Origin of the sequence: Streptomyces sp. NPDC091682 (genome assembly GCF_044756625.1) — a bacterium.
Taxonomy (GTDB): Bacteria; Actinomycetota; Actinomycetes; order Streptomycetales; family Streptomycetaceae; genus Streptomyces.
Genome location: NZ_JBIVTH010000008.1, coordinates 1 through 389055, shown reverse-complemented (window position 1 = coordinate 389055; position 389055 = coordinate 1). Strand labels below are relative to the sequence as shown.

The following is a 389055-nucleotide window of genomic DNA, read 5'->3' as shown; positions in this document are numbered from 1 at the left end:
ACCCCCCAGGTCATTCGTCCGACAGAGGGGACACAGTCATACCGGGCCCGGAGGCCAGCGGCCCCATTGCAGGACCGCGAAAAACATAACGGGGGGGACAGGGCGGTGCCGGCGGCTGAGCCGGCGGAGGAAAATCTACGGGCCCGCCGTCACCGCCCGCGCCCATCCAGGGGATGAGGCCGGAGTACCACTCAGGTAGGTGGCGCCGTACAACCTGATCGGTACGCAGGGGGTTGATGTGCGCGTGGGCGTACGTGGGTGTACGCGGGTACACGTCCGGCGCCGGCCCGGATCCGTGCAGGCTTCCGGTGCTCGGCGAGATCGTGTGGCGCGGCGGCTTCCCCGGTGAGGAGACACGCCCGGGCGCCCGCCCGAACCCGCCCCCGCGCCCGGCTCGCGCCCGGCTCGCGCCCCGCTCGCGCGGCCCGGGGTGCGGGCGGTGGCGGCCCGGGCGACAGTGGGTGCCATGGGTATCGATGACTACGGCGGCGGCGCCGGCGCGCACGAGACGGGCGTCCTCGTCGTGACGACCAACGACGTCCCCGGCTACCGGGTCGAGCGCGTCATCGGCGAGGTCTTCGGCCTCACCGTCCGCTCCCGCCACCTGGGCAGCCAGATCGGCGCGGGCCTGAAGTCGATGATCGGCGGTGAACTGAAGGGCCTCACCAAGACCCTGGTGGAGACCCGGAACCAGGCCATGGACCGGCTCATCGAACAGGCGAAGGCACGCGGCGGCAACGCCGTGCTGATGATGCGCTTCGACGTCACCGACGCCCAGGACGTCGGGACCGAGGTGTGTGCGTACGGAACGGCCGTGGTGCTCGTCCCCGCCTCGACCTGACTCCTCCCGCCCCGGCCGCCCCTCCCGCCCCGGCCGCCCGGGCCGCGCCCCGGGATGCGATGCTGCCTGCATGACCGAACCACACGAGGTCGTCGTCCTCCGCCGGCCGGGGCGCGCCCTCTCCGCCCGGGACGGGCTGGCCGAACTGCTGGCCGCCTACCACCTGCGCACGCAGGAGGAGAAGGGCGAGTCCGTAGCCGGCGTGGAGGGGCTGCCCGACCGCTACCGCACGGAGATCACGGATCCGCAGGTGGCCTTCGCCGGCGACGCCGTGTTCCTAGCCTCGGTCCGGGACGCCGCGGTGGGCTGCCTGGTGATGGCGGCCTCCGTGGACGGCCGGTCCGAGGTCAAGCGGCTCTGGACGGACCCGGAGTTCCGCGGGCTGGGCATCGCCCGCCGTCTCGTCGGCGCTGCGCTGGCCCATGCCGAGGAGAGCGGCCTCAGCGCGGTGCGGCTCTCGGTGTGGCAGTGGCGGGCCGGTGCGATCGCCCTGTACGAACGACTCGGATTCACCGTCACCGGGTCCTGGGACGAACGGGACCGGCTGGTCTGCATGGAACGTTCCGTGTGAAGTGTGAAGGAGCGCCGCTGTCGGTGAGCTGGTCCGGCCCGTCGTGCTCACGCCGAGCCCGCGGTCGCGCCTACCGCTTCCAGAGGGTCACTTCGGTGAGGTACGTCGGGACCTTGTAGACCCTGTCCGTCGAGGGCTCGACACTGACGATCTTGACCATGGCGAGATTGCCCTTCGTGGTGACGGTGCACAGCAGGTCGCCCTGGACGATGGCGCTGTCCGCGCCGCCGAGGTCCGACTGCGGCAGCCTTTCCGGAATCGGATCGGTGGCGGCCCCGGTCTCGCACTGCTCGGGGGTCGCGCCCTTGCTCTTGCCGAACGGGGTTCCGCTCTGGACGTCGTCGTAGCCCATGGCCAGCTCCCGGTCGTTGTAGCCGATGTCGGCGAACGGAGCCACCTTGGGGAAGTCGAGGTCGACCACGTTGATCTTGCCGAATTCCCTGGGCGCCAGGAACTTGACGGGCTTGTCCTTGAACACCACGGTGTAGGTGCGGCCGGACGCCTGGGGTGTGGGGGTGGCGCCGCCGCCCTGCGCCGCCGGGGCCACGTCCTTCGGCGCCTCCGCCGTCTTCTCCTTGCTCCCGCCCGCGGTCTGCCGGTCGTCGCCCTTGCCGTCCTCGCGCGTGACGTACCAGGTACCGCCCGCGGCGAGAGCGACCGCCAGGACGCCCGCGCCGACGGCCAGGGGCACGCGGCTCCGGCGCGCGGGGGAGGGCGCGGCGGGCGCGGCCGCCGCGGCGTAGGCGGGGGCCGGGGCGGGGGCGGCGGGCGCGCCGTACCCCGGGTGGCCGCCCACCGGTCCCTGGGTCGGCGCGTACGCCATGGCAACCGGCCCGGGCGCCTGCGCGGGCGCGTACGCGGGCGGGGTGGGCCCCGGAGCCACGGTCGGTGTGTAGGCCGGCGGGGGCGGGGCCTGCGCAGGCGCCCGGGAGGGAGTCGGAACCTGGGCCTGGGCTTGGGCCTCGGCCGACCGCTCGCGCCGCGCGATCTCCTCGGTCAGCGGCTCGGGAAGCCAGCCGTCGAAGTCGCGCAGTGCCCGGCCCGCGACGCGGCCGCACCACTCGGCGAGCTCGGCCGGGCCGGGTCGCTGCGCGGCATCGGAGTGCAGGCAGCGCTCCAGCAGTTGGCGCAGGGGCTCCGGGTAGCCGCTCAGGTCCGGGGCCTGCTGCGGGGTGTTGGCTATCGCGGCGGCGATCGAGAGGCCCGCGCCGTCGCCGTACGGGTGGCGGCCGGTGGCCACGACCGCCGCGATCAGACCCAGTGCGAAGACGTCGGTCGCCGGCGTGACCGTCCGGCCGAGCGCGTGCTCGGGGGACATGTACTGCGGGGTCCCGACGAACCCGCCGTTGCGCGTCAGCTGGGTGGTGTCGGTGGCCCGCGCGATACCGAAGTCGATCACCCACGGGCCGTTCGAACCGAGCAGGATGTTGCTCGGCTTGAGGTCGCGGTGCACCACCGAGGCGGCGTGGACGGAGTGCAGGGCCTGCGCCGTGCAGCCGATCAGCTGGAACACCGCGGGCAGCGGCAGCGGGCCGTGCGCGGCGAGAGCGTCGTCGAGCGCCAGGCCCGGCACGAACGCGGTCGCCAGCCAAGGCTGTTCACCACTGGTGTCGTGGTCGAGCACCGGCACGATGTGGTAGCCCTGCACGCGGCGGGCGGCCTGCACCTCGCGTTCGAAGCGGACCCGGAAGTCCTGTTCCTGGGCGAACTCGCGGCGGATGACCTTCAGGGCGACCGGCTGGTTCCCCCGGGTCCGCGAGAGGTAGACGGAACCCATACCGCCTTCGCCGATCTTCGCGAGCAGCCGGTACCCGGAAATCTCCTGCGGATCCTCCGGACCGAGCGGTCTCAGCACGGCGTCGTCGGTGTTGGACATGGGGCTCCCTTGATGATCACTGGCCTCAGATCCTAACGGGGGACGTCGCCCGTCACGGCACCGCGCCAGTACGGTGGTGCTCCGAAGACGAAGGGGCGGCCCGATGAGTCAACGCAAGTCGGCGGCAGAGGTGTTCGACGCGCTGGGGGAGCGCTACGAGGAGGTGTTCGGGCGGGTTCCCGGCCAACTGGCGGCCCTTGACTGGCTCACCGGCCGACTGCCTTCCGGGGCACGGGTGTTGGACGTCGGAAGCGGTACGGGACGGCCCACCGCCGAGGCGCTGGTGCGGGCCGGCTGCGCCGTCACCGGCATCGACGTCTCGTCGGCCATGGTCGAACTGGCCCGCGCCCGAGTCCCGCAGGCCCGCTTCGAGCAGGCCGACGTACGGACCTACACGCCCGAGCGGGCCGGCTTCGACGCGGTCTGCTCCTTCTTCCCGCTGCTGGTGATGGACCAGCCGGAGGTCGCGGGGGCACTGGACCGCATGGCGTCCTGGGTCGCGCCCGGCGGGTACTTCGTGATGGCCACGGTGCCGGGGGACATCCGGGGCCTGGACATCGAGTGGATGGGCCACGAGGTCACCGTTAGCAGCCTCTCCACGGCGGACCACCTGGCCCGGCTCGCCGACCTGGGCCTGGAGGTGCTGCACCACCACACCGCGCACTTCCAGCCCGCCGACGCCCGGGCGGTCCCGGAGGAGCACCTCTTCTGTTACGCGCGCCGGAGCGTGGGTTCATGACGGAGCCGGCCCCCGCGTGGGACGTGCGCATCCGGCACGCGTCGCGGACCGACAGCCATTGCCGGTCCATCAACTCCTGGGTTCCTCCGGTCGTGGAACTGCTGTGGCGCACGGCCCGGGCCAGTACGCTCGCGCGCTTCTTCCCCTTCTCCAGCCACAACTCCCTGCGCCTGCGGACGAGCTCCGATTTCGAGACCGCCGAAACCCTGGGCCCTTGCATCGTGTACTGCTACGACGACTTCAAGGCCCCGGACCGGAGGCCGGAGTAGTGGGTTTGGGACGTCTGGCCGCAGGACCCGTCACGCGAGCCCGTCCTGCGGACCTACGACGTCGAAGCCGCGGTGCGCGAGCTGGAGCTGCTGACCGCGGACTTCACGCCGGCGGCGTAGGTCGTCCCTGCCGGATCCCGTCGGGAGTCGCGGGCCCGGCACGATCCGAAGGAGGCGGCCCGGGCGCGGCCGGGCCGCCGGCGGACGGGCCTGCACCGCAGGGTCGTGCTCAGGGCCTGCCGGAGCGGTCCCGGCTGCGCCGCGGTGCCCGTGCGCCCGACTGCGGGGCGCGGTCGGGCCGCAGGCCCGCGGCCAGCCCCACGATCACCACCAGCAGGCCGAGCCACACGGCCGGGCCCGGGACCCCGCTGCCCGTGAGGACCCCCGCGCCGGCCGCGGCCAGGGGTGCGATCCCGGCCAACAGGCCGGCGCGGCCGGCGCCGACGGCGGCCACCGTGCGGTACCAGAGCAGGAAGGCCACCGCCGTCACCATGACGGCGAGGTAGCCGACGGCCGCCCACTGGGCCCGCCCCAGCGAGAACGGCCCGGCCGGGCCATGGAAGACGACCGCGAGCCCCGCCAGCATCAGCGCGCCCAACCACACCGCGTGCACGGACACCCCCCACGCCCTGTGCCGGCGCAGCACCGGCACCGCGAGCAGGGTGAAGGCGGCCTCGCAGCCCAGCGCGAGGGTCGCCCAGGCCACTCCCGCGGCGTCCGTCCGCCCCGTTCCCTCGACCAGGACGGCTCCGGCCACCACCACCGGAGCCGCCAGCAGCACCCGACGGCTGGGCCGCCGCCCTTCCAGGACGGGTCCGAGCAGACCCAACAGGATCGGTACGGAGGCCACCGCGACGGCGATGACGGCCGGTTCGGCGTGCGCGACCCCGCGGACCACGGCCACGTTGAACAGCACCAGCCCGGTCGCCGCGATCCCCGCCAGCCACAGCCACTCCCGTCCCCGCGGCCGGTGGATCGGCACGCGGGCGACCCGGGCCAGACCGAACAGCAGCAGCGCGGCGGCCGCGTACCGGACGGCCTGGGTGGCGAACAGCGGGGCGTCGACGAGCGCCCGCGAGACCGTGACGCTACTACCGACCAGTGCCATCCCGACGATTCCCGGAACCAGGTCACGGAACCCGGTGGATCCGGCGGGAGGGGCAGAGGCGGTGGTCGAGGCGGAGGCCGTGGTCGAAGCGGGCGAAGGGGCGGCGTTGGAAGCGGGCCGTGTCTGCATGAGATCCAGCGTGACCCCACAATGGCCCCATGAGCAGGTCCAATGAAGGCGATACCCAGGGGTCCAAAAGCCCGAGCGGCTCGGACTTCCTCCAGCTCGACGTCGGCCAGGCCCCGCCGGGCGGCCGCACCGAATGGCTGGCGGGCCGGCTCCGCGCAGCCATCGCCGACGGCACCCTTCCGATCGGCAGCCGGCTCCCGGCCAGCCGGGTCCTCGCCGCCGAACTGCGCGTCTCCCGGGGGCTCGTCACCGAGGCCTACCAGCGGCTCGCCGAGACCGGCCAGGTCAGCGGCCGGGGCCGCGGCGGCACCGTGGTCGTCGCCGCCCCACTACCGGTGGCCACTGCCTCCCGCCCACCGGAGCGCGGCGGGCTCGTCGACGCCCTGCGCGCCGTGTCGTGCCGGATCGACCTGTCACCCGGGGTCCCCGACCTCACCGCCTTCCCGCGCACGGCTTGGCTACAGGCAGAGCGCCGGGTCCTCGCCTCGCTCACCCCGGCCGACTTCGGATACGGGAACCCCCAGGGCGCGTCCGCACTGCGCGGGGCGGTCGTCGGCTGGCTGGCCCGGAACCGGGGGATCCGGGCCGACCCCGACGAGGTGGTCGTCGTCGCGGGCGTCGCCCAGGCGCTGGCGCTGCTGGCACACGTCCTGCGGGAGGAAGGCGTCCACCGGATCGCGGTGGAGGACCCGGGCTCGCTCGGTGCCCGGCAGCAACTGGAGTACGGGCGAATGGAAACGGTTCCCGTACCGGTGGACGAGGCCGGGCTGGACGTGGCCGCACTGCGGGCGAGCGGGGCGGGGGCCGTCCTGCTCACCCCGGCGCACCAGTTCCCGACCGGGGTCGTCCTCGACGGCGAACGCCGCCGCGACCTGCTCGGCTGGGCGGCCGCCGGGGGACTGGTCATCGAGGACGACTACGACGCCGAGCACCGCTACGACCGGGCCCCCGTCCCCGCGCTGCGCGCCCTGCTGCCCGAGGCGGTCTGCTACGCCGGCAGCGTGTCCAAGCTGCTCGCCCCCGCCCTGCGCCTGGGCTGGCTGCTGGTCCCGCCGCGCCTGCGCGACGCCGTGACCGCCGCCAAGCGCTACGCCGACCTCGGCAATCCGGTCCTCGCCCAGTTGGTCCTCGCCCGACTGATGGACTCGGGCGAACTGGAACGGCACCTGCGCTTCGTCCGGCGCCGCCACCGTCGCCGCCGCGACGCCATGCTCCGGGCCATCGCCGAGCTGTTGCCCGGCGCCCGGGTGCACGGCGCAGCGGCCGGTCTGCACCTGATGGTCACCTTCGACGGCGCCGGCTTCGACGACACGGCCCTGGCCTCGGCGGCCCTGGCCCTGGGGGTCAAGACCCACCCGCTGTCCTGGCACCGGGTCCGGCCCGGCCCGCCGGGCCTGATCCTCGGCTACGCGGCGGGCTCGGCCGGAGAGATCGAAGAGGGCATCGCCACCCTGGCCACGGCCCTGAATGGGGTCCCGGACGGGCCGCCGGAAACCGGTCGGAAAGTTTTTCCGGAACGGCGGCAACCTCCCGGGGGGTCGCGCGTCGTGCGGGGGTGAAGGGCGCAGAACCGCGTCCTCGACCCGACCGTGGAGAACCACCGTGAAGAACCCCAAGCGCGTCTCCCCGGCCTTCCGTCGGACGGCCGTCACCACTGCCGCCGCCGTGCTGGCCGTCGCCCTCGCCGGTCCCGCCTTCGCCGCGAGCGGCGGCTCGGCCGCGCCCTCCCCGTCGGTCAGCGTGCCGGCCAGTGCGTCGCCCACCGCGGGCGGTCCCAAGCCCTCCCCCTCGGTGAGCACCCCGCCGAGCGCGGGCTCGGACGCGCCGAGCGCGTCCCCGAGCGCCGCGCCCAGCGCCCGTCCGTCGGCTCCCTCGGACGCCCGGCCCAGCGCTTCCCCCTCCGAGCCCGGCGCCGCACCTGCCGCACCGGCCGCACCCGGCGCGGCGGAGCTCGCGCATACTGGCTCCTCGGCGACGACCATCGCCATGGGGGCGGGGGCCACGGTTCTGGTCCTCGCCGGCGCGGGAGCCCTGTACGCCGTGCGGCGCCGCGCGAACAGCTGAGGAACCCCGTGCTCCAACTCGCTCCACCCGTCGGCCCCCTCACGCCCGGCTTCGGCCGGGCGTGGCGGGGCCTTTGGTCGTTGCTGCGCCGGGAACGTTCCGCCCCGCCGGCCTCCCCGCGGTCGTACGACTCCTCGTACGGGTCCCCGTACGGCTCCTCGTCGCCCTGGCCCCATGACCGCACGGGCCACGGCGACCAGCGGCCGCCCACCGTCAGCGAGCTCTACCACGCGCACCGTTTGCGGATGGTCCGGCTCGCGGTGCTGCTCGTCGACGACCTGGCCACCGCCGAGGACGTGGTCCAGGACGCCTTCACCGCCCTCTACCGGCGGCACGGGGAGCAGATCACCGAGGTCGACAACGCGTTGGGCTACCTGCGCACCGCGGTGGTCAACACCTCGCGCTCGGTGCTGCGCCGTCGGCGCACCGTCCGGGCCTGGACCCCGCCCGCGGCTGCCGACATACCGTCCGCAGAGGACCACGTGGTCCTGGACGAGGCGTACCGCGAGGTGCTCGCGGCCCTCGGCCGGCTCACGCCGCGCCGCCGTCAGGTGCTGGTGCTGCGGTATTGGGCCGATCTCAGCGAAGCGGAGATCGCGGCCACCCTCGGGATCAGCCGGGGAGCGGTGAAGTCCAACGCGAGCCGCGGCCTGGACGCCCTGGAACGGATTCTGGAGGGACGGATATGACGCGTGACGGCGAACGGCTCGCCGAGCGCCCCGTCGAGCGCCGGCTGCGGCAGGCCCTCGACGCGCGCGCGGACAGCATCGACGTCCGCAGCCTGCGGCCCGCGGAGCCGCCGGGGACGCACCCGGGACGGCTGCCGATGGCCGGGCTGCGGCGGTTCGCGCTGCCGCTGGCGGGCCTGGCGGCGGCAGCGGCCGCCGGGATCGGGTACCTCCTGCTCGCCCCGGATCCGCCGCCCGGGCCGGGGCTGCCGGCCACCCCGCCGCGGATCACGGCCCCGGGCCCGTCCCCGCAGGACCCGACGTCACCCGCCCCGCAGCCCTCCGCATCCGGGCGGCGGACCCCGTCCGTGTCCTCGCCCCCCACCGGGTCGGTCAGCCCGTCCCCGTCGGTCCCGGCCTCGCCCCGGGCATCTGGGTCGGAGCCCCCGTCGGCGAGCCCGTCCGCCGCGCGGGGAGGCATCGTCACCTCCTCGCCCCCGCCGAGCCCCACCCCGCGCTGAGCCGTCCGGCGGGGCCGCCGGTCAGCCCCGGAGGTTCTCCACCGCCGTGACCAGCGGGGCGAGTTCAGGGATGTGCGAGGCCTCGTCCAGGGCCTCGCGCAGGGCGCTGTCGTTGGTGGGGCGGGCCGCGGCCAGCAGGGTCAGGCCCGCCTCACTGACATCGGTGTAGATGCCCCGCCGGTCGGTGGCGCAGATGTAGCGGTTCAGCAGGCCGCGGTCCTCCAACCTGCTCACCAGCCGGGTTGTCGCGCTCTGGCTGAGCACCACCGAGTCGGCGACCTGGTGCATCCGCAGGTGACCGCCCGGGCCGTTGTGCTGGCGGCTGAGGACGTCGAGCAGCGAGTACTCGCGCACGCTCAGGCCGTGGCCGGCCTGCAGGGCCCGTTCGATGTGCGCCTCGATCCGCCCGTGCAGGAGGGAGAGGGCGCACCAGCCCTGGGAAAGGGCAGTGAGCGCGCTGTCCGTGGCCGTCATGGCTCCTCCGTCGAAGCGTCCGGGGCTGGGTGTGGGACCACCAGGATAGTCCACGTGCGCAATAGCCCGCGCTTGCAAATATCCCGCGTCTGCAATTAACGTTGGACGCACGAAAGCGGCGACTGCATCAATCGCCCCCGATCGCGATCAAGCCGTCGTACTGCCGCACCCGGCACCACCTCCTCCCCTGAAAGACACCTCTCCCATGCCCCTCGCACTCCTCGCCCTCGCCGTCGGGGCCTTCGGGATCGGCACCACCGAATTCGTGATCATGGGCCTGCTCCCCGAGGTCGCCGGCACGTACGGGGTCTCGATCCCCACCGCGGGCTTCCTGGTCACCGGCTACGCCCTCGGCGTCGTCCTCGGCGCGCCCCTCATGACCGTGCTCGGCACCCGCATTCCCCGCAAGCGCATGCTGATGCTGCTCATGGGCCTCTTCATCGCGGGCAACGTGCTCTCCGCCCTCGCCCCCGTCTTCGGCGTCATGCTCGCCGGCCGCGTCGTCGCCTCACTCGCCCACGGCGCCTTCTTCGGCATCGGCGCCGTCGTCGCCGCCGAACTCGTCGCCCCCGAGAAGAAGGCCGGCGCGATCGCCATGATGTTCACCGGACTGACGGTCGCCAACGTCGTCGGCGTCCCCCTCGGTACGTTCGTCGGCCAGACCCTCGGCTGGCGCGTCACCTTCCTGATCGTCGCCGCGCTCGGCGTCGTCGGTCTGCTCGGCATCGCCCGGCTGGTACCCGAGCTGCCCCGACCCGAGGGCGGGGTGCGGATCCGCCGCGAGCTCGCAGCCTTCCGCAACGTCCAGGTGCTGCTCGCGATGGCGATGACCGTCCTCGGCTTCGGCGGCGTCTTCGCCGCGATCACCTACATCACCCCGATGATGACCGACGTCGCCGGCTTCGCCGATACCTCCGTCACCTGGCTCCTCGTCCTCTTCGGTCTGGGCATGGTCGCCGGCAACCTCATCGGCGGCCGGTACGCCGACCGCGCGCTGATGCCGATGCTGTACGTGGCCCTGGGCGCCCTGGCCGTCACGCTCGCCGTCTTCACCCTCACCGCCCACACCAAGGCCGGCGCGGCGCTCACCCTCGTACTGATCGGCGCCCTCGGCTTCGCCACCGTCCCGCCGCTCCAAAAGCGCGTCCTGGACCAGGCCGCCGGGGCGCCCACCCTGGCCTCGGCCGTCAACATCGGCGCCTTCAACCTCGGCAACGCCCTCGCCGCCTGGCTCGGCGGGCTGGTGATCGCCGCCGGCCTCGGCTGGACCGCCCCCAACTGGGTCGGCGCGGCGCTGGCCGCCTCCGCGCTGGTGCTCGCCCTCGCCTCCGGCGCGCTGGAGCGCCGTACGGCACGGCGCGCGACCCACGGCGACCGGGGCACGGTCGTGGCGGCCGGCGCACCCGAGGCGACCACGGCCGTCCCCGCCCACCACTGATCCGCCCCCTGCCCCGTGCGCAGGCACCCGTCCGAGAGCGCCGGGTCCGGCCTTGGGCCGTCGGGTCGCGCGTCCGTGTCCTCCGTGCCACGTTGGTACGGGGGACACGGGCACATGATGAGCACACCGAGACGGCATGAGAGGTTCCGCACCATCGCGACGGCAACGGTCGCCGCGCTGGTCACCCTTGCCCTCCCGGGCTGTACGGCGGCCTCCGACGAGGCGCGCGCCCCCAGTGCCCCGGGTTCCTCCACCGGCCCCGCCACGACGGCGGCGGTCCCGGCCGAGGCCGCCCCCACCCCCGCTCCGACCCCGTCCCACCCCCTGTCCACGGCCCCGCGCACCATCCCGGCGGTACGGGAGCACGAGCCCGCCCGCGGGCCCGGCTGGAAGCCCACCCCCGATGCCCGCGTGGTCGTCGCCCCGGACGACACCGCAGCGCTCTCCGACGAGGCCGAGCTGCTCGCCGGTGAACTGCGCATCGGGTACGGGGCGTCGGCGGCGCCGCGCGCCGGTGACGTGGAACTGTCCCTGGACGCGGGGGCCCCGGGTGGACCCGAGTCGTACACCATGGTCGTCAAGGACGGCCGCGTCCGGATCAACGGCCCCGACCAGGCCGGGGTCTTCTACGGCACCCGCACCCTCAAGCAGGCGGTGAAGGGCGCCGGTTCGGCTCCCGAGGGCACCGTGCGCGACGCCCCCGCCAAACCGCAGCGCGGCCTCAACCTCGACATAGCCCGCAAGCACTTCAGCCCGGACTGGATCGAGGACCGACTGCGCGAAATGGCCGACCTCAAGCTCAACCAGCTCGGCCTGCACTTCTCCGACGACCAGGCCTTCCGCATCCAGTCCGACACGCACCCCGAGATCGTCTCCACCCCGCACCTGACCAAGGCCCAGGTCCGCGAGATCAACGCGCTCGCCGCCCGGCTGCACATCACGGTGGTTCCCGAGATCGATTCGCCCGGTCACCTCGGCGCGGTCCTGCGCGCCCACCCCGACCTGCAGCTGCGCGACACGCAGGGGCGGGCGGTCAAGGGCGCCGTGGACATATCCAACCCGGCCTCCGCCAAGCTGGTCGACGACCTGCTGCGCGAGTACCTTCCGCTCTTCCCCGGCGGGGCCTGGCACCTGGGCGCCGACGAGTACCAGGCGCTGGTCTACCGGGACCCGCAGGCCTCCTTCCCCCAGCTCGCCCGCGCCGCCCAGCAGCGGTACGGGCCCTCGGCGCGGGTCCAGGACCTGGCGACGGGCTGGCTGAACGACCGCGCCGCCGTGGTCCGGCCGTCGGGGAAGGCGCTCAAGGCCTGGAACGACGGGTTCTTCGCGGGCGGGGTGACGAGCGCCGCCAAGGACATCCAAGTCGAGTACTGGACCGGCAAGGAGAACGGCGCCCGGCCGCCGCTGGAGTACCTGCGCGAGGGCCGCAAGCTCGTCAACCTCAACGACGAGTACCTCTACTACGTGCTGGGGGAGCCCAACCAGTTCACGTACCCCACGGGGAAGCGGATCTACGAGCAGTGGACCCCGCTCGTACTGCGCGGCACGACTCCCGTCCCGGCCTCGTACGGGCCGCAGATCCTGGGCGGTCGCCTCGCCGTCTGGAGCGACCTGGCGGGCGCCCAGACCCAGGCCCAGGTGGCCGCGGGCATCCAGGCTCCGCTGGCCGCGCTCTCCCAGAAGGTGTGGGACGCGCGGACGCCCCAGCTGCCCTGGTCCGACTTCAAGGCCCTCGCCGACCGGCTCTGACCGGTCCTACGGCCGCCCCGTGCGGTCGACGCGCGCACGTCGGCGCCGGAGCCACTGACCGACCAGCGGCAGCGCCAGGATCACCGCAGACGTCCAGACGGCGGCGAAGACCCAGATCAAAAGCCGGGAGACGGTGACCGAGGCCGCCACGAACAGCACCGCCGCCGCCGCACCGAGCAGCCAGGCGGCCACGGTGCGGTGACGCCGGTGGGACGTGGCGGACCGCAGGATCCGGTCGAGGGAACGGTCACCCTTGAGTTCGGCCTCGATCGCGGAGAGGGCGCGCTGCTCGCGATCGGAGAGTCCGGCTCCGTCCATCACGGCGTACCTCCGCCGGCTGCTGCCGTCGGGCGCGGGTCGCAGCCTCTGGCCAGGGGAATACCCTGCCTGACGCGGCCCAACCCCGGAGGACGCCGTGACTGCGGGCCCCGGTCACCAGATGGAGTTGACCCACTCCGGGTGGTCGATGAACGGGTTGCGGTTGTGCTGGTACCGGTCGAATATGACCTGGTTGCGGCGCTGCTCGAAGGCGTCCGGCGGGTCCATCTGGTTCCACTGCTTCAGCAGGCTGATCCGGCCCATCGCGGGAGCGGAACCGTTGTTGACCTTGTCGTTCAGCTCCAGGTTCGCGAAGCCGTCACCACCGTCGTAGCGGACGGCCATGTACAGCAGCATCCGCGCCACGTCGCCCTTGACCGCGTCGCGCGGCTCGAAGGAGTTGGCGTCGGTCAGGCTGCCGGGCGCCTCGCCGACCGGGCTGCCGCCCTTGTCGAAGTCCTTGTTGCCCCGGGTGCTGTTGACGGTGACGTCCTCCGGGCGCAGGTGGTGCAGGTCGGTGCCCGGGCCGGTGGCGGTGCCGAAGTCGCCGTGGCTCTTGGCCCAGACGTGCTCGCGGTTCCAGTCGTTGACCCCGCCGCCGTTCGTCGCCTTGGACTGGGAGCGGCCGGAGTAGACCAGGATGACGTTGTTGGGGTTCGCCGGGTCCTCGTCGGTGACCTTCAGGGCGTTCCACACGCCCTCGTAGGTCACCTTGGACTGGGTCTTGATGATGTCGTGCAGGGCGGTCTTCAGCGCGGGCCCGGTCTTGCCCTGGGCGCCGGCGTAGTAGTCCGCGTACGGGTCCGCCGCGGCGACCGTCGGGTTCTGCGGGGTGGCCGGGCGCTGCTGGCCGGCGGACGCGGCCGCCGGTACGGCGACCAGGGCGACGGCGGCGAGGCCGGCAGCCCAGGGGGTCAGGCGCGAGATTCTCATCGGGTGGGGGGTACCTCTCCATACGCACCGTCCCCGCCCGGGGAATTGGCGGAGTGTCAGTGGCAGTGCGAGGGTCACATTGTCATGTGCCGAACAGATGAAGACCATGTGTCGGGACTGGGTGATCTTCGTGTGTGCCGGCCGCGCGCCGCGGGCAGGGTAGCGGTGGCCCCCGGCGGGGCCGCAGCGACCGTGACCAGCCCCATCTGGAGCAGCCCATGGCAGTGAAGATCCTCATCGTGACCGGCGACGCGGCCGAATCGCTGGAGGTCCTGTATCCGTACCAGCGCCTGCGCGAGGAGGGGTACGAGGTCCACATCGCGGCGCCGCAGGTGAAGAAGTTGCGGTTCGTGGTCCACGACTTCGAGGAGGGCTTCGACACCTACACCGAGAAGCCCGGCTACACCTGGCCCGCCGACCTGGCCTTCGCCGACGTCGTCACCGACGACTACGCGGCCCTGGTCGTCCCGGGCGGCCGGGCGCCGGAGTACCTGCGCAACGACCCCGAAGTGCGCCGGATCCTGGCCGCCTTCGCGGAGTCCGACAGGCCGATCGCCCAGATCTGCCACGGCCCGCTCATCACGGCCGCGGCCGGGGGCCTGGCCGGCCGCCGGGTGACCGCGTACCCGGCGCTGGAACTGGACATGAAGGCGGCCGGGGCCGAGTTCGAGGACTCCGAGACCGTTGTCGACGGCACCCTGGTCTCGGCCCGGGCCTGGCCCGACCACTCCCGTTGGATGCGGGAGTTCCTGACGGTGCTGCGCGGCAAGGCCCCGGTGGCCTGAGCCGGATCACGGATCACACGGGCGGCCGTGACCCCCTACGAGGGGTCACGGCCGTCGGGTCGTGTCGGCGGGCGTCAGCTCACGGGGATGATCGCCGGAGCCGGCTCGTACCGGTAGTTCTCGCCGAAGTTTTTCTTCACGGCCGCCTCCCAGGAGCCGTCGGCGACCATCTTCTTCAGCGCGTCGTTGATCTTGCCCTGGAGCTCCTTGTTGCCCTTCTTGACGCCGATGCCGTAGTTCTCGTTGCTCAGGCTCTGGCCGAGGAGCTTGAACTTGTTCTCGTTGCCCTTCCGGGCGGCGTACCCGGCCAGGATGGAGTTGTCGGTGGTCATGGCGTCCACGCGGCTCTCCTGGAGCGCGACGACGCAGTCCGAGTAGCCGCCCATTTCCAGCAGGCCCGCCTTGGGGGCGAGGTTCTTGCGGAGGTTCTCGGCCGAGGTGGAGCCGGAGACCGAGCACAGGCTCTTCGTATTGAGGTCCTCGGCCTTGGTGATCGAAGCGTCGCCGGCGCGCGTCATCAGGTCCTGGTGCGCGACGAAGTACGGGCCTGCGAAGTCGACCTTCTCCTTGCGCTTCTCGTTGATCGAATAGCTCGCGACGACGAACTTGACCTCGTTGTACTGGAGCAGCAGTTCGCGGTCGTTGCTGTAGACCTGCTTGAATTCGATCTTGTCCGACTTGTAGCCGAGCTCCTTGGCCACATAGGTGGCGACGTCGACGTCGAATCCGGAGTAGGTGCCGTCGGTCTCCCGCAGGCCTATGCCGGGCTGGTCGAACTTGATGCCGATGGCGAGGGTCCCGTCCCCCTGGTCCCCATCGTCGAAGACGCCGCACCCGGAGGCGGTCAGGGCGATCGCGATCACTGCGGCGACCGCACCGGCCTGGGGAACCTTCATGCTGCACTCTTTCCTGGGGAACGCGGGACGCGTCACGGGATTGCCGATGGCGCCTGGAACCGCGCGAACGTGGGGGACGTCTGGACGCGTGTACGAGGAAGCTAGGAAGCAGAACGGCTTATCGTCACTAGATTTGAGCAAAACTTGAGGATAACGATCCGGACAGTCGTCGATCGTGCGGTTGGTGCAGGTCGCAACGGGGGAAAGGGGCGGCGCGAAAACGGGTCCGGAGTGACGGGACGGCAATGCGTCGCTATGGGGCGAAAGGGTGCAAATCCCTTTTGTCCGTACCGTGTGGGCTGTCCGAATCCGGTATGCACGCGCTTCCGTCCGACCGGGGGAATCTCCCTTTCGGCGCGAGGGTGGGCGACGGCGGCCGGACCGGATCGCCGAACCGGCCGAAATGGCCGGAAGCGTGCGGTTGTTCGGGCCGGGCCGGAGGGGTCGTGGGATCATGGACGGGCAATGCCCGTGAACGAAGGGGGAGTTCGGTGACCGGTGTACGCAAGGGCCTGGCCAAGGTGGAGTTCGCCCTGCGGTGGGACCCGAGCCCGACGGGCACGCCCGCGAACGACCTCGACATAGTCGCCGCGGTCTACGGCGCCGGTGACCTCCACGGGACGCCCGTCCAGCTCGTGCACTTCGGCAGCCGGTCGCCGGACGGGACCATCACCTTGAACCGGGACAGCCACACCGGCCAGGGCTTCGGCTTCGACGAGGTGATGACCATCGAGCTGCACCGGATTGCGCCGGGGTCGAGCCGAGTGGTGGTCGGCGTGGTCATCCAGAACGCCGAAGCCGGCGGCGCGGGCCCCGTGAAGACCTTCGCCGACATCGGCGGCGCCGGGTTCCGGATCCGGGAGGGCCACACCGATCTCGCCCAGGGCGACTTCGCGGCCGTGACCGCCGCCACCGCGGCCACCGTCGCCGAATTCACCCGAGACGCCTCGGGGCCCTGGTCCTTCGACCTGCGACTGCACGGCTTCGAAGCCGACCCGGAGGCGTTCGCCCGGACCATGGGCGCGCCCCGCTGAAGTCGGCCGTCCGGGCCGGTGCGGAGCCGCACGGATCGGACGGCGGCCACTCCTGGGGTGAGTGGCCGCCGCCCGGTCCGGGTGGCGCGCTGCCGCCGTCCCCACGAGGCAGCGCGGGCAGGTCGCCGTCAGGTCATCAGGACGGCGGCCCGCCGGTTCAGGGGGTCCGCTCGGCCGGGGGGCCGGTGCGGCGGGACGGTGCGAGGCCCAGGGACGGGAGCATCACGGCGTCCACGAACCGGACCAGGTAGTCGGCGTCCGCGTACCGCCCTTCCAGTACCGGCCGGATCCGCAGGACGCCCATCAGCTGGGCGGGCAGGAACTCCACGGCCGGATGGTCCGCGGCGATCTCACCGCGCGCCACGGCCCGTCCGACCATCTCGGCGAACGCGGCCAGCTCCGGCTCGACCAGTGCCTCGCGCAGCGCGGCCTGGAGTTCCTCGTCGCTGAGCACGGCGTGCCCGAGGGCCTGTGTCAGTCGGGTGTCCCTGCCGGAGGTGCCGGCCGCGATCCGGGCCGCCTCGCGCAGGTCGCCGGCCAGTGACCCGGTGTCCACGGCGACGAGGGTGCCGCGGCGGCCCGCGCGCAGGGCGGCGGCGACGAGCTGGGGCTTGGTCTTCCACTGCCGGTAGAGCGTCGACTTGCCGCAGCTGGCCCGGGCGGCAACGCCCTCCATGGTCAGGGCCTCGTAGCCGTACTCGCGCAGCTGCTCCAGGACGGCGTCGTAGAACTCCTGCTCACGCTCCGGGGTGATCTTGGAGCGGCGGGCGGGGGGCGGCGTCGACGTCATGGATGCGGCTCTCCTCGGGGCGCCTCGGCTGCGGGTTCCACTACGGAAGTGTACGGGAACGCGACCGTATCGGTACACCAGCGTATCGATACGCCAATGTATCGATACACTGGCGTGTCGCTGTGCGCGTAAACAGGAAGAGAGACCGGGGGATGAGCTCCCACACCACACCTGCCGGGCCGGCAGCCGGACCGAGAGCCGCGCGCCGCCGCCTCATACGCGAGCTGCTGCTCGTCGTGGGCTTCTTCGCCGTCTACAAGGCGGGCCGGTTGCTCTCGACCGACCGCACGGACGAGGCCTTCCGCAACGCGGCGCGCACCTGGGACGCCGAGCGCTTCCTGCACCTGCCCGGCGAGGGCGCGGTACAGCGGTTGCTGCTGCACGGGGACGCCCTCGTCACCACCGCGAACACCTACTACGCGGTCGTCCACTTCCCCGCGACCGCGCTCTTCCTGATCTGGCTCTACGTCCGGCGCCCCGCCCACTACCTGTGGACGCGCCGCGTACTCGCCGGACTCACCGGTGCCGCCCTCGTCCTGCACCTGGCCTTCCCGCTCGCGCCCCCGCGACTCCTCGACGCCGCGGGGCTCATCGACACCGCCCAGGTCTACGGGCCCACCGTCTACAAGGCCGCACCGGCCGAGGACACCCTGGCGAACCAGTTCGCCGCCATGCCCTCACTGCACTTCGGCTGGGCGCTGATGCTGGCGCTCGGCGTGATCGCCGCCACCTCCTCGCGGTGGCGCTTCCTGTGGCTGCTGCACCCGCTGCTGACCCTGCTCGTGATAGTCGGCACCGCCAACCACTACTGGCTCGACGCCGTCGTGGCCGCCCTCCTGCTGTGGGCGGCCCTGCTGCTCGTCCCCAAGCCGCGCACGAGCGATCCCGATCCGGACCGGGGCCGGGGCCCGGACGCGCGAACGGGTCCGGAGCCCGACCAGGACGTCCCCGTACGAGGCCTGCCGCGCCCGCGGAGCGCGGACTCGGCCGTAGGAGCCCGACGATGAACGACACCACCCTCGCCGTCGGGCTCTGCCTGGCTTCGGCCGTGGCCTACGCAGCCGCCGCCGTCGCCCAGGAACGGCTCGCCCGGGCCGCCGTCGCGCGCACCGCCAAGGCCCTGCTGGGCTCCGGGGCTTGGTGGTGGTCGGCGGGGCTGAACGCCGCCGCCGCGCTGCTGCACGCGGCGGCCCTGCGCTACGGCCCCCTCACCCTCGTGCAGCCGCTCGGCGCGCTCACCCTGGTGGCCGCCGTCCCGCTGGGGGCGCGGCGGTCCGGCCGCCGGGTGGCGGCCACCGAATGGCGGGGCACCCTGGCCACCGTCGCCGGTCTCGGCCTGCTGCTGCTCCCGGCCTCCGGACCGGCCCCCGACGACACCCTCACGCTGATCGAGGCGCTGGCCGTCTCCGGCGCGACCCTCGCCGTGATCATGATGCTGACCGCGGACAAGGACCCGCGCTCGGGGCTGCGCCACGCGACCGCCTCCGGGCTGGCCTCCGCGGCGGCCTCCGCCCTGACCCAGACGGTGGCCGTGGCGGCCGGTCGCGGCGGAGCCCTGCTCAGCGTCCGGGTCGTCTCCGTGGCCCTGCTCGTCATGGTGTTCGCCGTCGGCGGGATGCTCCTGTCACAACGGGCCTACCGCGGCGGTCTCGGCGCCCCGCTGGCCGTGGTGAACCTCGCCAACCCGCTGGCCGCGGCCGCCATCGGCATGGTCCTGCTCGGCGAACGACTGCAGGGCGGAGTGCCGGGACTGCTGCTGGCCGGCGCCGGAGCCTTCCTGGCGGCGCGCGGGGTGGTCCTGCTCACCCGGACGCCCTCCGCCGGCGCGGGTCCGGGCACCGGCCCCGTCACGGGCGCCGAGCTCCCCGTAGCGGCTGGCCGCGTGGCGGTCTGAGCGGCGGTGAACCGATCCGCCGGCGGGCGCGTCCTCCCAGGAGAACACCCGAACGACCGAAGCGGAGTGACTGGACATGGGGATCGTCAGCTGGATCATCCTGGGACTGCTGGCCGGGGGCATCGCCAAGGTCCTGCTGCCCGGCCGTGACCCCGGTGGCCTGATCGGGACCACCCTCATCGGCGTCGCCGGCGCCTTCATCGGCGGCTGGCTGTCGGCGAAGGTCCTGGACAAGCCTATTCAGACCGAGTTCTTCGACCTCGCCACCTGGGGCTCCGCCATCGCGGGCTCACTGGTCCTGCTGATCGGCTACCGCATCCTCTTCGGCAACTCCCGGAACTGACCCGGCCGCACGCGGTCCGGTCCGGTCCCCACCACCGCCCGGAGCCGCCCGCCAGCCCGGCACGTTCCAGCCGATTCGGGCCGCCCGCACCGCAGGTGCGAGACGCCCCGCCGCGCCGGACCACCGGCGGATTACGCTGGCCGCACCACCGCGACGTACGCGCACGAGCAGCGAGGAAACCGGTAGCCAGATGAGCGTCACCCCCGTCCCCACAGCCGACTTGTACGACGAGTACGGCGAGTCCCTGGCCATCTGCGCCACCGGGTTCCGCCAGTTCGGCGGCCGCAGGCTGTTCGCCGGTCCCGTACGGACCGTGCGCTGCCACGAGGACAACGCGCTGCTGCGCACCCTCCTCCACACGCCGGGGGAGGGCGCTGTCCTCGTCGTGGACGGCGGCGGTTCGCCCCGCACCGCCCTCGTCGGCGACCTCATCGCGGGCGCGGCCGAGGCCAACGGCTGGGCCGGCCTGATCGTCAATGGCTCGGTCCGCGACAGCGTCGCCCTCGGCGGGCTCGACCTCGGCATCAAGGCGCTCGGCACGGTTCCCCGCAAGAGCGGCAAGACCGGTGACGGCGCGGTCGACGAGCCCGTGACCATCGGCGACGTCACTTTCCGCGCCGGGGACACCGTCCACGCGGACGACGACGGCGTGGTCGTCCTGCCCCGCTGACGTCCTGACCGGAGCCGGCGAATCCGGCGGGGCCCGGTGCGGTCCAGAACCGGCCAGGGGCGGAGCACCGGCCCTGGCCCGGCCCCGGCGGGCCGGGTTTCACTGCGGGCCCATGAGACGACACAGGATCACCGGCCTGCTCGGCGCGATCGCGCTGACCGCCGCCACCCTGGCCGCCGCGGGACCCGCGTACGCCGCCGGGACCCCGGCCGCGGACCCGCCGCCCGCCGAGTTCGGCACCGACTGGCACGACCCCCTCACGGCCGCCCCACCCGTCGCCCGGCCCGCGACCCGGTCCTGCCGGGTGACCCTCGCGGAGGCACAGTTCCGCGACTTCACGCCCTACCGGGGCAGTTACGCACCGCCCGCCGCCTGCGGCGCGACCGGCTGGGCCAAGGTGGTCCTGCGCCTCGACGGCAAGGTCAAGGGCCGCCAGTACGACCGGCTCGGTCACCTCTCCCTCGGCGGGGTCGAGATCCTGCGCACGTCCACCCCGCAGCCCTCGCCCGACGGCATCACCTGGTCCGTCGAGAAGGACGTCACCCGCTACCGCGATACCCTCGCCCGCCCGCAGCCCGTCGAGATGCTCATCGGCAACGTCGTGAACGACACGTACACCGGCGTCATCGACGTCAAGGTGACCCTGACCTTCTACGCCGCCGACGGCCGCAACCCGGCCCCGGACACCCCCGACCGCGTCCTGCCCCTCACCTCCCCGTCGGTCACCACGCCGCGCAACACGGAGCGCCTCCTCGCCGAGGTGTACGCCACCGGCTCGGGCGGCGGCTGCGAGGAGTACTGGTACATGACCACCCCCGACGCGGCCCCGTACTCCTGCAAGGCAGCCGACGGCCCGTACCGCGAGGTGCAGATCTCCGTCGACGGACGGCTCGCCGGCATCGCCGCGCCGTTCCCCACCGTCTGGACCGGCGGCTGGTCCAACCCCTTCCTCTGGTACGTCACCCCCGGCCCGCGCGCCTTCGACGTCCAGCCGATCCGCTACGACCTCACCCCCTACGCCGCCCTCCTCAACGACGGCCGGCCGCACCGCATCGAGGTCTCCGTAGTCGGGGTCCCCGCCGGACAGAGCGGTTGGAGCACCCCCACCAACCTCCTGCTCTGGCAGGACGAGGCCCGGGAGGTTGTCACCGGCGCCCTGACCCGGTACGAGCCGGGCGATCCGACCGGCCGCTCCCGCTGGACGCCCGCGGCCCCCGGCGCGCAGCACCGCCTGGACACCGAGGGCGGACACCGGCTCACGGTCGCCGGACACCTGAACACCTCCCACGGTCGCGTGGCCACCACCGTCACCCGCGTCGTCCGGGGCACTTCCGTGCACCGCTGGACCGACGGCGAGAACCAGGACGCGCTCACCGCCACCTGGACCGACGAGGAGAGCGTGACGCGGGGGCCGACCACCACGCGGACCGACCGCACCTACACGATGGACGGCGAGACCACCCTCGGCGCCGGCGACCGGCTGCGCACCGTCCTCTCGCTCGGCGACCGCGCCGACACCGTCACCCTGCGGGGCGGCAAGCCCGTCGACGGCTCCCGGCTCGACGACCGGTACACGGGCGACGCCACCTACACCGCTAACGTCCCGCGCGACCAGCGGCACGCCGTCGCCACCACGTCCGCCCGCTACCGGTTGTACGGTTCCGCAGCCCCGGGCGGGTGTTACGACCGGACGGTGGCCACCGCCCAGGGCGCGCTCACGGTGGACCGCCGACACTGCTGATCCGGCCGCCCCCTACGATGAGCGGCCATGGATACGAGTGAGGCCGGCAGACAGCTGATCGACGGCCGTTTCGAGCTGGTCGCCCCCCTGGGCAGCGGGGGCATGGGTACGGTGTGGCGCGCCCGCGACATCGCCCTCCATCGTGAGGTCGCGCTCAAGGAGGTGCGCCCGCCGGACCCGGCGACCGCCGCCGCACAGCCCGGCCTCGCGGACCAGATGCGCGAACGCGCCGTCCGCGAGGCCCGCGCCCTCGCCCGTCTCGCCCACCCCCACGTGGTGACGATCCACCACATCGTCGAGCCCGCGGAGGGCACGGACGGGCACCCGTGGATCGTCATGGAGATGGTCCGCGGCGGTTCCCTCTACGACCGCCTCGAGTCCGGCCCCATGCCGCCCGCCGAGGTGGTGCGGCTCGGTCTCGACGTGCTGTCCGCGCTGCGTGCCGCCCACGCCGAGGGGATCCTCCACCGCGACGTGAAGCCCGCCAACGTGTTGCTCCGCCCCGACGGGTCGGCCGTGCTGACCGACTTCGGCATCGCCGCGCTCCACGACTCCACCGGACTCACCGCGACCGGTGTGCTGATCGGCTCCCCGGAGTACATCGCACCCGAGCGGGTCCGCGGGGAGGAGGGGTTGGCCGCCTCCGACCTGTGGTCGCTCGGCATGCTCCTCTACGTGGCCGCCGAGGGGACCAACCCGCTGCGCCGGGCCACCAGCCTGGCCACGGTCGTCGCCGTGCTCGACGAGCCCATTCCGGCGCCCGTGCGCTCCGGCCCGCTGGGGCCCGTACTGGAACGGCTGCTCGTACGGGACCCGGCCGCCCGGCCCGACGGGGCTCAGCTGGAACAACTGCTCCGGGCCGCGAGCGCCGCTCTCGGATCCGGCTACGCGGCGCCGGTGGCCGCTGCGCCGGTCGCCGCCGCGCCGGTGGTCTCCGTGCCTCCCGTTTCCGCGCCGGCCGCGCCCGGTGTCCCGGGTCAGTACGGCCCGTACGGCGGCCCGTACGGATCGCCCACCCCGCCGCCGTACGGCCAGGGGGCCTCCCCCTACGCGGCCTCCACCACGCCCGTCGCGCTGACGCCCGCGGCGCGCAGGCGCCCGGCCCTGATCGGCGCCGCGCTGACCGTGGTGCTGGCGGCCGCGGTCGTCGGGATCGTGCAGTTGATGCCCGACGGGAACTCCGGGGACGACGACGCGGCCGACTCCCGCGCCACCCGGCCCGCCGTCGCCACTCCGGGCGGTACCGCGGCCGCCACCCCCGGTGCGAAGGCGAGCACCTCGAAGACCGACACGGCCCGCGGCAACATGCTCACCCCGCAGAACATCCGGATCGCCCTGGACGCGCTCAAGGAGAAGACCGGCACCACCACCTTCGTGGACCTCAAGGTCTACGAGGGCTACGTCCTCGCCTCGATCCCCACCGCCCCCGGCGCCGATACCGTCGACGCCTGGCAGTACCGCGACGGCGCCGCCAAGCGCACGGGCCCGGACGGCACCGTCGAGGAGGGCGAGCCGCTCATCGACATGGCCGCCGTCAACTGGGACGCGCTGCCCGGCCTGCTGGAGCAGTCCAAGAAGGACCTGGGTGTCGAGAAGCCGACCTCGATCTACGTGATCGTCGAACCCTGGATGATGGACCAGGTCCCCTGCATGCGGCCCTACATCAGTGACGAGTACGGTCGCGGCGGCTACGTGCTCGCCGGAATCGACGGCAAGGTCAAGAAGGTCACCAAGCTCTGACATCGTCTACCCGTACGCACGTACGGTCCGACGCGTTCAGGAGTACGACCATGCCCAGTTGGCGCACCACCCTCACGGGGGCCGGCATATCCGGCCCCCGGCTGCGCGACGACTACACCCGCGCCGCGCGCCGGGTGCTCCGCCGCGAGCCCGCCCCGTACCTGGCGCTGCGGCTGCTCGCCGCGCCGCAGCTGGTGCCCGCCCTCGCCGCGGGTCTCGCCTTCATGAACCTGGTCGACGACACCGCCGAGACCGGTACCCCGCAGCAGCGGGCCGCCGGACTCGCAGCGCTGTCCGGGCGGGTGGAGGCGGCCCTGGAGTCCGGGGACAGCCCCGATCCCCTCCTGCGGGCCTATGCGCACGCGGTGGACTCCCGCGGCTTGCCGCCGCACTGGGTCTCCCGCTTCCTCCGGGGCGCCGCCACGGCCGAGGCCGGCTTCGACGGCTTCGCCGCGGAGGAGGACTTCCAGGCCTACCTCGACGCCTACGCGTGGCCCGGGGTGCTGGTCTTCACCGGACTGCAGTACCAGGGCGGCCCCGACCCGGAACAGGCCGCGGGCTGGCGGCGGTTCGTCGACGCCGCCCAGCGCGTGGACTTCCTCGCCGACCTCTGCGGGGACCTCGCGGACGGCCGGCTCTGCATCCCGCGCAGCCGGCTCGACGAGCACTCCGTCACCCGCGCCGACCTGGAACGGGCCCGCGACACCCCGGCCGTGCGCGCCCTCCTGGCCGCCGAGTGCCGGCGGGCCCGCACGGCCCTGGACGCCGCCCACGGCATCGGCGACCTCGCCGAACCCGGGCTGCGTCCGGTCATCGCGACCATGACGGAGCTGATGGCGCACCAGCTGACCGCCGTGGAGCGGGCGGGGGTCGCCGCCCTGCGCCGGGACATCGGCTACGGCCTGGCGGCGCCCCTGCGGATCCTCGTCCGCGCCGCCCGGCGTCGCCCGGTGTGAACCGGCGCGGGGGTTTCCCGGCTTCTAGTAGGCCCCGTTGACGTTGTCGATCGAGCCGTAGCGCGCGGCCGCGTAGTTGCAGGCGGCGGTGATGTTCGCGACCGGGTCGTAGGAGTTCGTCGAGGTGCCGGGCACGTGGTAGGCGCGGAAGGTCGGATCGATGACCTGGAGCAGCCCCTTGGACGGGATGCCGTTGCGGGCATTGATGTCCCAGTTGTTGATCGCCAGCGGATTGCCCGAGGACTCCCGCATCACATTGCGGTGGATTCCGTTGTAGGAGCCGGGAATTCCGTGCTCGGCCATGACGGCGAGGGACTCGCGGATCCACCCGTCGAGATTGTTCGGGTAGGCGGTGGCGGGCTTGGCGGCGGCGGCCGCGGGCTTGGCAGCGGGCGTGAGGGTGGTCCGGGCAGCGGACCTGCTCGCGCGGTCGGTCCCCGCCTGGGTGCCGAGCTTCAACTTGATGCCGGGCCGGATGATCGACGGGTTGTCACCGACGACGCTCCGGTTCGCTGCGTAGAGCTGCTGCCAGCCGCCGCTCACGGAATGCGTCGCTGCGATCTCCGAAAGGGTGTCGCCCGCGACCACGGAATACGTCGTGGGAGCGGCGGCCGTCTCCGCGGCCCCGGCGGTGGTCGCACCGATCAGCGGGAGAGTGAGGGCCGCGCCACCCGTACCGGCGAGCGCCAGCTTGCGGGTGATCCGGTAGTGCTTCGGCCGACGGTGCTTACCCTTTGCAGGCATGGCGGAATTCCTCACGTGGGGGGACGGGAGATCCCGGGTGGCGGCCCTACTAGGCAGCTGACCACCAGGAACGAGGTGACCGTAGGCGAGCTCGCCGCGCGGGAACAAGACCCGAATTCCACCGATAGATCGACATCTCGCTATCGATCGGGTAAATGACCTTGAAGGGGTATCGGTGTAATAGCCGATTCCCTTTCCGGGAAAAGGGAATCGGCTGTCTGTCGGAAATGATGTTGACGTTTTCGGTGTGGCTCACATCACGGGTCGTCGACCGGACGGCCAATACGGGCAAGTCCGCTCTCTAAGTGCCTCATTCGGGCGACCCGCCCATAGGTGCTAAATCGCCCATTCAGGACTCTTTCGGGCAGGTTTTCGGCCGGTGTGAGCCCTGGGTCACGCCAGCCGCTCCAGGGCGGCCGTCACAGCCGTCACCGCCCCCCGCGAGGCCGGCAATAGGGGCAGCCGGACGTCGGGGGTCGGGATCCGCCCCTGGGCGTGCAGGACGCCCTTGAGGACCGCCGGATTGGGCTCGGCGAAGGCCGCCGCCGACATCCGGGCCAGCGCGTGCCCCAGCGGCCGCGCCCGGGCCACGTCACCCGCCCGCCAGGCCGCGTCGAGCTCCGCGAAGCGGTCCGTCGCCAGATGTGCCGAGGCCAGGATCCCGCCCACCGCTCCCAGCGCCAGCAGCGGGGACAGGTAGGCGTCGTCGCCGGCCAGCACCTCGAACCCGGCCGGCAGGTCCCCGAGCAGCGCCACCGCGTCCTCGCCGATGCCGCCGCCCGCGTACTTCACGCCGGCGACCCCCGGCAGCGCTCCGAGCGCCCGCAGTGCGGCCGCGTCCAGGGGCTGCCCGGTCCGGTACGGGATGTGATAGACGATCAGCGGTACGGGGCTCACCTCGGCCAGTCGCGCGAAGTGCGCCAGCACCCCGGCGGCCGAGGGGCGGACGAACGGCGGCACCGTCACCAGCGCCGCCCGCACCTCGGGCCACCGGGTCAGTCGGGCCAGCGAGGCCTCGGCGGCCCGGGTGCCGCCGGCCCCCGCACCGACGGCCAGTGGTGCGCCCCGCTCCCCGCAGACCCGGGCGCACACCGTGGTGACGAGGTCGCGCTCCGCCCCGTCGAGGCCGGCCGCCTCCGCGGTGGTGCCGAGCGCGACGATGCCGCGGGCGCCCGCGTCGAGCACCTCGTGGGCGAGCGCCTCCAGCGCCTCGGCCGCGACGTCCCCGGTGCGGGTGAAGGGGGTGATCAGCGGTACGTGGATCCCGTGCAACGGGAGGTTCCTTGCGATGTCCTGTGCCATGCCCCAGAGCCTTGCCCGTCCGAAGCATCAATTCCAGTTCGCTTTCCTTACTCAACCCGTAAGCTGAGCCGATGCTCGATGTACGACGCCTGCGCCTGCTGCGCGAACTCGCCCGCCGCGGCACCATCGCCGCCGTCGCCGAGGCCCTGAGCTTCAGCCCTTCGGCGGTCTCCCAACAGCTCGGCGTCCTCGAACGGGAGGCCGGACTGCCCCTGCTGGAGCGCACCGGCCGCGGGGTCCGCCTCACCCCGGCCGGCCAGAACCTGGTCGGACACGCCGAGGCGGTCCTGGAACGGCTGGAACGGGCCGACGCCGACCTCGCCGAAGCGCGCGGGGGCCTGGCCGGAGCCCTGCGGATCGGCGCCTTCCCCACCGCCACCCGGGCCATCGTCCCGGCCGCGCTGACCGCCCTCGCCCGGCGCCACCCGGCGCTGGAGCCGATGGTCTCGGAGACGGACCCGGCGGCGGTGGCACACGCCCTGCGGGCCGGGGACCTGGACGTGGCCCTGGTGCACGCGTACGACTTCGTACCCGCCGAGCCCGAACCGGGACTGGCCACCGAACCGCTCTACGTCGAGGCGATGTATCTGGCCGCTCCCGCCGCCGGCGTACCCGCTCCCGGGGCCCCCGCCCCGCCCCCGGGAGCCGCCGAGTCCGGCGGCCCCGACCAGGGCGCGGTCCTGCGCGCGCACGCCGGGGCGCCCTGGATCACCGCCACCCCCGGCACCCTGTGCCACGTCATGACCGTCCGGGCCTGCCAGGCCGCCGGTTTCACCCCGCGCGTCCGCCACCAGGTCGACGAGTTCGCCACCGTGCTCGCCCTCGTCGCGGCGGGCCAAGGCGTGGCCGTCGTACCGCAGCTCGGCGTCACCGGCCCGGCCGATCCGGCCGTACGCCTGACCCGCCTGCTCATGGAGCGCCGCACCAACCTCGCCTTCCGCAGCGGAGCCGGGGCGCACCCGGCCGTGGCGGCCTTCGGCACGGCACTTCGGGCCGCCGTACCGCCGGATCTGGCCGGGTAGCGCGCCGAAACGTGACACAACTCCCTTACCGCGTGCCGTCCGTGTACGTTCGTTGATCCAGACGGATTCGATCAGAGCGGGGTACGACGTGACACATCGCGTACGAGGAGTCATCGCCCGGAGCAAGGGCGCACCGGTGGAGACGACGACGATCCTCGTGCCCGACCCGGGACCCGGCGAGGCCCTCGTCCGGGTGCAGGCCTGCGGGGTCTGCCACACCGACCTGCACTACCGCGAGGGCGGCATCAACGACGAATTCCCCTTCCTGCTCGGCCACGAGGCCGCCGGAATCGTGGAGTCCGTCGGCCCCGACGTCACCTCCGTGGCCCCCGGCGACTTCGTGGTCCTCAACTGGCGTGCGGTGTGCGGAACCTGTCGGGCCTGCAAGCGCGGACGCCCCTGGTACTGCTTCGCCACGCACAACGCCACCCAGCCCATGACCCTGGAGGACGGCACCCCGCTCTCCCCGGCCCTCGGCATCGGCTCCTTCGCCGAGAAGACCCTGGTCGCGGCCGGCCAGTGCACCAAGGTGGACCCGGCCGCCGCGCCGGCCGCCGCCGGACTCCTCGGCTGCGGGGTGATGGCCGGCCTCGGCGCCGCCCTGAACACCGGCAACGTCGGGCGGGGCGACTCCGTCGCCGTCATCGGCTGCGGGGGAGTGGGCAACGCGGCCGTGGCCGGAGCCCGCCTCGCGGGCGCCTCCAAGATCATCGCGGTGGACCTGGACGACCGGAAACTGGAGTGGGCCCGGGGCCTGGGCGCCACCCACACCGTCAACGGGCGCACGGAGGACGTGGTCAAGGCCGTCCAGGCCCTGACCGGCGGAAACGGCGCGGACGTGGTCATCGACGCCGTGGGCCGCCCCGAGACCTACCAGCAGGCCTTCTACGCGCGGGACCTGGCCGGGACGGTGGTCCTGGTAGGCGTACCGACCCCGGAGATGAAGCTCGAACTCCCGCTCCTCGACGTCTTCGGCCGCGGCGGGGCCCTGAAGTCCTCCTGGTACGGGGACTGCCTGCCCGAGCGCGACTTCCCGCTGCTCATCGACCTCTACCTGCAGGGCCGGCTCGACCTGGACGCCTTCGTCTCCGAGACTATCCCGCTCGACGGCGTCGAGGACGCCTTCGCCCGGATGGAACGCGGCGAAGTCCTCCGCTCGGTCGTCGAGTTCTGACACCACGGCCCGGCCCTGCCCGTCACGCCGGGCCGGGCCGGGCCGTCCGGTCGGGTCCGGCCCTGCCTAGACTCGGACCGCCACACCCCCGCGCCCCGCCGCCACCCGGTCGGGGCGCGGTCCTTCATCTCCTCGTACCCCTGGGGGCCGTACGTGACCACCGCACACAGCTACCGCCAGCCCGGCACGGTCCTCACCGACCACCGGTTCTCCGTCCCCCTGGACCACGCGCGCCCGGACGGGGAGCGGATCGAGCTGTACGCCCGGGAGGTCGTGGCCGCCGGCAGGGACCCCGAGGCGCTGCCCTGGCTGCTCTACCTGGAGGGCGGTCCGGGCTTCGGCGCCCGCCGTTTCATCGGCCGCCAGGCCTGGCTGGAGCGCGCGCTGACCGAATACCAGGTGCTGCTCCTCGACCAGCGCGGGACCGGCCGCTCCACCCCGGTGAACCGGCAGACCCTGCCCCTGCGCGGCATCCCCGCCCGGCAGGCGGAGTACCTCGCCCACTTCCGCGCCGACTCCATCGTGCGCGATGCCGAGGCCATCCGCCCGGGCCTGACCGGCGGCGCGCCCTGGACCGTGCTCGGCCAGAGCTTCGGCGGCTTCTGCACGACCCACTACCTCTCCACCGCGCCCGAAGGCCTCACCGCCGCCCTGATCACGGGTGGCCTCCCCTCCCTGACCGCCACCGCCGACGAGGTGTACGAGGCCGCGTACGCCCGCATCGAGCGCAAGAACCTGGCCCACTACGCCCGGTACCCGATGGACGTCGAGCGCGCCCGCCGGATCGCCGCCCACCTCGCGGAGCACCCGGCCGAACTCCCCGGCGGCCACCGCCTCACCGTCGAGGGCTTCCAGTCGCTCGGCATCCTCCTCGGCCGGGGCGACGGCAGCCACCAGCTCCACTACCTGCTGGAGGACGCCTTCGTACCGACCCCTGCGGGACCCGCCCTCTCCGACGCCTTCCTGGAGCACGTCCGCGCCCAGCTCTCCTTCGCCGGGCACCCGCTCTACGCGCTGGTCCACGAGGCGATCTACGCCCAGGACCCCGCCGCGCCCACCGCCTGGGCCGCCGAACGGGTGCGTGCCGGCCACCCCCGCTTCGACGCCGACAAGACGCTCGCGGGCGACGAGTGGCTGCTCTTCACCGGCGAGACCATCCACCCCTGGCACTTCACCACCGACCCGTCCCTCGCCCCGCTGCGCGAGACCGCGGACCTGCTGGCCGCCCGCACCGGCTGGCAGCCGCTCTACGACCCGTCCCGCCTGGCCGCCAACGAGGTGCCCGTGGCGGCCGCCGTCTACCACGACGACATGTACGTGGACACCGCGCACTCGCTGGAGACGGCCCGGTCCATCCGCGGCCTGCGGACCTGGGTGACGGACGAGTTCGAGCACGACGGCCTCGGCGCCGGTGGTACCCGTGTCCTGGACCGCCTGCTGTCCCTGGTCCGCGACGAGGCCTGAGCCGGCCGGGGCCCGAGTCAGCCGGGTTCCACGAAGGCGCGGGTCAGGTGCGCCGTGGCCAGCAGGGCGCCGCGCCGTCGGGCCCGCGCCAGCAGGTCCTCGCGCGAGGCCCGAGCGGCCTCCCGGTCGCGCTCGTGGGAGTAGGGGACCGTCGGGTCGGCCAGCTGCACCGCGTGCACCAGTACGTCCCCGGTGACCACCACGTCCCGGGCCCCGGCGCCCTGGTCCACCAGGACCGACTGGTGCCCCGGGGTGTGCCCGGGCGTCGGCAGCAAGGTGATGCCGGGGGCCAGCCGGTGGGCCCCGTCGACCTCGTGCAGCTGCCCGCTCGCCCGCAACGGCGCCACCGTCCAGCCCCACACCGGGTCCGCCCGGTCCAGCGAGGCCACCTCCGCGCGCTGCACCACGTACCGGGCCGCCGGGAACAACGGCTTCCCGTCGGCCCCCGACGACCAGCCCGAGTGGTCCTCATGAAGGTGGGTCAGGACCACCGCCTCCACGTCGGCCGGAGCGATGCCGGCCGCCGCGAGCGCGTCCGGCAGCCGCCCCGGTACCGGCGCCCAGGCGGCGGCGGGCGACTGCGCCGGCCCGACGCCGGCGTCCACCAGCACCCAGCGGCCGCCGGGCCGGGCGATCGCGAAGCACCGGAAATCGAGCGCCCAGCTCCCGTCCGGCCCGATCGCGCCCGGATCCAGCTGCCCGGCCCGCTCCCACGCGGCCCCGCTCGCCCCCGGGAAGGCGGTACGGGCCGGCTCGAAGAAGATGCCCGTGGCGTCGAGCAGCGCCACCACCCGCCCCTGTCGATCCATTCGCCTATGGTGCGATACATGACCGAACAACTTGACCAGCAGCCCGCCTTGCAGCCCATGCCCACCGACTGGACGCGCGCCCTCGCGGTGGTCGCCCACCCCGACGACCTGGAATACGGGTGCGCCGCGGCCATCGCGCACTGGACGGACGGGGGCCGGGAGTTCGTCTACCTCCTCGCCACGCGCGGCGAGGCGGGCATCGACAGCCTCGCCCCCGCCGACTGCGGCCCCCTGCGCGAGGCGGAGCAGCGGGCGAGCGCCGCGGTCGTCGGCGTGTCCGAGGTGGAGTTCCTGGACTACCGCGACGGCGTCGTCGAGTACGGCCTCGACCTGCGCCGCGACATCGCCGCCGCCATCCGGCGGCACCGCCCCGAGCTGATCGTCACCCTCAACCACCGCGACACGTGGGGCGGCGCACAGGGCGGCGGCTACTGGAACACCCCCGACCACAAGGCCGTCGGGCGGGCCGTGCTCGACGCGGCCGGTGACGCCGGGAACCGCTGGATCTTCCCCGAGCTGATCGAACAGGGCCTGGAGCCGTGGAACGGCGTGCGCTGGGTCGCGGTGGCCGGATCCGCCACCCCGACGCACGCGGTCGACGCCGGCCCCGGGTTGGAGCGTTCGATCAAGTCCCTCCTGGAGCACAAGGCGTACATCGAGGTGCTCACGGACCAGGACCCCGAGGAGTACGTCCGCACCTTCCTCACCGGGAACGCCCAGCAGGCGGCGGCCCGGTTCGACGGGCGTCCGGCCGTGGCGTTCGAGGTCTTCCCCCGCTGACCGGCTACCCCTAGTCTGACGATCCGTCAAATTAGCGGGTCGTCAGCCATCGGGCCGGGGGTGCGGGACACGATGATCGACACCATCTCCACGGAGATCGCGGAGGGTGAGGAGCGCATCAGGCTGGAGGTCGCGGACGGCCTCGCGGTCCTCACCCTGTGCCGGCCGGACCGGCTCAACGGCTGGAGCTGGGAGTCCACCCGCCAGCTCGGCCTGCTCGCGGACCGGATCCGCTTCGACGCGTCCGTACGGGCGGTGCTGCTGCGGGCCGAGGGCCGGGCCTTCTGCGCGGGCATCGACGTGACCGCCCCGGGCGGTGCCGTCACCGGCGACTCCCCAGCCGAGCGCACCCGCAACTACTACGAGGGCATCCGTTGGGTGCACGAGCGGTTCGCGGTCCTCGCCCGCCTTCCCCAGCCGGTGGTGGCCGCCGTCCAGGGCTACTGCCTCGGCTTCGGTTTCGAACTGGCGCTGATGGCCGATGTCCGGGTGGCGGCCGAGGACGCCGTCTTCGCGCTCCCGGAAGCCGGGCTGGGCGTGGCGGTGGACGCGGGCGGCGACCTGCGCATCGCCCGCGAGGCGGGTGCGGGCTGGGCGAAGTACCTGGCCCTGACGGGCCGGCGGGTCGACGCCGCGACGGCGCAGCGGCTCCATCTCGTCCAGCTGGTCGTCCCCGGCGAGGAGCTGGAGGACGCCGCCCGAGCCGTGGCGCGGGAGATCGCCGACAACGCGCCGCTCGCGGTCCAGGGCATCAAGCGCGCGATCGACGGCTACGCCGACGCCGCCCTTCCCGCGGCCCTCGACCGGGTGGCGATGACCGCGGCCCTCACCCTCACCTCGGAGGACTGTCGTGAGGGCTACACCGCCAAGGCGGCCCGCAGGCCCCCGCGCTTCAGCGGAGGCTGAGCACCGGTCGGGTCGAGAACTCCTCGTACATGCCCTCGCCGTCCGGGCCGTACGTGAACTCGGCCGCGTACGGGTTGCGGTTGGCCGTGGCCAGCGGCAGCCAGCCGAGCAGATCGCCGTACCCGCCGCAGACGGCCTCCCCGCCGTCGCCGCCGTGCACCCGGGTCGGGTCCGTGCTCAGCTCCGTGCCGTAGCTGTCGTAGGCGATGTGCAGGCCGAAGGCGTTCGGCTCGTGGCGCACGCGGCCGTTCCCGTACGACGGCTCGTCCAGGGGGCACTCGTTCCCCCACCGGAACAGGGTGCCGGCCCCGGCTCCGCAGGCGTGCTCCCACTCGTCGGCGCCGGGCATCCGCAGCCCGTGCGCCGCGAGCGCGCCCGGCATGTCGGCGGCCGACCCGGTCAGGGCCTCGTCCTCGACGGCCATGAGCACGGTGGCCAGCGTGGCGGTGCGCGGCGGGCTGAGCACGTCGGCGAGATAGGCCTTGAGGTCCTCGTGCCCGTACCCGTACCCCTCCTCCACGCTCGCGGCGTAGTCGGCGCTCTGCGCGGGCGTCGGCTCCCAGGCGTCCAGGTCGAACCCCAGCCGCACCGTCCCGCCGGGTACGAGGGCGAACTCCCGCCCCTCGCGCTCGATGCGTACGCGGTGCAGCGGCCCGCCCAGGTGTCCGACCGCGTCGAGCAGCACCACCCGGCCGCCCACCTGCACGGCGGCCTCGTGCGCCAGGCGTGCGGCGGCGGCCGGGTCGAGCGAGCGCCAGCGGTCAAGGGTCAGATCGGCGAGAGACATGGTCCGATCCTCGCACCGCCCACTGACAACCGGAGCTCAGGGGGAGGCGGTGAAGGGGCCGCGGCCCAGTTGGGTGCGGACCGGGACCACCTCGGGGTTGACCACCGACCGGCGCTGCCAGTTCGCGCCGTCCACCACGAGCGTGTGCCCGGTGATGAACCGCGCGTACGGCGAGGCCAGGAAGGTGGCGGCCCAGCCCAGTTCGCGCGGCGCGCCGACCCGCAGGGCGGGTTGCCGGGCGTCCTTCGCGCCGGGCGCGGCGCGCTCCAGGCCGCCCCGAATGTCCTCGGCCATGTCGGCGTGCGGGAACAGCCCGGGGACGAGCCCGTTGATCTGGATGCCGTACGGACCCCACTCGACGGCGAGCGTCTCCACCAGGCTCTTCACCCCGGCCTTGGCCGCGGCGCTGTGGGCGAAGCCCGGCCCGCCCGTCCAGGCGTACGAGGCGCCGATGTTCACGATCGAGCCACCCGTGCCCGCGCCGAGGTGGCGGCGGCCGAACTCACGGGTCATCAGCCAGGTGCCCGTCAGCGTGATGTCGACGACCGCCCGCCAGGCGTTCGGCGAGAGGTCCTCCGCAGGAGAGGGGAAGTTCGCGGCCGCGTTGTTGACCAACACGTCCGGCAGGCCGAAGGCCGCCTGCGCGGCGTCGAAGACCTCGGCGACCCGCTCGGGGTCCCTGATGTCGCAGACGGCGGCCGTCACCCGGCCCGCGCCGGGAACGGCCGCCAACTCCTCGCGCGCCGCCTTGAGCTGCTCGGCGCGCCGGCTCGCGATCACCAGATCGGCGCCGAGCCGGGCGAACTCGGCGGCGATGGCCTTGCCCAGCCCGGTGCCGCCGCCGGTCACGAGGACCACCTGGCCCTCGAAGGTCCCGGAGGGCAGGGCGGCGGCGCCGAGCGCCGGTGGCGCGGGCAGCCCGCGCCGGATCTCGTCCGTCATGGGGCATCGATAGCGCGCGGGCGTCGAGATGACCATCCCCCGGACAGGACCGGCTCGGGAACAGGGGCTCGGGACCAGGGGACCGCGGCCCCCGACGGTCAGCCCTTCTGGGCGTACGCCTGCTTGCTCGCGCAGCTCCAGACCACGGCCTTGCTCTCCCGCGTCTCCCGGTCGATGATCATGCCGGCGACGCGGTCGTCGTCGGTGGCCGCGAAGGCCCGGCTCAGCGGCACGCCCGGGGTCCCGGCGGGGAAGGGCAGCACCAGCGGCTCCCCCGTGCCGGGCCAGTAGACGGCCTGGAAGAAGCTGGGCCAGCTCTCCTCGAAGTTGGTGGCCGTGCCGACGGCCACGTTCGTGGTCGGGCTGCTGCCGGAGAGCTCCAGGTCGTGGTAGCCCTTGGCCAGGCCCGGGTCGGTGGGCAGGGCGTCGTACGGCTTCTTCCAGACGGCCGGGGTCTTCCTCGGGTCGTTGCGGTAGTAGTAGTCCTCCAGGCCCACCACCCGGCCGCGGTCGTCGATGTCCCGGCCGACCGTCGTGAACGAGGAGTGGTAGCCGTTCCACACCTGGAGGCTGTAGGGCGGGTAACCGCCGGCCGGCCAGACCACCGGGAAGTTCTTGGTGACCATGATGTCGTTCTCGGCGTCGAAGTAGGAGCCGGAGACCATGCCGACGATGTCACCGCGCTTGTTGATGCCGTTCAGCGAGACGACCTCGCTGCCGGCGATCGCGTCGGCCGGGACCGGGAGTTCGCGCACGACCTTCCCGTTCACCCACTCCTTGGCTACGCCCTTCTCGGCGTAGACGACCTGCCCCGACTCGTTGACGTCGACGTCGAAGACGCGTCCCTCCCTGCCCGGAGAGCCGAGCGGCTCGGAGGTCGTGGAGCCCCGCTGGTGGGTGAAGGCGACCATGGACTGGTCGGAGGCGCGGGTGGCCGTGCCCACCATCAGGCCCTTGGCGCTGACCGCCTTGACGCTGCCCCGGTCGAAGCCGGCGGGCAGCGGGACGGCGTGGACCGTGTGCTCCGCGCCGGTCCAGTAGACGGGCAGGCCCGCACTGTCGCCGACCACGATCCCGCCGGTGCCGAAGCCCACCGCCGTGGAACCGGTCGACCCCGCCAGCGCCGGGAGGACCTCGATCCCCGGGGCGCAGGAGGCCGTCGTGCCCGCCGCCGAGGCCGGGCCGGCCGCGGTGATCAGGCCCGCCAGAACGATGGCGGCTCCGGCCGCGGACATGCTTCTTCTCATGTGGTGGTCCCCCCTGGACAGGTGCTGTTCCCCGTTGAGTCATGACACGTGCACGCCACATGTTGCCTGATCTTGAGACGGATGTGGCCGGAATGACGCGTGTTGATTCGGTCCGGAGGGTCCTCCACCCCGACCGATGGTTCCCAGAGAGGCAAGCGACTGCTTAGTATGCCCGCGGAGCGTGTGGTTCATCGACGGCGGCTGGAGGCCCCGGATGCAGGCATGGCGAGTACATACCCCCGGCGAACCCCGAGAGGCACTCCGCCTCGAAGAGATTCCCGAACCGGTACCCGGCGAGGGCGAGGTGCGGCTCCAGGTCCTCGCGGCGAACCTCAACTTCCCCGACGCGCTGCTCGTCCGCGGCCAGTACCAGATCCGCCCGCCGCTGCCCTTCACCCCCGGCGTCGAGATCTGCGGCCTCACCGACGACGGCCGCCGCGTCATCGCCACCCCGAGCCTGCCCCACGGCGGCTTCGCCGAGTACGTCATCGCGTCCGAGCGGGCCCTGCTCCCGGCCCCCGAGGCCCTGAGCGACGCCGAGGCCGCGGCCCTGCACATCGGCTACCAGACGGGCTGGTTCGGCCTGCACCGCCGGGCGCGCCTCCAGCCGGGCGAGACCCTGCTCGTGCACGCCGCCGCCGGCGGGGTCGGCAGCGCCGCCGTCCAACTCGGCAAGGCCGCAGGCGCCAGCGTCATCGGGGTCGTCGGAGGCAAGGCGAAGGCGCGCACCGCCGAGGAACTCGGCTGCGACCTGGTGATCGACCGTACGGCCGAGGACGTCGTCTCCCGCGTGAAGGAGTTCACCGGCGGGCGCGGCGCCGACGTGGTCTACGACCCCGTCGGCGGCGCCTCGTACACCGCCTCCACCAAGTGCGTGGCCTTCGAGGGTCGCATCGTCGTCGTCGGCTTCGCGAGCGGAGACATCCCCGCCCCCGCCCTCAACCACGCCCTCGTCAAGAACTACTCGATCCTCGGCCTCCACTGGGGCCTGTACGCCGCCAAGGACCCGGCCGCGATCCTCTCCTGCCACACCGAACTCACCCGCCTCGCCGCCGACGGCACCATCAAACCCCTGATCAGCGAACTCGTCGCACTCCCCGGCGTCGCCGACGCCGTACAGCGCCTCGCCGACGGGACCACCACCGGCCGGATCGTCCTGGCCATGCCCCGGCAGCCGGGTGTGTCCCGATGACCACGACCACCGCCGACCACCTGCTCGCACGCGTCCGTGACCTGCTCGCCGCGCACCCGCCCGCCGGCACCGACCGCACCGCGTTCCTGCGCGCCCGCTTCGACGCCGGACTCGCCTGGGTCCACTACCCCGAGGGCCTCGGCGGACTCGGCGCGCCCCGCTCCCTCCAGGCCGTCGTCGACGCCGAACTGGAGGCCGCCGGCGCACCCGACAACGACCCGCGCCGGATCGGCATCGGCCTCGGCATGGCCGCGCCCACGATCCTCGCGTACGGCACCGACGAGCAGAAGCGGCGCTTCCTGAGGCCCCTGTGGGTCGGCGAGGAGGTCTGGTGCCAGCTCTTCAGCGAGCCCGGCGCCGGCTCCGACCTCGCCGCGCTCGGCACCCGCGCGGTCCGCGAGAGCGGCTCCGGCGACTGGATCGTGGACGGCCAGAAGGTGTGGACCTCCAGCGCCCACACCGCCCGCTGGGCCATCCTGATCGCCCGCACCGACCCCGGGCTCCCCAAGCACCGGGGCATCACCTACTTCCTGTGCGACATGCACGCCCCGGGCGTCGAGGTCCGCCCGCTGCGCCAGATCACCGGCGAGGCCGAGTTCAACGAGGTCTTCCTCACCGGCGTCCGCATCCCCGACTCCCATCGCCTCGGCGCCGTCGGCGAGGGCTGGGCGGTCGCCCGCACCACCCTGATGAACGAGCGGGTCTCCATCGGCGGCATGCGCATCCCGCGCGAAGGCGGCATGATCGCCCCCGTCGCCGCCGCCTGGCGCGACCGCCCCGAGCTGCGCACCCACGCCCTCCACCAGCGACTGCTGGAACTGTGGGTCGAGGCCGAGGTCGCCCGCCTCACCGGGGAACGGCTGCGCCAGCAGCTCGTCGCCGGACAGCCCGGCCCCGAGGGATCGGGAATGAAGCTCACCTTCGCCCGGCTCAACCAGGAGATCAGCGGACTGGAGGTCGAACTCCTCGCGGAGGAGGGCCTCCTGTACGACGACTGGACCATGCGCCGGCCCGACGGCGTCGACTTCACCGGCCGCGAGGCCGGCTACCGCTACCTGCGCGCCAAGGGCAACAGCATCGAGGGCGGCACCAGCGAAATCCTCCTCAACATCGTCGCCGAACGCGTCCTCGGCCTGCCCCCCGAGCCGCGCGACGACAAGGACCTCGCCTGGAAGGACCTGAGCCGATGACCACTGCGGCGGCACCGACCGACCTGCTCTACTCCCAGGCCGAGGAGGAGCTCCGCTCCGCCGTACGCGCACTCCTCGCCGACCGCTGCGACGCGAAGGGCGTCCTCGACCGGGCCGAGACGGGCCGGCCGCACGACCCGGCGCTCTGGCACACCCTCGCCGCCCGGATCGGTGCGGCCGGTCTCCTCGTCCCCGAGAAGCTCGGCGGGCAGGGCGCGAGCCACCGGGAGGCGGCCGTGGTCCTGGAGGAGCTGGGCCGGGCCGTGGCGCCCGTCCCGTACCTGACGAGCTCCGTGCTTGCCACGGAGATCCTGCTCGGCTGCGACACCGCGGAAGCCGCCCCGCTGCTGCGGGAACTGGCCTCCGGCAGCACGGTGTGCGTCCCGGCCGTGCCGCTGACGCTCGCCCCGGGCGCGCCCCTCCCGGCCCCCGTCCAGGACTTCGGGGGCGGGGTCCTGACCGGCACGGTCACCTCCGTGGCGGACGCGGTGGCCGCCGACGTCCTGCTGGTCCTGGCCGACACCGGGCTGTACGCCGTCCCGGCCACCGCGGTCCGGCTGACCCCGCGGATTCCGCTGGACCTGACCCGCCCGCTCGCCACCATCACCCTCGAGGCCGCGGCCGGCACCCGTCTCGCCGACGCCGGAACGGCCCGGGCCGCCATTGCCGGAGCCCTGCTCTCCGGGGCCGGACTGCTCGCCTCCGAGCAGCTCGGGCTGGCCGAGTGGTGCCTGACGGAGACGGTCGGCCACGTCCGGGGCCGCCACCAGTTCAACCGCCCCGTCGGTTCCTTCCAGGCCCTCAAGCACCGCCTCGCCCGGCTCTGGCTCGACGTGGCCTCCGCGCGCGCGGCGGCGAGGGCCGCGGCCGATGCCCTGGCCGCTGAGGCCCCCGACGCCCCGTTGACGGTCGCCGTGGCCCAGGCCTACTGCTCGGGCGTGGCCGTCCGCGCCGCCGAGGAGTGCGTACAACTGCACGGCGGCATCGGCATGACCTGGGAACACCCGGCCCACCTGTACCTCAAGCGGGCCAAGGCCGATTCCCTGGCGCTCGGCACGGCGGGCCACCACCGCGGCCTGGTCGCGGACTTCGCGGAACTCCCGGCCCCGTAGGACGCGTCGTCCCGGCCGGCCCGCCGCCGGGCCGGCCGGGCAGTGCGGCCGAACGGCCGCGGGCACGCCGCGCGGCGCGGGCTGCGGCCTGCCCGACGGGTGCCGGCACGACCCGTCCGCCCCGGGGGCGCGTCATCCGTCCGTCACCCGTCGGCGAGGTCCTCGGACTCCCAGCGCAGCAGGTCGCCCGGCTGGCATTCGAGCACCTCGCAGAGTGCGGCGAGCGTCGCGAAGCGCACTGCCTTGGCGCGGCCGTTCTTCAGTACCGCAAGGTTGGCGGGGGTGATCCCCACCCGATCCGCGAGCTCGCCCACGGACATCTTCCGCCTGGCCAGCATCACGTCGATGTCGACGGCGATCGGCATCAGATCACCTCGTCCAGCTCGGCCTGCAGCTGCGCCGCTTCGACGTCGCGCGCGACGGCCTGGGCGAGCAGTATGCGCAGTACGAGCACGATGAGGGCGACCCCGAGGATCGCCAGGCCGACACCGCCCATGATGACGGTGACGCCCGGGTCCTCCCGCTGGCCCGGGGCATTGACGGCCGTGACCGCGAACCACAACAGGGCAGCCGCCACGATCGCGCCGATCACGCCGTCCACGTACCGGAAGGCGGCGTGGGAGAACACGGTTCCCCGCCGCACCATCGTGACCAGCCGCCATACGCAGACCAGGGCGACCTGGGCCGACACCATGCCCAGGATCGTGATCACGCGCATCGGGGTCAGGGGGAGCGTGCCGTCCTCCGGGTCGGTGGCCAACGCCCACACCATCAACACCTGTACCAACGTGGTGCCGACGAGCACCACCGCGAGCACGGCGCGCAACGCACCCACCGTCAGTTTCCCCATGACCCATCCCTCCATCGACTTACGATGGGAATCTATCGATTTTCGATAGGTGAGGCAGGGGGTGAGGAGCTGTCCGGGAAGGTCGGCCCGACCGACGCGCCCGATCGCTTGATCCGTATGCTCGCCCCATGACGGCCACCATCACCGCCCTCTCCGCCGCGGACCTGCGCGCCCACCGCGACGAACTCGCAACGCTGCTGCTCGCCGTGGTTGACGGCGGATCGTCCCTCGGCTTCCTCGCCGGGCTGGACCGACGGGGCGCCGCAGCCTGGTGGGACTCCCTGCTGCCCGCCGTCGAGGACGGCTCGCTCGCGCTGTGGGTCTCCCGCACCGGCGGCGACGGCCGGATCGACGGCACCGTCAGCTGGTACCGGGAGACCAAGGCGAACGGCCGCCACCGCGCCGAGCTGCGCAAGCTCATGGTCCACCCGGCCGCCCGCGGCCGGGGCACCGCCCGCGCCCTGCTCGCCGAGGCCGAGTCGGCCGCCGCCCGGGCCGGGGTCGTGCTGCTCTTCCTGGACACCGAGACCGGCAGCGGAGCCGAGGGGGTCTACCGCCGCGCCGGCTGGACGGAGGCCGGCACCATCCCCGACTACGCCACCGACCCGGCGGGCCGGCTCCGCCCCACGACCCTCTACTACAAGCAGCTCCGCGGCGCCCACGGGTGACCTCGCCCGCCGCGCGGCGTTAGACCCGTAGCCGCCGGCCACCGAGCGAGGGAGACCGTATGTCCGCAGCATCGCCCGCCGCACCACTGACCCGCCGCGCGGTTCTCCGTACGGCCTTCACCGCGGCCGTGCTCGCCGGTACGGCCGCGGCCCTGGCCCCCGTACTGCGCGCCCGGCGTCCCCGGCAGACCCTCACCCCGGCGCCGCTCGCCGAGGAGGAGACCTACCGCGGCCGGCACATCGCCGTCGACATCGCCGGGGTCCGGATCGACGGCCGCCCGCTGCACGTCATGCGCCGGGCCGACGGCAGCTACCTCAGCGGGATCAACCACTTCCAGTCCTATGCCACGCCGCTGGAACTGGCCCGGGCCGCCGTCGACGAGCTGGGCACCGCCCAGCTCGCCTTCGTGGCCCCGCACCACCGCTGACCGACCCACGGGAACGGGAGGAACCCCGCATTGCACACCCGGCAGAACCAGAAGAACCTCACCCGCGCCCAGAAGAAGCGCTTCACGGCGGCGGTCCTGGAACTCAAGCGCAGCGGCGCCTACGACGCCCTCGTGCGCACCCACGACAAGTACTTCGTGCCCGACCGCGACCGCAAGCTGCGCGTCGGGCACATGTCCCCGTCCTTCTTCCCCTGGCACCGGCGCTATCTGCTGGAGTTCGAAAGGAAGTTGCAGGAGATCGACCCCGGCGTGAGCGTCCCGTACTGGGACTGGACCGCCGACTCCAGCCCGGTCTCCTCCCTCTGGGCCGACGACTTCCTCGGCGGCACCGGCCGGGCGAGCGACCGCAAGGTGATGACCGGTCCGTTCGCCTACGACACGGGCAACTGGACGGTTACCGTGGGCATCACCGAGTCCGCGTTCCTCACCCGCAACCTCGGCCGGCCGCAGAACCCGATCGCCTTGCCCACCGCGACCGAACTCCAGTGGGCGATCGACGACCCGACCTACGACGTACCGCCCTGGGACTCCACGGCCACCGCGGGCGGATTCCGCAACAAGCTGGAGGGCTGGTCGGCGCCCAGGAGCGAGCGTTGGCGCAACCACAACAAGGTCCACCAGTGGATCGGCGGCCACATGACCGGCGGTACGGCGCCCAACGACCCGGCGTTCTGGCTGCACCACGCCTTCGTCGACCTGATCTGGGACCGCTGGCAGCAGAGGCACCCCGGCTCCGGCTACCTGCCCGCCGCCCCGCTCGCCATCGGTGACCTCCAGCGCGGCCGGGTGATCGCCCTCGACGAGCCGATGCCGCCGTGGAACATCACCCCGCGCGAGATGTCCGGTCACCAGGGCTTGTACCGCTACGAATGACGCGCGCGGCCCCGTGCGTACCCGCGGATGTGGGGACGTGTGGACGTGGGGGCGCGGGACACAGGGGGAAGGGCCCCCGCCGGGTGGCGGGGGCCCTTCCGCTCGTCAGCCGATCAGCCGATCAGTGACCGTAGTCGCCGCCCTGGGTGTGGTGGTCGGCGCCACCGCCGGAGGCGTTGACGCAGGTGTTGCCGAACGCCGGGTTCAGCAGGGCGATCACGTTCACGGTGTTGCCGCAGACGTTGACCGGGACGTGCACCGGGACCTGGAGCAGGTTGCCCGACAGGACACCGGGGGAGCCGACCGCCGCACCGTGCGCTCCGGCATCGGCGGCAGCCAGACCCGCACCGGCGACCACGGCGCTGCCGGTGACAGCGGTGATGGCCAATGCCTTCGCGATACGCGACATCAAGATCTCCTCATGAGATGTGTGGGGCGCCACAGGACCTGTGGCATTTGACATGGCATACAACGCGGGAGAGGCCAAGGGGTCACGGCCCGTGCGCCTACCCGGTGACGGAAAACCGGACGGAGGCGAAGTACGGCCGCACCTGGCCGACCTCCCCGGGCCGCAGGATCCGCAGGGCCCGGCCCGAACACCGGGGGCCCTCGAAGAGGGTCGCCGAGCTCCCGGTTCCGTTGGTCACCGCCCGGGCGCCGCCGCCCTCCGCTTCCACGCACCCCCTCGGCGCGGTGAGGCCGTGGACCCGATCGTCCTGGCCGACGTACTGGAAGTCCGGACCGGTGGCCGCGTGCGCCGCACCGGGCAGGAGCGTGGCGCCCGTCAGGAGCAGGACGGGCACGGCATGGTGGATACGCAGGAATCGCATGCCCGTCCAACCGGGCCGGGCGTGGGCCCGGTCACGCCTTGTCACCCGTTGGACGGCTGTGCGACGGTGCGACGGTGTGACCGGCACCGTCATCGCAGGAGGACGAGATGAGCGCAGAGGGTGCCGCCGACGACCGCCGACGGCCGCGGGTCAGGACGGCGGCCGGAGTCGTCGAGGGTCGGTGCGGGCCCGGGGGGACCGCCGTCTTCAAGGGCGTCCCGTACGCGGCCCCGCCCGTCGGAGCCCTGCGCTTCGCGGCGCCCGCGCCCCCAACCGCCTGGGACGGCGTACGAGATGCCGCCGCCTACGGGCCGACCGCGCCCAAGGTGCCCTACCCGGACACCTTCGCCGCCCTGCTCCCCGACCCGGTGATCCTCGGGGACGACTGCCTGAACGTGAACGTGTGGACCCCCGACCCGGCCCCCGGAGCCCGGCTGCCCGTCATGGTCTGGATCCACGGCGGGGCCCACACCCGCGGCTCCGCGGCCGTTCCCGTGTACGACGGCTCCGCCTTCGCCCGCGACGGGGTCGTGCTCGTCTCCTTCAACTTCCGCCTCGGCGTCCTCGGTTACGGACTCTTCCCCGATGCCCCCGCCAACCGCGGCCTGCTGGACCAGATCGCTGCCCTCAGCTGGGTCCGCGACAACATCGGGGCCTTCGGCGGGGACCCCGACCGGGTCACCGTCTTCGGCGAATCCGCCGGGGCCATCAGCGTCGGCGCCCTCCTGGCCGCCCCGCGCGCGGTCGGCCTCTTCCACCGGGCGGTCCTGCAGAGCGGGGCTCCCGAGGCCCTACCGCGCCCCCGGGTGCGCGCCATGGTCCGGCGGATGGCGTCGCTGCTGAAGGTGGAGGCCACCGCCGCGGCTTTCACCGCGGTCTCCCTGTCCGACCTGATGGCCGCCCAGGCGGCCGTCCTGCGCAGATCGGGTCCCCTCCTCGGTGGACCCGCCTTCGGCCTGGTCACCGACCCGGACACGGTCCCGGCCGACCCCCTCGACACCCTGTGCGCCACGACCGCCTCCGGCGAGGTGCCGCTGCTCCTCGGCTGGACCCGGGACGAGTACCGGCTGTGGCTCGCCCCCACCGGAGGAATGCGGCTGTTGGACCGGCTCGGCCCGCTCGCCGTGGCGCTGGCCCGCGCCCGCTCCGGCAAGGACCGGGCGGCCGTACGGGCGCTGCGCGCCGCGCTGCCCGCGGCGAGCCCCGCCGAGGTGGCCGGACAGCTGCTCACCGACGGGCTGCTGCGCGACCCGCTGCGCCGGCTCGCCGGGGCGCGGCGGGTGGCGCCGAGCTTCCTGTACGAGTTCGGCTGGCCCTCCGGCGTTCCGGGCCTGGGGTCCTGCCACGCCCTGGAGTTGGGCTTCGTGTTCGACACGCTCGCCGTGCCGGAGGCCGCCTGGTTGGCCGGGCCGGACACCCCGCAGGAACTGGCGGACGAGATGCACGCGGCCTGGGTGCGGTTCGCGGTGACGGGCCGTCCGGGATGGGCGGCCTGGAACGGCGACGGCCCGCCGAAGGTGTTCGGCGGGCCGGAGCTCGATGGTGCGGGGGAGCCGGTGGTTACTCGACGGGCCCTTCCATGACCTTGCTGATGTACTGGACCGGTCCTTCGCCCATGTTCGGCACATAGGTCTTGGCGTTGTGCTGGCCGCCCTTGATGACCTTCAACTCGGCGTGGATGGGGCCCTTGTTGCCGTAGGTGGCGACGAACTTCTGCACGTCGGGCAGGGTCTTCTTGTTGTTCTCGCTGTCGCCGACCTGGAAGGCGAGGTAGACCTCGGGACCCTTGGTGTCGATGAGCTGCTTCGCCAGCAGCTCCGGGTTGTTCTCGGCCTTCTCCTTGTCGTGGCCCTTCCACAGGGAGGAGTCCGGGACGACGTCCGGGCCGGAGGCGATCACGGCCTTGAACTTGTCCGGGTGCTTCAGCACGGCCTTCAGACCCGCGAAACCACCGGTCGAGGAGCCCATGAAGGCCCAGCCGTCACGGGACTTGACGGTGCGGAAGTTCGCCTTCATCAGGTCCGGGACGTCCTCGGTCAGCCAGGTGCCCATCTTGGGCTGGCCGGGGATGTCGGAGCCGTCCCAGTAGATGCCCTTGTCGTCCGGCGCGGGGTTGAGGACCGGCATCGCCAGGATGAAGGGCTTGCTCTTGCCCTCCGCGTACCACTTGCTGATGCTGGTCTGGAGGCCGAGGTCGGTGCCCATCCAGTAGTTGCTGGGGTAACCGGCGCCGCCCGGCAGCGCGATCATGACCGGGAAGCCGCTCTTGGCGAACTTCGGGTCGTTGTACTCCTTGGGGGCCCAGACCCAGACCTTGCCCTTGAAGCCGGACTTCTTGCCGTCCAGGGTGGTGACGGCCACGTGCGTGCCGTCGGGGAGGGTCATCGTGTTCTTGAACTCGGCCGCCGGCCCGGTCGGCATGAGCATCTTGGAATTCGGCGGCGGAGCGTCGTTCTTCTTGCCGCCCCCCGCGGGCGCCTGCCCGAAGGAGACCGAGGAACCCTTGTCGGTGAACGGGGGTATCTCGTAGTGGTTCAGCACGAGCGCGGCTATGCCGGCGAGGGCGAGCACGGAGGCCCCCGCTATCAGCCAGCGGCGCCCCCGCGACCTGCGGCGCGGCGGCTCGGGCTCCTCGTAGTGGCCCTGCTGCCCGTACTGCGGCTGTTGGCCGTACTGCTCCTGAGGTGCGTACTGCGCCTGCTGTCCGTACGGCTGCTGGGGACGGCCGGGCTGCGGCTGCTGTCCGTACGGCTGGCCGTACTGGTCGCCGTGGGGCGGCTGCGGGATCTGTCCTTCCGGCCGGTACGGCTGGTACTGCTGCCCGTCGGGTGCGTACGACATGTGCGGTGGCTCTCCGGCTGGTGCTGCCCCAGGGGGGCGGGGTGGTCTGACTGCTGGGTCCTTCCGTTCGAAGGATGAACGAAAGCATGTCAGGGTTCCGCACTTTCCCTACTTTTGGGGTCCCCGGGGGGAGGCCATTGCCCGGGGCCCGTGCGCCCGGTGGAGTGCACCGAGTCGCCCCCGTCCGTACCCGGCTCGTGTGCAGGTCGCTGCCCCGCACACGGACCCGGCCCCCGCCCCGGCCCTCCTCGGCTGAGGAGGCCGCGGCGAGGGCCGGGGCTGGAGCGCGTGCCGTCCTTCCGTCCGGCCGGGCGCGGTTACGCGGGGATCAGGGTCTTGCGGCGCCGCTTGCGCTGCGCACCCGCCGACAGCCTCAGTTCGATGATCGACCGCACGGCCGGCCACTCCTCGTCGAGGATCGAGTAGAAGGCCGTACTGCGGACGGCGCCGTCGAGCCCCCGCGAATGGGCCCGGCGGACCCCCTCGCAGGTGAAGCCCAGACGTTCCATGGCGGCCCGCGACCGACCGTTGCGCGCATCAGCGCGCAACGAGATGCGCCGTACCCCCCAGGTCTCGAAGGCATGGCGGAGCATGAGCAGCTTCGCCTCGGTGTTGATGCCGGTTCCCTGGGCGCCCGGGGACAGCCAGGTATTGCCGATCTCGGCGGCATCGGGGATCGCCGTCGCCGGATCGCCGAACGGGACTCCGGGCACGGCGGGCCAGACCAGAGGCCCCTGCCAGTAGTCGAGTTCCAGGAACCGGGTCGAACCGACGACCCGCCCGTCGGTGGCTCTGACCACCGCGAACGGGAGCGATCGACCCGCTGCCTGATCGGCGAGGGCACGTTCGATGTACTCGTGTGACGCCTGCACCCCGTGGGGCACGGGAGTGAAGGCGTAAGTCGTACGATCCTCGGCCCCGGCCACGGCCAGAGCCTCGGTGTGGTGGGGGGCGAGGGGCTCGAGCCGCACGGTGCGGCCCGCGAGGTGTACGGGTACGGGCACGGAGCCTTCGGTCCTTCTGGGCGGTGGGGTGGTTGCACAGTCTGCGTCCATGACGTCGCCCCCCGTGCAAAACACGAGTGAAAGGCAACCGGCTGTCAGGTGAACGCGAGTGGCTCAATGTAGCTCCTTAAAGTCCTCTCTTGAACCCCCAATTTGGCAATGGCGTGACACTGATTTCCGGGGACTTGGGTCTGTGCCCCGGAGGGCCCGTAATCATGATCGACGGACATCCCTCCCACCGCACGGCGTGGGCCCCCCAGACGGCCGTCCCGGCGGCCGCCGATTGCCGTTCAATCATGTCTGACCTGCGGTGATGCAGAGAGAGTCGACCGGCCCCGGGCAGGGCTCCGCTCGGGGCTCCCGCGGACCGGGTCGTCGTTCCGCCGACCCGCCCGGCCATCGAACGCATGGTCGTCGGTGGTGTGTCCATGAGCGGTCGGATCACGGGGGAGGCACCACTGCGCCACCCGGGTCCGGTACGGCCCCCGCGGAGCCGCCGTAGAGTCGGATCGGGGTGCTTCATCCGTCGAGGAGGGCGTTCATGCTGCGAGGGTTTGCGACGATCAACTTCTGGGCCGACGACCTGGAGGCCGCGAAGGCCTGGTACACCGAGATCCTCGGGACCGCCCCGTACTTCGAGCGGCCCGGATACGCCGAGTTCCGCATCGGCGACTACCAGCACGAGCTGGGCATCGTCGACCGCCGCTACGCCCCGCCGGGCGCGGCGAAGGACCCGGGCGGCGCGGTGGCGTACTGGGTCGTCGACGATCTTCCCGCGGTCCGCGGGCGGCTCATGGACCTGGGAGCGACGGAGTACCAGCCGGTAACCGCGCACGGCGACGCCGGCTTCGTCACGGCGGCCGTCACCGACCCCTTCGGCAACGTGCTCGGCATCATGCGCAACCCGCACTACCTGGAGGTCCTCGAAGGAGCGACCCCGGACCCGGCCTGACCCCGGTCCCGCCCCGCTGAGATCATTTCGGGTATGGACGACGTACTGCGGCGACTGGCCGCCGTAGGACCCTTCTTCACGATCCCCTCCGGGAAGGAACCGCCCGGCCCCGGCTTCCGGCCGCTCACGGCGCTGTACGGGGAGCAGCTCGGGCCGTACGTGGCCGAGGTCGGCCGGCGGATCGGCACCGGACCGGGCCGGGTGGCCGCCTCGACCGCACAGTTCGGGATCGTCTCCCGGCTCTGGTCACTGGGGCTCGGCTGCGCGGCACTGGCGGGCCGGGTGCCGGACCTGGCAGCCGACCGGGTGTGGTGGCGGCTGCCGGACGCGGGATCGCTCCAGCTGTGGCTGCCCGAGCCCGGCCCCGGCCTGCCGGCCGAGGCGCTCGGGGAGAACGTCCTGGGGAACCTGGCCGTGCTCGACGAGGGACTGCGCGAGTGCTTCGGGGTCTCGCCGAAGGTCCTGCGGGGGAACGCGGCGTCCGGGCTCGTCGGGGCGCTGCGCGTGCTGATCGACCGGGTGCCGGGCGGTGCGGCCGTGGAGCTGGCGGGCGCCCTGCTGGCCGATGGCGGAGCACTGGCGGGCACCGGCACCTTCATCCACGAGGAGGGGCTCGGGGTGGCGTTCGTACGGCGCAGCTGCTGCCTCTACTACCAGGTCCCCGGAGGCGGGCTCTGCGGCGACTGCGTGCTGCGGGCCGGGCGGCGCACGGCCTGACGGCCCCGGTCGACGCGCGCGGCCGTTCGGAGCAAGGGAGGGCGCGCCGCGCCCGGGCCCGCCACGGGCCCGGCGTACGGTCCGCTGCATGACCGCTCGTACGCCGTACCAGCCCTCCGCACTCACCCGCCGCGCGGCTCTGACCGGGCTCGCCGCGGGCGCCGGGGCGCTCGCCGTCGGGGGCGGGGCCCGCACCGCGGCCGCCGCGCCCGAGCCGACCGCCCGGGCCGTGGATCCCACACCCGGAGCGATGAAGCTCTTCGACGATCCCGGCTTCAACTTCGCGGGCCTGCTGGCACTCGGCGCCGCCGGCATGCGCGCCTCCGAGGTGGGCGAAGTGCTGACCGCGGTCAATGCCATCAACGCGGCGGGCCTGTCCGAGCAGACGTTCAGCGACACCTTCCGCGCCTGGGGGGACCGGCTCGCCGCGCCCCCGGCCGCCGGCCGGCACGGCCACGGCGCCCCCTCGCAGACCCGCCGCTTCCGGTCCCTGCGCGCCGCCCAGTACTACGCCCAGGCACTGTTCTACGTGCTCGGCACCGATCACCCCGGTGACGAGGAGGCGGTCTACCTGGCCGGGCGGGGAGCCTGGGACACCTTCGCGGGGCTCTGCTCACCGGCCGCCGTCCGCGCGAAGGTCCCGTACGGCAAGACCCACCTGCCGGTCTGGTTCTTCCGTCCGGACGGTCCCGCCGAGCCGCGCCCCACCGTGATCCTCACCAACGGCAGCGACGGCCAGAACCTGGACATGTGGACCTACGGCGTGGCCGCCGCCCTCGGCCGGGGCTGGAACGCCCTCGTCTACGACGGACCGGGCCAGGGGCAGCTGCTGTTCGTGGAGGAGATCCCCTTCACCACCCGCTGGGAGAAGGTGGTCGGCCCGCTCATCGACTGGTTGGAGCGCCGCAAGGACGTGGACAGCGGCCGGATCGCGCTCACCGGCCTCAGCATGGGCGGCAACCTGGTCGCCCGCGCCGCCGCCTTCGAGCGCCGGCTCGCCGCCGTCGCCTGTCAGCCCGGCTGCGTCAGCCCCTGGCTGGGATTCGACGCGGAGCTGCGCGCCATCGTCACCCCCGACAAGGAGGAGACCAACCGGGTCTGGAACGAGGAGGTCGTTCCGCAGCTGACGCCGGAGCTCGCCTTCACCGTCAAGAAGCGCTTCGAGATCTTCGACCGGCAGGCCCTGCGCCAGGCCCGCGAGGGCATCGTGCTCACGGACGTCTGGACCCCGGCGCAGGTGGCCATGGGCCTCGACGTCACCAAGGTGGTCGGGAGGATCAAGGCCCCGACGCTCGTCCTGGACTACGACTTCGAGCTGTTCTACCCCGGCCAGCCGCAGCAGATGTACGACCTGCTCCGCACGCGCCGCGAGTACGTGAAACTGACGGAGGCCACCGGGGCGCAGTTGCACTGCTCCCCGATGGCCCCGCAGCAACACTGCGACGTCGTCTTCGACTGGCTCGCCGACGTGCTCCAGCGCTAGCAGAACGTCCGGAGGACCTCCTAGAAGGTCAGGTTCCAGGAGTCGACCTTGCCGGTGTCGCCGCCGGCGTTGTCGTTGACCCGCAGCTTCCAGGTGCCGTTCGCGACCTCGGAGGAGGCGTTCACGGTGAAGACCTGGTTGATGTTGTCGGTGCTGCCGCCCGCGCGGTTGTGCACGGTGTAGACGGTGCCGTCCGGCGCGACCAGGTCGACCTTGAGGTCACCGATGTAGGTGTGCACGATGTTCACGCCCACCTTGAGGGTGGCCGGGGCGTTGCCGGTGACACCGCTGACGGTGATCGGGCTCTCCACCGTGGTGTTGTCGCCGATGGCGACGTCACCGGTGTTCTCGAAGTACTTGCCGGGCGGCGGGGTGCTGCCGACGGCCTTCAGCGCGTCGACCTGGCCCTCGCCGAAGAAGCCGTTCTTCGCCGTGGTGCCCTTGCAGCGGCTGTCCGACGGGCAGGCGACATCGCCCGCCTGGGTGGCCAGCTTGTCGCGCAGCTGCGCCGGGGTGATGCCCGGGTTGGTGCTGGCCAGCAGGGCCGCCACACCGGCGACGTGCGGGGACGCCATCGACGTACCGCTCATGGTGCCGTACTTGCCGCCCGGCTGGGTGCTGTAGATGCCGACGGTGTCGCCGCCGGGGGCCGTCACGTCGACGACGTTCAGGCCGTAGTTGGAGTACGAGGCCTTCGCGGTGGTGCCCATCGCCGAGACCGTGACCACGCCCGGGAGCTCGGTCGGGATGTCCAGGCAGGCGTTGGTGATGGTGCGGGTGACCGGCGTCGAGTCGTTCGGGCTCTCGGTGTCGGTCGTCTTGTTGGCCAGGTCGATGTTGGAGTTGCCGGCCGCGGCGACCTGGAGCGAGCCCTTGCCCTCGGCGTACTCCTGGGCGCGCTTGACGCCCTCGATGATCGCGGCCTGGTCGGCGTTGTCCGGGCAGTTGAACTGCCACGGGTCCGTGTAGTAGCTGTTGTTGGTGACCTTGAAGCCGTGGTCACCGGCCCACATGAAGCCGCAGACGGTGTTCTCGGCGAAGAAGAGCGAGGAGCCCGGCTCGGCGATGCGCACCGAGGAGATCTTCACGCCCGGAGCCACGCCGATGACGCCCTTGCCGTTCTTGGCGGCCGCGACCGTACCGGCCACGTGCGTGCCGTGGGTGCCGACGTCCCGCCAGGCGCCCGTACGGGTGTCCGGCTTGCCGTAGGCGCAGGACGCGGAGTCCGCCGCGTTGAAGTTCGGGGCCAGGTCCTGGTGCTGGTCGTCCACACCGGTGTCCAGGATGCCGACCTTGACGGAGGCGGAACCGGTGGTCACGGCCCAGGCCTGGTCGGCCTTGATCTGGGTCATGTCCGCGCGGACCGGCTCGCCCGAAGGCGTCGTGGCCTGCGTCGGGTTGGCGGGCAGCGCCGGGTTGTAGGCGTCCGCCGGTACGTCCGAGGTGCGGGTGGCGCCGACCTGCTGGACGCCGCTCACACCGCGCATGGCGGTGGCGAAGGAGCCGGACGCGGAGTGGGCGACGATCACGCCGATCGCGTCGTAGTACTGGAACACCGTGCCGCTGTTCGCGGTGACGGCGCTCCGCACCGCCGTGGTGTCACCGGGGGCGGTGATCACGAGGTAGGCGCGGGTACCGGCAACCCAGGTCGCACTCTGGGAAGTCGGGGCCGCAGCCTTGGGGGCCGCCGCGGGGGCGGGGGCCGAGGAGCCGCCGGGCGAGACCGGGGCGGTGCCGGCGAGCGCGGCGGGAGCCCCGAAAGCCAGTGCCGCGCCGAGCGTGGCGGCCAGCACGAGGGTACGTCGAGGTCGGCTGGATATGTGGGGTATCAATGCGTCCTCCGAAGACCCGGTGGTCAGGCCGGGTCGAACGAAACGAGTGGTGGACGCAAGATGTCATGCACACAGCCTGTTACGGAAGTACCTTTTACAGCCTGGGGGTTCGGTTATCGGTGGCCGAATGCCGACTATGGGTGCACGTGCGGAGAATGCGGCGGGCCGACCGGGCTGGGCACCGTGGGGGCGAGCCCTGCCCGGTCGGCCCGTGGGGGCGCGCCGGCTAGACCGGCACCCCGTCCTTGGGAGTGGCCGAGGGCTGCGGTACGGAATTCGGGGTTCCGTCGGAGCCGTCGGAGCCGTCGGCCGCGGCGGACGGTGCAGGCGCGTCCTGCTGCGGTGCCCCGTGCCCGTCGTCCACCAGCGTGCTCTCGTCGAACGGCAGCCTTCCTGCGAGGACTTCGCGAGCGCGCGCGTGGTCGAGCTCCTTCGTCCACGTTCCGATGAGCACCGTTGCGACGGCGTTGCCCGCGAAGTTCGTCAGGGCCCGGGCCTCGCTCATGAACCGGTCGATGCCCACGATCAGGCCGACGCCGTCCACCAGTTCCGGCCGGTGCGACTGCAGTCCGCCGGCGAGGGTGGCCAGGCCCGCGCCGGTGACCCCGGCCGCGCCCTTCGAGGCGATGATCATGAACAGCAGGAGCGAGATCTGCTCGCCCAGCGCCAACGGCTTGCCCATCGCCTCGGCGACGAACAGCGAGGACATCGTCAGATAGATGGCCGTGCCGTCCAGGTTGAAGGAGTATCCGGTCGGCACGGTGATCCCGGTGACCGGCCGGGAGACCCCCAGGTGCTCCATCTTCGCGATCAGCCTGGGCAGCGCCGACTCCGAGGAGGAGGTCGAGAGGATCAGCAGGAACTCCCGGCCCAGGTAGCGCAGCAGGGCGAAGACGCTGACCCCGGTGCACACCCGGAGCAGCGTGCCGAGGACCACGAACACGAAGAGCAGGCAGGTCGTGTAGAAGCCGATCATGATGACGGCGAGGGACTTCAGCGCGTCGATGCCGGTGGCCCCGACCACCGCCGCGATCGCCCCGAAGGCGCCCACCGGCGCTGCCCACATGATCATCGCGAGTACCCGGAAGACCATCTTCTGGACGTGCCCGATGCCCCGCAACACCGGCTCGCCCGCCGCGCCCATGGCCTGCAGCGCGAATCCGCAGAGCAGCGCCACCAGCAGCGTCTGCAGCACCTCGCCCCCGGTGAAGGCGGACACCAGCGTGGTCGGAATGATCCCGAGCAGGAACTCCGGTGTGCTCTCGGCGCCGCCCGCCTTGGCCTGCGCCGCGCCCGCACTGCGCGCCGCGTCGGTCAGGTGCAGCCCGCTGCCGGGGTCTAGGAGGTTGCCGACCAGCAGGCCGATGGCCAGCGCCACCGTGGACATGACCATGAAGTAGCCGAGGGCGAGCCCGCCCACGGCACCCACCTTGGCGGCCTTGCGCACGGATCCGATGCCCAGCACGATCGTGCAGAAGATCACGGGCGAGATCATCATCTTGATGAGGTTGACGAAGCCTGTGCCCAGCGGTTTGAGCTCCACGGCCACGCCGGGGGCGGCGAAGCCGACGGCGATGCCGAGCAGCACCGCGCCGATCACCGCGATGTAGAGATAGTGCGTTCTGTCGCGCCTGGCGGCCACGATGCCTCCTGGTGGTGAAGTCGTCCGGGGAGACCATCGCCCAGGGCTGTGACCCCGGTCACCCTTGCGTTCATTGAGTTCACGACCCGGTGCACACTGAGCGCCATGTTCCGCTTCCCCCGCCCCCCGCGCAGCCTCGCCGGCCAGCTCTTCGCCATGCAGGTGCTGCTGGTCGCCGTGGTCGTCGCGGGCTGCGCCGTCTTTGCGTACGCCACGGCCCGCGGTCAGGCCGAGGAGGCCGCCCGGCGCCAGGCCGGGGCCGTGGCCCGCGCGGTGGCCGACTCCCCGTCCGTACGCGAGGCCGTACGGGGGGCGGTGCACGGAAGCGACCCGTCCACCCTGCTCCAGCCCTACGCGGAGCAGGTCCGCGCGGACTCCGGGGTGGCCTTCGTGACGATCATGGCCCCCGACGGGCGGCGCTGGACCCACCCGGATCCGCGCCGGATCGGCGAGCCCTTCATGGGCAACACCGCCCCCGCGCTGCGCGGCGAGACCTTCAGCGAGACGTACACCGGCACCCTGGGCCCCTCCATCCGCGTGGTCACCCCGCTCCAAGACGGGGACCGGATCATCGGCTTGGTCAGCGCGGGGATCACCGTCCGCGCCATCAGCGACCGGCTCGCCGCGCAGCTCTCCGCCCTCGTCTGGGTCGCGGGCGGCGCGCTCGCCCTCGGCGGCGTGGGCACGTACGTCGTCAATGCGAGGCTGCGCTGTCACACTCATGGCATGAACGCGGCAGAGCTCAGCCGGATGTACGACTACCACCAGGCGGCCCTGCACGGGGTCCGCGAGGGGCTGCTGATGCTCGACGGGCAGCGCCGGATCACCTTGATCAACGACGCCGGACGTGAACTGCTGGGTCTGCCGGGAGAGGTCACCGGCACCGGGGTCGCCGACCTCGGTCTGCCGGCCCCGCTCACCGGGGCCCTGCTCGCGGACCGGCCCCGGGTGGACGAGGTGCACCTGACCGCGGAGCGGGTGCTGGTGGTCAACAGCTCGCCGGTCGCGGGCGGCGGCCGCCGGGGCACCGTGGTCACCTTGCGCGACCACACGGAACTGCAGGCGCTGACCGGCGAACTCGACCACGAGCGGGGCTTCACCCAGGCGTTGCGCTCCCAGGCCCACGAGGCGGCCAACCGGCTGCACACCGTGGTCTCGCTCATCGAACTCGGCCGTGCGGACGAGGCGGTCGACTTCGCCACCGCCGAGCTGGAACTCGCCCAGGCCCTCACCGACGAGGTGGTCACCGCGGTGGGGGAGCCGGTGCTGGTGGCGCTGCTGCTGGGCAAGGCCGCCCAGGCGCACGAGCGGGGCGTCGAACTCGTCGTCACCGCCGACAGCCGCAGTCTCGCCGAAGGGGGCGGGCTGCCGCCGGCCCGGGACCTGGTCACCGTGCTCGGCAACCTCATCGACAACGCGGTCGACGCACTCACCGCCGTACCGGGGGCCCGGATCGCGGTGACGCTGCGGCCCGAGCCGGACGAGCTGCTGCTGCGGGTCGCGGACAACGGACCCGGACTGCCCCAGGGGGTGGACGTGTTCCGCCGGGGCTGGTCCGGCAAGGGCGAGGGCCGCGGCCTCGGCCTCGCGCTGGTCCGGCAGGTGGCGGAGCGCTACGGCGGCGCGGTGGTCGCCGCGCAGGGCCCGGGCGGTGGCGCGGAGTTCACGGTCCGCCTGCCGATCGCGCCCGCACCCGTTGCGGACCCGGGAGGCCCGCGATGAGCGGGGGCGGGGTGCGCGTACTGATCGTCGAGGACGACCCGGTGGCCGCCGACGCGCACGCGCTCTACATCGGCCGGGTGCCCGGCTTCACCGCCGTCGGCGCCGTCCACTCGCTCGCCGAGGCCACCCGGTTCCTGGAGCGGACCCGCGTCGACCTGCTGCTCCTGGACCTCGGCCTGCCCGACGGACACGGCCTGCGCTTCGCGCGCGGGCTGCGCGCCGCCGGACATCCCGTCGACGTGATCGTGGTGACCTCCGCGCGGGACCTGGCAGTGGTCCGCGAGAGCGTGTCCCTCGGCGTCGTCCAGTACGTCCTGAAGCCGTTCGCGTTCCCCACCCTGCGCGAACGGCTCCTGCGGTACGCCGAGTTCCGCCAGACGGCGGGCGAGGCGGCCGGCCAGGACGACGTCGACCGGGCGATGGCCGCGCTGCGCGCACCCCGCCCGGCCGAGCTCCCCAAGGGGCTGAGCGCGCCGACCCTGGACCGGGTCGCCGCACTGTTGCGGTCAGCGCCCGAGGGGCTGACCGCGGCGGGGGCGGCCGAGGCGGCCGGGATCTCCCGGATCACCGCCCGCCGCTACCTGGAGCACCTGGTGGACACCGGCCGCGCGGACCGCACTCCCCGGTACGGTCAGGTCGGCCGCCCCGAACTGCACTACCGCTGGCTGGCGGCGGGTGCGGCCGCCGGTTCGGTGTCGAAGGTGTAGAACTTCCGGTGGTCCAGCATGTCCGCCGGGGTCACGTTGTTCCAGGGCCGCATGGTGTCGTTCAGGTCGACGACGTTCTGCGTGCCCGCACCCGGCAGGTACGTGGACTGGGGGTGCTTGGCCTGCCAGTCGGCCCACAGCTTGTCGATGAAGGCGTGGTGCATCCAGAACACCGGGTCGTTGGGGGAGACCCCGGTGGACATCTGCCCGCCGACCCACACGTGCACCCGGTTGTGCAGGTTGGCTCCGCGCCAGCCCTCCAGGTTGTTGCGGAAGCCGTTGGAAGAGCTGTTCCAGGGCGCCATGTCGTAGACCGGCATGGCGAGTACGGCGTCCACCTCGGCCTTCGTCGGCAGCTGGGCGACGGCCGCGCCGAGGTCGCGGCGCAGGTAGGCGCGCCCGTCCACCCGCACGTTTATGTTCCACCTGCCCGTCGCGTACGCGAACGGTCCGTCCATGACCTGCCCGTCGCGGGCCCGCCCGGTGCCGCCGAGGAAGTCGGCGGCGAACAGGGAGGCGCGAGAGGTCCGGTCCACGGTCCAGTCCCAGTACGGGAGCGCCACGCTGGCGTCCACTTTCTGGAGCGCCTCCTCGAACTCCAGGAGGAAGCGCCGGTGCCACGGCAGGAAGGAGGGGGAGCGGTGGCCGACGCGGTTGCCCGAGTCGGTGTCGCTCATGATGAAGCCGTTGTGGGTGGTGACGAAGCGGTCGTAGCTGCCGTTGCGCTTGAGCTCCAGCAGTGCCGAGGTGAAGGCGCGCTTCTCCTCGGGGGTCAGCGCGGCCTGGTTCTTGCGGACGGTCATGCCGCACCTCCGAACGGAACGAGGGCGGCGCCCTGGAGATCGCGGACGGCCGCGCGCGCGAGCAGCTTCGGGTCGGCGAAGGTCTCGTAGTGGTTGATGACGCTGATCCAGGTGCCATCGGCGTTGCGCATGACGTGCAGTTCCTTACCGTCTATTCGGACGGTGGGCTGGCCGGGAGAGTGGTGGCCGCCGTGGTGGCCGCCACCGCCGGCGGTGATCTGGATGCGACGGCCCTGGTAGACCTCGTCGACCGTGCCCGGGGTGGTGGGCTCGGAGGGGGTCGCGGCGGCGTTCGTGGCGCCCGCGGCAGCGGCGGTCAGGCCGAGGACGGTGAGGGCACCGGCAGTCGTCCCCAAGGCCTGACGGCGAGTGATCTTCTTCATGGTCCGAAGAGGTATCAGGGCCCGGGAAGGGGTTGGCCTGTATCCGGACATGCAGCGATAAGTTGCCGATAGAACAAGTTGGATGATCTTCCGGTTCGGAGCGACTTTAGGGGTCTGTACGGGAAGATCTACGGGGCGAAGCCTACTGGACGGTAATTTCTCCTGAGCAAGGGGGGCGCTATGTGCGGGGTCACACTGCAGAGTCGGCTGGAAGCAGAGCGTCAGGCCCGACCCGGGCGCGTGCCGGGTGACTTCGGGGTGAATGCGGTCGGGACCTCCGGTGGACCCTCGATGTCGGGACCCCTGTCGAACTCCTCGCCGACCGGCGGACCCTCCGCACGGGACGCGCGCCTCCAGGCCCGCGACTGACCGCCATGACCGGGTGGAGAACGGCCGGGCTGCGCCGGCGACTGCGGCGCGGGCCCCGTTCCGGCCCGCGCCCCGTCCGTCCTGCCCGATAAAGATCTCTTCTGCGCCTATAGTCCCGATATGGCTCTTCACGAGACGAAGGACGCACGCGCCCAGGACGCCGACACGGACGTGTTCGCGTCCACGCTGAGCGGCCAGATCCTCCCCAAGTACAAGATTCCCGAGGGCCACTCACCCACCGAGGTCGTCTACGAACTGCTCCGAAACGAGCTGCTCCTGGACGGCAACGCGGCCCAGAACCTGGCCACCTTCTGCACCACCTGGTCGGACGAGGGCGTGCACCGCCTGATGAACGTCTGCCTCGACAAGAACATGATCGACAAGGACGAGTACCCGCAGACCGCCGAGATCGAGTCCCGCTGCGTCAACATCCTGGCCGACCTGTGGAACGCCCCCGCCGGCACCACCGCGGCCGGCTGTTCCACCACCGGTTCCAGCGAGGCCGCCATGCTCGGCGGCCTCGCCCTCAAATGGCGGTGGCGCGAGCGCCGCCGCGCCGCGGGCCTGCCCACCGACCGCCCCAACCTGGTGTGCGGCCCGGTCCAGATCTGCTGGGAGAAGTTCGCCCGCTACTTCGACGTCGAACTGCGACAGGTCCCGATCGAGGCCGGCGCCACCGGCCTGCAGGCCCATCAGCTTGCCGAGTACGTCGACGAGAACACCATCGGCGTCGTCGCCATCCTCGGCGTCACCTACACCTGCGACTACGAGCCGGTCGCCGAGATCGCCGCCGAACTCGACCGGATCCAAGCCGAGCACGGCTGGGACGTTCCCGTCCACGTGGACGGTGCGAGCGGCGGGTTCGTGGCGCCCTTCCTCCACCCCGACGTGGTGTGGGACTTCCGGCTGGAGCGCGTCGCCTCCGTCAACACTTCCGGTCACAAGTACGGTCTCGCGCCGCTGGGGGTCGGCTGGATCGTCTGGCGCACCGCGGACCTGCTCCCCGCCGACCTCGTCTTCAACGTCGACTACCTCGGCGGCGACATGCCGACCTTCGCCCTCAACTTCTCCCGCCCGGGCGGCGAGATCATCGCGCAGTACTACCTGTTCCTGCGCCTGGGCCGGGCCGGCTACCGGCGGGTCCAGGAGGCCTGCGCCGACACCGCCCAGTACCTCGCCCGGCAGATCGCCGACATGGGCCCCTTCACCCTCCTCTACGACGGCCAGGGCGCCCTGCCCGCCGTCTCCTACAAACTCGCCGACCCGGACACCACCCCCTTCAACCTCTACGACCTCTCCGACCGCCTGCGCATGCGCGGCTGGCAGGTGCCCTCGTACCCGCTGCCCGCCGACCGCGACGACACGGTCATCCAACGCGTCCTCGTCCGGCACGGCGTGACCCGCGATCAGATGGCCCTGCTCGTCACCGACCTGCGCGCGGCCGTGGAACACCTGACGGCCTCGCCCCCGCCCGAACCGGCGGCCGCCCCGCGGTCCGGCTTCCACCACTGACCCGCGCCGGGGTGTGACGCGGGTCGCACCCCGGAGGCGTCACGTTCGCCGGGGGCATCCGGTCCTCCGGGTATGAACGAGACCAAGAACGTACTGCTGGCCGGGGCGAGCGGAGTCCTGGGACGCCACATCACCGGAGCGCTCACCCGCGCCGGCCACACCGTGATCGGCCTCGGCCGCGGAGCCGGGGCCGGGGTACGGGCCGACCTGATGGACCGCGACGGTCTGCTGCGGGCGGTCAAGGGCATCGAGGTCGACACGGTCGTGCACGCGGCCACCGCCCTGCGCACCGCACCGATGCGGCACAAGGACATGTTCGCCACCGACGACCTGCGGGTGACCGGCACCAGGAACCTCATGGAGGCCGCCCGTGCGCTCGGCGCCCGCCGCGTCATCGCCGAGTCGATGGTCTTCGGCTACGGCTACGGCTACCGCGACTTCGGCGACCACGTGATCACCGAGGACACCGACCCGTTCGCCCCGACCGGCGACCGCGCGGTGGAACGCCACCTCGAAGGCATGCGGGTCAAGGAGGAGCTGATGCTGGGCTCCGACGGGATCGAGGGCATCGCCCTGCGCTTCGGCCTCTTCTACGGCGCCGGAGCCACCGAGTCGCTCGCGCGGATGCTGCGCCGGCGCAAGGTACCGGCGGTCACCGACCACGGACGCGTACTGCCCTGGGTCGACCTGGCGGACGCCGGCCGTGCCGTGGCCCTCGCCGTCGAGGGCGGTCGCCCCGGGCGGGCGTACAACATCGTCGACGACACCCCGACGGGATTCGGCGCGCACGTCCGCGAGGTCGCCGAGGCGTTCGGCACCCCGAAGCCGATGAGCGCGCCCACCTGGCTGATGCGCCCCTTCCCCTACGCCCACCGGATGGTCACGACCAGCATGCGCGTGTCCAACGCCCGGGCCCGGGCCGAGCTGGGCTGGGCGCCGGACCACGCGGACTGCGCCGAAGGGCTGCGCGCCCTCGCCGGAAGCTGACCGGGCCGACCTCCCTCGATCAGCCGGTCCCGGAGAAGCTGCGGGGCCCGCGGCCCTGAAGGGCGGGCCCGGCCCCACCGGGCCGGGCGACCGCTCCGTACCGCTTCCTACCGCGCGCCGAAGTTCTGGGTCCACCAGGGGCCGCCCGAGCCCTGGTGGATGCCCACGCCGATGTCCTTGAAGGAGCAGTTCAGGATGTTCGCCTTGTGGCCCGGGCTCTTCATCCAGGAGTCCATGACCGACTGGGCCGTCTGCTGGCCCCGCGCGATGTTCTCCCCGTACGTCGACCAGCGGTAGCCGGCCGCGGTCGTCCGGTCGCCCGGGTCCTTGCCGTCGGGGCTGGTGTGGTCGAAGAAGTCCCGGGCCGCCATGTCGTCGGAGTGCCCCTGAGCCGCCGCCCGCAGCTGCGGGTCCTCCTTGAGGGGGCCGCAGCCGGCCGCCGCCCGCTCGCTGTTGACCAGGGCCACGACCTGGCCGGCCACGCCCGACGGCGGGGCGGGCGCCGGCTTGGCCGCCGAAGCCTTCGGGCTGGGGGACTTGCTCTTGGACTGCGTCGGGCTCGGGCTCGCGGACGGGCTCGGCGAGGCGGAGGCCGACGCGGACGGCGACGGGGACGCGGAGGGGGAGGCCGACTCCGAGGGCGGAGCGGTGGATTCGGTCGCAGCGAGCGCCGCCAGCGGGGTCGCGGGCGCGGCCGCGCCCTCCTTCGTGTCACCGGAACCCGGCAGCCCCCCGAGGTACACGAGCCCGCCGCCCGCGACGCAGGCGGCGAGCACCGCGCCGCCGACCACCCGGCGGCGGCTCTGCCGGCGCTTGCGCAGCGCGCCGCGGCCGGCGCCGCCCACGTCGGCTATCGGGGTGAGCTGGGTCGCCGCGTCGTCGAAGCCGCTGCTGACGCCCCCGTCGTAACCCTCGGCGAAAGCCACGCTCACGGGGGCGAAGCCGGTCGCCCCCGCCGCCTTCACCCCGGCGAGCAGGGCCGCCGAGACCGGTACCAGGGCCAGACCGGCCAGCAGGCCCTCCGCCGGGACCAGTCCGCTCCACAGTCCGGAACAACGTACGCATTCACGGGCGTGCCGGGCTATTCGCTTGCGCCACAGCGCCGAGGGCTGCCCGTCCCAGCCCGCCATGACGGTCCGCAGTTCCTCGCACGCCGGATGGGTGTCCAGCGCGCGCTCCACCACGCGGGCCGACTCCAGCTGCGCCTTCATCCGCTGCACCCGGACCGCCGTGTGCTGCGGGGTCAGCTCCAGCGCGCCCGCCACCTCCGCCCGGGTCAGTTCCCCTGCGCACTCCAGCCACCACAGCGACAGCAGCGCCCGGTCCTCCGGCTCCAGCCAGCGGGTGGCGCGGGCCGTCTCGCGCCGCTGTCCGGCGAGCTGGAGGCGGGTGACGGTCAGGTCGACGAAGTCGGCACCCGGGTCGGCGACGTCGCTCGCGGCCTCCAGGGTGCTCTCGCCGAAACCACTCTGCCGGGCCTGCCAGTGCGCCCGCACGCGGTTCATCGCGATCGCCACCAGCCAGGACCGGAAGCTCTCGTCCACGCGCAGGCCGGCCAGCCCGTCGAGCGCCCGCAGCATCGTGTCCTGCACCACATCGTCCACGTCGCAGGACCCGTTGAGGGCCCGCCCGACGATGTTGTAGACGAGCGGGAGATGGGTGCTGACGAGCTCGTCCTGCGCGCGGGGGTCGCCCGCGCGAGCCGCTGCCACGAGCGCTGCGGTGTGCTGAGTAGTCATGTGATGTTCCCTGTCCGTACCGGCGGTCGATGATGCCCGACACATGGGAGACCGTCGACGGGGGCGTCGATAACAGTTATCCGAAAGAATTTTCCCGAAGGGTTTCCACGGCCTTCCACCGGGGCCCTCCCTCGGGGTTCACAGCAGTGGAGCCAGGGCCTCCGCGGCCGCGCGCAGAGCCGGTGCGTACGCCTCGAGCTCCTCGCGGGAGACCAGGAACGTGACGGTGGTGACGCTGACCCCGCCGACCGGCCGGCCCGCCGGACCGGGGATCGCCGCGCCGATGCAGCGGATGGTGGGCTCGTTCTCCTCGTCGTCGACGGCGAAGCCCCGGGCGCGGACCGTCGCCAGTTGGGCGTGCAGGGCTCGTGCGGTCGTGAGCGTGTGCGGCGTCCGGCGCGGCAATCCGGTCGTGCCGATCAGTTCCCGTACCTCCTCGGCGGGCAGCAGGGCCAGGATGCTCTTGCCGATCGCGGTCGTGTGCAGCGGCATGCGCATGCCGACGCGGGAGGCCGTCCGGAAGGGCTGGTCCTCGCTCTCCAGCTTGCGGACGTAGGTGACGGTCCGCCCGCTGTGCAGGGCCAGATGGACCGTTTGGCCGGTGGCCCGCCGGAGTTCGCCGAGGACGCGGCCGATGCTGGCCGGTTCCCCGGCGTCGACCAGGGCGGACAATCCGCGCAGCCGCGGCCCCACCCCGTACCTGCTGTCGGCCTCCTGGCGTACGAAGCCCTGGTCGATCAGCGACGCCAGGATGCGGAAGGTGCTCGACTTGGGCACCGCGGCCGCCGCCGTCACATCGACGAGTCGGTGCGGGCCGCCCGGCGCGGCCACCGCTTCCAGGACGCGCAGGGACTTCTCCAGGGCGGAACCGGCCGCGGAGGTCCGCCCCGCGCGACCGCCCGCTGCTGCTTCATCCATTGACACGAGCGCTCCCCGCATGGGTAGGGTCTAGACCACATGGTTCCGCGATACAGTACGCCGTTCCACTACGTGGAACAAGCGGGGGAGTGAAGGGGAGGGTCCGTTGCCCGACAACCCGTCAGGCCACCCGTCAGGCCGCATGCCTGGCCATCCGTCAGACCACCTGTCCGGCCGACCGTCGGACGATCCGTCCGGCGACCCGTCGGGGCACCTCTACGCGGTGCTGGCGGCCCAGCGCGTGCTGCCCGTGCTGCGCAATGCCGATGCCGACGAGGCCGTCCGCCACACCACCGACCTGCTCGCCACCGGCTGCCGCGCGGTCGAGCTCACCACCTCCACCCCCGGCTGGGCGGCCGCCGTGACCCGCACCGCCGCGCTGAACGACGTCCACGGCCGTCCGGCGCTGATCGGCGTAGGCACGGTCACCACCACCGCACAGGCGGAGGCGGCCCTTGACGCGGGCGCCGCCTTCCTGATCTCCCCCTACCCCGCCCCCGCGGTCCGCGCGGTGGCCGTGCGCCGCGAAGCCGTCTTCATCGAGGGCGGGTTCACCCCCGGCGAGATCGCCGCCGCCGTCCGGGCCGCCGGAGCCGCCAAGGTGTTCCCGGCGCACGTCGGCGGCCCCGGGTTCGTGCGCTCCCTCCGGGCCGTCCTGCCCGGGGCGGTGATCGTTGCGACCGGCGGCATCCGGCCCGCAGAGGTACCGGACTGGCTCGCCGCCGGCGCGACGGCCGTCGGGATCGGCGACGGCCTGCCGTCCGACCCGGACGAACTCGCCGCCGTGTTCGCCGGCGCGGCCACGCCGTGCTGCGGATCCTGCGACACCGCTGCGGGGCACTGACCGTGGCCGCAGGAGCCGACCTGCACTACGACGTCCTCGTACTCGGCGAGGTCCTGGTCGAGATCCATGCGGGCACCGCCCTGCGCGGGGCCACCGACGGCACCCCGGCCCGCATCTCCTACTCCGGGGACGCCCTCAACGCGGCGGCCGCCGCGGCCGCGGCCGGCGCCCGTACCGCCCTGCTCGCCGTGGTCGGCGACGACGAGCTCAGCGTCCCGCTGCTGGACCGGGCCGCCGCACTCGGCGTGGACGTCTCCCACGTCCGCCGCGCCCCGCACCCCAACGGCGCCTACCTGCTCTCCGCCGACCCCGACGGCGACCGCGAGTTCGTCTACTGGCGCACCCACAGCGCCGGATCCACCCTGGGACCCGGGCACGTCGCATCCTGGCGGGACCTGCTGACCGGCTGCGGAGCGCTCGTCACCAGCGGCATCACCGGCGCCCTGTCGCCGAGCAGCCGCGCCGCCGTCCTGGCCGCGGCACGGTGGGTGCACGGGGCGGGCGGGCACGTGACGTACGACCCCAACTTCCGGTCCCGGCTGACCGGACCGGCCGAGGCCCGGCAGCTGCTGGCCGAGATCGCACCGCTGACCGGGCTGCTCAAGCTCTCGTGCCCCGCCGATGCGCGGGCCCTGGTGGGTACCGCCGACCCGTGCGCCGCCGCCGTCCGCTGCCGCGCGCTGGGTGCCCGCACGGTCGCGGTGACCGCGGGCGCCGACCGGCTGTTGCTGGACGACGGCACCCGGGCGGCGTACCTCCCCGTGCCGGTCGATCCCGAGCCGGTGGACGCGACCGGTGCGGGGGACTGCTTCACCGGCACCACCACCGCCCGGCTCGTCCTCGGGGACGCCCTCGCGGACGCCGTGGCGCACGGCGCGGCCGCCGCCTCCCTCTCGGTGTCGGGCCGCGGCGGCACCGGGCGCGTCCCCGCCTTCGGCGAGACGGCGGCGCTGGCCGTCGCCCACCGCCGGTCCGGCCGGGCGGCGGCGGGCTAGAAGTCGTCGGCGTCGGGCTCGGGCACATAGGCGTCGGGTTCGGCGACCCAGCCGGCCGCCAGCACCAGCCGCGAGGTCCGGTGGACTGCCAGGAACCCGAACGGCCTGTCGAAGTGCACCTCGGCCCGGCGGGCCCGGTACCTGGGTCGCGCCGGCGCCGCGCAGCCCACCAGGCCGAAGGCGGTGACGGCGGCGGCCTCGAAGCCTTCGGCATCGAACCGGGCCAGCGCGGTCTGCCGGGCCGAATCGACGGCCAGCGGCCGGGAGCTGACGCCGGGGAAGTGGCCGCGGTCCGTGTCGGTGGCGGTCTCCAGCCCGAACAGTCGGGCGTGGTCGAGGAGGTCGTGCTCCGACCGCACTTCGAAGGCCACCGTCTGGATGTCCAGCCGGGGTTCGGGGGAGTCGGCGGCCACCGTGCCGACCGCCAGTCCCGGACCGGGGCGCCCGTCGGGGAGCAGGCTCACCGCCGTGGCGGGGAGGGCCCTGGTGATGGCGGCGATCCCGGTGGTGAGCGTGCCGCCGGCCGGCTCCCCGGGCTCGCCCAGCACGAGGTGGACGTCCACGCCCGCCGCCCCGACGACCTCCAGCAGGGTGACCGCACCGGTGGGGCCGTGCGCCACCCGGACCCGGTCGAGCAGCGAGGTGCTGCGGTACAGCATGCGCACGCGGCGCCCGGCCCACGGGCCGGTGTGCGGCTCCCCGCCCCACTCGTCGAACGGCTGGATCCACCGCAGCCGCAGCGCGAGCGCGGAGGCCAGGACCATCAGGGTGTCCTCGTCCAAGGCCACCGGCATGCGCTCGATCAGCCCGTCCGTCCGGTCCGACGCCCATGCGTCGAGCGCCTCGGCGTCGGCGTCCGGGTCCCCGGTCAGCGTCCCCCGGGCGTCGGCCGGGAGCTTCGCCGACCAGTCCCCCTCCAGTGGGAGCCCGGCATCGGTCCACAGGCCGGTCGCCGTCCGAAGGCCCCGTACGCCGGCCAGGGCGGCCAGCAGCTCGCGGGCGGCCCGGCCCGCGGCATCGGCGGGTATGCCCAGGGCCTGCTCCAGTTCGGCGCGGGCCGGGCCGCCCGAGCCGTCCGCGAGCAGGGCGAGCAGCGGCCATAGCCCGGCCGCGGTGAACACGGTGCCCGTGTTCCCGTCCGGGACCTGCGCGGCCGCGGCCCAGCGCGTCGTGAGCCGATTGACCGCCCGTACCGTCGAGTTCCTCATGCGGGGGAGCGTACGTGGAGGGGCGCCGCCGGGCCGGATGGTTTTCCGCGGCCCGGCGGCGCCGGTCAGGGGCGGCCCGGATCAGCGGCCGCGCAGGCCCCGGTCGACGGCCGTCATCAGCTCGCCGTCCGCGGTGTCGGCGTCGAGGGACCAGAACATGGCACCGCCGAGGCCGTGTTCGCGGATGTAGCCGGTCTTGGCGCGCAGCACCTGGGGGTCGTCGTACGTCCACAGGGTGGTGCCGTCGAAGAGCCAGGCGTGGCCGTCGCGCCGGTCCCGGTGGATCGTGTAGGTGCCGGAGTCGGCCAGCTTCTTCAGCGCCTTGTAGTCCTCGTACCCGGCCGACCAGGTGGCCGGTGCCGGGCCCGTGGCGGGCTGCCCCATGCCGTCCCCGCCACCGCTGACGCCGGTCCAGCCCTGGCCGTAGAACGGCATGCCCATCACCAGCTTGTCCGCGGGCGCGCCGCGCCGGAGCCAGGCGTTCACGGTCCCGTCGACGCTGAAGTCGCCCCGGGCGCGCAGCGCGGACTGCTGGGCGGTCCTCGGCTCGCCGGAGACGTGGAAGTCGTAGCCCTGCAGGGTCACGAAGTCGAGGTCGCGCATGATCAGGCGGACGTCGAAGCCCGCGTCGATCTTGGCGGGGGCGGTCGGGACGAAAGCGGTCAGCTCGTACCCGGTCTTCCTCTTCTGGCTCCGCGCGTACGCGTCGAGCTGTGTCCGGAACTCCCTGACGAGCGCGGTGAAGTTCTGCTTGTCCTCGGGCCGGTACTTCGTGTCGGTGTCACCCGCGGAACCGGGCCACTCCCAGTCGAGGTCGATCCCGTCGAACACGCCGGCGGCCGCTCCGGCTCCGCCGCGGGCGCCGTCCTGGGGCAGGTTTCCCTTGATGTAGAGGTCGATGCAGGACTCGACGAAGGCCTTGCGGGAAGCCGGGGTGAGCGCGGCGTCCGAGAAGTGCGTGGACCAGCTCCAGCCGCCCAGCGAGATCAGCACCTTGAGGCCGGGGTGCCTGGCCTTGAGCTCGCGCAGCTGGTTGAAGTTGCCGGCCAGCGGCTGTTCCGCGGTGTCGGCCACCCCGTCGACGGAGTTCGCCGCGTCGAGCGGGCGCACGTAGTCGGCCCAGGCGTCGGCCTCGCCGGGCACGTTCCCGGTGAAGCACCTGCCCTGCGCACTGACGTTGCCGAACGCGTAGTTGATGTGGGTGAGCTTGCCGGCGGAGCCGTTCGCCTCCAGGTCCTGGACCTGGAAGTCCCGTCCGTAGACACCCCATTGGGTGAAGTAGCCGACCTTCTTGTACGGACGGTCGTGGCCGCCGTCGGCCTGCGCGGCGGCAGCGGGCGCGAAGGCGGTCAGCAGGGAGAGGGAGCAGGCGGCGACGGCGAGCCTGCCGAGCATGCTGCGGCGCATGGGCTTCCTTTGCGGATGCGGGGAGCGGGGTGTGTGCGCGTGCGCTGTGCATGCCGGAAACTATTGGTCTGGACCAGAGTGGTCAAGAGGGCGGCCGAAACCAGCCCGCTACGGGAGCGGCAGGCTCCACTGGCCGACGTCGTCGGCGAGGCCGGTGTTCAGGGCGAACTGAACCGCGGCCGGGTCGGCGTCCGCCGGGATCCGGAAGGTGATGAAGCCCTCCGCCGTGCCGCCCGGATCGAGGTCGACGGTCTCGGGGAAGGCCGGCCCGGCGGTGGTGGGGACGTCGTCGCCGGTGTATCGCCGCCCGGCGGAGTCCAGCAGGTGCGCGGCCGGCGCGGGGGAGTCCTGGTAGCCGGCGGTCCCGGTGTTCTCCAGGCGGAAGCGGGTCGCGACGAGCCGGTCGCTCCCGGCGGGCTCCGGCCCGGCGGGGGGCGCCGGGTCCACCACCTGCGTCAAGGTGACGTCGAGCCGCTGGCCGGGCCCTTTCCCGGAGAGGGAGATCGTTTCGCCCGAGCCGCCCGGGGCCGTGCCCAGCAGGACGGGTGCGAGGAGCGCGAGCGCGAGGAGCGAGCCCCGCACCCGCCCCGGGCGACGACTTCGGGGCATGACGGAACCTCCCGCTCCACGGGTCCCCTCACCACGATCCTCCCGACCCCGCGGTCCCGCCACCCACGCCGTCGGTGTCGTCGGTGTCGTCGGAAGGGAGGAGACGAAGGCGCGCCGCCGCCAGGCGCTCCGCGTAGTCCGCCGCGAAGATTTCGGGGAGGGCCGTATCCAGCGTTCCGGCGGTCCGGTGGATGGGACCCACACCGCCTCGTCCGCCACGGGGCGGCTGAGGTGCGTCATCTGCACCGTGCGTCATCTGCACCCCTCCAGCCGGTCCGACAGGACCAGGGCCTCGTCCCGGGTGAGTTCGATGGTGATCGGCGCGTGGTCCACCGTCAGAAAACACTCCGGGGAAGGACTCGCACCCGGTCGAGCGGGGAATTGATTGGATCTCCGGGCTCGTTCGTGTCATGGTTGGTCCCATCGAAGGGGTGTAGCTCAGCTGGTCAGAGCGCCGGTCTCCAAAACCGAAGGCCGCAGGTTCGAATCCTGCCGCCCCTGCAACACCGACGGCACGCCCGTCGAGAACGCCCGGCCGGGAGCACCGCTCCCGGCCGGGCGTCGCCGTTTCCCCGAACCGGCCGAGGGTTACTCGGCGTCCGGCTCCTGGTAGCCGTACGGACGCGTGATGATCTCCATCCCGTGGCCGCTCGGATCCGTGAAGTAGACCCCGCGGCCGCCGTCGTTGTGGTTGATCTCGCCGGGGTGCCGGCCGTGCGGGTCGGCGAAGTACGGGACCCCCGCCGACTTGATCTTCTCGAAGGCCGCGTCGAACTCCACCTCCGAGAGGAGGAAGGCGTAGTGCTGCACGGTGATCGACTCGGCCGGGATGGTCGCGAAGTCCAGGGTGACGCCGTTCGCGGTGTCCACGGGGATGAAGGGTCCCCACTCGGTCCCGACCTCCAGGCCGAGAACGTGGCCCAGGAAGGTGGCGGACTCCCGATTGTCACGGGAATGGATGATCGTGTGGTTCAGATGGACGGACATGAGTGAATGCCTCCGACGGGCACGTCACGGCGCCTCCATGCCTCACCCAGTCGGTGACCGACACGCGATGCCGTGATCACGATCCTAAACACCCCGCTCGGGCGAAGTCCACCCTCGTCGACCCGGCCCCCACCCGCTGCCCGGCCGCGCCCCTCGGATCGCTAACTCCCGTACACCGCCTTGACGTTGTCCTGTGCCGGGTGGGCCCGGCCGGCCGGGCCCACCGCGAACACCCGCAGGAGGTTCTCCGTCACCCGGGTGGTCAGCGCTCCCGAGCGCGCGTCCAGGCCGTGGTTGCGTCCGCTGCGGCCGTCGCCGGTCGCGTCCAGGGCCTCCACCCACCGCATCGTGCCGGTCGCGAACACCCCCGCCCCGCTCGCCACCGTGTAGTAGGCCGTGTCCTGGTGGCTGGGCCGCCCCTCGCACACCACGGGGGAGTGGGCCAGGATCTCGATCGGCCGGGGCGTCGGGAACCCGGTGTCGACCTTGTCGTACTCGACCCCCACCAGGTGCTCGAAGCGGTCGCCCGCCCGCGCCCCGGTGCCCTCGAAGAGCCAGTGTCCGGGATTGGTCACCACGTACGGGGCGTCCACCGGATAGCCGTCGTAGATCACGCCGAGCAGCGAGCTCTCCGGGTCCGCGCCGGGCGCGGAGCGGAAGTCCACCGTTGCGGGCTGGCCGCGCTTGAACCCCGGGTCCTGCTCGTAGGACGACTTGTAACAGACCAGCGTGCGGTCCGGCCCCAGGTCGGAGGGCTCCAGCCGGATCCGGCGGTAGCAGCAGTTCGCACCCAGGACCGCGATGTTGGTACCGGCGTCGCGGGCGGCCGTGACGTGGGCCCGCTGCTCCGGCGACCAGTACTCGTCGTGCCCGAGCGAGAGCACCGCCGCCGCCCCCTCCAGGAGCCGCTTCTCCCGGGCCACGTCGGTGGTGGTCGTGTAGGCGAGGGGTATGCCGAGCCGCTCGGCCAGCGCGATCAGCGGGGCCTCGTAGACCAGGAACAGGCCCGCGCCGTCGTCGTACTCGTACGGCCGGTCGAAGCTCACGGCGAGCGAGCGGGAGGCGAAGCCACCGCTGGGGCCGTCGTAGCTGCCGTAGCCGCCCCACCGGTTGTACGCCTGCCAGGTGGCCACCGCGTTGACCACGACCGTGCGGCCCGCGGTCACCGCGGACCGCACGGTGAGGGGCACGAACCGCCGGCCCTCGCCGCCCTGCGCGTCCAGCCGCAGCAGATAGCTGCCCTCCGGCCAGTCCTTCGTCTCGACCGTGGCGGTACGGGTCCACCGGGTGCGGACCATCCTGGTCCCGGCGTCCACCGTGTGCTCCGGCTGCCGGACCCCGGGCAGGGCCTCGGAGCGCCACACCAGCCGCGCCCGGGCCCCGCCGTACCAGCCCATCCGGTAGGCGGAGACGGTGAACCGGGGTGCGGTCGTCGACACGTGCAGCCCGAAGGACTCGCCGGGCAGGACGCTGACCTTGTCCGTGAACCCCTCGATGGCCCGCGCCGGGCCGGCCTTCTCCACCGGCCAGTCGGCATGGCCCGGGCGGGCGTTCTCGGCCTTGACGTCGAGACCCCGCGCCGCGGCGACCGACGGCCTCTTGCCCGGTTCGGCGGACTCCGACGCCGCCCCGGACTTCGGCCCCGACCCGGATCCGCCGGCACTGTCTCCGCTGTCGTTCGCGCAACCGGCCAGGGCGCCGAACCCCGCAGCCGTGGCCGCCCCCGTCGCGATCGCGAGGAACCGCCGCCTGCCTGCGTCTTCGCCGTCCGAGCCGGGCCCGGCCGAGTACATCTGGTGCATGGAGGGCACGTTATGTGATGCTCTGGCCTCCGCTTCCATCGGCCTGCTCGAGGGGCACCCCGGGGCTGACCTGCCCCCCCCGAGACGTACGCCACCGGGCACGGTCGGATGGCTGTGCCAGCTGCTCGAACCGGTCCACGCCGATCGCCGTGCACGGGCGCCCGATCCGTTCTGCGCTCCGCCCCCGGACAGTCCGGGCCCCCATGGCCGAATCGGCGTTCTGACAGAGAGGGGCCGGACTGTGTTCAGCTGCTTGCCGGCACCTGGCGGGCGTCGCCGGCCTGGTGCCGCATCGCCGGTATGCCCCCGAGTACTTGGGAGAGAACATGCCTCGTACCACCCGATCGGCGGCGGTCGTCGCAGCCACCACCGTCGCTCTCGCCGCCGCTCTGACCGGGCTCCGTGAGCAGGGGTGGCGCCACCCGTCAGGGTCCGGAGGTTGACGGAGCAGGAGGGGCGGGAGTTCACGGCCACCACCCGACCCACCGCGCCGGTACGGCCGGTGGCTACGGCTACGGCTACGGCGACGGCTGGGCGTCTTCGGCGGACGGCGCGACGGCGGCGAGCCAGAGCTGGATCTCCATGTCCCCGTCGCCGACCAGGCAGTACGACTGCAGGACCAGTTGCTGCGTGCCGACCCGCCACACCGTGGACGACTCGCCGTCGCCGGAGCGCAGGCACAGCTCGACTCCCGGGAGCGGGTCGCCGAAGCGGGCGGTGAGCCGGCCGATGACGTCGTGCTCGATCTCACCGAAGCGTTCGGACGTCCAGTCCTGGAGGAAGGAGAAGTCGTGTTGGTGCTCGGCGTAGAGGAAGGTCCGGGCGACCACGCTCATCGCGCCGAACGAGGTGCCGTCGGCGTCCGGGTCGTCCTCGGGCTCGGCGGGCTCGTACGGGTCCTCCCTGTCGTCGAAGATCAGCGAGCAGGGTTCGAAGGGGCGGGGCTCGGCAGCGAGCAGCTCGCCCGCGAGGTCGGCGACGTCCCGTTCCGGGGCACCGGGGTACACCAGGTACGAGTGCGCCTCTTGGCAGTGGGCGGGCTCCACGGACGCGAACGTGCCCTCGGCCGCGGTGGATTCCCAGAGGATCGTCCCGGCCCGGTTCACCAGGCGTAGGGCGCCGCCGTCAGCGGTGGCCTCGACCCGGCAGACGTCCGTGCCGTCGCGGTCCACGTGGGCGACCCCGCCGCCGCGGGTGACGAACGCGGCGAGTCCGGTCCCGAAGCCGAATCCGAGGACCCAGCCCTCTTCGTCGGTGAGGGGCTCTAGATGGTGGACCGGGACGAACCGTCCGTCTGAGCGAAGGACCCCCCACGCCCGCCCGCAGGGGCGGTCGGCGGCACGATCTTCGTCGGGGGCGCCCTCGGGGGCGTCCTCGGGGGCGTCATCGTCCATGGGTTCGAGGTAATGGGCCACTGCGGCTCCGGCGGCGTCGAAGTCCTCGGCCCACTCGTACTCCCGCTCGATGACCTCCTCACCGGCGGCGTCGAGGTAGCCGTGCGCGTAGCCGTTGTCGATTCGCACCAGTCCGCACCGGAAGTCCTCGGACATCCGGTCGTTCGCCTTGATCACCACCTCGCCGCGGCCGTTCAGGAAGCCGCGGAAGTGGTTGCCGACGGTACCGCCCAGGACGTGGGCGAGGCCGTTTGCGTGGAAGGCGTTGAGCATCCGGAAGGACGGTTCGACGATCCACTCCCCCTTCTCGTCGATCAGGCCCCACAGGCCGCCCACCCGCACGGGCGCCGCGCCGTCGGGGCCGAAGGGCCTCGCCCCGTCGAACCGCGGCTCGACGACCGTACGGCCCGCGCGGTCGATGTAGCCGCAGCGCCCGCTGTCGGCCATCCGCACGCCGGCGAGCCCGTTCGGCGCGAACCACCCCGCCGCGGCGTACTGCGGGCGGATCACGAAGCGGCCCGTGGTGTCGATGTAGCCCGTCCCGTCCTCGGTGCGGGCGGCGGCCAGGCCGTGGCGGAACACGTGGGCCTCCGTCAGCGTCGCCGGTATGACCGGCGTTCCGTCCGTCCCGGCGTAGCCCCAGCGGCCGTCCTCCGCCCGGAACCGGGAGAGCCCGTCGGCCTCGAACGTTTCGGTGTAGGGAAGCGCCGGTTCGGCCAGCCACGCACCGTCGTGGTCGAGGTAGCCGCACCGGCCCTCCAGGTCGGCGGCGGGGGCGACGAACCCGCCCCGGCCGTCCGGGTGGAACGCCCCGACCGCGCTCAACTCCGGCGCCCGAACCAGCCGCCCGTCGGCGCCGACGAGGGCGTACCGCGCCCCTGAACCTGCCGATTCCGCGCAGGGGACGACGTACGGCGGCCGGGGGGCGGTGCTGGACGGCATGGTGCGGCTCCTCGCGCGGGGCCGAGGCAGCGTCACCGACTGCGCGGCCCGGGGATGATCAGGAGCGGCCCATGCTAGAGCGCCCCTCCGACAACGCGTCCCGCGCCGAGTAGGGCCGCGTACCACCCGACAGCAGGGCCGGGAGCGTCGGCGGGGATGACGGGCGCCGAGGCTGGCGCCGCGGCTCAGCCCACCGCGTCCCAGGCCCTCATGGGACCGTCCAGCCAGGCGGGTGGCAGCTCGGCGGCCTCCCACTCCTCCCGCAGGGCGGCCGCGGGCGTGGCGAGCCGCTCCAGCACGGCGATGCTGGTGGCGGAGTGCAGGAGGGAGTAGCGGCCGTGGATGGCGGTGGCACTGCCGGGCCCGTACTCCACGTACAACCGCTCCAGACGGGCCCGGTGCGCTGCGGCGAATTCCGCAAGCCGGCCCGCGTACCGGGCCCTCTGTCGGGGGGTCATCGTGGCGAGGACGGCACGGAGCACCTCCTCGGTGACCTCGGGGTCGAGGTCGGAGACGGCGGTGAAGGTGAGGTAGAGGGGGGTGACGGCCGCCTTCGCCTGTTCCACCTCCATGCGCCCGACCGGTGGCCGGGCGGCCGCGGCGGTGCTCGGTCCGTCGCGGTCGACGGTTCGCCGCAGTGCCCGTTCGGCGATCCCCCCGAGCTCCTCGGCGACGGCACGGGCACCGTCCAGCCAGCCCGACTCGTACGGCTCGCCCTTGTCCCCGGGGACGGACCCCCCGAGTGCGCCGACCTCCTCGCACGCGCCGGCCAGGGCGCCCGCCTCGACCAGGGCGATCAGGCCCTGCGCATCGTCGGCGGAGACCCCCGCCCGACCGAGCAGCTGGAGCAGCGTCCTCTTCGCGTTCAGAACGCTGACCGAGTCCAGCACCTGCCGGTTCTCCTCGGCGGCATGCATCGGATCCTCCTCGTACCAGGGGCCAGCGGTGCGGAGCGCACCTCTTGACGGTTCAACGTGAAATGGGGCCACTGTGATCCCTGAGGATGCCCGGCTGCTCCACGACTGCATCCGTTCAGCGGAACGAGCACCTCGACCGCCTTGAGCGCCCTCAGCACCCCGTGACCAGGGCCGGCCCGGTCCCCTTTGCTGCGGGGGCGGGTCAGCTCAGGACGAGCGGGGACCTCACCGCCACCTCGCGCAGTTCGGTCCGCCGTGCGTCGGTGGGCGCGCTGCGACCGGTGCCGACCAGGAGCGCGTTCCGGTCGGTGAACGACGGGGGGAACGCCGCCCCGGCGATCCGCTCCAGCAGGGCGTCGGAGCGGGCCGGGCTCTCGTTCGGCGGCCGGGTCCGCGCGTCCGGGAGGTGGGCGATCAGGTCGAGGTGGTGCAGCGTCCGCTCCAGGACGTACGCGCCGAGGCAGTCGCCCACGGCGATCTCGGCGACCGTCGTGCGCAACGCCGTCCAGGAACGGGTGAAGAGGTCCACACCGGCACCGTAGTGCGGGTCCGCCGCGGCGGACAAGCGCGGTCTCCCGGTCCTGCCGGCCGTGTCCCCGTCACCCGGTGCCACCAGCGCCGAGCCCTTCGGGGACCGGTGCCGAATCCAGGCCGTTCCGGCCCGCACCGCTTGATGCGGATCCAGGCCGTTCCGGCCCGCACCGCTTGATGCGGATCCGGGCCGCCGCGGCCCCGAACGGCGTGCACGCATTGACGTTCCCGCCGGTGACCGCGGACGCGAGGGGCCGGCCGCGGGCGTCGCGACCGTCGCGGACGGGGCGACCACCGACCTGCGGTGCGGACGCGCCCTCGAGCGGACCGTCAGGTGCGGGAGCAACCCCGCCGGGTGCCGGGGGCCGGTCTCCGGGCCCGGGCCCGCAGCACGCGCCCCACGGCCCCACGCCCCCAGACCCCCGTGGCACGACCCGGCGGACGGGAACGAGATCATCGTTCTCGAACTGGAGCGCCCCGGCACCGTCCTGCCGTTGCGCGACCAGCCCGACCCCGGCCGCACCACGGTCGTCACCCCGTAGTGAGAGAGTTCCTTCCGTGAAGCGCACGAGCACCCGCCTCGCCGACGGCCGCGAGATCCTCTATTACGACACCGGCGACGGCGCCGCACGCGCCGTCCCCGACACGCGTCCGCTCGACGCGTCCGCCACCGCGAGCAGCTCCGAGGTACGGCGCGATCCGCTGCTCGGCGACCGGGTCGTCATCGCCTCCCACCGGCAGGGCCGCACCTACCACCCGCCCGCCGACGCCTGCCCGCTGTGCCCCTCCACCGAGGGCCGCGCGAGCGAGATCCCGGCGCCCGACTACGAGGTGGCCGTGTTCGAGAACCGCTTCCCCTCCCTCGCCGGCGACACCGGTCGCTGCGAGGTCATCTGCTTCACCCCCGACCACCTGACCTCCTTCGCCGACCTCGACGAGGAACGCGCCGCGCTCGTCCTCGCCGCCTGGAGCGACCGCACCGCCGAACTCTCCGTCCGCGAGGGCGTCCGGCAGGTCTACTGCTTCGAGAACCGCGGCACCGAGATCGGCGTCACCCTCGGGCATCCGCACGGCCAGATCTACGCCTTCCCCTTCGTCACCCCGCGCACCACCCGGATGCTCGCCACCGTCGCCGCCCACCGCGAACGCACCGGCGGCAACCTCTTCGAGGAGGTCCTGGCCGCCGAGCGCGCCGAAGGCACCCGCGTCGTCCTCGAAACGGAGCACTGGACCGCCTTCGTGCCCTACGCGGCGCGCTGGCCGTACGAGGTCCACCTCTACCCGCGCCACCGCGTCCCCGACCTGCCCGCCCTCGGCGACGGGGCCCGCGCCGAGTTCCCCGGGGTCTACCTGGAGCTCCTGCGCCGCTTCGACCGGCTCTTCGACCGGCCCGAGCCGACCCCGTACATCTCCGCCTGGCACCAGGCGCCGGCCGGCGAGGGCCGGGCCGACTTCGCGCTCCACCTGGAGCTCTTCACGATCCGTCGGACGGCGGACAAACTGAAGTACCTGGCCGGGACCGAATCCGGCATGGAGGCCTACATGAACGACGTCCGGCCCGAGGACGCGGCCGCGCGGCTGCGGGAGGTGGCGAGCGCGTGACCCGGTCGACACAGGACGGTTTCCAACAGCTGTACGGGTACCCGCCCGAGGGGGTCTGGGCGGCCCCGGGCCGGGTCAACCTGATCGGCGAACACACCGACTACAACGACGGCTTCGTCCTGCCCTTCGCCCTCCCGCAGCGCACCGAGGTGGCCGCGGCCCGGCGCACCGACCGGATCCTGCGGGTCCATTCCACCGAGGTCCCCTCCGGCACGGTTAGCCTCGATCTCGCAGATCTCGACCCGGCGCGCCCGCCGCAGGGCGCCGCGAGCTGGGCCGCCTACCCCGCCGGGGTCGCCTGGGCCCTGTGGGACGCCGGACTTCCGGTCGGCGGCGCCGATCTGCACGTACGGTCCGACGTACCGACCGGCGCCGGCCTGTCCTCCTCCGCCGCCCTGGAAGTGGCCACCGCGCTGGCCCTCACCGACCTGTACGGGATCCCGCTCACCCGCCCCGAACTGGCCGCACTCGCCCGGCGCGCCGAGAACGCGTACGTCGGTGTCCCCTGCGGGATCATGGACCAGACGGCCTCGGCCTGCGCCACCGGGGGGCACGCCCTCCACCTGGACACCCGCAGCCTCGACCAGCGCCACATCCCCTTCGATTGCGCGGCGGCCGGCCTGCGCCTCCTCGTCATCGACACCCGGGTCAAGCACGCACTCTCCGACGGGGCCTACACCGAGCGCCGGGCCTCCTGCCACCGCGCGGCCGCGGCCCTGGGCCTGCCCGCCCTGCGCGACCTCCCGCACGAGGAGCTGGAGCAGGCCCTGGCCCGCCTGGAGGACCCGGTCGGGCGCAGGCGCGTCCGGCACGTCGTGACCGAGAACCAGCGGGTCCTGCGCGTCGAGGAACTGCTGCGCGCGGGCCGACTGCGCGAGACGGGACCCCTACTGACGGAAGGCCATCGCTCGCTGCGCGACGACTACGAGGTGTCCTGCCCGGAGCTGGACCTGGCGGTTTCCACGGCGGACGCGGCGGGTGCCTACGGCTCCCGGATGACGGGCGGCGGCTTCGGTGGCTCGGCACTGTCCCTGATCGACGCGGACGCCGAGCGGTCGGTGACCCGGGCCGTGACGGACGCCTTCCGCCGCGCGGGCTTCACCCCGCCCCGCATCACGACGGCAGCACCGTCCCCGGGCGCCACCCGCCTCGTCTAGAGCCCGTTGTGAAAGGTGGCTGGAGATGCGGTCGTCGCGGGGTGTCGTTCAGAGGCTGCGGATGGCCCCGGCCAGGTCGGATCCGTAGGAGGCCCAGCAGATCACTGAGCCGTCAGCGTCGAGCTGACCCATGAACCACTCACCGCCGTCCCGCACGAGGCACAGTTCGTGGAACGCAAGAATCACATCGGGTTGGAGCAGCTCGTGGTCGTCCCGACCGGCGACCTCGACGGCAACGAGCCGATCCGAGGAGAGCGGGGCAGCGCTCGGGTCTCCGGAAAGAGCGCGTACGTGTTCGATCGTCCATCCGGCGGGGAGTCCTGAGTTCACCGGCGCATGGTCTCAACAGGGTGCCCGTCACGGCCACTCGTTGAGGATGGCGACCGGCCCGGTTGATCCCCCCGTGGCAGCAGCGGCCCCAACCGGGCCCACTGGCCGTTCGCCAGGTCTCCGCCCCCCCCGCAACCGCGCCGGGCCGGATCCCACTTCGCTGCGGCGTCGGCGTCAGACGTTGCCGAACGGCTCCGGGTAGACGAATTCACCTTGTACGGACGGATCGTAGGCGGACAGGGTGCGGATCTGGAACAGGTGCTCCCAGGCCAGTTCCTCGCCGACGATTCCGAAGTCAGTGCTCGGTCGGAAGCCGAACCGCCCAAAGAAGTCGGGGTCACCGAGGACAACGACCATCGGGGCGTCGAGGGCGTCCGCCGCAGCGAGAGCGGCGTGGACCAGGGCCGTTCCGCAACCGCGCCGGCGATGCTCGCCGTGAACACCGAGCAGGCTGAGATTGGGTACTCGGACGGTACCGATTCGGCCCCGGGTGCACAGAGCATGGCCGATGATCGCGCCGTCCACGTCCTCGGCCACCAGGGAGAGCGCCGGGATCCAGTCCTCACCCTGCTGCAATGCGTCCCGCAGCATCACCTCCACCGGCTCCTCCTCGTACGGCTCGTAGGAGGAAGCGATCGTCACCGCACGGACAGCGGCCAGGTCGGCGGGGGATTCTCGTCTGATCAACATCTGGGCAGTGTGCCCGCCTGCCGGCCCGGCGTGCTTCGGGTCGGGCTGACTCCCGCCCCGGTCGGGACGGGGAACTCCGGTCGGAACGCGGCCGCGACCGGTGCGGCGACGCCGTGATCCGTGCGGCCGAATGACCGGGGGCGGGCCGGACGGCCGGCGGGGGACGGGGCCCGCACGTGTCACACGGCGTTCACGGCCCGCTGCCGGGATTCCGGTCCGGCGCGCCGGCCGGACGCCTAGACTGGACGCCCAGTTGATCATGTACTCGTCGAGTCGGAGGAACGAAACGCATGCGCTATCTCCCCCTGGGCAGTTCCGGACTCCAGGTCTCCGCCGTCGGTCTCGGCTGCAACAACTTCGGTGGCCGACTGGACGCCCAGGCCACCCGCGCCGTCGTCGACGCCGCCCTGGACGCGGGCATCACCCTGCTGGACACCGCCGACATCTACGGCGGTGCCGGCGGCTCCGAGGTCCACCTCGGGCAGGCCCTCAAGGGCCGTCGCGACCAGGTCGTCCTCGCCACCAAGTTCGGCTACGACGGCGTGGACATGAAGTACGGACCCGCCGCCGGCTCCCGAGGCGGCCGCGCCTACATCCGGCGTGCCGTCGAGGAGTCCCTGCGCCGCCTCGACACCGACCACATCGACCTCTTCCAGCTGCACAGCCCCGACCCGGCCACCCCGATCGCCGAGACCCTGGCCGCGCTCACCGAGCTCGTCGCCGAAGGCAAGGTCCGGTACATCGGCCACTCCAACCTCACCGGCTGGCAGCTCGCCGAAGCCGCCCACGTCGCCCGCGAGACCGGCGCGGTCCCCTTCGTATCGGCGCAGAACGAGTGGTCGCTGCTGGAGCGGTCGGTCGAGCGGGAGCTGGTCCCGGCCGCCCTCCACTACGGCGTCGGAGTGCTCCCGTACTTCCCGCTCGCCAACGGCCTGCTGACCGGCAAGATCCGCAGGGGTGCGCCCGTACCAGCCGGCTCCCGGCTCGAAGGCCGCGACTCGTACCTCACCGAGGAGCGCCTCGACGTCGTCGAAGCGCTGGCCGCGCTCGCCGAGAAGCACGACCGGACCGTCCTCGAACTCGCCATCGGCTGGCTCTCCGCCCGGCCCGGCTGTGCCTCCGTCATCGCGGGAGCCACCTCCGCCGAGCAGGTACGCGCCAATGCGGCCGTCGCCGACCGCCCGCTGGACGCCGAACTGCTGGCCGCGATCGCTGCGATCCCGGGGGCGCGGGGGCCCGAGTGACCGCCCGGACGGGTGCCCCCGTCAGGACGTCCACCTCGCCGGTGTCCGGCGAGTAGGAGGCGCCGACGACGGCCAAGGCGCCCTTCTCCACGGAGGGCGCCCGCTCACCCGGCGCGCGTTGCCCCCCATCGGGCGGGCGAACGCGGCCGCATCGCCACGGACGGCCCACGGCCCACGGCCCGGAAGTCCCCGGGCTGCGGGCCGTGGGCCGTGGGCCGTCCGTGGCGCATCAGGACACGATGTCCTTGCGGGAGAACCCGCGGAAGGCGAGTGCGAACAGCACCAGCGCGTACGACGCCGACACCACCGCTCCCTTGACCATCCCGCCCCACTCGAGCTGGGGCTGCAGCGCGTCCGCCCACGCGAACTGCCAGTGCGCCGGCAGGAACTCCCGCCACGACCCGAGGGCCGTCACGGCGTCCAGCACATTGCCGACGATCGTCAGCCCGACCGCCCCGCCCACCGCGCCCAGCGGGGCGTCCGTCCGCGTCGACAGCCAGAACGCCAGCCCCGCCGTCACCAGCTGCGAGACGAAGACGAAGGCCACGGCCAGCGCGAGCCGCGGCACGGTGTCCCCGGCCGCCAGCGCCCCGCCCGCCGGGAGCTTCAGCGGCCCCCACCCGTACGCGGCCGTGCCCGCCGCCAGCGCCACCACCGGCAGCAGCACCATCGCCGCCAGGCTGAAGCCCAGCGCCACCACCAACTTGCTCCACAGCAGCCGGGCCCGGGGTACCGGCGAGGCCAGCAGGTAGCGGAGCGAGGACCAGCTCGCCTCCGAGGCCACGGTGTCCCCGCAGAACAGCGCCACCGGCACCACCAGCAGGAAGCCGGCCGAGACGAACAGGCAGGTCGCGGCGAAGTTCGCGCCCGAGGCCGTGGCCGTGTCGATCAGGGTGATGCGGCCGTTCCCGCCGCCCCGGCTGCCCGGCCCGCCGCCCACCGCGAACGCGATCATCAAGATGACGGGCAGCGCGGCCAGCACCCCGCCCATCACCAGCGTCCGCCGCCGGCGCCACTGCCGCAGCGCCTCCACGCGCAGCGGCAGCGTACGGCTCGCCCGGTAGCCGGGAGCCACCTCCCGCGCCGTCGTCGCCGTACTCACGCCGCACCTCCGATCAGGGTGAGGAACGCGTCCTCCAGTCGCCGGTGCGGTCCCACTCCGCTCACCGGTACCTCCAGCCGTACGAGTTCGGCGATCAGCCCCGCGGCCGTCGCGCCTTCGAGCCGTACGAGCAGCCCGTCATCGGCGGCCACCACGGAACCCACTCCCTCCAGCGCCGCCACCTTCTCGACGCTCACCTCGTCCACCGGCTCCGCCAGCGTCACCAGGAGCGTGTCCCCGCCGCCGGTGATCTCGGAGACCTCGCCCGCCGCGACCCGCTGCCCGCGGTCCATGACCACCAGGTGGGTACAGGACTGTTCCACCTCCGACAGGAGGTGGCTGGAGACGATGACCGTCCGCCCGCCCGCGGCGTAGCGGATCATCACGTCGCGCATCTCCCGGATCTGCGGCGGGTCCAAACCGTTCGTCGGCTCGTCGAGGATCAGCAGGTCCGGCATGCCGAGCATGGCCTGCGCGATCGCCAGGCGCTGGCGCATGCCCTGCGAGTACGTGCGCACCGCGCGCTCCAGCGCGTCGCCGAGCCCGGCGATCTCCAGGGCCTCCGCCATGTGCGAGTCCTCGGCCGGGCGGCCGGTGGCCCGCCAGTACAGCTCCAGATTGGCGCGGCCCGTCAGGTGCGGGAGGAATCCGGCGCCCTCCACGAAGGCCCCGACCCGGGACAGCACGGGCGCCCCGGCCCGTACCGCGTGCCCGAACACCCGGATCTCCCCGGCGTCCGGCGAGATCAGCCCCATCAGCATCCGCAGGGTGGTGGTCTTCCCGGCGCCGTTGGGCCCGAGCAGTCCCAGCACCTGCCCCTTCTCGACGCGGAAGGACAGGTCCCGCACCGCGTACCGGTCCTGCGCCTTCGCGTAGCGCTTCGTCAGCCCGGTGATCTCCAGGGGTACGTCGGCCAGTGCAGGGTCCGGCTGCGAGGCGCCCGGCCCCGACCCGCCGGCGCCCCGGCCGGTCCGTCGGATCCCGAGCAGCGCCGCGGCCAGGGCCACCGCGCCCAGTGGCAGCCACCAGATCCAGGCGGGCAGCCCGGCCGCGGCCGTCCGCACATCCGCGGCGACGGGCACGGTAAGCGGGCCCTGCACGGCGACGGTGTAGGTGGCCGGGGCAGCCGGGGTCGCGTAGCCGAGGTCGGTCGCGGCGATCACCAGCCGCAGCCGGTGTCCGGCCTCGACGGAGTGGTCGATCGCGGGCAGCCGCAGCCGCACGGTGGCGCCCTCCTGCGCGTTCTCCACCCGCACGGGGGCGACCAGCTGGCTCGGCAGCACCTGCTGACGGCCGTCGGGCCCCACGTCGTACACCTTGCCGAACAGCACGGCCGAGCCGTCCGCGGCACTCGACCTCACCTTGAGGGTGAGGGTCGGTGCACCAGTGATCGTCACGTCCTCGGCCAGCGGCGCCGACTCGAACCGGGCGTTCTGCCCGGGGAAGTCCAGCGAGAGCCCGGCCCCGAAGGCGGCGAGCTGCCCGCCGATGCCCGGGAGCGAGGACAGGGCGGGGGGCGCGCCGCCCGCCGGATTGGCGAAGGTCTGCTCCGGGCCCGTCAGGACGAACTCCCGAGGGCCGGATTCCAGCCCGGGATACCGGTCGCCGGTCGCGCCGCGCAGGGTGACCGTGCCGTCGGTGGAGTCGATGCCCCCGGAGCGCGTGACCCGGAACGCCGGGCCGGTGTCGGCGGCCCCGTCCCCCTTGAGGTGGCGGTCGAACCAGGCCGCCACCCGGGCCTCGACCCGGTCGGCCTCGCGCATCCCGGCGTCGTGCCCGCCCGCGGCCCAGTCCACGGAGACGGGCGCGCCGTTCGCCGCGATGGCCTCGGCCATGGCATCGGCCTGGTCCAGCGGGAAGAGGGAGTCGTCCTGGCCCTGCACGATCAGGGTCGGCACCTTGATCCGGTCGCCGACGGCCGACGGACTGCGTTGCTCCAGCAGGGTGCGGGCCTCGGCATCGGGCTTGCCCGCCACCGCGACGCGTTCGTACATCGCGCAGACCTCGGGCTGGAACCGTCCGCAGCCGGGCGCCGCCGAGGGGTCCGGCCGCGGACCGGGCACGGCGCGCTGCAGCCCGTCGGTCGACCCGCTGGTGAAGAAGATGCCGGACCAGAGCTTCTTGAACACGCCGTTCGGGAAGAGGGCGTCGGCGAGGTTCCAGTAGGTGATCTGCGGGGCGATCGCGTCGACCCGCGGGTCGTGACCGGCCGCCAGCAGCGAGACCGCGCCGCCGTAGGAGGCCCCGGAGACGCCGACGCGCGGATCGCCGGCCGCGTCGAGCTTCACCTCGGGCCGGGCCGCGAGCCAGTCGATGAGCCGGGAGACGTCCTTGACCTCGTACGCGGGGTCGTTCAAGCCGATCCGGCCCTCGGAGCGGCCGAAGCCGCGCGCCGACCAGGTCAGGACGGCGTACCCGTCCCGGGCGAGGCGCTCGGCCTGCTCGCGGACATCGTCCTTGCTGCCGCCGAAACCGTGCCCGAGCAGGACGGCGGGACGTCTTTCCGCACCGCCGCCCGCCGTGAAGTAGGAGGTGTCGATCCCGGCGCCGGGCATGTTCACGACCTGGTCCTGGCGGTGCACGGCGGGTTCGTCACCGGTCGCGGACGCGGCCGTCCACGTACCGGCCCCCGCCACGACCGCGAGCGCGGCGGCGCCCGCGAGCAGACGGTCTCGGCGGCGCCGGGGCATTCGGAGCTTCATATGGGCACCCTAAGGGCCCTTTCCCCGGGCTCCGAGCACCCACAGGCGGAACCGTCCACCTTCTCGAGGAGTAGGTCGGGCCCCGCGCGTACCGCAATTGCGGTACGCGCCCCCGGCCTGCTGCCGACTGGGTACCGACCTGCGCGGTGCGTCCGCGGGCGGGAGGATGGCCGCATGCTGCTGGCCGACGTCGCGCGCGTGTCCCGGGAGGTCGCCGACGCCTCCGCCCGGTCCCGCAAGAGCGCACTGCTCGCCGAACTCTTCGCCGCCGCGCCCCCCGAGGAGGCCGGCCTGGTCATCTCCTACCTCTCCGGGCGCCTCCCGCAGGGCCGCCCCGGCATCGGCTGGCGGACGCTCGGCCAGGACGTCGCACCGGCGGCGGAACCCGTCCTGACCGTCCGTGACGTCGACACCGCGGTCGGCGAACTGGCCGCGGTGTCGGGCACCGGGTCCGTGCAGCGGCGCGGCCGGATTTTTGGCGACCTGCTGGGCCGGGCCACCGGGGCCGAGCAGGCGTTCCTGCGCGCCCTGCTGTCCGGCGAGGTGCGCCAGGGCGCGCTCGACGCGGTGGCCCTGGAAGGGGTGGCCGCGGCCTCCGGCGTACCGGCCGCCGCGCTACGCCGGGCGGTGATGCTGGACGGCTCGCTGCCCCGGGTGGCGGCAGCCGTACTGGCCGAAGGCGCGCAGGCACTGCGCACGGTCACGCTGCGCGTGGGACAGCCCGTCCAGCCGATGCTGGCCGGCACGGCGAAGTCGGTCGCCGAGGCACTGGAGGTGCTCGGGCCGTGCGCGGTGGAGGAGAAGCTGGACGGGATCCGGGTCCAGGTCCACCGCGACGGCGACGACGTACGGATCTACACGCGCTCCCTGGACGAGATCACGGGACGGCTGCCCGAGGTGGCGGAACTGGCCCGGTCGCTGCCGGGGGAGCGGTTCATCCTCGACGGGGAGGTCATCGGACGGGCGGCGGACGGCCGCCCCGTCCCCTTCCAGGAGATCGCGAGCCGGGTCGGCTCCCGGGTCGACGTGGACGCCGCCCGGCGCACGCTCCCGGTCGCCCCCTACTTCTTCGACGTCCTGGCCGTGGGCGAGGACGTCCTGCTCGACCTGCCGGTGCGCGAGCGGTACGCGGCCCTGACCGCGCTCGTTCCCGAGGGCGCCAGGGTCCGCCGCCTCGCCGTCGAGGACCCGGGGGAGCAGGGCGCCCGGGCCGAGGAGTTCTGGGCCGAGACCTTGCGCCGGGGCCACGAGGGGGTCGTCGTCAAGTCACTGGACTCGTCCTACGCCGCCGGCCGGCGCGGCAAACACTGGCTCAAGGTGAAACCGGTGCACACCCTCGACCTGGTGGTCCTCGCCGCGGAATGGGGCCACGGGCGGCGCACCGGCCTGCTCTCCAACCTGCACCTGGGGGCGCCCACCGGCGACGGGTCGTACGCCATGCTCGGCAAGACCTTCAAGGGGCTCACCGACGAGATGCTGCGCTGGCAGACGCAGCGGCTGCGCGAGTTGGCGGTCGAGGACGACGGCTTCACCGTCCGGGTCCGCCCGGAACTGGTCGTGGAGATCGCCTACGACGGCCTCCAGCGCTCCTCCCGCTACCCGGCCGGAGTGACCCTCCGCTTCGCCCGCGTCCTGCGCCACCGCCCGGACAAGCCGGCGGCCGAGGCGGACACGGTGGCTACGGTCCTGGCGGCGCACTCCCGCTAGTGCTGTGGCCGGAAAGGTTCACCGGCTCACGACGCCCGGTACGGCACCTCGCCGCGTTGTCGGACCGCGCAAGTACGTCCAGTACGAGCCGCGGCCTTCCGCCTTGCGATGCACCGCACCGAACGCCGCGAACCGGCAAACCTTTCCGGCCACAGCACTAGTACAGGTGGATCGGTAGCGACCCGTGGGGACGCGAGGTCATCGGGCCCGGGCAGCGGTGCTGAAGTCGGCCCGGCCGCCCCGCGGACGGGTGGGACCCCGGCCCGCCCGTCCGGCACTCGCCACCGAATGAGCACCACGGTCGTGCACCGGCGCCGGAAACGGCGCCCCGGTACGGCTACTCGTCGTCGGGATCGCTGTCGTCCTCGCGCAGCATCCGCCACAGGCGGGTGCGGTGGAGGACGTAGAGGGCCACGAGCAGGAAGACCACCTGGAGGCCCACGGCGAGCAGCCAGAAGACGGCTCCGCTCTCCAGCTCGTCGGTCAGGTAGGCGAAGTTCATGCCGAAGAACCCTGTCAGGAAGGTCAGCGGCAGGAAGATCGTCGACACCACCGCCAGGCGGTTGATCACGCCGTTCTGGTCGCCGGACACCAGGGAGGAGTAGCTGCCGAAGGCCCGGCGGGCGGTCTCCTGGAGGGACTCGATGTCCGCGAGCACCAGGTTCGCGGTGCGCCGGTACTCGCGGACGAGCTGCTGGCGTTCCTGGTGGAAGCCGCGGTTCATCACCCGGCGCGTGACGCTCTCCTCCGCCACCCGGTGGTAGGGGAGGAGGGTGTGGTGCAGCAGGGCCGCGGTGCGCCGCAGTCGGGACAGGCGGTAGAGCTGTTCGGGCCCGCGCCGCCGGAACATGGCGTCCTCCAGGTCCTCCACCTCCAGCAGGGCCTGGACGGCGGCCCGGCGGTAGGTCTCCATGGCCTCGTCCAGCAGCAGGAACAGCATGGCCACGGAGTCCGGCGGGCTCTCGAGCGGGAATCGGGCGGTGACGTTCCCGATCAGGGGAGCCGACCCCCGGTGCACGGTGACGAGGTACCGCTCGGTCACCAGGGCGTGGACATGGATGACCCGGTCCACGTCGACCGCGGGCACGACGAACGCGCCGCTCTCCCCGAAGATCTCCGCCCGGGCGGATTCCCCCTTCCGCCCGAGCCACGCCAGGTCCTCGGCCTCCAGACCGAGCAGGCGGGCGAGCGGGGGTTCGTCGGGTGCGCCGTCCTCGGGCAGTTCCACGTCCACGAACAGGAAGCGGGACGTGGCGAGACGCGCGCGGGCCTCCGACACGTGCCCGCAGGTCAGGGTGCCCTCCGGCATGGACAGCATCGATACGATCATCGTCCCTCGCCGTAGGTCATCCGGTGCCGTGGCTCCCAGCCTGTACGGCGCGGGACCCCGCGCAACCGTGGTGACGCATTCGCCCGGCAGCGGGCCCTCGAACAGGTGAGGTCGGGCCGCGCGACAGCAGCGCCTTGCCTCAGAGGCAAGATGGTTTGCCAGACAGGCAAGACTCTGGCTCAATCGGTGTATGACACCCGGATCCGACACCGGCCCCGAAGGCGCGGCCGGTCCCGACGAACCGGCGGACGAGCTGCCCGCCGTCGCCCCGCAGCTACGGGACCTGCGCCGTCGTGCCGGGCTCACCCTGGAGGCCGCCGCCGCACGGGCCCGACTCTCGCCCGCCCACCTGTCCCGCCTGGAGACCGGCCGGCGCCAGCCCTCGTTGCCGCTCCTGCTCGGACTTGCCCGCACCTACGGTACGACCGTCTCCGAGTTGCTCGGCGAGACCCCTGCGGTAGCCGATCCCATCGTACGGGCCGGCGGTCCGGGCGCCCGCGAGGCCGACGGCTGGACGTACTGGCAGGCTGGCGGCTCCGGTCGGGGGATGCAGGCCCTGCGCGTGCACGTGCCCCACGGTCGCAGCCAGGGCGAGCTGGTCCGCGTACATCCCGGCGAGGAGTGGCTGTACGTCCTGGAAGGGCGGCTGCGGCTGCACCTGGGCGAGGCCGAGCACCTGCTGGAGCCCGGGGACAGCGCGCACTTCGACTCGCTCACTCCGCACCGGATCGGCGCGGCCTCCGCGGGTGGGGCCGACCTGCTCTTCGTCCACACGCTGCTGCAGAGCAGCCTGGCCGGACTCTGCCTCGGCGGCGCCACCAAGACCGCGCCCACGAACCCGATCGCGAACCCGCCCGCGACCCCGCCCACGCGCGCCACGCCCCCGACCACGCACCACCGATAGCCGAGGAGCCGTACCCATGTCCCAAGCCGAGAAGCCCGCGCCCGCGACCCTACGGGCCCGCTTCGAGTCCAAGTTCCCGCGCGGCCTGATCATCCGGCTGATCGCCTACTTGTTCGTCGGTCACCTCTTCGCCTTCTTCGTCTACCTCCTCTTCGTCCTGGGAGGCCAGAACCAGTAGCCGCAGAAGGCGGACGAGTTCGGGCCGCGCGACTCTGGCAACGTACGGGACCTGTGGCTACCCTCCGCGCATGATTTCCACGGTTGTCTGGGGTACCGGCAACGTGGGCCGTCTGGCGATCCGTGCCGTCGAGGCCCATCCCGCGCTCCAACTCTGCGCAGTCATCGTCCACGATCCGGCCAAGGTCGGCCGCGACGCGGGAGAACTCGGCGGGCTCGACCACCCGTTGGGGGTCGAGGCCACCGACGACGTCGAGGCCGTACTCGCCGCCCGCCCCCGGGCCGTGGTGTACGCCGCGTCCGGAGACGTCCGGCCCGACGGGGCGCTCGCCGACATCACCCGCGCCGTCCGCTCCGGCGCGGTCGTCGTCAGCCCGGCCCTCTACCCGCTCTACGACCACCGGAACGCCCCGCCCGAGTTCCGCGACCCGGTGCTCGCCGCCGTCGCGGAGGGCGGCGGCTCGCTCTTCGCCTCCGGCGTCGACCCCGGATGGGGCAACGACGTGCTCCCGCTCCTGCTCAGCGGGCTCGGCACCACCATCGACGTCATCCGGTGCCAGGAGATATTCGACTACTCCACCTACGACCAGCCGGACTCCGTCCGTCACCTCGTGGGCATGGGGCAGCCCATGGACCACGAGCCGATGATGCTCATGCCCTCGATCCCCACCATGGTGTGGGGCGGGCAGATACGGATGATGGCCCGGGCGCTCGGGGTCGAACTCGACGAGATCCGCGAGACGTCGGACCGCCGTGCGCTCGAGGCCACGGTGACCACCCGGACCATGGGCGAGTTCGAGGCCGGCACCCAGGGCGCGATCCGCTTCGAGGTGCAGGGCATCGTCGAGGGCGAGCCCCGCATCGTCATCGAGCACGTCACCCGCATCCACCCCTCGTGCGCACCTGACTGGCCCGTGCCGCCCGCCGGCGGCGACGGCGCCCACCGGGTCGTCATCGAGGGCCGCCCGCGCATCGAGGTCACCGTCGAGGCCACGGACGAGGGCGAGAACCGCTCGGCGGGCGGCAACGCCACCGCCGTCGGCCGCCTCGTCGGTGCCATCGACTGGCTCGTAGGGGCCGAACCCGGCCTTTACGACGCCCTCGACGTCCCGCTGCGCCCCGCCATCGGCAGACTCGGAAGGAAACAGTCATGAGGATCGACGTCCCTGAAGGCCAGCACCCGATCGAGTACGTGTGGGGCGACCTGGTGCCCGGCATCGGCATGGCCGCCGCGAACTTCTCCCTGTCGGTGTACGCCCACACCACCCTGGGCCTGCGCGAGTTCGAGGCGGCCCGGCTGCGCGTCGCGCAGATCAACGGGTGCGTCTTCTGTCTGGACTGGCGCACCGAGCGGGACGGGGAGAAGGTCGAGGAGGAGTTCTCCGAGGCGGTCACCGCGTGGCGCACGACCGACGCGTTCGACGAGCGCACCCGGCTGGCGGCGGAGTACGCCGAGCGGTACACCCTCGACCACCACGGGCTCGACGAGGAGTTCTGGGAGCGGATGACCGCGCACTACAGCCAGCTGGAGATCGTGGAGCTGACGATGAGCATCGGGTCATGGCTGGCCTTCGGCCGGCTCAACCACGTGCTGGGCCTGGACAGCGTGTGCATGTTGCCGGGTCAGCCGACTCCCCGGCCCTGAGAGGGCGTCCGCCCCGCCGTCCACCCCGCCGTCCGGGTCACCTTGCGCGATGAAGGCAGTGCCCGGACGGCCTGCTGCCCGGCCGGATGCCGCGGCCCGCTCAATCTGCCGCTCCGCGGCCCGCCGTTGCCTCCGCCCGGGGCGGGGTCCCGAGCATGGCGATCAGGTGGTCGATCGCCGCCTCCGCGGCAGGTGTGCCGGGCAGCGTTTCGGGGGCTATGGCCGGTGCGGTGCGGCGCAGGTCGAGCCAGCCCAAGTAGGCGGCGTACGCGGCCAGCGCGCGGTGCCGGGCGTCCACCGGAGCGAAGCCGAGGTCGGCGAAGACCCTGCCGAGGTACGCGATCCGGGTGCGGGTCACCCGGTCGACGACGTCGGCCACGGCCGGGTGGGTGTCGCGGGCGGAGCCCAGCGCGGGCTCCAGACCCGCGATCTCCTCGTCGCCGAGCGCGGCGAGCAGCAGGGAGCGGGCGCGCGTCCAGGGGTCCTCGTGGGCATCCGTGGCGGTGATGACCTCGGTGGTGGCGTGCAGCTCCCAGGTCTCCAGCGCCGCGACGAGCAGCGCGTCCCGGTTCTCGAAGTGCCAGTAGAAGCTGCCGCGGGAGACCCCTAGCTCACGGGCGAGGACGTCCACGGCGACGGCCGAGACGCCGCCCCGGGAGAACGCCCGCAGCGCCGCCATCGTCCAGTCCTCTTTGCTCACTCGTCCCTTCGCCATGATCCGTACAGTAGTGTACGGATCATCCATACAGCACTGTATGGAAACCGGCGGGATCGTGGGGAAGGGGTGCCGATGGACGCGGAAACCGGAACGGCCCGGGGGGCGGGTACGGATGCGGGTACGGAGAACCGGAACGGGGGCGGTGCGGGTGCGACGGCCCCGGTCCGGGCGGCGGCGGTCGTGGCGGCGGGCGGTCTGGCCGCGGCCGCGGCCCTGCACGCGGTCTGGATCCGCTCGCCCTGGCCGCTGAGCTCCCCGGCGGAACTGGCCGAGGTCGTGGTGGGGACGGGAGACGACGCCCTGCCTTCCGCGGCTGCGACGGCCGCGGTCGCCGGCCTGCTGACGGCGGCCGCCGGTCTGGTGCTGGTCGGCGCCCGGCCGGACTCCGCGCTGGGGCGCGCCCGGCTCGTCCGGGCCGGGCTGTGGACGGTCTCCGCCGTGCTCGCGGCGCGCGGGCTGGGCGGGCTGGTCGTGTCGGGCCTGGACCTCCAGCAGGCTCCCGCCCGGTACACGGCGATGGACCTCCGGTTGTACTCGCCGCTGTGCCTCGGCCTGTCCGGCCTGACCGGCTACGTCGCGGCACGCACCCGTGGGAGCCGGCGGTCGCCGAAGGTCCTTCGCCGGGTGGCGACCGGGCAGGGGATCGAAGGACGCCGGAACGAAGGGAAGTAGGCCTTTGCTTCCGGGCCGGGCCGGGCCATGCCGGGCCGGGCCATGCCGGGCCGGGCCATGCCGGGCCGGGCCATGCCGGGCCGGGCCGGGCCGCGCGGGGCCCGGCCCGGGCGGGCGTACGGCTACAGGTCCGTAGCGATGATCTTTTCGATGTTGCGTTCGGCGAGCGCCGTGATGGTGACGAAGGGATTCACGCTCGCGTTGCCGGGGATGAGCGCGCCGTCGATCACGTACAGCCCGGTGTAGCCGTGCAGGCGCCCGTAGTTGTCGGTGGCCCTGTTCAGGACCGCGCCGCCGAGCGGGTGGTAGGTGAGGGTGTCGTTCCAGATCTTGTTGCCGCCGAACAGGTCGGTGCGGTAGATCGTGCCCTCCTTCGAATTGATCTTGTCGAAGATCGTCTTGGCCATGGAGATGGACGGCTGTTTCCAGGCGGTCTGCCAGCTCAGGTCGGCCGTGCCGGTCGCCGCGTTCCAGGTGAACTCGGCGCGGTTCGGGTTCTTGGTGATCGACAGGTAGAACGAGGCGTACGTCTCGATCCCGGTGGGGAGCGGTGCGACCTCGGCGAACGCGCCGCCCGCGTCCCAGTTGTCGATGCCGGAGCAGGGGATGGTCGACTGGAGCTTGCCGGTCGGGTCCCACATGTGGTTGGCGCGGCCGCACATGACGTTGCCGTTCTCGCCCCAACCCTTGCCGACCTCGCCGTTGAGGTTCGGCAGGGCTCCGGTGGCCTTCAGTTTGACCAGGAGCTTGCTGGTGCCGACGCTGCCGGCCGCGAAGAAGACCCGGTCCGCGGTCACCGTCTTGGTGGCCACGGTGTCGCCGGTGGTGTTGATCTGGTCGATGGCGACCGTGTAGCCGCCGCCCGCGGCCGGGGAGACCGAAGTGACCTTGTGCAGTGCGGAGATGGCGACCCTGCCGGTGGCCTTCGCCTGCGCGAGGTAGGTCTGGACGAGCGACTTCTTGCCGGCGTTGTTGCCGTAGAGGATCTCGCCGGCCAGGGCCGACTTGGTGACGGTGCCGGCGGCCTCCTTCTTCATGTAGTCCCAGTCGTACACGTCGGGTACGAAGGTCCAGGCGAAGCCGGAGCGCTGGGCGTGCTTGCGCCCCACCCGGGAGAACTGGTAGCAGTCGGCGGTGTCGAACCAGGCCGGGTCGATCATGCCGACCCCGAGGCCGGCGTTGGCCCTCGGGTAGTAGGTGGCGTACATCTCGTCGGGGTCCACGGAGGGGAGGACGGCGGCGAAGTTCGCGCGCTTGGGCGTGACCGCCATGCCGCCGTTGACCAGTGAACCGCCGCCGACACCGCGGCCCTGGTAGACCGTGATGCCGGCGAAGTCCTCGGCGTCCAGGATCCCGGTGTACTTGGGGACGTCCTTGTCGATGGGGAAGCCGAGGAAGTTGCTGAGCGGCGCCTTGGTCCGGGTGCGCAGCCAGAAGGACCGGTAGTCGGGGCTGGTCACCTTGGGGAAGAGCTTGCCGTCCGGGCCCGGCGCGTCCCAGGACATGCCCATCTCGATCATCTGCACGTCCACGCCGGCCTGCGCCAGTCGCAGGGCGGCCACGGACCCGCCGTAGCCGGTGCCGATGATCAGGGCCGGAACGCGGGCGCCGTCGGCGATCGTGGCGGATGGGGAGGCCGCCTGTGCCGGGGTGAGGTGACCCGCCAGGGCCACGGCGCCAACTATAGAACCAGTTCTACCAAGGAATCCGCGACGGGATATTCCGTTCGAGCCATTTCTGGGCAGCGTGTTATCGCTCATGTGACGTTCCTCATCCGTGGGGGAATGGGAACGAGTTCTACTGCTGGCCGCGTGTGAAGTCACTACATACGTCTAGGTAACTTCCGGTCGATCACGAGGTGGCGGAAGCTGCTTCCGGCCGCCGGACCCAGCCCCAGACCAGCAGTTAAGCGACCGCCGCGAAGGCACACCACGTGGAGGCGAATTCCAGCCGCCACAGCGCTGAGCAGGTCAGCGCCCCCACCGCCAGCACCATGCCGAGGGTCCCGAGCCGCCGGTCGCCCCCGAGCAGGAGCGGGCCCAGCGTGGCGAACAGGTAGCCCGCCAGCACCAGCGGCATCCACGGAACATTCACGCCGTAGCCGATGGTGTGGCTCCGGATCTCGGCGGTCACCGGCCGGGAGGCGAGGCAGTACGCGAGCACCGCGGCCGTGGCGAGCCCTGCGGCCAGGGGCCCCACAACCGGCGCCGGACCTCGGGCGCGGCCGCCAGCAGGACGCCGGCCGGCATCCAGAGCGCCAGCAGTGGCAGGGCGATCACCGCCCAGGCCGTTGCGGCCGGGGAGCAGCCGCCGCCCGTGCCCCACACCGCGGCCTCCACCAGTTGGTGCGCGCCCAGCAACAGCGGCAGCGCGGCGACGGGCAGGTCGCGGGCCCGCCGCACCCGAGCCAGGCACGCGATCCCGACGGCGCAGATCGCCGTCCCCGCCACCAGATCGGCCGTCGCGCTCCAGCACACGGGATCAGCCGTGCTCCTCACGGGGTTCGAGCGGCGGGGCCGACACCGCGCAGTACGTGTGGCACTGGGGGTGGCACGCCTCGGGCACGGGGGAGCGTACGGTCGCCCAGGCCAGGGCGGCGCCGGCCACGAAGGCTCCGGTGCACCAGAGCATCGCCCGCCCGAAAGCGGCGTCGAACTGGGTCGCCGAGCGGTACGACTCCGGCCCCATTCCGGACAGCAGCGGCAGCGCCGCCACCGCGAGCAGCCCGGCCACGCGCGCCGCCGCGTTGTTGATCCCGCTGGCCAGGCCCGCCCGGCCGGGATCCACCGAGGCGAGCACGGTCGACGTCAGCGGGGCCACCAGGGCCACGAGGCCCATGCCCATGACGACCATCGCGGGCAGCACGTCCCGTACGTACGAGGCCGACGGTCCCACCCGTAGCATCAGCAGCGTTCCCGCCGCACACAGCAGCGGCCCCACCGTGAGCGGGACGCGCGGTCCGATCCGCTCCCCGAGCTCACCCGAGCGCGCCGACAGGAGGAGCATGAGGAGGGTCGTCGGCAGCATCGCGGCCCCGGCGGCCAGCGCCGAGTAGCCGGACACCACCTGGAGCTGGAGCACGACGAGGAAGAAGAACCCGCCGATCGCCGCGTACACGCACAGGGTGACGAGGTTGACGGCGGTGAACAGCCGGGACGCGAAGATGTCTGGCGGCACCATCGGATCGGGCCGTCGCCGCTCCACGTAGACGAAGGCGACGCCCAGCAGGACCCCGAGCACCACGGCGACGATCACCGCCGGCGCGCCCGACCGGGCCTCGATCAGCGCGTAGGTGACCAGCCCCAGGGCGCTCGCACCGAGTGCCGCCCCGGCCACGTCGAACCGCCCGTGCGCCTGCGGGTCCCGCGATTCCGGTACGTGCCGCAGGGCGACCGGCACGCACACCGCGGCCAGCGGCACGTTCAGCAGGAACACCCACCGCCAGCCCGGCCCGTCCACCAGCCAGCCGCCGAGGAACGGTCCCACGGCCGCGCCCACCCCGCCGAGCCCCGACCACAGTCCGATCGCCCGCCCCCGGTCGTCGGCGCGGATCGACGCCTGGATCAGGGCCAGGGAGCCGGGCGCCAGCAACGCCCCGCCGATGCCCTGCAGGGCGCGGGCCGCGATCAGCACCCCGGCGTTCGGCGCGATGCCGCACAGCAGCGAGCCGAGCGCGAACCACACCACGCCGAGCACGAAGATCCGGCGCCGCCCGAAGCGGTCGCTCAGTGATCCGCCGACCAGGATCAGCCCGGCCAGGGTCAGCAGATAGGCGTTCACCGTCCACTGGAGCACGGCCAGATCGGCGTCGAGGTCCTCCCCGATGCGCGGCAGTGCCACGTTCACCACGGTCCCGTCCAGCATGGCCATGGTCGATCCGAGCACGGTGGTCAGCAGGATCCACCGGCCCCGTGCGGACGCGATCGGGACACCGGCTCCGGACGGCTCGGCGGGCGAAGTCATGTCTTCAGGCTGGCGCGCGCGGCCCGAGCGGGCCACCGGGGCGGTCGGGGGAAGGCCGAAAAGCCACCCTTGTAATGAGCATGACGCCTCGTTCACCATGGCCCGCGCACGTCACGCGCACCCTTCCCGCACATCCCGCACACGGCGTACGAGGAGACAACACGTGGCCCAACGCGACAACCGGACCCCACGAGCCTTGCGGCCCACCGGGCCGGCAAGGCCCGCACGGTCCTTACGCACGGCGCTCGCCGCCCTCACTTCGGTCCTGCTCCTGCCGATCGGCGCGGGCGTCGCCGCGGCCGCGCCGGACCCCGGACCTGCCGCACCGACGGCGGCCGAGCGCAAGATCGAACCCAAGCTCCGCACCCAGCTCGACGAGTCCGCCAAGGCGGCCTTCTGGGTCTACCTCGACAGCGCCGCCGACCTCACCGCCGCGGGGAAGCAGCAGACCCGCGCCGCCAAGGCCGAAACGGTTCTGCGGATCAAGAAGGACCACGCCGCGCGCAGCCAGGCCGACGTCGTCAAGGCCCTGCAGGGCGCCGGAGCCGAGTACACCTCGTACTGGATCGTGAACGCCGTGCGCGTCGTCGGCAGCCAGAAGCTCGCCGGAACCCTCGCCCAGCGCCCCGAGGTCGCCCGGATCGACGCCGACGACAAGGTCGACCTCCCCAAGCCCACCGAAGGCAAGCGGGAGAAGGCCGTCGCCGACGCCATCGAGTGGAACATCGACCGGATCAAGGCCCCGCAGGTCTGGGACCAGGTCGGCGTGCGCGGCGAGGGCATCGTCGTCGCCAACATCGACAGCGGCGTGGACTACACCCACCCGGCCGTGAACAACCAGTACCGCGGCAAGAAGGCGGACGGCACGTACGACCACGCCTACAACTGGTTCGACCCGGCGGGCGTGTGCACCACCGCTGCCCCCTGCGACAACAACGACCACGGCACCCACACCATGGGCACGATGGTCGGCGACGACGGCGGCGCCAACAAGATCGGCGTGGCCCCCGGTGCCAAGTGGATCGCGGCCAAGGGCTGCGAGTCGAACTCCTGCTCCGAGGCCTCCCTCCTCGCCTCGGGCCAGTGGATCGTCGCCCCGACCGACCTCAACGGGCAGAACCCGCGCCCCGACCTCGCCCCGCACATCGTCAACAACTCCTGGGGCGGGAGCGGCGGCGACACCTGGTACCAGCAGATCGTCGACACCTGGCGGGCCGCCGGCATCTTCCCGGCCTTCTCCAACGGGAACGCCGGCCCGGGCTGCAACACCGCCGGCTCGCCCGGCGACTACGCCAGCTCCTACAGCTCCGGCGCCTTCGACATCAACAACGCGATCGCGTCCTTCTCCTCGCGCGGCGCGGGCCCCGGCGGCATCGTCAAGCCGAACATCGCCGCCCCCGGCGTGAACGTCCGCTCCTCCGTCCCCGGCGGCGCGTACGAGGCCTTCTCCGGCACGTCGATGGCCTCACCGCACACCGCGGCCGCCGTCGCCCTGCTGTGGTCCGCCGCGCCCGCCCTGGAAGGCGACATCGCGCAGACCGAGGCGCTCCTGGACGGCACCGCCCTGGACACCGACAGCAGCCAGTGCGGCGGAAACGCCGCCGACAACAACGTCTTTGGTGAGGGCCGGCTCGACGTCCTTGCCGCCGTGACCGCCGCCCCGCGCGGCGCCATCGGCTCGCTCGGCGGCACCGTGCGCTCCGGCGACCAGCCCGTCGCGGGCGTGAAGATCACCGCCGACGGCCCGATCGACCGTACGACCACCACCGCGGCCGACGGCACCTACCGCTTCACCTCCCTCTCGGTCGGCGACTACGCCCTGACCGCCGCCAAGTTCGGCTACGGCCAGCAGACCGGAACGGCCACGGTCACCGAGAACGCCACCGCCACCGGCGACTTCACCCTCGCCCAGGCGCCCTCCGGCAAGCTCACCGGCACCGTTTCCTCGGCCGCCGGACCGGCCGCCGGCGCCTCCGTCACCATCGCGGACACCCCGGTGACCGCGACCGCCGACGCCCAGGGCCGCTTCGAGGTCACCCTGCCGCACGGCACGTACGACGTGAACGCCACCCACGCCTCCCGCTGCGTCACCGGCGGCACGGCGAAGGTCACGGTTGCCGGCGACGCCACCGTCGCGGTCAACCTGCCCGAACGCACCGACGGATACGGCTACGCCTGCGCCGCCGCCGGCAACCGCCCGTACGTCGAGGGCACCCGCCAGCTCGCGCTCACCGGAGACAACACCACCGAGCGCGTCGACCTGCCCTTCCCGCTGCCCCTGTACGGCAAGACGTACGGCCAGGCCTGGATCGGCACCAACGGCACGGTCAGCTTCGGCGGCAACAACACCAGTGACATCAACGGCGACCTGCCGAGCACGGCCACGCCCAACGCGGCCCTGTACCCGTTCTGGGACGACCTGGTCGTCGGCGCCGTGGGCAGCGGATCCGGCGTCTTCACCGCCGTGACCGGCACCGCTCCGCACCGGAGCTACGTGATCGAGTGGCGCCAGGTGTCCCACTGGTCGGCGCAGGCCGACAAGTTCTCCTTCACGGCCGCGATCGGCGAGGACGGCACCGTCTCCTACTCCTACAAGGGGACCGGCGGGACCGGCATCAAGGGGGGCTCCTCGGCCACGGTCGGCGTGGAGAACGCGGCCGGCACCGACGCCTTCAAGTACTCCTACAACACCGCCGCCATCACGGACGGCCTGTCCGTCGCCTTCCGGACCACCAAGAGCGGCGTGGTGGCGGGCCGGGTGCTCGACGCCAACGACGGCAACGGCGTCGCGGGCGCCACGGTGACCGTCGGCACCGGTGACACGGCGGTGTCGGCGACCACGGCCGCGGACGGCGGGTACGTCGTCCAGAGCCCGTCGGGCGCGCGGGCCGTCTCGCTGGCCGCGCCGCAGTACGAGTCCGCCACGGCGACGGTGGACGTCAAGGCGGCCGACGTCACGGCGGTGACGCAGTCCCTGCGCACCGGAAGGGTGACGGCGTCCAAGCCGTCCCTGGAGGTCGTCCTCCCGGCAAACCAGCAGCGGACCCGGACCCTGGAGCTGACCAACCCGGGCCTCGGCACGGAGTTCACGGTGTCCGAGGACGCGACCTGGCTGAGCGCCACCCCGGCGACCGGCACCCTCGCGACCGGCGGGAAGGTCCCGGTCACCCTTTCGGTGGACACCACCGGACTGACCCCGGGCGCGGTCCTCACCGCCGACCTGAAGATCACCTCGGCGAGCGGCCGGACCCCGGTCCTTTCCGTCCCGGTCAAGGTCGTCGTCCCGCGCTACCAGGTCGGCCTGGACGCGGGATCCGGCTACACCACCACGGACGGCCTGGGTGACGCCTGGTCCCCGGACCGCAAGTACACGCCCGGTTCTTACGGCTACCAGGGCAACAGCACCGTGGAGTCCACCGGCCGCACCATCGCCGGCACGGACGAGCAGCGGCTGTTCCGCAACGCCCGCGAGGGCATGTACGAGTACCGCTTCGACAACGTGCCGAACGGTACCTACACGGTGGAGCTCGGCTTCGCGGAGCTCTCCTCCACCAAGCCCAACAAGCGCGTCTTCGACGTCCTGGCCGAGGGCACGCAGGTCCTGCCCTCCCTGGACATCTCCCTGGAGGCGGGCACCTACAAGGCCCTGACCCGTACGTACACGGTCACGGTCACGGACGGGGTGCTCAACGTCCGCTTCGTCACGCACAGCGGATTCGGCAAGCCCCTGCTGAACACCCTGCGGGTGACCGACCGCCCGGACAAGAGCTAGCCCGGCCGGTAGGACACGGGGGCGGGGTGCCGGCGGGCGCCCCGCCCCTTCCTGCTCGCCGCTGCTCTGCGCGGGCATTCGGGTGGCCGGAGCGCGGACTCCGCGGCGGCCTGCCGGGAGGCGGCCACCCGGCTCGTTAACGTGGGCGGGCATGACCCCCCTGTGCGACCAGGCCACCGCCGTCCGGGCCCTCGTGGAGTCCGCCGACCCCGGGGCGGTGTGGGCCGTCGGCGGACCCGTGGGCCTCCAGGCCGGTTCGGACGGCGGGCACCCCGCCGACGCCGCCTTCGACGTGGACGGCCTCAGCGGCGTCCTCGCGCTCTGGCCGGTCATCGGCAGCCTCGTCGACGAGGGCGAGCTGCGGCTGCACACACCGCTCACCGCCTACGGGGGTGCGGCCGCCGAGGGCGTACCGGCCGGGACCACCGCCCACCTCCTCCTCACGCACCCGGGCGGGACCGCCGCCCTCACCCACCTCACCCGTCTCGCCGAGCAGCTCTCCGGCAGCCCGCTCGCCGACCTCGCGGCCACCCGGGTCTGGCACCCGCTGGGCATGACCGGCACCCGCTTCACCGACGGCACCCTCCGCGCGCCCCTCGCCGACCTCGTCCGCTTCCTGCGCCACCTCCTGGACCCGGTGGACCGGATGGATGGGGCGGCCCCGGCACACCCGGCGGCCCCGGCGGGCATCAGCCGCGCCTGGACCACCGAGTCGCTCCGGATCCGCACCGGCGAACTCACCCCAGCCCGCGGCCTGCTGTGGGACCCCGCCCCGCACGGGGTCTGGACCCACCACGCCCCGCAGGACGGCGGTCCGGCCCTGTGGGTCTCCCCCCGACACCACCGCTGGGCGGTCCTCCTTCCGACCACTGGGCGAGGTATGCCGCGCACCGCCTTCCGTGAAGCGGCCTTCGCGTCAACTACCGCTGAATGACGGCCTGTTGTGTGAGATCCTGGAGGCCGTCCCCAGGAGGTCGCGACCGTATGAAGAAGACCCGCCGGCGCGACCGGGGCGTACCCGGGCCGTCTTCCCCGTGGGACGAGGTCGCACCGGGCCTGTGGATGGGCGGCCACTACTGGACCGACCCGGTCGGTGAGCTGCGGCCCGTCGTCGTGGGGGACGAGTTCGACCTCGTCATCAGCCTCTTCACCCGGACCGGCCACGGCCCGGGACCACGCGCCGAGCACGTCGTGGGGGAGATGCCGGACGCCGAGCTCACCGCCGACCAGCTCCACACCGTCCAGCGCCTCGCCCGCACCGCGGGACTGGCCCTCGATTCGGGCCTCACCACACTGGTCCGCTGCCACTCGGGCTACAACAGGTCGGGCCTCGTTGTCGCCCAGTGCCTCGTCGACCGGGGACTGACACCCGCCGAGGCCATCGCCCGTGTGCGCCGCGGCCGTTCGCCGTGGGCCCTGAACAACGAGGCCTTCACCTCCTACCTCACGGCCGGACTGGACATCGCGGCGCTGCTGGTCGGGTTGGACCCCTGAGGCGGCCCTCGGGGCGCGGAGCGCGCAGGTGGGACGTACGGTGATGCCGTTGTCGCCGAGTGTTGTCGCTCCCGCCGCGGAGGTACACGGATGCGTACGGTCCAAGGGGCCGCCCTCGACGGGCTCCGAGCCCGGGTACGGGCCCTCGCCGCCCGGCGCCGCCCCGAGCGGGCCGGTCGCTCCCCCCGCGGCGCGGCACCGCTCGTGGACCGCGGGCCCGCCGTGCCGGGACTGGGTGCGGAAGCCCCCGGCCGGCGGACGTCCGCGAAGCGATCGTTGCGGTACGCGGCTCCCGCCCCGGCCCCGGAAACAGCCGCCCGGGGGGCCCTAGCCGGCCTCGGCGTCCTGCTGCGCGCCCTGGCCCGCCGCCCCGGCGAGGTGCGCACCTCCGCAGCCGCGCTGCGGGCCCTGCGCGCTCGGTGCGGGGACGCGCCCGCCCTGGTCCGCACCCGCTCCGGGCGGACCGTCCTCGTCCTGCTCGACCCGCAGGACCTGCGCCGCTTCTACGCCGAACCCGTCAGCGTCCTCGCGGCGGCCCCGCCGGACAAGTGCCGGGGTCTGAACCCCGGGGAACCCGCCGACTCCGGCTGCTCCCGCGGCGAGCCCGGTGCGGAGCGACGCGAGGTCAGCGCCGAGGTGCTGGCCACGGGCCGGCCCGTGCACCCCTCCTGCGGGTCCTTCCTCAGGGCCCTCGCCGAGGAGGCCCGGCACCTCACCGGTTCCGCACCCGCGACGGATCCCTTCACCGCCGTCCCCATCAGCACCGGTACCAGCGCCGGCACCGGCCCCGTCACCCTCGACCTGGCCCGCGCCCGGTACGCCGTTCACCGCGCCGCCCGGCGGATCGTGCTCGGCGACGCGGCAGCCGCGGACGAGCAGCTGAGCGGATGGCTCACCCAGCTGCGCGCCGAGGGCAGGGGCTCGCGCAGCGGCCGGGTGCGCGCCGCCCGCTCCGTGCACGACAAGGCCCGCGCCCGCATCGAGGAGTACGCCGCCCGGGCCGACGACGACACCCTCGTCGGTCGGGCCGCCCGCTACGTCGACCCGACCGGAACCCTGGACCCCGTGGGCGAGGCCCAGCACTGGCTGCTGGCGATGGACGTCGTCCCGGACACGCTGCTGCGCACCCTGCTCCTGCTCGGGGTGCACCCCGCGGAGCAGGACCTGGCCGTGGCCGAGGCGGCCGCCGAAGTCGCCGCCGGTGCGGAGCGGGGTGAACTGCCACGGCTGCGGGCCTGCGTCCGGGAGTCCCTGAGGCTGTACCCGGTCGTGCCCGACCTGATCCGCGTCACCCGCGCCGAGACCGAATGGCGGGGCGTGCGCTACCCGGTCGGCACCTCGGTGCTGGTGCCCGCCGCGTTCCACCAGCGCGACCCCGAACGGGTACCGGCCGCGCACGTGTTCGTGCCCGGCCGGTGGAAGAACCCGGGTGCGGATCAGGACCTCCGGATGGCGCCCTTCAGCCACGGCGGCGGCCGCTGCCCGGGTGACCAGCTCGGCCTGATGGCCACCGCCGCGCTCTGCGCCGAGGTGTTGCGCGGCCATCGGGTCACGGGTACCCGGCCGGTGCTGGACCCGGTGGGGCCGCTGCCCGCGACGCTCGACCCGCAGGGCATCCGGCTCACGCTCACCCGCCGCTGAGGGCGCCGCGGCGCTCGACCGGGTTCCCGTTCGCACGCGACGGGTCTCGTCCGGCCTTGTCCGACCTCGTCCGACCTTGATGTGGATTTTGCTCGACCCGTCGGTGCCCGTCCGACCCCGTCCGTCCGTGAGCCCCTGCCGAACCCCACGAGGATCACATGCCCGACGCCGCGACCTCCGCGTCCACCGCCCCGGACATCGACCTGCTCGACGCCCCGTGCCGCACCCTCGCCGAGGCCGCCGATGCGGTCGGCGAGGCCGCCCGCTACGCCTCCGGCCTGGCCTTCGGCGTCCGGCTGCCCGCGGTCGCCCTCGCCCGGGGCGGTCGTACCCGGCTCGGCTGGCGCACCCTGCTGCGTACGCTCACCGACCCGTCGGGCCTCGGCTGGGCCCCGCGCGGCCGGGGCGTGGCCCGGGCCGGGCGGCTCGCCGGAATCCTGGCGGGCCGGGAGAGCCTCGCGATCAGCATCGCCGTCTGCGGGTTGAAGGCCCGGATCCGGGCCGCGAGCGCGGGCCACCCCGAACTGTTCGACGATCCCGGCGCGGCCGCGGTCCTGGGTGCCGTCCGAGCGGGCCGCCAGGGCGAGGCAGTCCGGCTGTTCCGCGTCATCCTGCGCGAGCGCGGCGCCGAACACGCCTTCGCGCTGCTCGCCCCGTCCTTCGCCGACATCCTCGCCTGGCACGCACTGACCGACGCGAACCCCTTCAACGACCACGCCGGCTGGCAGGTCGCCACCGGCCGGGCCGAGACCGCCGAACCGGCCCTCGGGCTCGGCGCCGCCTTCTGGGCCTTCTGCGACCGGGGAACGGGTCTGCCCGAAGGGCCGGCCATGACGGGGGCCGTGTCCCCCCGCGGCCCGGCCCGCCGCCGGGTTACGAACCGGCCGCCCCGTCCGGCGCCGCTGCCGCCGGACGGCGGCCTGGGCGGTCACGCCGCCGCGCTGCGCACGCACGCGGTCCGACTGCGGGTCGCGGCGATGGCGCCGGGCTGGCACGGCCGGGAGACCGAGGCCCTGCGGGCCGAGGTCACCAGGCTCGCGGCGCGCTGCGCCACGGCGGCGGGCGGGCTCGCGCTGGCCGGCGCCCAGCTACAGGACCAGTGACAGCAGCAGTACGAGGCCCAGGCCGACCACCGAGATGATGGTCTCCATCACCGACCAGGTCTTCAGGGTCTGACCGACGGTCATCCCGAAGTACTCCTTGACCAGCCAGAAGCCGGCGTCGTTGACATGGCTGAAGAACAGCGAGCCGGCCCCGATGGCCAGGACCAGCAGTGCGGTACCGGTCGTGGACATGTCCGCCGCGAGCGGGGCCACCAGCCCGGCCGCCGAAATGGTGGCCACCGTCGCCGAGCCGGTGGCCAGGCGGATGGCCACGGCGATCAGCCAGGCCAGCAACAGGGTCGGTACGGCCCAGTCCTTGGACACGTCCAGGATCATCTGACCCACGCCCACGTCGATCAGCGTCTGCTTGAAGCCGCCGCCGGCGCCCACGATCAGCAGGATGCCCGCGATCGGGGCCAGGGACTTCTCCACCGTGGCCGAGATCCGCGCCCGGGTGAAGCCGGCCGCCCGGCCGAGCGTGAACATGCCCACCAGGACGGCCGCGAGCAGCGCGATCATCGGGGAGCCCGCGACATCGGTCACGCGTTGCACCGGGCTGGCGGGGTCGTCGACCACGATGTCGACGAGGGCCTTGACGAGCATCAGCGCCACCGGGAGCAGCACGGTGAACACCGTGGCGCCGAACCGGGGGCGGTGCTCCAACTCGGCCGAGGGGCGCGCCGCGACCATGTGCTCCGGCGCCGGGATGTCCACCCACCGGGCCGCGTAACGGGAGAACAGCGGCCCGGCGATGATCACGGTCGGGATGGCCACGAGCACCCCGAGCCCGAGGGTGACCCCGAGGTTCGCGTGGAGCGCGTCGATGGCGACGAGGGGGCCGGGGTGCGGCGGGACCAGTCCGTGCATCACCGACAGGCCGGCCAGCGTCGGGATGCCGATCCGCATCAGCGAGTAGTTCCCCCGCTTGGCGACCAGCAGCACCACCGGGATCAGCAGGACGATGCCGACCTCGAAGAAGAGCGGCAACCCGATCACCGAAGCGATCAGCACCATCGCCCACGGCATGGCCCGGCCCTTGGCCCGGGCGAGGATCGTGTCCACGATCTCGTCCGCGCCGCCCGAGTCGGCGAGCAGCTTGCCGAGGATCGCGCCGAGCGCGATCAGTACGCCGACGCCCGCGACCGTGGCGCCGAGCCCGGCGGTGAAGCTGGCGATCGTCTTGGCGGGCGGTGCGCCGGCGAAGACTCCGAGGGCCAGCGAACCGACCGTCAGGGCCAGGAAGGCGTGCAGTTTGAAGCGCGTGATGAGCAGGACGATGACGGCTATGCCCGCCAGGACGGCTATCCCCAGCTGGGTGTTCCCGGCCGAGGTGATCGGTCCGGTGGCGGCCGCTGCCAGAGTCTCGACGTGGAGACCGGTCACGGTGGGGATTCCTCAGTTCTCTTGTGCGGGCAGGCTGCGCAGAGCGGCCAGAGCCCGCTCGGTGATGTCTTCAGGGGACCCGGACACCTCGACGACGACGCCGAGTTCGTCGTCCTGGAGCGGCTCCAGCGCGGCGAACTGCGAGTCCAGCAGCGTGGTGGGCATGAAATGGCCCTTGCGCTCCGCCATGCGCTTCTCGATCAGCGGGCGCTCACCGGAGAGGTGGACGAAGACGGCCCCGGGGGCCGCGGCGCGCAGCCGGTCACGGTAGGCGCGCTTGAGGCTGGAGGCCGCGATCACGCCGCCGCGCAGGCCGGCGCGGTTGCGGATCCACTCGCCGATGGCGTCGAGCCACGGCCACCGGTCCGCGTCGTCCAGCGGGATCCCGGCCGACATCTTGGCGACGTTGGCCGCCGGGTGGAAGGCGTCGCCCTCCGCGTACGGAATGCCGAGGGCCTCGGCGAGCAGTTGCCCCACGGTCGTCTTGCCCGTGCCGGCGACGCCCATCACCACAATGACGCGCTGGGTGCTCACGCCTACCTCGCTGTCCTCGTTGACATCGGTTCGTGTGGCACCACTGAAGCGCATTAAGTACTACGTACTCAAGCCTCTGGTTGAAAACATCACATCTTTTGTTGGTGGAAGCGTCACCGTACGCTTACGCCATGACCACCGAAGGCAGTCCCGGCCAGGGGCACGGGCTCCACACCCACGTGCTGGACACCCTCGGCCTCGCGATCACGGCGGGGGAGCACCTTCCGGGCAGCGTCCTGCGCACCGACGAGATCGCCGAACGCTTCGACGCCTCCCGCACCGTCGTGCGGGAGGTGGTCCGCGTCCTGGAGTCGATGCACCTGGTCGAGTCCCGCCGCCGGGTCGGCGTCACCGTGCGCCCCACCGACGAATGGAACGTCTACGACCCGCGCGTGATCCGCTGGCGCCTGGCCGGCACCGACCGGCCCCGGCAGCTGCGGTCCCTCACCGTGCTGCGCTCCGCGATCGAGCCGGTCGCGGCCGGGTTGGCCGCGGCACTGGCCACACCGCAGCAGTGCGCCGAACTCACCGAGGCGGCCCTCGGCATGGTCCGCACCTCGCGCGGTCACCAGCTCGAGGGCTACCTGCGGCACGACATCGCCTTCCACCGCGTCGTGCTGAACGCCTCCGGCAACGAGATGTTCGCCCGCCTCGGGGACGTCGTCGCCGAGGTCCTGACCGGCCGCACCGAGCACGCGGTGATGTTCCACGATCCCGACCCCGCCGCCGTCACCCTGCACGTCCAGGTCGCCGAGGCGGTCCGCGAGGGCGACGCGGCGCGCGCGGAGGCGCTGACCCGCCGGATCGCGATGGGCGCCCTCGAGGAACTGGACGTGCTCGCGCCCTGAACGAGGGGCCCCGGCCGCTACCGAGCAGCACGCCGAGCCGAGGACGACGGCGCCCGTACGTGAGCGCCGTGCCGCGGCCCAGAAGGGCGGCTGCGGCACGGAATCGCTTCGGTCGCTTCCGGGCGCCGGACCGCCCGCCCTCAAACGTCGAGCGCGGCGAGTTCGAGCGCGCCGAGACGCTCCGGTTCCGCCACGACGTCGATCTCGGTGATCAGGCCGTCCTCGATCGTGAAACCGAGCACCAGGAACAGGCGTCCCAGCGGGGCCATCGCGAGGCCGACCACTCCGTCGATCAGGACCGGGGCCGTGGACCGTGCCCGCTGCATGGCGGCCATCGCGCCCGTGGCGACGGTGACGGCGCCGCGGACGAGGATCGGGGCGGGGGTGGGGCCGACGGCCCGGTCGGCCCGGAGCACCACGTCGGGGTGGAGCAGGGTGACGAGCGCGTCGAAGTTTCCGCAGCGGGTGGCGGCGAGGAAGGCCTCCACGACGCGGCGCTGGCGGGTCAGATCGGCCTCGGGCGCCAACGGGGCCCCCTTGACCCGGCGACGGGCGCGGCTGGCGAGCTGGCGGGTCGCCGTCGGAGACTTCTCGATCATCGGGGCGATCTCGTCGAAGGGCACGGCGAACAGGTCGTGCAGCACGAACGCGAGCCGTTCGGCCGGTGCCAACTGGTCGAGCACGACCAGCAGCGCCAGTCCGACCGAGTCGGCCAGCAGGGCTTCCTGCTCGGGGTCGACGGGGTCGACGGTGCCGAGGGTGTCGGCGCGGCTGACGGCAGGGTCGGAGGGACGCGCCTCCATGGAGTCCTCGCGCCGGGACTCGCGCGAGCGCAGCAGGTTCAGGCAGACCCGCGACACGACCGTCGTCAGCCAGCCGCCGAGGTTCTCGACATCGCTGACATCGGAGCGGTTGAGGCGCAGCCAGGCCTCCTGGACGGCGTCATCGGCCTCGGCGAGCGAGCCGAGCATGCGGTAGGACACCGCTCTCAGATGAGAGCGGTGCTCTTCGAACCGTTCCGTCAGCCACGAATTCTCGTCCACCGGTTCCCCGTATCGATCGCGCACACCAGATCATCAACATAGATCACGCGGAAGAGGCCCTGGTGGGAGGGGAGTTGATACCGGGCCGGCCAGGGCCGGTCGGGTCCGGTCGGGTCCGGTCGGACCGGCCGACTACTGGATAATGGTTCCTGAACAGCACCAGCGAGCGGAACGCCGGGTACACCCTGTGGTCCGGCAGGAGAAGGAGTCCCGATGGACGTGCAGCACTTCGAGCGGATCACCGCATTCATCGAGGCGCGGCTCACCCCGCTGTTCGACGAGGGAACGGGCAGCGAACACGGTTTCGCCATGGACGACACCTCCCGCGCCCTGCGCGCCCTGCGCAACTCCGTCCTGGAGGCCTCCGCCATCAAGGGCCTGATCGAGAAGCGGGAATCCGCCGAGCCGGCCATGCGCCGCGTCATCGACCAGTCCGTGGAGCACAACTGGGACGTGCTGCGCGGCATCGCCCGCCAGTGGGAGGACCACGCCGACTTCCGCCACGAGTTCAAGCACCACGCGTGGGAGCTCGACCACCACCCTGCCGGCGCCGAGGCCTGAGCTCACCGCGGCGGTTCGAGGACTCCGCGCGCGGTGACGGCCGCGCGCAGGAGCCCGGCCGTGGCGGCCTGCTCCGCGGGCGACGGCGACAGCACGCCGTTCTCGGTCATCAGGGAGTGGAACTGCTGGCGCTCGTACGGAACCCCGGGCGGCAGCGCCGCGACGTGCCAGTGCAGGTGGGAGTTGCCCTGTCGGCTCCCCAACGAGTACAGGTAGGTCCGCTCGCTGTCGAAGACGTCCTCGACGGCGAGCGCGACCTCCCGTACGACGAGCATCAGCCGGGTGTAGGACGTGGGGTCCAGATCGCGCACGGCGTGCTCGATGTGCGCCTTGGGAGCCACGAGGACCTTTCCGGGGAGCGTGGGCCAGCGGTCGAGGAAGGCCACGTGGTGCTCGTCCTCGAAGACGCTCTCGTGCGCGTAGTCGGGATGCCCGGCGAGGAAGGCGCAGACGAAGCACGGTCCGCCGCGCGTCCGTTCGACATAGGCTTCGAGGTCCATCGGTTCACGGTCCATCGGCATCCGCATCGGTGTCGGCACGGGTGCATCCTCCCACCGACTCCCCCGTCCGTCACGGGGCGGACTCGTCGTCCCCGGGGGCGGCGGTCACCACCGGGCTGCCGTCCGGGAGGCGCCGTGCGAGGGCGCCGGTGCGGAAGTAGCCGTCGGGGGTGAAGGAGCGACCACCCCGTTCCGGGCGGTGCGAGCCGCGGCTCGATCACCACCCGTCCAGGACCCTCGAGGACCCTCAGGGGGTGCCCTGCGTCTTGCGGGGCGTGGTCTGCTGGACCGCCCAGCCGTTGCCGTCGGGGTCGGAGAAGTAGACGAAGGAGCCCCACGGCAGGTCCTGGATCTCCGTCACCTCCACGCCCCGGCCGCGCAGGTCCTCGTACGCCTCCTCGATGTCGGTGACGACGACCTGCATGTTGTCCAACGACCCCGGGGTCATCCGGGTCAACCCCTTGCCGATCGCGATGGAGCACGCCGAGCCCGGCGGGGTCAGCTGGACGAAGCGGATGTCCCCGCTGACGGTGACGTCGTGGTCGGCGTTGAAGCCGAGCTTCTCGTAGAAGTCCTTGGCCCGGTCCACGTCGGTGACGGGGACGGCGACGAGTTCCAATTTGATGTCCATCACAGGATCATGCGCCCGGCGCCGGTGCCCCGCTGCCCGACACGGCGAACTGGGTGCGGTACAGCTCCTCGTACCGCCCGCCCGCCGCCAGCAGTGCGGTGTGCGTGCCCCGTTCCACGATCCGGCCGTCCTCGACCACCAGGATCAGGTCCGCCGCCTGTACGGTCGACAGTCGGTGCGCGATCACCACCGCCGTCCGGCCCGCCAAGGCCTCGCCCAGGGCCTCCTGCACCGCTGCCTCCGAGGTGGAGTCCAGGTGCGCGGTGGCCTCGTCGAGGATCACCACCCGCTGCCGGGCCAGCAGCAGCCGCGCGATGGTCAGTCGCTGCCGTTCCCCGCCCGAGAGCCGGTAGCCGCGCTCCCCGACCACCGTGTCCAGTCCGTCCGGCAGCGAGGCGACGAGGCCGTCCAGCCGCGCGCGCCGCAGGGCCTCCCAGACCTCCTCCTCGGAGGCCTCCGGGCGGGCCAGCAGCAGGTTGGCGCGCACCGATTCGTGGAAGAGGTGCCCGTCCTGGGTGACCATGCCGAGCGTCTCGCGGATCGAGTCGGCCGTGAGGTGACGTACGTCGATCCCGCCGAGCCGGACCGCGCCCGCGTCGGCGTCGTACAGCCGCGGCAGCAGCTGAGCGATGGTCGACTTGCCGGCGCCGGACGAGCCGACCAGGGCGATCATCTGGCCCGGTTCGGCGCGGAAGGACACCTCGTGCAGCACCTGCGTACCGCCCCGGGCATCCAGGGTGGCGACCTCCTCCAGGGAGGCCAGCGAGACCTTGTCGGCGGCCGGATAGCCGAAGGAGACCCGGTCGAACTCCACCGCCACCGGCCCCCGGGGCACCCGGCGGGCGTCCGGATCCTGTGCGATGAGCGGCTTCAGGTCGAGGATCTCGAAGACCCGCTCGAAGCTCACCATCGCGCTCATCACCTCGACGCGGGCGCCGGCGAGTGCGGTGAGCGGGGCGTAGAGCCGGGTCAGGAGGAGGGCGAGGGCGACGACGGAACCGGCGTCCAGGGAGCCGCGCAGGGCGTAGAACCCGCCGAGCCCGTAGACGAGCGCCAGGGCCAGCGCCGAGACCAGGGTGAGGGCCGTGATGAAGGCCGACTGGGCCATGGCCGTGCGGATCCCGATGTCGCGCACCCGCGCCGCCCGGGCCGCGAACTCCGCGGACTCGTCGGCGGGCCGCCCGAAGAGCTTGACCAGCGTCGCGCCGGGGGCGGAGAACCGTTCGGTCATCTGGGTGCCCATCGCGGCGTTCAGCGCGGACGCCTCGCGCTGCATCGCCGCCATCCGCGCCCCCATCCGGCGGGCCGGCAGCACGAACACCGGCAGCAGCACCAGTGCCAGCAGGGTGATCTGCCAGGAGATGCCGAGCATCACGGTGAGGGTCAGTACCAGGGTGACGGTGTTGGCGACGACCCCCGACAGGGTGTTGCTGAAGGCGCGCTGGGCACCGATCACATCGTTGTTGAGGCGGCTGACCAGGGCCCCCGTCCGGGTCCGGGTGAAGAAGGCGACCGGCATCCGCTGCACGTGGTCGAAGACCGCCGTCCGCAGATCCAGGATCAGCCCCTCGCCGAGGGTTGCGGAGAGTCTGCGGGTCAGCAGTCCGAGTCCGGCCTCCGCGACCGCGATCAGCGCGATGAGCAGGGCGAGGCGGGTGACAGCGGAGCTGTCGCGGCCGTCCACGATGGCCGTGACGACCCGGCTGGCGAGCACCGGGGTGGCCACCGCGAGCAGGGCGGTCACCACGCTCAGCAGCAGGAAGAGGGTGAGCCCGCGGCGGTGCGGGCGGGCGAAGGCGGCGACGCGGCGCAGGCCGGCCCGGGAGAGCGGGCGACGGTCCTGCTGGGCGTTGATCGCGCTGTGCAGCGACGTCCAGGCGGTGACTTCCATGTCCATGGCCCGAACGCTAGGACCTCAACCAAACTTCAGGTCAAGGGTCCGTCCGGGATCGCCCGCACGGGGCGCCAACTCCCGTGCGCACGAACGATTGTGACGACCCCCGTCCGATGTCGGTGGCCGGTGGCATCATCGGTCCATGACGCAGGGATCCGAGTCCGTACGCTTCGGCAAACGAACCACCGACACCGTCCTGCACCGCTTCGAGCAGTGGGCCCGGGACACTCCCGGAGCCCGCGCGCTCATCGCCGGCCCGGACGGCCTCACCTACGGGGAACTGGACGCGCGGGCCGACCGGCTGGCGCACCGTCTGCTCGACTCCGGCCTGCCGCCCGGCGCACTCGTCGCCGTGGGCACCGCCCGGCAGAGCGAACTGGTCGTCGCCCTCCTCGCCGTCCTCAAGGCCGGCGGGTCCTACGCCGTCATCGACGTGGAGAGCCCGCGCTCCGGCCGCCGGCAACTCGCCGCGGCCGAGCCCCTCGTCCTGCTCACCGATGCCGCCCAGCAGGCCGCACTCGACAACGGTGGCGGCCCCCGGGTGATCCGGCTCGACGCGGAGCCCGCGGCGATCGGCGGGCCGCGCACCGAACAGTCCGCGGACGGGCCTGCGGACGGGCCTGCGGACGGGGCCGCGAACGGACCTGCGGACCGGCCCGGGCATTCGCCCGAGGACCGGCTTCCCGGTGCGGTCGCCCCGCCGCCCGGTCGCACCGCCGCGGTCCTGTCCAGCGGGGCGGTCGAGCCGCGCGCGGTCCCCGTGGGCCACGGGCTGCTCCTCGCCGCCCACGAGGCCTGGGCCGAGGTGGCCCGGCCGACCCCGCAGGACCGGCACCTGTTCACGGTCGGTACGGGCGTCACCGCCTTCGCCGCGGGTTGGACCCGGGCCCTGTGTTCGGGCGGCGCCCTCGTGCTCTCCCCGCGTTCCGCCTGGCAGCCCGGGGACATCCGCACGGCCGTCGAGACCGACCGCGTCACCGTGCTGCACACCGACCCGGCCGGCGCCGCCCGACTGCTGGTCCACGAGGCCGAACGGGGAACGCTCGCCCCGGCCGCCCACCGCGGTGCCGACCCGGCCTGCAGGTCCCTGCGACTGCTCGCCGTCTCGGGCGACCGGCTCTACCTCGACGAGCAGGCGACCCTGCAGGTCCGGCTGCGCCCCGGCGCGCGGGTGCTCAACGTCTACGGCCCCGCGGAGTGCGCCGGCATCGGCACCTGGTTCGAACTTCCCCAGCTGCCACGTCCGTTGGACGACCCGGAGGAGATATCCCTGCTCGGCACCGCGTTCCCGGGCTTCCGGGCCGAGGTGCACGACGGGGAGATCCGCCTCGTCCCGCCGGACGGCGCCGACGCGGTACCCACCGGCGACATGGGCCTGCTCCGCGAGGACGGGTTGTTGGAGTACCGCGGCCGGCTCCGGGACCGGATCACCCTGCCTGGCGGCCGCATGATCGACCCGTACCCCGTCGAGTCCGCCATCCGCAGCCACGAGGGCATCGGCGCGGCCATCCTGAAGGGGGTCGACGGCCCCCGCGGCCCGCGCCGGCTCGTCGCGTACGTGGCCCCGCCGCCCGGCGGGCCGACCGTACCCGCCAGGGCCCCGTTCCCGGCCATCGAGGAACTGCGCGACCACCTGGCGGGCAAGGTGCTCCGGGAGGAGTGCCCGCGCACCGTGATCCGGCTGCGCGCCCTGCCCCGCACCACGGCGGGTCAGGAGGACCGGGACGCCCTGCCGCTGCCCATCCTGCCCGCGGCGGCCCAGAAGCCCGGGGGCAAGTCCGGCAAGTACGGGGCCGCAGCGCCCCAGGGCGAGGCCTCGGCCGGCTGCGCGGCCGGCTGCGGAGGAGCAGCGCTGGGGCTCGTCGCGCTGATCTTGACGAACCTCCTCTGGCCCGGATCGACCGACCTCACCGGGGTGCCGCAGCCCTGGGCGTTCCTGTTCTTCGTGCTGTACCTGTTCGAGTGCGTCGCCTTCGGGGTCGGGGTGGTGTTCCTGTTCGGCGGCCGTGCCCGGATGCTGCGTCAACGCCGTGGTCCCTCCCTCACCGCGGCCGCCCATCTCGCCGTGTCCTACCTGCTGTTGTCCTGGTGGCCGCAGGACAACTTCTACCGACTGGCCGCCAAACAGGACTGGCCGCGCCAGGCCGCGCTGGTCTACGCCTTCAACATCCCGCTGATGATCGCGGGCGTCATCGTCGCCGCCTACGTCGTCAGCAAACCGGCCGACCCCTTCGACTTCCACGACCCCGCGGACGACCGGCCCGATCGCTGACCGGAACACCGCGGCGGACCACCGGCCCGCCGGTCGGCCGCGCGCCCGCCGGCTACGGCGGGCCGAACATCGCCCCGACCGCGAGGGCCTCGGCCCGTACCAGCGCCTCGGCCGCGTCCAGCACCTCCCTGCTGTGCGCGGCCACCAGCACACCCAGCCAGGGCGCCGGTTCGAAGGCGGCGGTCGGGATCGCGGGGACGAACACCGCCCCGAGCTCCGCGCAGCCCCGGGCCAGGTCCGCGCACCACTCGTCCAGCAGGGCCTCGGGCAGCCGCGCACCCAGTTCCACCCGGTCGACGATCCGTACGAGGTGCCCCGAGCCCCGCAGCGCGTCGAGCCGGGCCGCCACCATGAAGGCGATGGACGGCCCGGTCAGCCGCAGGTTCGTCTCGGTCGGCGCGAGCCGCCCCGCCCCGTCGGCGACGAAGTCCACGTCGAACCAGCCCCGGTAGCCGGATTCCGCCAGCTCCCGGCCCACCGCCGCGCCGAAGGCGGTGAGGGAGCTCTCCGCCCACTCGGGCACCACCCCGGGACCCACGGTGGCGCCCCGGTAGCAGCCGTCCGCCACGTCCATCACCGCCCCGCCCACCTCGTGCGCGCGGCCCGCGTCATCCACGAAGCCGTCGTACGTCAGGTCCCGAGGCCCCCCGTCGGCCCCGGCCGCCGGACCGCCGACGTACTCCTCCACCAGCAACGGCCCGCGCGGCAAACGCCGCAGCACGGCCCGCGCCCCGCCCGCGGCACGGACCCGCTCGGGGGTGACCACCGTGGTGCCCGAACCCCCGACACCGTGCTCCGATTTCAAAACGGTGCTCTCGCCCGCCCTGGTCCTGGCCGCCAGCATCCGGGCCGCCGTCCACCGCCCGTCTGCCCGCCACTGCCGGGGGAGCACGATTCCCGGATGCCCGCCGTCCGCCAGGATCCGCCCGAAGAGGGCGTGCGCCGCGGACTTCGATTCGTAGCGCAGTTCCCCGGGCCGCCACGGCCGGCCCGCCAGCCGTCCGAACGGCCGGGTGCGCCCCCAGGGTACGAGGGGCAGCCCGGCTCCGGTGAGCAGCGCGGCCAGCGCCGGCCGGTCCCGTACGGCATCGGCGAGGCCGGGATCCGCGTCCAACAGGCCGTCGTACACCTCGACCCCGGTCCAGCCCAGCTGGCGGCAGACCAGCTCGGTCCAGCCCCGTGGCACCGGCCGCGGCAGCACCAGCGCGGCCGGGTAGGGACTGTAGAAGGCGGCGAGGCACGCGTAGTGGTGCGCGGGCCGCTGCTCCGGATCCACGGTGGCATCGGCGAACTGCGCGTTGAACTCGCCGACGTTGCCCAGGTGCACGGCCCGCCCGCCACCGGTCCAGGTCCGCGCCCAATCGGCGAGCGGGACGGGAGCCGCCTCGAACCGGACCAGGGCCGGACCACCGGGTCCCCCGTCCGGTGCGGCCGTGGCCACCGCCCCCATCGCCCGGTAGAACCCGGCCGCGTGCGGATCGGAGTCGATCGTCAGCCGGCGCACCCCCAGGTCCACGGCCCGCCGCAGCGCGTCCCGGTACAGCAGCCGACCCACGCCCTGCCCGATGGCGGACGGCTCCACGAAGAGCAGCCCGAGCGCCGCCCGCGGGGGAGCCCCCTCCAGCGAGGCGATCCCGAGCACCTCTCCCCGCCCGTTTTCGGCCACGACCACACGGCGGGCCGTCACGTCGTCGGGCCGGATCCGCAGTTCCGGCGCGCACGCGGCCAGGAAGTCGGCGTCGTACCCCCAGTGCGCCTTGGACCGCATCACCAGCCCGGTCAGGTCCGCCGCCTCGGCGGGCCGCGCGGCCCTGACCTTTACCATTCGCTGACCTCCCCATGGTCCGCGCCAGGGCCGTGCGATAGATTCGGCCTCCCCACGGCACATACTTTCCCATCCACGCGGAGACAGGCTTCTCAATGAGCGACATCATCAACGGACTTGGCCGCACCAGCGCCTACGGCGCCCTCGGCCTGGTGCTGCTGATCCTCGGCATCGTCCTCGTGGACGTGCTGACGCCCGGGAAGCTCCCCAAGCAGATCTGGGAGGAGCGCAACCGCAACGCGGCCCTCTTCCTCAGTTCCGCGCTCCTCGGCATCGGCGGCATCGTCTTCACCTCGATCTGGACGACGTACGCGGACTTCGGCAAGGGCCTGCTGTCCACCGCGGCGTTCGGCGTGCTCGGCCTGATCCTGATGGCGGTGGCCTTCCTCGTGCTCGACCTGGTGACCCCCGGCAAGCTCGGCGCCATCGTCGTCGACCCGGAGCCCCACCCGGCGGTCTGGGTCTCGGCCGCCTGCAACCTCGCCGTGGCCGCGATCGTCGCCGCCTCGATCGCCTGACGCGGAGCGCCCGTACGTGACGAGAGCGCCGCTCCCCCGGGGGGAGCGGCGCTCTCGTCGTATCGGGGATCCATCGGGACCCCGGTCAGGTGAGGCCCAGCGCGAACGCCGCGAACCCCGCCGCCAGCAGCCCGGCCACGGTACGGCGCAGCGCGCTCGCCCGGCGTCCCTCCTGGGGCGGCGCCTCGAACCGCCTCGCGGAGCGGGCGATCACGACGAACAGCGATGCGAACACCGGCATCCACGCCAACCGCGCCGCGACCCAACCCAGGCTGTCCGGCGCCGTCGTGAGCCCGGCCAGTTCACCCACGAACGAACCGGGCACGGCCGCGGCCAGCATCGCCGTCTGGTGCCAGCACAAGATCGTCATCGCTGACAGGTTGATCACGACCACCGGGGCCCACAGGGCGGGCCGCTCCAGCAGCTTCGCCAGCCGGTCGCGCAGCAGGATTGCCGCGCCCGACTGCGCCGAGGCCAGGGCCAGCACCAGGAGCGACGGCGGGTGCGAGTTGGTGCGTGCCGCACCCGGTACGCCCACCATCGACGCCGGATAGTGGAAGACCGCCAGCAGCGCGGCGAACAGCAGCGTCCCGCCCGCCAGCAGCAGCCAGGCCCCGCGCCGCCCGATCCGCCGCTCGCCCCAGGAGACGCCCAGCTGGTACGCGAACAGCCAGCCGGGCAGCACGTTCACCAGGGCGAGCCACGACGGTACGGACTCGGCGAGCGGTCCGTAGCGCAGGAAGTCCACCACGGCGACCGAGCCGAGCAGCGGGGCGGCCGCCCAGCCGCCGAGGCGCCGCGCCGCCCGCACGCAGTACGGGGTCAGCGCGGTGACCACCACGTACACCCCGACGAACCACAGCGGTTGGACCACCAGCGTGGCCCCGGTCCGCAGCGATGCCTCCGGTACCCCGGCCGCGTACAGCACGGGCGCGGCCAGCGCCCACACCGCGGTCACCCCGAGCACCGGCCGCCCCAGCCGCACGATGCGGCCCTTCAGCCAGGCGCCCGCCGACCCGGTGCGGCGCCCGAAGGAGAGCGCCGAGGCGTACCCGCCGACGAGGAAGAAGATGCCCAGCATTTGGAGCACCCAGCTGGCCGGGGCCAGGCCGCCGACCGCGGACAGCGGGCTGGCGTTGTGCAGGCCGCCGTCGGAGTCGAGGGTGAAGCCGCCGAGGAGCCAGTGGCCGGTGGGTACGGCCAGCAGCGCCAGGGCGCGCAGCCCGTCGATCGCCCGGTCGCGGTGGGCGGGGGTCCGGCCGTCGATCCGTGCGGCGGCCTTCCGCAGCGGGGCCAGGGTGGCGCGGGCGCTCATCGGGCCGCTCCCTTCGCGATGGCGGCGAAGGCCGCCAGGGACTGGGTGCCGGGCACGAAGTAGCCGGTGTGGCCCACTACGTCGCCCGCCGGTACCCGGCGCGCGCCGAAGGCCGCGGACGTGGGGTCGGCGCCGTGGCCGATCCCCGCGAACTCGACGTTCGGGACGTCGGCGATCCAGTCGGACGGCCCCCGGGCCGCCCAGACGCGGGCCCCGCTGCCGAGGCCGGCCGCGGTGTCGGCGCGCATCCCGGGAGAACCGAAGGCCACGATGTCGGCGGCGTCGGTGTGCCGGGCCGCGAGCCCGCACACCACCGAGCCGTAGCTGTGGCAGAACAGCACCGGGTCGGGCGCGCCGACCGCGTCGAGTCCCGCCGTGAACCGGGCCAGTCGGGCCGCTCCGGCCCGGGCGAGGCGGCCGTCGGCCGCGTCCAGGCCGACACCGACCGGGGTGGTGTAACCGATCCACGCGATGACGGCGGTGGCCCCGCCGGTCCCGGCCGCGGCCCCGGTCCCGGCCCCGGTTCCGGACCCGGACCCGGACCTGGACACGGACCCGGTCGCCTCGCGCAGCGCTCGGGCCATCCCGGCCGGGCCGGTGTGGGGCTTGCGCTGGGCGTCGTAGCTGGCGGCGTCGTTGTCCGAACCCGGCACGATCACCGAGACGTGCTCCGCATGCTCCAAGTCCCCGAACACCTCGGCCACCTGCCCCCGGCCGCGCGGGTCGAAGGCCAGGATCTGCCGTTCCGGCGCGGCGAGGGAGGCGTAGCGCGCCTCACCCGTGGCCGCCACGGCGATCCGGTTGGCCTCGTACCGCAGGGGGAGCGGCGCCCCATCCAGGTTGCCCACCACCAGCGGGTGCGACCGCAGCAACTGCCGCCGCGCGGTGTCGTCCAGCCCGGCGAAGAAGGCGGCCACCTCGCCCGGCGCGGCGGTCGCCGGATCGGGCAGCGCCCGGCCGGACACCAGGTCGGCCCGCCAGGCGGCGGTGCCGGGCGGCGGTCCGGTGACCGCTGCCTGGCTGTCGCCCGAAGCCCACCCGGCGGTCCCCCCGACGAGGGCCACCGCCAGTGCGGCCGTGACCAGCGTCCTTCCGAAGCGGCGCATGCCCCTTCTCCTCTCCTCGTGACGAGGGGGAAGGTAGGTAGGGGGTATCCGCGTCCACGTCCGACCAGGGAGCCAAGTCGGATGTCATACCCCGGTAGGGGGTGGAGGAGACGGAGTCCTTTCCCGGCCCGCTGATGGGTCCGACCGCTCGCTCCGGCGTTGCCCGGCCCCGCCCCTGTCGTGCCCGGTGCCCGGCACGGCTCGCCGTTGCTCCACGGGTGCGATCCCCGTCAGCCGTCTGCCCGAGCCCGTCAGTGTGTCGGCGTCGCCGAGGCCCGCGCCGCGGCTAGTTATGGCGATAGTCCGACTAATTGCGGCCAAGGGAGTGCAGACGATGCCCCACTGGGAACATCAGCGGGAGTCCGGACCGGGACCTCGCCCCCGCCGGGCGGCCGCCGCCGGCTTCGCCTGCGCCCTGGCCGCCGGATCCCTCGTCCTCCTCGGGACCGGGAACGTCAGCGCACGGGCGGTGACCTGCTTCGGCGTACCCGCCACCCTCGTCGTCACCACCCCCGGCGCGACCACCGACGGGACCCCGGGCAACGACGTGATCGTCGGCACTCCGGGCCCAGACACGATCCACGGCCAGGGCGGCGACGACCTGATCTGCGGGCTGGCGGGTGACGACGTCCTCATCGGCGGACTCGGCAACGACCAGATCGACGGCTCCGCGGGCGCCGACCAGCTGCGCGGCGACAGCTTCAGCCCGACCGGCGACGCCACGGGCGGCGGCAACGACCGCCTGCTCGGAGGCGACGGGGACGACCAGTTCACCGGCGACAGCTACGCCCCCGGCGGCAACGCCGAGGGCGGCGGAAACGACCAGCTCATCGGCGGCCCCGGCAACGACCGGCTGACGGGGGACAGCAGAGGACTGAACGCGGTGGGCGGCGGAGCCGACCGGATCGACGGCGGCCCCGGCGACGACGCCCTGCTCGGTGACTCCGGTGCGTCCGCCGGCAACGCCACGGGCGCCGGGAGCGACGTACTGCTCGGAGGGCCCGGGTCCGAGACCATGACGGGGGACAGCGAGGCCGCACGGAACGCGATCGGCAGCGGCGGCAACGACCTGCTGGACCTGGGCGCCGACGGCGGGGTCTCGGCGATCGGCGACCACACCGTCACCAACCCGGCGGGGGGTCGCGCGATCGGCGCCGGGAACGACCGGATCATCGGCGGAGCCTCCGACGAGTTCCTCGTCGGAGACAGCGGCCCGGCCGATGCGCGCCGCACCGCCGCGGGCAACGACACCATCAGCGGCGGCGCCGGGAACGACCGCGTCTTCGGCGACAACGTCGACCTCACCGGCACGGCGAGCGCGGGAACGGCGGGGGGCGCCGACTTCCTCGACGGCGGCGAGGGCGTCGACACCCTCAAGGCGGGCCCCGCCGGCGACTTCCTCTCCGGGGGCCCCGCCGGCCCGGACGGCCCGGACGCCTGCGACGGCGAAGGCGGAACCGACTTCGCCACCGGCTGCGAGACCCTGGCCGGCCTGCCGTAGGCTGTGTCCGCCAAGTCCCGCCCGCCCCGCGACACCTGGCACTGCACCGCATCCCCCAAACTCTGTCCGGGTCTTCCCAGCGGTAGCCGGGGGAGATGCACGGCCCCAGACACCGCGGGGCCCGCCCCCCCCCCCGGGGCGGCCGGCGCTACCTCGCGGACACGTCCTCGCGGGTGCCCCGCCGGGCTCGCGGTGCCCGCGACGCACGCACCGGGCGTCGATCCGCCCCGACCGACAGGACGCTCCGAGGTCCCGTGCCTGCGATGCCTGGCTCGGCCCTCGGGCACCACACCGGCCCGTGCGCACGCATGACGGACCGGAAGAGCACGGGCGCCCTGCGGCGGCGGTGCCGGCGGACTCAGCCGGAGTCGCCCGGCCGCACCAGCCCCGCCTCGTACGCGAAGATCACGGCCTGCGCCCGGTCCCGCAGGTCGAGCTTGGCCAGCACCCGCCCGATGTGCGTCTTCACCGTCTGCTCCGCCAGTACCAGGTGCCCCGCGATCTCCTGGTTCGACAGCCCCCGCGCGATGAGCTCCAACACCTCGGTCTCGCGCGGGGTGAGCCCCTTCAGCCGCAGCGCCGGGTCCTTGCGCGGCGCCGGGCGCTGCTGGACGAAGTCCGCGATCAGCCGCCGCGTCACCGAAGGCGCCAGCAGCGCCTCGCCCGAGGCGACCACCCGGACCGCGGCGATCAGATCGGCCGGCGGGGCGTCCTTGAGCAGGAACCCGGAGGCCCCCGCGCGCAGCGCCTCGTACACGTAGTCGTCGATGTCGAAGGTGGTCAGCATCAGCACCCTCGGCCGGTGCACCACCCCGGGCGGGGGATCGAGGATCTCCCGGGCCGCCGTGAGCCCGTCCATCTCCGGCATCCGCACGTCCATCAGCACCACATCGGGGTGCGTGGAACGGGACAGCCGCACCCCCTGCCGCCCGTCGGGCGCCTCGCCCACCACGTCGATGTCGGCCTGTGCCGACAGCAGGGCGGCGAACCCGGCCCGCACCATGGCCTGGTCGTCGACGATGATCACGCGAATGGTCAACTGGGGTCCTCGGTCGGATCGTTCAAGGGCAACCGGGCGGCGACCCGGAAGCCGCCGTCGGCCAGCGGGCCCGTGTCGAGCGTCCCGCCGGTCAACCGTACGCGCTCGCGCATCCCCACCAGACCGTGCCCCGTGCCCGAACCCTCCAGCTCCACCACGGCGTCCCGCGCCGGACCGTTGACCACGAGCACCAGGACCTCGTCCTCGTCCACCGTCACCGAGACCCGGGTGGGAGCGCCGGGCGCGTGCCGCACCACATTGGCCAGGGCCTCCTGCACGATCCGGTACGCCGACAGGTCCACCGCCGGTGGCGCGGCCCCGGCCACCCCGGCCGCCAGCGACAGTTCCACCGGCTGCCCGGCCCGTACGGTCGCCTCCACCAACTGCTGGAGCCGGTCGATGCCCGGCTGCGGGGCCCGCTCGCCGTCGGCGCCGTCCGCCCCGCCCGCGCCGTCGCCGCGCAGCACGGTCAGCAGCCGCCGCATCTCGCCCAACGACTCCCGCGCGCTCGCCGCGATCGCCGCGAACTCCTCCCGTACGGGCTCCGACATGCCGGGGACCCGGTACGGCGCCGAATCGGCCTGCACCGTGATCACCGACATGTGGTGGGCCACCACGTCGTGCAACTCGCGCGCGATCCGGGCCCGTTCCTCCAGCAAGGTCCGCCGGGACCGCTCCGCCTCGCTGATGCTCTCCTGCTCGGCGACCCGCTGCTGCGCGTCACCGACCCCGCGCAGCGCGCCCGTCAGGACCAGCATGACGCCGCTGAGCACGAAGAGCAGGGCGGCGGTGTTCGTCACGCCCGCGGGCGGGGAGAAGCCCAGGACGGTACCGACGACGCCGGTCACCAGCCACACCCCGACCAGGGTCCGGACGGACTCGCGCAGTCCCAGGCAGGCCATCAGCACCAGGTAGCCGACGATGGTCATCGGCGGCCACGGCCAGGAATGCCCGGCCACCTCGTCGGCGCCGATCAGCAGCACCGCGGCGACGGTGTCGGCGATCAGTACGACGAGCCAGGCGTGCACCGGCCGGGTCAGCGCGAGGAGCAGCGGCACGGTCTGCGCCACGGCCAGCGCGCCCGCCCAACCGCCGCCGACCCCGTAGTCGTCGGACAGCACCGCGATCGTCACCGGCAGCAGGGTGACGACGAAGATGCCGACGACGACGAACGGCAGCGCCCGCTGCCACCGCCCGGGTGCCTGCGCGAACAGGGGCTGCGCCGCCCCGGCCGGCGTGCGCAGCACGACGGCCAGCCGCGCCAGCGCGCCGGGCACCCGGGCGCCGGCCGCCGAGGAGGAACGGATGCCTGCGCGGGTGCGGCTGCGCAGCCGGTTACGGGGTTCGTCGCTCATGATCGGGCCAGCCTATGTGCCGGAGGGCCGGAAGGCGGGTGGGGCTAGGCTGCTCGCCTGTCGATCATGGGGGATACGGGCATGGGTGGCGCTGCCGCGTTGGAGAAACTGGTGCCGGTGCTGCTGGCGTTCGGCGGCGGCGTGCTGCTCGCCCGCCGGAAGATCGTTCCGGCCGAGGCTTCGAAGGTCTTCTCCGACTACGCCTTCCTCTTCGCCGTCCCCTGTTACCTCTTCGGCAACATCTACGCCAGCGATCTCGGGGCCCTGTTCAACTGGCGGGCGATCAGCGGCTATGCGGGGGCCGCGGCCCTCGCCGTGGTGGCGGTGGCCGTGGCGGCGGTCGCCCACGGCCTGCGCGAGCCCCGCGACGTGGCGCTGCGGGTGATGGCGGGAGTGCAGGTGAACACCGCCTACTTCGCCGTCCCCGTCTTCATCACCGTGTTCGGGACGGCGGCGCCGATCTTCCCGATCCTGCTGTTCCAGGTCTGCGTACTGTCCTTGGTCGTCATCGCCCTCATGGAACTGGGCCGTGCGGGCCCGACGGCGGGCGGCCCGGGGCGCCGTCTCTCCCGCGCCGTCGGCGCCTCGCTCGCGACCCCGTTGGTCCTCGCCTGCAACGCGGGGATCCTGCTCAACCTGCTCTCGGTCCGGGTCCCGGCCGTCGCCTTGGACGGCGCCGCGTTCGTCGGGGACAGCGCCTCCCCGGTGGCCCTGTTCGCCCTGGGCCTCCACCTGGGCGGCCTCGGCCTCCAGCTGCGGGGCACCACGCGCGAAGAACTCGCCCTCGTAGGCTTCAAGTGCCTGGTGTTCCCGCTGCTGACCTGGGCGGTCTGCGGGCTGCTCGTCGGTGTGCGGGGCGAGTGGCTCGCGTACCTCGTCCTGATCGCGGCGATGCCGACCCCGCAGAACCTGTTCATCTTCGCCCAGCGCTACGACGTCGGCGTCGACCTCTCCGCGTCGATCGTGATCAAGAGTTCGCTCGTGTCGCTTCTGTTGCTGCCCCTGTGGCTGCAGACTGTGGCCGTATGAACGCTGACGCTTCCCGCCCCCCGATATCGCCGAGCGCCGTCACCTTAGGACTGTTCGCCGCCTGGGCCGTGCACGACCTCGAAGAAGTGGCCACCGTGGCGCGCTGGTCCCGGACCCGGGTCCCCGCCCTGCGCGAGCGCCACCCCGGCGTCCCCGACCGGGTCTGGCGGAGCATGGAAGCGGTGAACGGCCGCGAGTTCGCCACCGCGGTCGCCGTGATGGGACTCATCGTCGCTGCCGCTTCGGCCGACGGGTACCGCACCGGCGGGCGCTCCGCCTTCTACCAGACCTCGCTGAACGGCTTCGGCCTACACGGCCTCGTGCACGTCGCCCAGGCCGTCGCCACCCGCGGCTACACCCCCGGCGTGGTCACCTCACCGCTGCTCGTGGTGCCCTTCACCCTGTGGGCGCGCGGCCGACTGCGCCGGGCCGGGGTCCTGCGGCCCACACGGCCGCGCGACGTCGTCTCGGGCCTAGCCCTCGCGGGCGCGGCCACCGCCGCCTCGCACGCCGTCGCCCGGCGGATCCGCCGGGCCGCGTCCGCGCGGTAGTCCCCGGTCCTTCGGCACCCGTCCGTACGCACCCAGGGCGGCATCGGCTCGTTGACCCGGCATGGAACTGCCGACCATCGCGGCGCCGGGCGTCGGTGAACGGGCCGACGCCGTGGCCGATGCCGCCTGCCACCTCTACGACACCATCGCCCCCTGGGGTACCGGCGCGCCCGGTGGATGGAGCCGGGCCGCCGCCGAGGACGCCGCGGAGGCGATCGAGACCACCGCGCACGCCCTCGCGTCCCTCGACCCGGGCGCCGAGGTGGTCCTCGCGCCCGTCCATGCGGCCCTCGCCGACCTGCGCCGCCGGCTCGGCCTCGCGCCCGCCGACGCGCTGAACGGCGACGGGCCCGTCGCGACCCCGCGCACGGTCGGCAACCCGCGCCGGACCCGCCGGGCAAGGGTGCTCACCGCCGCGCCTTCGCCCCGGCTACCGCCTTCTCGTACAACTTCCTGATGTCCGCGCCGAAGTAGGAGCTGTACGAGGTGTCGACCTTGTCCCCGCCGGTCTTCCAGCCGCCGATGACCCCCACCACGTCACCGGTCCCCGTGCGCGCGTCGTAGCGGGTCAGGAACGGGCCGCCGCTGGTCCCGCCGGGATAGCCGGTGCAGTCGATCCGCAGGAACGATCCCGGGATCCGCGCGTCGGCACTGGTGAACTTCGTCGTCCGGTTGACGCACACCCGCGGCCGGGCGGCCGAGGCCGGGTAGCCGATCAACGTGACCCGTGCGTGCGCGTAACCGGCCCCGGTCCGCAGCCGGTTCCCGCCCACCACGTCCTCCACCGAGAAGCCGCGGGCGTTCGGACCCACCTGGGCGAAGGCCGCGTCGAGGGCTGCTGCGCGGTCGACGCCCTGGGAGCGGTAGCGCGGGTCGATCCAGATCTTGGAGCGCCCGTCCGCGTCCCGCAGGACCGGGAACAGGCCGTACGGCTGCGGCTTCGCCCGGGTGTACTGCGGTACGAAGGCCACCTGCTGGGTGTCGGAGCCGAGCAGGCAGTGCGCCGCGGTGAGCACCAGGTTGCGGCCGGGGGAGGAGACCACGCTGGCGGTGCAGAAGTAGGTCCCACCGGCCTTGACGAGGAACATCCGGCCGGTGACCGGGATGCCGTCGAAGTTCTGCCCGATGCCGGTGGTGAGGGCCGGCAGCCGCGGAACGGCCGGGCGTGCCGGGGCGGGAAGCGGAGCCGGAGCCGTTGGCGCGCGGGCGGGCACGGGCACGGGAACGGCGGGAGGAGTGGGGACGGGAGGGGGAGCGGAAGCCGGCGCGGGTGTCGTGGTGGGCAGCGGGAGCCCTGTCGCGGCGGGGGTCGGCGTGGCGATCGGGACCGCCTCGACCGCCTCGACCGCCTCGACCGCCTCGACCGCCTCGACCGGTTCGGCCGGTTCGGCCCCTCCGATCGGTTCGGCCGGCTCCGGGCGTTCGGGCACCGCGGGCGGCGCGGGATCCACGCGTGCGGGCGGTACGGGCGGCAACGGTGCTGCGGAGGCCATTCGTTCGGCGCTCCAGAAGGACTGCGCCTCGCGCGCCGACCAGCGGCCCACGGCCACCGGGGCGGCGACGCCTCCGGCCTCGGCCACGGGCAGCGGCCCCCCCGACACCAGCAGGGCGGCCGCCACCACGGCCATCGTCAACGTACGTCGCATGCCGGACACTCCCTAAAGGGCCTGGGGGAAACGGAAGAGCCGGTCCGGGTCGTAGACACGCCGGACCTGCTGCAGGCGCGCGAGGTTCGGGCCGTAGTAGGCCTCGCGCCAGCCCGTAAGCTTCGGGTCGGTGTAGTTCTGGTACGCGCGGCCGCTCGCCCAGGGGCGCAGGTCCTGCCAGAGCCCGTCCAGCCAGCCCTGGTGCCGGGCGACCTCGGCCGCCGCTGCGGATTCGGGCCAGTAGGCGAGGTACTGGGCGAGGAAGGCGCTGTCGCGGTGGACGAAGGCGGTGGAGCCGGCCGGGACGCGGTTCACCGCGCCGCCGCAGACCCCGTCGAACTGGACCACGCCCAGGCCGCCCCCGGGCACGCTCGCCCCGTACCGCCGCACGGCGTCCAGCACCGCGCCGATCGCCGCGTCCGGCAGTCCGCCGCCCGCCCAGAAGTCGGACCGTGCGGCGTACGAGTCGCGGCCGAGCCGCCCTTGCGGGTCCCGGCCCGGCAGGGTGCCCGGCAGCCGGCACTGCGCCGGGCCCAGCTCCGAGCAGCCGGACATGACCCGGACGGTGTCCTCGTGGCTGCGTACGGTGATCCAGCTGTCCCGCGGTGCCCCGCCGACCAGGTCGGACAGCCGGGTCAACTGCCGCTCCAGCTCGTGACGCCCGTCGAGGCACACCACCCGTACCGCCGGTGGTACCCCGGCTCCGGCACCCGCCTCGACGGTGAACTCCACCTGGCTCCAGAACGGGTCCGGCAGCCCGGCCAGCCAGCGCTGCCAGCCGCGCAGCACGGCCGCGGAGTCACCGCCGGGCCAGCGGAGTTCGGCGAAGGCGCACGCGTCGACCGGGTGCGTGCGCAAGCGGAACTCGGTGACCACGCCGAAGTTTCCGCCGCCACCGCCGCGCAGCGCCCAGAAGAGCTCCGGATCCCGGTCGGCGGAAACCTCGCGGACGATCCCGTCGGGGGTGACCACCCGGGCCCCGGTGAGCCGGTCGGAGGTGGTCCCGTACGCCCGCGAAGCCAGGCCCAGGCCGCCGCCGAGGGTGAGTCCGGCGATGCCGACGGAGGGGCACAGCCCGGTCGGGACGGACCTGCCGTGCGGGGCGAGGGCCGCGTGCACGTCCCCGAGCCGGGCCCCGGCGCCGATCCGTACGCCGCCTTGCCCGCCTTCCCCGCCGTCGCCGTCGACCGACACCGCGGCCATGGCCCCGGTGTCGACCACCAGCCCGGCGGATCGCGTGGACCAGCCGGCGTAGCTGTGCCCGCCGCCGCGCGGGACCACGGGCGCGGCCGAGCGGCGGGCGAAGTCCAGGCAGACGGCCACGTCCCCGGCGTGCGCGGGATAGGCCACCGCGGCCGGAGCGACGGTGTCGTACCGGGGCTGGAACAGCCGGCGGGCCTCCGGGTAGTCCCGGTCCCCGGGGAGCACCACGCGCCCGTCCACGCCGCGCGCCAGCGCCCCGTAGTCCGGGGTCCGGGCCGCCGCTCCGACGGTGGCGAGGACGGCCGCGGCCGCGCTGCCCAGGACTTGGCGGCGATGGAGGCTCATACCTCCTTCCTGCCACCGCCCGGGCCGATAGCCGTGCAGGCGGGTCCCACACGCACCGGGGTGCCCCCTGAACGGCCCTGCTGGAGCGCTTCCCGGACCTCACCGGGGACCCGGTCACAGCACTGGCTCCCGGGCGTCTCGATGCGGGGCGGACACGGTGACCGTGCCGATCAGCGCCCCGTCCTCCGTCGCGATCCAGCGCTCGCCCTTGCCCAGCCGGTGGCGGGTGTCCCGGGGCGACTGGTACGAGGCGAAGAAGACCCGTCCGGCGGCGGCGTGGTCCGCGTAGGCCCGGTGGAGCAGGGCGGTCAGCTCCTCCACCGAGTCGCCGTCCCGGAAACGCCGCAGGACGAGCCCGCCGCTCTCGCCCCGCCCCCGTTTCCGCTCCCCTTGCCACCGCGTCGTCCATGTCCACGGCGGCAGTCAACGGCACCCGCGCAGCTGCCCCGGCGGCGGGACCCCGGCTGGCCTACCCCTTGCGCGCCAGCAGGAAGCCCTGGGGGGACGTCTCACCGGGGCCCGCCTCGCGAACCAGCCGGGCCACCTCGGTCAGCCCGGCCCCGCCCAGCAGACCGGCGACCTGCTCGGGCGGGGTCCGGTACACGTCGAGGTCGACCGGATGCCCGTACGCGTGCTCCAGCCGGATCAGCTCGTCGCCCGCCTTGAAGGCGATCAGGAAATGGCCGCCCGGCGCCAGCACCCGGGCGAACTCCGCGAACAGCCCGGGCAGCTGGGAGGGCGGGGTGTGCACGGTGGAGTACCAGGCCAGCACCCCGCCGAGGACCCCGTCGGCCACGTCCAGGGCGGCCATCGACGCCACCTCGAAGCGCAGCCCCGGATACGTCCGGCGGGCCACCGCAACCATCGCCGGGGACAGGTCGACGCCGAAGGCCCGAAGGCCCAGACCGGCCAGGTGCGCGGTCACCCGGCCCGGACCGCAGCCCAGGTCGGCCACCGCCCGGCCACCGCCGCCCGCGTCGTCGCGCACGTACTCGGCGAAGGCCGCCAACATGGCCCGGTCCAGCGGCTTTCCGGCCAGTTCGGTGCTGAGCAGCCGCGCGTAGTCGACGGCGACGGCGTCGTAGGACGCCCGTACGGAGCTGAGGTACGAGGTCTCTGTCATGCCCCTGAACAGTAGCCTCCAGAGCCCCTCCGGGGGGAAACCGACCGAGTGCTCCCGCTCACCCTCCGAGCAGCGGATTGGGCAGTTCCGCCCACTGGTCGCCCGGAACCCCGGGACTCAGCCGCATCCGGGTGAGCGCCTTGGTGGGCAGCGGCCCGGTCAGCAGCGCCTCGGTGTCCGAGGTGTCCGCGGTGGCAGGTAGGGCGGCCACCTCCGCGAGGGCCTCGGCGAAGGCCGCGGCCGAGCCCGCCGTCGCCCCGAGCGCCCCCGTCAACAAGGACCCGAACAGCTTGCGCCGCAGCACGGTCACGTCGTCGGTGACCAGCCTGCCGGACAGGGGCGGCACCGGCAGGCCGTGCCGGGCCAGCCGGGCCGGGCTGATCCGGATGTCGGCGAGATCGCGGTAGACCAGCCGCAGCGGGGCGCCGGTGGGGGAGAGGACGACGAGGAGGTTCTGGCCGTGCGCCTCCAGGGCCACCCCGAGCTCCAGCACCCGCAGGCACACCGAGAGCGCGAGCCGGGCGAACTCGGCCCGCCAGGCCGCCGAGCGCGCCGGGCCGAAGGAGGCCAGGGCCGCCACCGGCAGCACCCGCTCACCGGCGGCGGCGTCCGCGTACACCTCCGGCGGCTCGCGCAGCACGGCCGCCAGGTCCGGACTGTGCGCGGTCGTGGCGCCCAGCGTGCGGGTGATGTGCAGCCGGCCGTCGAGCCGCTCGGACAGGCCCTGGGCGAAGGCCGAGACGGCCGCCGCCGTCTCGATGGAGTAGACGGAGATGTCCCGCACGGACGAAGTGAGCCGGGCGCTCAGCGCGGTCTTCACGTGCGCCCCGCCGTCGGCGGGGGCCAGGGTGCGCAGGGCCATCAGCGGATGCGCCGCGAAACCGGGCCGCACCCGCTCGTGCTTCAGGACGTGCGCCGCCTGCCAGGGGTGCACCGGGACCAGGATTCGCCCCGCGTCCCGCAGCTCCGCGGGCCAGTCGCCGGTGACCAGGCACTCCTCGGCCCGTACGGCGACCAGCCCGAGTTCCACCACCGGCCGGTGCTCGGGCGCGTACGCCAGCTGCTCGGCCACCGAGAAACCGGGCCGGGAACGACAGTTCGGGTGGTAGGGATGCCCGTCGACCACCCGCTGCTCCCATTCCCACGTGGTCCGCGGGGCGGAGTCCTTCCCGGTGGGCGGCTGACCCGCCCGGGAGAGCGCGAGGGAGGCCGTACAGCCGTCCAGCTCGGCGGCGAACTGCTCCCCGTGCGGCACTCCGAGGGCCGTCACCAGCCGCGCGGCCTGCCGGTAGGGCTTGCCGTCGAGCAGCAGCTCGCTCACGTAGGGCCCGGTCGCGTACGGGTCCGGCAGCGGGCCCTCCAGCCGGGCGCCCCCGGCCAGCAGCAGCGCCAGGCCGTCGGGCGCGTGCTCGCGGCCGACGACCCAGGGCAGGGGCTCGAAGGCCAGGGCCCGCCACAGCCGGGTCAGCACGGCCGCTCGGGCACCGCCGAGCGCGGCGACGTACGAGGGTCCGAGTGACGGGCGTACGTCGGCCAGTTCGGCGGCGACGGCCTCTTCGGCCGGGGAGGGGGAAGGATGCATGCTGGGGCTCCGGCATCGGAATATCGCTTTACGGGATGATCAAGTAATGATTGCGGATACCGAAGATCACGACTGGTGGTTACGCCCTGCGAACCTCCGGCGCACCGGATGGACCGAATGGAATCAGTGGACCTCAACACCGCCGCCGACGCGTACGCCGCCGCCCCGCTCCTGAACTGCCTGCTCAGAGAGGCGGCCGTACCCGCCGAGGGGTCCGGTGCGGGCGCGGGAACAGATGTGCGCGTCCACCGGCTGCGCGGCAGCGGGCGGCTGCTGCGGGTGCGCGGGGGGCGCCGGCCCGAACGCCCCGAACTGCGCACGGCGGACGGCTGGCATCCGCTCAGCCACACCGAACTGGCCAAACTCGTCTCCGACGAACTGGGCCGGTTCACCGGCGTCCCCAACGACGAGCTCCCCGTCGAGATCATCGACAGCCGCGACGCGATCGCCGCGCTGCTCGCCGCCCGGGCCACCGCCGAACCCCCGGCGGACCCGTACCTCCTCTCCGAGCAGTCCCTGGTGATGGGCCACCCCCACCACCCCGCCCCCAAGGCCCGCGGCGGGGCGCCGGCCGGGAGCTGGCTGCCGTACGCGCCCGAAGCCCACGCCCGGTTCCCGCTGGTCTTCCTGGGGCTGCGCGAGGACCAGAGCACCGAGGAGGGCGGACCGGCCGCCTCCGCCGCGATCGACGCCCTTGCCGACGCCCTCGACGGGCCGCGCCCGCCCGCCGGATACCGGCTGCTGCCTGCCCACCCCTGGCAGCTCGACCTGGTCGGCGAGAGGCCCGCGGTGCGCGAGGCCTTCGCCGACGGGCGGCTGTTGCGGCTCGGCGAGACCCGGCGGCCGGCCTGGCCGACCGCCTCGATCCGGACCCTGTACGTACCGGACCCGGCGGCCGACCTCTTCGTGAAGTTCAGCCTCGACGTCCGGATCACCAACGACGTGCGCCGGCTGTGGCGCCACGACCTGCTGAAGCTCCGCCGCACCGATGCGGCCGTCGAGGCCGGTTTCGCCGCCCTGCACCGGACCGGATCGGCCGCGGCCTGGCTCCCGGACCGCGGCTACCGCACCGCCGCCTTCGCCTTCGAGGAGCTCGCCGTCCTGGTCCGCGACGGCCTGCACGCGCACACCCTGTCCGGGGCCACGCCGCTGCTGGCCGCCGCGCTCGCCGAGGGCTACCCCGGGAGCCCGCTGGCCGGGACCACCGACCCGGTCCGCTGGTGGCGGGCGTACCTGCGCCAGGTCGTGCCGCCGGTGCTGGAACTGTTCGCCCGGCACGGCATCGTGCTCGAGGCCCACCTCCAGAACACCCTGGTCGCCGTGGACGCGGACGGCCTGCCGGTGCAGGCCCTCTTCCGGGACGCGGAAGGGGTCAAGCTGCCGGCGGACCTACCGCGGGCGGACGCCTGGCAGCGCCTGGTCTACTGCCTGGTCGTCAACAACCTGCTGGAGATCGCGGGCGCGCTGTCCGGACGGTACCCGGACGTCTCGCCGCTCCTGTGGCCGGCTGCACGGGAGGAGTTCCTGCACTACGACGAGGCCAGCGGGCTCCCCGAGATCGCGGAACTGCTCGCCTCCGCGACCCTCCCGGGCAAGACCAACCTGCTGCTGCGCTGGACCCGCGCGGACGGCGCGGACGCCCGCTACCTGCCCCTCCCGAACCCGCTGCGCGGCTAGGCCGTCTCTTTCGGATCCTCCGGGCCCGCGCTGACCGGCCCGCGTGCCGCACCGGGGAGACTTCCGCGGCTCCGGTGCGGCATCCGGGCTGCGGGCCGCGCCGCGGACACCCTGAAGGCAGTGGCCAGGACGTCAGTCGGTGTCGGTCGCGGCCAGCACGGACAAGTGCCGATGCCCCGGTGCGAGGGCGGCAAGACCGATGTCCCATGCCACTTGCTCGAACCACTTCGTCCCGGCCTCGAAGACGTGCCAGGTGCAGTCCCGCACGCGTGCTTCGACTTCGTCGGCCGTGGCGCCTTGCGGACTTCGGGACAGCGCGGCCATGGACTGCCAGGCCGCAAGGCGGCCGTACGCCCCGAACGAGCCGGAGTTGTAGGCCCCTCCCGTGGACGCCGCGGCGAAGAGCAACTGCCATGCCCGGGCCGGAGGACGGACGTCGACCGACAGAGCGGCCTTCTTTCCTGCCCCGTGCAGACACTTCAGCCCCAGCGCCAAGAGTGCCTTCGGTACCGCCCCGACGCCCAGCGGCTCCGCAAACTCAAAGACCCGCGCCTCGATGCGCCCGTTGTACGCCTCGGCCCAGTTCGCCACGGCCTTGGCCATCGCGGTGGCAGTGGCCGGCCCGGTCGTCTCCTCCACCGACGGGACACGCACGTCGGCGATCGCCGCCGGCTCGCGGCTGTCCGGAGGCCCGTACGGCATCGAGTGACTACTGCCACCGGTACCGTAGCTCGGCAGATCCGCACATCCCTCCACGTCGGACAGCGTCAGCGGCAGCCAGCCCAGGGGGTGATGGTGCCAGTGCGGCGACGTCGCCCAGCCCGCGATGCCCGGCGTGGCCTCGATGTCCACGCCCCTGAGCACCAGTTCGTGGACCAGACAGGCCCGGAGCTCCTCCGAAGCGTGGCCGGAGAACGCCACGGCCAGGTCCGCCGGCTCGTGACCGGAGGCCAGCAGCGAGGCCGTGTAGCGGTCCAGCTTCCTTCCGGCGACCTCGGTCGAGGAGACCAGCCGCAGCGCCTGGGAGGCGTTGTCGAAACCAGGGGTGGTGGCCAGTAGCCGAAGCACACGATCGAAGACGCTCCGGTACTGCCACAGTTGCCCCTCGGAGCCGTACGTCCCGGCGAGAGCGATGCCGAGGTCCGCGGGGAAGGCGGAGTCCCCCTGTGCGAAACGGTCGTCGACCGCCGCCCACACGCCGGTGACGTTCTTCAGGTTCGGCAGCTCCGCCACGATCTTCTGTATCTGCTCGTTCACGACCGTGAGCCTACGGCGAACCTTTTCGGACTTGGCCAAATAGGGCGGCAACTACACTCTTGTGCCATGACCTACGGGGGACAAGAGGGCCCCAGTTCCTGGGACATGGAGAAGGCCGACGTCAACGGACCCCAGGACAACGCGGAGACCATCAACATCGACCAGATCGACCGCCAGGTCCTGGCCCGGGAGCTGCAAATCGCCCTGAGCAGGGTCCAGGAACTGGAACTGGACGAACCCACACGTCGCCAGGTATCCGGAGACCTGGAAGCAGCAGGCGCGGACCTACAGGCAGGCCGCACGAGCCTCGCACGAGAACGACTGACCAGAGTGCGCGCCATGGGCGGGGCACTGGCCGAGGTGGCCGGAGCCTTCCTCCGGGGCGCGGGCGTCCTGGGTGTCTGACGGGTCGTACGGACAGCACGATCCTGGGCCCTACTTCGATCAGCAGGGCCAGCATGTGCACGGACCTCAGTACAACGCGGAGGGCATCCACTTCAACCAGGCGGATCCGCAAGCCGTGGCGGACGCGATCGCGTGGAATCGCCAAAGATGGATGGACGAACAGGATGAACGCAGGCAACGATACTACGAGAGCAAGAGCAAGGACAACCGCAGGAATGTGCAAGCGGCTGCGATAATCGTCGCAGGCTCGCTCCTCCTGTACTTCGCGACCACGCTGGTACTCGAGATATTGAGCAGATAGTCCCATTCCGGATCGCCTTGAGGTCTGCACGCCGCGAGGGGGCAGAGCCACGGAGTTCGGGGACCGCGCGCGGGCGTCGGTCCGGGTTCACCCGGACGGCTCCGGGCGGTCGTGTCGTCGACCGATTCACCCGGCCGGAGATCTAGATTCTGCCCGGGACGCACCGCCACGCGCCCTTGCTCGGTGGTGTGATGGCCGGGCGGGCGCCCGCATCACCGCGAGGGATTGAGGGCCATGACACGACGTCCGAACATCCTGATGATCGTCACCGATGAGGAGCGCGCGGTGATTCCTTGTCCGCAGGGCTTCTCGCTGCCCGCCCGGGAGCGGATGGCGGAGCGGGGCGCCACCTTCGACCGGTACTACACGGCCTCGGCCATGTGCAGCTCCGCCCGGTCCGTCATCTACACCGGGCAGCACCTACCGCTCACCGAGATCTACGACAACGACAACATGCCGTACGTCCGCCCGCTCGACCCCCGACTGGGCACCCTCGGCACGATGCTCCGCGAGGCCGGCTACTACTGCACCTACCAGGGCAAGTGGCACCTCTCCAACGCCTACCTCACCCCACAGAACCCCGGCCCCACCACGAACGCGCTGGAGCCCTACGGGTTCAGCGAGTTCAACGACTGGGGCGACATCGACGGCGGTGCTTGGGCCGGGCTCAAACTCGATCCGGTCATCGCCGGCCAGGCCGTGCGCTGGCTGCGCAACCGGGCTCCGGCCGTGGAAGCCGATCAGCCCTGGTTCATGGCGGTCAACTTCGTCAACCCGCACGACATCATGAGCTTCGACTACGGCGGCTCGTCCCAGGTGCAACTACCGTTCGGCCTCGCGCACGCGGTCGTGGCCAAGGCGGCCGCCAACATTCCGATCTACCAGCACCGCTGGGACCTCGATTTGCCCGCCAGCCTGCACGACGACCTGTCCGGCGCGGCACCGGCGGTGGCCGAGTACGCACGGATGCTCGACACCGTCTTCGGCCCCGTCGCCGACGACCAGCACTGGCGCGAAGGCCTGAACTTCTACCTCAACGCCATCCGCGACGTGGACCGCAGCATCGACCTCGTCCTCGACGCCCTGGAAGCCTCCGGGCAGGCCGACCACACCGTCGTGCTCTTCACCTCCGACCACGGAGAGATGGCCGGCGCCCACGGCCTGCGCCAGAAGGGGGCCCTCGTCTACGACGAGAACTTCCACGTCCCGTTCATCCTGAGCCATCCAGACTTCCCCCAGGGCGTGCGCATCGAGGCCCTCGCCTCCGCCGTCGACATCGCTCCGACCCTGCTCGAGTTCGCCGGCGTCGACCCGGCCAAGGCCGCCACCCGCCATCCCGCGCTCAAAGGCCGTTCCCTCAGCCCCGCCCTGGACGGTGGCACCGTCCGTGACGGCGTCCTCACCGCGGTCGAGTCGGTCACGGCCCTGGACGCCTCCTTCTGGTTCGAGTTCGCCGACCCCGATGCGCCCCGGCGGATCGAGTCCGGTGACCTCCGCCCGGACTGGACCAAGCGCGGATTCCTGCGCGGCTACACCGACGGCCGCTACACCTTCGGCCGCTACTTCTCCCCGCTCAACCCCAACCGGCCCACCAGCCCCGAGGCCCTGTACGCCCAGAACGACGTCGTCCTCTACGACCGGATCGAGGACCCGCACGAGACGCGCAATCTCGCCGCCGACCCCGCCCACCGCGACCTCGTCGCACGCTACAACACCTTGCTCGAAGGCCTCATCAGCGTCGAAATCGGCACCGACACCCGCGCCTGGGTCACCGAACGCCCCCACCTTTTGGGCTGGCCCACCTGGCACGGCGACACCGACCGGCCGCCGGCCGCGGCCGCAGCTGCGCCGGCCCGAGGCTGAGCCGAAGGCTCGTCCTGCTCGTCCTGCGCGTCCGGCCGACTGCCGCGCGTGGCGGCCGTCCACCGTGACCGGGAGTCGTTTCGACCGGTCACAGACCGGCGACGTCGCCGGCCCTCTTGAGCACGGAGTCGACCGCGTTCACCACGGCGTCGTGCCGCCTCGTGCGCGCCGCCCGGTCCGCCGGGACCAGCCGCGCGGCGGCCTGCACGGCGTGGGCGTCCGGGTCGCCGAAAGCGGTCCGCGGGTGCTCTCCCGTCTCCGCGCAGTGCGCCGTGACCTCCTTGACCGCCTGGAGCACGACGGCCCGGTCCACACCGGGCTGCATGGCCAACCGCACCTGGAAACGTGCCATCCACTTTTCGCGGTCCTTCTCCCTCGCCGCGTCCGTCGTCCGGTCCTTCTTCGCCACGTGCCCTCCAGGTGATCGCAGCCGTCCGTCGTGTAGGGGGACGCCGGGGCACCGAAGTGGGTTGCGAGGGACGGACGTTCAGCCGGTGAGTACGCGTACTCACCCGCCACCCCATCGCGTCCCCCCGGGGAGTCCGGGCCGTCTTCGAGGGGTCACAGCCCGGAGAGGCCCAGCAGGTCAGCCGCGTTCGTGTCGAGGATCGCCGTGGCCTCCTCCTGGGTGAGTCCCGACTCGCTGACGTAGTTCACGGACCGTACGAAGACCTCGTCGTCCTCGTACGGGAAGTCCGTGCCGAGTACGAGCCGACCCGCTCCGAAGGACGCGGCGGCGGCGACCAGCGCCGGTCCGTGCACGTGGCTGACCGTGTCGTACCAGAGGCGGTCGACGGCCACCGAAGGGAGTTCGGGGGTCCGGGGTGACTCGAAGGCCAGATGGTCGTCGAGCCTGCGGGGCAGCAGGGGGAGGGCGCCGCCCAGGTGCGAGGCCAGGATGCGCATCCGCGGATAGCGCGCCGGAAGGCCCGCGAGGATCAGGTGCATGATCGCCACCGTGTCCTCGACCGGCGCCCCGACCATCCAGGTCATGTCGTGCTCGGTGATCAGCGGGCTGGCGGCGCCCTCCCCGGACGGGTGGATGTACAGGACGGCGCCACGCCGGTCGAGCTCCTCGTAGACGGGGTGGAACAGGGGATCGGCCAGGGTGCGGCCGAGTACGGTCGTGGTGACGCCGACGCCGACCGCGCCGAGGTCGTCGAAGGCACGGGTGACCTCGCGCAGCGTGCCCTTCGTGCGGCGCGGGCCACTCAACGGCCCTCGGTGGGCCCCGGTCCCGGTTCCGGTCCCGGTTCCGCCCCGGTCTCCTATCGACGGAAGTGGGAACGGTGCTCGTGGAGGAAGGCGTCGAGGGTGCGGGGCGGGCGGCCCAATATGTCACTGACGGTGGTGGTGGGGACTTCGGGCCGGGTGACGGCGAGTTGCTGGATCTCCGTGACGTGATCGGCGAGCCAGCCGGGCATGTGGGCGTGGCGGATGAGGTGGTCGCGCAGTTCGTCCGGGGTGAGGTCGTAGTAGCGGACCTGTCGGCCGGTCAGGGAGGTCAGTCGCGAGGCGAGTTCGGGGTACGAGACGGCTTCGGGTCCGGTCAGTGCGTAGGTGCCGCCGGCGATGTCCGGCCGGGTGAGGGCGGCGGCGGCGACGTCGCCGATGTCGCGGCAGTCGACGTAGTTGAAGGGCGCGTCGCCCGCAGTGCCGAGGATGACGCCCTGGGCAACGGCGGGAGCCAGGCGCAGGAGGTTCTGGGCGAACGCGTAGGGGCGCAGGACGGTGTGGGTGAGGCCACGGGTGCGCAGGTGTTCCTCGACGGCGTGGTGCCCGCGGGAAACGGCGACGGGGGAGTCGGGTTCGGCGGCGGGTGCGGAGATCTTGACGATGTGTCCGACGCCGGCGTGGGCGGCGATGTCGATGACGCGGGTTTCGAGTTCCACCTGTGCGGGGCCGTTGGCCATGGCGAGGAAGAGTTGGCCGGCGCCCTCGAAGGCGGTGTGGAGGGAGTGGGGGTCGGTGGCGTCGGCGTATCGGACCTCGACGGGCGGCTGGTGCGCGCCGGTCGTGCCGGGGATCGGCGCGTGCGGGGTGCGGGTCAGCGCGCGGAAAGGTGCGCCGAGCGCGAGGAGGCTGTGGACCAGGGCGTTCCCGGTCGCTCCGGTCGCTCCCATGACAACGATCATCGTGTGCTCATTCCTTGGTGATGTTCCGGCGACGGGTATCGCCGGGCGGGTCATGCCGGTCGCGCTGTGGTGGTGCTGCGCCAGCGCAGGGTGACGATGGTGGTGGCGAGGGCTGCGGAAACGGGCAGGTCCACGCGCAGGCGCTCCAGCCAGGGGGCGGCGGGGATCGGGGTGTGGGCGGGTAGCCACTGGGCGGTGAACCACCCCAGCAGGGCCGCCACGGCGACGGCGGTGAGGAGGAGTGCGGCGGTCAGGACGCCGCGCGGTGTGGTGAGGGTCCACCGTCGGGGCCGTCCGCCGTGCCGCAGCCAGGTGCCGACGAGGAACGCCACCACGGCGGAGGTGCCGGCGATGGAGGTGCAGGCGGCCACGGCCAGGTCCCGCTGCCCGGTGACGACCCCGGCCGCACCGGCCGTCAGGGCGGGGGCGACGTAGGCGGTGAGCACCTCACGCCATAGGACGAACGGCCGGGTTGGTTGGGTTGGCCGGGTTGGCCGGGGCGGCCGCGGCGGCCGGGACGGTCGGGGGGCTGCTCGGTCGGGGCTGGTTCTGTGCTTCGGAGCGGTCATGCCGGCCTCTCTTCGGTTCGGGCGAGGGAAGGGAGGGCTGCGACGAGGGGTTGCGTACCTGCCGCGGGCCTGCCCCGCCGAATTAATTAGGTGGCTAACTATTGTGGTGTGAAAAAGGCCCCGTCCTGTGGAACGGAGCCGAAGCGGCCGTAGGTGGGGGGTGGGGTGGGGTCAGTCCGCCGCCAGGGCCGCGCTGCCGCGCACCACGCGGGCGAGCAGGTCCAGGAAAACGGCGCGCTCCTCGACGGAGAGATCGCCCACCATCGACTCCAGTCGCCCGAAGTGCTCGGACGCCATGTCGCGCAGGCGCTGCGCCCCCCGCGCGGTCAGGACGGCCACCGTGCCCCGCCCGTCCTCCACGGAGGGGTGGCGCGCGACCAGGCCTTCGCGTTCCAGTCCGTCCAGTAGGCCGGTCACCGTGGCCCTGGTGACGCCGAGGTCGACCGCGAGGCGCGAGGGGGACTTCTCCCCGCCGTGGTCCTCGAGGTCGGCGAGCAGGCGGTAGCGCCCCGTCGACAGGCCGAACCGGGCGAAGTGCGCCTCGGCGGCCCGGCCGACCCGTGCGCCCGCCGAGATCAGGCGTACCGCGACCAGTACCGCCTGTGGATCGACCTCCAGGCCGTAGTGCTCGACCTGCCGTCTGGCCTGGTCCAGCGTGGGTGCTTCGCCGTCGATGCCGTCCCTCGTCATGAAAGTAATATGGCGGCTAATTACTTGGCCTGTCAAGGCGTTCGGATCCTCTCGAGGTGGCCGCGCGTGGAGGCGGAATCGGCCAATCCGGACTGCGGGCCCCGATCTGCCCTCACGAAAGGTATAGACCAATGCTACGTTGGTCGCGCAGACCGCGCAGTCCTTGACCACCCGTCAGAGGAGAAGCCATGCCCTCCCCTTCGCGGGGCGGCGGCCAGGCCGCCATGCCCAAGTACCAGCGGATCGCCGCAGCGCTGCGCAGCGATCTCGACCGTGCCGCGCACACCCCCGGCGGCAGACTGCCGTCCGAACGCAGCCTCGCCGCCCGCTACCAGGTCAACCGGCAGACCATCAGGGCGGCCCTCCAGTACCTGCGCGAGGACGGCCTCGTCGTCACCGGCCGCCGCGGCACCCGCCCCGCCGTCCCCGCCCTTGCCGCCGTCTCCGTCGCCCCGGCCGCGGCGCCCTCCGTTGGGCCCGCGCAGGTCCGGAGCTGGGTCACCTTCGTCACCGTCCCGCCCTCGCTCGGCACGTTCCTCGGCATGACCGGCGGAGACCGCACCGTGGTCCATCACCACCGCGAACGCGGCCCCGCCGGGGAGACCCTCCGGGACGCCGTCACCTACCTCAGCCCCGGAGCCGTCGCGCGGAGTCCGGAGCTGACCGCACTCCGGAACCGGGCGGCGACGGCGACGACCGCCGGCGTGCAGGACCTGACCCACTTGCACCGCTGGCTCGACCGCGCCGCCGCGGCCGGCCGGGTCGCCGAGACCCTCACCATGACCCGCGTCACCCACCCGCAGGCCGCCGCCCCGGCCTCCGCCCCGGTCTGCGGGCTGACCGTGCGCCGCACCCTGCACGACGGCTCCGGCCGGCTGCTGGCCGTCACCGAACTGGCCTTCCCCACCTGGGACCGCCTCACCTTCCACCGCGACCGGCGCGACCGCGCGACCACCGGCTTCCGCATCACGTAACGGCCGCACCCGCGTTGTGGCCTCGACCACACCCCGGGCGGCGGTGCACCGGGCCCGGCGGCCGGACCCACCGCCGGACCGCAGCCCCAACTTCCCTCCGGGGGAAGGGCGTACCGGGCTGCGGCCATCCGGGACCGCCCGCCCCGGCCCGCGCGGCCGCCCACGGGGCCCTCGCGCCCCGTACGTGAGGAGGGTCACCCCGGTGTTTGCTCAGGTGAATGCCGGGCATCGGCGCTGCTGGAGCGGAACCATGTCCTCCGGCCCATCGTGGCGGAGGACACGGCGCACACGGGCAGATCCCGTCCCGCTCCGCGGCCCGCCGCTGCGACGGCGCGCGCCGTATTCGGTACGACCCGTGAGGTGTATGTGTCCACGCTCCAGGCCGAGCACGTCTACAAGGTGTTCGGGAGGCGCCCCGCCGACAGCGCGGCCGCCGTCCGCGCGCTCGAAAGCGGCGCGGGCCGCGAAGATTTGCGCGCCGACGGGACCACCGCCGCCGTGATCGACGCCTCCTTCGACGTCCGGCCCGGCCAGATCTTCGTCGTCATGGGTCTGTCCGGATCGGGCAAGTCCACTCTGCTGCGCATGCTGAACGGCCTGCTGGAACCCACCGCGGGACGCATCCTCTTCGGCGGCCAGGACCTCACCGCGCTGAGCGCGAACGAGCTGCGCCGCGTACGGTCCACGAAGATCTCCATGGTCTTCCAGCACTTCGCGCTGTTCCCGCACCGCAACGTGCTGGAGAACGCCGGCTACGGCCTCGAGGTACAGGGCGTGCCCCGCCCCGAGCGCGAGCGGCGCGCCGCCGAGGCCCTGGCCCTGTGCGGTCTGGAGGGCTGGGAGAAGTCCTGGCCCGACGAGCTCTCCGGCGGCATGCAGCAGCGGGTCGGCCTCGCCCGAGCCCTGGCCACCGACGCCGAGCTGCTGCTCATGGACGAGTCCTTCAGCGCGCTGGACCCGCTGATCCGCCGCGACATGCAGGACCAGCTGCTGGAGCTCCAGCGGAGCCTGAAGAAGACCATCGTCTTCATCACCCACGACCTCAACGAGGCCATGCGCCTCGGTGACGGCATCGCCGTCATGCGCGACGGCCGCATCGTCCAGCAGGGCACCGCCGAGGACATCCTCACCCGTCCCGCCAACGACTACGTCGCCTCCTTCATCCAGGACGTCGACCGCTCCCGGGTCCTGACGGCCGACGCCGTCATGGACGATCCGGAACCGGCCGCCGACGCCTGTGACTGCCCCACCGTCACCGCCGGGACCCCGCTCGCCGACCTGTGCGCGGTCAGCGCCCGCGTCCCGCACGCGGTCGCCGTCACCGGCGCGGACGGCGCCGTCATCGGCTCCGTACCCCAGGACCGCCTCATCGCCTTCATCGGCGACGAACAACGGCCCCCGATGTACTGCGCGGAGGTGGCCGCCTGATGCCCCGCCTGCACCTCGGCGCCTGGGTCGACCACGGGGTCGACTTCCTCCAGAGCCACCTCTCCTGGCTGTTCGAGGCCATCAGCGTGCTCGTCACCGGCCTCTACGACGGCATCGACGCCGTCCTCTCCGCCCCCGCCCCGCTGCTCTTCGCGGGCATCCTGGCCGTCGCCGCCTGGTGGCTGCGCGGTCTGCTGGCGGGCCTGCTCGCCTTCGCGGGCTTCGCACTGGTCGACTCCCTCGGCCTGTGGGAGGACGCCATGTCCACCCTGTCCCTGGTGCTGGTCGCCACCCTCGTCACATTGGCGTTCGCGATCCCGCTCGGCATCTGGGCGTCCAGATCCGATCGGGTCAGCGCCCTCCTGCGGCCGGTCCTGGACTTCATGCAGACCATGCCGGCCATGGTGTACCTGATCCCCGGCATCATCTTCTTCGGCGTGGGCGTGGTGCCCGGCATCATCGCCACCATCATTTTCTCGCTGCCTCCGGGCGTGCGGATGACCGAGCTCGGCATCCGCCAGGTCGACGGAGAACTGGTCGAGGCCGCCGAGGCCTTCGGCACCAGCCCGCGCGACACCCTCGTACGCGTCCAGCTCCCGCTGGCCCTGCCCACCGTCATGGCGGGCGTCAACCAGGTCATCATGCTGGGCCTGTCCATGGTCGTCATCGCCGGCATGGTCGGCGGCGGCGGACTCGGCGGCGCCGTCTACAAGGCCATCGGCAACGTCGACATCGGCCTCGGTTTCGAGGCGGGCGTCTCCATCGTCATCCTCGCCATGTACCTGGACCGGATGACCGGCGCGCTCGGCCGGCAGGTCTCCCCGATCGGCCGCCGTACGCTCGCCAAGGCGCGGGCCGCCGCGACCGGCGCGGCCAAGGTGTGGAACCACCGCCCCCAGCCCGCGTACGCGATCAGCGGCGCCGTCGTCCTGGCGCTCGTCGCGGGCGGCCTGAACACCTTCGGCGGCTCCGCCGCCGAGGAGGGCCCGGCCGGGGCCGCGAACATCGGCAAGGGCCGTACCCTCTCCGTCGGCTACATCCCGTGGGACGAGGGCGTCGCCTCCACCTTCCTGTGGAAGGAGCTCCTGGAGCGCCGCGGGTTCAAGGTCGACGCCCGCCAGCTGGAGGCCGGGGCGCTGTACACCGGCTTGGCCGGCGGCCAGCTCGACTTCCAGACCGACGCCTGGCTGCCCGTCACCCATGCCCAGTACTGGGAGAAGTACGGGAACAAGCTGGAGGACCTCGGCCCCTGGTACGGCCCCACCTCGCTGGAGCTGTCCGTGCCCTCCTACGTGAAGGACGTGCGTTCGCTCGCCGACCTCAAGGGCAAGGCGGACCGGTTCAAGGGTCGGATCATCGGCATCGAGCCGAGCGCCGGCGCGATGTCGCTCCTCAAGGAGAAGGTCCTGAAGGAGTACGGCCTCGACGGCGAGTACCAGGTCGTCGACGGCTCCACGCCCGGCATGCTCGCCGAGCTGAAGCGGGCCTACGAGAAGAAGGAGCCCGTCGCGGCCGTGCTGTGGTCCCCGCACTGGGCGTACTCCTCCTACGAGCTGACCAAGCTCGAGGACCCGAAGGGCGCCTGGGGCAAGGGCGACGGCATCCACACCCTGGCCCGCAAGGGCTTCGGGGAGGACGAGCCGAAGGTCGCCGAATGGCTGAAGTCCTTCAAGCTCACCGAGGAGCAGCTGACCGGTCTGGAGGCGAAGATCCAGCAGACCGGGAAGGGCAAGGAGCAGCAGGCGGTCCGCGCCTGGCTGCAGAACCACCCCGAGATCGACCGGCTCGCGTAACACCGCGGACGGCCGGGCGGCCGAAGGCCGATGCCGTGCCCCGGCGAAGGCGCCGCCGCGCGCAGGACCGTACGACGACGGTACGGGGCCTGCGCGCGGCGGCGCCTTTCGTGCGTCCGGGCGGCTCAGCCGACCAGCACCCGGTCCGGAGTGCGTCGCCCGTCCGGGTCGCTGTCCTGCGTGCGGGGGCGCGGGCGCACCGGCCACCACATGGACCGCCCCAGGAGGGTGGCCAGCGCGGGCACCAGCACGATCGACAGGACGAAGGCGGAGAGCATGATCCCGAGGGCCGTCGCGAAGCCGGTCTGCTGGGTGGAGGGGGCGGGGGTGACGGCCAGGCTCCCGAAGGAGGCGGCCAGCACCAGGCCCGCCGTGGCGATGGCGGGCGCCGTGTGCCGCACGGCACGGCCCACCGCGGCGCGGGCCGGACCGGGCCGTGCCATCTCCTCCCGGATCCGGTCGCTCATCAGGATGTTGTAGTCGGTGCCCAGCGCGACCACGAACAGGAACAGGACGAGGGGCAGGGTGAAGTCCACCCCGGGCCGGTCCAGCGCGTGTTGGAACACCAGGGTCGAGGCGCCGAGGGTGGCGGCGAAGCCGAGTCCGACCGAGACCAGCAGGATCACCGGTGCCAGCAGGCTGCGCAGCAGGGCGAACAGGATCAGCGCGATGAGCGCCGCCGCCACCGGGAAGACCACCCGCAGGTCCTTGTCCACCGCCGTCGCGATATCGGCGAAGACCGCCGCGGTGCCGCCCACGTGCGCCTCCGTACCCGCGGGCGTCCGGGCCGCGGCCGTGGCCCTGACCGGGCCGGTCACCAGGTCGCGCGCCTCCTGTCGCAGCGGGTCGGAGGTGAGGAACAGGTCGATCCGAGCCGCCCGCCGGTCCTCGCTGAGCACGGTGTCTGCGACCTGGCCCACCCCACTGACCCCGGCGAGCGCCTTGGACAGCCCGTCGAGGCGTTCGACGGTCAGGGCGGCGCCGTCGGAAGCGGTGACGAAGACGCTGGTCGGGTCCGACACCCCGGCCGGCAGGGCGCCCGCTATTTCGGCCGCGGTGGCCACGGCGGCGGTGCGCTCGCCGCCCCCACCGCCCTGCCCGTAGTCCATGCGCATCCCCACGACCCCGGCGGCCAGCGCGGCGAGCAGCGCCACCGAGGCCAGCACCAGTACGAATGGGCGGCGCGCCACCCGGTCGCCCATCCGTGCGGCGGACCCCGGGCGGGGCTCGCGCTCCAGGGCCCGGGAAGGCCAGAACATCCTGCGGCCCGTGACCGCCAGCAGGGCCGGCATCAGGGTCAGGCTGCCCAGCAGCATCACCAGCACGGACAGCGCGATGGCCGGTCCGAGGACCCGGAACTGGCCGAAGGAGGCGACCCCGAGCGTGGCGAAGGCGGCGACGATGGTCAGGGCCGCGGAGGTGATCGCCGTACCCACCCGGCCGGCGACGTGCGCGGCCGCCTCGCGCCCGGACTGGTCGGGGTGTTCGCGCAGTTGCTCCCGGAAGCGGAAGAGCAGGAACAGGAAGTAGTCGATACCGATGCCCACCAGAACCACACTGATCAGGCTCGGTGTGGATTCGGACAGTCCGATCCCGGTCAGCAGCGCGGCGCCGACCACCGCGCCGGCCGCGGCGCCGCCGATGATGCTGACCGCGAGCAGCGGCAGCAGGGCCGCCAGGGCGCTGCGGAAGACGAGTACGTGCAGCAGGACGATGACCGCGAGCATGGCGATTCCGACGACCGTCGAGCGGGTCTTCTCCGCGTCCGTCGTGTCCACCCGGTCGGCGATCCCGCCGGTGAAACCGGTGCGCAGGCCGTCCTCCGCCAGTGCGTCCCGGGCCGACTCCCGGAAGGCCCGGTAGGTTTCCTGCACCCCGGTATCGGCGGGGTTGCCCGTCAGCTCGACGGACAGCAGTCGGAAGGAGCGGTCGGGCGCCGTCATGGCCGGGCTGACCCGGGGGACCTGCGAGTGGTCCTGTGCGAGCGGCATCGTCTCCTTGGTCCTCGGCATGACGACGCGCTTCTTGGACAACCGCTCGGCCTGCGCGTCGATGCGCTGCTCGTCGGCGGGGGCGAGCGGCGCCCCGTCCGACCGGGCCACCAGTACGGTCAGGAGGTTGGCGTCCGGCTTCGCCCCGAACCGTTCCTCGGCGATCTTCAGAGCGGCCGCCGAGTCGTACGGTGCGGGAAGGAACCCGGCGTTGCCGGTCTGGACGGCGCGGAAGACGAACGCCTGGCCCAGGACGGTCGCCGCCAATCCCAGGACCACCCACAGGGCGATCACCTTCCACGGACTTCTCGTCGAGAATCCGGTCAGGGCGCGGATCACATTTCCTCCGGTCTGTGCGGTGCGGGCCGGGGGTTCCCGGCCTGACTCCAGACCATCAGGAGCGAGCGGGCGAAACGTCGGGTCGAGGGAGGATCCGCAGCCCGGGACCAGGGTCCGGGCGCCCCCGCCGACCAGGACTCCGGTCCTGGTCCGGGCCCCGACCGTGGTCGGGTGGCTCGGCCGGCGGCCGGTGCCAGAATGGATCACCGGCGACGGGACGGGCGGCATGGGGGTGGGCATGGGTACGAGTACGCGGGCGAGCACGGCTACGGCCACGGATCTGGTTACGGCGACTGCGACTGCGACTGCGACTGCGACGGACGCGGGTGCGGACGGGGCCGGGGTCGGCGACCGGGGGCCGTGGACGCGCAACGACGCGCTCGTGGCGGTGGCGGCCGGTGTCACCGACCTCGTGGGTTTCTCCCTGGGATCCTTGACCGAGGGCGGGTCCCTCAGCGTGACCGCGGCCGCCCTGCTGGTCGTCTCCGCGATGCCCCTGCTCGCCCGGCGCGTCCGTCCGTTGCCCGTTCTGGCCGCCGTGCTGGCCCTCGGCGCCCTGGTGAACCTGGCCGCCCCGCTGTCCCCGCACTTCAGCCTCACCCTCACGATCGCCCTCTACTCGATGGTCAGGGCGAGCCGCCCCGCCGTGGTCGCGGTGACCGTGGTCGGGGTGGTACCCCTCGTATCCGCGGGCCAACGCGGCTGGCCGCTGCCCTACGGCTGGTGGGGCCTGGCCGCGAACGCGGTGGCCGCCCTCATCACCGTCACCGCGGCCGTGGTGGTCAACCACCGGCAACGGGAGGCCGAGACCCACCGGACGCTGCTCGCAGACCGGGCCGTGGCCGAAGAACGCCGCCGGATCGCGCGCGAACTGCACGACATCGTCGCCCACCACATCACCACCATGCAGCTGATGGCCGGCGGGGCGCGGGCCAACCTGGTGCACGACCCCGAGGTGTCCCGTGAGGCGCTGATCACCCTGGAGGACTCCGGCCGGATGGCGCTGCGCGAGATGCGCCAACTCCTCGACGTGCTACGGGCCGGGGAGGAACCGGAACAGGCCCCGCCGGCGCCGCAGCCCGGAGCGGACGACCTCGGCCGGATCATCACCGAGTCCCGGCTGGCCGGAACGGAGACCGAGTTCACCGTGGACGGTCCGGTCCGCACGCTCCCGCCGACCGTGGGCCTCACCGTCTTCCGGATCGTTCAGGAGGCCCTGACCAACACCCGCAAGCACGCGGGCCGGGCGCGGGCCCACGTACGGCTCACGTACGGCGGGGACGAGGTCGGCGTGGAGGTGCGCGACGACGGAGCGGGAGCGCAGGTACCGCCCGCACGTCTCACCGCGCGCTCCGGGTACGGTCTGATCGGCATGCACGAGCGGGTCGCCCTGCAGGGCGGAACCCTGGAGGCCGGGGCCCTCGCGGGCGGCGGATTTCGGGTGGCGGCCCGGATCCCTCTCCCGGTCCACGACCCCGCCTGAAGAGAGGAACCGCACGGATGATCCGTGTGCTCATCGCCGACGACCAGCCACTGGTCCGGCGCGGCCTGGCCCTGATCCTGGGCCCCGACCCGGAGTTCGAGGTCGTCGGCGAGGCCGAGGACGGAGCGCGGGCCGTAGCCCTCGCCCACGAGGTACGGCCCGACGTGGTCGTCATGGACATCCGCATGCCGGTCATGGACGGGGTCAAGGCCACCGAGGAACTCGCGCGCACGCTGCCCGAGACCCGCGTCCTGGCCCTCAGCACCTTCGACATGGACGAGTACGTGGTCGCCGCCCTGCGCGCCGGCGCGTACGGCTTCCTGCCCAAGGACGTTTCCCCGGAGGAGCTGATCGCCGCGGTTCGGATCGTCCACAGCGGCGAGGCGGCCGTCGCGCCGCGGCTGCTCAGCCGACTCCTCTCCGCCTACGTACGGACCCCGGCGCGGCCGCGCCAGTGGGTGGCCGAGACCCCCCTCGAACTCACCCCGCGCGAGCTGGAGATCTGGCGGCTCATGGCCACCGGCCGGGGCAACGCCGAGATAGCCGCGGAACTGGACATCAGCGTCTCCACGGTCAAGAACCACATCACCGGAATCTTCGGCAAGCTGGGCGTCCGCGACCGTGCCCAAGCGGTGATCGCGGCGTACGAATCGGGCCTGGTGGAGGCCGGTAGCGGGAGCGGTTGATCACCAAGTGCCGGAAGAAGACCGGATTCCTCCTGCTGACCGCACCTCTGACCAGGCAGAACACTGGACGATCCGCCCGTGCGCACACGGGCCCGTCCATGGCACAGTGCGATCAGCCCAACCGCACGACCAGGGAGCCTCCATGCGCGATCCGCACGCCACGCCGCTCACGGCCGCCCCCGAGTGCCTGCCGGAGCCCCGCCCGCTGCCCTGCTGCCCGGTGTGCGCCGATGCGCCGGAACGCATCTCCTGGCGCCAGCGCCCGGGGCGGCCGGTGACCCTGGTCTTCGACCCTTGCGGCCACCGCTGGTCCTCCCCGACCCCGCCGGTTCTGGCGGTCACCCCACCGCTCCCGCCGCTCTGACGGTCGTGGCAAGTCGGTTGCAAGTGCCGTGCAACCGGGCTCCCAAGACTGGTCCTCATGAACACGAACAACCCCTCCGGTACCACCGTCCACCCCTACACCCGCGAAATGGCGATGATCCACCAGGTGTTCCGCCGCGAGTCGCGCCTCCTGGCCGAACTCGTCCAGGAGGTCCGGTCCGCCGACACCGCCCGCTCCCGGATGCTCGCCGAGCACTGGCGGCTGTACTCCGTCGGCCTGCACACCCACCACACCGGCGAGGACGAGATGCTCTGGCCGGCCGTGCTGCCCCACCTGGACCTGGACGCCGAGCAGGTCCTGGCGATGGAGGCGCAGCACCACGCGCTCGCCGAAGGGATCGCCGAGGTCCAGCAGCTGATGGACCGTTGGGAGGCGCAGGCCCGGACCGAAGACCGCGACGAACTCGCCGAGGCGCTGCGCACGCACCACCGGCAACTGTGCGCCCACCTCGACGAGGAAGAGCGGCAGGTCATGCCGCTGGTCGCGCTCCACGTCACCGAGGAACAGTGGCACGCGCTGGGGGAGCGGGGCCTCGCCGAGACGCCGCGCAACCGGCTGGTGATCGCCCTGGGCGCCATCCTGGAGGACAGCTCGCCCGAGGAGCGGCAGGAGTTCCTCGGTCGGCTTCCCCTCCCGGCCCGGGTGCTGTGGAAGCTCGTCGGCCGGCGCCAGTACCGCCGCGAGACCGACCGGATCCGCGGCCGGCACACGACCGTCTGACGTGCCCTCCCGGTCCGGCCGCCCGCCCCTGAGGCCCGGCCCCCTATCCCCGACCGCCCCGCCCCGTCCCGTACCGATCGAGGAACTCCCACCGATGCGCATCGGATTCTCCGTACCCCAGTTCGGCCCGTTCGCCGACCCCGACCGCACCGCCGCGATGTGCGCGGCGCTGGAAGCCCTCGGCTGTCACAGCCTCTGGGTGGCCGACCGGCTCCTGGCCCCGATCGACCCGCCCGACGGCTACCTCGGCGGGCAGCAGATGCCCGCCCGGTACGGCACCCACCTCGACCCGCTCCTCGCCCTGGGCCTGGCGGCCGCCGTCACCGAACGCGTGCGCCTGGGCAGCAGCACCCTCAACGCCCTGTGGCAGCCGCCCCTCGTGCTCGCCCGAGCGCTCACGACCCTCGACCTGATCAGCCACGGGCGCCTGGACGTGGGCATCGGGCTGGGCTGGATGCGCGAGGAGTACGAGGCTGCCGGGGTGCCCTGGAAGGGCCGCGGCGCCCGGTTGGAGGAGACCCTCGACGTCCTCGAAGCCGTGTGGTGCGGCGATCCGGTCGCCCACACCGGCCCCTTGTGGACCATTCCAGAGTCGACCGTCCTCCCCAAACCCCTCCAGGGCCCGAGGCCGCCGATCCTGCTGGGTGGCTTCACCCCGTACGCCCTGGAGCGGGTCGGCAGGCGCGCCGACGGCTGGCTCGCGGCCTCGATGCCCCTGCCCTTCTTCCACGCGCTCTGGGCGGTGGCCGTCGATGCCGCCGAACGGGCCGGCCGGGACCCGGCGGGGCTGCGCCGGGTGTTCCGCGTCAACCCCGAGGTCACCACGGCCGAGGTCGACCCCGCGCAGACCCACCACCGCGGGACCGTGCGCCAGATCTGCGACCACCTCAAGCAGATGTGCACGGCCCGGACCGACGAGGTGCTCGTGGACCTCCAACTGACGACGGACTCGCCCGAAGAGTTCCTCGACCTCGCGGCGGCGTTCACGGCCGAGCTGGCCTGACCGGCGACCGGCCGCCCCCGCCGGCGCCCGCGTAGGGGCGCCCCTACGCGGGCGCCGGCGGCAGTCCGGCCAGCCCGGACTGCGCCGCGCCCGCCCAGTGGGGGGAATCCCACGCGGCGGCCACCCGGGCCGCTTCGAGGTAGTGGCTCCGGGCCCGCTCGGGACGCTCGAGGAACCGGGCCAGGTCGCCCAAGGTCTGGGCGACGGGCCGGAAGACGAGGCTGAGGCTGCTCGCGCTCCCCGCCAGCCCGTGCAGGGGCAGCAGTTCCCGGTAGACCTCGGAGGCCGCCGTCCGGTCGCCGAGGGTGATGGCGGCGCTGCCGCGCAGCGCCGCCAGGATGGAGTAGCAGAAGTCCCGCCGGATCGGCACGCGCCGGGCGAACACCTCGCGGGCTCGTTCGGGGCGGCCCGAGGCGTGCAGTGCGAGAGCGGTGATGGCCTCGTTGAGCGGCTGGTACTGCTCCCACACGGCGAGCAGCACGGGCAGCACCTCGGTGATCCGGCCCTGCTGCAGCCGGATGCACCCGACGGCCAGGGCCGCCAGCCCGCTGAGGTCCACCGCCCCGCGCGCCCGCAGCTCCGCCACCGCCGCCCCCAGGTCCCGCTCCGCGTCGTCGAAGCGGCCCTGGGCCATGGCGAGCAGGGGGCGGCGCAGCCTGGCCACCGCGAACGCGCCCTGGAGTTCGTACGTGCGGGCGATCTCGTCCCCCCGTACGAGACACCGCTCCATCTCGGCCGGGTCGTTGCGGGCGGCGGCGATGCGGGCGGCGGTGTAGGCCGTCATCCAGGAGTACTCGGGGCTGTCCTGGGAGTCGGCCACCCGGCCGAGTTCCCGGTGGAGCTCGAGGTAGGCCTCCGGTTCGAGTTCGCAGTCGACCCGGCGCAGCAGCGAGGCCAGGGTCAGGCCGCGCAGCCGGGGCTCGCCCAGGGTACGGGCGAGCTCCACGGCCCGGCGGGACGCGGCCACGGAGCGGGGGTCGGTGTCGTCGAGCGCGTCGGCCAGCTGGTCGAGGAGCAGGCACCGCTGCCGGTCGGTCAGACCGGGCTCCTCCAGCAACTTCCCGAGTTCCTCGACGGCCTCGGGGTCCGAGGCCGCGTACGCACGGACGCGCCAGGGCGTCGGTTCGGTCCACGTCGTGTAGGCAGCGGTAAGCAGGTCGGCGCGGCCCTCCCCCCGGGCCACGCGTACGGCCTGCTCCTGCGCCTCGCGGGCGGGTACGACGGCTCCCATCCGGATGCGGCACTCCACCAGCTGGCCCAGCAGCCCCACACGCAACACAGCGGCGTCCTGGTCGGCGAAGGCGGCCGGATGATCGGACAGCAGCCCGGGCCGCGGTCAGCAGGACTTCGGCATTCTGTGGGGCGTATCGGCGCACCGCCTGCTCGCCCGCCGGCCGTGCCTGATGGACCGCGGGCCCGGCGTCGGCGGTCACGACCGGGGCCGCCTGCAGGAGGTGGTGGGCCGTTGCGGCGACGTCGTCCGAGCCGAGGGCGATCAGGGCCCTGCCCAGGCGGGAATGCATCCGGGCCAGCCGCAGGCGGGTGAGGTCGCCCTCCAGCGTGTCCCGCACGAGGGCATGGGTGAAACGGACCGTGCCGGGTCGCGGTTCGGTCAGCAGTCCGGCGGTGACACCCGCGTCCAGGGCGTCGAGGAGCTGCCCGGAGCCCCCGTCCGTGGCGCCCACCAGCAGGGACACCGCAGCCTCGCGGCCGCGACGGCCGCCAGGCGCAGTCCGGCCGTGACGGTCGGTGCGAGCAGCGCCAGCCGTCGGCGCAGCACGTCCTGGACCCCCTGCGGCACGCGGCCCAGCGCCTGCTGCTCGCCTTCACCGGCCAGCAGCAGCGAACTCTCGCGCAGGTAGAAGGGGTTGCCCCCGGCCCGTTCGGCCAGGGCCGCTGCGGCGTGCTCGCTCATACCGGCCGCGCCGCGCTGCAGCAGTTCCTTGGCCTGGGCGTCCGACAGCCCGCCGAGCGCCATCCGTACGGGCGAGCAGGCGGCCAGGCGGGCCAGCGCCCCGGTCAGATCGCCCTCGCCGGTGCGGTACGAGCCCACCAGCAGCAGGGGTACGTCGCGCAGCTGCTCGGCGCAGAGCAGGAACAGCTCGAGGCTCTCCTGGTCACCCCGGTGCAGGTCGTCCAGCACGATCGCCAGCGGCCGTCGCCGCGCCGTGTCGCGCAGCCAGCCGAGCAGTGCCCGGTGCAGGCGAAAGCGCCGGGCCGGGCTGCCGTCCGGCTGCCCGGAGTCCCGCTCCGTGCCCGGAGCCAGGAGCGGAGCGAGCTCATCGGCGTACGCACCCGGCGGTGCGGCTTCCGCCAGATCGGGCAGCATGTCGAACCAGGCCCGGCCGGGCGGGGCGCCGTCGGTCTCCGGGCAGTGCCCGGACCCGACCAGCCAGCCCTGTTCGGGCAGTTGACGGACGGCGGCGTCCAGCAGGCTCGACTTGCCGATACCGGCCTCACCGCAGACCACGACCACCTGGGCCCGGCCGCTCCGTGCCCGGTCCGCCGCAGTGGCGAGTCGGTCGAGCTCCTCGTCCCGGCCCAGGAGCCGGTCGGCCGCCAGTACCGTCGGCGTCGCACTTCCGCCCGCGGCAGCCGCAGGTGCCATCGGAGCCGGACCTTGCGCCGCCACGACGATGCGCGGCACCCCGGCGGGGGCGGTGGCCGTGGCGGGCGCCCCGGTCGCCCGGTGGAGGACTTCCAGACGCTGGTGCAGCAGGGCCTGTTCCAGCTCCGACAGGGCGGGCCCCGGCTCGACGCCGAGTTCTTCGTCGAGGACGTGCCGAGCACGTCGTACCGCGGCCAGGGCGTCCCCCTGGCGGTCACGGGCCCACAGGGCGAGGGCCAGCAGCCGCCACCCCTCCTCGTGCAACGGCTGTTCCCGGGTCAGCGCGCCGGCGTCGGCGAGCGCCTGCGCGGCCTGGCCGCTGCCCAGTCGGGCCGCAGCGAGCCGTTCGCGGGCGGTGTGGTGCACCTCTTCCAGTTGGGCGCGCTCACCAGCGGTCCACTGCTCGTCCGAGAACTCCGCGTACGGCTGCCCGCCCCATGCGGCGAGCGCCCCGGCCAGGCCCTTGGCGGCGACGTGAGCCGGCAGTTCCGCCCCCGAGCAGGCCGCCACGCCGGCTTCGAACGCCCAGGCGTCCACGGCGTCCCGCTCCACGGTGAGGGCGTAGCCGTGGGGCGCGCTGACCAGGAGCCGCGCAGGCGTACGGGGGGCCCGTCCCGGTTCGAGGGTGCGCCGCAGACGGGCGATGTAGGCGTGGAGCGAGGCCTGGGAGCTCGACGGGACCCGGGTCGGCCACAACCGCTCGATGAACCGCTCCGTGGGCACCACCGTCCCACGGGCGAGCAGTAGTTGGACCAGGACCATCCGTGCGAGCCGACCCCCCGCGTCGACCTCGTGGCCGTCTACCTCAACCCGGAACGGACCGAGCACCTTCAGTCTGATCATGACAAGAGCATCGTAACGGGCACACCACCGCCGGAGCGCCGTACGGGCGCCGGGCCGCCCCGTCCGGAGGCAGACCCACGGTCGCGCACTGCGGCACGGTGAGGACGTACGGGTACGGGGAGCGCAGCCGGGCCAGGTCGAAGCCGCCCAGCCGGCGCCGCCCCGACCACATCTCCACCGCGTCCACGCGTCGGCCGAGCGGGAGCAGGGACTCGGCCAGGCCGCTCGGGGTCAGGGCCTCCAGGGTCCGCGCGTGCAGGTCCGTCGCACGGGACTCGGTGACCGGCCCCGGACGGCGCTCCAGCACCACCACGGCGAGACCGGCCCGGGCGAGCAGCAGCGCGGCGCTCAGCCCGACCGGTCCCGCCCCCACCACTGCCACGTCGACGTCGTAAGCCACCATGCCCCGCACTCTATCCAGGCCGCACACTGTCTGACAGATGCTCAAAGATGCGTGCATGAAGTCGACTTCGAGCATCATCTTTCACCAAGGCCCACCGGAGCGCTATCTTGCCGGGAGCATGCCAAGGAGCTGTGTCCGCGTCCCGGACCGCACGAGGAGCTGCCCCATGAGACTGCCAAGCATCCGCAGGAGCCAGGGTCGGCAAGGCCCGTTAGGCAGCCGCGTTCACGCCGCGCGGCGGCGGCGCAGGCGGCGCAACCCGGCCGTCCCCCTGCTCGCCGCCGCCCTCACCGTGGCCGGTCTGGCCGCCGCGGGACCGGTCGCCCCATCCGCCGAGGCCGCCCCCGCCGGAGCCACGGCGACGGCGGGCGACGTCACCGGTTTCACCCGGTCCGGGGACACCTTCACCGTCACGGCATCCGGCGGAGCCAAGGCCCGGGTGGTCGTCGCCCGCGCCGACGTCTTCCGCCTCTGGCTCTCGCCCGACGGGTCCTTCACCCACGACCCGGCCGGCACCGACCTCGCGCCCACCACCGATTTCGGCCCCGTGGCGACGAACTGGTCGGACGCCGGCGCGTACTACCGGATCACCACCGGATCCCTCTCCATCCGCGTCAACAAGAAGCCCCTGCGGTTCTCCGTCTTCCGCGCCGACGACACCACCCCCGTCTGGCAGGAGACCCGGCCCACCAGCTGGACCGGCGGCCGGACCACCCAGTACCTGGCCCGGGGCGCGGACGAGCAGTTCTACGGCACCGGCCTGCGCCTGGGCGAGTGGGCGCTGCGGGGCAAGACCGTCCCGATCGCCGTCGACAACAAGTGGCGCGAGAACGACAACGCCAGCCCCGCCCCCTTCTACATGTCCACCAACGGCTACGGCGTCATGCGCAACACCTGGGCCCCGGGTTCCTACGGCTTCAACGCGCCCACCACCCTCACCCACGACGAGAAGCGCTTCGACGCCTGGTACTTCACCGGCGACTCCCTCAAGTCCGTCCTCGACGCGTACACCGACGTGAGCGGGAAGCCCTTCATGGCGCCGATGTGGGGCTTCGAGCTCGGCAACGCCGACTGCTTCAACGCCTCCAACCCCGACTACCAGGGCGATCACGGCCGGCTTCGCCACCAGAGGACCCCCGACGTCGTCGGCTACGCGGCCGACGCCCGGGCCGCCGACATGCCCTCGGGCTGGTTCCTGCCCAACGACGGCTACGGCTGCGGCTACACCGCACCCCTGAAGTCGACCGTGGACGCCCTGAAGGCCAAGGGATTCCAGACGGGCCTGTGGACCTCCACCGGCCTCGGCTCCATCGCCGACGAGGTCGCCGCGGCCGGCAGCCGCGGCGTCAAGACGGACGTGGCCTGGATCGGCGGCGGCTACAAGACCGCCTTCCAAGGCGTCCAGCAGGCGGTCGACGGCATCGAGGAGAACTCCGACGCCCGGCGCTACGTCTGGACCGTCGACGGCTGGGCGGGCACCCAGCGCAACGCCGTCGTCTGGACCGGCGACACCCATGGCACCTGGGACGACATGCGCTGGCACGTCCCCGCCATCACCGGAGCGGGTCTCTCCGCCCTCAACTACGCGGCCGGTGACGTCGACGGCATCTTCGGCGGCAGTCCGCAGACGTACACCCGGGACCTCCAGTGGAAGGCCTTCACCCCGGCCTTCATGACCATGTCCGGTTGGGGTGCGACGGGCCCGTCCGCCGGCTACCAGGACAAGCAGCCCTGGCGCTTCGCCGAGCCGTACCGGTCCATCAACCGCACGTACCTGCAGCTCAAGATGCGGTTGATGCCGTACCTGTACACGATGAGCCGCGTCGCGCACGAGAGCGGCGTGCCCAGCACCCGGGCCATGGTCCTGGAGTACCCCGACGACCCGGTCGCCCGCGGCAACCTCACCAGCGGCCAGTTCATGGCCGGCGACTCCCTCCTCGTCGCACCCGTCGTCTCCGACACCTCGGTCCGCGACGGCATCTACCTGCCCGCCGGGACCTGGACCGACTACTGGACGGGCCGTACGTACGCGGGCCCGGGGTGGCTGAACGGGTACCGGGCACCGCTGGAGACCCTGCCGCTCTTCGTCAAGGGCGGCGCCGTCGTCCCGATGTGGCCGCAGATGAACTACACCGGCGAGAAGCCCGTCTCCACCCTCACCTACGACATCCACCCGCGCGGCACCTCCACCTTCAGCCTCTACGAGGACGACGGCCGCACCCGCGCCTACCGGTCCGGTGCCTACGCCCGCCAGCGCGTCGACGTCACTGCCCCGACCACCGGCTCCGGCACGGTCACCGTCTCCGTGGGCGCCCCCACCGGCAGCTACACCGGCAAACCGGCCTCCCGCGGCTACGAGTTCACCCTCCACGTGGCCACCGCACCCGCCACCGTCACCCGGGACGGGACCCCCGTTCCGGTCCTGGCCTCCAAAGCCGCCTACGACGCCGCGACGTCCGGCTGGTACTTCGACCCGGCGGACCGCTCCGGCGTCCTCCGGGTCAAGACGCCCGGCACGGCGGGCGCGTTCAGCGTCTCCGCCACCGGCACGAGCGTCCCCGCGGCCGGGGCCCTGCCCCCGTCCGCTCCGCTCGACCGGCCCGTCCCCTGACCGCCTCAACCCCCACCGTCGACGAGCACGGCCCGGCACTCCCGCCGGGCCGGCTCGCTCAGCAGTCCGCGGAGCCGTGCGAACAGGGCGAGGAGTTCGGCTCCCGACGCCTCGCGGAAGGCGGGATCGATCCGCGCGAGGTCGAGCTCGTTGGCCGCCGACAGCTCGGCGAGGTCCCGCCGGAGTTCCAGAGCGGGGGAGTGGACACGGCCGGTGAACCGGTCCCGGAAGGCCGCCTCCGCGCTGGCGAGCGTCGGATACGAAGCCGCGCGGTCGCAGGCGGCGTACAAGTACACGATCTCCTCGGCCTCGTCGCCGATCACCGCGGCCAGTTCGGCCCGCCGGGCGAGCGGCAGCAAGCCGGTGGGGAAACCGTCCGTACCGTAGAACGCGTGGCACAGGCCCGCTCGTTGGAGCGCGGGCCGCGCCCCCCAAGACCCGAGGAGCTCCTGTACGCGCTCGAGGTGTGCGAGGAGGGTACCGCCCGGATGGGAGACCTCCTGCGCGCCGAGCGTCCGCAGCCATGCGACGGCGTGATCCGGCACCGGCCTGTCCCTCCGGTCGATGGGGGCGGGCCGGGTGGGTCGACACCCGGCCCCGCCCGCGCCTGGGTTCCGGACCCCGTGGCGCGGGCAGGGACGGGTTGCCGCCCGGGCCCTGCATCGATCTTGATCCCATCCAAAACCCAAGTCAATCCTCCAATTTGCTCTCAACCTCCAAGCGATACCTTGGGTCTTGTGACCCTTGATGATCTCCGTGTGTTCGTGGCCGTCTGCCGGTCGGGCAGCCTCAGCGCAGTGGCCCGCGACCTCGGCTGCACCCAATCGGCCGTCAGCCAGCACGTCCGCCGCCTGGAGAAGCAGACCGGCACGAGCCTCCTGGAACGCCATGCCCGCGGCGTTCTGCCCACCGCGGCCGGCCGCATCCTCCAGGCGGCCGCCGCCGACGGCATCGCCGGACTCGACGGCGCCCTGCGCCGCGTGGAGGACCTCGTCCGGGGCAGTGGCGGCACGGTCCGCATCACCACCGGCGGGACGACGGTGCGGCACTTCATGGCCGAGGCCGTCGTCACCTTCCGCCGCCGCCACCCCGGGGTGAGCCTGGAGTTCCAGACCGAGAACTCCATCCGCAACTGCCTCGACGCCCTCGCCGCCGACGCCCTCGACCTCGCCTGGATCACCATCGGCGGCCCGGTCCGCGGCATCGAGCTGCGCCCCGTCATGGAGCTGCCCTGGGTACTCGCTGTCGGCGCGGACGACCCCCTCGCCGCCCGCGCCCGCATCGACCCCGCCGACCTCGCCGGCATCCGCCACATCCGGCTCCCCAAGAACTCCGCCTCACGCGCCCACCTCGACGCCGCCTTCGCCGAATCCGGCATCCGGGTCAGCTCCGACACCAGCGTGGCCGACTGGGACACCGCCCTGCTGCTCGCCGAACTAGGCCTCGGACACGCCGTCGTGCCCGCGCTGCCCGGCTGGCGGGTCCCCGGCTCCGACGGCCCGCTGCGCCTCGTGCCGATCCCCGCCCTGCCGCCGCTCGCGGTCGGCTGGGCCGTCCGCCGCTGGTCCGCCCTCGCCCCGCCGGCCCTGGTCTTCGCCGACGAGGTCGCCCGCAACTGCCGGGCGCGCGCCGCCGGGCAGAGCTGAGGCCACCACCAGACCCACGGCCGTCAGCGCGGCCAGCGCCACCAGCGACGAGCCGTGCGGCCCGACGCCCGCGGCGACCGCGATCCCGAGGGCCGGTCCGACGTTCATGGCCGTCTGCTTGAGCCCCCCGACGACCCCGGCGTACCCGGCCGGGGCCGAGCCGACCACGGCCCCGGTGGCGGTGACCATGACGGTGGTGAACCCGGCGCCAAGCACCCCGAAGGCCACCGGGGACGCGGATCCCAGCCCGGCGATGCCGGCGACGACCAGCCCCGTACCGGCCAGCGCGGTCCGGCGCGCACCGAACCTGCGCAGTGCCAGGCCCGCCACCGGCGCCCCCGCCACCATCAGCGCGGTCAGCGGCAGCACCCGCACACCGGTGGCGAGCGGGTCCAGCCCCTCGACGTCCTGGAGCTGGAACGTGGCCGTGAACAGCGCCCCGAACATGCCCGCGGAGACGATCAGCAGCAGCCCGATCGAGGCCGTCACCGCCGTGGACCGGGCCACGGCGCGCGGGACGAACGGCAGCGCGGCCCGCCGCTCCCGGCGTACGAACAGGGCCGCGAGCCCTGCGGCGGCCCCGAAACCGATGACGGTGGGCGCAGCCGTCCACCCGTACGCGGGCACGCCGACCAGCGCGTGCACGAACACCGCGAGGGCGGTGGTGAGCAGGGCGGCACCGGTGACCTCCAGCCGTCCGCGCTCCGTCCGCGGGGGTGCGGGGGCCCGTACGGCGAGCGTGAGCGCGGCGAGCACCAGGGCCACCGGCACGTTGATCACGAACACCGCCCGCCAGTCCCACCGCGCGACCAGCAGGCCCCCGAGCAGCGGGCCGGCCGCCGCGGCCAGTCCGATCGCGCTGGTCCGCACGGCGACCGCAGCGGGGAGCCGGTCGGGCGGGTAGGCGAGCCGCAGCATTGCCAGCGTCGCGGGCTGCAGCAGCGCGCCGAACACGCCCTGCGCGGCGCGCAGCGCGATCACCCAGCCCACGCCGGGCGCGCACACGATGCCGGCCGAGGCCGCGGCGAAGCCGAGGACGCCGACGAGGAACAGTCGGGGGTGCCCGTACCGGTCGCCGAGGCGTCCGGCCACGACCAGGAACGCGGCCACGGCCAACAGATAGGCGGTACTGGTCCACTGGACCTGCGCCACGCTCGCCCCGAGGTCGCGCCGCAGGCTCGGCTGGGCCACGGTCAGCACGGTGCCGTCCAGCGCGACGAGCATGGCTCCCGCCACGCTGACGAGGAGAGATGTCCGCTGCCTCATACGGGCTCCGGACCGAGGTGCGCGTCGACGGCGGCGCCGACGAGCCGTTCGACGCCGTCGACCGGTGCGCCGCCGAGGGCCAGCTGCAGGCTGCCCCAGCGCCACAACTGCGCCACGCCGTGCAGGTTGGCCCACAACGCGGCGGCGGTGACGGAGGGTTCGGCCGCCCCGCACCGACGGACGAGCGACACGAGGAGATCGAACATCGGGATCGTCGCCTCCCGCAGCCGCGGCCCCTCGGAGGGACCCCGGCCCGTACTGTCCAGCAGGTCGTGCCGGAACATCAGCGCGAACATCCCCGCGTGCTCCAGCGCGTAGCCGACGTACGCGCACCCGATCGTCCGCACCCGTTCTCGCGGGGACAGCTCCGGCGCACCGGCCGAGGCCGCGATGCGCACCCCGAGATCCTCGAACCCGCGCCGGGCGATCGCCGACAGCAGGGACTGGTGGGTGGGGAAGTACCGGCGCGGCGCCCCGTGCGAGACACCCGCCCGGCGGGCGATCTCCCGCAGCCCGAGAGCGCCTGCGCCCTCGCTCATGACGAGTTCCACACCGACGTCGATCAGCCGCTCCCGGAGCGGTCCCTCTTGGTCCATGGACACTGTCTACCAGGGATCCGTAGACAGTGTCTACCAGTCTCTGGCGTGTTGCGGACATGGGGGCGGAGGGGTCGACGAGGGCGGCGATCGCGCGCGGCGCGGCCCGGTCGGGTGCGACGAGCATGAACACCGTGCGGCGCTCCCGGCCCGGAGGCCCGCTCCCGTGGTGCGGGGCATGATGGAGTGGCCGGGGAGGTAGGCCCAGTCTGATCCCGCGGCCCGGTGGAGGAGGTGCACGTGCCATGACGGAGCACGACGGCGGTCCGTCGGCGCAGAAACTGGAGGAGGGCAGGCTCCTCAAGGAGCTGGAGGCCATCCACCGCACGCGCCACGAGACCCTGTTGCACGGGTCCGACGACGCCCTGGTCACCCACACGAAGCGGATGAACGAGCTGGAGCACGAGTACGTGCGCCGCCACCCCCAGCGGGCCCAGACCGCGGGCCGCACCCGCTCGGGAGCCCGCGCCCGTAGCACCGGCGACTAGGACCGGCGACCGGGAACCGGTGTCCAGGACCGACAACCGGGCCCGGAATGGGTCTGTCGGAGGGTCAGGAGGCGGGGTCGAGGAAGGCGCCGAAGGCGGTCGGCGAGCCAGAAGCGGCCGCGGCTGCGGGTGGCCGCGGCCACCAGGTCCTCCAGGGCCTCGTAGAGCCGCTCCGGGTGGAAGGGGCGGTGGCGGTGCCACACGAGCGTGGCGACCCCGGCCTCGTCCGCCTCCTGCGGCAGCAGCGCGCAGGCCGGATGCTGGGCGGCGGCCGCCGCCTCGACGTCGAAACCGGCGAAGGCCGCGCGCGCCAGCTCGCCGGACCCCGTCACCACCCGGCGGGCGGTCGGGTGCAACTGGGCCAACAGGGCGCGGTCCTCGTCGCCCGCGTCCGCGCTGTCGACGAGCGCGAGGACGGGGGCGTACTCCAGCTGCCGGGCCCAGGTGTCCCCGACGGTCCGCCGGTCCGTGGGGGCCGCCGCGAGTCCCGCTTCGGCGAGGTCGTCCCCGTTGGCGAGGTACGGCAGGACGAGGGCGCCTGGCTCCGCTCGACCTGACTCCGAGCGCCGACGCGGCCGCCTTCGACGCCGCCATCGAGGAACTGGTCATCGCCCTGATGCCCGCCGCCCACCTCTACGGCTTCACCTCGCGCGACGCCACCGTCCTCGCTGACCCGGAGTTCCGGGCGGGCGTGGACCGGCAGGACCAGCAGGCCGTGGCCTTCATCGCCCTCGGCCAGCGGCTGGGCCGGCTGCGCGCGGACCTCCCGCCGTACTGGATCTGGTACTCGCTCTGGGGCCTGCTCGACGCGGCCGCCGAGGGCGTGCGCGACGGACACTTCGCCCCGCGCCAGATCGGCCACCTGGTGCTGACCTCCTTCCTCAGCGGGACGCGGCCGCTCGCGCCGCCCCCCGCAGGCGCTCCCGCGCCCTGAAACTCCTCACCACCGTGCGCGCCGTGCGCACCTCTGAACGGAACCCCATGCACACCCCCGCGCAGGCCCCCCGTAGGTGGATCGTCCTGGCGATCCTCTCCGGCAGCCTCCTGCTCATCTCCATGGACACCACGATCCTCAACGTGGCCTTCCCCTCGCTCGTCGACGACCTCCAGCCGGGCGCCGTGCAGCAGCTGTGGATCATCGACGTCTACGCGCTCGCCCTGTCCGGACTGCTGGTCACCGCCGGGGCGCTCGGTGACCGTTGGGGGCGCAAGCGGCTGCTCGTGGTGGGCTTCGGCATCTTCTCGCTCGCCTCGCTCATCGCCGTGCTCTCCACCGAGGCCTGGCACGTCATAGCCGCCCGCGCCCTGCTCGGCATCGGCGGCGCGGCCATCATGCCCGCCACCGTGTCCATCCTGCGCACCGTCTTCACCGACGCCAAGGAGCGCGCCTTCGCGCTCGCCGTCTGGGCGGCCGTCTTCGGCGGCGGCATGGCCTTCGGGCCGGTCGTCGGCGGACTCCTGGTCCAGGACTACGGCTGGCACTCCGCCTTCCTCCTCAACCTCCCCGTCGCCGCCGTCATCGTCGCGGCCGGCCTGCGCTACCTGCCCGAATCGCGCTCCCCGCGCAGCAGCGGCAGGTGGGACTGGTGGGGCGTCGGCCAGTCCGTCGTCGGCATGCTCGCCCTCGCGGGCGGAATCAAGCAGCTCGGCAAGAGCGGAATCGCCGACCCGCTGCCCTGGGCCCTGCTCCTGATCGCAGCCGCCGCGCTGACCGTCTTCGTACGCCGTCAGCTGCGCCTGGACCACCCGCTGCTCCAGGTACGGCTGTTCGCCAAGCCCGCCTTCAGCGTCGCGGCCACCGCGATCTTCCTGCCCATGGTGGGCATGGGCGCGATCCTGTTCCTCGTCACCCAGTGGTTCCAGTACGGCGAGGGCTACACCCCGCTGGAGGCCGGACTGCGCCTGCTGCCCGCACCGCTCGCGCTGATCGCCGCCTCGATGGTGGCCCCCTCGCTGATGCACCGCTTCGCCATCCGCCACGTGCTCGGCGCCGGGCTGGTCGTCCTGGCCGTCGGCATGGCACTGCCCTGGACCTTCCAGCAGTTCACCGACCTCGGCTACCCGGCCTTCGCCGCCGCCCTGACCGTGATGGGCCTGGGCGCCGGCCTCGCCACCACCGTGGCCTCGGTCACCCTGGTCTCCGCCGCGCCCGCCGCCGAAGTCTCCAGCGCCGCCGCCATCGAGGAGACCTGCTACGAACTCGGCTCGGCCATGGGAGTCGCCGTCCTCGGCTCCACCGCGGCGGCCCTCTACCGGGGCAACCTGCCCACCCTGGAACTGGACGGCCCGAGCGCCGCAGCCGTGCGGGGTTCCGTCGGCGAGGCCGCGCACACCGCCGAGCGCATCGGCGGCGCCGTCGGCGAGGCCCGCTCGACACCGCCTCGCACGCCTACACCCTGGCGATCACTCCGGCCTTCCTGCTGGCCGCCGTACTCGCGGTCGCCGCGGCGGCCACGACCTGGACGCTCATTCCGCGGGACCTGCAGCCCACCGAGAACCACTGACGGCGGGCCGCACCGCGGGCGCGGCGGGCGCCGGGCCCAGGGTGGTGGTGCCGGGCGCCGCCCGGTGCCCCAGGCCTGTGCGGTACGCGTCCATGGCCGCCTCCACCCGGCCCGTGCGCCGCAGCAGATCACCCAGCAGTCGGCACAGGTCGGCGAGGTCGCCCGACGCCCCGCTGCGCTCCAGCAGCGCCAACGCCTGTACGTAGTGCTCCTCGGCCGCCTCCGGCTCGCCGCGCTCCTCGGCCATCAGACCGAGGAGCCGGTGTGCGCCGCCCGCGTGCACGGCGCCGTGGCTGTCCCCCAGCTCGAGCAGCGCCGAGAGCAGCCCGGCTGCTTCCTCGTACCGCCCGAGCTGGCGCAGTACGTCGGCCAGCTCGACCTCCACCTGCGCCGTGTAGAGTCCGGCGCGGCGGGCCGACAGCATGTCCCGGGCGAGGCGCAACTCCCGCTCTGCCGAAGCGAGTTCGCCGTTCTGCGCCTGGACGTAGCCGCGCATCCAGTGGCAGTGCGCCAGATCGGTCCGCAGCCGCAGCTGCCCGTAGATCTCCTGGGCCTTCGCCAGTGAGGCGTCCGCGTCGGCCACCCGCCCCCCGGCGAGGAAGGTGCGCGCCACCTGCCGGTGCATGCCCGCCACCAGTGCCGGATCGCTGACCTGCGGGGCCAGCGCGAGGGCGAGCTCGGCGGCGCGGGCGGCCCGGGCCTGGGCGCCCATGTCGAGGTACGGCCCGATGATCGCGGCGTTGAGCAGGACCAGCGCCTCGGGGTCGGCCAGTCCGCTCGCGCCCAGCTCGTCGATGGTGGATTCGAGCAGGTAGCAGGCGTAGCGCAGCTCACCGGCGAGCAGGTGCGCGACGGCCCGGCCGCGGATCGGCCGGGCCCGTCGGGGGAGCGGCTCGTCCGCGAGGAGGCGCTCGGCCGCCTCGAAGTGACCGATCGCGTCGGGCAGTTCGCCGGACTCCAGGGCGCAGTCGCCGAGTCCGAGCCGGGCCTCCGCCTGTTCGGGGACCAGTCCGAGCTCCTCGGCCTCGGCGAGCAGCCGCCGGTAGCGGGCGGCGGCCTCGTCGGCCGCGCCCGTGGCGAGCGTCTGCTGGGCGTCGGTGAGGGCGAGCCGCAGCTCGGTGGCCAGGTGGGCGGGGCGGCCGGTGGCGAGTTCCTCGTACGAGGTGCCCAGGCGGGCGGCGAGGAAGCGCAGTGCGGTCTCGGAGGGCCGGACCTTGCCCGACTCCAGCGTGGAGATGTAGGCCGAGGTGTAGGAGGGCTCAGCCAACTGTCGCTGTGTCAAGCCGAGTTCGCCGCGCATGCGCTGCACCCTGCGGCCGATCCGGGCCGGTTCGTCCATGAATTCCCCCTGGTCGCTCGAACTCCCCAGTATTCAGCGGGAGCAGGCATTGCGCACGTCCCGTGCGCCACCTAGTTTAAGCAACCGATTCAACGCGCTTAACAAACCATTTAACTTCCGTTCCCGGGGGAGTACTTCATGGATCCAGTCAGAGGTTCGGGCAGGCGTCCGGGCCGGCGTCCCGCCGTGCGCTCGGCATGGCGTGCGGCCGTCGCGACGATCTGCGCGACCGCCGCGCTGGTGGCCGCCGGACCGGCCGGACCCGCCGACGCGGCCACCGCCCCGACGGGGCCGCGGATCGAGGTCGAGATACCCGGGCCGGAGCACGGCGGTGAGGCCGGGTCGGGCCACGCCCGGGTACCGGCCGCAGGCAGCCCCGCCAAGGCTTCGGGCCGGCTGTCCCCGGCCGAGCGGTCGGCCGACGGCCAGGTCACCAAGATGATCGACAACGGCTCCACCGCCGACCGCCTCGACGTCGTGGTCATCGGTGACGGGTACACCGCCGTCGAACTGGCCCGGTTCCACACCGACGCCGAGCAGAAATGGGCCGAGGTGGCCGCCGTCGAGCCCTACGCCACGTACCGGAACCTCTTCAACGTATGGACGGTCGACGCCGTTTCGCACGACTCCGGAGTCTCCGGCGACCCCGCTCCGGCCACCGTCCGCGACACCGCCCTCGGGTCGTACTTCTGGTGCGAGAACATCGAGCGGCTGCTCTGCATCGACCAGCCCAAGGTGGACGCGTACGTGGCGAAGGCGCCCGCCGCCGACCTCGTCATCGTCCTGGCCAACAGCGCCAAGTACGGCGGGGCGGGCTACAACGAACCCAACCCCACCCTCGGGTACGAGGGGATATCGACGGCGTCCGCGGGCCACCCGAAGTCCGGGCAGGTCGCCATCCACGAGACCGGCCACTCCCTCGGCAAGCTCGCCGACGAGTACTTCTACCCGGGCGTCCCGGACTACGAGCGGTACACCGGTCCCGAACCCGGCGAATCCAACAGCTCGACCCTGCCGGCGGACCGCATGGCCGCACAGCGGGCCAAGTGGTACCGCTGGCTCGGCGAGGAATCTCCCGACGGCGGCACGGTCGGCGCGTACGAGGGCGGCAACTACTTCGTGACCGGGCTGTACCGGCCCACCGACAACTCCCTCATGCGGGTCCTGGGCAAGCCCTTCAACCTGCCCGGCGTCGAGTCGATGATCGCCGGTTTCTACCAGCACGCGCGGATCGTCACCCCGCTCACCCCGACCGACCGCACCCTGCGGCTGCGCCACACGGCGAAGGCGTCCGTGCCGAAGCTGGCCGGTGCGGACGGCCGACAGCTCGTGGTCCGCTGGTACCTCGACGGACGGGAGCTGAAGCGCTTCCAGGGCCGCACCGAGGTGCCGGTGGCGCAGCTGTGGCTCTTCGACCTCCGCACGCACCGCCTGACGGTTACGGCCGAGGACCGCACCCCATCGGTGCGCGACCCGAAGGTGGTGCGCACCCTGCGCTCCTCGGTCGACTGGAACGTCCGCCTCTGATCACCCTCCCACGGGGTGAGCGTCCGTCAAGATCCGTCGTCAGAGGCTCCTCCTCGAAGGAACACGTCGCTCGGGGAGCCTCTGAGGAGGAGCACGGACCATTTTGAGGGGCCGTCCCGTGGGCCTTCCGGTGGCGGTGGCGGTGGCGTCAGCGGTCCTTTCGCCACAAGGGCCTTGATGGTGGAAAGGTGGGGCCGAGTGCGTCCGCTGTGGCAGGGTCGGCGCCATGCCTTTCGATCACAACGACCACTATCACCGCCTGCTGTTGCGCCAGGTGCCGCGGAACTGCGGTGCGGCACTGGACGTGGGGTGCGGGACCGGCCGGTTCGCGCGTCGGCTCGCTCGCCTGGGCATGGAGGTCGACGCGGTCGATCCGTCCGAGGAGGCCGTCGCGGAGGCTCGCGCGCTGTCCGGCCGGATGGCCGGTGACCAGAGTCCACGCTTCCGGCAGGCGGACGTGACCGAAGTCGAACTTCCCAAGGCGCACTACGACTTCATCTCGTGCCTCGCCAGCATTCACCACATGCCGTTCGAGACCGTCGCCGCATTGCGTGACGCGCTCGCGCCCGGCGGGGTGCTCGTGATCTTGGGGTGCTATCCGGAGACGACCCGGCTCGACTGGGCCTGGAGCCTGGCAGCTGTGCCCGTCAACGCCGTCGCCAAGCTGGCTGTCGCGGTGAGGGACGAACTCCGTTCCGTCTCTGCTGCGACTGGTCGGGAACGGGTGAAGGCACCGGTGAGGCAGCCGGCCGTGCCCCTGGTCGAGATCCGCCGGGAAGCCGCGGTGCTGCTGCCCGGATGCAACATCCGCAGGCTCCTCTTCTGGCGCTATCTGCTCGTCTTTCGTCACCACGGCTGACGGGGCCATGTGGTGTTCCCCCTCTGCTCCGCCCCGCATCAACTGCAGGTCCCGATCACCGTGGTCCGCGGAGCGGGAAGCGCGGCTCGAACCGGGCCCGGATCCGGTCCGGTGCGCGCGTAGTTCTCCGTCGAGACGGCGGGCCAGCCGGACGCGTGCCTCCGTCGATCAGGGCCCGGTCCCGCTCGCAGCCCATGGCGGCGAACAGCTCGTCCTACAACGGATCGGGGATGGAGCGCGGAGGCCGCGGGCCGACCGGTGGAGGCGGTCGAGGCCGAGGAGCGGCTGCTCATCTCCCCCTCGCCCGGTCGACGCTCAGAGCGGCAGCTGCTCGACCACGCTCGTGCCGCTGCCCTCCTGGGACTCCCACGTCCACGTCTCCTCCAGGCGCAGGCGCCCGTCGGGCAGCTCCGTCAGGAGCGAGGTGCAATGCCCGGACGCGGTCGTGCCGTCGTGGCGGAGCTGGACGTACCGGAAGTCGATGGTGCGGCCGGACCGGGTGCCGACGAGGTAGCCCATGGCCACGTCACCGCCCCGGTATTCGGCCCAGACCCGGTCGTCCTGCTCGTGGTACTCGAACCGGGTCCGGCGGCCGACCTGGCCGGGGGACTGGTCGGCCACGGGGGCGAAGACGAGGCCGTCGAGCGAGCGCGCCACGGGTGACTCCTGGAGGAAGGCGATCCGGGGCAGCAGCTTAGGTCCCTGATCCTCGCGGGCCCAAGCCGGTATCGGCACCGGCCGGTGGCCGCAGCGAGGGGGATCGCGGCGGACACCGGCCGGTGGGGGTGCGCGGGCGTACGTGGGGAGGCCTACGGGCTACATGGGGTCCATGCCCCGGTCGTCCATGCGGCCCTCCTGCTCGCTCTGCTCCTGCAGGCGGCGGGCCTTCTCCTTCAGCCGGCGGCGCTCCTCCGGGTCGGTGGACCGCTCGGCCGCGTCGCTCAGCTCCTTGGCCTTGGCGCGCATCTGCTGGGACCGGCCGCGGGACTCACCTGAAACGCTCATGATCGCTCCTTGGATCTGTGGGGGAGAGCGGGCGGATTCAGCGAACCAGGCCTGCCCTGCGCCCGCATCTCGAAGGGCCACCGAGTGTGAGTCGCCCCCGCCGACGGCGGACGGCGACGGTCAGTCCCGGTCCGACCCGAGGGCGGTGGTGAGGGTGAACAGGGCCCCGTCCGGGTCGCGGAGCGTCACCCACCGCTCCGTGGCGTTCGAGGTGGTGTCCGAGACGGCCCGTCCGCCCAGCGAGACGGCGGCCTCCACCGCCGGACGGAGCTTCGGCACCCGGAAGTGGACGTGCCAGCGCGGCCGGGTGTGCGGGGAGTACGAGGCGATCTCCACCGGGCCGCTGTTCAGCCGGGCGACGGGTTCGCCGTCCTGGCGCAGCACGACCTGGTCCTCCTCGTACGAGACCTCACAGCAGCCGCCGCGGCCGGTGGCCCACTCCAGCACCGCGCCGTAGAACATCGCCGCGTCCAGCGCGTTCCTGGTGCGCAGTTCCAGCCAGGCGGGTGACGGACCCCGGCCCACCCGCCAGTCCGCCTCCACATTGCCCTCCCAGATCCCGAAGACGGCGCCGTCCGGGTCGGCGACGAGCGCGGCGCGCCCGCCGGACTCGAAGGAGACCGGGCCGACCGCGATCGTGCCCGTCCGCTCCCGGATCCGGTCCACCGCCACATCGGCGTCGTCGACGGCGAAGTAAGGGGTCCAGGCCGCCGCCACGCCCAGGTCCGCGGCCAGCGCCCCGATGCCCGCGACCGGCACCCGGCCCTGGAAGGCCACCGAGAACGCCTCGCCGAGACGGGTCGGGCGGAACCTCCAGCCCACGACCGCACCGTAGAAGTGCTGGGCCGTGCCGAGGTCGCGCGTCATCAGGCTCACCCAGCACGGGGCCCCGAAGACCTCCTTCGTCGAAATCTCCACCGTTCGCTCCGTCCCTGGTGAGCCACCGCTGCCCTTCCCATTCTGGTGCTTATCGTGGCGATCTTCGCGATCCATGGCGGCGAATGCACACGGAAAGTGTCCGAGAATCACGCTCCGTGGCGATCCCCTCCGGTGGCGCGCGGCGATAGCCTCGGTTCCGGACGCGCCCGCAGCCCCCGGAAGGCAGGTCTCCCATGGCCGCAGCCCAAATTCCCGTGATCGACCTCGGGCCGTGGCGGTCCGGCGGACCCGCGGCCCGCGCCCGTACGGCCGACCGGGTCGACGAGGCCCTGCGCGAAGCGGGCTTCCTCCTGGTGGCCGGGCACGGCATCGACCTGGCGCTCCCCGCACGGATCCGGGAGGCGGCCGGCCGGTTCTTCCGACTGCCCGCGAGCGCGAAGGCCCCGTACGCCGTCCCGGTCGGGGGCCGCGGCTGGCTCGGCCCCGGGGCGGAGGCCAACAGCTACGCGGAAGGAGCGGCCTCGCCGCCCGACCTCAAGGAGTCCTGGTCCTTCGCGGCCGAGGACCCCACCGGGATCCCCTCCGTGGACGCCGAATGGTTCGCCCCCAACGTGTGGCCCGCCGAACTGCCGGAGCTCCGGCCGCTGGTGACGGAGTACCTCCGGCTGATGCGGTCCCTCTCCGACGAACTGTTGGAACTGCTCGCCGTCGCGCTGGGCCTGGCCGATGACCACTTCACCCGCCACACCTCACACCCCACCTGGGGGTTCAACCTCAACTGGTACCCGGGCACTGAGATCGTCGGCCCGCCCCTGCCCGGCCAGTTCCGCATCGGGGCCCACACGGACTTCGGCACCGTCACCGTCCTCGACCGGCAGCTGGGCGCGGGCGGGCTCCAGATCCACACCGAGGCGGACGGCTGGCAGGACGCGCCCTACGACCCCGCGGCGCTCACCGTCAACATCGGCGACCTGATGGCCCGCTGGACCGGTGACCGCTGGCGCGCGGGCCGCCACCGCGTACTGCCCCCGCCCGCCCACACCCCGACCGAGGAGCTGATCTCCCTCGTCTACTTCTACGAGTGCGACCCGCACACCCGGGTGGAGTCGCTGCCCGCCCCGGTCGGCCGGATCGTGCACGAACCCGTCGACTCGCACGCCTACCTGCGGGGCCAGCTCGACGCCATCAGTGTGGCTACGCCTCAGGAGTGACCCGGCGCCGCCGACTCCCTCCGGGGGTTGACGGTCGATCCGCCTCGGAGACTGACGATCCACCAGAACCGCGCGCATAGCGTGACGTTCATGAAGAACCGCAGAACCGCCGCCGCCCTGACCCTGGCCGCGATCCTCCTGTCCCTCCCGCTCGCCACCGCCGGCACCTCGGTCGCCGCGGACCCCTCCGTGGCCACCGGGGCGGTGGTGACCGATGACCGCCGCACGACGGTGGAACTCCCGCGCCCCACCGGCCGCTTCGCGGTCGGCCGGGAGGACCTGCACCTGGTGGACCGCAGCCGCACCGACCCTTGGGCGGGATCCGGGCCGCGCGAGCTGATGATCACCATGCGCTACCCGGCTCGCCACGACAGCGGCCGGGCCACCCGCTACCTCACCCCCGAGGAGGCCCGGCTGCTGCTGGTCGACCGCGGGCTGGACCGGGTGATCCCGGTCGAGACCCTGACCGGCACCCGGAGCCACGGCCGGACGGGCGCCCGTCCCGTCGCCGGCCGGTACCCGCTGATCGTCCTGTCCCCGGGCTTCACCGTCCACCGGGCCACCCTCACCGCGCTCGCCGAGGACCTGGCCTCCCGCGGCTACGTCGTCGCTTCCGTGGACCACGCGTACGAGAGCGTGGGGACCGCCTTCCCCGGCGGGCGCGTGCTCACGTGCCTGGCCTGCGAGAAGGTCAAGGACGAGGCGGGCTACCGGACCGTCGGTGAGACCCGCGCCCGTGACGTGTCCTACCTCCTGGACCGCCTCACGGCACGGGACCCCGCCTGGCGCCACGCCGGTCTCATCGACAAGAGCCGCATCGCGATGGCCGGCCACTCCATCGGCGGGTCCTCGACCGCCGCCGCGATGGCGGCCGACGGCAGGATCCGGGCCGGGATCAACATGGACGGCGGCTTCTCCACGCCGGTCCCCGTGGCCGGACTCGGCGGGCGCCCCTTCATGCTGCTCGGCGCGCAGCAGCGCGGCCCCGGTGGCAACGAGAGCTGGGACCGCGACTGGCCGCTGCTCGACGGCTGGAAGCGCTGGATCACCTTCGCGGGCTCCGGCCACTTCACCTTCACCGACTTCCCGGCGATCGGCGAACAGCTGGGCCTGCCCGACGAGGAGGCCCCGCTGCCCGGTGGCCGCTCCGTCGAACTGACCCGGCGCTACGTCGGCGCCTTCTTCGACCAGCACCTGGGGGGCCGCCCGCAGCCCGTGCTCGACGGCCCGTCGCCGGACGCCCCGGAGGTCGCCTTCCACACCCCCTGACCCGGAGTGCGGGGTGCGGGGGCGCATGCCCGGGATTCCGGGGGCAGGGTCAGACCACCGTCACCGGGTGGCGGACCACCGCGTCGAAGAGGTAGCCCTGCGTGTTGTGGACCGACCGATCGGGCTGTGTCCGCCCCGTCGCGTCGGTCGCCCGCGCCAGCAGCGAGGTCGCACCCGTCGTCCGCGGGGTCCACGGCACCGACCAGCGCACCCAGCCGCCCCTGTGCGGGGTGTCGTGCAGCCGGGCCCGCCGCCACCGGACGCCGCCGTCCGTGCTGACGTCGATCCGGGTGACCGGTGCCGCCGCCGACCAGGAACGGCCGGTCAGCAGCCGGGTCCGGTGCACGGGAACGGTGGCCCCCAGCTCCAGCTCGAACGCGCTCTTGAGGGTCTGCCGGGTCAGCGGGACACTGCCCTGCGCCGGGTGCTCGGGCCCGAACAGTCGGTACAGGTCGGTGTTCCAGGGCGAATACAGGGGCTCCCCGCTCACCTCGATGTCCCCGACCCACTTGATCGACGAGATCCCGACCCAGTCCGGAACCACGAGGCGGACCGGCCCGCCGTGGTCGGGCGGCAGCGGCTGCCCGTTCATCTCGTAGGCCAGCAGGACGTCGTCCAACGCCTTCGAGACCGGCAGCGGGCGCCGCACCCGGCCCAGGTTGACCCCGTTCGCCACCACCTCCTCGTCCAGCCCGCGCGGCAGGACGTCCACGGCGCCCCGGGTCACGCCCGCCAGGCGCAGTACGTCCGACAGCCGCGCGCCGCGCCAGCGTGCGACGCCGATCGCGCCCAAGGTCCAGGCGGTGCCGGTGACCGGCTGGCCCTGCTGCGTGGTGTAGAAGCTGCGGCCGTTGCCCGCGCACTCGATGAACAGCGTCCGCTCCACCGGCCGCAGGGCGCGCAGCCGTTCGTACGACAACTCCAGCGGGCCGCCCGCCAGCCCTTCGCCCCACACCGACAGCCGCCACCCGTCGGCATCGAACCGCGGGGTGGAGGTGTGGTTGCGCACGAAGAACCGGTCGATCGGGGTGAGCTCTCCCGTGCCGCGCAGCGCCGCGAAGTTCGTCTCCGCGTTCGTACCGCGGAGGGTGAACAGCTCGGGCGGCAGCGGCTTGACGGTGCGCGGCACCGGGTCCGCGACGGGTGCGGCTGTCCCTCGCGGCGCGGCCGAGGCCGCGGTGCCGCCCGCGGCCACGCCCAGCGATCCGGCGGCGGCCCCCGCCGCGAACAGCTTCAGCAGATCACGGCGGTCCACTCCGGCGGAGCGGGCACGGCCGTGCGCCCACTGCCGCAGGCGCGTGCGGTCGTACCGGCTCTCGTCCGACAGATCGAAGGGCATGGCAGGAGCACTCCTTGGTCACGGTTCCCACGGACGGTAGGGCCCGGGGCGGACCGCGGGAACTGTCCCGCGCCGATGTCCACGAACCCGCAACACTGGCGCAACGGCCGATTACCGCTGGTCGGCGGAGATTCGGCAGGATGTGGGCATGACCGAGATCCGTACCCCCCGACTCCTCCTCCGCCGCTGGACCGACGACGACCTCGTCCCCCTTTCGGAGATCAACGCCGACCCGGAGGTGATGCGCTGGATCGGCGAGGGCGACACCCTCGGCCTGGACGAGACGGCCGGGGAGATCGAGCGCTGGGAGGAGGAGTGGGACGAGGAGGGCTTCGGGCTCTTCGCCGTCGAGCTGCTCGGCTCGGGCGAGCTCATCGGCGCCGTCGGCCTCTCGGTCCTCGAGAACCTGCCGGACGCCCGCGCGGACGTCCAGATCAGCTGGCGGCTCGGCCGCCAGTACTGGGGCCAGGGCTACGCTTCCGAGGCCGCCCACGCCACCTTGGAGTTCGCGCTCCAGGACCGCGGCCTGGACCGGGTCGTCGCGATCAACCGGATGAGCAACACCGATTCCGAGAACGTGATCCGCAAACTGGGCATGGCCGTGGAACGCGACACCACCGACCCCCGGTACGGGACTTCCGTGCGGGTCCACGGCATCGACCTCACCGATTACGAGGCCTGATCCGGGCCCGGATCCACACCCCTGGTCCGCGCCCCCGATCCGGGCGGCCGCATCACCCGATCGGCCGACGCCGAGGTCCTCCGGAGCCGTCCCCCGAGCCGTCCCCCGAGTCGTCTCCCGCGCAGGCGTCTCAGCCCGGCGCCACGGCCCCGTCGCCCGCGCGGATCGCCGCCAGGGCGGCGGCGTGCAGGGCGGCCGGGTCGCCCCGGTGGGCCCGGGGGCTCCCGGTGAGCGTGTACCACTCGTCGGCGTCCTCGTACTGGACCTCGAACCGGACCAGGCCCCCGGACGCCTCGGTGCTGCGCAGCGTCAGCGGGCCGGTGATCACGCCGACCTCATCGGTCATGGCGCCGCCCGGCCCGGCGAGCACGTCGTCCTGCCAACGGTGCGGTTGCGTCATGAGGCACAGGTGTCCAGCATCGTGGTGAGCATCGTCTTCTCCGGTTCGGTGACGGTCAGTCCGTACGTGGACTTCACGGTGGTCCAGGCCCGCCCGTACTGGCACCAGCTCGTCTTGTCCGGCGGCTGCCACAGGTCGGGGCTCTGGTCGCCCTTGGAACGGTTCGAGGCCGCGGTCACGGCCAGCAGCTGAGGACGGGTCAGGTCGTTGGCGAAGGCCTTGCGCCGCGCGGAGTCCCAGCCGGCCGCGCCGGAGCGCCAGCCCTCGGCGAGCGGCACCACGTGGTCGATGTCCATCTTCCCCGCGTCCGTGACGACCACCCCGTCGTAGAGGCTCTTCCAGTTGCCGGACACGGCCCTGCACTCGGCGTCCCGGATGACCCCGGTGCCGTCGCGCTCGAGGACCACCTCGCGGGTGTCGCACTTGTTGCCCTGCTGCGCCCAGTGCGTGAACTTGTCCCGGCTGTAGCCCGCCATCGTCCCCACCGGCGCCACCTCGAGCGCCGCCAACTGGGTCCGTGCCACGGCGGCGGTGACCATACCGGTCAGTACGTCCCCACCGGCCGGTTTGGTGTCGTCGCCGGGCGAGTCGGGCGCCTTCGGGGCCGTCGGCGCCGCGCTGGACGGCGAGCCCGCGGGCGCGGACGCCTTCGGGTCCCCGCCGTCCGGCGCGATCGGACCGGAGCACCCGGTGGCGGCGGCCAGCAACAGCGCCACCAGCACCGGACCCGGCACACGTATCTGACGTCCCATAACCCCACCCCGAGCCGGTACCGCTCCGCACGCTGTCCCGGAAACACTACCCAGAACCGGACAATCAACCTACTGAGGGCCCTCCGGCGGGCGTTGTCAGTGGCTCTCGCTAGTCTCCCGACATACCGCAGCTCAGGGGGGTCGGCTCCCCCCTGTCAGGGCTGCGCGGAACCGGACGGGACAGGCGGAGGGGCACGGTCTGATGGCATGGCTGGCGGCGGGCGAGGGGTACGAGATCGCCCTGGTGGAGGGACGGGTGGCGGCGAGGTCCGCCACCGGACGGACGGCAGGACGGCAGTTGAAGACACTGCCCAAGGCCCTGAAGGACCATCCCGAGGTGGACCGGCTGCGCAGGCTGGCCGAATGGCTCGACCGGCACGAGGCGGCCTGCGCCGCACAGGTCGACAGCTGGATGGTTTCCTCGCTGCCCGTGCCGACCGAACTGCTCGCCCGGGTCTGGCCGGACGAGGCCTGGCAGAGCGCACTGCGCGATGTTGCCGTCGTCGGCGACGACCCGGACGAGGTGGGCTTCCTGCGGGACGCCACCGCCTCCGGTGAGCTGAAGGTGGTCAACCTCGACGGCGAGACCGTCCGGCTCTCCCCGCGCACGGTGACGCTGCCGCACCCCGTGCTCCTGCCCGACCTGGACGACGTACGGGACTTCGCGGCCGAGCTGGGCATCGTGCAGCGGGTCGAGCAGATCCACCGGGCCACCTGGCACAAGCCCGCCGAAGTCGCCGCCAGCGCCACCGAGGTCCGCGACTACGCGGGCGGGTCCTTTTCCAGCCGCTTCAGCCTCGCGGCCCGGGCCACGGGCCTCGGCTACCGGGTCTCCGGCGGCTACGCCACCTGCAAGGTCCGGGACTCGGGGACCGGCACCGAGGCCGCCGTGTGGATCGGCGAACCCTATTACGACGACGAGACCACCACCGGCGCACTGAGCTGGCACGACGAGGACGGTCGGGCGGTACGCCTGCCGGAGGTCGGACCGGTGGCCTGGTCCGAAGGCATGCGGATGGCCGCGGCGCTGTACGCCGGGCGCAAGATCGAGGAGGGCGGGGACGCGTGAGCACGCACCAGGAAGACACCGACATGAACAAGGCCGAACTGCTGCTCAAGGCCGGAGCCGTACTGCCCCGGGACACCACCGGCGCCGGTCCCGACGTCGTGGAACTGACCGCGCGCTCCTACCGCCACCCCGGCCTCGGCGACGACCGCGTCGTGGTCCGGCTCGCCCCCGGTGAACTGGGCGCCGCCGAGGACCTCGCCGCCGGCTTCCTCGGACTCGTACGGGACGAGGGCGAGCCGCCCGTCGTCGGGCTGAGCAAGCGCCAGGCGCTGGGCTTCCCCGAATGGGTCCTGGTCCACCACCCCGAGGACGGCCACCACGCCCTCGCCGTCGTCCCCGAGCTGGACCGGATCGCCCGGCAGGCCAAGACCAAGCCCAAGGCCGCCCTCGACGCCTGCCTCGAACTCGCCGGCCGCCTCGCCGTGTCCGTCCCGCACTTCCTGCCCCTCTTCCACGAGCAGGCCGCGCGGCTCTTCCTCGCCGTCGAGAACACCACCTACGCCGCCCAGCTGTTCGGCCGGGCCCGTGACGCCGAGGCCCAGTACGGGCTGGCCATCGACGAGGACCGCCTGGACGCCGTGTTCCTCGAGTTCGCCCTCGTCGGAGCCCTGCCGGTGAAGGTGCTCACCGGCTACGGCAAGGCCCTGGCCGGCCGCGTCACCCCCGCCGAGGCCTACGAGCGCTTCCGCCGCCTGTGCGTGCGCCGCACCGCCGGCGGGCTGCCGCCCTCCGCCCAGGCCGCCGCCGAACTGCGCCGCCTCGCCCGCGCCGCGGGCTTGACCGGCACCGAACCCGAGCAGGACTACCTCGCCGAGCTGCTGCCCCTGCCCGCCACCCTGCGCGCCGCGCTCGGCTGGTGGAAGGCACACCGCGGCGCCCTCGTGGCCCTCGCCCGCCGCGTTCCCGCCGTCCGCGGCACGCTCCTCGGCCTGACCCCGCCCAGCGGCGACGGCGGGGAGTTCACCAGCGTGTGGCTGGAGATCCTGGAGGAGGCCGGAGTCACCGCCGGCCTCGTCGACGGCGACCTGCCCGCCGAGCAGCGCTGCGCCGACGGCACCGCCGGCTGGCTGGAGCGCTTCCACGCCGCCCGCCACACCGGCTGGGGCCGGCGCCCCGCGCTCCCGCCCCTCCTCGACCTCGTCGATCGCTGCGCTGCCCAACTCCGCACCGAACTCGCCCGGCCCGAACGGGATGCGGGCCTGCGGATCGGCGTCGAGGACACCGACCTCCTCGACCTGCTGCTCGCCCTGGAGGTCCCGGTCGCCGATCCCGAGGCCGGGGGCGAGCACCGCCGGCACCGGTACGACCACCTGAACCTGACCGAGTGGGCCGCCGGCGACCAGCGCCGCGACCTGCTCGCCCTCGGCGCCGACCAGCGCTTCCACCCCGCCTTCCGGCGCGCGCTGAGCAACCTCGGCGACGGCAGCGCCGACGTCGTCCGGCGCGTCGCCGCCTCGCCCGGCGGCCGTCCCCTGCTGGCCGCATGGATGCACGACGTCGCCGTCGCCTCCACCGCCGCCGGTCTGCCCGGAGTACCCGAAGCCATCGCACGGCTGGGGTGGCTGCCCACCGAAGCCCTGGAACTCGCCCCCGAGGAAGTCGCCGCCGCCGCGGCCGCGGACCTCGCCGAAACCCTCGCCCGTACTCTGCGCGGCGGCCTCTTCGAGGAACTGGCCTGGCCCTCCTGGGAGGAGGCCCTCGCCGAACTGAGCCCCGGCCGGGGCCGGGACGCCCTCAACGTGGTGGAGGCCTGGCCCTACCTGATCGTCGCCAACCAGACCCAGGTCCGGGTCATCGACGCCGACTCCACCGTCCTCACGCACGACCTGCGCGTGCCGACCGGGACCTCGTACAACCACGGCTTCCACTACGTCGACGGTGAGCTGCTCGTCTTCTGGTCCTCCTGGAGCACCAGCGGGACACAGGGCTACTGGCACCACTCGCCCGGCACCATTCTCACCCTGGACACCGACCGCAACCACTGGTCGCTGCGCAGCGACCACATCTCCCTGCAGCTCCCCGGCGGCGGGCGCGTCACCGGCGGCGGAGTCCTGCACCGCGGCGACACCAAGCTGCCGGACGAGCGGCCCCTGCTGTCCGACGGCACCTCGTACTGGGTGTGGCAGCGACGCGAGGAGCAGAACGACACCGGCTGGTTCGAGTACGACCCCGTCGGCGGGACCCACGGTCGGTCCTCCCTGCCCGCGTTCTTCGCCGATGCACTGCGCGCCGACCCGGACGGCCGCCGCCGCGGCGGGTCCTCCAACTGGCTGCGGCCGACTCCCGCCGTGGCCGGCTCGGTGCTCGGCGAGCCCACCGACGGCCTGCTCGGCTGGCGCACCGTATCGCTCCGCGACCACGGTTGGGAGGGCACCGACACCGGCGGCCGCACCGTCGCCGTGCCCGAGGGCCGCAACGCGCCCGTCGCCGCCCTCACCTTCCCCGGCGACGACCGGCCCCGCGCACTGTCCCAGAACTGGCAGGAGCTGAGCATCACCGACCCGGAGGGAGTGATCACCGCCTGCTCCCGCGACGGCCACCGCCGGCGCTCCGCCTTCGGCACGGGCAGCGTGGACCTTCCGCCGCTGTCGCACTGGTACGCACTGCGCCCCCGCGACACCGAGGGCTCGGCCGTCCTGCGCGCCGCCGACCGGGAGACCGTGGCCGCCCTGCTCAAGACGGCCGCCGCGGCCGAAAAGGCCGCCGACCTGCCCGAGCTGGTGAGCGCCGCCCTGCCGAAGATCACCGCCCCCGAGATCATCGGCGGTATCGTCGAGGTCCTGCGCTTCACCCTCACCCAGCAGAAGACCCTGGACGCGATCGCCGCCCGGCTCCACCCCGACGACACTCCCGTCGAGGAGCGCGAGCAGGGCCCCGGCGACCGGCTGATCGCCGACGGACTCAGCGGTCTCATCGGCTCGGGCTACTACCGCTGGGGCGGCGAGAGCGACGCCGCCCACTACACGCTGAGCGAACTCGACGCCGCCCGCGCACGGACCGACGCCGCCCCGGTGCCCGGCCTGCTGCACTTCGACACGCCCGGGCTGCCGTACTGGTCCTTCACGTGGACCCCGCTGCTGGACCAGCCCGCGGCCGTCGCCTACCGCGCCGTCACCGTCGCGCCCACCGACGAGCAGCGGGAGGGGCTGCTCACCCTGCTCGGTACGGTCGACGCCCTCGGTCTGGCCTCGGCCGAGGGCTCCGCGGACCGCTGGCGCAGGGTCCTGCTCCGCCTCGACCGGCAGCACCTGCTCACCCCGGACGGCGAGCGCAACGTCCACCACCGCAGCCTGCTGCCGCTGGGCGGCGGAGCCGTCCTCGCGCTGACCGAGCACAGCGAATCCGTGCCCGAAGGGCACGAGTTCGGTGCGCTCCTGTACGACCCCACGGGCCGGTTCACCGTCCCCGGCCCCTACACCGTCCGCGGCGACGCCCCGCTCGGCGACCGCGAACGCGGCGCCGGCTGGCTGACCGCGTTCCTCGCCGCGGCCGCCGCACACGGGCCCGCGCCCTTCCGCCCCGAAGCGGCGGAGGAGTTCGCCCGGCTCACCGGGGTCTCCGGCACCCTCGCCCGCCTGGTGGTCGCCGGGCTCCCGGGCGTCGACAGCCACGAACGCAACTTCCTGGCCCCCGAACTGCGCACCGTCCTCGGGGTCAAGGCCACCGACGCCGCGTACGCCCGCGACGAGCTCAAGAACCTCGACACCGAACTGCGGCGCGCCGTCGTCGGGGCCCTGCTCCCCGCCGATCCGGCGCTGCTGTGGAGCGAGGGGCCCGACGTCGTTGCCGCCGCGGAGGTCTGGAACCGGCGCGTGGGCCGGCGTACCCCCGTCCCCGAGTGGCTGAGCACCGAAGCCGCCCGCGCCGTGCGCGGCAGCTGGCCCGCGCACCGCGCCCTGGCCGCGCTGCTCGACCCGGCCGCCTCGCGCGAGCTCTCCGTCGACGTCGCCTGGACGGTGAAGGGCGACCACGTGGAGCCCGCCGAGCCGACCACCGAACCCTTCACCGTGTCCGTCCTGACCGGAGCCATGGCCATGGCGGCCTGGCTGGCCCACCGGTTGCCCGCGGGCGATTCCGTACGAGCGGTCCTGCCGCCCGTACTGACCGCCGTACGGCAGCGGCTCGCCGCGCCCGAACTGCTCCTGGAGATCGGGCACTACACCAACCTTCCCGACTTCCGGAAGGCGGCGGGCACCCCGACCGAGACCGGCGAGGGCTTCGAACGGTACGGCGCCGTCGTCATGGCCACCCACGACGACATGCCCAGGCCCGCCGTGCGGCCGGCCCTGCTCGACTCCACGGGCTCCGACCCGTACCTGCCGGCGCTGCGCGGCGAGGACCAGCGGCCCTCCGCCGCCGAGACGGCGCTGCGCACCGCCCACGACCCGCGCTTCGCCGCGCTGCTCGCCGATCCGGGCGCCCCGGCCGCGGGCGCGGCGGACGCGGACGGCACCTGGTGGCCGCAGGACCCGAGCCGCTCCGTCCCCGAACTGGTGGCGGAGGCGAGCGCCCGGCACGGCCTGGGCGCCGACGCGGCCACCGTCTACCTCATGCTGCTCGCCATGCCCGACCCCACCGACCGCAACACCGCGCGGTGGACCGGCTGGAAGCCGGCCCGCCTCAAGGCCGCCCGCGCCGAACTGGCCGCCACCGACCTGGTGGTGACGGCCGGCCGCAGCCGCGCCGGGCGCTCGCTGTTCCTGCCGGGCGGCTGGGCCGACATGCCCTCTCCGACGCTGCCGGTGGAGCAGTGGAAGCTCCCGATGTACGGCCCGGGCGCCGGTGGCCGGCCCCCGCTGGGCGTGCTCGTTCCGGCCGAACCGGCTGCGGAGCTCTACCGCCGGGCCTGGCAGCGGGTCCTGGAGGGCGACCTGCCGCGCTTCGAGGAGCTGAAGGTGAAGCGCACCCGCGCCCGCCGCCGCTGAACCGGCCGTCCCGGGCTACCCGGGCTCGCCCGGGATTCCCGTACGGCGCGGCGCACCTACCCGTAGGTGCGCCGCGCCCCCCGCACCGATCTCCCGCCGCACCCCCTTCCAGAGGAACCGATGACCGTCACCGAAGAAACCGCCCCCGCCGCCCGGCAGGTGCTGCCCGCCGAGGAGCGCCACGCCGCCGAGCTCGCCTTCCTCGCGGCCCAGGATCCGGGCCCGCGCCCGCCCGGCTGGGCCCTGACCCCGCGCGCCGTCGTCACCTTCGTCTGCGGCAGCGACGGAGCCGAACTGGCGCTGTCGGGGCGCCGCCGCGCCGGACTCCCCGCCAAGCTCGTCATCGCGCCCAAGTTCGTCGGCGAACGCGCCCTCGTGGAGCGCTGCGTCGTCACCCTGGCCGGAGAGCGCGGCCTGCTCCTCACCGGCGAGCCCGGCACCGCCAAGTCGATGCTGTCGGAGCTGCTGGCCGCCGCCGTCAGCGGCACCAGCGCCCTCACCGTGCAGGGCACGGCCGGCACTACCGAGGACGCCTTCCGCTACGGCTGGAACTACGCGCTGCTGCTGGCGCAGGGTCCCACCCCGCAGGCCCTGGTCGACTCCCCGGTGCTCTCCGCCATGCGCACCGGACGCGTCGTCCGCGTAGAGGAGATCACCCGCTGCCTGCCCGAGGTACAGGACGCACTGGTGTCGATCCTGTCCGACCGGCGCCTCAGCGTGCCCGAACTGACCGCCACCGAGGACGCGGTGGTCTCCGCGGCCCCCGGCTTCACCGTCATCGCCACCGCCAACCTGCGCGACCGCGGGGTCTCCGAGATGTCCGCCGCCCTCAAGCGGCGCTTCAACTTCGAGACCGTCGCCCCGATCGCCGACGCGGACGCGGAGGCCACCTTGATCCGACGCCAGGCGGTGGCGGCCGTCCAGCGGGCCGGCGCCGCCTTCGGGGTGGACGACGCCGTGCTCGACGCGCTCGTCACCGTCTTCCGCGACCTGCGCTCGGGCCGTTCCGCCGAGGGCTGGGACGTGGAACGCCCCGGTACGGTCATGTCTACCGCCGAAGCCGTCCAGGTGGCGGCCTCGCTCGGGGTCGCCGCCGCGTACCTTCCGGGCGGGGACGTGCTGGACCTGTTGCCGGGGCACCTGCTGGGCGTCGTGCGCAAGGACGACCCGGCCGACCACGGGCGGCTGCTGGGGTACTGGGACGGGCCGGTCCGGCGCCGCGCCGAGGACGGTTCGCCGATGTGGCGCCGCCTCTGGGACCTGCGCGGGAGCCTGCGTTGACGCACACCGACCCGCGCGCCGCGGTCGACGCCCTCGCCGCGGCCGGTGAGCCGTACCTCATCGGCGTGCGCCACCACAGCCCCGCGCTGGCCGCGGTGGTGCCGGCCCTGCTGGACGCTTCGGGCGCCGACGTGGTCTGCGTCGAGCTCCCGGCGGAGTTCCAGCCCTGGCTCGAGCACCTCGCCGACCCGGAGACCGTCGCCCCGGTCGCCCTCGCGGGCACGGGGGAGGACGGCCGCCTGGCGTTCTACCCGTTCGCGGACTTCTCCCCGGAACTGGCCGCGATCCGCTGGGCCCGTGCGGCCGGCGCGGCCGTCATCTGTTGTGACCTCCCGCTGTCGGACCGCGGCTGGACCGACCCGGCCCCCGCCGCGGCCCCGGACCTGACCGGCGTGCCGGCTCCGACTCCGGACTCCGTCGTGGCCACGACCGCCGGCCGGGAATCGACTTCGGGCCGGGCCCCGGCCCCTGCTGCGGCCCCTGCCGGTGGGTCCTTCGCGGACGCCCTGACAGCCGCCGGTACGGGTCGCGACGGTGACGACCTGTGGGACCGCGCCGTCGAGGTCCTCGCCCCCGGTTGCACTCCGGAGGCCGTACGCCGTGCGGCGCTCGGCGTCGGCTGGGCGCTGCGCGCGGACACGAACGCCGTACCGGCGACCGACCTGGCCCGCGAGGCGCACATGCGGAGCGTGATCGCGGGCGCCGTCGCCGCGGGCCACCGCGTGGCGGCGGTGATCGGGGCGTTCCACGCCCCGGTGCTCCCGGGCACGGCCGTCGCCGGCTCGCAGCCCGAACCCGGCTCCGCCTCCGGCTCGGGCGGCGACTCCGACGCCGGTTCCACCTCCGGCCACGATGCCGTGCCCGGCAACGGCCGGGCTTCCGGCTCCGGCACCACCTTCGGCGTCGGCACCGGGTCCGGCACCGGACCCGACTCTGGGTCCGGCACCGGCACCAATTCCAACGCCGGTTCCGGACAGGGCCCCGCTGCTGGCGTCGGCACGGGGTCCGCCGCCGACACCGGGTCGCCTTCCGGTACTGGCACTGGCGTGGGCTCCGGTCAGGGATCCGCCTCCGGCACCGGGGCCGGCCACGGACCCGCCTTCGGCGAAGGTTCTGGCACCGGGTTCGCCGCCGTGACTGACACCGGTTCCGGCTCCGGCCACGGGCCGGCTTCTGGTTCGGGGGCCGGCCGTGGCTCCGGGTTCGGGTCCGGCGCTGCCGGGGGCGAGCGCGGTGGCGCCGGCGCGGCCCTCGGGCCGAAGGCGGTCGTGCCGGGTCCTCGGGACCGCACGGCCGCCGCGGACGCGGCGCCGGCCGTCACCTCGTTCGTGCCGTACTCCTTCGACCTGCTCGACTCCCGTTCCGGATACCCCGCCGGGATCCGGGACCCCCGCTGGCAGCAGGCCGTCCTCGAAGCCGGCGGTGACCCCGACCGGGTCCGCGAGGCCGCCTCCGTCGCCGTCACCGGGCTCTGCCGGGAGCTGCGCCGCGCCGGGCACACCGCAGGTACCGGCGAGGCCGCCGAGACCCTGCGGCTCGCCTGCGACCTCGCCGCCCTGCGCGCGCTGCCCGCGCCCGGCCGCGGTGAGCTCCTCGAAGCGGTCACCACCGTCCTCGGCCAGGGCGAACCGCTGGGTCGAGGCCGGGCGCTGGCCCGCGCCCTGGAAGCCGTGCTCGTCGGCACCGCCCGCGGCCGGATCACCCCGCACGCCCCCCGCTCCGGCCTCGGCCCCTCGGTCGAGTCCGAGCTCGCCGCGCTGCGGCTGCCGTCCCCCGAGGACCCCGCGCCCCGCGAGATCCGCCTCGACCCGCTCCGCTCCGCCCTCGACGGCCGCCGCGAGGTCCTGTTGCAACGGCTCCTCGTGTGCGGCGCCTCGTACGGGGAGCCCCTCACCGTGGCCGCCACCGGCGACGGCACCGCCCTCGGCACCAAGTGGCGGCTGTCCTGGACGCCTTCCGTCCCGGCCCGGCTGGACCTCGCCGGGGTGCGCGGAGTCACCGCCGCCCAGGCGGCCGCCGGCACGCTGCGGGACACCGCCCGCCGCGCCGCCGCCGACGGCGGGCCGACCCCGGCGCAGATCCTCGCCGGGCTGGCCGCCGCCGCGCGGTGCGATCTGCCCGAGCTGGTCGACGTACGCCTCCACGAGGCGGCCACCGCCCTGCCGCAGACCGCCACCCTGCCCGAACTCCTCGATGCCCTCGACCTCCTGGAGGCCCTTCACCGCGGCCACCTGCCCGGCACCTCCGACGCCTCCCGGGCGGCCGCCGCCGCCCTCGCGGGCGACCTCCTTGAAGCGGCCGTGCGCTGCCTGCCCGGCCTTGCCGGGAGCGAGGACCCCGCCGACGCGGCCGCCCTCGTGGCCCTCGCCGACCGGGCCGCCGCCCACCACCTGGGCCTGCGCACGGACGACGCCCTCGCCGCTCTGGCCGCCACCGCGGCGCCGATGATGCAGGGCGCGGCGCTGGCCGTACGGGTCCTCCTCGATCTCGATCCGGCCGAGGCGCTCGGCGACCGCGCCGCCGGATGGATCGACGGCGCGGGCACCGCCGACAGCCGTCGCGCCCTGACCCGGCGGCTCGGCGGACTCCTCACCGCCGCCGGGCCCCTGCTGCAGTCCTCCCCGGCAGCCCTCACCCCGCTCCTCGACCGCGTCGAGCACCTCGCAGACCAGGACTTCCTCGACCGGCTCCCGGCACTGCGCGGCGGCTTCGACGCCCTGTCGCCCGCCGCCCGGGACCGTCTGCTCCACACCGTCACCGAACGCCTCGGCGACCGGATCGACCTCGCGCTCGACGCATCACCCGCCCTCCTCGCCCTCTGGGCCGCGGCCGATGCAGCCGGACTCGCCGCCCTCAAGGCCCTTCCGCTACCCGGGGGAGACACGCCGACCCCAACTCCGGCCGCCGAGACGCCGGAAGCCCCGTCCGCCCCGGCCCCCCGGGCCGATGGCCCGCGGCTCGTCCCCGCCGACCGCTGGCGGCTGCTGCTCGGCCGCGAGCGGGACCGGCTCCCGGCGGGCGCCCGCCGCTACGCCCACGCGCTGGACGAGCTGTACGGAGCGGGCCGCGGCGAAGGCGCCTCCGACCTCGACCTCGGCCGGGGGCGCGGCCAGGGCGGCGGCCAGGAGGCCTCCTTCCCCACCGCTCGGGAGTGGTCGCAGGAGCTGGAGGCGCTGTTCGGCGCCGACGTACGGGAGGAGGTGCTGGCGGGAGCGGCCGAAGCGGGCCGCACCGACGTCCTCACCCAGCTCGATCCGGCGGCCGTTCGGCCCTCGGTGGAACTGCTGAGCTCCGTACTGTCCCTCGCCGGCGGGCTGCCGGAGGCCCAACTCGTCCGACTGCGCCCCCTGGTCAGGCGGCTCGTCGACGAACTCGCCAAGGAGCTCGCCACCCGGATGCGTCCGGCCCTCTCCGGCCTCTCCACCCCGCGCCCCACGCGCCGACCCGGCGGCAAGCTTGACCTGGCCCGCACCCTGCGCGCCAACCTCGCGCACACCCGGCGCCGGGCCGACGGCAGCGTGGTCGTCGTGCCGGAGCGGACCGTCTTCAGCACCCGGGCGAGCCGCGAGGCCGACTGGCGGCTGATCCTGGTCGTCGACGTATCCGGTTCGATGGAGGCCTCCGTCATCTGGTCGGCGCTGACCGCGGCCGTGCTGGGCGGCGTACCGACCCTGTCCACGCACTTCCTCGCCTTCTCCACGCAGGTCGTGGACCTCACCGACCGGGTCGAGGACCCGCTCTCCCTGCTGCTGGAGGTCCGCGTCGGTGGTGGCACGCACATCGCCGCCGGCCTCGCGCACGCCCGCTCCCTGATCACCGTCCCGAGCCGCACCCTCGTCGTCGTGGTCAGCGACTTCGAGGAGGGCGCGCCGATCGGCGGGCTCCTCGGCGAGGTCCGCGCGCTGGCCGCCTCGGGCGCCCACCTGCTGGGCTGCGCCGCGCTCGACGACGAGGGGACGCCCCGGTACTCGGTCCCGGTCGCGCGGCAACTCGTGGCGGCCGGGATGCCCGTGGCCGCCCTCAGTCCCCTCGCCCTCGCCCGCTGGGTGGGCGACCGCCTCCGTGGAGAGTCCCGTTGAGCACCGAACTGCCGCCCGTCGCCCCCGAGGTGCTCGCCGAAGCCGTCGAGAACCTCACCCCCCGCCTGCGCAAGAAGCTGGACGCCGCCACCGAGGGCTGCGCGGCGGGCGCCGTCCTCGCGGCCGACGGCACCGTCACCCTCCGCTTCGGGGAGGACGCCCTCGTCACCCTGAGCCCCGGTCCGGCGGGCACGATCACCACTGCGGACCAGGCCACGTGCAGCTGCCTGCTGGCACCCCGCTGCCTGCACCGGGCCGCCGTCCTGGGCGCGGCCCCGCTCGCGGACACCCCGCCGGAGCCGGCCACTACGGCCGAGCCGACCGAGCCCACCGATCCCACCGGGGCCGCGGAAGCCATCGCGTCCCCCACGTCCCCCACACCCCCCGCGTCCGTCGAGCCCGTCGCGTCCCTCGAGCCCGCTCCGGCCCTCACCGCGGCCCAACGGCGCGCCGCCGGCGCCCTCTGGCACGTGGCCGCCGAAGCCCTGGCCGCCGGGGTCACCGCTGGGGGAGCGGTGGTCCAGGCCGAGCTGCTGCGCGCCGCCCACACCGCCCGCCTCGCCGGGCTGCCCCGTGCCGAGGCGGCGGCCCTACGGGTCGTACGCGGCCTGCGTGCCGCCCGCGATCGCCGGGCCGGACAGCGGCTCGGCGACCTCACCGGTGCCTTCCGCGAGCTCCTCCACACCGCCGGTACGCTGGCCTCCGGTTCGGCCGACCCCGCGCTCACCGGCACCACGCGCCGTGCCTACGCGCCCGGCGGCAGTCTCCAGGTGTTCGGCCTGTGCCGGGAACCCGTGCTCTCGGCCACCGGCTACGGCGGAGTGGTCACCCACTTGCTGTCCCCGGACGGCACCCCCTACTCGGTGTCCGACGTCCGACCCGGTGGCCTGGCCCGCGCTCGCGGCGCCGGCTCGGCCTCCGTCGCCCTCGGTGGTGCGGCCCTCGATCATGCCGGCCTCGCCCGCGGTGGCCTGCGCATCGTCGGCGCGACCGTCTCACCGGAAGGTCGGCTCGGCGCCGGACGCGGGGTCAGGGCAACCCCGCTGCCCGGGACCGCTTGGACCGAACAGCCCGCCGCGCCGCTCTTCGCCCGGCCGGCCGCCGAGGCCGTCGCCGAGCTGCTGGCCGCCCCGGACGCAGCCGAGTCGGCGCTGCTCGGCTGCGACGTCACCGTCGTCGGCGCGGCCGGTGAACACCTCCTCGTGCGCGAAACGCGCCCGGACGCGCCCCTGCTGCGGCTGTTGCCCGCGCATCCGCACCCGGAGCTCGCGCACACGGAGAACCTGCGCCGCATCGCCTCGTACCCCGGGCTCCTGCTGCGCGTCCTGGGCCGCCCCGACCTGGACCGCAGCGCCACGCTGCGCCCCCTGGCCGTGGGCCCGGTGCCGGGCGCGGAGCACACCCTGCGGCTGCCCGAAGAATGGCTGGGCCGGGCCGACCTCGGCTACGACCGCCTCCAGGGTGCGCACTTCCCGCAGGGGGGCGCCGCCCCCGTAGCGCTCCCGGCGGCCGAGGGTCCTGACCCGCTGGCCGACTCCCCGCTGTGGCGGGTGCGCCGACTCCTGGAGACCGGGGTCGCCGGTGGCCGCCGCGCCGTCGCCGAGGCGGCCCGCGGTAGGGAGTCCCTGGCCTCCGCCTCGTACGGTCCGCTGCGCCGGGCCGGGCTCACCGGCGCGGCGGACCTGGCCGCCGCGCTGGCCGCCGAGGCCGATCGTCGTCCCCGCGACGTCTTCGGCCGGCTGGCCGACCCCTCGCCCGACGGCTACGCCTGGGCCTGGCTGGCCGCCGCCACCCACCTGGCGGCGGCGGAACGCTGCTTGATCGCCGCGTCCTGGGCGGCGACGACGAACGCCGGCGCCGCGGTCACCGGCCGCTGACGGCCGGCGTCAGCCTGCGGGCCAGGAGGTCCAGGGCCGCCGTGACCTCGAGGACGGTGTCCGGGTCCGGGGCGGTCCCGTCGGCAGCGGTCAGCGCCGCGGTGAGGGCGTCGTCGATGGTGGTGGCCCGGACCTCGGCGACCCGGGCGGAGGGTTCGGCTGCGGGCCGGATGAGCCGACGGCGCCGGTCGGCCGGGTCGGGCTCCGTGTCGACCGAGCCCGCCTCTTCCAACCGGGCGACGGCCGTGGAGACCTGACTCTGCGGCAGGCCCGTCCGTGCGGCGATCTGGCCGACCGTGGTCCCGGGGTGGGAGACGACGTCGCCGAGGACGACGACCACCGAGCGGACCGCTCCCGGAGGTCCCGACTTCGGCTGGGGCATCGCCTGTTCGCCGATCTTCATGAGGGCGCGTCCCAGGAGGAACGCTTCGACTCCGTTCATGAGCAGCAGAGTACATCTGAATAGATGCATCTATCTTGATGCATCTATTCAGATGGATTACTGTCGTGCCGTCAGCCGGAAGGTCCGATGACACCTCAGCAAGGGGGACTCGCCATGCCCAAGACCGTCACCACCACCACTGCTGTCACCCGTACCCTCGCGGTCCCCGGCGCCACCCTGTACTTCCGGGTGGAGGGCCGCGGCCGCGTCCTCCTCCTCTCCCAGAGCGGCGAGGGCGACGCGGACCGCACGGTCGACCTCGTCCCGCACCTGACCGACAGCTTCACGGTCGTCACGTACGACCGACGCGGCCTGTCGCGCAGCACCCTCCACGACCCCGCCGGGCCCGTCACCATGGCCGAACACGCGGACGACGTCGCCCGACTGCTCGCCGAGGTCACCGACGGGCCGGCGCTGATGGCCGGGTTCAGCATGGGCGCCGCGATCGGCCTCCAGGCCGTGGCCCGCCACCCGGGCCTGCTGAGCACCCTGATCGCCCACGAGCCCGTGATGCCGAACCTGCTGGCCGGGGCCGACCGCGCGGAGCACCTCGCCGAGCTGACGGCCATCCAGGACGTCCACGCAGCCGGGGGCCTGCCGGCGGCGTTCCCGGCGATCGCCCGGGACCTGGGCATCGACCCCTCGCACGACGAGACCGAGGACGGCCTCACCCCTCAGCCGCTGACCCCGCGCCGACGGGCCAACTTCGGCTTCTTCATCGGAACGGAGTTCACGGCCGTCACCACGGACCCCCTGGACCCGGCAGAGCCGGTAGAGGCCGCGCCGCGTTCCGGTACGAGGATCGTCGCGGCGGTGGGGCGGACGACCCGGCCCACGGTCCACACCTACCGCTGCGCGCTGGCGCTGGCGGCGCGACTGGGTGCGGAACCGGTCGCCTTCCCCGGCGGCCACAACGGGAACACCGCGTTCCCCCGGGCGACGGCGCAGACGCTGAAGGCCGTCCTCTGCCGGTGATCTCCTCCAGGCCCGGCGCGGCGCCGGTCGGCGGCTACTCCGGGCGCAGCCAGGCCCGCAGCACGCCGAGGTCGGCCTCCGTCAGGCCCCGTCCCGGATCGACCCGGTGCAAGAGCGCCCGGTCCGGGTGCCGATCGGCGATCCATGCCCGGTCGGCGCCGGTGATCTCGTCATCGACCCAGATGAAGGGCCGCCCGGCGGCGTGTTCGAGGAGCGCCCGGGTCTTCCAGTGGATCCCGCCCCGCCCGTCCTCCTCGGACGGCTCCGGCCAGAACACCACGGGCAGCTCCGGCAGCCCGAGCCGGGGCGCGACGCACTCGTTGGCCTCCGCCATCCAGGTCGTGGCCCACACCAGCTCGCAGGGCAGCGCCGCCAGCCGGGGACCGAGCGTCGGATCGATCCGGGCGAGCAGGGGATGGGCGTCGTCCCCCGGTGGGTACGGGCCGGCGCCGAAGGGGATCAGGGGGCCGTCGACGTCGAGGTAGAGCAGGGGGAGGGCCGCGGAACCGGTCATGCGGCCACCGTAGTCCTCCCGGGCATGGGAAACGATCTTGATGTGGTCGGTGTGATCGAGCGGCTGTGGCGGTACCCGATCAAGTCGACCGGCGGCGAACGGCTGGACAGCGCGGACGTCGACGAGCGGGGCCTGGTGGGTGACCGGCTGTTCGCCGTGCGCGACGCGGAGGGCAAGTTCGGCTCGGGCAAGAACACCCGGCGCTTCCGGCGGATGGACGGCCTGCTCCACCTGAGCTCCCGCTACCCGCGCAGCACCCCCGAGCCGGGTCCGCCGGAACTGCTCGACCCGCACGGGAACGTGGTGACCGACCCCACGGCGTACCTGCGCACCCACCTCGGCCGTGACGACGTGGAGCTCGCCCGCGAAGGGGAGGTCTCGCACTTCGACCAACTGCCGCTCAGCGTCCTGACGACCGCCACCCTCGACTGGATCCGCCGCGAGGTGCCGGGCGTACCGGTGGACGAGCGCCGGTTCCGCCCGAACCTCCTCGTGCGCACCCCGCCCGGCACCCCACCCTTCGTCGAAGACGAGTGGATCGGGCGCGAGGCCGCCGCGGGGGACGCCCTGCGCATCGAGTTCCTGCGCTCCAGCGAGCGGTGCGCGATGACGAACCAGGCCCAGCAGGACCTGCCGCACTCGCCGCTGATCCTGAGGGCGATCGCCAGGGCGCACGACAACCGGCTCGACGCGCTCGCCAGGATCGTCATCCCGGGAACGGTCCGGGTCGGGGACCGCGTCGTGCTCGGCTGAGAGCGCCGGAGCGCGCGGCCCCGGCCGCACGGTCCGGCGCTCGGGGACCCGGGGCCGCGGCCAGGGCCGTGTCGAGGGTGGCGGCGGCCAGCGTGGCCACGGCGGCAGTGCGCATGCGCATGCGCATGAGGATTCCCGAGGGTATTCGAATGCGGAGGACGTTCCGTCGGAACGGTCCCCGCTGGTGGGGGCCGGACGGCGTCAGGAACGAAACTGGCCAGCCCCTGGGTCGTTTTCCCGTCCCAGGGCCTCGTGGGACGTCCCGAGACGGCAAGCGGTGAGTCCATGTGAGGCGGATCGCGACCACGAGGTGGAACCCGGGCCGCCGCGATCGCCTCTTGCTGACAGAAGGGGGGTGGACATGACGAAGACAGCGGTGTCCGTGACCGGGCGGGTGGTGGTGGCGGGGATCCTGTGCGCCGCCCTGGCGGCCTGCGGGACCACACGGGCGGGACAGGCCGCCCCGCCCGCGGGCGTACCCGTGCTCGCCCAAGCGGAGTGCGACCTCGACGTGCCGACCGATCAGGAGACGGGCGGGCATGCGGGTCCGCCGACCGATCAGGAGACGGGCGGGTACGCCGGTCCGCCGACGGATCAGGAGACGGGCGGGTACGCCGGTCCGCCGACCGATCAGGAGACGGGCGGGTACGCCGGTCCGCCGACCGATCAGGAGACCGGTGCCTATGTCGGCCCGCCGACCGATGGTCAGGTGACCAACGGCGGTGGCCCCTGCGGCCCGGCGGACTGGTTCGACATGACCCGCGAGTTCACCGCCTACTACCTGAAGCACCACGCCGACGACGGGTACGCGGACTCCGAGGTGATCAAGGAGGTCCGCGTCCGCAAGGTGCGCACGGTTGGCGAGGCGAGGATCACCTTCACCACCGAGGAAGTGGGCAAGAGCCGCGGCGATGCCGCACGCGCGATCGCCAAGTTGTTCGCCGCCTGGCGGCACGAGGTCTACGGGGACACGGGCACCGTGACGCTCCAGACCGCGACGGGCGGACGCCTGAACGTCACCGAGCCCTGGTGACTCCGGGCCACCGCGCGTCCCAGAGCGCACAGTGGTGCTCCGCCCGCGCGTTCACCGTGCGGATCCCGCCCGCCCCGGGCGCCAGCGACAGCGCCGAGGCCGAAGTCCGGTCGCGCGGCCACCGCGGCGCTCCCGGCGCCGTCGGAACGCCCCTGTGGGCGAAGGCGGTCCAGTAGTCGGTCATCCGGTCGGCGAGCTGCCGCTGCGGTCCGGTCAGCGGCGCGATCGTGAACAAGTAGGGCAGTTCGAAGCCGTGGGCCGCCCCGTACGGCAGGTCCGCAGGCTGCGGCAGCCCCGTGAAGTCGGGCGCGCCCCGGTCGCTGAACCGGTACGCGTACACCGGCACGTGCCGGCCCAGCGCCGCGCCGTCCCGCAGCGTCGGGCAGACGAACGACACGTCGGTCAGTGCGGTGGCCCACGCCACCGCCGGGGTCGCGAAGGCGGACACCGGATAGTCGGCCTCCACCGCGCGGGCGGTCGGTGCGTCGAAGGACAGCTCCAGCCGGGCCCGGTAGGCAGCCCCGTCGGGGATCGGATGCGCCGCCAGGGTCTGCGCGAGGAAGAGGCGCATCTCGTCCTGTGTGGTGCCCTGGACGACCGGCACCCGGTGGAACCGGCCGGCCTCCAGCGCCCGCCGGGGCTCCAGCGGCAGTACGCCGCCGCCGTAGGAGACCAGCGAGAAGCGCTGCATCAGTTCGGCGGTCGCCAGGGTGTCGGTGGCCAGGTCGCGCAGGCAGTCCAACACCGCGCCGGGCCGGTCGCAGCCGAGCCGGGCCGCCACCAGGGCGCCGTCCGCAACCGTGCGCCGCTCCGGCACGAAGGGCTCGTACGTGCCGAGGCCGGGCAGCAGGGACCGCGGCGGTGTCGTGGTCGAGCACGATCCGCTCTGCACGATCGCCCGGTGGAACAGGCCCGCCGAGGCGGGGGAGGTGAGGTGCGCGCAGACGCTGAGGGCCCCCGCCGATTCGCCGAAGACGGTGACGTTGCCCGGGTCCGCGCCGAAGCGGGCCGCGTTCGCCCGCACCCAGCGCAGCGCCGCCCGCTGGTCCGCGAGGGCGAAACCGGGTGCCCCGCCGAGCTCCGGATGGCCGAAGAGGCCGAAGACGCCCAGCCGGTAGTTGACGGTCACGACCACGACGTCGCCCCGCGCGGCCAGCCGGTCGGGCCGGTACGCGTCGCCGGAGCCGCTGAAGAAGCCGCCGCCGTGGAACCACACCATGACGGGCCGTCCCCGGCCCCCGGCGGCGGTCCCGCCCGCCGGAGCGGTGACGTTGAGGTACAGACAGTCCTCCGAGCCGGTCGGGCCGCCCGGCCCGATCGCGGGCAGCTGCACGCAGCGCGAACCGGGCGCCCCGGCATCGCGTACGCCCTCCCAGCGCGGCACGGGCTCCGGTAGCCGCCAGCGCAGTCGACCGGTCGGGGGGGCGGCGAAGGGGATTCCCTCGAAGGTGTCGTACCCGCCGTGCCCGAGGCCCCGCACCGGACCCCGGTCGGTCTCCACGACGGGCCGCTCCGGACCGGGCGCCGCACCCAGCAGCAGCAACACGACGGGCAGCAGCAGGGCTCCCCGGCGGCGGAACCGGCGAAAGTCGGACACGGCCGACGCCCTTTCCCCTTCGGGGCCCGGGTGGAGCCCCCGTTTGCCCGCCCCGAATGGCGCAGTGGGCGGAAGTGGCAGTCAATGTAACAAAGCGTGCGCTTTCCGTGACGCATGATGACCGGCGTGCGATTGCGTGGACCCCGCGCGTCGGGGAACGGAGCTTTCCATGGACGACCCCGTTACCGGCGCGGCGAACCAGTACGAAGACCGCCGCCGGACCCCCGACTCCATAGCACCGGACGAGCCGAACGCGCCGCCCGTGAGGACCCTGCCGCTGCCCGACGTCGGACAAGACGCGCTGCGCGCGGCCGCCGAGACCGGACCGGTGCAGGACGTACGACGGATGGTCGCCCTCCTGGGCGAGTCGCCGCACGAGGCGGCCGGTGCGGACCTCACGCCGCACGCCGCCGCGGTCGGACGGTCCATCGAGGACGTCGCCCTGTTGGTCACCATCCTCGGCAAGGAGGACGCGGCCGAGGCGGAGCGCCGGGGCCGCGCCGGGCCCGCCGGTCCGGCCGACCCCTACGCCCTCCCGTCCGGATCGCACACGGAGCCCTCCACGGAGCCCTCCACGCAGCACTCCACGCAGCACTCCACGCAGCACTCCTCAACGCGCTCTGCGAAGCACTCCGCGGAGTCCTATGAGGAGGGGCGCGAGGAGCCGTTCGAGTCGCGGTACCCGGAGCCGTACGACGGCCCGTACCAGGAGCCGCCCCGGCGCGCCGGTCGCGTGACCCCGCGCGCAGCTCCCGCGGCCCCGCGCGCCGCGTCCCGGGACCGGGCGCTGCGGCGCGTCCTGCGCTGGCCCGTGGCGATCGCCCTGTTGGGCAGCGGAGCCCTGCACCTGCCGATCGACCTGACGGCCCTGCAGTTCGCGGCCCCCGTCGACTACCTGCCCCTCGTCGTCACCGTCCTCTGCCTAGTGAGCGGCGCCCTGGTGGCGCTCCGGGACACCCGGGCCGTGTGGCGGGCGGGCGCGGCCACCGCCCTCGGCGTGGTCGCCCTGCACGTGCTGGGCGGGTCGCTGCGCTACGACCCGCTGGCGGGCTCGGTGGGCGGCACCCCGGCCTGGGCCGGTGCCACCGTCGTGCTGTGCGCGGCGATCGGTGCGGTCCTCGCCGGCCTCGCCCTGCGCAACCGCCGGGAGCCCCCGGCCTGACCGACCGGCCGCGGGCTCCACCGGAGCGGCACCCCGCGCCCCGTGCGCGGGGTGCCGCTCCGTTCGTGGCCGTCGCCCCGTGCGGCGCGGCCAGCGCGGTCACGCGAGCAGGTTCACCGCCCGGGTGAACACGCGGGGGAGCCGGGCGGCCAGCGGGACGATCCGGGGCGCGAGCCGCGGCTGGTGACGGGCCCACAGCAGGGACGCGGTGAGCGTGCGGTAGGTGCGCGACAGGTCCCGCCAGGCCTGCTCGTAGGCCTGCGGGCGCCCCGCCCGGACGCACCGCACCAGCTCGCCCGCCGCCGTCACGGCCAGGGTGAGTCCTTCGCCGGTCAGCGCGTCCACGTACCCGGCCGCGTCCCCCACGAAGAGCACGCGCCCCGCCACCCGTACGCGGGCTCCCTGGCGCAGCGGCCCGGCTCCGCGCACCGGCGTCCCCACCGCCGCGGCCAGGCGCGCCGACAGCACCGGGAAACGGGCCAACTGCGCGTCGAACGGGGCCTGGTCGGAGGTCAGGACGGCCACGCCGATCCGGTCGGGCGCCAGCGGGGTGACGTACGCCTCGCACCGCGCCGACCAATGCACCTCGACGAGGTCGCTCCACGGCGCGGCGGCGTAGTGGCGGCGCAGCCCGTAACGTGCCGGTCGGCGCGGGGCGGGCGGCGCCGACAGCCCGAGCCCGCGCCGGACGGGGGAGTGCAGGCCGTCGGCCGCGACCAGGTAGCGGGCGGTGAGCCCGGCCGCGCCGACCTGGTGGACGTCCTGGCGTACCTGGTCGATTCGCCCGGGGAGCACCCGTACGCCGAGCTGCGCGGCGCGCTCGGCCAGCGCGGCCTGCAGTTCCGTGCGCCGGGCGCCGAGCCCCGGGCCGGACCGGAAGAGCCCCTCGGCGCGGCGACCGCTCACCCCGTCGACGTAGCGGATGCCCTGGAACGGCTGCCCGGTCACGGTGACGCCCAGCCCTCGGAGGTGGCGCACGCCCCCCGGCATCAGGCCCTCCCCGCAGGCCTTGTCGATGGGGGTGGGCCTCGGCTCCACGACCACGACCTCGAGGCCGGCGAGCGCGCCGTGGATGGCGGTGGCCAGCCCCGCCGGGCCGCCGCCGGCGATCAGCAGGTCGATCACGAGGCGGCGCCGGCCGAGTGGACGGAGGCGGGCGCCCGGAGCCGGCCGCCGTCGGTCAGGGCGGCGTCCTCGCAGCCGATCCGTACGCGCAGCAGCACGAGATTGAGCACGGTGAAGCCGAGCGCCGTCATCCAGGCGGAGTGCACCAGCGGCAGCGCGACGCCTTCCGCGACCACGGCCACGTAGTTGGGGTGGCGCAGCAGCCGGTACGGTCCCGCCTCCACCAGCGGCAGCCCGGGAACGACCAGCACCCGGGTGTTCCAGCGCTTGCCGAGGGTGGCGATGCACCACCAGCGAAGGCCCTGGGCGGCCACGGCGACGGCGAGGGCCGACCAGCCCAGCAGCGGGACGAACGGCCGCCCGGCCAGCCAGGGTTCCACCACGCAGCCCACGAGTAGCGCGGTGTGCAGGGCGACCATGGCCGGGTAGTGGCCGCGACCGTATTCGCGGCCGCCGCGGGCCAGGCTCCACGCGGTGTGGCGGCGGGTCGTGATCAGCTCGGCGAGCCGTTCGGCCGCGACGAGCCCGATCAGCAGCAGGTACGGGATCAGGGAGGTGGAGGTGGAGGCGGAGGTGGTCAGGGCGGGGATCGGATTCATCGGGCTCACCAGCGCAGGAGGACGAGTTCGGAGGCGAAGCCCGGACCGAAGGCGAGCATCAGCCCGACCGATCCGGGCGGGGGCGGTCCTGCGCTCTGGACGCCGTCCAGGATGTGCAGGACCGAGGCGGAGGAGAGGTTGCCCACGGCCGCGAGCGAGCGCCGGCTCGCGGCGAAGGCCGACTCCGGCAGCGCGAGGGCGTCCGAGAGCGTGTCGAGGATCTTCGGGCCGCCGGGATGGCAGATCCACGCGTCGACGTCCGCGGTCTTGAGGTCGTGCGCGGCGAGGAAGGACTCGACCTCCTCGGCCACGTGGAGCCGGACGAGGTCCGGGAGTTCGCGGCCCAGCACCATGCGCATCCCCCAGTGGCCGATGTCCCAGCCGAGGAGGTGCTCGGTGCCCGGGTACAGGCGGCTGCGGGCGGCCACCACCTCGGGTCCGGCGCCGGTGGCGTACAGGGGGTGGTCGCGGCCCACCGCCACCAGGGCGCCCGCGCCGTCGCCGAACAGTCCGCCGGCCACCAGGTTCGCCATCGAGGCGTCGGTGGACTGCAGGGTGAGCGAGCAGAGCTCGGTGGACAGCAGGACGGCGGCGTGGCCGGTACGCCCCGTCAGATGGTCGTGGACATGGCCCACTCCGGCGGCGCCGGCCGCGCAGCCGAGGCCGAAGAGCGGCACCCGCCGCACGTCGGGACGCAGGCCCGCACGGGTGGCGAGTCGGGCCTCCAGCGAGGGCGTCGCGAGCCCGGTCACCGTGGTCGACATGACCAGATCGACCTTCCGGGCCGCCAGACCGGCGTCGGAGAGGGCGAGTTCGAGGGCCCGGGTGCCGAGCTCCAGGGCCGTCTCGATGAAGAGGGCGTTCGTCGCGCCGAAGTCGTTCCCCGGACCGTACCGCTCCAGGGGCAGCGCGAGATGTCGGCCCTCCACGCGCACCGAGCCGTGGACGCGGCGCAGCAGGGCGGTGTCGGAACCCGGCGGCAGGAAGCGGGCGAGCGCCTCCGTGATCTCGGACTGTGGATGGTGATGGGGCGGGAACACGCTGCGCACTGCCAGAACACGTGTCATTCGTTCACCATAGAAAACAACTGACACATCGCTATGAATCAGGTGAACCGGGCGCGGCGCCGCGTAGCGTGTCGCCGTGCCCGCGCGAACCACGCAGACCCGCGAGAACACCGAAGTCACCAGGAGCGCAGCGCCCGGCCCGGGCCCCGGCCCCGTACGCGGCCTGGCCGCCGCCTGCCACCCGCTGCCCGCGGCCGCCGTGACCCTCTTCGCCGCCGCCCTGACGGCCGCCGCGGGGCACGGCCCGGCGCGGGCGGCCGCCACCGTGGGCGCGGTGGCCGCCGGACAGCTCTCGGTGGGCTGGTGCAACGACCGGGCCGACCTGCGGCGCGACCTGGCCACGGGCCGACGGGACAAACCGCTCGTCGCCGGTACGGTGCCGGCCGCGGCCGTGACCCGGGCCGCGGCCGTGGCGCTACTGCTCTGCGTCCCGCTGTCCCTGGCCTGCGGGCTGCCCGCCGGCGCCGCGCACCTCGTCGGCGTAGCGGCCGCCTGGGCCTACAACCTCCGGCTCAAGAGCACGGCCGCCTCCTTCGTCCCGTACGCCCTGGCCTTCGGCCTGCTGCCCGCCTTCGTCACCCTGGGCCTGCCCGGCGCCCCCTGGCCGCCGCCCTGGCTCACGGTCGCCGCGGCCCTCCTCGGCGCGGGCGCGCACTTCGCCAACGTGCTGCCGGACATCGAGGACGACCTGGCCACCGGAGTGGCGGGGCTGCCGCAGCGGTTGGGCCTACGGGTCTCGGCCGCGCTCGCCGGGCTGCTCGTCCTCGGCTCGACCACCGCCCTGGTCGTCGGACCACCGGGGCGGGTGACGGCGTACGGCTGGACGCTGCTCGCCGCGACCGCGACGGCGCTGCTCCTCGCGGCCCGCCGGCCCGCCGGAAGGCTCCCGTTCCTCGCCACGATGGCGGTGGCCGGAGCCGACGTGATCCTGCTGGTCGTCGAACTCCGCCCGTGAGCCACCGGGGCGGGGCGGGCCGCGCGCTCCGGTTCACTCCGCGCGCAGGGCCCGCGCCGTACGGGTGCGCGCCGCCCAGAACGCGGGCGCCAGGGCGCCGGCCACGGCGATCGGCACACCGGCGAGGGCCATCAGGACGGGCAGCGCCCCACCGTGCACGTCGATGAACGCCTGCGGGATCGCGAACCCCGCCGCCCGGCCCATCGCCGGCATCACGGCGCGGTGCAGGGCGGCGCCCAACGGCGCCCCGACCGCCCCCGCGGCCAGGCCGATCACGGCCACGCCCGTCAGGACCTGGACCACGGTCTGCCGGGGAGTCATCCCGAGCGCCTTGAGGATCCCCTGGTCGCGGACCCGGTCACGGGTGTCCAGGACGACCGTGTTGAGGACGCCGAGACCGGCCACGGCGACGAGCATCAGGGTGAGCACCGCGATCAGCCCCCGCATCGCGGAGAGGACGCTCGACGACGGGCCCTCGGTGGCCGAGGCCCGCGCGCCCAGCGGCTCCAGGATCCCGTTCAGCTCCGCGAGGTAGCGGTCCCGGTCGGTCCCCGCCGTCAGCTCGACCCCGAAGACGGCGGGCAGGTAGGGGGACTCCAGCGCCGCGACGGACTGCCCGGCGGTGCGCAGCGTCATCCCGTCGTCGCCCAGGTCGAAGACCTCGCCGACGATCGTCAGGCGCGCCGAACGCCCCTGTTCGGAGACGACGAGGCCGTCCCCGACGCGCAGCCCGCTGGCACGCAGGAACCGCCCGGCGACGACGGCCTCGCCCGGCGCGGCGAACCAGCGGCCCGAGGTCATCGTCGTACCGGCGCCCGTGTCCTCCCCCTCGTACGCCACGAGCGGCGCGCCGCCCGTCAGCCCCGCCACGTCCACCTCGGTACGGGCGGTCCGCCGGAAGGACCGGGTGCCGGCATGCCCCTCCAGGACCCGTGCGACAGCGTCCGGATCGGCCGGGCGCACGGCTGCCGGGGCGCCGGGACCATCCTCCGGCGGGAGTACGGTGCGCACCGTGACGGTGCCGGAACGGTCCGGGTCACCGCCGGTCTGCACGGCCACCAGGGTGCTCCCCAGACCGACGGCGAGCGTCACCGCGAGGGCCCCGAACGCCACCGCCGAGGCCGTCGCCGCCGAACGGGCCGGCCGGGCGAGCGGCCCCGCGAGCCCGAGGATGACCGAACGCGGCAGCGGCAGCCGTCCGAGGGCGCGCCGCGCCCGCAGGCCCCGCCGGGCTCCGGTGCCCCCCGCAGCGCGGCCGATCACCAGGGCGGCGGGCATCCGTGCCGCGCGCAGCGCCGGTACGAACGCGGTCGCCGCGACCACCGCCAGTGCCGCGGCGGGCACCAGCACGTCCACCCACACGGGGACCAACACCGCTGCCGTTCCGTACGCCTGCGCGACCTGCGCCATCACCGGTACGGCGAGCGCGTTGCCGAGGAGGGCGCCGAGCAGCGCCCCGGCCGATGCGGGCAGCAGGGCCTGCGCCAGGTAGGCGCGGCCCACCTGCAGCGGAGTGAACCCGAGGGACTTGAGGATCCCGATCCGGCGGGTCCCGGCGACGACGGTCCCGCTCACCACGGTGCCGATCACCAGGACGGACATGGCCAGGCCGAGGAGGGCGAAGACCGTCAGGAAGGGAATGAACGCGGCGGTGTTCTGCTGGGCGACCTGGCGCACGTCGAGGTACGACCGGGCTCCGGTGAGGGCGGCGCCCGGTACGGCCGCGGTGATCGCCTCCTGCCCGGCGCGTACGTCCTCGGCGGTGCCGGCCGCGGTGAGCCGGTAGAGCATCTGGACATCGGGTCCGGCCGCCGTCAGCCCGGCCACCTGCTCCGGCACCACCCAGGCATCGGCGCTGCGCCCCGCCGACGAGGCGATCCCGACGACGGTGAGCTCGATCTGCTCGGCCCGTACGCGTGCGCCCGGCCTGATCCCCGGGGGCAGCGTCGCCCGCTCCAGCACGATCTCACCGGGGGCGGTGGCCCACCGGCCGTCGACCAGGGCGACCCGGTCGACCGGGCCGTCGGGGGCGGCGCGCCCCACCAGGGTCGAGGGCGGCGGGGTGTAGCCGGGCGGGGTCTCCCGTACGGGCCACAGGCGGACCGACGCGAGGGGGTACGGACCCGCCGCGTCGGCCACTCGCGCCGCGCGGGCGCTGTCCGCGAGTCGTGGCGGCCTCCCGCCGACCTCGGACCCGGCGAACCGGACCGTGAGGTGCGCTCCGTGCTGGCCTTCGAAGGCCCGGTCGAAGGGCCCGCGGGAGCTGACGAGCAATCCGAGCGCCTGGAGCGCGGCCGCCACCGCGATCAGCGTGGTCAGGGCCATCACGGCGGTCTGCAGGCGGCGTCGGCCGAGGCCGGCCCGGACCACCCGCCCGAGTCCGCCGGGCCGCCCCTGGGCACGGCCCGGCCTCACCGGGTCACCGCCCGGCCGACGTCGCGCGCGATCCGGCCGTCGACGACCTCGATCGTCCGCGTCGCGCAGGACCCGGCGAGCGCCAGGTCGTGCGTGACCAGGACGATCGTCTGCCCGTCGGCGTTCAGGCCGCGCAGCAGCTCCCGTACGTCGGCGCCCGAGGCACTGTCCAACGCGCCCGTGGGCTCGTCCGCGAGCAGCAGCGGCGGCCGGTTCATCAACGCCCTCGCCACGGCGACGCGTTGCCGCTCGCCGCCGGAGAGACGGCCCGGGTACGCGCGGGCGTGCCGCTCGATGCCCAGGCGCGCGAGGAGCTCGGCGGCGCGGTGAGCCGCCCGGGCACGGGGCACCCCGGCCAACTGGGCGGGGAGGAGCACGTTGTCGGCGACGGTGAGGTCGTCGAGGAGGTTGAAGAACTGGAAGACCATGCCGATCCGGGCGCGCCGGTGCCGTGCGGAGGCCGTCTCGCTCAGCGTGTCGACGCGCACCCCGTCGACGGTGACACCGCCCGAGGTGGGCCGGTCGAGGCCGGCGATCAGGTTGAGCAGCGTGGACTTGCCGCTGCCGGAGGGGCCGAGGACGGCGAGGGCCTCACCGGGGTGCACCTGGAGGCTGACCCCGGTGAGGGCGGGCGGGCCCTCCTCGTAGCTCTTGGTCACCTCGCACAGGTCGATGAGCGGGTCGGCGGTCCGGTCGATCATGGTTCCTCCGTCTGACGGGGTGTCGGGTACGCCACGACGCTACGGAGACGACGCGGATCAGCACGTCGGCAGCAGTGCGGAACGTCCGTACCGTGCCGGGAGGACCTGGCGGCGGATCATCCCAGCGACGTACGCCCGTCGGCGGTGGCCCTCCACCCCTGGACGGACCCGCGGGGAGCGGCCCCTTGGCAGACTGGCCCGATGATCGAAGCAGCCGTTCGCCGGGCCGGCGCGGCCCGGGCCGACTGGCTCCGGCCGCGCCCGTCGCGCATGGCCTGGGCCGTCGACGCGCTCCTCGCGCTCGCGCTGGCCGTCGCCACGGTCGCCGGCGACATGAACCGCTCGTACGTCGACATCGCGGAACCGCCGCCCGGCAGCTCCGGGATCCCGCTGCCGCCGCCCCCGCCGCCCGTACGCATGGGCGAAGTGCCGGACCCGGCGCAGCTCGTGCCCCTCCTGCAGCACGACCTGCCGCCGGTGGAGCCGTGGGAGCTGTTGGCGGCCGTGCTCACCGCGGCGCCGCTGCTGCTGCGCCGCCGGTTCCCGCTGACGGTCTACTGGGCCGTCATGGGCGCGACGGTGCTCTTCCACCAGGGGCACGTGGCACAGGACGCGACGACGGTCGTCTTCGCCTCCGGGTTGGTCGCGGCGTACAGCGCCGCGATGCACAGCCCCCACCGGATCTCGGCCGTGCTGTCGGTCCTCGCAGGGATGGTCCTCACTGCCGCCTTCCCCCTGATCCCGAAGGTGGACGGGGGAGTGGTACCCGTACTCGTGCTCCTGCCAGCCGGGTTCGCCGCACACGGCATCCACCGCTGGCGCGAACGCCTGCGCACCCTGCGCGAGGGGCAGCACGATCAGCTGCGGCGGGCGGTGGAGCGGGAACGCGCCCGCATCGCGCGGGAACTGCACGACGTGGTGACCCACAACGTGAGCATGATGACGATCCAGGCGGGCGCGGCGCGCAAGGTGCTCGACGCCTCGCCCGACCAGGCCCGCGAGGCGATGCGGGCGGTCGAGGCGGCAGGACGTACGGCGATGTCGGAACTGCGCCACGTGATGGGGCTGCTGACGATGTCCGACGGTGGCTGCGACGGTGGCGGAGACGACGGCGCAGGCGCCTCGGACCCGGCGCGCGATCTTGGCCTGGCCCCGCAGCCCGGCCTGGACCGGTTGGAGGAACTGGCCGGCCGGGTAAGGGATTCCGGCGTCCCCGTCGACCTGGCGGTCCGCGGCGGCCGGCCCGGCCTGGCCCCGGGTGTGGACCTCGCCGCCTACCGGGTCGTGCAGGAAGGCCTGACCAACGCGGTCCGGCACGCGGCCGGGGCGCGCGTGTCGGTGACGGTGGAGTACGCGCCCGGCGAACTGCGGGTCGAGGTGGCCGACACCGGCGGGACGCCGCGTACCCCGGTGGCACCGGGCGGCGGCCGGGGCCTGGTGGGACTGCGCGAACGGCTCGCCGTGTACGGCGGTACGCTGCGAGCGGGCAACGACCCCCGCGGCGGATACCGGCTCCGCGCCGTGATCCCCGTGGAGGAGACATGACCGAGGCGGCCCCGGTGGTACCCCGTGTGGTGATCGTCGACGACCAGGCCCTGGTACGCACCGGATTCCGCATGATCCTCACGGCGGACGGCATCGATGTGGTCGCCGACGCGGCCGACGGGGAGCAGGCGGTCGCCGCGGTGCGCCGCACCCGGCCCGACGTCGTCCTGATGGACATCCGCATGCCCGGCACCGACGGCCTGGAGGCGACCCGCCGCATCCTCGCCGACGAGGGGACCGCGCCCCGGATCGTCATCCTCACCACCTACGACCTGGACCGGTACGTGTACGCGGCCCTGAGCGCGGGCGCGAGCGGCTTCCTGCTGAAGGACGTCACTCCCGAACATCTGACGGCCGCGGTCCGCCTGGTCCGCTCGGGGGACGCGCTGCTCGCCCCGACGATCACCCGGCGACTGGTGGAGCGGTTCGCCACGGCCGGGGAGCGCACGACATCCTTGCACCGCGACCTCGGCACGCTGACCCCGCGCGAGCTGGAGATCCTCGAGGCCCTGGCCCGCGGCCTCAGCAACGCGGAACTGGCCGCCCGCTTCCGGCTGAGCGAGGCCACCGTCAAGACGCACGTGGCCCGGGTCCTGTCCAAACTCCGCCTGCGCGACCGTGCTCAGGCAGTGATCGCCGCGTACGAGACGGGCCTGATCACCCCCGGCGCGCGCTGAGCACCGGTGGACGTCCTTCAGGGCACCTCCCGGGTGCGGGTCCAGGCCAGGAGCGCGTCCGCCGGCCAGGTGTTGATGACGCGCCCGGCCGGTACCTCGCACTCCACGGCCCTTTCGCAGCCGACGACCTGCCAGTCCAGCTGGCCCGGGGCGTGCGCGTCCGTGTCGATCGCGAAGAAGGTGCCGGCAGCCACGGCGAGGCGCAGCAGCCGCCGGGGCGGGTCCAGTCGTTCGGGCCGGCTGTTGATCTCCACGGCGGTACCGCTCTGTGCGCAGGCCGCGAAGACCGCCTCGGCGTCGAACCGGGACTCAGGCCGGGTCCGGCCGGTGACCAGCCGCCCCGTGCAGTGCCCCAGGACGTCCATCAGCGGGTTGCGCACGGCCGCCAGCAGCCGCCGGGTCATCGCCGGCGAGTCCATCCGCAGCTTCGAGTGCACCGAGCCGACGACCAGGTCGAGCCGGTCCAGCAGCTCCGGCTCCTGGTCCAGCGCCCCGTCGTCGAGGATGTCGCACTCGATTCCGGTGAGCAGCCGGAAGGGCGCCCAGGTGGCGTTGAGCTCGGCCACCACCCGCAGCTGCTCGCGCAGCCGCTCCGGGGAGAGCCCGCGGGCGACGGTCAGGCGCGGCGAGTGGTCGGTCAGCACGGCCCAGTCATGGCCCAGTGCGGCCGCCGCCCGCCCCATCGCCTCGATCGGACTGCCGCCGTCGGACCAGTCGGAGTGCACGTGGCAGTCCCCGCGCAGCGCCGCCCGCAGCGCGGTGGCGGCGGGCGTGGCCGGCGGCCCTTCGGGGAGCGCGGCGATCTCGTCCTCCAGCGCCTGCAGGTACGCCGGCACGGTCCCGCCGAGGGCCTCACGCACGACCTGGGCCGTTTTGGGGCCGATGCCCTTCACGGCCTCCAGGGAACCGGCCGCGACCCGCTCGGCCACCTCGTCCCCGCCCATCCGCGTGATCGCGGCCGCGGCGGACCGGAAGGCCCGTACCCGGTAGGTGGGCGCCTGCGCGCGCTCCAGCAGGAAGGCGATCCGGTCCAGCGCCGCAACCGGGTCCATCGCGCACCTCCTACCCGCCGCCGCCCCGCCGCCCGTCTCCCGACCCAGTGTCGGGTGCGGGGGGCCGCTACGCCTCTCCGGCTTCCCGGGGCACGGCGGCGTCGAGGGCGGCGGTGAGGCGGTTCAGCCGGGTCTGGAGGTCGAGGACCTCGGCGAGCTCGAAGCCGGTCGCGGCCGCGATCCGTCGGGGCACTTCCACCGCGCGGGCGCGCAGCGCGGCGCCCTCCTCGGTCAGGTGGGCGTGCACGGACCGCTCGTCCTCGGTGCTGCGCTCGCGGCGGACCAGTCCGGCCGCCTCCAACCGCTTGAGCAGCGGGGACAGCGTTCCGGAGTCCAGCCGTAGGTGCTGCCCGATCTCCTTGACCGGCATCTCGCCGTGCTCCCACAGCACCAGCATCACCAGGTACTGGGGATAGGTGAGCCCCAGGTCCTTGAGGACGACGCGGTAGAGGCCGCCGAAGGCGCGGCTCGCCGCGTTCAGTGCGAAGCAGATCTGGCCGTCCAGGCGCAGGAAGTCCTGGTCGGAGTGGGTCGCGGTGGGCTGCTCGGTCATGTCGGCCAGTGTACCCGGGCAGAACTTGGAGGGCATTGAATTGTGCGCAACTGAATTGCGTGCTCTACTGGTGGAGCGCGGTCGACCATCGGCCGCCGCCACGGTTCATTTCTGCGAGAGGAACTCTCATGGACGCGCTCTACACCGCTGTCGCCACCGCCAATGGCCGCGAGGGCCGCGCCGTCAGCTCCGACGGCCAGATCGACCTCGCCCTCGCCATGCCCCCGGCGCTGGGCGGCAACGGTCAGGGCACCAACCCCGAGCAGCTCTTCGCCGCCGGCTACGCCGCCTGCTTCGCGAGCGCGCTCGGCCTGGTCGGCCGCCAGGCCAAGGTGGACACCAGCGAGGCCTCGGTCACCGCGGAGGTCTCGATCGGCAAGGACGGCGCCGGCTTCGGCCTCGGCGTCACCCTGCGCGTCGAGCTCCCGGAGTCCCTGGCCGGCGAGACGGGCGCCCTGCTGGTCAAGCAGGCCCACGAGGTCTGCCCGTACTCCCGCGCCACCCGCGGCAACATCGACGTGGACCTCGTGATCGAGTAAAGGTGCCGGACACCTGGCGGGCGGCCACCATGGAGGGGCATCCACTCCTACGGGGGCCGCACGCCAGGAGGCGCCAGTGGCGCACAGCTACGCAACGGACGTCCTGGTCGTCGGCGCCGGCCCGGTCGGGCTGACCGCCGCCGCAGAGCTCCGCAGACGGGGCGTCACGTGCCGGATCGTCGACCGGCTGCCGGCCCGGCTGCCGTTCGCGAAGGCCGTCGGCATCCAGCCGCGCACGCTGGAGGTGTGGGACCGCATGGGGATGGTCCGCGCCGCACTGGAGGCGGCCGTCCCGATGCGGGGGCAGTTCCTCTACGTCAACGGCGTCGAGCAGGCCCGCACCGAGCTCGCCGTGCCGCCCGAAGTGCCCTACGGGTTCGCGGCGCTGCCGCAGTACGAGACCGAGCGCATCCTGGACGAGTTCCTGGGTCGCTTCGGGACGGCCGTCGAACGGGGCACCGAACTCGCGTCGTTCACCCAGGACGCGGACGGGGTGACCTGCCGGCTGCACACCCCGTCCGGGGCGGAGGAAGAGCTGCGGACCCGGTACCTGGTGGGTTGCGACGGCGCGCACAGCACCGTCCGCAAAGGGCTCGGCCTCACCTTCGAGGGCGGGGCCTTCGCCGAGGAGTACATGCTCGCCGACGTACGCGTCGACTGGGACCTACCGCCCGGGTACAACCTGCGCGCCATGCACCTGGACGAGGACGGGGCGGTCGACGACGTGCTCGTCTGCATCCCGCTGCCCGGCCGGGGCCGGTACCGGATGTCGATGATGGTGCCGCCCGAACTCTCCACCGCAGGGCAGGACGCGGCCGGCTCCGACGGCATCACCCACGGCCTGCAGAGCGGCCGGGGCCCCGAACTGGCCGACATTCAGGCCGTCTTGGACCGGCTCTCACCACAGCCGACCACCGCCTTCGACATCCGCTGGACCTCGGTGTTCCGCATCAGCCACCGGATCGTGGACCGCTACGGCGACGGTCGGGTGTTCGTCGCCGGGGACGCGGCCCACATCCACCCGCCGACCGGCGCCCAGGGCATGAACACGGGTATCCAGGACGCCTGGAACCTGGCGTGGAAGCTCGCGCTGGCCTGCGCGGGCGCGGCCCACCCCGGTCTGCTCGCCGGCTACGACGCCGAGCGCCGGCCCGTCGGCGAGGAAGTCGTCGGCCGCACCGTGCGGCACGCCGTCGAGGGAATGGAGAACGACCCCGACGACCCGGCGACGGTGATGATGCGCGAGGCCCAGCTCCTCGTCGGCTACCGGGGAAGCCCGACCGTGGCCCCGGCCGGCGACGGCCGCGGCCCCCGGCCGGGCGACCGGGCACCCGACTGCGCGGGCCTCACCGGGCCCGCCGCCGCCTATCCGCTGCGCCTGTACGACGTCCTGCGCGAGCGGGACCACGTACTGCTGCTCTACGGAGCCGGGTTCGGGCCCGGCTCCGAAACCGGGTCGGGCCTCGACGAACTCGTCCGGACGGCCCGGGAGTCCTCGGGCGGCCGGATGGAGGTCTGTCTGGTGCTCGCGGCGGACACGGGCGCCGGCGCTGACGCGCATGCCGTCGTCGAGGCCGACGGGACGACGCTGCCGGTCTACACCGACAGCCGGGGAGAGTTCGCCCGCCTCTACGCGGCCGAGGAGCCCACGGCCTTCGTGATCCGTCCCGACGGATACCTCGGCGCCCGGCTCCCGCTCTCTCCGCCCGCCCCGCGCCCACTGGCCGCCCACCTCGCGGCCGTCTTCGCCGCGAGCCCGCCCAACTGATCCCGGCCCAGCGACCGGCCGGCCCGGGACGGCGCGCGGCCGGCATCGGTGTCGTTGGTCATCGCTGCGTGCGGCGGGTCAGGCGGGCGGCTGCGAGGTGGAGCACGTTGTCGATGGGGGGACGGGACGGGCCGTCGAGATGGACGGCGTGGCTGCGCAGCATCGAGACCAGGTGCCGGCCGGCCGACGGGGTTTCGGCGGGGACACCTCGGTCGAGGGCGGCGGCCAGCATGTTGGCGAGTTCGCGGGTGTGATGGGCGAGGGCGCTGGCGGCGAGCCGGGCGGCCTCGGCGGGGCGGTGGCGGCGGGTGAGGTGCCCGGTGAGGGTGGCGAACGCTTCCCCGGGCAAGGCGGGGAGGAGCTGCTCGGCGTCGAGCTCGTTGGCGAGGCGGCGCAGCACGGCGGCGACGGTGGCGCGCGGGAGGTTTGAACGTACGTCGGCAGGGCCCTGGTTCGGGAGGGTGACGATCAGGCGATGGGTGTCGAGGGAAGCGAGGGTGACGACGTCGGGTGTGCGGTTCACGGGGGTGGGACTTCCTGTCCGGGGTCGAAGTGGTGCTCTCGCACGCGGACACGGCGAGGGGTCGGGACGGCTTCTGCGGGTCCATGGGTCGTGGGCGGAGTGGGTGCGGTGCGGAACGCGGTGATTGCGGCGCTTTTGGGGCTGAACCTTGCGTTCGGGGTCGTCGGTCAGGCTGCCGAAGACGGTCACAGGGGTCTCGCCCCAGAGGGCGCCTTCGTAATTTCCTCACATATGGAAATTAATTTCAACGTATGCTGAAACTCTCGCCGAGGGGAAGCCCCTCCTGTGAGCGTTGCGGAAGGTGATGCGGTGTGACTGGTCGAGGCCCTCGGGGCGAACGCGGAGTGCAGGCGGACAAGATCGTCGCCGTCGCCCGCAGATCCTTCGCCACGCGCGGCTACGCCGCGACCTCACTCCGGTCGGTCGCCCAGGATGCCGGCGTCGACCCCGGCCTGGTGAACTACTACTTCCGCACCAAGATCGGACTGTTGGAAGAGGTGATGCGACCTCCTGAGGCGTTCGGTGCGAACGTGGCCGCCGCCGCCGAACAACCCGTGGAACGCCGGGGGCACGCCTTCGTGCAGGCCGCCCTGAAACTGTGGGAGGACCCCGTCTCCGCCGAGGTCCTGCGCTCCATCATCCTCACCGCCGCCCAGGAACCCGCCGCCATGCAACGCCTGCGGCAGCTGTTCTCCGAACTCGTCCTGGCCGTCGTCTCCCACAGCTTGCCCGACACCGAACGCAACCTGCGGGCCAGCCTCATCTCCACCCAGATCGTCGGCATGGTCATGAACCGCTACATCTGGCAGGTCGGCACCATCGCCACCCTCCCTGCCTCCTCCGTCGCCGACCTCATCGCCCCCACCATCCAGCACTACCTCGCCGACCCTCTGCCGCTGAGCCCCAGCGACGACAGCCGGAGCCCCGCCTGACCCGACCCTCTGGTTCACCGGCGGCCGGCGGGACGACCAGGTAAAGAGACACCTCATGCAGTTAAGCCGTCAAGCCGCTGCCCCATCGCGCCCGCAGGACCTCGGCCCAGTCTCCGGCTTCCGGACCCGGATCCTCCCACTCTGGCACCGGTCCGGGAGCCGTCTCGATCAGGTGCACGAGCGTCCAGGCGACGCCGTAGCAGTCGTCGGGGCCGAAGCAGGTGGCCAGGGCGGCCGCCTCTTCGGACGTGACGGGGCGGGAAATCACCGCCAGCTGGTGGTCGCGCCGGTGGATCTCTTCCTCGCTCGCGTCCCAGTCGGGTAGCGGTCCGTCAGCGACGAACGTCTGCACTTCGGGTCTCATGACCGAATGATCGTCTCCCCTGCCGCCCCTGGACAAGCTGCCTCGTTCTGCTTCGCCCGGGGTGGACCACCAGTACTCCGGCACGTTGGGCAAGGCCACGCTTCCTGCGCGAGCACCCGCTGGCTGTAGGGCGCTGGCCTGGCATGAAGGCTCCGAGGCGGAGATGAGTTCGCCTTCGTGGTTCTTCGGGTCCGCCTCGTGGGCCTTCGTCGGGTCTGCCTCGTCGGCCGCCGTCCGAAACCGGCGGCCGACGGGACGACTCCGCTGGTCTGGCCGATCGCGCCAGCTGGACCGACACCTGCCCCACGACATCAGCCAACACAGCACTACTAGGCCGCGAGACTCGACCGCGCCCATGTCCCGTCCTCCGTGAGGTACGCATCCACCTGCAGGCCCACCTCTGCGAGAGCCTCCTCGAACTGCGCCTTGGTCAGCGGCCGGGACACGAACGTCTGGGTCCATGCGGCGTCCGGGAACTCATACTCTGCATGCACCGAGTTCGCCCCGTCACCAGTCGGCTCCGCCGACACGATCCGCACCTTGAAACCGCTGGGGTCGACACGCTCACGCGGCAGGTTCGTGTGCCAGTCCTCACCCTCCCGTTGGATCAGCACGCAGCCGCCCACCGCGAGGTGGCGGACGCAGCTACGCAGCAGCGCTCGGCGCACTTCGACGTCCCCGGCGTGCACGAGGAACGACGCAAGCATCACCACGTCGAACGTCTCGCCCAGGTCGAGGTCCTCGATCGCACTGCGTATCGCACGTGCTCCGCGAATGCGATCGAGCATCTCCTGGGACTCGTCCACAGCAGTCACCACGAAGCCCCGTTCCAGGAGCGGGTGGGTCACGCGCCCCACACCACAACCCAGTTCCAGGATGTGCGCACCCGGCGGCACGGCACCGGAGACGATGTCCGGCTCGGCCCCGACCGGCAGCCGCGAGTACAACTCGACCGCGCAGCCGTCGGGGGTGATCACCCCGGGCCCGGTCCCCTGATGTCCCGCTCGCTCGTTCAGCTCCATGCCTGTCCAACGGTCCGGGCCACAGCGCAGTTTCCTTGACCCACCTGTTTCCGCTCCGGACCCGAAGCGGAGGTGAACCGCCCTCGTTCGGGCCGGTGTACGCCGGCGGCCGGGGCGACCACGTCGCGCTCCGCCATGAGCTGGCTGATCGCGCTGCCTGGTCCGAGCGGCTCTCGCCCGTCCCGTCGGACGACGGTGGTGGTGCGCCGCTTCGGTTTCCGGACGGTGGCACCGTTCTACTTCGCTGCCCCCCACCCCGCCGCAGCCCTACGACAGCACATGACGCAGCACCACTAGGCGTCGGCCCGGGCGGCCTCGCGACGCTGTCGCTTGCCCAGCGGAGCCAGCGACATGTCCTGGGCCTGCGACCTCAGCTGCTTGAAGCCGTACCCCCGATCGGCCAGCCAGCCCTCCGCCGCCAGCTCCGCCCGGGCCGTCGCGTCGAGGATGTCCTCCTCGGCCTCACCCGTGTCCACGAAGCGGAAGGTGAAGAAGGGACGGGCCGCGAGGTCGTACGTGAGGTGACCCTCTGCGGTGAACTCCGCGCGCAGCATGTCGTGCTCGGGCGCGGCCGCGAGCAGCTCGGCCCTCTGGTCGTCGGTCAGACCGTCGAACGAGCCGCGGACGGTGATACGGAAGGTACGGGTGGCACTCATCCCCGGAGCGTAGATCGGGCCCCGCGCACCCTGCACCTGGATATCCGCCGGCCCGCCCCCGCCCACCATCCCGCGGACGGTCGCGCAGGGCCGCGCAGGGCCGCGTACACCGCACGGACACCCGGAATGCCCCGGCCGGGAGCCCGTTTTGGATTGCCGGACGATCCTCAATACGATCCGGCGATGATCACAAGAAAACGGCTTGCGGTCGGGGCGTGCGGCCTGCTCGCCGCCCTGGCCGTCGGGCTCTTCCCGGCGAGCGCCACCGCCGCCGACGAACCGACGGCGAAGGAACCCCCCAAGGTCGACCTCGTCCTCGACGTGAGCGGCTCCATGCGGGCCAACGACATCGACGGACAGTCCCGCATGGCCGCGGCCAAGCAGGCCTTCAACGAGGTCATCGACGCGGTCCCGGCCGAGGTGCGCCTCGGCATACGGACCCTGGGGGCCGACTACCCGGGCGACGACCGTGCCACGGGATGCAAGGACACCAAGCAGCTCTACGCGGTCGGCCCCCTCGACCGGACCGAGGCCAAGACCGCGGTGGCGACCCTCGCCCCCACCGGCTGGACGCCGATCGGACCGGCCCTGCTCGGCGCGGCCCAGGACCTGGAGGGCGGCAACGGCTCCAAGCGGATCGTGCTCATCACGGACGGCGAGGACACCTGCGCCCCGCTCGACCCGTGCGAAGTGGCGCGCGAGATCGCCGCCAAGGGCATCCACCTGGTCATCGACACCCTCGGACTGGTCCCGGACGCCAAGACCCGGGCCCAGCTGACCTGCATCGCCGAGGCCACCGGCGGTACCTACACCTCGGTGCAGCACAAGGCGGACCTCTCCAACAGGGTGAAACAACTCGTCGACCGGGCCGCGGACCCGGTCGTCAACCCGGTGGCGACCGAGGGCACGAAGCAGTGCGAGGGCGCCCCGCAGCTGAAGGCCGGCCTGTACAGCGACCGCGAGACCTTCGGTGAACACCGCTGGTACCGGGTCGACGTCCTCCCGGGGCAGGAGCTGCGCGCCTCGGTCAGCATCGGTGCCGACCGCGCCGTCAATAACGACTACGGCGTGTTGCTGCGCGCCACCACCGTCCACGGGCGCGAGATCGTGCGCGGTTCGGAAGCGGGCAACGGGCGTACCGACGTCCTCTCGACCGGCCTGCGCTACCCGAAGGCCGAGATCGACGGCCTGGACTCGGACGCCAAGCCCGTGCCGGAGACCGTCTGCCTCCAGGTCAGCAACTCCTTCTCCGCTGCCGCCTCCGTCAAGACGACCCCGGGCATGCCCGTCGAGCTGACCATCGACCTGGTGGACGGGCCCGACGGGGCCTCCGACGTCGCCGCGTTCGGTCTCGGACGGGGCTGGTGGCTGCTGGCCGTGCTGGCGCTCGCCGGGCTGCTGGCCGGTCTGGTGTGGGGATGGATCTCCCGCTGGCGCATCTCCGTCTGGAGGACCAACTGATGCGTAGAGTAGGCACACTGACCGCGTCCCTGCTGGCCGCGGCCGCCGCCCTCACGGTGGCGGGCACGGCCGTGGGCACGGCCGTCGCGGACACGCCCTCGCCGAGCGCCAGCGCGAGCGCGAGTCCGGGCGGGGGCGGGGCCAAGGCCGAATCCGCCCCGACTGAGGCCGGCACCAGCTTCCGTACCGCAGCGGCCTTCCGCCCGGGTCAGAAGGCCACGGCCGGCGCGTCGAGCGGCGACTACCTCTACTGGGTGGTGCCGATCGACGCGCAGCAGCGCGCCACGGTGAAGGCCGCCGTCACCCTGCCCGAGCCGGCGACCCGGCACGGTTCCTCGACCTGGCAGCTCGACGTGTACGACGGACTGCGCCGCCGACAGGCCTGCACCTACGGCACGCAGACCGCGGCCGCGGCGAAGGAAGCCGCCACGGTCGAACTGTCCTGCACCCTGCGCACCGTGCGCGCCGGCGCCGAGCCGTGGGCCAACGACCCGCTGCCCGGTAGCTACTACGTACGCCTGACGGTCGTCGACCTGCCGGACGAGGACAAGGGCCTGCCGGTGCGCGCGGCCGTCGAGGCCGAGGTGAAGGAGACCGGCGGCGTCCACGCGGTGGACGGCGCCCTCTCCACCCCGCTGGTCGCCGGCACCGTGACCGCGACCCTGCGCGAGCCGGAGGACGGCTGGTCCGGCGGCTGGTGGTCGGACCGCTGGATCTGGACCGCGGCGGGCGGCGTGCTCGCCGCCCTCGCGGGCGTCTTCGGGTACTCCCTCACGCGCGGCACGGGCCGCCCGTCCAGGATCCCGCCGGGCGCCTGAGGAACGGGTGGGCCGCGCCCGCGGGCGCGGCCCACCCACCTCTGCCGGGGCCGGCGATGCTGCCGGTCGCCCGGCCAGCAGGTCGGCCGGTCAGCGACCGCGGGTGAGCCGGGTGCCGAAGCTGGGCTCGACCAGGGCCCCCTTGACCGCGACCGGCACGCTCCGGGCCCCCTCACCGCTACCCACCGTCAGCACGGCCACCTCGGAACCGGCCTTCGCGCTGTGCGGCAGCGGTCCGGCGCCCGCACCGGCATCGGCACCAGCCTTGAGGGACAGCTTCAGCTGCTGGCCCGGGACGCCGATCACGTTCAGGTCTTTGGTGGCCACCAGCGGCGTACGGCCGCCGAGTCCGTCGTCCACATGACCCACGACGTCGCCCTTGCGGATCACCGGAGCCGACGCGAGCGCCGTCCGCACCCCCTCGATGATCGTCTTGCTGTTCGCCAGCACCAGCTTCAGGCTGTTCGCGCCGTTCTCGTCCGGCCCGTCCACGTGCTGGTCCATCAACGTGCCGAGGATCAACTGGTCCTTGCCGTCGACCGACTTGTACGCCGCCCACATCAAGGCCCCGCCGGCGGGCGTGCTGGAACCGGTCTTGATCCCCCGGATGGTGGAGCTGAGCAGGGTGTTGTTGTTCTCGAGCCGCGTGGACACCCCCTTGATGGAGGCGTTCGGGAGCGCGACGATCGACCGGAACACCTCGTCCTTCATGACGGCTTCGGCGAGCTTCAACTGATCGACGGCGGTGCTGACGGTGCCCGAGTCCAGACCGCTGGGGTCCGTGTACGTGGTGTTCGTCATCCCGAGCTCCTTGGCCGCGGCGTTCATCTTCGCGACGAACGCGGCCTCGGAGTCGGTACCGGTGTCCCAGCGCGCCAGCAGGCGGGCGGCGTTGTTGCCCGAGGGGATCATGAGCATCTTGAGCACGTCCTGCTGGCTGAACTTCTGCCCGGCGGTGAGACCCTCGACGCGGGACTCGTTGTCGGATTTGCCGTCCGCCACGGTCTTCGCGTCGATCGTGATGTCCGGTCCCGGGTCGGACTTGCGCAGCGGGTGGCCCTTGAGGATCACGTAGGCCGTCATCACCTTGGCGACGCTGGCCGTCGGGACGGGCTTCTGCTCACCGAAGGTGCCGATGTCGCCGGAGCCGGAGATGCGGACGGCGCCCTGGCCCTTGGCGGGCCACGGGACGGAGAACTGACCGTCGATGGTGCGGTCGGTCTCGGCGGCGACGAGCTGCGGGGCGGGCAGGGGGCGCATCAGCTGCGCGCCGGCGCCGGCGCCCACGAGGACGAGCAGGATCGGCGTCCATATCTTGACGCGGCGCACCGCGGTCCGGCGCGGGGTCTCCGCCGGCGGCGGGGTGTTGGTGAGCTCGGCCAGCAGATCGAGCGGAGGCAGCGGTACGGCGGGGGCCTGCCGGGCCACCTGGTCACCGGGGGACTGCGGCTGAGCCCGCGGCGCGACGGGCGCGGGCAGGTCGACGTCCTTGAGCGCGACGAACTGGCTCGTCCGCTCGGGGTCCGGCTCCACCTCCCGAGCCCAGGTGGGCGTCTTCCGCGGGGCATCCGCCTCGGCGGGCTTCTGCTTGGGCAGGGCGATGAGCATCGTCTCGTCGGACGCGGCTTCGACCACGGGGCCGGCCTCGGGCGCGGGTCCGGTGTCTGCCCGGTCCCCAGAGACGGGTTCGCCGTCGTCGCCGGCCGCACCTGCGGGGCCGGCCTCCGCCCCTGCCCCGGAACGGGCCGTGACCTCGGCCTCGGCCTCGGGGCGGGCGTCCGTCTCGGAACGGGCTTCGTCCGGGAGTCCGGCGGCAGCTTCGCCCGCGCGCTCGGATCCGCCCTCCTCCTCGGACTCGGCTTCGTCCTCGGGGTCGGCGCCGGTGTCGGCTTCGGGGCGCACGTCGTCCGGGAGTTCGGCACCGGTCGTGCCCGTGCGCTCGGATGCGGCCGGGGAGTCGGCTCCGCCCGGGAGTTCGGCGTCGGCCCGGCCCTTCGGTTCGGCCTCGGGCTCCGTGTCCGTCCCGGCGTCGGCCTTCGGCTTCGCCGGATCGGCTTCCGTCCCGGTGCGGGCCGGGCCGGCTGAGGCCTCGGCTTCGGGGCGCACTTCGTCCGGGAGTTCGGCTTCGGCCCGGCCCTTCGGTTCGGCCTCGGGGGCGGGTGCGGGATCCGCGTCGGGGCTGGTTTTCGGCTCGGCTGCAGCCGCTTCCGCCCGGGAGCGGGCCGTGACTTCGGGATCGGCTTCGTCCTCGGGGCGCACGTCGTCCGGGAGTTCGGCACCGGTCGTGCCCGCGCGCTCGGATGCGGCCGGGGAGTCGGGTCCGCCCGGGAGTTCGGCGTTGGCGTTGGCATTGGCGTTGGCGTCGGCCCGGCTCTTCGGCTCGGCCTCGGGCCCCGTGTCCGTCCCGGCGTCGGCCTTCGGCTTCGCCGCATCGGCTTCCGCCCCGGTGCGGGCCGGGCCGGCTGAGGCCTCGGCTTCGGTGGCGGTCTCGGAGCGGGCTCCGCCAGGGAGTTCGGCGTCGGCCCGGCCCTTCGGCTCGGCCTCGGCCCGGGGGGCGGCTTCGCTCCCGGGCTCCGTGCCCGCCTCGGCGCTCGCTTCCGCGCCGGCTTCGACCTCGGTCCCGGTCTCGGCCGTAGCCTCGGGTGTCCCCTCCGGAGCGGTGCTCACTGCCTCGATCTCCGGGTCGTCCGAGGAACCGCCCGCCACCGTTACCGCCTTCATCCCAGCCCCGCCTTGCTGCTCACATCATGCCGATACGACCGGCGAGGCCCCGGGGGCCTCGCCGCACTGCCAGATGCCCCCGGTACCCCGCCCGTTCCATCCACTGGATCTTGTGACCGTTCGGTCATATTCGCTGAGTACGCCTACTCATGACCCCGCCCACCCCACCGGCCGACCATGGGACACATCGCACCGCACCACCACCGCACCGTCCGAACGGGGTCGTCCATGCTCAGTCGAATCGCCGCCGCCCTCGTGCCCGCCTTCGGGCAGCTGACCGTCACCGCCGATCCCGGGGACCGGCCCGCTTCCGGCGCCGTCCTGGTCGCCAACCACACCTCCCTCGCCGACCCGGCCGTCGTGGTCGCCGCACTGCGCCGGTACGGGATCGAGCCGGTCATCCTGGCCACCAGCGGCCTCTGGCGGGTACCGCTGCTCGGCTCCGCGCTCCGCCGCGAAGGCCACATCGCCGTCCACCGAGGCACCGCCCGCGCCGCCGACTCCCTCGACGCAGCGGCCGTCGCCCTCGCCTCGGGCCGCAGCGTGCTGCTCTACGGCGAAGGCCGGCTGCCCGTGCGCCGCGACGCGGGGGAGACGGCCCCCGGCCCCTTCCGTAGCGGCCTGGCCCGGCTCGCCGCCGCGACGGGCGCCCCGGTCGTGCCCGTCGGCCAGGCGGGCGCCCGCCGCCTCTGCTCCGGGAGCGGCGCCAAGCAGTTCGCCGGCGTCTTCACCGCGCCGCTGCGCAGGCCCCGCTTCCACGTCCACATCGGCTCGCCGCTGCACCTGCCCGACCGGGTGCCGGAGGCTACGGACCGGGCCCGTGAGGCGGTCACGGCCGCCTGGCGCATCGCGGCGTCCGCCCTCGGCGAGGCCGCTCGGGAGACGGCCTGAGGCCGGCTCCGCGGAGGCGCTCCGGGGCACCGCGCGCTGCCCCGGAGGAAGAAGATCGGTCCCTCGGACCGTGTCGCCGTGCCCGTCACCGGTCACGGCATGCGACCGTCTCCGCATGACCGAAGGTTCGACACCACACATTTCCGCAGCGCGGATCACCGTCCTCGGGGTGCAACCCGGGACTCCGCCCTTCCGCATCGTGGAGGTCGACGGCGAGTTCGTCGGCAGGGCGACGTCGATGACGGACGTGCTCCTGATCGCGGCGGAGGCCGGGATCACGATCCACGACCTCGACGACCTCGAGGTGGTCCGGTGGGTCAGTGGCGGCAAGTTCACCTGGACGATCCCGGGCGACAGGGCCTAGTGCTGTGCACGGCGCTCAGCGGGTGCTGTGCCCGAGGACCACGTGGGCCGCGGCCGTACCGCCGGCGTCCGTGTCGATGAAGGACACCACCACCGGGCTGCTGCCCGCGGGTCCGCCCGCCGTGGCGCGCAGCCGGTAGCGCTCGGTGCGGACGGCCTCGCGGGCGAGCGGGCCGCCACCCGAGAACAGGGACGGTGGCTTGGCGTCATTGGCGATGCGGAAGTCGGCCGGGCGCCAGCTGCCCGAGGCCGGGTCGAAACGTTCCAGCAGGAACCCCGGACCGCCGCCCGCCCCGGCTCCGGCCCCGCCGACCAGCATTTCCATCTGGAAGGCGACCAGCAAGTGCCGGTACTCGACGGAGTTGCCGTTGTGCAGGGTGACGGTGAACTCCTGCGGGGCACCGCCCCGTACGAGGGCGAGCCGGCCTCCCCGGGTGTCGACGGCGACCGTGAGCCGGGTCCGGGCCGGGGGAGGCGTCGCGGCCCGGGTCATGCCCCCCGTCGGGGTCGCGGCTGCGGAGGACCCGGGCGGCGAGGAGGTGGGTGCCGACGGCGATGGGGAAGCCGACCCCGAGGCGGAGACCGACGGGGAGACCGACGGGGAGACCGACGCCGACACCTCTGCGGAGGCCGGAACGGAGGCCGCCGCGGCCGCGCCGTTGTTGTCCCCGCACCCGGTGGCGCCCGCCAGCAGGACGGCGGCCACGGCCGCTGCGCTCAGAGCGCTGCGGCGGCCTCGGGATACTGGCATGGGATCGGTCCTCCGGGTTCGGCTTCGCCAGGAAGCTAGCAAGGGGACGCCCCTGCCGACGAGGTCGATCACGCCTCGAGGCGGCGACGGTTCGGTCACGGCCGTCCGGGGCCGGTCAGACGCGGAGCGTGGCCTCCAGGACGGTGACCGCGCGCCCGGAGAGCAGCACCCGGTCCCCGCGGAGCGCGACCTCGACCAGCCCGGGGCGTCCCGAGGCCTGCAGACCGGTGAGGGCGTCGGTGCGCCCCAGCCGCGCCGCCCAGTAGGGGGCCAGTGCGGTGTGGGCGCTGCCGGTGACCGGGTCCTCGGGGATGCCCCGCGCGGGAGCGAAGAACCGGGAGACGAAGTCGTACCCGGACGTCGCCGTGTCGGCCGCCGCGGTGACGATGACCCCGCGCGACTCCTCGCGCAGGGACAGGGCCGCGATCGCCGCGAGGTCGGGCCGCAGGGCCCGTACGGCAGCCTCGTCGGGCAGTACGGCGAGCAGATCGCCCAGCGCGCCCGTACGGAACGTGGCCTCGGGCCGGATCCCCAGGGCGTCGGCGAGACCTTCGGGCTCCGCAGCCTCGGTCACGGGGGCGGCGGGGAAGTCCAGGGTGATCTCCCCGTCCTCCCCGAACTCCCCTCCCTCCCCGTCTTCGGCCCACGCGGTGAGCAGACCACTGGACCGGCTGAGGAACCGCACGGGGCCGCCGGTCAGCAACCCCTCCCGGCGCAGCGTGTGCACCGTGGCCAACGTGGCGTGGCCGCACAGGTTGGCCTCGACGAGCGGGGTGAACCAGCGGATCTCCCAGTCGGCTGCGGCCCCGGCCGGGAGCGGCCGGACGAAGGCCGTCTCGGGATGGTTCAGCTCGGCGGCGAGCTGCCCCAGCCACGCGTCGTCCGGCCAGGGGTCGGCCGGGAGCAGGCACACACCGGCGGGGTTTCCGGTGAAGGGGCGGCTGGTGAAGGCGTCTACGATCTGGATGCGCATGCCGCGAACGTATCGAGGCCAATCCGCCTCCGGGCAAGGCCAATTCTGGGAGAGTGGCCTGCGGCCCGCTGTGGGCGCTATGACCGCCGAGGTGACGACGCGGTCAGGCGGGCTGCCACAGTTCGACCCGGTTGCCCGCAGGGTCGGTGACCCAGCCGAACCGACCGACACCCTCCATGTCCTGTGTCACCTCGTCCACGTCCGCGCCCTTGGCGCGCAGTTGCGCGAGCATCGCATCCAGGTCGCGGACCCGGAAGTTGAGCATGGTCTGCTGGGCCCGGGAGCCGAAGTAGTCGGTCTCGGACTCGAACGGCGCGAACACCGTCGGCCCGGCGCCCTGCTGCCACAGGCCGTGCTCGTCGGCGTCGAGGCCCAGGTAGTCGCGGTACCACGCGCCGAGGGCCGCCGGGTCGGCCGCCCGCACGAAGTACCCGCCGATTCCAAGCACACGTTCCATGCCGCCATGGTGCCAGGGCGGCGACCGGACGGCCGGGCACCACACCCGCACCCTCCCGAGGTCCACGTGACCCCGCGGGTGGACGCGTCAGCCCAGCGGCTTCTCGAAGCTGAAGGCGGTCACGGCCATCCGCTCGCGGAAGTAGAAGCGGTGCGCGTCGGTCCGCTGGGTGCCGGATTCCAGCGTGAGGGCGGTGCAACCGGCTGCCAGGGCGTGCTGCTCCAGGTGCGCGAGCAGCTCGTGGCCCACTCCGGTGGAACGGGCGGCGGCGGCGGTGACCAGGTCGTCGACGTAGAGCGAGCGGACCGCCGCCGTGTTGACGACGATTCGCCAGCCGGCCGCGCCCACGCACCCGCCGTCCGCGTCGTAAGCGGCGGTGAAGCGCAGCCCCTGGCCGTGCGCCTCGGCGAGGATCCTGAGGAACAGCTCCTCAGTGAGGTGGGGACGCAGTTGGAGCAGCACGGGGAGCAGGTCGGAGGTGAGCCGGGGGTCGCCGGGCTCAAGGTCGATGATCTTCATGCGATGACCCTACTGGGCCGTACGGGACGGCCCCGGGCCGGAGCCGTCGCGCGGGGCCGCGGCCGACGTGTCGAAATGGGAGGGACGGCTCCGACGTCCCGTACGAAAGGCTCCGATCCCGATCCCGTTCCGGAGCCGCCGCGCAGAGCAGAAGGAGTGGCACCCCATGAAGTACATGCTGATGGTTCTCGGCAAGCAGGCCGACTACGACGCCATGGGCGGCACCGCGAACAGCGACGGCCCCGGATGGTCCGAAGCCGACCTCAAGGCGATGTTCGACTACATGGGCGCCCTCAACGACGACCTCGCCGAGTCGGGCGAGTGGGTCGACGGGCAGGGCCTGGCCCACCCCCGGCACGCGCGCCTGGTCACCGCGGCAGCCGACGGCAGCCCCGTGATCTCCGACGGGCCGTACGGGGAGGCCAAGGAGGTGCTCGCCGGGTACTGGATCGTCGACGTCGCGGACTTCGACCGCGCCGCCGAGATCGCCGCCCGCGCCTACGCCTGCCCGGTGCCCGAGGGCGCACCCAACTACCCGGTCGTCGTCCACCCCGTCGACAGCCGGTCGGGGACCGAGATGTGTTGACCGCCCCCGGACCCGCACCCGCCGGCGAGGACCTGCTGCGCCGACTGGCGCCGCAGGTCCTCGGAGCGCTCGTCCGCCGCTACGGGCACTTCGACGCGGCCGAGGACGCGGTGCAGGAGGCCCTGCTCGCCGCCGCCCGGCAGTGGCCCGAGGAGGGCCGCCCGGCCAACCCGCGCGGCTGGCTGATCCGTGTCGCCTCCCGCCGGCTGACCGACCAGTTGCGCCGCGAGGAGGCGCGCAGGCGCCGCGAGGAGACGGCCGCCGCCCTGACCCCGCGCGACGCGTTCGTGGCTCCGCCGCCGGGGGAGGGGCGGGCCCCCGCCGAGGACGACACGCTCGCCCTGCTCTTCCTCTGCTGCCGGGCCGAACTGCCTCCCGCCGGCCGGATCGCCCTCACCCTGCGGGCCGTCGGCGGCCTGACCACCGCGGAGATCGCCCGCGCCCTCCTGGTGCCCGAGACCACGATGGCCCAGCGGATCAGCCGGGCGAAACGCCGCATCAAAGCCTCCGGGACCCCGTTCGGCGTCAGTCCCGACGACGCCCACGACGCCCACGACGCCTACGACTCCCACGACTCCCACGGCGCCCACGGCGCGGACGGCACCGACGGGACCGGCCCGCAGGCGGCCGCGGACCGTGCCGCACGGCTCGCCGACGTGCTCCACGTGCTCTACCTGATCTTCAACGAGGGCTACACCGCCACCTCGGGCCGCGATCTGCAGCGCTCCGACCTCGCAGCCGAGGCGATCCGCCTCACCCGCGCCGTCCACGCGCAACTCCCCGCCGACGGCGAGGTGGCGGGCCTGCTGGCGTTGATGCTGCTCACCGACGCCCGCCGCGCCGCACGCACCACGCCCGACGGCGACCTGATCCCCCTCGCCGAACAGGACCGCACGCGCTGGGACCGCGCCGCCGTCACCGAAGGGGTCGCCCTGGTCAGCGACGCCCTCACCCGTGCGCCGCTGGGTCCTTACCAGCTGCGCGCGGCGATCGCGGCCGTGCACGACGAGGCGTCGAGCGACGAGGACACCGACTGGGTGGAGATCCTCGCCCTGTACGAGGTACTGGTCCGGATGGTCCCCGGCCCCGTGGAGCGCCTGGGCCACGCGGTCGCGGTGGCCATGGTGCACGGGCCCCGGCGGGCCCTGGCCCTGCTCGAAGACCTGGACCGGGACGAGCGGCTGGCCGGTCACCACCGCCTCGAGGCCGTACGGGCCCACCTGCTGGAGAGGGCGGGCGAGAGGGCGGCGGCGCGGGCCGCCTACGCGAAGGCCGCCGGGCTCACGCTCAGCGTTCCGGAGCGCCGCTACCTCCTGCTGCGGGCAGCCCGGCTCGCGGAGTGAGCGGGCAGGGCCCCGCTCCGGGCGTCCGCATGACGGACACGGTCCACCGTTGTCAGAGGCACCGCCTACTCTTGATCACGTGAGCCCGACCTCTGACGACCACCTCGTCCCCGAACGTTCCCTCGCCGAGATCAACGCCGACATCCGCTGCCTGTTCGCACGTGCCGAGGGTCGCCTCTCCGACGCGGAGCGGATCCGCCACGCCCTCCTGCTGGGCGAGTGGGCCTCTGCGATACGAGCCTCGGTGGTCCCGGCCGCGTAGCGGCCCCGCCCCTCGCGGTCATGCCGCGCAGGTCGTGTCGCACCGATGATTCCGGCGCCCGGCGGCAGTCTTCCCTACGAGCATCCGCACGTACGAGAAGGTGGACCATGAGCGACCTGCGCAGTCTCCTGGAGATCCACGTCGGTGAGGGGTCACTGCCCGGCGCGGTGGCCCTGGTGGCACACGGCGAGGACGTCGAGGTCGCAGCCGTCGGCTCCGTCGACACGACCGGCACCGCACCCATGGCCCGCGACTCCCTCTTCCGGATCGCCTCGGTCACCAAACCCGTGACCGCCGCGGCCACGATGATGCTGGTCGAGGACGGACTGCTGGCCCTCGACGTCCCCGTGGCCCGCTGGCTGCCGGAACTCGCGGCGCCGACGGTGGTCCGTACCCCCTCCGCTCCGCTCGACGACGTGGTGCCCGCCGATCGTCCGATCACCGTCGCCGACCTGCTCACCTTCCGCGCCGGGTACGGCTTCCCCGCGGACTTCTCGCTGCCCGCCGTGGCACCGCTGTTCGGCGAACTGAAGCAGGGGCCGCCCCGACCGCAGGAGGTGGCGGCGCCGGACGCGTGGACCGCGGCCCTGGGGCGGATCCCCCTCCTCCACCAGCCCGGCGAGGCGTGGCTCTACAACACCTGCTCCGACGTCCTCGGGGTGCTGATCGCCCGAGCGACCGGACAGACCTTCCCGGACGTGCTCGCCGAGCGAATCTTCGAGCCGCTCGGCATGCGGGACACCGCGTTCTCCGTACCGCGCGGGCAGCTCCACCGGTTCACCAGCTACTACCGGGCCGCCCCCGACGGCGGAGCCCTGGAGCTCGTGGACGGGCCCGACGGCGAGTGGAGCACCCTCCCCGCCTTCCCGTCCGGCGCGGGCGGCCTCGTCTCCACCGTCGACGACCTGTACGCCTTCGGCCGGATGCTGCTCGCCGGAGGCGCGGACCGAGGTGGCCGGCGGCTGCTCTCGGCCGATTCGGTACGGCAGATGACCACCGACCACCTCACGGCGTCCCAGCGCGCGGCGGGCACCCTGTTCCTGGAGGGCCAGGGCTGGGGTTACGGCGGCTCGGTCGACGTGGCCCGCCTCGACCCGTGGAACGTACCGGGCCGGTACGGCTGGATCGGCGGCACCGGCACCGCCGCCCACATCGTCCCCGCCACCGGGACGCTCACCCTGCTCCTCACCCAGCGGGAACTGGCCGGTCCGACCGCGCCCGAGGTGATGCGGGAGTTCTGGACCTACGCCGCCGCCCGCCCCTGACGTCCCGGTCCGCCCCCGCCCCCACCGGTCCCTGACGTCCCGGTCCGCCCCGCCCCCCACCGGTTCCTGACCTCCGTGCCGGCCCCCCCGGCCGTCCCGACCGGCCCGCCGCTCCTACGTCCGCCGGCCGGCGCCCCCTTCCGCCCGTTCCCGCAGCCGGCGCTTGTCCGGTTTGCCCCGCGCCGTCAGCGGGACCGCCCGTTCCCAGAACACCGCGGTGGGCCGGTGTGCCGGGGCCAGCTCCTTCTCCACCAGGTCACAGGCCTCGGCGGCGAGCCCGGGGTCGGGCTCGTACCCCGCCGCGGGCACCAGGAAGGCGCACACCTCCTCGCCGGTGAGGTCACTGTGCCGCCCCACCACCACGGCCCGTGCGACGGCGGGATGCCGGGCGAGCGCGGCCTCGACGGGCACGCAGTACACGTTGTCCCCGTGGACCATCACCACGTCGTGGATCCGGTCGTCCAGGTACAGGTAGCCGTCCGCCCCGAAGTGCCCGAGGTCCCCCGTCCGCAGCCATCCGTCCCGCAGCACCCCGGCCGTCAGTCCGGGCCGGCCCCAGTACCCGGTCATCATCGCCGCCGACCGCACCCACACCTCGCCCGTGCGGCCGGCCGCCACCGCCGTGCCCCGCCCGTCGCGCACCTCCACCTCCACCCCCGCGACGGGCCGCCCCACCGACGACAGCAGCTCCGGCCGCCCGCCCACCGCCGCATCGTGATCGGCGGGGGAGAGCCGGCAGATCACCGCCGCCTCGTTCGTGCCGTAGCCCTGCCGCCACCGGCCGCCCCAGCGGGTCACCGCCTCGCGCAGCCGCTCGGGATGGACGGGCGAATCGCCGTAGGAGACCGCCACCAGCCCCGGTACACCGCGGGCGGTCGCCGGGTCGTCCAGCAGCCGGTAGACCATCGAAGTCGTCAGGTACGTGGTCACCGGCCCCAGACGCCGGCAGGCCGCCACGAACCCCGCGGGCGTGAACGGTTCGAGGACCTCCACCCGGCCCCCGGCCCGCCACTGCTCCAGGCACCGCCCGCCCGACCGCTGCGCCAGCGAGGTCACCGACAGGTACACCGAGTCCGCCCAGGCCGCCGGCCGTACGGCGTTCCGCGCGGCCATCGCCCCGAAGGTGGAGGCCACCCCCTTGGGCCGACCCGTGGTCCCGCCCGTGTACGTCACCCGCGCCACGTCGTCCTCCCGCGCCCGCACCGGCACAGCGCCGAGATCGCCCCGGGCGGCCCGACGGAGCAGCTCGGCCAGGCCGAGCCCGGGCGCCCCGGTCGCGGGCACCGGTACGTCGTGCACGATGAGGTCCGGCCGGCAGTCCCGTAGGACGAAGTCGAGCCCGTACTGGGCGGGGCCGGCGAGCACCTGGGTCAGCCGGGCGCCCAACAGGTGCGCGGCGATCCGTACCAGCAGCACCTCCGGCCGGTTCGAGCCCGTGACGCAGGCCAGTCCCGAGCCGCGCCCGATCCCCTGCTCGGAGAGCGCCCCGGCCAGTCGACAGGCGCCGTCGAGCACCTCCTGGAATCCGAGGACGACCGGGCCGGCGCCGAGCGCGGGCCCACCGGCGTACCGCTCCAACGCCCCCACCAGCGAAGTGACATACCGCGCGGCCACCATGGGGGACTGCCTCTCCGCGCCGCTCCGGGACACCGGCATGATGGACGTCATGACGAACGAATCCCGTGCTCGTTCCTTCAGCTCCGCGGCCGCACGCTACGCCGCCCACCGCCCCGCTTACCCGCCCGCGCTCTTCGACACGCTGGCGGAGATGGCCGGCTTTGCGCTGGCCGGCGCACGGGTCGCCGACGTCGGGGCGGGAACGGGGATCGCCACCGCCCTCCTGGAGGCCCGAGGGGCCCTGGTGGTCGGGGTGGAGCCGGGCGAGGGCATGGCGCAGGAGTTCCGCCGACGCAACCCCGGCACGCCGCTGGTCCGCGCGGACGGGAACCGGCTGCCGCTGGCTTCCGGCTGCCTGGACCTGCTGACCTACGCGCAGTCCTGGCACTGGACGGACCCGGCGCACGCGGTCCCCGAGGCCCTGCGCGTGCTGCGCCCCGGCGGGGCCCTGGCGGTATGGCAGAACGACCCGGACACCGGGGTCGGCTGGATCGCCGATCAGCAGGACCGGATCGAGAAGAGGTTCGGCCCGGGCTGGTACATCAACGAGCGCGCGCTCTCCCAGGAGGGGCTGCGCTTCACCGACCGCCGGCTGGCGTGGTCGCGCCGCGTCCCGGTCGACACGCATCTGGCCAAGCTGTCCACCCACTCCCTGTTCCTCATCGGAGAGCCCGGCACGGACGCCTTCCTGGAGGACGAGCGAGCCCTCCTCATGGACCGGTTCCCGGACGGTTGGGTGGAGGAGCACTACGTCGTCGAGCTGAGCGTGGCCGTCCGGGGGCGTGAGACGCGGTAGGGGCCGTTCGGGTGAAGCGGCGCAACCTGTGTTCTCCCCGGACGTTGATCAAGGTGCTTATCACCGTGCACTCGTGCGACATAAGGACCACTGATGATCAAGAAGTTCATGGCCACCGCCGCCGTCACCGCGTCGATCGTCGGCGTGGGCGCGGCCATGGCCGCCCCGGCCATGGCCATCGGCAACGACAACGGGGTCAACACCGTCCAGGGCAACGGCGCCGCGCAGATCTACGGCAACCAGGAGACCCGTGGCGACCTGAGCCCGCAGCTCGGCGCGATCCAGGGCACCCTGAACAAGCCCTGCATCGGCCTGCCCGTCAAGGCCAACGTCCAGTCCGTGGCCGCGCTCCTCGCCAATGTCGGCGTTCAGGACATCAACGTCCTGGCCAACCCGCAGAACCAGCAGTGCACCGAGAACTCCACCCAGGCCAAGGGCGACGAGCCGCTCTCGCACATCCTGGACAACATCCCGGTCCTGTCGGGCAACGTCTCGGCCAACAGCTGACGCAGTCCCCTCGTACGAGCCGGGGCCTCCGACGCCTGCGCGAGTGCCCACGGGGCCCCGGCTTGTTCCACCCGGATCCACGGTTCCCCGGAACCGCCTCCTCCACCGGCGCACGGCGGCCGACCGGCCGCCGGGGTGGGCACCGAACCGTACGCCACAGAGCCTCCGCCCGACCGGGCCGGAGGCTCTATGCATGTCCCTGCCGCCCCTGTCAAGACACGAATGCCCGCGGCGTGACGCGCGGTGTTCCGATCATGCTCACTGGAATCTCCCGCTTCACCCGGAAGGGGTGGGGCACGGCAGCTCCAGGAGGCGAGTGACGATGAACCCGGAAGGCGCGGAGATGGACCGCTGGGCGACCATCGCAGACGTGGACGGAGGCGAAACGGTCTTCGAGGCGATCGCGGCGGACATAGGGGCGGCGATCGAGGCGCTGCGCGCGAGCCGGCTGGACGTGGCGGCGGACCACGTGGACCGCGCGGCCGGACTCTTCGACCGTGCCTCGGCACCGTCGCGGACGGTCGCCACCGAGCGACCCCGACACTTCCCCGTGTTCCCGCGGCCCACCCAGGACTCCGACGCCGTCCGGTCCGAACCGTACGAGCGCTTCGAGAACCTGTGCGGCCTGCCGACCGCCCCGGGCGAGGCCCACGACACGGTGGTCCGGGCCTATCTCGACCTGCGCCGCTCGGCCCGGTTCGGCGAGGCCGAGTGGAACCGCTTCCGCAACGCGCTCTCCGGACTGGAGGAGCGACACCAGCGCTGGAAGTCCGAGTGCCTGGCACGACCGGCACTTCCGGCGGCGCGGTGAGCCGAGCTGCTCGGACGGACGCGCCCGAAGACAGGTCAGAAGGGGCGGGTCGGGAGGTACTTGCCGTCCAGCGTGATGACGGCACGCTCGCCGCCCTCGGGGTCGGCGACCTTCTTGACGTCCAGCTTGAAGTTGATCGCGCTGATGATGCCGTCCCCGAACTGCTCGTGGACCAGGGCCTTCAGCGTGGTCCCGTAGACCTGAAGCATCTCGTGGAAGCGGTAGATCGTCGGGTCGGTGGGGGTGCCGACGGGGACGGACCCGCGGGTCGGGATCGTCTGCAGGAGCCGCACCGCGTCCTCGTCCAGGTCCAGCAGGTCGGCGACCGCCCTCGCGGCGGACCCGGGCAGGGCGTGCTGGCCCAGCAGGGCGGCGGTGACGAAGGCGACCGACAGGCCGGTCGCGTCGGCGAGCTGCTGCCAGGACAGGTCCCTCCGGGTCTTGGCGTCGACGACGGTGGCGGCCAGGGCCTGGCGGGCGGTGGGGTCGAACTGGGCGTGCGGCATCAAGTCGTCCTTCGGGGAGGAGGGGTGGGGAGGGTTGAGGAGGTGGAGGACGGGGTGGCGGGGGCGCGGGGTCAGCCGTCGGCTGCGGGGCCGAGGTCCGTGACGGCGCCGGAGCGGATGTCGTAGACCCAGCCGTGCAGCGTCAGGGTTCCCGCGGCCCGCGCGCGGGCGACCGAGGGGTGGGTGGCCAGGTTCGCGAGCTGGGCCCGTACGTTCTCGCGCACCAGGGCGGCCAGCCGGTCGGGGCCGGCGACGCCCGCCGTACGGGCCACCGAGGCGTCCGCATGCCGCAGCCACCCCGCTACGGAGGCGGCGGCCCTCAGGTCGGCGCCCCCGGCCAGGGCGGTCATCGCCCCGCAGGCGGAGTGCCCGCACACGACGATCCCGGTGACGCCGAGGACGGCGACGGCGTACTCGATGCTGGCCGCCACCCCGTCCGCGCCCGGCGCGTGGGCGGGGACGAGATTTCCGGCGGTGCGGACGACGAACAACTCGCCCGGCTCGCTCTGGGTGATCAGCTCCGGCACCACACGGGCGTCCGAGCAGCCGATGAACAGGGTCGTCGGCCGGTGCACCTCGGCCAAGTGGGCGAAGAGGTCCGCCTTGGCCGGAAACACCTCGCGCCGGAAACGCGCGACGCCGTCGGCGAGAACGCGCGAGGTGGGCCCGGTGTGCGTGGTCGGCAAGGGACGCCTGGTCTGCGTGGTCTGCGTGGTCTGCACGGTCACTCCCTGCGGTGGGATGCGCCCCTGCGGGGCTGGACGTGTTCCACCATGCATGACCTGCATCTATTGTGTCCAAGACGCAATATGCATGCCGGCCATCGATGTCATCTATAGTCGGCTCCATGGCACCGGAACTGCGCCACCTGCGCTATCTGATCGCCGTCGCCGAACACGGCAGCTTCACCCGCGCCGCCGAAGAGCTGCGGATCTCCCAGCCCACCCTGTCCCAGCAGGTGAAGCAGCTCGAACGCGCCGTCGGCGTCCAGCTGTTGGACCGCACCGGGCGCGGCGTACGGCTCACCGACGCCGGCGCGACGTACGTCCACTACGCGCGCGGCGCCCTACGGGACCTCGCCGTGGCCGAGCGCGCCGTCCTGGACCTGGCCGACCTCTCCCGCGGCCACCTGCGCCTCGCGCTGACCCCCACCTTCACCGCGTACCTCGTCGGTCCGCTGGTCGCGGCCTTCCACACCGCGCACCCCGGCATCACCCTGGAGATCCGGGAAATGCCGCAGGACCGGATCGAGGCCGGGCTGCTCGCCGACGAGCACGAGTTGGGGCTCGCCTTCGAGGGGCTACACCTGCCCGGGATCGCGGCGACCCCGTTGTTCACCGAGACCCTCGGTCTGGTCACGGCGGCCGACGCGGACCCCGGGCCCCTGCCCGTACGCGACCTCGCGACGCGCCGACTGGCGCTGCTCAGCGGGGACTTCGCCACCCGCGAGCACGTCGACGCCTATCTCGCCGCCCATGGCGTACGGCCGCACATCGCGGTCGAGGCGAACTCCGTGCAGGCCCTCACCGAGATCGTCCGACGCACCGCACTGGCCACCGTCCTGCCCGACGCCGTCACCCACGACCGTCCGTACCTGCGCCCCGTACCGCTCGACCCCGCCCTGCCGTCCCGAACGGTCAGCCTGCTGCGCCGGGAGGGCGCGTACGAGAGCGCCGCGACCCGCGCCTTCACCGAGCTCACCGCCCGACTGGTGCGCGCCCGCGGCTACCGCCCCCCGCCGCGCGCGCACGCGTAGCGGGGGGCGGCCGGGAGCGGGGCGGATCACTTGTCGGGGCACTCCTTCCAGGCCAGGTGGTAGATGGTGTTGATGCTGCCGTCGGTGGAGTCCATCGTCATGTAGCTGGTCGACGAGGGGGACGAGGTGCCTCTGGTCACGCGCAGTTCGGTGTTGATGTTGAAGTTCCGCTGCACCCCGCACGGTGCCCACACCAGTTGGGCCCAGTCGGTCACGTCGGTGGCCTGCCAGTTGTCCTCCTGCGGCCCGCTGAAGTTGTGGGTGCGCGCGGCGGTGTCCGGTGAGCCCTGGAAGTAGTACGAGGCCTTCTCGGTGGCCTTGGCGCCCGGCGCGAGCGAGGCGTAGCCGCGGTAGTCGGCACTGGCGACCGCGTAGGTGAAGCCGTGGGGCACGTGCACGATCAGGCTGAGCTGGCAGTTCTTGCGGGCCGCCGTGGGCGGGGCGCCGCCGCCGACCTGGGCCAGGTACTGGCTGTAGGTCACGGTGAAGGCGGTGTTGTCCTGGGACACGGCGACCTGTGCGGTGTCCTTGGGGCACCCGGATCCGTTGACCGTGGCGACTTCGATCACGATCCGGTCGGGCGGCGGGTTCACGATCGTGGAGGGGGTGGCGTGCGTGGGCAGGGTGGCGGTGAGCAGGGCGCCGATCGCGCCGCTCACGAGGAATCCGCCGGACATGTTTCTCCGATCCACTGCTTCGGTACCGGGCGGCGCGCAGGCGGGCGTGCCTGAGTGCCGGTGGGTGTGGGGGGTGCGGCCGGCCAGAGCGGGGCCGGGTCGTCACAGACCGGTGTGCAGGGTGGAACGGGACGGGCCCAGGAAGGGGAATGCGGGCATGTCCCTGACAATACCCGGCCCGTGAGGACCGGGTGCCCGAATCGTAGGAACCCCGGGCGGCCCGGACCAGGGCGATGTCCGGCCAATCGCGCCGCCCGGCCCGGACCGGCCGGATCCGGACGACCGGCCGGAAGCCGAAGAGCGGAATCAGGCCGTGGCCGGCCGGGCCAGCCGCTCGACGCGCGCCACGAACTCCGCGGGATGGAAGGGCTTCGCGAGAGCGTCGCTGACACCGGCCTCCAGCGCGCGCACCGTGCACTCGGGATCCGCCGGCGGCAGCGCGAGGATCGGCACCCGCCCGTGATCGGGGTGCCGGCGGATCTCTTCGAACAGCGCCACCTCGTCCAGGCCCGGCCCGGTGCGCTCGCAGATCACGAGGGAGATCGGGCCGGCGCTGCCCAGGAGGGAGACGGTGTCCGCCCCGGTCCCGCCGTCGACCACGGTGAACCCCCGGGCCACGAGGAGGCGCTCCAGCAGGCCCCGCAGGGTGGTCTCCTTCGCCACGAGGAGGATCCTGCCCGGGGTGTCGCCGCTCATGTCTTTCCTCTTCATCCGTGTGGGGGGTCCCGCAGAGCCTACGAGGCGGGGCGTGTGCACGCCCGCTCCGGGGCACGTCATCCGGTAGCTTCGGTCCATGAGCACAGAGCCGCAGAGCTTTGAGATCCTGCTGGTGCCCGGGCACATCGAGAACCTGCGCGGCGAGTCCCCCGCGGACCGGGCCCTGCGGTCGGCCACGGTGGAGGCGACCGGCGAGACGGGTGCCTCGGGCTATCCCCGCTACCGCGGGCAGGGCGTGGAGGCCGACATCGACCCGAGCACGCGCACGGTCGAGGCCCTGCTGGTCGACGGCGCGGAGCTGGACTACGGGCTGGTCGCCATGGTCGCTCCCGAGCGGGACCGCGGCAAGCACTGAAGGGCCGTCTGGGCGCGGGATCCGGACCCCGCGAGGTGTCCGGGCGACTCGCCGCTCCGCGCCGGCACCGGCCATTTCGCACCCACGGTACGTACGGTCGCGGTGATGCCCCGTAGCCTCGATGTGCGGCCGCCCCCGTGCGAAGGGCCGCCGTACGCGAGCCACCTCCCTGCCCCGCCCACCCCCTGAGCGGAGAACCACAGATGGCACCCACCCTCGCCCTCAAGCCCGGTACGGCCTGGTCCGACGCATGGCGGCGGTCCCTGGCCGCCGCACCCGAGGCCTTCCGTGACGATCGCGTCCTCAACCTCTGGGCCGGCTCCTGGCAGCCCGACGGCCGCAGCCTGCCGGCCACCAGCCCGGTCGACGGCAGCCCCGTCGCGGGCCCGCCGCGGCTCGACCCGCAGACCGCGGGCGCGGCCGTACGGGCCTGCCTCGACGAGCACCGCGCCTGGCGGCACGTCCCGCTGTCCGAACGGCGGGCCCGGGTCACGGCCGCCCTCGACGCCCTCACCGAGCACCGGGAACTGCTCTCCCTCCTGCTGGTCTGGGAGATCGGCAAGCCCTGGCACCTGGCCCAGGCCGATGTGGACCGGGCCGTGGACGGCGTCCGCTGGTACGTGGAGCACATCGAGGCCATGGCCGAGGGCCGCTCCCCGCTCGCCGGGCCCGTCTCCAACATCGCGAGCTGGAACTACCCCATGTCCGTGCTGGTCCACGCCATGCTGGTGCAGGCCCTCGCCGGCAACGCGGTCATCGCGAAGACCCCCACCGACGGAGGCCTCGCCTGCCTCACCCTCGCCGGCGCGCTGATCCGCCGCGAGGGCATCCCCGTTACCCTGGTCAGCGGCAGCGGGGCCGAACTGTCCGAGGCCCTCGTACGCTCCCCGGAGATCGGCTGCGTCTCCTTCGTCGGCGGCCGCGACACCGGAGCGCGGATCGCCACAGCCGTCACCGACCTCGGCAAGCGCCACATCCTGGAGCAGGAGGGCCTCAACACCTGGGGCATCTGGGAGCACACCGACTGGTCCGCCCTGACGGCGGTCATCCCCAAACTCTTCGACTACGGCAAGCAGCGCTGCACCGCCTACCCGCGCTTCGTCGTCCAGCGCACCGCCTTCGACGCCTTCCTCGCCGCCTACCTGCCGGCCGTCGCGTCCATCCGCACCGGCCACCCGCTCGCCGTAGCGCACCCCGAAGACCCGCTGCCCGAGCTGGACTTCGGCCCCCTCATCAACGCGGCCAAGGCCAAGGAGCTCACCGACCACGCCGCAGAGGCCATCGAGCGGGGCGCCGTACCGCTCTACCGCGGCACGCTGGACCCGGCCCGCTTCCTAGAGGGCCAGGACACCTCCGCGTACATGGCCCCGCTCACGCTGCTCAGTCCGCCGGCCTCCTCCCCGCTCTACCACGCGGAACCCTTCGGGCCCGTCGACACCATCGTCCTCGTCGACACCGAGGCGGAGCTGCTCGCCGCGATGAACGCCTCCGGCGGCGCCCTCGTCGCGACCCTGTCCACCGACGATCCGGCCACCTTCGCCCGGCTCGCCCCGCAGATCCGGGCCTTCAAACTCGGCCACGGCAAGCCACGCTCGCGCGGCGACCGCGAGGAGCTCTTCGGCGGGTTCGGCGCATCCTGGCGCGGCGCGTTCGTCGGCGGTGAACTGCTCGTGCACGCCGTCACCGACGGCCTGGGCGGCGAACGGCTGCCCGGCAACTTCCCCGAGTACCAGCTGATGCCGTAGCCCGCGGGGCGACCGGGACGCGCCCGACCTCGCGCTGCTCGCCCCGGCCGACGGCCAAGCCCCGCCAGGAGGTTCCCGGCGGGGCTTCGTTTCGACACGGCGGATCAACGATTCCCACCGGTGACCGGCGGGGTTCGTCCACATCAGGAGAAGAGGCGGTCCACCTCGTTTCCGTCCTGGTCAAAGACGATCACCTCGCCGTACAACCAGACCGTGACCCCGCCCGTCCAGTAGACGATCTCCATCTCGCCCAGCCGGGAAGGGGAGACCTCGAAGAACATGCACGCACCCGGGTCGACCGCGTAGACCATGCCGAGCGGTTCGATCATCAACCGGCATCCGGTCGACTCATCGGCGGCGATCCTGATCCTGCTCATGAACCGTTCCTCATGTCCATCGGGGGCATCCGTAGGCGTCAATGATGCGCTGGAGCAACACGACACGGCCCGGCCTCCGCGCTGCGGGGGCCGGGCCGGGCTTCGGGCGATCGGGCGATCAGGTGGGCGTCAGCTCACCTGGAGGGTGACGTCGTCCACGACGAAGGAGGTCTGCAGGGACTGGTCCTCCGTGCCGTTGAACTTCAGGGTGACGGTCTGGCCGGCGAACTGCGAGAGGTCGTAGGACTTCTCCACGTAGCCGGAGTTCGCGTTCAGGTTGGAGAGGGTCTCCAGGGTCTGGCCGGCCACCGAGACGGTGAACCGGTCGTAGACGACGTTCTCGTCCTCGTCGGTGTCGATGTGGAGGAAGAAGCCGAGCCGGTACGTGGAGCAGCCCGACGGGATGGTCAGCGTCTGGGCGGCGCTGTCCGTGTGGGTGGACCCGTACCCGGCGAGCCACGCCTTGTAGCTGCCGCCGTGCGGGGTCTGGCCGGACTGGTTGGTGATGACACCGGCGGTCGCGCTCCACGGGCTGGAGCCGTTCTCGAAGCCGCCGTTGGCCACGAGCTGGCGCGGGGTGCAGGAGCCGCCACCGGTGACGGTGAGCGTGTAGGTGGTGGCGTGGCTGACGGTTCCGGAGCCGGTGACCGTCAGGGTGTACGTGCCGGGCGCGGTGCTCGCGCCGACCTGGACGGACAGCGCCGAGGAGCTGCCGGACTGGACGGACGTCGGGCTGAGCGTCGCGGTGACACCGGCCGGCGCGCCCGAGACGGAGAGCGCGACGGTCTGGGCGGCACCGCTCACGGTGGCGGTGTTGACGGTGGCGGAAGCGGAACCGCCGGGGGCCGCGCTGCCCGCGGACGGGCTGACGGCGATGGAGAAGTCCTGCGCGGGGGTCTCACCGCCGACCGCCTGCTTCCAGACGGCGTAGGCGACGCCGTCGGCGCTGCGGTTCAGCACCGTGGCGTTGATGTTGTTCGTGGTGTCGCAGGAGCTGTGGTAGCAGGAGTCGTAGGCGGCGTTGGCCGTGCCGCCCCACTTCGTGGCCTGCGCCGAGGTCTTGCGGGCGCTGGCCCCGGCCGCGTAGCCGGAGGTGGGGATGCCGGCTTGCTGGAAGGAGTAGTCGTCGCTGCGGCCCTGGCCCTCGGTGTTCTCCTCGGGCGCCAGGTTCAGCGAGGTCCAGTACGCCTTCAGCGGGGCCGCGGTGGTGGAGTTGACGTTGTTGATGAAGTAGCCGCCGTTGGTGGAGCCCACCATGTCGAAGTTGTAGTAGCCCTTGATGGCGCTGCGCTGGGCGCTGCTCAGCTGGTTGACGTAGAACTCGGAGCCGTTGAGGCCCTGCTCCTCGTCGGTCCACCAGGCGAAGCGCACGTGCTTGGTCATCGTCGGGTTCTTCTGGGCGAGGACCAGGGCGTTCTCCAGCAGCGTCGCGGAGCCCGAGCCGTTGTCGTTGATGCCGGGGCCGGCCGAGACGCTGTCGAGGTGCGCACCGAACATGACGGTCTGGTCGGCGGGACCGCCCGGCCAGTCGGCGAGCAGGTTGTTCGACGGGTAGGTGCAGGAGGTGCAGTTCTGCTCGGTGACGGTGTAACCGGCCGCCTGCAGCTTGCCCTTCACGTACGCCAGCGACTGGGTGTAGCCGGCGCTGCCCGCCCGGCGGTGGCCGCCGTTCTGGCTCGCGATGGTGTTGAACTGGGTCAGGTGCGCCTGCACGTTGGCGACGTCGATGTCCGGCGGGTCGTTGCCGGGCTGGGTCCCGCCGACGTTGAGCGCGTAGTCGACCGTGTGGGAGAGGGCCGCGCCCTGACCCTTGACGACGACCGTGGACGCGCCGGGGGCCGCGTTGGCCGTTGCGGTCAGGGTGAGCACCGAGGACTGGCCGGACTGCACGGTGGCCGGGTTGAAGGAGGCGCTCACGCCGGCCGGCAGGCCGGAGGCGGTCAGCGTCACCGACTGGGCGTTGCCCGTGGTGACAGTGGTGCCGACGGTGGTGGTCACGGAGGCGCCGTGCTGGACGGTGCCCGAGGAGGGGCTCAGCGACATGGAGAAGTCGTTGTTCTGGCCGCTCGGGGTACAGGTCGGGTCGGCACTCTGGGCGGGCACGCTGATGCCGTCCCAGGCGGCCTTGGTCTTGTTGAAGAGGTCACAGGTGGCGTCGAGCGACTTGGCGGAACTCAGCGTCGCCGTACGGTACTTCTTGTAGGACATGCTGCTGGTCTTGAGCAGCATGCCGCCGTAGAAGATCTTGCCGGCGTTCTGCACGCCCACACCGGTCAGCGTGCTGCCGTTGCAGGTGCTGCTGCTGGGCTTGCCGCCGCCGGGGCTGGTGCCCTCGGCCAGCAGGTAGAACCAGTGGTTCAGGGGGCCGGCCGCCGCGTGCACCTCGGTGCCGGGTATCGCGGAGCTGTAGCAGGCCGGGTCGTTGTTGACGGCCGGCGGGTTGTACATGTTCCGGATCGGGCCCCGGCCCTGGAGGTTGATGACCTCGCCGACCGTGTAGTCGGGGGTGTCGTACGGGGCCGGCTCGTTGGCGAAGGCCTCGGTCAGCGCGCCGAAGATGTCGCCGGTGGCCTCGCCGAGCCCGGACTCCTGGCCGCTGGTGCCGCCCGGGGTGTTGGAGTCGATGGCGTGCCCGTACTCGTGGGCCACCACGTCGATCCCGGCGATCCACTCGCCCGCGCTGTTGCGCCCGATGGTGACGGAGCTGCCGTCCCAGTAGGCGTTGAGGTCGCTCAGGCCCACCTTGGCGGGGAAGCTGCGGCCGTTGCCGCTGACGCCGTTGCGGCCCAGCCACTGGGAGAGCATGTCCCACTGCTTCTGCGCCGCGAACATCAGGTCGACGCAGCCGGTTTCCTTGCTCGTGGGGTTGCCGGTGCCCCAGGAGTCGGAGGACTTCGAGAAGACCGTGCCGGTGCTGTAGTCGGCACAGCTCAGACCGGTCCGGACCGGGTCGCGCAGCGTGTACGTGGAACCCGAGTTGGTGGTGTCGATGGTGACCGGGCCCGGCCCGTTCCACTTGCTGTTGCCCGTGCCGGCGACCACCTCGTCGTAGCTGTCGACGAAGGCGCCCGTCCGCGCGTCCACGAAGACGTGCAGCCTGCTGGGCGCCGTCTTGGTCCGGCCGACCAGCACCGTTTCCCACGCCAGCACCGGCTTGTCGTCCTTGAGCCGGACCGCGAGCCGGCTGCTCTCGACCTTGTCGACCGAGGCCAGCTTCGCCCGCGAGGTCGATTCGGCGTCCTTCGCGGAGACCGACGCCCGGGTGGAGACGTCGATGCGCACGGCGGAGGCGGACTGGAGGGCGCGCACCTTGCCGGTGCCGTCCGCGAGCACGACCGCGTCGCCGCCGACGACCGGCAGGCCGCGGTAGCTGCGCTCGTACGAGACGGAGTAGAGGTCCTTCACCCAAGGGGTGACGAGACGTCGTTCGTACTGTTCCTGGGAGGAGTTGACCAGGGAGTCCAGGCCGCTGTCGACGGCCTGGTCGGCGGCCGCGACCGCACGGGCGGCCGGTGTGTCCTTCTGGGACGGGGAGGGCTGCGCCGGCTGCGCCGCCGATGCCGTTCCGGCCAGAGCGCCGGCGAGGCTCGCGGTCAGCGCCATCGCTGCCACGGCCGCCGTCCATCTGCTGGGATGCAACGTCCACTCCGATCGTGGGGGGTCGGGGATGAGTGTCGTTCGCGGCCGAGTATGAGCGTGAACATGACGAGATTGGGACATCTCGGGGGGCATAAGGCCCGCGTTATGGTGCCGTGGCGGCCCGACTCGTACGCTGCCCGGATGCAGCTGGAGTTGAGGCATCTGCAAGCCGTTTGCCGGATAGCGGAGGCGGGCAGTCTGGGGGGCGCGGCGCGGCGGCTCGGAGTGTCCCAGCCCGCACTCTCCGCCCAGTTGCGCCGCATCGAACGGGTCACCGGGGGCGAGCTCTTCGTACGGGGCCGCAGCGGGGTGGAACCCACGGCACTGGGCCAGTTCGTGCTGGCCAAGGCGCGTCGGGTGCTCAGCGAGATGGACGATCTGGGGGCGGAGGCGCGCGCCATATCGACCGGTGGCCCGCTGCGGCTGGGCTGCATCATGCTCGTGCTGCTCGACGGCCTCCTCGCCCAGACCGACCTGTCCATGTCAGGCCGGGAGATAGCCGTGGACCTGGAGGATTCGGTCACCGTGCTGGCGCGGATGCTCGGCGCAGGACGCTACGACGCCATCGTGTACGGGGAGGTCAACGACCACGAGGTGCCGCTCCCGGAGGGAACCCTGGCCAGGACGCTGATCCCGAAGGAGCCGTTCTGCATCCGGGTGTCCGCCGCGCACCCCCTCGCGGTCCTGGACCGCATCGAACTGGCCGACCTGGCCGGGGAGTCGTGGATGACACTGGTCGAGGACGACGACGGCGGCCCCGAGGCGCTCGTCACCGCCTGCGCGAAGGCCGGATTCAGCCCCTCACTGCGCTACCGGATCACCGACCGCAAGATGCAGCACGACCTGATCGCCGCGGGACGCGCGGTCGCGCTCAGCCAGCCGACGGCCCCGTCGGGGGAGGGCACGGTGATGCGCCCGCTCGTCGGCACCCCCATCATCGGCCGCATCCGCCTCGCGTGGAGCCGTGCGGCGCTCTCGGCCGGGCAGGCGGAACTGCTCTACCGGGCCGCGGCCCGCGCCTACCTGGCCAATGTGGACAACAACCCCTTCCACAAGGTGTGGTGGGACGCCCACCCGGAGGTGCATCCGGTGCTCGACTGACCGGTGGTGCGTCGCGGGACAGGGCGCCGGTCAGCTCCGGCGGTGGGCCGTCAGAAGCAGGTACTCCCACTCCATGACCCCGTCCACCGTGTGCTCGGCGGCGAGGGCGTCGAGCGCCGCGTCCAGCTCGGCGACCCGCTCCGGTTCACCTGCGACGGCGCGGTAGACGGCGACGGTGGGCCCGTAGCAGGCCTTGAAGAACTCCCGGAAGTCCGTGGGCCCCGTGAAACGGTCCACGCGCACCGTCCGCCGGCGGGAGTCCACGTCGGTGACCGCGTCGCCGAGCAGCTCGTGCACGTGTTCCTCCTCCCCCCACAGCGGGGGCGGCTCGGCCCCGGGCGGCGGCGGGGGAGCGTACGGCTTCATCGTGGCGAACATCCGGCCCACGAAGCCCTGCGGGGTCCAGTTGATCAGCCCGACCGTGCCGCCGGAGCGGCAGACGCGCAGCATCTCCTCGGCGGCGGGCCGGTGGTGCGGGGCGAACATGATGCCGACGCAGGACATCACGACGTCGAACTCGCCGTCGGCGAACGGCAGGTGCTCCGCGTCCGCCTCCCGCCACTCCAGCGTGGCCCCGCGCACGGCGGCCAGGTGCCGGCCGATCTCCAGGAGTTCGGGAGTGAGGTCGGAGGCCACCACGTCGGCCCCGGCCAAGGCGGCCGGGATGGCGGCGTTGCCCGAGCCCGCCGCGATGTCGAGCACCCGGTCGCCGCGCTGGACGCCGCACTCCTTCACGAGCACGGCCCCGAGATCCGGGATGACGTGGGACGCCACCGACTGGTAGTCGCCCAGCGCCCACATCGCGCGGTGTCGGGCCTTCAGAGTGCGGTCCGCCTGGGCCGCATCGCTCGCCTCGGTCATGACGGCCGTCCTCCAGGGCTCGGTACAGCCCCTTCTCCGAGCATAGGTACGTTTTGCCGACCCGGCCCGTCGGCGGCCCGGGGGCGCCCCTTCGGCGCCGGCGGGCCCGCGCCCGCCGTTCAGTCGCGCGACGCCAGGCGGCCGAAGTCGCGGGCGAAGCCTTCGCGGAAGCCGGGCCGTTCCAGAGCCCGCTCGAAGGCGCGCGCGGCACGGGCGAGTGCGGCCTCGTTCTCCTGGGCGGTGGCGAGTTCGGCGAGGTACGCGCGCAGGCTCAGTCCGCGGCCCGCGGCGAGTGCGGTGAGGCGGTCGTGCACATCGGTGTCGACCTCGACGGTGGTGGTGTCGGCCATGGTCCGAGTATGCGCGCCCGGTGACCGGGCGGGGGCCCGTTCGGCGCAGGCGTGCAGCCTACGGGGAACGGACCCCGGTACGGTCCTCCAGGTTCTGCGGTGGTCCGGAGACGGATCAGAGGCGGTCCGGCGGGCTCACAGGGAGCAGGTGTTGACCGTGTCCGTCCCGGGCGCCGCCGCAGGCACCGTACGGCTCACCGGCGGGGCGACACCCCGCCCCGTCCAGGCCGTCAGCGCGTCGAAGGCGGTCCTCAGGCACGGCGACATCGGGCGGACGAGTTGAGGGAAGGGCTGGACCAGGCCGTCGGCGTGGGTCCCGCCGGTGATCCGGTAGTAGCGGTGCAGATCGCCGCGCCCGGAGTCCTCGACCATCTTCGCGTAGACGTCACCGCTCCTGCTGATCGGCAGGAGGGCGTCGAGCGTGCCCTGGACGGTGATCAGCGGCCGCCCGATCCTGCCGGTCAGCGACAGGCGCTCGACCGTCCTGTGCACCCGGTCCGGCCGGTCGGCGTAGACGTAGTCGGCGTCGCAGCCCTTCTGCGTCCCCGCCGCGCAGAGCGGGATCCCGGCCTCCCGGTCGCCGTCGTAGCCCGGGTCGATCTCCTCGCGCATGGTCCGCTGGAGCGGGTCCCACAGGTTGCGCCAGTGCCATTCCCACATCGGCCTGGTCTCGGCGGGATACCCGGCGGCGTACATCTCCGCAAGGGCGGCCGGGTCGCCGAGGGCGGCGCGCGGATAGGCGCGCAGCGCGGCGGGGGCGGTGTCCAGGATGTTGGGTCTGTCCGGGGTGAGCAGCAGGCCGTGCAGCTCGACGCCGCCCGTGTAGAGCTCCGGGTGGTTCTCCAGCTGCCACCGGACCAGATAGCCGCCGGCGGAGGCGCCCGCCATGAAGGTGTTCGCGGGCATGCGGCCGTAGTGCCGTGACACGGTGCGCCGGGCGGCCACGGTCAACTCGGTGACGCGCTCGTTCCATTCGGCCATTGCGTCACCGGGGCGCTTGCCGTCGGTGTAGATCCGTTCGCCGGTGTTGCCCTTGTCGGTGGCCGCGTACGCGTACCCCTGGGCGAGCACGTGATCGGAGATCAGGCGGTCGTTGGCGTACTGCTCGCGCAGGCCGGGCGGTCCCGCGACGACGAGACCGCCGTTCCAGTGGTCGGGGAGCCGGATCACGAACTGACTGTCGTGGTTCCAGCCGTGGTTGGTGTTGGTGGTGGAGGAGTCGGGGAAGTAGCCGTCGAGCTGGATCCCCTTGACCGCCGACGGAGCGACCGCGCCGGGCGCCTCCAGTCCGAGCCAGTCGTTCTTGTCGGTGTGCCCGGAGGCCATGGTCCCGGGCGTGGTGAGATCGGCGAGGCAGGCACCGATCAGGTATTCGGCGCCGGGGACGCGCACCGTGCACTTCGAGGAATCGGGCGCCGCGCTCCCGCTCCCGCTCGCGCTCGCACCGGTCGAGGTCGAGACCAGTGCCGCGGCCAACAGCGCCGCGACGACGGCGGCGACCGGTCGGACAACTCTCATCACGGGGTTCCTGCCTTCTCTGGCCTCTGCGTCATCTGCGTGATCTGCGATAGCTGCGTCGGCAGCGTCGGCTGCGTCGGCTCTGAAATCCGTGGCATTTGCTTCTTCCGCTGTCATCGGCGGACCCGACCTGCCGTCCGGTGTTCCGAGGCTAGGAAGACCGGGGCGCCCGGCCCCAGATGCCGAGCGGCCACACCGCGCAAGCACCCACCGCCGGACGGCACATGACCTCCGGCCGAAGTTCGTCACTACGACGGGCCCGGGAAGCCGTCAGGAGCCGCCGCACCGTCTGCCGCGCGTATCGTTCGACGTCGGCGGGCCCGCAGGCCGCGTCCGCACTCCAGGAGAGGGAACCGATGACCGCGCTGCCGAACCCGGCCACCGGGCCCGCACGCCCGCTGCCGTGGCTGCCGCCCCTCGTCCACGCCGTCGTGCTGGCCGGCGGGCTCTACGGGGGTGTGGTGGCGGCCGGTCCCGCCGACCCGCGCGCCCTCGGCGGGTTCGCCGTGAGCCTGCTGCTCCTGGCGGCCCTCGACGTGGCCGAGCGGCGTCGCCACCCGCAGCGCACGCCCGTCCGCCCTGCCCTCGCACTGCTCGTGTCACGCCTCGCGCTGTTCGCCGTGGCGAGCGCCCTGGACCCGACGGGCGTTTCGCGGGCGCTGTTCGTACTGCTGCCGCTCACCGCCTACTTCGCCTTCGGCCGCCGCAGCGGTATCGCGCTGGGGGTGGCCTGCCTCGCGGTGATCCTTGCGGGGAACCTCCTGCGGGTCCCCGAGTGGTACCTGCGGCCCGACACGGTCACCGACCTGCTGATGTCCGGCCTCGCCCTGCTGCTCGCCGTCACGATGGCCACGGTCGCCGTACGGGAGCAAGAGGCCCGCCTGAGGCTCGGGGAAACCGTGGACGAACTGCGGGACTCCCATGCGCAACTGACCGCGTACGCCGCGCAGGTCGCCCAGCTCTCGACGGTGCGCGAACGCAACCGGCTGGCCCGGGAGTTCCACGACGGCCTCGGCCATCACCTCACGGCGATCGCCATCCAACTCGAGAAGGCGTCGGCCTTCCGGGCGACCGACCCGGAAACCGCCGAACGGGCCGTGGCCGATGCACGCCTCTCCGCGGTCCGCGCCCTCGACGACGTCCGCCGGTCGGTCCGGGCGATGCGCGACGAGGACGACGGGTTCTTGCTGTCCACCGCGCTGGCCGACCTCGTGCACCACGTGGACGCCGCACCGCCGGTGGTCACGCTCAGCCTCTCCGGGGACGAGCACGGCCACCGCTCCGAAGCCCTCGCCGCGCTGTACCGGGCGGCGCAGGAGGGACTCACCAACGTGCGGCGCCACGCGGGCGCGAGCCAGGTCCGGCTGTCAGCGGTCTTCGGCGAGGACGAGGCGCGCCTCGTGGTGGCCGACGACGGCCGCGGCTTCCCCGCCAACCCACCACCGGGCCAGGGCGGTTTCGGCCTGCTCGGCATGCGCGAACGCCTCGCCCCGCTCGGGGGCCGGGTCCGGGTCGAGGCGGCGCCGAGCCGCGGGACCGTGCTCACCGTAACGGTGCCCCGCGTCCCCGCAACGGTGGGGCGGGCCGGACGATGACGGCGGATTCCGTCGCCGGCACGGTGCGCGTGCTGGTCGTGGACGACCAGGAGCTCGTTCGCGAGGGCATCGCCTCGCTCCTCGGGATCCAGCCCGGCATCACCGTGATCGGGGCCGTGCCGGACGGCCGGCAGGCGGTCGAGGCGGCCGTGGCCCACCACCCGGACGTGGTCCTCATGGACATCAGGATGCCCGTCATGGACGGGGTGACCGCCGTCGCCGAACTGGCCGACCGGGCCCCCGACTGCAAGGTGATCATGCTGACGACCTTCGACGACGACGAGTACGTCGGCCGGGCCCTGGGGGCGGGCGCCATCGGCTACCTCCTGAAGAACCTGCCCTCGGCCGAACTGGCCGCCGCGGTACGCCTGGCACACGCGGGCGTGGCCCAGCTCGACGCCGCGGTGGCCCGCAGGCTCGCGGCCGGAGCCTCCCGCCCGGTGCCCCCGCCCCCGGCCCCCGCCCCCGCCCTCTCGGCGCTCACCGAGCGCGAGACCGATGTACTGCGGCTGATCGCCACCGGCTCCACCAACCGCGAGATCGCGGGCCACCTCTTCCTCAGCGAGGGCACGGTCAAGAACCACATCTCCCGCGTCCTGTCCCGTTTGGGCCTGCGCGACCGGACGCACGCCGCCATCTACGCCCGCGACCACGGCCTGCTCTAGGGGGTGTCTTTCGACCTCAGGGACGGACGCGGCCCGAGAGCCAGGGCGTGAGCGAGGGGCCCCCGACGCGTTCCCGGTACGTTTCGTCGCCGGGCAGGGGGACGGAGAGCCAGTACCCCGGCGGGAAGAACCGCCCCTTCACGAAGGCCAGTCCGCCGTAGACGGACCGTAGGAACGCGGGGACGGAGTCCCGGGGGACGTCGTCGAACTCCACCCCGTCGACGGTGATCTTCGCGTCGTCCTCGGGGAAGATCCGCACGCTGACGGTCGGGCTGCCGCCCAGTTCGACGAAGGCCTCGTGGGGCAGGGATCCGTTGGGGTCGAGGACGGAGAACAGGGCCGAGGAGGCCCGCCGCGACGTCTGGTCGGCGCCGATGTCATCCGTGACGGACACGGCCAGCCGGTACTCGTCCGCGACGGCCCGTATTGCGCCGACGGCCGACTCGGTGGTCGGCAGGGAGGGATGCGTCATGATCCAGATGATGCCGCATGCCGCCCCCGGGGACGTCGGGCTCCGCTCCCCCCTCAACGCGGGGGCGGGGAGCCGGATAGGGTGCGGGCGAAGCCGGGTGCCCGGACCGTCGCGGGGGAGGTGGCAGTGTGCACACCGTGCCCTGGGTGCACGTCGTACCGGAACAAGGCGCGCTACCTGTCGATCTGTTGCTGCCCGAGACCGGCAGGACGTACGCGGTGCGCCTCGACGGTCGTGAGATGCGGGACACGGACGCGGTCTTCCTGCAGTTCTACGACCGACTGAAGCTGCCGGACTACTTCGGGTGGAACTGGAACGCCCTCCTCGACTGCCTGCGCGATCTGCACCGGCTACTGCCCGCGGACCGCTACGTGTTCATCGTCGAGGCTGCGGACGAGGTGCTGCCGGACGATGCCGACGCACGGCAATTGCTCTTCAGGACGCTTCTGCGGGCGGGCCGGCGATGGTCCTTCACACGGCGGTCCGACGGCGTCGACCTGAGCAGGCTCGTGATCGTGATGTCCTGTGCGGCAGCATCCGTTACGGACCTGCGGGAGCAATTGCGCCTGTGCTGGGACGAGACGGTCGCGTCGCCACCGCGCATCGTGGAAGGGGCTCCGTGACGCTCGTCATCGAACTTCGGCGTGGGGTGTCCACCGCTCGGACGCGCCGGAAGCCCGGGCCGCGTCCGGCAACGGGGATGTTGGAGCGGATCATCGCCGAAGACGCGTTCCGGGCGGCGATCGAGCGGCTCGGGCGCCCCGGGCGCCCCGGGCTGCCCACCCTTGCGGACGTGGACCCGTACGCGGACACCGTGCTCCGTGGTGGAGCGGTGGCCCGAATGGTGCGGGAACTGGAGGCCTCGGACCTGACCCGCTTGCACGGTGCGGAACGCGAGGTCATGGCCACCCTGCTGACCTGGGGCCTGCGATGCCGTCGGGAGACGGACCTGAGGATCGCCTTCTCGGGCGACTGACCGGGCGCCTGACCGGGCGCGGGTCGGGCGGGTCCGTGCGGCGGGCGACGCCGTTATCCCGCCAGGGAGTTCTCGGGGGCCAGGACGGCGGCGATCCGGCCGGCGATGGTCTGCGCCGTGTTGTTCTCGGGGCTCTTGGGACCGACCGTGGTGGACACCGCGATGGCCAGGCGCTCGCTCGGGAGGTACGCCTGGATCGCGGCGTAACCCGCGAAGGACGGGTTCGACTGGATCCAGCCGTTCTGGACGATCACGCCGTAGCCGAAGTGCCGGGCCGGAAGCTGGCGGAAGCAGTCCTTGGGCGCGCAGCCGGGGGTGTTGCCGCCGAGGCCCACCGTGCCCGGGTCCAGCTGGACCTTGAAGCTCTGCGGCGATAGGAGCTCACCCGTACCCACGACCTCGGCCGAGCGGGCCAGGTCGCAGATGTGTGTGTTCAGGACCGCGCCGGGGGCGGTGGTCCAGGAAGGGTTCCAGTAGGTGGACTCCTCGTACTTGCCGCGCTCCGCGTCGAACGAGTGCAGGACGGGCTCCTCGATCTGGGGCGTGAAGCTGTTGCGGGTGTTGTCTAGCCCGGCGGGCCCGGTGATCTGCTGCTCCATCACCTTGGCCAGCGGCATGCCGGAGATCTTCTCCAGGGCCTGCCCGAGGAGCACGAAGTTCGCGTGGGAGTAGCTCCAGCTCGTCCCCGGCTCGTAGAGCAGCGGGTGGGCGGCGGAGATGCCCACGAGTTCGTCGGGGGTCCACTGGCGGAACGGATCGGCGTACAGGGCCGCGAGGAACTTCGGGTCCGGCACGTAGTCGCGCAGGCCCGAGGTGGAGGCGCCGAGCATGCGCAAGGTGATCTCGTCGGCGTGCGGCGCGTCCGGGAGCCAGCGCGAGACCGGGTCGTCGAGGCCGGCCTTGCCGTCCTCGACGAGTTGCAGCATGGCGATGCCCATGTAGACGATGGCCACCGAACCGGCCCGGAAGTGCATGTCCGCCGTGGCCGGGACCCCCGTCATCGACTCGCCGAGGGCTCCGGTGACGATCTCCCGCCCGTCGCGCGTGACCCGCAGGACGACCGCGTTCAGGTCCAGCTCCTTCTGCGCGGCCCTGGCGATGTCCAGGATCTGCTTCGCCTCGCCCCCCGAGGGCTCGGTGGACGCCACGCACGACGTGGTCGCGGCCCCCGCCCCGGTCGCCGCCCACGCGCCACCGGCCGGCAAGGCCGTGCCGAGCAGGGCGGTGGCGCACAGCAGCGCCGTCCGGGCCCGGCCCGGGTGCGCGGTGCTCACTCCGGTCACGGCGACCTCCTCCGCGAAGGGCCCCTGGGGACGAGGCCCACCCTTCGATGGAACGCCCACCGTGCGCGACCGGCCAGTCGACGCCACCTCGGCCACAGCACTAGCCGGCCCAGCGGCCCGTCAGGAAGGTGATGGCGACCACGGTGGAGAGGGGAGTCACGACGTAGAGGTAGGCGGTCTGGATCCGGGGGCGCTTCAGGCTCCACGAGGCCAGGCCGATCCACAGCGGCCACCACAGGAGGGTGGAGCGGGGCACGGACGTGTACCAGTAGGAGGTGCCCAGGGCCCACAGGGTGAGGCCGATGTACAGGGCCTCGGGCCAGCGGCGGCCCCGCACCAGCAGGGCCAGGAGCACGACGCCGACCACCATCGCGAGGAGTTCGGCCTGCCACATGAACGCGTACCCGGTGGGCTGGACGTGGTGGAAGGCGGCCTCCCAGGTGTTCGCCCAGGCCTCCCACGGTGCGTGGAAGTCCCGGTACCAGCCGCGCTCCTGGGAGTGCTTCCAGGCCATCCAGTCCCCGGTCCAGCTGTGCAGGTACCAGCTGTAGAGGGCCGGGGCGAGGGCCGGCAGGAGGAGCCACGGGGCCGAGCGCCAGGCGGTACGGCCGCGGGCGGTGAGGACGAAGTGCAGGGCGAGGGCGGCCGCGAGGAACAGGCCCGTGACGCGGACCGAGCAGGCGAGGCAGGCCAGTGCCGCGGCCGCGGGCCAGTTCTGGCGCTGCGCCGCCAGCCAGGCGGGCAGGGCCAGGGCGAGGAAGAGCGCCTCGGTGTAACCCGCGGCCAGGAACACGGCGCACGGCGAGAGCAGCAGGAAGGCCACCGCACGGCGGCCCGTTTCGAGGTCGGCCAGGTGATGGCGGGCGATCCGGGCGAGGGCCAGGACGGCGACGCCTCCCGAGAGGAACGAGATCAGTACCCCGGCAGCGGCCCAGTCGGGGACCACGGTGTGGACGACGCGCAGGGTGAGGGGGAAACCGGGCAGGAAGGCCTCCCGGTTGTCCCAGCCGGCCGTCCAGGGTCCCGCCTGGCCGGGGAAGTAGCCGTCCTGGGCTATGTGGAGGTAGAACCACCAGTCCCATTGCTGCCAGGGCGAGAAGACCGAGGCGGGCCGCCGGGCCTGGCCGTCGGCCGGGAACAGCCAGCTGACGGCACCCGCGGTGGCCCAGATGCCGACGCGGGTCAGCAGGTACAGCCACACCACCTCGCGTTCACCCGGGCCGAGCCGCAGGAACGCAGGACGGGCGCGGCGCAGGAGACGGAGGCGGCGATCGGTCTCGCGTACGGGGGGCCAGGCGGTGGGCGAGCCGGGCAGCTCGGCCGGCCGACGGGGGGCGGAAACGGACATCTCGGGATCTCCTGGCCGTTTGAGGGTGTGCGGATCCACCGGCCCTGGTTCAGGCCGGTGTCCGCTGACGGTGTGCTGCGGGGAGAGGGGTGCAGAAGAAGGAGGGAAGGGAGGGGGCGGGAAGCGGGGACTACCGGGGCGACTGGGGCGGCGTGGCCGACGTGGTCGGACGCGTGGTCGCGGTGGAACCGACCGGCGGCGCTGTCGAGCTGCTCGACGGCAGCACGCTGTTGAGCGGCGGCGGCGTGGTGCTGCGCGGCGGCGTCATGGAATTCAGGCTCGGCGTCATGGAGTTGGACGGCGGCGTCGTGGAGTTGAGCGTCGGCGTCATGGAGTTGGACGGCGGGGGCGGTGCGGACGTCGGGGACGGGGCCGCGGGAGAGGGGGTGGTCGCGGGGAGGTTCGGGCCCGGGTCCCCCGGAAGGAACACGGACAGGGCCGCACCGGATCCGGCGAGGACGAGGAGGCAGGCGGCGGCGATACCGACGATCCGGCGCCGGCGGTGCCGTTCGCCGCGCCGCTCGATGACGGCGACGGGCGGGGCCGTGCTCGCGGACTGTCCGGCGGAGGCCGCTGCCCGGAACAGGGACCGCAGCGGGTCGTGGGAGTCAGGCATCGGGAGCCTCCTCAATGCGGGGGTCCTGCAGATGACGGGAGAGCGCGACCCTGCCCCGGGACAGGTGGGTCTTGACCGTGCTGGTGGACAGCGAGGTCTCGGCGGCGATCTGCTCGACGCTCAGGTCGCACACGTAGTGCAGCGCCATGGTCCGGCGCTGTTTCAGGGGCAGTTGCCGCAGCGCCTCGACCAGCGCCACCGCCTCCGGCCCCGGTCCGTCCACATGAGCGGCGGGGGCGGTGCGCTGCCAGGCGTCGGCGGTGCGCCGCCGCCCGCGCCAGCGGCTGACGGCGAGTCGCCACGCGACAGTGCGGATCCACGCCTCGGGCCGGCCGTCGCGGTCCAGCTGACGCCGGCGGCTCCACCCTCTGACGAAGGCTTCCTGCACCACGTCCTGTGCCTCGTGGTGGTCGCCGAGCATCACGTAGAGCTGTCCTGTGAGCCGTCCTGCCGCTTGCGCGTAGAACTCCTCGAACTCCTCGATGGTCAAAAAATCGCTCCCGAATCCATGTGTCCCTCTCACCGGGCATACGCACGCCGCGCCCCATCCGGTCGACACCGGACGACAGATCGTTGTGTGAGTGCCGTCACACGGCGGGTCGGGTACCCATCGTCGCGGCGGCCACGGCGCGGCGGGGCGGCGGCGCCACGGGCCACCGGGTGACGTGGAGCCAGGCTCCGGGCCGGCACCGGTCCGGGGGAGCGGACGGCGGAAGGAACCGGATCGGGACCCGCGCCCGCGCCCGGACCCGACGCCGGCCGATGCGCCGTGCTGTGCGGGGGAGAAGGGCCCGGCACGGCAGAAGGGCCCGGATCCATGAGGATCCGGGCCCTTCTGATCAGTAGCGGGGACAGGATTTGAACCTGCGACCTCTGGGTTATGAGCCCAGCGAGCTACCGAGCTGCTCCACCCCGCGTCGGTGGACCTCACCTTACGGCATCTCGGGGGCGGTCTTGGACGCGTTTACGGGCGGTCGTGTCCGGAGTGTGGGCGAAAGGGCTGAATCTCATCCTGAAGGCGAAATCATTCCCCCTGGTGACAGTGCGTGCAGGCGTGTACCTTCACGGGTAGCTGTCGTGGTTCCAAGTGCCTTGCCCGTGCCTTTTGGTGTGGGCAGTTTTGCTGTGTTGTGCCGTAGGACCAGGGCGATCACCTCCGTCTTCCACGCCGTGTGGAAGACGTACGTCAACGGGAAGGCATGAACATGGCTACGGGAACTGTGAAGTGGTTCAACTCGGAAAAGGGCTTCGGCTTCATCGCCCAGGACGGTGGCGGCCCGGACGTCTTCGCCCACTACTCGGCGATCAACGCCTCTGGCTACCGTGAGCTGCAGGAGGGTCAGGCCGTGACCTTCGACATCACGCAGGGTCAGAAGGGCCCGCAGGCGGAGAACATCACCCCCGCCTAGTCCCGGACGACGGCCCGGTGTGACCACCGGGCTCCGGAGAACCGTTTCCCCGTCCCGCCCGTTCGCTGAACGGGCCGTGGGAAAGATCAGGGCCGTGCGGCGCCGCCGCACGGCCCTGATCCGTCTCCCGGCTCCGCACGCTGCCATGCCCGGGTGGGCCACAGGCTGAGCACGGTTGTGCAGGCACGGGTCGGCGGAATGCTCCAGGAACTCGTCGACTCCGGTCGGGAGAGTGGCCTCCAGGTGGCGGCATCCGGTCGGCGAGCCGATCGACTGGGACACCGTGTGCGCGGTCGTCGCGCCCGCGGAGCCCCTGTGGGAACCGGGCTCCGCCAGCGGGCACCACGTGGCTGGACCTTCGGCTGGATCCTCGGCCAGACCGTGCGCCACTTCGTCGGCCTGCCCCGGACGGCCGGCAGGTGAACGCACGGCTTTCGGCCACCACGGAAGCGGCGGCAGCATCGCCTTCGCCGACCGCGCCCGCGGCCTGGCCCGGCCTTCAGGCTCACCCGGACCCGCCTGGTGGGCGGCGCGGCCGATACGGCCGCCCGGACGCTGGCGGACGAGATCCGATCGGTCGTCACAGGAGCGAAGGGGTCCTGGCGCGACGTACTCCCCGCAGCCGAACGGCGGCCCCGATCACGGCGAGCGCCACGGTCGCGATCCCCGACGCGGCCAGCACCTGCCGGGGCCCGAGGAGCGCGATCAGCGGGCCGCCGAGCGCGGTGCCCACCGGCCCGGCGGTCAGCAGGGCGGCGCTGCGGGCGGCGAGGACCGTGGTGAGCGAGGCGGGCGGGGTGCGTTCCTGGAAGAGGGTGTAGGACAACGCCGTGAACGGTCCGTAGATCAGGCCGCCGAGGGTGAAGCAGGCGAGGGTGACAGCCACCGGCGCGCCGAGGCCGAAGGGTACGAGCGCCAGCCCCCAGCCCGCGACGATCCCCAGGGTGACCGGCCAGAGCGGGAACCGGCGCAGTACGCCCGCGGTCAGGCCACCCAGCACGGCGCCCGCGCCGAACAGCGTCCAGTACAGCCCGAGCAGGCCCGCCCCGGCGTGCAGGTCGTCGGTGACGTGCAATGGGAGCGCGACCTCCGCCGGCCCGTAGAGGAAGTTGAAGAACCAGGTCAGGGCCAGGACGCCGAGGAGCTCGGGCTGCTTGCGCAGCAGGCGCAGGCCGGCCGCCGACCGGTCGGCGTCGACGGGCGCGGCCGTTGCGGCCGTCGCCCCCTTCCCGTCCTGCCCGGCCGCCGCACCCCGCAGTCGCCCGACCTGGACGGCGAGCACGGCGAAGGACAGTGCGTCGAGGCCGATGAGCAAGGCGGGGCTGATCACCGTCGCCAGGAACCCGGCGAGCGCGGGGCCGACGACGATGGAGGCCGAGGCACTGGAACTGACCAGCGCGTTGGCGGCCAGCCGCTGATCGGGCGGAAGGATCTGGGCTATCAGGGAGTACCTGCCCGCGTTCCCCCAGGCGTGCAGGACGGACGAGCCCGCGAGCAGGGCCACGTACAGCACCGGGTGCAGCACCCCCGCGACCCAGGCCAGCGGCACACAGCCGAGGAGCACCGCGCGGATCCGGCTGTCGGCCACCAGCAGCCGCCCGGCGGGAAGCCGGCGCAGCCACCGCCCGAAGAGCAGTGCTCCGGCCGCCCCCGGAAGCGCGTACGCGGCGAGTGCGGCCCCCAGGAGCATCCCGGACCGCCCCGGCGGAGCGATCTCGATGGCCAGCCATGCCACGGCGACCACGCTCATTCCGTCACCGAGATCGGAGGCCGCCAGAGCGGGCAGCAGCCGCCGGAAGTCGGCATGGGCGAACAGCGGCCGGTAGGGCCGGGGGAGGAGGCGAGTTGTCTGTACGGGAGTCACCAGGTCAGACTCATGGTTCAAGCGCACTTGAAGTCAAGGGGGAGTGACGGGTGCGACAGCTCGGGATCGGTGAGCTCGCTCGGCAGGTGGGGATGAGACCCTCGGCGCTGCGCTACTACGAGAGCGTCGGTCTGCTGCCGCCCGCCGAACGGGCCGCGGGCCGGCGCGTCTACCCGGCCGGCACCGTGCGGCGGCTCGCCCTGATCAAGATGGCCCAACGGGCCGGATTCACCCTCGCCGAGATCCGCGACCTGCTCGACGGCGACGCCGAGCGCGGTGCCACCCGGCAGTGGCGCGCCCTCGCCGAGAGCAAGCTCCCCGAACTGGACCGGTTCATCGAGCAGACGCAGATCCTGCGGGACGCCGTCGCCGACTGCCTGGCCTGCGGATGCATGAACTTCGAGAAGTGTGCGCTGCTCTCCGCCGAAGGCCCCGGCTCTTGATCGGTGCGGTCGGCCGATGCTGCTCAAGGCCCCATCAAGCCGTTCAAGGCCCGTTCAAGGCCCGTTCGAAGCCTGCTCAAGGCCCGCCCAAGGCTCGATCGAGGCCTCCTCAAGGACCCGCTCGACGGTCCCGTTCGGCCAGCCCGGCCTCGTACGCGGCGATCGCAGCCTCCACCCGGTTCCGTACCCCGAGCTTGCCCAGGATCGCGCTCACGTGTGCCTTCACCGTGCCCTCGACCAGCAGGAGGCGAGCGGCGATCTCGGCGTTGGACAGACCGGTGCCGAGCAGCGCCAGGACGTCGTTCTCCCGTTCCGTCAGCCCCTCCACGGCGTTCCGCGCGGGCCCGCCGCCCACCATCCGCCCGCTGCGCAGTCCGGCGACGACCCGGGCGGCGACCTTCGGCGAGAGGTACGCGCCGCCCGCGGCCACCGCGTGCACGCCCGCCAGCAGTTCCCGGGGGTCGTCCGCTTTGAGCAGGAACCCACTGGCACCCTCACGCAGGGCGCGGCCGATGAACTCGTCCTCGCCGAAGGTGGTCAACATGATCACCGCAGTGTCGGGCAGCTCCCGGTGGATCCGTGCGGCCGCCGCGATCCCGTCGAGCCGGGGCATCTGGATGTCGAGCAGCGCGACGGCGGGCCGGAGCGCGCGCACGGCGTCGAGGGCCTCGTACCCGTCGGCCGCCTCGGCGACGACCTCGATCTCCGGATCCCGCGCCAGGATGGCGCGCACGCCCGCCCGGACCATCGCCTCGTCGTCCGCCAGCAGCACCTCGACCACCGGTGCAGTCTAACGCCGGTCCGCGGTCGGGCCGTTCGTCGGGGACCCCTGACGAAAGGCGGGGATCCATCGCCGACCTGCGGGCGATGCCTGCCGGCCCTGCTGGTTCTTACGGTCGTCACAGCACCGACGACACCGGAAGGAAACCGTGATAACCCTACGAGGCCTGACCAAACGCCACGGCGACACCGTCGCCGTGGACGGATTGACCCTGGACGTCGAGGAGGGCCTGGTGACCGGCTTCCTCGGCCCCAACGGCGCGGGGAAATCGACCACGATGCGGATGATCCTCGGCCTGGACCGGCCCACCGCCGGCCACGCGCTCATCGACGGGAAGCCCTACGCGTCGCTGCGCCACCCGCTCCGCGAGGTCGGATCCCTCCTCGACGCGAAGGCCCTGCACCCGGGCCGTCCGGCGCGCAGCCACCTGATCGCACAGGCCCGCAGCAACGGCATCCCCGTGCGCCGGGTCGACGAGGTCCTGGAGACGGTGGGCCTGGCCACGGTGGCGCGCCGACGGGCCGGGGCGTTCTCCCTGGGCATGTACCAGCGGCTCGGGATCGCGGGCGCCCTCCTTGGGGATCCGAAGGTGCTCATCCTCGACGAGCCGGTCAACGGCCTCGACCCGGACGGCGTGCGCTGGGTGCGCGAGCTCGTCCGTGCCCAGGCCGCGCAGGGCCGTACGGTCTTCCTCTCCAGCCACCTGATGAGCGAGATGCAGCTGACGGCCGATCGGCTCGTCGTCATCGGCCGGGGCCGGCTGTTGGCCGACACCCCCATGGCCGAGCTGCTCGCCGCGAGCGCCTCGGCATCGGTACGGGTGCGCACCGCCGGCCCCGACGACCTGCGCGCCCTGACCGACCGCCTGCTCGCCCACGACGGGGTGTCCGCCGAACCCGCCCCCTCGCCCGGCGGCGGCGCGGGGAACGAGATCGTCGTCAGGGGCAGGACCGCCGGGGAGATCGGCGATCTCGCCCACCGCCTCGGCATCCCTCTCCACCAACTGCACAGCGTCTCGGCCTCCTTGGAACAGGCCTACATGGAACTGACCGAACAGAGCGTCGAGTACGCGACCCGAACGGCGAAGGTGTGACCCCGATGACCGACACCAGGACGGACCCGGCGCGCCGCGCCGCCCCGGCTCCCGCGGGCGGCGGCTTCGCCGGTGCGGTCGGCGCGGAATGGACCAAACTGTGGTCCATCCGCACGCCGTACGTCTCCCTACTCGTCGGCATCCTGCTGACGGGAGTCTTCACCTTCTACTACGGCTCCATCGCCCGGATCAACGACAAGCCCGTCCAGCCGCTCGGCAACGCCCCGGTCTCCTCCGTCATCCTCGGTCAGTTCGTCATCGTCGTGCTCGCGATGACCGTGGTCACCAGCGAGTACGCGACGGGCAGCGTCCGCACCTCGCTCCAGTGGGTGCCGGTCAGACACCGCCTGCAACTGGCCAAGGCGGTCGTCGCCGCGGCGGTGTCGTTCACCGCCGGATGCCTGTTCGCCGTCCTCGGCATGGCCGTGGCCCGGGCGCCCTTCCGCGGCCACGCGTCCTTCGATCCGGGCAAGGCGGTCGCCCAGACCCTGGCGATGGGCCTGTACTGCGCCCTGGTCGCCGTGCTCACGGTGGGGGTGGCGTTCGCCCTGCGGACCGCGGTCGGCACGCTGGCCGCTGTCTTCGGGCTCGTCTCCGCCCTCCCCACCATCTGTACCGGACTGGGTGGCTCCGTCCTCCTGGCGGTGAACGACGTCCTCCCGCAGACCGCGGGCGGCCACTTCATGCTCGCGGACGGCGACGCCCCCTACCCGCCCGTGGTCGCGATCCTGATCGTGCTCGCCTGGACGGCCGCCGCCCACGTGACCGGACGGTTCGTACTGCGGCGGCGCGACGGGTGACAGGGTTGGCCTCGGCCGGTGACCGGGGCGGTAACCGGGGCGGACCGGAGCAGCGGGACCGATGAGAGGGGAGTGGCGGGGGTGGGTGTGAGGATGCGGGGGGCCGTGTCGACGGCCGCGGGGCGGGGGCCGGCCGTGCGGGACGCAGCGCTGTGGGCGGTGATGGCGGGCGCCGCGGTCCTCGCCCACCGGGAAGCGGCCCATCATCCCTCGCCGGTCTTCGGCCTGGTCCTGCCGCTCCTGGTCCTGGCGGTGGCGGTGCCCGCCGGCCGGACCCGGCCCGGGGCGGCCGTGTTCCTCGCCAACGCGGTCGTCGCCTCGGGTCTGGCAGATCCGACCACGACGGCGAGTCCGTACCTGACGGCGCTGGCCGTACTGGCGTACCTCCTCGGCCTGCGGGTGGACCGTACGGGGCCCGCTCTGGTGCTGTTCGGAGCCTGCACGACCATCGACCTGGCACTGTGCGCCGTCCTGGGCGTCGGCGCCGTGTACTGGTTCTACGCGATGTCGTTCATTCCCGCGGCCCTCCTCCTGCCCTGGCTGGCCGGTCGCTACCGGCGGGCCAGGCTGGCCCTGGTGCACGAGGGCTGGCAGCGGGCGCGCAGCCTCGAACAGCGGCAGCGGTCCGTGGCCGAGCAGGCCCGGCTGCGCGAACGCACCCGGATCGCCTCGGACATGCACGACTCGCTCGGCCACGAACTGAGCCTCATCGCCCTGCGCGCCGGGGCCCTGGAACTCTCGCCCACGCTGACCGGCCAGGACCGGGCGGACCTGGCCGTGCTGCGCGCTGCCGTCTCCGACGCCGTGGGTCACCTCCGGGACACCGTCGGGGTGCTGCGGGACGGCTCCGACGGTGCGGAGCCGACGGCCTCGTCCGTGGAACCGGTGGAGGAACTCGTCGCCCGGACCAGGGAGTCCGGGGTCATGGTGCACCTGCGGCGGGAAGGTCCGCCGCGGTCCCTGCCGCCCCTGGTCGACCGCAGTGCGTACCGCGTGGTCCAGGAGTCGCTGACCAACGCGATCAAGCACGCGCCCGGCAGCACGGTCCACGTCAACATCGCCCAGCAGACGGACCGGACCGAGGTACGGGTGACCAACTCCGCGCCGCGGGCCGGCTCACCGGCCGCAGGCCCGGGGGGCGCCGTGGGGCGGGACCCGGGACACCGCGGCCTGACCGGCCTGCGCGAAAGGGTCCTGCTCATCGGTGGAACGTTGCACGCCGCACCCAGGGAAGGCGGCTTCGAGGTCCTCGCCACGCTGCCGGACCAGGTGAGCCCGGGGCGGGGGAGAAGCACCGGGGAGCCCGGGGAGCCCGGGGAGCAGGCCGGCTCCGCATCGGCGCGGCGGCTCGCCGTCGCCCGGCGCGGCGCCCGGTACCGGTTCGTCGCCGCGTTCGCCGCCCCCGTGGGGTTCGGCCTCGTGACCCTCGCCTCCTGCGCCTACCTGGCCCAGCAGCTGACCACCTGTGTCCTGCGCCCCGCGGACTTCGCCGAGGTCCGGGTCGGCCAGGACGTCGCAGAAGTGGCCCGGTTCCTTCCGGAGCAGCAGTTCCGGTACGTCCCGGACGCCGTGCGGGCGCTGCCCGTACCCCCCGGCACCGTGTGCGCGTACTACCGCTCGAACGGCAACCTCCTCGATCAGGTCGACGTCTACCGGCTGTGTTACGCGGGCTCCCGGCTGGTGGCCAAGGACGTGCTGCCCGGCTGAGCGATCGGGGAGCCCCGGCGGATGAGGCATGATCAGGGGATGTCTGATCGCATCATCGCCGCCTGTGACGGAGCGGCCAAAGGTAATCCCGGTCCGGCCGGCTGGGGTTGGGTCATCGCCGACGCCCAAGGGCGCCCGGAGCGTTGGGAGGCCGGCCCGCTGGGACGGGCCACCAACAACATCGGGGAGCTGACCGCCCTCCAGCGGCTGCTGGAGGCAGTGGACCCGGGGACGCCCGTCGAGGTGCGGATGGACTCCCAGTACGCGATGAAGGCCGTGACGCAGTGGCTGCCGGGCTGGAAGCGCAACGGGTGGAAGACCGCCTCCGGCCAGCCCGTCGCCAACCGGGAACTGGTCGAGGCGATCGACCGGCTGCTGGCCGACCGTGACGTCACCTTCCAGTACGTTCCCGCGCACCGCGAGGACGGCGACCACCTGAACGCGATCGCCGACCAGGCCGCCAGCGACGCGGCGGTCAGGCAGGAGGCTGCCGGAACCGCCCTCGGCAGCACGCAGATGCCGGTTCCCGCTCCGGCCGCGGCCTCCCCCGCGCGCCGTAAGGCGGCCGCGCCGGGGAAGCGTTCGTCCGCGCGCACCGCGACGGGCGGCGGCGGATCCCGGGCCATCAAGGCGAAGTTCCCCGGTAGCTGCGCCTGTGGAAAGCCCTACGCGGCAGGCGACATGATCACCAAGAACGGCAGCCGGTGGGGTCACCAGGCCTGCGGTTCGCTAGGGGCGGTGGACGCGTAGGTACTCCACCGCGTAGGACATCTGGGACACGCCCGGGGCGGGCGCCGGGTGGTAGCGCCCGGCGCACACGGACAGGTTGACGATGAGGTACGCCCGCCAGTTGCGCCCGACTCCCCGGCGGTCGGCGAAGACCCGGGTGCCGTTGACCCACCACACGACCGAGCGCGACCCGAACTCGACCTTGAGGTCGATCCAGCCGCCGGGGGCGATGGAGGAGTCCCGGTGGTAGCGCGAGCCGCCCCTGACGTGGTTGGAGAGTTCGAGCAGGTCGGGATTGTCGGGGTGGTACTCGAAGACGTCGATCTCGTTGCCGCCGTCCAGCCAGGTCCAGATCGCAGGCCAGGCACCGATCTCGGAGGGCAGCCGCACCCGGGACTCCAGTACGTCACCGGTCCGCACCATGAACCCCTCGTCGCTGCCCTCGGTGGTCAGCAGACCCGCGTTCCACTTGCCGTCCGGGCGGCGGGTCGCCCGGAAGGTGCCGGTGCGGCTGTAGGAGGGATCGGCCACGAGGTAGTCGAGTTTGTTGTCACCGGTGTTGGTGGGGCCACCGTTCGGATACGCCCAGGACCGGCCGGCGACCCACTGGGTGGTCGACCTGAAGTCCGCGGTGAAGACCGGGGCCCGGGCGCTCAGCGGTGCGGCCCCATCGGTAGGGGTACCGGTGGAGCGTCCTGTGAGCCGTCGGAGCCAAGAGAGAACCTGAGTGAGCATGAGCGGCTCCTTCCCCATGGATTGACGCTCTTGCAGCATGCCCGGTCGCGGTGCGTTACATACCGGTGGACCGGTTTGTGTTTTCTCCGCCCGGATGCCGGCCGGAGCCACGGGATAAACGAGACCCCAACATCCGTTTTTCATAAGCCAGTTAGGCGGGACCGCGGCGGGGTACGATCCGTGCCGTGGGGGGACTGGTGGGAGAGAGCAGAGGGAAGGCCGTCCTGCGCGCCTGCGGCTGCGCGGTGGCGGGACTCTTCCTCATCGCAGGGTGCACGGCCGACAGCACGTCGAAGGGCGGTGCCGCGAGCGGCACCCCGGGCACGTCGGCCGCGCCGTCGGACACGCCGTCGGGCACGGGCAGCCCCGGCGCGAGCACCCCGGCCGCCCGACCGAGCAGCTCCGCCCGGATCCCGATGCCCCCGGTCGACGAGTCCAAGCAGCCGAAGACGGCCGCCGAGGCCCGTGACCTGCTCGCCCGGATCATCATCGCCGAACAGGACCTCGGGCCCGAGGTGGTGCGCAGCGCCCCGTTCGAGAGCGGCCCCGGCCGCTGGCCCGTGCTCGACGAGGCCTGCGTCTGGCAGACCGAGGGCCTACCGGACGACGTGCTCGCCACGAGCACCCGCCACTTCCACGTCCCGGCCAAGGACGGCCGCGGCCGCGTGCGGGTCAACGCCACGGTCACCGTTCACCACAACCGCGAGGAATCCGGCTGGGAGACCGCCCGCGCCATGGAAGAGGTCCTGCGGTGCCCGGAGCAGAAGCTGCGTGAGGGCGAGGACCTCAAGGATCTGTGGGGCGGCGCCTTCTACCTCGGCGAGCAGATGAACGAATGGACCGAGGACGCCTTCACCGAAACCGGCAAGTACGTCAGCGAGCAGGACGGCGGCCCCTACCCCTACACCTGGTCCCAGGCCCAGTACGGACCCGTCACCGTGGCCATCGCCGCCAAGGGCGCGCAGGGCGTCGCCGACGGCGACCTGACCGCCTACGTGGCCAAGGGCACCGGCCAGATGATGTACCTGGCCAAGCAGGAGCTCGGAAAGGCGGCGGGCTGATGGAGCCGCTCCATCCCTCTGACCCCTCCCGGATCGGCGGCCACCGGCTCCTCGGGCGCCTCGGCGCCGGCGGCATGGGCGTCGTCTACCTCGGCCGGACCGACGACGGCGCGCTCGCCGCGGTCAAGGTGATCCGTGCGGAGTACGCCGAAGAAGCCGACTTCCGGGCCCGCTTCCGGCGCGAGGCCGAGATCGCCGCCGAGGTGGACAGCCCCTGGGCCGTCCGCATCACCGGCGCCGACCCGGACGCCACCGAACCCTGGCTCGCCACCTCCTTCGTCGCCGGACCCTCCCTCGCCGAGGCCGTCGGGGCCCACGGCCCGCTCCCGCTGCGCGCCGTACGGATCCTCGGCAAAGCCATGGCCCGGGCCCTCGCGGTGATGCACGAGCAGGGCCTCGTACACCGCGACGTGAAGCCCGGGAACGTCCTCCTCGGCATGGACCGTCCCCGGCTGATCGACTTCGGGATCGCCCGCGGCGGCGAGCACACCGCCCTGACCTCCGCCGGCGCCGTACTCGGCACCCCCGGTTTCCTCCCGCCCGAGCAGGCCGAGGGCCGCCCCGCCGAACCGGCCGGCGACGTCTTCTCGCTCGGCTGCCTCCTCGCGTACGCCGCCACCGGACGGCTGCCCTTCGGCACCGGCACCGTGGACGCGGTGCTCTACCGCACGGTCCACGACGAACCCGACTTCGGCCCCGAGGTCCTCGCCGACCCCGAACTCACCGCGCTGCTGCGCACCTGCGTCGCCAAACACCCCGACATCCGCCCCGGCGCGCGCGAGCTGGACGCTGCACTGACCGAGGACACCCCGGGGGAGGGCACCGACTGGCTGCCCGACCCGGTCGTCGCCACCATCGCCGAACGAGCCGCCGCACTGCTCGCCCTGCCCGGCATCGACGAGACCGTCGCCGACCCGGACGCCGCCCCCGCGCCCGGCACGGCCGCGCCGGCGCCCACCCGCAGGCGGTTCCTCGCCCTCGCCTCCGGCGGCGCCGTCCTCGCGGCCGGCGGCGGCCTGGCCGCCTGGCTGGCGCTGCGCGACCAGGACGAGCCCGGCACCCCGGCCGCGGACGCCCCGCGGCAGTGGGTGATCGGTGTGCACGCCGACCTCTCCGGCCCGCAGAAGGCCGCCGGACAGGCCCAGGAGCGCGGGGTGCGGCTCGCCGTCGACGCCTTCAACTCCCGGAAGGAAAAGCCCTTCACGCTCACCGTCGCCACCGCCGACGACGGCGGGAAGGCGGACCGCTCGGCGGCCGTCGCCACCGGACTCATCGCCAACCGTGACCTGTTCGCCGTGGTCGGCCCCACCGGCAACGACTCCGTGATCCCGTGCCTGGAGCTCTACGGCGAGAGCTCCGTCCCCCTGGTGACCGTCTCCGCCCTGGCGACGACTTTCAGCATCACCGACCGGCGCAGCTTCTTCCAGAGCTGCCCGATCTCCTCCGGCCAGGCCGCCTTCGTCAACTTGCAACTCGCCGGCCGGCAGGGCGTCCGGCGGATGGGCATCCTCAGCGACCGCGCCGGGGACACGGACACCTTGCAGGCGGTCCAACTGATCAGCCGCACCATCGGCGCCTTCGCACCCGAGGCCACCTACTACGGGCGCGTCGTGCCGCGCGGAGTCACCGATTTCGCCCCGGTGGTCACCGATCTGCTCGCCCACGGCATCGACGGCTTCTTCTACACCGGCACCCCGGCCGGCGGGGCCAAGGTCGCCGGGCTGCTGGCCGCCGCCGGTTTCAAGGGTCCCCGGGCGGCCGACTACACCATCGCCGGCCCCGAGTTCCTCGGCGCCGCCGGCCGGGCGGCCGAAGGCTGGCAGTTCTTCACCCCGTACACCGGCCCGGAGGCCCCCGAGGTCGCGGAGGTGACCCGGGCGCACCGGGCGGCGTACGGATCCGCCCCCGACATCTGGACCGCCGAAGCCTTCGACGCCACCCGACTGATCATCGACCGGCTGGTCACCGCCGCCGCGGGCGGCACGCGCCCGACCCGTTCCGCGCTGCTCACCGCGCTTACCCAGGGCACCTTCCGGGGCCTGACCAAGGAATACGCCTTTGACGAGCGACGCCAGGTCAAGGGCAACGTCTACTTCACGCACCAGGTGGAAGGGGGCCGGATGCGCTACGTCGGCCCGGCCGTCCAGCCCGCGCCGGGATAACCCCGGATGCGCCCGCTCACCCCCGCCGATCCGGCCGCGATCGGCGGCAACCGGCTGCTGGGACGCCTCGGTTCGGGCGGCATGGGCACCGTGTACCTCGCCCGCTCCGCCGCCGGAACCCTGGTTGCCGTCAAGGTCATCCGCGCCGACCACGCCGCGAACCCGGACTTCCGCGCCCGGTTCCGGCGCGAGGTGGAGGCCGCCGGGCAGCTGACCGGGCGCTGGGTGGTCCCGGTCGTCGCCGCCGACCCGCAGGCGCGCGAGCCCTGGCTGGCCACCCCCTACGTCCCCGGTCCCTCTCTGGCCGAGGCCGTGGGCGGGTACGGTCCGCTGCCCGTCCGGGCCGTGCGCACCCTGGGCGCGCGGCTCGCCGAGGCACTCGCGCAGGTGCACGCCGCCGGACTCGTCCACCGCGACGTCAAACCGGGCAACATCCTGCTCGCCCCGGACGGGCCCCGGCTGATCGACTTCGGGATCGCGCGCGCCGAGGGCGCGGTCACGCTGACCGCCGTGGACGCGGTCCTCGGCACCCCGGGATACCTGGCACCGGAGCAGGCCCGCACGGACGGCGCCGTAGCGGGCGCCCCGAGCGACGTGTTCTCCCTCGGCTGCGTCCTGGCGTACGCGGCGACCGGGCACGGTCCCTTCGGCGGCGGACACGCGGCCGCGGTGGTCTACCGTACGGTGCACGACGAGCCCGATCTCTCCGGACTGCCAACGGAGTTGCTCGACACGGTGCTGGCCTGCCTGGCGAAGGACCCGGCGGCCCGGCCGACCCCGGACGAGCTGGACGCCGTACTCGGAGCGGACCTCCCCGGCCCGGACGGCGAGGACTGGCTGCCGCCCCCGCTGCCCCGCCTGATCGCCGAACGCTCCACCAGGGCCCTGGACATGCCCGCCCCGGAACCGACACGGATCGATGCGCCGGAGGCGGCCGTCCGGGGCCTCACGCGCAGACGGTTGCTCGGCGCCGGCGCGGGTCTGGCCGTCATCGGCGCGCCGGTCGCCTGGTTCACCACCCGCGGCCGGGCCCGCGGCAGAACACTACCGCCCGCCCGCGCGCTCGCCACCCACACCCTCGCCCTCCAGGCCGACCTGACCGGGCCCGGCAAGGAGACCGGCCAGGCCCACGAGCGCGGCATGAAGCTCGCCGTGGAGCGGCACAACAGCCGGTCGGACGCCCCGTTCCGGCTGGCCCTGCGCATCGCCGACGACGGCGGGAACGCCACCCGCGCCACGCAAGTGGTCAAGGAGCTCGCCGCCGACCCCGCAGTGGTCGCGCTCACCGGACCCACCTGGGACGCCCCCGTGCCCGAACTGGCCGTCGCCTGCGGCGCGGCCGATCTCGCCCTGCTGCTGGTATCCGCCGACAGCCCCGAGACCGCCCTCACCCGGGAGACATGGCGCACGGTGGTGGCCACCCGCCCGGCCGGCGACCAGCTCGCCCTCCCGGTGATCGACTACCTCAGCCGGATCCGGCTCGTCCACCGTACGGGCCTGGTCGAGGACGTGGAGGGTAGCGAGCCCGTCTTCCCGGTCATCCAGTACCTGCAACAGACACCGCCGTCGCAGGGCACGCTCAGCGTCCACCGGATCCCGGCGGGCAGCTCCGACTTCGCCGGCGCCGCACGCGCGCTGACCGAGGCCGGGGCCGAGGCCGTCGTCTACGCCGGCACCTCACCGCAGCGCGCGGCCCGGATGGCCCGTGCCCTGACCGAGGGCGGGTTCCAGGGCCGGCGGATGGGCCTCCAGCACGCCATGGAACCGGCCTTCCTGACGGAGGCCGGTCCGGCCGCCGACGGCTGGGTGTTCGCCGCCCTGTTCACCGACCCGCTCGCCGTCCCCGCCGCCGCCGAGTTCGTCGCCGCCCACCGTGCCGCGTACGGGCAACCGCCCGCCCGCTGGGCCACCGAGGCGTACGACGCCGTGGGACTGCTCGCCGAGACCCTGACCGGCCTGGGGGTAGAGGGGCGGGACCGGGCGGGCGTGACCCGCCGGATCTTCCGGACGGCCCACGGAGGCCTGGCCAAGCGACTGTCCTTCGACTCCAACTCGCACGTGCTGACCAGAGGCGGTACCGGCCACCTCTACCAGGTCGAATCCGGCGCGTACCGGTACTTGGGGATCTACTCGGACCTGCGCCCCGGGGCCGGGCGGTGACCGGGGGTCGGGGCCGCGGGCCCGGTGCGGCTACTCGAACCGGGTGGTGTCGCCCGCGCCCCGGCGCACGATCTCGACCTCACCACCGGAGAAGTCGATCACGGTGGTCGGCTCGGTGCCGCAGTCACCCGAGTCCAGTACGGCGTCCACCTCGTGGTCGAGCCGCTCCTTGATCTCCCAACCCTGGGTCATCGGCTCGGCCTCGTCGGGCAGCAGCAGGGTGCTGGAGAGCAGCGGCTCGCCGAGTTCGGCGAGCAGGGCCTGCGTGACGACGTGGTCGGGGATCCGGACCCCGACCGTCTTCTTCTTCGGGTGCAGCAGCTGGCGCGGCACCTCCGAGGTCGCGGGGAGGATGAAGGTGTAACTGCCGGGAGTCGCCGCCTTGATGGCGCGGAACACGTCGTTGTCGATCTGCACGAACCGGCCCAGCTGCGCGAAGTTCTGGCACACGAGGGTGAAGTGGTGACGGTCGTCCAGGTTCCGGATCGACCGGATCCGGCTGATGCCGTCGCGGTTGCCGAGCTGGCAGCCCAGCGCGAAGCAGGAGTCGGTCGGGTATGCGACGAGCTTCCCGCCGCGGATCATGTCGACCACGTTGTCGATGGTGCGTCGCTGGGGATTCTCGGGGTGTACGTCGAAGTATTTCGCCATCCGCCGAGCCTACGCGGTCGGGACCCCGACGCCGGTACGGCCGGGCCCGCCCACCGGTACGCCCACCGGGCCTTTCCGCGGAGCCGATCGCCATCGCCATCGCCATCGCCGATCGCCGATCCCGCCCCGGCTCGGCCCGCCGAGGGCCGCGGCGACCCGGCGGCGACCAGCTGTCCGGACCGATGGGGTCCGAAGGTAGACCTTCGGCAGTGCCGCCGGTCCGGGGGAGTTCCGTAGGGTCGGGTGCGTGAGATCAATGATCATCGTGCCCCGGGTCCCGCAACCGGTCGTGTCCGCCGCGCTGTTCACCGCGGCGGTCGCCGCCGTCGGCGCGAGCGTGACCGACCCGTGGTGGGGGACGGCGGCGGTGGTCAGCGCCTACCTCGCCGGCCGCGGACCGGGGCCCGGACGGAGCGCGGCGGTGGCCCTGACCGTGCTGCTCGTGACGGCCGTGCCCGTCGTGATCCTGGTACCGGGGTGGCTCGCGTGGGCGACCCGGTGCGCACTGACGCTGCTCGCCGCGGCGGTGTTCCCGTGGTTCGCGGGCCGGTTCCAGCGCCAGTACCGCGAACTGGTGCGCGCCGGGTGGGAGCGGGCCGCGCGGCTGGAGCGGGAACAGCGCCTGCTCGCCGAACGGGCCCGACTGCGCGAACGGACCAGGATCGCGCAGGACATGCACGACCTCCTCGGCCACGAACTCAGCCTCGTCGCCCTGTCGGCGGGAGCGTTGCAGCTGGCCCCCGGCCTCCCCGAGGCCCACCGCATCGCCGCGCGCGACATCCGAACCAGGGCGGGAGCCGCCGTGGACCGGCTCGGGGAGGTGATCGGCGTTCTGCGCGAACCCTCGGACCCGGCGCCCGGGTCGCAGAGCGGAGCGGCGAACGGGCTCGCCGCGATCGGAGGCCTCGTGGACCGGGCCGCCGGGGCGGGACTCGACGTCCGGCTGCAGGTGGAGGGGGAACCGGCGGACGTGACGGTGCCGCGGGCCGTCGACCTGGCCGCGTACCGGGTCGTCCAGGAGGCGCTGACGAACGTCGCCAAGCACGCGCCCGCTTCCCGCGCCACGGTCGTCGTCCGCCACGGGGTGGGCACGGCGGACGGGGCGGGCCGGACCGAGGTCGCCGTGCGGAACGGGCCGGTCCGCGGCCCGGCACCCGGCGCCCCGCTCCCGGGCGCCCCCGACGAGCCCCACCGACTAGGGCTCATCGGCCTGGACGAACGGGTCCGGCTGGCCGGCGGCTCCTTCACCGCGGGCCCCGAGGGAGACGGCTTCGCCGTGCGCGCCGTGCTCCCGCACCGGCCCGGAACGACCCCGTCGCCCCCCGCCGATCCCGCCCGCCCGGGCGGCGTACTGCCCCCGGAGCACCGCAGCGCCCGCCGTCGGCTGTGCCGCACCGCCGTCGCGGCCGTGCTGGTGCCGCTCTCCACGGCGGCCGTGCTCGTGGTCGGGGTGCGGGCCTGGGACACCGTGACGGCCCGACAGTCGGTCCTCGCCCCGCAGGACCACGCCCGGCTGAGCGTCGGGCAGCCCCGTACCGAGGTAACGCCGTACCTGCCGCCATCGCAGACGAGCCGCCGGCCGGCCGGACCCGCCCCCGAACCGGCCGGTGCGGCCTGCGAGTTCTACGTACAGACCGCCGATCCCTTCGACGACCGCTCGGGCGACATCTACCGGCTCTGCTTCCGCGCCGGCCGGCTCGTCTCCACCGACACCTTCACCGGGAGGGAAGTCCGATGATCCGGATCCTGATCGCCGACGACGAGCCGATGATCCGCGCGGGTGTCCGCGCCGTCCTCGCCACCGATCCCGGCATCACCGTCGTCGCCGAGGCCGGCGACGGCCACGAGGCGGTGCGGCTCGTGCAGCACCACCGCCCGGACGTCGCCGTACTGGACATCCGGATGCCGGGCACGGACGGCATTGCGGCCGCCGCCGAGATACGAAGGACCGTACCGGCGACCGGAGTCGTGATGTTGACGACGTTCGGCGAGGACGACTACATCCTGCGCGCGCTCGGCGAGGGCGCCACCGGCTTCCTGGTCAAGTCCGGCGATCCGGAGGAGCTGCAGGCCGGTGTGCGGGCGGTCGCCGAGGGCGCCGCCTACCTGTCACCGAAGGTCGCGGCCCGGGTCGTCGCCCATCTCGCGGCCGACGGCGCGGGCGCCCGGGCGGGCCGCCGCTCCGCGGCCCGTGCCCGTGTCGACGCCCTGACCGCGCGGGAACGGGACGTGCTGGGCCTCCTGGGCGGCGGACTGTCCAACGGGCAGATCGCGCGCCGCCTGCACCTGGCCGAGGGAACGGTGAAGGCCTACGTCAGCTCGATCCTCGCCCGCCTCGGCGTCGACAACCGGGCCGCGGCGGCGGTGGTCGCCCACGAGGCCGGAGCGGTCCCGGTGCCGCCCGTGGGCAGCGCTCCCTACGAGGAGCGCTGACGCCGCGCGTCCCGCGGCGGGCAGCAGGAGGATCCGTACGGTCAGCACGGCGGCCGCCCCGAGCGCCGCGCCCGCCAGGACGTCGTGCGGATAGTGCACGCCGACCAGGACCCGCAGCAGGACGGCGGCCACGCCCACCGGCAGGGCCGGGGCCGCCAGCCGGGGGCGTACGAGCGTCACCCCGACCGCCAGCGCGGCGGCGAGGGTGGCGTGATTGCTCGGGAACGACCAGTCGCCCGGCGCGGGACACGGCGCGACCGCCAGGGCCCCGGCCACGGCCCGGCAGGGTCGTTCCTCGTCGACCAGGAGTTTCAGCGCCTCGCTGAGCGCGTAGGCCGCCACGGTTCCGGCGGCCGCCAGGGCCACCCCGGCCACGCCCGGCGCGTCACGACGACGCAGAGAGCCCAGGCCCGCCGCGAGCAGCAGCAGGCCCAGGACCACCAGGGTGCCCTCGCTCGCCGCCTCCAGGGCCGTCCCGGCCCAGGCCGGCCAGTCCTCCGCCACGCTCCGGGCGAGTGACCGGTAGGCCAGTGCCGAGGCGCCCTCCGTGACGCGTACCGGCTCGTTCGTGCCCAGCGCCCCACCGGGAGCCGCCCAGGCGACGGCTGCGGCGCCCGCCCCGGCCGTCGTCGCGGCGAGCGGCAGCCGTCGGGCCCATCCGTATCGGGTGTTCGATTCCATGGTCCCGACCGTAGGAACGCAGGGTCCCGCCCGCCCCGGCTGAACGGCCCGCCAGGACCCCGACGAAGGTCGGGTTGCGACGTCCGCCGTTCCGTGCGTGACGCGCGGGCGGCGGTGCGCGGCGGCCCTGGCGGAGACGCTCCGGACGCTGCCGGGCAGGTTCGGGGGCACGATGAGAGGAAGCCGTACGCCTCGGACCGCCCCAGGGCGGGTGGCGGCGGGCGGCGGCGGACCGACGATGCCGGAAGGAGCGTCGCCGATGAGTGCGATCGACGGGGCGGGGACCGGTGGGATCAGACCCGGCATGGCCGGGGTCTCCCCGCCGAGCGGTTTGCTCGACGTCCTGAACGTCGCGGCGGTCGTCCTCGACTCCGAAGGACGGGTCGCGCTGTGGAGCCCGCAGGCCGAGCAGCTGTTCGGCTGGACGGCGGCGGAGGCGCTCGGTCGCCCCGCTGCCCGGCTGCTGGCCGCCAACGAGCACGTGGGTATGGTCACGGAGCTGTTCGCGCGCGTCATGGGCGGCGCGGGAGACTGGGCGGGGGCCTTCCCGGTACGGCGCAGGGACGGCACCACCCGCCTGGTGGAGTTCCGCAACATGCGGCTGCTCGACGAGCACGGAGACATGTTCGCCCTGGGCATCGCGACCGACCGGACCCGGCTGCGCCAGCTGGAGCGGGACCTCGCCCTGTCCGCGCGCCTGGTGGCCCAGTCCCCGATCGGCCTCGCGGTCCTGGACACCGAGCTGCGGTACGTGCTCGTCAACCCGACGCTGGAACGGATCAACGGGCTCCCCGCCGAACAGCACATCGGCCGGGGCGTCCGCGAGGCGCTTGCCTTCCTCGACGACGCGGAGGCCGCCGAGTCGGCGATGCGCCAGGTCCTGGCCACCGGAACGCCGCTGCTCGAACAGTTCACGGCCGGCCGCACCCACGGCGGGGACCGCACCGAACACGCCTGGTCGGTGTCGTACTACCGGCTGGAGGACGCCACCGGCCGGGTACTGGGCCTCGCCACCTCCGTGGTCGACGTCACCCAGAGTCACCGGGCGGCCATCGAGATCGCCCGCAGCCGCCGCCGTCTCGCCCTCATCGCGGACGCCACCGTCCGCATCGGCACCACCCTCGACCTCGACCAGACCGCACGGGAGCTCGCCGACGTCGTCGTGCCCGAGCTCGCGGACATCGCCGCCGTCGACATCCTCGACTCCGTCCTCGAAGGCCGGCCGACCCTGAGGTCCTCCGCCCACGAGCCGGCGGTGTTCCGGGCACTGGCCCTCGCGGCCGCCTACCCCAGCGACGCCGTCCGCGCCGCCGACCCGCCCGGGGACATCGCCCGCTACGCCGCGGACCGGCTGGTCACCCAGTCCGTGACGACCGGCCACCCGGTCCTCGTCGCCCACGTGCAGGCCCAGGACATCTCGCGCATCGCCCGCGACAGCACCGCCGCCGACCTGCTGAGCCGCGCCGGGCTGCGCTCCTACCTGGCCGTGCCGCTCATCGCGCGCGGCGAGGTCCTCGGCGCACTGGACCTCAAACGCACCCGCAACCCGCTGCCGTTCAACGACGACGACATCGTGCTGGCCGGCGAACTCGCCGCCCGCGCCGCCGTGTGCATCGACAACGCCCGCTGGTACCGCAACGCGCACCACACCGCCCTCGCCCTCCAGCACCACCTGCTGCCGCACCACCCGCCACCCACGCCCGGCCTGGAAGTCGCCTACCGCTACCGGCCCGCCGCGGCCAGCAGCGAGATCGGGGGCGACTGGTTCGACGCCATCGCCGGACCGAACGACACCACCGTCCTCGTGGTCGGGGACGTCATGGGCAGCGGCATCAATGCCGCGGCCAGCATGGGACAACTGCGTACGGCGACCCGCACCCTCGCCGAACTCGCCCTCGACCCGCCCCAGGTGCTCCACCAACTGGACCACACCACCGCCGCACTGGAAGAAACCATCGCCACGTGCGTCTACGTCGTCTACGACCCGCACGAGGCCCAGTGCCGGGTCGCCCTCGCCGGACACCTGCCCCCCGTCCTCATCCGCTCCGGCCGGCGGCCCCGACTGCTCGACCTGCCCACCGGCGCACCGCTCGGCGTGGGCGGCATCCCCTTCGAGTCCACCACCATCGCCATGGACCCCGGCGACCAACTCGTCCTCTACACCGACGGCCTGGTCGAAACCCGCGACCAGCCCATCGACGAGCGCCTCGACCTGCTGCTGACCCTGCTCGCCGACACCGGACGTCCACTGGAAGAGACCTGCGACCGCCTCCTGGACTCACTGCGCCGCACGGACGACCACGACGACGTCGCCCTGGTCATCGCCCGTGCCCGACCCCTGCCGACGGGCTCCGCCTGAGCCGTCCTCACGGATCTTGCCGCACGAGCCCGACCCGGCCGACTGTTATGGTCCGAGGTATGCCCGAGCTCATAGCCCCCAGCCCCCACCTGCACGCTTCCTGGCTCGCCGCGCAGCGGGAATGGGGGCCGGACGCCCATCTGGACGGCGGCGGGCTCGGCTCCGACGACGACGTGGACACCCCGGAGGGCTTCGCGGCCTGGGTGGAGCGACTGCGCCGGCAGTCGGACCGCACCCTGCCGGTCGACCACGGCCGGGTCCACGCGACCTACTGGTGGATCGCCGAGGGCGACACGTACCTGGGCGCGATCGACCTGCGGCACTACCTGAACGGCTTCCTCCTCGACGCGGGCGGCCACATCGGCTACAGCATCAGGCCCTCGGCGCGCCGCCGGGGCCTGGCCACCTGGGCCCTGGCGGCCGTCCTGCACGAGGCGCGCGTCCTGGGGATGGACCGGGTCCTGCTGACCTGCGACCCGGACAACGAGGCGTCGGTCCGCACGATCGAGGGCAATGGCGGGGTGTTGGAGGACGTCCGCGAAACCCTGATCGGCCCCAAGCGGCGCTACTGGATCGACCTCTGAGGGGGTTGCGGAAGCCTGAGTCCTGGCGCGTGGACGGCACCCCGGTTCCGGCCCGCGACCGCACGGTCGGCGCCTCCTCCCGCACCTACCGGTTCTCGACGAACGGTGCAGGTCATCATCGACGCCGACAGCCGCCTGGCCGTCGCGAGCGCCCGCCCGGCACCGGGCAGCGAGCGGACGCACACGTCTGGCGCGAGTCCGTCCCCGCGGCCGCCGGGACGACGGTCATCGCGGACGGCGTCTGCCCGGGAACCGGCCTGATCGTCCCGCACCGCAGGAGGGCCGGACGTCCCCTGCCGCGCGGCCGGGAGGATACGGACTTCGGGCTCCTGCGCCTGCGTTGCGAGCACCGCACCATGATCCCCGATCCGGCCCACGCCAAGGCCGTCGACCGCATCGGCCGGGAACCTCACCGTCGGCTGGCGACACCAAGTGCGCAGGATTCGAAACCTAGTTGCCGGTGGCGGAGGGGTAAAACCGCACTATCTGGCGACTCATCGTGTGCTCAGGCCGACTGCCGGGGTGGGTGACCGCCTGCTGTGACAACTTCGACTTCCCTAGCCGCGAGAGCGACGGGCCGCACCCAAGCCGAGATGAGTTTGCCGCGCGATCCAGACGCGCTTACCTTGACATAGGAGCCCAAAAGCCTGCTGACCAGAACGGTCCGGTTCGGACGGAAGAGCACGAAGTCCCCCTGGATGGTTGCTCCGGAGGCCGTGACGCAGGTGCTCGCGGGGTGCCTCTCGTGTGAAGCCGATGCCCGCTGGCGGAGCGCCCGTCCCAGGTGCCGGCCCCACCGCACTGACCAGCGCGGAGCGCGGACCATGCAGTGCAGGTAGCCCTCTGAAACAGTCCCCGTACGGACGGGCCGGCCGCCTTCATTGTTCTGTCGCCCCGCCGCCAGGTAGCCCATGTCCGACGCGAACGAATTCGCAACACGACAGAGGTGAACCAGCATGCAGATGAGAAGTGAGTATCAGAAGGCCATCCACGGCACGCTTGTCTCCAAGGAAAGTCCGACGGGAAATCCCGTGACGTTCACCAATCAGACCTGTATCCCGCTGTCCCTGTACCTGTTGAGTACCGAGGGCGACCACTTCAGCTGCCAAACGACCCCGGACCAGTACCTGCCTGAGGGCACTGTTCTCCTGCCGGCCAACGGGCAGGAAAGCTACACGCGCCAGGACTCGGGCACGGATTGGTACTGGTTGTTCACGAACTCCTATACAGGGGCGTTTGCCGCCGCCGTCAGAACCCCCGAAAGCGGCAGCGTGACCATCACGAGTTTCGATCTGCTCGACCCGAACGACATAGGCCTGCCGCCGAAGCCCGGTGACGGAGTGATCATCCCGCAGGACTCTCCATCGATCATGGTGGGCTGCGGAGAGCTCGAGACCGGGAACGTCGTGGTCCGGGAGCAGTACTGGCAGCGCCTTCCCGACTCCTACAGCATCGCCGCAGGTGCGAAGAGGACCATCAGCTACACGACCACCGCCGGTATGGAAAGCACCACCTCCGAGCAGTCCCATGTGGCGGAATCGGTCACGGGCAGCGCCACGGCCGGCTGGGGTCCCGTCTCCGCAACGCTCACCGCAAGCCTGAGCAACGACTCGACCACCTTCCAGCAGGCCAGCACGAATGTCGAGACGACCGCCTACGTGTCCCAGACCTACGACAACAGCAAGGGCGTCAAGTCGAGGACTTGCTTCTACTGGCAGCTGACCAACGTGCTGACCATGTTCGACTCCACCGGAAACGCGCTCGCGTCACTCGTCTACGGGGCCGAGAGCCCTGCGGTCATCGACGTGCACAGCCCCGACGATCTGCCTCCGCGTCCCCTGGAGAAGGAGCTCCCGATGTCCGCGGACATGCGGGCGCGACTGTCTTGGTCGCCCCCGACCGCCGCGGCCGGGCCGGTGCTGCACAGGAGCGCGCCATGAGTACCGGACCGGTGCCTGCGGACAGGGTCCACATGGCAGTCGAGCATTGGATCCTCCACCCGGACATCGTGATGCTCGACACGGCTGCCAAGACCGTCGGCGGCCGGGAGACAGGGCAGCGGGCGATCGTCGTCGGCGTCGTCGAGAAGAAGCCCCCGGCCGCCCTGACGGAACATCACTTCCCCGTGCCGCAGTCGGTGGAGACCGAGGTCATCGAGCCGGATGGATCGATCAGGCGCACGTCCGTACCCACGGACGTGATCGAGACCGGACCCATCCGCCCCCTGAGCGAGGACTTCCACAGCTATCGGCGGCCCTGCAAGGGCGGCTACGAGATCCAGGCTCCGGATGGGGACACGTTCTTCCATCGCCGTGGTCGAGGCACACTCGGAGTGATGACGGTGTTCAGGAACAGAAGATGCCTTCTGACCAACGCTCACGTGATAGCGGATCGGTCGGTTGCCCCCGGACTGCAGGTCTATCAACCCGTCCAAGCACCCGTTTCTTCATGGCAGCAGGAAGGTCTCATCGGAAGATGCGACGGCTGCCTCGATGTCGTGACATACCCGGCGAGTTTCCCGTGGTACGACATTGCGCAACTGTGGCCCGTTCGCAACGTGTTCGACTTCGCGTGGTGTCAGATCCCGGTGGGCAGCAAGAAGATGACCTTCGGCGTAGCCGGGATAGCCGACGCCACGCCCTTCAAGCCGCTGCCGATCAGAAGAGAACTGCACGTGGGCGAAGCAGTGAGATGGATCGGCATGAAAACCGGAAAGCCTCAGTACTCGACCATCGAATCGCTGCATGGAGAGATCAAATCCGATTGGCTAGGGGGCGGGGATAGGGTGGCCTACTGGCGTGAAGCCATCCGCGTCAGGAGTAGTGATCAGGCGAGCGTCCAACCAGGTGATTCAGGCTCGGCGCTGATCGGGGCCGACGGCGCGATCCTCGGTCTGATCAGCTTCGGCAGCCGTGCTGGGAAGCAAGAAGTGTTCGCCACCCCCATCCCGCCGGACGACTACCGGCGCGACGGCGCGCGCGGCTACCGACAGGAGCTGCGTCTCGCGGTGCGGTTGGGGAAGTAGGGACGGTGAGCGACAGGCCGGAGGGACCCGGGCCCGGCGGCGCCGAAGACGGCACCGCCTGGTCCGGACACGGAGGGGCGCGGGCATTCGCGGCGGTGGAGGCGGCCACGGACTGGCTGCTCGGGTACCCGTTCGTCTTCCGGGCCCTGGCCGGCCGGATCGGCGCCGGCGAGGTCCTGGTGGACTACGGGTGCGGGCCGGGCAAGGTGGCCGACGCGGCGGCCCGGCGGCTGGGGGCGAGGGTGCTGGGGGTGGACACCTCCCCGCAGATGCTGGCGCTGGCCCGCGGCTCGACGCCCGCGGTGGCCGAGTACCACCTGGTCGAGGCCGGACGCGTGACCGGCCTGCCGGACGGCTGCGCGGACGCGGTGATGTGCAACCACGTCCTGGCCTCGCTGCCGACCGAGGAGGCCGTGCTCGGCGTGTTCACCGAGATCCGCCGGCTCCTGCGCCCGCCCGCCCCGTTCGTCCTGCTGACCACCGATCCCGCGTGCAGCGGCACGGAGTACGCCTCCCTGCGCATCGGCGACCCGGGCGGGGCGTACGGGCCGGGCGACGAACTGACCGTACGGCTCCGGCGCACCGACGGAACCTGGCAGGACGTGCGCAACCACGCGTGGCCCGTTCCGGTCCTCCCGCCCCTGCTGGAGCGCGCGGGATTCCGGGACGTCGTCCAGCACCGGCCCACCGTCGACGAGGCGCGGACCGTGGCCGACGCGGACTTCACGGCCGGCCGCGCGTGGTCGGCGGAGCGGGCACGGCCGCCCCTGGTGATCACGATGGCGCGCGCGGCCTGATCGGACGGGCCCAGCGATCCCGATGCGGCCCGTCCGACGCGTACGACGCCCCCCGGTGTTAATCTCGCGCCATGTCGTCCAAGGCCGAAATAGACGTGGTGACAGCGGAGTTCTTCGGCGCCTTCGACAACCGGGGCGGCAAGGCCGCCGATCTGGACCGGATCCGTCGACTGGTCCTGCCGGACGCAGTGATCACCATGACCGGCCCGCAGTTCACGGTCTGGACCGTGGACGAATTCCTCGAGCCGCGCCGCGTGTTGCTGGGCGCCGGCGGCCGCCTGGCCGAGTTCTCCGAGTGGGAGACCTACGAACGGACCGAGATCGCCGGCGACATCGCGTCGCGGTTCGGCGAGTACCGCAAGTCCGGGCTCCTGGACGGCAAGCCGTTCGAAGGGGCGGGCACCAAGACCATCCAGTTCGTCCGCACCCGGGACGGCTGGCGGATCACGGCCTTCGCCTGGTACGACCACCAGCCCTGAGCCCGGCGCCCTCCCCGGATTCCGCCCCACGCACCACGACCATGCCCGGGGCGAGCTGATCGAACTGACCGCAATCGGGTTGCGCCGCTGGCGGACCGTCGGCGCCGGAGCCTGACCGGCCGACGCCCGACCGCCCCTATCGGTCAGTCGGGGCCGGGGCCGGGGTCAGTGCGGTGCGGAGTCGGGCGAGCCAGTCGGCGGCGAGGCCCCGTACCCCGGGATGGGCCGCGCAGAAGTGCCGCCACGCCCGCTCGGCGACCTGTACGCCGGCCAGGCACGGGGGCTCCGGGAGGGGCCGCTCCCGGCGGACCTCCGCCAGCAGCACGGCGTCGTACAGGTCCTTGCACCGCGGACCGTCCCCGGCCGCGGCGTCCGCCACCAGCCACCGCAGCTTCCAGGCCAGCGACAGCTCGCGGCTCGCCGTCCGGGCCACCGTGACCCCGCCGTCGCCGCGCGGCACGGCCGTCCAGACGGGTGCCTCGGGCAGCCGCTCGTCGCGGGAGAAGTCCAACTGCGCCACCCCCACCGGGCCGGAGTCCGCCCGCCACGGGATCAGGACCCTGATCCCGGCGGGCGCGTGCTCGCCGTTCGTGTACGCGTAGGCCCACGTACCGTCCCGGCGCGCCCCGTCCGCGTCCAGCAGGACGCCCCCAGCTGCCCGCGGGTGGGCACGCACCCGTTCCAGCAGGTCCTCGTACGGCGGGAGATCCGCCGGCTCCGGTTCCGGTTGCCAGACCAGGCCCTCCGGCGGGACGTTCGCGCGCAGCCCCCGCGTCTCGAACGCCTCCTCCCCGTCCGCCCAGATCTCGTAGCGGGCCGCACCGTCGGCGGCCTCCGGCCACTGCTGCACGGTGTCGTACGCCGGGACGTAGGGGTGGGGGTCCCGCCCGTCGACGGGGACCGCCGACGGCCGCGGCACGACGAAGTCGAGGTCACCCGGTGGCCGGGCCCGGCCACCGACCCACGCGGGCATGACCATGCTGCCGCGCAGGACCAGCTCGTCGCCCCACGCGGATTCCGAGATCAGCCGCAGGAGATGATCGAGGGCCGCGCGGCCGGGCCCTGCCGCCGCCGTCCGGGCGTTCACCGTCATGCGGCGACTGTAGGCGCGACCACTGACATTGATACTCGTAGCGGGTTCCGGTGGTCGTGGCTCTGCCACTGACTGACGCTCTGCTGGGTTGTCTTCGGGCTGTACCGTCCGGTTGCCGGGGCCCGTTCTCATGGCTCCGGCCAGGTGGAACATGACCTGATAGCGCCTCTGTGTGTCAAGCGGCTTGAGCGAGGTGGGTTCGTTGGTCTCGTTTCATGATCCGGTAGACCACATTGGACAGGCGTCGTTTGAGGGCCCTGCGGGCTTCGGATGGCGTCTTCCCCTCGCTGATCTTGCGGAGGTAGTAGTCCTGCCCTCGCCCGCCGTCGCGGATCTGGCAGACGGCGATGGTGTGCAGAACCGAGTTCAGTGCGCGGTTGCCGCCGGTGTTGAGCCGGTGGCGGACGTTGTTGCCGCTGGACGCGTCGAGAGGTGCGCTGCCGGTGTAGCTGGCGAAGTGGTGCTCGGTGGGAAACCGGCTGATGTCCCCGATGTGGCCGATGACCTTCGCGGCCAGCACGGTGCCCAGGCCCGGCAGGGTGGTCAGCGTGGTGCGGGTAGCGGCGACGGCCTCGCGCATTTCGGCTTCGTTGTCCTTGACCTGCCGGTCCAGTCTGCGCAGGTCGGCCAGCAGGTCACGGGCTATGTCACGGCGGCAGCTGTCGGTGGCCGTGACCGGCCGGATGCCCTTCATCAAGGCGGCAGCCTTGTCGGCCGACAGGCCTGTGGGTGCTCCGCCGGGCAGGAGATCGCGCAGGACGGCGTGGAGTCGGTTGAGGACGCGGGTGCGTTCGTGGACCAGGTCGTCGCGCCGTTCGGTCAGCAGCCGCAGGATCGTGGTCTGGTCTTCCTGGACCACGGCCCGCAGGTCGTTTCGAAAGAGGGCGGCCTGGGCGACGTGGAGGGCGTCCTTGGCGTCGGTCTTGCGGTCTCCGCCGGTGGCCAGAAGCCGGGCTCGGGCCGACAGGGTGGAGGGCACGTCGACCACGTTCTCGCCCGCGGCAGCGAGCTGTTGGGCGAGCGAACGGCCCAGGCCGCCGGCGCCTTCGACGGCGAAACGGCGCTCAGGCCACTGCTCGCACCAGCGCATCAGCTGGCGGAAGGTTCCGGCGTTGACGACGAACCGGCGCTGGGCCACCTGATGGCCCGCGGCGTCGACGGCGACGGCGGTGTGGGACGACTTGTGGGGATCGACACCGATCAGGATCACAGGCTGGCCTCGCACTCGATGAGACAGGGAGGGGAGTGCGGTGGGCACCCTGACTTGAAGTCACTGCGTCACCTTCATGCCTCTGTCGAGCCACACCGCGCGGGTGTCGGCCGGCGGCGGCACGCTATCAGTGAGCCAGCCCGAGGGCGGCAAGGAGCACTGCGGGCCCGTGCCGACCGACACCCTGGACGCTACGGCTGCAGACCGAGCGTCTGGGCTCAATTCAACAAGTCAGGAGCTTGGTCAGAAGCCCCCTCAATGTCCTGTCTGCCCCACCTGGCCGGTGTCACCTCCGGCTAGGAAGGCGCCTCCAGCATGACAGCAGCAGGCACGGTGGGCACGGGCGGCCAGTGGGTGTTCGGCGGTGTGGACTCCCATGCCGACACCATTCATGTCGCGGTCGTCACCGACAACGGCGGGTATCTCGCCGACGCCGAGTTCCCCACGACCACCGCCGGATACACGGCAGCTCTCGCGTTTTTGGGCGCCCACGGGGACGTGGTCGCGATCGGTGTCGAAGGCACCGCCTCCTACGGAAGCGGGTTCACCCGGGCGGCCCGGGCCGACGGCCTGAGCGTGGTCGAGGTCAACCGCCCCGACCGCGCCGAACGCCGCCGCAGCGGCAAGTCAGACCCCATCGACGCCTACGCCGCCGCCCGCGCCGCACTCTCCGGACGAGCCTCCAGCGCCCCCAAGGACGAGACCGTCACCGGCATACGCGCCCTCCACAATGCCGCCCGGTCCACTGTCAAAGCCCGCACCGCCGCCATGAACCATATCGGGCACATCCTCATCGGCGCCCCCGACACCATCCGTGCCCGCTACCGGGCCCTGCACGGCAAACCGCTGGTCGATGCCCTGGCACGCCTGCGTCCCGCGGGAGACGCCGTCCACACCGCTGTCCTGACCGCCCTGAAGAGTCTGGCCCGACGCGTCCAGGCTCTGACCACCGAGCACAACGAGCTCACGGCCGTACTGGACGACGTGGTCACCGGACACAATCCAGGTCTGCGTGCCGCCTACGGCGTCGGCCCCGACACCGCCGCACAGCTCCTGATCACCGCCGGCGGGAACCCCGACCGCCTCCGGACCGAGGCTTCGTTCGCAGCCCTGTGCGGCGTCGCCCCCGTCCCGGCCTCCAGCGGCAAGACCAACCGTCACCGCCTCTCCCGAGGCGGCGACCGCGCCGCCAACGCGGCCCTCTACCGGATAGCCCTCGTCCGCATGGCCAGCGACAGCCGAACCCGCGACTACGTGGTCCGGCAGACCGCGGCCGGCCGGACCAAGAAGGAAATCATCCGCCTTCTCAAGCGGGCCATCGCCCGGGAGGTGTTCCGATACCTCAACACCACGGTCACGGTCCCGGAGGTCGCGGACCTGCGGCCAGCACGTCAGGCCAAGAACATCACCCTCACCGCTGTCGCCCATCACTTCGGCGTCTGGCCCGCGGTCATCTCGTGCATCGAACGCGGCACCCGCCGCGACGACAACCTCGCCAACGCCTACCGCGACTGGCTCACCGCCGCTTGACAGCCAATAGGAGCTTCAGGGCCGGCCGGGCCTCAGCGACGGACCGTCGACCGCCTGCGCTGGGCCGGTGAGGGCGACGTTCAGGGGATCGAAGCTGCCAGCAACCCCCGACAACGGGCCTGATCGAAAAAACCTAGACGTGCGGTGCACAGCAGCCGTCGCGCAGCATCTGGTCCAGTACGGCGCGCCAGTCGACCGGCTCCGGGGCCGGCGGCACGGCGGACTGGGTGAAGGCGCGCTCCAGGGACGGGCGTTCACGCAGGATCCCGCCGCGGACCGTCGCCCGTACGCGGACCAGGTCGTCGAAGTCGGCGAACGGATCGCCGTCGACCAGGGTGAGATCGGCGATCCGGCCGGGCGCGACCGTACCGAGCCGGTCCTCGACGCCGAACATCCGGGCCGGGGCCGAGGTCACCGTCGTCAGGGCCTGCGCAGGCGTCAGTCCGTACCGGTGCAGGGCCCGTAGCGCGAGGTGGAGGTGGAGGCCCACCGGGGTGAGCGGCGCGTCGGTGCCCAGGGCGAGGCGCCCACCACCTTCGATGACACGGCGGTAGACGCCGACCTCCCGCTCCAGCGCCGCGCTCTGCTCCGCGCTCGGCGGCCCGGCGGCCCCGGCCCGGACGGCCGCCACGTCCCACGGCGGCATCAGGGACGCCACCCGCGGATCGTCGGCGAGCGCCGGATCGGCGCCGATCAGCGGGAGGGCCGTGAAGGGGGTGGCGATCAGGCCGAAGCCGCCGTGCGTGTAGACCTCCACGGTGTCCTGGTAGGTGTGCCCCCGCGGGGTGGCGCCGTGCCCGTACTCGGCCCGCTCGGTCGCCACCAGGTGCGTGGTCAGGTCCTGGCCGGACCGGATGCCGGGGGCGCACAGGTGGGAGCCGGCCAGGACACCGAGCCGCTCGTGCGCGAAGCGGGCCGCCTCGGCCATGTACGCGTACGGCGCCCGTACGTACGTCTTGACGAAGTCCCAGTCCAGCGCGGCGGCCCGGGCCAGCGAGCGGGCGAACCCGGCGCGCGTGCGATGGGCGCGCCCCATGCTGTAGGCGACCCGTGAGCCGTCGAGGAGCTCCCCGCCCGCCAGCATGCGGGGTGCGGCGAGCAGGCCGGCCCGGACGTCCTCGCGCAGCCGGGCCTGTTCGTAGGCGGAACCGCCGAGCGACACCACGGTCGTGACCCCGTACGCGAGGTGCAGCGCACCCTGGCGCGCCCCGTAGGTGTAGGGGTACGGATGCACGTGCGCGTCCCACAGGCCGGGCAGGACCGTGCCGTCGGAGCAGTCCACGGTGCGGGTGGCGCGGCGGCCCGGTCGGTGCGGCTCGACGGCGGTGATCCGGCCGCCGCGGACCAGTACGTCGACGTCGGCGCGCGGCGGGGAGCCGGTGGCGTCCCACAGCAGTCCTGCGTGCACGACGGTGTCGACGGGTGCGGGGCGCCGGTAGTTCAGGGAGACGGGTACGGTCCGGGGTGCTCCGGCCGGCGCGCCGGCGGCGTCGAGGGCGAGCAGGCGCAGCCGGGCACAGGACTGGTAGAGCAGGGTGCGGGAATCGGCGGACCACGAAGGGTGGTCGGCGGGCTCGTCGGTTAGGCGCCGGGCCGGTCCGGTCGGGGCGCCGTCGGGGCCGACGGGCAGCAGCCACAGGGCCGACTCGCCGACGCAGGCCAGGAAGCGGCCGTCGGGGGACCAGACCGGGCCGGAGGCGTAGCGGTCCGCGAGCGAGGCGTGCGGGGCGAGTGCGTGCAGGCGGTCGGCCCCGGTGGCGGTGTCGACGATCCGGATGAGGTTGTAGCCCTCGCGGAAGCGTCGGCTGAGCCGGTTGCGGTCGCAGAGGGCGAGGTGGCGGCCGTCGGGAGACCAGCTGGGCGGGCCGGGCAGACCGCCGCCGCCGAGGGCCGCGACCAGGGGGGTATCGGTCCCGGTCGCGAGGTCGCGGACGAGGAGCCGCCCGGCGAGGTCGAGGGCGGCGAGCCTCGTGCCGTCCGGCGACAGCGCCCCGTAGACGCGGCCGCCCGCGGCCAGGACGCTCTCCCGGCCGCTGTCGAGTTCCCGGCGGCGCACGGTGTTCAGGCCGTCGCGGTCGTCGGTGTAGACCAGCGCGCGGCCGTCCGGGCTCCACACCGGTCCCTGGACGTAGGCCGTGACGGGGGCCTGGACGATCTTGCGGGGTGCTCCGCCGGTGACGGGCGCGACCCACAGCGCGTTCAGTGCGGCGAAGGCGACGCTGCGGCCGTCGGGGGACAGGGCCGGCAGGTGGATGCCCCGGACGGGAAGACTCCGTTCGGCCTCCAGGACGTACTCCTTGACCCGGTAGCGGGGCCGGACCACTTCGAGGGTGGCGTCGAGGGGGATCTCGTGGCCGTCGTCACCGCCGTCCCGGTGGGGGCGGATCACCCGGAACCGCCCGTCGAGGGTGATGAGCAGCCGGTCGTCGCCGATCCAACGCGGGGGAGCGGGCGCGAGATCACCGTCGAGGGGGACCGGACGGCCGTCGGCGAAGAGGGAGAGGGTCTCGGCCTTGCGGGGTCCGGGAGCAGCGGACAGCCAGGCGGTGCGTCCGCCCGGGGAGAGCGCGGGAGCCAGCAGCCTGCCGTCGGTGACGGTGTGCTCGACCCGGACCGGGTCCACTCCCCGGTCCCCGGCAACGGGTTCCGCGGCCACGGAGGCGATGGTCCGGGCGGTCAGGGTTTCGCCGGTGGGCGTGGCGCGTACGAACAGGACGCGCGAGCCGTCCGGGGACCAGACCGGATCGAAGTCCTCCCACTCCCCGTCCTGACCGGGGCCGTCCTGGCCGGGCAGGCCCGTCAGCCGGCGCGGGCGACCGCCGGTCACGGTGAGGGTCCAGATCCGGTACGGGCTCCCGGCCACCGGATCACCGCCACGCTCGGAACAGAAGGCGAGGGTGCGGCCGTCGGGCGACCAGGCGGGCGCGCGGTGGTCGAACGGACCGTCGGTGAGCGGGCGCAGGCCGGAGCCGTCCGCGTTCATCACCCAGATGTGGAAGGTGCCGCCCCGGTAGGCGCTCATCGCCACCTGGCGACCGTCGGGGGAGAACACCGGGCGACCCGGTTCCAGGTCGGGCGGGGTCAGCGGAGTCGCGGGCGAACCGTCTCGGGGCAGCAACCACAGAACGCCCTGAACCTCGGCGATGACCCGCTCCCCGGTGGCGGAGGCCGTGGCCGCCCCGTTGGTCGCCCGGGTGAAACGCAGCCTGACCAGGTCCCCGGCGGCGCTGCCCGGGACGGCCGCCGCCGCGGACGTGCGGCCGAGCAGTGCCGTCAGGGCGCCCGCCGACGCCGCCTGCAGTACGGTCCTTCGCGCAACTCGCAACCCGACCACTCGCCCCGTCCGTCGATGACCGCCCCGGATGTCCCGTCAGCCACGCAAACGATCACGACCCCGGTCGGGCAACGGCTCAGGAACCGGCCGCGGGTCGGTTCGGGCCGGGCGGACAGGGCGATAGCCCCGGCCGGATTCCCCCCGGCCGGGGCCACCATCGGGCAAGGCGCGTCGTCCCGCGCGCCCGCGCGGTCACCAGAGCACGGGCAGGCGCTCCGGGATGCGCTTCATGAAGCGGGTGCGCCACACGAGCTGGTCGACCGGCACGGCGAGGGCCAGGTCGGGCATCTTCTCCAGGAGCACCTCGATGGCGATCTCGGTGTGCCGCTTGCCGAGTGCGGTGGCCGGGCAGTAGTGCTGTCCGCCGCCGAAGGAGAGGTGCGTGGCGGCGTTCGGCCGGTCGATGTCCGCGACGTGCGGGTCCGGGTACACGTCCGGGTCGGTGTTGGCGGCCTCGACCAGGACGAGCAGCAGCTCGCCCTTCTTCACCTCGACGTCGCCGAGGGTGACGTCCTCCAGTGCGAGCCGGGGCAGGCCGTCGGCGATCGACAGGTTGATGCGCAGGAGTTCGTCCACGGCGGCCGGGATCTTCTCCGGCTCCTTGCGCAGCCGCTCCCACATCTCCGGGTTCTGGAGGAGGGAGAAGATCGCCATGGTCAGGAAGCCCATGGTGGAGATGACCCCCGCGCCGAACAGCGTGACGCCCACGGTGGCGAGCATTTCGTCCGTCAGGTGGTCGTAGTCGGGGTCGTCGCGCAGGGCGGCGAGTTCGGCGATCAGGCCGGTGGTGGTGGGATCGTCGAGGCGCTCCACCATGTAGGCGATGTCGCGGTCCCAGTTCAGCTTGGCGCCGGTGACCGGGCAGGCCGAGTTCATGAACGCGATGTCGAGGCTGGCCGCGAGGCGCGGAGCGTCGGACTCGGGAATTCCGAGGATGCGGCAGTGGAGGTTCTCGGCGTACGGGTTGGTGAACTGGGCGCGGAGGTCGACCGGTGCCCCGTGGCTCAGGAGGCCGTCGACCAGGCTGGTGGCCTGGGCGCGCATCCAGCCGGTGAGCCCGTCCGTCTTCGGATTGATCGCCTTGAGAACGGCCTTGCGCAGTCCCGCACCGGTGATGTTGCCCATGTTGTTGACGACCTCGGGCGGGATCGTCAGCGCGTACTGGCGGGGTGCACCGGGGGCCGAGGTGTCCTTCAGGCTGAACCGGGGATCTTCGAGGACCTGCTTGGCCAGCGGATAGGAGGAGACGAGCCAGGCTTCGTCCCCGGCTATCGTGCGCACCCGCTTCACCGGTTCGGCGCGCAGCTCCTCGATCTCGCGCGGGAGCTGGTCGCCGCGCGCGGAGAAGGGGAAGTCGAGCAGGGTCTCAGCGGACATCGGGAGCTCCTTCGGCGGGGGTGATGATGGCGTGACCCTGGTTGCGCGAGGCGCGCAGGCCCGAGCCGCGTGAGTAGAGCAGTTCCGCCATGGGCAGGAGCTGGTGGTAGCAATTGAGGGACGACGGCACGCCGAGGATGGCGGGCGTGTCGAGGAAGAGCGGCATTTCGGCGCAGACGTACTCCAAGCACACGTCGCGCTGCCGTGTGGTGGCGGTCTTCCCGTTCAGGACCTTGGACGAGAGGAAGGCGTCGACCAGTGTGTTGCTGGTCTTGCGGAAATCCGGGTCGGTGTCCAGCAGGCTGGTCAGGTGGCTGTGGAGCGCCCGGTAGGCCGGGATGTCGGTGAGGGACGACATCGGGCGGGCGCGGAGGCGGGTGCCGGTGGGGTCGGCCTCCGCGGCGGCGTTGTTCACCTTGGCGCGGACGCCGCGCAGGTTCTTCACCGCCTTGCGACGGGCTTCGTCCTCGCCGTAGCCGAGAGCCTCGTACATCTCTGCCACGTGCATGTCGGTGTAGATGAGGTCGACCTGCTCGAAGTTGCGCAGGCCCCAATGGGCAAGGTCATTGACACGTTGGGCCGAAAAGTAACTGTTCCCCGGGGAAATGCCTATGACGGCGTGATCGCCTTCGGTGCTGATCACCTGGCAATGCGGGGTGTACGGCCGGACTGTGAAGACTTCGGTTGCTGTCGTCAACAGGGGTCGGGTCCTTTGCGCCGCTAGTCCCATGGGGCCCTGTGCCCCGGGTGTGGCGGCGACGTGAGGGAAAGCTACCCGAACTGTGAGCGACGTTCCATGTCTTCTGGGTAGTAACTCACCTGACGGACAACACAGTTGACCCGGGCATCTTTTGGGTGCGGCGGATCCGGCCCTGGCGGCAGCCTGTTGGCTGTGATTTACCGGGTGTTTCCGCAGTGGTCGTCGGCGGGAAATCGGTCGGCCGATCGGAATTCCTCCCCGTCGATTCTGGCCGAAATTCGGCACTGGTGAACCACCAAGGTTCTTTTGGCTCAGGGCAATTTCGGTCGGTTGATCGGTCGACCAGTGGGCGGGCTGACCCGTCGGTCGTGAACAGAACGGAAGGGGGACCGCTCAGTCGTCGATTGCGGCTGCGGAGCCGTCGCGGATCGACGAGGTCGCCCGTCAGGACCACCCCGTGGGTGCGGCCGTCAGCCGGTCTTGGGTACGACCGGCTTGTGACCGGGATACACATGATCGGGGGTGACGATGCTGGTGACCGCCTCGCCGAAGAGGGTGCTGGGCTCCTGGCCCTTGTACTGGCTGTCGGTGTTCAAGAGGATGACCATCGTCGCCCGTGCCGACGGCAGGTAGACGGGCAGGACCTCGTACCCGGGGATCGATCCGTTGTGGCCGATCCAGCCCTGGACGTCGAAGATGCCCAGTCCGTAGCCGGCGCCCGGAATGTCCATCGGGGTGGTCTTCAGGCGCTCCGCCTGGGTCGCGGGCTTCAGCAGGGTGCCGGTGGCGAGGGTACGGGCCCAACTGCGCAGGTCCTGGAGGTCGGAGGCCATCTCTCCGGCGGCCCAGGCCCAGGACGGGTTCCAGCGGGTCGTGTCCTCGACCTTGCCCGAGGCCGTCTGGTCGGTGTAGCCGTGCGCGTACGGCACCGGCAGGGCCGGGCCCGTCGGGAAGACCGTGTTGCGGAGCCCGGCCGGCCCCAGGACGTCCTGGGTGATGACCTCGTGGAGCGGCCGGCCGGTGATCTTCTCCACCACCAGGCCGAGCAGGATCAGATTGGTGTTGCTGTACTCGAACTCCGCCCCCGGCTCGAACTGCACCGGGTGCTTGAAGGAGTAGTCGAGCAACTGCTGCGGTGCGACGTACCGTTCCGGATGGGCCTCGAGCTGTTCGATGAAGTCCCCGTCCATGCTGTAGTTGAAGAGCCCGCTGCGCATGCCCGCCAGCTCCCGCAGGGTGATGCGGTCACCGTTCGGAACCCCTGCGACGTAGGCGCCGATGTGGTCGTCCAGACCCACCTTCCCCTGGTCGACCAGCTGGAGGAGGGCGGTGACGGTGAACGTCTTGGTCTCACTACCGATGCGCACGTGCAGGTCGGGAGCCATCGGCGCGCCGGTCGCCTTGTCCGCCACACCGAAGGACCGTACGTAGCTCCCCTTCCCGGGGGCCCACAGCCCGACGGTGACGCCCGGCACCTGCGCCTCGCGCATGACCTGACGCACGGCCGCGTCCAGTTGCGCCGCGACGGCCGGTGTGAGCGGCGTGAAGCCCGCACCGGTGGAGGGGGAAGGGGGCGGGGTGGGAGTGGCGGCGGCCACGGAGGTGGCAGCGGACCGACCGGGAAGGGCGGCCCCGGCTGCGGAGTCCGGGGCTGCCGGGGCGATGAGCACTCCGGCCGCCGCCGCGGCCGCACAGGCCCGGCGCAGCCGGAGGTGGGTTGGCTTCACGGCATGGTCTCCTGCCGTCCGAGGGCCCCGGGCAACATCCTCAGGCTAGGTCCACGGGCCTCCGGTCGCGAGGTGAGCCCGTCCGCCGCCGGAGGGCCTCAGGCCGGCGGGAGCTCGCGCAGGCGCCCCTCCCCGACGAGGGCGACACCCCCGCCGACGCGTACCGTGCGGATCTCCCGGCCGTGGCCGTCGGCGCTGACCGTCATCGTGCTGGGGCGCCCGGTGAAGCGGCCCTGGCGCAGCAGGCCCGGCTCCCCGGAGCCGATCCGGTCGTGGCTGCGCAGATAGGCGGCGGCGCACCCCGCACCGCTCCCGGTGGCGACGTCCTCGAGGATCCCGTCGTTGCTCCAGTGCCTGCCCTCCATGGCCGCGGCGTCCAGCAGGTAGGCGAATGCGGCGCCGAGTCGGGCCAGGGGCGCGTCGAGCGGCCGCGTGACGCGGGCGCGGGCGAGCGCGTCGCCCCGGACGGGGAGCACCAGGTAGCTCAGGCCCGTGGAGACCACCTCCGGGGGCAGATCGGGGTCCAGGTCACCGGGGTCGAGGGCGAAGAGGGCGGCCAGGCCGTCGGGGTCGGGGCGGCCGAGGAAGGCGGCCGCGCCCTGGTCGAGGAGGCTCGCGTACCGGCCCGGGCCCCTGCGTTCGGTGGCGACCTCCACCGGACGGTCGGGTAGGCGCAGGGTCCAGGCCTCGTGGCCGGCCGTGCCGTGGACGGCGTGCAGGACGGCGGCGGCACCGATGAGGGGGTGGCCGGCGAAGTCCAGCTCCCCGGCGAGGTCGAAGACGCGCGCCCGCCACGTGCCCGGCCGTGCGGGTGAGCCGTCGCGCATGAGGAAGACGGACTCGAAGTGCCGCAGTTCCCGGGTGATGGACAACATCTGAGCACCGGTCAGCTGATCGGCCTCGGGGAACACGGCGAGGCTGTTGCCGCCGTAGGGGCGGTCGGTGAACACGTCGACGTGGTGGTAGCGCATGGCCGCGACGCTACCGGGCGTGGACGGGTCGCCCCTTCGTGGTCCGGGCGCCGCCCGGTCTCGTGGCGCGGCAGCATCAAGGGAGGCCGGAACGACCGGCCGAAGTGGCGGGCTCTATGCCCCGGTGGCGATCCCCGGCGGGCGCGCGACGCCAGCTACGGCACCCTTAGGCTTCCGCCGTGACCAGTGCAGAGATGACCCGGCGACGGATGATGGGCGTCGGCCTCGGTGTCCTGGTGGGGGCGCCGGTCGGCTGCTCGGGGGGTTCCGGACCGGTACGGCGGCTGCGGCTCGCGACGGGTCCCGAGGGCGGGCCGTACAACGCGTTCGGGCAGGCCCTCGCGCAGGCCGTCGCTGCGAGCGGCCGCCCGATCGAGATCGTCCCGGTGAGCACCGCGGCCAGCGTGGACAACCTGCGGAAGCTGGACGACGGCTCCGTGGAGCTGGCCCTGGCCATGGCGGACGTGGCCGAGGACGCGGTGCTGGGGCGGGAGCCGTTTCCCCGGCCGGCCGCCGCCACGGCCCTGGCCCGGGTCTACGTGAACTACACGCACCTGCTCGTCCCGGCCGACGGGCCGGTGCGCTCGGTGCGGGATCTCGCCGGGCGCCCCGTCGCGGCGGGCGCAGCGGGCTCGGGGGTGCAGGTGGTGGCGGACCGGGTCCTGCGGGCGGCCGGGCTGAGCGGTGCACCCGCATCCGAGTTCGCGCCCGCACCCGCACCCGCGTCCGCGCCCGCGACCGTGGCGCCGGCGGCGGACGAGCGGCAGCTGGGCCTCGCCGCCTCCGTGAGCGCACTGCGCGAGGGTTCGGTCGACGCGCTGTTCTGGTCCGGAGGGGTGCCCACACCGGCCCTGGCGGACCTGGCGCGCGAGCTGCCGCTGCGGTTCCTGCCGCTCGACGCCCACGTCGGTGCGCTGCGGGAGCGCCACGGCCCCGTCTACTCGGCGGTCACGCTGCCGGCCGGCGTGTACGGGCTGACGGAGCCGGTGGGAACCATCGGCGTCGGCAACTACGTCCTCGCACGGGCCGACGTACCGCAGGGCGCGGTACGTGACCTGCTCCGGGTGGTGTTCGAGCGGTGGCGCGACCTACTGCGGGAGGTGACGGCGGGGGTCCGGCTGGAGCCCCGCTTCGCGATCTCCACCGGCGAGGTCCCGCTCCACCCCGGCGCGGCCGCCCACTACCGCTCGGTGTACGGCTGAGACCTCATTCGGGAGGAGGGGGCGGCAGCCGGAGCTCGGCCACCAGGCCGTGCGGCTCGTTGCCGCGGATGTCGAGCCGGCCGCCGCTGAGCCGGGCGATCTCGTCGGCGATGGCCAGCCCCAGGCCGCTGCCGGGGATGTTCTGGTGTTCTGGCGAGCGCGCGAAACGGCGCAACAGCAAGGGCAGTTGCTCCTGCGGCACCCCCGGGCCGTCGTCCGCGACGCGTACGACCGCGGCGGCGCTCCCGTCCGCCGCGCGCGACGCGCACACCTCGACGCGGCCGCCGCGCGGGACGAACTTCACGGCGTTGTCGAGCAGCGCGTCGAGGATCCGGCCCGCGGCGTCGGGCAGGGCGCGCGCCCGCAGGCCCTCGGCGAGGCCGGTGGCCTCGAGCTCCACCTCAGCAGCACGGAAGACCGGGGCCCAGGCCGTCACCCGGTCCCGTACCGCCCGCGACACGTCCTCGTCGCCCGACTCCGCCGTGCCCGACTCCACACGGGCGAGCGCCAGGAGGCCGTCGAGCAGCTCCTCCAGGCGCTCCGCCTCGTCCAGCGCGCGGCCGTGCTCGGCCAGGCCCGGCCCGGGCGCGATGTGCGGCTCGACGTTCTCCAGCTGCAGTACCAGGGTGGCCAGCGGATTGCGCAGCTGGTGGGAGGCATCGGCGACGAAGTCGCGCTGTCGGCCGATGGAGTCGGCCATCGCCTCCGCCATCGTGTTGAAGTGCTGCCGCAGTCGGCGCAGTTCCGGCGGACCGGTGTCGGACACGGCCCGGGCCTGCAGGCTGCCGGCGGTCAGCCGTCCGACCGCCCGGTCCAGGTCCAGTACCGGGCGCATCAGCCAACGTGCGATCCCGGCCGCGACCAGAGCGGCCGCTGCGAAGGCGCCGAACGCCCCGGCGGCGATGAGCGACCAGCGCACGGTCACGTCCCGGCGGGCGGCCCCGGTGGGCACGGCCATCAGGACCGCCCCGCTCACCCGCTCGTCCCGGCCCACCGGCTCGGCCAGCACGACGGTGCGCGGTCCCCAGGGGCGAAGGGTGGGCAGCCGGTCGGTCGAGCGGCCGGTGAGCGCGCGGCGACGGGCTTCCGTCCCTTCGGAGGGGCCGCCCTCGGGGGAATCGGCGTCGGTGGCCGCGTGCGCGGCGGCCTCGGCCGCCGGTCCGGTACCGGACCGGGCCACCGTCGTCCCCGCGGAGTCGACCACGACCACCCCGGCCCCGTACAGCTGGGCGTAGCGGCCGATCTCGGCCGAGAGCTCGGCCCGGTCGGCGGCGGTGCGCATCCGGTCGGCGAGGTCGGCGAACCGTACGGCCTCCGAACGCCGTTGCAAGAGCAGGTGCTCGGTGCGCCCGCGCGCGTAGGCGTCGGCCAGGGGGACGCAGAGCAGCAGCGCCGCCGCCCCCATGAGGACCATCAGCACCGCCAGCAGCCTGCGCCTCACCGCTGTTCGCCCCGCACATCGGGGGCGGGGCCGGCGGTCGCGGCCGGTGTCGGGTCCGGACCCGGCGACGGGGTACCGAGTTGGTAGCCGAACCCCCGGACCGTGCGCACCAGGCCCGAGCGGCCGGTCTTGGCGCGGATGCCAGCCACGTGGACGTCCAGGGAGCGGGAGGCCGCGAGGAAGGCGTCACCCCAGATCCGGTCCAGGATCACCTCGCGGGAATGCACCTCGTCCGGGCGGGCGGCAAGGAAGGCGAGGACGTCGAACTCGCGTCGGGTGAGGCGTACCGCGGCGCCGGCCACCGTGACGGTGCGACCCGCGAGGTCCACCTCGACATCGCCGGTGCGCACGGGCCGGGACCCGGTCGGGGCGGGGTCCCGGCCCGGGTGCGGATCCGTCCGGCGGCGTACGGAGTCGATGCGGGCCATCAGCTCGGCCATCCGGAACGGCTTGACCACGTAGTCGTCGGCCCCCGCCCGCAGCCCCTGGACGATGTCGCGCTCCTCGCAGCGCGCGGTCACCACGATCAGCGGTGCGTCGCAGACGGTACGCAGCCGCCGGAGCAGCTCCAGCCCGTCGAGATCGGGAAGGCCCAGGTCGAGCAGGACGAACTCGGCTTCGCGGACGTGCCGCAGGGCGTCCAGGGCGCGCCCGACCCGGCGGACGGTGTGCCCGCGCTGGGCGAGGGCCGTCCCGAGGGCCCGGGCCATGCGATCGTCGTCCTCGACGAGAAGCGCGTGCATAGACAGTCCCTCGCGACCTGTGACCGGAGCGCCGATGTACCGGAGCCCGGCGTACCGGAGCCCCCGTGTCCGGATTCCCGTGACCCGGCGCAGCAGCTTACGGGAGCCGACGCGCCGGTTCACCGGGTCGGGTCAGCGCGCCGCCTCGGCGGGAGCCGCCGCCGGGCGCCCCTGCCCGTGCTCGCCGTCGGCCTCGGCCTCGGCGCGGCTGAGCGAGGCGTTGCGGGTGTCCGGCATGAGCACGTACGTGACGAGGGAGATCAGCGCGCATCCGGAGACGTACCAGAAGAACATGGTCTCGTGCCCACTGTTCTTGAACCAGAGCGCCACGTACTCCGCCGTGCCGCCGAACAGGGCGTTGGCGATCGCGTACGGCAGCGCCACGCCCAGCGCGCGCACCCGGGTCGGGAACAGCTCGGCCTTGACCGCCGCGTTGATGGACGTGTAGCCGGTGATGATGACCAGGGCCAGCAGGGACAGTCCGAGCGCCGACCAGTACGAGGACGCCGATCCGAGCGCGGTCATGATCGGGTACGTGCCGACGGTGCAGCCCACCGCGAAGGTGATCAGCAGGGGTCGGCGGCCGATCCGGTCGGACAGCATGCCGGCGAAGGGCTGCAGCACGGCGAAGAGGGTCAGGGCGGTGAAGCTGACGAGCGTGGCGGTGGTCTTCTCCATGCCCGCGCTGCCGACCAGGTACTTGGTGAGGTAGGTGGTGTAGGTGTAGTAGGCCACGGTGCCGCCGAGGGTGAGCGCCATGACCAGCCCCGCCTGCCGCCGGTACTGCCACAGGGCCTTCAGAGTGCCGCGCGTGCTGTCGTCGTGGGTGTCCCCGCCCGCTTCCGCCGACGCCGACGACTCCTCCTTGAAGGCGTCGGTCTCCTGCAGCCGGCGCCGCAGCCAGAAGACGACCACCGCGAACAGCGCCCCGAGGAGGAACGGGAGCCGCCAGCCCCAGCTCTCCAGCTGGGCCGTGGTCAGGGTGTGCTGAAGGGTGATCAGAGCGCCCAGTCCGAGCAACTGGCCGCAGGTCATGGACACGTACTGGAAGGACGAGCCCAGCCCGCGCCGGTTCCGGGCCGACGCCTCGGTCAGGTACGTGGCGCTGGCCGCGTACTCGCCGCCGATGCTCATCCCCTGCAGCAGCCGGGCGAGCAGCAGCACCAGGGCGCCGAAGTAGCCGGCCTGGTCGTAGGTCGGGGCGACGGCGATCAGCAGGGCGGCCACCGACATCATGGTGACGGTGAGGGTGAGCGCGCTCTTGCGCCCGTGCCGGTCGGCGGCACGGCCCAGGATCCACCCGCCGACGGGACGCATCAGGAAGCCGACGGCGAAGATCCCGGCCGTGTTCATCAGCTGGGTGGTCGGGTTGTCGCCGGGGAAGAAGGAATCGGCGAAGTAGATCGCGAAGCTGGCGTAGACGAACCAGTCGTACCACTCGACGAGATTGCCGAGCGAGCCGCCGACCAGGGCGAGACGGCGCTTCCTGCGCTCGTCCCCGGGCGGCGACGCGGGCATGACGACGGACGGGGACATGGCGGCTCCAGAGGGAAGTTCCCTGATGAGGGATGGTGGAACGGGGCCCCGGCGGTGGGGGAGTGTCCAGAGCATGCGGCGGCCGCCGTACCCGGACAAGGTCCGCCGCGCAGATCTAACGTTCCGCTAAGAAAGCTTCGGGAAATCCCGGGAGCCGCCGGATTTCACCGTTCAGTCATGCGCACGCCACGCCTGCTCCATGGTCGTCACCCGAACATGGCCCACGGTGGGGGCGGCCGTCGCGGAACGCCGGAAGCCCCCCGCCACCACGCGGCCGGCCCGTCCCGTACCCCCCCCCAACAGGAGGCAAGATGCGCGTGATCCCGAGCAGGCGGACCCCGGCCGTGGCCGCGGCGGCCATGGTGGCCCTGGGCCTGATCGCCGTACCGGCGCACGCCCGGGCGGACCGGGGCGGCACGGCACCGTCGCTGCCCCGGGTGGCGGCCTCCGTAGAGACGCCCTCCCTCTTCGACGACGAGGCCGGCGGCAACGCGAACGCCGACGACCCGGCGATCTGGCGCAACACCAAGGATCCCGACGCCAGTTTGGTCATCGCCACCGCCAAGGAGGGCGGCCTGCGCGTCTACGACCTGGACGGACGTCAGGTGCAGGCCCTGCCCGCGCCCGCGCCGCCGAGGGACGGCGACAAGCCCGGGCGCTTCAACAACGTCGACCTGATCACGGGACTCCGCTTCCCGGACGGCCGCCACGACGTGGCCGTCGTCTCCGACCGCGGCCGCGACCAGCTGCGCGTCTACCGGATCGACCCGAAGCGGCCCACCGCCCCGCTGGTCGACGTCACCGACGAGGCGGCTGTCCCGCGGGTCTTCTCCGCCGGCCAGGACGAGGTCAACGACCAGCGGACCGCCTACGGCCTGGCCGCCTACACCGACCGCCGCAACGGTCGCTCGTACGCGGTCACCAGTCGGCGCCACGCCACCGACCTCGCACTGGCCGAACTGCTCCCGAACGCCCAGGGCAAGGTCGGCTACCGCACCGTCCGCACCACCTCGCTGCCCGCCTCCTTCACCCTGCCGAACGGGAACAGCTGGGAGCCGTGCGGCGAACCGGGGGAGCGGCCCCAGGTCGAGGGCATGGTCGTCGACCCCGACACCGGTGACCTCTACGCCGGTCAGGAGGACGTCGGCATCTGGAAGCTCGACGCAGACCTGCGCTCGCCCGCCCGCCTCATCGAGAAGGTCCGCTCCTTCGGCGTCCCCGGCACCTGGAACCCCGGGACGGAGGAGTGCGACGCGGGCGCGGACCCCGGCTTCGGCGGCCGGCACGTCTCCGCGGACGTGGAGGGCCTGACCATCTGGCGCGACCCGAAGCGACCCGGCCACGGCGGCTACCTGCTCGCATCCAGCCAGGGCGACGACACCTTCGCCGTCTTCGACCGCGAGCACGACAACGCGTACGTCCGCGGCTTCCGCATCGGTGACGGTGCGACGCCCGGCTCGCCGGACGGTTCGCAGGAGTGCGACGGCGCCGCGGTGACGAGCGCACCGCTGGGCAAGAGGTTCCCGAACGGCCTGCTGGTCGTTCAGGACGGCCACAACACCCCCCGGACCACCGGAGCCGACGGCGAGGCCCGCACCGACACCGACTTCAAGTTCGTGGACCTGGGCCGGCTCAAGCGGGCCGCCCGACTCTGACCCGGGGCCGGCCCCGGCCCCGCCGCCGGGGCCGTGACCTGGGCGGCGCCCGGTCCGTCCAGGTCGATAGGATCACCACCGCACACGACGGAAGGTGATCATGGCGGACAGTCCCCTCAGGCCCAGCTCGTTGATCAACACGGTCTACGGGGCGTTCCTGCGACGCCTCGGCGGCTGGATCTCCGTCGCCGACCTGATCACCCTGATGTCCGAGCTGGACGTGGACGGTCCGGCGGCGCGCTCGGCCATCTCCCGGCTCAAGAAGAAGGGAGTCCTCGAACCGGAGCGCCGGGGCGCCACCGGGTACCGGCTCAGCCCGGGCGCGCAGCCCGTCTTCGACGAGGGCGACCGGCGCATCTTCGGCAGTCTGGAACCGGCGGAGCTGAGCGACGGCTGGGCCATGGCCGTCTTCTCCGTACCGGAGTCCGAGCGCTCCTACCGCTACCAACTGCGCACCCGGCTGACCTGGCTGGGCTTCGGGAACATCGCCCCGGGCGTGTGGCTGGCACCCGGCCGTCTCCTCGGCGACGCCCGCGACATGCTCGTCCGGCTCGGACTCAGCGAGTACGTGCACCTGTTCGCCGCCGAATACGCGGCCTTCAGCGATCTGCCCGGGACGGTCAGCTCGTGGTGGGACTTCCCGGCGATCGAGGAGCAGTACGCCGGATTCACCGAGGCCTACGGGCCCCTCGCCGCGGGACTGACCGAGCGGCCCGCCATCGACGGCGCCGAGGCCTTCCGCTACTACGTTCCGATGCTCACCCAGTGGCGCCGCCTGCCCTACCTCGACCCCGGACTGCCCGCCGAACTGCTTCCCGCGGACTGGAACGCGGTCGCCGCGCGGCAGATCTTCCAGCAGTTGAACGAGGTGCTCGCCCCGCCCGGCCTGCGCCACGTCCAGGAGGTCACCGGCCTGGCCGAGGCCTGAGCGGGCCACCGCGCCGCCGACGTCCGCGTCGGCCTCGCGCCCGTCACCGCCCGGGCCAGCTCCAGGGCCCGTACGTGGAGCGGCCCCGAGGCCGGACCCATCGCCCACCGGGCCCGAGCGCGGACTCGGACGTGGACTCGGACGTGGACTCGGGCTCGGACGTGGACGCGGACGGATCGTGCCCCCTCTGATCAGCGCAGGCGGCCGGCCGGTTCGGCCGACACCGGCCGGGGCTGCGGGCCGGCGGGGCGGCCGGGCGCAAGGATGCGGTCATGGCCGACATCTTCGCCTCACGCACCATCGACGTGACGACCGGTGACCGGGAGACCGTCCATGACCTGACCGACGCCTGCGCGTCGTTCCTCGGGGAGGTGGCGCGGGGCAGGAGCGGACTGCTCAACATCTTCACGCCGCACGCGACCGCCGGGCTCGCCGTCATCGAGACGGGGGCGGGCAGCGACGAGGACCTCCTGAAGGCCCTGGCATCCCTGCTGCCCGCCGATGACCGCTGGCGGCACCGGCACGGTTCCCCCGGCCACGGCCGGGACCACGTACTGCCCGCGATCGTCCCGCCCCACGCGACGCTGCCGGTGATCGACGGAGTGCTGGAGCTCGGAACCTGGCAGTCCGTCACCCTCGTGGACACCAACCGGGACAACCCCCGCCGTCAGGTCCGCCTGTCCTTCTTCGGCTGCTGACCCGCCCCGCAGCTCGCAGGGGTGAAGACGTACCAATCATGACAGGTCAGAGGCTGTTTTCGTAGGACCAAGGGCACAGTGAATTGCCCTTGTTCGGACCCCTGTGCGGCTTTCAGAATCTCCGTCATGACGTATTCAGCGCACGCCAGTCACGACGCGGTACTCCGAGCCCGCGTCGCCCTCCTCGGATCACAGACCCTGCCCGCCCGGCAGGAGGTCGCCGCCTATCGCGTCCTCGTCCAGGTGAGTCCGCTGGCGTATCTGCCGCTGCTCGCCGAAGCGTTGTACGAATACAGCCGCCAGGACTTCGCACACCTGCCCGAGATCGCGTTGGCCCTGCGGGCCGAGGCCGTCGCCGCCGCGCGCCGCATGTACGCCATGGAGCCGAGCCGGGACCTCCTGCTCATCAAGGCGCTGGAGCGCTACCGGGAGCAGCTGGTGCTCTTGGACCGGAAGGAAGAACTCGGCTCCGTGCAACGGGAGATGGCCCAGGTGGCCGCCGGCGCCTAGCGACCCGGTGGTCGAGGGGCCGCGACTCCCCGTCCGGCAATGCCGGGCGCGCGGCCCCCCGTGCCGGATCATCGGGGGAGAAGGGGGAGGCGGGGGAGGGGCACCGACGAGGGACCCGGAGAACCGATGCGACACCGAATTCCGCTCCTGCCCGTCGTGGCGGTCGTTGCGGTACTGGCCGCCGCCCCGGCGTGCGTCGGCCCTTCGGCACTGCGCGGCTCACCGCCCGTGCCTTCCTCCGTCCCGACCACCGGCGACTTCTCCGGCCAGGTCGAGGTGGGCGGCGGCCGGAAGATCTATCTGAGCTGCAAGGGGAGCGGCAGCCCCCTCGTCCTGCTGGAATCCGGGTTGCACGATTCCTCCGACACCTGGACGTTCACCGACACCCGACCGCCCGTACCGAAGTCCCCGGCGGTGTTCCCCGGCGTCGCGGCGTTCGCCAGGGTCTGCGTCTACGACCGGCCGGGAACCGTCCGGTACGCCGACCCGCCGGCGCTCACCACCCGCAGCACGCCGGTCGACGGCACCCGCTCCCTCAGCGCGATGGTCGACGATCTCGACGAGCTGGTGACGTCCGCCCGTCTGCCGGGCCCCTACGTACTGGTCGGCCACTCCTTCGGCGGGATGATCACCCGGCTGTACGCCCAGCGGCACCCCGAGAAGACGGCAGGGTTGGTCTTCGTCGACGCCTTCGGCACCGGCATCCGCGCGCTCTTCGGCGCGCGGTGGGCCGCGTACCGCACGCTGCTCGACCGACCCGGCACGCCCTTCGACGCGCAACCCGCGTTCGAGAGGGTGGACATCGACGGCTCGATCGATTCCGTCACCGCCGCGCGCCCGCTGCCCGAGGTCCCGATGGCCGTCCTCAGCAAGACGGAACCCTTCGCCGCCCCGCCCGGGTCCCCGAAGGAGCTCCTGGACACCCTCGAGCGGGCCTGGCCCCGGGTCCAGCAGGAGCTGGTGGAGTTGGGGTCGCAGACCCCGCAGTTCCTGGCCACCGGGAGCGATCACTACGTACAGGTGCACGATCCCGACCTGACGATCAGCGCCGTCCGGCTCGTCGTGGGCCGCGTCCGCGCGGAGCCGTGATCCGGGCCGGCCGGTCGGCCGGCCCGGACGTCACGCTCAGGCGAGGTCGAACCGGTCGAGGTTCATCACCTTGTCCCACGCCGCGACGAAGTCCTTCACGAACTTCTCCTTCGCATCGTCGCTCGCATAGACCTCCGCGAGGGCGCGCAGCTCCGAGTTCGACCCGAACACGAGGTCGGCGCGGGTACCGGTCCACTTCGCCCGGCCCGTGGCGGAGTCGCGGCCCTCGAAGGCGGTCCCGTCCTCGGACGTCGCCGACCACGTCGTGCCCAGGTCGAGCAGGTTGACGAAGAAGTCGTTGGTGAGGGCCCCCGGGGTCGTGGTGAAGACGCCGTGCTGCGTCTGCTGGTGGTTGGCGCCCAGTACGCGCAGGCCACCGACCAGGACCGTCATCTCGGGAGCGCTGAGGGTCAGCAGGTTCGCCCGGTCGAGCAGCAGGTACTCGGCCGGCAGCCGGTTGCCCTTCCCGAGGTAGTTGCGGAACCCGTCGGCGGCCGGCTCCAGCGCGGCGAACGACTCCACGTCCGTCTGCTCCTGCGCCGCGTCCGCGCGACCCGGGGTGAAGGGGACCTGCACGGCGAACCCGCCGTCCATGGCGGCCTGTTCGACGGCGGCCGCGCCGGCCAGCACGATCAGGTCCGCGAGCGAGATCCGCTTGCCGCCGCTCTGGGCGGAGTTGAAGGCCTCCTGGATCCCGGTCAGGGTACGCAGTACCCCGGCCAGCTGGTCCGGGTCGTTGACCTCCCAACCGCTCTGCGGCTGGAGGCGGATCCGACCGCCGTTGGCGCCGCCGCGCTTGTCGCTGCCGCGGAAGGACGAGGCCGAGGCCCACGCGACCGAGACGAGCTGGGACACCGTCAGGCCCGAGTCACGGACCTGCCGCTTGAGTACGGCGACGTCGGCGGCGTCGACGAGCTCGTGCGTCACCGGGGGGAGCGGGTCCTGCCACAGCAGGGTCTCGGTCGGGACCTCCGGGCCGAGGTAGCGCACGACCGGGCCCATGTCGCGGTGGGTCAGCTTGAACCACGCGCGCGCGAACGCGTCGGCGAACTCGGCGGGGTTCGCGAGGAAGCGCCGCGAGATCTGCTCGTAGGCCGGGTCGACCCGCAGCGACAGGTCGGTCGTCAGCATCGTCGGGGCGTGGGATTTGGCCGGGTCGTGGGCATCGGGCACGGTGCCCGCCCCGGCGCCGTCCTTCGGCCGCCACTGGTTCGCCCCGGCGGGGCTCTTGAACAGCTCCCAGTCGTAGCCGAACAGGATCTCGAAGAAGGTGTTGTCCCAGGTGGTCGGGGTGTTGGTCCAGACTCCCTCGAGACCGCTGGTGATCGCGTCGCCACCCTTGCCGGTGCCGAAGGAATTCGCCCAGCCCAGCCCCTGCGCCTCCATCGGGGCGGCCTCCGGGTCGGCGCCGACGCTCTCCGCCGGGCCCGCACCGTGGGTCTTGCCGAAGGTGTGGCCGCCCGCGATCAGCGCGACCGTCTCCTCGTCGTTCATCGCCATCCGACGGAAGGTCTCACGGATGTCGCGCGCCGCGGCGATCGGGTCGGGGTTGCCGTTCGGGCCCTCCGGATTGACGTAGATGAGGCCCATCTGGACCGCGCCGAGGGGGTTCTCCAGCTCGCGGTCTCCCGTGTAGCGCTCGTCGTCGAGCCAGGTGGTCTCGGGGCCCCAGTAGACGTCCTCGTCGGGTTCCCAGACGTCCGGGCGGCCGCCACCGAAGCCGAAGGTCTCGAAGCCCATCGACTCCAGGGCCACGTTGCCGGTGAGGATCATGAGGTCGGCCCACGAGAGGCTCTGGCCGTACTTCTGCTTGACCGGCCACAGCAGACGGCGGGCCTTGTCGAGGTTGCCGTTGTCCGGCCAGCTGTTGAGGGGGGCGAAACGCTGCTGGCCGGCCCCGGCGCCGCCGCGGCCGTCGCTGATCCGGTAGGTGCCCGCGCTGTGCCAGGCCATACGGATCATGAACGGGCCGTAGTGGCCGAAGTCGGCGGGCCACCAGTCCTGGGAGGTGGTCAGCACGTCCGCGATGTCCCGCTTGACGGCGGGAAGGTCGAGGGTTTTGAACGCTGCGGCGTAGTCGAACTCCTCACCGAGGGGGTTCGCGACGGCGGGGTTCTTGGCGAGGATCTTCAGGTTGAGCCGTTCGGGCCACCACTGGCGGTTCCCGCCGCCCTGAGTCGGGTGTGCGGCTCGCCCGTGGGCCACCGGACAGCCGTCCCCACCCTCAGATTTGGCATCTGTGACGATTGCATCGTGGTTCTCAGACATGGGAATCCTTCCGTACCAGGCGGATCACGGTGTTCAGGAACTGAATGCGACTGAATGCGAAGGAACAGGCGGGGCGCAGGGCCCCGTCGAATGGGCTCGGCCTCGTCGATCGCCTCGACGCCGAGGGGTCACCGTCCCGGACGGTCGTGCGCAGTGGGACGCCGGCGGCCGGTGCACACGTGTCGGCACCGGGCAGCTCCTCGGCGGTGATCCGTCACGTCTTTGTCACCTGCCGCTCTGGAGTCTTCCTGTCTCTTGGCTATCTACGAAACCGATCCTACGATGGACGGAATCCAAGTCAAGAAGGACACCAGGTCCACCTTCGACCGGATCCAGGATGTCCGCCGATAAACTTCGGGACACCCCGTCGAACCTGAATAGGTGGGCCGATATGAGTGACCTGCTGGAGCGTTTGCGCGGGCGTGGTTGGCGAATGACATCCCAGCGGCGCGTGGTCGCGGAGGTCCTCGACGGCGACCACGTGCACCTCACGGCGGACGAGGTGCACGCACGCGCGGTCCAGCGGTTGCCGGAGATCTCCCGGGCGACGGTCTACAACGCCCTGGGCGAACTGGTCGCCCTCGGCGAGGTCGTGGAGGTCACCACGGACGGCCGGGCGAAGCGCTACGACCCCAACGCGCACCACCCGCACCAGCACCTGGTGTGTTCCACCTGCGGCCTCATTCGCGACGTCCACCCCACGGACGACCCCCTGGCCGGCCTCCCGGCGGACGAGCGCTTCGGCTTCACGGTGTCCGGGGTCGAGGTCACCTACCGCGGCCTGTGCCCGGACTGCGCGTAGCACGCAGGCGCCCCCACACCTCGGTCCCTCACCCGTCCTGCCCCGCGGTCGGTCCCTCGGCCTCTTCCTCGGCCTCTTCCTCGCCCTCTCCCTGCGGCCACTCCATGGGCCGGGCACCGAGCCAGGCCGTCTCGAACTCGGCCCCGCTGATCTCCATGCCCACCAGCTCGGGGTCGAAGAGGTCCACGACGGGCGGGTTGAGGGGCCAGTCGTCCGGGCCGCTCCGCACACCGGGGCCGTCCGGGGCCGACTCGACCTGGCGCAGCCTACGACCGTCGGCCCCGACCTCCATCAGGTAGAGCGTCAGGTCCTCGTCGTCCCCGTAGTCCCAGCGCCGCCGCAGCCACACGATCTCCCGGTCGGCGAGCGCGCCGAAGCCGTCGAGTCCGCGCTGGGCCTCCCGCTTCGCCCGCAGTTCGTCCAGCCCGTCCGGTGTGGTCGTCCCGTCGACCCAGGCCTCGTCCAAGTCCCAGCTCTCGGCCCGCCGGAGGGTGTCCGCGGTCTCGACGACCTCCACGTCCGCGAACGTCTCACGCACCTCGCGCACCGACCTCGCGTGGACCCACCACCACGATCCGCCCATGCCGTAGTCATGGAGTACGAGAAAACGCTGCGCGGGCACCTCATGATCGGTCATATCGGCCGACTGTATTCGATCCTCCGTCCGCCCTTCGCACGGCCCCGGAACGTGCGAGCGCCCCGCATTGCGCAGCCGCAATACCGTCTTTTCCCAGCCACGCACAAGGCTTCAACAAGAAAATCCTTGATACCGCACTAGACTGGTGGGTTGTTTGGCGCTGGGCCGGAACAACCTGGGCAGACCCGGGCTCCGCCGGCGACCCGGATGCTGCCGGGATCGAGACGCGAGGGCCGATGGCAGTCACACCTGAGCGCGGTGAACTCACTCTGCTCGACGACGGGGAGACGCCGGAGGAGTCCGGCAAGTCCGCCCGCTTCACCGCCGGGCCCGCCGCCCCCACCCGCACCCTCGTCGACGTCTTCGAGGCCACCGTACGGACGTACCCCGACGAGCTCGCCCTCGACGACGGAACCACCCGATTGACCTACCGGGCGCTCGCCGTCGAGGTCGAGCGCCGGCGCCGGGCCCTCGCGGCCGCCGGCGTGGGACTCGGCGACCGGGTCGGCGTCCGCGTCCCGTCCGGGACCAACGAGCTGTACGTGGCCGTCCTCGCCGTCCTGGCCGCAGGCGCCGCCTACGTACCCGTCGACGCCGAGGACCCGGACGAGCGCGCCGACCTGGTCTTCGGCGAGGCCGGGGTCCGGGCGGTGCTCGGCGGCGGACAGCGCATCCATTCCGGCCGGTCCGCGGAGCCCGGTGCCCGCGCCGCCGCCTCCCGCCCCGGCCCCGAGCACGACGCGTGGATCATCTTCACCTCCGGCTCCACCGGCAAGCCCAAGGGCGTCGCCGTCAGCCACCGCAGCGCCGCCGCCTTCGTCGACGCCGAGGCCGCGCTCTTCCTCGCCGAGGAGCCGATCGGCCCCGGCGACCGCGTGATGGCCGGACTGTCCGTCGCCTTCGACGCCTCCTGCGAGGAGATGTGGCTGGCCTGGCGCTACGGCGCCTGCCTCGTGCCCGTACCCCGCTCCCAGGTGCGCAGCGGCGCCGACCTCGGCCCCTGGCTCGTGGACCAGGAGATCACCGTGGTCTCCACCGTGCCGACCCTGGCCGCGCTGTGGGAGCCCGAAGACCTGGGCGAGGTCCGGCTGCTGATCTTCGGCGGCGAGGCCTGCCCGCCCGAGCTCACCCAGCGCCTGGTCACCGAAGGCCGCGAGGTCTGGAACACCTACGGACCCACCGAGGCCACCGTCGTCGCCTGCGCCGCCCTCCTGACCGGCGAGGAACCGATCCGGATCGGCCTCCCGCTGAACGGCTGGGAACTGGCCGTCGTCGACGAGTCCGGGGAACCGGTGCCCATGGGCGGCAGCGGCCAGCTCGTGATCGGCGGCGTGGGCCTCGCCCGCTACCTCGACCCCGAGAAGGACGCCGAGAAGTACGCCCCGCTCGCATCCCTCGGCTGGCAGCGCGCCTACCGCAGCGGCGACCTCGTACGTGCCGAACCGGAGGGCCTGGTCTTCCTCGGGCGCGCCGACGAGCAGATCAAACTCGGCGGCCGCCGGATCGAGCTCGGCGAGGTGGACGCCGCGCTCCAGGCCCTGCCCGGGGTCGCGGGCGCCGCCGCCGCCGTCCGCACCGCGCGCAGCGGCAACCAGCTCCTCGTCGGCTACCTCGTCACCCAGGACGGCTGGGACCACGCGGCGGCCGTCACCCGGCTGCGCGCCGAGCTGCCCGCCGCCCTCGTCCCGCTCCTCGCACCCGTCGCTGAGCTGCCCACCCGCACCTCCGGCAAGGTCGACCGGAACGCGCTGCCCTGGCCGCTGCCCGGCCTGGAGACCTCCGGACCCACCGAGCAGCTCTACGGGACCGAGGCCTGGCTCGCCGAACAGTGGAGCGAGACCCTCGGGGTCACCGTCACCAGCGCCTCCGACGACTTCTTCGCGATCGGCGGCGGCAGCCTCGCCGCCGCCCAGCTCACCACCCGGCTGCGCACCCGCTACCCGAGCGCGGCCGTCCTCGACATCTACCAGCAGCCCACCCTGCGCAAGCTGGCCCGGCACCTGGAGAAGTCCGTCCAGGACGACGGAGCGGCCCGCACCGTCGCACCGGTCCCGCTGCGCTCCCAGGTGGCGCAGTCGCTCCTGCTGCTCCCGCTGTTCACCCTGATCGGCCTGCGCTGGACGGTCGTCCTGCTGACCCTCGGCAACGTCCTGCACGGCTTCGGGACCTTCCCGTGGGCGCCGACCGCCTCGTGGTGGCTCGTCGCCGCCGGCGCGCTGCTGCTCTTCAGCCCGCCGGGCCGGCTCGCGATCGCGGCCGGCGGCGCCCGCCTGCTGCTGCGCGGCGTACAGGCCGGACGCCACCCGCGCGGCGGTAGCGTGCACCTGCGGCTGTGGACGGCCGAGCGACTGGCCGAATGCGCCGGCGCCACCTCCCTCACCGGCTCCTGGCTGGAACGTTACGGTCGGGCCCTCGGCGCCAAGATCGGCCCCGAGGTGGACCTGCACTCCCTGCCCCCGGTCACGGGCATGCTCAAACTCGGCCGCGGCTGCGCCGTGGAGTCCGAGGTGGACCTCTGCGGCCACTGGCTGGACGGGGACCACCTGGAGATCGGCGCGATCAAGGTCGGCGCGGGCGCGGTCGTCGGCACCCGCAGCATTCTTTTCCCCGGTGCGCGCGTCGGAAAGCGCGCCGAGGTGGCCCCCGGCTCCGCCGTCGTCGGACAGGTCCCGACCGGCCAGCGTTGGGCCGGTGCACCCGCCGGGAAACTCGGCAAGGCCAAGCACAACTGGCCGGGGGAACGCCCACCGCGCGGACTCCCCTGGCGGGCCGCCTACGGCGCGGCCGGCTTCGGCCTCACGGCCCTGCCCGTGCTCGCCGCCCTGCCCGCCCTGCTCGTCGCCGGCCGCTTCGTGCCCGCCGACGCCGGGCTCACCGAAGCCCTGCGCGGAGCGCTGCTCGCCGTGGTGCCCGCGGCGCTCGCCTTCGGGTTCGCGTACGCGGCCCTACTGCTGGTCTCCGTACGCCTGCTCAGCCTGGGCTTGCGGACCGGAACCCACCCGACGCACAGCAGGGTCGGCTGGCAGGCATGGACGGTCACCCAGCTGATGGACCTGTCCCGCGAGACGCTCTTCCCGCTGTACGCAGGGCTGATCACACCGGTCTGGCTGCGGCTGCTCGGCATGAAGATCGGCCGGGGCGCCGAGGTGTCCACCGTGCTCGCCCTGCCCAGCCTCACCACCGTCGGCGAAGGCGCCTTCCTCGCCGACGACACCCTCACCGCCCCCTACGAGCTCGGCGGCGGCTGGATGCGCATCGGCCACTCCGAGATCGGCCGCCGCGCCTTCCTCGGGAACTCCGGCATGACCGCCCCGGGCCGCACCGTGCCGGACGACGGACTGGTCGGCGTCCTGTCCGCCACCCCCAAGAAGGCCAAGAAGGGCAGCTCCTACCTGGGGCTCCCACCGGTGCGGCTGCCCCGGTCCACCGCCGACGCCGACCAGAGCCGGACGTACGAGCCGCCCGCGCGGCTGCTGTGGGCGCGCGGGCTGGTGGAGCTGTGCCGACTCCTCCCCGTGTTCTGCTCGGTCGCCCTGGCCGTGCTGACCGCGGCAGCGCTCTGTGCGCTGATCACGTGGAGCGGTCCGGGGATCTGGGGAGCCGCGCTGCTCTCCGGAGCGGTCCTGCTCACCGCCGGAGGGGCCGCCTGCGCGGTCGCGGTGACCGCCAAATGGCTGCTGGTGGGCCGGCACCGGACCGGGGAGCACCCGCTGTGGAGCGGTTTCGTGTGGCGCAACGAGCTGGCCGACACCTTCGTGGAAGTACTGGCCGTGCCGTGGCTGGCCGGATCGGTGCCCGGCACGCCGGTGCTGTCCCTGTGGCTGCGTGCGCTCGGCGGCCGGATCGGTCGGGGCGTGTGGTGCGAGAGCTACTGGCTGCCCGAGACGGACCTGGTCGTGCTGGGCGACGGGGTCAGCGTGAACCGCGGCTGTGTGTTGCAGACGCACCTCTTCCACGACCGGATCTTGAGGACGGATACTGTGGTGCTCCGTGAGGGCGCCACCCTGGGCCCGGGCGGAATCGTCCTGCCCGGGAGCACGGTGGGGGCCCGCAGCACACTGGGCCCCGCATCCCTCGTGATGGCCGGGGAATCCGTCCCCGCCGACACCCGCTGGCTGGGCAACCCGATCGAGGCGTGGCGGTCCTGACCGGGCCGTCCGCGCCGCGGCAGGCAGCAGGGCGGCACCGGCACACCACCGGTACGTCGGCACACCGGCACGTCGTACGAGCACAGCGCAGGGAGCGGAAGCGGCAGTGAGCGGCCAGAGAACAGAGCCATCGGACCCGTACTTCCCGGCCAACGGCGACTCCCGTTACCGAGTGCACCGGTACGAACTCGCTCTGGAGTACCGTCCCGGCCCCAACCGGCTCGCCGGCACGGCCCGGCTGAGCGCGATCGCCGGGCGGGCGCCGCTCACCGAGTTCCACCTGAACCTGGCCGAATTCAGAATAGGCCGCGTCCTGGTGAACGGCCGGGCCCCGCACTACACCCACCGCGGCGGCAAGCTGCGCATCCGCCCGGCCAAGCCCCTGCCCGCCGGCTCCGCCTTCACCGTGGAGGTGCACTGGGCCGGCAACCCCAAACCGGTGCGCAGCCCCTGGGGCGGCCTCGGTTGGGAGGAACTGACCGACGGCGCCCTGGTGGCCAGCCAGCCCGTCGGCGCGCCCTCCTGGTACCCGTGCAACGACCGGCCCGCCGACAAGGCCTCGTACCACATCTCGGTCAACACGCCGTCCCCCTACGCGGTCGTGGCCGGCGGCCGACTGCTCACGCGCACGACGAAGGCCAGCACGACCACCTGGGTCTACGAGCAGTCCGCGCCGACCTCCAGCTACCTGGTCGGCCTGTCCATCGGCATGTACCAGACGGTGCTCCTCGGCGACCCCGGACTGGGCGGCGTACCGCAGAGCGCACACGTGCCGCCGCACCTGCTGGCGCGGTTCTCCCGCGACTTCGCCCGGCAGCCCGCCATGATGCGCCTGTTCGAGGAACTCTTCGGGCCCTACCCCTTCGGCGAGTACGTGGTGGTCGTCGCCGACGAGGAACTGGACGTCCCCGTGGAGGCGCAGGGCCTGTCGACCTTCGGCGCCAACCACGTGGACGGCGTCCGCGGTTCGGAACGCCTCATCGCCCACGAGCTGGCGCACCAGTGGTTCGGCAACAGCGTGACCATCGCCGACTGGCGGCACATCTGGCTGAACGAGGGCTTCGCGAAGTACGCCGAATGGCTCTGGTCGGAACGCTCCGGCGGCCGCACCGCGCACGAACTGGCGGCCGCCGCACACCGGCTGCTGTCCTCGCAGCCGCAGGACCTGCGCCTGGCCGACCCCGGCCGCAAGCTGATGTTCGACGACCGCCTGTACCAGCGCGGCGGCCTGACCATGCACGCGATCCGCTGCGCGCTGGGCGACGGCGCGTTCTTCCGCATGCTGCGGGACTGGGCCACGGTCCACCGCCACGGGGTGGTGTCCACCGTGGCCCTCACCCACCACGCGGCCCGTTACGCGGCCGAACCGTTGGACGACCTGTTCACCGCCTGGCTCCACCAGCCGGCCCTCCCGCCCCTGCCGGCGCCGCCCCGGCCCCCGATACCGGCGAGGCCCGGATACCCGCCGACGAACGGCGGCTCCAAGGGCGGTCGGGGCAAGGCCTCGACCTAGCCGCTGTCGGGCAGCGGCGCGCGCCACGGGCGGCCGTCACGGGCCCGTTCCGGCCGCTGCCCGAGACCGAGGCTGCTGCAACGCCCTTGACGGAGCGTCCTGTCCGCCTACGTCACGGCGCTCCGAATGCCGAGGGCGATGAGGACCGCTGCCGTGGCCTTGGCGGCAGTTCGCTTGAAGCGGGGTCCGTGCAGGGCGTGTGCGGCGCGCAGGATGAGGAAGGTCCAGGCGGTAAGCCAGACTGCGATCAGCAGCGCGTGGGCGGTGGCCAAGGTGAGGATCTGGCCGCCGAAGGGTTGGCGCGGTGCGATGAACTGGGGGACCAGGGTCAAGTAGATGGCTGCCGCCTTCGGGTTGAGGACGTTGGCGAGCAACGCTTGGGCGTAGACGGAGTCCGACCCCGTCGGCGGGTAGGGGCGGTGGGGGACGGGTGCGGCGTTCGGGGCGGCGGAACGCCAGGTCCATGCGCCGAGGCCGATGAGGTAGACGGCACCGATCAGTTTGACGGCGGTGAAGGCCAGGCTGGAGTGCATGACCAGGGCTGACAGGCCGGCCATGGCGAGGGCGGCGTGGACGTACAGGCCGGTGACCGTGCCGAGGACGACCGGAAGAGCCTGGCGGCGGCCGCTGTCGGTGACGTGTTGGATCAGCAGGGCCAGGCTGGCTCCGGGGGTGGCGATCAGCGGAAGGAGCGCCACCAGGAACCCGGCGACGGCGTAGGGACGGACCACGATGCCTCCCGATCGTGCGAGCGGGGGATCAGAGCACGACGCGGTAGTGGGTGGTCAGGCGCCGGTCGTCGGACAGGACGTGGAACGCGAGGCCGGGCGGCTGGTCGCGGTCCGCGGCCCTGTCGCCCTCCCAGGGCATGCGCAGGGTCCAGGTGATGGCCGGGCCGACGATCAGCGGACGCGCGGCGAAGGTCGAGGCGGCCGCGGTGTGGGCGTGGCCCGTGAGGACGGCGACGACCTGCGGGTGCGCGTCGAGCAAGTCGGCCAGTTGCCCGGGCTCTTCGAGCATGCCGGAGTCGGGCAGGGGGTGATGGAGTTCGACCGGCGGCTGGTGGAAGGCGATCAGTGCCGGGGTGTCCTGCGGCAGCGCGGTGAGGGTGGTGTCGATCCAGGCGAGCGTGTGGGCGTCGAGGCGTCCCTCGTCGCGGCCCGGGATGGTGGAGTCGCACATCAGGATGGTGGTGCCGGCGACGTCGTGGGCCTGGTTGATGGGGCCGTGGTCGGGCGCCCCTCCGAGCAGGGCCTTGCGGTAGGCCGGTCGCGCGTCGTGGTTTCCGGGGCAGGTGAGCACGGGGAAGGGGGCGGACAGGATCTGGACCGCTTCCTCGTACTCGGCCTCCTCGCCGTGATCGGCGATGTCCCCGGTGACCAGGAGCGCGTCAACCGGGTGGGGCAGGGCTCGCAAGTAGTCCATGACGCGGGTGGCGCGTCGGGTCGCCCTCTCGCTGCCGTCCAGGTGCAGGTCGCTGATCTGTGCAAGCAGGGTCATTCCGCAGTCGCCTCCCATGGCGGGCTCAGCCGCCTCCTGTGCTGGGGCAGGCGTCTGAACCCACCCCAGTTCTAACGGAAGTTTCTTGTTTACCGTTAGGGACTTTAGGGTGTGCGCAGGGATGTGATCAAGTGGCTGACGACCGGGCACCGAATGGGAAGGGGATGCCTCGTGGAGCGCTGGCTGGCACTGGAACTGGCGAGCACGATCCGTCACGACGGAGACGGCGGCGTCGCCGACGACCTCGCCACGGTCCAGGGGACGACGCGCTGGATCCACGAGCAGGGGGATCTGCTGGCCGGCCACCTTCCGGTGGGAGGACTCGCAGCGGATGAGGGCCTCAGGCTCGGGATCATCGAACTTCGGCAGGCAGTGCGGGCCCTGTTCGCCCGAGTGGTCAGTCCCGCTCCCCCCAGCCCGGCGGACGCCCATCGCCTGATGACCGTCGACCGGGCAATGGCCCACCTCAATGCGGCTGCCGCGCGGGAACCGGTTGCCCCGCAAATCACCTGGCCCGTGGGAGGAGTCCCTACCGCCCGACTGCTGTCGGCGGAGAACGATCCGCACGTTCGGCTCGTCGCGGCCCTGGCCCGAGCCGCCATCGACTTTCTCAGCGGCCCGCAGCGCACGCAGTTGCGATCCTGCACCGCACCCCGCTGCGTGCGCTACTTCCTCAAGAGCCACGGGCGGCAGGAGTGGTGCAAGCCGTCGTGCGGAAACCGCGCCCGGGCAGCCCGCCACTACAGGCGTCAGCGCACGGTTGTCGACGGCGGTTCCGCACCGTCCTGATCGCTCGGGGAAACCCCGGGGCCGCGCCGAGACGGCCGCGCCGTGGTCGCGGTACCGGGGTCGGGCTCGAGCGGGGCCAGCGGGCGGCGCCATCCGGGTTGCCCTCCACCACCAGGGCTTCCTGCTGCTCTAGGAGGCGACCGAGCGCCCCCCGGGGGTGGTGAGCGGCAGCCGGGCCCGTACCTGCCAGTCGCCCTCGGCGGTGGGCTCGGCCCGGAAGGTGCCGCCGCCCAGGGTGACGCGTTCGCGCAGGTCCTTCAGCCCGTAGCCCGGGCGGGAGGTCAGGCGGGCCGTCCCGTCACTGGTTATCCGCACGGCGGCCTCGTGGGGACGGACGCGCACGTGGACGCTGACGTGGCGGCAGTGGCGGGCGTGCTTGCGGATGTTGGTGAGGGACTCCACCGTCACCCGGTGCAGGATGGCGGCCACCTCGGGCGGAACCGTGTCCGTCGGGCCTTCCTCGCTGAGGTGGGCCGGTACGCCGTTCAAGGCGAACCCCCGCACCAGGGCCCGCAGGTCGTCCATGCCGGCGGGCGCGGCCGGCGGTGCGTCGCTTTCGCCTGCCTCGAGCCCGGCGACCATCTGCCGCACGGACGCGAGCGCCTCCGCTCCGGTCTCCTCGATGCGTTGCAGAGCGGGCAGGACCATGTCGGGCCGCCTGGCGGCGACCGCCCTGGCGCCCTGTGCCTGCACCACGATGCCCGCCACGTGGTGGGCGAGGTGGTCGTGCAGGTCCCTGGCCAGGTCGATCCGCTGTTCGAGCCGGATGCGGTGTGCGCGCTGCCGCCGGTCCGCCTCCACCATCCGCGCGGTCACGCTCGCCCCCGCCACCAGGACGGTGACCAGGATGAGGCCGAACGCGACGGCCAGGCTGCCCTCCTGCACGCCGACGGACAGCGGCCGCAGGACGACGGCCGCCGCCAGCAGCAGCGCGACCGGCGCGGCGCAGGCCGCCGGGCCGCGCCGGGCGACGAAGGCCAGCACCACCAGGAGGGCGGCCGGCTCGAACGCCCCGTATGCGGACGAGACGCCGATGGCTGCGTGGCTCACGTGCACGGCCGCGGAGCAGACCAGTGAGACGGTGGCGGCGGCGCCCCCGGCGTAGACGTACGACCAGCCCTCCTTGAACAGGGGCAGGGCGACGAGGACCGCGCCCACGGCGGTGGCCGACAGCGCGAGCCGGCCCTGCGACGCCGGTCCGGTGAACGTTCCGGCGCGTACGTCAGCCCAGGCCGCGGCCGCGAGCGCACAGGCTGCGAGGGACCGCAGCAGGAGCACTGCCCTGCCGGGAACGGCGGGGATGCGCAGGAGAGGAGACCACATAGCGCGCAGATTAGATCATCCACCCACCCGGTCCCTCCGCACCCACGCGCCCGATGGCCGGGTAGTGACGTAGCCTGCGGCGGTCGCGAACCGAGACCCTGTTGAGGGAGGACCGATGTCGATCTTCGCCACCTGGCTGTTGCTCGCCGAGGACGGCGACGAAGGCGCACCGCTGGTCTACCAGGGGTCGCACGTCAATCCCGCGGACGACCACCCGCGTGCGGGCCGGCTGGAGATCGCCGCGGTACCGAATCACTGTCATCCCGGAGTCCGGAACCGGGAGGTGGCCGCCGCAGGCGCCCTGGCGACGGCGGAGGGCCTGCCGGTGGAGTACCTGCGCGTGTCCCTCGCCCAGTCCGCCGGGGCCTGCCCGGACGGCTGACCGGGTCGGGCGACCGTGATCCTCGATCGGGCCCAGGTTGAGCGCCTGCACGACACCCTCGCGGAATGGCTGGGCACGGACGAGCGGTGACCCTGCCGGCACGACGGCTACCGCGAGTGCGTGCTCGGCCCGGCCGCGTTGTGGATCAGTTGTTGGAGCACCTTCAGCGTGGTGACGTAGTCCGCGTCGTCGACGCCCTCGTGGAGGGCGGCACGGATCGCCGGGGCGCCTCGCGCGAGATCGATGCGGGCCCGCTCGCCCTCCTCGGTGAGCCACAGCCGGTCCTCGGGGTCCCGGGTCAGCCAGCCGCGCTCCAGGAGGTCCTCGGCCTCCGCCGCCAGATCGTCCTCGCGCCGGATGTAGGAGGCCATGGCCAACCGCAGCTCGGGCAGGGTCATCCCCTTGCCGTCGGGTGAGATGTCGTTCGCCGACAGATTGCGCAGCAGCCAGAGTTGCGGCTGGGTGTGGCCCTTCTCGGTCATCCGGGCCCGGGTGAACGCGATGAGCGCCTCGTAGGCGATCCCGGTCCAGTAGGCGGCGGGCTGGCCGGCGAGTTCGACGTCGGACATCTGCTGGGTCGTCATGTCATGCCCCTTCACGGTACTTCGGCGCACGGTCTGCATGGCCTGCACGGTGTGCGGGCCGTGCGGAGACCGTATGCCCTCAAGCGTGCTTGAGGGCAAGGGCGGGGCGGGTGCCTCAGGAAGGCGTCGCGGCGTGGTCGGACTCGCTGCGCAGGACGCAGAATTCATTGCCTTCAGGATCGGCGAGAACCGCCCAGCCCGTACCGTCCGGCTCCCGACGGTCAATGACCAGGGTGGCTCCGAGCTTCAACAGCCGCTCGACCTCCTCCTCGCGCGAGGTCGTCGGATTCAGGCACAGGTGGATCCGGTTCTTGACCGTCTTCGCTTCCGGCACCTGGTTGAAGTACAGCACCGGGCCCTCGGCGAGCATCACCAGCGTCTCCTGGTCGCCTGGTTTGGACTGCGGATACACCGGACAACCCGTCACTTCGCTCCAGAACAGAGCCAGTTCATACGCATCCGAACAGTCGATCGCCACGTTCTGCACCACTGAGACCATGAGGCTCACCCTGCCCGACCATCTCTGCATCCGCCACCGAGTTCGCCCTGGTCGGCTAGCCCTGTTTCGTCCAGCGCTGCGACGCCTCCCCGCCGCACGTCTTCGTCACGAGACCGCTGCTCATGCCCAGGTCGAGACAGCCCCCGCTGAAGTCGTTGCGGAGGCTGCCGCCCGACCCCGTCCGCCACAACCGGGCGGTGCCCTGGGAGCAGTCGCCGACGAAGACGGCCTGGCCGAGCATGTTGGCGTACAGGCAGCCCCCGCCCTGCTGGTTGACGAGTTTGAAGCTGCCGTCCGGACTGCTCTGGACGGTCCACCGGGCGCTCGCGTCCGCGCAGTCGCCGGAGTCCGAAGCGCCGAAGACCTGCGTGATGCACTGGCTGTTGTTGCCGTTGCGGAAGCGGTAGGTGCCGGAAGCGGGAGGCGCCGGGGGCGGCGGGGTCGTGGGCGCCGTGGACGTCCCGCCGCTGCCGCCGGCCCCGCCGGTGCCGCCGGGGCGCATACTGCCCGATCCGCCCCCGTTCGCCGGGTTGTCGGAGTTCCCGGCGCTGCTCGAACCGGGCTGGGTACCGCCGCCGGGGAGGGGCCCGGGGCCGGTTCCGGAACCGGGGCCGCCTGCGCCCCCGGCGGCCGCGGCCGCTCCCGGGTCCTGGGCGGGCGGTTGCGCCGGCGACGCCGTACCCGACGGGCTGGCGCCCGCTGTTCCTGCTGGTCCCGCGGCGGTCGTCGATGCCGTCGGGTCGACCGGCGCCGTGACCGGGGCGGACGGTGAGTTCCCGGCTCCGGCCCGCGGCGCGGAGGCGGACGGCAGGTGCTGAAGGGCGAGGGTCGTACCGCCCGCGACCACGACGACCGGCACGACGGCGAGCAGGACGCGGGTGCGGCGGCGGGGCGCGGTCCGTTCCGGCCGGGCCGTGACCGGGGGAGCGGGGATCGCCGGAGCCGGGTCCTTCTCGGGCTCCGACTCGGGTTCCGGCTCAGGTTCGGGGTGCTCACCGGTGAGCGGGACGGTGGGTACGTCGGCCTCCGGTGCGTTCGCTGCGAAGGCGGCCCGCTCGGTCAGGCGCTCGGTGACGGCCCCCGGCCACAGCGGGGCGGCGAACGGGCCGTGCAGGCGGGCACGTTCGAGGAGTTCGGCGGCGGTGGGACGTCCCTCGGGATCCTTGTCGAGGCAGGCCGCGACGAGCTCGGCGAGGTTCGGCTCCAGCTCCCGCAACGGCTCCAGATCGGGCTCCTCGTGGACGATCCGGTACAGCACTCCGTGCCCCGACTCGTCGCCGAACGGCGGCTGCCCGCACGCCGCGTACGCGAGTACGGAGCCCAGCGCGAACACATCGGTGGCGCCGCTCAACCGCTTTCGACCCCGAGCCGGCCCGCCAGCGGGATCGACCCGATGCGGCGCGGATCCCCCGCCTCCAGCGGCTCGGCCCCGCTCCCCGTCAGCTCCAACACGTCAGCCAGCCCCACTCGAAATTGGAGAAGTTTCCAGGAATCTAACCCTGATGATCCTGGGAGGCCAATGCGAAGCGAGGGAAGCCGAGTTGATGCCCCTCTTGCCCCGTGTGCCCACCCCGCAATGCGACATCAGCCCCCTTGTGTCCCGGCGGGATCGGCCCGGCGGGCGCGGACGCCGCACCCGCGAGCAGCCGCAGGTGGCGCCCCGCGGTCGGCAGGCCCGTTGGCCCCGGACCCGGCCGGGCGCACCGCGCGACGACCGGGCCCCGTCAGTGGGATAATCCAGTCGGGGAGAGAGATGTGACGCACTCGGATCGAGAAGCTCGGGCGACTCTAAAGGAGGAGCGTGGTGAGCACCCCCGCCGCTCGCATCGCTGACCTGCTGGAGGACGTACCGACGGCCTCGAACCCGCCCGCTCGGTTTCCCGCTCCGGCCCCCGACCGACCGCCGCGCACCGATGGTCCAACTCTCAACATCACCGTGATCTGGGGCGACATCGCGCAGATCGCGGCCGATCTGCACGTCACGGGTCACTACCAGTCGGTAGTGCCCGCGGCCGCGGAACTCGCACTCGACCGGGCCATCTCCGTCGAACCCCGCCGCACCATCACCGAGCACACCAAGCTCGGCTGGGTCGAAGCCCAGTTGGGCGAAGTCACGTACTTCCCCTGCAAGGAGGGCCCCGTGCGCTGCGCGGCCGTCGTCGGCATGGGACCGATGGGCACCCTGACGGAGCGCCGCGCCGTCCAGCTGTACGCCTCCCTGCTCGGCGAAGCGCTCGGGCTCGGCCACGTCGGGACCATGGCCACCGTGCTCATCGGTTCGGGCACGGGCAATCTGACCGTCAAACAGGCGGCCCGCGCCATCGTCCGGGGATTCGCCGACGCCCTGGCGCCGCTGGGCCCGCCGGCACCGCCGCCCCGGCTCACCGACGTACTCCTCATGGAGGTCGACAGGCTGCGCGCGGAGCAGCTCCACCTCGCGCTCACGGACTCCGCAGCGAAGCTCCCGCAGGTACGGATCGTCCCCGGACTGCGCGAGGAGAGCGGCGGCGAACTGTTCGGGCCCTCCGCCGCGGTGTACGCCCTGTCGGCGCTGACCGGGCTCGCCGGGCCGACGGGCGCGGCCGCCCGTGACGGCAGTGACGGCACCCCGGGCGGCCCCGGCCCGCCCGCCGGGGCGGACGTCCTGCACACCGTGCTCGCCGGCTTCGACGCCGACATCCAGGAGAAGATCCGCGAGCAGCTGGCGGACCTGGCCTCGGTGGAACGCACCGAGCTGTCCCTGACCGTCCGCAGGCCGGCGGAGGGCCAGGACGACGCCGTGCCCGTCCGGATGTCCGTCCAGTCCGGAGTCGGCGGCCTGCGCTGGGCGGCGCTGACCGGGCGGGCCACCGTACCGGAACGGCTGGTACCGGTGGACATGGACCTGCTGCGGGAACTCGTGGACCGGCTGACGGAACCGAGCGTCAAGGACGCGAGCGAACTGCCCGACCTGCTGTCCCGGTTCGTGGTGCCGCCGGACTTCCAGCGGCTGCTCACCGACGACTCCACGGTGCTGCTGGAACTGGACCGGGACACGGCCTCCGTCCCCTGGGAGTTCCTGGCCGAGATCCAGCAGGCGGGCGTGGACAAGCGCGATCCCCTCGCGATCCGCACCCAGCTGTCCAGGCAACTGCGCACGACCTATTCGCGGGTGATGACCGAGGGCCTGGCGGACGGACCGCTGCGCGCTCTGGTGATCGGCGACCCGGGAGACCCGGAGAAGGGCTTCCACCTGCCGGGAGCCCGCCAGGAGGCCCTCGCGGTGGCCTCCCGGCTCAAGGAGCTCGGGGCCAAGGTCAGCCTCTTCGTCGGCGCGGCGAACGCGCTGCGCCAGCCGGGCGTCGATCCCGCCCGGCGCCTGGACGTGCTGCGGGTGCTGCTGTGCGGGGGCAACCACATCGTGCACTACTGCGGGCACAGCGCCTTCGACCTCTCCGGTACCGGACGGCGCTCGGGCTGGGTCTTCGCGGACGGCCTGCTGACCGCCCAGGAACTCGCCCTGCTCGAACGCCCGCCACTGATCGTCGTCGCCAATGCCTGTTACACGGCCCGACTCGGCGCCGCCGCCGTCCCGGGCGCCCCGCCCGGAGCGCCCGGTCTCGCCGGCCGCACCCCCTGGGGGAACCCGCAGGCCGCGCTCGTGCCGAGTCTCGCCGACGAGTTCCTGCGCATGGGGGTGGGGCACTACATCGGGGCGGCCTGGCGGATCCCCGACGACCAGGGGATCTCCTTCGCCGACCAGTTCTACACGCACCTGTTCCAGGGCGGGTCCGGTGAGGCGACCCCGACGGTGGGCGGCGCCGTCCGCGCGGCGCGCAGGCGCCTCTACGGGCTGCGCGCCGCGGGGCAGCCGGAGCAGGGTCCCGCCGGCCCGGGCGGTCCGAACGGCCCGCAGGGCCCGGACGTCACGCCGAGCGGGCAGCGCTGGAGTTCCTGGGCCGCCTACCAGCACTACGGGGACGCGGCCGATCCGTTCGTGCGACCAGGGGGCAGCTAGGAGGTCCGCTCATGGCCAAGATGCCGATGGCCGATGTCGTCGTACTGCTCCCCGGTATCGGAGGGAGCGTGCTGACCAGGAACGGCAAGGACGTGTGGGCGCCCTCCGCCTCGGCGGTACTGGGTGCGCTGGCGAGCCTGGGCGGCTCGCTGGAGTCCCTGGAGCTCGGTGCGGACGACTGGCTCGTGGACGATCTCGGCGACGGCGTCGCCGCCGACCGCCTGGTGCCCGATCTGCACACCCTGCCCGGACTGTGGAAGATCGACGGATACACGGCGATGGAGAAGTTCCTGCTGGCTCGGTTCGACCTGCAGAAGGGCCGGAACTACTTCCCCTTCCCGTACGACTGGCGGCGCGACAACCGGGCCGCCGCCCGCAGGCTCGCCGAGCAGAGTGCCACCTGGCTGCGGGACTGGCGCGGGGCGAGCGGCAATTCCGCGGCCCAGCTCGTCCTGATCGGGCACTCGATGGGCGGGCTCGTCTCCCGCTACTTCGTCGAGGTGCTGGGCGGCTGGAAGGACACCCGGGCCATCGTCACCTTCGGGACCCCCTATTACGGCTCGCTCAACGCCGTCGAGTTCCTGTGCAACGGCTTCCACAAGCGGTTCGGTCCGTTCGAGAAGGACCTCACGCGCCTCCTGCGCTCCTTCCCCGCCCTCCACCAGCTCGTACCCGTCTACAAGTGCGTGTACGGGCCGGACGGCGAGGCGGCCACCCCGACCAAGGCCGGGCTGCCCGGCTGGCAACCGCAGTGGAGTAGCCACCTCACCGACTTCTTCGACGAGATGGAGAAGGCGGCCACCGAAAACCGGAAGGAATCCGCCTGGGAGTCCAACCAGGTGGTCTACCACCCCATCGTCGGCATGGACCAGCCCACCCGACAGTCGGCCCGGCTCATCGACCACAAGGTCGAGACGCTGATGCTCCGCGGGGACGCGGACGAGGGGGGCGACGGCACGGTGCCCAAACTCTCCGCAGCCCTCTCCGGCACCGAGGACGCCCGTACCTTCGTCCCGCAGAAGCACGGGAGCCTGCAGAACCAGGACGCGATGCTCGACCACCTCGGCGGCATCCTCCAGTCCCTGCACGACGTACGCATCGACGACCTGCGCGCCGCCGTGACCTCGTGGTTCAGCTACCTCGGTGACGACCTCTACCTCGCCGACGAACCCGTCGTCTGCGAGGTCGGGGCCATCAGCGCGCTCAGCGAGGACGCACTCCCCGAGGTGCCGGCGCGACTCTCCGTGACCGCCCGGACCACCGGTCGGTCGGTGGTCGCCCGCGACCTCACGGTGGCGCGGCGGCGGCAGCGGGTCGACATCGGCGTGCTGCCCGCCGGCACGTACGACCTGCTGATCAGTGCCGGCGCCGACACGGCCCCGCTGTCCGACGTCTTCGTCGTCGCCGGACCGGACGGCACGGACGGCACCCGCGTGACGGGGGGCTGAGGCCCCCGCTCCCGGCGGGCCTCCGCCGGCACAAGAATCGTGACAACGATTACATTCATCCCCAAATCGAGCATTCGGCAGGGATCATTATTTCCCGTAATTGTCGTATATGGCTGCCTTGCGGCCCGCGCCACCTGAGGGACCGGTGGGCGCCACGGGAGAGATATGGGACGCGTGCGCAGCTGGACGGTCAACCGACGGATCGCTTTGCCGGTGACGGCGGGAGCAGCCGTCGTGCTCGCGCTGGGCGGTCTCTACGGAACCGCCCTCGCGGTCGGCGGCGACATCGACCAGGGCACCCGGGTCCTGGGGGTGGACCTCGGCGGCATGAGCCGGGCCGAGGCGCGCCGGGCCCTGACCCGGGAGCTCGGGCCCGCCGCCGCGGCGCCGATCGCGGTGAAGATCGGCGACCGGGTGGAGAAGGCCGACCCCGCCGCGTTCGGGCTCTCCCTCGACACCGAGGCGACCGTCGACCGCGCCGTACGGACCGGCTACGGCCCGGGCTCCGTCATCGGCAGCCTCTTCGCCTCGGGCAGCCACGACGTGGCGCCCGTGATCAGGATGAACGAGCAGACCGCCCGTGCCGCGGTGGACCGTCTCGGCGAGACCACAGAGCAGCACGTCCGCGACGGGGCGATCGCGTTCGAGGAGGGCGCGGCGAAGGCCGTCACCCCGCTCCCCGGCGTCTCCCTCGTCGAGGGCGAGGCCCTCGGCACCCTCCGCGACGCCTACCTGCGTCCGCACACGGGCCCCGTCGTGCTCCCGGTCGCCCGCACCGAGCCCCGCGTCGGCGCCGAGGAGACCGGACGGGCCATGCGGCAGTTCGCCGAGCCCGCGATGTCCGGGCCCGTCACGCTCACCGTCGCCGGTCGGCGCATGTCCATAACCCCCGCCGTCCTCGGCGAGCACCTGAAGATGAAGGCCGACGGGCAGGGCCGCCTCGCACCCGCCCTCGACTCCAAGGGCCTGCTCGCGGACCCGGCCGTGGCGCCCACGATCGACGAGGTCACCCGTACGCCGCGCAACGCCGTGCCCGGCCTCGCTGCGGACGGCCGCGTCGTGATCGCCGACCAGGGTCGTACGGGACGACAGGTCACCCAGGAAGCGCTCGGCCGGGCCGTGCTGCCGCTGCTGACCCGCACCGGCCCGGCCCGCAGCGGTGAGGTCGCCACGGTGGCGGTCCAGCCGGAGCTCAGCGCCGACGACGCGCGGCGCCTCGGGATCAAGGAGAAAGTCTCCTCCTTCACCGTGGAATTCCCGGCCGCCCCGTACCGCACCACCAACATCGGCCGCGCCGTGGAGCTCATCAACGGCTCCGTCGTCATGCCGGGGCAGGAGTGGAGCTTCAACCGCACGGTCGGTGAGCGCACCCCCGAGAACGGCTTCGTCGACGGGATCATGATCAACGACGGCCAGTTCGTGAAATCGCCCGGCGGCGGTGTCTCGGCGGTCGCCACCACCATGTACAACGCCGCGTTCTTCGCGGGCGTCAAGCCCGTCGAGCACGGCGCGCACTCCTTCTACATCGAGCGCTACCCCGAGGGCCGGGAAGCCACCGTGGCCTGGGGCACCCTCGACCTGCGCTGGATCAACGACTCCGGCCACCCGCTCTACATCCAGGCCCGGTCCACCGACACCTCGCTGACGATCTCCTTCCTCGGTACGAAGAAGTACGACGAGATACGTGCGACCAAGGGCCCGCGCACCAACATCACGCCGCCCGGCAAGCGGACCGGCAGCGGTGAGACCTGCGAGGTCCAGACGCCCCTGGAAGGCTTCGACGTCACCGTCGGCCGGACCTTCGTCCAGGGCGGCAAGGAAGTCAAGCACGAGGACTACAAGACCCACTACACGCCGCGCGACGAGGTCACCTGCACCCCGGAGGGTGCGCCGCAGGCCTCGCCCGGGGCCACCCCGGGCGCCACCCCGGGAGCCACTCCGCAGGCCCCGGGGCCCTCGCAGACCCCGCCCCCCGCCGCCGTGAACGGCGTCCGGACCGAGGCCCAGCAGCACGCCGACTGAACGTCACCGGGGGACCAGGTGTGACAATCCGGACGCTTACCGTGCATGTCGGGGGCCGCGGACGCCCGGAAGTGCTACAACTGGGTTCGTGACCATTCCTCGCCACCCGTGCCGGGCACGTCGGTGCGGTCACCTCTAGGCAACCGGAACAAGAGCGTCGCCGGACAGGTATTCGTCCTCCAGGTGGCGATCGTGGTGTTGCTCGCGGCCGGGGCCCTGCTGGCCCTGGTCCTCCAGTCGAGGCACGACACCGAACGCGAGGCGCGCAACCGGTCGGTGTCCGTGGCCCAGACCTTCGCCCACTCCCTGGGCCTCCAGGACACCCTGAAGACGTCCGACCCGTCCAAGACGCTCCAACCCCTCGCCGAGACCACGCGCAAGGCCGCCGGGGTGGACTTCATCGTGGTGATGGACACCAACGGCATCCGGTACAGCCATCCCCAGCCGGACCGCATCGGGAAACGATTCGTCGGCACCATCGAGCCCTCGCTGAAGGGCCAGGTCCACACCGAGAGCGTCGACGGCCCGCTCGGCAAGGAGATCCAGGCGGTGGTGCCGGTCACCGGCCCCGACGGCAAGGTCAACGCGCTGGTCTCGGCGGGCCTCACGGTCAAGAACGTCACCGGCGTCGTCGACCGTCAGCTCCCGGTCATCCTCCTGGCCATCGCCACCGGCCTGGCCCTGGCCACCGTGGGGACCGCGCTCATCAGCAGACGCCTGCGCCGCCAGACCCACGGGCTCGGCACGCAGGAGATGACCCGCATGTACGAGCACCACGACGCGGTGCTCCACGCCGTGCGCGAAGGGGTGCTGATCACTGACGGCGAGGGCCGGCTCCTGCTCGCGAACGACGAGGCCAAACGCCTGCTCGGACTCCCGGAGGACGCCGACGGACGCCTCATCGCCGACGTGCCGGGCCTGGACCGCCGGATGTCCGACCTGCTGCTCTCCGGCCGCGAGGCCACCGACGAGGTCCTGGAGAGCGGGGACCGGCTGCTCGTCGTCAACCAGCGGCCCACCCACCCCCGCGGCCGCCCGGAAGGCGCCGCCATCACCATCCGCGACTCCACCGAGATGCAGGTCCTGACCAGTCGGGCGGAGACGGCCCGCAGGCGCCTCAAACTGCTGTACGACGCGGGCGGCGACATCGGCACCAGCCTGGACGTGGTGCGCACGGCCGAGGAACTCGCCGCCGTGGCCGTCCCCCGCTTCGCGGACTTCGTCACCGTCGACCTGGCGGACCAGGTCATCGACGGCGAGGAGCCCCGCGCCGGCTCCGACATGCGGCGCACCGCGGTCTACGGCATCCGCTCCGACCATCCCCTCTACCCGGTCGGCAGGCTGATCGACTTCCTGCCCTCCACCCCCCAGGCGCGCGGCTACGGCACCGGCCGGGCCGAGCTGGTGCCCCACCTGGCCGACGCGCCGGGCTGGCAGGCACAGGATCCGCCGCGCGCCCAGGCCATCGTGGACTACGGCATCCACTCCCTCATCGCGGCCCCGCTCATGGCCCGGGGCGCCGTACTCGGCGTGGTCAACTTCTGGCGGTCGGAGAAGCAGGAGCCCTTCGACGAGGACGAGCTGTCCCTGGCCGAGGAACTCGTCGCCCGCGCCGCGGTCAGCATGGACAACGCCCGCCGCTACACCCGGGAACACGCCCTCGCCGTGACCCTCCAGCGCAGCCTGCTGCCGCGCGCCCTGCCCGAGCAGAGCGCCATGGACGTGGCGCACTTCTACCTGCCCGCACAGTCCGGGGTCGGCGGCGACTGGTTCGACGTGATCCCCCTCGCCGGCTGCCGCGTCGCGCTGGTCGTCGGCGACGTCGTCGGGCACGGCCTGCACGCCGCCGCCACCATGGGGCGCCTGCGCACGGCCGTGCACAACTTCTCCTCCCTCGACCTGCCGCCCGACGAGATCCTGGCCCGCCTGGACGACCTCGTACAGCGCATCGACCACGACGGGGAGGGTGACGACGTGAACGGCGGCGTACTGGGCGCGACCTGCCTGTACGCCGTCTACGACCCCGTGTCCCAGCGCTGCACGATGGCGCGGGCCGGCCACCTGCCACCCCTGGTGGTCGCCCCCGACGGCACGACGGAGATCGTGGAGCTGCCGGCCGGACCCCCACTGGGGCTGGGCGGCATGCCCTTCGAAACCGCGGAGCTGGACCTCGCGGAAGGCAGCCAGCTCGTCCTCTACACGGACGGGCTGATCGAGGAACGGACCCGGGACATCAGCGAGGGACTCGAACTGCTGCGCGCGGCCCTCAGCCACCCCGACCGGGACCCGCACGAGAGCTGCCGGGCCGTGCTCGACATGCTGCTGCCGCCCCGGCCCACCGACGACGTGGCCCTGCTCATCGCCCGGACCCGGACGCTCGGCCCGGACCGGGTCGCCCAGTGGGAGGTACCGTTCCAGCCGAGCGCCGTGGGCGCCATGCGCAACGCCGCGGCGAAGAAACTCGACGAGTGGGGCCTCACGGACCTCGGCTTCGCCACGGAACTGATCCTCAGCGAGCTGATCACCAACGCCCTGCGGCACGGCAGCGCACCCGTACGGGTACGCCTGCTCCACGACCACAACCTGACCTGCGAGGTGTGGGACGGCAGCAGTACCGCCCCCCACCTGCGCTACGCCGCCACCACGGACGAGGGCGGACGCGGCCTGTTCCTGGTCGCGCAGCTCAGCGAACACTGGGGCACCCGGTACACGCCCGAGGGCAAGGTCATCTGGGCGGAGCTGGCCCTGCCGGGCGCCGCGGGGGGCACCGAGGCCGCCCTCGCGGCCTTCCTGGACGCGGACCCGATCTGACGTCACGAGCACGTGCTCCACGACCGCGTCCGGCGCCCGGTCAGGGCGCCGTGCCCGGGACGCCGCCGGGTTCCGCGAGCATGTCGTCGACGATCTGCATCCGGGTCTCCGGCAGACGCTCCGCGATCGCCCCCACCATCATCGCGACCCCTTGCGGGTCGGCCGCCGCACAGCGTGCGCGCGCCTCCTCGTCGGGCCAGCGGGCATACGCCACCCAGGTACCGTCGTCCGCCCGGTGCAGCCGGGACCCGTAACTGCCGCACTGCGCGCGGATGGCCGCGGTCAGCCGGTGCCAGCCGTCGGTGAACTGCTGCTCCATGCCCGGCCGGAGCCGCCACCGGTAGATCACGGCGAACACGACTGGATACCTCCCGCATCAGGATGTGGATCTTCTCCGCCACCCTAAGGGGAGTCCCGCAGACCCCGCCGAGCATGCGCAGGACAAACCCGGGGACCTCCGCGGACGCGCTCGCTACCATCACCTGGTGCACCCCGAACCCCGCCCCTGGACCCCGTATCCGAAGATCCCCGCGAACACCCGACTGGGAGAGGCCCGCGGGCGGAACTGGGTGGCCCACGAGAAGATCCACGGCGCCAACTTCGCCGTCGTGTGCGACGCGTCGGGCGCGCACCCCGCCAAGCGGCGCGAACTCCTGGCGGACGGCGGGCTGGACGACTTCTTCGGGGTCGGTCGGATCTGGCCCGCGCTGGCGGTCGCCGCGACCCGCTGCGCGCAGCGCCTGCGCGAGGACACCGGAGCCCCGGCCTCCGCGGTCGTCACCGTCTACGGCGAACTCGCCGGCGGCCGATACCCCCACCCCGACGTAACCGCCACGCCGGCGGCGGAGCCCGTCCAGACCGGCGTCTGGTACGCGCCCGAACTCCTCTGGCTCCCCTTCGACGCCACCGTCACCGACGACGACGGCCCGTACTGGGTCGGGGACCGGACGCTGCGCGCGGCGGCCGACGAGGCGGGTCTGCTCTGCGTCCCGTTGCTCGCCGAAGGCCCGCTCGGGCGCCTCCAGGAGCTGCCGGCGGTCTTCCCCACCCGGCTGCCCGCACTGCTGGGTCTGCCCGCGCTGCCCGACAACCTCGCCGAGGGCCTCGTCGTCAAACCCGCCGACGGATCCCGCGAGCCCGGGCGGCCCATGGCCAAGTTCAAGCAGCCAGCCTTCGCCGAGGACGAGCGGTTCGACGGCTCGCGCCCCTACCGGGCGCCCGCCGAAGGTGCGGCAGGAGTTCCCGGCTGGCTGCTCGCCCACGGCACCGGCCTGCTCACCCCGGCCCGGGCCGCTTCAGCCGTGAGCAAGTTGGGCCCGCGCACCCCGCCGGGCGACCTGGCCGCCGAGATCGCCCGGGACGCCACCGAGGAGGTGGCGCAGGCGCTGGGCGGCCTGGACGGGACGACGCACCGCGCACTGGAGGAATCCCTGCACGCGGGAGCGCTGACCCTGGCCCGCTTCGACGCCGCCGACCGCCGCGCCTGACACCAGCGGAGCGGGGACGGTCGCCGGATTCCTCCGGCGCAGGCGGCACTGTGCATACTGCTGCCATGAAGCCCCAGCTCGGCGCGCGCATCCACCTGATGATCACCTTCGTGTTGGTGACGTGCGGCGCGGTCGCCGGAGCCTGCCTCGGCCTGCTCCTGTCCGGCCGGCTGATGGCCGTGGTCTTCGCGGTCGTGGCCGGTCTCGGCGCCGGGCTGGGATCGTTCTTCTCCCGCCGGCAGGTCCTCGCCCTCTTCCAGCCCGAGGACCGGGACGCCCCGGCCGACGGCTACGCCGAGGGCCTCGCCGACGCCGCGCTCGTCTGCATCGCGACCTACCAGGCCGCCGTCTTTCCGCTCACCCCCGACGGGGTGAGCGAGGCCGAGCGGGAGGCCCGCCGCACGATGGCCTACCGCATCTCCGCCTACGAGGGCCTGCCGTACCCGGTGCGGAACTCCGCGGCCGCCGCCCTCGAAGCCATCGACCACGGCGCGGACCCGGGGCGGGCGGAGACCGCCATGAAGGCGCTCTGCCTCACCATCTACGACCACCGCCGCGGCCGCTGACCCGGCGCGCACCGCGGCCCTCCGGTGTGCTCAACTCATTGTGTGATCGGCTGGTCGGCAACGGTTGGGCCTCGGTCCGGCCGCCGGCAGTGGCCTGATGCGGATCATGGCGTTGTCCGGTTATGGAATCTGACGGGATGCTGTTCGCTCGGGCGCCACTCGACGGTGTCGTCTGGCTCGACACACTGGTCCACGATCCGGCCTGCCGGTCGTGTCCGCGCCTGCGGAGGCCGGGAGAGGAATCGGAGGAGGCCGACGCCGACGCGGACCCTGACGGGATCCCGGTGCTGGCGGGCCGGGCCCGGAACTGGATGGTCGCCGCGTCCGCGGTCACGGTCGTCTCGGCCGTACTGACCGTGGTGGCGAACTGACGGCCCACCCGGCCGCCCCCGCGGTACCGGGTGCGCTCGGGCTCATCCGCCCTGATGGAGGGTGAGCGTCCAGGTCCGGTAGCCGTACTTGCCGGGCTGGTCGGGATGCTGTTCGGTGATGGTCGCCGTGATGTCGTCGCCGGCGCGGTGGAGCGAGCCGTGGTAGCGCCACGCTTCCTCGGGATCGATGGCCTGCAGCTCGGCGAGGACCGTGTCCTCCAGCCGGCGGCCGACGGCGCGCAACACTCCGGCGTCGAGGACCAGGACGGTGCCGTCCGTGAGGACGAGCGGCTCCGGGGTCTGCGGGTCGCAGAGCGACGGCCCGCGTTCCACGGTGCCACCGGGCAGCAGCCGGACCACCCGGCTGCTGGTGGGGATGTTGCGGTCGGTCTCGACGACGCGGATGCCGGTCCCGACGACGTAGTGCCCGTAGCTGCGCCAGGAGTCGTACAGGGTGCCGTCGCGGTCGTACGCCCAGGTGTCGAAGGCGTCGTAGCCCTCCAGGCCGAGTACGAACCGGCCGCCGCCCAGGGCCGCGCCGCGTGCTCCCCGCAGTTCGGCGACCCGGCTGCCGTCCGCGAGGTCGAGCAGCACGGCCGGGCCGAGGTTGCCCCAGGCCGTGTACGCGAGGGAGTCCGTCGTGACCAGGACCCGGCCGCCGGAGATGTGGGCGGCGTTGGGCACGCCGGAGCAGGACGCGGTCCAGCGGGTGCGGCCCGAGCCGTCGATACAGCTGATCTTCCCGGGCGTGCCGTGGATCCGCAGGTCCTGCCGTCGGGCGAGCGGCCGACCCGCAGGACGGGAGGGGCCACCCGGCGGTAGACCGGCCCCGCGCCCCCGCGCCCGCACCGTGACCCGCCACGCGCCGGACCGGCCGTTCTCCTGCGATATCCCCATGACCCAGATGCTAAGGGCGGCACGGCACGGCACGGCACGGACCGGCCCCGGCCGCAACCGTGGTCGATCCGACGACGCGCCGTCACCAAGCTGTGAAGCTTCTACGGGACGCTGGTGCTCAGCCAGAGACCGGCCCAGCCCGGCGCGTTCCGCGCATTCCCCAGGGGGTCCACCATCATGAGCACCGTACGCAAGGCCGCCATCGCCCTCGCCGCCGTATCCGCACTGGCCCTGACGGCCTGTGGCCCCACCGAGGACGGCGCGGCGGGCGGGTCCGGGACGCCGAGCGCGAGCCCGACGGCCGGCCCCAGCGGGAGCGCGACCGCCGTCCCGAGCGCGAGTCCGTCGAAGTCCGCGGCGCCGAAGAAGACCGCGACGCCGTCGAAGCCGCCGAAGTCGGGCTCGACCGACCCCGACTTCGACGTCTTCCCGTGCAGCACGTTCGACGTGACGTTCACCGCGACCCTGGCCGAGCCCACGACCAGCAGCTACCTGCTGAAGATCACCAACAAGGGGACCACGGCGTGCAGGGCGCTCGGGCACCCGGTCGTCACCTTCGGCGACCTGGACGGCCAGGCCACGGAACGGGGCGCGGCCCCCGGCATCGAGGACGCGCTCCGGCTGGAACCGGGCCAGTCGGCCTACGCCGGGCTCATGGGCGGCGCGAAGGACGGCAAGGGCAAGACCGTCAACTCCATCGCGCTGACGATGAGCACCGAGTCCGACCTGAAGCAGACGCCGCTGAAGGCGTCCACCCCCGGCCTGTACGTCTCGCCCGACAAGAACTCCGTGACCGCCTGGATGAACAACGCGGAGGACGCGCTGAGCCTCTAGTGCTGTGGCCGGCCCGCCGGCCCGCCGGCGCGGGGTGACGGTCCGCCGCACGTTCACCGCAGGTCCGCCCTCATCCAGTCGGCCGAGCAACGCAGGCCGGCCGCGCCCCGCCGGGTCAGGCTGTGGACAAGGACCGTCACCACCGCACAGACGAGGACCGAGCCCATGTCCCACAGCCGACGTATCAGCACCATCGTGGGCGTCGCAGCACTGCTGTTGACGGCCAGCGCCTGCTCGGGCCTGGGCCGGAGCACCGTCGGCGTGCTGACCTTCCGCGGACACGACTCGCCGGTCGAGCTGAGCTACTCCAACACGCTGGTCGTCGGCTGCCACAAGATCGGCATCCCGAAGGGGGCCACGCACGTCGAGAACAACACCCTCGTCGACATCGTCCTGTACCGGACACCGGACTGCCAGAAGACCGACAAGGCCGACGGGATCTACGTGGCCACCACCCTCTCGAACGTCACGGCCCCCGTGAGCCTGCCCTGGCGCAGCTTCAGCGTCATCCACTGACCCTGCGCCCTCCTGCCCGCCGCTTGCGGGCGGGCGGGCCCTGTTCCATAGTCCAAGGTATGGATGAGCGCGAGGCGGCGCTCCGACAGGCGCACGGCCACGCCGTCCGCTGGCTGTCCAGTCTGTCCGACCGCCCGGTTCCCGCCCGCGCCTCGGTCGACGAGATCGTGCGCGCGCTCGGCGCCGAGCTGCCCGACGCGCCCAGCGCGCCCGCCGATGTCGTCGACCTCCTGGCCACGGCCTGTGAGCCGGGGCTCACCGCCTTCCCCAGCGGCCGCTTCTACGGGTTCGTGATCGGCGGTACCGAGCCGGCCGCTCTCGCGGCGGACTGGTTGGTCAGCGCCTGGGACCAGAACTGCGTGATGCGCGCGGTCTCGCCCGCGTACACGGCGGCGGAGGAGATCGCCGGCGCCTGGCTGCTCGACCTGCTCGGTCTCCCACCCGACAGCGCCGTCGGCTTCACCACGGGCGCCACCATGGCGAACTTCACCTGCCTCGCCGCCGGGCGCGACACGGTGCTGCGGCGCACCGGCTGGAACGTGGCCCACGACGGACTCGTCGGCGGGCCGCCCGTGCGCGTGGTCGCGGGCCGGGACCGCCACATGTCCATCGACCTGGCCCTGCGCTACCTCGGGCTCGGCCGGCCCGAGCTCGTCGAGGCCGACGAGCAAGGACGCATCGACCCCGAGGCCCTGCGCCGCGCCCTGCTGGCCCGCGGTCCCGGTGTCGCCCCCGGTCCCCGCCCCACCCTCGTGATCCTCCAAGCCGGCGACATCCACTCCGGCGCCTTCGACCCCTTCGCCGAGACGATCCGAGCCGCTCGCGAGGCCGACGCGTGGGTGCACGTGGACGGCGCCTTCGGCCTGTGGGCGGCCGCCTCCCCGGCCCACGCACACCTCACCGACGGCTGCGCACAGGCGGACTCCTGGGCCACGGACGCCCACAAGACCCTGAACGTCCCCTACGACTGCGGCCTCGCCGTCGTCCGTGACCCCTCCGCCCTCCGGTCGGCGATGGGCGAGCGCGGCGACTACCTCATCCAGCACGAACACGGCGACCCCGTCGACAAGGTCCCCGAACTCTCCCGCCGCGGACGCGCCTTCACCGTATGGGCCGTCCTCAGATCCCTCGGCCGCTCGGGAGTGGTCGACCTCGTCGACCGGCTGTGCCGGCACGCCCGCGCCTTCGCCACCGGCATCTCCGCGATCGAGGGTGCGACCGTCCTCAACGACGTGGTCTTCACCCAGGTCTGCGCCGAGTTCGGCGACGACGAACGCACCGACCGGGTACTGGCCCGACTCCTCGACGAGGGCGCGGCCTGGATCAGCGGCTCCACCTGGCACGGCCGCCGCGTCATGCGCATCTCGGTGAGCAACTGGTCGACGACCGAGGAGGACGTCACGCGCACGCTCGACGCGATCCGCCGCGCGTCCGACGGGACATGAGGACGGGTCACGGCTCCTCGCCCCTGCCGGTCGCGATGTCGCGTGCGACGTTGACCACCTTCGGCGGTCGCCTCGATCGCGCCGAGCACGGCCGCCGCCCCCGGATCGGTCCGGTGCCGGCTGGCCGTGGCGTCCAGGAACTCCTTTTCGGTGAGGCCGGGGCCCGTGTCGAGGTCGGCCACGGTGGAGACGTAGGCGTCCCGGAGCCGCTCGTACCAGGCGTCGAGGTAAGGGGCGCTCCTGGTACGGACGTACGCCGCCAGGGGGCGGACCGCGAGGCCCAGTTCCACCGCGTAGGCGAGGGTCGGGGTGGTGTACCAGGCCGGGCCCGTCGGGGGCCGCCCGTGCGGTGTGAACGGGGAGGGCAGGCGCCCGCCGAGTGCGGTGCGGGACAGGTCCACGAGCCAACTGCCGGGAAGTGACTTGTCGAAGTCCGGCCGTTCGACGTTCACGGGGGCGTCGAGCCCGAGGCTGAGCCGACTCGCCGCCGCAGCCGGTGCCAGGTTCACCCCGATGCCGACCACGTGGGACGCGCGGGGCTCGGCGTCGGTCGGCGGACGCGACCAGGAGCGCGCCTCCTCCATCAGCACCTGGGCAGGGGTGCGCCGGTGGAAGGGCGGGTACAGACCCGCGAGCACGGGGTGCCCGTCCGGGGCCTCGCACGGCGCGCAGTCCACCGCATCCGTGAGGGCCGCGGGGTTGGGAGCGGACACCCACGCCCCGGTCCGTTTGTCCCTCACCGAACGGTTCGGTGAGCGCAGCGCGGTCATCATGGACAGCCCCGTGGTCCCCGGAGGGCCGTGCGGGGTGATGTCGCGCTCGGCGGGGCGGTACAGCCGGGCCCAGGGGCCGAAGCCGGTCCGGGTCGGCTGCCAGCCCGCCCGCCGAAGCCGGGCCAGGACCCCGTGGCCCTCCGGAAGGGCCTCCCGGGAGCCGCCGCCGGAACTGCGCGGGAGCCCGAACCGTTCGGCGCCGGCCCGGGTGAGGGCGAGCAGCGGATCGGCCTCCCTGCCGTGGCGGTGCAGCCGAGGCGCGCCGAGCCCCGCCCGGGTCAGCGTCCATTCCAGGAGCTCGTCGAGCGTCGTTGCCGGGGAGTGCAGCACGCGGCCGCCGGCGCAGTGGGCACGTACCGTGCCGCCCTCGGCGTCGACGACGGCCAGCGGCCCGTTCTCGAAGGGCAGCGGCACCGCGGTGGCCGGTCCGGCCGCCCGGTTGCGCAGACGGATCCGGGTGGCGACGGCGTTCTGGGCGAACTGCTGTGGTTCGGTGCTGCCGCGCCGGGACATCCTGCGCCGGACGTCGCCCCCGCCAGGCCCCTGTAACAGCAGTCCAACACCGTCACCCGGTGCCGTGCCCGGTACCCGGCCTGCCGCACCACGTCGCGCAACGTCCGGTACTGCAGCGTCCCGATCTGCGGGTGGTCCGCATCCGCCTCGGCCAGTGCCAAGTACAGCTTCTCGTCGCGGTCGCGCAGCCCGTGGCCGGCGAAGTAGACGAGGAGCGTCTCCGTGGCCTCCAGGGCGGCGTCCCGCACCGCGCCCAGTATCCGGGAGACGGAGGCGTCCGTCCCCAGCAGCGTCACGTGCGCGGCGGGCAGGCCCCAGACCGACGGGTCCCGCAGCAGCTCGGCGAAGCGTCGTGCCCCCGCGGCGGCCGCGGGCAGCGGCTCCAGGTCCGGGTGGGCGTAGCCGTCGACCCCGATCAGTACGGCCCGGCTGGCGGTCGGGTCAGGAACCGGCACCGGGGGATTCCTGCGGCGCGTCGGGCGAGGGAACCGGGTCGGCCTGTCCGCCCGCCAGGGCGCGGGCGACGCGGGCCGCGTCCTGCGCCGTACCGTCCTCGATGACGACACGGACACCGTCGTACTCGACCACCAGCCGCGCGTCCGAGCGCAGCCGGGGCGGCAGCGAGGCGCGGAACGTCCGGTGCGCGTACACCAGCGCGGTGGCGGAGAACCGGACGAGACCGCGAGATTGATCCCCTGGTTCCCCCGCTCCCCGGCACGTCCAAACTGCCCGTGCCGACAACGGCACGGGCCGCCCTCACCCTACTCGGTGCGGATCTTGGTCAATGCGCGGTCCGGTCCCACCGTCGCCGAGGGTGACAGGAGTCGGGCCGTCGGGGCGGACGGTGATGCTGTACGCCGCTCCCGTGGGGACGGACCGGAAGACCGGCGCGTGGGCGGGCAGCAGGAGTTCGAGCAGGGCGACCGACTCCCGCAGGGCGAACTGCTGGCCGAGGCAGGCACGGGGGCCGATGCCGAACGGCAGGTAGGCGCCGGGCCGGGAGGGACGGGCGCCGGGAACGGTGAAGCGCCGGGGGTCGAAGTGCTCGGGATCCGGCCACAGTTCGGGATCCCGGTGGGTGAGGTAGGGGCAGACCAGCAGGTCCGTGCCCGCCTCGACGCGGTAGCCCGCCAGGACGTCGTCCTCGGCGGCGTGCCGGGGCAGGATCCACGCGGACGGGTAGAGCCGGAGGGTCTCGCTGACCAGTGCCTGGATCGCCTCGCGCCGCTCCGCCGAGCCCTCGAGGCCGGCTGCGAGGGCCCACCCGCGGGCCGCGGGATGGCGGTCGAGGAGCAGGTACAGCCAGGTCAGCGTGGTAGCGGTGGTTTCGTGGCCGGCCACCAGCAGGGTGACGAGCTCGTCGCGCACCAGCCGGTCGGTGTACTCGGGGCGCTCGGCCGATGCGTCGACCAGCACCTGGAGCAGCCCCGGCCCGTCGGGCCCCGGGGCGCCGTTCCGGGCCGCGGCCACCGTTCGCCGGGCCACCTCGTCGATCCTGGCCAGGTCGTCGGCGACGGCGTCCCGGGCGTCCACCCGGTCGGCCGGCAGGCTCGGCAGCGCGGCCACCACGGTGGCCACTGACGTCAGTTCGTGCGCCGTGGTGTCGTCGAGCGGGTGCCCGGTGAGCGCCCGCCAGATCGTGTCCAGGGCGAAGCGACGCATTTCCTCGCCGAGGTCGAAGGTCCGCCCGGTGCGCGCGTGGTCGGCCCACCGGCCGGCCGTGGTCCGGGCCGCCCCGTCGATCCGCTCCTCGTAGCGGCGCATCCCCTTCCCGGTGAACTGCGACTGCAGCAGTTTCCGTTGGCGCTTCCAAGCCTCGCCGGTCGCGGCGAGCACCCCGTCGCCGATGAGCAGGCGGGCCCGGTGGGAGCGCTTGACGTACTGGTCGGGGTGCAGCGCGAGGACGTGCTGCACGGCCTCGGGCCCGGTGACCAGGACGGTGGGCTGCGGCCCGAGACGGAACGCGGCGACTCCGCCGAGCCGTTCCCGCACCAGCCCCAGCAGGTCGACCAGTTCACCCGTGTGGGTGCGCCACCGCTCCACACAGCCCGCGTCGGCCTCGGGGAGCGGTCGCCCGGTTCCGGACCGCTGCGCGAGAGGCGGTCCACTACTGGCGTCGATGGCCACGGCTCTTCTCCTGTCCGGCTGTCGGGACGGCGCCCGAGGGTGCGTCGGCATCACGGACTGTACGGGGACGGGCGTGTGCGGTGACAGCGGCGGAGGGCCGATGGCCCGAATCACCCGAGTGGCTGGGGGGCGGGCCCGCCGATGCGGGCCGCGAGGAGGGCGATGTCGTCGTCGGCCGAGGCGGGCACCAGATGGGCGATGAGGGAGTCGCACAGGTGGTCGAGGGACTGCTGGGGTGCGGCGAGCAGGCCGGTGAGTTCGGCCAGGCGTTCGTCGATGTCACGGCGGCGCGCCTCGATGAGGCCGTCGGTGAAGAGGACCAGGGTGCTGCCGGGAGGAAGGGCGATGTCGGTGGTGGTGAAGGAGATGCCGCCGACGCCCAGCGGGACGCCCGGCGGGGTCTTGACGAGGTAGACGGTTCCGTCGGGCTGGACCACGGCCGGGGGCGGGTGGCCGGCGCGGGTGACCGTGCAGTGGCCGGTGGCTGGGTCGCAGACCACGTAGAGGAAGGTCGCGAGCATCGGGTCGGACAGGTCGGCGAGGGCGGCTTCGAGCTGGTGCAGCAGGGCCGTGGGAGGCATGTCGAGGCGGCCGAGGGCGCGGACGGTCGCGGAGAGCCGTCCCATCACGGCGGCGGCAGCGATGCCGTGGCCCATGACGTCGCCGATGAGGAGCGCGGCCCGGCCCCCGCTGAGGGGCAGGACGTCGTACCAGTCACCGCCCACCTCGTTGACGTCGCTGGCCGGCAGGTAGCGGTGGGCGATCTCGATGCCGGGCGGCGGGGTGACGTGCTGGGGGAGCATGCTCCGCTGCAGGACCACCGCGGTCTCGTGCTCGTGGTGGTAGAGCCGCGCGTTGTCGATGCTGATGGCCGCGCGGGCCGACAGCTCACTGGCGAGGGTGACGTCGTCGGACCCGAAGGGGCCGGTGTGTCCGGTGCGGTAGAAGGTGGCGACGCCGAGGACCATGTCGCGGGCGATGAGCGGGGTCATCATGAACGAGTGCACGCCCAGCTCGAGGAGCTGGGCCGGCTTGGGGGTGTGTCGGGCCGCGGGGGCGACGGCCCGGTCGTCGAGCTGGGCGATCAGGAACGGCTGACGGGCCGCGAGGGCTTGGGTGTAGGGGGCGTTCGAGGGGAAGATGAGGGTCCGCCCCAGGGGCGCCAAGGTCTGCGTGACGCCGGAACCGGTCAGCGGCGCCTTGCCCAGCCGGCGCAGGGCGACGCCCCCGGCCAGTCCCGTGCCGGGCTCGATGCCGCGGGCGAGGGAATCCAGGACGTCGACCGTGACGGCGCTCGCGAGGTGCGGGACGGCGAGGTCGGCGAGCTCCTGCGCCGTGCGCTCCAGGTCGAGGCTGGCGCCGATGCGGGAGCTCGCCTCGCTGAGCAGGGCGAGGCGGCGGCGGCCCGCCTCCGCCTCGGTGTGGTCCCGCTGCTGCATGGTGATGTCGAGGAGCGAGGCGATGACGCCGATCGGCCGGCCGCCGGGATCCTCCACGCGCACGTACGAGCACGACCACACGTGGTCGTGGTCCGGGTCGGCGGGGGTCCGGCCGATTCGGCGCCGGTCGAGGACCGGCTCACCCGTGTCCAGGACCTGGCGCATCGCCCCCTCCATCTCGTCGGCGTTCACCTCCGGCAGCAACTCGGCCAGCCGCCGCCCCACATGGGCGGACTCCGCGAGCCCGTTCATCGCTTCGAGGGCCGGGTTGACCTGGAGGAACCGCAGCTGCGTGTCGAGGACCCCGATCCCGACCGGAGAACGGGCGAACAGCCCGTCCCAGACGGCCGACGAACCTCGGATCCGGCGGGCCGCGTGGGCGTCCGCGGCGAAGACCAGCACGGCCGAGGCGCCGTGGCGGCGGTCCGGAACGGGGCAGGCCCAGATCTCCAGCTCCAACGGATGACCCTGGCGGTGCCAGGCGGTGACCGTACCCATCACCCCGCGCCCGGTGGCGGCCGTCTCCCACAGGGACCGGCCCAGGCTGCGATCGGCTCCCGGATGCAGGAGATCGGAGATGTGTCGCCCCAGCACCTCGGGCGGGGCGTAGCCGAGGAGCTGCTGGGCGCCGTGGTTCCAGCGCACGATCATCCCGTCGTTGCTGGTGGCCACGAGTGCGACCGGCAGGGCACCCAGCCATCCTCCGGCGTCCTGGGCGGCGCTGCTGACCAGATCGTCGAGCGGCATCTCCTCATGCATCCTGCACCCGCTCCTCCGGGGCGGCCCCGGCCTCGCGCCGCGGCGGCCCCTCCGGGGCGGCGTGCACCACTGTCGGCCCGGCGCCGCGGCCGCGCCACGGTCCGCCCCTGTGGCCACTCACCTGGTGCGGCATGCGACTGTGCGTGGTCCACATCTCTCATCGTCGCCCGGATGGCTCCACGGCGCTCCCCGGCCCGGCCGCCCCGGCCGACGCCGGGGCTTCGGCGCAGCGGAGGCTACCGGCGGTCACGGGGGCGCCGTCGGCCACGTTGCGGTCGAAGGTGACGCTCTTGACCCGGACGGGCCGTGCGCCGACGGTGACCTCGACGACCGCGTCGAGGTCACCGTCGCTCTGCAGACGGGCGCCGGGCAGCGCGGCCGCCACGGTAGCCGCGTTGTCCTCCTGGCCGGTGGCGTACCGGATGAGCGGCGGGCCCGCCGGGCGCTCGGGCGGTGCGGTCGCCGAGGTGTCGGTGACGACGAACCCGTTGCCGCGCAGGGCGGCGGCGACCTCGGCGTCGTCCACCCGGACGGCGATCCGGGCCGGATCGGTGGGGGCCGGATTCTCCGCGACGGGCTGGATCCGCGTGTCGCCGGTGATCGGGCGGTCCGCACCGAGCGCGGCCCAGAGCGCGGCGGAACGGGCCTCGTCCCACACCAGGGTGGAACCCACACCGGGGACGCGGTGGTCGAACAGCCGGATGGGTACGGTCGCGAACTCCGTCCGGTCCGACCTGAGGCGACCGAGGGCCCAACCGATGCGCACCAGGTCGTCCAGGCCCGTCCGGGCGTCGGTGCGTACGGTCTTCAGCAGGGTGCGCACGGTCCGCGCCGTGCTGATCGGGCCGGCCAGGGCGCCCTCCGCGGTGAGCCGGGCCAGCAGGTCGTTGACCACGCGCTGCTGGCGGCGGACCCGGCCGAGGTCGCCGGGCCGGAGGTTGACGTGCCGGGCCCGGACGTAGCGCAGCGCCCGGTTCCCGTCGGCGAGGTGGCGGCCGGCGCCGATGTCGAGCCCCGAGTTCTCGTCCTTGAGCGGCTTGTCCGTGCACACGGTGGCGCCGCCGAGGTTGTCGACCGTCTGCTCGAAGCCCGTGAAGCCGGTCTCCAAGTAGTGGTCGACGTGCAGACCGGTGGCCTTCTCGACGGTGGCCACGGTGAGCGGGCCCCCGCCGAGCGCGAACGCACCGTTGATCTTGCCGCTGCGGGCCGGGGCGGCGGCCGTGGTGCTGGTGGCCGCGTACTCGACGTAGGAGTCGCGCGGGATGGAGACGATGCTCGCGCGCCGCCGGTTCTGCGACAGGTGGACGAGCATCATCACGTCGGTGCAGTTGCAGCCCTTGCCGCCCACGTGGAGCCGCCGCTTCTCGGCCGAGGAAAGTCCGGCGCGGCTGTCGATGCCGACGACCAGGATGTTGGTGCCCCGGCCGCCACCGCCACCTCCGCCTGCCGACGCACTCGCGGCCGAGACGGCCTGGGGGCCCACGAAGGAACCGCAGGAGAGTGCGGTCAGCAGGGTCAGAGCGACAGCGGTACGACGCAAGGCACATCCCCAAAATAGAACGAACCGGCTGAAATGGGGAATGTACTGGTCCCCTGTGCGAGCGGCCGGGCCGTACGCGCCGGGATTCCTCCCCGCAGGGGGCGGGCTTGGTACATCTGCCCGCCGCAGCGGCGGAGCCGGCGCCGGTCCGGTCAGCGCTCGGACAGCTCCGACGGGGCCTCTTGGACGATCCAGCTGTTGCCGTCGGGGTCGGCGAAGGTCAGGAAGGAGTTCCAGGTGCCGCCCTTGCCCTCCTGCCAGCCCGATGCGCCGAGGTTCCGGACGGGCGACACGTCCACGCCCCGGGCCACCAGCTCCTCGCGGGCCGCCTCGATGTCCGTGACGCACAGCTGGAGGCCGTGCAGGGTGCCGGGCGCCATGACCTGGCCGCCGGGTGCCCCGGGCATCCCCTGGAGCATGGCGATGGAGCACCGGGAACCGGGCGGGGTCAGCTGGATGATGCGCACGCCGGGGGAGACCTCGTCGTCGAGGTCGACGCCGAAGCCGACCTGGTCGGCGTAGAAGCTCTTGGCGCGGTCCATGTCGGTGACAGGGACGGGGACGACTTCGAGCGTCCAGTTCACGGGGTGTCTCCTTCGGGGGATCGGAGGGTCGCACGGCGGGGCGGGTCCACCGTTTCCCATGGAGGTGCGGTGGCGCACGTCGAAACGCCCGGCGGGCGCCGACTTCTGCGGGAGGGGCGGAGCGGTCGTCGCGGGTCAGTCGTCGGGGAGGACGCGGCCGTCTTCGTCGAGCGTGAGGTGGATGCGCGCGGGGTCCTGGCTGTTGACGTCGGACGGCCGGGGGCCCTCCGGCCCGTCGGGCCCCCAGCGCAGCAGGCGGCGGGTACGGACGATCTGGTACAGGGTGCCCTGGAACTCCAGCCGGTTGACGCGTCCGGCCCGGAGCGTGTCGGCGGCCCCGGCGTACGCCGCCAGCTTCGCGGCCCGCAGGTCGGCGCTCTCCCCGCCGCCCGCGGCCGTCCCCGTACGGGCGTCCGTGCGCGGGTCGGCGTCCTCGGGGATGTGACCGCGCATCCGCGGCCACATCCAGGTCAGGGCGAAGTCCAGCGACTTGCGGGCGGCGTGCGGAGTCGCGTGCGGGCCGCTGACCGGCCGCCAGCCGTCCGTGGTCCGCTCCACGACGCTGAAGGTCGGCGGCATCAGCAGAACGTCCGGGTGGGTGTCCAGGGCCCGCCGAGAGTCGGCGCGCACCTCCTCGGGGAACCGCCCGCCCGTGTAGCACAGGCCGCGCAGCGCCAGCTGCTCGAACGCCTGGGTCGGGGTGACCGGTGCGTCCGGATCCACGACCAGACCGTCATCGATCTCGGGCTCCCGGACGGTCCGTTCCCAGTCGGGGACGAGGGGCTCCGGATCCGTCGGGCGCGGCGCCTCGATGCCGCCCGGGCCCGAAGCCGCGTACTCCTCGGCCCGCACCACCCGGTACCGGGTCCCGGCCACGAGGAGTTCGTCGACGCGCTCGCTCTCCAGCCGGGCGACCGCCGCCAGCAGCTCGCGCCGCTCCGCCCTGTCCTGCGCATCGTCCTTCGCCTGGAACCACAGCCGGGAGTTCAGCCCGTCGCGCGCCTGCTGCGGGCAACCGGCCGTCACTTCGAGCACCACCCGCCACCGCGGCCCGTCCTCGGCGGACTGCGCCGCCACGCCGAACAGCGGGCCGCGCACCACCACGTCACCCGCCCGCGCCGCGGCGTCGAGCGCGTCGGCTTCCATTGCGGCTTCCACCGGTTCCACCGGTACCCGCACCACCACCGGCCGCGACCCGCGCGGCCCCATGTCCCCACGGTCCATGGCCCCATCCTGCCGGCCGGTGCGGGGCGCCGCCCCTGATTCGCCGATTCCCCGACCCCGAGGGCCCCGCGCGCGGTACCGTCCGCGCACCCCCGGCACGTTCCCGGCACACCCCTGACATTCGTCACTGTTCGTCCCGCGGTACGCGCGCGAGCCTGGGGGAGGGGAAAGACGCGGAGACGAGGGGCAGGGGGCGGCCATGACGGTGCCGGGACCGACGGCGGGACCGACGACGGGGGAGGTGACACCGCGGCCGACCCGGGCCGGGATCGCGCGGATATGGGCCCGGTCGCTGACGGCGGTGGTGCTGCGGCATCCGCCGGCACCGGGGCCGCGGCACTCGGCCGGGACGCGACAGGTGGTGCTGGTCCTGGCGGTGACGGAGATCGTGGTGGCCTGCCTGCTCTCCTCGATGCTGCCCCCCGCGGTCCGACCGGTGCACGCGGCACTGGAGCTCCTGCTCGTGCTGGGCGGCCTGGGCCTGGTGGCGGCACTGGTCCGGCACCCGCACGAGGTCGACGAGGAGCGGGTAGTCCTGCGGACCGGCTTCCTCGGCGACGTGGTCCTGCCGCGCCCGGCGGTCCGCTCCACCTCCCCGGTGGTGCGCACCGTTCCCGGCCGCGGCCCGAGGCCCGTGCCCGGCGAACCGGGCGCGGTGGCCTGCTCGGTGGAGAGCGCACTGAACGTGGCCGTACACCTGGACCCGCCCGTACTCCTCGACCTCGGCCCGGCCGGGCCCGTGGAGGCGGCGACCGTGTACGTCTCGGCGGACTCGCCGCACGCCCTCGCGCAGGCCCTCCGACGCGTGGTCCCGCCGTACCGGAGCTAGCCTGGACGGGGGGATTCCGCCCGCCGGCGAGTGGGGAGGGAGGTCCCCGTGGTGACCCCGAGACTGCGCGTGACCACACTGGACGCGGGCCCCTTCACCCTGCCGAAGAGCGACCTCCTGTACGGGGCGAGCGGCACGGTCACCGTGCCCTCGACGGTCGCCGTCATCGAGCACGCCACCCACGGACCGATCCTCTTCGACACGGGCGTCAACCACTGCGTCGCGGATCCGGAGGCCGCCGAGGCCCACTGGGGCCCGGGCCTGCGGGCGGCGTACGGCGCCGAGGGGTTCACTCGGGCACACGCCGTCGACGCGCAGCTGGAGCGGCTCGGCTACCGGCTCGCCGACGTCAGGTACGTCCTCTACTCCCACCTGCACCTCGACCACGCCGGAGGGATGACCTACTTCCCGCACGCCGTGCACGTGGCCCAGCACGACGAGCTGCGCCACGCGTGGTGGCCGGACCGCTGGACGGCCCGGGGCTACGCCTTCGAGGACTATGCGGGCGGCCGGAACTACGACTTCCTCGAACTGAGCGGTGACACCGACCTGTTCCGGGACGGCACGCTCACCCTCGTGCGCACCACCGGGCACACCCCCGGCCACCAGGGGGTCATCCTCGACCTCGACCACCACGGGCGGATCGCGCTCATGGGCGACGCGGCCCACCTCCAGCAGGGGCTGGAGCACGACGTGCCGATGCTCAGCGACTGGAACACCCAGGAGAAGATGCTGACCTACGGGCGGCTGCGCGCCCTGTCCCGGTCCGGCATCCGGGTCTTCCTCTCCCACGACCCGGAGCACTTCGCCGCCCTGCCGCACGACGGCGAGTTCTGGGACTGACCCCCCGGCAGGACCGCCTGCGAGCCCCCCGGCAGGGCCGCGCGCCACCCCACCGGGCGCTGTCCCCCGAGGGGGTCCGGTGGGGCGGGATCGTGCAGCGAGGCAGCCCGCCTCAACCCTTGGATGGGAATGCTCCGACTGTAGGACCCGCCACTGACAATGCCCGGAGGGCCGGGCTCGAACTCGAACGCACATCCGATGAGCGGCCCGGTCCGGCCGGCTCGGAATGCTGGACCCGCCCGTCCGGCGCACCCTGGGATGTGCGGGACCGCACCGAAACCGTCCCGCCCCGGTGCCGCCCTCCGGCGGCCCCGACGCGTGGGGAGGCAGAACACATGGCCAAGTCCGACGAACCGAAGGGCTGGGGGCCGCTTCCGGACCCGCCCCCGGAGCTGTTCAACGCGCCCCCGGGCGAGCCGCTCGACGACGCACGGCGCACCGCGGTCCTCGACTGGACGGTGAACCAGTACGTCGCCCTCGGATGGCGCGTCGAATCGCGCTCCCCGACCCAGGCGGTGCTGGTGCGCGGCGGCAACGTCAACCACCTCCTGCACGCGATCCTGACTATCTTCACCTGCCTGCTCTGGGGCGTCGTGTGGATCGTGCTCGCCCTGGGGAACAAGACGGAGCGCGTCGCCCTCACCGTCGACCCGACCGGCCGCGTCCAGACCGTGCACGGTCCGGGCTGACCCGGACGTCCGACCGGACCGACCGGATCGACCGGACCGGTCACACGTCCGGGAACTCCGGGGCGATGCCCAGCGTGGGCGCGATGGCCCGCCAGATAGTCGACCGGGCCGTCGCGAGGTCCACCCGGGGGTCGTCGAGCATCAGGCGGATGCCGAGGCCGTCGCACAGGGCCAGCACCAGGGTGCCGAGCGCGCTGACGTCGCAGTCGGCGAACTCCCCCGAGCGGATGCCCCGTTCCACGGCTCCGCCGACCCACGCGTGCAGTTGGTCGTACAGGTCGACGGCCAAATGTCGGGCCGCCGCGTCGCGTTGGGCCCGTACCCACAACTCCTGCCAGAGCTTCCAGTCCTGGCGCAGTTCCGCGTCGGTGGGCAGCATGCTCCGCAGGATGCGGGCCAGGACGACCGAGGAGGGCACCGAGTCGGGAACTCCCTCGGTGTCCGTACCGGTCTGGGCGAAGGAGTGCGTCATCGCCTCGGCGAAGAGCTTCTCCCGCGTGTCGAAGTGGTAGTGCAGCAGGGCCTTCGACACACCGCCGTGCTCGGCGACCTTGCGCATGCTGACGTTCTCGAAGCCGATGTCGGCGATGACTTCGCACGCGGCCGTGAGGATTCGCTCACGCGTCTCGAGTGCGCGCTCGGCCTTGGTCACGTTGGCTGCTCCCCGTGTCGGCGCCCGTGGACCGGGCGGGTGGGCCCGGTTGCCGTGGCCACCACACCAGAACCTGCTGATCGCCGCGATCGTCGTCCCGTTCTTCGCCAACTACCTGGTCCGGATGTACGGCTGGTCCGTGGTCCTCTCCGACGACGGCCCGCTGCTGAAAGCCCTGCGCGCGACCGGTCTCGCCGACGACGACACCAAGATCCTCCAGACCGGTGCGGGAGTGATCGCCGGGCTCGTCTACGGCTTCGTCGTCTTCATGATCATCCCGCTGTACGCGGCGATGGAACGCATGGACACCTCCCTCATAGAGGCCGGCCGCGACCTCTACGGAGGCCCCCTGCGCACCTTCTTCTTCGTCACCGTCCCCGCCACCCGGCAGGGAGCGGCCGCCGGCTGCGTCCTCGTCTTCCTGCCCGCCATGGGCGACTTCGTCAGCGCCCAGCTCATGGGAGGCCCCGACCAGATCATGATCGGCAACCTGATCCAGGACAAGTTCTTCCAGGGCCAGAACTGGCCGCTGGGCTCGGCCCTCACCATGCTGCTGATGGCCGTCATGTTCCTCGGGAAGCTCGGCTACCTGCGACGCACCCGCAAGGACGAGGCGGAGGCCGCCCGATGAGCACCCGTAGCAGTACCAGCACCAGCACCAGCACCAGCCCGGGCCCGGGCCCGGGCACCGACACCCGCACCCCGCAGCGCCGCCGCCGGGGCACAGCCGAGCGCCGCCCCCGCTTCGCGGTCGCCGTCACCGCCCTCTTCTTCGCGCTCCTCTACCTTCCCGTCGGCGTCGTGGTCCTGTTCTCCTTCAACTCCCAGAAGTCCCTCACCGTCTTCGACGGCGTCAGCTTCCGTTGGTACACGGCCATCCTCCACGACGAGGTGCTCCTCGACTCGCTCGGCATGAGCCTGCGGGTGTCCCTGGTCGCCATGGCCGGCTCGCTCGTCCTCGGGGTGGCCCTGGCCCTGGGCCTCGTACGCAGCCGCAGCCGCCTCGGCTCGTTCGCCGGCCTGATCATGCTCGTCCCGCTGATCACCCCGGAGATCGTCACGGGCGTCGCGGCGATGCTCCTCTTCAAGGGCCTCGGCATCACGCTCTCCACCACCACCGTGATGCTCGCCGAGATCACCTTCTCCGTCTCCTACGTGACCGTCATCCTCCGCTCCCGCATCGCCGCCCTCAACCCGGAGGTCGAAGAGGCCGCCATGGACCTCGGTGCCACCCGCGGGCAGGCACTGCGCCTGGTGACCCTGCCCGCGCTGCTGCCCAGCATCCTCGCCTACTTCACCACCGGCGTCGACCCGCAACCGCTGTCCGTGCGCATCTACTCGGCGATCAGGTTCGGCGTGCAACCCACCATCAACGCCGTCGGCACCCTGATGCTGGCCGGCTCCATCGGCCTCATCGTCCTCGCCCTCGCCATCCCGCGCCTGTTCGGGCGCAGGGGCGGCCTCGACCTGCTCTCCAGGAAGTGACAATCATGCCCGCGACACCCGAGCAACCGACCCCCACGACCACCACCCCGACGTCGACCCCCCTGCTGACCCCGACCCCCATCCGTCCGACCCCCGCCGTCCGCCTCGACCGCGTCAGCAAGCAGTACCCCGCCGCGGGCGGCGTCCACGCCGTGCGCGACGTCGAACTCGACATCGCACCGGGCGAGTTCTTCTCCCTCCTCGGCCCCTCCGGCTGCGGCAAGACCACCCTCCTACGGATGATCGGCGGCTTCTCCGCCCCCACCGCGGGCGGCGTCCTCCTCGACGGCCAGGACGTCACCGACCTGCCGCCCAACAAGCGCAACGTCAACACCGTCTTCCAGAGCTACGCCCTCTTCGACCACCTCTCGCTCGCCGACAACGTGGCCTTCGGCCTGAAGCGCAAGGGCGTCGGCCGCGCCGAGATCCGCGAGCGGGTCTCGGGCATGCTCGACCTCGTCCAGCTCGGGCACCTCGCGAACCGCAAACCGGCCACCCTCTCCGGCGGCCAGAAACAACGCGTCGCCCTCGCCCGCGCCCTCGTCAACCGGCCCCAGGTCCTGCTCCTCGACGAGCCGCTGGCCGCCCTCGACCTCAAACTGCGCCGCCACATGCAGGTCGAGCTCAAGCAGATCCAGCGCGAGGTCGGCATCACCTTCGTCTTCGTCACCCACGACCAGGACGAGGCCCTGACCATGTCGGACCGCCTCGCCGTCATGAACGAGGGTCGCGTCGAGCAGTGCGGAACGCCCGAGGACGTGTACGAGCGCCCCACGAGCAGCTTCACCGCCTCCTTCATGGGCACCTCCAACCTCGTGCCCGGCAGCTACCGCTGCGGCCGGGTCGTCCTCGACGAAGGCCCCGAACTGCCCGTGGGCCAGCGGCCGTCCGTCCCCGAAGGCAGCAGGGTGAACCTGTCGATCCGCCCCGAGAAGATCTGGCTGTCCGACCTGGAGCCGGACATGGCCCGCGCCACCGGGGTCGTCCGCGAGACCGTCTACTGCGGTCCGACCACCACGTACCTGATCGAACTGGCCCCCGGCGTCACGGTGTCCGTACTGGAGCAGAACACCGTCCGGTCCCGCAGGGAGGACCGCTGGAGCGGCGGCGAGCGCGTCGAGATCGGCTGGAAGCCCGAACACTGCCTCGTCCTGGACTGAAGCCGCCCCGACCTAAGGAACACCCCCATGAACCACGACGTCATCGTGCTCGGCGCCGGCCTGGCCGGCCTCGCCGCGGCGCGCGACCTCGCCGCCGGCGGAGCAGACGTCCTCGTCGTCGAGGCCCGGGACCGGGTCGGCGGACGCGTCGAACAGACCCGACTCCCCGACGGCCGGTTGGTCCAACTCGGCGGAGAGGTCGTCGGCCGCGCCCACACCGCCTACCTGGACCTCGCCGCGGAACTCGGCCTCACCCTGGTCCCCAGCTACGTCGCCGAGCCCGGCGCCCTCACCCGCGCCACCCCCGAAGGGGTCTGCGCGGGCGATCCGCCCCACTGGTTCGGCCCCGGCGACGACGCCTGCCACCAGAAGGTCACCGCCGCCTTCCGCGCACTCGCCCGGGCCGTCGACCCGGCCGACCCCTGGTCCCACCCCGACGCGGCGGCCCTCGACCGGACGTCCGTCGGCGACTGGCTGCGCGCCCAGGGAGCCACCCCGGCCGTCGTCCGCCTCTGGGAGATAGGCCAACTCGCCCTCGCCGACGGCTCGTACGAGCGCACCTCCCTCCTCGCCGCCCTGCGCAAGCACGCCGCGGTCCCCGGCCCCGGCGCCTACGACTACGAAGCATGGGAAGGCCTCCGGGTCGCCGAGGGCTCCGCAACGGTGGCCCTGCGCATGGCCGCCGACCTCGGCGGACGCATCCGCACCGGCGCGCCCGTCCGGGCCGTGACGGTCCGCCGGCCCGGCCACTGCTCCGTACGGCTGGACGGCGGCGAGACCCTCATCGCCGGCGCCGTCGTCAGTGCCCTGCCCGTCGGCCCGCTGCGCGAGGTCGCCGTCACCGGCGTGAGCGACGAGCGCCTCGCCTCCCTACACCGCCAACGTTAGTCCCTCGCCGCGAAGTTCGTCGCCGCGTACGACCGGCCGTTCTGGCGCGAACTCGGCCGGAGCGGCCTCTTCGAATCCGAAGGGGTCCTCGGCAGCACCTGGCCGCAGAGCGACGGCATCCTGTCCGCCCTGGTACCGCCCGAGCGGCTCGGCGTCCTGCTCGGCACACCCGCCGCGCTGCGCACTCGCGAACTCCTCGCCGACATCGCCCGCCTCTACGGCGACGAGGCCCACCGGCCGCTCGCCACCTACGTCCGGACGTGGGGCACCGACCCGTGGACGCAGGGGTACGTCACCCAGTGGACGCCCGGCGACGTCATGGCCGTCGGCCCCCGCCACGGCACCCACGAACCCCCCTTCTACGTCTGCGGGTCCGACCAGTGGGTGGCCGGCTACATGGAAGGCGCCGTACGCACCGGACGCGATGCCGCCGGAGAGGCGCTGCGCCGTGGCTGACCCCGTGCTCAACCACCTGGCGGGCGTGGACCGGCCCGCCGCCTCGGGAGAGACGATGGAGCTCGTCGACCCCGCCACCGGCCGGGTGCACGGCCACGCCCCGCGTTCCGGCAGGGCCGACACGGACGCCGCCTGCGCGGCAGCCGCAGCCGCGTACCCGCACTGGTCCCGGACCACACCGGCCGTGCGTCAGCGCGCCCTGCTCGGCATCGCCGACGCGATCGAGGAGCACGCCGAGGCCTTCACGGCCGCCGAGACCGGCGACACCGGCAAGCCGCCCCGGCAGTTCGAGGCCGAGGAACTGCCCGCGATCGTCGACACCCTGCGCTTCTTCGCCGGAGCCGCGCGCAACCTGCCGGGTCTCGCGGCCGCCGAGTACGCCGAGGGCCGCACCTCCGTACTGCGGCGCGAACCGGTCGGGGTCTGCGCCCAGATCACCCCGTGGAACTACCCGCTGATGATGGCGGTGTGGAAGATCGCCCCGGCCGTCGCCGCGGGCAACACGACCGTGCTCAAGCCCGCCGACACCACTCCCGCCTCGTCCGCGCTGCTGGCCCGCGTCGCGGCCGAGCACCTGCCGCCGGGCGTGCTCAACGTGGTCTGCGGCGACCGCGACACGGGCCGTGCGCTCACCGCCCACCCCGACGTCGCCCTCATCGCGGTCACCGGCAGCGTGCGCGCCGGCCGACAGATCGCCACCGCCGCGGCCGCCGACCTCAAACGGGTCCACCTGGAGCTCGGCGGCAACGCCCCGGTGCTCGTCCACGACGACGTGGACGTCGTGGCGACCGCCGCCGCCCTCGCCGCGGTCGCCTACTACAACGCGGGCCAGGACTGCACCGCGCCCACCCGGCTACTGGTCCACCACCGGGTGCACGACGCGTTCCTCGCGTCCTTCGCGGCGGAGACGGCCAAACTGCGCACCGGCGCCCCGGACGAGCCGGACGCGGACTTCGGCCCGCTGAACAACGCGGCCCAGCTGGCTTCGGTACGGTCCCTGCTCGAGCGACTGCCGCGGCGCGCCGAGCTCGTCACCGGCGGCGCCCGCCTCCCACGGCCGGGCTTCTTCCACGAACCCACCGTCGTCGCCGGCGTGCGCCAGGACGACGAGATCGTGCAGGAGGAGATCTTCGGCCCCGTCGTGACCGTCCAGCCCTTCGCTGACGAGGCGGAGGCCCTGCACCTGGCCAACGACGTCCGCCACGGCCTCGCCGCCAGCGTGTGGACGAGGGACCACGACCGCGCCATGCGCGCGACCCGGGCCCTGCACACCGGCATCGTCTGGGTGAACACCCACGGCACCACCGTCTCCGAAATGCCCCACGGCGGGGTCAGGCACTCGGGCTACGGCAGTGACCTCTCGATGGCGGGCCTCCTGGACTACACGCAGGTCAAGCACGTCATGCTGTGAGCTGGCCAGGGGTCCCCCACAGGGTCAGCCGTTCAAGGAGGTCATCAGCTCGGGTGCGTAGCGCTCGCCCGAGGCCACTCCGTGCGGCGCCACGGCGTCGAGGGCGGCCAGCTCCGCCGGGGTGATCGTCACGGCGGTGGCGGCGATGTTCTCCTCCAGGTAGCGGCGCCGCTTGGTGCCCGGGATGGGGACGGCACCCTGGTGGAGGGTCCAGGCCAGGGCGAGCTGCGAGGGGGTGACGCCCTTCTTGGCGGCGAGCCGGCGGACCTGGTCGACGACGGCCAGGTTGCGGTGGAAGTTCTCTCCCTGGAACCGCGGGTCGGTGCGCCGGAAGTCGTCCGCGGCGAAGTCGTCCGGGCTGCTGATGGCACCGGAGAGGAATCCGCGTCCGAGCGGGGAGTAGGCGACGAGCCCGATGCCGAGCTCGCGGAGGGTGTCCCGTACGCCGTCGTGTTCGATGCCGCGCTCGAAGAGGCTGTACTCGGTCTGTACGGCGGCCAGCGGGTGTACCGCCTGGGCGCGGGTGATCGTGGTGGGGGAGACCTCGCACAGCCCGATGTGGCGGACCTTGCCGGCCTCGACCAGCTCGGCCAGGGCTCCCACGCTCTCCTCGATGGGCACGTTCGGGTCGACGCGGTGCAGGTAGTAGAGGTCGATGTGGTCGGTGCCCAGGTGGCGCAGGGAGCGGTCGGCCGAGCGGCGGATGTACTCGGGGCTCCCGTTGTGGCCGAGGAACGCGCCCCCGTCGCTGAACTCGATCCCGGTCTTCGTGGCCACGAGGGCGGCCTCGCGGCGCCCGGCCAGGGCCTTGCCGAGCAGCTGCTCGTTGCGGAAGGGGCCGTAGCCCTCGGCGGTGTCGAGGAGGGTGACGCCCAGCTCCAGGGCGCGGTCGATGGTGGCGAGGGACTCGGTCTCGTCGGTGGCGCCGTAGTGGGCGCTCATGCCCATCAGACCGAGGCCCTCGGCGCCGACCTCCAGTCCCTGGCCGCCCAGTGCGCGGATCTCCATGGTGTGCTCCTCACAAGAAAGTAACTAACTGGATAGTTCGAGTCTGCGACGCAGTGACCTCGCTTGTCAATAACCAGATAGTTACTTGCTAGGCTGCAGCCCATGGCACGGGATTCCAACGCGACGAAGGCGCGCCTGCTCGACGCCGCCTTCACCGAGTTCGCGACGTACGGCATCGCGGGTGCGCGCGTCGACCGCATCGCCGAGGCGGCGCAGGCGAACAAGCGGCTCATCTACGTCTATTACGGCAACAAGGAGCAGCTCTTCGACGCCGTGCTCCAGCGGGCCCTCGCGACGGGATCGGAGTCCGTGCCCTTCGACGTGGAGGACCTGCCCGGCTACGCGGGGGCGGTCTTCGACCACCTCGTCGAGCGGCCGGCGCTGATGCGCCTCGTGCTGTGGAAGCAACTGGAGCGCCCGGGATCCACGGACGCGGAGTCCGCTTCCTACGACGGCAAGATCGAGGCGGTTCGGCGGGCGCAGGAAGCGGGCCGCATCGATGCCGCGGTGCCCGCGGCGGACGTGCTGACACTGGTCATGGGCCTGTCACAGGCCTGGTTCGGCGCCGTGGGCGGTCCGGCGGCGGATGCGGCGGGCACCGGCTGGGCCGCTGAACGGCGCGCCGAGCACCGTGCGGCGGTGGTGGAATCCGTCCGCCGGATCACCGCACCCGCACCCGCACGCCGGCCGGAGGGCCACTGAGGGCGTCCACGGTCAGCGCTACGGCCGGGCGAACTCCAGCAGCGTCCGCTCGTACCGCCCGCCGAAGCCCACCCGGGTGACGTCCTCGAACGGGAACTTCGACAGCCGAGGGTGCCACCGCGCCTCGGTGTCGATCTCCCGCAGCCGCAACGACTTCGGCCGTACGGCGGCCACCTCGCCGATCCAGCAGGAATCCGGCGCGTCCCGCTCGACGTGCAGGGAGACCAGCCCGAAGGCCCGGGAGGCGCCCTCCGCCAGGTCCGCCAGTCCGTCCAGGGCGAGTTCCGGCTCGGGCGCCCGGGCCGGCCAGCGCCCACGGCGCCGCAGCGCCCGGACGGTCAGGCAGTCCATGCCGCCCCGCCACCCGACCTTGGTGACGTCCGCGGTGCGTACCGCCGCCCAACCGTCGAGCTGGACGTCACTGCACAGGGCGATCAGCGTCCACGCCGCGCTCGTGCCCACGACGAAACCGTCGAGCCGGTCCGCGCCCCGGATCGCCGACCGGTGGACGCGGACCAGAGCACCTGACGACAGTGCCTCCGCGAGCCGTGCCACGACCTTGTCGTCCATGTTGTGCACGTTGTCCATGGGTAGATCCTGCACCGCCCCGGGGCCCGACGGCACTTGGGTTTCGACCCGTCCGCGTCCCCGCGTCAGCGGGCGAGGAACGGCCGCAGCGCCGTGACGAGTTCGGTGGGGGCGTCGAGTGCGATGAGGTGGGCCGCAGCGGGGAACTCGACCAGAGCGGCGCCGGGGATCTCGGCGGCGTACCGGCGGGCGATGTCCTGGAAGTCGGCGACGTCGAGCAGACCGATCCCGACCAGTGTGGGAACGGCGATCGTCGTGATGTCGCCCGCCGGGCCACCCCGGGAGTGTTCCCCGACCGCCTCCTGGTTCACCAGCGACGTCCGTACGGGGGTACGGAGCCGTTCGGCCAGCCCCGGAGCGACGTCCTCCCAGCCGCGGCCGGGCCCGCGCAGCCACATGTCCAGGTTCACGCCGACCGCGCCGTCCAGGTCGCCCGAAGCCAGGGCCGCCGTCTCGGCCTCGTCGTAAGCCACCATGTCCGCCGACCAGTCGTAGCCGGGCCACGGCGGGGAGAGCAGCGTCAGGGACTGGACCCGGCCGGGGTGGGCGAGGGCGAAGTTCACGGCCACCCGGCCGCCCCAGGACGCGCCGACGAGCCGGACGCTCTCGTGACCGAGGTGGTCCAGGAGCCGGCACAGGTCGTCGGTCTCGGCGAACGGCCCGGTCGGGGGCGCGGACTCGCCGAAGCCGCGCAGGTCATACCGGATGACGGTGTTCTGCTCCGCGAGGGCGGGTACGACCGCGTCCCACATGGTGTGGTCCGCGACGCCGGCGTGTACGAGCACCACGGGCGGACCGTCGCCGGTGACGGTGTAGGAGAGGTGGCCGAGATCGTCGGCAAGGATGAGCATGCGCAGATGGTCGCAGGTCAACGCCCCGCAGGCCATCCGAATTCACGGCACCGCGGTCTCATGTGTGCGCATTGCGCCAGAAGTCGGATGCGAGCAGTTCCCGCAGGAGTCCGACGACGAGCCGGGGCCGTCCCACGAAGGGCGAGTGGCCGGTCTGCCACTCGCGCACGTCGGTGCAGCGCGAGGCCATCCTCCGCTGTAGGCCCGGGTCGACGGCCCGGTCCCGGGAGCAGACCACGTAGGTGGAGGGGGTGTCCTTCCAACTCTGGCGCTCCGGAACTCCTCGCCCACAGCCGGGTGCTTGGGCCCGCAGGAGGTCGACCGCGCGGGCGGCGAACGGTTCGGGACAGTCGTCGTAGAGGGCGGCGGTAGCCAGATCGGGGCACAGACTGGTCGAGCCACCTGGCCCGGGGCGGATCGCCGCCTTGAGCCGCGAGGACGCCCCACCCAGACCGGCCGCGCTCTCACCGGCATCCGGCACGAAGGCCGCCAGGTACACCAAGTGCCCTGCTCCGCTCACCCCGGTGATCACCGAACCGCCGTAGGAGTGGCCGAGCAGGATCGCAGGCTCCCGCAGCGCGTCGACGGCGGCCTGGACCGCGGCGGTATCGGCGAGCAACGAACCCCGGTGGAGCTCGGGAACCACGACCTCGGTTCCGGAAGCCCTCACCTGCTCCGCCACTTCGGCAAAGTGCTCAGGGCGGTGATACAGGCCGTGGACGAGTACCACAGCGGCCATGCGCCCCCTCCTCAACTCCGGCATCGATTAAGTGATCTTCACACGGTGTGCGGCTGTTGCGCGTAGGCCCGCCGGGGCGCGGTCGGGGCGGCGGCGGACCCTTCGCCGCGAACCGGACTGCAGGCGCACAGGTGAGGGACTCGACGTGTGCGGGCTGCCCGAAGCGGATGCACAACCCGCACCGGTCCTCGTCCCTCCACACGCCACCGGTCACCGCGTACCGCGGCTACCGCCCGAACAAGCGCCGCAAGAACCCGACCGACAAGCCTGCCAAGCCCACGATCACCCAGGACCGCGTTCCGGAGAGCCGGTGTCGGTCCGGGATGAGATCGTTTCCCGCATGGCCGAAACAGACGAAGCAGAAACCGACGTCGAGCATGCCGTCATCGCTCGCTATCGACTGGCCGACGCTGGCCTTGGCGAGCCAAGTCAACGGGAGGTCGTCCGCCAGGCCCAGTCCCTGCTGACCGACGTGATCGAGCAAGCTGACGTCGGCGAGTTCGACGGAAACGAGTACGGAGGCGGTGAGGTGGTCCTCTACGCCTACGGACCGGACGCCGACGCACTCTTCGCTGTCATGGCACCCATCCTGAACGACCTGCCGTTCCGGCCGGCGCACGTTGTCCTGCGCTACGGCTCCGCCGATGACCCATCCGCTGCCGAGCACCGCATCGACCTCTGACGAGACGAGTCGCAAGCCCCCGGAGCCCTAAATGTGCGTGGACGGCCTGCCGGTGATCAAGTATCGTCCGACTCCGGACCACGTCGCGCGAGACGAACGGAAGGAGGCGAGTGCCGTGCAGTTCACAACCATCCAGCGCTCCCTCCTCGTTACCCCGATGTGGTTCGTCTGATCCGAGGCCGGGAGTGCACCACGCAGTACACGTCCCGGAGGAATCCATGACCGATCTGGTCATCCGCGCGCTCGACGAGAGCGACGCCCAGCTGTTCGACGCACACCCCGATCCGCTGAACGCCCGTGCCGCCCACGAGCGCACCACGCACCGCCCCGAATGGAAGCGGGTGGCCCTGCGCGACGGCACGGTCGTCGCCCGCGGCGCCTGGTGGGGCGGCACCGACGACGAGGCACCCGTCAACGTCAACTGGTTCGACGTCGCCGAGGGCGAGGTGGAGGCGGGGGCCGAACTCCTGCGCTCCGCACCCTGGCAGGTCGAGCTCGAAATCAACCTCCCCGGCGACTGGCGCGACCACCCCGACCTGACCGCCGCCGCCGAGACGCGCTTCGCCGCCGCCCGGGCGGCCGGCTACGAACTCCTGGTGGAACGCTTCCTCTACCGCTGGACCCCGGAGCGCGGACTCCCCGAACGGCCCGGCCGCCTCGTCTTCGGCGCCGAACCCGACGACGCGGTCTTCTTCGACGCACTGCGCCGCATCCATGCGGCCACCCTGGACGCCCACGCGCTGAAGGCCATAGCGGAGGGCGGCCTCGACCAGGCCGCGCAGGAGGAGCTCGACTTCTTCCACTGGTGCCCGTCCCCGAGGGAGTGGTGGCAGGTCGCCCGCACACCCGACGGCGACCTGGCCGGCATCCACATTCCCGCACACAACCCCTCCGGACCGACCATCGGCTTCATCGGCGTCCTCCCGGAACACCGCGGCCGAGGCTACGCCTACGACCTCCTCGCGGAGTGCACCCACTTCCTGGTGGAGCACGGCGCCGAGGCCGTGACCGGAGCCACGGACCGGGGCAACTTCCCCATGGCTGCGAACTTCGCCAAGGCCGGCTTCCCCGTGGTCCGCGAGCGCATCAACTTCCACCCCGCCGCCCCGTACGCGAAGTAGAAGCGGTCCCGGTAGAAGCGGCCCCGACCCTCGCCCCGCGCCGTGAAGTTCTGGCTGCGGGGCGAGGACGTCCGGGGCCCCCTCACCCAGGTGGCCCATGCGTCGGGCTGCGCCTGCGCCGCCGAACGGGCCCGCCCGGCCGCCGCCCGGCGGAGCCGGAACCCGACCGGAGCCCGTCCCCTCAACGTCGGTCGGGAAGGTGCCAGCGGTGCGGGGCCACGAGTGCGTCGATGCTGTCGGGCCCCCAGGTTCCCGGGGCGTACGGTTCCACGGGCGGGGGTGCGTTCAGCAGCGGGGCCGAGACCTCCCACAGGCGTTCGATGCCGTCGGAGCGGGTGAAGAAGGACTGGTCGCCGAGCATGGCTTCCAGGAGGAGGTGCTCGTAGCCCTCCAGGGAGTTGTCGGCGATGAAGGAGCTCCGGTAGCCGAAGACCATGTCGGCCTCCGCCAAGCACATCGACGGGCCGGGCTCTTTGACGAGGAACCGGGCGGTGATGGAGCCGGGATCGGCGAAGTCGATCACGAGCTCGTTGCCCCGGCCGTCGACGGCGGCACGCGCGTTCAGGGGGAACATGCCGAGGACGGGTTCGCGCAAGCCCAGGGTGACGACGTGCCGGCCCTCGGCCAGTGCCTTGCCGGAGCGCAGGAGGAAGGGGACGCCGGCCCAGCGCCAGTTGTCGATCTCGACGCGCAGGGCGGCGAAGGTCTCGGTGTCCGAGGCCGGATCGACCCCGGGCACGGCGCGGTAGCCCGTGTACTGTCCGCGGACGACGTGCCCGGGATCCAGCGGCCGCAGGCTGCGGAAGACCTTGACCTGCTCGTCCCGGAGCGACTGCGCGTCGAGCACGACCGGCGGTTCCATCGCGACGAACCCGAGCAGCTGGAAGAGATGGGTGACGATCATGTCGCGGAAGGTTCCGGTGCCCTCGAAGAAGTGCGCGCGGCCCTGGATGTCGATCTGCTCGGGCACGTCGATCTGCACGTGGCTGATGTGCTCGCGGTTCCAGAGGGGTTCGAAGAGGCCGTTGGCGAACCGGAGGGCGAGGATGTTGTCCACCGCCTCCTTGCCGAGGAAGTGGTCGATGCGGAACACGCGGGACTCGTCGAACACGGCGTGGATGGCCGCGTTGAGCGCGCGGGCGGACGCGAGGTCGGTCCCGAAGGGCTTCTCGACGATGACACGGGCGTCCTGGGCGAGGCCCGTGGCGCCGAGGAGTTCGACCATCGAGGTGAACGCGACGGGCGGGACGGCCAGGTGGAACAGCCGCCGCGGAGTGCCGCCGACGGCCTGCTCGGCCGCGCGCACCGCCGCCACCAGCGGCTCGGGGGCCTCCGGATCGGCCGCACCGAAGGACAGGGCGGACTCGAACTCCTGCCAAACGGGGCCCTCGGGGCGCGAGCGCCCGAACTCCGCCACGGCCTGCCGGGCGTGGGAGCGGAAATCCTGGTCGCTCAGGGCCTCGGCCGCCGGGGCGGAGCCGACGATGCGGTAGCGCGGCGGCATCAGCCCCGCCTTGGCGAGATGGAACAGGCCGGGCAGCAGTTTGCGCCGGGCCAGGTCTCCCGTAGCGCCGAAGAGGACGATGACGTGGTCGGACGGGATCGACTCGGCGGCCTGCACGGACCGGGTGGCCTGCGCGGACTGGGTGGGCTCGGTCATGGCGGGCATCCTCACGCGTCGGCGCCGGGGCGCTCCGTGGCACGAGGTACGGGACCGGTATCCATCCGCCCGAGTCCGACTCGTACGAGGTGTACGGGCGTGCCTGAGGCCGTTCGCCGCACTTCCGTTCCGTTCGGTCGCAGCGCCCTGAGCACCCACTGTGCGCGTTCACCGCGGATCCGGCGCCCGGGACTCCGCCAACCGGGTCACGGCACGGGGACGGGACGCGCGCATCTCGGCCGGCCGGGCGGTCGATGGGGGTCGTTTCGCTGACGGTCGGGTGTCGTCCTCGGGACTAGTCTCAGATCGTGGGACAGCCTCTGGAGAGCGTCGAAGGCGCAGGACCGTTCGTCACCCGGCGCACCTGGCGGCGTCCCGAGGGGGACACGGTGGTCTGGGATTCGCGGCTGGCGCGCAAGCGCGGCACGCTGCTGGTCCGGGGCCCGGGGGACCCGGCCGGCCGGGTCTCGACCGCCGAGCCCGGCGCATTGCGCCGTCTGCGCAGGGTCAACGTCGTGGCTTCCGGTGCGTTCGTCATCGGCGGGGCGTTGTTCGCCGTCGGCGCCGCGGTCTCGCAGTTCGGTTCCGGTGATCCGCTGGTCAGCGCATGGGTGTACCTCGTCGGGGGGCTGTTCTTCAGCACCGGGGGCTACGTCTCGGTCCTGCAGGTATTGAACGCGCCCCGGCACGCCCGGGGTGGCGGTTTCCAGGTCACCGCCGGCTGGCGGTGGTGGGGGTACGAGCCGATGCGGCTGGACTGGCTGAGTACGTTCGTCCTGTTCGCCGGAACGCTCGTGTTCGGCGTCAACCTGCTGGACTCCTTCCTGGAGGGCCTCACCGTCAGGCAGGTCAATCGGCTGATCTGGACTCCGGACGTCATCGGGTGCGTGCTGTTCCTCGTGTCGGGGCACCTCGCCTTCGTCGAGATCTGCCATCGACCCTGGCCGTGCGTCCGCTCCCGCAGTCTCGGGTGGTGGGTCGTGGCGGTGAACCAGCTCGGTTCGATCCTCTTCATGGTCTCCGCGCTGGCTGCCTTCACCCGCCCCGCGACCGGAAGCCTGGTCAACGTCGACATCGCCAACTGGGGGACGCTGACCGGTGCACTGTGTTTCTCGTTCGGCGGGGTGCTGCAGCTCTTCGAGCGGCCGTAGGCGGTTCGGCCGGACCTCAGGGCCGGCGTCGTTCTCCGAGCGCGAACGACGCCCGTTCCTGCCACTTCGTCCCGTCGTGCACCATGAGCTCGACCGAGGAGACGCGGGAGGTGAACGGGAGTCTGACCGCGAGGTCGGTCTCGATCTCCTCCAGGAGGCTGTCTTCCTGGCCTTGAGCAATGGTCAGGTGCGGCACGACCTCGGCAAATCGGCCGCCGTACGGAGGAGCCTCGGGCCAACGACCGGCGATCGCCTCCGTGAGCCGACGCAACTGCGTGTCCGGCTCAGGTACGAGATACAGCACGTCCGGGAGCCGCCCACACTTCTCGAACCGCAGGTCGAAGGCGGGCTGCCGGCCCAGCACGTCCGCGAGGGCGCAGTGGACGAGCCCGTCCACGCGGCTCTCGTGGAGGAACGGGAAGAGCACGGTGACATGGGCCGGAACCCCGGCCCGGGCCGAGGGGTCGAGCCGCTCACGCCACCTGCGGACGGACGGCTCCGCCTCCGGGATCCGAACGATGAGCCCCGTCTGGCCCGCCTGAAACGCATGGGTGTTGTCCTCTGCCATGACACCGCATGGTGTCACCTCGCCGGTTTCCGTGAGCACCGGGAGTGCCGATGCGCACGGAACGTCGCGCGGACCCCGACCGTCGCCCTCCGGGTCAGTGCCGCCACCCGTTCCGGCGGCGCCAGAACGGGTGCGCCGGCCACCGCCGCTCCTCGGCGTAGGACTGCGCGTGATGGTGGTGGTAGGCGTCCGCGACGCCGTCCAGGAACGAGACGTAGGACGCGAGGGCGCCCGTGTCGCCGGCCAGGCACCGGTCGACGGCCCGGCCGGCGCGGGCCCCGGCGTGCAGGGCCGTGAGGATGCCCTGGGAGGACAGGGGGTCGAAGGCGATCGCGGCGTCCCCGGCGGCGACCCATCCGGGGCCGACCGGCGGGGACAGCCGCAGTCCGTGGGCGGCCGTCCAGTGCGGCGCGGGGGAGTCGGCCGGGTCGTACCCGCTCAGGCGGTCCCGTACGTGCCGGGTACGGGCCGCCGCGCACCGGAACCCGTCCGCGGTGCGCAGCCCGGCAGGGGCGAGGTCGGCGTCGGTGAGATGGGCGACCACCCGCCCGGCGGGGACCCTGGCGGTGTACCACCAGCCCTCGGGCACCGCCTCGACGAGGGTGCGCAGTTCCAGGTCTCCGGGGTGACCGTCCGCCCCGCACGCGCCGAGCAGCGCGAACGCGGCCACGAGGCGGTCCTGCCGGCGGCGCCGGGCCAGACGGCGGCCGATCAGGGCCCGGCGGCCGGTCGCGTCCACGACCCAACGGGAACGCACCTCCCGCACGCTGCCGCCCCGCTCCCGTACCAGAAGGTGCTGCTCCCCGACCGCGCTGCAGTGGCCGATCACGACGGCCCGCCGGATCAGTGCGCCCGCGGCCACCGCGGCCTCGCGCAGCGAGGCGTCGAAACGGGCACGGTCGAGGTGCCAACCGTGGCCGTGCGGGTCGAACAGGTGGCTGTGGCCGTGCAACTGGACGGATCCCCAGGACGCCTCGGTACCCGGGCAGCTCAGGTGCGCGTCGGAGGCGAAGGCGGACGAGAGCCCCAGATCGTGCAGGAGCGGCCGGGCCGCGGGCGGCAGGGTCTCGCCGATCGTGAAGGCGGCGGAGGCCGCGCCCGACGGGCCCCCGTCCACCAGCAGGACGTGTCGGCCGGCCCGGGCCAGGACCAGAGCGGCGACGGCCCCGGCCGGGCCGCCCCCGGCCACGACGGCCTCGAACCGCCCGGTGAGGGGAACCGGGCCGGTCCGAGCGGTCACGGCGCCTCCGGGAAGCGGGCGACCTTCTCGAAGTACCCCGCCAGCACCTCCCCGTCCGGCCGGCCGGCAGCGGCGATGGCGGCGGCCACCGCTTCCTCCCGCACCGCGGGATCGGCGGCCTCGGGCACGTGCAGGCACACGAGGTTCCGCAGCGGGGGCGGAGCCTGTTCGGGATGGAAGCTCACCTCTGACTCCACCAGCATCGTTGCGGGGAGACTCACCACGTCACTGGGGCCGGAGCCGTCGCTGGAGCCGTCGCTTGAGCCGGAGTCACTACCGTCGTCGGCGGCCGGGCCCTCCCGCCGTGCGACGATGCCGAGCTTGCCGAAGTCCTTGACCATGGCGTTCATCTGGGCGATGCGGTCGGACGGCAGCCACCTGTCCCACACCGCCCTGTCCTCGAAGGCGGTGCGACGGTCCTCGGGGTCGGCGGCCGGGTCGATGGCGGTCCGGTAGTTCTCCTCCGTCAACACGTGGTTGGGCACCCGTGCCGGCCAGAAGGTGGGCAGGTACGGGTCGTACCGCGGCCCGAAGCCCAAGTAGTAACCGGAGCGGCAGCGGGCGGTGTCGGTCTGCCAGGGCACGGCCATCCAGCGGGTCAGACCGCCCGGCTCCTGGGCGTACACCGGACCGTCGAGGCCGAGCGCCGTCTGCGGGGTGAGCGTGGAGCCGTAATCGGGTTCGGGCCGGGCGGGGTCGCGGTGGCGCACGCGGAAGGGTGCGGAGTACAAGGTGGCGTGACGCATCGGCCAGGTGAGCTCGCAGCCGGGGTGGAAGGCGTCGGCCAGGCAGTAGGACAGGGCGGCCCGGTCGAGGGCCGCGGGGCGCTGCGCGAGCGGTAGGCCGTCGAGCGCCGCGGGCGGTGCGGCCCGTGGATCGTGGTCGGCGTCGAAGTCCCCGGCGGCCCAGCGGGCGAGCATGCCGTACTGCAACGGGGAGAGCGCCAGGTGCTGCCGGGCGGAGACCGGTCGCACGCTCATCGAGTCGCCGTAGATCGGCGGCCAGGGCACGGGGGAGAGCCCGTCGCGGTCGGGATCCCGCATCATCGCCCAGATCTGCCGGCGCAGTTCGTCGCGCCGGGCGCCGTGGCCGGCCAGCTCCGCCAGTCGCTCGGGGGCCAGGAAGTGCTCGCGCCCACCGTGCCCGAACAGGGCCGCGATGCCGCGGTTGACCCACTGCAGCTCGCACAGGCGGCGCAGCACCGGTAGCACGTCGTGGGTGAACGAGACCCGCTCCGGGGGTGCCAGCATGCCCGCACCCACGAAGGTGTCGTACATCAGGTCGTACATCGTGCGCACCGACTTCAGCTCCGGTGCGAAGTTCGGGGGAGCGACCACCACCCAGGCCGGATCGACCGGGACGTCCCTGCCGTCGATGCGGACCTGCGCGGTGACCGGGCCGTCGCAGGTGTCGTCGTGCCAGCCGTCGTTGTTGGCGAAGTGCGTCGCCTGGGCGGTGGGGTACGAGGCGGACACGCCGCGTCCGCCGAGGAAGAGCAGGCGGCCGGCGCCATCGGTGCGCAGCTCGCCCAGGTAGACGGGGTGCCCAAGGAACGTGCCCGAGTCGAAGGCGTACTCGGGCTTCCCCGCGCGGTCGCGGCCCCGGATCGAGCGGCGCCCGGGTGTGATGGCCAGCCGGTGTCGCTCCCCGGCGGGCACCGTGGTGAGGTTGCGCAGCGTGGTCGCGGGGGCCTGTGCCGCCTCGGGGATGTCCAGTGCCAGCTGGAACTGGTACCAGGCGGCCTTCTTGTTGGCCACCTCCACGGTCCAGCGCAGGTCGGCGTTGTCCGCCGTCAGCTCGGCAACCGCCTCGCCCGCGGCGTTGTAGCCGTACACCCGGAACCGGACGGCCTGCCGCTTGAGCGCGCCCCTCGCGTCCTTGTACGTGCCGGTGGCTGGTGGGGGAGCCCCGTCGACCTCCGGGGCGAGGAAGAACTCCTCCGCGCTGTCGCCGACCCTGGCCACCCCGATCGCCGGGTGCACGGCGGCCCGTACGATCCGGGTGTCGCGTCCGTGCGGTTCGGTACCCGCCGGCCGTGCGGGACCGGGTTCGGCCGCCGGAGTGCCGTTGGCGTCGCGCCGCCGGGCCGCCGCCGCGTGGTAGACGACCTTGCGGGCCTCCGCGATGCTGCCGACGGGCCGGTGTTCCGACAGGCCGTGCCAGGGGTTGAAAGCGAGGTTGTCCCCGTACTCCTCCTGCCCCCGTGCGGTCGTGTCCTGCTGATGCAGGGTCAGCGTCGCCACCTTCACGGGCGCGCTCTCGCCCTCCTCCCAGCGCACGGTGGCCCGGTCCAGCGGCATCCGGTCCGGGTCCGTCCGGAACTGGAGCAGCAGGTCGAAGGCGGCCGGGCCGGCGGCCAGCCGGTGGTGCAGGTCCCCGCGCAGGAAGGAGGGGTCTTCGTCCGGCGGTGTTGCCCGGGGGTCGCCGTCCGCGCAGCCGGCCGGGGCGAGCTTGTACTTCACGTGCCGGTCCGGTCCGAACGAGTACGGCAGCACGCCCCAGTACGTCGACGTGAGCGTGCTCTCGACGGGCTTGCGCATGTCCGTGAGGATCTGCCGGGTGAGGGGGTGTTGTTGCTGGTACACGGCCGGGTCCAGCTGGAACTCGCACATGTCCCGGGCCGTGTCGACGAAGAAGACGTCATGGTTCTGCAGCACGAGGTCCTGGGTGTCGGCCCGGGTGTCGTCCTGCAGCAGCTTCGGCCCGGGCACGCCGAACAGCTTGATGCCCCACCCAACGGTCCTGCGTAGGTCCGGCCGCTCCGGCTGGGTGTCGCTGGAGACGCGCACCCAGGCGGTCAGCCCGCCTTGGTCCGCCGCGGCTTCGAGGAAACCGATGCGGAGCTCGGGCGGCAGGTCGGGGGCGACCGTCAGCACGCCGCGGGCCGCACCGTGGAACTTGGCGAAGACCGGGCGCAGGAGGGGGTCCTGCCCCTGGGCCACGCGGTCCCCCATCCGCTCGCCCACGAACTCGGCCACGATCCCGGCGATCGGCTCGTTGACGCAGTCGCGCGGAGGTGGCTGCGCGGGGCCGTCGGACACCTCGGGGCGCTCCGCCATGACTCTGCTCCTGCCTGTCGAGGGCCCGCCGAGCCGACCGCGCGCTGACGCGCCTGACGCGAACCAGCCTGCCCGACAAAATGCAAGATAAGGGATGGTCTGCGCAGTCGCGTCGTATCGACGCGGCGAACCCGTGTGGCTCGGCCGAGTGCCCGCTCCTGACCACCCGGCAGTGGCGAACCGGGTCGCTGCTCCGAGTCGGCCCCCAGCCCGCCGCGGCGGTCGCCGTCGGGCCCCCTAGGGCGGCGGTGCGGACCGGGGCCACCGTTCGTGCCGCACGCGGCCACCTCGGACCCCGCGGAACATCCGCGTCAGATCGTGCGGCGGAGCCGCGGTGTCGGCCGTCTATCGGGGGCTGTCGGTCACATGTCGGCAGTTCGTTGGCGGGGCCCGGCACCTTTCGAGGGACGGCCGCCCGGAGCACGCCGGGCGGCCCGATCCCGAAGGAGCCATCATGCACACGCCCGTCACGATCATCGGCGCGGGACTCGGCGGACTCGCGCTGGCCCGCGTCCTCCACGTCCACGGAATCCCGGTCACGGTCCACGAGGCGGAGCCCTCCCCGGCGGCGCGCACCCAGGGCGGGATGCTCGACATCCACGACTACAACGGGCAACTCGCCATCAAAGCAGCCGGCCTGATGAACGAGTTCCACGCCATCGTCCTCGAGGGCCGCCAGGCGATGCGGGTCCTCGACCCGGACGGGAACGTCCTGCTCGACAAGGCCGACGACGGCACCGGCGGACGCCCCGAGGTGCAGCGCAGCGAACTGCGCCGGATCCTGCTCGACTCGCTCCCGGCCGGCACCGTCCGGTGGGGGAACAAGGCCAGCAGTACCCGGGCTCTCGGCGAGGGCCGCTACGAGGTGACGTTCGCCGACGGCGGCACCGTCTCCACCAGCCTGCTGGTCGGTGCGGACGGCGCGTGGTCACGGATCCGGCCGTTGCTCTCCACCGCGACACCCGCGTACGCCGGCACGTCGTTCGTCGAGACGTACCTGTTCGACGCCGACACCCGGCACCCGGCCGCCGCGAAGGCGGTGGGCGGCGGGATGCTGATCGCGCCCGCGCCGGGGAGGGAGATCTTCGCTCACCGCGAAAGCGGCGACACCCTGCACACCTACGTGGCGCTGGCCAGGCCGCAGGACTGGTTCGCCGCCATCGACTTCACCGATGCCGCCGCCGCCACCGCGCGGATCGCGGCCGAGTTCGACGGCTGGGCACCGGAACTCACCGCCCTGATCACCGACGGCGACACGGCGCCGGTCCTCCGCCCCCACTACGCCCTGCCGACCGGGCACCGGTGGGACCGGGTACCGGGAGTGACTCTGGTCGGTGACGCGGCGCACCTCGCGCCCCCGAACGGCGAAGGCGCCAACCTGGCCCTCCTCGACGGCGCCGAACTCGGCGAGGCAATAGCCGCACACCCCGACGACATCGAGGCCGCGCTCACCGAGTACGAGCAGGCCATGTTCCTCCGCAGCGCCGCCCCCGTCACTTTCGAAGGCGTCGAACTCTCCGAAATCTTCTCGGGTGACAACACGGCCCACGGCCTGATCGACATGATCACCCAGAAGGGAGAATGAGCCGCTAGCCGAGATCACGACGGTGGCCGGCACCTCTTCCTCAGGTGCCTCACTGGGGTGCCGGAAACCGGTGGCCGGTGGCGGACGAGTCGCGCGACACTTGCCCTATGCAGTGGTACAAGCAGGCGCAGGCAGCAGAACAGGTAGGCGATTGGGGCACGGCCATCTCGCTGGTGAGCGCTCGTGCCGAGTGCTTCTCCGCCGACTACTCCGCGCACGACAATCACCTGTGGCACATGGATCTACTCGTCCGTGCAGAGCGGTTCGACCAACTCACCGAACTCGCGGTCTCCGACGTCCACGCATGTCGGAGACTCAACAGAGCGCTTTACGAGCGCGGAATGGAGACCGAGCTGCGCAACCGCGCTGGTGATGGCGACCGCGGAGCCTTGTATCACCTGGTGAGGTGGCTGCACGGGGCAGGTCGACCACAGGAAGCCTGTCGAGCGGTTGAGCTCCTGGCGCCTGAGGATGAGTACGCGCACCACATCCTCGCAGGCTTGCGCACGCCTACGAGCGAGGCACGATAGCGCTCCGCACCGGCCCTTCTTCCCGGACGGCGTTGTCACATTCGGCATGACCCTTCGGTTTCTGTGGGGAGGCAACAGATGAAGGGAACGCTGATGAAGACTCTGCTCGTATGCACGTCGGTATCCCACGGCAACACCCGGCGCGTGGCGCAAGCGATGGCCGAAGTGCTCGATGCCCGGGTGGTCGCACCCGATGAAGTGGAGGTTTCGAACCTGCCGGGATACGACCTCGTGGGCTTCGGCTCCGGCGTCTTCACGCAGCGGATGCACCGGGACCTGCTCGGGTTCGTCCGGGCCGTGCCACGGCGTCGGAGGCGTCGACGGGGCGGGCTTTCGTCTTCGCCACGAGTGGCCTGCCGGAGTTGGCGTTCGCACCGTTCACCCGTCCGCTCGTGCGCCTGCTCGAAGGCAGGGGCTTCGAGGTGGTGGACACCTTCACCTGCCGCGCGCTCGACACGTGGATGCCGTTCCGGCTGGTCGGCGGAATCAACAAACAGCGTCCCGACGAGAACGACCTGATCGCCGCCCGGACGTTCGCCCGACGACTCGGGAAGGGCTCCGCAACCGCAACCTGACCGTCAGCCCTCACCGGTTCACCTCCGGACGGCACCAGAGGCCCGGCCCGGTCTCCTTCCATCCCTGTGGTGCGCGGGGGCGCAGGCGCGCGCTGGCGATCGAATGATGAGGGTTGCCGCTGGTAGCGGCGGCGGAGGCCCGTGGTGCGTGGGATTCGCAGAAATGTCTGCTGCTCGGGGCAGTCGGCACGCACCGGCGTACGGCAGGTTTTTGTCCGCGGGGCAGAAGCCTTCACCAGAGCAGCGCCGTGCGGGGTAGCCTCCGCAAGAGGGGCACGCTCCGGAAAAACTTTTCCGAAAGGGAGTATTTGGAGCGCGCCGAGCCCGAAATCAACCGGTATCCGCACCCCCGCGGACACCATGGACCTGCCGACGTCTGCGCACCGCGCACTCCCTGGAGGGACACACGTGAAGGACTCGAAGGACAGGCTGGAAGCACTGCGGGCCGAGATCGAGCGCCGCAATCCCGCACAGCCCGAGTTCCACCAGGCGGTACGGGAGGTCCTCGAGACCCTGGCCCCCGTCTTCACCGCCCGGCCCGAGTACGCCGACCCGGCCGTGGCCCTGGTGGAGCGACTCACCGAGCCCGAGCGGCAGATCGTCTTCCGTGTCCCGTGGCAGGACGACCGGGGCCGGGTCCACGTCAACCGCGGTTACCGCGTCGAGTTCAACAGTGCGCTCGGCCCGTACAAGGGGGGCTTGCGCTTCCATCCCTCGGTGGACATCGGCGTGGTGAAGTTCCTCGGCTTCGAGCAGATCTTCAAGAACGCCCTGACCGGCCTCGGAATCGGCGGCGGCAAGGGCGGCAGCGACTTCGACCCGCACGGCCGGTCGGACGCCGAGGTCATGCGGTTCTGCCAGTCCTTCATGACCGAGCTCCACCGGCACATCGGAGAACACACCGACGTGCCCGCCGGCGACATCGGTGTCGGCGGCCGCGAGATCGGCTACCTCTTCGGCCAGTACCGGCGCATCACCAACCGCTGGGAGGCCGGCGTCCTGACCGGCAAGGGGCAGGGCTGGGGCGGCTCCGCGATCCGGCCGCAGGCGACCGGCTACGGCAGCGTGCTGTTCGCCGCCGAGATGCTGAAGGTCCGGGGCGAGTCGCTGGCCGGACTTTCAGCGGTGGTCTCCGGCTCCGGCAACGTCGCGCTGTACACGATCGAGAAGCTCCAGCAGCTCGGCGCGAACCCGACGACCTGCTCGGACTCCCAGGGCTACGTCGTCGACGACAAGGGCATCGATCTCGCACTGCTCAAGCAGGTCAAGGAGGTCGAGCGCGGGCGCGTGAGCGAGTACGCGGCGCGACGCGGCTCCTCGGCGCGGTTCGTCCCTGGTGGGAGTGTCTGGGAGGTGCCGGCGGACATCGCCTTCCCTTCTGCCACGCAGAACGAACTGGACGCGCAGGGCGCCCGTAGCCTCGTCGCGGGCGGGGTCAAGGCGGTCTCCGAGGGCGCCAACATGCCGACCACGCCCGAGGCCGTACGGATCCTGCAGGAAGCTGGCGTCGCGTTCGGGCCCGGCAAGGCCGCCAACGCGGGCGGGGTAGCGGTCAGCGCCCTGGAGATGAGCCAGAACGCCGGCCGGGTGGCCTGGAGCGGGCAGCGGGTGGAAGACGAGCTCGCCGCCATCATGCGCTCGATCCACGCCGTCGCGCACGAGACCGCGGAGCGGTACGGAGCCCCGGGCGACTACGTCACCGGTGCGAACATCGCCGGCTTCGAGCGGGTCGCGGACGCGATGCTGGCGCAGGGCGTCATCTGATCCGACGATCACGCTGCACTCGGCCGGGTCGGGCGGGCCAGCTGCATTCGCGGAGGTTCGCGAGGACGCAGAGGGGGCTCACCCGACCCGCCGGTGGTGCGGGCTGCTGGTGGTCGGACGAAGAGCTCGAGGCCACGGAGACGATCCGGCAGCAGACCCGGCCGGCTCCGCCCTCCGCATCCGTACGTGCACATGCCCCGGCTCGCGGACCGGGCCACTGTCTGTTCGTGCGAGGTGGGGGTGGGCGCCGGTCTCATGGATCGAGCTGACCCTCGCCGCGGCAGCACGGGCGTTCCCGTTGTGCGTGATCGATGCTGTGCAAGGATCCTTGACGAACACGAGGAGGAGCCGGTGCAGTTGCGCAACGTATCGCCGGACGATGTCGATGCCTATGTCCGGATGCGGTGCGATCCCGACATGATGGCTGACCTCGGCGGCCCCCAGCCGCGTGAGGAGATGGTGGCCAAGGTGCGCCGGGATGCCGAGCAGGCAGCCGCGGACCTTGCTTGGTTCAAGATGATCGTCCCCGACCCTGCCGCCCCCGAGGTGGTGGCGGGGACGGTCACCCTCTGGTCCCACCACACCGATGACGGCCCGATCTCCGAGATCGGCTGGATGGTGTTGCCCCCTTTCCAAGGACAAGGGCTGGGCAAGCGCGCCGTCCGTGCTCTCTTGGGCCAAGCCCGGGACGAGAACCGCTGGGGAGTCGTGCACGCCTTCCCGGCGACGAGCAACGCCGCTTCGAACGGCATCTGCCGCTCGGTCGGCTTCCGCTTCGTCTCCGAGACCGACGTGACCTTCGCCGGGCGGATCTTCAAGACCAACCACTGGTCCGTGGACCCGAGGACGGACCTGACTTGACCTGACCCCGAACCCGCGAGCCATTGCCGCCGGTTGTCCTGCGCGGCAAGACCGACGCGGGCCGGTTCGCGCCAGTCCTGACGATCAAGGAGCGAGCGGTAGGCAGCGAGGACCGCGTCGCGCTGTGCCTCGATGCAGCCCACGTTCTCGGGGGCCCCTATGTCTTTGGTCAAGGTGGTCGGGTGGCAGTGTGGCTGTCATGAGTGATGACGTGCCTGTTCGAGAGTCGGCGGGCGAGAGCAGGCGGCCGTGCGACTTTTGCGGTCATCCGGTCGTGATGGACTCGGTCGATGAGCGGGACTGCCCTGTGTGCGGCGAGGCCGCTGAGGATCAGCCGGCTGAGGCTGGCCGGGGTTCGTAGAAGGTTCCGTCGCGGAGCATGGCGAAGAGGACGTCGGCGCGGCGTCGTGCGAGGCAGAGCAGGGCTTGGGTGTGGTGCTTGCCCTGGGCGATCTTCCTGTCGTAGTAGGTCCGCGATGCGGGGTTGGCCAGGGCCGCGAACGCGGAGAGGAAGAAGGCCCGTTTGAGCTGCTTGTTTCCTCGTCTGGAGGGTTGTTCGCCGCGGATCGATGAGCCTGAGCTGCGGGTCGCGGGGGCGAGCCCGGGGTAGGCGGCGAGGTGGCCGGCGGTCGGGAAGGTGCTGCCGTCGCCGACCTCGATCAAGATGCGGGCTCCGGTCCTGACGCCGATTCCCGGCATCGACGTCAGGACCTCCGAAAGAGGGTGGGCGTCCAGGAGTTCTTCAATCCGCCCGTCCAGGAGTTTGCGCTGGTCAAGGGCTGCGGTCAGGGATCCGGCTAGGCTTGGGACGATCAGTGCGGCCGCCTCGGTCCCCGGAACGGTGACGGTCTGCTCGTCCAATGCGGCGAAGATGTCCTCGACGAGCCGCTCGGCCATCCGCGGGGCCTTCGGCTTCAGCAGGGTGATCAACCGCCGTCGGCCTGCCTTGCGTATCTGGGCCGGGGAGCCGAACCGCTCCAGCAGCGTGAGGACGGCCGGGTGTTGCAACCGGGGCCCCAGGACCCGTTCCAGTGACGGGTGGATCTGGGTCAAAGGGCCGTGCAGGCGGTTGGCGACCCGGGTGGCCTCGCCGGCGAGGTCGTCGTCGAAGCCGACGATCATTTCCAGTTCGGCGATGGTCTCGTCCTCGCCGTCGATGGCCCGCAGCGTGTGGGGCATCGTGCGGGCGGCGTCCGCGATGATGAACGCGTCCTTCGCGTCGGTCTTGGCCTTACCGGGGTAGAGGTCGGCGATCCGCCGCATCGTCAGCCACATCGACCCTCGCCCGGATCGTGTGCGCCTTGAGGAACCGCGCCCTTTGCTGAGTGGCCCACCCATCGAGCATCGCCTCCAACACTGCCGGGGCCGGGTCGGGGAAGGTCAGCGCGGATCGTCCGGAACCAGGTGCGCGGTAGAGGGAGCTCTCGAGAATGAGCCGCATCAGCATGCCCTCGGACTGTTCGGCGGTGGACCGAGCACGAGGCAGTCGGGTGACCCCTCCCCGCGACTGAAGGGACGATGGCTGCATCAGCAAGATCATGCAATGGCGCGGCCCGGCCACCCGCTACGACAAGACCGCCACCATCTACCTCGCTGCCCTCTTCAGCTGGTCCGCGAGGTGATTCGAACGAAACGGTCTAGGTCCTGGCCGATGGGTCGTCTACGTGGTCTGAGAGGATCGGATGGTTGGAATCGAGTAGGGGGTGCCGGTTGCCGAGCGTGCTGTGGCTGCCATATGACGCGAGTGCTCTCGCGGGCCTGGGTGTGGGCCGTGAGGCGGTGTTTGGGCTGGGCAAGCGAGGGTTGCCGGCCGACTGCAACCGCATGTTCGTGCGGGACTCCGGTCGGGAGCTGGAGGTGCGTGACCTTCCGCCGGGTCGGGCTGCGTTCCTCGGCGCGTTCGAGGACGGCGTCAACACCTACTGGCTGCTGATCGACAGCGGCGAAGTCTGGATGGTCCGCGGCTATGACAGCGATGGGGACCAGCAGTACGGGCTGGTCAACTCCTCGGTTGCTGGTCTGCAGAACGTCCTGGAGGTCTGGGAGGCGTTCGCCTGGTCGGGACGGAGCGATGTGGACGACGACTACGAGGACTACATCGAAGACGTGCTTGAGCGGGCCCGGCAGAGCGATCCGGTGGTGTTCGAGGACAACGAAGCCTGGTGGTCACGCGTTTTCGAGGAAGTCGAGCTCGGCGTCCTGGTCCCGGAAGACCAATAGTCGAGGACATGGAAGTCACGGGCGGAGCCACAATCGGATCGCCGCGACCGTGACCGTCCCTTGGAAGACATACGCCCTCTTGTCGTAGCGCGTGGCGACCGCGCGGAACGTCTTGAGCCGGTTGATGGTGCGCTCGACCTCATTGCGGCGCCGGTAGACCGTCGTGTCGAAGCCGGTGGGCCGGCCGCCCTTGCTGCCCCGCCGTTGGCGGTTGGCTCGCTGGTCCCTGGGCTCAGGGATCGTGTGCTTGATCTGCCGGCGCCGCAGGTACCGGCGGTTTCGGCGCGAGGAATACGCTTTGTCGCCTCCAACGTGGTCTGGTCGGTGCGTGGGCGTCCGCCACCCGGCCTTGGGACTTTGATTTGTTCGAGCACAGGTATGAACTGCGGGGCGTTACCCCACTGTCCGGGCGTGATGATGAAGGCCAACGGGCGACGACCGCCCTCGCTGGCCAGGTGGATTTTGCAGTTCAGCCCTCCCCGGGAGCGGCCCAGACCCTCGTCTGAACGGTGTCGGGCTGGGCGGCTGCGCCGGCCCGGAATTCGTGGCGCGCGGGTGAGGGCACCGGCTGCGTGCTGGTGTGCTCGGCAGGACGTCGAGTCGACGCTCACCATGCTCCAGTCGATCCGGCCCTCCGCATCAGCGTCGGCTTGGACGGCCCGCAAGATCTTCTCCCACGTGCCGTCCGCCGACCATCTGCGATGACGATCGTGAATCGTCTTCCACTTGCCGAACTGCGGCGGCAGATCCCTCCAGGGCAGGCCGGGTCGTTGCCGAAAGTGAATCCCGTTGATCACCCGGCGGTGGCACTGCCAACGCCCGCCCCGGCCGCGGTTACGCGGCAGATGCCGCTCCAGTCGAATCCACTCGTCATCTGAAAGATCACCTCGCCCCACGCCGACCGCAACGATCCAGCGCAAGGTGAGTCACAGGAACCGTCGGACACGGCCTAGTCGAGGACGAGGGTGTAGGCGAGGAGGGCGAGGGTGAGGGTGGTCAGGACGGTGCGCCAGGTGTTGGCCCTGTTCCAGGGGGTTTCGTACGTCGTGCGGGTGGTGTGGGTGGTGGTGGGGTCGGTGTGGTGTTCGGGGGGCCCGGCTTCTTCGAGGGCGTTGTTGAGGGGGATGTTCACGCGGGCGGTGATGATCATGGCTGCGAGGCAGGTGCCGAGCGCAGCGGCGAGTGGGGGTACGGCGTTTCGCGTGTCGGGGTCGGTGGCGTGGAGGACGAGGGCGGCGGTGATGAACAGGGGTGCGCCGAGGTAGGCGAGCATGAACCAGCCGTTGAGAATGGCCTTGTTGATGTTCTGCATGGTTTCGACGGTGGTCTTGTCGGTGCTGCGGGCGAGGCCGGGCATGACGGCGACGGTGAATGCGTAGAAGAGGCCGCTGATGAGTCCGGCGGTGATGGTTGCGGCGATCAGGACTAAGGTTCGTGCGGTTTCCACGAGGTTCCTTTCCGTGGTGTTCCGGTCGGTGCCCGGGAGCCGTGCGGGCCGTGCGGGCCTGCGGGGCGGGCGGCCGTGCGGTGCCGGGTCGTTCCGGGGCGGCCGGTTGCCCGCGCCACGACCGGGCCCGTGGTGGTGCTGGGCCGTGTCTGGCGACCGTCGAGGCCGTGGAGGGCCGTGCGAAGGCCGGCGGGTCGTGCTGTGCAGGGCCGTGCGGTGCCGGGCCTGGCGGTTGTGCCGGGCGGGGTGTGCCGGGTCGTGCCGTGCGGTGGTACGGGGTTCGGCTGATCATAAGGGGGGAGTGGTGTGTGTGGCCCTGTGGTGTGGTGAGGTTGTTTCTTCCTGTTGTTGTTCTTGTTCTTGGGGGGTGTTGTCGTGCTGACTGCTCTTACCGGGGTTTTCGGGGACCGGGGGGATGCCGTCTCGGTCGCGGGTCGTGCCGCGTCGTATGAGGACGTTCTGGGTGCTGCGGGGGCGGTGGCCGCAGATCTTGCCGGGTGGGGGCCGGTTCCGGCGTTCGCGGTGACCGCGACTGCTTCGTTGGAGACGGTCGCCGCGGTGGTGGGCGGTCTGTTGGCGGGTGTGCCCTGTGTGCCGGTGCCGCCTGACGCGGGTCCGGTGGAGCGCGGTCACATCCTGCGGGATTCGGGTGCCCGGCTGCTGGAGGTGGATTTCGCCCGCCGTGCTCCCTCGCCCGTTCTCCGACCGCCGGCGGGTGCGACGGGGGAGGGGGACCCGGCGTTGATCCTGTACACGTCGGGCACGACGGGTGTGCCCAAGGGCGTGGTGCTGAGCAGGGGGGCGATCGTCGCGGACCTGGACGCGCTGGCCGGGGCATGGGAATGGAGTGCGCAGGACGTTCTGGTGCACGGGCTGCCGTTGTTCCACGTCCATGGGCTGGTACTGGGTGTGCTCGGGGCTCTCCGGACGGGGAGCCGACTTGTACATACGGGCCGGCCGACGCCGGAGGCGTACGCGGCGGCTGCGGCGGCGGGCGGGAGCCTGTACTTCGGTGTGCCGACCGTGTGGTCGCGGATCGCGGCGGTGCCGGGGGCGGCCGCGGCACTATCAGGGGCCCGGCTGCTGGTGTCTGGAAGCGCGGCGCTGCCGACGCCGGTCTTCCACGACCTGGAGCGGCTGACGGGGCACCAGGTCGTGGAACGGTACGGGATGACGGAGACGCTGATCACGGTGAGTGGGCGCGCGGGGGGTGAGGCGGCTCCCGGTACGGTCGGAACCGCGCTGGAGGGTGTCGCCACACGGGTCGTGGCCGAGCCGGGGGCGGACATCGGTGAGCTCCAGGTGAAGGGGCCGACGCTGTTCTCGGGCTATCTTGGCCGGCCGGAGGCGACGACGGCCGCGTACACGGAGGACGGATGGTTCCGCACGGGTGACATCGCGGCTGTCGACGGGGAGGGCGTGCACCGGATCGTGGGGCGCGCCTCCACCGACATGATCAAGTCCGGGGGGTACCGGATCGGGGCGGGTGAGGTGGAGAACGCGCTCCTGGACCATCCCCGAGTGCGGGAGGCGGCGGTGGTGGGTGTCCCCGATGCCGATCTGGGCCAGCGGATCGTGGCGTTCGTCGTGGCCGAGGGCGTCAGCGGCGGTGAGCTCACCGATTTCGTCGCGGCGCGCCTGTCGGTCCACAAGCGTCCGCGTGAGGTCCGTTTCATCGAGGCGGTGCCGCGCAACGCCATGGGGAAGCCGCAGAAGCGGCTCCTACTGGAGGGTGAGGAGCGGAGCCGGGACTGAGGTGCGCACAGGGCGTGGACGGTTCCGTCCGGGCCGGCGGGTACGCCCGTTCCCTTGGAGAGACGGCCTCGCCTCGCTGGCGTGACGGGGCGCGCGGTTCGTGCGCCAGTACGCTGCGACGACCAGCGCCCGGTCCGCCAACGGGACGCGACCGCGTGTTGATCTTCTCTGCACTCCTCGACCGCTGTCAGGGAGCCAGTGCGCTACTGACCCGGGCCAGACGTGAGGTCGACCAGGCGAAAGGGTTGGTGGGGTTGCGGAACGAGTAGCCACCATCGTTGATCTGGTGGTCGCCTTCGGCTGTTGCCCAGCGCGCGGGGCCGCAAGGCCCTTGATCCTCAAGGAGCATCGTGGCGAGCCGCTCAGGTGCCTTGACGCGAGTGCGGGCGCGCAGTGCCGCGGCCAGGCGCTCGACGGCGCCGTCCGGCAGGTCGTCGTCGCCGAACGCGGGCAGTAGAAGCAGAAGCCGGGCCTGGGGGTCAGTGGTGCTGCCGCCGGGCAGGTGGTTGTCCGCGGCGGCGGTCAGCTCAGCCCAGGACAGCCCGGGGCCCACGAAATGGCCTTCGTCTTGTGCCAGACGCTCGGCCGCATCCCAGTCCGGGTGGTGCAGGAGGTAGTCGATGCCCTCGTCCCCATCGAAGGCGCGGTACACCACGTAAAGGCGGTGGTCGCCGTGGAGCGGCACCGTGAAGACGGGCCAGGTGTCGCCTGCCAGCAGTTGGGACTGCAGATCGCCGGCGTCTTGTGCGTCCGTGTCATCTACGAGGTCTTCGGCCCCCTCGCTCTCTGAGTAGTAGTTGTGCAGGTGGCCCACCCAGAACAGGTGCTCGTCCAGAAGGCCGGGCTGGTGGTGGAAGGGACCCCCGTCATAGCCGGGGATCCGAGCCGGGGGTGTGGGTGGGTTGCTCGTCACGGGGCCATCATGTCCCGTAGGCGCAGCTGCTGACCAGCACGGAGATGATGGCGGCGAACCGCTCCGCTGTATCGGACGAAGCCCCGACCGATCTGCCGACGCGTTGCCGTACGCCGTCGGGTTGCCGCTTCGGCAGGCGCGTGAATGCGGAGCGTGTCGGCCGCGGGCCGCGTTCACCCGGGTCTACGGTGGAACCACGGTCCAGCGCCGCGTCATCCCGAGCGTGCGTCCCAGGTGCGGTCGTCGAGGTGGTCGAGGTGGTCACAGCTGCGGCCCCGTACGCCTTCACCTGCGAGGAGCGGCGCATGAACCCGAAGTCACGGGCGCCCGGCACCATCCGCGACGCCCGACGCCGTACGACCCTGACGGCACATGCGATCTGAGCTGCCACCGGCACCGGTCCCGGGAGGTGATCGGCCGTGACCGGACAGAACACGTCCGACACGGACCGTAGGAGCCCGAGCGAGCCGCATCCGCGGTCCGCCGTCCACACGGAGAGCCGCTGGCCGATGGCGGCAGCGGTCATCGCTTCGGCCGTGCTCACCTTGCTCCTGCCCGACGACCTGCGTCTTGGGCCCCGATGGGCGCTTCCGCTCGCCGAAGGCGTCCTGCTGGTGGCGCTGGTCTCGGGAGACCCCGGTCGGATCAGCCGCCGTTCCACTGTCCTGCGCTCAGTGGCGATCGCCCTGGTCGTCGTGCTCGTGGGCAGCGCCATCTGGTCGACCGTCCAGCTGATCGACGATCTCATCCACGGCGGGCACGAGACCAGCTCCGCCAATGCCCTCCTGCTGGCTGGCGGCAGCGTCTGGTCCTCGACCGTTCTCGCCTTCTCCCTGCTGTACTTCGAACTCGACAGCGGCGGGCCGGCCGCCCGGGCCCACCACATGCCCCGCACTCCGGCGCTCGCCTTTCCCCAGCAGCTCAGCCCCGAACTCAACGCCCCGCACTGGCGCCCCCACTACATCGACTACCTCTACCTCGGGTTCACCAATTCCACCGCGCTGAGTCCGACCGACGTCATGCCACTCGCTCCCTGGGCCAAGAGCGTCATGACCCTCCAGTCCGTCCTTTCGCTCATGATCCTGGGACTCGTCGTCGCCAGGGCCGTGAACGTCCTGGCCTGAGCGGATCCGGGCGGCGGGCTACCCGTTCTCCTCGTTGCCACTCGAGGCTGCAGGTGGCATTGGACGCAACGTCATGCGCAACTCAGTGGTCCCGGTGCTGGTAGGAACCCCCGAGGGTCAACTGCGGGGTTGGTCCGCGGGACGGTCGGCGATGCGACGCTCGCAGATCGCCCGGTGCTCAGGGAAGCGCAGGGCGATCTCAGTAAGTTTTGCCAGCATCTCCGTACTTGTACTCAAGGGGTAGTACTCGTGGTGCAGTGCGATGCCCAGGCGAAGAGTGTCGTCCGCCTTCCGCACCCACTCGTCGAGAGTGAGCGTCATGGAGGCCCCGTTGTCCGTACCCGACCAGGCTGCCACGTTCAGGAACACGATCGCCTGCTCCAGCGTCGCCCGGCCGGCCTCCACAGCCTCGGCGACGATACCGGCAACGTCGTCGGCACCGTAGGCGTCAATGAGATCGTCCACACGGTCGAAGAGCTCATCCGGAAGATCGGCGTCATCCCGCTCCGGCACGTGTACGGCACACAGCCGGGCGAGCGCCTCCTCCCATGCTGTCGTCATCATCAGACCCTTGTCACCTGTCACTCGTCACTCAGACGGACAGTAGTCGGGCCACCCCAGGGAGCAGGCCATTTTTGGCAGCAACCCTGCCATCGGAAGAACGGATCAGTGCCGCATCGGACAGCGTTGGTCGTGTGGCACCGCTGGAAAACTCGTCAGAATAGTGTCTCCGCCGCAGCCCTGGACGGCCCCGTTCCGGCCCTTGGTAGCTGGCTGGGCGGACGCCGAGTCGGGGACGGGAGTGGGTTGCTCGCCGGTGACCTCAGGGGCTCGCAACAGCCGTTTCCAGCCCTCTCCACGCGCCGCCCGAGCTGGTCATTTGCCATTCCCGCTCCGATGATCGACATCGGTGGAAAGGGGGGGGCCGGATGGACCGGACCGTACGTACCGTCGAGGACGTCCTTGCGCTTCTGGACGGGCTCTTCGCAGCTGAATCCGAGGCCGGCCGCTTGGCCACGGGTGACGGCAAGGACTTCTGGGACCGCTTCTATGCCGACCGGTCGAGGCCGGTCCCGTTCTTCGCGGCGAAGCCGGACGAGAATCTGGCCGCCTACCTCGACCAGGGCCTGATCGCTCCCGGCCGGGCCCTGGACCTGGGATGCGGACCCGGCCGCAACGCCCTGTACCTCGCCTCGCACGGCTTCGAGGTGGACGCCGTCGATCTCTCCCCGGTGGCTGTCGCCTGGGGTGAGGACCGGGCTCACGAGGCTGGAGTCGACGTGCGTTTCCTGTGCGGTGACGCTTTCGCTCTCCCCGCTGCCGAGTTGAGCGGCCCGTACGACCTGGTCGTCGACTCAGGGTGCTTCCATCATCTGCCGCCGCACCGCCGGGTCAGCTACCTGGCCCTCCTCGACCGGGTCCTCGCCCCTGGCGGCCATCTCGCGCTCACCAGCTTCGCCGCCGGCGAGGCGGGGATGGGCACGGAACTGACCGACGCGGACCTCTACCGAGAACGCGAGTTGCGGGGCGGCCTCGCCTACACACCCGGATCGCTGCGATGGATCTTCTCTGACCTGGTGGAGGTGGAACTGCGCCGCATGCGGGAGCAGCCCCCTGAGTCAGCACTGTTCGGCGTCACCTTCCTGTGGACGGCGTTGTTCCGTCGGGGTGCGGCCGCCTCGGACGACGTTCGACCCGTACACGACCTTGCGTAGGCGCTCGTCCTGGGCGTGCTTGTTCCGCCAGAGGATGTAGCGGCGCGTCATGGGGAGTTGGTCGCGGAGGCGTGGCGGACGGGCATCGTCCCCGGAGGGGCTGTGGACATAGGGTGTACTCATGAGTAACTTGATGGGTGTGGCCGATTCGACGGTCACTTTCGTCCTGGTCCACGGATCGGGCAGCAATGCGTACGGCTGGTCTCCCGTAGCGGCCGAACTGGGCCTGCGAGGGCACCGGGTGGTCGCGGTCGACCTGCCCGGCCACGGCCCCGGCGCCTACCTCCCGCTCTCGTACCAGGCGCCGCAAGACCTGGAGCGGCTGCGCACGGAGCCCTCCCCGATCGCCGGGACGACCCTGGCCGACTGCGCCGCACATGTGGCCGCGGTGGTGCGGCGGGCACACCGCAACGGCCCGGTGGTCCTGGCCGGCCAGAGTCTGGGCGGTGTCACCGTGAACGCGGCGGCCGACCTGGTGCCCGAGCTCATCTCGCACCTGGTGTACGTCTCCGCCCTGTGCCCGTCGAAGCGGGCCTCGGTGAGCGAGCTGATGGCGACGCCGGAAGCAGCCACGAGCCACATATTCAAGATGGTCCCTGTCCCGACCCCTCCGGAGCTCGGGGTCACCCGGGTCAACTGGCGGAGCGGCGATCCGACCTTCTTCCGGATTGCCAAGGAGGCGATGGCGGCCGAGTACTCCGACGCCGAGGTGAGGGCCATGCTCAACATTCTCGAACCGGACGAATCGGCCGCGATCGGGGTGGCCGACGGTCGCGGTCTGGTGCACAAGTGGGGCGGAATCCCGCGCACGTTCGTGCGGTTCACCGAAGACCGTACCCTCCCACTGGCACTCCAGGACCTGATGATCAGGGAGGCTGACGAGACGACCCCGGACAACCGATTCCGCGTACGGTCCCTGGCCGCCCCGCACATCGGCCCCCGCGATCCGGCGCTGCTGGCGGACGAACTGGAGCAGGTGGCCGGACTCTGCTGCTGAGCAGGAGGCGGGTCTCCTCGTCGGAACCGGCCACTGGTCCTTCCCGGCCCGGGTCCGGCGTCAGTGGAAGCCGCCGCGGGCTCGGGGACACCAACGGCGCACGGCGGCCCGGCGGCACGGCGCCCGGCGGCCCGGCGACCGGGCCGCCCCGACGACATGCCCAGGTGGACGAACGCACCCACGGCGGGCCCGCCGCGGCGGCCGATCGTGGGTACTGCACCGGCTACCCGGGCCTGCGAGCACGTCGGGCGCGCCGGCCGGTGCCACGATGGTCGGAGAGATCGAAGACGGGCGGTGGCATGAGTGCATCCGCACAGGCGGATCCGGGCCGGGGGCTCTTTTCCCGGCGCGACCGGGCGGTGATCGCGGCAGCGGCCATTTCCATGCTGCTGGTGCAGATGGACTGGTTCGCCCTCAACCTCATGCTCCCCGTCATCGCCCGCGACTTCGACACCCCCACCACCGACCTCCAGTGGCTGGTCAGCGGCTACATGCTCGCGCTCGGCGCCCTCATGATCACGGGTGGTCGGGCTGCCGACCTGCTCGGCCGGCGCCGCGTCCTCGTTACCGGGCTGCTCGGCTTCGGCGCCGTTTCCGCCGTGTGCGCCGCCGCCCAGAACACCGCGTGGCTCACCGCAGGGCGGGTCGTCCAGGGATGCACCGCCGCCCTGATCTTCCCCGTCTCCGTCGCGGTGGTCACGGCCTACTTCCGCGACGCCCGCCAGGGCCGGGCCGTCGCCACCGTCCTCGCCTTCAGCGCCATCGGTACCGCCCTGGGCCCCTTCATCGGCGGCGCCTTCGCCGAACACGTCAGCTGGCGTGCCGTGTTCCTGCTGAACGTGCCCTTCTGCGTCGCCGCCACCGTACTCATGCTGCGGTACGTCCCCGAGACCCGGGACGAGGAGGCCGCCCGGGGCCTGGACCTCCCCGGGGTCATCTTGCTCGCGGCCGGGCTGAGCGCGGTCATGATCGGGGTGGACCAGGGCCAGCACTGGGGCTGGAGTTCGCCCGCCACCCTGTCCTGCTTCGTCGGCGGAGCCGCGCTCCTGGCCGTGTTCGTACGACTGGAGCGGCGGACCCCCGAACCCCTCCTCGACCTCGGGCTGCTGCGCAACCGCCCGTTCGTCGTCGTCACGCTGGCCGGCTCTCTGTCCAACATCGTCTACTGCCTGGTCGCGGTGCTGTCCGCGCTCTACCTCCAGCAAGCCCGCGGGCTCTCCCCGCTCGACTCCGGACTGGTCTTCCTCTCCCTGTCCGTCGGAGCCGGGTCCGCTAGCTACGGGGCGGGGCACCTCGCACAACACGCGCGCCCCGAAGCGCTGATGGCCGCCGGGATGTTGCTCTGCGGCGTCAGCCTGCTCGCCCTCACTTGGGCCACCTCGCTCGCCCTCTACACTGCGATCTTCGCCGTGGTCGGCCTCGGCGTGGGCCTCGGCTGGGCACTGACCAATGTGGCCACCCAATCCTACGTACCCGCGAACCGGCTCGCCGCCGCTTCCGGCCTCGTCCTGACCTCGCTGGTGCTGCTCGGGGCCGTGGCGGTGGCCGTGGCCTCCACCGTGCTGGAAGTGGTCAGCGGTTCCGCAGGCAGTGCGGCCTCCGACGGCCCCGCCATCGAATCGGTCCTTCGCGCCGCCGCCCTGCTCTCGTTGCTCGGGGCGGTGGCACTGGCGGTGCTCGTGCGCCGGGTCAGGGTCTGACGCGGCGGGCCGGGCGCGAAAGCACGGGCACCCCACGGAGGGGTCCGGCCCGCTGATCCGGCCCGCGGTGGCCGCGCTCCCACCGCCGCGCAGGCGCACGCGACCGGGCGTGCGTTCGCCGTTGTGCGCCGGTGCCCCTACGCGCTCGACCCGGGCCGGCATGCCCGGCACCGCATGCCCCGCCCGCATCGGCCACAACAGAGGTCGCCGGATGCATCAGTGAACCCGGGAAGCCTATATTCGCCAATTGAGTCATTATCCGGCGACCTCCGAAAGATCGTTGAGCATTAAATATTGCGAGTCGATGCAGCTCACGTTGCTGATCGCGGAGGTGTTGACGCGGTGAATCGCACCCCTTCGTCGGTTGGAATCATGGCGGAATCGAACTCTTTTCCACGGCGTGGTGGATGGGGAGGCTGTACGGCGGAAGTTCGGGCCGGTAGCTTTCGCCGTGGTCGCAGGAGTGGCTCGTGGTCAATTTTTCGTTCGACCCAAATTGGGGGGTCGCGAGTGGCTATGGTGGCCGTAGCTCCACCGGTCGTCGAAAGTGAAGAGGCTGCTGGGGGAGGTGGGGTCAGTGTTCTTGCAGTTCGCCTGAATCGATACAGAAAGCCCTGCGTGATTCGCAACGAATCAACTGTCCCTCTGGTGAAACCAGCCATTCTGTCGAACGTGTAGAGCATTTCGGGCTCGTTGATAGCTGCGCGCCTCACATTGCGCCGGACTGCACCAAAATTCGTCGCAACAACACCATGCGCTCGTGGAACCAGGCAACTTCCGTCGAGGGTGCGGTGTACGTTTCTTCCTGCCGAAGACATATTTCGACCAGCGGTTCTCGCCGTTGAGAGGGACGCGCATGACGAGCCAATCGACCGAAGTCGACCTCGAAATTCAGCTCCGCCAGGCGCTACAGGACACGGGCACGGACACGCGTTGGACGATCAACGCGGACGATATGTGGTGCCGCCTCACACGTGAGTCGGAGTCGGGTGCACGACGCCGGCAGGGCTGGAAACTGCACGTGTCCGCGACGGCCGCCTCCGCACCGGAAGTCCTCGCGAAGGCTCTCGACGTGCTGCTGCGCGAGGAGTCGGGATTCAAGTTCGTCCGCTTCCTCGAGCAGGTGAGCGCGCTCAACTCCCGTGCCACGCCCCGGGGAAGTTCGGGCAAGTTCATCACCGTCTACCCGGCTTCCGACGACGACGCGGCCCGAATAGCCCTCGAGCTGCACAGGGCCACGGCCGGACTCGCCGGCCCCCGGATCCTGTCCGACCAGCCGTACGCCCCGTACAGCCTCGTGCACTATCGCTACGGCGCCTTCGTCGGCCGCCGGCAGCTGTCGGAACAGGGCCTGCTGGTCTGGTGCATCGAAGACCCCGACGGCAATCCCGTAGAAGACAAGCGCACCGGCCAGTACTCCCCGCCCTCCTGGGCGGTCAGCCCCTTCCCCGCCTCGGTACCGCTTCCGCCGCAACAGGAGAAGAAGGCGAGCGGCCCCGTGCTGCTCAACGGTAGATTCTCGGTACGGGAAGCGATCCGCCACACCAACAAGGGCGGCGTCTACCGGGGCACGGACGTCACCACCGACGCCCCCGTGGTGATCAAGGAGACCCGGCCGCACGTCGAGGGCGACGCATCCGGATCCGACGTCCGCGACTGGCTGCGGGCCGAGGCCAGAACGCTGGAGAAGCTCAAGGGCACCGGACTGGCGCCGGAACCGCTCGCGATGTTCGAAACGGGCGGGCACCTGTTCCTCGCCCAGGAGGAAGTACCGGGCGTGCCCCTGCGCACCTGGGTCGCCGAACGCTTCCGCGACGTCGGAAGCGAACGCTACCGAGCGGACGCGCTGGCCCAGATCGGACGTCTGGTGGATCTGGTCGCCGCGGCCCACGCCCACGGCTGCGTACTGAGGGACTTCACCCCCGGCAACGTCATGGTCCGCCCCGACGGAGAACTGCGCCTCATCGACCTCGAGCTCGCCGTCCTCCAGGACGACGCCCCGCTCCCGACCCAAGTGGGGACCCCCGGCTTCAGCGCCCCCGAGCGCCTGGTGGGTGCTCCCGTGTCCCCGACCGCGGACTACTACAGCCTCGGCGCCACCGTGTGCTTCGTCCTCGCCGGAAAGGTACCGAACCTGCTGCCCGAGGAGCCGGCCACCCGGCCCGCCGAGCAGCGGTTCGCCGAGTGGCTGAGCGCCTGCGCCGGAACGCTGCGGTTGCCGGACGGCGTGCCGGAGATGATCCGCGGCCTGATGAAGGACGATCCCGACGAGCGCTGGGACCCTGCCCGGGCGCGCGAGGCACTTCGCGGGGCGGAGCCGGCGCGGCCGACGCGACCCGCCGGGGGGCCGCTGCCGACAGCCGACCCGCACCCCACGACGCAGGCCGCCGTCACCGGGATGGTGAACCACCTCGTCGATACGATGACCCCGGCCGACGACCAGTGGCTGTGGCCCGTGTCCACCCTGGCCGGAGAGACCGACCCCTGCACCGTGCAGCAAGGTGCAGCAGGTGTTCTGGCCGTCCTGACACGGTACTTCGAGCTCACCGGCGACCCGCGGCTGCCCGAGGTGATCTCCACCGCCGGCCACTGGATCGCCGCCCGGACCGACACCCGCTCCATACGCCCTGGGCTGCACTTCGGAGGCCGCGGAACCGCCTGGGCGCTGTACGAAGCCGGATGCGCCGTCGACGACCACGCCCTCACCGGCCACGCGATGGCCCTGGCCCTGGCCCCGCTGGAGTCGACACCCAGCCACGACATCACCCACGGCTCCGCGGGCAGCGGCCTCGCCGCCGCCCACCTGTGGCACCGTACCGGTGACCCGCGCCTGGCCGAACTGGTCGTCGACGCAGCCGACCGGCTGGCTGCCGCCGCACAGCCCGAACCGTCCGGCGCGAGTTGGCCCGTCCCCGCCGAAGCCGTTTCCGAAGAGGCCGGCAAACGCTATCTGGGCTTCGCGCACGGAACATCGGGCATCGGCTGCTTCCTCCTCGCCGCCGAGGCCGTCTCCCGCCGCTCCGAACACCTGGAGCTGGCCGTCGCGGCGGGCGAACTCCTGGTGGCCCACGCCGTGACGGTCGGCCACGCCGCCCAGTGGCCGGCCCAGACCTCGAACGTACCCACGGCCCCGTACTGGTGCCACGGCTCGGCGGGCATCGGCTCCTTCCTCATCCGTCTCTGGCAGCGGACCGGGGACAAGAGGTTCGGCGACCTCGCCCGCGGCGCCGCCCACGCCGTCGTCGAGCGTGCGTCCCGTGCCGCTCTCGCCCAGTGTCACGGGCTGGCGGGCAACGGTGACTTCCTCCTCGACATGGCCGACGCCACCGGGGACCCCGCCTACCGTGCGATGGCCCAGGACCTGGCCCGCCTCATCGCCTCCGAACGGGCCCACCGTGCCGGCCACGTCGTCTTCCCCAACGAGTACGGGGACGTCTCGACGAGCTGGAGCGACGGGTCCGCAGGAATCCTGGCGTTCCTCCTGCGGACCCACCACACAGACTCCCGACACTGGATGATCCAGCAGTCGGGTTGAGCGACGGGAACCCCTGTCGCAACCTCAGAGAGAAGGAGAAAGTCATGGAGAACCGCGAACTCGAACTGCTGGCTCACCTGCACGCCCTTCCGGAGACCGACCCGGTCGGCGTCGACGGAGCGCCGTTCGCCGCGACCTGTGAGTGCGTCGGCCTGCTGACGCTCCTCAACACCGTCTGTATCGGCATTAGCTGCGCCGGCTGACCAAGCACTCCGGCCGGTGGCTGTCCCCCAGGCAGCCACCGGCCGGAGCCACGACCGGTGCGGCCGGCAGGCCCGCGCAAGGACACCCCGTCGACGAGGACCTGACCATGCAGCCACATGCCGGTGACGACACTCGCCCCCGGGCAACCCTCGTGACCACCGCCCCGACGAACCCGGACGCCACGCGGTCCGCCGCCCAGCCGGTCCACGCCATCAGCACGCGCGGCCTGGTCAAGAGCTACCCCCGCCCGGACGGCACCACCACCCATGCGGTTCGCGGCCTGGACCTGGACGTCCTCCAAGGAGAGACCTTCGCCTTCCTCGGCCCCAACGGAGCGGGGAAGTCCACCACCCTCGCCCTGCTGTGCGCCCTGGCCCGCCCCACCGCCGGACAGGCCACGGTGGCGGGTGTCGACGTGCTCAGCCGACCGGACCAGGTACGAAGACTGGTGGGAATGCTCTTCCAGCACAGCGCCCTGGACCCGGATCTGACGGCCGAACAGAACCTGCACATCCACGCGCGCCTCTACGGACTGCGCCGCCGCCACGCCCGCGTACGCACCACCGAGATGCTCGAAGTGGTCGGCCTCACCGACCGGCGGCGTTCCCTGGTACGGACCCTGTCCGGAGGCATGCGCCGCCGACTGGAGCTCGCCCGCGGCTTGCTGCACGCACCCCGGATCCTGTTCCTCGACGAGCCGACCACCGGACTCGACCCGCACGCCCGTGCCCAGGTCTGGGAGCACCTGCGCGACTTGCGCGACCACCACGGCAGCACGCTCTTCGTCACCACCCACTACCTGGAAGAGGCGGAGAACTGCGATCGCCTCGGCATCATCGACCACGGCCGAATCGTGGCCCAGGGCACGCCCCTCGCGCTGAAGACCGCGATCGGGGACGACCGGGTGGTGCTGCGCACCAGCGACGACGCAGCAGCACGACAGGTCGTGGGCCGGACCGTTCCGTCGGACCTCGCCATCACCCTGGAAAGCGACGGGGTGTCCCTGCGGCTACCCAACGGCAGTGCGTGGATCCCCCGCCTGTGCGCGGCACTGGAAGCCCACGGCATCGCGGTGCACGCCGCGTCCGCTACCGCACCGACGCTCGACGACGTCTTCTTCCACCACACCGGCCGCAGCATCCACACCCCCCGGCCGCACCGCACACCGGCCGCCCCGGCCCCGGACGGCACCGCGGCAGCGCCCGAGGAGGCCCCATGACCGCACCCGCCCTCCCGGCCCCGGACGCCTCCCGTACCCCGGATGCCCCCGGCGCCCACGACGGCACCGGCCGTGAGCCGGGGCCCCGCCTGCGCCACGAACTGCGCGCCATCCACGGCCTGGTCTACCGCGATCTGCTGCGCCTGTCCGCCCAGCCCACGCACACCGCCCTGATGCTGATCCAGCCGGTGCTCTACCTCTTCGTCCTGGGGGGTGGTCTGGCCGCCCTGATCCCGAACTCCTCACTGGGCGTCGGCTACCAGACCTACCTCTTCCCGGGCATGCTGATGATGACGGTACAGACGCCGGCCATCATGGTCGGCATCCGTCTGATCACCGACCGGCAGAGCGGCTACCTGCGCGAACTCCTGATGGCCCCGGTCCGCCGCTCCACCCTGCTCCTCGGATGCTGCGCCGGCGGCACCATCGTCTCCACGGTGCAGGGCGCCGTCCTGCTCGGCCTGGCCGGCGCCGTCGGCCTGCCCTACGACCCGCTCCTGCTGGTGCTCCTCCTCGGCGGCATGATGCTGACCTCCTTCACCATCACGGCCCTGTCCCTCGCCCTCGCCGTGAGCCTGGGCCGGCCCGAGGTCTTCCACATGCTGCTCGGCCTGGTGATGATGCCGCTGCTGTTCCTCTCCGGCGGCTTCTTCCCGATCCAAAACCTGCCGGGCTGGGCCCACGTACTGGCCGCCGCCAACCCGCTGGCCTACGGAGTGGACCTGCTGCGCCGCTGCATCGCGCTACGGGTACCGGACCAGGCAGCCACCGTGGGCATCGAGTGGTTCGGCTGGCAACCTCCCCTACTCCTCGAAGGCGGCCTCCTCGTGGCCGGCGGCGTCACGGCCCTGCTCTGGGCCGCCCACCGTTTCAGCCGCCCCGAGTGACACGCAGGCGCGCCACTGAGCAGACCCCCAGGGACACCGAGCCGCCTTCCCGCCCGGTGCTGCGCGAGACCATCGGCTGCTACCTGAACCGCCTCGCCGACGCCCGGGCCGAACCGGCCGCGCACCCCGAAGTCGTCGCTCTCATCGGCCTGTTCACCCCGCCCCACCGGCGAAACCGTCCCCGACTGCCGGTCGAAGCAGCAGAGGGACTGCCTCACTCCCCGCCTGTCAGTGTCCCTTCGACGCGGTGAACCCGTGACGACCCGGGTTGGCTGCTTCTGGGACGAGGAATCCGTCTGGTTCTCCTTCGAGTTGGACGCCGATGGCCATGTGATCCGGCACGTCGTGTGCCGGAGGCTGGTCTCGACACCGAGCGAGAAGACGTGCACGAGCCCGCGCGCTGCAGCTCACCTCAGGGCGAAGAGCATGTTGACCGAGTTGTAGTAGTTGGGCAGGTGCACCATCTCTGATCCCGGACGCGGCGGGTCGGCCTTCGGCCAGTTCCGCGGGCCCAGCAGATGGTCGGCGTAGTCGGTGTACCGGACCTTCGGAACGAACCAGATGCGGTACGCACCGGGCCGTGCGTCCGGCTCGAACCGCCAGAGTTGCGTCGCGCGGTTCGCGCCGGTCCGGCAGGCGCGGAGGGTGACCACGACGAGATTTCCGCCGTCGGTGGTGCCGTCGAGGCAGGTACCGGTGTCCGCGTTGCGGAGTTGGTACGTGTTCTGCTGGGCAGGTAGCTGCTGCCAGCCCTGGCTGGCCTGCCCGGTGCACCTTTCGAGCTGCAAACGGCCGCCGGAACCTGAGCCGCCAAGGCCGACGCACAGCCCCGAGGCCACGTTGACCAGGGCGGCGCCGGTCTGACCGGTCGAGGGCGTCGGAGCAGTCGGCGGGGCGGAGGCCGAGGCCGAGGCGGACGGAGAGGCGGACGAGGAGGCGGAAGGGAGGGGCGTGGCGGGAGCAGTGGCAAAAGCCGCCGGGCCGATGACCGTGACCGGTGTGATTTCCGGGAGCGGGCCGCCCGGGGCCGCGTACGTCCTGGCGGGAGCGGCTGCTTGGACGGACCCGTTGTTCTCGGAGTCGGCCGGCAGCAGGACGACCACGGTGGCCGCCGTTCCCACAGCGGCTGCGGCAGCGGCCCATTTCACGGCGCCGACCTTGGTTCCGGCGAGCTGTGTCCCGTTCAGCGTGCTCGAGGCGAGCTGCGCGCCGCCCCCGCCCAGGGCCGATAGGAAGGAGGCGGGGTTCCACAGGAGGATTCCACCCAGCAGCAGGACACCCATACGGCCATTGACATCGCGCAGGTCGCGCTCGGCCCGTGCACAGCCGGCGCACCCCTGAAGGTGGCGGCCCAGGTCCCGGTTGAGGCGCTTGCCCGGTCGGCGCAGTTTCGCGGCGATCTGTCTCCCGTAGTGCCGGCACTCCTCACTCGCGGCCTGTTTCAGGTGGGCGAGCAAATACGCCTCCCGCAAGCCTTCCCGCGCACGCGCGACCAGTGAGCCGACGCCTCCGGCCGATATGCCGAGGCGCGCTGCGGTCTCGGCCGCCGGCTCGTGCTCGACGACGGAGTGCCACAGCACGGCTTGCCAGCGCTCCGGCAGCGACCGGTAGGCACGTAGGACCAACGATCCCTCTTCCGCCGAGAAGACGGCGTCCTCGGTGTCCTGGCCGTCCGAGAGCTGGGCGGCCCATTCCTCGAAATCGTCGGACAGCCGTGTACGGGCGGCATTCTGCGCCCATGCGGCCGCCAGACGGCGCACACAGGTCAGCAGGTACGGCCGCCACGCGTACTCGGGTCCGGCACCCCAGGCAATGGCCCGGTAGGTGCGGGCGAAGGCCTCGGCGGCGAGGTCCTGCGCGGTGGACAGGTCCCGGCAGCACGTGCGGGCGTAGGCCAGCACCGAGGGATGGTGACGGGCGAACACCTCGTCCATCACGTCGCTGACCCCCGCGTCGGATTCCGAGGCGTGCCCACGGAGCAGGGCGCAGAGCTCCCCGTCGCTGAGGCTTCGGAGATGCTGCTGACGGGCCGTACCTGGTGTGCTCAACACGTGCTCCCGTGTGGCTTGCTGATGACCCGGGCGTCGGTTCCGGGCACATCCGTCATGAGGGTGCGACGCTGCGCCCGACCGGAGTTCGCGCAAGTGTGCACCCTTGCAGAGCTGCAAGCAAACCAAACGACAGGTAGGACGGTGAGAGCCGTCGCCCTGGATCCGTGAACGCGGGGAGCAGCATGCCGGTCATCGCGGCCGCCGCCCTCGTGCGCAGTGGCAACACCTTCGGCGGGCCCCGGGCCGTGTCAGTTCGACGTGGCCGCACGCTCTGCTTGCAGGGTGCGCAGGAGGTCGAAGGCCGGGCCGTCCACGGGGCGTCGGGTGTTGCCGAGGGCGATGACGGCGAGCCGCTTTTCCGGATCGAACCCCACGAAGGAGGCGAAACCCCCTGTTCCTCCGTTGTGCCAGATCTGGAGGTGGGCGCCCTGACGGGGGTGTAGGCGGTGTGCCATCCAGCCGAGGTGCACCCGGGCGAAGGGGCTCCTGCGGTACTCGACCGCACGGCTGAGGCGGATCGCCTCGGCGAGCCCTGCGGGGCCGCCGTCCAACTGGGCCCGTACGAAGGCCACCAGGTCGGTCGCGGTCGAATGCAGGCCTCCTGCTCCCGCCAGGTCGGCGAGGTGCCAGGGTGCGGCGGGTCGGCCGCGGCGCACGTGGCCCTGCGCGGAGCGTTCCGAGCGGGTGGCGTCCACCGTCACCACCGTGTCGGTCATGCCCAAGGGGGCACAGATCCCATGCGTGATGAGGGTCTCGTACTCGGTGCCCGCCCGGCGGGCGAGGGCCAGCCCCAGCAGCCCGGCTCCGAGGTTGGAGTAGCGGAACCGCTTCCCCGGAGTGGCCCCCAGACGGGTCCCGGCCAGCCCGGACAGCAGGACATCGGCCGTACAGTCGGCGTACGGATCCGGCTTCGACGGGCGCAGCAGGGCCTGAAGCAGCATGCCCTTCGGCAGTCGCGGCAGGCCGGAGGTGTGAGTGGCCAGATGTTGCAGGGAGATCGGCTGGCCGGCTCGTGACGGAACGGCCGTTCCGGCGGGCAGTAGATCACCGAGCGGCTCGTCCAGGCTCACGGTACCGACGGATGCCAGGTGTGCCAGGGCGAGGGCGGTGAACACCTTGGTCACCGAGCCGATCTCGAACAGGGTATCGGGGCCGGGGACACGTCTGTGGTTCGTACCGGTGGTTCCGGCACCACGTATCTCCACGACGTCATCCGCCACCGCGGCCACCACCACGCCGACGTGTTGTTCGGCCAGCCGGTCCGCGGTTTGCTGGGTGAGCGTTGCGAGTTCTTGTGCCATGACGGACATCATGGTGGCACCCCCGCGTGCGGCAGGTGCCCCCTGATGATGATTTCCGGTCGTCGGCACTGCGACCTGAGCAGTACGGCGAGGCGGTGGTCGGGCTCTGCCACGCCGCCGCCGGGCGCGAGCGCAGCGAGAGCGCGAGGGTGCGACCGCTTCGTTCGCCCGCACCCTCACCCTCAGTCTTACCGTCCCCCATCGGCTGGACAGAGCGCTGCTCATGGTTCACCCCGCGCCAGGGAAAAGGAGAATGACATGCAACCAGGAACGGACGAGCCACCTACGGCGAGCCGCACCACTCTGGTGCGCCGCGTCATGGACGGGCCCGACCCGCCGGCCGTGCCGTCGCGGGCGGTCGGCGTCGACGACGTCGGCCCCGCGATCGTGACGGCGGTCGAGGAAGCCCTCCCCGAGCAGCCGGGCCTGCTCGTCGGGGCCCGCCAGTGACCGTTCCTGGCGACCCGCATGCGCCAGATCCGCGAAGGCGACTCCGGTAGTAGGAGGGTTAGGCCGATCGTTCCAGGCGGGCGAGGGCCCGCTCGTGGGCGAGGGTCAGGGCGTCGTCGGTCGGGCACGGGAGGTCCGGGACGACTCCGGTGCCCTCCCAGTTGGTCCCCGAGACCGGATTGACCGACCGGCCCACCGGGATCGACGCCTCGAGGTGCGGATGCAGGGTCCAGCCCTCCCTCGGGTGCGCCCCGCCCCTCGTGGTCTCTCCCACCACGACCGCCCGGCCGAGTTGCTGGAGGTCGTACGCGAGTTCCTCGGCGGCGGAGAAGGTGCGCGGGCTGGTCAGCACGTACACCGGCTTCTCACCCCCGAAGCGCGGGCCGGGGACATACGCCGGCGACCAGGACTGCTCGCGACGGTCGCCCTCGCGCCAGCGCATGGTGTTCAGCAGGGTGCGCTCGTCCAGCAGGTGGCCGCACACGAAGGCGACCGTGTCGGGCGAGCCGCCGAGGTTGCGCCGCAGATCCAGGATCAACGCCCGGGCCCGGGACGCCACCGCCAGCGCGGCCCCGAGCGGCTCGGCGGCCCACTCCAGCGGGAAGAGGTTCGGCGTCAGCTCCAGCACGGCCACCCCGCCGTCCAGCATCTCCAGGCGCGTTACGCCGCCCAGCGACGCCTCGAAGTCGCGCCGCATCGCGGCGAGCATCGCCGCGCCCTGCTCCTCGGGCACGCGGTCGGCGTGGTACTTCAGCCGCAGGTGCAGGTCGCCGTTGCGGGACTGGAGATCGGCGGTGACGACCCGGCCCAGCTCTTCGGCGGTGGCGACGTCATAGGCGCCGTCGGCCAGGCGCTCCCGGACCAGGCCGGCGAGCTCTTGGCCGAGTTCGGGGAAGACGTAGTGCGCGGCGAGCAGCCGGGCCAGTTCCTCGACGACGGGGGCGGGCTGAAGGGATGTCAGAGTCGGCATGGCGAGGAGTAGACCACCGGCCTTGCGAAAGAGTCAAGAGAGTTAGACACTTACGTCATGACGTACGACGACGCTGACACCGGCGGGGACGAAGTGGCCTGGGAGCCCCAGGAGGAAGTCCAGCACATCGGCGCGCCCGAGCAGTACGCGGCCCTGGCCCACCCGCTGCGCCAGCGACTGCTGTTCGCCCTGACCCAACGTGCGGCCACGGTCAGCCAGCTCGCAGTGCTTCTCGACGCGAAGAAGGGCAACCTCGCCCACCACCTCAAGGTGTTGAGCGATGCCGGACTGATCGGGATCGCCGGCACCCGCACGGTGCGCGGCGGCACCGAACGGTACTACCGGCGGACGGCACGCAAGCTGCTCGTCGCCGAGCCGCAGGCGGTCGGCACCGCCGCCCTGTTCAGCGCCTTCGCCCAGGAGATCGACCGTTCCCCGACCGACCACCTGCTGCGCCTGCGCCACCTGCGGCTGACCCCGGCCGCCGCCCGCGAACTCGGCGAAACCCTCGCCCGCTTGGTCGACGAGGCCGAACAGGCTCCGGAGGGCGAACCGGTGCACGGTGTCCTCGTCTCGCTGTACACCGCCCACGACCCCGACCGGGAATCCCCGTAGAGCGTGTCTCTCCGACGGGTCGGTCAGTTGATCGGATGTCTCCGTCCGATCAGTGATCACCGATGCGATGTGGGACCGGATCGAGCCGTTGATGCCGGCCGGTCCGGTCGGCGGTCGGCGGTGGGCGGTGGGCGGTGGGCGGTGGGCCGGCCCGCCGAACCGTGTGGAGGCATCACTTGGAAATACCGCACCTGCTCGCCGTGGCGGGACCTGCCGGACGAGCTCGGCCGGATTCCAGACCGCCCACGAGGTCTTTGCCGCCGTCCCGGCAGAGGCCGAGGGTGCTGACGACATCGGATGGACCATGTTGGCGGATTCCACCGTCCGCCGAGCTCACCAGCACGCCAACGGAGTCTGCGAAAAGGGGCCCAGGCTGGGCCGAGCCCGACGGCCACACGCGTGGCCGCTCCCGAGGCGGGCCTGAGCACGTCCACCTCGCAGGCGACGGCCAGGTACGACGCCATGTACGCCCCTGGCCCTTCGCGTCACTGCAGGCAGGCGGGCAACACCCCGGCCTTCGAGGGCGTCATGGCCGCCATCCGTGTTCTGCGAAGCGGACCCGGAAGACCGAGAACCTGACCCGCCTCGCCCCGCCTCGCCCCGATGCCGTCCTGGCGGAGTGCGCGTAGTCGTTCCGCGCGATGCGGAGTCACGTCCGCCACGCTGCATCCGCGCTGCCATCCCCTAGCCCGCCGACCAGATCGGCCACCGTCTGCGGCGAGGGCGCGTCGAAGTTCGAATGCCCGCCTTGGACGCCGAGGCCTACGAGCAGCGCAACTCAGTCGAACGCTGCCTCAACGGGTGCGATCCCTAGCGCGGGTCGGCCATGCGAACGGACGAGCTCGCCGCCGCCCACCGGGCTCTATCGGGGCCCGGCACGGACCGCTGTCAACGATCGACCGCCCAACGCGCGTCCGCAGGCCAAGAGCCTGTGCCAACGATGTGCTCCACGAGCCTGAACGCCTCACGGAGGGAGACGGTGTCCTCATCCAGGTACTCGTCGTCCTGCCCGTTGGAGAGGACGTACCCGTCGCTCGACCCCTCAGCTCCCGGGTGCACGGCATGCTCGCCAGGATCGCACTCGTCGTCGAACAGCATCACCATCGCGCGCTCGGTGTTCGTCACGAAGGCCAGCGACCGTCCGTACGAACTGGTCAGCCACGTCTCAAGTTGCCCGCTGTTGATCCTCGACCGAAGAGACTCCAGCACCACCGCGGACGACACATGGACAGGACTGTCGTCATTGATCACCCAGGACTCGATCACGAGCACGACGATCTCATGGACGAATCCAAGAGACGGTCCCCGGAGGTTCTGACCCCGTAGGTTGTGGACGGGTGGTGCAGATCTCGGCTGAGGCGCGTACGGGGACGCCCGTACGCCTTGGTCGGCTGAGCTGCCTTGGCTATGCGGGCACAGGGCCTGGACCGGGCGATCCTCGCTCGGAGCCGATGCTCGGTCCGCGTGCGTGCGGCAGAGCACCGGCGGCGGCAGGCTCTGCCGGGACGGCGGGTGCCCGCAGCGGAGTGGCCCTGAGGATCGCCGCGACCACCGGACCGCCCGACCCCACCACTTCCGCCACGAAACGTCCTCGCCCGACCCCGAGCCTGCGCGGCGCCCGCCCGCGGTCGCTGGCTACGATCGGACCCGCGCCGACGAGCATCAACCACCACCCCGCGCCAGATGTTCGGCCGTACCGGATTCGCCCTCCTGCGCAAACGATTCCTTCTTGTTGACGTTCAGGCCGAACGGCGCTGCGGGGGCCCCGCGACGGACGCGCCCCGAGCTGCCCTGAGGGGTACGGACCAAGGAGCGAGCAGCCCCCCCGTCCTGCAGTCCTTGACGCCCTGTCCGACCATCGGACGGCAGCGGGCTTCCTCTGTGAGCAGGGTCGGAGCGGACGCACGGAGCATGAAGCTGTTCAGGGGTGGTCCGTCCCTCAGGCCGAGGAGCCGTTCGAGCGGCTCCCGTTGCTGCCGGGGTGCCCCGGAAGCATTGTTTTCGTCCCCTTGACGATATAGGTGCGTCTCGTTATCGTCTCACTGACGAAATGAAGGGGGTTCGCCATGGCCGACATCACCAGGCGCTTCGGCTGGCGTCATCTGCGCTCCGCGCCCAATGCCCACATCCGCCACCACAAGCGCGGCCGACTCGTCCACGACGGGCGGGGGCTCAGTTTCTGGTACCGGTCGCTTTCGGCAGCGCTTTCCGAAGTGCCGGTCGACGACCGGGAGCTGGCCATGGCGTTCCACGCCCGTACGTCCGACTTCCAGGACGTCGCCGTGCAGGCCACCGTCACCTACCGGATCAGTGACCCGGCCGAGGCCGCGGACCGGCTCGACTTCTCCGTCGACCCGGACAGCGGGAGCTGGCGCGGCGCTCCCTTGGAGCAGATCGCCACCCTCCTCACCGAGACCGCGCAGCAGCACACGCTCGACGTACTGGCCCGGACTCCGCTGGCCGCCGCCTTGGTGGACGGCGTCGCCTCCGTGCGGGAACGGGTCGCCGCAGGCCTCGCCGCCGAGCCCAGGCTCCCGGCCACCGGCATCGATGTGGTGGCCGTACGGGTCGTGGCGATCCGCCCCGAGGCCGAGGTGGAGCGCGCCCTGCGCACCCCGGCCCGCGAGCAGATCCAGCAGGAGGCGGACCGGGCCACCTACGAACGGCGAGCCGTCGCCGTCGAGCGCGAGCGTGCCATCGCCGAGAACGAGCTGGCCAGTCAGATCGAGCTGGCCAGGCGCGAGGAGCAGCTGATCGACCAGCGCGGCACCAACACCCGCCGCGAGGCCGAGGAGAAGGCGGCGGCGGACGGCATACGCACCGAAACCGAAGCGGCCCGCAAGGTCCGCCTGGCCCGCGCGGACGCCGAGGCGGCGCGCGAGACGGGCGCGGCACGCGCCGAGGCCCAGGCTGCCTGGCTGCGCGTGCACGACGAAGCCGGCCCGGGCACGCTGCACGCCCTGGCCGCGACCCGGCTGGCGGAGAACCTGCCGCGGATCGAGAGCATCACGGTCTCTCCGGACGTCCTCACCGGGCTCCTCACCAGGCTCGGGCGTCCGGAAGGCGGAACGGGCGAGTGAGCCTGGCCCCGCGGGCGGTGCTCGTGCACCGCAGGACCGAGTACGAGGAACTGCTCGCCCGGCACGGGACGCACGGGCAGGCCGCGTTCTTCCTTTCCAGTCGGGGCCGGTCGATCGACGAGGTGGTCCGCCGCCACGAGCGCACGCGCCAGGCGCTGCGGGAGGTGGCGGCGGCGGTACCGCTCACCTGGCGCAACTCCCGGGTGGAGCGGGCCGATCTGGACCGCTTCCTGTTCGCCCCGGAGGACGTGGTGGTCGTGGTCGGCCAGGACGGCCTCGTCGCCAACACCGCGAAGTATCTGCGCGGACAGCCGGTGGTGGGCATCGACACCGACCCGGGGCGCAACCCGGGGGTCCTGGTCCGTCACCGCTGCGCCGACACGGCCGCCCTGCTGCGTGCGGCGACCGCCGCCGGAGGCCGGGTGGAGGAGCTGACCATGGTCGAGGCCGTCGCCGACGACACCCAGCGCCTTCTCGCGCTGAACGAGATCTACGTGGGCTCGCCCGGTCACCAGACGGCCCGTTACCGCCTCGGATCCGACGGCGACAAGGGCCCGGGCGAGGCCCAGGCATCCTCCGGGGTGCTGGTGGGCACCGGCACGGGCGCGACCGGCTGGCTACGTTCCCTGTGGCTGGAGCGAGGCAGCTCCGCGGGGCTGCCCGCACCCTGCGACCGGCGGCTCCTGTGGTTCGTGCGCGAGGCCTGGCCCTCTCCCACGACCGGAACGACGAAGGTCGCCGGTGAGCTGGGGCGGGGGCAGGGGTTGCAGCTCACCGTGGAGTCGGACCGGATCGTGGTCTTCGGCGACGGGATGGAGAGCGACGCCCTAGAGCTGACCTGGGGCCAGAGCCTACGGGTCGGCATCGCGGGAACGTCGCTGCGCCTGGTGACGTGAGCGCTCCAACCCGACCGGCCGTCACCACTGCCGATCCACCGGACGACGGCGCGCCATGGTTCCTGCACCAACCGTGCCCGGTACGCGCGTGGGTGCCGCTACGCGCCGGAGCGGACCTCGACCAAGTTCCGCCGGCGGCACGGGGGCGAGAACGGCAAGGGCAGCGGCCAGCAAGCCGGACATGAACTTCCCCCCTCAAACCCGATCGGGCCGCCCCAGCGGTCCGGCGGTCCGCAGGGGCGACTTCGACACCGCGGCTCGGCTCGGGTTCCGCTCCCCGGCCGGCACGGTGGAGATCGACAACGAGCGACAGGGCGGGTGGAGCACGGTGCGGCTCAACTTCGCCCAGGAGGTCGCGCTGCTCCCCGCCGTCCGGCCGCTGGTGGACTGACGGGCAGTCATTAACGTCCGGACCGGCTGCCGTTCTCCTCCGCGGGCGGAGGTGGGGCGGATCGCCGGAGTGGGTCGAGCCGCGGTCGTCTTCCCGGTGCCGGGCGCAGCACGAAAGTGTCGGCGACGTGCTCCAGGTAGGCGTAGTGCTGCTGCTGCCGGTCCACCATCCACTGTCCATGTCCACTGTCCGCCAAGGCTCGTGCGGGTTCCCGTCGGGGTCGATCGCGGTGAGCCCGCCGTGTTCGGGGTAGGAGGCCCGAGCAGCCGCGAAGTTCTTGGCGAAGCCTGCATCTTGATTCCCTCCTTCGTCGCGCGGGCTTTCGACTTTCGTCGCGCCGGTTTCCGACATTCTTCGCATCGGTTTCCGTCCGTGGGCTGATGCAACGCTCCTGCACCTCGGCCAGGATCTTCCGCATGACCTCAGACTTCCGCGCCGACCAGGCCCTGCTCACTGCGCTCGGCCCGGTTTGCGCAAGGCGCCACGTCAGCACGCACCTCCTGCTGGCCTGCATCAGCAAGGACGACCGGGTCCAGGAGTTCCTCGCCTCGTACGACCTCACGACACAAGTGATTCGCCAGGGCGTCGGGGGGATGGACGAGGAACCCGGAAAGGTTGAGATCGCGTTGGCCGAGCAGGAGGGCCGCTCGCTCACGCTCAGCACTGCCGGGGCAGCGGCGTTCGTCCGGTGCCGGGCACAACCGTCCGTGACCGGTGGTCAGGGCGTCGAGCGCTCGCCGACCGATCTGCTGGCAGCCCTCCTGGACGACCCCTCCTGCGGTGCGGTGAGCTACCTGAGCGGATGCGGGGTGGACGTCGTTGCGCTGCAACGGGCCGTGTGGTCGGGACGGGTCCCTGACGTGGAGGATCCTGTCCCGCCGGAGCTGCGCTCCACCCGCGACGCCCTGGTGGGCCGTCGCCGCTACAAGCCCCGTGAGCTGGGGCAGTTCTGGACGTCGATGTTGGTCAGGGCGATGCCGATGAACGCCGCGGCGCACCCGGTGCTGTGGGCGCGCCTGGAGGCCGGGGAACTTGCCGGTCAGCACCGTAGGAAGGTCCGTACCGACGATGTCCTCCTGGGCATGCTGCGGACCTATGCGGTCGCGCAGGCCTACCCACACATGACGGGCGGGGTGAAGGGGGACTACGACGGGGGCCGGGTCCTGGTCGAGGCCGGGGTGGACCACGTACGGGTGCGTGCTGCGATGGAGGGTACGGACTTCGGCCGGGACACGGTGCCGCCGCGCGAGCTCCTCAAGGACACGATGGCCAGCGGCACCTCCGATCTGCTGGACCGGTTGCTCGGCGAGCCGGGAAACCGCAGTGTCCGGCTGTTGGCGGCGCTCGGCGTGGAACCGGCGGCGCTTCGACGCACCGCTGGGCCGGCGGACACCCGGGTGGCCTGAACCCAGGGTCGGGCACTTCCCAGGCGGCCCGCTTCGTGGAGGTGACCCTAGGGTGACGTGACGTGGGATCGTGACACTGGGCCGGCGTGCCGACTACACACAGTTCAAGCACCTTCCGGAGAAGATCCCCGTCCTGGAGCGCGGGCCGGGCAGGCCCCGCAAGACGCTGGGCAGCATCCCGGCCGACAAGCCCTACGGCAACGGCCCCTGCCACGAGTACCTGCGAAGACGCGGTATCCGGCACACCATCCCCGAGAAGGCCGACAGGCCGCCCACCTGTCCAAACGCCACCGGCTACGACGAATGCCGCCACGTCCACCTAGGCACTGCCGCTCCCGCAACCCTCACCACCTGGCTCCGAACACGATCGACCGGACGAGCCCCGGAACCCACTCCCAGATTCGAAGCACGGTATCCAGCCGCACTGGTTCGTCGGGATCGCCCGGGTGTGGGGGTGCACGGCCGGCGCAAGGCCGCAGTCGCGATCCGGTCGGCCGGTCGGGCTGTCGGCTGGGGCGTGCCAAAGGGCGGTGTGCTGATGGGCTGGGACGCGCACGCGGGGGGTGTGGTGACTCTGCTGGTCGGCGCTGGTGAGCCGGGTCCGGTGCACGTCGATGTCGGGAGCGGTCCGGACGTGCCCGAAACGCAGAACGCCGGTCCGCCCGGCCTGCCTCGCCGGCCGTGCCTGGCTTGCCTAGATGGGCACAGGCTCGGGTCGCCCTTCGGTTATCGGGCGGCTTCGGTACCCGGCCGGCTGTTTCGGAGGGGGCGCGGGCGATCACGGTCGGTGAGATTCGGGTGTCTCGGGGGTGACCCGCCCCATAGGGTCCACGTCACATACGAACCGGGGTAGTAGTCCCTGACAGGCCCC

346 protein-coding genes, 2 tRNA genes and 10 pseudogenes are annotated in these 389055 nt (G+C 72.8%); 194 read left to right on the top strand and 164 right to left on the bottom strand.

The features are described 5' to 3' along the window. Nucleotides 1-466: 466 nt before the first annotated feature. Both ACIQK6_RS21230 and ACIQK6_RS21225 read left to right on the top strand, forming a co-directional pair. Entirely contained in the window at nucleotides 467-841 is a 375-nt protein-coding gene (locus ACIQK6_RS21230) for a YbjQ family protein (protein ID WP_266607592.1), read from the top strand. A 70-nt stretch (nucleotides 842-911) separates the two neighbouring features. Further along, complete coding sequence (locus tag ACIQK6_RS21225) at nucleotides 912-1412, top strand: GNAT family N-acetyltransferase (RefSeq protein WP_329095536.1); 501 nt, start codon at nucleotides 912-914, stop codon at nucleotides 1410-1412. A 70-nt stretch (nucleotides 1413-1482) separates the two neighbouring features. On the opposite strand, the gene ACIQK6_RS21220 is transcribed toward ACIQK6_RS21225, so the two are convergent. Then, the gene (locus tag ACIQK6_RS21220) at nucleotides 1483-3288 is read right to left on the bottom strand and encodes a serine/threonine-protein kinase (RefSeq protein WP_402695261.1); all 1806 of its coding nucleotides are present in this window, start codon (nucleotides 3286-3288) and stop codon (nucleotides 1483-1485) included. 103 nt (nucleotides 3289-3391) lie between these two features. Here ACIQK6_RS21220 and ACIQK6_RS21215 point away from each other — a divergent pair, with 103 nt between their 5' ends. Together ACIQK6_RS21215 and ACIQK6_RS21210 are read left to right on the top strand one after the other, a co-directional pair. Continuing rightward, nucleotides 3392-4027 (top strand): class I SAM-dependent methyltransferase, encoded by a 636-nt coding sequence (locus ACIQK6_RS21215; RefSeq protein WP_329095532.1) that lies wholly within the window; start codon nucleotides 3392-3394, stop codon nucleotides 4025-4027. Beyond that, nucleotides 4024-4296, top strand: coding sequence for a hypothetical protein (locus ACIQK6_RS21210; RefSeq protein ID WP_402695260.1), 273 nt, complete (start codon nucleotides 4024-4026; stop codon nucleotides 4294-4296). The genes ACIQK6_RS21215 and ACIQK6_RS21210 overlap by 4 nt, the downstream gene beginning before the upstream one ends. Nucleotides 4297-4525: 229 nt before the next feature. On the opposite strand, the gene ACIQK6_RS21205 is transcribed toward ACIQK6_RS21210, so the two are convergent. Further along, nucleotides 4526-5533, bottom strand: a complete 1008-nt coding sequence (locus ACIQK6_RS21205; RefSeq protein WP_402695259.1) for a DMT family transporter — start codon at nucleotides 5531-5533, stop codon at nucleotides 4526-4528. Nucleotides 5534-5562: 29 nt separating this feature from the next. On the opposite strand from ACIQK6_RS21205, the gene ACIQK6_RS21200 reads away from it, so the two are divergent. From ACIQK6_RS21200 to ACIQK6_RS21185, 4 genes are read left to right on the top strand one after another with little or no spacing between them, the layout of a single operon-like run. Beyond that, nucleotides 5563-7092 carry a PLP-dependent aminotransferase family protein gene (locus ACIQK6_RS21200; protein ID WP_329095525.1) on the top strand — a complete coding sequence of 510 codons (1530 nt, stop codon included), beginning with the start codon at nucleotides 5563-5565 and terminating at the stop codon, nucleotides 7090-7092. Between the two features lie 43 nt (nucleotides 7093-7135). Beyond that, nucleotides 7136-7597 carry an LAETG motif-containing sortase-dependent surface protein gene (locus ACIQK6_RS21195; protein ID WP_402695258.1) on the top strand — a complete coding sequence of 154 codons (462 nt, stop codon included), beginning with the start codon at nucleotides 7136-7138 and terminating at the stop codon, nucleotides 7595-7597. Between the two features lie 8 nt (nucleotides 7598-7605). Beyond that, on the top strand, nucleotides 7606-8286 hold the full coding sequence (locus tag ACIQK6_RS21190) for a SigE family RNA polymerase sigma factor (RefSeq protein ID WP_329095521.1): 681 nt from the start codon (nucleotides 7606-7608) through the stop codon (nucleotides 8284-8286). After that, on the top strand, nucleotides 8283-8786 hold the full coding sequence (locus ACIQK6_RS21185; protein ID WP_402695257.1) for a hypothetical protein: 504 nt from the start codon (nucleotides 8283-8285) through the stop codon (nucleotides 8784-8786). The genes ACIQK6_RS21190 and ACIQK6_RS21185 overlap by 4 nt, the downstream gene beginning before the upstream one ends. Before the next feature lie 21 nt (nucleotides 8787-8807). On the opposite strand, the gene ACIQK6_RS21180 is transcribed toward ACIQK6_RS21185, so the two are convergent. Then, nucleotides 8808-9260 (bottom strand): MarR family transcriptional regulator, encoded by a 453-nt coding sequence (locus tag ACIQK6_RS21180; protein ID WP_329095518.1) that lies wholly within the window; start codon nucleotides 9258-9260, stop codon nucleotides 8808-8810. Between the two features lie 205 nt (nucleotides 9261-9465). Between ACIQK6_RS21180 and ACIQK6_RS21175 the strand changes: the two genes are divergently transcribed. Next, nucleotides 9466-10698 (top strand): MFS transporter, encoded by a 1233-nt coding sequence (locus tag ACIQK6_RS21175; RefSeq protein ID WP_329095516.1) that lies wholly within the window; start codon nucleotides 9466-9468, stop codon nucleotides 10696-10698. Nucleotides 10699-10815: 117 nt separating this feature from the next. Next, complete coding sequence (locus tag ACIQK6_RS21170) at nucleotides 10816-12447, top strand: glycoside hydrolase family 20 protein (RefSeq protein ID WP_329107405.1); 1632 nt, start codon at nucleotides 10816-10818, stop codon at nucleotides 12445-12447. Nucleotides 12448-12453: 6 nt separating this feature from the next. Here ACIQK6_RS21170 and ACIQK6_RS21165 read toward each other — a convergent pair whose 3' ends face one another. Continuing rightward, nucleotides 12454-12765, bottom strand: a complete 312-nt coding sequence (locus ACIQK6_RS21165) for a DUF3040 domain-containing protein (protein ID WP_329095514.1) — start codon at nucleotides 12763-12765, stop codon at nucleotides 12454-12456. Between the two features lie 114 nt (nucleotides 12766-12879). After that, the gene (locus ACIQK6_RS21160; RefSeq protein WP_329095512.1) at nucleotides 12880-13698 is read right to left on the bottom strand and encodes an endonuclease; all 819 of its coding nucleotides are present in this window, start codon (nucleotides 13696-13698) and stop codon (nucleotides 12880-12882) included. Nucleotides 13699-13916: 218 nt separating this feature from the next. On the opposite strand from ACIQK6_RS21160, the gene ACIQK6_RS21155 reads away from it, so the two are divergent. Then, nucleotides 13917-14483, top strand: a complete 567-nt coding sequence (locus tag ACIQK6_RS21155; RefSeq protein WP_329095510.1) for a DJ-1/PfpI family protein — start codon at nucleotides 13917-13919, stop codon at nucleotides 14481-14483. 74 nt (nucleotides 14484-14557) lie between these two features. Here ACIQK6_RS21155 and ACIQK6_RS21150 read toward each other — a convergent pair whose 3' ends face one another. Next, complete coding sequence (locus tag ACIQK6_RS21150) at nucleotides 14558-15379, bottom strand: glutamate ABC transporter substrate-binding protein (protein WP_329095508.1); 822 nt, start codon at nucleotides 15377-15379, stop codon at nucleotides 14558-14560. A gap of 491 nt (nucleotides 15380-15870) precedes the next feature. On the opposite strand from ACIQK6_RS21150, the gene ACIQK6_RS21145 reads away from it, so the two are divergent. Beyond that, nucleotides 15871-16413 (top strand): TerD family protein, encoded by a 543-nt coding sequence (locus ACIQK6_RS21145; RefSeq protein WP_329095506.1) that lies wholly within the window; start codon nucleotides 15871-15873, stop codon nucleotides 16411-16413. 157 nt (nucleotides 16414-16570) lie between these two features. On the opposite strand, the gene ACIQK6_RS21140 is transcribed toward ACIQK6_RS21145, so the two are convergent. Further along, nucleotides 16571-17203, bottom strand: a complete 633-nt coding sequence (locus ACIQK6_RS21140; RefSeq protein WP_402695256.1) for a TetR/AcrR family transcriptional regulator — start codon at nucleotides 17201-17203, stop codon at nucleotides 16571-16573. A gap of 152 nt (nucleotides 17204-17355) precedes the next feature. Between ACIQK6_RS21140 and ACIQK6_RS21135 the strand changes: the two genes are divergently transcribed. The 7 genes from ACIQK6_RS21135 to ACIQK6_RS21105 all read left to right on the top strand — a co-directional run bounded on the left by ACIQK6_RS21135 (nucleotide 17356) and on the right by ACIQK6_RS21105 (nucleotide 24547). Next, nucleotides 17356-18210, top strand: a complete 855-nt coding sequence (locus ACIQK6_RS21135) for a phosphatase PAP2 family protein (protein WP_402695255.1) — start codon at nucleotides 17356-17358, stop codon at nucleotides 18208-18210. Continuing rightward, nucleotides 18207-19097 (top strand): DMT family transporter, encoded by an 891-nt coding sequence (locus ACIQK6_RS21130; protein ID WP_329095500.1) that lies wholly within the window; start codon nucleotides 18207-18209, stop codon nucleotides 19095-19097. The genes ACIQK6_RS21135 and ACIQK6_RS21130 overlap by 4 nt, the downstream gene beginning before the upstream one ends. A gap of 76 nt (nucleotides 19098-19173) precedes the next feature. Further along, nucleotides 19174-19440: a GlsB/YeaQ/YmgE family stress response membrane protein gene (locus ACIQK6_RS21125; protein ID WP_189744401.1), complete on the top strand. Its 267-nt coding sequence runs from the start codon at nucleotides 19174-19176 to the stop codon at nucleotides 19438-19440. A 190-nt stretch (nucleotides 19441-19630) separates the two neighbouring features. Then, nucleotides 19631-20110, top strand: a complete 480-nt coding sequence (rraA, locus tag ACIQK6_RS21120) for a ribonuclease E activity regulator RraA (protein ID WP_356791014.1) — start codon at nucleotides 19631-19633, stop codon at nucleotides 20108-20110. Between the two features lie 112 nt (nucleotides 20111-20222). Beyond that, complete coding sequence (locus ACIQK6_RS21115; RefSeq protein WP_402695254.1) at nucleotides 20223-21851, top strand: peptide-N4-asparagine amidase; 1629 nt, start codon at nucleotides 20223-20225, stop codon at nucleotides 21849-21851. A 27-nt stretch (nucleotides 21852-21878) separates the two neighbouring features. Beyond that, a complete protein-coding gene (locus ACIQK6_RS21110; RefSeq protein ID WP_402695253.1) occupies nucleotides 21879-23591 on the top strand; it encodes a serine/threonine-protein kinase in 1713 nt (570 codons plus the stop codon). Between the two features lie 50 nt (nucleotides 23592-23641). Further along, nucleotides 23642-24547 carry a squalene/phytoene synthase family protein gene (locus tag ACIQK6_RS21105; protein WP_329095492.1) on the top strand — a complete coding sequence of 302 codons (906 nt, stop codon included), beginning with the start codon at nucleotides 23642-23644 and terminating at the stop codon, nucleotides 24545-24547. A 24-nt stretch (nucleotides 24548-24571) separates the two neighbouring features. Here ACIQK6_RS21105 and ACIQK6_RS21100 read toward each other — a convergent pair whose 3' ends face one another. Further along, the gene (locus ACIQK6_RS21100) at nucleotides 24572-25291 is read right to left on the bottom strand and encodes a transglycosylase SLT domain-containing protein (RefSeq protein ID WP_402695252.1); all 720 of its coding nucleotides are present in this window, start codon (nucleotides 25289-25291) and stop codon (nucleotides 24572-24574) included. 393 nt (nucleotides 25292-25684) lie between these two features. Beyond that, nucleotides 25685-26593 (bottom strand): dihydrodipicolinate synthase family protein, encoded by a 909-nt coding sequence (locus ACIQK6_RS21095; RefSeq protein WP_329095489.1) that lies wholly within the window; start codon nucleotides 26591-26593, stop codon nucleotides 25685-25687. A gap of 71 nt (nucleotides 26594-26664) precedes the next feature. On the opposite strand from ACIQK6_RS21095, the gene ACIQK6_RS21090 reads away from it, so the two are divergent. The 3 genes from ACIQK6_RS21090 to ACIQK6_RS21080 all read left to right on the top strand — a co-directional run bounded on the left by ACIQK6_RS21090 (nucleotide 26665) and on the right by ACIQK6_RS21080 (nucleotide 30253). Continuing rightward, nucleotides 26665-27615 carry a LysR substrate-binding domain-containing protein gene (locus tag ACIQK6_RS21090; protein ID WP_329095487.1) on the top strand — a complete coding sequence of 317 codons (951 nt, stop codon included), beginning with the start codon at nucleotides 26665-26667 and terminating at the stop codon, nucleotides 27613-27615. A gap of 88 nt (nucleotides 27616-27703) precedes the next feature. Further along, complete coding sequence (locus tag ACIQK6_RS21085; protein WP_329095486.1) at nucleotides 27704-28789, top strand: S-(hydroxymethyl)mycothiol dehydrogenase; 1086 nt, start codon at nucleotides 27704-27706, stop codon at nucleotides 28787-28789. 153 nt (nucleotides 28790-28942) lie between these two features. Continuing rightward, complete coding sequence (locus ACIQK6_RS21080; protein WP_402695251.1) at nucleotides 28943-30253, top strand: alpha/beta fold hydrolase; 1311 nt, start codon at nucleotides 28943-28945, stop codon at nucleotides 30251-30253. Between the two features lie 17 nt (nucleotides 30254-30270). Here ACIQK6_RS21080 and ACIQK6_RS21075 read toward each other — a convergent pair whose 3' ends face one another. Next, entirely contained in the window at nucleotides 30271-31062 is a 792-nt protein-coding gene (locus tag ACIQK6_RS21075; protein ID WP_329095481.1) for an MBL fold metallo-hydrolase, read from the bottom strand. Between the two features lie 18 nt (nucleotides 31063-31080). On the opposite strand from ACIQK6_RS21075, the gene ACIQK6_RS21070 reads away from it, so the two are divergent. Further along, nucleotides 31081-31842, top strand: a complete 762-nt coding sequence (locus ACIQK6_RS21070) for a PIG-L deacetylase family protein (protein WP_329095479.1) — start codon at nucleotides 31081-31083, stop codon at nucleotides 31840-31842. A gap of 72 nt (nucleotides 31843-31914) precedes the next feature. After that, nucleotides 31915-32748, top strand: coding sequence for an enoyl-CoA hydratase/isomerase family protein (locus ACIQK6_RS21065; protein ID WP_329095477.1), 834 nt, complete (start codon nucleotides 31915-31917; stop codon nucleotides 32746-32748). On the opposite strand, the gene ACIQK6_RS21060 is transcribed toward ACIQK6_RS21065, so the two are convergent. From ACIQK6_RS21060 to ACIQK6_RS21050, 3 genes are all read right to left on the bottom strand, one after another. Beyond that, entirely contained in the window at nucleotides 32735-33535 is an 801-nt protein-coding gene (locus ACIQK6_RS21060) for a hypothetical protein (protein ID WP_329095476.1), read from the bottom strand. The two genes, ACIQK6_RS21065 and ACIQK6_RS21060, sit on opposite strands and share 14 nt — an antisense overlap. Nucleotides 33536-33571: 36 nt before the next feature. Beyond that, nucleotides 33572-34477 carry an SDR family oxidoreductase gene (locus ACIQK6_RS21055; protein ID WP_329095475.1) on the bottom strand — a complete coding sequence of 302 codons (906 nt, stop codon included), beginning with the start codon at nucleotides 34475-34477 and terminating at the stop codon, nucleotides 33572-33574. Between the two features lie 98 nt (nucleotides 34478-34575). Then, nucleotides 34576-35712 carry a hypothetical protein gene (locus ACIQK6_RS21050; protein ID WP_402695250.1) on the bottom strand — a complete coding sequence of 379 codons (1137 nt, stop codon included), beginning with the start codon at nucleotides 35710-35712 and terminating at the stop codon, nucleotides 34576-34578. A 226-nt stretch (nucleotides 35713-35938) separates the two neighbouring features. On the opposite strand from ACIQK6_RS21050, the gene ACIQK6_RS21045 reads away from it, so the two are divergent. From ACIQK6_RS21045 to ACIQK6_RS21035, 3 genes are read left to right on the top strand one after another with little or no spacing between them, the layout of a single operon-like run. Further along, nucleotides 35939-36916: an NADPH:quinone oxidoreductase family protein gene (locus tag ACIQK6_RS21045; protein ID WP_329095472.1), complete on the top strand. Its 978-nt coding sequence runs from the start codon at nucleotides 35939-35941 to the stop codon at nucleotides 36914-36916. Next, nucleotides 36913-38106, top strand: a complete 1194-nt coding sequence (locus tag ACIQK6_RS21040) for an acyl-CoA dehydrogenase family protein (protein WP_329095470.1) — start codon at nucleotides 36913-36915, stop codon at nucleotides 38104-38106. The genes ACIQK6_RS21045 and ACIQK6_RS21040 overlap by 4 nt, the downstream gene beginning before the upstream one ends. Continuing rightward, a complete protein-coding gene (locus tag ACIQK6_RS21035) occupies nucleotides 38103-39218 on the top strand; it encodes an acyl-CoA dehydrogenase family protein (RefSeq protein WP_329095468.1) in 1116 nt (371 codons plus the stop codon). Before ACIQK6_RS21040 ends, ACIQK6_RS21035 begins: the two co-directional genes overlap by 4 nt. Before the next feature lie 143 nt (nucleotides 39219-39361). Here ACIQK6_RS21035 and ACIQK6_RS21030 read toward each other — a convergent pair whose 3' ends face one another. Together ACIQK6_RS21030 and ACIQK6_RS21025 are read right to left on the bottom strand one after the other, a co-directional pair. After that, nucleotides 39362-39583: a helix-turn-helix transcriptional regulator gene (locus ACIQK6_RS21030; RefSeq protein ID WP_329095467.1), complete on the bottom strand. Its 222-nt coding sequence runs from the start codon at nucleotides 39581-39583 to the stop codon at nucleotides 39362-39364. Beyond that, entirely contained in the window at nucleotides 39583-40068 is a 486-nt protein-coding gene (locus tag ACIQK6_RS21025) for a DUF2975 domain-containing protein (RefSeq protein WP_402695249.1), read from the bottom strand. Before ACIQK6_RS21025 ends, ACIQK6_RS21030 begins: the two co-directional genes overlap by 1 nt. 128 nt (nucleotides 40069-40196) lie before the next feature. On the opposite strand from ACIQK6_RS21025, the gene ACIQK6_RS21020 reads away from it, so the two are divergent. From ACIQK6_RS21020 to ACIQK6_RS21010, 3 genes are read left to right on the top strand one after another with little or no spacing between them, the layout of a single operon-like run. Further along, nucleotides 40197-40736: a GNAT family N-acetyltransferase gene (locus tag ACIQK6_RS21020; protein WP_329095463.1), complete on the top strand. Its 540-nt coding sequence runs from the start codon at nucleotides 40197-40199 to the stop codon at nucleotides 40734-40736. Between the two features lie 59 nt (nucleotides 40737-40795). After that, nucleotides 40796-41164 carry a tyrosinase family oxidase copper chaperone gene (locus ACIQK6_RS21015; RefSeq protein ID WP_329095461.1) on the top strand — a complete coding sequence of 123 codons (369 nt, stop codon included), beginning with the start codon at nucleotides 40796-40798 and terminating at the stop codon, nucleotides 41162-41164. A 30-nt stretch (nucleotides 41165-41194) separates the two neighbouring features. Next, on the top strand, nucleotides 41195-42058 hold the full coding sequence (locus ACIQK6_RS21010) for a tyrosinase family protein (RefSeq protein WP_329095460.1): 864 nt from the start codon (nucleotides 41195-41197) through the stop codon (nucleotides 42056-42058). Nucleotides 42059-42179: 121 nt separating this feature from the next. Here ACIQK6_RS21010 and ACIQK6_RS21005 read toward each other — a convergent pair whose 3' ends face one another. Next, complete coding sequence (locus tag ACIQK6_RS21005; RefSeq protein WP_329095459.1) at nucleotides 42180-42467, bottom strand: chaplin; 288 nt, start codon at nucleotides 42465-42467, stop codon at nucleotides 42180-42182. Between the two features lie 97 nt (nucleotides 42468-42564). Then, nucleotides 42565-42888, bottom strand: coding sequence for a hypothetical protein (locus ACIQK6_RS21000; RefSeq protein ID WP_329095457.1), 324 nt, complete (start codon nucleotides 42886-42888; stop codon nucleotides 42565-42567). 107 nt (nucleotides 42889-42995) lie between these two features. Here ACIQK6_RS21000 and ACIQK6_RS20995 point away from each other — a divergent pair, with 107 nt between their 5' ends. Further along, complete coding sequence (locus ACIQK6_RS20995) at nucleotides 42996-44471, top strand: carboxylesterase family protein (RefSeq protein ID WP_329095455.1); 1476 nt, start codon at nucleotides 42996-42998, stop codon at nucleotides 44469-44471. Here ACIQK6_RS20995 and ACIQK6_RS20990 read toward each other — a convergent pair. Both ACIQK6_RS20990 and ACIQK6_RS20985 read right to left on the bottom strand, forming a co-directional pair. Beyond that, nucleotides 44449-45729, bottom strand: coding sequence for an alpha/beta hydrolase-fold protein (locus tag ACIQK6_RS20990; RefSeq protein WP_329095453.1), 1281 nt, complete (start codon nucleotides 45727-45729; stop codon nucleotides 44449-44451). The genes ACIQK6_RS20995 and ACIQK6_RS20990 overlap by 23 nt on opposite strands. Nucleotides 45730-46046: 317 nt before the next feature. Then, the gene (locus ACIQK6_RS20985; protein ID WP_150261243.1) at nucleotides 46047-46733 is read right to left on the bottom strand and encodes a GNAT family N-acetyltransferase; all 687 of its coding nucleotides are present in this window, start codon (nucleotides 46731-46733) and stop codon (nucleotides 46047-46049) included. A gap of 541 nt (nucleotides 46734-47274) precedes the next feature. On the opposite strand from ACIQK6_RS20985, the gene ACIQK6_RS20980 reads away from it, so the two are divergent. The 3 genes from ACIQK6_RS20980 to ACIQK6_RS20970 all read left to right on the top strand — a co-directional run bounded on the left by ACIQK6_RS20980 (nucleotide 47275) and on the right by ACIQK6_RS20970 (nucleotide 49885). Further along, entirely contained in the window at nucleotides 47275-47685 is a 411-nt protein-coding gene (locus ACIQK6_RS20980) for a VOC family protein (RefSeq protein WP_402695248.1), read from the top strand. 33 nt (nucleotides 47686-47718) lie between these two features. Further along, the gene (locus tag ACIQK6_RS20975; RefSeq protein ID WP_329095450.1) at nucleotides 47719-48402 is read left to right on the top strand and encodes a (2Fe-2S)-binding protein; all 684 of its coding nucleotides are present in this window, start codon (nucleotides 47719-47721) and stop codon (nucleotides 48400-48402) included. Nucleotides 48403-48490: 88 nt separating this feature from the next. Then, nucleotides 48491-49885, top strand: a complete 1395-nt coding sequence (locus ACIQK6_RS20970) for an alpha/beta hydrolase (protein ID WP_329095449.1) — start codon at nucleotides 48491-48493, stop codon at nucleotides 49883-49885. A 20-nt stretch (nucleotides 49886-49905) separates the two neighbouring features. Here the strand turns inward: ACIQK6_RS20970 and ACIQK6_RS20965 are convergent, their stop codons facing one another. Next, nucleotides 49906-51678 carry a S8 family peptidase gene (locus ACIQK6_RS20965; RefSeq protein ID WP_402695247.1) on the bottom strand — a complete coding sequence of 591 codons (1773 nt, stop codon included), beginning with the start codon at nucleotides 51676-51678 and terminating at the stop codon, nucleotides 49906-49908. 265 nt (nucleotides 51679-51943) lie between these two features. After that, complete coding sequence (locus ACIQK6_RS20960; protein ID WP_402695246.1) at nucleotides 51944-53359, bottom strand: cation:dicarboxylate symporter family transporter; 1416 nt, start codon at nucleotides 53357-53359, stop codon at nucleotides 51944-51946. 105 nt (nucleotides 53360-53464) lie between these two features. On the opposite strand from ACIQK6_RS20960, the gene ACIQK6_RS20955 reads away from it, so the two are divergent. Together ACIQK6_RS20955 and ACIQK6_RS20950 are read left to right on the top strand one after the other, a co-directional pair. Next, nucleotides 53465-55081: an ATP-binding protein gene (locus tag ACIQK6_RS20955; RefSeq protein WP_402695245.1), complete on the top strand. Its 1617-nt coding sequence runs from the start codon at nucleotides 53465-53467 to the stop codon at nucleotides 55079-55081. Further along, on the top strand, nucleotides 55078-55788 hold the full coding sequence (locus tag ACIQK6_RS20950; RefSeq protein ID WP_402695244.1) for a response regulator: 711 nt from the start codon (nucleotides 55078-55080) through the stop codon (nucleotides 55786-55788). The genes ACIQK6_RS20955 and ACIQK6_RS20950 overlap by 4 nt, the downstream gene beginning before the upstream one ends. On the opposite strand, the gene ACIQK6_RS20945 is transcribed toward ACIQK6_RS20950, so the two are convergent. Both ACIQK6_RS20945 and ACIQK6_RS20940 read right to left on the bottom strand, forming a co-directional pair. Then, the gene (locus ACIQK6_RS20945) at nucleotides 55737-56591 is read right to left on the bottom strand and encodes a tyrosinase family protein (protein WP_402695243.1); all 855 of its coding nucleotides are present in this window, start codon (nucleotides 56589-56591) and stop codon (nucleotides 55737-55739) included. The two genes, ACIQK6_RS20950 and ACIQK6_RS20945, sit on opposite strands and share 52 nt — an antisense overlap. Then, nucleotides 56588-56974 (bottom strand): tyrosinase cofactor, encoded by a 387-nt coding sequence (locus ACIQK6_RS20940; RefSeq protein WP_329095440.1) that lies wholly within the window; start codon nucleotides 56972-56974, stop codon nucleotides 56588-56590. Before ACIQK6_RS20940 ends, ACIQK6_RS20945 begins: the two co-directional genes overlap by 4 nt. A gap of 489 nt (nucleotides 56975-57463) precedes the next feature. Between ACIQK6_RS20940 and ACIQK6_RS20935 the strand changes: the two genes are divergently transcribed. Both ACIQK6_RS20935 and ACIQK6_RS20930 read left to right on the top strand, forming a co-directional pair. After that, nucleotides 57464-58855 (top strand): glutamate decarboxylase, encoded by a 1392-nt coding sequence (locus ACIQK6_RS20935; protein WP_402695242.1) that lies wholly within the window; start codon nucleotides 57464-57466, stop codon nucleotides 58853-58855. A gap of 72 nt (nucleotides 58856-58927) precedes the next feature. Beyond that, the gene (locus ACIQK6_RS20930) at nucleotides 58928-59842 is read left to right on the top strand and encodes an NAD-dependent epimerase/dehydratase family protein (protein WP_402695241.1); all 915 of its coding nucleotides are present in this window, start codon (nucleotides 58928-58930) and stop codon (nucleotides 59840-59842) included. A gap of 107 nt (nucleotides 59843-59949) precedes the next feature. Here ACIQK6_RS20930 and ACIQK6_RS20925 read toward each other — a convergent pair whose 3' ends face one another. Both ACIQK6_RS20925 and ACIQK6_RS20920 read right to left on the bottom strand, forming a co-directional pair. Further along, nucleotides 59950-61581 (bottom strand): sigma-70 family RNA polymerase sigma factor, encoded by a 1632-nt coding sequence (locus tag ACIQK6_RS20925; protein WP_329095437.1) that lies wholly within the window; start codon nucleotides 61579-61581, stop codon nucleotides 59950-59952. A 138-nt stretch (nucleotides 61582-61719) separates the two neighbouring features. Next, on the bottom strand, nucleotides 61720-62499 hold the full coding sequence (locus ACIQK6_RS20920; RefSeq protein WP_329095435.1) for an IclR family transcriptional regulator: 780 nt from the start codon (nucleotides 62497-62499) through the stop codon (nucleotides 61720-61722). Nucleotides 62500-62641: 142 nt separating this feature from the next. On the opposite strand from ACIQK6_RS20920, the gene ACIQK6_RS20915 reads away from it, so the two are divergent. Both ACIQK6_RS20915 and ACIQK6_RS20910 read left to right on the top strand, forming a co-directional pair. Beyond that, the gene (locus ACIQK6_RS20915) at nucleotides 62642-63343 is read left to right on the top strand and encodes a bifunctional 4-hydroxy-2-oxoglutarate aldolase/2-dehydro-3-deoxy-phosphogluconate aldolase (protein ID WP_402695240.1); all 702 of its coding nucleotides are present in this window, start codon (nucleotides 62642-62644) and stop codon (nucleotides 63341-63343) included. 2 nt (nucleotides 63344-63345) lie between these two features. Continuing rightward, nucleotides 63346-64338, top strand: coding sequence for a PfkB family carbohydrate kinase (locus ACIQK6_RS20910; protein WP_402695239.1), 993 nt, complete (start codon nucleotides 63346-63348; stop codon nucleotides 64336-64338). On the opposite strand, the gene ACIQK6_RS20905 is transcribed toward ACIQK6_RS20910, so the two are convergent. From ACIQK6_RS20905 to ACIQK6_RS20895, 3 genes are all read right to left on the bottom strand, one after another. After that, nucleotides 64335-65546, bottom strand: coding sequence for a serpin family protein (locus ACIQK6_RS20905; protein WP_402695238.1), 1212 nt, complete (start codon nucleotides 65544-65546; stop codon nucleotides 64335-64337). The two genes, ACIQK6_RS20910 and ACIQK6_RS20905, sit on opposite strands and share 4 nt — an antisense overlap. Before the next feature lie 81 nt (nucleotides 65547-65627). Beyond that, nucleotides 65628-66953, bottom strand: a complete 1326-nt coding sequence (locus tag ACIQK6_RS20900) for a glycoside hydrolase family 18 protein (protein ID WP_402695237.1) — start codon at nucleotides 66951-66953, stop codon at nucleotides 65628-65630. A gap of 108 nt (nucleotides 66954-67061) precedes the next feature. After that, nucleotides 67062-67562, bottom strand: a complete 501-nt coding sequence (locus ACIQK6_RS20895; protein WP_402695236.1) for a hypothetical protein — start codon at nucleotides 67560-67562, stop codon at nucleotides 67062-67064. A gap of 427 nt (nucleotides 67563-67989) precedes the next feature. On the opposite strand from ACIQK6_RS20895, the gene ACIQK6_RS20890 reads away from it, so the two are divergent. Continuing rightward, nucleotides 67990-68063 (top strand) — tRNA-Trp (locus tag ACIQK6_RS20890). Nucleotides 68064-68150: 87 nt separating this feature from the next. Here ACIQK6_RS20890 and ACIQK6_RS20885 read toward each other — a convergent pair. From ACIQK6_RS20885 to ACIQK6_RS20865, 5 genes are all read right to left on the bottom strand, one after another. Continuing rightward, the gene (locus ACIQK6_RS20885) at nucleotides 68151-68549 is read right to left on the bottom strand and encodes a VOC family protein (protein WP_329095427.1); all 399 of its coding nucleotides are present in this window, start codon (nucleotides 68547-68549) and stop codon (nucleotides 68151-68153) included. Between the two features lie 161 nt (nucleotides 68550-68710). Further along, the gene (locus ACIQK6_RS20880; RefSeq protein WP_329095426.1) at nucleotides 68711-70351 is read right to left on the bottom strand and encodes a N,N-dimethylformamidase beta subunit family domain-containing protein; all 1641 of its coding nucleotides are present in this window, start codon (nucleotides 70349-70351) and stop codon (nucleotides 68711-68713) included. A 518-nt stretch (nucleotides 70352-70869) separates the two neighbouring features. Next, complete coding sequence (locus tag ACIQK6_RS20875) at nucleotides 70870-72687, bottom strand: WG repeat-containing protein (RefSeq protein ID WP_329095425.1); 1818 nt, start codon at nucleotides 72685-72687, stop codon at nucleotides 70870-70872. 185 nt (nucleotides 72688-72872) lie between these two features. Beyond that, a complete protein-coding gene (locus tag ACIQK6_RS20870) occupies nucleotides 72873-73604 on the bottom strand; it encodes a hypothetical protein (RefSeq protein WP_402695235.1) in 732 nt (243 codons plus the stop codon). 202 nt (nucleotides 73605-73806) lie between these two features. Continuing rightward, nucleotides 73807-74169, bottom strand: coding sequence for a hypothetical protein (locus tag ACIQK6_RS20865; protein WP_402695234.1), 363 nt, complete (start codon nucleotides 74167-74169; stop codon nucleotides 73807-73809). Between the two features lie 524 nt (nucleotides 74170-74693). On the opposite strand from ACIQK6_RS20865, the gene galT reads away from it, so the two are divergent. After that, a complete protein-coding gene (galT, locus tag ACIQK6_RS20860) occupies nucleotides 74694-75737 on the top strand; it encodes a galactose-1-phosphate uridylyltransferase (RefSeq protein WP_329095422.1) in 1044 nt (347 codons plus the stop codon). Further along, complete coding sequence (gene galK / locus ACIQK6_RS20855) at nucleotides 75734-76894, top strand: galactokinase (RefSeq protein WP_329095420.1); 1161 nt, start codon at nucleotides 75734-75736, stop codon at nucleotides 76892-76894. The genes galT and galK overlap by 4 nt, the downstream gene beginning before the upstream one ends. 48 nt (nucleotides 76895-76942) lie before the next feature. On the opposite strand, the gene ACIQK6_RS20850 is transcribed toward galK, so the two are convergent. Beyond that, complete coding sequence (locus ACIQK6_RS20850) at nucleotides 76943-77224, bottom strand: hypothetical protein (RefSeq protein WP_329095419.1); 282 nt, start codon at nucleotides 77222-77224, stop codon at nucleotides 76943-76945. A gap of 174 nt (nucleotides 77225-77398) precedes the next feature. Next, nucleotides 77399-77914: an N-acetyltransferase gene (locus ACIQK6_RS20845; protein WP_329095417.1), complete on the bottom strand. Its 516-nt coding sequence runs from the start codon at nucleotides 77912-77914 to the stop codon at nucleotides 77399-77401. 290 nt (nucleotides 77915-78204) lie between these two features. Between ACIQK6_RS20845 and ACIQK6_RS20840 the strand changes: the two genes are divergently transcribed. Continuing rightward, entirely contained in the window at nucleotides 78205-79158 is a 954-nt protein-coding gene (locus tag ACIQK6_RS20840; RefSeq protein WP_329095415.1) for an aldo/keto reductase, read from the top strand. A 229-nt stretch (nucleotides 79159-79387) separates the two neighbouring features. Here the strand turns inward: ACIQK6_RS20840 and ACIQK6_RS20835 are convergent, their stop codons facing one another. Both ACIQK6_RS20835 and ACIQK6_RS20830 read right to left on the bottom strand, forming a co-directional pair. Further along, nucleotides 79388-80260: an ABC transporter permease gene (locus ACIQK6_RS20835; RefSeq protein ID WP_329095413.1), complete on the bottom strand. Its 873-nt coding sequence runs from the start codon at nucleotides 80258-80260 to the stop codon at nucleotides 79388-79390. Beyond that, nucleotides 80257-82962 (bottom strand): alpha/beta fold hydrolase, encoded by a 2706-nt coding sequence (locus ACIQK6_RS20830; protein ID WP_329095411.1) that lies wholly within the window; start codon nucleotides 82960-82962, stop codon nucleotides 80257-80259. The genes ACIQK6_RS20835 and ACIQK6_RS20830 overlap by 4 nt, the downstream gene beginning before the upstream one ends. A gap of 174 nt (nucleotides 82963-83136) precedes the next feature. On the opposite strand from ACIQK6_RS20830, the gene ACIQK6_RS20825 reads away from it, so the two are divergent. Next, nucleotides 83137-84669 (top strand): ATP-dependent DNA ligase, encoded by a 1533-nt coding sequence (locus tag ACIQK6_RS20825; protein WP_402695233.1) that lies wholly within the window; start codon nucleotides 83137-83139, stop codon nucleotides 84667-84669. 337 nt (nucleotides 84670-85006) lie between these two features. Here ACIQK6_RS20825 and ACIQK6_RS20820 read toward each other — a convergent pair whose 3' ends face one another. Further along, a complete protein-coding gene (locus ACIQK6_RS20820) occupies nucleotides 85007-85987 on the bottom strand; it encodes a CorA family divalent cation transporter (RefSeq protein ID WP_402695232.1) in 981 nt (326 codons plus the stop codon). Nucleotides 85988-86189: 202 nt separating this feature from the next. On the opposite strand from ACIQK6_RS20820, the gene ACIQK6_RS20815 reads away from it, so the two are divergent. From ACIQK6_RS20815 to ACIQK6_RS20800, 4 genes are all read left to right on the top strand, one after another. Then, nucleotides 86190-86903 carry a helix-turn-helix domain-containing protein gene (locus ACIQK6_RS20815; RefSeq protein ID WP_402695231.1) on the top strand — a complete coding sequence of 238 codons (714 nt, stop codon included), beginning with the start codon at nucleotides 86190-86192 and terminating at the stop codon, nucleotides 86901-86903. A 16-nt stretch (nucleotides 86904-86919) separates the two neighbouring features. Next, entirely contained in the window at nucleotides 86920-87081 is a 162-nt protein-coding gene (locus ACIQK6_RS20810; protein ID WP_266607711.1) for a DUF6126 family protein, read from the top strand. Nucleotides 87082-87151: 70 nt separating this feature from the next. Next, on the top strand, nucleotides 87152-88234 hold the full coding sequence (locus ACIQK6_RS20805; protein WP_329095400.1) for a dihydrodipicolinate reductase: 1083 nt from the start codon (nucleotides 87152-87154) through the stop codon (nucleotides 88232-88234). Further along, a complete protein-coding gene (locus ACIQK6_RS20800) occupies nucleotides 88231-88725 on the top strand; it encodes a carboxymuconolactone decarboxylase family protein (protein ID WP_329095396.1) in 495 nt (164 codons plus the stop codon). The genes ACIQK6_RS20805 and ACIQK6_RS20800 overlap by 4 nt, the downstream gene beginning before the upstream one ends. Before the next feature lie 100 nt (nucleotides 88726-88825). On the opposite strand, the gene ACIQK6_RS20795 is transcribed toward ACIQK6_RS20800, so the two are convergent. After that, entirely contained in the window at nucleotides 88826-89440 is a 615-nt protein-coding gene (locus ACIQK6_RS20795) for a TetR family transcriptional regulator (RefSeq protein WP_329095395.1), read from the bottom strand. Nucleotides 89441-89515: 75 nt separating this feature from the next. Between ACIQK6_RS20795 and ACIQK6_RS20790 the strand changes: the two genes are divergently transcribed. Next, a complete protein-coding gene (locus ACIQK6_RS20790) occupies nucleotides 89516-90115 on the top strand; it encodes a DUF3995 domain-containing protein (RefSeq protein ID WP_329095393.1) in 600 nt (199 codons plus the stop codon). 122 nt (nucleotides 90116-90237) lie between these two features. Here the strand turns inward: ACIQK6_RS20790 and ACIQK6_RS20785 are convergent, their stop codons facing one another. The 3 genes and pseudogenes from ACIQK6_RS20785 to ACIQK6_RS20775 form a co-directional block, all read right to left on the bottom strand. Next, entirely contained in the window at nucleotides 90238-91875 is a 1638-nt protein-coding gene (locus tag ACIQK6_RS20785; RefSeq protein WP_402695230.1) for a GMC oxidoreductase, read from the bottom strand. Nucleotides 91876-92020: 145 nt separating this feature from the next. After that, a pseudogene (locus ACIQK6_RS20780) lies at nucleotides 92021-92592 on the bottom strand (DUF6629 family protein). A gap of 4 nt (nucleotides 92593-92596) precedes the next feature. Further along, nucleotides 92597-94078 carry an MFS transporter gene (locus ACIQK6_RS20775; protein ID WP_402695229.1) on the bottom strand — a complete coding sequence of 494 codons (1482 nt, stop codon included), beginning with the start codon at nucleotides 94076-94078 and terminating at the stop codon, nucleotides 92597-92599. A gap of 163 nt (nucleotides 94079-94241) precedes the next feature. Here ACIQK6_RS20775 and ACIQK6_RS20770 point away from each other — a divergent pair, with 163 nt between their 5' ends. The 5 genes from ACIQK6_RS20770 to ACIQK6_RS20750 all read left to right on the top strand — a co-directional run bounded on the left by ACIQK6_RS20770 (nucleotide 94242) and on the right by ACIQK6_RS20750 (nucleotide 102088). Beyond that, nucleotides 94242-97850, top strand: coding sequence for a S8 family serine peptidase (locus ACIQK6_RS20770; RefSeq protein ID WP_402695228.1), 3609 nt, complete (start codon nucleotides 94242-94244; stop codon nucleotides 97848-97850). Nucleotides 97851-98001: 151 nt separating this feature from the next. After that, nucleotides 98002-98784, top strand: coding sequence for a hypothetical protein (locus ACIQK6_RS20765; protein ID WP_329095386.1), 783 nt, complete (start codon nucleotides 98002-98004; stop codon nucleotides 98782-98784). A gap of 50 nt (nucleotides 98785-98834) precedes the next feature. Next, complete coding sequence (locus ACIQK6_RS20760) at nucleotides 98835-99344, top strand: protein phosphatase (protein ID WP_329095384.1); 510 nt, start codon at nucleotides 98835-98837, stop codon at nucleotides 99342-99344. A 90-nt stretch (nucleotides 99345-99434) separates the two neighbouring features. Then, the gene (locus ACIQK6_RS20755; protein ID WP_402695227.1) at nucleotides 99435-100985 is read left to right on the top strand and encodes a cytochrome P450; all 1551 of its coding nucleotides are present in this window, start codon (nucleotides 99435-99437) and stop codon (nucleotides 100983-100985) included. A 158-nt stretch (nucleotides 100986-101143) separates the two neighbouring features. Then, complete coding sequence (locus ACIQK6_RS20750; protein ID WP_329095380.1) at nucleotides 101144-102088, top strand: hypothetical protein; 945 nt, start codon at nucleotides 101144-101146, stop codon at nucleotides 102086-102088. On the opposite strand, the gene ACIQK6_RS20745 is transcribed toward ACIQK6_RS20750, so the two are convergent. Continuing rightward, complete coding sequence (locus tag ACIQK6_RS20745; protein WP_402695226.1) at nucleotides 102074-103471, bottom strand: gluconate:H+ symporter; 1398 nt, start codon at nucleotides 103469-103471, stop codon at nucleotides 102074-102076. The two genes, ACIQK6_RS20750 and ACIQK6_RS20745, sit on opposite strands and share 15 nt — an antisense overlap. A 12-nt stretch (nucleotides 103472-103483) precedes the next feature. Beyond that, nucleotides 103484-104005 carry a gluconokinase gene (locus ACIQK6_RS20740; RefSeq protein WP_329095376.1) on the bottom strand — a complete coding sequence of 174 codons (522 nt, stop codon included), beginning with the start codon at nucleotides 104003-104005 and terminating at the stop codon, nucleotides 103484-103486. Nucleotides 104006-104136: 131 nt separating this feature from the next. Here ACIQK6_RS20740 and ACIQK6_RS20735 point away from each other — a divergent pair, with 131 nt between their 5' ends. Beyond that, nucleotides 104137-104853 (top strand): FCD domain-containing protein, encoded by a 717-nt coding sequence (locus ACIQK6_RS20735; RefSeq protein ID WP_329095374.1) that lies wholly within the window; start codon nucleotides 104137-104139, stop codon nucleotides 104851-104853. A gap of 140 nt (nucleotides 104854-104993) precedes the next feature. Here ACIQK6_RS20735 and ACIQK6_RS20730 read toward each other — a convergent pair whose 3' ends face one another. Next, nucleotides 104994-105896, bottom strand: a complete 903-nt coding sequence (locus tag ACIQK6_RS20730) for a sigma-70 family RNA polymerase sigma factor (protein ID WP_402695225.1) — start codon at nucleotides 105894-105896, stop codon at nucleotides 104994-104996. Between the two features lie 213 nt (nucleotides 105897-106109). Here ACIQK6_RS20730 and ACIQK6_RS20725 point away from each other — a divergent pair, with 213 nt between their 5' ends. Beyond that, nucleotides 106110-106457, top strand: coding sequence for a hypothetical protein (locus ACIQK6_RS20725; RefSeq protein WP_329095370.1), 348 nt, complete (start codon nucleotides 106110-106112; stop codon nucleotides 106455-106457). A 2-nt stretch (nucleotides 106458-106459) separates the two neighbouring features. On the opposite strand, the gene ACIQK6_RS20720 is transcribed toward ACIQK6_RS20725, so the two are convergent. The 3 genes from ACIQK6_RS20720 to ACIQK6_RS20710 form a co-directional block, all read right to left on the bottom strand. Then, on the bottom strand, nucleotides 106460-106996 hold the full coding sequence (locus ACIQK6_RS20720) for an HIT family protein (RefSeq protein ID WP_329095368.1): 537 nt from the start codon (nucleotides 106994-106996) through the stop codon (nucleotides 106460-106462). 208 nt (nucleotides 106997-107204) lie between these two features. Beyond that, a complete protein-coding gene (locus tag ACIQK6_RS20715; protein WP_329095366.1) occupies nucleotides 107205-107588 on the bottom strand; it encodes a VOC family protein in 384 nt (127 codons plus the stop codon). A 7-nt stretch (nucleotides 107589-107595) separates the two neighbouring features. Further along, complete coding sequence (locus ACIQK6_RS20710; RefSeq protein WP_329095365.1) at nucleotides 107596-109485, bottom strand: ABC transporter ATP-binding protein; 1890 nt, start codon at nucleotides 109483-109485, stop codon at nucleotides 107596-107598. Between the two features lie 139 nt (nucleotides 109486-109624). Between ACIQK6_RS20710 and ACIQK6_RS20705 the strand changes: the two genes are divergently transcribed. Next, nucleotides 109625-111754 carry an AMP-binding protein gene (locus ACIQK6_RS20705; RefSeq protein WP_402695224.1) on the top strand — a complete coding sequence of 710 codons (2130 nt, stop codon included), beginning with the start codon at nucleotides 109625-109627 and terminating at the stop codon, nucleotides 111752-111754. A 52-nt stretch (nucleotides 111755-111806) separates the two neighbouring features. Here ACIQK6_RS20705 and ACIQK6_RS20700 read toward each other — a convergent pair whose 3' ends face one another. Beyond that, nucleotides 111807-113579, bottom strand: a complete 1773-nt coding sequence (locus ACIQK6_RS20700) for a GNAT family N-acetyltransferase (protein ID WP_329095363.1) — start codon at nucleotides 113577-113579, stop codon at nucleotides 111807-111809. A gap of 95 nt (nucleotides 113580-113674) precedes the next feature. Between ACIQK6_RS20700 and ACIQK6_RS20695 the strand changes: the two genes are divergently transcribed. Further along, nucleotides 113675-114097: a DUF350 domain-containing protein gene (locus ACIQK6_RS20695; RefSeq protein WP_030717969.1), complete on the top strand. Its 423-nt coding sequence runs from the start codon at nucleotides 113675-113677 to the stop codon at nucleotides 114095-114097. Nucleotides 114098-114182: 85 nt separating this feature from the next. Here ACIQK6_RS20695 and ACIQK6_RS20690 read toward each other — a convergent pair whose 3' ends face one another. Continuing rightward, the gene (locus ACIQK6_RS20690) at nucleotides 114183-115412 is read right to left on the bottom strand and encodes an acyltransferase (RefSeq protein ID WP_402695223.1); all 1230 of its coding nucleotides are present in this window, start codon (nucleotides 115410-115412) and stop codon (nucleotides 114183-114185) included. Next, entirely contained in the window at nucleotides 115409-116518 is a 1110-nt protein-coding gene (locus ACIQK6_RS20685; protein ID WP_402695222.1) for an alpha/beta hydrolase, read from the bottom strand. The genes ACIQK6_RS20690 and ACIQK6_RS20685 overlap by 4 nt, the downstream gene beginning before the upstream one ends. 334 nt (nucleotides 116519-116852) lie before the next feature. Between ACIQK6_RS20685 and ACIQK6_RS20680 the strand changes: the two genes are divergently transcribed. Continuing rightward, nucleotides 116853-118019 carry a calcium-binding protein gene (locus ACIQK6_RS20680; protein ID WP_329095358.1) on the top strand — a complete coding sequence of 389 codons (1167 nt, stop codon included), beginning with the start codon at nucleotides 116853-116855 and terminating at the stop codon, nucleotides 118017-118019. A gap of 358 nt (nucleotides 118020-118377) precedes the next feature. On the opposite strand, the gene ACIQK6_RS20675 is transcribed toward ACIQK6_RS20680, so the two are convergent. Both ACIQK6_RS20675 and ACIQK6_RS20670 read right to left on the bottom strand, forming a co-directional pair. Then, nucleotides 118378-119058, bottom strand: a complete 681-nt coding sequence (locus tag ACIQK6_RS20675; protein ID WP_329095357.1) for a response regulator transcription factor — start codon at nucleotides 119056-119058, stop codon at nucleotides 118378-118380. Next, a complete protein-coding gene (locus ACIQK6_RS20670; protein ID WP_329095355.1) occupies nucleotides 119055-120413 on the bottom strand; it encodes a histidine kinase in 1359 nt (452 codons plus the stop codon). The genes ACIQK6_RS20675 and ACIQK6_RS20670 overlap by 4 nt, the downstream gene beginning before the upstream one ends. Before the next feature lie 81 nt (nucleotides 120414-120494). On the opposite strand from ACIQK6_RS20670, the gene ACIQK6_RS20665 reads away from it, so the two are divergent. From ACIQK6_RS20665 to ACIQK6_RS20655, 3 genes are all read left to right on the top strand, one after another. Further along, nucleotides 120495-121442, top strand: a complete 948-nt coding sequence (locus tag ACIQK6_RS20665; RefSeq protein ID WP_402695221.1) for an AEC family transporter — start codon at nucleotides 120495-120497, stop codon at nucleotides 121440-121442. After that, on the top strand, nucleotides 121439-121993 hold the full coding sequence (locus ACIQK6_RS20660; RefSeq protein WP_329095351.1) for an HXXEE domain-containing protein: 555 nt from the start codon (nucleotides 121439-121441) through the stop codon (nucleotides 121991-121993). Before ACIQK6_RS20665 ends, ACIQK6_RS20660 begins: the two co-directional genes overlap by 4 nt. A 61-nt stretch (nucleotides 121994-122054) precedes the next feature. After that, nucleotides 122055-122450, top strand: coding sequence for a hypothetical protein (locus ACIQK6_RS20655; RefSeq protein ID WP_329095349.1), 396 nt, complete (start codon nucleotides 122055-122057; stop codon nucleotides 122448-122450). Here ACIQK6_RS20655 and ACIQK6_RS20650 read toward each other — a convergent pair. From ACIQK6_RS20650 to ACIQK6_RS20630, 5 genes are all read right to left on the bottom strand, one after another. Further along, complete coding sequence (locus ACIQK6_RS20650; RefSeq protein WP_329095348.1) at nucleotides 122401-123639, bottom strand: trypsin-like peptidase domain-containing protein; 1239 nt, start codon at nucleotides 123637-123639, stop codon at nucleotides 122401-122403. The two genes, ACIQK6_RS20655 and ACIQK6_RS20650, sit on opposite strands and share 50 nt — an antisense overlap. Nucleotides 123640-123651: 12 nt before the next feature. Beyond that, the gene (locus ACIQK6_RS20645) at nucleotides 123652-125187 is read right to left on the bottom strand and encodes an FAD-binding oxidoreductase (RefSeq protein ID WP_402695220.1); all 1536 of its coding nucleotides are present in this window, start codon (nucleotides 125185-125187) and stop codon (nucleotides 123652-123654) included. A gap of 114 nt (nucleotides 125188-125301) precedes the next feature. After that, a complete protein-coding gene (locus ACIQK6_RS20640) occupies nucleotides 125302-125508 on the bottom strand; it encodes a hypothetical protein (protein ID WP_402695219.1) in 207 nt (68 codons plus the stop codon). Between the two features lie 148 nt (nucleotides 125509-125656). Beyond that, nucleotides 125657-126310: a methyltransferase domain-containing protein gene (locus ACIQK6_RS20635; RefSeq protein ID WP_329095342.1), complete on the bottom strand. Its 654-nt coding sequence runs from the start codon at nucleotides 126308-126310 to the stop codon at nucleotides 125657-125659. A 58-nt stretch (nucleotides 126311-126368) separates the two neighbouring features. Continuing rightward, nucleotides 126369-127892 carry an IucA/IucC family siderophore biosynthesis protein gene (locus ACIQK6_RS20630; RefSeq protein WP_329095340.1) on the bottom strand — a complete coding sequence of 508 codons (1524 nt, stop codon included), beginning with the start codon at nucleotides 127890-127892 and terminating at the stop codon, nucleotides 126369-126371. 108 nt (nucleotides 127893-128000) lie between these two features. Here ACIQK6_RS20630 and ACIQK6_RS20625 point away from each other — a divergent pair, with 108 nt between their 5' ends. Continuing rightward, the gene (locus tag ACIQK6_RS20625) at nucleotides 128001-129569 is read left to right on the top strand and encodes an IucA/IucC family protein (RefSeq protein ID WP_402695218.1); all 1569 of its coding nucleotides are present in this window, start codon (nucleotides 128001-128003) and stop codon (nucleotides 129567-129569) included. Between the two features lie 132 nt (nucleotides 129570-129701). Here the strand turns inward: ACIQK6_RS20625 and ACIQK6_RS20620 are convergent, their stop codons facing one another. Further along, nucleotides 129702-130826 carry a DUF6183 family protein gene (locus ACIQK6_RS20620; RefSeq protein ID WP_402695217.1) on the bottom strand — a complete coding sequence of 375 codons (1125 nt, stop codon included), beginning with the start codon at nucleotides 130824-130826 and terminating at the stop codon, nucleotides 129702-129704. Between the two features lie 66 nt (nucleotides 130827-130892). Between ACIQK6_RS20620 and ACIQK6_RS20615 the strand changes: the two genes are divergently transcribed. After that, nucleotides 130893-131231: a hypothetical protein gene (locus ACIQK6_RS20615; protein WP_402695216.1), complete on the top strand. Its 339-nt coding sequence runs from the start codon at nucleotides 130893-130895 to the stop codon at nucleotides 131229-131231. 535 nt (nucleotides 131232-131766) lie between these two features. Beyond that, nucleotides 131767-133395, top strand: a complete 1629-nt coding sequence (locus ACIQK6_RS20610) for a sulfatase-like hydrolase/transferase (RefSeq protein WP_402695215.1) — start codon at nucleotides 131767-131769, stop codon at nucleotides 133393-133395. Between the two features lie 88 nt (nucleotides 133396-133483). Here ACIQK6_RS20610 and ACIQK6_RS20605 read toward each other — a convergent pair whose 3' ends face one another. From ACIQK6_RS20605 to ACIQK6_RS20585, 5 genes are all read right to left on the bottom strand, one after another. Beyond that, the gene (locus ACIQK6_RS20605) at nucleotides 133484-133804 is read right to left on the bottom strand and encodes a hypothetical protein (RefSeq protein ID WP_329095332.1); all 321 of its coding nucleotides are present in this window, start codon (nucleotides 133802-133804) and stop codon (nucleotides 133484-133486) included. 152 nt (nucleotides 133805-133956) lie between these two features. Then, entirely contained in the window at nucleotides 133957-134610 is a 654-nt protein-coding gene (locus ACIQK6_RS20600; protein WP_329095327.1) for an amidohydrolase family protein, read from the bottom strand. A gap of 53 nt (nucleotides 134611-134663) precedes the next feature. Continuing rightward, nucleotides 134664-135530, bottom strand: coding sequence for an NmrA family NAD(P)-binding protein (locus ACIQK6_RS20595; protein WP_402695214.1), 867 nt, complete (start codon nucleotides 135528-135530; stop codon nucleotides 134664-134666). A 50-nt stretch (nucleotides 135531-135580) separates the two neighbouring features. Further along, entirely contained in the window at nucleotides 135581-135976 is a 396-nt protein-coding gene (locus tag ACIQK6_RS20590) for a hypothetical protein (RefSeq protein ID WP_329095324.1), read from the bottom strand. 294 nt (nucleotides 135977-136270) lie between these two features. Continuing rightward, nucleotides 136271-136789 (bottom strand): MarR family transcriptional regulator, encoded by a 519-nt coding sequence (locus ACIQK6_RS20585; RefSeq protein ID WP_329095322.1) that lies wholly within the window; start codon nucleotides 136787-136789, stop codon nucleotides 136271-136273. A gap of 188 nt (nucleotides 136790-136977) precedes the next feature. Between ACIQK6_RS20585 and ACIQK6_RS20580 the strand changes: the two genes are divergently transcribed. From ACIQK6_RS20580 to ACIQK6_RS20570, 3 genes are all read left to right on the top strand, one after another. Further along, nucleotides 136978-137763 (top strand): GntR family transcriptional regulator, encoded by a 786-nt coding sequence (locus tag ACIQK6_RS20580; RefSeq protein ID WP_329095320.1) that lies wholly within the window; start codon nucleotides 136978-136980, stop codon nucleotides 137761-137763. A 366-nt stretch (nucleotides 137764-138129) separates the two neighbouring features. After that, the gene (locus tag ACIQK6_RS20575) at nucleotides 138130-139191 is read left to right on the top strand and encodes a betaine/proline/choline family ABC transporter ATP-binding protein (RefSeq protein ID WP_329095318.1); all 1062 of its coding nucleotides are present in this window, start codon (nucleotides 138130-138132) and stop codon (nucleotides 139189-139191) included. Beyond that, the gene (locus ACIQK6_RS20570) at nucleotides 139191-140984 is read left to right on the top strand and encodes an ABC transporter permease/substrate binding protein (RefSeq protein WP_329095316.1); all 1794 of its coding nucleotides are present in this window, start codon (nucleotides 139191-139193) and stop codon (nucleotides 140982-140984) included. Before ACIQK6_RS20575 ends, ACIQK6_RS20570 begins: the two co-directional genes overlap by 1 nt. A gap of 125 nt (nucleotides 140985-141109) precedes the next feature. Here ACIQK6_RS20570 and ACIQK6_RS20565 read toward each other — a convergent pair whose 3' ends face one another. Next, the gene (locus ACIQK6_RS20565) at nucleotides 141110-143314 is read right to left on the bottom strand and encodes an MMPL family transporter (protein ID WP_402695213.1); all 2205 of its coding nucleotides are present in this window, start codon (nucleotides 143312-143314) and stop codon (nucleotides 141110-141112) included. A 238-nt stretch (nucleotides 143315-143552) separates the two neighbouring features. Between ACIQK6_RS20565 and ACIQK6_RS20560 the strand changes: the two genes are divergently transcribed. The 5 genes from ACIQK6_RS20560 to ACIQK6_RS20540 all read left to right on the top strand — a co-directional run bounded on the left by ACIQK6_RS20560 (nucleotide 143553) and on the right by ACIQK6_RS20540 (nucleotide 147591). Next, complete coding sequence (locus ACIQK6_RS20560) at nucleotides 143553-144797, top strand: sensor histidine kinase (protein ID WP_402695212.1); 1245 nt, start codon at nucleotides 143553-143555, stop codon at nucleotides 144795-144797. Nucleotides 144798-144814: 17 nt separating this feature from the next. Next, a complete protein-coding gene (locus tag ACIQK6_RS20555; RefSeq protein ID WP_402695211.1) occupies nucleotides 144815-145483 on the top strand; it encodes a response regulator in 669 nt (222 codons plus the stop codon). Nucleotides 145484-145625: 142 nt separating this feature from the next. After that, nucleotides 145626-145847 carry a hypothetical protein gene (locus ACIQK6_RS20550; RefSeq protein WP_402695210.1) on the top strand — a complete coding sequence of 74 codons (222 nt, stop codon included), beginning with the start codon at nucleotides 145626-145628 and terminating at the stop codon, nucleotides 145845-145847. 57 nt (nucleotides 145848-145904) lie between these two features. After that, nucleotides 145905-146588, top strand: coding sequence for a hemerythrin domain-containing protein (locus ACIQK6_RS20545; RefSeq protein ID WP_402695209.1), 684 nt, complete (start codon nucleotides 145905-145907; stop codon nucleotides 146586-146588). A 94-nt stretch (nucleotides 146589-146682) separates the two neighbouring features. Next, a complete protein-coding gene (locus ACIQK6_RS20540) occupies nucleotides 146683-147591 on the top strand; it encodes a TIGR03619 family F420-dependent LLM class oxidoreductase (protein ID WP_402695208.1) in 909 nt (302 codons plus the stop codon). Between the two features lie 43 nt (nucleotides 147592-147634). On the opposite strand, the gene ACIQK6_RS20535 is transcribed toward ACIQK6_RS20540, so the two are convergent. The 3 genes from ACIQK6_RS20535 to ACIQK6_RS20525 all read right to left on the bottom strand — a co-directional run bounded on the left by ACIQK6_RS20535 (nucleotide 147635) and on the right by ACIQK6_RS20525 (nucleotide 151445). Next, on the bottom strand, nucleotides 147635-148870 hold the full coding sequence (locus ACIQK6_RS20535; RefSeq protein ID WP_402695207.1) for a hypothetical protein: 1236 nt from the start codon (nucleotides 148868-148870) through the stop codon (nucleotides 147635-147637). Nucleotides 148871-149203: 333 nt separating this feature from the next. Then, nucleotides 149204-151042 carry a BTAD domain-containing putative transcriptional regulator gene (locus tag ACIQK6_RS20530; protein WP_402695206.1) on the bottom strand — a complete coding sequence of 613 codons (1839 nt, stop codon included), beginning with the start codon at nucleotides 151040-151042 and terminating at the stop codon, nucleotides 149204-149206. After that, entirely contained in the window at nucleotides 151005-151445 is a 441-nt protein-coding gene (locus ACIQK6_RS20525) for an FAD-dependent oxidoreductase (RefSeq protein ID WP_329095301.1), read from the bottom strand. Before ACIQK6_RS20525 ends, ACIQK6_RS20530 begins: the two co-directional genes overlap by 38 nt. A gap of 166 nt (nucleotides 151446-151611) precedes the next feature. Here ACIQK6_RS20525 and ACIQK6_RS20520 point away from each other — a divergent pair, with 166 nt between their 5' ends. Beyond that, nucleotides 151612-154056: a TIM-barrel domain-containing protein gene (locus ACIQK6_RS20520; protein WP_402695205.1), complete on the top strand. Its 2445-nt coding sequence runs from the start codon at nucleotides 151612-151614 to the stop codon at nucleotides 154054-154056. Nucleotides 154057-154061: 5 nt separating this feature from the next. Here ACIQK6_RS20520 and ACIQK6_RS20515 read toward each other — a convergent pair whose 3' ends face one another. After that, nucleotides 154062-154601, bottom strand: coding sequence for a DUF6817 domain-containing protein (locus ACIQK6_RS20515; RefSeq protein ID WP_402695204.1), 540 nt, complete (start codon nucleotides 154599-154601; stop codon nucleotides 154062-154064). 192 nt (nucleotides 154602-154793) lie between these two features. Here ACIQK6_RS20515 and ACIQK6_RS20510 point away from each other — a divergent pair, with 192 nt between their 5' ends. Further along, the gene (locus ACIQK6_RS20510) at nucleotides 154794-155702 is read left to right on the top strand and encodes a LysR family transcriptional regulator (protein WP_329095295.1); all 909 of its coding nucleotides are present in this window, start codon (nucleotides 154794-154796) and stop codon (nucleotides 155700-155702) included. Here the strand turns inward: ACIQK6_RS20510 and ACIQK6_RS20505 are convergent. Both ACIQK6_RS20505 and ACIQK6_RS20500 read right to left on the bottom strand, forming a co-directional pair. Then, nucleotides 155685-156968 (bottom strand): annotated as a pseudogene (locus tag ACIQK6_RS20505) (MFS transporter); the annotation flags it as partial. The gene ACIQK6_RS20510 and the pseudogene ACIQK6_RS20505 overlap by 18 nt on opposite strands. After that, nucleotides 156965-157564, bottom strand: a complete 600-nt coding sequence (locus ACIQK6_RS20500; RefSeq protein ID WP_329095294.1) for a TetR/AcrR family transcriptional regulator — start codon at nucleotides 157562-157564, stop codon at nucleotides 156965-156967. The pseudogene ACIQK6_RS20505 and the gene ACIQK6_RS20500, both read right to left, overlap by 4 nt. A 245-nt stretch (nucleotides 157565-157809) precedes the next feature. Here ACIQK6_RS20500 and ACIQK6_RS20495 point away from each other — a divergent pair, with 245 nt between their 5' ends. Continuing rightward, the gene (locus tag ACIQK6_RS20495) at nucleotides 157810-158052 is read left to right on the top strand and encodes a DUF6158 family protein (RefSeq protein WP_266360291.1); all 243 of its coding nucleotides are present in this window, start codon (nucleotides 157810-157812) and stop codon (nucleotides 158050-158052) included. Nucleotides 158053-158147: 95 nt separating this feature from the next. On the opposite strand, the pseudogene ACIQK6_RS20490 reads toward ACIQK6_RS20495, so the two are convergent. Next, nucleotides 158148-158588 (bottom strand): annotated as a pseudogene (locus ACIQK6_RS20490) (GTP-binding protein); the annotation flags it as partial. Nucleotides 158589-158668: 80 nt separating this feature from the next. Here ACIQK6_RS20490 and ACIQK6_RS20485 point away from each other — a divergent pair. After that, on the top strand, nucleotides 158669-158986 hold the full coding sequence (locus ACIQK6_RS20485) for a hypothetical protein (protein ID WP_329095290.1): 318 nt from the start codon (nucleotides 158669-158671) through the stop codon (nucleotides 158984-158986). A 47-nt stretch (nucleotides 158987-159033) separates the two neighbouring features. Continuing rightward, nucleotides 159034-160209, top strand: a pseudogene (locus ACIQK6_RS20480) (MFS transporter); the annotation flags it as partial. A 309-nt stretch (nucleotides 160210-160518) separates the two neighbouring features. Here ACIQK6_RS20480 and ACIQK6_RS20475 read toward each other — a convergent pair. Then, the gene (locus ACIQK6_RS20475; RefSeq protein ID WP_329095288.1) at nucleotides 160519-161895 is read right to left on the bottom strand and encodes a helix-turn-helix transcriptional regulator; all 1377 of its coding nucleotides are present in this window, start codon (nucleotides 161893-161895) and stop codon (nucleotides 160519-160521) included. Between the two features lie 138 nt (nucleotides 161896-162033). On the opposite strand from ACIQK6_RS20475, the gene ACIQK6_RS20470 reads away from it, so the two are divergent. Then, nucleotides 162034-163422, top strand: coding sequence for a M64 family metallopeptidase (locus ACIQK6_RS20470; protein ID WP_402695203.1), 1389 nt, complete (start codon nucleotides 162034-162036; stop codon nucleotides 163420-163422). 226 nt (nucleotides 163423-163648) lie between these two features. After that, complete coding sequence (locus tag ACIQK6_RS20465) at nucleotides 163649-164281, top strand: class I SAM-dependent methyltransferase (RefSeq protein ID WP_402695202.1); 633 nt, start codon at nucleotides 163649-163651, stop codon at nucleotides 164279-164281. Between the two features lie 315 nt (nucleotides 164282-164596). Here the strand turns inward: ACIQK6_RS20465 and ACIQK6_RS20460 are convergent, their stop codons facing one another. The 3 genes from ACIQK6_RS20460 to ACIQK6_RS20450 form a co-directional block, all read right to left on the bottom strand. After that, nucleotides 164597-164938: a hypothetical protein gene (locus ACIQK6_RS20460; protein ID WP_329095285.1), complete on the bottom strand. Its 342-nt coding sequence runs from the start codon at nucleotides 164936-164938 to the stop codon at nucleotides 164597-164599. Nucleotides 164939-165097: 159 nt separating this feature from the next. Beyond that, nucleotides 165098-165286, bottom strand: a complete 189-nt coding sequence (locus tag ACIQK6_RS20455) for a DUF6381 family protein (RefSeq protein ID WP_329095283.1) — start codon at nucleotides 165284-165286, stop codon at nucleotides 165098-165100. A 120-nt stretch (nucleotides 165287-165406) separates the two neighbouring features. Continuing rightward, entirely contained in the window at nucleotides 165407-166153 is a 747-nt protein-coding gene (locus ACIQK6_RS20450; protein WP_329107403.1) for a VOC family protein, read from the bottom strand. Between the two features lie 245 nt (nucleotides 166154-166398). Between ACIQK6_RS20450 and ACIQK6_RS20445 the strand changes: the two genes are divergently transcribed. Continuing rightward, complete coding sequence (locus tag ACIQK6_RS20445) at nucleotides 166399-167376, top strand: isopenicillin N synthase family dioxygenase (protein ID WP_402695201.1); 978 nt, start codon at nucleotides 166399-166401, stop codon at nucleotides 167374-167376. Nucleotides 167377-167466: 90 nt separating this feature from the next. Further along, nucleotides 167467-168645, top strand: a complete 1179-nt coding sequence (locus ACIQK6_RS20440; RefSeq protein WP_402695200.1) for an alpha/beta hydrolase family protein — start codon at nucleotides 167467-167469, stop codon at nucleotides 168643-168645. A gap of 49 nt (nucleotides 168646-168694) precedes the next feature. Here the strand turns inward: ACIQK6_RS20440 and ACIQK6_RS20435 are convergent, their stop codons facing one another. Next, nucleotides 168695-169984, bottom strand: a complete 1290-nt coding sequence (locus tag ACIQK6_RS20435; protein ID WP_402695199.1) for a sulfite oxidase — start codon at nucleotides 169982-169984, stop codon at nucleotides 168695-168697. Between the two features lie 148 nt (nucleotides 169985-170132). Between ACIQK6_RS20435 and ACIQK6_RS20430 the strand changes: the two genes are divergently transcribed. Then, on the top strand, nucleotides 170133-170666 hold the full coding sequence (locus tag ACIQK6_RS20430; RefSeq protein ID WP_402695198.1) for a GNAT family N-acetyltransferase: 534 nt from the start codon (nucleotides 170133-170135) through the stop codon (nucleotides 170664-170666). Between the two features lie 130 nt (nucleotides 170667-170796). Here ACIQK6_RS20430 and ACIQK6_RS20425 read toward each other — a convergent pair whose 3' ends face one another. After that, a complete protein-coding gene (locus ACIQK6_RS20425) occupies nucleotides 170797-171066 on the bottom strand; it encodes a hypothetical protein (RefSeq protein ID WP_329095273.1) in 270 nt (89 codons plus the stop codon). Beyond that, entirely contained in the window at nucleotides 171063-171818 is a 756-nt protein-coding gene (locus tag ACIQK6_RS20420) for a DUF1524 domain-containing protein (RefSeq protein WP_329095271.1), read from the bottom strand. The genes ACIQK6_RS20425 and ACIQK6_RS20420 overlap by 4 nt, the downstream gene beginning before the upstream one ends. A 202-nt stretch (nucleotides 171819-172020) precedes the next feature. On the opposite strand from ACIQK6_RS20420, the gene ACIQK6_RS20415 reads away from it, so the two are divergent. The 5 genes from ACIQK6_RS20415 (at nucleotide 172021) to ACIQK6_RS20395 (ending at nucleotide 185049) form a co-directional block, all read left to right on the top strand. Further along, nucleotides 172021-172887: a DUF4132 domain-containing protein gene (locus ACIQK6_RS20415; protein WP_329095269.1), complete on the top strand. Its 867-nt coding sequence runs from the start codon at nucleotides 172021-172023 to the stop codon at nucleotides 172885-172887. Next, a complete protein-coding gene (locus ACIQK6_RS20410; protein ID WP_402695197.1) occupies nucleotides 172884-177812 on the top strand; it encodes a DNA-binding protein in 4929 nt (1642 codons plus the stop codon). The genes ACIQK6_RS20415 and ACIQK6_RS20410 overlap by 4 nt, the downstream gene beginning before the upstream one ends. A gap of 120 nt (nucleotides 177813-177932) precedes the next feature. Further along, on the top strand, nucleotides 177933-179093 hold the full coding sequence (locus tag ACIQK6_RS20405; RefSeq protein ID WP_329095267.1) for an AAA family ATPase: 1161 nt from the start codon (nucleotides 177933-177935) through the stop codon (nucleotides 179091-179093). Further along, nucleotides 179090-183172 carry a DUF5682 family protein gene (locus ACIQK6_RS20400; protein ID WP_402695196.1) on the top strand — a complete coding sequence of 1361 codons (4083 nt, stop codon included), beginning with the start codon at nucleotides 179090-179092 and terminating at the stop codon, nucleotides 183170-183172. Before ACIQK6_RS20405 ends, ACIQK6_RS20400 begins: the two co-directional genes overlap by 4 nt. Continuing rightward, nucleotides 183169-185049 carry a hypothetical protein gene (locus ACIQK6_RS20395; protein ID WP_402695195.1) on the top strand — a complete coding sequence of 627 codons (1881 nt, stop codon included), beginning with the start codon at nucleotides 183169-183171 and terminating at the stop codon, nucleotides 185047-185049. Before ACIQK6_RS20400 ends, ACIQK6_RS20395 begins: the two co-directional genes overlap by 4 nt. On the opposite strand, the gene ACIQK6_RS20390 is transcribed toward ACIQK6_RS20395, so the two are convergent. Next, nucleotides 185036-185491 (bottom strand): helix-turn-helix domain-containing protein, encoded by a 456-nt coding sequence (locus tag ACIQK6_RS20390; RefSeq protein ID WP_329095261.1) that lies wholly within the window; start codon nucleotides 185489-185491, stop codon nucleotides 185036-185038. The genes ACIQK6_RS20395 and ACIQK6_RS20390 overlap by 14 nt on opposite strands. A gap of 114 nt (nucleotides 185492-185605) precedes the next feature. Here ACIQK6_RS20390 and ACIQK6_RS20385 point away from each other — a divergent pair, with 114 nt between their 5' ends. Beyond that, nucleotides 185606-186466, top strand: a complete 861-nt coding sequence (locus ACIQK6_RS20385) for an alpha/beta fold hydrolase (RefSeq protein WP_402695194.1) — start codon at nucleotides 185606-185608, stop codon at nucleotides 186464-186466. Between the two features lie 34 nt (nucleotides 186467-186500). On the opposite strand, the gene ACIQK6_RS20380 is transcribed toward ACIQK6_RS20385, so the two are convergent. Then, nucleotides 186501-186980, bottom strand: coding sequence for an HAD domain-containing protein (locus ACIQK6_RS20380; RefSeq protein ID WP_329095258.1), 480 nt, complete (start codon nucleotides 186978-186980; stop codon nucleotides 186501-186503). A 24-nt stretch (nucleotides 186981-187004) separates the two neighbouring features. Here ACIQK6_RS20380 and ACIQK6_RS20375 point away from each other — a divergent pair, with 24 nt between their 5' ends. Beyond that, entirely contained in the window at nucleotides 187005-187733 is a 729-nt protein-coding gene (locus ACIQK6_RS20375) for an MOSC domain-containing protein (RefSeq protein ID WP_329095256.1), read from the top strand. Nucleotides 187734-188094: 361 nt separating this feature from the next. Next, complete coding sequence (locus ACIQK6_RS20370) at nucleotides 188095-188766, top strand: hypothetical protein (RefSeq protein ID WP_329095255.1); 672 nt, start codon at nucleotides 188095-188097, stop codon at nucleotides 188764-188766. Here ACIQK6_RS20370 and ACIQK6_RS20365 read toward each other — a convergent pair. Further along, nucleotides 188750-190363 (bottom strand): carboxylesterase family protein, encoded by a 1614-nt coding sequence (locus ACIQK6_RS20365; RefSeq protein ID WP_329095253.1) that lies wholly within the window; start codon nucleotides 190361-190363, stop codon nucleotides 188750-188752. The genes ACIQK6_RS20370 and ACIQK6_RS20365 overlap by 17 nt on opposite strands. Before the next feature lie 169 nt (nucleotides 190364-190532). Here ACIQK6_RS20365 and ACIQK6_RS20360 point away from each other — a divergent pair, with 169 nt between their 5' ends. After that, on the top strand, nucleotides 190533-191525 hold the full coding sequence (locus ACIQK6_RS20360; protein WP_402695193.1) for a hypothetical protein: 993 nt from the start codon (nucleotides 190533-190535) through the stop codon (nucleotides 191523-191525). 99 nt (nucleotides 191526-191624) lie between these two features. Here ACIQK6_RS20360 and ACIQK6_RS20355 read toward each other — a convergent pair whose 3' ends face one another. The 3 genes from ACIQK6_RS20355 to ACIQK6_RS20345 are packed head-to-tail and all read right to left on the bottom strand — an operon-like array spanning nucleotide 191625 to nucleotide 194316. Then, nucleotides 191625-192650, bottom strand: a complete 1026-nt coding sequence (locus ACIQK6_RS20355) for an NAD(P)/FAD-dependent oxidoreductase (RefSeq protein WP_329095249.1) — start codon at nucleotides 192648-192650, stop codon at nucleotides 191625-191627. Then, a complete protein-coding gene (locus tag ACIQK6_RS20350) occupies nucleotides 192647-193201 on the bottom strand; it encodes an isoprenylcysteine carboxyl methyltransferase family protein (RefSeq protein ID WP_329107399.1) in 555 nt (184 codons plus the stop codon). Before ACIQK6_RS20350 ends, ACIQK6_RS20355 begins: the two co-directional genes overlap by 4 nt. A gap of 53 nt (nucleotides 193202-193254) precedes the next feature. After that, on the bottom strand, nucleotides 193255-194316 hold the full coding sequence (locus ACIQK6_RS20345; RefSeq protein ID WP_329095247.1) for a 3-oxoacyl-[acyl-carrier-protein] synthase III C-terminal domain-containing protein: 1062 nt from the start codon (nucleotides 194314-194316) through the stop codon (nucleotides 193255-193257). 76 nt (nucleotides 194317-194392) lie between these two features. On the opposite strand from ACIQK6_RS20345, the gene ACIQK6_RS20340 reads away from it, so the two are divergent. Further along, nucleotides 194393-195271 (top strand): UbiA family prenyltransferase, encoded by an 879-nt coding sequence (locus ACIQK6_RS20340; RefSeq protein ID WP_329095245.1) that lies wholly within the window; start codon nucleotides 194393-194395, stop codon nucleotides 195269-195271. A 33-nt stretch (nucleotides 195272-195304) separates the two neighbouring features. Here the strand turns inward: ACIQK6_RS20340 and ACIQK6_RS20335 are convergent, their stop codons facing one another. Together ACIQK6_RS20335 and ACIQK6_RS20330 are read right to left on the bottom strand one after the other, a co-directional pair. Next, nucleotides 195305-197686, bottom strand: coding sequence for an ABC transporter permease (locus tag ACIQK6_RS20335; protein ID WP_329095243.1), 2382 nt, complete (start codon nucleotides 197684-197686; stop codon nucleotides 195305-195307). Continuing rightward, nucleotides 197683-198387 (bottom strand): ABC transporter ATP-binding protein, encoded by a 705-nt coding sequence (locus ACIQK6_RS20330; RefSeq protein WP_329095241.1) that lies wholly within the window; start codon nucleotides 198385-198387, stop codon nucleotides 197683-197685. Before ACIQK6_RS20330 ends, ACIQK6_RS20335 begins: the two co-directional genes overlap by 4 nt. Before the next feature lie 201 nt (nucleotides 198388-198588). Here ACIQK6_RS20330 and ACIQK6_RS20325 point away from each other — a divergent pair, with 201 nt between their 5' ends. Both ACIQK6_RS20325 and ACIQK6_RS20320 read left to right on the top strand, forming a co-directional pair. Further along, nucleotides 198589-199932 (top strand): histidine kinase, encoded by a 1344-nt coding sequence (locus ACIQK6_RS20325; RefSeq protein ID WP_329095239.1) that lies wholly within the window; start codon nucleotides 198589-198591, stop codon nucleotides 199930-199932. Then, on the top strand, nucleotides 199929-200609 hold the full coding sequence (locus tag ACIQK6_RS20320; protein ID WP_329095237.1) for a response regulator transcription factor: 681 nt from the start codon (nucleotides 199929-199931) through the stop codon (nucleotides 200607-200609). The genes ACIQK6_RS20325 and ACIQK6_RS20320 overlap by 4 nt, the downstream gene beginning before the upstream one ends. Before the next feature lie 17 nt (nucleotides 200610-200626). Here the strand turns inward: ACIQK6_RS20320 and ACIQK6_RS20315 are convergent, their stop codons facing one another. Together ACIQK6_RS20315 and ACIQK6_RS20310 are read right to left on the bottom strand one after the other, a co-directional pair. After that, entirely contained in the window at nucleotides 200627-201661 is a 1035-nt protein-coding gene (locus tag ACIQK6_RS20315; protein WP_329095236.1) for a PHP domain-containing protein, read from the bottom strand. Between the two features lie 67 nt (nucleotides 201662-201728). Then, the gene (locus ACIQK6_RS20310; protein ID WP_329095235.1) at nucleotides 201729-202214 is read right to left on the bottom strand and encodes a MarR family transcriptional regulator; all 486 of its coding nucleotides are present in this window, start codon (nucleotides 202212-202214) and stop codon (nucleotides 201729-201731) included. A 128-nt stretch (nucleotides 202215-202342) separates the two neighbouring features. Between ACIQK6_RS20310 and ACIQK6_RS20305 the strand changes: the two genes are divergently transcribed. Both ACIQK6_RS20305 and ACIQK6_RS20300 read left to right on the top strand, forming a co-directional pair. Continuing rightward, complete coding sequence (locus ACIQK6_RS20305) at nucleotides 202343-202753, top strand: organic hydroperoxide resistance protein (protein WP_266607811.1); 411 nt, start codon at nucleotides 202343-202345, stop codon at nucleotides 202751-202753. A 76-nt stretch (nucleotides 202754-202829) separates the two neighbouring features. Beyond that, nucleotides 202830-204521: an FAD-dependent monooxygenase gene (locus ACIQK6_RS20300; protein ID WP_329095233.1), complete on the top strand. Its 1692-nt coding sequence runs from the start codon at nucleotides 202830-202832 to the stop codon at nucleotides 204519-204521. 58 nt (nucleotides 204522-204579) lie between these two features. Here ACIQK6_RS20300 and ACIQK6_RS20295 read toward each other — a convergent pair whose 3' ends face one another. Continuing rightward, on the bottom strand, nucleotides 204580-205044 hold the full coding sequence (locus ACIQK6_RS20295; protein WP_329095231.1) for a hypothetical protein: 465 nt from the start codon (nucleotides 205042-205044) through the stop codon (nucleotides 204580-204582). 311 nt (nucleotides 205045-205355) lie between these two features. Here ACIQK6_RS20295 and ACIQK6_RS20290 point away from each other — a divergent pair, with 311 nt between their 5' ends. Continuing rightward, nucleotides 205356-205976, top strand: coding sequence for a TetR family transcriptional regulator (locus ACIQK6_RS20290; RefSeq protein ID WP_329095227.1), 621 nt, complete (start codon nucleotides 205356-205358; stop codon nucleotides 205974-205976). A 61-nt stretch (nucleotides 205977-206037) separates the two neighbouring features. Here ACIQK6_RS20290 and ACIQK6_RS20285 read toward each other — a convergent pair whose 3' ends face one another. From ACIQK6_RS20285 to ACIQK6_RS20275, 3 genes are all read right to left on the bottom strand, one after another. Then, nucleotides 206038-206340 carry a hypothetical protein gene (locus ACIQK6_RS20285; protein ID WP_329095225.1) on the bottom strand — a complete coding sequence of 101 codons (303 nt, stop codon included), beginning with the start codon at nucleotides 206338-206340 and terminating at the stop codon, nucleotides 206038-206040. A 329-nt stretch (nucleotides 206341-206669) separates the two neighbouring features. After that, nucleotides 206670-207362: a methyltransferase domain-containing protein gene (locus ACIQK6_RS20280; protein WP_329095223.1), complete on the bottom strand. Its 693-nt coding sequence runs from the start codon at nucleotides 207360-207362 to the stop codon at nucleotides 206670-206672. Nucleotides 207363-207655: 293 nt separating this feature from the next. Further along, nucleotides 207656-208018 carry a DUF6204 family protein gene (locus ACIQK6_RS20275; RefSeq protein ID WP_329095222.1) on the bottom strand — a complete coding sequence of 121 codons (363 nt, stop codon included), beginning with the start codon at nucleotides 208016-208018 and terminating at the stop codon, nucleotides 207656-207658. Between the two features lie 183 nt (nucleotides 208019-208201). On the opposite strand from ACIQK6_RS20275, the gene ACIQK6_RS20270 reads away from it, so the two are divergent. Beyond that, complete coding sequence (locus tag ACIQK6_RS20270) at nucleotides 208202-209479, top strand: VWA domain-containing protein (RefSeq protein WP_402695192.1); 1278 nt, start codon at nucleotides 208202-208204, stop codon at nucleotides 209477-209479. After that, nucleotides 209479-210297 (top strand): hypothetical protein, encoded by an 819-nt coding sequence (locus tag ACIQK6_RS20265; protein WP_329095219.1) that lies wholly within the window; start codon nucleotides 209479-209481, stop codon nucleotides 210295-210297. The genes ACIQK6_RS20270 and ACIQK6_RS20265 overlap by 1 nt, the downstream gene beginning before the upstream one ends. A 90-nt stretch (nucleotides 210298-210387) precedes the next feature. On the opposite strand, the gene ACIQK6_RS20260 is transcribed toward ACIQK6_RS20265, so the two are convergent. Further along, nucleotides 210388-213018, bottom strand: a complete 2631-nt coding sequence (locus ACIQK6_RS20260) for a serine hydrolase (RefSeq protein WP_329095217.1) — start codon at nucleotides 213016-213018, stop codon at nucleotides 210388-210390. 228 nt (nucleotides 213019-213246) lie between these two features. Between ACIQK6_RS20260 and ACIQK6_RS20255 the strand changes: the two genes are divergently transcribed. After that, a complete protein-coding gene (locus ACIQK6_RS20255) occupies nucleotides 213247-213909 on the top strand; it encodes a lysophospholipid acyltransferase family protein (RefSeq protein ID WP_329095215.1) in 663 nt (220 codons plus the stop codon). A gap of 115 nt (nucleotides 213910-214024) precedes the next feature. Continuing rightward, nucleotides 214025-214273, top strand: coding sequence for a hypothetical protein (locus tag ACIQK6_RS20250; protein ID WP_329095213.1), 249 nt, complete (start codon nucleotides 214025-214027; stop codon nucleotides 214271-214273). Between the two features lie 15 nt (nucleotides 214274-214288). Here ACIQK6_RS20250 and ACIQK6_RS20245 read toward each other — a convergent pair whose 3' ends face one another. The 4 genes from ACIQK6_RS20245 to ACIQK6_RS20230 all read right to left on the bottom strand — a co-directional run bounded on the left by ACIQK6_RS20245 (nucleotide 214289) and on the right by ACIQK6_RS20230 (nucleotide 216972). Further along, nucleotides 214289-215023 (bottom strand): hypothetical protein, encoded by a 735-nt coding sequence (locus ACIQK6_RS20245; RefSeq protein WP_329095211.1) that lies wholly within the window; start codon nucleotides 215021-215023, stop codon nucleotides 214289-214291. A gap of 115 nt (nucleotides 215024-215138) precedes the next feature. Further along, nucleotides 215139-215996, bottom strand: coding sequence for a PhzF family phenazine biosynthesis protein (locus ACIQK6_RS20240; protein ID WP_329095210.1), 858 nt, complete (start codon nucleotides 215994-215996; stop codon nucleotides 215139-215141). Nucleotides 215997-216099: 103 nt separating this feature from the next. Beyond that, nucleotides 216100-216453 (bottom strand): VOC family protein, encoded by a 354-nt coding sequence (locus tag ACIQK6_RS20235; protein WP_329095208.1) that lies wholly within the window; start codon nucleotides 216451-216453, stop codon nucleotides 216100-216102. Nucleotides 216454-216540: 87 nt separating this feature from the next. Beyond that, the gene (locus ACIQK6_RS20230; RefSeq protein WP_329095206.1) at nucleotides 216541-216972 is read right to left on the bottom strand and encodes a GNAT family N-acetyltransferase; all 432 of its coding nucleotides are present in this window, start codon (nucleotides 216970-216972) and stop codon (nucleotides 216541-216543) included. Nucleotides 216973-217138: 166 nt separating this feature from the next. Between ACIQK6_RS20230 and ACIQK6_RS20225 the strand changes: the two genes are divergently transcribed. The 4 genes from ACIQK6_RS20225 (at nucleotide 217139) to ACIQK6_RS20210 (ending at nucleotide 220428) form a co-directional block, all read left to right on the top strand. Further along, a complete protein-coding gene (locus ACIQK6_RS20225; protein WP_329095204.1) occupies nucleotides 217139-217558 on the top strand; it encodes a YciI family protein in 420 nt (139 codons plus the stop codon). Then, on the top strand, nucleotides 217555-218901 hold the full coding sequence (locus ACIQK6_RS20220; protein ID WP_329107398.1) for a sigma-70 family RNA polymerase sigma factor: 1347 nt from the start codon (nucleotides 217555-217557) through the stop codon (nucleotides 218899-218901). The genes ACIQK6_RS20225 and ACIQK6_RS20220 overlap by 4 nt, the downstream gene beginning before the upstream one ends. A gap of 79 nt (nucleotides 218902-218980) precedes the next feature. Further along, the gene (locus tag ACIQK6_RS20215; RefSeq protein ID WP_329095202.1) at nucleotides 218981-219163 is read left to right on the top strand and encodes a hypothetical protein; all 183 of its coding nucleotides are present in this window, start codon (nucleotides 218981-218983) and stop codon (nucleotides 219161-219163) included. Between the two features lie 107 nt (nucleotides 219164-219270). Next, nucleotides 219271-220428, top strand: coding sequence for a serine hydrolase domain-containing protein (locus ACIQK6_RS20210; RefSeq protein WP_329095200.1), 1158 nt, complete (start codon nucleotides 219271-219273; stop codon nucleotides 220426-220428). A gap of 114 nt (nucleotides 220429-220542) precedes the next feature. Here ACIQK6_RS20210 and ACIQK6_RS20205 read toward each other — a convergent pair whose 3' ends face one another. After that, nucleotides 220543-222096 (bottom strand): AMP-binding protein, encoded by a 1554-nt coding sequence (locus ACIQK6_RS20205; RefSeq protein WP_329095198.1) that lies wholly within the window; start codon nucleotides 222094-222096, stop codon nucleotides 220543-220545. Here ACIQK6_RS20205 and ACIQK6_RS20200 point away from each other — a divergent pair. The 3 genes from ACIQK6_RS20200 (at nucleotide 222095) to ACIQK6_RS20190 (ending at nucleotide 224159) form a co-directional block, all read left to right on the top strand. Beyond that, nucleotides 222095-222841 carry a class I SAM-dependent methyltransferase gene (locus ACIQK6_RS20200; protein ID WP_329095196.1) on the top strand — a complete coding sequence of 249 codons (747 nt, stop codon included), beginning with the start codon at nucleotides 222095-222097 and terminating at the stop codon, nucleotides 222839-222841. The two genes, ACIQK6_RS20205 and ACIQK6_RS20200, sit on opposite strands and share 2 nt — an antisense overlap. Nucleotides 222842-222934: 93 nt before the next feature. Then, nucleotides 222935-223348 (top strand): rodlin, encoded by a 414-nt coding sequence (locus ACIQK6_RS20195; RefSeq protein WP_329095194.1) that lies wholly within the window; start codon nucleotides 222935-222937, stop codon nucleotides 223346-223348. A gap of 322 nt (nucleotides 223349-223670) precedes the next feature. Continuing rightward, nucleotides 223671-224159 carry a hypothetical protein gene (locus tag ACIQK6_RS20190; RefSeq protein WP_329095192.1) on the top strand — a complete coding sequence of 163 codons (489 nt, stop codon included), beginning with the start codon at nucleotides 223671-223673 and terminating at the stop codon, nucleotides 224157-224159. Nucleotides 224160-224194: 35 nt separating this feature from the next. On the opposite strand, the gene cynS is transcribed toward ACIQK6_RS20190, so the two are convergent. After that, nucleotides 224195-224665 carry a cyanase gene (gene cynS, locus ACIQK6_RS20185; protein WP_329095191.1) on the bottom strand — a complete coding sequence of 157 codons (471 nt, stop codon included), beginning with the start codon at nucleotides 224663-224665 and terminating at the stop codon, nucleotides 224195-224197. 71 nt (nucleotides 224666-224736) lie between these two features. Next, a complete protein-coding gene (locus ACIQK6_RS20180) occupies nucleotides 224737-225387 on the bottom strand; it encodes a carbonic anhydrase (RefSeq protein ID WP_329095189.1) in 651 nt (216 codons plus the stop codon). Between the two features lie 125 nt (nucleotides 225388-225512). On the opposite strand from ACIQK6_RS20180, the gene cynR reads away from it, so the two are divergent. Then, the gene (gene cynR / locus ACIQK6_RS20175; protein ID WP_329095185.1) at nucleotides 225513-226421 is read left to right on the top strand and encodes a transcriptional regulator CynR; all 909 of its coding nucleotides are present in this window, start codon (nucleotides 225513-225515) and stop codon (nucleotides 226419-226421) included. A 26-nt stretch (nucleotides 226422-226447) separates the two neighbouring features. Here the strand turns inward: cynR and ACIQK6_RS20170 are convergent, their stop codons facing one another. Further along, a complete protein-coding gene (locus ACIQK6_RS20170) occupies nucleotides 226448-227098 on the bottom strand; it encodes a DUF4360 domain-containing protein (protein WP_329095183.1) in 651 nt (216 codons plus the stop codon). A 306-nt stretch (nucleotides 227099-227404) separates the two neighbouring features. Further along, complete coding sequence (locus ACIQK6_RS20165) at nucleotides 227405-227794, bottom strand: response regulator (RefSeq protein WP_329095181.1); 390 nt, start codon at nucleotides 227792-227794, stop codon at nucleotides 227405-227407. 97 nt (nucleotides 227795-227891) lie between these two features. On the opposite strand from ACIQK6_RS20165, the gene ACIQK6_RS20160 reads away from it, so the two are divergent. Together ACIQK6_RS20160 and ACIQK6_RS20155 are read left to right on the top strand one after the other, a co-directional pair. Next, complete coding sequence (locus ACIQK6_RS20160; RefSeq protein WP_329095180.1) at nucleotides 227892-228170, top strand: hypothetical protein; 279 nt, start codon at nucleotides 227892-227894, stop codon at nucleotides 228168-228170. A 203-nt stretch (nucleotides 228171-228373) separates the two neighbouring features. Continuing rightward, complete coding sequence (locus tag ACIQK6_RS20155) at nucleotides 228374-229915, top strand: aldehyde dehydrogenase family protein (RefSeq protein WP_329095178.1); 1542 nt, start codon at nucleotides 228374-228376, stop codon at nucleotides 229913-229915. A gap of 143 nt (nucleotides 229916-230058) precedes the next feature. Here ACIQK6_RS20155 and ACIQK6_RS20150 read toward each other — a convergent pair whose 3' ends face one another. Both ACIQK6_RS20150 and ACIQK6_RS20145 read right to left on the bottom strand, forming a co-directional pair. After that, nucleotides 230059-230292 carry a hypothetical protein gene (locus tag ACIQK6_RS20150; protein ID WP_329095175.1) on the bottom strand — a complete coding sequence of 78 codons (234 nt, stop codon included), beginning with the start codon at nucleotides 230290-230292 and terminating at the stop codon, nucleotides 230059-230061. A 129-nt stretch (nucleotides 230293-230421) separates the two neighbouring features. Then, entirely contained in the window at nucleotides 230422-233895 is a 3474-nt protein-coding gene (locus ACIQK6_RS20145) for a M28 family peptidase (RefSeq protein WP_329107396.1), read from the bottom strand. A 177-nt stretch (nucleotides 233896-234072) separates the two neighbouring features. On the opposite strand from ACIQK6_RS20145, the gene ACIQK6_RS20140 reads away from it, so the two are divergent. Further along, the gene (locus ACIQK6_RS20140; protein ID WP_329095174.1) at nucleotides 234073-235032 is read left to right on the top strand and encodes a LysR family transcriptional regulator; all 960 of its coding nucleotides are present in this window, start codon (nucleotides 234073-234075) and stop codon (nucleotides 235030-235032) included. Nucleotides 235033-235062: 30 nt separating this feature from the next. Here the strand turns inward: ACIQK6_RS20140 and ACIQK6_RS20135 are convergent, their stop codons facing one another. The 3 genes from ACIQK6_RS20135 to ACIQK6_RS20125 all read right to left on the bottom strand — a co-directional run bounded on the left by ACIQK6_RS20135 (nucleotide 235063) and on the right by ACIQK6_RS20125 (nucleotide 237761). Next, entirely contained in the window at nucleotides 235063-235893 is an 831-nt protein-coding gene (locus ACIQK6_RS20135; RefSeq protein WP_329095172.1) for a class I SAM-dependent methyltransferase, read from the bottom strand. Between the two features lie 119 nt (nucleotides 235894-236012). Then, nucleotides 236013-236243 carry an antitoxin MazE7 gene (locus tag ACIQK6_RS20130; protein WP_329095170.1) on the bottom strand — a complete coding sequence of 77 codons (231 nt, stop codon included), beginning with the start codon at nucleotides 236241-236243 and terminating at the stop codon, nucleotides 236013-236015. A 135-nt stretch (nucleotides 236244-236378) separates the two neighbouring features. Beyond that, the gene (locus ACIQK6_RS20125; RefSeq protein ID WP_329095167.1) at nucleotides 236379-237761 is read right to left on the bottom strand and encodes a tannase/feruloyl esterase family alpha/beta hydrolase; all 1383 of its coding nucleotides are present in this window, start codon (nucleotides 237759-237761) and stop codon (nucleotides 236379-236381) included. A gap of 356 nt (nucleotides 237762-238117) precedes the next feature. On the opposite strand from ACIQK6_RS20125, the gene ACIQK6_RS20120 reads away from it, so the two are divergent. Together ACIQK6_RS20120 and ACIQK6_RS20115 are read left to right on the top strand one after the other, a co-directional pair. Then, complete coding sequence (locus tag ACIQK6_RS20120; protein ID WP_329095163.1) at nucleotides 238118-239356, top strand: sensor histidine kinase; 1239 nt, start codon at nucleotides 238118-238120, stop codon at nucleotides 239354-239356. Further along, the gene (locus ACIQK6_RS20115; protein WP_329095161.1) at nucleotides 239353-240021 is read left to right on the top strand and encodes a response regulator transcription factor; all 669 of its coding nucleotides are present in this window, start codon (nucleotides 239353-239355) and stop codon (nucleotides 240019-240021) included. Before ACIQK6_RS20120 ends, ACIQK6_RS20115 begins: the two co-directional genes overlap by 4 nt. Before the next feature lie 16 nt (nucleotides 240022-240037). On the opposite strand, the gene ACIQK6_RS20110 is transcribed toward ACIQK6_RS20115, so the two are convergent. Continuing rightward, complete coding sequence (locus ACIQK6_RS20110) at nucleotides 240038-240493, bottom strand: hypothetical protein (RefSeq protein ID WP_329095159.1); 456 nt, start codon at nucleotides 240491-240493, stop codon at nucleotides 240038-240040. 128 nt (nucleotides 240494-240621) lie between these two features. Between ACIQK6_RS20110 and ACIQK6_RS20105 the strand changes: the two genes are divergently transcribed. After that, nucleotides 240622-241116 (top strand): barstar family protein, encoded by a 495-nt coding sequence (locus tag ACIQK6_RS20105; protein WP_329095157.1) that lies wholly within the window; start codon nucleotides 240622-240624, stop codon nucleotides 241114-241116. A gap of 77 nt (nucleotides 241117-241193) precedes the next feature. Further along, entirely contained in the window at nucleotides 241194-241469 is a 276-nt protein-coding gene (locus ACIQK6_RS20100) for a hypothetical protein (protein ID WP_329095155.1), read from the top strand. A gap of 53 nt (nucleotides 241470-241522) precedes the next feature. Here the strand turns inward: ACIQK6_RS20100 and ACIQK6_RS20095 are convergent, their stop codons facing one another. The 5 genes from ACIQK6_RS20095 to ACIQK6_RS20075 all read right to left on the bottom strand — a co-directional run bounded on the left by ACIQK6_RS20095 (nucleotide 241523) and on the right by ACIQK6_RS20075 (nucleotide 245633). Further along, nucleotides 241523-242752, bottom strand: coding sequence for a serine hydrolase domain-containing protein (locus ACIQK6_RS20095; RefSeq protein WP_329095154.1), 1230 nt, complete (start codon nucleotides 242750-242752; stop codon nucleotides 241523-241525). Between the two features lie 100 nt (nucleotides 242753-242852). After that, nucleotides 242853-244100, bottom strand: coding sequence for a mannosyltransferase family protein (locus ACIQK6_RS20090; RefSeq protein ID WP_329095151.1), 1248 nt, complete (start codon nucleotides 244098-244100; stop codon nucleotides 242853-242855). Between the two features lie 130 nt (nucleotides 244101-244230). Next, on the bottom strand, nucleotides 244231-244716 hold the full coding sequence (locus ACIQK6_RS20085) for a hypothetical protein (RefSeq protein ID WP_329095150.1): 486 nt from the start codon (nucleotides 244714-244716) through the stop codon (nucleotides 244231-244233). Next, nucleotides 244709-245206, bottom strand: coding sequence for a SigE family RNA polymerase sigma factor (locus ACIQK6_RS20080; protein WP_329095149.1), 498 nt, complete (start codon nucleotides 245204-245206; stop codon nucleotides 244709-244711). Before ACIQK6_RS20080 ends, ACIQK6_RS20085 begins: the two co-directional genes overlap by 8 nt. 353 nt (nucleotides 245207-245559) lie before the next feature. Beyond that, nucleotides 245560-245633: transfer RNA gene (locus ACIQK6_RS20075), tRNA-Met, on the bottom strand. Between the two features lie 288 nt (nucleotides 245634-245921). On the opposite strand from ACIQK6_RS20075, the gene ACIQK6_RS20070 reads away from it, so the two are divergent. Continuing rightward, nucleotides 245922-246125, top strand: a complete 204-nt coding sequence (locus ACIQK6_RS20070) for a cold-shock protein (RefSeq protein ID WP_030384970.1) — start codon at nucleotides 245922-245924, stop codon at nucleotides 246123-246125. Nucleotides 246126-246705: 580 nt separating this feature from the next. Here the strand turns inward: ACIQK6_RS20070 and ACIQK6_RS20065 are convergent. Then, nucleotides 246706-247989, bottom strand: a complete 1284-nt coding sequence (locus tag ACIQK6_RS20065) for an MFS transporter (protein ID WP_329095147.1) — start codon at nucleotides 247987-247989, stop codon at nucleotides 246706-246708. 50 nt (nucleotides 247990-248039) lie between these two features. Here ACIQK6_RS20065 and ACIQK6_RS20060 point away from each other — a divergent pair, with 50 nt between their 5' ends. After that, nucleotides 248040-248432, top strand: a complete 393-nt coding sequence (locus ACIQK6_RS20060; RefSeq protein ID WP_329095145.1) for a MerR family transcriptional regulator — start codon at nucleotides 248040-248042, stop codon at nucleotides 248430-248432. 109 nt (nucleotides 248433-248541) lie between these two features. Here ACIQK6_RS20060 and ACIQK6_RS20055 read toward each other — a convergent pair whose 3' ends face one another. Next, nucleotides 248542-249213, bottom strand: coding sequence for a response regulator transcription factor (locus ACIQK6_RS20055; RefSeq protein ID WP_329095143.1), 672 nt, complete (start codon nucleotides 249211-249213; stop codon nucleotides 248542-248544). Between the two features lie 148 nt (nucleotides 249214-249361). Between ACIQK6_RS20055 and ACIQK6_RS20050 the strand changes: the two genes are divergently transcribed. From ACIQK6_RS20050 to ACIQK6_RS20035, 4 genes are all read left to right on the top strand, one after another. Beyond that, nucleotides 249362-250306 (top strand): ATP-binding cassette domain-containing protein, encoded by a 945-nt coding sequence (locus ACIQK6_RS20050; RefSeq protein WP_329095141.1) that lies wholly within the window; start codon nucleotides 249362-249364, stop codon nucleotides 250304-250306. A 5-nt stretch (nucleotides 250307-250311) separates the two neighbouring features. Next, entirely contained in the window at nucleotides 250312-251106 is a 795-nt protein-coding gene (locus tag ACIQK6_RS20045; RefSeq protein WP_329095139.1) for an ABC transporter permease, read from the top strand. A gap of 105 nt (nucleotides 251107-251211) precedes the next feature. Further along, a complete protein-coding gene (locus ACIQK6_RS20040; RefSeq protein WP_329095137.1) occupies nucleotides 251212-252813 on the top strand; it encodes a histidine kinase in 1602 nt (533 codons plus the stop codon). A 39-nt stretch (nucleotides 252814-252852) separates the two neighbouring features. After that, nucleotides 252853-253563: a ribonuclease H gene (locus ACIQK6_RS20035; protein ID WP_329095135.1), complete on the top strand. Its 711-nt coding sequence runs from the start codon at nucleotides 252853-252855 to the stop codon at nucleotides 253561-253563. On the opposite strand, the gene ACIQK6_RS20030 is transcribed toward ACIQK6_RS20035, so the two are convergent. Further along, on the bottom strand, nucleotides 253543-254277 hold the full coding sequence (locus ACIQK6_RS20030) for a beta-glucanase (RefSeq protein WP_329095133.1): 735 nt from the start codon (nucleotides 254275-254277) through the stop codon (nucleotides 253543-253545). The two genes, ACIQK6_RS20035 and ACIQK6_RS20030, sit on opposite strands and share 21 nt — an antisense overlap. 197 nt (nucleotides 254278-254474) lie before the next feature. On the opposite strand from ACIQK6_RS20030, the gene ACIQK6_RS20025 reads away from it, so the two are divergent. The 3 genes from ACIQK6_RS20025 to ACIQK6_RS20015 are packed head-to-tail and all read left to right on the top strand — an operon-like array spanning nucleotide 254475 to nucleotide 259660. Continuing rightward, a complete protein-coding gene (locus ACIQK6_RS20025) occupies nucleotides 254475-255338 on the top strand; it encodes a hypothetical protein (protein ID WP_329095131.1) in 864 nt (287 codons plus the stop codon). Beyond that, nucleotides 255338-257500, top strand: a complete 2163-nt coding sequence (locus tag ACIQK6_RS20020) for a bifunctional serine/threonine-protein kinase/ABC transporter substrate-binding protein (protein WP_402695191.1) — start codon at nucleotides 255338-255340, stop codon at nucleotides 257498-257500. The genes ACIQK6_RS20025 and ACIQK6_RS20020 overlap by 1 nt, the downstream gene beginning before the upstream one ends. A gap of 6 nt (nucleotides 257501-257506) precedes the next feature. Further along, on the top strand, nucleotides 257507-259660 hold the full coding sequence (locus tag ACIQK6_RS20015; protein WP_402695190.1) for a bifunctional serine/threonine-protein kinase/ABC transporter substrate-binding protein: 2154 nt from the start codon (nucleotides 257507-257509) through the stop codon (nucleotides 259658-259660). Nucleotides 259661-259690: 30 nt separating this feature from the next. Here the strand turns inward: ACIQK6_RS20015 and ACIQK6_RS20010 are convergent, their stop codons facing one another. Next, complete coding sequence (locus tag ACIQK6_RS20010) at nucleotides 259691-260311, bottom strand: L-threonylcarbamoyladenylate synthase (RefSeq protein WP_266607919.1); 621 nt, start codon at nucleotides 260309-260311, stop codon at nucleotides 259691-259693. Nucleotides 260312-260567: 256 nt separating this feature from the next. On the opposite strand from ACIQK6_RS20010, the gene ACIQK6_RS20005 reads away from it, so the two are divergent. Together ACIQK6_RS20005 and ACIQK6_RS20000 are read left to right on the top strand one after the other, a co-directional pair. After that, nucleotides 260568-262049, top strand: coding sequence for a histidine kinase (locus tag ACIQK6_RS20005; protein WP_402695263.1), 1482 nt, complete (start codon nucleotides 260568-260570; stop codon nucleotides 262047-262049). After that, complete coding sequence (locus tag ACIQK6_RS20000; protein WP_329095123.1) at nucleotides 262046-262744, top strand: response regulator transcription factor; 699 nt, start codon at nucleotides 262046-262048, stop codon at nucleotides 262742-262744. The genes ACIQK6_RS20005 and ACIQK6_RS20000 overlap by 4 nt, the downstream gene beginning before the upstream one ends. 96 nt (nucleotides 262745-262840) lie before the next feature. Here ACIQK6_RS20000 and ACIQK6_RS19995 read toward each other — a convergent pair. After that, a pseudogene (locus tag ACIQK6_RS19995) lies at nucleotides 262841-263425 on the bottom strand (phosphatase PAP2 family protein); the annotation flags it as partial. A gap of 259 nt (nucleotides 263426-263684) precedes the next feature. Here ACIQK6_RS19995 and ACIQK6_RS19990 point away from each other — a divergent pair. The 7 genes and pseudogenes from ACIQK6_RS19990 (at nucleotide 263685) to ACIQK6_RS19960 (ending at nucleotide 270669) form a co-directional block, all read left to right on the top strand. After that, complete coding sequence (locus tag ACIQK6_RS19990; RefSeq protein ID WP_402695189.1) at nucleotides 263685-265784, top strand: SpoIIE family protein phosphatase; 2100 nt, start codon at nucleotides 263685-263687, stop codon at nucleotides 265782-265784. A 59-nt stretch (nucleotides 265785-265843) separates the two neighbouring features. Next, nucleotides 265844-266368 (top strand): GNAT family N-acetyltransferase, encoded by a 525-nt coding sequence (locus ACIQK6_RS19985; protein WP_329095121.1) that lies wholly within the window; start codon nucleotides 265844-265846, stop codon nucleotides 266366-266368. Next, nucleotides 266335-266718: pseudogene (locus ACIQK6_RS19980) on the top strand (IS5/IS1182 family transposase); the annotation flags it as partial. The gene ACIQK6_RS19985 and the pseudogene ACIQK6_RS19980, both read left to right, overlap by 34 nt. 681 nt (nucleotides 266719-267399) lie before the next feature. Next, nucleotides 267400-268308: a hypothetical protein gene (locus ACIQK6_RS19975; protein ID WP_402695188.1), complete on the top strand. Its 909-nt coding sequence runs from the start codon at nucleotides 267400-267402 to the stop codon at nucleotides 268306-268308. Continuing rightward, nucleotides 268305-269393 (top strand): trypsin-like peptidase domain-containing protein, encoded by a 1089-nt coding sequence (locus ACIQK6_RS19970; protein ID WP_402695187.1) that lies wholly within the window; start codon nucleotides 268305-268307, stop codon nucleotides 269391-269393. The genes ACIQK6_RS19975 and ACIQK6_RS19970 overlap by 4 nt, the downstream gene beginning before the upstream one ends. Before the next feature lie 5 nt (nucleotides 269394-269398). Further along, complete coding sequence (locus tag ACIQK6_RS19965) at nucleotides 269399-270190, top strand: class I SAM-dependent methyltransferase (RefSeq protein WP_402695186.1); 792 nt, start codon at nucleotides 269399-269401, stop codon at nucleotides 270188-270190. 71 nt (nucleotides 270191-270261) lie between these two features. Next, nucleotides 270262-270669: a DUF4440 domain-containing protein gene (locus ACIQK6_RS19960; RefSeq protein WP_329095111.1), complete on the top strand. Its 408-nt coding sequence runs from the start codon at nucleotides 270262-270264 to the stop codon at nucleotides 270667-270669. Between the two features lie 136 nt (nucleotides 270670-270805). Here the strand turns inward: ACIQK6_RS19960 and ACIQK6_RS19955 are convergent, their stop codons facing one another. Continuing rightward, complete coding sequence (locus tag ACIQK6_RS19955; protein WP_402695185.1) at nucleotides 270806-271762, bottom strand: nucleotidyl transferase AbiEii/AbiGii toxin family protein; 957 nt, start codon at nucleotides 271760-271762, stop codon at nucleotides 270806-270808. A 175-nt stretch (nucleotides 271763-271937) separates the two neighbouring features. Then, on the bottom strand, nucleotides 271938-272987 hold the full coding sequence (locus ACIQK6_RS19950; protein ID WP_402695184.1) for an IS110 family transposase: 1050 nt from the start codon (nucleotides 272985-272987) through the stop codon (nucleotides 271938-271940). 300 nt (nucleotides 272988-273287) lie between these two features. Here ACIQK6_RS19950 and ACIQK6_RS19945 point away from each other — a divergent pair, with 300 nt between their 5' ends. Then, nucleotides 273288-274502, top strand: a complete 1215-nt coding sequence (locus ACIQK6_RS19945) for an IS110 family transposase (RefSeq protein WP_402695183.1) — start codon at nucleotides 273288-273290, stop codon at nucleotides 274500-274502. A 133-nt stretch (nucleotides 274503-274635) separates the two neighbouring features. Here the strand turns inward: ACIQK6_RS19945 and ACIQK6_RS19940 are convergent, their stop codons facing one another. From ACIQK6_RS19940 to ACIQK6_RS19920, 5 genes are all read right to left on the bottom strand, one after another. Continuing rightward, complete coding sequence (locus tag ACIQK6_RS19940; RefSeq protein ID WP_402695182.1) at nucleotides 274636-277827, bottom strand: amidohydrolase family protein; 3192 nt, start codon at nucleotides 277825-277827, stop codon at nucleotides 274636-274638. Nucleotides 277828-278028: 201 nt separating this feature from the next. Next, a complete protein-coding gene (locus tag ACIQK6_RS19935) occupies nucleotides 278029-279213 on the bottom strand; it encodes a cytochrome P450 (protein ID WP_402695181.1) in 1185 nt (394 codons plus the stop codon). Then, nucleotides 279203-279943: a tRNA-dependent cyclodipeptide synthase gene (locus ACIQK6_RS19930; RefSeq protein WP_402695180.1), complete on the bottom strand. Its 741-nt coding sequence runs from the start codon at nucleotides 279941-279943 to the stop codon at nucleotides 279203-279205. Before ACIQK6_RS19930 ends, ACIQK6_RS19935 begins: the two co-directional genes overlap by 11 nt. A gap of 440 nt (nucleotides 279944-280383) precedes the next feature. Next, nucleotides 280384-281640, bottom strand: coding sequence for a serine hydrolase domain-containing protein (locus ACIQK6_RS19925; RefSeq protein ID WP_329095099.1), 1257 nt, complete (start codon nucleotides 281638-281640; stop codon nucleotides 280384-280386). A 98-nt stretch (nucleotides 281641-281738) separates the two neighbouring features. Further along, the gene (locus tag ACIQK6_RS19920; protein WP_329095097.1) at nucleotides 281739-282611 is read right to left on the bottom strand and encodes a PhzF family phenazine biosynthesis protein; all 873 of its coding nucleotides are present in this window, start codon (nucleotides 282609-282611) and stop codon (nucleotides 281739-281741) included. Nucleotides 282612-282790: 179 nt separating this feature from the next. Between ACIQK6_RS19920 and ACIQK6_RS19915 the strand changes: the two genes are divergently transcribed. After that, a complete protein-coding gene (locus ACIQK6_RS19915) occupies nucleotides 282791-283813 on the top strand; it encodes a TAXI family TRAP transporter solute-binding subunit (protein ID WP_329095095.1) in 1023 nt (340 codons plus the stop codon). A 4-nt stretch (nucleotides 283814-283817) separates the two neighbouring features. Here ACIQK6_RS19915 and ACIQK6_RS19910 read toward each other — a convergent pair whose 3' ends face one another. From ACIQK6_RS19910 to ACIQK6_RS19900, 3 genes are all read right to left on the bottom strand, one after another. Continuing rightward, on the bottom strand, nucleotides 283818-285254 hold the full coding sequence (locus ACIQK6_RS19910) for a HAMP domain-containing sensor histidine kinase (protein ID WP_329095093.1): 1437 nt from the start codon (nucleotides 285252-285254) through the stop codon (nucleotides 283818-283820). Next, nucleotides 285251-285997: a response regulator transcription factor gene (locus ACIQK6_RS19905; RefSeq protein ID WP_329095091.1), complete on the bottom strand. Its 747-nt coding sequence runs from the start codon at nucleotides 285995-285997 to the stop codon at nucleotides 285251-285253. The genes ACIQK6_RS19910 and ACIQK6_RS19905 overlap by 4 nt, the downstream gene beginning before the upstream one ends. 132 nt (nucleotides 285998-286129) lie before the next feature. Then, the gene (locus tag ACIQK6_RS19900) at nucleotides 286130-287515 is read right to left on the bottom strand and encodes an MFS transporter (protein ID WP_329107390.1); all 1386 of its coding nucleotides are present in this window, start codon (nucleotides 287513-287515) and stop codon (nucleotides 286130-286132) included. Between the two features lie 329 nt (nucleotides 287516-287844). Here ACIQK6_RS19900 and ACIQK6_RS19895 point away from each other — a divergent pair, with 329 nt between their 5' ends. The 5 genes from ACIQK6_RS19895 (at nucleotide 287845) to ACIQK6_RS19875 (ending at nucleotide 292413) form a co-directional block, all read left to right on the top strand. Next, nucleotides 287845-289188 carry a phytase gene (locus ACIQK6_RS19895; protein ID WP_402695179.1) on the top strand — a complete coding sequence of 448 codons (1344 nt, stop codon included), beginning with the start codon at nucleotides 287845-287847 and terminating at the stop codon, nucleotides 289186-289188. Nucleotides 289189-289288: 100 nt separating this feature from the next. Further along, complete coding sequence (locus ACIQK6_RS19890) at nucleotides 289289-290116, top strand: PaaX family transcriptional regulator C-terminal domain-containing protein (protein WP_402695178.1); 828 nt, start codon at nucleotides 289289-289291, stop codon at nucleotides 290114-290116. 272 nt (nucleotides 290117-290388) lie between these two features. Next, entirely contained in the window at nucleotides 290389-290814 is a 426-nt protein-coding gene (locus tag ACIQK6_RS19885) for a secondary thiamine-phosphate synthase enzyme YjbQ (RefSeq protein ID WP_329095085.1), read from the top strand. A 126-nt stretch (nucleotides 290815-290940) separates the two neighbouring features. Beyond that, entirely contained in the window at nucleotides 290941-291324 is a 384-nt protein-coding gene (locus tag ACIQK6_RS19880) for a hypothetical protein (protein ID WP_329095083.1), read from the top strand. Nucleotides 291325-291450: 126 nt separating this feature from the next. Then, nucleotides 291451-292413, top strand: a complete 963-nt coding sequence (locus tag ACIQK6_RS19875; protein WP_329095082.1) for an alpha/beta hydrolase — start codon at nucleotides 291451-291453, stop codon at nucleotides 292411-292413. 36 nt (nucleotides 292414-292449) lie between these two features. Here the strand turns inward: ACIQK6_RS19875 and katG are convergent, their stop codons facing one another. Then, nucleotides 292450-294681, bottom strand: coding sequence for a catalase/peroxidase HPI (gene katG, locus ACIQK6_RS19870; RefSeq protein WP_329095080.1), 2232 nt, complete (start codon nucleotides 294679-294681; stop codon nucleotides 292450-292452). A gap of 391 nt (nucleotides 294682-295072) precedes the next feature. On the opposite strand from katG, the gene ACIQK6_RS19865 reads away from it, so the two are divergent. Then, nucleotides 295073-295483: a Fur family transcriptional regulator gene (locus ACIQK6_RS19865; RefSeq protein WP_329095078.1), complete on the top strand. Its 411-nt coding sequence runs from the start codon at nucleotides 295073-295075 to the stop codon at nucleotides 295481-295483. A gap of 28 nt (nucleotides 295484-295511) precedes the next feature. Here the strand turns inward: ACIQK6_RS19865 and ACIQK6_RS19860 are convergent, their stop codons facing one another. Then, a complete protein-coding gene (locus ACIQK6_RS19860) occupies nucleotides 295512-296120 on the bottom strand; it encodes a hypothetical protein (protein WP_329095075.1) in 609 nt (202 codons plus the stop codon). Nucleotides 296121-296356: 236 nt separating this feature from the next. Here ACIQK6_RS19860 and ACIQK6_RS19855 point away from each other — a divergent pair, with 236 nt between their 5' ends. Then, nucleotides 296357-300268, top strand: coding sequence for a Pls/PosA family non-ribosomal peptide synthetase (locus ACIQK6_RS19855; RefSeq protein WP_329095073.1), 3912 nt, complete (start codon nucleotides 296357-296359; stop codon nucleotides 300266-300268). Nucleotides 300269-300374: 106 nt separating this feature from the next. Continuing rightward, nucleotides 300375-301781, top strand: coding sequence for a M1 family metallopeptidase (locus ACIQK6_RS19850; RefSeq protein ID WP_329095071.1), 1407 nt, complete (start codon nucleotides 300375-300377; stop codon nucleotides 301779-301781). Between the two features lie 107 nt (nucleotides 301782-301888). On the opposite strand, the gene ACIQK6_RS19845 is transcribed toward ACIQK6_RS19850, so the two are convergent. Both ACIQK6_RS19845 and ACIQK6_RS19840 read right to left on the bottom strand, forming a co-directional pair. Further along, nucleotides 301889-302512: a LysE family translocator gene (locus tag ACIQK6_RS19845; protein ID WP_329095069.1), complete on the bottom strand. Its 624-nt coding sequence runs from the start codon at nucleotides 302510-302512 to the stop codon at nucleotides 301889-301891. A 28-nt stretch (nucleotides 302513-302540) separates the two neighbouring features. Then, entirely contained in the window at nucleotides 302541-303281 is a 741-nt protein-coding gene (locus ACIQK6_RS19840) for a metallophosphoesterase (protein WP_329095068.1), read from the bottom strand. 171 nt (nucleotides 303282-303452) lie between these two features. On the opposite strand from ACIQK6_RS19840, the gene ACIQK6_RS19835 reads away from it, so the two are divergent. Continuing rightward, nucleotides 303453-304070 carry a CGNR zinc finger domain-containing protein gene (locus ACIQK6_RS19835; RefSeq protein ID WP_329095066.1) on the top strand — a complete coding sequence of 206 codons (618 nt, stop codon included), beginning with the start codon at nucleotides 303453-303455 and terminating at the stop codon, nucleotides 304068-304070. Between the two features lie 129 nt (nucleotides 304071-304199). On the opposite strand, the gene ACIQK6_RS19830 is transcribed toward ACIQK6_RS19835, so the two are convergent. Continuing rightward, the gene (locus ACIQK6_RS19830; RefSeq protein ID WP_402695177.1) at nucleotides 304200-305393 is read right to left on the bottom strand and encodes a sensor histidine kinase; all 1194 of its coding nucleotides are present in this window, start codon (nucleotides 305391-305393) and stop codon (nucleotides 304200-304202) included. Nucleotides 305394-305508: 115 nt separating this feature from the next. Between ACIQK6_RS19830 and ACIQK6_RS19825 the strand changes: the two genes are divergently transcribed. Continuing rightward, nucleotides 305509-305775 (top strand): hypothetical protein, encoded by a 267-nt coding sequence (locus ACIQK6_RS19825; RefSeq protein ID WP_329095062.1) that lies wholly within the window; start codon nucleotides 305509-305511, stop codon nucleotides 305773-305775. Nucleotides 305776-305882: 107 nt separating this feature from the next. Here ACIQK6_RS19825 and ACIQK6_RS19820 read toward each other — a convergent pair whose 3' ends face one another. From ACIQK6_RS19820 to ACIQK6_RS19810, 3 genes are all read right to left on the bottom strand, one after another. After that, nucleotides 305883-306359 (bottom strand): MarR family transcriptional regulator, encoded by a 477-nt coding sequence (locus ACIQK6_RS19820; RefSeq protein ID WP_329095060.1) that lies wholly within the window; start codon nucleotides 306357-306359, stop codon nucleotides 305883-305885. A 115-nt stretch (nucleotides 306360-306474) separates the two neighbouring features. Further along, nucleotides 306475-306858, bottom strand: a complete 384-nt coding sequence (locus ACIQK6_RS19815) for a VOC family protein (RefSeq protein ID WP_329095058.1) — start codon at nucleotides 306856-306858, stop codon at nucleotides 306475-306477. 55 nt (nucleotides 306859-306913) lie between these two features. Continuing rightward, complete coding sequence (locus ACIQK6_RS19810) at nucleotides 306914-308209, bottom strand: ricin-type beta-trefoil lectin domain protein (protein ID WP_402695176.1); 1296 nt, start codon at nucleotides 308207-308209, stop codon at nucleotides 306914-306916. Between the two features lie 453 nt (nucleotides 308210-308662). On the opposite strand from ACIQK6_RS19810, the gene ACIQK6_RS19805 reads away from it, so the two are divergent. The 4 genes from ACIQK6_RS19805 to ACIQK6_RS19790 all read left to right on the top strand — a co-directional run bounded on the left by ACIQK6_RS19805 (nucleotide 308663) and on the right by ACIQK6_RS19790 (nucleotide 317136). Continuing rightward, nucleotides 308663-310855, top strand: coding sequence for a CHAT domain-containing protein (locus ACIQK6_RS19805; protein ID WP_402695175.1), 2193 nt, complete (start codon nucleotides 308663-308665; stop codon nucleotides 310853-310855). A gap of 11 nt (nucleotides 310856-310866) precedes the next feature. Continuing rightward, nucleotides 310867-312303 carry a hypothetical protein gene (locus ACIQK6_RS19800; protein WP_402695174.1) on the top strand — a complete coding sequence of 479 codons (1437 nt, stop codon included), beginning with the start codon at nucleotides 310867-310869 and terminating at the stop codon, nucleotides 312301-312303. 165 nt (nucleotides 312304-312468) lie between these two features. Further along, nucleotides 312469-314325, top strand: coding sequence for a VanW family protein (locus tag ACIQK6_RS19795; RefSeq protein ID WP_402695173.1), 1857 nt, complete (start codon nucleotides 312469-312471; stop codon nucleotides 314323-314325). A gap of 123 nt (nucleotides 314326-314448) precedes the next feature. Continuing rightward, nucleotides 314449-317136, top strand: a complete 2688-nt coding sequence (locus ACIQK6_RS19790) for a SpoIIE family protein phosphatase (RefSeq protein WP_329095050.1) — start codon at nucleotides 314449-314451, stop codon at nucleotides 317134-317136. 40 nt (nucleotides 317137-317176) lie between these two features. On the opposite strand, the gene ACIQK6_RS19785 is transcribed toward ACIQK6_RS19790, so the two are convergent. Beyond that, nucleotides 317177-317494, bottom strand: a complete 318-nt coding sequence (locus ACIQK6_RS19785; RefSeq protein WP_402695172.1) for an antibiotic biosynthesis monooxygenase family protein — start codon at nucleotides 317492-317494, stop codon at nucleotides 317177-317179. A gap of 127 nt (nucleotides 317495-317621) precedes the next feature. Between ACIQK6_RS19785 and ACIQK6_RS19780 the strand changes: the two genes are divergently transcribed. The 3 genes from ACIQK6_RS19780 to ACIQK6_RS19770 all read left to right on the top strand — a co-directional run bounded on the left by ACIQK6_RS19780 (nucleotide 317622) and on the right by ACIQK6_RS19770 (nucleotide 319560). Further along, complete coding sequence (locus ACIQK6_RS19780; RefSeq protein ID WP_402695171.1) at nucleotides 317622-318623, top strand: RNA ligase family protein; 1002 nt, start codon at nucleotides 317622-317624, stop codon at nucleotides 318621-318623. Nucleotides 318624-318688: 65 nt separating this feature from the next. Continuing rightward, on the top strand, nucleotides 318689-319189 hold the full coding sequence (locus tag ACIQK6_RS19775; RefSeq protein ID WP_402695170.1) for a hypothetical protein: 501 nt from the start codon (nucleotides 318689-318691) through the stop codon (nucleotides 319187-319189). 137 nt (nucleotides 319190-319326) lie between these two features. Next, nucleotides 319327-319560: a hypothetical protein gene (locus ACIQK6_RS19770; RefSeq protein WP_329095043.1), complete on the top strand. Its 234-nt coding sequence runs from the start codon at nucleotides 319327-319329 to the stop codon at nucleotides 319558-319560. A 42-nt stretch (nucleotides 319561-319602) separates the two neighbouring features. Here the strand turns inward: ACIQK6_RS19770 and ACIQK6_RS19765 are convergent, their stop codons facing one another. Further along, nucleotides 319603-320457, bottom strand: coding sequence for a hypothetical protein (locus ACIQK6_RS19765; protein WP_402695169.1), 855 nt, complete (start codon nucleotides 320455-320457; stop codon nucleotides 319603-319605). Between the two features lie 177 nt (nucleotides 320458-320634). Between ACIQK6_RS19765 and ACIQK6_RS19760 the strand changes: the two genes are divergently transcribed. The 3 genes from ACIQK6_RS19760 (at nucleotide 320635) to ACIQK6_RS19750 (ending at nucleotide 323252) form a co-directional block, all read left to right on the top strand. Then, complete coding sequence (locus tag ACIQK6_RS19760; protein ID WP_329095040.1) at nucleotides 320635-321291, top strand: DUF4232 domain-containing protein; 657 nt, start codon at nucleotides 320635-320637, stop codon at nucleotides 321289-321291. Nucleotides 321292-321456: 165 nt separating this feature from the next. After that, complete coding sequence (locus ACIQK6_RS19755; protein WP_329095038.1) at nucleotides 321457-321807, top strand: hypothetical protein; 351 nt, start codon at nucleotides 321457-321459, stop codon at nucleotides 321805-321807. Between the two features lie 59 nt (nucleotides 321808-321866). Beyond that, nucleotides 321867-323252: a pyridoxal-dependent decarboxylase gene (locus tag ACIQK6_RS19750; protein ID WP_329095035.1), complete on the top strand. Its 1386-nt coding sequence runs from the start codon at nucleotides 321867-321869 to the stop codon at nucleotides 323250-323252. A gap of 1051 nt (nucleotides 323253-324303) precedes the next feature. Here ACIQK6_RS19750 and ACIQK6_RS19745 read toward each other — a convergent pair. The 7 genes from ACIQK6_RS19745 to ACIQK6_RS19715 form a co-directional block, all read right to left on the bottom strand. Beyond that, on the bottom strand, nucleotides 324304-324993 hold the full coding sequence (locus ACIQK6_RS19745) for a caspase family protein (protein ID WP_402695168.1): 690 nt from the start codon (nucleotides 324991-324993) through the stop codon (nucleotides 324304-324306). Then, nucleotides 324980-325189, bottom strand: coding sequence for a hypothetical protein (locus tag ACIQK6_RS19740; protein WP_329095031.1), 210 nt, complete (start codon nucleotides 325187-325189; stop codon nucleotides 324980-324982). The genes ACIQK6_RS19745 and ACIQK6_RS19740 overlap by 14 nt, the downstream gene beginning before the upstream one ends. Before the next feature lie 105 nt (nucleotides 325190-325294). After that, entirely contained in the window at nucleotides 325295-326659 is a 1365-nt protein-coding gene (locus ACIQK6_RS19735; protein ID WP_402695262.1) for a cytochrome P450, read from the bottom strand. Between the two features lie 116 nt (nucleotides 326660-326775). Then, nucleotides 326776-328863, bottom strand: coding sequence for a SpoIIE family protein phosphatase (locus tag ACIQK6_RS19730; protein WP_329095027.1), 2088 nt, complete (start codon nucleotides 328861-328863; stop codon nucleotides 326776-326778). Between the two features lie 157 nt (nucleotides 328864-329020). Continuing rightward, nucleotides 329021-330403, bottom strand: a complete 1383-nt coding sequence (locus ACIQK6_RS19725; RefSeq protein WP_402695167.1) for an LCP family protein — start codon at nucleotides 330401-330403, stop codon at nucleotides 329021-329023. A 152-nt stretch (nucleotides 330404-330555) separates the two neighbouring features. Continuing rightward, on the bottom strand, nucleotides 330556-330987 hold the full coding sequence (locus ACIQK6_RS19720; protein WP_329095023.1) for a VOC family protein: 432 nt from the start codon (nucleotides 330985-330987) through the stop codon (nucleotides 330556-330558). A 135-nt stretch (nucleotides 330988-331122) separates the two neighbouring features. Continuing rightward, nucleotides 331123-332211 carry a DUF5954 family protein gene (locus ACIQK6_RS19715; RefSeq protein ID WP_329095022.1) on the bottom strand — a complete coding sequence of 363 codons (1089 nt, stop codon included), beginning with the start codon at nucleotides 332209-332211 and terminating at the stop codon, nucleotides 331123-331125. A gap of 199 nt (nucleotides 332212-332410) precedes the next feature. Between ACIQK6_RS19715 and ACIQK6_RS19710 the strand changes: the two genes are divergently transcribed. From ACIQK6_RS19710 to ACIQK6_RS19700, 3 genes are all read left to right on the top strand, one after another. Continuing rightward, nucleotides 332411-333040 (top strand): hypothetical protein, encoded by a 630-nt coding sequence (locus ACIQK6_RS19710; RefSeq protein WP_402695166.1) that lies wholly within the window; start codon nucleotides 332411-332413, stop codon nucleotides 333038-333040. Nucleotides 333041-333088: 48 nt separating this feature from the next. After that, on the top strand, nucleotides 333089-333883 hold the full coding sequence (locus ACIQK6_RS19705) for an N-acyl homoserine lactonase family protein (protein ID WP_329095018.1): 795 nt from the start codon (nucleotides 333089-333091) through the stop codon (nucleotides 333881-333883). Between the two features lie 335 nt (nucleotides 333884-334218). Next, nucleotides 334219-334572 carry a hypothetical protein gene (locus ACIQK6_RS19700; protein WP_329095016.1) on the top strand — a complete coding sequence of 118 codons (354 nt, stop codon included), beginning with the start codon at nucleotides 334219-334221 and terminating at the stop codon, nucleotides 334570-334572. Nucleotides 334573-334612: 40 nt separating this feature from the next. Here the strand turns inward: ACIQK6_RS19700 and ACIQK6_RS19695 are convergent, their stop codons facing one another. Then, nucleotides 334613-335224 carry a TetR/AcrR family transcriptional regulator gene (locus tag ACIQK6_RS19695; protein WP_402695165.1) on the bottom strand — a complete coding sequence of 204 codons (612 nt, stop codon included), beginning with the start codon at nucleotides 335222-335224 and terminating at the stop codon, nucleotides 334613-334615. 49 nt (nucleotides 335225-335273) lie between these two features. Here ACIQK6_RS19695 and ACIQK6_RS19690 point away from each other — a divergent pair, with 49 nt between their 5' ends. The 5 genes and pseudogenes from ACIQK6_RS19690 (at nucleotide 335274) to ACIQK6_RS19670 (ending at nucleotide 340624) form a co-directional block, all read left to right on the top strand. Continuing rightward, nucleotides 335274-335855 carry an ABC transporter permease gene (locus ACIQK6_RS19690; protein WP_329095012.1) on the top strand — a complete coding sequence of 194 codons (582 nt, stop codon included), beginning with the start codon at nucleotides 335274-335276 and terminating at the stop codon, nucleotides 335853-335855. After that, nucleotides 335852-336709 carry an ABC transporter permease gene (locus tag ACIQK6_RS19685; protein WP_329095010.1) on the top strand — a complete coding sequence of 286 codons (858 nt, stop codon included), beginning with the start codon at nucleotides 335852-335854 and terminating at the stop codon, nucleotides 336707-336709. Before ACIQK6_RS19690 ends, ACIQK6_RS19685 begins: the two co-directional genes overlap by 4 nt. A gap of 5 nt (nucleotides 336710-336714) precedes the next feature. Then, the gene (locus ACIQK6_RS19680) at nucleotides 336715-337869 is read left to right on the top strand and encodes an ABC transporter ATP-binding protein (protein WP_329095008.1); all 1155 of its coding nucleotides are present in this window, start codon (nucleotides 336715-336717) and stop codon (nucleotides 337867-337869) included. 27 nt (nucleotides 337870-337896) lie between these two features. Then, nucleotides 337897-339213, top strand: a pseudogene (locus ACIQK6_RS19675) (flavin monoamine oxidase family protein). Continuing rightward, on the top strand, nucleotides 339182-340624 hold the full coding sequence (locus ACIQK6_RS19670; protein ID WP_402695164.1) for an aminobutyraldehyde dehydrogenase: 1443 nt from the start codon (nucleotides 339182-339184) through the stop codon (nucleotides 340622-340624). Before ACIQK6_RS19675 ends, ACIQK6_RS19670 begins: the two are co-directional and overlap by 32 nt. Before the next feature lie 24 nt (nucleotides 340625-340648). Here the strand turns inward: ACIQK6_RS19670 and ACIQK6_RS19665 are convergent, their stop codons facing one another. After that, entirely contained in the window at nucleotides 340649-341632 is a 984-nt protein-coding gene (locus ACIQK6_RS19665) for an aldo/keto reductase (protein ID WP_402695163.1), read from the bottom strand. 102 nt (nucleotides 341633-341734) lie between these two features. Between ACIQK6_RS19665 and ACIQK6_RS19660 the strand changes: the two genes are divergently transcribed. Then, nucleotides 341735-342334 carry a TetR family transcriptional regulator gene (locus ACIQK6_RS19660; protein WP_329095002.1) on the top strand — a complete coding sequence of 200 codons (600 nt, stop codon included), beginning with the start codon at nucleotides 341735-341737 and terminating at the stop codon, nucleotides 342332-342334. Between the two features lie 18 nt (nucleotides 342335-342352). Here ACIQK6_RS19660 and ACIQK6_RS19655 read toward each other — a convergent pair whose 3' ends face one another. The 3 genes from ACIQK6_RS19655 to ACIQK6_RS19645 form a co-directional block, all read right to left on the bottom strand. Beyond that, nucleotides 342353-342922: a hypothetical protein gene (locus tag ACIQK6_RS19655; protein ID WP_402695162.1), complete on the bottom strand. Its 570-nt coding sequence runs from the start codon at nucleotides 342920-342922 to the stop codon at nucleotides 342353-342355. A 65-nt stretch (nucleotides 342923-342987) separates the two neighbouring features. After that, nucleotides 342988-343773 carry an alpha/beta fold hydrolase gene (locus tag ACIQK6_RS19650; protein WP_402695161.1) on the bottom strand — a complete coding sequence of 262 codons (786 nt, stop codon included), beginning with the start codon at nucleotides 343771-343773 and terminating at the stop codon, nucleotides 342988-342990. 58 nt (nucleotides 343774-343831) lie between these two features. Further along, nucleotides 343832-344512, bottom strand: coding sequence for an alpha/beta fold hydrolase (locus tag ACIQK6_RS19645; protein ID WP_402695160.1), 681 nt, complete (start codon nucleotides 344510-344512; stop codon nucleotides 343832-343834). A gap of 340 nt (nucleotides 344513-344852) precedes the next feature. Here ACIQK6_RS19645 and ACIQK6_RS19640 point away from each other — a divergent pair, with 340 nt between their 5' ends. Both ACIQK6_RS19640 and ACIQK6_RS19635 read left to right on the top strand, forming a co-directional pair. Continuing rightward, nucleotides 344853-345194, top strand: coding sequence for a hypothetical protein (locus tag ACIQK6_RS19640; RefSeq protein ID WP_402695159.1), 342 nt, complete (start codon nucleotides 344853-344855; stop codon nucleotides 345192-345194). 218 nt (nucleotides 345195-345412) lie between these two features. Beyond that, on the top strand, nucleotides 345413-346315 hold the full coding sequence (locus ACIQK6_RS19635; RefSeq protein ID WP_402695158.1) for a GNAT family N-acetyltransferase: 903 nt from the start codon (nucleotides 345413-345415) through the stop codon (nucleotides 346313-346315). A 181-nt stretch (nucleotides 346316-346496) separates the two neighbouring features. On the opposite strand, the gene zwf is transcribed toward ACIQK6_RS19635, so the two are convergent. Beyond that, a complete protein-coding gene (gene zwf / locus ACIQK6_RS19630) occupies nucleotides 346497-347975 on the bottom strand; it encodes a glucose-6-phosphate dehydrogenase (protein ID WP_402695157.1) in 1479 nt (492 codons plus the stop codon). A gap of 308 nt (nucleotides 347976-348283) precedes the next feature. On the opposite strand from zwf, the gene ACIQK6_RS19625 reads away from it, so the two are divergent. After that, the gene (locus ACIQK6_RS19625) at nucleotides 348284-349126 is read left to right on the top strand and encodes a hypothetical protein (protein WP_329094989.1); all 843 of its coding nucleotides are present in this window, start codon (nucleotides 348284-348286) and stop codon (nucleotides 349124-349126) included. Between the two features lie 16 nt (nucleotides 349127-349142). Here the strand turns inward: ACIQK6_RS19625 and ACIQK6_RS19620 are convergent, their stop codons facing one another. From ACIQK6_RS19620 to ACIQK6_RS19610, 3 genes are all read right to left on the bottom strand, one after another. Next, complete coding sequence (locus ACIQK6_RS19620; protein WP_329094987.1) at nucleotides 349143-349694, bottom strand: 2'-5' RNA ligase family protein; 552 nt, start codon at nucleotides 349692-349694, stop codon at nucleotides 349143-349145. A gap of 94 nt (nucleotides 349695-349788) precedes the next feature. Further along, the gene (locus ACIQK6_RS19615) at nucleotides 349789-350934 is read right to left on the bottom strand and encodes a tryptophan 7-halogenase (RefSeq protein ID WP_329094985.1); all 1146 of its coding nucleotides are present in this window, start codon (nucleotides 350932-350934) and stop codon (nucleotides 349789-349791) included. After that, on the bottom strand, nucleotides 350931-353993 hold the full coding sequence (locus ACIQK6_RS19610; RefSeq protein WP_329094984.1) for a LodA/GoxA family CTQ-dependent oxidase: 3063 nt from the start codon (nucleotides 353991-353993) through the stop codon (nucleotides 350931-350933). Before ACIQK6_RS19610 ends, ACIQK6_RS19615 begins: the two co-directional genes overlap by 4 nt. Before the next feature lie 454 nt (nucleotides 353994-354447). Between ACIQK6_RS19610 and ACIQK6_RS19605 the strand changes: the two genes are divergently transcribed. The 6 genes and pseudogenes from ACIQK6_RS19605 to ACIQK6_RS19580 all read left to right on the top strand — a co-directional run bounded on the left by ACIQK6_RS19605 (nucleotide 354448) and on the right by ACIQK6_RS19580 (nucleotide 359308). After that, nucleotides 354448-355578, top strand: a complete 1131-nt coding sequence (locus tag ACIQK6_RS19605; RefSeq protein ID WP_329094982.1) for an FAD-dependent monooxygenase — start codon at nucleotides 354448-354450, stop codon at nucleotides 355576-355578. Between the two features lie 107 nt (nucleotides 355579-355685). Next, on the top strand, nucleotides 355686-356108 hold the full coding sequence (locus ACIQK6_RS19600; protein ID WP_402695156.1) for a hypothetical protein: 423 nt from the start codon (nucleotides 355686-355688) through the stop codon (nucleotides 356106-356108). 78 nt (nucleotides 356109-356186) lie between these two features. Then, nucleotides 356187-356348 (top strand): annotated as a pseudogene (locus ACIQK6_RS19595) (flavodoxin); the annotation flags it as partial. Nucleotides 356349-356500: 152 nt separating this feature from the next. Next, nucleotides 356501-356683: a hypothetical protein gene (locus ACIQK6_RS19590; protein WP_329108298.1), complete on the top strand. Its 183-nt coding sequence runs from the start codon at nucleotides 356501-356503 to the stop codon at nucleotides 356681-356683. 408 nt (nucleotides 356684-357091) lie between these two features. After that, nucleotides 357092-358447 (top strand): NADP-specific glutamate dehydrogenase, encoded by a 1356-nt coding sequence (gene gdhA, locus ACIQK6_RS19585; protein ID WP_329094978.1) that lies wholly within the window; start codon nucleotides 357092-357094, stop codon nucleotides 358445-358447. Nucleotides 358448-358798: 351 nt separating this feature from the next. Further along, entirely contained in the window at nucleotides 358799-359308 is a 510-nt protein-coding gene (locus ACIQK6_RS19580) for a GNAT family N-acetyltransferase (RefSeq protein ID WP_329094976.1), read from the top strand. Between the two features lie 330 nt (nucleotides 359309-359638). On the opposite strand, the pseudogene ACIQK6_RS19575 reads toward ACIQK6_RS19580, so the two are convergent. Next, nucleotides 359639-360577 (bottom strand): annotated as a pseudogene (locus ACIQK6_RS19575) (IS110 family transposase); the annotation flags it as partial. A gap of 450 nt (nucleotides 360578-361027) precedes the next feature. Here ACIQK6_RS19575 and ACIQK6_RS19570 point away from each other — a divergent pair. Next, the gene (locus tag ACIQK6_RS19570) at nucleotides 361028-361528 is read left to right on the top strand and encodes an SUKH-4 family immunity protein (protein ID WP_329107388.1); all 501 of its coding nucleotides are present in this window, start codon (nucleotides 361028-361030) and stop codon (nucleotides 361526-361528) included. Between the two features lie 15 nt (nucleotides 361529-361543). On the opposite strand, the gene ACIQK6_RS19565 is transcribed toward ACIQK6_RS19570, so the two are convergent. Both ACIQK6_RS19565 and ACIQK6_RS19560 read right to left on the bottom strand, forming a co-directional pair. Beyond that, nucleotides 361544-362424, bottom strand: a protein-coding gene (locus ACIQK6_RS19565) for an IS5 family transposase (protein ID WP_329107386.1) whose coding sequence is annotated in 2 segments (ribosomal slippage) — nucleotides 361544-361854 and nucleotides 361854-362424 — 882 coding nt in all. Because the reading frame shifts where the segments join, the coding sequence is not laid out codon by codon here. Nucleotides 362425-362477: 53 nt separating this feature from the next. Further along, complete coding sequence (locus tag ACIQK6_RS19560; protein ID WP_329094974.1) at nucleotides 362478-362975, bottom strand: anthrone oxygenase family protein; 498 nt, start codon at nucleotides 362973-362975, stop codon at nucleotides 362478-362480. A 375-nt stretch (nucleotides 362976-363350) separates the two neighbouring features. Here ACIQK6_RS19560 and ACIQK6_RS19555 point away from each other — a divergent pair, with 375 nt between their 5' ends. Beyond that, on the top strand, nucleotides 363351-364730 hold the full coding sequence (locus ACIQK6_RS19555) for an AMP-binding protein (RefSeq protein ID WP_329094973.1): 1380 nt from the start codon (nucleotides 363351-363353) through the stop codon (nucleotides 364728-364730). 187 nt (nucleotides 364731-364917) lie between these two features. Here ACIQK6_RS19555 and ACIQK6_RS19550 read toward each other — a convergent pair whose 3' ends face one another. After that, nucleotides 364918-365643, bottom strand: coding sequence for a hypothetical protein (locus ACIQK6_RS19550; RefSeq protein WP_329094971.1), 726 nt, complete (start codon nucleotides 365641-365643; stop codon nucleotides 364918-364920). A gap of 257 nt (nucleotides 365644-365900) precedes the next feature. Between ACIQK6_RS19550 and ACIQK6_RS19545 the strand changes: the two genes are divergently transcribed. After that, nucleotides 365901-366026 (top strand): hypothetical protein, encoded by a 126-nt coding sequence (locus tag ACIQK6_RS19545; protein ID WP_329094970.1) that lies wholly within the window; start codon nucleotides 365901-365903, stop codon nucleotides 366024-366026. Between the two features lie 36 nt (nucleotides 366027-366062). Beyond that, nucleotides 366063-366767 (top strand): hypothetical protein, encoded by a 705-nt coding sequence (locus ACIQK6_RS19540; RefSeq protein ID WP_402695155.1) that lies wholly within the window; start codon nucleotides 366063-366065, stop codon nucleotides 366765-366767. A gap of 117 nt (nucleotides 366768-366884) precedes the next feature. Here ACIQK6_RS19540 and ACIQK6_RS19535 read toward each other — a convergent pair whose 3' ends face one another. Beyond that, nucleotides 366885-367331 (bottom strand): hypothetical protein, encoded by a 447-nt coding sequence (locus ACIQK6_RS19535; RefSeq protein ID WP_402695154.1) that lies wholly within the window; start codon nucleotides 367329-367331, stop codon nucleotides 366885-366887. A gap of 365 nt (nucleotides 367332-367696) precedes the next feature. On the opposite strand from ACIQK6_RS19535, the gene ACIQK6_RS19530 reads away from it, so the two are divergent. The 7 genes from ACIQK6_RS19530 (at nucleotide 367697) to ACIQK6_RS19500 (ending at nucleotide 377024) form a co-directional block, all read left to right on the top strand. Then, complete coding sequence (locus tag ACIQK6_RS19530; protein ID WP_329094966.1) at nucleotides 367697-368482, top strand: class I SAM-dependent methyltransferase; 786 nt, start codon at nucleotides 367697-367699, stop codon at nucleotides 368480-368482. 121 nt (nucleotides 368483-368603) lie between these two features. Then, nucleotides 368604-369479, top strand: a complete 876-nt coding sequence (locus tag ACIQK6_RS19525; RefSeq protein ID WP_402695153.1) for an alpha/beta fold hydrolase — start codon at nucleotides 368604-368606, stop codon at nucleotides 369477-369479. 299 nt (nucleotides 369480-369778) lie between these two features. After that, entirely contained in the window at nucleotides 369779-371179 is a 1401-nt protein-coding gene (locus ACIQK6_RS19520; protein ID WP_329094963.1) for an MFS transporter, read from the top strand. 856 nt (nucleotides 371180-372035) lie between these two features. Next, nucleotides 372036-374714, top strand: a complete 2679-nt coding sequence (lanL, locus tag ACIQK6_RS19515) for a class IV lanthionine synthetase LanL (protein WP_329094961.1) — start codon at nucleotides 372036-372038, stop codon at nucleotides 374712-374714. A 44-nt stretch (nucleotides 374715-374758) separates the two neighbouring features. After that, nucleotides 374759-374917: a VenA family class IV lanthipeptide gene (locus ACIQK6_RS19510; RefSeq protein WP_329094959.1), complete on the top strand. Its 159-nt coding sequence runs from the start codon at nucleotides 374759-374761 to the stop codon at nucleotides 374915-374917. A 107-nt stretch (nucleotides 374918-375024) separates the two neighbouring features. After that, nucleotides 375025-376137, top strand: a complete 1113-nt coding sequence (locus tag ACIQK6_RS19505) for an ATP-binding cassette domain-containing protein (RefSeq protein ID WP_329094957.1) — start codon at nucleotides 375025-375027, stop codon at nucleotides 376135-376137. After that, on the top strand, nucleotides 376134-377024 hold the full coding sequence (locus ACIQK6_RS19500; RefSeq protein ID WP_329094955.1) for an ABC transporter permease: 891 nt from the start codon (nucleotides 376134-376136) through the stop codon (nucleotides 377022-377024). Before ACIQK6_RS19505 ends, ACIQK6_RS19500 begins: the two co-directional genes overlap by 4 nt. A 407-nt stretch (nucleotides 377025-377431) precedes the next feature. On the opposite strand, the gene ACIQK6_RS19495 is transcribed toward ACIQK6_RS19500, so the two are convergent. Next, a complete protein-coding gene (locus ACIQK6_RS19495; protein WP_402695152.1) occupies nucleotides 377432-379072 on the bottom strand; it encodes a sigma-70 family RNA polymerase sigma factor in 1641 nt (546 codons plus the stop codon). 251 nt (nucleotides 379073-379323) lie between these two features. Further along, the gene (locus ACIQK6_RS19490) at nucleotides 379324-380376 is read right to left on the bottom strand and encodes a serine hydrolase domain-containing protein (protein WP_402695151.1); all 1053 of its coding nucleotides are present in this window, start codon (nucleotides 380374-380376) and stop codon (nucleotides 379324-379326) included. A gap of 258 nt (nucleotides 380377-380634) precedes the next feature. Here ACIQK6_RS19490 and ACIQK6_RS19485 point away from each other — a divergent pair, with 258 nt between their 5' ends. After that, entirely contained in the window at nucleotides 380635-380826 is a 192-nt protein-coding gene (locus ACIQK6_RS19485; protein WP_329094950.1) for a hypothetical protein, read from the top strand. A gap of 58 nt (nucleotides 380827-380884) precedes the next feature. Here ACIQK6_RS19485 and ACIQK6_RS19480 read toward each other — a convergent pair whose 3' ends face one another. Then, entirely contained in the window at nucleotides 380885-381796 is a 912-nt protein-coding gene (locus tag ACIQK6_RS19480) for a S41 family peptidase (RefSeq protein WP_329094949.1), read from the bottom strand. A gap of 57 nt (nucleotides 381797-381853) precedes the next feature. Between ACIQK6_RS19480 and ACIQK6_RS19475 the strand changes: the two genes are divergently transcribed. Both ACIQK6_RS19475 and ACIQK6_RS19470 read left to right on the top strand, forming a co-directional pair. Continuing rightward, entirely contained in the window at nucleotides 381854-382411 is a 558-nt protein-coding gene (locus tag ACIQK6_RS19475; protein WP_329094947.1) for a helix-turn-helix domain-containing protein, read from the top strand. A gap of 67 nt (nucleotides 382412-382478) precedes the next feature. After that, nucleotides 382479-383222 (top strand): annotated as a pseudogene (locus ACIQK6_RS19470) (IS5/IS1182 family transposase); the annotation flags it as partial. A gap of 77 nt (nucleotides 383223-383299) precedes the next feature. Here the strand turns inward: ACIQK6_RS19470 and ACIQK6_RS19465 are convergent. After that, entirely contained in the window at nucleotides 383300-383683 is a 384-nt protein-coding gene (locus tag ACIQK6_RS19465; RefSeq protein ID WP_329094945.1) for a hypothetical protein, read from the bottom strand. Between the two features lie 794 nt (nucleotides 383684-384477). Between ACIQK6_RS19465 and ACIQK6_RS19460 the strand changes: the two genes are divergently transcribed. From ACIQK6_RS19460 to ACIQK6_RS19445, 4 genes are all read left to right on the top strand, one after another. Continuing rightward, complete coding sequence (locus ACIQK6_RS19460) at nucleotides 384478-385491, top strand: SPFH domain-containing protein (RefSeq protein WP_329094943.1); 1014 nt, start codon at nucleotides 384478-384480, stop codon at nucleotides 385489-385491. Continuing rightward, nucleotides 385488-386387 carry a hypothetical protein gene (locus tag ACIQK6_RS19455; RefSeq protein WP_402695150.1) on the top strand — a complete coding sequence of 300 codons (900 nt, stop codon included), beginning with the start codon at nucleotides 385488-385490 and terminating at the stop codon, nucleotides 386385-386387. The genes ACIQK6_RS19460 and ACIQK6_RS19455 overlap by 4 nt, the downstream gene beginning before the upstream one ends. 181 nt (nucleotides 386388-386568) lie before the next feature. Next, the gene (locus ACIQK6_RS19450) at nucleotides 386569-386778 is read left to right on the top strand and encodes a hypothetical protein (protein WP_402695149.1); all 210 of its coding nucleotides are present in this window, start codon (nucleotides 386569-386571) and stop codon (nucleotides 386776-386778) included. A gap of 416 nt (nucleotides 386779-387194) precedes the next feature. Then, entirely contained in the window at nucleotides 387195-388184 is a 990-nt protein-coding gene (locus ACIQK6_RS19445; protein WP_402695148.1) for a Clp protease N-terminal domain-containing protein, read from the top strand. The last annotated feature ends 871 nt before the right edge of the window (nucleotides 388185-389055 follow it).

Bases quoted from the DNA above. Each gene is read 5' to 3' on its own strand.
- ACIQK6_RS20070 (WP_030384970.1), top strand. From the start codon at position 245,922: ATGGCTACGGGAACTGTGAAGTGGTTCAACTCGGAAAAGGGCTTCGGC.
- ACIQK6_RS19670 (WP_402695164.1), top strand. From the start codon at position 339,182: ATGCCGCCGGAGAGGCGCTGCGCCGTGGCTGACCCCGTGCTCAACCAC.
- ACIQK6_RS20660 (WP_329095351.1), top strand. From the start codon at position 121,439: ATGAACGCTGACGCTTCCCGCCCCCCGATATCGCCGAGCGCCGTCACC.
- ACIQK6_RS20315 (WP_329095236.1), bottom strand. From the start codon at position 201,661: ATGGACCCGGTTGCGGCGCTGGACCGGATCGCCTTCCTGCTGGAGCGC.
- ACIQK6_RS19755 (WP_329095038.1), top strand. From the start codon at position 321,457: ATGTCCCACAGCCGACGTATCAGCACCATCGTGGGCGTCGCAGCACTG.
- ACIQK6_RS19530 (WP_329094966.1), top strand. From the start codon at position 367,697: ATGGACCGGACCGTACGTACCGTCGAGGACGTCCTTGCGCTTCTGGAC.
- ACIQK6_RS19525 (WP_402695153.1), top strand. From the start codon at position 368,604: ATGAGTAACTTGATGGGTGTGGCCGATTCGACGGTCACTTTCGTCCTG.
- ACIQK6_RS21160 (WP_329095512.1), bottom strand. From the start codon at position 13,698: ATGAGAATCTCGCGCCTGACCCCCTGGGCTGCCGGCCTCGCCGCCGTC.
- ACIQK6_RS21220 (WP_402695261.1), bottom strand. From the start codon at position 3,288: ATGTCCAACACCGACGACGCCGTGCTGAGACCGCTCGGTCCGGAGGAT.
- ACIQK6_RS20475 (WP_329095288.1), bottom strand. From the start codon at position 161,895: ATGGACGAACCGGCCCGGATCGGCCGCAGGGTGCAGCGCATGCGCGGC.
- ACIQK6_RS20735 (WP_329095374.1), top strand. From the start codon at position 104,137: ATGACCACCGAAGGCAGTCCCGGCCAGGGGCACGGGCTCCACACCCAC.
- ACIQK6_RS20455 (WP_329095283.1), bottom strand. From the start codon at position 165,286: ATGAGCGTTTCAGGTGAGTCCCGCGGCCGGTCCCAGCAGATGCGCGCC.
- ACIQK6_RS20085 (WP_329095150.1), bottom strand. From the start codon at position 244,716: ATGCCTGACTCCCACGACCCGCTGCGGTCCCTGTTCCGGGCAGCGGCC.
- ACIQK6_RS20595 (WP_402695214.1), bottom strand. From the start codon at position 135,530: ATGATCGTTGTCATGGGAGCGACCGGAGCGACCGGGAACGCCCTGGTC.
- ACIQK6_RS20880 (WP_329095426.1), bottom strand. From the start codon at position 70,351: ATGCACCAGATGTACTCGGCCGGGCCCGGCTCGGACGGCGAAGACGCA.
- ACIQK6_RS19860 (WP_329095075.1), bottom strand. From the start codon at position 296,120: ATGACCGATCATGAGGTGCCCGCGCAGCGTTTTCTCGTACTCCATGAC.
- ACIQK6_RS20775 (WP_402695229.1), bottom strand. From the start codon at position 94,078: ATGACTTCGCCCGCCGAGCCGTCCGGAGCCGGTGTCCCGATCGCGTCC.
- ACIQK6_RS20580 (WP_329095320.1), top strand. From the start codon at position 136,978: ATGCCCTCCCCTTCGCGGGGCGGCGGCCAGGCCGCCATGCCCAAGTAC.
- ACIQK6_RS20250 (WP_329095213.1), top strand. From the start codon at position 214,025: ATGACCGAAGGTTCGACACCACACATTTCCGCAGCGCGGATCACCGTC.
- ACIQK6_RS20170 (WP_329095183.1), bottom strand. From the start codon at position 227,098: ATGTCCGGCGGATTCCTCGTGAGCGGCGCGATCGGCGCCCTGCTCACC.
- ACIQK6_RS21070 (WP_329095479.1), top strand. From the start codon at position 31,081: ATGACCGAACAACTTGACCAGCAGCCCGCCTTGCAGCCCATGCCCACC.
- ACIQK6_RS21180 (WP_329095518.1), bottom strand. From the start codon at position 9,260: ATGACGGCCACGGACAGCGCGCTCACTGCCCTTTCCCAGGGCTGGTGC.
- ACIQK6_RS20955 (WP_402695245.1), top strand. From the start codon at position 53,465: ATGTTCCGCTTCCCCCGCCCCCCGCGCAGCCTCGCCGGCCAGCTCTTC.
- ACIQK6_RS20195 (WP_329095194.1), top strand. From the start codon at position 222,935: ATGATCAAGAAGTTCATGGCCACCGCCGCCGTCACCGCGTCGATCGTC.
- ACIQK6_RS19520 (WP_329094963.1), top strand. From the start codon at position 369,779: ATGAGTGCATCCGCACAGGCGGATCCGGGCCGGGGGCTCTTTTCCCGG.
- ACIQK6_RS19935 (WP_402695181.1), bottom strand. From the start codon at position 279,213: ATGTCCGCTGAGACCCTGCTCGACTTCCCCTTCTCCGCGCGCGGCGAC.
- ACIQK6_RS20610 (WP_402695215.1), top strand. From the start codon at position 131,767: ATGACACGACGTCCGAACATCCTGATGATCGTCACCGATGAGGAGCGC.
- ACIQK6_RS20885 (WP_329095427.1), bottom strand. From the start codon at position 68,549: ATGTCCGTCCATCTGAACCACACGATCATCCATTCCCGTGACAATCGG.
- ACIQK6_RS20260 (WP_329095217.1), bottom strand. From the start codon at position 213,018: ATGAAGGCGGTAACGGTGGCGGGCGGTTCCTCGGACGACCCGGAGATC.
- ACIQK6_RS20645 (WP_402695220.1), bottom strand. From the start codon at position 125,187: ATGAGCCTCCATCGCCGCCAAGTCCTGGGCAGCGCGGCCGCGGCCGTC.
- ACIQK6_RS20550 (WP_402695210.1), top strand. From the start codon at position 145,626: ATGCGCGATCCGCACGCCACGCCGCTCACGGCCGCCCCCGAGTGCCTG.
- ACIQK6_RS20305 (WP_266607811.1), top strand. From the start codon at position 202,343: ATGGACGCGCTCTACACCGCTGTCGCCACCGCCAATGGCCGCGAGGGC.
- ACIQK6_RS21020 (WP_329095463.1), top strand. From the start codon at position 40,197: ATGACGGCCACCATCACCGCCCTCTCCGCCGCGGACCTGCGCGCCCAC.
- ACIQK6_RS20615 (WP_402695216.1), top strand. From the start codon at position 130,893: ATGACCTACGGGGGACAAGAGGGCCCCAGTTCCTGGGACATGGAGAAG.
- ACIQK6_RS20275 (WP_329095222.1), bottom strand. From the start codon at position 208,018: ATGAGTGCCACCCGTACCTTCCGTATCACCGTCCGCGGCTCGTTCGAC.
- ACIQK6_RS20800 (WP_329095396.1), top strand. From the start codon at position 88,231: ATGAGGATCGACGTCCCTGAAGGCCAGCACCCGATCGAGTACGTGTGG.
- ACIQK6_RS20915 (WP_402695240.1), top strand. From the start codon at position 62,642: ATGCCTGGCCATCCGTCAGACCACCTGTCCGGCCGACCGTCGGACGAT.
- ACIQK6_RS21025 (WP_402695249.1), bottom strand. From the start codon at position 40,068: ATGGGGAAACTGACGGTGGGTGCGTTGCGCGCCGTGCTCGCGGTGGTG.
- ACIQK6_RS20935 (WP_402695242.1), top strand. From the start codon at position 57,464: ATGGCTCTTCACGAGACGAAGGACGCACGCGCCCAGGACGCCGACACG.
- ACIQK6_RS19450 (WP_402695149.1), top strand. From the start codon at position 386,569: ATGAACTTCCCCCCTCAAACCCGATCGGGCCGCCCCAGCGGTCCGGCG.
- ACIQK6_RS21135 (WP_402695255.1), top strand. From the start codon at position 17,356: ATGAGCTCCCACACCACACCTGCCGGGCCGGCAGCCGGACCGAGAGCC.
- ACIQK6_RS19600 (WP_402695156.1), top strand. From the start codon at position 355,686: ATGCAGTGGTACAAGCAGGCGCAGGCAGCAGAACAGGTAGGCGATTGG.
- ACIQK6_RS21045 (WP_329095472.1), top strand. From the start codon at position 35,939: ATGCAGGCATGGCGAGTACATACCCCCGGCGAACCCCGAGAGGCACTC.
- ACIQK6_RS19905 (WP_329095091.1), bottom strand. From the start codon at position 285,997: ATGCACGCGCTTCTCGTCGAGGACGACGATCGCATGGCCCGGGCCCTC.
- ACIQK6_RS20495 (WP_266360291.1), top strand. From the start codon at position 157,810: ATGACGGAGCACGACGGCGGTCCGTCGGCGCAGAAACTGGAGGAGGGC.
- ACIQK6_RS20950 (WP_402695244.1), top strand. From the start codon at position 55,078: ATGAGCGGGGGCGGGGTGCGCGTACTGATCGTCGAGGACGACCCGGTG.
- ACIQK6_RS20795 (WP_329095395.1), bottom strand. From the start codon at position 89,440: ATGGCGAAGGGACGAGTGAGCAAAGAGGACTGGACGATGGCGGCGCTG.
- ACIQK6_RS20115 (WP_329095161.1), top strand. From the start codon at position 239,353: ATGACGGCGGATTCCGTCGCCGGCACGGTGCGCGTGCTGGTCGTGGAC.
- ACIQK6_RS20630 (WP_329095340.1), bottom strand. From the start codon at position 127,892: ATGCATCCTTCCCCCTCCCCGGCCGAAGAGGCCGTCGCCGCCGAACTG.
- ACIQK6_RS19650 (WP_402695161.1), bottom strand. From the start codon at position 343,773: ATGCTCATCCTTGCCGACGATCTCGGCCACCTCTCCTACACCGTCACC.
- ACIQK6_RS20695 (WP_030717969.1), top strand. From the start codon at position 113,675: ATGAGCGACATCATCAACGGACTTGGCCGCACCAGCGCCTACGGCGCC.
- ACIQK6_RS21065 (WP_329095477.1), top strand. From the start codon at position 31,915: ATGATCGACACCATCTCCACGGAGATCGCGGAGGGTGAGGAGCGCATC.
- ACIQK6_RS20700 (WP_329095363.1), bottom strand. From the start codon at position 113,579: ATGGTAAAGGTCAGGGCCGCGCGGCCCGCCGAGGCGGCGGACCTGACC.
- ACIQK6_RS19825 (WP_329095062.1), top strand. From the start codon at position 305,509: ATGTCGATCTTCGCCACCTGGCTGTTGCTCGCCGAGGACGGCGACGAA.
- katG (WP_329095080.1), bottom strand. From the start codon at position 294,681: ATGTCTGAGAACCACGATGCAATCGTCACAGATGCCAAATCTGAGGGT.
- ACIQK6_RS20325 (WP_329095239.1), top strand. From the start codon at position 198,589: ATGATCGAAGCAGCCGTTCGCCGGGCCGGCGCGGCCCGGGCCGACTGG.
- cynS (WP_329095191.1), bottom strand. From the start codon at position 224,665: ATGCCGCACGCCCAGTTCGACCCCACCGCCCGCCAGGCCCTGGCCGCC.
- ACIQK6_RS20130 (WP_329095170.1), bottom strand. From the start codon at position 236,243: ATGGCCGACACCACCACCGTCGAGGTCGACACCGATGTGCACGACCGC.
- ACIQK6_RS20045 (WP_329095139.1), top strand. From the start codon at position 250,312: ATGACCGACACCAGGACGGACCCGGCGCGCCGCGCCGCCCCGGCTCCC.
- ACIQK6_RS20435 (WP_402695199.1), bottom strand. From the start codon at position 169,984: ATGCCCTTCGATCTGTCGGACGAGAGCCGGTACGACCGCACGCGCCTG.
- ACIQK6_RS20110 (WP_329095159.1), bottom strand. From the start codon at position 240,493: ATGACGCATCCCTCCCTGCCGACCACCGAGTCGGCCGTCGGCGCAATA.
- ACIQK6_RS19715 (WP_329095022.1), bottom strand. From the start codon at position 332,211: ATGGACCGTGGGGACATGGGGCCGCGCGGGTCGCGGCCGGTGGTGGTG.
- ACIQK6_RS20760 (WP_329095384.1), top strand. From the start codon at position 98,835: ATGAAGAAGACCCGCCGGCGCGACCGGGGCGTACCCGGGCCGTCTTCC.
- ACIQK6_RS21215 (WP_329095532.1), top strand. From the start codon at position 3,392: ATGAGTCAACGCAAGTCGGCGGCAGAGGTGTTCGACGCGCTGGGGGAG.
- ACIQK6_RS21115 (WP_402695254.1), top strand. From the start codon at position 20,223: ATGAGACGACACAGGATCACCGGCCTGCTCGGCGCGATCGCGCTGACC.
- ACIQK6_RS19970 (WP_402695187.1), top strand. From the start codon at position 268,305: ATGAGTACCGGACCGGTGCCTGCGGACAGGGTCCACATGGCAGTCGAG.
- ACIQK6_RS20160 (WP_329095180.1), top strand. From the start codon at position 227,892: ATGAGCACAGAGCCGCAGAGCTTTGAGATCCTGCTGGTGCCCGGGCAC.
- ACIQK6_RS19645 (WP_402695160.1), bottom strand. From the start codon at position 344,512: ATGGCCGCTGTGGTACTCGTCCACGGCCTGTATCACCGCCCTGAGCAC.
- ACIQK6_RS19535 (WP_402695154.1), bottom strand. From the start codon at position 367,331: ATGATGACGACAGCATGGGAGGAGGCGCTCGCCCGGCTGTGTGCCGTA.
- ACIQK6_RS20920 (WP_329095435.1), bottom strand. From the start codon at position 62,499: ATGGATGAAGCAGCAGCGGGCGGTCGCGCGGGGCGGACCTCCGCGGCC.
- cynR (WP_329095185.1), top strand. From the start codon at position 225,513: ATGGCACCGGAACTGCGCCACCTGCGCTATCTGATCGCCGTCGCCGAA.
- ACIQK6_RS20545 (WP_402695209.1), top strand. From the start codon at position 145,905: ATGAACACGAACAACCCCTCCGGTACCACCGTCCACCCCTACACCCGC.
- ACIQK6_RS20200 (WP_329095196.1), top strand. From the start codon at position 222,095: ATGACGAACGAATCCCGTGCTCGTTCCTTCAGCTCCGCGGCCGCACGC.
- ACIQK6_RS21075 (WP_329095481.1), bottom strand. From the start codon at position 31,062: ATGGATCGACAGGGGCGGGTGGTGGCGCTGCTCGACGCCACGGGCATC.
- ACIQK6_RS21230 (WP_266607592.1), top strand. From the start codon at position 467: ATGGGTATCGATGACTACGGCGGCGGCGCCGGCGCGCACGAGACGGGC.
- ACIQK6_RS21165 (WP_329095514.1), bottom strand. From the start codon at position 12,765: ATGGACGGAGCCGGACTCTCCGATCGCGAGCAGCGCGCCCTCTCCGCG.
- ACIQK6_RS21185 (WP_402695257.1), top strand. From the start codon at position 8,283: ATGACGCGTGACGGCGAACGGCTCGCCGAGCGCCCCGTCGAGCGCCGG.
- ACIQK6_RS21140 (WP_402695256.1), bottom strand. From the start codon at position 17,203: ATGACGTCGACGCCGCCCCCCGCCCGCCGCTCCAAGATCACCCCGGAG.
- ACIQK6_RS21060 (WP_329095476.1), bottom strand. From the start codon at position 33,535: ATGTCTCTCGCCGATCTGACCCTTGACCGCTGGCGCTCGCTCGACCCG.
- ACIQK6_RS20875 (WP_329095425.1), bottom strand. From the start codon at position 72,687: ATGCCGTCCAGCACCGCCCCCCGGCCGCCGTACGTCGTCCCCTGCGCG.
- ACIQK6_RS20945 (WP_402695243.1), bottom strand. From the start codon at position 56,591: ATGACCGTCCGCAAGAACCAGGCCGCGCTGACCCCCGAGGAGAAGCGC.
- ACIQK6_RS19700 (WP_329095016.1), top strand. From the start codon at position 334,219: ATGGCCAAGTCCGACGAACCGAAGGGCTGGGGGCCGCTTCCGGACCCG.
- ACIQK6_RS20870 (WP_402695235.1), bottom strand. From the start codon at position 73,604: ATGCATGCCGCCGAGGAGAACCGGCAGGTGCTGGACTCGGTCAGCGTT.
- ACIQK6_RS19480 (WP_329094949.1), bottom strand. From the start codon at position 381,796: ATGCCGACTCTGACATCCCTTCAGCCCGCCCCCGTCGTCGAGGAACTG.
- ACIQK6_RS21055 (WP_329095475.1), bottom strand. From the start codon at position 34,477: ATGACGGACGAGATCCGGCGCGGGCTGCCCGCGCCACCGGCGCTCGGC.
- ACIQK6_RS19760 (WP_329095040.1), top strand. From the start codon at position 320,635: ATGAGCACCGTACGCAAGGCCGCCATCGCCCTCGCCGCCGTATCCGCA.
- ACIQK6_RS20230 (WP_329095206.1), bottom strand. From the start codon at position 216,972: ATGAAGATCATCGACCTTGAGCCCGGCGACCCCCGGCTCACCTCCGAC.
- ACIQK6_RS19490 (WP_402695151.1), bottom strand. From the start codon at position 380,376: ATGGCACAAGAACTCGCAACGCTCACCCAGCAAACCGCGGACCGGCTG.
- ACIQK6_RS19865 (WP_329095078.1), top strand. From the start codon at position 295,073: ATGAGTGACCTGCTGGAGCGTTTGCGCGGGCGTGGTTGGCGAATGACA.
- ACIQK6_RS20805 (WP_329095400.1), top strand. From the start codon at position 87,152: ATGATTTCCACGGTTGTCTGGGGTACCGGCAACGTGGGCCGTCTGGCG.
- ACIQK6_RS20030 (WP_329095133.1), bottom strand. From the start codon at position 254,277: ATGCTCACTCAGGTTCTCTCTTGGCTCCGACGGCTCACAGGACGCTCC.
- ACIQK6_RS20500 (WP_329095294.1), bottom strand. From the start codon at position 157,564: ATGGACCAAGAGGGACCGCTCCGGGAGCGGCTGATCGACGTCGGTGTG.
- ACIQK6_RS20670 (WP_329095355.1), bottom strand. From the start codon at position 120,413: ATGAGCGACGAACCCCGTAACCGGCTGCGCAGCCGCACCCGCGCAGGC.
- ACIQK6_RS20000 (WP_329095123.1), top strand. From the start codon at position 262,046: ATGATCCGGATCCTGATCGCCGACGACGAGCCGATGATCCGCGCGGGT.
- ACIQK6_RS20120 (WP_329095163.1), top strand. From the start codon at position 238,118: ATGACCGCGCTGCCGAACCCGGCCACCGGGCCCGCACGCCCGCTGCCG.
- ACIQK6_RS20635 (WP_329095342.1), bottom strand. From the start codon at position 126,310: ATGACAGAGACCTCGTACCTCAGCTCCGTACGGGCGTCCTACGACGCC.
- ACIQK6_RS20900 (WP_402695237.1), bottom strand. From the start codon at position 66,953: ATGCGCCGCAGCATGCTCGGCAGGCTCGCCGTCGCCGCCTGCTCCCTC.
- ACIQK6_RS20815 (WP_402695231.1), top strand. From the start codon at position 86,190: ATGACACCCGGATCCGACACCGGCCCCGAAGGCGCGGCCGGTCCCGAC.
- ACIQK6_RS21175 (WP_329095516.1), top strand. From the start codon at position 9,466: ATGCCCCTCGCACTCCTCGCCCTCGCCGTCGGGGCCTTCGGGATCGGC.
- ACIQK6_RS19930 (WP_402695180.1), bottom strand. From the start codon at position 279,943: ATGGGACTAGCGGCGCAAAGGACCCGACCCCTGTTGACGACAGCAACC.
- ACIQK6_RS20165 (WP_329095181.1), bottom strand. From the start codon at position 227,794: ATGAGCGGCGACACCCCGGGCAGGATCCTCCTCGTGGCGAAGGAGACC.
- ACIQK6_RS21015 (WP_329095461.1), top strand. From the start codon at position 40,796: ATGTCCGCAGCATCGCCCGCCGCACCACTGACCCGCCGCGCGGTTCTC.
- ACIQK6_RS19685 (WP_329095010.1), top strand. From the start codon at position 335,852: ATGAGCACCCGTAGCAGTACCAGCACCAGCACCAGCACCAGCCCGGGC.
- ACIQK6_RS19765 (WP_402695169.1), bottom strand. From the start codon at position 320,457: ATGGGGATATCGCAGGAGAACGGCCGGTCCGGCGCGTGGCGGGTCACG.
- ACIQK6_RS19855 (WP_329095073.1), top strand. From the start codon at position 296,357: ATGGCAGTCACACCTGAGCGCGGTGAACTCACTCTGCTCGACGACGGG.
- ACIQK6_RS21210 (WP_402695260.1), top strand. From the start codon at position 4,024: ATGACGGAGCCGGCCCCCGCGTGGGACGTGCGCATCCGGCACGCGTCG.
- ACIQK6_RS20270 (WP_402695192.1), top strand. From the start codon at position 208,202: ATGATCACAAGAAAACGGCTTGCGGTCGGGGCGTGCGGCCTGCTCGCC.
- ACIQK6_RS20145 (WP_329107396.1), bottom strand. From the start codon at position 233,895: ATGGCGCTGACCGCGAGCCTCGCCGGCGCTCTGGCCGGAACGGCATCG.
- ACIQK6_RS19445 (WP_402695148.1), top strand. From the start codon at position 387,195: ATGACCTCAGACTTCCGCGCCGACCAGGCCCTGCTCACTGCGCTCGGC.
- ACIQK6_RS20005 (WP_402695263.1), top strand. From the start codon at position 260,568: ATGATCATCGTGCCCCGGGTCCCGCAACCGGTCGTGTCCGCCGCGCTG.
- ACIQK6_RS20205 (WP_329095198.1), bottom strand. From the start codon at position 222,096: ATGACGTCCATCATGCCGGTGTCCCGGAGCGGCGCGGAGAGGCAGTCC.
- ACIQK6_RS19620 (WP_329094987.1), bottom strand. From the start codon at position 349,694: ATGGCAGAGGACAACACCCATGCGTTTCAGGCGGGCCAGACGGGGCTC.
- ACIQK6_RS21125 (WP_189744401.1), top strand. From the start codon at position 19,174: ATGGGGATCGTCAGCTGGATCATCCTGGGACTGCTGGCCGGGGGCATC.
- ACIQK6_RS19895 (WP_402695179.1), top strand. From the start codon at position 287,845: ATGCGCGTGATCCCGAGCAGGCGGACCCCGGCCGTGGCCGCGGCGGCC.
- ACIQK6_RS20895 (WP_402695236.1), bottom strand. From the start codon at position 67,562: ATGCCCCGAAGTCGTCGCCCGGGGCGGGTGCGGGGCTCGCTCCTCGCG.
- ACIQK6_RS20715 (WP_329095366.1), bottom strand. From the start codon at position 107,588: ATGGACATCAAATTGGAACTCGTCGCCGTCCCCGTCACCGACGTGGAC.
- ACIQK6_RS20100 (WP_329095155.1), top strand. From the start codon at position 241,194: ATGTTGGAGCGGATCATCGCCGAAGACGCGTTCCGGGCGGCGATCGAG.
- ACIQK6_RS20585 (WP_329095322.1), bottom strand. From the start codon at position 136,789: ATGACGAGGGACGGCATCGACGGCGAAGCACCCACGCTGGACCAGGCC.
- ACIQK6_RS20445 (WP_402695201.1), top strand. From the start codon at position 166,399: ATGGCCGCAGCCCAAATTCCCGTGATCGACCTCGGGCCGTGGCGGTCC.
- ACIQK6_RS19955 (WP_402695185.1), bottom strand. From the start codon at position 271,762: ATGACGGTGAACGCCCGGACGGCGGCGGCAGGGCCCGGCCGCGCGGCC.
- ACIQK6_RS20830 (WP_329095411.1), bottom strand. From the start codon at position 82,962: ATGAAGCTCCGAATGCCCCGGCGCCGCCGAGACCGTCTGCTCGCGGGC.
- ACIQK6_RS20285 (WP_329095225.1), bottom strand. From the start codon at position 206,340: ATGAGACCCGAAGTGCAGACGTTCGTCGCTGACGGACCGCTACCCGAC.
- ACIQK6_RS20650 (WP_329095348.1), bottom strand. From the start codon at position 123,639: ATGCGACGTACGTTGACGATGGCCGTGGTGGCGGCCGCCCTGCTGGTG.
- ACIQK6_RS21110 (WP_402695253.1), top strand. From the start codon at position 21,879: ATGGATACGAGTGAGGCCGGCAGACAGCTGATCGACGGCCGTTTCGAG.
- ACIQK6_RS19985 (WP_329095121.1), top strand. From the start codon at position 265,844: ATGCCCGAGCTCATAGCCCCCAGCCCCCACCTGCACGCTTCCTGGCTC.
- ACIQK6_RS19960 (WP_329095111.1), top strand. From the start codon at position 270,262: ATGTCGTCCAAGGCCGAAATAGACGTGGTGACAGCGGAGTTCTTCGGC.
- ACIQK6_RS20010 (WP_266607919.1), bottom strand. From the start codon at position 260,311: ATGGCGAAATACTTCGACGTACACCCCGAGAATCCCCAGCGACGCACC.
- ACIQK6_RS20190 (WP_329095192.1), top strand. From the start codon at position 223,671: ATGAACCCGGAAGGCGCGGAGATGGACCGCTGGGCGACCATCGCAGAC.
- rraA (WP_356791014.1), top strand. From the start codon at position 19,631: ATGAGCGTCACCCCCGTCCCCACAGCCGACTTGTACGACGAGTACGGC.
- ACIQK6_RS19505 (WP_329094957.1), top strand. From the start codon at position 375,025: ATGCAGCCACATGCCGGTGACGACACTCGCCCCCGGGCAACCCTCGTG.
- ACIQK6_RS20125 (WP_329095167.1), bottom strand. From the start codon at position 237,761: ATGAGAGTTGTCCGACCGGTCGCCGCCGTCGTCGCGGCGCTGTTGGCC.
- ACIQK6_RS19990 (WP_402695189.1), top strand. From the start codon at position 263,685: ATGAGTGCGATCGACGGGGCGGGGACCGGTGGGATCAGACCCGGCATG.
- ACIQK6_RS20415 (WP_329095269.1), top strand. From the start codon at position 172,021: ATGGCATGGCTGGCGGCGGGCGAGGGGTACGAGATCGCCCTGGTGGAG.
- ACIQK6_RS21095 (WP_329095489.1), bottom strand. From the start codon at position 26,593: ATGGCACAGGACATCGCAAGGAACCTCCCGTTGCACGGGATCCACGTA.
- ACIQK6_RS20380 (WP_329095258.1), bottom strand. From the start codon at position 186,980: ATGACCGGTTCCGCGGCCCTCCCCCTGCTCTACCTCGACGTCGACGGC.
- ACIQK6_RS20625 (WP_402695218.1), top strand. From the start codon at position 128,001: ATGGACCGAATGGAATCAGTGGACCTCAACACCGCCGCCGACGCGTAC.
- ACIQK6_RS19945 (WP_402695183.1), top strand. From the start codon at position 273,288: ATGACAGCAGCAGGCACGGTGGGCACGGGCGGCCAGTGGGTGTTCGGC.
- ACIQK6_RS21225 (WP_329095536.1), top strand. From the start codon at position 912: ATGACCGAACCACACGAGGTCGTCGTCCTCCGCCGGCCGGGGCGCGCC.
- ACIQK6_RS19815 (WP_329095058.1), bottom strand. From the start codon at position 306,858: ATGGTCTCAGTGGTGCAGAACGTGGCGATCGACTGTTCGGATGCGTAT.
- ACIQK6_RS20485 (WP_329095290.1), top strand. From the start codon at position 158,669: ATGCCCGCCGCCCACCTCTACGGCTTCACCTCGCGCGACGCCACCGTC.
- ACIQK6_RS20970 (WP_329095449.1), top strand. From the start codon at position 48,491: ATGACCGCTCGTACGCCGTACCAGCCCTCCGCACTCACCCGCCGCGCG.
- ACIQK6_RS19475 (WP_329094947.1), top strand. From the start codon at position 381,854: ATGACGTACGACGACGCTGACACCGGCGGGGACGAAGTGGCCTGGGAG.
- ACIQK6_RS20765 (WP_329095386.1), top strand. From the start codon at position 98,002: ATGACCCCCCTGTGCGACCAGGCCACCGCCGTCCGGGCCCTCGTGGAG.
- ACIQK6_RS21005 (WP_329095459.1), bottom strand. From the start codon at position 42,467: ATGTCGCGTATCGCGAAGGCATTGGCCATCACCGCTGTCACCGGCAGC.
- ACIQK6_RS20465 (WP_402695202.1), top strand. From the start codon at position 163,649: ATGCCTTTCGATCACAACGACCACTATCACCGCCTGCTGTTGCGCCAG.
- ACIQK6_RS19890 (WP_402695178.1), top strand. From the start codon at position 289,289: ATGGCGGACAGTCCCCTCAGGCCCAGCTCGTTGATCAACACGGTCTAC.
- ACIQK6_RS20385 (WP_402695194.1), top strand. From the start codon at position 185,606: ATGCCCAAGACCGTCACCACCACCACTGCTGTCACCCGTACCCTCGCG.
- ACIQK6_RS20405 (WP_329095267.1), top strand. From the start codon at position 177,933: ATGACCGTCACCGAAGAAACCGCCCCCGCCGCCCGGCAGGTGCTGCCC.
- ACIQK6_RS19795 (WP_402695173.1), top strand. From the start codon at position 312,469: ATGGGACGCGTGCGCAGCTGGACGGTCAACCGACGGATCGCTTTGCCG.
- ACIQK6_RS20825 (WP_402695233.1), top strand. From the start codon at position 83,137: ATGCTGCTGGCCGACGTCGCGCGCGTGTCCCGGGAGGTCGCCGACGCC.
- ACIQK6_RS19800 (WP_402695174.1), top strand. From the start codon at position 310,867: ATGGCCAAGATGCCGATGGCCGATGTCGTCGTACTGCTCCCCGGTATC.
- ACIQK6_RS20785 (WP_402695230.1), bottom strand. From the start codon at position 91,875: ATGAGCGATAACACGCTGCCCAGAAATGGCTCGAACGGAATATCCCGT.
- ACIQK6_RS20925 (WP_329095437.1), bottom strand. From the start codon at position 61,581: ATGACTACTCAGCACACCGCAGCGCTCGTGGCAGCGGCTCGCGCGGGC.
- ACIQK6_RS20520 (WP_402695205.1), top strand. From the start codon at position 151,612: ATGAGACTGCCAAGCATCCGCAGGAGCCAGGGTCGGCAAGGCCCGTTA.
- ACIQK6_RS19665 (WP_402695163.1), bottom strand. From the start codon at position 341,632: ATGGAGATCCGCGCACTGGGCGGCCAGGGACTGGAGGTCGGCGCCGAG.
- ACIQK6_RS20225 (WP_329095204.1), top strand. From the start codon at position 217,139: ATGAAGTACATGCTGATGGTTCTCGGCAAGCAGGCCGACTACGACGCC.
- ACIQK6_RS20155 (WP_329095178.1), top strand. From the start codon at position 228,374: ATGGCACCCACCCTCGCCCTCAAGCCCGGTACGGCCTGGTCCGACGCA.
- ACIQK6_RS19610 (WP_329094984.1), bottom strand. From the start codon at position 353,993: ATGGCGGAGCGCCCCGAGGTGTCCGACGGCCCCGCGCAGCCACCTCCG.
- ACIQK6_RS20420 (WP_329095271.1), bottom strand. From the start codon at position 171,818: ATGGGACGTCAGATACGTGTGCCGGGTCCGGTGCTGGTGGCGCTGTTG.
- lanL (WP_329094961.1), top strand. From the start codon at position 372,036: ATGACGAGCCAATCGACCGAAGTCGACCTCGAAATTCAGCTCCGCCAG.
- ACIQK6_RS20940 (WP_329095440.1), bottom strand. From the start codon at position 56,974: ATGAAGAAGATCACTCGCCGTCAGGCCTTGGGGACGACTGCCGGTGCC.
- ACIQK6_RS20440 (WP_402695200.1), top strand. From the start codon at position 167,467: ATGAAGAACCGCAGAACCGCCGCCGCCCTGACCCTGGCCGCGATCCTC.
- ACIQK6_RS19635 (WP_402695158.1), top strand. From the start codon at position 345,413: ATGACCGATCTGGTCATCCGCGCGCTCGACGAGAGCGACGCCCAGCTG.
- ACIQK6_RS20705 (WP_402695224.1), top strand. From the start codon at position 109,625: ATGACGCAGGGATCCGAGTCCGTACGCTTCGGCAAACGAACCACCGAC.
- ACIQK6_RS19840 (WP_329095068.1), bottom strand. From the start codon at position 303,281: ATGACCCTGCTTGCACAGATCAGCGACCTGCACCTGGACGGCAGCGAG.
- ACIQK6_RS20905 (WP_402695238.1), bottom strand. From the start codon at position 65,546: ATGAGGAACTCGACGGTACGGGCGGTCAATCGGCTCACGACGCGCTGG.
- ACIQK6_RS20710 (WP_329095365.1), bottom strand. From the start codon at position 109,485: ATGGACATGGAAGTCACCGCCTGGACGTCGCTGCACAGCGCGATCAAC.
- ACIQK6_RS21040 (WP_329095470.1), top strand. From the start codon at position 36,913: ATGACCACGACCACCGCCGACCACCTGCTCGCACGCGTCCGTGACCTG.
- ACIQK6_RS20430 (WP_402695198.1), top strand. From the start codon at position 170,133: ATGACCGAGATCCGTACCCCCCGACTCCTCCTCCGCCGCTGGACCGAC.
- ACIQK6_RS20035 (WP_329095135.1), top strand. From the start codon at position 252,853: ATGTCTGATCGCATCATCGCCGCCTGTGACGGAGCGGCCAAAGGTAAT.
- ACIQK6_RS19750 (WP_329095035.1), top strand. From the start codon at position 321,867: ATGGATGAGCGCGAGGCGGCGCTCCGACAGGCGCACGGCCACGCCGTC.
- ACIQK6_RS20140 (WP_329095174.1), top strand. From the start codon at position 234,073: ATGCAGCTGGAGTTGAGGCATCTGCAAGCCGTTTGCCGGATAGCGGAG.
- ACIQK6_RS19655 (WP_402695162.1), bottom strand. From the start codon at position 342,922: ATGGACAACGTGCACAACATGGACGACAAGGTCGTGGCACGGCTCGCG.
- ACIQK6_RS20570 (WP_329095316.1), top strand. From the start codon at position 139,191: ATGCCCCGCCTGCACCTCGGCGCCTGGGTCGACCACGGGGTCGACTTC.
- ACIQK6_RS20390 (WP_329095261.1), bottom strand. From the start codon at position 185,491: ATGAACGGAGTCGAAGCGTTCCTCCTGGGACGCGCCCTCATGAAGATC.
- ACIQK6_RS20090 (WP_329095151.1), bottom strand. From the start codon at position 244,100: ATGTCCGTTTCCGCCCCCCGTCGGCCGGCCGAGCTGCCCGGCTCGCCC.
- ACIQK6_RS21000 (WP_329095457.1), bottom strand. From the start codon at position 42,888: ATGCGATTCCTGCGTATCCACCATGCCGTGCCCGTCCTGCTCCTGACG.
- ACIQK6_RS19460 (WP_329094943.1), top strand. From the start codon at position 384,478: ATGGCCGACATCACCAGGCGCTTCGGCTGGCGTCATCTGCGCTCCGCG.
- ACIQK6_RS20240 (WP_329095210.1), bottom strand. From the start codon at position 215,996: ATGCGCATCCAGATCGTAGACGCCTTCACCAGCCGCCCCTTCACCGGA.
- ACIQK6_RS20840 (WP_329095415.1), top strand. From the start codon at position 78,205: ATGCGCTATCTCCCCCTGGGCAGTTCCGGACTCCAGGTCTCCGCCGTC.
- ACIQK6_RS20690 (WP_402695223.1), bottom strand. From the start codon at position 115,412: ATGAGCGCCCGCGCCACCCTGGCCCCGCTGCGGAAGGCCGCCGCACGG.
- ACIQK6_RS20265 (WP_329095219.1), top strand. From the start codon at position 209,479: ATGCGTAGAGTAGGCACACTGACCGCGTCCCTGCTGGCCGCGGCCGCC.
- ACIQK6_RS20330 (WP_329095241.1), bottom strand. From the start codon at position 198,387: ATGATCGACCGGACCGCCGACCCGCTCATCGACCTGTGCGAGGTGACC.
- ACIQK6_RS20310 (WP_329095235.1), bottom strand. From the start codon at position 202,214: ATGACCGAGCAGCCCACCGCGACCCACTCCGACCAGGACTTCCTGCGC.
- ACIQK6_RS19605 (WP_329094982.1), top strand. From the start codon at position 354,448: ATGCACACGCCCGTCACGATCATCGGCGCGGGACTCGGCGGACTCGCG.
- ACIQK6_RS20685 (WP_402695222.1), bottom strand. From the start codon at position 116,518: ATGCGCCGCTTCGGAAGGACGCTGGTCACGGCCGCACTGGCGGTGGCC.
- ACIQK6_RS19485 (WP_329094950.1), top strand. From the start codon at position 380,635: ATGCAACCAGGAACGGACGAGCCACCTACGGCGAGCCGCACCACTCTG.
- ACIQK6_RS20150 (WP_329095175.1), bottom strand. From the start codon at position 230,292: ATGAGCAGGATCAGGATCGCCGCCGATGAGTCGACCGGATGCCGGTTG.
- ACIQK6_RS20930 (WP_402695241.1), top strand. From the start codon at position 58,928: ATGAACGAGACCAAGAACGTACTGCTGGCCGGGGCGAGCGGAGTCCTG.
- ACIQK6_RS20655 (WP_329095349.1), top strand. From the start codon at position 122,055: ATGGAACTGCCGACCATCGCGGCGCCGGGCGTCGGTGAACGGGCCGAC.
- ACIQK6_RS20375 (WP_329095256.1), top strand. From the start codon at position 187,005: ATGGGAAACGATCTTGATGTGGTCGGTGTGATCGAGCGGCTGTGGCGG.
- ACIQK6_RS21100 (WP_402695252.1), bottom strand. From the start codon at position 25,291: ATGCCTGCAAAGGGTAAGCACCGTCGGCCGAAGCACTACCGGATCACC.
- ACIQK6_RS20995 (WP_329095455.1), top strand. From the start codon at position 42,996: ATGAGCGCAGAGGGTGCCGCCGACGACCGCCGACGGCCGCGGGTCAGG.
- ACIQK6_RS21200 (WP_329095525.1), top strand. From the start codon at position 5,563: ATGAGCAGGTCCAATGAAGGCGATACCCAGGGGTCCAAAAGCCCGAGC.
- ACIQK6_RS19875 (WP_329095082.1), top strand. From the start codon at position 291,451: ATGCGACACCGAATTCCGCTCCTGCCCGTCGTGGCGGTCGTTGCGGTA.
- ACIQK6_RS19660 (WP_329095002.1), top strand. From the start codon at position 341,735: ATGGCACGGGATTCCAACGCGACGAAGGCGCGCCTGCTCGACGCCGCC.
- ACIQK6_RS19885 (WP_329095085.1), top strand. From the start codon at position 290,389: ATGGCCGACATCTTCGCCTCACGCACCATCGACGTGACGACCGGTGAC.
- ACIQK6_RS20755 (WP_402695227.1), top strand. From the start codon at position 99,435: ATGCGTACGGTCCAAGGGGCCGCCCTCGACGGGCTCCGAGCCCGGGTA.
- ACIQK6_RS20790 (WP_329095393.1), top strand. From the start codon at position 89,516: ATGGACGCGGAAACCGGAACGGCCCGGGGGGCGGGTACGGATGCGGGT.
- ACIQK6_RS19920 (WP_329095097.1), bottom strand. From the start codon at position 282,611: ATGCGCTACCACCACGTCGACGTGTTCACCGACCGCCCCTACGGCGGC.
- ACIQK6_RS20135 (WP_329095172.1), bottom strand. From the start codon at position 235,893: ATGACCGAGGCGAGCGATGCGGCCCAGGCGGACCGCACTCTGAAGGCC.
- ACIQK6_RS21105 (WP_329095492.1), top strand. From the start codon at position 23,642: ATGCCCAGTTGGCGCACCACCCTCACGGGGGCCGGCATATCCGGCCCC.
- ACIQK6_RS21170 (WP_329107405.1), top strand. From the start codon at position 10,816: ATGAGCACACCGAGACGGCATGAGAGGTTCCGCACCATCGCGACGGCA.
- ACIQK6_RS19730 (WP_329095027.1), bottom strand. From the start codon at position 328,863: ATGCATGAGGAGATGCCGCTCGACGATCTGGTCAGCAGCGCCGCCCAG.
- ACIQK6_RS21150 (WP_329095508.1), bottom strand. From the start codon at position 15,379: ATGAAGGTTCCCCAGGCCGGTGCGGTCGCCGCAGTGATCGCGATCGCC.
- ACIQK6_RS19770 (WP_329095043.1), top strand. From the start codon at position 319,327: ATGCTGTTCGCTCGGGCGCCACTCGACGGTGTCGTCTGGCTCGACACA.
- ACIQK6_RS20810 (WP_266607711.1), top strand. From the start codon at position 86,920: ATGTCCCAAGCCGAGAAGCCCGCGCCCGCGACCCTACGGGCCCGCTTC.
- ACIQK6_RS20015 (WP_402695190.1), top strand. From the start codon at position 257,507: ATGCGCCCGCTCACCCCCGCCGATCCGGCCGCGATCGGCGGCAACCGG.
- ACIQK6_RS21050 (WP_402695250.1), bottom strand. From the start codon at position 35,712: ATGTCCGCGGCCGGAGCCGCCATCGTTCTGGCGGGCCTGATCACCGCG.
- ACIQK6_RS20725 (WP_329095370.1), top strand. From the start codon at position 106,110: ATGGACGTGCAGCACTTCGAGCGGATCACCGCATTCATCGAGGCGCGG.
- ACIQK6_RS20360 (WP_402695193.1), top strand. From the start codon at position 190,533: ATGGACGACCCCGTTACCGGCGCGGCGAACCAGTACGAAGACCGCCGC.
- ACIQK6_RS19500 (WP_329094955.1), top strand. From the start codon at position 376,134: ATGACCGCACCCGCCCTCCCGGCCCCGGACGCCTCCCGTACCCCGGAT.
- ACIQK6_RS21130 (WP_329095500.1), top strand. From the start codon at position 18,207: ATGAACGACACCACCCTCGCCGTCGGGCTCTGCCTGGCTTCGGCCGTG.
- ACIQK6_RS20320 (WP_329095237.1), top strand. From the start codon at position 199,929: ATGACCGAGGCGGCCCCGGTGGTACCCCGTGTGGTGATCGTCGACGAC.
- ACIQK6_RS20280 (WP_329095223.1), bottom strand. From the start codon at position 207,362: ATGGAGCTGAACGAGCGAGCGGGACATCAGGGGACCGGGCCCGGGGTG.
- ACIQK6_RS20540 (WP_402695208.1), top strand. From the start codon at position 146,683: ATGCGCATCGGATTCTCCGTACCCCAGTTCGGCCCGTTCGCCGACCCC.
- ACIQK6_RS20210 (WP_329095200.1), top strand. From the start codon at position 219,271: ATGAGCGACCTGCGCAGTCTCCTGGAGATCCACGTCGGTGAGGGGTCA.
- ACIQK6_RS20560 (WP_402695212.1), top strand. From the start codon at position 143,553: ATGGGTACGAGTACGCGGGCGAGCACGGCTACGGCCACGGATCTGGTT.
- ACIQK6_RS19830 (WP_402695177.1), bottom strand. From the start codon at position 305,393: ATGTGGTCTCCTCTCCTGCGCATCCCCGCCGTTCCCGGCAGGGCAGTG.
- ACIQK6_RS20450 (WP_329107403.1), bottom strand. From the start codon at position 166,153: ATGACGCGCGACCTCGGCACGGCCCAGCACTTCTACGGTGCGGTCGTG.
- ACIQK6_RS21090 (WP_329095487.1), top strand. From the start codon at position 26,665: ATGCTCGATGTACGACGCCTGCGCCTGCTGCGCGAACTCGCCCGCCGC.
- ACIQK6_RS20370 (WP_329095255.1), top strand. From the start codon at position 188,095: ATGACGAAGACAGCGGTGTCCGTGACCGGGCGGGTGGTGGTGGCGGGG.
- ACIQK6_RS19680 (WP_329095008.1), top strand. From the start codon at position 336,715: ATGCCCGCGACACCCGAGCAACCGACCCCCACGACCACCACCCCGACG.
- zwf (WP_402695157.1), bottom strand. From the start codon at position 347,975: ATGACCGAGCCCACCCAGTCCGCGCAGGCCACCCGGTCCGTGCAGGCC.
- ACIQK6_RS19775 (WP_402695170.1), top strand. From the start codon at position 318,689: ATGAAGCCCCAGCTCGGCGCGCGCATCCACCTGATGATCACCTTCGTG.
- ACIQK6_RS20530 (WP_402695206.1), bottom strand. From the start codon at position 151,042: ATGATCAGACTGAAGGTGCTCGGTCCGTTCCGGGTTGAGGTAGACGGC.
- ACIQK6_RS21205 (WP_402695259.1), bottom strand. From the start codon at position 5,533: ATGCAGACACGGCCCGCTTCCAACGCCGCCCCTTCGCCCGCTTCGACC.
- ACIQK6_RS20235 (WP_329095208.1), bottom strand. From the start codon at position 216,453: ATGGAACGTGTGCTTGGAATCGGCGGGTACTTCGTGCGGGCGGCCGAC.
- ACIQK6_RS20555 (WP_402695211.1), top strand. From the start codon at position 144,815: ATGATCCGTGTGCTCATCGCCGACGACCAGCCACTGGTCCGGCGCGGC.
- ACIQK6_RS19710 (WP_402695166.1), top strand. From the start codon at position 332,411: ATGACGGTGCCGGGACCGACGGCGGGACCGACGACGGGGGAGGTGACA.
- ACIQK6_RS20975 (WP_329095450.1), top strand. From the start codon at position 47,719: ATGGACGACGTACTGCGGCGACTGGCCGCCGTAGGACCCTTCTTCACG.
- ACIQK6_RS19510 (WP_329094959.1), top strand. From the start codon at position 374,759: ATGGAGAACCGCGAACTCGAACTGCTGGCTCACCTGCACGCCCTTCCG.
- ACIQK6_RS20525 (WP_329095301.1), bottom strand. From the start codon at position 151,445: ATGGTGGCTTACGACGTCGACGTGGCAGTGGTGGGGGCGGGACCGGTC.
- ACIQK6_RS20470 (WP_402695203.1), top strand. From the start codon at position 162,034: ATGGATCCAGTCAGAGGTTCGGGCAGGCGTCCGGGCCGGCGTCCCGCC.
- ACIQK6_RS21035 (WP_329095468.1), top strand. From the start codon at position 38,103: ATGACCACTGCGGCGGCACCGACCGACCTGCTCTACTCCCAGGCCGAG.
- ACIQK6_RS20680 (WP_329095358.1), top strand. From the start codon at position 116,853: ATGCCCCACTGGGAACATCAGCGGGAGTCCGGACCGGGACCTCGCCCC.
- ACIQK6_RS20245 (WP_329095211.1), bottom strand. From the start codon at position 215,023: ATGCCAGTATCCCGAGGCCGCCGCAGCGCTCTGAGCGCAGCGGCCGTG.
- ACIQK6_RS19820 (WP_329095060.1), bottom strand. From the start codon at position 306,359: ATGACGACCCAGCAGATGTCCGACGTCGAACTCGCCGGCCAGCCCGCC.
- ACIQK6_RS21155 (WP_329095510.1), top strand. From the start codon at position 13,917: ATGGCAGTGAAGATCCTCATCGTGACCGGCGACGCGGCCGAATCGCTG.
- ACIQK6_RS19640 (WP_402695159.1), top strand. From the start codon at position 344,853: ATGGCCGAAACAGACGAAGCAGAAACCGACGTCGAGCATGCCGTCATC.
- ACIQK6_RS20020 (WP_402695191.1), top strand. From the start codon at position 255,338: ATGGAGCCGCTCCATCCCTCTGACCCCTCCCGGATCGGCGGCCACCGG.
- ACIQK6_RS20345 (WP_329095247.1), bottom strand. From the start codon at position 194,316: ATGACACGTGTTCTGGCAGTGCGCAGCGTGTTCCCGCCCCATCACCAT.
- ACIQK6_RS20990 (WP_329095453.1), bottom strand. From the start codon at position 45,729: ATGTCGTACGCACCCGACGGGCAGCAGTACCAGCCGTACCGGCCGGAA.
- ACIQK6_RS20820 (WP_402695232.1), bottom strand. From the start codon at position 85,987: ATGCTGTCCATGCCGGAGGGCACCCTGACCTGCGGGCACGTGTCGGAG.
- ACIQK6_RS20425 (WP_329095273.1), bottom strand. From the start codon at position 171,066: ATGACGCAACCGCACCGTTGGCAGGACGACGTGCTCGCCGGGCCGGGC.
- ACIQK6_RS19900 (WP_329107390.1), bottom strand. From the start codon at position 287,515: ATGCCCGCGTCGCCGCCCGGGGACGAGCGCAGGAAGCGCCGTCTCGCC.
- ACIQK6_RS20750 (WP_329095380.1), top strand. From the start codon at position 101,144: ATGCCCGACGCCGCGACCTCCGCGTCCACCGCCCCGGACATCGACCTG.
- ACIQK6_RS21030 (WP_329095467.1), bottom strand. From the start codon at position 39,583: ATGCCGATCGCCGTCGACATCGACGTGATGCTGGCCAGGCGGAAGATG.
- ACIQK6_RS20665 (WP_402695221.1), top strand. From the start codon at position 120,495: ATGGGTGGCGCTGCCGCGTTGGAGAAACTGGTGCCGGTGCTGCTGGCG.
- ACIQK6_RS20255 (WP_329095215.1), top strand. From the start codon at position 213,247: ATGCTCAGTCGAATCGCCGCCGCCCTCGTGCCCGCCTTCGGGCAGCTG.
- ACIQK6_RS20845 (WP_329095417.1), bottom strand. From the start codon at position 77,914: ATGTTGATCAGACGAGAATCCCCCGCCGACCTGGCCGCTGTCCGTGCG.
- ACIQK6_RS20980 (WP_402695248.1), top strand. From the start codon at position 47,275: ATGCTGCGAGGGTTTGCGACGATCAACTTCTGGGCCGACGACCTGGAG.
- ACIQK6_RS19880 (WP_329095083.1), top strand. From the start codon at position 290,941: ATGACGTATTCAGCGCACGCCAGTCACGACGCGGTACTCCGAGCCCGC.